Source organism: Pseudomonas sp. MWU12-2345 (assembly GCF_023242385.1).
GTDB classification, from domain to species: Bacteria; Pseudomonadota; Gammaproteobacteria; order Pseudomonadales; family Pseudomonadaceae; genus Aquipseudomonas; species Aquipseudomonas gingeri_D.
Genome location: NZ_JALLJA010000003.1, coordinates 1 through 438086, shown reverse-complemented (window position 1 = coordinate 438086; position 438086 = coordinate 1). Strand labels below are relative to the sequence as shown.

Here is a 438086-nt window from a genome sequence, read left to right as displayed (position 1 = left end):
AAAGGATCGAACCGCTGAAGAGGCGAAAACACACTGCCTTTTCAGCTACTTCCACACTTCGATGAACTGAAGCGATCCGCCTGCCAAAACTCTCAAAACCTTTGTAACTCATTGAATCTCAAAGGCTTTTCCGTTTCGACTGCGCCGGAAGTGGGGCGAATTATAGAGCCGTGGAATTTCCCGTCAACGCTTATTTTCACTTTTCTGTCATAAGGGCCAAAAACGCCGTAAACAATAAGGTCTGCGGCGTTAGTGCTGACGTCTTCGCGGGCAAGCCCTGCTCCTACAGGTTTGCGTCGTATACAAAATTGGGGAACGACAGAGGACTGTAGGAGCAGGGCTTGCCCGAGAAGAGGCCCTTAAGCCTTGCTCCACCTATATGAACACCACAGCCAGCGAGCCAACCCAACAAAGTGAGCAATATATTGCTCAATGATGCGTTGTTCCGCATCATATACACCTGCCTCCCTTATATAGCCCCGGATGACACTCTCCCCATGACCCAGCAGTCCCGCAGCCTGGCCTCGACACTTTTCCCCGTCGGCCTGCTGCTTATCGCAATGGCCTCGATTCAATCCGGTGCCTCCCTGGCCAAAAGCATGTTCCCGATTGTCGGTGCCCAGGGCACCACAACCCTGCGCCTGGTATTTGCCAGCATCATCATGGTATTGGTCCTGCGCCCCTGGCGAGCCAAGTTCACCGCCAAATCCCTGCGCACCGTGATCATCTATGGCATTGCCCTGGGTGGCATGAACTTCCTCTTCTATATGTCCTTGAGAAGCGTGCCCCTGGGCATCGGCGTTGCCCTGGAGTTCACCGGCCCCCTGGCGGTGGCGATCTACGCCTCACGCCGGGCCATCGACTTTCTCTGGATTGCCCTGGCAGTCAGTGGCCTGCTGCTGTTGATCCCCACCGGCGCCGCCAGCGCCAGCCTTGATCTGCTCGGCGTCAGCTATGCACTGGGAGCGGGTGTCTGCTGGGCGCTGTATATCCTCTATGGCCAGAAAGCCGGCCACGACAACGGCGTTCAAACCGCCGCGCTCGGCGTGGTGATTGCCGCCCTGTTCATCGCCCCGATCGGTATCGTCCACGCCGGCGCCGCGCTGCTCACCCCAGCCCTGATCCCGGCGGCCATCGGCGTTGCCATCCTCTCCACCGCCCTGCCCTACAGCCTCGAGATGGTCGCCCTGACGCGCCTGCCCGCGCGCACCTTCGGCACCTTGATGAGCATCGAACCCTCCTTCGGCGCATTGTCCGGGATGCTGTTCCTCCACGAGTACCTGTCCGTTGCCCAGTGGCTCGCCATCGCCTGCATTATCTGCGCCTCCGTCGGCGCTACCCTGACCCTGCGCAAGGAGTCCGCACCGCCCGTCGCGGTCGATTGAAACAGAGTGTGAGCCAGCGCTGGTATTTACCGCTCAAATAGGACATGTTTACGCCTAACTCAATGCCAGCCTTGGATATTTTGGACGGGGGCATCAAGGAAGAATCAGGCGGCACGAAAAAAGCCAAACCGGACGGATTGATCCGGGGGCAGAGATAGGGAAGGTAATGAAACGCTTCTTGATAGTCCTGGCAGTACTTGCCGTCGCTGGCTGCGCTGCGACCTCGAAACCGATGAAATACGGCAAGCGTGGCGTCCATATCAACTGTTCCGGGCTGACATCCTCCTGGGAAAAGTGCTACACCAAAGCCGCCGACTCCTGCAGCGATAGCGGCTATAAAGTGCTGGCCAAATCCGGCGACGCCGTGGAAGACCCGGGTGATTACCCGTTCGGCCTCAACCCCGCCGGCTATACCAGCCGCAGCATGATCATCATCTGCAAAAAGCCCTCCGCGCTGAGCCCTAAACCGCCCCTGCCAGTTGACGATTGATTTCATCATGGCTGGATCGCAACACCTGGCGCTGAATGTCCGGAGTCACCAGCATTCGCGACACCACCAGTGCCCCCACGCACTGGGACAGAATCGACCAGGCCCGGCTTTCGCTGCCCAGTGCTTGTGCCCAGCGCTGCTGTAACCGATAGATCCAGTCTTCGGCCTGCTGGCGCACCGCCAGATCCGCCCTCGCGATTTCCGCCCCCAGCGCGGGCAAGGCACAACCATTCTCCGGCTGCTCGACATGGCTCATGCTCAGGTAGAGCTTCAGGCAACGCTTGAGCTGCGCCTGATCGGGCTCCCCCTCCCCGCCCAGCCGCACCAGGCTCTGGCTCAATTCCCGCTCGACAATTGAACTGAACAATTCGTCCTTGGACGAGAAATGGCCATAGAACGCCCCGCCACTGAGGCCGATGGCTTTCATCAGGCCGTCGACGCCGACGCCCGCAAAACCTTCCCGTTTTGCCGACAGCGCGCTGCTTTCGAGCAACCGCTCACGGGTTTGCTGCTTGTGACTGAGGGAATAACGCATGGTGCCGTTCCTGTTGACCGCCTTGACGATGGGTGAATCGTAGCATAACGTTCGTTTAGTTAACAACCGTTTACTAAAAGAGCGATCCACACATGACTACTGCAACCCAGAACAAGAAAGTCGTATTGGTCGTCGGTGCCGGCGACGCTACGGGCGGTGCCATCGCCAAACGTTTTGCCGCCGAAGGGTTTATCGCCTGCGTCACGCGGCGCAGTGCCGACAAGTTGCAACCCCTGGTAGAGATCATCCAGCAGGCTGGCGGCGAAGCCCATGGGTTTGCCTGCGATGCGCGCAAGGAAGAGGATGTTATCGCCCTGATCGAACAGATCGAGAGCCAGATCGGCCCGATCGAAGCATTCGTCTTTAATATCGGCGCCAATGTGCCCTGCAGCATCCTTGAAGAAACCGCGCGCAAGTACTTCAAGATCTGGGAAATGGCCTGCTTCTCAGGGTTCCTCAATGCCCGTGAAGTCGCCAAGCGCATGGTCACCCGCAAACGCGGCACTATCCTGTTCACTGGTGCCACCGCCGGCCTGCGTGGGGCCGCCGGTTTCGCCGCGTTTGCCGGCGCCAAGCACGGTATCCGGGCCTTGGCCCAGAGCATGGCGCGGGAGTTGGGCCCGCTGAATATTCATGTGGCCCATGTGGTGGTCGACGGAGCCATCGACACCGACTTTATCCGCAGCAACTTCCCGGAAAAGTACGCCCTCAAGGATCAGGACGGCATTCTCGACCCCGCCCATATCGCCGAGAATTATTGGTACCTGCACAGCCAGCCCCGCGATGCCTGGACCTTCGAGCTCGATCTGCGTCCCTGGAATGAACGCTGGTAAGCTCAAGCCCACGACAATAACAACAAGGATGCTTTATCCATGAAAAAAACCGTCGAGTTCTACTTTGACCTGGGTAGCCCGGCCGCCTACCTGGCGTACACCCAGTTGCCCGGACTCTGTGAACAGACCGGCAGCCAGCTGGTTTATCAGCCAATGCTCCTGGGCGGCGTGTTCAAGGCCACGGGTAATGCCTCTCCGGCCGAGATACCGGCCAAGGGGCGCTATATGATCCAGGACCTGGGGCGCTATGCTCGTCGTTACGGCGTCGCCTTCCTCTACAACCCGCACTTTCCGATCAATACCCTGATGCTGATGCGCGCGACCACTGGCGTGCAGCTGCGCGACCCGGAACGTTTTGTCGAGTTCGTCGACACCCTCTATCACGCCCTCTGGGTCGACGGACGCAACATGAACGACCCGACCACCGTCGCCCGGGTGTTGGCTGAAAAGGGTTTCGACCCGCAGCGGGTCCTCGCGCTGACCCAGGACGAAGAGGTCAAGGCCGTCCTCAAGGCCAAGACCGAGCAGGCCCTGCAGCGCGGCGTATTTGGCGCGCCGAGCCTGTTTGTCGGCGATCAGCTGTTCTTCGGCCAGGACCGCCTCGACTTCGTCCGCGAAGCCTTGCTCCAGGACTGAATAACCTAGATCTCGATCACCAACCGACCTTGCGCCGCGCCGCCGGCCAGCAAGGTATAAGCCTCCTCGGCGGTTTGCAGGGTAAACCGCCGGGGATCGAGCAAAGGCTTCAATTGACCGGCCTCGATCAAGCGTGCGGCCTGTGCCAGTATCTGCCCGTGATGCTCGCGCCCGTGGCCGGTGAGCAATGGCAGCAGGGTAAACACCCCGGAGTAAGTGGCCCCGCGAAAGGACAACGGTGCCAGGCTGTGTTGCCCCCAACCAAGGCAGCTCAGGACATGCCCGTGATAGATCCGCGCCGCCTGGAACGACCGGTCCAGGGTTTCGCCGCCCACCGTGTCATAGACAATATCGAAGCCCTCGCCGGCGGTATGCAGCGCGACATATTCCTCCACGCCCTGCTGCCGATAATCGATAAAGGTCGCGCCAAAGTTCTCGATCTGAGCCTGCTGCATGGCCGAACCGGTGGCGAAGACCCTGGCGCCGAACGCCTTGGCAATCTGCACCGCCACATGGCCGACCCCACCCGCTCCGCCATGAATCAACACTGACTGATCGGCGCCTACCCGGGCGCGATCGACCAAGCCCTCCCAGGCGGTAATCAGTACCAATGGCAATGCCGCGGCCTCGCCCATGCTCAGGTTGGCCGGCTTGCGCGCCAACAGTCGAGCATCGACCGCGGCAAACTCGGCCAGCGAACCCTGGGCACCGCCGATCCCGGTGGCCAACCCGTACACCTCATCCCCCACCGCCCAGCCGCTGACACCTTCGCCCAGGGCTTCAACCACCCCGGCCAGGTCCATGCCCAGGATTGCCGGCAACGGTTGACGGGCATGACCGGCCTGGCCGGCGCGGATCTTGGCATCCAGCGGGTTGATGCCGCTGGCCTTGATACGGACCAGCACCTGACCCGCCGCGGGTGCGGGACGGTCGATGGAAACCAGGCGCAACGGCGCATTGGCGGCGTCGACCAGCAGAGCGTTCATTTCAAGGGAGTGGGACATGTCGGCGATCTCGATCAGTGGAAGTGAGAGCGATCATGCGCCCCGTCACTCATGCCGATAAGACGCGTTATTGTTATAGTGATCATGCCCTTTTGGCATGAATGAGGCGTCCCGTGGATAAACTCAATGCAATGGCCATTTTTGTCCGGGTCGTCGAGCGCGGCAGTTTTTCCGCCGTGGCCCGGGAACTGCGGACCAGCCAGCCGACCATCAGCAAAATCCTCAAGGCACTGGAGGTCGAACTGGGCGGCAAGCTGATCGCCCGCAGCACCCGCCAGTTGTCACTGACCGATGAGGGCCAACGCTACTACGCGCAATGCCGGCAGATCCTCGCCGCCGTGGACAATGCCGAACACAGCTTTCAGTCGGGCCGGGAACAGGTCGCCGGCAGCCTGCGCATCGGCTCCTCGGTGAGTTTCGGGCGTTTGCAGATCGCCAGTCGGCTGCCGGACTTCCTCGCACGCTACCCACAACTGGAGATCGACCTGCAACTCAGCGACCAGAACCAGGACCTGGTCGAGGAAGGCCTGGATGTCAGTCTGCGCATCGGCGAACTGGGCGACAGCAACCTGATCGCCCGGCGCATCGGCGATACCCGGCGGATCACCGTCGCCAGCGCCGCGTACCTGGCGCGCCGGGGCGAACCGCAAACCCCGGAACAACTGAGCGAACACAACTGCCTGCAATTCAATCTGCTGAGCAGCCAGAACCTCTGGTACTACGAAAAGGACGGGCAGCGCTACAGCGTGCGCATCAAGGGCAATGCCCAGAGCAACAATTCGGAGGCGATTAGGGAAATGGTCCTGGGCGGGCTCGGCATTGCGCTGTCGCCGGTGTGGCTGTTTGCCGAGGATCTGCAGGCGGGGCGGGTTATGGCGATTCTGCCCGACTATCAGACCCAGTCGCTGCCGATTCATGCGGTGTTTCCGGCCAATCGCCGACAGTCCGCCAGGGTCAAGGCGTTTGTCGACTATATGAGCGAAGCCCTGCTGAGCGATTGAACACAGCGCGATCCATTGCGGGAGCCGGCAAGCCGGCTCCTACAAAACCGTGATCAGATCGCGACGGTACGGGTGTTCAACCACTCCAGTGCCGCGCCATCGAGCAACGGGCTCAAGCGCTCGCGCACTTCGGCGTGATAAGCGTTGAACCAGTCACGCTCTTCCTGCGTCAACAACGACGGTTCCAGGCAACGGGTATCGATCGGGCACAGGGTCAGGGTTTCGAACTTGAGGAATTCGCCGAACTCGCTCTTGCCCGCCTCACGGTTCAGCACCAGGTTTTCGATACGCACACCCCAACGGCCCGGACGGTAGGTCCCAGGCTCGATGGAGGTGATCATCCCCGGCTGCATGGCGGTCTGCGGGGCCGGAACCGCCTGATAGGCGATCACCTGCGGACCTTCGTGCACATTGAGGAAGTAACCGACGCCATGGCCGGTGCCATGCCCGTAATCCACGCTTTCGGCCCAGATCGGCGCCCGGGCGATAGGATCCAGCAGCGGCGAAAGAATGCCACGGGGAAACTGCGCCCGGGACAAGGCAATCACGCCCTTCAGTACCCGGGTGCAATCGCGTTTCTGCTCAGCCGTCGGCGTGCCGACCGGCACCATCCGGGTGATGTCCGTGGTGCCGCCCAGGTATTGACCGCCGGAGTCGATCAGCAGCAGGCCGTCGCCCTCGATCAGCGCATGCTCCGCTTCAGTGGCGTGGTAGTGCGGCATCGCCCCATTGGAATTGAACGCGGCAATGGTATTGAAGCTCAGCGACACATAACCCGGACGCCGCGCCCGGGCTGCGCTCAGGCGTTCATCGATGGTCAGTTCGGTGACACGTTCACGGCCCAGCGCGGTTTCCAGCCAGGCAAAAAATTCGCACAGGGCCGCGCCATCCTGCTCCATGGCCTGACGGATATGCACCGCGTCATCCAGGCTCTTGCGGGACTTGGCCAAGGTCGTCGGGTTGAGCCCCTCGACCAACTTCACATCCTCGGCAAGGTTGTCCAGCAAACCGACCGTCACGCGCGCCGGATCGACCAGCAGGCCCGCTCCCGCCGGAATGCCGGCCAGCGCCGCGCCGATTTCGCTGTAGTCGCGCAAGGTCACGCCATCGGCCTTGAGCACCTGCACCAACTCGGCACTCACCTTGCCCAGGGACACGAACAGCGTGGCCTGCTCCTGGTTCACCAGGGCAAAGGACACGAACACCGGGTTGAAGGACACATCGGCACCGCGCAGGTTGAACAACCAGGCGATATCATCCAGCGTGGCGATGAAATGCCAGTCGGCGCCACGGGTATTCAACTCCCGGCGCAACTGGGCGAGCTTCTCGCCACGGGAAACCGTCGCTTGCGGCGGCAGGTGCGGGTAGATCGGCTGGTCTGGTAGCACCTCGCGGTCTTCCCAGACCTGGTCGAGCAGATCGATGTCGGTGCGCAGCCGCGCGCCACGCGCCTGCAACTTGTCGCCCAGGGTTCGCGCCGAAGCCAAGGCCATGACGGCGCCATCCACCGCAACCACACCACCAGACGGCAACTGTTCGGCCAGCCAGTCCAAGGGACCGGGTTGCCCCGGCAACAATTTCATCAGCTCGATACCGCTACCGGCCAACTCCTTGGTCGCCTGCTCCCAGTACCGGCTGTCAGCCCAGACGCCGGCAAACTCCGGCGTCACGATCAAGGTGCCGACCGAGCCATGGAAACCAGACAGCCACTGCCGGCCCTGCCAATAGGCCGGCAGGTATTCCGACAAGTGCGGATCGGCCGACGGCACCAGCAAGGCCTGCACGCCTTCACGGCGCATCAGTTCGCGGGTGCGTGCCAGACGCTGGGGAACGGTTCCTTGACTCGGGGTCTGCGTGCTCATTGTGTCTCCTGCCAACCACTTGTTATTCAATTATTATCCGACACTCTCAGGGCTGGGCATTCGCCCAGAACGGTGCCGGCGCACTCAAGCTTGCCTTGATCGCCGCAGCGGCGCGGTCGATATCCTGCTCAGAGGTAAAACGTCCCAGGCTCAGGCGAATGGTCCGGCCGGCCAGGCGTGCATCGTGCCCCAGTGCCAGCAGCACATGGGACGGCGCCTGGCTCGCGGAGTTACAGGCCGACGTCGCCGAGTAGGCCAGGACCCGACCCAACGCCGCGCCGTCGAACTCGCCTTCGGCAAAGGTCAGACTCAGGGTATGGGGGATGCGTTCAGTCGGGCTGCCGTTCAGGCGCAGGCCCGGGACATCCGCCAGTTGCTCGAGCAAGCGCTGGCGCAGATGAGCGATGCTGGCGATTTCTTCTTCCAGGTGCTCGGTGGCCAGGGCAAAGGCACTGCCCATGCCGGCGATCTGATGGGTGGCCAGGGTGCCGGAGCGCAGGCCGCCTTCATGGCCGCCACCGTGGATCTGCGCGTGCAGCTTCTGCTGCGCGCGTGGGCCGACATACAAGGCACCGATGCCCTTGGGACCGTAGACCTTGTGGGCGGAAAACGACATCAGGTCCACCGGCAAGGCGGCCAGGTCGATTGCCACCTTGCCCGCGCCCTGGGCCGCGTCCACATGAAACAGCGCGCCCTGTTCACGGACCCGCTGGCCGATGGCCGCGATGTCATTGAGGGTACCCAGCTCATTGTTGACCAGCATCAGCGAGACCAGAAAGGTGTCCTCGCGCAGGACCTCACTGACCATCGCCGCGGTGATCAAGCCTTCGGCATTCGGCACCAGGTAGGTGACGGCGACACCGGCTTCCTGCAGTTGCCGGGCGGGATCGAGCACCGCCTTGTGTTCGATCTGGCTGGTGACCACATGCCCGCCGGTGACACCCCGGGCCTGGGCAACGCCCTTGAGGGCCAGGTTGTTCGATTCGGTGGCCCCGGAGGTCCAGACGATCTGCTCGGGGCTCGCCCCCACCAGGCTCGCCACCTGTTGCCGGGCCTGCTCGACCGTCTGCCGGGCGCGCTGGCCGAAGGCATGGGAGCTGGACGCCGGGTTGCCGAAATTGCCGGAAAAGCCGAGACACTCGACCATCACCCGGATCACCCGCTCATCCACCGGCGTGGTAGCGGCATAGTCGAAATACAGAGGAAGTTCATTCATGGCAAAAAGACTCATAAAGCGTGTCCCGCGGATCGATCTCTTGCTGATCACCCACCCTGGTGGTTGGGCGGACAGCTATACCCGATGGAAAACGATTAAAGAAAGATAACTTTCATTTAAAAGTGCGTAGGAACGCTCCTGAAATCCAGCTTACAGGCCCAAGGAAGGTGTTGCGAGTGTCAATCCTGCTGGAACAAGCGGCCCGCTTCAACGGGGGGGGCACAGGAAACACACAAGGACGAGTCAACGCAGCAGTTGCCGCGCACTCTCATGCAACATCGGATACAACGAAATCACCAACAGCAGCGCCATACCGATATTGAACAGCCGCAGCCAGCGCGGGTCACGCAGCACATTGCGCAACAGGCTGCCACAGGCCGCCCAGAGACTGACGCTGGGCGCGTTGATCAGGGCGAACACCGCCGCGATCACCCATACATTGCTGGAATAGCCCTGCAATGGCGTGTAGGTGCTGATCGCGCCGACCGCCATCACCCAGGCCTTGGGATTGACCCACTGAAATGCCGCTGCGTTCCAGAACCCGAATGGGCGGCCCGCCCCCTGCTCCGACTCGCTGACCGGGCCGGAGCCGGCGATCTTCCAGGCGAGGTACAGCAGATAGGCGCCACCGATATAACGCAATACCGAGTAGAGCACGGGATAAGCCTCGAATACCGCGCCAAGACCAAGACCCACCGCCAGTACCAGGACAAAAAAGCCGCAGGAAATACCCAAGATATGGGGAATGGAACGGTTGAAACCAAAGTTGACGCCGGACGCCAGCAACATCGCGTTGTTAGGGCCGGGGGTTACTGAAGTCACCAGGGCGAAAAGAGCAAAGCCCAGCAGCAGGTCCAGCGAAAGGGTCATAAATAGCGTCCAGCCACAAGCTCAGTCAGGGACTCAGCCTATCCCAGCGACTTGGCGGAACTCACGCACAGTTGGCAAAAACTTGGACCGATACAGTTTTACCTTTCAGCTCTGTGGACTGTGTCTGTTACTGCCGCGATCGGCGCTGATCTCGCCCTGGCCATCAAAACCCTGCACCTTCCGCGGCTGCCCCATCAGTTGCGCCTTCTCCCGCTGGTACTCATCGAAGGACAGCCCGCGACGGTTCAGGGCTTCCAGCGCCAACTCCCGACTCTCTTCAGCGCTATAGGGCCGTAGTTCAGGAGACGAATGACTGGCACAGCCGGCCAGCAACGAAATACCGAGCAACAGCAAGAGCATGGATGAATGTTTCATGGCGCAACTCCCAAGAACCTGGCGTGAGGCAATAGACACAGGCTACCGGGCGCGCCGACAGGGCAAAAATCACCCGTCTCGATAGTCGCTATCGATCGCCTAGGTCGTTCCGGGATCGGGCACCACATATTCCTTAATGAACTATAAATATGGAAATACGTTCGTTTACGGAATATTAAAAAACCCTTACAACGGTTCTCACACCTTATCCACTGTTGCCCGGGCAACTGTTCGCCCACCAACAGTCGATCAACAAAACAGTCCGCCAGCCAGCACCCGGCACCTCGCTTACCCCGCCAGGTGCCTGCAAACAGGGGATCTGGGCGCTTGGTACAGCTCTTGCTGATGCCCTGTCACTGACCCTGCTCGCTGAGCAACTGTTTGAAAAGGAACTGATCATGTCTCGCGCACTGAAAGTCGTTGCCCTGTCCGGCGGTACCTACCGCCCTTCCCGCACCCTGGTGCTGACCCAGGCCATACTGGCCGAACTGACGCAGCAACTGCCCATCGAAAGCCACCTGATCGAGCTGGGCGATATCGCCCGCCCCCTAGGCTCGGCGCTGTCCCGCAGCGAACTGAGCGCCGAGGTTGAAGCCGAACTGCAGGCCATTGAGAACGCCGACCTGCTGATCGTCGCCGCGCCGGTCTATCGCGGTTCCTATCCGGGCCTGCTCAAGCACCTGTTCGACCTGATCGACCTCAACGCCCTGATCGACACCCCGGTGCTGCTGGCCGCCACCGGCGGCAGCGAACGCCATGCCCTGGTCCTCGATCACCAGTTGCGCCCGCTGTTCAGTTTCTTCCAGGCCCTGACCCTGCCCATCGGTGTCTACGCCACCGAGGCCGACTTCGCCAACTACCAGATCACCAGTGAGCCCTTGAGGGCGCGCATCCGCCTGGCTGCCGACCGCGCCACCGCCCTGTTCGGCGTACACGCCAAACCCCTGCTGAAAATCGCCTGAGGCACTGTCATGGATGTTTTCTGGTTTCTCCCGACCCACGGCGATGGCCATTACCTGGGCACCACCCAGGGCGCGCGCCCGGTCACCCTCAACTACCTGAAACAAGTGGCCCAGGCCGCCGACAACCTCGGCTACCACGGCGTGCTGATTCCCACCGGACGTTCCTGCGAGGACTCCTGGGTCATCGCCTCGGCCCTGGTACCGCTGACCGAGCGCCTGCGTTACCTGGTGGCGATCCGTCCCGGGATCATCTCGCCGACGGTTTCGGCGCGCATGGCCGCGACCCTCGACCGCTTGTCCAACGGCCGTTTGCTGATCAACGTGGTGACCGGCGGCGATCCCGACGAGAACCGTGGCGACGGCAGCTTTCTCGACCATGGCGAACGCTACGAAGTGACCGACGAATTCCTCCAGATCTGGCGCCGGGTATTGCAAGGCGAGGCGGTGGACTTCGAAGGCAAGCACCTGCGGGTGCAGAACGCCAAGGCGCTCTACCCGCCGGTACAGAAACCTTATCCGCCGCTGTATTTCGGCGGCTCGTCCGACGCCGCCCACGACCTGGCCGCCGATCAGGTCGATGTCTACCTGACCTGGGGTGAACCGCCGGCCGCCGTGGCGGCGAAGCTGGCCGATGTGCGTGAGCGCGCCGCTCGCAAGGGTCGCACCGTGCGCTTCGGCATTCGCCTGCATGTCATCGTCCGGGAAACTGCGGAAGATGCCTGGAAAGCCGCGGACAAACTGATCGAACATATCAGTGACGAAACCATCGCCGCCGCGCAGAAATCCTTCTCGCGTTTCGACTCCGAAGGCCAGCGGCGTATGGCCGCGTTGCATGACGGACGGCGTGACAACCTGGAGATCGCGCCGAACCTGTGGGCCGGTGTCGGCCTGGTCCGTGGCGGTGCCGGGACGGCCCTGGTCGGCAATCCACAGCAGGTGGCCGAGCGCATCAAGGAATACGCCGACCTGGGGATCGAGAGCTTCATCTTCTCCGGCTACCCGCACCTGGAAGAAGCCTATCGCTTCGCCGAGCTGGTGTTCCCGTTGCTGCCCGAGCCCTACGCCAGCCTGGCCGGACGCGGCATCACCAACCTGACCGGGCCGTTTGGCGAAATGATCGCCAACGATGTGTTGCCAACCCAAGCCACAGGATCCTGAACCGTGACTGCCCAGCCACGCAACGCCCTGTTGACCCCTCTGCAAACCGCCCGGCAACTGGCCGCCGATTTTGCCCTGACCGCCGTCGAGCGCGACGAACGCGGCGGCACGCCAAAAGCCGAACGTGACGCCTTGCGCCACAGCGGCCTGCTGGCCCTGAGCATCCCCACCCAGTACGGCGGCCTCGGCGGCCGTTGGAGCGAGACACTGGACGTGGTCCGCGAATTCGCCAAGGTCGACAGCTCGATTGCCCATGTCTTCGGCTTCCATCACCTGATGCTGGCCACCGTGCGCCTGTTCTCCCGTCCCGAACAATGGCAACCCTGGTTCGAACAGACCGCACGCAAGAACTGGTTCTGGGGCAATGCCCTCAATCCCCTGGACACCCGCACGGTGGTGCGCAACCTCGGCGGCTGGCGCGAATTCTCCGGCAAGAAAAGCTTCTGCTCCGGCGCCAGCGACTCGCAGATGCTGATCGCCTCGGCAGTGGACGAAAGCGCCGGCGGCAAGTTGCTGATCGCCGCCATTCCCAGCGGGCGCAGTGGCATCACCCTGCATGACGACTGGCACAACATGGGCCAGCGCCAGACCGACAGCGGCAGCGCCAGCTTCGAGCGGGTGCGGGTCGAGGAATCCGAACTGCTGCTCGACCCCGGCCCCTTGAGCACACCTTTCGCCTGCCTGCGGCCCCTGATCGCGCAACTGACCCTGACCCATATGTTCCTCGGCATTGCCGAAGGGGCTTTCGAAGAGGCTCGGCAATACACCCTCGAAGAAACCCGGCCCTGGTTCAAATCCACAGCCCGGGATATTCGCCAGGACCCTTACGTGCTCAACCACTACGGCGACTTCTGGGTCGCCCTCGAAGGTGTCCGCCTGCTGGTGGAGCGCGCCGCCGGGTTGCTGGACCAGGCCTGGGCCAAGGGCCAGAACCTCAGCGGCGAGGAGCGCGGCAACCTGGCCATCGCCATCGCCACGGCCAAGGTCGCCGCCAACCGCGAAGGCCTGGCCCTGTGCAGCAAGTTGTTCGAAGTCACCGGTGCCCGCTCGACCCATGCCTCCCTGCGCCTGGACCGCCATTGGCGCAACCTGCGGACCCAGAGCCTGCACGACCCGCTGGACTACAAACTCCAGGAACTCGGCGACTGGGCTTTGAACCAGACGCTGCCGATCCCCACTTTTTATTCCTAGAGAAGCCTATGCAGCTGCTAACGTTACCGCCCTCGCCGGCCCTGGCCACCTCCATCCGCGCCACCGCCCAGGTCTTCGAAGACCCCAAGTCCCAGGCCCTGCTCGCCCACCTGCAACAAGTGGCGCCGAGCGAAGCCAGCGTGCTGATCATCGGTGAAACCGGCACCGGCAAGGAGCTGGTGGCCCGGCATATCCATAACCTCAGCGCCCGGCGTAACCGCCCGTTTGTCGCGGTCAACTGCGGGGCCTTCTCCGAATCCCTGGTGGAAGCCGAGCTGTTCGGCCATGAAAAAGGCGCATTTACCGGCGCCCTCAGCGCCAAGGCCGGCTGGTTCGAAGAGGCCGACGGCGGCACCCTGTTCCTCGACGAGATCGGCGACCTGCCGATGCCGATCCAGGTCAAGCTGCTGCGGGTCCTGCAGGAACGCGAAGTGGTGCGCCTGGGCTCGCGTAAAAGCATCCCGATCAATGTGCGGGTGCTGGCGGCCACCAATGTGCAGCTGGAAAAAGCCATCAACGCCGGGCACTTTCGCGAAGACCTGTATTACCGCCTCAACGTCGTCAGCCTGGAGCTCAGCCCCCTGCGCGAACGCCCCGGCGATATCCTGCCGCTGACCCGGCACTTTATCGAGAGCTACAGCCAGCGCCTGGGTTATGGCGATATCCGCATCAGCCCCGGTGCCGAACAGAAGCTCAGGAGCTACGGCTGGCCGGGCAATATCCGTGAGCTGGAAAACGTCATTCATCACACCTTGCTGATCTGCCATGACGGCGTGATCGAGCGCGACGACCTGCGTCTGTCGAACCTGCGCATCGAGCGCCAGGACGACAGCGGCAGCGCTCTCGATGACTCGGTCGAGGCCTTGCTCAACCGGGCTTTTCAGAAACTCTTCGAGGAGCAGGCCGGCGCGTTGCATGAAAAGGTCGAGGATGCGTTGCTACGCGCCGCCTACCGTTTCAGCCACTACAACCAGGTGCACACCGCCGCCCTGCTGGGCCTGAGCCGCAATGTGACACGCACGCGGCTGATCAAGATCGGCGAGTTGGCGGTGAACAAGCGCCGGGCAGGCGAAAACGTCCAGGGTGACCGGATGTTGCAACTGTCCATCTAGCCCACCAGGGCACACTGCAAGGCGTCGTCCTGGCTGCGCTCGATGCTGCGCAGCACCTGGAACGAATCGAAGCTCACCGCCTTGGCATGGTGGGCGCGGATCAGTGCCCAGAAATCCTCTTCGCCGCTTTCGAAACGGGCAAATGCCGCTTCGCCATCTTCCCTGGAACGCCATTGCAGTGTGTTGAGCACACGCCGACCGTCGTCGCTGGCCTGCACCGTGCCACTGATAAAGCCACCCTCGACCCGGGCCAGTCGCTCGGTCTGCCTGGACAAGGCAGAGACCAGCGCCTCCAGTTGGACAGGCTCGATCTCGAACTGGATCAATTGAGTAAAACTGCGATTTTGTTCTGTCGACGGCATGAAAAGGTTCCCCGTGAAGTCAGACAGGATCTTGTGATCCGAGGCCACGCAGGGTAAAACCTCCAGTTAACTCAAGGTCAAGAGATTTCTCGCCATGGCAACACCAAAACCCCTGCCCACGGACAAGGCCCTGACGGTCGGCCAACTGGCGGCCCGCAGCGGCGTGGCGGTGACCGCCCTGCACTTCTATGAATCCAAAGGCCTGATCCAGAGCTATCGCAATGCCGGTAACCAGCGTCGTTATCCGCGCGAGGTGTTGCGCCGGGTCTCCCTGATCAAGGTCGCCCAGCGCCTGGGCATTCCGTTGGCGGAGATTCACCAGGCCTTGCAGAGCCTGCCCGAAGGCCGCACGCCGACGGCCGAAGACTGGAAGCGCCTGTCGGAAAACTGGAGGAGCAGGCTGGACGAACGCATCGCCCAGTTGACCCGGTTACGGGACAAGCTCAACGGATGTATCGGCTGTGGTTGCCTGTCGATGGAGAACTGCCCGCTGCGCAACTATGGCGATATGTTGGGTGCCCATGGGACAGGCGCGCGGCTGCTGGAGCCGCGGTGAGCCTGTCCATGGTTCAGAACCCCGGGGCGATCTGACCCTTGTAGCGGGTCAGGATAAACTGCCGCACGGCATCGGAATTCAGCGCCTTGGCCAGTTTCTGGATACGCGGGTCATTGATATTGTCCGGCCGCGCCACCAGGAACTCGACATACAGGTCCTTGCCCTTCTCGACGATCAACGCGCTATGGGTGTCGATCCCGGCTTCCAGCGCGTAGTTGGCAAATACGAACGCCAGATCCACCTGGCTCACCGACCGGGCCAGCATCGCCCCTTCCAGTTCGCGGATCTTCAGGTGCTTGGGGTTCTCGACGATATCGTGCTGGGTCGCCAGGGTATTGCTCGGGTCCTTGAGCTTGATCAAACCCGCTTCGTGCAGCAGCACCAAGGCCCGCCCGGTGTTCACCGGATCATTGGGAATCGACACCGAGGCACCGTCCTTCAGCTCGGAAATATGCTTGATCTTGGTCGAGTAAGCCCCGAACGGCTCGATATGCACGCCGACCACCGGCACCAGGTTGGTGTGGCGGGTCTTGTTGTAGTCATCAAGGAACGGCCGATACTGGTAGTAGTTGGCATCCAGGTTCTTCAACGCCAACTGCTGGTTGGGCTGGATAAAGTCATTGAACACCTTGATCTCCAGATCGACGCCTTCCTTGGCCAATTCCGGTTTGACGAACTCGAGGATCTCCGCGTGGGGCACCGGGGTGGCGCCGACAATCAGTTTTTCATTGGCGTGAACCGCCAGGGACATCAGGGCAGCCAGGATGGCCAGGGTCTTTTTCATGCTGTGCTCCAGAGAGGCAAAAGGGGCCGGCGTGTGGCGGACGTTGGGCCAGGGTTGTTCAGGGTTATGGGTAATGAATTCAACGATGGCTGTAGCGGGCCACCAGACGATCACCGGTCATTTGCAGGCCCTGGACCAGGACCAGCAGCAGGATCACGGTGACTACCATCACATCGGTCTGGAAACGCTGGTAGCCGTAGCGGATCGCCAGGTCCCCCAGTCCGCCGCCGCCGATCACTCCGGCCATGGCGGTGTAGTCCACCAGCACGATGGCGGTCACCGTCACCGCCGCCAGCAAACCCGCGCGGGCTTCGGGTAACAGGGTGTGGCGGATCACCTGCCAGGTGCTGGCGCCCATGGCCTGGGTCGCCTCGACCACGCCACGGTCGACTTCGCGCAAGGCGGTTTCCACCAGCCGGGCGAAGAACGGCGTGCAACCCACCACCAGCGGCGGGATGGTCCCCGGCACCCCGAGGGACGTGCCCACCAGCAAGGTGGTCAGGGGAATCAGCACGATCAGCAGGATGATGAACGGCAGCGAACGCAGGATATTCACCAGCACCGACAAGGTGCGGTACACCAGCAGGGTTTCATGCAACTGGCGCTTGCCGGTGAGAAACAGCAGCACCCCCAGGGGCAGGCCCAGCAGTACGGTGAAACCCAGGGCCGCCGCGAGCATGCTCAGGGTGTCGAGGCAGGCCTGGGCGATGTCCGCCCAGTAGATATTTTTCAACCATTCAGCCATGGACTCAGGACCAGTCGTGACGCGGTGGCTTGATGCCGTTGAGCAACCAGTTGCCGACCACGTGGTACTTCCAGCGCACCGGGTCGTGCAGGGTGTGAACCCGGGCATTGCGCCAGTGGCGATCGAAGTTGTGCTTTTTCAAGGTCGAACGGGTGCCGCCCAGTTCGAAGAGCTTGTTGCTGGCCTCGATGGCAATCTCGGTGGTCAGCACCTTGGCCTTGGCCACCGCCAGCGAGGCCCGGGCGACATTGCCTTCATCGGGGGCCGGACGCGCGGCATCCAGGGCCTTGCCGGCTCGTTCGAGCAAGGCTTCGGCGGCTTCGAGGCGGATCTCCAGGCCGCCGATCTGAATGATGGTCAGGGGGTCTTCGCTGGCCTTGTCCACCCCGGAGTCGATCCACGGACGGGCGTATTCGCGTACAAAAGCCACGGTATCGCGTAGAGCCGCGCGGGCAATGCCGGCATCGATGGCGGCGGTGGTCAGTTGGGCGAAAGGCCCGGCCAGGGTCGGGCTTTCGTAGGAGCGATACGTGGGGAACAGGTTGAAGGCCGGCACCTTCAGATCCTCGGCCAGCACCGTGCCGCTGGAAGTGGTGCGCTGGCCGATGCTGTCCCAGTCATCGACGATCACCAGGCCCGGCGTACCGCGCTGAACAAACGCCAGTTGGCCTTTCTGCTCTTCGTCCAGGGCCAGTACCGCCAGCCAGTGGGCGTACAACGAGCCGGTGCAGTAGCCCTTGCGAGCGTTGATCACATGCCCGTCGCCGTGACGACGAATCGTCGCCTGGATGTCCTGGACATTCTTGCCGCCGGTTTCCGACAGGGCATTGGCAAATCGATGGCCCTGCAGGGCCAGGGCGAAGAAATGCGCTTGCTGCTCGGGGGTGCCTTGCAGGCGGATGTCTTCCAGCAGGCAGTAGTGGTTCTGCGGGATCTGCCCCAGGGACGGATCGGCCGCCGAGATGATCGCAATCACTTCGGCCAATACCGCATAGGAAACCTGAGCGCCGCCGAATTCGCGCGGCACGCTGATGCCCCAGAGACCACTGTTGGAATAGCGATCCACCACTTCGGCGGGCACCTGGCGGGTGCGATCACGCTCTGCGTCGTGCTCCAGCAGATAAGCGGCAACGCCGTGGGCAACCGCGAGCGCTTCGGCCTCGTCACGGATCAGGTGGGCATTGGGGGAATGGATCGGGTAAACGGCGGATTCAGGCAAGGACGACATGGAACGCTCTCGGGCGAATAATGTTGCCTGGGTTATTGCAGCTTCTGTGCCTGAATTATTATTTGTTGATTTTCATAGGGTTATGGCGTTTACCCAGCAATAGCGCGGCGCACGCAGAAGAACACAATGCCGCTTCACTGTTGCTGGGTGAACACCTGGACGAGACCTCAGGCCAGCGCTTCCTCCGCCCTTGCGACCTTCTTCGCTTCCAGCTCCCGCACCAGCGGCAACACCCGTTTGCCGAAGTACTCCACCTCTTCCTGGAAGTGCAGGAATCCCGCCAGCACCAGGTCCACGCCCACGGCTTTCAAGGCAACGATCCGTTCGGCGATCTGCTGCGGCGTGCCGATCAGGTTGGTCTTGAAGCCGTCGTTGTATTGCACCAGGTCCTCGAAGCTGGACTTGGCCCAGTTACCTTCGCCTTCCGGCGACGACTTGCCCGCCTGTTTCGCCGCATCGCCAAAGGCGCCGACGGCCTCGGGGTCGGCCTTGTCGATGATTTCCGCCAGCACCGCACGGGCCTCTTCCTCGGTGTCGCGGGCGATGACAAAGGCGTTCACCCCGACTTTTACCGAGTGGCCGTTGGCGGCCGCCTTGGCGCGAATATCATCGACCTGGGCCTTGATCCCTTCGGGCGTGTTGCCGTTGGTGAAATACCAATCCGAGACCCGCGCCGCCATATCCCGCGCCGCCCGGGAACTGCCGCCCTGAAAAATCTCCGGGTGTGGTTGGCTGAGGGGCTTGGGTTTGAGGCTGTAGTCGTTGAAACGGTAGAAATCGCCCTTGAAGGTGAACTGCTCTTCGGTCCAGATGCCTTTCAGCGCACGGATGAACTCTTCGGAGCGGCGATAGCGCTCGTCGTGTTCCAGCCAGTGTTCGCCGATGGCGTGGAACTCACCGCGAAACCAGCCGCTGACGATATTGACGGCGATCCGGCCGCCGGTGAGTTGATCGATGGTCGCCAGCTGCTTGGCCGCCAGCGCCGGCTGCCAGGGGCCGGGCAGGATCGCGGCAATCACCTTCAGCCTGGTGGTCGCGGCCAGCAGGGCATGGCTGAAGGCGACCGACTCATGCTGGTATTCGGCGCCGTAGCCAGCGGTGAAACGGATCTGGGTCAGGCCGTATTCGAACCCGGCCTCTTCCGCCAACTGCGCCAGCTTGCGGTTGTAGTCGATATCCCAACGGGTGCGCTGTTCGATCTTGCTGACCACCAGCCCACCGCTGACATTGGGCACCCAGTAGGCGAATTTTACGGCTTGCTGACTCATGGTATCTGACCTCGGACCGGGGAATGTCAGAGGGTCAGAGCAGCAAGCGTGCCAGTGACCGGGAACCCTCCTGGCAGAAAGAGGCCTCAGTGGAGGAAGTGTTTATGCGGGAGCGACGTTTATGTGGAAGCGGAGCTTGCCCGCGAAGGCGTACTCAAGGCCGCCAAGAGCTTCGCGGGCAAGCTCCTCTCCCACAAAAGCGCGCTACCCACACGGGATCGATACACCCCGGGCGCTGTGGCCTGGCGGACGATTTGTTGAAGCGCTGTGCATCAGGCAACAGTTGTCCCTCACCCGCCCACGGCAACCGCCCGCGCCACCGGGCCTGGCGCTCTCGGCATGGACCCTGCAACCGCTCCTGGCAATCGCATTTTTCTCTGCCTGCCCTCAAGGAGCTGTCCCATGACCGAACACCAGGTGATCAACCCGCTGTCCCTTGGCGTCGACTACGAATCCCTGGCCGAACGCTTTCGGCCGATCTTCGCCCGTATCGCCGCCGGGGCGCTGGAACGGGAGCAATCGAGCAACCTGCCCCACGAGCCGATCCAGTGGCTCAAGCAGGCCGGTTTCGGCGCCGTGCGGGTGCCGCTGGAATATGGCGGTGGCGGTGCTTCCCTGCCCCAGCTGTTCCAATTGCTGATCGAACTGGCCGAAGCCGACTCCAACGTGCCCCAGGCCTTGCGCGGACATTTCGCCTTTGCCGAGGACCGCTTGAATGCCGCGCCCGGGCCGAATCGCGACCTGTGGTTCAAGCGCTTCGTCGACGGCGATATCGTCGGCTGCGCCTGGACCGAAATCGGCAACGTGGTGATTGGCGATGTCGGCACCCAAGTCACCCCGGATGGCGAACACTGGCGCCTCAATGGCGAGAAGTTCTACAGCACCGGGAGCATTTTTGCCGACTGGATCGACGTCTACGCCCGCCGCAGCGACACCGGTGGCAATGTCATCGCCGCCGTGCGCGCACGCCAGCCGGGGGTCGAACACAGCGACGACTGGGATGGTTTCGGCCAGCGCACCACCGGCAGCGGGACCTCGCGTTTTATCGATGCCCCGGTGGAAGCCGGGCATGTAATCGACTTCGCCACCCGCTTCAAATACCAGACCGCGTTCTATCAGTTGGTGTTGCTGGCGACCCTCGCCGGGATCGGCCGGGCGGCGTTGAAGGATGTGGCGCATCAGGTCCGCGAGCGCAAACGAATCTACAGCCACGGCAATGCCCCCCATGTCAGTGGCGACGCCCAGGTGCAGCAGGTGGTGGGCGAAGTCGCCGCCCTGGTGTATGCCGCCGAAGCCAGTGCGGTACGGGCCGCGCATCCGGCGCAACGGGCTTATATTGCCCGGTTCGGTGCTGACACCGAGGCTGAACGGCAAGCCAATGTGGACGCGGAAATCGAGTCCGCCACCGCCCAGGTGGTGGTGTCCGAGTTGATCCAGCGGGCCGCCAGTGAATTGTTCAATGCCCTGGGGGCTTCGGATGTCCGCCAGGGCAAGGCGCTGGACCGACACTGGCGCAATGCGCGGACGGTGTCGTCGCATAATCCGGCGATCTACAAGGCAAGGATTGTCGGGGATTGGCGGATCAACGGGACTGAGCCGCCCTATGATTGGCAGATCGGTAACGGCCCGCAATCAAAGTCATAGTCAACATTTGTGGTGCCTGGTCCACCGCCGCGAAGGCGTCAGAACAAGCACCCCATGGGATAAGGTCGCGGCAACATTCGGTAATGGGTAAGATGACGGCCTTTCGGCGCGGCCCTGCCGCGCCACCTGCCGATAGTAAGCCGACCCCATGCCTTTCGATCTCAGCGTAGACCTGACCACCCTCGCCATTCTCACCGTCGTTGCCTTTATCGCCGGATTCATCGACGCCATCGCCGGCGGCGGCGGGCTGCTCACCACCCCGGCCCTGCTCACCGCGGGGCTACCGCCGCACCTGGTGCTGGGCACCAACAAACTCAGTTCGACCTTCGGCTCCGCCACCGCCGGTTTCACCTTCTATCGGCGCAAGCTGTTTCAGCCGGGGCAATGGAAACTGGCGATTCTCGGCACCTTCGTCGGCGCGCTGATCGGTGCCGTGACCGCGCACTTCATGCCCGCCGAATGGCTGAACAAGATGCTCCCGGTGATCGTCTTCGCCTGCGGCCTGTACCTGTTGTTCGGCGGCACGCCCAAGGCGCCGCTGGACAGCAACGCGCCGATCAAGAAGAAACGGCAATTGCCCCAGGGCCTCGCCCTGGGCTTCTATGACGGCGTAGCCGGTCCCGGCACCGGTGCCTTCTGGACCGTCAGCAGCCTGCTGCTCTACCCCATCGACCTGGTCAAGGCCAGCGGCGTGGCCCGCAGCCTGAACTTCGTCAGCAATGCCGCCGCACTCTCGGTGTTCGTGTTTTCCGGCCAGGTGGACTGGGTGATCGGCCTGTGCATGGGCATATCGGTGATGGTCGGTGCCTTCTTCGGTGCCCGCACCGCCATCAGCGGCGGCGCGAAGTTTATCCGCCCGGTGTTTATCACCGTGGTCCTCGGCCTGACCGTACGCCTGGCCTGGCAACACTGGTTCAGCGTGGCCTGAATCCAGAGAACACCCCATAACCTGTAGGAGCCGGCTTGCTGGCGATAGCGACTTTCCAGGCGACGATGATGTCGGCTATCAGATCCCATCGCCAGCAAGCCGGCTCCTACAAGGACGGTGCATGGCCATGAATTGAGCGGTGTAAGGCTAGACCGGCAGCAATGGTTCCGCATACCCCAGGCGCCTGGCCAGGTACAGGTCGATCAGGTAACGGGCGATTGAACGCGAAGCCGGCAACGGCGGCATATCGTGGATGCTGAACCATTGCGCATCCTCGATCTCATCCGCCTGGGGAACAATCTCGCCACCGGCATACTCGGCGTGAAACCCCAGCATCATCGAGTGCGGGAACGGCCAGCACTGGCTGCCCATGTACTGGATATTCTTCACCTCGACCTGCACTTCCTCGCGCACTTCCCGAATCAGGCATTCCTCCGCCGACTCACCCGGCTCGGCGAAACCGGCCAGGGTGCTGTAGACCCCGGGCACAAAACGCGGCGAACGGGCCAGCAGCACTTCGTCGCCCCGGGTCACCAGCACGATCATGCTCGGCGAAATCCGCGGGTAACTGCGCAAGTCACAGGACTGGCAGAACATCGCCCGCTCCAGAGGCACCTGGGTCATGGCCTGGCCGCAACTGCCGCAGAAGCGGTGCTCGCGGGCCCAGGTAGCGATCTGCGCGGCATAACCGAGCATGCGATAGAGCGTGTGATCGCCCTCGAGCATGAATGTCCGCAGGCCCTGCCAGCGACCGCCCGGTAGTTCGAAGCCGGACTTCAGTTCCAGCAGATAGACCGGCTCGCCGTCCAGATGCCCGATGCCATGCTCGGCCAACAGCGACAGGTCCTGGCGCTTGAGCCACTCACGGGGAAACAGCACCCCATTGTCATCCAGCAGAAAACCGGCGGGGCTATGCACCACGGCCCAGCCGCCGGTCTGCTCGATATCCAGTACTGCGGTTGTCCAGCGTTGAGTCATCGGGAGAGTCCTAGGCGTCAATCAGGGAATTCGGCTTTCTGCTTGCTCATGTGCGCGGCGATGGCGACGCGCAAGTCAGTGGATTGCAACATGGCGGCGTTCCAGGTGGCAACGTATTCCAGACCGTCATCGATCCGATGGTCGCGCATATAGCTGATCATTGCCTTGGTTCCGGTGACGGCAATCGGCGATTTAGCGGCAATTTCCCGGGCAATGCCCAGCACACCGTCGAGCAAGGCCGCCTGATCGGGGTAGACGCGATTGACCAGGCCGATGCGGATCGCTTCGTCGGCACCGAAGTGGCGACCGGTATACGCCAGCTCGCGGAGCATGCCGTCGCCTATGATACGGGGCAAACGTTGCAGAGTACCGACATCGGCGGCCATGCCGATATCCACTTCCTTGATGGAAAACTGCACGTCCTCGGCACAGTAGCGCATGTCACAGGCGGCGATCAGGTCGACGGCACCGCCCAGGCAGTAACCCTGGATCGCCGCCAGGACCGGCTTGCGGCAGTTGTCGACAGCATTGAAGGATGCTTGCAACTCCTGGATCTTGCGCCGCAGCAGGCGGGCGTTGCGGCCGACATCCTTGCCCAGTTCGTTGGCCACCGAGGCCAGCATCATCAGGTCGATCCCGGAGGAGAAGTGTTTGCCGTTGCCGCTGATGACCACCACGCGCACGGCGTCGGTGTCTTCGATCCACTGGAAGATCTCGATGATTTCGCTCCAGAAGGCGGCGTTCATCGAGTTGATCTTTTCCGGGCGATTGATCCGGACATGGGCGATGTTGTCTACCAGTTCGACGTGGAAGGCTTGGTATTCGGACATGACGGGCATCCTTGGCAGGGCGAAAAGAGATTCGTCACTATAGCAAGGGCCCGCGTCGGGCTATAGGAAGCGGATGTGCCAAAAGCCGGACGATGCATTGTCAGTCCAGGGTGAATGGCCGCCTACGGCGGTTCGCGGGCAAGCCCTGCTCCTACAGGTTTTTTGTCATACGCAAAAACCGGAATCGACGCAAACATTGTAGGAGCAGGGCTTGCCCGCGAACCGCCATGGGCGGCCATCCACCGCTGATCTATCGGCTGGCCAGAATAAACCGCTCGATGGCCTGAGCCGCGCCATCCTCGCTGTTGCTGCCGGTCACCACATCCGCCTGACGCTTGACCACCTCCTCCGCCTGCCCCATGGCAATCGCCAACCCCGCCCGGTGGAACATCGCCGGGTCGTTGCCGCCATCGCCGATGGCCGCCGTCTGCTCCAAGGGCACGCCAAGGTATTTGGCCAACGTCAGCAACGCCTCGCCCTTGTTCGCCTGCATCGCGGTGATATCCAGGTAGGAACGCTGCGATCGACTGGCCAGCGCCTGCTCCGCCACCAACGGCTGCAACACCGACTCCAGGTCAATCAGCAATTGTCCGTTGCCACTGGCGCCGACAATCTTGTCGATGCGGTCGAGGTACGCCGTGAAGTCGTCCACCACCGTCGGCGCATAACCCAGTGCATGCTGTTCCCGAGGGACCATGGTGCCGTAGGGGTTACGCAGCAGCCAATGGTTGTCGGCAAACACCCAGACCTCAACCTCCTCATGCCGCGACAACAACTCCAGGGTGGTCACCGCCGCCTCGCGGGGGATGTAATGCGTCACCAGGTAACTGCCGTCGGGGTTGACCAGCGTGCCACCATTGAACGCCGCAGTGGGAATATCCACCCCCAGCGCCTCGATCTGCTCACGCATGGCCCGCGGCGGGCGCCCGGTGGCGAGGCTGAAAAACACCCCCGCCGCGCGCAACGCCTCCACGGCCTCGACCGTGCGCGGACTGAGGCTGTGATCGGGCCCCAACAAGGTGCCGTCCATATCGCTGAGCAGCAAACGGATCGGATACTTCGCCACCGCCTTCATCCGAGGCTGCGCCAGACACGGCCATCACGGGCCAGCAGTTCGTCGGCGGCAGCCGGGCCATTTTCCCCGGCCTTGTAGCCCTGCACCTGATCGTCCTCGCCCCAAGCATCGAGGAACGGCTGCACCGCCCGCCAGCCGTTCTCGATATTGTCGGCGCGCTGGAACAGCGTCTGGTCACCGGTCAGGCAATCGTAGATCAGGGTTTCATAGCCGGTGGACGACTGCATCTCGAAGAAGTCCTTATAGGCAAAACCCAGCTCGACATTGGTCATTTCCAGTGCCGGCCCCGGACGCTTGGCCAGCAGGTCGAACCACATGCCTTCGTTGGGCTGGATCTGGATCTTCAGGTAGGTCGGCTGCAGGCGCTCGACCTCGGTGTCGCGGAACTGCGCATAGGGCGCCGGCTTGAAGCAGATGGCGATTTCCGTGTTGCGTACGTTCATGCGCTTGCCGGTGCGCAGATAGAACGGCACGCCGACCCAGCGCCAGTTGTCGATCATCACCTTGAGCGCGACATAGGTCTCGGTGTTGCTATCGGGCGCCACGTTGCTTTCTTCACGATAACCGGGCACGGCCTTGCCGCCCAGTTCGCCGGCCTGGTACTGGCCGCGCACCGAATTGGCCCGGGCCTCCTCGACCGTCCAGGGACGGATCGCGCCGACCACCTTGGCCTTTTCACCGCGTACCGCATCGGCACCGAACGCCGCCGGTGGCTCCATCGCCACCATCGCCAGCAACTGGAACAGGTGATTGGGCACCATGTCCCGCAGGGCGCCGGTGTGTTCGTAGAAACTGCCACGGGTCTCGACGCCGACGGTCTCGGCGGCAGTGATCTGCACATGGTCGATGTAATGGTTGTTCCAGAACGCTTCGAACAGACCGCTGGAGAAACGGCTGACCAGGATGTTCTGCACGGTTTCCTTGCCCAGGTAATGGTCGATGCGATAGATCTGCTTCTCGCTCATCACCTTGAGCAGGCGGGCGTTCAAGGCCTCGGCGGTGGCCAGGTCGGAACCGAAGGGTTTTTCGATCACCACCCGACGAAACACCCCGTCGCTTTCCTCCAGCAATCCGGCCGCGCCCAGGCGCCGCGCCACTTCGCTGAAGAAACGCGGCGCGGTGGCCAGGTAGAACATCGCATTGCCCGTGCCGCTGGCGATGATTTTCTCGCCCAGGGCGACATAGGTCGCGTCGTCGAGGAAGTCGCCCTGCACGTAACTGATGTGTTTGGCCAGGCGCTTCCAGAGTTCGGCATCCAGCGCGGTCTCCGCGCCTTCCCCGGTCTTGGCCGCGACTTCGGCGCGACTGAAGTCTTCGAGTTTCTTGGCGAAATCGGCATCGCTGATGGCGTTGTGATCGACCCCGACGATATGCAGGTTATCGCCCAGCAGACCATCGCGCGTCAGGTTGTAGAGCGCCGGCATCAACAGGCGCTTGACCAGGTCCCCATGGGCACCGAACAGAAACAGCGTGGTCGGCGGCGCGGGCTCTACCTTGCGCTTGCTACGGGAGGCATTCATTTTTTCGGGGTCTCCACATGGCCGCCGAAACCGAAGCGCATGGCCGACAGCAGTTTGTCACCATAGGTGCTTTGCTGGCGGGAACGGAAGCGGGCAAACAGCGAGTTGGACAGCACCGGGACCGGCACCGCTTGTTCCATGGCCGCCTCGATGGTCCAGCGCCCTTCGCCGCTGTCGGCCACCGCGCCGCTGTAACCGTCGAGTTTCGGGTCACTGGCCAGGGCGTCGGCGGTCAGGTCCAGCAGCCAGGACGAAACCACGCTGCCACGCCGCCAGACTTCGGCGATATCCCCCAGGTTCAGGTCGAAACGCTGGTCCTCGGGCAGGCTCGGCGAGTTCTTGGTCTTGAGGATGTCGAAGCCCTCGGCGAAGGCCTGCATCATGCCGTACTCGATGCCGTTGTGGATCATCTTGACGAAGTGCCCGGAGCCAGGCGGGCCGGCATGGATATAACCGCGTTCGGCGCGGTCGTCGGCGCTGACCCGGTCGCGGGTGCGGGGAATGCTGCCGATCCCCGGTGCCAGGCTGGCGAACAGCGGATCGAGGCGTTCGACCACCTTGGCGTCACCACCGATCATCATGCAGTAACCGCGCTCCAGGCCCCAGACCCCGCCGGAAGTGCCGACGTCGATATAGTCGATGCCCTTTTGCGCCAGCTCCTGGCCGCGACGGATATCGTCCTTGTAGAAAGTATTGCCGCCGTCGATGATCACATCGCCGGCGTCCAGCAGTTTACTCAGCTCGACAATGGTGTCCTCGGTCGGCGCACCGGCCGGCAGCATCACCCAGACCGCGCGCGGCTTATCCAGGCCGGCCACCAGTGCCGACAGGTCGGCGACGCCGCTGGCGCCCTCTTTAGCCAGGGTGCTGACGAAGTCGGTATTGCGGTCATACACCACTGTCTGATGGCCATCAAGCATCAGGCGCCGCGCGATATTGCCGCCCATGCGGCCCAGTCCGATGATTCCCAGTTGCATGCAGGGTACTCCCGATATCGATGAAAAAGCTCTGACACACCTTAGCCCAGCGGCAGGCGGATGTCTGTCTCGATATCGGTCGGGACACTGATTGCAGACGCCAAGCGGCCTGTTTTCAAGCGGCTCTATCCACTTCGCCAGTATTGAAAAACAGCGCCTGGGCCACAGGCTTGTCGAGGATCTGGCCCCGGTGGATATCCAGCGTCAACTGCGCCCGGCCGCCCTGCCCGGCCTCGATCCTCGCCGCCGCCCGGTGCCGGGCCGTGGCCTGGGCCTTGCTGCCCAGGCGCCGTTGCGCAAGGGTCTTGAGATGCGCGCTGACAAACCCGGCATCCGCCGTGGTGGCTGCCGGGTAATGGAAATGCGCGTACCACAGGGGACGGCCATCCTTGTGGCTGACCACATACTCTTGCAGGAAACCGCCCTGTTCCTGCGCCTGTCGCCCGCCGGCGCGGTGAATATCCACCTGGTCCTGCTCTTTCAGATACTGCAGACGCGCCAACCGCGGGGGATTGCGCTTGATCGCGGTGATACGCGCCTGACGCCCTTCGGCGATCAGCCGGGCGGCTTCGTGGCGCAAGCTGTCCTTGAGCGTTCGAGCGGTTTTCATGGGCGCCGATGTCCCGCCGCTCTCAGTGAGGGCCTGTTGGATATCGTCCGCCAAGGCGTTCAGTTTCTGCGCCTTCAGCTCCAGGATACCTTGCAGGTCGCGGGGGTCCTTGGAGGTTCCGGTCAACGCCATCACCTGGCGAATCAAGGCCTCGACACCCTCGCGCTCGACCTGACCCTGGGTCACCAGCCGGGACAGTCCGACCTTGCGCGGGATCGGCGGTGCCGGCTCGGCTTTCACTTCCTCCCAGAAGGTGTCCTGGGCATCCTCCTTGTTCTCCTTGAAGGCCGACACCAGTGCGCCGTTGGGATCGGTGATCTCGACGATCTCATCCTCCTGTTCGGGCGTACGCTCGCGTACCCGGCCGACAAACACTTCACGGTTGCGGGTGCGGATAAACTTCTTGCGCGTGCCGCCAGCCACCGGAGCGGGCCTGGGATCGGGTTCGGCCGGCGCGGTCTCCTCCCATAATTCGAACAGTCTGTTCAGCGCCCCTTCACGCAACTGCGCCAGCAGCCCCGACAGGCGCGTGGCGTATTCGAGCAGGCGCTGTTGCGGCATCAGGCCTTGCAAATAATTCAGCAAGTCGTGGGTCTCATCGTAGCGATTGACGGCCGTCAGCAAGGCATCGATACGGTCCTGGCGCGGATCTTCGGCACTCAGGCGATTGATGGTGTTGGTCACGTACCGGGTTTGCTCGGCGCTGTGCTTGATGGCCGCGAAAATCTGATCGTCCATTTGCAAGGTGATCTGCAAAGGCAGTTCGTCCAGGGTCAAGGCCAGCAGGGTCGGCAGTTGCACCGCCTGCCAGTCCAACGGGGTGAACGGTTGCACCAGCGCCTGCTCCAGTGCGGCGGCTTGCGCCGGCCCCGGTTCGGGAAGCGCCCGCAACTCATCGAGCGCGGCATATTCCCGTGAGTTCCAGAAGATCTGCTTGTCGGTGATCTCGACATTGTTCTTCAGATTGGCGACGACCTGGGCATAACGGGCATCCGAGTCGGCGGCGATCATCTCGTTGATCTCCCGGGCACTCAGGCTGCCTTCGCGGCCCACCGCCAGGGACAGGTTCAACAATGTCCGGCAATTGCGCACGCTGTCGGCCAAGGCGGCCACCAGCGTCGCCGATTTGGGCACCACCTGGCGATTGTCATTGAACGCCTTGATAAGGCGGATCTTTTCTTCGAGGGCCACCTGCAAGCCCTCCAGCTTGCCCAGGTATTCGCGACGTTTGTCACTGCGCTGTCGGTCGCTGAAGTTCTTCGCGGTCTTGCCCTCGCTCATGGTCTCAAGACGCTTGCGCAGTATTTCGGCCTCGTTCAACAGGGTGCCGATGCGCGCCGAAGCCTGGGTCATTTGCTCGTGCAGCGCGCTCGCCCGGTCGCGCAGCTTGCGCTGCAGGCGCGCCTGCACGGTTTCGCGGCCGCTGCCACCGCGCAGGCGCAGACGCAGATCGAAGCGCCAGCGACCTTGCTCATCGCGCTCCAGAAACGGCCCCGGAACGCCCGAAGCATCGACCACACGAGGACCGTCATCACTCCACGCGACCTGATACAGGGCATTCTCGATCAGCGCGTGCCAGCCCGTGTCCCCGGGGCCCCCGAGATGCACCAGTCCCTTGTTAGGACCGCTTGCGGAAACCGAACCAAGGCTATCGAGTCGCGGCGGCGTGTCGAAGACTCTGACACTGAACTTCTCCAGGGCTTTGCGCGAGGCCATCGACAGGGCCTGGCGCGGATTCGACCAGGACAAGTCGAAAGGCAGTGGTGGCGAATCGTCGGAAGTCGGAGGCACTGTGATCCGCTCAAGCAACACCTCCCCCTCGATCGCCAAGGGCTCGCGCTGATCCGCCGACTCCGGGGTGGTAAACGACTCCGGCAACGGCTCGCGCTCATCCGCCGTCACCTCATGCAACAGAACCGCCGCCAGGTTGCTCAGCATATCGGCCCAGCCCTGGGCCCGGGCATCCTCGTCGTCGCCCTGCAACCCCGGCAGGTCCTGGCGAATACCCCGGTAGAGCAGGATCAACCAGCTGGCCTGGGTCAACGGGCCGCTGGCAAACATCAGCATCGAGCTGAACAGTTGCCATCCGCTGTCCTTCAAGCGCGCCCAACGTTTTTCCGCATTCGACCACAACTGCATATCGGCCTGGCGGATCACCGCGTTGATGCAGGCATGAAACAGATGGTGGACATAGTCCTCGGCGACTTCCTCGCCGCCCAGGGTTGCCGGTGCCGCCGGTGCCGGCAACGGCGCGGCTTCATCACCCGGCAGGACCGAGCCGAGATGGGGCTGGCGGAAACCGCCGTTGGCATACACCGCACGTCGATTGGCGGGGAGCCAGGCCAGCACACTGTCCTGCAAGGCTCCCGATTGCCCGACTGCCTCCAGCAGCGCCGGCCGGCTGACATACTCGCCCAGGGGCGGGTCGAACAGCGGACGGTAAAGCAGATGCGGGCCCCGGCGGGTATCCCGGGGCTCGATAAGAAACATGCCCGCAACCTTGTCCGGGCTCGCCCCAGGACTGGCCAGAAAGGCCAGCGGCCGGAGCACGATCGGCAGGCCGTCGACCTGGCGTTCACGGGCGTCGAACGCCAACAGCGCCTTGACCAGCCGATAGCCCATTTCGGTCACCCCCTGTTCGCCACGGAGCTTGAGTTCCAATGCCGCCAAGGGCAGTTGGGCCTGGATCTGGTGGAAAAAGCGTTGCTGGCGGAACACCGCATACCGCGTATCGTCCAACAGCCGCTGCCGCAGGTAGGCCGGGTAGCCGGCACCGATATCCACCTCGGCGATCAGTTCCAGTAGATAGTCGGCCGTCATCCAGTCCGGCAGCGGCACATCAGCGGCGAGCCGGACACGCATCCGCGTCGCGCCGAAACGAAAATCATCGAGGTTTTCCAGCGCCAGTTCGGGCAGCGTCAACTGGACTTCCTCGAACTCACCCAGCACGTCCGGCAACAGCGGCTTGCGCCGGTACTTCTCCAGCGTCAGGAGGATGTCCTGCATGCGGATCTCCGGCATCCGCGGATGCCGCCGCGCCATGGCCGCCCTCAGCGCCTGTCGGCTAAAGCGCGACAGCGAAGCCACCTCGTCGAAAATACTGTGGGACGAAGACTTGCCCAGTGCCGCGACCAAGGTCGATAACAACCCGGCATAACCGCGCCGGTCCGCCTCTGCGGCGTTCAGCAGCCACAGCGGCGCCGCCTCGCGCACCCGCCGTTGCAGAGGGGTGAGCGGCGCAGGTGCGGGCGTAGCAAACCAGTCTCCCGGATCGGTGATGCGCTCGACGCGCGCCGACCAGGACTCGCCCGCTCCCTGCGTAACGCCGCGCGGCAAACGCTCCAGCGCGCGCAACTGGTTTTCCAGCAAGGCCCCGGCCAGGTTGTCGAAGACATTCAGCTGCGAGGGGATCAGGTCGACCTTCCCGGGGTCCGGCACCTGACCACGCAATAGCGTCCAGAGCTCATCGACTGGCTGCAAACGCTTTACGTCATGACCCGGGCGGAGCAGGAAATAGGCAAATTCCGAGGCTGACAGCTGGCGGGCGAAAACCACCGCGACGGGCGTGACGCCAGGCCGTTGCCGCCGGCCCTTGGCATGCAGCAGATAAGCCGCCAGGGCATTCTTGCCCAGCAGGCTGTCACGGATCGACTGGTCTTCGCTGACCAGCGCCTTGGGCAACCTCTGGCTGGCCTGGAGCGCCTGGCTATTGGGCATGCTGCCGGTGCCGTACATCGAAACGAACAGCAGGTTCGAGAGGGCCGCGCAACGGCTGGGAACCTCCGGCGCGTGCCGATCCCAACCAGGCACCCAGGCGTCCGAGCCCGGGACCTTGCCCGCCCAGTCGGGCACCGGTTCATTCCAGAACGCAACAAGCTGTGCCTTGAACACTTCGAGCAAGGCATCGCCCCACTGATTGAGCGCCGCGCCCAACCGTTTCAGGTCCACCGTCGTGACCGCAACCTCGTCCGGCGAGCCGGGTGCCCGGCTCACCAGTATCGAATCGGGAGCGTCATAACGCGGGCTCCAGCCTTCGCTGAAGCGCCGCAACAAGACTTCGGACAAGCCGCTGTATCGATAGCGGGAGGCCGGCTGCCGCTCTCCGAGCCAGAGGGTTTCAGCCTGGATCCGTTGCCCCTGAACCCTGAGGTCAGGAGCCTGTTGGTCCAGCGCCGCCTGCACCAGCGAGTCCACCACCGACGACAGTGTCGGTCGAGCGGCGAAAAGCGTGCGGGCGGTGTTTCGGTAGTGTTGAAGTGAAGTCTCCAGCGAGGTCGGCAGGGAGATCATGAGGCCGCAATCCTTGACATGGGAAAGCGGCCAGCTAACAGGAACCTGTCAGCCCTCGCGCGGTAGCGGGCTATACCGCGTCACGCGGTTCAATCAATCGGGTTCGCGGGCACCGGGAAAAAATACTGTTGCGCCGCCGCCAGGTCGATCCGGCTGCGATAGATCTGCAACGCCACGTTGGCACTGCCACCCTTCCCCGTCTGGATCTTCTTGAAGGCCTTTTCCTGCTCCAGCGACTGGTACTTGCCGCCGAGCTTGCGCTGCTCGAGGGTTTTCAAGTGGGCGGCACCGAAGGCCGAGTCGAGTGCCGACAGGCTCGGGTAATGAAAGTGCGCGTACCACAGCGGCTTGCCGTCCTTGTCGAGCAACGCATACTCCTGCAGGAAATCATTCTTGCCGAGCGGGATCCGCTCGCCTTCCTTGCGGATGCTCACTTCGCCCAGCCCCAACAGGTAGTCGATACGCGGCATTTCCGGTGGGTTGGCCTTGATCGCGAGGATCCGTGCGTACTGCCCGGAAGCCCGCAGTCTCGGTGCCGCGTCACGCAGTTGCTGCGCCACCGCCTGGGCATTCCTGACCCGCTCCGGATTGCGCGGCGGCGTTTGCGCCACGCCGAGGAGCTTGTCGATCTCCGTGGCCTGGTGCTCCATCGCCTCGGCCTGCAAGCGCAGGATGTCCTCCTGCGCCCTGGGCGCATTGGAGCGCACGGCCTGGCGCATGACCCGATCGATCGCCGACGCTTCGTCGTTGAGCAGTTGGCGCGCGTTGGACACCCGTTTTTCCAGTCCGACCTCGGGCCTGATCACCGCCGGCCTGGCCGGTTTGTCCGGAGCGACGACCGCTTCCCAGAGCCCATCGGCGGTATTTTTCCGGTAGGTCTCGATCACCTGCCCATAGACATCGCTGACCTGCACGGTCTCTTCGCCATCCGCCGACGCCGGTGCCTGGACCTCACCGGACAACAGTTGCCGGTGGCGCGTACGGATGACTTTTCTCGTGGTCTTCTTGGCCGATGGGCCAGCAACAGGCATCGGCGGCAGTTCCCAATCATCCTGGCCCAGTAACAGGCGCAGATCTTCCCGGGTCTCCTGCCCAAGTGCCTTCAGTGCCGCGAGCACCTGGTCGAGCTTTTCCGTGGGCAGGCGACGACTGACCAGCGTCGCCAGATAGAACTCGAGCTTTTCCTGTAGATCACCGGATTGCTCGACAACCGACTCCAGCAGCTCGATACGCTCGCCGGTCAACAATTTGACCTCATCAAGGGCATCAAGAGAGGAGTAATAGGACACATACGAGCGATGGATCTGATCCCAGATGTCCTCAAACATTTCCTGCCCGAGATGCTCGGGCGTCAGCTCGCCCAGGGCAAAACGGTTCTTCAACTGCGCAATCTTCCAGGCGCGGACTTCCACCTCGATGGAGCCCCAGCCGACCGTTTTAATCAGCCGCTGATAGTTTTCCCGGCCGTCGCGTATCTGTCTCAGTTGATCGAGCCAGTCCTTCTGCCAAAGGGCCCAGTCGACCGCCTTATCAGTGGCCGTGGCATCACGCTCCCACTCGGCCTGAACCAAAGCCGGTGCCAACTGCTCTGCTTCAGGCAGTTGGGAAGCCCTCGAATAGGGCATACCCAGTCGTTCCAACAACCAGGTTTGCTGGGCATGGAGCAAGGTCTGCAGTCCCATCACCCCGTTGTCCAGCGCATTGATCTGAAAGGGCCGCACGGCCTTGATCAGACGGGTATCGGCCATCAATTTTTTGCTCAGGTCCAGTTGTTGGCGGTAGTTCTGCAGATTTTCCTCCAGCAAGGCAGTCATCTCGCCAAGCAGTGCGGTTCGACGTTCGTAGGTGACCCGCTTGGCCGTCTCGCCCTCGGTCGCCAGCCTCCAGCGCTTGACACTGCTGCTGATCGACGGCTCGCTATCCTTGGTCTGCTGGTTGAGAGCTATCAGTGTCTCGCGCGCCTCGACGAGGTTTTGCCCTCCACCGGCCTGGGCCCGCTTGGGCGGACTGCCACCGCGTAAACGCATATCCAGGCTCCAGCGCCCCTGTTCGTCGCTGCGCACCCAGGGTCCGGCATTGCCGTGCTCGTCGACGACTCTGATGCCCTCTTCGTCGGCCTCCCAGGCCACCTCGTAAAGATCACCCTGGATCAAGGCGCACCATTTGCCCTTGCCGGCATCCTCGATATGGACCAATCCCCGAGCCGGCCCCGAGTCCGCCACACGACCCAGTTCGGCCAAGGCCGATACCGGTTTGTCAAACGCACGCAGACGATAGGCGCGAACCCGCCTCATCAGCGAATCGGGGATTGGCCAGCCCGACATCGACCACGCACTCAATTCGACTCGGGGCAAGTCGGGCGCCCGCGCGATGGTCGGTGCGGGCAACGCTTCCGCGCGCGGCGGCGCAGGCCTGGGCAACGGCGGTGCCTCGGTTTCACCCGGGGCGGAAGCGGCGCGATAGTGCAGCAGCAAGGCCGCGAGATTGAACAACAGGTCCGCCGCCCCCGCCGACTGTTCCGCCCGATTGTCGCTGTCCAGCGCCCGTAGATCGTCATGGCCGATCTTCAGGATCACCAGCCAGCCGAGCACCTCCACCAGACGCCCGACATAAGGCAGCAGGCCGGCAAACGGTAGTTGGGTGATGCCCAGCAACACCCGCCAGGCGCCCTCCTTCCAGTCCGCCCAGCGCTGCTCGGCATTCGATACCGATTGCCGGTCGGCCTGCTCGACCTGGGCCTTGACCATGGCGGCGAAGATCGCCGACAGATAGTCACCTTCGACGATGCCCTCGGCGAGCGTTGCGGGGACGGGCCTGGACGGTGCCGGCGCGAACTCGTCGCCGCCGAGGAATTGCTCGATATGCGCCGCATCGAAACCGCCATGGTCATAACGCTGTCGTGCCGTTTCGCTCATCCAGGTCAAGACGCTGCGCTGCAGATCGCCGGGCTGGCGGATCGCGGCGAGCAACGCCTGGCGGGTTTCGAATTGGCGCAGCGGTTGTTGCAGGAACAACGGGCGGTACAGGATCAACGGGCCGCGGCTCATATCCCGTGGACCGATCAGGAACATCGCCTGCACCTCGTCAGCCTGCCAGTCGTCCCTGGCCTTGAACGCCAGGGGCCGCAGGACGATTTCCACGGTATCGACAAAGCGCCCCGGACCCGCCGGTTGGACCAGCGCCTGCACGTAACGAAAGCCGTCGAGGCTGAAACCCGACGCCCCCTTGATCTTCAACTCCAGGGCCTGGAGCGGCAAACGCACCCGCCACTGCGCAACGAACAATGCCTCGCGCCGCCGGGCCTCGGCGACATCAGTGATCAAATGCTCCTTGAGCAGGTCCGGGTAGGCCTGGCCGATGTCGGCGCGGGTCACCAGGCCGCGCAGGTAATCCGCAGTCATCCACTGCGGGACGGGCTCCGGCAACCCGCGCACCTCGATGCGAATCCGCATACCGGTATGGCGCATGCCCCCCAGGTTGGCCAGCGCCAGTTCCACCAGCGTCATATCGACCGGCACCGTGACCTGTGCCTGTTGCGGGTCAAGGGTCTGGGTAGCGCTATAGTCGAGTTTGTCGATAGTGAGCTTGATTGCATTCGGGTCGATGACACGGGTCCCGGGATAGTCCTGGAGCATCAGCGCCTGCAATCGCCGCGCGGCGAATTCATTGAGGGTGCCAATATCTTCGAGGAAATGCCGGCCTCCAGACTCACACTGCTGACGTGCCAGTTCCCGCAGCAAAGCGCTGTAGCTTGAACGATCGGCAACCGACGCCCCCAGTAGCCAGTCGGGCAGCGATTCGCTGGTCAGCCCCAGGGCCGCCGGGCCGCAGCGCTCCTGCCTGAGCACCTGGAAACGACTGGCATCCTGGGTCCTCGCGGGCACGGCGAACCACTTGCCCGGATCGGTAATATCGTCCACCCAACGCTGAAGATGCGCCCTGGCCTCCCAGTCGCCCGGCGGCGTCGCGCTCAGCGCCTGCAATTGATATTCGAGCAAGCCTTTTGCCAGGCTGTCGCCGATTACTTCGGCCGGTTCATTCCAGCGCCAGACAAGCGACTCCCTTATTTCCAGATTGCGCCCGGCGGTCCGGCTGCCGATCAGCATCGCGACCAGCTCGGCACTGTCCATCTTGCCCTGGCGCAGGCCACCCTCTCCCGGATGGAAATAGAGCGGATAGGGCAATGGCTGTAGATTTTCTTCATAGCGCAGGAAGTCGATCACCGGAAACAGCTCCGGGTAGCGTCGACCCTGGGCATCCACGCTGAAGACCCGGGTCTCGAAGGCGCGAATATCCAGGGTCGGGCTTTCGCCCTGCGCATCGCCAGGCGAGTAACCCATGTAGAACGGCAGGCGACTCAGGTCCGCAAGTCCTGTGCGGCCGGGCGTCTGGCCCGGAACGAGCAAGCGTCCGATCGCCGCCGCCAGCCGCGCCCAACGGCTCGGTCCGTGCCCCTCCGGCGATTGATTCCAACGCTCGATCAGTTGCTGTTTCAGACTCTCCAGCAACCGTGATCGCGCCGCCTGGTCCAGGCGCTTGAGCAGCCCGTCGAGATCGATCGCCAGGGGTTTCTGCGCGGCCGGTGGCTGCTCGCGCCAGAGCAGGTTATGGGTTTCCAGGCGCGGGCTCCTGGAAGCCCCCCAGACCGGAACCCGCAGGGCGAAGCGCTCGACCATGACCTCGCTGAGGCTGTAATAGTTATGCCCTGCCGGGGCACCATCGATACCCTGGGCCAAGACCCAATAGGGCACGGCGAGGCGTACCCGCTCGGCCGACAGTTCGAATTCGCCATAGTGCTCGTCCAACACCGCCTGAACCAGCGGTGTCGCGACCGAGAGCAAACTGGGGCGATCGGCGAAAAGTGCCTTGGCGACCGAAGTCGGATCCATCGGTTGACTGTCCGGAACCGGCGACTGCGTTGACATGGTTGACGTCCTCGTTCGAATGATAGGAACGAGTCGTTACCGGGTGCATCGGTTTGCCGGCCACGACTCCAGGAGGATTCAAACCTCCCGGCAGGCATCGTGTGCGGTAGATGGATAGGCCCTCTCCGGCAGAGGGCCATGGGTGGTGCAACGGGACTAGAGGGACTTGTTCCAGAACAGCATCTGGCCGTGTTCCGGATCGAGCTGCGCCCCACTGAAACCGAATTTCTTGTAGGAGGCCTGGGCCACGCCGTTGCCTTCCAGCACCTCCAGGGTGATCTTGCAGCAGCCGCGCTGACGGGCGATGTCCTCGACCTTCTGCAGCATCTTCTGGCTCAGCCCGAGGCCGCGAAACTTGCTCACCACCGAGACATCATGCACGTTCACCAGGGGCCGGCAGGCAAAGGTGGAAAAGCCTTCGAAGCAGTTCACCAGCCCGGCCGGCTCGCCGCCGACAAAGGCCAGTACGCTGAAGGCGTGGGGCCGCTTGGCCAGTTCGCCGGGCAGCTGTTGCAGCACATCCGGTGCGAGGCTCTGGCCGCCGCCCATCGGGTCTTCGGCATAGTGATTGAGCACCAGTCCAATCGCCTCGGCGTGTACCGGGTTGGTGTAACTCGCTTGCAATACCAGTATGTCTGCAACGTCCATGTCAGTCCTCGGCGAAACCATTAAAGGGAGTTCTTGCGTGTCAGGAGCCCCGATTGTAACCATGCCCGACGCGGGGAAAGGAAGAAAATTCATGCGTCGACCTCTACTGTAGGAGACCAGAACGCCTATCCATTCAAGTCTTGATAAAAATCAACAGCCCCAAGGCCCCATGCGCAGACATTCACCCCATGCGTTCAGACCGTATCGCCTTTTCTGATCGGTGCACCCGAACGTCCCGTCCCGATCCTGGAGGTGTCATCATGGCAACGCCCTTGCAACAGAGCTCATCCCCCGGCACGACCACACCCTCATTGAAACCGGCGACGCTGGCACAATCGGCGCGCCTGTCCCTGAGCCTGTTGATCGCCCTGGTAGTGGGCTCCATCATCGGTAGCGGCGCCTACAGCCTGCCGCAGAACATGGCCGCCGGTGCCGGTGCCGGCGCGATCCTGATCGGCTGGCTGGTCACCGGGATCGGCATGCTGTCCCTGGCCCTGGTCTACCAGATGCTGTCCAACCGCAAGCCGGAACTGGACAACGGCGTCTTCGCCTACGCCAAGGCCCTGGGCGGCGACTTCGTCGGCTTCAACTCGGCCTGGGGCTACTGGATCAGCGCCTGGATCGGCAACGTCGGCTACCTGGTCATCCTGTTCGCCGCCGCCAGCTATTTTTTCCCGGCCTTCGGCGACGGTAACAACAAGGTGGCGATCATTGCCGCCTCGCTGCTGCTCTGGGCGATGCACTTCATGATCCTGCGTGGCATACGCACCGCGGCGCGGGCCAATGCCATCACCACCATCGCCAAGATCGTGCCGATCCTGGTGTTTGTCGGCTGCGCCGCGCTCGCCTTTCATCCCGACACCTTCGTTGCCGGTTTCTGGGGAGCCCCGGCCCTGGGCTCGATTCTCGACCAGGTCAAGAGCACCATGCTCGTCACCGTCTGGGTCTTTATCGGTATCGAAGGCGCCAATGTCTATTCCGCCCGGGCGGCGGAACGGGTCAACGTCGGCCGGGCCACCATCATTGGTTTTGCCATTACCTTGTTGTTGCTGATTTCGGTCTCGCTGCTGTCGCTGGGCATCCTCGGCCAGCCCGAACTGGCGGCCATGAAAAACCCCTCCACCGCCGGTGTGCTGCAAGCCATCGCCGGCCCCTGGGGCGGCATGATGATCAGCCTCGGCTTGATGGTTTCCGTGGGCGGCGCCCTGCTGGCCTGGACCCTGCTCTCGGCCGAGTCGCTGTTCAGCCCGGCCAAGGCCAGTGTGATGCCAAAGGTCCTGTCCAAGGAAAACGGCCAGGGCGTACCGGCCAATGCACTGTGGGTCACCAACGGTTGCATTCAGCTGTTCCTGATCCTCACGTTGTATGCCAATGCCACCTACCTGGCACTGATCTCCCTGGCCACCTCGATGATCCTGCTGCCCTATCTGTTCAGCGGCCTCTATGCGCTCAAGGTCAGCTGGCTGGACCGTGGCCAGGCCGGGCGCGACAGCCTCAGCGGCCGCGACCTGGCGATTTCCCTGGTGGCCAGCGTCTACTGCTTCTGGCTGTTGTACGCGGCCGGTCCCAAGTACCTGCTGCTCAGTGCCCTGCTCTACGCCCCCGGCTCGCTGATCTACCTGCTGACCCCGGGGCGCAAACCGCTCAACGGTTTCGCCAAGGGCCTGCTGGTGCTGATCTGGCTGGCGGCGGCGGTCGCCGCCTGGATGCTCTGGCAGGGTCTGCTGAGCCTCTGACACGCTCGGCCCCGACGTTATGAAAAAGCCCCTTGCCGGTGACCGGCAAGGGGCTTTTCAGTTAACCCCGGGTTCAGTCAGGCCTGACCGTCAGTACACTGCATTCGGGAATCAGCAGGATCCGCTCGGTGGTATCGCCGATCAGCTTGCCCAGGCCCTTGGGCTGGACCGCCCCCATCACCACCACGTCGATCCCATTGGCCTGCACGTAGTCGGCGATCACCCCCACCGGCATGCCCATCAGGAAATGCCGGCGCTCGGCCGGCACGCCATAGTCGTCCGCCAACCGGGTGAACGGCTCCAGCAGCGCGGCACGCAGCTCATCGATCCAGATCACGGTGACACTGGGGTCGGCCATAAGCGCCGGCGACAAGTCGTAGGCATACAACAAGTGCAGTTCGGCGTCACATTGCAGCGCCAGGGCTTCGGCCTCACGGATGATCTTGCGGTTGAACTCGGTGATGCCTTCATCCCCCGTGGAGGTGTCGACAGCCGCCACTACCCGCCGGGGCAATGCCGAGGCGATCTGGTTGACCAGGTGCACCGGCACCGGACTTTCCTGCAACAGCTGCCAATCCAGCGGGGTGGTAAAGACCCGCCTGAGCAGCGGCTCCAGGTAGACATCCTTGATCAGCAGGTCGGGTTTGATCTCGCGGGCGTGAACCAGGATGTCGCGCAAGGGCTGGGTGGTCCACAGCGCTTCGGTGGTCAGTTGCAGGCCACTACCGCGCAAACTTTCGGTCGCCCCCTCCAGCCAGACCCGGTATTTATCCGTGTACGCCGCGCGGGCCTGTTCATCCATGCCCGATTCGATCAGGTGGATGCGCGGCGGTGGCTGGACCAGCGCGGTGATATGCAAGGCCGCGCCGCTGGCCGCCGCCAGCGCGGCGGCACGCTTGGCCGCCGGGGAATGGGGCAGGTGCTGATCGGTGATCAGCAGCAGGCGCTGGTATTGACTCATGACACACCTCCATGGGGCAGGACGTTCGGAGCGCCGGACAGCCGCTCGCTGTTCATCGATTTACTGGGCGAAATCCGGCAGTTCGACAGGCTTGATCACCAGCAGGCTGCAGGGGGGTTGATACAACAGGCTTTCGGTGGTGCTGCCCAACAGCTTGTTGAACGAGCGGTGGGTCACAGTGCCGATGACCAGTACGTCGAAGACGTCCTGGCCGACAAACTCGACGATGGCCTTTCCCGGCGTGCCGACAATGAAATGCCGGTTGTCCTTGTGCAGGGCATGTTTGTCGGCCAGGTGCAGGAATTTGGCCTTGCGCTCGTCATAGCTGGGGCTGACCGAGACCGGTACCTTGCCGATGCCGATATCGGCGAGATACAGGGCCGTCCAGTCATAGACCCCGAGCAGGTGCAGCGGGCACTTGCAGTGCGTGGCGAAACGGGCGGCCTGGTCGATGATCCGGTCGTTGAGTGCCCGCGTCGCGGGGTCATCGCGCAACACATCGACGCAGGCCAGTACCTTGCGCGGTATGGGCAGGCCCTGGGCGGTGACCAGGTGGATCGGCGCCCGGCTGTCGCACAGCAAACGCCAGTCCAGTGGGGTGAAGAAAATCCGCTTGAGGGCCGATTCCTGATGGGCATCCTTGATCAGCAGATCCGGATGCTGCGAACGCACGTAACCGGACAAGGCACTCAGCGACGGCTGGTCCCACTTGACCTCGGTCGCCACCTCGATCCCCTCGCCGCGCATGGCCTCGGCCTCCTGTTCCAACCATTGGCGATAGCGCTGCAGATAGGCCTCGCGAATCTCCGCCTGCCGGTCGGCGTCAAGCAGATCGAGCTGCTGCAACCCATCGAGATAGACGAAGGCCACCAGGGTCAGCGTGGCGTTCATGGCCTTGGCCAGCGCCAGGGCCCGGTCAAAGGCCGGGCTGTGGGTCATTTCGGACGGAGCAACCAGGAGCAAACGTGGACGTGAAGACAAGGGACACCTCCAGGGCACGCCCTGTCGAGCGCACCGGATAGCGGGCGACGACTTCACGAGACAAGGATTGAAGGGGGCCACCCGAAGAGAATCGGTCATCTCCGATTCTGCGGTGCCCGGCCGGCCGGCCCTTGATTTACATCAAGTGCCGATGGCTTGCCCGCGTGTTCGCCAACGATCGCCATCCCCCGGCAAGCCCGGCTTGATCTGTGTCAAACCGCCGCAAGCACATTGTCGCAGCATGCTGTTTCAATCCGATCCTGCTCATGGAGAGTGAAATCATGGCGATGATGAAAGCGGCGGTATTTGTTGAAAAAAACCGGATCGTGCTACAGGACAAGCCGGTCCCGTCCATCGGCCCCCTGGATGCGCTGATCCGTATCACCACTACCACGATCTGCGGCACCGACGTGCATATCCTCAAGGGCGAATACCCGGTGGCGCCGGGGCTGATCATCGGCCATGAACCGGTGGGCATCATCGAGAAGCTCGGCTCGGCGGTCAGTGGCTTCCAAGAAGGCCAGCGGGTCATCGCCGGCGCCATCACCCCCAGCGGTCACAGCTACGCCTGCCTGTGCGGTTGCTCGTCCCAGGACGGCCCGGACACCGCCCACGGATTCAAGGCCACCGGCGGCTGGAAGTTCGGCAACCTGATCGATGGCTGCCAGGCCGAGTACGTGCGGGTCCCCGACGCCATGGCCAACCTCAGCCCGGTGCCGGATGGCCTGAGCGACGAAGAAGTGCTGATGTGTCCGGACATCATGTCCACCGGTTTCAGCGGCGCCGAACGGGCCGGGATCCAGATCGGCGACAGCGTGGTGGTCTTCGCCCTCGGCCCCATCGGCCTGTGCGCCGTGGCCGGGGCCAAGCTCAAGGGCGCGAGCACCATCATCGGCGTCGACTCGATCAAGGCCCGCCAGGACATGGCCCGCCGCCTGGGCGCGACCCATATCGTCGACTTCACCCAGGGCGATCCGGTCGAGCAGATCATGGCCCTGACCCGCGGCCGGGGCGTCGACGCCGCCATCGAGGCCCTGGGCACCCAGACCACGTTCGAATCCGCCCTGCGGGTCCTGCGCCCGGGCGGCTGCCTCTCAAGCCTGGGGGTCTACTCCTCCGACCTGCGGATTCCGCTGGATGCCTTCAATGCCGGGCTGGGGGACAAGCAGATCATCACCACCCTCTGCCCCGGCGGCAAGGAACGCATGCGCCGGCTTATGGACGTGGTGGCCGCCGGCAGCGTCGACCTCAAGCCGCTGGTCACCCACCGCTTCAAACTGGACGATATCGAGGCGGCCTACGAGCTGTTCGCCCACCAGCGCGACGGTGTGATGAAAATCGCGATCACCCCGTGAACAATAGTGCCCGCCGGCCGGATCGCTCCGGTCGGCGGGCACCGGATTGAACGCTCAGATCGAGTCGGTACCGAGGGTCAGCACGGAACAGGGTGGCTGCGACAGCAGCGACTCGGCAAAGCTGCCCAGCCAGGGAAAGGCATCGGCCTGGGAGCGACCGATGACCAGGGTGTCCACTTCGCGTTCGCGCACAAACTCCTCCACCCGCTGGATTGCCTGCCCCAGCAGGAAATGGCGGCGGCGGCCGGGTACCTGATGCGCCCTGGCCAAGTCGTCGAAAGCCTGGCTACGCAATTTCTGCAGGGCCGCCGCGGCATCCGAATCCCACGGGTACTCCTGCATCAGCTCATAACCGGCGAGAATATCGCAGGCATGCAGCAGTTCCAGGTCCGCGTCGCAGATCATCGCCAGTTCGCTGGCCAGGTGAATCACCTGATCGTCGCGAGTCGTCTCGCCGTCGCCGACATTCTCCAGGGCCACCGCCGCGACGAAATTCTTCGGCCGTGGCGGCGCATCGTGCCGGACCAGCATCACCGGCTTGCAGCACTGGCGCACCAGGTGCCAGTCGGTGGGACCGAGCAACGCGCATTTGAGCTGCGACTCGACCTGCAGGTCCTTGACCACCAGGTCGACCTCGATGTCCTTGACGTAGTCGCGAATAGCCGCATGGGGGTGTTGCGACCAGACCACGTCGTAGCTCACCTCCAGGCCCTGGTTGGTGAGGCTGTGGGACAGTTCGGCGAGTTTTTCACGCTTTTTGTCCAGGTAACCTTCCCGGGCCAGGGTGCCGGCGCCGTGATTGAACAGGGTCATCGCCGCGATGGACTCGACAAAGTCGAAGAGCACCAGGTGCACAGCCGCCTTGCTGGCGCGTGCCAGGGTGGCCGCGCGATGCAGGGCGGGGGTCGCCTGGCAGTGGGTATCGGTAATCAGCAGAATACGTTGATAGTCGCTCATGACGGGGGCTCCAAGGAGGAACAATGGACAATCGACCCTTTAGCTTCACCCTGCTTTTAAAACGACCGCTTGATTTATCTCAAACAACCCGCTACACCTGCTAGGATCGTCCGACGGCCCCTGTTTTATCGGTGTTTCTTCCCGAATTGGATGCCCTCTCCCTACTAATGCAGAGGAACTCCCGTGAACAATCAGGAAGCACTCAAACTCAGGCCTTCGGGCCTGAAATCAGCGTGTGCCAATTGCAGCGTGCTGGAACTGTGCCTGCCCCTGGGTTTGAACGATACCGAGGTCAAGCGCCTGGATGACCTGATCGTGCAACGCGTGAAGATCAAGAAAGGCAACACGCTCTACCGCCAGGGCGATCCGCTGCACGCCCTGTACGCGGTACGCCTGGGCTTTTTCAAGACCACCCTGACCTCGGAGGATGGCCGCGAGCAGGTCACCGGCTTTCAAATGACCGGGGAAATGCTCGGCATGGATGCCATCAGCGAAGACCGCCACGCCTGCAATGCCGTGGCCCTGGAGGACAGCGAAGTCTGCCCGATCCATTTCTCGCAGCTGGAACGCTTGTCCCGGGACCTGCCCTCCCTGCAGCACAACCTGAACAAACTGATGAGCCGGGAAATCGTCAGGGACCACAGTTTGCTGCTGATGATGGGCAATATGAACTCGGATGAGCGCCTGGCGGCGTTTTTCCTCAATCTCTCGCAACGCCTGGCCCTGCGCGGCTACTCGCCCTTCACTTTCATCCTCAGAATGCGCCGCGAAGAAATCGGCTCCTACCTGGGCCTGCGCCTGGAAACCATCAGCCGCGGCATCGCCCGGTTGCGGGAATTGAACCTGCTGGAGGTCCACGCACGGGAGGTGAAAATACTTGATGTGGGGGGGCTGAAGGCGCTGATCGCCGGCTGCGGCCACCACGGCAACCCGTTGTAACCAGGCAGTTGTGCCCGTGTTTGACTTGAATCAAGCGCGGGCACCCGCCATGGCGTAGAAACAGAACACCGATACCGGCCCACGACCGTACCTGTTCGAGGAGTTCTGATCATGCCCGACCTCAATAGCCCCATCCTGAACCTGCCCGACTTTTCCTCGGTGACAGGCGAACACTGGATCGAAAGCCTGCAGGACGGTACCCACGTCCTGATCCGGCCCTTGCGTGTCGAGGACCGTGAGCGGGAAAAGGCCTTTATCCAGCGACTGTCCCCGGAATCCCGTCACCAGCGCTTTCTCGGTGAAATCGTCGATCCCAGCCCCGTCCTGATGAACCAGTTGATGAATGTCGACACCCACAACCGCGTCGCCTACGTAGCTCTTGTCCATGACAATGGCCAACTGCGTGAAGTGGGGATCAGCCGCTATGCCGCCTCGGGTGCCGAGAATGAATGCGAGTGCGCCATTACCGTTGCCGACGACTGGCAACATCGCGGCCTGGGCACGGTCCTGATGAAACACCTGATCGAAGCCGCGCGGCGCAATCATTTCACCCGGATGTATTCCATCGACAGCGCCTCCAACGTGCACATGCGCCAACTGGCCGACACCCTGCACTTCAGCCGCGAACGCGACCCCGACGATGCGACCCAGGTCATTCATCGGCTGTCGCTGTAAAGCCTCCCGCTCCACCATGGCGCGGCCCGTTGTTCGCGGCTCGCGCCAGATCCCCCTTCAGACAAGACGTTCCGGGCTCAGGGCCAGCAGGCTGCAAGTGCTGCGATAGAGGATATTTTCCGCCGTGCTGCCGAGGATGCCGTCCAGGCCGTGGGAATGGCGGGTGCCCATCACCATCACATCCACCCCGTTGTGCTCGACGAACTGGCCGAGGGTGTCGATAACCGATCCCGTGAGGAAATGCCGCTGGTTCTTGCCGACCCCGTTGCGCTCCGCCAGGGCCTTGAACCCCTGCTGCTCATCGGCACGGCTGGCCATTTCCAGGCCCTCGGCCATCGGCAAGGTGCCCCAGCCCATCTCGTGGACATAGGAGCGGGACTTGTCATGCACATGCACCAGGCTGAACGTCGCCGCGCATTGCCGGGCAAACGCCTGCCCGGCCTGGACCAGCGTGTCGTTGAAGCACTCCTCGGCCCTTTCCCTCCCCAGATCCACCGCCACCAGAACATGACGCGGCAATGGATGGCTGCAACCCGCCACCAGATGTACCGGGACCGGACAATCACGTAGCAACTGCCAGTCCAGCGGGGTGGCGAACAGTCGTTTGAGCCCCGATTCCAGGTGGACATCCTTGATCAGCAGGTCGATATTCAGATCACGGACGTACTCGATGATCGGTTGCAGCGGATGATGACGCCAGAAAATATTGCAACTCACATCCAGGCCACGGCCCCGCAGGCGATCCGTCTCATGGTGCAGCCAGCGGCGATGCAGGTCCAGGTAGCCCTCGCGGGCCTGGGTCATGGCTTTCTGGTCGAATAGCGTGGCCACATCAAGGGTCGGCACATAATCGAAGGCCAGGATATGCAAGGCGGCCCCCGTGGACAGGGCCAGCTCGGTGGCCCGCTCGAAGGCGGGGCTGCGGTTCATCTCGGCGGGAGCCAGCAAAAGAATACGATGGTAGTCGGACATGGTGCACCTCTGGGGCAACAGGTTCCCGGCCCAGGGTGGCACGACTTGCAGACCACCCGGCAAATCTCGCCTTTATCGGCGGATCGGGACATTGCGCCCATGATGAGGCGCGCCGGCCCTGCCAGCTTGATATACGTCAAGGCCGCCCCAGCGGGGGACCTAACCAAAGGCTCCCTTGGGCTTCAACCGCCTTGATGCATATCAAATGCCCGACGCCCGACAGCCCTCACCCTGAGACAACACTGCGGGATGCACACCATGGAAACCATCACTCACGCAACCAACCTGGCCTCGGCCCTGGGCCTGGGCCTGCTGGTCGGGTTCGAGCGTGAGCGCAAGAAAGGCGAGGGAGCGAACCGCCACTTCGCCGGCCTGCGGACCTTCGCCCTGACCTCCCTGCTCGGTTATGTCGGCCTGCTGCTGGGCGGCCCCATGCTGCTCAGTACCCTGACCGTGGCCCTGGCCATGCTCGCCGGCGTGGCCTACTTCAAGCGGCGCAGCCAGAACCCCGGCATGACCACCGGGGTCGCACTGCTGCTGGTCCTGCTGCTCGGGGCCTTGTGCAACAGCGAGGCGGTACTGGCGGTGGCCCTGGCGGTGATTCTGACCGTGCTGCTGAACTTCCGGCAAAGCCTGCACCGGTTTGCCCTGAACCAGCTGAGCGAAACCGAAGTCAAGGATGGGCTGATCCTGGCCACCGCCGCACTGGTAATCATGCCCCTGGTGCCCGACGCCTTTATCGGTCCCTATCAGGCCATCAACCCCCGCTCGATCTGCCTGCTGACAGTGCTGATCATGGGCGTCAGCGCCCTGGGGCATATCGCCATCCGGGTCCTGGGCGTCCGGAACGGGTTGAGCCTGGCCGGATTCGCCTCCGGTTTCGTCTCGAGTGTCGCAACCATCGCCGCCATGGGCAACCGCGCCCGCCAGCAACCCGGGCTCCTGCCACAGGCCGCCAGTGCCGCGATCCTGTCGAACCTGGCGACGCTGATCCTCCTCGGCCTGGTGCTCGGCGCCATCAGCCCTGCGACCCTGGTCCAGCTCAGCCTGCCGCTCATGCTGGGCAGCGCGGTGGCCGCGTCCTACGCACTGCGGCTGATGAAACGCCCTCCCGCGGACACGAGCCCGCCGATCAATATCGGCCATGCCTTCAACCTCAAATTGACGCTGATGGTGGCCGCCGGCATCTCGAGCCTGTTTCTCGTGACCAGCGCCATGCAGGCCCGATTTGGCCTCTCCGGATTGTTTACCGCGTCGATACTGGGCGGCCTGGCCGATGCCCATGCGACTTCGGCGTCGGTGGCCGCGCTGGTCAAATCCGGCCAACTGTCGGCCGAGAACGCACGCTTGCCGATTCTGGCGATTCTCGCCAGCAATACCCTGTCCAAGTGTGTCATGGCCTGGTCCAGCGGCGGCGGCGCCTTCGCCCGCCGGGTGGTGCCGGCGCTATTACTGATCCTGCTGGCCTTGGCGGCCGGCGCTTTTATTCAGGGCAGGCTGATACCGGGGTGAAGCGCTGCAACTGCATCTCGCGCAAACGACTGAGGGTGCGGCGAAACGGGAATGCCAGGTAGCCTTCGGTGTACAACGCCTCCAACGGCACCTGAGCGGCAATGTACAGCGGCACCTTGCGGTCGTAACACTCGTCCACCAGGGCGATAAAGCGCCGGACGCTATCGTCATGGACCGACAGCTGCGGCAACTCACGGTCACCGGCATCGACGCGGCGCGCCGCGTCTTCGGTGCCGCGGGCGATCCGCCCGGGACGCTGGCGGGCACTGAGGTTGGGCACCTCACTCAAGAAAATCGCCGTGTAACGATCACACAGCGCCATGAAATCCATGGCCGCCAGGGGCTGCTCGCACAGCTCGGCATAGCGGCACCAGAGCACCGTCGGCGAGGCCCGCACCACCGCCAGGGTCCGATAACCCATGGCGACCGGTTCGGCGGACAGCGGCTGCCCGGCAGTCAGCACCTTGAACGCTTCGACCAGCCCCGCCGACTGCCCCTCGGGGTCGACCCAGTAACGCTGCACGCCGGCACCCGGATGCAGGCGGTGGTCCTCGCCGCCGTCGACATCCACCACCTCCATATGCTGCTCGATGGCGGCAATCGCCGGCAGGAAACGCTCGCGATTGAAGCCATCGGCATAGAGCTGTCGCGGTGGCTGGTTGGAGGTGGCAACGATCACCACGCCCTCGTCGAACATCACCTGGAACAGCCGTCCGAGGATGATCGCGTCGCCGATATCGCTGACGAACAGCTCATCGAAGCACAGCACGCGGACCTCCCCGGCCAGCTCACGGGCCAGGGCCCGCAGCGGGTCGGCGATACCGCTGAGCTGGAACGAGCGCTGGTGGACCCAGCCCATGAAGTGATGGAAATGCTGGCGCCGCGACGGCACGCGCAAGGTCTGGTGGAATTGATCCATCAGCCAGGTCTTGCCGCGCCCGACCGGCCCCCAGAGGTAAACGCCCTTGGGCACCAGGCCCTGGTGCAACGCCTCGTGGCAGCGCTGCAAGGCCTGCACCGCCTGCCATTGGGCCTGGTCGTGGAGAAAGCCGCGCTGCTCGACGGCAGCGCGGTAGGCACTCAGGGGAGAATCGGCAGTCATGGCGTCGGGCAGGCTCGCAACCGGGAAGCCGTGCAGTATGCCAGCTTGTCCTAGAGGGAAATATCCAACCGCGCGATCTTGCCCTGCTCATTGAGCCGGAACACGTAGCGCAGCTCCACCGAGCCGCCGGGAAAAGTCCCCGAGACCAACTGCTTGACCAGCACCTTGCCAGTGCGTTGCGCGACGTCGAGGACTTCGACCCGGGGTTGGTATTTACGCGCCGTCTCATCCATCCATTGGGCGATGGCGAGGGTGCCGACGCGATGATGGCCTTCATCGAAGACGTTCGCGTCTTCGGCGAAGAAACTCGCCACCGCCGAACTGTCGCGGGCATTGGCAGCGCTGATATAGGCCTCGATGGCCGGGGCGAGCACCGAAGTTTGAGTGGTCATGCTGTTCACAGCTCCTTGCTGGTAGAAGGTGGAGCCATCCTAGAACAGGGCTCCGTCAGTTCTTGTCAGGAGTAAAGCGTTCGTGTTCGTCCTGGTCGAACAGCTTGCGCCATTGCCTTAGCAGGTCGCTGCGCCGGCCCGGATAACGCTCGCCCTGCTCCCGGGCCGTGGCGATGCGGTCGGTGCGAAAGGTCCGGAAGGCCTGGCGCAACTCACACCAGGCGACCACCACCCGCGCCTCGTTCATAAAGCCCAGGGCCAGGGGCCAGATCAGTCGCTGGCTGGGCACCCTGTTCACATCCGCGTAGTCGATGTGCAACTTGGCCTGGTCACGGATGGCCTGGCGAAACACATTCAACGGCACCGCATTGTCCGGGTAGCCACAGCCCCGCGGCCCCGGCAGCAGGGTCGGATTGCGCAGGGCCTCCTGGGCGGCCGGCGCCAGCACCGCGGCGATCTTGGCCAGGGCATCGGAAGCGGCCTTGCTCAGCACCTCGTCACCCCGTTGATCGACATATTGCAGGCCGAGGACGATGGCCTCGGTTTCATCGGCATTGAGCATCAGCGGTGGCAGGAACAAACCGCTGCGCAGGACGTAGCCGACGCCCGCCTCGCCCTGGATCGGCGCACCGAGGGCGGTGAGTTCGGCAATATCGCGATAGACCGTGCGCTCGGAAATCTCCAGCTCGCAGGCCAGGGCCGCGGCGGTGGCCGGGCGGCTTTTGGCGCGCAATACCTGGAGCAAGGTGAGTAAACGCGAAGTGCGGGACACGGTGGACGACCTCTGGCCGGATCAAGGGCCGCAGCTTAGCAGAGCCCCCTGTCAGAAATTGTCAGTAGCGCAGCGGCCTGGATGAAGTCGGCGCGCTGGCATTGCAGAGCAAGGCCAGATACCCGAATTTTGAAGCGAAAACGGTCTTGCAGCGAACGGGCTTGCCCGTTCACCACAAGACCGCGTTCGCCCCTCAGGTGTTCTTAACCACCGGGCGACCGGGCATCGGGGCCTCAATCTTCAGACGTATCGACTTCACCCAGCCTCACCCGTTTGGCAAACTCGGTCTCGATACCTTGCGCCAGTATCCGCGCCTGACCTCGCCAATCCTCGCGCTCGACCCGTCCCGGAAAGCTGAAGTAATGCTCGATCCAGTGCACCTGCGGCTCCGTCCACTGGGCAATCTGGGAAAACCGGTAAATGCCCAGCTCGTGCAGCACGGCTTCATTTTTATGGCCTACCCCGGAAATCAACTTCAGGTTATCGAGGGGGCCGGTGGGTTGCTCCATGACCAGCGGACGACTGCCCACCCCGGCGGCATCGGTGGCCGCTGCCCGGGTTCCAGGCTGCGAGCCCGTGGTGCTGATGGCGGCATCGGCCGCCAGCATCGAGCGAATCCAGGCGCTGAGCCAGCAACCGACCAGGTAAGCGGCAAACAGCAGCAAGGCCGTTTCCAGCCACAAGCCGGCGCGCCCCGGTAACAACTTGAGCACGGCGACCACCAGACCGATAGCAAAGAGCCATAACGCCCCATGCAACCAACCGGCGACCCAACGGACATGACGTTCGGTCTGAGTGACAATCCAGCCCACCAGCAAACCGAGAATCCCGGCCACCAACATCCAGCCCCAATACTGTTCAAGTAAATAACTCATGATGGTTGCTCCTGGTTATTTAGCGTCAGTCGGGGCGGTCATGGCGTTGTCATCCGTTACCTTTATTTCTATCCGACGATTTTGTGCCTGGCCTTCCGGCGTATCGTTGGACGCCACCGGATCAGCCTCGCCAAATCCCGCAGCCTTCAGATGTTCCCGGGTCACGCCATGTTCGGCCAGATAACTGACCACGGCGTCGGCCCGGCGCTTGGACAGTCCCAGGTTGAAGGCGGCGTTGCCGGTATTGTCGGTGTAGCCATCGACTTCAAACTGCTCGTCGGGACACTGTTTGGCCGTGGCCACCAGTGCATCCAGCGCCGTTTGCGAAGCCGGTGACAAGATGTCCTGGGCGGTGTCGAACAGCACTTTGTATTGATTCAGGGCCGCATCGAACTGTTGCTCGCAGGCCTTGGCATCAATAACGCCGGCCGAACTCGGTGGATTGGCCTGGGACTCATCGACAACAGGCGGCGTCGGTGCCACCGGCGCGGGGGGGACAACTTCGGGAGGAGTGCCGATCTCACTATCGGCCGGTTTCACCGGCTGGTCGGCCAGGGTACCGACAACCTGTCTGACACCATACGTCTGATCCGCCGCGTTGCGGTTTTGTGATGTTGCATTGGGCAGGGTCACGTCACGTCCGGCGACAACAATGGGAGCGCTATCGGTTGCACTCCCCACGCGGGTCTGCAAATCCTGTTCGACTTCAGGCGTTGTTATCCAAAGAGCGGCCAACCACAGCAAAGCGAGTAACGGCAAACCCCACCACCAGTTTTTCGAGCGAGCCATTTGTCTTCTCCTTAACGTAGAAAAACTAACGGACTGCGAAAAATGCTGTAGCAGGTGATATTCAAGTGTAGGTAATAGTGGCGGACCGTCAATATAACGGCAATTTCCAGCCAATGTGTCAAAGTAATGTCCCACTCGACAAGGAAGCCGAAACCCTTATGAACACTCCCGAACTCAGTACCGAACGACTACTGCTACGACCCTTGCAACAGGATGATGCCGCCGCCATCCAGCAACTGTTTCCCCACTGGGAAGTGGTGCGGTTTCTCAACGCCCGGGTGCCCTGGCCTTATCCCGAAGATGGCGCCCTGAGTTATCTGCGCGACGTCGCCCTGCCCGCTGTCGAACGCGGCGTGGAATGGCACTGGTCGATCCGCCTGCGCGCGGCCCCGGAACAGATGATCGGCGCCATCAGCCTGATGGACGAAGCCGACAACAACCGCGGCTTCTGGCTCGCTCCCCAATGGCAGGGCCAGGGCCTGATCGGCGAAGCCAGTACCGCCGTCACCGCGTATTGGTTCGAGACCCTCGGCCGCGAGCGGATGCGCGTGCCCAAGGCCGCCTCCAACCTGGCCTCGCGGCGGGTCTCGGAACGTGAGGGCATGCGCCTGCTGCACAGCGAGGAACGGGATTTCGTCAGCGGGCGTTTGCCCTGTGATATCTGGGAAATCACCCGCGAAGAGTGGCAGCGGTTGCGCTGATCAGTCCTGGATAAAACGCACGCCTGGCTTGGCTCGCTCATCGACCTGCAACTCGAACACATCCGGGCGGGCATAGTGGCCGGTGACGTCAAAATCATAACGGGCGCGGACCAGTTGCTCGGTGTCGATCTGCGCGGTCAGCAGGCCGGCCTCGCCGACCAACGGCCCGGCCAGCACCTCGCCCATGGGCCCGACAATCAGGCTGCCACCGTTGATCAGCGGACGTTCCGCCGGCCAATTGACCACCTCCACGCCCAGTGCCTGCGGCGAGGGCTGGACCTGGCAGGCGCTGATCACAAAGCAGCGGCCTTCACAGGCGATATGGCGCATCGTCACCTGCCACATCTCCCGCTCATCCACCGTCGGCGCACACCAGACCTCAACGCCCTTGGCGTACATGGCGGTGCGCAGCAGCGGCATATAGTTTTCCCAACAGACCGCCGAACCGATCCGCCCGGCCTTGCCTTCCACCACCGGCAACGTCGAACCATCGCCCTTGCCCCAGATCAGCCGCTCGGTACCGGTGGGCATCAGCTTGCGGTGTTTGGCCACCAGCCCGCCCTGGGGTTCGAAGAACAACACCGTGCAATACAAGGTAGAACCCGCGCGCTCGATGACCCCGAGCACCAGGCTCGCCCCGGTGCGAGCGGACAACTGCGCCAGCGCGTCGGTCTCGGCGCCCGGGACATCGATGGCATTGCCGTGATAACGGGCGAAGGCCTCACGGCCCTCGGGCAGCCGGTAACCCAACTGGGTGCCGAAGGTTTCGCCCTTGGGATAGCCACCCAACAGGGCTTCGGGCATCACCACCAGGCAGGCGCCGGACTCGATGATCGCGCGCTCATAGCCGAGGATCTGTTCCAGGGTGTCGCCCTTGCCCCCCGGCAGGGAACCGATTTGTAACGCGGCAACGATGGACTTGGGCATGACGTGAACTCCATGAAAGTGTGCTGCCGATTGTCATGCCGGCCGACATCATGAATAAAGCCACCTTCGGAACTGAATGATATTAACCAAATAAATATCGAACCCGGACGTCTCAACCTGTTCCAGGATCCTCGAAGCACAGTGCGCGCTCTCAAATTGATCTGTTTGCCATCCACTGTTCTCGACAGAGACTGCCGAGGGTTAGAATGGCCGAAACCAGGGAAGAATTCATGAGCGAACCGATCCTTTCAGAAGCCGAGTACGACGCCATCACCGACGCCGCCGCGCATTGGTGCATGCGGCTGCATGAAGAGGATTGCACCAGCGCCGAACGCGAAGCCTTCGCCGCCTGGCTCAAGGCCGACCCGCGGCATGCCGTCGAATACGAGGCCATGCTGGAAATCTGGGACGTGGCCGATCAACTACCGCCGACGGCCGTGCCCCAGGCGTTGGCCCTGATACCGAAGCGCCGTCGCTGGCAAGGCTACGCCATGGCCGCGGCCATCAGCCTGCTGGCCGTGCCCGTCGTCGGCTACCTGGGTTGGAGCCTCGGTTGGATTCCCAATGCCTACCAGAGCTTCGAAACTTCGAACCAGTTGCGCCAGGTCACCCTGGCCGATGGCAGCCAGGTGGAATTGAACCTGGGAACGCAGCTGACCTACAGCAACTACAAGGATCAGCGTCGGGTGACCTTGAAAAAGGGCGAAGCCTATTTCGAGGTGCGCCACGACGCCGAGCACCCCTTCGTGGTGAAGGCCGCCGAGGGTCAGGTACGGGTCACCGGAACCCAGTTCAACGTGTGGATGTATCAGGATCAGGTTCGCGTGACCTTGCTGCAAGGCTCGGTGCTGGTCAGCAGCAATACCACCCACCCTGGTGACGGTTATCGCCTGGACCCGGGCATGCAGGCGCGCTACAAATCCGGCGACCATGAGCCGCAGATCAGCCAGACCTATGCGCAAGACGCCAACCTGGCCTGGCGCGATGGCAAACTGGTCCTCGATAACCTGATGCTGAGCGATGCCCTGCCGTTGATCAACCGCTACCTTGAGCGCCCGGCGCTGCTGGCCGACAAGAACACCGGGACGATTCGCATCGGCGGGATCTACAGCACCGGGGAAGTGCAGCGGTTGCTGACCTCCCTGCCCAAGGTGCTGCCGGTGTACCTGACGCAGAACAAGGAAGGCCAGGCGGTGATCAACGCGATCCCGCAGGATACCCCGAAGGGCTGACGGGATCTTGAAAGCACCGTGAAACCTGTAGGAGCTTGGCTTGCCAGCGAAGCTTTTGCCGCCCTGAAGGACGCCATCGCCGGCAAGCCGGTTCCTACAAGGGACCGCGTTCAGCCTCACCACGAATGTTACTTCTGCGGTTCGCGAATCACCTGCACCTGATACTCGGCATCCGCCTTGATCTGCTGTTCGGTGAACGGCAACACACTCCATTGCTTCTTCGAGAACGCTTCGGTCTGGTCGCGGAAATGCGGCGATGCCGGATCAGTAGACAGCGAAAACGCCAGCAACCCCAGTGCCTGAGGCCCCTTGTCGTCAAAACTCACCACCTGCAGATAGCTGGTGCCTCCGACGACTTCGCGCTTGCCGCCCTCTCCCGGCACACTCTGAATCGCGTTGTACACGCCCAGGGTCGCCGGGCCGCCATGCACCGGCACCGGCTGCCCGCCCCGGCTGACCTGCTGCACATCGCCCCAGTGACGGGCGGCCGTCAGTCCCGCCGCCTTCACCTGTTCCAGCGACGCCAGCATCGCCCCGTGCAGCGCCCTGGCCACCTTGATCTGCTCGAAGGCCAGGCCGCGCGGGGTGTGCTGCGGATCAGCCGGATCAAACCTGACCCGCCAGAAATTCTCGCCTTCGGACAAGTGCGCCATGATGTTCTGGAAATGCACCATGCCCAGCCCGCTTTGCAGGTTCGCATGAGCGTCCCAGTCCTTGAGGCTGGCGCACACCGGCGCCAACGTCGTGGCATCGCTGCCCAGGTCGCCGGCGCAGAAGCGCAGCAGGTCCGGCAGCACCAATCCGGCCAGGTACACCTGATCGTCCATCACCATCGCCTGCAGGTCCGTAACCTTGATCGCCCGGGGCCGGTCCAGCCGCGCCAATCGCTCGAGGGCAAAGCGCGCCCGCAGTCCGAGAGGCTCACCCTCACGGCTGACCAGCGGCGAAAAGCCCGTGAGCGGCGCCCGCGGATTGACCATCCAGGCCGAATCGTTGGAGTTCTGCAGATAGTCGCCGCGTTCCAGTTGCGGCAACTGGTCCGCCGGGAAGATACCCTTCTGCGCGGCATTCGCCGCCACGTTCCAGGCACAGGCGGCGCGCGAGCCGTCGAGCACCACCAGCGGCCCGCTGCCATGGGGATCGCCGCACAAGGCCAGCTTGGCCGCATCCACGTAAGGCACCACCGACAGGTTCAGATACAGCGCCTTCCCCTGGTCATCCACCGCCAGGGTGTTGACCCAGGGAATGCCCTGAATCCGCTGCACCGATGCCTGCAACGCCTGAAGGTTGTCGGCATGGTTCATCGCATACCACTGCTGCAACACCCGGTCGTTGTCCTGGTTGGCATCGCGCAGGCTGAACGCCACGTCACGGTTCCAGTCGAGCTTGCCGGGCCATTGCACCACCGGCCCGAACACCGAGCTGTAGAGCACCCGTTCAACGGTCCTGGTGCTGCCATCGGCCTGCTTGACCTCGACCTTGACCAGGCGCTTGTCGAACGCCGTGGATTGGCCGTCGAGCAGGTAACGGGTCGGATCCTTGGGATCGAGCTGCAACCGATACAAGGTGAAATGCCTGGACGTGTCCACCGTATGGGTCCAGGCCAGGTGCCGGTTGAAACCGATATTGATCATCGGCAGCCCCGGCAAGGCCGCCCCCATCACATCAAGCTGGCCGGGAATGGTCAGGTGCATCTGGTAGAAACGCAGGCCGCCGACCCACGGGAAATGCGGGTTGCCGAGCAACAGGCCACGACCGTTGAACGAACGCTCGCCGCCGACCGCCAGCGCATTGCTGCCGCGGTCCAGGGCGAAACGTTGCAGGCGTTCGGCCGCCAGCTGGAACGACACACTCGACACCTGGGCAGTCTGCCGCGGTGGCGTGGCGGCGGCCAGGGCTTCGGCGAACTGCCCGACACCGCCTTCGACCAGCAGGCGCCGGGTCAGCTTGACCAGATCCTGCGGCGTGATCGGCCGTACCCATTCCCCTCGACATTGCTCCGGCACGCCCCCGGCCCGGCGCTCGCCGAGCTGGCGGTTGTAACCGGCGACATAACCCTCGATCAATTGCGTGACCTGCGGGGTTTGCGCCTGCCAGAAAGCCGCCACCGCCTCGGGCGTATTGAGCCAGTTGAAAAACAGGTCGCTGGTGAGGTTGTCACGCCGTTCGACGGTCATCTGTTCGGGGCCGAAGTAGCGCGAGCGCTGGCCGTTGACCGTGACGATTTCGTTGGCCAGCAGGCACAGATTGTCCTGGGCATAGGCATAGCCGATGCCGTAGCCCAGCCCGCGCTCGTCGCTGGCGCGAATATGCGGCACGCCAAAGGTGGTACGACGGATCTCGGCGTTCAGCTCGCGACTCGCGTCGCCAGCCTCGCGGGCCTGGCCGTGGCTGCCCAGGCCGATCAACAACGTCGCCAGGCACAGCCTGGATAGCGAACGGGTAATAATCACACTGACTCCTGATGGAATATCGAACACCAGGCGACCGCATGCGCAACAGCGAACGGCAACCCGGAAAAGCGGCCACCGAGGGAAATAAACAAGGGACGGCCGATGCCTGCCCATGAAAGACGAGTCTGAATATGAAAATTTAGGGATATACAGGCGTCTGAACATGAAACTTGAGGGATATCCAGGTGCCATCACCTGTCTGCGACTCGATATCGACAAATTTTCGACATTCGAGGCCTCATGATTTATCCGTCTCGCTCGTCCTTATCAAGGAGAGCCGACATCACATTCCTGATCAGGCTCTGAAAAGGAGTTTTTGCATGTACGACCAGCACAGGTCAACGGACGGTAATTCTTTGCAACGCGATCCTTCCTACAGCTCGGGCGCCATGTTGGCCAAACCTGCCGAACGCAGTGGTAATAACCGCATCCGTCAGTTGCTCAAACACTTCGGTTTGCGCACCAGCCTGATCCGACTCAAAGTCATCGACGCCCTGCTGAGCGCCGACGAAGATCAGCGCCGGTTGGGTGTGCGCGGGGTTCACAGTCATTTGCTGGAATTGGGCATTCCCCTGTCCTTTCTCAGCGTGCGCGAGGTGCTCAAGCGCCTGTGCAGCGAGGGCGTCGTGGTGCTCAACGCGGACAAGAGCTACAGCCTGCACCCGGATGCGACCGCGGCCCTGGAGTTACAGGACTCCATGCCGCAGAGCGCGCAGATCGGCGACTGAGTTCAGGGCTTGACCTTGCGCCGCATCACACCGTTGATCACCACCACGAGCACCGCCACGCCAATGGCGATGTACTGGAACAGCTTCTCGCTGATGACCCCGGTGTTTTGCAGATAGGACAGGCCGAACATGATCCCCAGTACCACCAGGGAAATCAGAATCGAGTACTTCAGACGCTGCGATTGAGTCATTACCTATTCCTGAATAGTTAAAACTTGAAACGACAAATGTATCCGACTTGTATCTGAATCCATACCAAAGCCCTACAAAGGCCGATGAATGAAACGACGCAAACGGGGTCCCATAGTATATCCGGGGAAAGGTTTTATCTTCCCGGCTTCACCCATGAGGATTTATCCATGTTTCGTCGAATCACGATGTTGATTCCCCTGTTGATCATCTTGTCCCTGAGCGGTTGCTTCATTTTTCCCCGTGGCGGAGGCTGGCACGATCATGATCACCGTTACTCCGAGGGTGAATACCGTCGCTGATAGGCTCGCCTGACGGCTGAGTGCTTTTCCTTGCCGGCGATAGGCCCTTGGCCTTGCGGCGCCCACACGGACGCCATCGCCGGCAAGCCAGCTCCTACAGGGATCGCGCCAGACCGCCCGTTTCGTTCTGCCTCCTCTTTTTCTCAGCGCCTAAACCCGGTACCCGGTCGGGCACAGATTTCCACCAGCCAATCGACAAACACCCGCACCCGCGCCGACATCTGTCGATGGGGCGGATACATTGCGCTCAGCGGTAATCCGGGGGGTGGATAATCGCCCAGCACTTCGCACAACTGGCCGCTGCGCAGTTGTTCGACCACGTGGTAGTAGGGAATCTGCACCAACCCATAACCCGCTTCACACGCCGCCAGGTAACCGTCGGCACTGCTGACCGAGAGCCGCTTGGGCAGGTCGATCGCCTGCAACTGGCCGCCCTGCTGGAACTCAAGCCCGAAGCGCTTGCCGCTGACACTGGAAAAATACTCGACCATCCGATGCCCCGCCAAGTCCGCCAGTGATGTCGGCAGCCCCATGCGCTCGATATAGGCCGCACTGGCACAGGTCACTTGCTCGACCAGCACCAGCGGCCGGGCCACCAGCGATTCGTCCAGGGCCTCGCCGCCCCGCAGCACACAATCGATACCGTCGCGGATCAGGTCCACGGGCCGGTCATTCAGGCCGATTTCCAGGTCGATCAGCGGATAACGCTCGCTGAACTCGGGCAATACCGGAATCACGATCAAACGCCCGATGCCCGCCGGCATATCGACCCGCAGGGTCCCCCGTGGATTGCGCCGGGCAGAGGAAAACACCGCTTCGGTCTCCTCCAGGTCCGCTAGCAGTTGCACGCAGCGCTGGTAATAGGCCGCGCCGTCGAGGGTGGTGCTGACCTGGCGGGTGGTGCGGTGCAACAGTTGCACTCCCAGGTGCGCTTCCAGTTGCTTGACCAGCACCGTCACCGAGGCCCGGGGTACTTGCAGGCTGTCGGCGGCCTTGGCAAAACCGCCCAGCTCGACGATCCGGGTAAAGACCCGCATGGCATTGAAGCGATCCATCGGCCCTCCATTATTGGGATTTTACGAATAGTGATAGTGCTTTTAGCCGGTTTATCGCACTTTTGTCGAGGTTCACACTGCACGAAATCCCACAGGAGCTCACACCATGCACACCCGTCAACTCGGCAAGAACGGCCCACAGGTCTCCGCCATCGGCCTCGGCTGCATGGGCATGACCGATTTCTACACCACCGGCAGCGACACCCGCGAAGCCACCGCGACCTTGCATCGGGCCCTGGAACTGGGCGTAACCCTGCTCGACACCGCTGATATGTACGGCCCCCACAGCAACGAAGAACTGATCGGCCAGGCCATCGCCGGCAAACGCGACCAGGTGTTCCTGGCCAGCAAGTTCGGCATCCTCCGTGACCCGGCCAGGCCGGCGTACCGTGGGGTCAGCGGGAAACCGGAGTACATCCGCACGGCCATCGACGGCACCCTCAAGCGCCTCGGCGTGGAGACCCTGGACCTGTACTACCAGCACCGTATCGACCCGGAAGTGGCCATTGAGGAAACCGTCGGCGCCATGGCCGAGCTGGTCAAGGCCGGCAAGGTTCGTTACCTGGGTTTGAGCGAGGCCTCGGCCGAAACCCTGGAGCGGGCCCATCGGGTGCATCCGATCAGCGCCTTGCAAAGCGAGTACTCGCTGTGGAGCCGTGATCAGGAAGACAACGGCTGCCTGGCCGCCTGCCAACGCCAGGGAATCGCCTTTGTGCCCTACAGCCCGTTGGGCCGTGGTTTCCTGACCGGCGCCTTGAAGAGCCCGGACGATTTCGCCGCCGATGACTATCGGCGTTTCAGCCCACGCTTCCAGGGCGAGAACTTCGCCCGCAACCTGCGGCTGGTGGAGCAGGTGCAAGGGTTGGCCGCGGAAAAAGGCGTGACGGCCGGGCAACTGGCATTGGCCTGGGTCCTGGCCCAGGGCGACTACCTGATCCCGATTCCCGGGACCAAGCAACGCAAATACCTGGAAGAGAACGTGGCGGCCCTGGAGGTGAAGCTGAGCCCCGCCGAATTGCAGGCCCTGGAGGCGATTTTCCCGGCCGGTGCCACGGCCGGGCTGCGCTATCCGGAAGCGGTGATGCAGGGCCTGAATCGCTAAAGACTCGACTGCCGAACCCTGATCCCAGGCACACAACGGAACCTTGTAGGAGCAGGGGTTGCCCGCGAAGCTTTTGGCGCCCTCAAGGACGCCTTCGCGGGCAAGCCCTGCTCCTACAGGATCGTGCGTGACCGCAGAGGAGTGTCATTCCTCAGAAATCGCGCTTGTAGAAGATATCCAGGGAACTGGCCACGCCGCTCGCCGCCTCCAGGTAAACCTTCTTGCTCAACATATAACGCAAGGCGATGGTATTGGCCGGTTCGAACACCCCCACCCCGTAGCGCAAGCTCAGCTTCTCGGTGATCTTGCCGCTGGCCACCACCGATGTGGTGCTGCCGCTGCCCTGGGTATCTAGGACAAAATCCTCGATGCCCAGGTTCTTCGCCAGGTCGCCGGTCAACCCGGCACTGCCCATCAAACCCAGGCCCAACGCCGCCTGGGCCAGCACATTGCTATCTTCGCCAGTGGTGCTCAACGGTCGTCCCAACACCAGGTAGGACAACGCCTGCTCCTGGCTCATGGCCGGCTCCGAGAAGATCTGCGTGGTCGGTTGCTCGGCGCTGCCGCTCAGGCGAATACCGGCAATCACATCATCGGTCTGGCGAATCGCCTCGATATCCAGGTACGGCTGGTCGATGGGCCCGGCGAACAGCAAGCGCGCCCGGCGAATGGTCAGGCGCTGGCCATAGGCGCTGTAGCGCCCGTCATTCAGGCGCAACTCACCCCGGGTATCGAGGTTGTCACCGATATGCACCTGGCCCTGCAAGTCGGCGGTCAGGCCAAAACCGTTGAAACTGAGCTTGTCCTCCCCCACCAGTACCTCGATATCCATGGACATCGCCAGGGGCGCCTTGCCCTCCTCGGTCTGCTGGCCGACGATCACTGTGTCGTCCGAGACCTTGACCGTCGACGGCGGCAGCTCGCGCACGACGATCGCGCCCTTGGGCACATGCACCTTGCCGGCAATCGCCAGCTTGTCGCCGTGCATCGACACCGTCAGGTCCGGCGCCACCTCCAGGGTCGCATAGGGCTCGACGCTGACCGGCAACTGCGAGCCCTTGATCGCCAATTCCACTTGTAGCGCATCGGTCCAGTCGATATGCCCGGTCAGGCTGCCGTGTCCGGCATCACCGCCGGTCCACGTGCCGTTGAGCTGGACGTTTTCCCCGGCAATCTGCGCCTGCACCCGCAGGTCCTTGACCGTGGTCGGCACTTCCGAGCCGGAGACCTCGCCACCGCTCAAGGTCAGGTTGCCGTTGACCTTGGGCGCCAGCAAGCCGCCGGACAAGCGCCCGCTGCCATCCAGGCGACCGGCCAGGGTCTCGACCTTTCTCACGAAAGGCCGGGCCACGCTGAGGTCGAGGCCGCTGAGGCGGAAATCGCCGGTCAGGGGTTTGTTCTTCGCCAGGGGATTGATCTGCGCCTGGAGCATCAGTTCGCCAAGCTTGCCACCGCGAAAATCCAGGACCGTGTCGACCCGCCGCGGGGTCAGGTTGCTGGTCAGCTTGAGGGTCTCGTAGGGGAAGTCCAGCCATCTGCGTCGTTCGCGAATACGCAGGGTGCCGCCACTGGCATCGATCATGATCTGGCCCTTGGGGCCGCTGGCCGGCAGGTCCACTTGCAGGTCGGCATTCAGCCGGCCCTGCCAGGCGAAGTCGCGGGGCAACCATTGCCCCAGACTTTCCAGGGGGAATTGCTTGAGGTGATAACGCAAGCGCGGTTCGGGCATCAACCGCTGATCCTCGCCGCACAGGCTGGCCTCTCCCGACAGCCAGCAGTGGCTGCCGAAATTCAATCGGCCATCGGCAAGGTATTCGAGTTTGGCCGGGTTCTGCAGTTTCCAGTCCTGGCCGCCGGTCTGTACATCGCCGGAAACCAGGCGCCCGCGCCAGTTGCCTTTGTCGAGTCCGCCGTCCAGGCCCAGGGCCAGTTTCAACAGCGGGCCTTGCAGATCGAGCTGCGCTTGCTGGCGCTTGAGATCGCCCTGCCCGTGCAAGGTCAGGGTACCCAGGGCCGTTTCGCCAGCCTGGATACCTTCGCCCTTGAGATCCAGTTGCCCACGTTGGGTGCCGTCGAGGTTGGCCTCGAGGCTGAGGTTTTGCAGACGGTTATCGGCAAATACCAACTGCTGGCCGTGCAGGCTGACCTTGCCTTGCGGCGCCTTCAGCGTGCCGGCGAGATCGACCCGGCCTTTGACTTGTCCGCGCAACTGCGGCCAGAGCTGGCCCAGGCGCGGCAGGTTGAGGTCGAGCTGCCCGGCCAAGCGTTGTTGCAGGCTGCCGCTGCCCTGGATGCGGTTATCGCCCAGGCGAATATCCAGGGCACCGAGGGTCCATTGTTCGCCTTTACCGCTGGCCTTGGCTTGTAACACTGCCGGTTGCCCACGCAGTTTGCCCTTGAGGTCGATATTCGCCTCCAGGTTCAACTGCTGGTTCTTCAACTCGCCTTTGCTGCGCAGCGGCCCGGCCAGGGTCCCGGGCAACTCCGCCAGCCAGTAAGCCGGATTGAGCGCGCTCAGGTCCAGTGCGGTGTCCCAGGCGATGCCATCGGCGAATTGCAACTTCAGGTAACCGCTGGCCTTGCCCTGCCCCGCCGTCAGTTCGAGCTGCGGCAGGGCGATCTGTTTCAGGTCGCCACTGAACGGCGTCAGCAGCCTGAACTTGCCCGCCGGGCCGTCGAGATCGGCCTGGACGAAACCCAGGTAGTTGCCGTCACGGTAATGCACCTCACCGACCAGGGTCCGCGCCTTGACCGCCGGTTCCTCGATCAACGGGTACAGGCGATGCCAGGGAAAGTCCAGCCAGTCGACCTTGGCGTCGACAGCGAAGCCCTTCTGCCAGTCCAGTTCGGCGCTGAGTTTCAGCCGCTGTTTGGCACCGGCCGTCAGGTCCAGCGCGGCGATCTGCGCGCCCTGCGCATCGACCCGGCCTTGCAGGTTGAGGTCGACGGGACCTTGCTCGGCCGGCAGCACGGCCTTGCCCTGGAGCTGGTAACCGTCTTTCAGGTTACCGCTGCCGGTGAGCTCCAGCTGATTGAGTTGCAGGGTATCCGGCAGTTCGGCGCTGGCCTTGAAGCCATCGGCGGTGATCCGCACCCGGGCCGGCAGGTGCTCGGCCAGGGCCTCCAGTTCGCCCGTCAGTTGGCCCTGCAGATAACCGCTGCTGTTGGCCTTGAGCTTGAGGGTCTTGAGCAGATCGCCCTGCACCTCCAGCGCCAGGGCCCAGGGCTCGCCGCCCGGGGCCGGCAACAGCAGCTTGCCCTCGGCCGCCAGCGGCCAGTCGCCGCTCGGTTGCAGCAGCCCGGAGAGGTCCAGGCTGAGGTCGTCGTGCTGCAGATGCACGGTATCGATCTGCAAACCCCGCGCCGTCCAGTGCGCGGCCAGTTGCAATTCCTTGAGCTGCTCGCTGCCATCGAGCCACAGGCTGCCGATACGCACCTGGCGCAACTCGATCGCCACCGGCAGTTTCAGCGTCGGCAAGCTCAGCGGCCCGCTCTCGGCCGGCGCGCTCGGTTCAAAGCGCAGGTCGACCCGCTCGACTTCCAACTGATCGACACAGAGCACAAAGTGCGTCAGGCACAGCGGCGACCAATTGAAGCGCGGCTGCTGCAATTCAACCCGATTGCCGCCCTGCTGCCAGAGCAGATGATCGGCGCTCCACTGCCCGCCCAGATGACCCTGGAAATTTTCCACGCTCAAGCCCGGCACCTGTGCCAACGCCCAGCGGCTGCCGGCCTGGGTGCCCAGCAGCAGACCCAACGACACCAGCAACAACAGCATCAGCGCGACAAGCGCCAGGCCGAGTATTTTCAAACCACGCTTCACAACTCAGGCCCCATGGAAAAGTGCAAACGGATACCCCCGGGATCGTCCAGCGCATGGGCCAGGTCGAGACGGATCGGCCCCACCGGCGAGATCCAGCGCACGCCGATGCCGACGCCGGTCTTGAGGCTCGGTAACTCCAGGGTATTGAACGAGTTGCCCTGGTCGACGAAGGTCGCGATCCGCCATTTCTCGGCGATGGAATATTGGTACTCAAGGCTGCCGGCGACCATGTAGCGCCCACCGATCCGATCCCCTTCGGAGTTTTCCGGGGACAGGCTCTGGTAGTCGTAGCCGCGCACGCTCTGGTCGCCGCCGGCGAAGAAGCGCAGGGACGGCGGCACGTTCCGGTAGCCATTGGTGGCACTGCCGCCGAACTGGATCCGGCCGAGGAAACGGTGATTATCCCAGACCGTGGTCAGGCCCTTGAGTGTCGCCGTGCCGTACAGCAGGTTATTGTCCGAGGCCAGGCCTTCCTTGGCGACCTTGCTGTCGAACTCCAGGCGATAGCCGTTGTGCGGATCGATGCGGTTGTCGCTGCGCAGATAGGAGTAATTGATGCCGGGCATCAGCAAGGTACTCAGGCCCGAATCGTCGCCGAGGCGATATTCCTCGCGCTGCCACTTGAGCGAGATCACCCGCTGCCAGCCGCTGGGCAGCTTGCTGTGCCATTCCGGGCCGATGGTGAACAGCTTGCTCAGGCTGTCGGTGTTGGCGATTTCCTCGTACTGGTAGCCGGCGGCCCAGCGCAGCTTGTCGGTGAGCGGCGGGTCCAGCGGATGGTCGTACCACAGGCCGATATTCTGCCGGGGCGCGGACACCTCGCTTTCGATGCCATAGCTATCGCCCTGGGCATTGACCCAGTGGCGAGTCCAGTTGGCCTTGACCCGGGGCCCGACGTCGGTCGAATAACCCAGGCCCAAGCCCATGGTGCGCGGCTTGCGGGTATCGAGCTGGACCTCGACCGGAATCACCCGGTCCTTGGCCGCCAGCGGCGCCGCATCCACCCGCACGCCTTCGAAGTAGCCGCTCGATTGCAGGGCCTGGTTGAGCTCGGCGATCAGTTCGGAATCGTAAGGGGTACCGGCCTTGAATGGCACCATGCGGTGCAGCAGGTCCTCGTCGAAGGGCGTGTCGCCGGCGAAATGCACCGGTCCCAGGGAGTAGCGCGGACCGCTGTCATAGATCAGCTCGATATCGGCGATGCCCGCCTTGGGGTCGACGATCAACTTCTGGCTGATAAAGTGGCCGCTGAAAAATCCGTAGCGCGAGGCCCGGTTGAGGATCAGGCGCTTGGTATCCTCGTAGTGCCCATGGTTGAGCACGGCACCAGGCTTGAGGGCATCACTCCTGGGGATCTGGAAAGCCTTGAGGCTGGCGGCCGGGCCTTCGATGCGCACGGTGACATTGCGCAGATGCACCGGTTCGCCGGGATCGATGGTCAGGATCAGCTTGGGGGTCTTGCCGGCTTCGACTTCGGTCTCGATCTGCGGCTGATAATAGCCGAGCGCCTGGGCGGCCTTGCGTGCCTGCTCCTGCGCGCCGCGGCTGAAACGCCGCAGGGCATTTTCACCACGATTGCCGAGACTGCCAATGTAGCCTTCCACATTGGCCTTCAACTCGTCGTTCGCCGGCTTGACCCGTACATCGAGTTCGCTTTGCGCCAGGGCCGCCATGCTGCAACAGAGCAGGAGCAAACCGCTGGTCAATCTTATAGAAAACATCATAGGCGCGGATGCTATCACGGGCTGGGTTAAGGCCGTCATAGAACGCGAAACCGACCGGAAAGTTCGACAGTCAAGCCATTGCTGTTTGTAACATCAGGGGGTTGGCGTGATAAAACACGTGCTCGCGGATCGGTCCCACCGCTACCTCACCGATGTCCTCATAACCCTGGCGCTTGTAGAACTCAACGTAACGCGAGTTACCGGTATCGAGCACCACGCCTTGGGAATGCGGGTCTTCGGCACACCAGTTGTGCACCGCCATCAGCAACTGCTCGCCATAGTGCTGGCCCTGGAACTGCGGGTGGATGCCCAGCAACGGCAGCACGTGCACCGAATTCGACGGCAGGCAGGCGAGCACCGCCTGCTGGTACTCTAGGTAACGGCGGGTACAGCGAAAGCCGGTGCTCAGCACCATGCGCATGCGCCAGACCCAGCTCTCGGTAATGTCCAGTCGACGCTGTGGCGGAGCGATCAGCGCGATGCCGATCAGGCGGTCGTTGACCAATAATCCAATGGCCGGCAGATCCTCGAGAAAGTGTTGCTTGACCCGCTCACGTACCGTGGCCCGGACCCGCTGTTCGTAGCCCGGGCGTTCGGCCTCGAACAGATAGGCGAATGTCGGTTCATGCCGATAGGCCTGGTACAACAGCGAGCGTGCTTCGCGAGAATAACCACCGTCGAGCAAATGGATCTGGGCCGTGATCTCTGGCATTTCCGGCATGGGGGTCAACCTCCCTGGCCGCGGCGCGTTGCCGCAACGATCTGAGAGAACGTTAGCAGTGCATCGACACTCCCGCCACGCTGGCCGTCGCCGGACTTGTCGGCTAGCATCGCTGTTTTGCCAGGATTGCCGCCCATGAAAATCGTCTCGTTCAACATCAACGGCCTGCGCGCCCGGCCCCATCAGTTGGCGGCGCTGATCGAGAAGCACCAGCCGGATGTGATCGGCCTGCAGGAAACCAAGGTCTCCGACGACCAGTTTCCACAGGCTGAAGTCGAAGCCCTGGGTTACCACGTGCATTTCCACGGCCAGAAAGGCCATTACGGCGTGGCGCTGCTGTCGCGCCAGGCACCACTGAGCCTGCACAAGGGGTTCGAGGGGGACGATGAGGAAGCCCAGAAGCGCTTTATCTGGGGCACCTTCGCCGATGAAAACGGCACGCCGGTGACCATCATGAACGGCTATTTCCCCCAGGGCGAAAGCCGCGACCATCCGACCAAGTTTCCGGCCAAGGAACGCTTCTACCAGGACCTGCAGCAGTTGCTGGAAAGCCGGTTCCAGCACGACCAGCCGCTGGTGGTGATGGGCGATATCAATATTTCCCCGGAGGACTGCGATATCGGTATCGGCGCCGACAATGCCAAGCGCTGGCTGAAAACCGGCAAGTGCAGCTTTCTGCCGGAAGAGCGCGAATGGCTGGCACGCCTGAAGAACTGGGGGCTGGTGGACAGCTTCCGGCATCTGCACCCTGAGGTGAATGACCGTTTCAGCTGGTTCGATTACCGCAGCCGTGGCTTTGAAGACGAGCCCAAGCGTGGCCTGCGGATCGATGTGATCATGGCCTCGAATGGCTTGCTGCCACGGGTCAAGGCCGGTGGGGTCGACTATGAATTGCGCGGCATGGAAAAGCCTTCCGACCATGCACCGATCTGGCTGGAGCTGGGCTGATCACGCGCCGTCATTTAACTGAAACCTGAATGACTTATTCTTGCAGCACTCCGGCCCACAAAAGGTGCAGGCCCCATGCTGCGCGCACTCTCACTGTTGATCCTCTGCGGCCTCCCCGCCCTGACCCTGGCGGCCCTGCCCGCGCCGCCCGATGACGGCCCGGCGCTGCGCATCCAGGGGTCCAACACCATCGGTGCCGACCTCGGACCGGCGCTGGTCAAGGGCTGGCTCGAGGAACAGGGCCTGCATGGCGTGCACCTGGCCAACACCGGCAAGGACAACGAGCAGCGCGTGCTCGCCACCACCGAGCAAGGCCGCCGGGTCCGGATCGAAGTCGCCGCCCATGGTTCCAGCACCGGCTTCAGCGCCCTGAAAGCCGGTACCGCCGACCTCGCCGCTTCTTCCCGTCCGATCAAGGACGCCGAACTGGCGGACCTCGCCAGCCTCGGCGATCTGAAAAGCCCCGACGCCGAGCAAGTGATCGCCATCGACGGCGTGGCGATTATCCTTCATCCGCAAAACCCGCTGACCCGACTGAACACCGAAGAACTGGCGAAAATCTTTTCCGGCGAAGTGAAAACCTGGGAAGAACTGGGCGGGATCGGCGGCGCCATTCACCTCTACGCCCGGGATGAAAAGTCCGGGACCTGGGACACCTTCAAGGAACTGGTGCTGGCCCGTCGCGGCAAGTCCCTGGCCGCCGGCGCCCAGCGTTTCGAATCCAGCGAACAGTTATCCGATGCGGTCAGCCAGGATCACCAGGGGATCGGCTTTATCGGCCTGCCCTACGTTCGCCAGGCCAAGGCCGTGGCCATTGTCGACGGTGATTCGCAAGCGATGCTGCCGCTGGCCAGCCTGATCGCCACCGAGGATTATCCGCTGTCCCGACGACTGTTCTTCTACCTGCCGCCCAACCGCCAGAACCCCTGGGCCGCGTCCCTGGTACGTTTCGCGCAAAGCCCGGCGGGCCAGGCGATTGTCGCCGGCAACGGCTTTGTCGCGCAGACGGTGCAGGCCATCCCGGTCACGCCCGGCCCGGCCATGTCGCCGGAATACCAGGCCCTGGCGAAAGAAGCGCAGCGCCTGTCAGTGAATTTTCGTTTCGAGGAAGGTAGCGCCAGCCTGGACAACAAGGCCCGCCAGGATGTGCTGCGGGTCCTGGATTACCTGCATGCCCAGGGCAAGCTGAACAAACAGGTGACCCTGGTGGGTTTTGGCGACGCCAAGAACGACCCGGCCCGCGCCGCCCTGCTATCCAAGCTGCGGGCGATGGCGGTGCGTCGCGAACTGGTGAAAGGCGGCGTGGTGTTTCGCGATATCCAGGGCTTCGGCGCGCAGATGCCGGTGGCGGCCAACACCCTGGATGAAGGCCGCATCAAGAACCGGCGGGTCGAGGTCTGGGTGTATTAAGAGCGCGGCTCTCAGCGCTCCGAACGCATCATCTCACGCGGTACATATTTGCCGATCTCGTACTTGCCGATCGCCGCCCGGTGCACTTCATCCGGGCCGTCGGCCAGGCGCAGGGTGCGTTGCATGGCGTACATGTAGGCCAGCGGGAAATCGTTGGAGACCCCGGCCCCACCGTGGATCTGGATCGCCCGGTCGATCACCTTCAAGGCCACGTTCGGCGCCACCACCTTGATCTGCGCGATCTCGCTTTTCGCCACCTTGTTACCGGCGGTGTCCATCATGAAGGCCGCCTTCAGGGTCAACAGGCGCGCCATGTCGATCTCCATCCGCGAGTCGGCGATCTTGTCGATATTGCCGCCCAGACGAGCCAATGGCCGGCCGAACGCGGTACGGTTGACTGCCCGTTTGCACATCAATTCCAGCGCGCGCTCGGCCATGCCGATGGAACGCATGCAGTGGTGAATCCGGCCCGGGCCAAGGCGGCCCTGGGCGATCTCGAAACCACGGCCCTCACCCAGCAGCACGTTCTCGTAAGGCACCCGCACGTTCTCGAACAGCACTTCGGCGTGACCATGGGGGGCATCGTCGTAACCGAATACCGGCAATGGACGGACGATCTTCACCCCGGGGGTATCCACCGGCACCAGGATCATCGAATGTTGCTGGTGACGCGGTGCGTCCGGATTGCTCAGGCCCATGAACACCAGGATCTTGCAGCGCGGATCACAAGCGCCGGAAGTCCACCACTTCTTGCCGTTGATCACCCACTCGTCACCCTGGCGCTCGGCGCGGGCGGCCATATTGGTAGCATCAGACGAAGCCACATCCGGCTCGGTCATGGCGAAGGCGGAACGGATCTCGCCGCGCAGCAGCGGTTCCAGCCAGCGTTGTTTCTGTTCTTCATTGGCGTAACGCACCAGCACTTCCATATTGCCGGTGTCCGGTGCCGAGCAGTTGAACGGCTCCGGCCCAAGCAAGGAGCGGCCCATGATTTCCGCCAGGGGGGCGTATTCCAGGTTGGTCAGGCCGGCACCCAGTTCGGATTCCGGCAGAAACAGGTTCCACAACCCCTCGGCCTTGGCGCGGGCCTTGAGTTCTTCCATGATCGCGGTGGGCTGCCAGCGATCGCCTTCGGCGACCTGGCGCTCGAACACCGGTTCGGCCGGATACACATAGGTGTCCATGAACGCGGTCACGCGTTCACGCAGTTCCTGAACCTTGGGCGAATAGGCGAAATCCATGGGCAGCTACCTTCTTGAGCAGGTGGTCGGAGTCATGGAATCGATGCTAGATCAGCTACGAAAATTTACCAAAGCTATTCTCGCCGTGTATTAACATTCATCACCGATATATGATCGGCTGATCGAACCCTAACAATAAGAGCGCCGCGAAATGAATCTGAGCAAGGTCGACCTCAATCTTTTCATCGTCTTCGACGCCATCTATACCGAGGCCAACCTGACCCGAGCCGGGCAGATCGTCGGCATCACCCAGCCGGCGGTGTCCAACGCCCTGGCACGCTTGCGTGAAACCTTCAACGACCCGCTGTTCGTGCGTACCGCCCAGGGCATGGTGCCCACGCCGATGGCGCAGAACATCATCGGCCCGGTGCGCAATGCCCTGTCGCTGCTGCGTATCTCGGTGCAGGAAAGCCGGATCTTCAACCCGTTGCAGGCGAACAAGACCTACCGCATCAGCATGACCGACCTCACCGAGGCGGTGATCCTGCCGCCACTGTTCCAGCGCCTGCGCCGCCTGGCGCCGACGGTGGCGATCGAGAGTTTCCTCTCCAAGCGCCGCGAGACCACCAAGGAGCTGGCCGCCGGGCGTATCGACTTCGCCGTCGACGCGCCGCTCAACACCGACCCCCAGGTGCGTCATGTCAAGCTGATGGAAGACCGCTATGTCTGTGCCATGCGCAAGGGCCATGCAATGGCGGGCAAGGACAAGCTGACCCTGGATGACTACATGGGATTCACCCACATCCATATTTCCAGCCGACGCAATGGCCTGGGTTATGTCGACCTGGCCCTGGGCAAGATGGGCATCCAGCGCAAGATCGCCTTGCGTTCGCAGCATTACCTGATGGCCTCACAGGTGTTGCAGCAAACCGATATGGTCATGACCGTGCCGGAACGCTTCGCCCGCCGCCATGACTTGCATTACTTCCCGTTGCCGGTCAATGACGTGCCACCGGTGGAAACCCACCTCTACTGGCACGAAAGCACCGACCAGGACCCGGCCAACCGCTGGATGCGCGAGCAGATGATCGAACTGTGCCAGCAGGTCACGGCCCATGAGAAGAAGCTCGACAAGGCCTGAGCCTGGGGAAAACACTACTCACTTGAATCTGAACGCATACCCCGTGGGAGCGGAGCTTGCCCGCGAAGCTTTTGGCGATCTTGAAGCCCCCTTCGCGGGCAAGCTCCGCTCCCACAAAGGTCATCGCATGCCTCACGCATGCTTGACGTATACGTCAAGCAGCCCTTAGCTTAGCGCCATGACCTTTCTCGAGCGCTTTCATGAGCAGCCAGACCTACAGCATCTCCGACCTCGCCCGCGAGCTCGACATCACCACCCGGGCCATTCGCTTCTATGAAGAGCAAGGCCTGCTCAGTCCTGAGCGAAAGGGCCTGGAACGCATCTACTCGGCCCGGGACAAGGTGACCCTGAAACTGATCCTGCGGGGTAAGCGCATCGGTTTTTCCCTGGCCGAGTGCCGCGAACTGATCGAACTCTACGACCCCACCAGCGGCAACCACAAGCAGCTCAACAGCATGCTGGCGAAGATCACCGAGCGCCGGGCGCAGCTGGAGCAGCAACTGCTGGATATCGAACAGATGCAACTGGAACTCGACACTGCCGAGGAGCGCTGCCATCAGGCGTTGCAGACCCTCGAACAACAGGCCGACCCCATCCTGTAGGAGCAGAGCTTGCTCGCGAAGGGGCTCTTGAGAGCGCTGGAAGCTTCGCGGCCAGACCCTGTTCCTACTCACCAACAAGGTACCCCCCATGTCATTGCCCACCCACGTACGCCTGATCGAAGTCGGCCCCCGCGACGGCCTGCAGAACGAAGCCCAACCCATCAGCGTGGCCGACAAGGTCCGCCTGGTGGACCGTCTCAGCGACGCTGGCCTGGGTTATATAGAAGTCGGCAGCTTCGTCTCGCCCAAATGGGTGCCGCAGATGGCCGGTTCCGCCGAAGTCTTCGCGCAGATCCAGCGCAAGCCCGGGGTCACCTATGGCGCGCTGGCCCCCAACCTGCGCGGTTTCGAAGATGCCGTGGCCGCCGGGGTCAAGGAGGTGGCGGTGTTCGCCGCCGCCTCCGAAGCCTTCTCCCAGCGCAATATCAACTGTTCCATCAGCGAAAGCCTCGAACGTTTCCTACCGATTATGGATGCCGCCCGCCAGCATGGCGTGACGGTGCGCGGCTACGTGTCCTGCGTGCTCGGCTGCCCCTATGAAGGCCCGGTCGCCGCCGAACAGGTCGCCGTCGTGGCCCGCGAGCTGTACGCCATGGGCTGCTACGAAGTGTCCCTGGGCGACACCATCGGCACCGGCACCCCGGGCGCCACCCGGCGGATGTTCGAGGTGGTCTCGGCCAGCGTGCCGCGGGAAAAACTTGCCGGGCATTTCCACGACACCTACGGCCAGGCCATGGCCAATGTCTACGCCAGCCTGCTGGAAGGCATCGCGGTCTTCGACAGCTCCATCGCAGGCCTGGGCGGCTGCCCCTACGCCAAGGGCGCCAGCGGTAACGTCGCCACCGAAGACGTGCTCTATATGCTCAACGGCCTGGGCATCCACACCGGTGTCGACCTCGACCAGTTGCTCCTCGCGGGCCAGGAAATCTGTGCCGTGCTGGGACGTGTTACTGGCTCAAGGGTCGCCAAGGCACGGCAGGCGGTGTGAATGTGTCCGGGTGTTACCGTCTGGAAACACAAACGAGTAACACGGAAACAGATTCACGACATTGCCCTTGGCCGAAGGTTCACGAAAAATATCAAAGCCTTGATTTTAAAGGGTTTTAAAAAGTTGGCACGCCACCTGCTATATCTCTTGCATAACAAGAATAAAAAGCAGCAAACCCATAAAAATAAGACGTACCGACTCTGACATAACAAAAACAACACGGCAGAGACGCAGCTAACAGATTTTTTTGGAGAAGGTGTGCTTTCAGGGAACCCTCGGGTCACCCGCAACCGGACAGAGAACAATAAAACTACCTCAAGGTAGCTCCCGAACTGGTTGGATCACCTGATAAAGCAGATCAGCGCTCAAAAAAATACGTTTGCTCTTTGACCCCGGATGGGGGTCACCTAAACGGCGAGAAAGGGTCACGGTCGACAAAAACAACAACAGACCGCCCCTCAATAATAAGAAAAGAGCATACAACAACACATTCAAGGGGAGCTTCGGCTCCCCTTCGTGTTTCTGCCTTCCTGTCATTCGCTGACAAATCCTCCTTGTACCTATCTATGTACCGCATCCGCCGAATTCATGGAGCGGATACTGAACCTGCCTACGCGGCCATCCGCCTGTGCGATCGCCCCGTATCAATACCCGACTGATGACAGATCCTGAACAGGATGCTTATTTCTTTAATTGGCAGGTATCACCATGTCTCCAAGAACCCCGGTCAAACCCACGTCGTCCGCCATCAAGGTACCTGTGCCCAAGACGCCGGACCTTCCCGAATCCTTGCGCCCATCACTTCCCACGGGGCCACATACCAGCGGCCTGCGCCCACACCACCTGGACAACCCGGCGGTTTCCGGCGGTCAGGCGCCCGCCCTTGGTCGACCGGCAATCAACACGCCAACGGAGCAGAACCTGCAACTGACGGATCTTCCGGATCAGGCCAGGAGCGCCACCTCCCGTTCACTGGAGAGCTACCGGGTCAGCACGAGCCGGGCATTGCCGCCGCCCGACCCGCAGGGCCTGCGGATCATCAAGAACCGTCACTATGTCGATCTCGATAGCGGTGGCACGGTCATGGTCGCGTACGACACGCAACTCGAGACCTACCGGGCAAAACGTTCCAATGAACTGCTGCCGTCCGGCCCCGCGCTTTATCGGATAGGCAACGGCAGCACCTGGGGAACGGAGCCCATGGCGGCCTCCGTCGATCAGGCCACGGCCAGCCCGCCACCGCGCAAACGGCCACGCCTGGTTGACGATCCGGCGACTGGAGAGAGCCGTGCGGCCGACACACCACGGGCGTCCGCTGTCGTCGTGGCCAAATTCAGCTATTCCGGCCAGCCCCCCTACACCCGTCTCGCGGGCCCTGACAGCCAGGGTTACTATCGCCTGAAAAAGTTTGATGCCGATAACACCGAAGACAGCGTGTACGCATTCAGCAAGGACGACGACAACTGGGTGCTGGTTGACCCGCCAGAGGGTCGGATGGACGCAAACGGTCAGTCGCTTGCCGCCGAACGACTGCCCGCCTGGACCGACCACGAGATCTGGGAACACTACGGGCTTCACGGCAACGACATAACGCGCTTCCGCTCCGAGGTCGAAACCTCCGGCAAACAGCCGCAATGGGCCAATGCCAGCCAGGCAGACAAGACCAGGGAGCAATTGATCCGGGCGCTGAAATGGGCCCATCCCGACAAGAGCGCGGAAGAACGCGGGCAGATCCTGCGAGGATACAACCTGCTTCCCAGCATGCTGCCTCGCCTGCAACAGGCACTCCAGGAACACGCCAGAGTCCCTGACTGGGCACAGACGCACAAACTTAAGTCGGCGACCGAAACCGATCCACGGCGCTTTGACTTGCTGGAACAGGAAGTGCTGCCGCACATCCGCAATATCCGCAACTTCGAACCGCACTCGCTCGACCCGGATTTCGACGCCTACTACACCCGGCCATTCCTCGAGGCTTTCCTGCTCAAGATCGGCTACCGGAAAAACATCCATGGCTGCCTGTACCGCACGGATATCCCCGCCATGTTCAGGACGGAAGATCGCACGCCGTTCGAACTGGCCAGGGATGGCTGCATGCTCGCCCGTGAAAACCACCCACCGGGCTCGACCACGAAAAAAGCCCTGAGCGCCACCTTCAGCCTGAGCGACGCGAAAAACTACAGCGTCGGTGGCGGGCCGGGTATCGGCCAACTGCGTTACAACAGGCAAACCAACAAATATCCCGGCAGACGCCCCGAGTCGGAGAGCGGCAGCGACGCCGACAGCGAGGGCAGCGCCGATGAGAGCTCGTCGAATGCCAGCCAGGCCGCTTCGTCGTCAGCCTCGGGCAGCACCCGCCAACCGAGTGAAGCGGCATCGAACGGGTCGGGCTCGGGCGCGCCGATTTCCCTCGACAGCGAACGCGGCTATACCACCTACAGGCACCGGCAGATCACCAGCTTCATCTACATGATCGATACCCGCAACGTCGAGGTCGTGCCGGGGCAGGAAAATCGCTTTTTCAACCGTGATCCGCAGAGAAGCAACTTCTTTCCTTATGACGATATCGAAGGGCATATTTCAGTCTCCGACCGAGGCGTCAGTGCCGAACGGATCTGGCTGGTCAACTCCAGCCTGACCCGTGCCGCCAGTGTCCGCGCAATCCATCAGGCCGCGGGACACACCGCCGCCGACATCGAGAGTGCAACCTGGAGCGGGGTCGACAACAGCGCGGTCTACGATCAGTTGATCGACCAGGTGGCCGAGGCCGGCGGGACTGTGCTGAATTGGCCCGCCGACGGAAAGATCTTTGCCGATGACGTGACCTGGCCAGTCTCAAGCAGCTGATTTCACCGCCTGATCGGGTGAATACCTACCGCAGGCTCAAGCGATACGTCGCATACGCTGCCCATTCGAATCACGAATCGGGCCTCACACCATGACAGCAAACACTTCGGCGGACGTCGGGTCCGCCACTGCCCCCAAACGCCCCCCCATGCTCCGAGGGCATCGGGGGCGCCATTATGATCTGGCCAAGGGCAAGTTCCCCGGATGGCTGGTCCAGGCCGACACCGCGACGCACCTGGCCCTGGGACAACGCGCACTGGCAGCAGACCTGCCGGCGTTGAAAGAAGCACCGGAGATCTTCAGCCAACTGCATCAGAGCTACACCGCCTGCCTGCACTACCAGCGCCAGGTCCAGGCCGTGCTGCGCAACATGAACAGTATTGAAGCTTTCGCCAAACCCTTGCTGGAGCAGGCCTTGAAGAAGGAGTTCGGGCAGGCGCTGGATGCCAAGCGGACCTTCATCTTTCAACCGACCAAGGGTATCCCGGGCGATCTCCGCTCATCCATCTCCACCCTGCTGCACGCCGCGCTGCACAACTACGAAGCCCGGGAAACCGAGGAAGGCAAGCTGGACGCACCCGGCGACGCGGCGGCGATCCACAGCGGTAATCCCATCGATCCGGACGCGCGGCGACTGCCCCTCTCGCCAACCAGGTTCGCCGCCTTGTGCCGCAAGCTGGATCTGGGCCGGCAGTACCAGGAACATCTCCATGAGGTGTTCTTCCCAACCGCCAGGGCTGGGGAAACGGCGCTGGAAGCACAGCACAGTGTTCGTGGCCATTTCACCGTGTATGACGCCTATGCCCTCGAAACCCAGGTGCATATCGCCTTCCTGCGCTCTCATCTGGACGAGGCGGCCTATCGGCTGATGCTGGAGGTGGCCAAGGGCAAGGAAGTGCCGGTACCGGCCGGACACCCACAACGCTGCTTTACCTTGAGCCTGCTGAGAATCCCGCTCAACGGAATTCTGGTCGTACGTACCGCCGACCATGCCCGTAGCTGGGTGGTCTACCTGCCGGACGATCCCTTCCATCCCATCAAGCAGTACCCTTCCCGCACCGCCTTCGAAGACGACCTGCGGGAAAAGCTGCGGACTCTCGATTACCTGAAGTTCTTTGTCCGCTTCATTCCCCAGCGCGAGCGGACAAGGTTTTTCGACAAACTCCAGGAACGCCTCAACCCGAAGCAATGGAACGGCTATTTCTATCAGCCGACACCCGACCCGCGGGCAAAACTCGATGTCGCCGGCGAGGAAATCGGCAGTTATCTGTTTCGTCAGCGCTACCAGCAGAAGGTCGAGAGCTTCTTCGACGACGCCCGGTTTGTCGCGGTGCCCACGGCGCAAAAGGATCGGCAAAGCCTTACGGCGCGCCTGCAGCACTACCTCAATATTGCCCTCAATATCCTCAATGTCGCGGCGTTCATTGTCCCGGGGCTGGGGGAAATCATGCTGGGGGTGGTCGCGGTACAGCTGGGCAACAGTATTTTCCACATGATCGACAGCTTCGCCCTGGGCGAAAAACAGCAAGCCTGGGCCTACCTGACCGGCGTGTTGCAAAACCTCTCATTGATCACTGCGCTGGGAGCCGCTGGAGCCTCCGCGGCGGCCGCCGAAAACGCGGCGATCGCCAGTGCCGGCTTTGTCGATGGACTGCGCCCGGTGACGCTGCCCAACGGCGATATACGCCTGTTCAATCCCGACCTGGCACCGTTCGCCCACAAGCTGGTCCTGCCCCGGACCCTGGAGCCCGATGCCATGGGCCTCTATCACCATCAGGGCCGGACCTACCTGCCGCTCGACGGCAAATACTACGAACTCAAGCCGCAGGCGTCGTCCCGCCGCTATCAAGCCCGGCATCCACGCAAAACCGACGCCTATACCCCGACCTTCCGGCACAACGGCGCCGGTGCCTGGGTCCATGAGTTCGAGCAGCCGCTGGCCTGGAACGACCTGGGCGCGTTCAGACGCCTGGGGCCGGAGGCCGCGGCCCTCGACGAAAGCGCTGCCCGGCGCGTCATGCAGATCAGCGGCATCAACGGCGATGTGCTGCGCAGTGTGCATCTGGATAACCTGCCGCCCCCGGCCTTGCTGCGCGACACCCTGATCCGCTTCAAGCTCGACCGCGACCTCAACGGCCTGATCGCCCGTCTGCAACGCGGCGATGCCCTGGGTTATTCACGGGATGAATTGCACATGACCCTGCAACTGCTGACCAACCGGCCCGTGTGGCCGGCCTCGAAAGTGTTGCGCTTGCTCGATGAGCAAAAGGTCACGCTGACCGAGTACCCGCCCGATGCAGACGCCCGGGTGACGCGCATAGACGCCACCTGGGACAACCTGCATGCCAATGACTTGCTCGAACTTGTGCTCACTCGGCTGGGAGAACCCGAGATCACCAGCCTGCTCGACGAAGAGTTCGGGCAAGGCCCCCTCAGCCTGGCGGCGCGCACCCGCAAACTGCGGCAGATACTGGCCGGGGAGGCACTCAAACGGCGCAATAGCCTGTTCGCCTCCCACTATGAGTTTCGTACCCGCTCGACCCATCCATCCGCCGCGCAGGCGCTGATCCAGCGGGACTTCTCCTCGCTGCCGAGCCTGGTGGTCAGGGAACTGCTCAGCCAGGCCAACAGCGTCGAACTGCAACGGCTCGCCGCCGGATCGGTGCCGCTGCGCCTGGCCGAGGAGGCCCGCTACTACCTGCACAACGTCCGTATCGCCCGGCTCTATGAACAGGCCTGTCTCGACTCGGTCGACCAGGCCGAGGCCTATCGGGTCATCCTGCCCATGCTGGAAAAGCTGCCGGGCTGGTCGAACGCGCTGCGCCTGGAAATCCGCGACGATACATTCAACGGGCCGCTGCTGGACAGCCTCGGCCCCGAGCCGGCCGCCGTGAGCAAGGTCCTGATCAAGCAGGGCAAGCGCTATGCGGCCCGCGACGCCGAAGGTCAAGAGTTGCATGGCCCGGACGACCTGTATGCCGCCGTGCTGCATGCCTTGCCGGACGCCGAGCGGGCCGCCCTCGGCTTGCCCCATGTCGGTCAGGGCGCGCAGCTGCGGCAAATGCTCCTCGAGCTACCGTTACCACCCCGCGAAACACTGCGCGAGAGCCTCGGTCTGCCGCCCATCAAACCGCACCATATCCCGCCGATGCGCCTGGCCGCCGGACAATTGGCCTATCCGATGAGCGGGCGTGGCGCGGGCCGGGCACTGCGCTCATTCGAATTCAACCGCCTTGCCCTGGAGTTGTATCCGACCCTGCGTCTCTCCGAGGTGGAAACCCTGCATGGCTTGCGGGACATGAGTCTGGGCGCGGGGATAGCGCGACTGCGGGCGCTGGAACTCGAATACGCGACCCTGGAAGACCAGCTTGACGCCTGGCTCGGCGAACCCCAGACCTCCGCCGAAGCCAGCGGCAAACAACAGGTCGCCCTGCTGATCAAGCGCTGCTGGCGCCATGAAACAGAGCTGGCCTGCGATGCCGACGAACTGCCCATCGGCGGTCGCCAGCTCAGCCTGGCGGGCTATCCGGTGGACCGCCTGCCGGCGCTGTCGGCAAACTTCAAGCATGTCAGCGAACTGCATCTGCGCGGCCTGGGGCTCAGCGCAACCCCGGAACTGGACAGTTTCCTCGACGTTTTTCCACGCCTGCAACGACTGGACATGAGCCGCAATGCCCTGACGAACCTGCCCACGGCCCTGGGCCGGCTGATGGCGCTCAGGCACCTCGACCTCAAGGCCAACCAGATTGTCCTGACACCGGCCAGCGCGGCTCCCCTGACCCAGCTGATCCGCCTGGAAGTGCTGATCCTGGAAAACAACAGCGCCCTGTCCATGCTGCCCGACCTGAGCCCGCTGACCCGCCTCGCCTACCTGCACCTGCGCAATACCGGGCTGCGCGACTGGCCGCCGGGTTATGCCAATCTCCCGGCCCTGAGACGCCTCGACCTCAGCGACAACCGCATCAGCGCCATTCCCGACGAGGTCTTCGGGACCGACCCGCAACGTCAACGCCTCAACCGGGCGATCAACCTGGAAGGCAACCCGATACCGGTCGCACTGCGCCAACGTGTCGACCGCTACCGACAGGAAACCGATCTCGACCTGGGCCTCGACGTGCTGATCGAAAGCGACGATCAGTCGGAGTGGAGCAGCGATTCGCGCCAGCCATCGCGCGCCAGCTCCCGCCACAGCCGCTGGGGCTCGCCCTCGCCCGTGCCCCGTGACAACACGCACTGGCTCGAGGGCCTGAGCAGGTCGGAACGGGAAACCAGACGCGACCTGTGGCTGCGGCTGGCCAGCGACGATATCGAAGCCTCCGAAGCGTTTTTCAGGGTGCTGGAAGACCTCAAGTATTCCGCCGACTATATCAGCGCCGAACATCGTCCCGAATTGTCCGAGCGTGTCTGGCGCATGGTCAGGGCCGCCACGGAAAATACCGAGCTGCGCGAGCAATTGTTCAGGCGTGCCAATGCGCCGGATCCGGATAGCTGTGAAGACGGGATCAGCGTGGTGTTCAGCGATATGGGCTTCGATGTCCTGCTGTACGAGGCCAGGGCCCTGCCCCTCGAAGCCCGTGAAGCCGAACTGCTGCAACTGGCCCGGGGAAAATCACGTCTGGAGGGGGTGAACCGCCAGGCCAAGGATCTGATCGACACCCGCAAGGCCAGCGGGGTAGATCCCGATGAAGCGGAAATCTACCTGGCCTTTCGCATCGGCCTGGCCGAAAGGCTCGGGTTGCCCTGGCAAGCCCGGAAAATGAATCACGACCGGGTGGCCGGCGTGAGCAGCCAGCAACTCGACGAGGCTTACCAGGCCATCCTGGCCGACGAGCGTCAGCCCGGCGAAACCTCCGGACGCCTGGTCCGCCAGCCGTTCTGGAAGGACTATCTGGAGGAACGCTTTCACGAGGGACCGCTCAAGGCGCCACGGGAGCAGCGCGACAAGCTGATCGGCGCGCTCGACGATTTGTTGAGTGCGCAACGGGAATGGTTCGGCGGCAATCCCCTGGACGAGCAGCAGAACGCCGACCTGGCCGAGACGATAAAACAATCGGCCCAGACACTCGGGTTGACACCCGGCGCAACCTTCGCCAGTGCCATGACCGACAGCACCTATCTGAGACTGTCCGGCGATATCGCCAAAGCCTACAGCGACACTCTGGAGCAGTTGACCGAACAGTTGCTGCGGCAACACGACCTATAGACGCGGGGCTCGAGTGGAGCGGTGCCTGTGTGTGCGGGGCTTGGTCCGGGCGGTGTTCCGACGAAGCTTTTAGCGCTCTCACGGGCCTCTTCGCGAGCAAGCTCTGCTCCCACAAGAGCCAGCTAGCACGAGACGCTGGTCAAAAGGCCATAACCGACTATTTTACAGACGCGGATTATTGATATTAACCAACTGATTTAACTCAACTTTTTCAACTTTTAAGTGCAGGCGTTCGGCATAAGCTGAAAGCCTCATTCACGGAAAAAGTTGATCTTCATGAGTACCGGACAACCCCCACTAGCGGCCGCCGCCAGTCAGGTTCGATCGACCCGAAACCATCGCCTGATCCTCAAGCAGCTGCCGCCCTGGCTGACCCAGGCTTCCCTCGAACGACGCCAGGCATTCGCCACGCGTCTCAGGCAGAGCCAGATATCCAAAGCCGCACTGGCGCGCCATCTACACGGTCTCAAAAGCGCCAAGGACTTTGCCGCGCCGCTGCTCTCCCGGGCCCTGGACGAGCACTATGGCCCGGGCCTGGACATTCACCACGACCAACTCCGGCATGTGCATATCCTCGCCGCCGCCAACCTCGGCGAACCGCGTCGGGAGAACATTGTCGTGCAGAGCCTGCTGCAAGCCGCCCTGCAGAACTTTGAAAGCAGCGAAACCGGCCCTTTCGGTTTCGACCACGGCTCGGCCATCCAGCGTAGAAGTACCGCGGTCCTGAAAAAGCCCATCGCGCCTCCGGACTTCGCCGCCCTCTGCCGTCGGCTCGACCTGGGCGGCCAGTACAAGCGACACATCGAACATTTTCTCCTGCCCACCGAACGCAACCGCCCAAGCCCGCGCTTCAAGAACCTCTTCGAGCAACAGGAGCGCGACGAACTGGCGGTGCAAGCGGAAATCGCCCTGATCAAGGGCCACCTGGATCAGTCGGCCTACCGGATGCTGCAAAGCCTGCTTGATCCGACGCGAACACCCCGTTGGGACAACCGTCCCGTGCACTGCTACTCCCTGACCCTGCTCGACTTTCCGAACGTCGACAGCGGCGCCTGGGGCGCGTTGCTCAAGGGCGTGCTGCTGATCGAGCACGACGCCCTCTCAAGCACCGGCGACCGCCCCTGCGTGGTCTACCTGTCGGGTGATCCGCTCCAGGCCGTCAAGCGCTATCCGTCCTTCAGCGCCTTTCACGATGAACTCAGGGAACGGCTGCGGGATAAAATCTATCAGGCGTTCTTCAAGCGCTATGTTCACCTGCGCACCCAACCGGCACTCTTGCGTGCCCTCGAGGATTGCCTGAGCCCCCTCGACCCCGTCAGCGGGCAGCGCAAGCCGGCCCCGCAAGCCAACCTGCGCCTGGAGAAAGGCTCGCTGGGCGACAATCCTTTCAGCGAGTTCTGCGTTCTGCAAACGGTCAAGAAGCTCGACGACGCCCGGATCAGCGCGGTGCCCACGGACGACGAGGACAAGAAGACCCGCACCGCGCGCCTGCGCTCGTTGCTGAACTGGGGGGTCAATCTGTTGTTCCTGGTGCCCGGGCTCGGCGAGGCGATGCTCGCGGTCGCCGCCGCGCAACTGATCGTGCAGCTCTACAACGGCATCGAGGAATGGAGCCATGAAGAGAAAATGCAGGCGGTGCTCGGCTTTATGGGCGTGCTGCTGAACGTTGAACTGCTGGGATTGGGGGCCGTCATGACCCTGGACTTCGAAGGTTCGACGTTTATCGAAGGGCTCAAGCCGATCAACACCGCCCAAGGCGAACAGGCACTCTGGAAACCCGACCTGACCCCCTATGAACACCGGCTGCCCGACACGCTGGAGCTGCAGCCCGATGGCGCGGGGCTCTATCACCATCAGGACAAGACCTTCCTGGGTCTTGACGGCCGCCATTACCGGATCAAGCCCGGCACAAGCCCCAACCGCTTCCGCCTGCAACACCCGAACAACCCCGACGCCTACGCCCCGCTGATCCATCACAACGGCAAGGGCGCCTGGCGCCATGAATTCGAGCAACCCTTGCAGTGGCGGCAACCGCAGCTGTTTTCCCGACTGGGGCCGGATGCGGCCAGCCTGGACCCGGCGTCGGCGGAAAAAATCATGCAGTTGAGCGGGGTCGACGACGATGCCCTGCGCCTGCTGCACCTGGACCAGGAACCGCCCCCGGCCCTGCTCGAAGACAGCGTGACCCGCTTCAAGCTCGACCGCGACCTCAAGCGCCTGGTGCAACGCCTGCAAAGCGGTGGCGCGGCCAACAGTTCAATCGACGAACTGCACATGGAACTGCAGTTGCTCACCAGCGAACCGGTCTGGCCGCCCTCGAAAGTGTTGCGCTTGCTGGACCGCCACGGCGTGCCGCTGAAGGAATACCCCGCCGGCCAGGCGCAAGCCTTGCAGCGTATCGACCTGCGCTGGCCCGGGCTCGACGCCAACCAACTGCTGCGCAAGGTCCTGGAAAACCTCGACGAGGCCGAGATCCGCAGTTTGCTGGGCGAAGATTTCGGCACCGGTCCCATCAGCCTGGATGCCCGTGCCGTGGCCCTCCGGCGCAAGCTCGCGACCCAGGCCGGCAATCGCCGGGCGGCGCTGTTCGATTCACACTATCGCTATCGCACCCAGAGCAACGACCCCGCCGTTGCGGTGATCCGCAAAGAGTTTCCCAGCCTGTCGACGCCGATCGCGGAGGAGTTGTCCAGAAACGCCAGTCCGGCCGAACAGCGGGTTCTGCTCAACGCCAGGCGTGTGCCGTTGCGCCTGGCCGAAGAGGCCCGCGCTTACAGCCACAAGCTGCGCCTGGCGCGCGCCCGGGAAGGACTGTATCTCGAGGCGACGAGCAACCCCGATACCGACAAGCTGATCCTCAACCAGATCGGCAAGCTGCCGGGCTGGTCGGATCAGGTTCGTCTGGAAGTACGCGAGCCCTACTTCAGCGGGCCCTTGCTCGACAGCCTTGGCGCGGAGCAGGCACCGATTCGCAAGGTACTGGTTAAAAATGGCGACCAGTACGAAGCCCATGACGCCCTGGGCCAGGAACTCCACGGCCCGGACAATCTGTACAGCAGTGTCCTGCACGCCCTGCCCGACACCGAGCGCAAGGCCCTGGGCTTTCCCAGCCCCCATGAGGCCGCCAGCCTGAAGCAGACCGTGCTCGATCAGCCATTGCCGCCGCGCAAGGAGATGGAAAAACTCCTCGGCCTGCCCCCCACCAAACCCAACGAAACGCCGCCGAGGCGCCTGGCCGCCCGCCGGCCCGGCCCGTCTGCCGCCGGGCCCGAGGCGGCAGAAAGAATCGTGGGGGCCCGCTCCCCGGCCTTCACCGAGCTTGCGCAACGTCTTTACCCCACCCATGACTGGCGCAATGTGGAGGCCTTTCTCGACCTGCGCGGCCTGAACGAAGGCGCGGCGGTGCAACGCCTCGAGGCACTGGAAAGCGAATACAACACCTTGTCCACGGAGCTCGAAACCTGGGTCAGTACACCGCCGGATCCCCAGATAGGCGTGACGGTCAGGCACTATATTGCCCGGGCGATCAGGCAATGCTGGCGCCGGGAACCCTTCCTGGGCAGCGCCCCGGAAGGCTATCAGATCAACTTCTCACTTTACGACTCGACAGCCCGGCTGCCGACGCTGTCGGCCAACTTCAGCCATGTCACCGAACTGTTCATGAGCGGGACCCACCCGGACATCACCCGGGGACTGAACCGTTTCCTCGAGGGTTTCCCGCAGTTGAAGCGCCTGTATATCGGCGGTGGCGTCCTGACCGAGATTCCCCCCGCGTTGGGTTCGATGAGCGGACTGGTCCACCTCAACCTGAGCGGCAACCGTATCGTCCTGACCGAGGAAACGGCCAACCTCCTCGAAGGGCTGACCCACCTGAGGGAACTGAACCTTTCCAGCAACCCGACCCTTGGCCGTTCGCCGGATTTCAGCGCGATGCTCGAACTGGAGCGTATCGACCTGCGCAACACCGGGCTCACCCAATGGCCGACCGGCTACCAGGAACTGCCGGCACTGACCCGACTGGACCTGAGCTCGAATCACCTGACCACTATCCCCAGCACCGTCCTGGACACCAGCGAAGAAGGGCAACGCATCGCCAGGGCCATCAACCTCTACCACAACCCCATCGAAAGGGACTTTTTCGATGACGCCGTGGACTACAACACGGAAACCGGGATCGACCTGGGGCTGGATATGCCGGTCGATTCGGATTCGGAAGCCAGCGTGAGCGGCGGCGACTCGCCGGCCCATAGTCCGTATGGCCCGCGAGGACCCGTCTCACGGGATGAGAGTGCCTGGTTGCAAGGGCTCGACAGCCAGGCGCAGGAGGCCTTTCGCGACACCTGGCTGCGCCTGGCCGGCGAGGAACCGGTCGATGAGTCCGAAGCGTTTTTCCGGGTGATCGGCGATCTGCGTGAATCGGCCGACTATGCCGACAGCGCCACTCGTCCCGGACTCATGGACAAGGTCCGGCGCATGGTCAGCGCCGCGGTCGATGACACCGCGCTGCGGGAGAAACTCTTCGCCAAGGCCAACGCACCGCAATCGGACGCCTGTGCCGACGGCATCACCGTGGCCTTCAGCGACATGGGCCTCGACGTGTTGCTGCATGAAGCCTACACCGAACCGGACGCCCGCAAGATCGAGTTGAAACTGCTGCAACTGGCCAAGGGAAAATCGCGCCTGGATCGCGTCAACGCCCAGGCCCGGGACCTGATCGGCAAACGCCAGGCCGAGGGTCGACGTCCCGATGAAGCGGAAGTCTACCTGGCCTTTCGCATCGGCCTGGGGGATCGGCTGGAACTGCCCTGGCAGGCCTCGAAGATGAATTACCACCAGATTTCCGGGGTCACCCCGGCCCAGGTGGATGCCGCTTACCTGGCCATCCTCGAGCAGGAGCAGCAGCCGCTGGATGGGGTCAGGCAGATCCTCGGACAGGAGTTCTGGAAGGAGTACATGGAGATCCAGTATCTGCAGGAGCTCAGCGCGAAAGAGGCGCTGCGCGAGACCAAGAGCGATGCCCTGCTGGACCTGCAATCGGCACAGGAACGCTGGTTCAACAATGGAAACCTGCCCGAGGAAGAAAAGACCCGGCTGCAAGCGGTTATAAAAGCCTCGGCCGGCACCCTGGGCAAGTCCGAGCAGGAAGTATTTGCCCGGCCCATGACCGACGCCGAATACCAGGCCCTCTACGAAACCATCGGGCGTGAACACAGCGACGAGATGGAGCGCCTGACCCTGGAGGCGTTGCGCGAGCACGGGCTGGCGAGCTGAACCCAACGAGGCTGCGGCCCTGAGCCAGGCCGAAACAGGTGGCGAACGGGCTGCTGCGTCGAAAATGTCCGATTGACAGTCAGCCCTATCACCTTTACGTTAACGTAAAGGTGAACAATCACTCACACCCACGCCTTGCTCAACCCATAACAACAGGTGCCCCATGAGCTATCCGACCCTGAACTTCGCCCTCGGTGAAACCCTCGACATGCTTCGCGACCAGGTGCGGACCTTTGTCGCCCGGGAGCTGGCGCCGCGGGCCGCGCAGATCGACGTGGACAACCTGTTCCCCGCCGATATGTGGCGCAAGTTCGGCGACATGGGCCTGCTCGGCATCACTGTTCCGGAAGAGTACGGCGGCGCCGGCCTGGGTTACCTGGCCCATGTGCTGGTAATGGAAGAGGTCAGTCGCGGCTCGGCCTCGGTCGCCCTCTCCTACGGCGCCCACTCCAACCTCTGCGTCAACCAGATCAACCGCAACGGTAATCACGAACAGAAAACCAAATACCTGCCCAAACTGATCAGCGGCGAGCATGTCGGCGCCCTGGCCATGAGCGAACCCAATGCCGGCTCCGACGTGGTCTCGATGAAACTGCGCGCCGACAAACGCGGCGACCGCTACGTGCTCAACGGCAGCAAGACCTGGATCACCAACGGCCCCGACGCCAACACCTACGTGATCTATGCCAAGACCGAGCCGGAAAAGGGCGCCCACGGCATCACCGCGTTTATCGTCGAGCGTGACTGGAAAGGCTTCAGCCGCAGCAACAAGTTCGACAAGCTCGGCATGCGCGGCTCCAACACCTGCGAGCTGTTCTTCGATGACGTCGAAGTACCGGAAGAGAATATCCTCGGCGTGCTCAACGGTGGCGTGAAGGTGCTGATGAGCGGCCTCGACTACGAGCGCGTGGTGCTCTCCGGCGGCCCGACCGGGATCATGCAGGCCTGCATGGACCTGGTGGTGCCCTATATCCACGACCGCAAGCAGTTCGGCCAGAGCATCGGCGAGTTCCAGCTGATCCAGGGCAAGGTCGCCGACATGTACACCCAGCTCAATGCCAGCCGCGCCTACCTGTATGCGGTGGCCCAGGCCTGCGAACGCGGCGAGACCACCCGCAAGGACGCCGCCGGGGTGATCCTCTACAGCGCCGAGCGCGCGACCCAGATGGCCCTCGATGCGATCCAGATCCTCGGCGGCAACGGCTATATCAACGAATTCCCCGCCGGACGCCTGCTGCGCGACGCCAAGCTGTATGAAATCGGCGCCGGCACCAGCGAGATCCGTCGCATGCTGATCGGCCGCGAACTGTTCAACGAAACCCGCTGAGGGGCGCGCACATGGCAATCCTGCACACGCAACTCAATCCGCGTTCGGCCGAGTTCGCCGGCAACCGCGCGGCGATGCTCGAACAGGTCGTCGCCCTGCGCACCCTGCTGGCCCAGGTCCAGCAAGGTGGCGGGCCGAAAGCCCAGGAGCGGCACACCTCGCGGGGCAAACTGCTGCCGCGCGAACGGATCAACCGCCTGCTCGATCCCGGCTCGCCGTTCCTGGAAATCAGCCAACTGGCGGCGTATGAGGTCTACGGCGAAGACGTGCCGGCCGCCGGAGTGATTGCCGGGATCGGCCGCGTCGAAGGCGTCGAATGCATGATCGTGGCCAACGATGCCACGGTCAAAGGCGGCTCCTACTACCCCCTCACGGTGAAAAAACACCTGCGGGCCCAGACCATCGCCCAGCAGAATCGCCTGCCCTGCATCTACCTGGTGGACTCCGGTGGCGCCAATCTGCCGCGCCAGGATGAAGTGTTCCCGGACCGCGAACACTTCGGGCGGATCTTCTTCAACCAGGCCAATATGAGCGCCCAGGGCATCCCGCAGATCGCCGTGGTCATGGGTTCCTGCACCGCCGGCGGGGCCTATGTGCCGGCGATGGCCGACGAAGCGATCATGGTCCGCCAGCAGGCGACCATCTTCCTCGCAGGTCCCCCACTGGTGAAAGCCGCCACCGGTGAAGTGGTCAGCGCCGAGGACCTGGGCGGCGCCGATGTGCACTGCAAGATCTCCGGCGTCGCCGACCATTACGCCGAAAACGATGAACACGCCCTGGCTCTGGCCCGGCGCAGCGTCGCCAACCTCAACTGGCGCAAGCTCGGCGAGTTGCAGCAACGCACGCCGATTGCCCCGCGCTTTGCTGTCGAGGAGCTGTACGGGGTGGTTCCGGCGGATGCCAAGCAACCGTTCGATGTGCGTGAAGTCATCGCCCGGCTGGTGGACGACTCGGTGTTCGATGAATTCAAGGCGCTGTTCGGCACCACCCTGGTCTGTGGTTTTGCCCACCTGCACGGTTACCCCATCGCGATCCTGGCGAACAACGGCATCCTCTTCGCCGAGTCAGCACAGAAAGGCGCGCACTTTATCGAACTGGCCTGCCAGCGTGGCATTCCGCTGCTGTTCCTGCAGAACATCACCGGTTTCATGGTCGGCCAGAAATACGAGGCCGGCGGTATCGCCAAGCATGGCGCCAAGCTGGTCACCGCCGTGGCCTGTGCCAAGGTGCCGAAATTCACCGTGATCATCGGCGGCAGTTTCGGCGCCGGCAACTACGGCATGTGCGGGCGCGCCTATGACCCGCGCTTCCTGTGGATGTGGCCGAACGCGCGGATCGGCGTGATGGGCGCCGAACAGGCTGCCGGGGTACTGGTGCAGGTCAAGCGCGAGCAGCACGAACGCAATGGCGAAAGCTTCTCGGCGCAACAGGAAGCCGAGATCAAGCAGCCGATCCTCGACCAGTACGAACACCAGGGCCACCCGTATTACTCCAGTGCCCGGTTGTGGGACGACGGCGTCATCGACCCGGCCCAGACCCGCGACATTCTTGGCCTGGCGCTCTCGGCCTCCCTCAACGCCGCGATCGAACCGAGCCGCTTCGGCGTGTTCCGGATGTGACCATGAGGCCCTATCGCCGCCCCTCTTTCAGCGGAGCCCGTACCGTGACCGACTTCAACACCCTCGAACTGCAGATCGACCCGCGGGGCTTTGCCACCTTGTGGCTGAGCCGCGAAGAAAAGAACAACGCCTTCAACGCCGAGATGATCCGCGAACTGATCCTCGCCCTGGAGCAGGTCCAGGCCAACGCCGCCCTGCGCTTCCTGGTGCTGCGCGGCCGTGGCCGGCACTTCAGCGCCGGTGCCGACCTGGCCTGGATGCAGCAGTCGGCCCAGCTCGACTACGCCACCAACCTCGACGATGCCCGCGAGCTGGCCGAACTGATGTACAACCTGGCCAAGCTGAAAATCCCCACCCTGGCCGTGGTCCAGGGCGCGGCCTATGGCGGTGCCCTCGGTCTGATCGGTGCCTGTGACATGGCCATCGGCGCCGAGGATGCGCAGTTCTGCCTCTCGGAAGTGCGCATCGGCCTGGCCCCGGCGGTGATCAGTCCTTTCGTGGTCCAGGCCATCGGTGAGCGCGCCGCGCGCCGCTACGCCCTGACCGCCGAACGCTTCAGCGGCCTGCGCGCTCGCGAGCTGGGCCTGTTGTCGGAAACCTGTGCGGCCGGCGAGCTGGATCAACAGGTCACGGCCTGGATCGACAACCTGCTGCTCAACAGCCCGCAAGCCATGCGCGTGAGCAAGGAACTGCTGCGGGAAATCGGCAGCGGCGAACTCAGCCCGGCGCGCCGGCGTTATTGCGAAAACGCCATTGCCCGTATCCGCGTCAGCGCCGAAGGCCAGGAAGGCCTGCGGGCTTTCCTGCAAAAACGCCCGCCGAACTGGCAGGCCGAGTCCACCGCCAAGGAGCCGCGCTGATGAGCACGCCCGTGATCACTTCCATCCTGGTGGCCAATCGCGGCGAAATCGCCTGCCGGGTGATGCGCACCGCCAAGGCCCTGGGCCTGACCACCGTCGCCGTGCACAGCGCCATCGACCGTGATGCCCGGCATAGCCGCGAAGCCGATATCCGCGTCGACCTGGGTGGCAGCAAGGCCGCCGAAAGTTACCTGCAGATCGACAAACTGATCGCCGCCGCCCAGGCCAGCGGCGCCCAGGCGATTCACCCCGGTTACGGTTTTCTCTCGGAAAATGCCGGCTTTGCCCGGGCCATCGAGGCCGCCGGCCTGGTGTTCCTCGGCCCGCCCGCCAGCGCCATCGACGCCATGGGCAGCAAGTCCGCGGCCAAGGCCCTGATGGAAACCGCCGGGGTGCCGCTGGTGCCGGGTTATCACGGCGCGGCGCAGGACCTGGAAACCTTCCGCGCCGCCGCCGAGCGTATCGGTTATCCAGTGCTGCTCAAGGCCACCGCCGGCGGTGGCGGCAAGGGCATGAAGGTGGTCGAGGACATCAGCCAACTGGCCGAAGCCCTGGCCTCGGCCCAGCGTGAAGCGCAGTCGTCTTTCGGCGATTCGCGGATGCTGGTGGAGAAATACCTGCTCAAGCCGCGCCATGTCGAGATCCAGGTGTTCGCCGACCAGCACGGCCACTGCCTGTACCTCAACGAGCGCGACTGCTCGATCCAGCGCCGTCACCAGAAGGTCGTCGAGGAAGCCCCGGCGCCAGGCTTGAGTCCACAACTGCGCCAGGCCATGGGCGAGGCGGCGGTGCGCGCGGCCCAGGCCATCGGTTATGTCGGCGCCGGCACCGTGGAGTTCCTGCTGGATGCCCGTGGCGATTTCTTCTTCATGGAGATGAACACCCGCCTGCAGGTCGAGCACCCGGTCACCGAAGCCATTACCGGCCTCGACCTGGTGGCCTGGCAGATTCGTGTGGCTTGCGGTGAAACGCTGCCGATTACCCAGGAGCAGGTGCCGCTGCATGGCCATGCCATCGAAGTACGCCTGTACGCCGAAGACCCGGGCAATGATTTCCTGCCGGCCACCGGGCGCCTGGAGCTTTATCGCGAGTCGGCGCCAGGGCCGGGACGCCGGGTCGACAGCGGCGTGGCCGAGGGCGACAGCGTCTCGCCGTTCTACGACCCGATGCTGGGCAAGCTGATCGCCTGGGGCGAGACCCGCGAACAGGCGCGTCTGCGCTTGCTGGCGATGCTCGACGAGTTCGTGATCGGCGGGCTGAAAACCAACCTCGGCTTCCTCCGGCGGATCGTTGCCCATCCGGCGTTTGCCGAGGCGGAACTGGATACCGGTTTTATTCCCCGTTACCAGGAAGACCTACTGCCGCCGCCGGGGGCGCGTACCGATGAGTTCTGGCAGGTGGCCGCCCAGGCCTATATCCAGAGCCAGGTTCCCAGCGTACGGGCGGACGACGCGGCCTCGCCCTGGGCTCAAGGCAATGGCTTTCGTAGCGGGCTGCCGACGGAAACCGTGGTACACCTGAGCTGCGATGGCGAGGACCGGGCCGTCAGCCTGACGCCGGGCACTCGGCTTGAGCTGCACGGCGAATACCTGTCGACGGAACAGGCCGGCGTTCGCCGTCGGCATCGGCTGATCAGCGGTGCCGACGGGCTCTATCTGCACTGGCAAGGCGAATGCCACAAGATCTCCCGCTTCGATCCGATTGCCGCCGTCGACAGCGGCCACGGCCATCAGGGCGGCCTGAGCGCGCCGATGAACGGCAGTATCGTGCGGGTGTTGGTGGAAGTCGGGCAAAGCGTCGAGGCCGGGGCCCAGTTGGTGGTGCTGGAGGCGATGAAGATGGAACACAGCATCCGCGCGCCCCAGGCGGGCGTGATCAAGGCGCTGTATTGCCAGGAAGGTGAAATGGTCAGCGAAGGCAGTGCGTTGGTGGAGCTGGAATCCTGACTCTCGACTCGCCACGGACATTGTGGGAGCCGGCTCGCCGGCGATGAGGCCGGCACGTCTTGCATCGATCTTGCGGACGCCTGGGCTTTTGTGGGAGCGGAGCTTGCCCGCGAAGAACGATGACGCGGTATACCTGATACACCGCAGCGCATTCTTCGCGGGCAAGCTCCGCTCCCACAGGTGAACGCGTCACGAACGGAGCCAACCCTCAGAACTTCGCGGTCGCCTGCACCACCACGCCGATCACGCAACAATCCTCGCCAACCGGAATCTTCGGCCAGGTCGGGTTCAGCGGCTTGAGATAGGGTTGCCCACCCTCCTCCATCCACTGGCGGAAAATCGCTTCCTCCCCCTCCCGCAGGCGGGCAACCACCAGGCTGCCGGCCTTGACCTCCCGATCCGGGTCCACCAGCACCATCATGCCCTCGGGCACGCTGGTGCCGGACGGAGCCGTCATCGCATCCCCCACCACCTGCAACCAGAACGCCGCCGGGGCGTAATGATCGGTCACCTCGTAACGCCCGGCGTACTCGCCCTTCGCCGAGTCCTGCAACGTGGCAACCACCTGCCAGTCGCTGACCGGGTAACGAAACGCCGAAGTGATGTCGTAGACCTGCTCGTCCCGCTCCTCGGGGGCCTGGGCCGCCACCGCGCGGTCGCGAACCAGCAGGACCACCTCCAGGTGCCCGAGCCCGAGCGCCTGGAGGACCTTGTTCATCATCACGAGATCAGGCTTACGCCTTTTGTTCAGCCAATGACCGACACCGCCCTGGGTGATGTCCAGGCGTTCGCCAAGTTTTTCCTGCGAAAGACGAAGCTCTTCGAGCTTGGCCTTCACCAACGCTATCCATTTATCCATGGACGGAACAATACGGACAGTACTTCAGCGCTCAATACACAAAATGTATTGTTTGTGACAAGCAACGCAATACCAATAGTACTAATCTTGGAGAGTTGATTTGAACTTCCTCTGAAAGGCAGGCCCCTCATGACTTCCATCACGACAGAAAGCCCTCGAACCGACTCGAAAAGCCCCCTCGCATCCCTCAAGGATCGCGCCGCCGCCCAACGTGCACTCGACTATTATTTGAAACCAGCTGTTTCAACGGCCGCCTGCGCGGCGAACACCAGCGATGACCCCCTCCACCAGAAGCTCTTTGCCGTACGCGACGACCTGGATATCGAGGACGCCATGATCCAGGCCTCGGACCTGCTGCGTTGCGCGGCGGCGGCCGCCTACGAAGCCGCGAACAGCGCGAACCGCGACCTGGGTTGTTCGGTGGTGTACATGATCGACATGGCCAAGGCCCTGGTGGACCGCGTCGTGCAGATACAAACCCGCACGACGTGAGTCCGCCATAGCCAGGGGATAACCGACTTTGGGGAAGGAATGGGAAAATAATATCCGCGAAGAACGGGAAAAGACTTGATCTTCAAATGATAATGATTATTATTACTACAAGCTGATCGCGAGATCGGTCGATAACCCGGAGACCTTAGGTCGGACTCCTGGATTATCTCCTCATCAGGCTAATCACGGTTTTTGACCCGGCTTTTTGCCGGGTCTTTTTTTGCACCCGCTTTATTCGCGGGCTTGGCTTCAGGCTGATGAAGACAGGTGCACTGCCCTCTGGGTGGGCAGTCATGACCTCGCGCCTCGGCTAATACGCCATCGAGGTGTAGAGTAGCCGCCACAAAAAGCCTTTTCAGGTACTCACCCGTGGTTCTATCTCCTCTCAAAATCAGCAGCGACTTCGACAGCGGCAATATCCAGGCACTGGACACCAGCAACCCGCACCACCTGCTCCTGGCCATCGAGCCGGATACCCGCAGCCAGCACTTCCAGTGGTTCCATTTCAAGGTTGAAGGCCTGCGCGTGGGCGAGACCTACACCTTCGAACTGAGCAATGCCAGCCAGTCCTCCTACAACAAGGCCTGGACCGGCTACCGCGCCGTCGCCTCCTATGATCACCAGAACTGGTTCCGCGTCGACACCCGTTTCGACGGCGAAAGCCTGCATATCAGCCTGGTGGCCGAACAGGAGCAGGCCTGGTTCGCCTACTTCGAACCCTACAGCCGCGAACGCCATGACTGGTTGATCGAGCAGGCCCTGACCCACGCCGGCACCGAGTTGCTGGCCGTCGGTAAAAGTGTCGAAGGCCGGGATATCCAGCTGTTGCGCAAGGGCAACGGCGCCGAGGGCCGGCGCAAGGTCTGGATCATCGCCCAGCAGCATCCGGGCGAGCACATGGCCGAATGGTTCATGGAAGGCGTGATCGAGCGCCTGCAACAGGAGGACGATGCCGAGCTGCGCGACCTGCTGACCCGCGCCGACCTTTACCTGGTGCCCAATATGAACCCGGACGGGGCCTTCCACGGGCATCTGCGCACCAACGCCATGGGCCAGGACCTGAACCGTGCCTGGCAGAACGCCAGCCAGGAAATCAGCCCCGAAGTCCTGTTCGTCCAGCAGCAGATGGCCAAGCATGGCGTCGATCTGTTCGTCGATGTCCATGGCGACGAGACCATCCCCTATATCTTCACCGCCGCCTGCGAAGGCAACCCCGGCTACACACCGCGTATCGCCCAGTTGGAAAGCCGCTTTCGCAGTCATCTGAGCGCGCTCACGGCGGATTTCCAGACCACCCACGGCTACACCCGCAGCCTGCCCGGCCAAGCCAATATGACCCTGGCCTGCAACAGCGTCGGCCAGCGCTACGACTGCCTGTCGCTGACCCTGGAAATGCCCTTCAAGGACAACGACGACGCCCCGGACCTGCACGCCGGCTGGTCCGGCCAGCGCTCGAAGCAGTTGGCCAAGGACTTGCTCAGCAGCGTCGCGGATATCGTCGAACACCTGCGCTGAAGCGGCACGGTGGTGCAAGGGCCCGCGCCATTGCACCCCGCGCCGAAGCCCCTCAGCCGGCCGTGCAGGCGGGTGGAGCCTCCACTTGCGCCACCAGCCGGGCAATCAACCAGGACGCCGCCGGACCTGGCGGCGTGTCGGTTCGATAAATCGCATCAAGCCCATAAGGGCCGCCGCGCATATCCGGCAGGTCCAGGCTGACCAGGCGCCCACTGGCCAGGTCCTCGGCCACCATCGGCGCGGGCATGTTGCCCCAGCCGACCCCTTCGCGCAGCAGCATCAACTTCGAGCCCAGGTCCGCCAGGCGCCAGGTGCGGGTGCCGAGCACGCCGAACTCCTGGTTGCGGGTCAGGCTCGAACGGTCCGAGAGCACCAATTGCACATGCTCACGGCCAGCCCCGGGCAGGTTCACACCCTGGGCCAGCGGATGACTGGGCGAGGCCACTGAAATCAGCTGGACGCTGCCCACCCCGACCCGCTCCAGCCCCGCCATGCCGCGACTGAAAAAACCACTGACACCGACACTCGCGCGCCCCTCCAGCACCAGTTGCGCCACCGCCCCCAGGGCCTCCACGTGCAGGTGCAGGAGCACCGTGGGGAATTGCGCGCGAAAGCCCTTGAGCACATCCACCAGGCGCGCCGCCGGCAGCATCACATCGACCACCAGGTGAATTTCGGCTTCCAGCCCCTGCAGCAGCCCCTTGACCTTGGCCCGCAAGCCATCGATGCCACTGTAGATGGTCCGCGCCTCGGTCAGCACCGTACGGCCGGCGTCGGTCAACTGCGGCTTGCGCGTGGTGGTACGATCAAACAACTGCACCCCCAGTTGCAGTTCCAGATTGGCGATGGTGTAGCTGATCACCGAAGTGGCGCGACTGAGCTTGCGCGCGGCCGCGGCAAAACTGCCGGTTTCGACCACGGTCAGCAGCACCCGCAGTTGGTCGAGGGTCGGTGTGCCGGGATTGGGAATCATGGGGTGGGCTCCTGGAGGCGTTCGATATTTTCGAACCTAATCCTCGAAATTATTCGGCTATTGCGTACGTTAGCGCGATGGCAGACTGCACACCACTCCGACGCACCATGGTGGTCGCGTCGCTCTCATAGGTACAAGTCCATGTCCAACACCGCCAATGCCAACTCCGCACTCCACAGTCAATCCGACAGCGCCAGCGCTTCGGCTGCCATCGCCCTCGCCGGACGCGTCCTGCTGGCCGCGATCTTCCTGCTCTCGGGCTTCTCGAAGATCGCCAACCCGGCCGGTATGATCGGCTACATCGAATCGGTGGGCCTGCCCCTGCCACAGCTGGCGCTGATCGCGGCGATCGTCGTCGAAGTCGGCGGCAGCCTGCTGTTGATCCTCGGTTACCGCACCCGCGCGGTCGCCCTGGTCATGGCACTGTTCACCGTGGTCACCGCCCTGGCGTTCCACAATCACCTGGGCGACCAGAACCAGTTCATCCACTTCTTCAAGAACATCGCCATGGCCGGTGGCCTGTTGCAGGTGGTCGCTTTCGGTGGCGGTCGCCTGAGCCTGGATGCCCGTCGCAAAGCCTGACCGGGCGGTTATAAAACCGGTCCTTGGCCTCGCCGCGCCGGACACGATGTGCAAGGATGTTCCCTTGCACAGCGTTGTCTGCCGGCCCGCCAAGGATTTTTCATGACTGCCCTCACCGCCCACGCCCCGGTCAAACCGGGACGCCTGGAACAGATGTCGACCCGTATCGCCTTCTTTATCGCCGGTTTCGGCGTCGCCGCCTGGGCACCGCTGGTGCCTTACGCCAAGGCCCGCGCCGGGCTCGATGAGGGCACCCTGGGGCTGTTGCTGTTGTGCCTCGGGGTCGGCTCGATCATCGCCATGCCAGTGGCCGGTGCCCTGGCCTCACGCTTCGGTTGCCGACGGGTGCTGAGCGTCGGCACTTTGCTGATCTGCCTCGCGCTGCCGCTATTGGCCACGGTCAGTTCGATTCCCTGGCTGGTGGCCAGCCTGTTTCTGTTCGGCGCCGGGCTCGGCGCGGTGGACTCCACCGTCAACCTGCAAGCGGTGATCGTCGAGCGCGCCAGCGGCAAGACCATGATGTCGGGCTTTCACGGGCTGTTCAGCCTCGGCGGGATCTCCGGCGCCGCCGGGGTCAGCACGCTGCTGGGCCTGGGGCTGTCGCCCCTGGGAGCGATTGGCGTGGTGATCGTGTTTCTGCTGGCGGCGCTGTACAAGGCCGCCCCGCACCTGTTGCCCTATGGCAGTGAAAGCTCGGGACCGGCCTTTGCCGTGCCCCATGGCGTGGTGTTGTTTATCGGCCTGCTGTGCTTTGTGGTGTTCCTCGCCGAAGGTGCGATGCTCGACTGGAGCGCGGTGTTTCTCAGCGCCGAGCGCCAGGTCGCGGACGCCTATGCGGGCCTCGGCTACGCGGCCTTTGCCCTGACCATGACGGTCGGACGGCTGACCGGCGATGCCATCGTCCGGCGTCTGGGGGCGAAAAAAGTGATTGTCTTCGGCGGGCTGACCGCCGCGGCCGGCCTGGCCCTGGCCACGCTGGTGCCGGCCTGGGAAGCCGCGTTGATCGGTTATGCGCTGGTGGGCGCCGGGTGCTCGAATATCGTGCCGGTGCTGTACACCGCCGTGGGCAAGCAGAAGGTCATGGCGGAAAACATCGCCGTGCCGGCGATTACCACCCTGGGGTATGCGGGGATTCTGGCCGGACCGGCGGCGATCGGTTTTATCGCCCATGCCAGTTCGTTGAACCTGGCCTTTATGGTGATCGCGATGATGCTGGTGGGAGTGGCGGTCAGCGGGCGAATCCTGCGCACCTGAAATGACACAACCTTCGTAGGAGCCGGCTTGCTGGCGATCCAGGCGACGCGGTATGACAGGACACCGCGTCGATTCCATCGCCAGCAAGCCGGCTCCTACAGGATGGGGTCAGCCATCAGCCGATCAGAACCCAACACTGGCCTGCACAAAGAAGGTCCGTGGCTCACCCACGTAGATCCCCGCATTGTTGTCGCTCGACCGGGTGAAGTACTGCTGGTCGAAGACGTTACGCACCCCCGCCCCCAGTTTCAGGTTCGACAGCTGCGCGCCGAAGTCATAGGCACCGCGCAGATCCCAGGTCATGTAGCCGGGAATATTGCCGTACTGGCCGTCAGCGGTCGGCGTGGTGATGTAGTTGCCGTTGAAGCTGCCGTCGGCGTTGCTCCCGGTCCCCGGCGCGCGCTGGGAAGACCGGGCGAAACCGTCGAGGTTGTAGGTCCAGCGATTGACCGCATAACGCAAACCGACATTCAGCACCTCCCGCGAGTACAGCGGCAGGTCACGGCCCTTGAAGCCCGGGATATCGCCCTGGGAGGTCGCCTTGGTGTAGGTCAGGCCGACATTCGCGGTCAGGCCCTCGAGCGCCGGGTTGAGGTCCGCCAGGTTGTAATGCGCGGAGGTTTCAAGACCCCGGTGAGCGGTGGCGCCCAGGTTGGTCCAGCCCACATCGTTGCTGACGTATTGCAGCTCATCGGAGAAGTCGATGTAGAACAACGTCATCTCTGCGCCCCAGGTGCCGTTGTCATAGCGCGTGCCCAGTTCGTAGGTCTTGGCCTTTTCCGGTTGCAGGCCATTGGCCGTGCTGTTGCCATTGCCACCCTGGGCAATCTGGAAATATTGCAGGCTGCCGAAGGAGGTTTCGTAGTTGGCGAAGACTTTCCAGGCATCGGAGAGGTGGTACATCACGCTCAGGGCCGGCAGCGGCTCGTTGCTGTCGACGCTGCGGAACTTCTCCTGGACCGGCACGTAGTTGGTCCCCGGCACGGCCCGATCATGCCAGTTGCTGCTGATGCGCTCGAAGCGGATACCCGGGGTGATGGTCCATTTACCGATATCGATCTTGTCATCGAGGTAGAAGGCATTGGCCTCGGTGCCGCCGGTGCGGTCCTGGTAGATATGCCCGTCGGAGGTCGGCGTCAGGGTCGGCACGCCGTTGACCAGGGCCACGCGGCTGGTGGCCTCATGCATGCCTTCCTTCAGGTAGCGGTAGCCGACGCTGACTTCCTGGGTGGTCGGGCCCAGGTCGAAGACGTGGGACGCCCGTGGCTCGATGCCAAAGGTGTAGTAGCTGCGCGGGTAGGCGCTGAGGGTCTGGAGGTCGCGGGCGGCGATATTGCTGCCACGGAAACTGTCGGTGTAGTAGGTCAGCACTTCGACCTGGGTCTGGTCATCCACCTGCCGTTTGTACTTGAAGGAGATATCCTTGCGCCGGCCGGTGAAGTTGTCGTAGTTGCGCACCGACTGGTAAGGATTGGCGTCGTACTGCTTCTGGGTCAGGCCGCCGGGCATGTCCGCATTGGCATCGTAGTAATGCAGGTTGAGGGAGAAGTCGTCCTGGTCGGTAGGCGCCCAGTGGGTCTTGAGCAGGACATCGTTGATGTCGTTGCCGTTGTTGCTTTCCCGATAACCCTCGCCCTTCACGCCGGAATACAACAGCGCCGCGCCAAAACCGTTGTCCGCGGTGCCGCCGAGGAACGCCGTGTCGAGGTGCTTGACGCCACCGTAGCGCGAAGTTTCCAGGGTGCTGCCGATCTCGCCGGAAAACTTCTCGGGGATCGCCCGGGTCACGAAGTTGATCACGCCGCCGACGTTCTGCGGTCCATAACGCACGGAACCGGCACCGCGTACCACGTCGATGCTGTCCAGGTTGCCGACCGACACCGGGGCCATCGACAACTGGGGCTGGCCGTACGGGGCGAACGCCGCCGGCACGCCGTCGATCAGCACGGTGGAACGTGGCGACAGACGGGACGTCAGGCCGCGCACGCCGACGTTGAGGGAAATATCGCTACCGCCGGTGCCGTTGTTTTCCTGCACCTGCACGCCGGGCACGGTACGCAGGGCGTCCTTCACGTTCATCGCGCCCTGCTCGACCATCGCCTGGCGACGGATCACGGTCCGCGCCCCCGGATGGTTCTGCACAATCGCCTGGTCGGCGTCGCCGAGCCAGTCACCCACCACCTTGACATCCAGCGGCGCCAGTTCCAGGGCACCGGCGGTGGCCGGCGCGGCGGCACGCAAGGTCACCGAGCCGTCCTTGAGGTCATAGTCCAGGCCGCTGCCGCGCAGCAGCACGTTCAGGGCTTCTTCCGGCGACAGCTTGCCGTCGACCGCCGGGGCAAGCTTGCCGGCCACCAGTTGCGGGCTGAAAAACACTTGCAGGGAGGTTTGCTGTCCCAACTGACTCAGGGCCGACGCCAGGGGCTGGGCCTGGATATGGATGGCCGCGTCCGCCTGAGCCGCCTGGCTCAGGGGGGCAACGGCACTGATCGCCAGGGCCAGGACAAAGACCGGGGAACTGGGCAGTGCGTTGCGGATCGCCTGGTAAAGCGCGTTGGGTGTGTTGTTCACGTCTGACCTTGTCCTGTAGTTCGCCATTGCATGCGACTGTTAATGCAAACCAGTTGCAGTTGGACAAGAAGACGAAGAACTAGAAAAAAACCTGAATCTATTTTGCAATTATTTCCTGGGCACCGTCGGCACGGGTCCTGACGGCCACTGGCAGGATGCTCGGCAAGGCCCTGAGCAGGGCCTCGGTATCGTTGAGCTTGAACACGCAGGTCAAGCGCAGATTGCCCACCGCCGGAGAAGCGACACCCAGGGGCTTGTCCCGGTGACGCGAGACTTCCTGCACCACATCGCTGAGGCGGGCATTGTTGAAGACCAGCTTGCCGCTGCGCCAGGCGGTGAGTTCGTCGGCGTTCACCGCTTCCGCCGCGGCCACCCGGCCCTGCTCATCGACCCGGGTGCCCTGGCCCGCCGTGAGGTTGACGAAATCCCCATCCGCCGCGTCGCGACCCTGGACCTTCACCGTGCCCGCCTCGACCACCACCCGGGTCTGCGCCGGATCGCGGCGCACATCGAAGCGCGTGCCAGTGACCGTGACCTTGCCGACCCCGGCCCGGACCACGAACGGGCGACTGCTGTCATGCTCGACACTGAACATCGCCTCGCCCTGCTCCAACTCGACCTCACGGCGGTCGCGCTGGTAATGCACGCGGACCCGGCTGCGGCTGTTCAGGTCGATAATCGAACCGTCGGGCAAGGCCACGTGTCGACGCTCACCAAGCACGCTGGCAAAGGTCGCGTCATAGGGCGCCGGATGATTCAGGCCGCTGAACAGCCCCAGGGCCAAGGCCACCGCGACCACCCCGGCGGCCACCACATAACGCAGCAGCGGCCGGCGCTTGAGCCGCGCTGGAGGCTCGTCGCAGAGCGCCTGCAAACGCGCCTGGGGCAGCAGGTCGGTGGCGCTCCAGAGTCCCTGGAGCAAGTCGAACTCATCCTGATGCAACGGATGCTCATGGCGCCAGGCGTCGAATTCGGCCTGTTGCCCGGCGCTCAACGGCGCCTCCCGGACCCGCACGAACCAGGTGGCGGCCTCATCGCGAACCGTGGCGCTATCACGATTCTCCATCATGCAAAATCCTTGTAGGAGCGAGCTTGCTCGCGATAAACGTCAACGATAACGCGGAGCCTCTGACTGACCGCAGTGCCCTGGAGATCATCGCGAGCAAGCTCGCTCCTACGGGTAGAAACGCACGGGAGCCTCATTGATCCGCTCCATCCAGGCGCTCGCGCAGATGCCGCAGGGTGCGAATCATATACTTCTCCACCATATTCTTGGACAGCCCGAGGCGCTCGGCGATCTCCGCCTGGGTCAGGCCCTCGATCTTCTGCCAGACAAAGGCCTTGCGACAATTGACGGGCAACTCGCCCAGGGCCCGCTCGATGGAGTCGGCAAGCTGGATGGCGTGCATGAAATGCTCCGGGTCGCCGGTAGGCGGTGCGCTGTGGTCAATCGCTTCCAGCTCCAGGGCCCCACGCCGGTCTTCGCGACGATAGGTATCCACCGCGATATTGCGCGCGGTCTGGTGCAGATAGGCCCGTGGTTGCTCGACGCCGGCGGCCTGGCTTTCCAGTACCCGCACAAAGGTATCGTGGGCCAGGTCCTCGGCTTGCTGACGGTTTCTCAGCCGACGGGTCCAGGTGCCGATCAACTCCTCGTAATGCTCGAAAAAACCGGGTCTGCGGGGTGGAGGGAGATTCATGGCGACAGGCTATGAAGGCGGGACGCAAATAGTAATGCTTCCTATTAATAGCCGCAATTGATTCCGGTGCTCGCCCTTCTCAACGGCTCAGCGCAGTCCGTCAGAGCGCAAAGCTGTCGATAATTGCCTGTTTGACCAGCAGCACGGCGCCATCCGTCTGCGCATGGGTGCGCCAGCCAAGCTCGATGGGATAGTGCGGCAGGTCGATCGGACAGGGGAGCATCTGGATATCGCATAACCCGGCGATCGCCCGGGCGGCATGGGTGGGCAAGGTCGCCACCGCCGACGAGCCCTTCAACAGGAAGGGCAATGCCGCGAAATGCGTGGTGGCGGTGACGACCTTGCGGCTCAGGCCGCGAGCCGCCAGCCCCTCGTCGACGATGCCGATAAAGCCCCCCGAGGAAATCAGGATATGCTCGCGGGCCACATAGTCCTGCAGATCGAGGGCTGTCCTGTCGCCCAGGCTGGCGCGATCCACCAGGCAGGCATAACCGCCCTCCCCGAGCAACTGCCGACCCAGCAGCCGATTGGGGATGCCGCCGGCGGTAATGGTCAGATCGAACTGGCGCTCCATCAGGGCATCGACCGCGATCTGGCTGTGGGTCTGGCGAAAGATCAGCCGCAGGTTTTTCGCCCGTTGCGCCACGGTTTCAATCAGCTGGCGACCGAGGGCGATTTCAAAGTCGTCGGACAGGCCGATGGTCACCGAACGCCCTTCATAACCGGCCAGGGACGGCTGAACCAGGGAAAAACTCTGGCGACATTTGTTCAAGGCGTCGGAGATCACCGGCTTGAGCTGGTTGGCGATCAGGGTCGGCGACAGGCCTCGGCCGGTGCGGACAAAGAGTTGATCGCCGTACATCGCGCGCAGGCGATTCAAGGCGGCGCTGACCGCCGACTGGGTCAGCCCGAGCTGCAACGCCGCGCGACTGGCGCTGCCCTCGTCATGCAGGGCCTCGAAGACCTTGAGCAGGTTGAGATCGGTATTGTTGATATTCATCCGGCTTGTACTGCTTGCAAGTAAGGCAGCCAGATTAATACATCATCCCCAAGGCGTCGCGACCTGCCTCAGCCGCTCAACCCGGGTTGCCGGCCGGCTCAGTCCCCTTCGCCTCTTCCAGCAAGGCCCGGATCACCCTTTCCTGCTCGGCATAAGCGCCTTCGCCAAAATGGCTGTAGCGCACCTGGCCCTTGGCGTCGATCAGATAATGCGCCGGCCAGAACTGATTATCGAAGGCGTGCCAGATCCTGTAGTCGCTGTCGACAGCCACCGGGTAGCCGATGCCGAGCCGCCTGACCTCCCGGCGGACATTGGCCGGGATTTTTTCCTCGGCATATTCAGGGGTGTGCACCCCGATCACCACCAGCCCGTCCCGGGCATACTTTTTCGCCCATTGATTCACATAAGGCATCGTGTGCAGGCAGTTGATGCACTCGTAGGTCCAGAAGTCCACCAGCACCACCTTGCCGCGCAGTGACTCGCGGCTCAGGGGCTCGGAATTGAGCCATTCGACCGCCCCGGCGAGGGAAGGCATCGGGCGTTCGCTGGCGGATTGCGCGCTGACCCTGGCGACGATGTAGTCGGTCACCGCCGAGACCGTTCGCAGAACTCCTTGCTGGATCTGGCCGCCTGCCGGGGAAGTGCTGCTGACCCCCCCGGCCATCAGCACCGCCGCCAATACGGCGGTACCACCCGCCACGCGTCGCCACCCGGCCATCCGTCAATCCTCGACGATCAGCGTGACATCGACATTGCCGCGAATGGCCCGTGAGTACGGGCACGTCTGGTGGGCGCGATCCACCAGGCTTTGTACCTGCTCGCGGGAGAAGCCCGGGATGGCGATACGCAACTCGGCCTCAAGGCCATAGTGGCCGGCGGCGTCCTTGCCCAGGCCGACCTTGCTGGTGACCCGGGTGGTGGCCGGCAAGACCACTTTGTCCTGGGCCGCCGCCAGCTTCATGGCCCCCAGGAAGCAGGCCGAGTGGCCGGCGGCGAACAGTTGCTCGGGATTGGTCCCGGGGCCGCCGGCACCACCCAACTCGCGGGGCGTGGACAACGGCAGATCCAGCGCGCCATCGGTAGAGAGGGCGCGACCTTCACGGCCACCGGTCACGGAAGTCTGGCCGGCATAAAGAACGGTTTCGAGGGACATGCTGTACTCCTGGGGTTTGAGGGAATCGACTGGACGTAGTTGAACGCCAGCCTGTATCGCCTCTGTGTCCCGATTGCCCTCAACGTTAACCCAGTGTTTCCAGGGGCAGCCCAGACACAGTGCGATACAAACCGCCCGAGCATGGGTCGTCGCGCCGGCGGATATTGCCCGGACTCCCCCCACCGCCCCTGGGGTGCACCCAGGTCAGTCCTTTTTGGAATGATCCCTGGACCTTAATTCGTTTGAACCCGCCCCCCACCACCCGCAGAATTCAGCGCAAGTCCAGTCATCCCGATTTTGCGGAGTACCACCCCATGAGCACCGCTGTCTTCGCCCACCCCGACGAGATCCGCGCGCAGTTTTCCCGTGCCATGTCGCAGATGTACAAGACCGAAGTGCCGCTCTACGGCGCGCTGATGGAGTTGGTCGCGCAGGTCAACGAACAGGTGCTGGGCAACAATGCCCAGGTCGCCGAAAGCCTGCGCCAGACCGGCGAGATCCGTCGCCTGGACATGGAACGCCACGGCGCCATTCGCGTCGGCACGGCGGCGGAACTGGCGACCCTGGCCCGACTGTTCGCGGTGATGGGCATGGAACCGGTGGGTTATTACGACCTGACTCCGGCCGGCGTGCCGGTGCATTCGACCGCCTTTCGCGCGGTGCATGAAACGGCCTTGCAGGTCTGCCCGTTCCGCGTCTTCACTTCGCTGCTGCGCCTGGAACTGATCGAGGAAGACGGGCTGCGGGAATTCGCCGAATGGATCCTCAGCCGGCGGAATATCTTCACCCCGCGCACCATCGAACTGATCGAAAAGGCCGAGATGAATGGCGGCCTCGATTCCGCCGATGCCGCCGAGCTCGTCCAGCAGGCACTGGAAACCTTCCGTTGGCACAACAGCGCCACGGTGTCCCTGGACGAGTACAAAAAGCTCAATGCCCAGCATCGGCTGATCGCCGATGTGGTGGCGTTCAGGGGGCCGCATATCAACCACCTGACCCCGCGCACCCTGGACATCGACGCGGTGCAAGCCGCCATGCCGGGCAAGGGCATCACCCCCAAGGCGGTGATCGAAGGCCCGCCCCGCCGTGAGTGCCCGATCCTGTTGCGCCAGACCAGCTTCAAGGCGCTGGAGGAGGCCATCACCTTTATCGGCCAGGACGCCAGCGAAACCGGCAGCCACTCGGCCCGTTTCGGCGAAATCGAACAACGCGGCGCGGCACTGACACCCAAGGGCCGCCTGCTCTACGACCGCTTGCTGAACGCCGCGCGGGAGGAACTCGGTGACTTCCCCAACGAGGCCAATGCCGCGCGTTATGACCAGATCATGGCGAACACCTTCAAGGCCTTCCCCGACAACTACAGCGAGATGCGCAAGCAGGGGTTGGCGTACTTCCGCTACTTCCCCACCGAGAAAGGCATTGCGGCACGTAGCAGCGAATTGCCGCTGCGGGAGCTGGAAGCCTTGATCGAAGCCGGCCAGGTGAGTTTCGAGCCGTTGGTGTATGAGGACTTTTTGCCGGTGAGCGCGGCCGGGATCTTCCAGTCGAACCTGGGGGATGATGCCCAGGCGCATTACACCGGCAGCTCCAACCGCGAGCAGTTCCACCAGGCGCTGGGGCGTGAAACCATTGATGAGTTGCAGCTGTATGCGGCGACGCAACGGCGTTCGTTGTTGGCATGTTCGACCCGGTTGAATATCGCGCCGTTGGTCTGATCCATACGTGTGAACGCTGCATAACCCTGTAGGAGCCAGCTTGCTGGCGATAGCGATTTTCCAGGCACCGGCGATCTCGGCTATCAGATCGCATCGCCAGCAAGCCGGCTCCTACAGGGACCGCGTTCGGGTCGTGGCCCGCTACATCGCCTGCCCGGCCATCAACTCATTCAGCGCCACCACCAACGGCGCCCGCACCGACGCCCGCTGCCAGACAATCCCCAAAGTCCGAAACAGCCTCGGCTCCGGCACTTCCCAACGGCGCACACCCTGCGCCTCGTGATTGGCCTTCGGCCGGTCAGGCACCAATGCCACCCCCAGTCCCTCGGCGACGAACTTGACGATGATATCAATGCCATCCAGCTCGAACTGGGACTTCGGCTTGAGACCATGCCCCTGCAGATAAGCCTCCACCAGCTTGCCGCCGACCACCTTGCGGCTGAAGCGGATAAACGGCTCTTCAACAAGGGTCGCCAGCACATCCTCGACCTGCATCGCCGCCGGGGTAATCAGCACCAGCGGTTCCTCCACCAACGCCACCCACTCGCAGCTCTTGGGCAAGGCGAACAACGGATGCACGATCAACGCCGCATCCAGGTCGCCGCTCACCACCTGCTCCATCAACTCCTGGGAATTACCGGGCTCGATATAGATCTCGATCTCGGGATAACGTCGACGCCATTCATGCAGCGACGGCGGCAGCAGTTGCATCAAGGCATATTGGGTCGCCCCCAGCCGCAGGGGCCCGACCGGCAGCACACCGCTGGAAGCACTGGCCCGCAGGTCGCGGGCTTCGCGGACAATCAGCCGCGCCCGCTCGATAATCCGATGGGCCGCCGCGGTCGGCTTCACGGTATGCCCGCTGCGTCTGAGCAAGGCATTGTCGAGCTGTTTTTCCAGGGCCTTGATCTGCTGGGCCACGGTGGTCGGCGCCAGGTCCAGTTGACGCGCCGCCGCGGCAATGGAACCGCAGTCGATCACCGCCAGGAAAGTTTCGAGAAATAGAGTGTCCATCCACGGATTTTACGTTGTTCAACCCCGTGAACAAGCGCTTTTCAAGGGCCGCGGAAAACCGCAGATTAGGCCTTTGCCCACCCAGGAGCGCGACATGACCTCACAGCCCATTCAACTGGCCGATATCGAACAGGCCGCCCTGCGTATCCAGGGGCACGCCGTGGAAACGCCATTGCTGGAATTCCACAGCCTGAATGAACACTGCCAGGGCCGGGTGCTGGTCAAGCCGGAAGTGCTGCAACGAACCGGCTCGTTCAAGTTCCGTGGTGCCTACAACACCCTGGCCAGCCTCAGTCCCGAAGAACGCGCCCGTGGCGTGCTGGCCTTCTCCTCCGGCAACCATGCCCAGGGCGTGGCTTGCGCGGCCAGGCTGTTGGGCATCCAGGCGACGATCCTGATGCCCAGGGATGCACCCGCCTTGAAGATCCGCCGCACCCGCGAATATGGTGCCCAGGTGGTGCTGTTCGACCGCGAGACCGAAGACCGCGAGGCCATCGCCGCGACACTGACCGCCGAAAGCGGCGCGGTGCTGGTCAAGCCCTACGATGACCCACGGGTCATGGCCGGCCAGGGCACCCTGGGACTGGAGATCGCCCGCCAGGCCCGGGCGCTGGGCCTGCGTCCCGACGTGGCCCTGGTGCCCTGCGGCGGCGGGGGCCTGATTGCCGGGGTCAGCGTGGCCCTGCACAGTCAGTTTCCCGAGGTCGCGGTGTATGCGGTGGAACCGGAGGGTTTCGATGACACCGGGCGCTCCCTGGTCGCGGGCAGCCGGCAAAGTATCCCGCCGGGCGGCCATTCGATCTGCGATGCGATCCTGACCGCGGCACCGGGCGAGTTGACCTTCGAGATCAATCGCCGGCTGCTGCGCGGCGCATTGACGGTCACCGACGCCGAGGTCCGCTTCGCCCTGAGATGGGCGTTCGAGAATCTCAAGCTGGTGGTCGAACCGGGCGGCGTGGTCGGCCTGGCGGCGTTGCTGGCCGGGCGCATCGTGCTGGAAGGTCGCTGCGCGGTGGTGGTGTTGTCAGGGGGCAATGCCGACCCGGCGCTCTTCGCCAATGCATTGCTGACGAACGATTGAACGACGTCGGTGCAGGAGTGACGGCTTCCGCACCTCAGGCCTTCCCTTCCAGCGCCTGCAAGCGCCGATACAAGGTGCGTTCGCTCATCCCCAGGGTTTTCGCCAGTTCGCTGCGCGAGCCATCGAACATCGCCAGGGCGTGGGCCAATTGCTCCAACTCGTTGCGCCCACGCCGTCGCTGGGGTGCCGCCGACGCGGTTTCACGCCTCAGTTCGGCGGGCAGATCGGCCAGCCGGATCACCCCATCGTCGGTAAACAGCCGGGCCCGCTCCAGCACATTGCGCAGTTCGCGGATATTGCCCGGCCAGTCATGCAGCCCCAGGGCCTTCATCGCCGGCGGGTCGATACGCGGCACCGCCGTCGGCGCCAGGCGTTGCAACAGGCTGTCGATCAGCAACGGCAGGTCGTCGCCGCGCTCGCGCAGGGCCGGCAGGCGAATCGGAAAGGCGCTGATGCGGTAGAACAGGTCCTGGCGAAAACTCCCGGCCGCGACCATGTCCTTGAGCGGCTTGTGGGTCGCGCAGACCAGGCGGAAATCCGAGTGCACGGTACGCAGGCTGCCCACCGGGCGAAAGCTGCCGGACTCGATCAGGCGCAGCAACTTGACCTGCATCGCCAACGGCACCTCGCCGATCTCGTCGAGAAACAGCGTGCCGCCATGAGCCGCCTCGGCCAGGCCGATCTTGCGCTGCACGGCGCCGGTGAAGGCGCCCTTTTCGTAACCGAAGAGCTCGCTCTCCAACAGGGTTTCGGTCAGGCCGGTGCAATCGACCACCACCAGCGGCCCGCCGGCCCGTGGACTGCCCTCGTGGAGGGCGCGGGCAAAGAGTTCCTTGCCGGTACCGGACTCGCCTTGCAGCAACACCGGAATCGGCGACGGCGCCGCCCGTTGCAAGGCACTCAAGGCCTCCTTGAACGGTGCCGAGCGACCCACCAGGCCCTGATGCTGCGGCTGGGCCGAGGCCACGGTGACGGTGTTCAAGCGTTCGACATAACCCACCACTTCGCCCTGCGCGTCCAGCAACGGCCGCAGTTCCACGTCGACATGCTCGGGGCCACGGGGCGTGTGGTGAATATGCAGGACCCGCTCGGGCAAGCGGCTTTCATGGGCCTTGCGCATGGGGCAATGCTCGCCGGCCTGGTCGCAGGGCACCGCGAACTGATGGGAGACCCGAAAGCATTTCGCGCCGACATGGGGACGGCCCTCTACCCCGAACTGACGCTGGTAGGCGGTGTTGGCGGCGACGATGTTGTAGTCGGTGTCGAGGACGATGGTCGGCTGGAGGTCGTGTTCCAGATAGGACACCAGGGCCCGCATATCGGCTCGGGCAAGATCGGTGGCAAGGATGGTCATGGCAACTCCCGGGTGGAGGCAGGAGCTTAATCCATGCCAATGCTTTCTGCCATTAGCTGCCATCGACTGCCAGAATGACTGCCAATTTATCTGCCAAATGCTTCTAAATCAGAAAACGTCGGCGAATAGGTTGATATAAATCAGCAAACACAGCAGAAAATAAAAACCCCAGCTTGGCATGCTTATTGAACTCTTTGTCAGACAGGACCGGGACATTGAACACACCGCCTAACCTGTAGGAGCAGGGCTTGTCGGATCGCCGCACCGCCGCGAAGGGGCCCCTGAGAACGCTAAAAGCTTCGCGGGCAAGCCCTGCTCCTACAGGACCGTGTGAACCCCATCCCCGCCGATGACACCAGGAGTACGCAATGACCTTTGGCGACAAGCTAGCCGTAGAAGCCTTTTTCGATCCCGATACCTGGACCATCAGCTACCTGGTGCTGGACACCAGTACCCGCTGCTGCGCACTGATCGACAGCGTGCTCGACTACGACCCCAAGTCCGGGCGCACCCGCACCGCATCAGCCGATCGCCTGGTCGCCAGGATCCACGAACTGGACGCCCGGGTGGAATGGATCCTGGAAACCCACGTCCACGCCGACCACCTCTCGGCGGCGGCCTACCTGAAGGAACAACTCGGCGCCAAGGTCGCCATCGGCAGCCATATCACCGTGGTCCAGCAGGTATTCGGCGAGCTCTTCAATGCCGGCAGCGACTTCCAGCGCGACGGCAGCCAGTTCGATGTGCTGCTGGGGGACAATGCCGAATTCAGCATCGGTACCCTGAAGGCCCGCGCCCTGCACACGCCAGGACATACCCCGGCCTGCATGAGCTACCTGATCGAGTCCGGCGACGAACGGGTCGCCTTTGTCGGCGACACCCTGTTCATGCCCGACTACGGCACCGCCCGCTGCGACTTCCCCGGCGCCGACGCACGCACCCTCTATCGCTCGATCCGCCAACTGCTGGCGCTGCCACCCCAGACCCGGCTGTTCATGTGCCACGACTACCTGCCGGGCGGTCGCGAGCTGCGCTACATGACCACCGTCGCCGAACAGCGCGCGGACAATATCCATATCCATGAGGGCATCGACGAAGACAGTTTCGTCAGCATGCGCGAGGCCCGCGACGCCACCCTCGATATGCCGGTGCTGATGCTGCCGGCGGTGCAGGTCAACATGCGCAGCGGCCACCTGCCCGAGCCGGAAGCCAACGGCGTGCGCTACCTGAAGATCCCGCTCAATGCCCTCTGAACCAGGACCCGACACCATGTCTTCGACTGCCGTTTCCCATCACCAGATCCTGATCGTCGGCGCCGGCGCGGCCGGTATCGCCGTAGCTGCCAGCCTGCTGGCCAGGGCGCCGGACCTGGATATCGCGATCATCGACCCGGCCGACACCCATTATTACCAACCCGGCTGGACCCTGGTCGGCGCCGGGGTGTTTCGTCCCGAGTCGACCGCCCGGCCCATGGCGTCACTGATTCCCCGTGGCGTGCGCTGGATCAAGGCGGCGGTCAGCGCCTTCGGCCCCCACGGCCACGAAGTGGTGCTCACCGACCAGAGCCGGGTCGGCTACGAACAGTTGATCGTCTGCCCCGGCCTGAAACTCGACTGGACGGCCATCGACGGGCTCGAAGAGACTCTCGGGCGCAATGGCGTGACCTCCAACTATCGCTACGACCTCGCGCCCTACACCTGGAAACTGGTGCAGGAGCTCAAGGAGGGCGAGGCCCTGTTCAGCCAGCCACCAATGCCGATCAAATGTGCCGGTGCGCCGCAGAAAGCCCTGTATCTGTCCTGCGATCACTGGCTCGGGAGCGGACGCCAGGAGCGGATCAACGCGCGTTTCTTCAACGCCGGCGCCGTGCTGTTCGGCGTGCCCGACTATGTCCCCGCGCTGATGGAATACATCGACAAGTACGCGATCGACCTGCAATTCGGCCATAGCCTGGTGGCGGTCAACGGCCCGGCGAAACAGGCGACCTTCGCCCGCACCCTGGCCGATGGCACCCGGGAAACCCTGGTCCGCTCGTTCGATATGCTGCATGTGGTGCCGCCGCAGGTGGCCCCGGACTTTATCCGTTCAAGCCCTTTGGCCGACGCGGCCGGCTGGGTCGATGTCGATCCGGCCACCCTGCAACACCGTCAGTTTTCCAATATCCACGGCCTGGGCGACGTGACCAACACCAGCAATGCCAAGACCGCCGCCGCCGCGCGCAAGCAGGCGCCGGTGGTGGCTAACAACGTGCTGGTGGCCCTCGGCCGCCTGCCCCGGCAGGCCAGCTACGACGGTTATGGCTCGTGCCCGCTGACGGTGGAGCGCGGCAAGATCGTTCTCGCCGAATTCACCTACGGCGGCAAGCTGGCGCCGACCTTCGCCCCCTGGTTGCTGGACGGGCGCAAGCCGACGCGGCTGGCCTGGTGGCTGAAGGAGCGGATCCTGCCGCCACTGTACTGGCGCGGCATGCTCAAGGGCCGTGAATGGCTGGCGCGGCCGACATTGACGGCGGCCAAAACCCAACCATGAACGAACATCTTTTTCTGGGGGCGGGACTGGGTACGCTGATCGGCGCGATCCTGGCCCTGACCGGGGCCGGCGGCGGCATTCTCGCGGTACCGCTGCTGGTGTTCGGGCTGGGTTTGTCGATGGTCGAAGCAGCGCCCATCGGCTTGCTCGCGGTGGGTCTGGCGGCGGGTGTCGGGGCCTTGCTCGGCTTGCGCCAGGGGATTGTCCGCTATCGGGCAGCGGCCTATATCGCCGGGGTCGGCGTGCTGCTGACGCCCCTGGGGTTATGGCTGGCCCATCATCTGCCCAACGAGCCGCTGGCCCTGGGGTTTGCCGCGGTGATGGTCTATGCCTGCGGCCGGATCTTCCTCAAGGCCCGCAAGGAATTGCAACACGGCCGTCCGGCGCCGCGACCGGGCTTTCAGCCCTGTGTGCTGAATCCGTTGCAAGGCCGGTTGCGCTGGACCCTGCCCTGCGCCCGCGCGCTGACCGTGACCGGCATGCTCTCGGGATTGTTGTCGGGGCTGCTCGGGGTCGGTGGCGGTTTTGTCATCATCCCGGCGCTGACGCGTTATACCAACCTGGACAGCAAGAGCATCGTTGCCACGTCCCTGGCGGTGATTGCTCTGGTGTCGTTGGGTAGTGTGGTCACGGCCACATTGTCCGGGGCCATGCACTGGTCAGTCGGTGGGCCGTTTGCGGTGGGGGCGGTGGTCGGGTTGGTGCTGGGGCGCCAGGTTGCCGGGCATCTGGCCGGGCCCCGATTGCAGCAACTGTTCGCGCTGGTCGGGGTGATGGCGGCGGTGTTGCTGGCAGTGGGGGCGCTGGGGTTCTCGTTCTAAACCATAGGCTTTTGGCGATCTCAAGGACCTCTTCGCGACTGATCCCCCCTCAAGTCCGACTGCGCAACCACTGCATAAACCCGCGCTTCTCCACCGGTTTGGGCACTTCGCGAGTGAAGTTCTGCACCGCGCTCAAGCGCCGGTCGAGCAGGCTTTTCATGGCCTCGCCGATATCGTGCCGGGCTTCCAGGCACGGCTTGAGGTACTCGTTTTCAATGCGATACAGCACGCAGTCGGTCTTGGCGGTGAAGTCCGCCACCACCGCCATGTCGGCCAGCACCCCGGCCTCGCCGATCACCTCGCCCGGCCCCATGCGCCCGGCCTCCATCGGCACGCCGCCGCGCAACAGCGTCACCGAGACCACACCGGACTCGATGATGAACAAGTGATCGCTGACCTCGCCGCGGGCCATGATCTCGCTGCCGGCACGGAACATCTGCGCCTGCATGTTCTCGCTGAACGTATCCTTCTCCTCCGAACGCAAGGTGGAGAAAATCGAAGAGCTTTCCAACAACCTTCGCGCACGCGATAAATTCACCGGCGCGGCAGTCTCCCCGCTCGACAGCAGGCTCACCCCCGAAGCGCGCAAATGGCGGAACGCCAGGTCGTAGAGCTGATTGCGCACTTCGCGCTTCTCACCCATGGACACCACAAAACCGTTGATTTCGTATTCAGCGCCCTCGGCACTGGAGCTTTTCAGCGTCACGCAAGGCGCCGGGGTCGGCAGCAAGGCGCGGCAGCCGAGCATGGCCCGCTCCAGGGCATCGATCACCACCTGGGGCCGGGAATGCGGGCTGACCTGGACACTGATGGACAGGCCATGCATATCGCTGGGCCGGCTGAAGTTGACGATCTTGGCCTTGGCCGCGAGGGAGTTGGGCACCACCGCCATGCTGCCCTGGGAGGTCTGCAGGCGCGTGGCGCGCCAGTCGATATCGACGACCCGGCCTTCGGTACCGTCGATGGCCACCCAGTCGTCGACCTGATAAGGCTTGGTGGCATTCAGCACGATCCCGGAGAACACATCGCTGAGGGTGCTCTGCAAGGCCAGGCCGACAATGATCGCCAGGGCCCCGGACGTCGCCAGCACGCCCTTGACCGGCAGGTCGAGCACATAGGCCGCCGCCGCGACAATGGCGATCAGGAAGATGATCGCCCCGAGCACATCCTGCACCAGCCGTCCGGCATGCCCGACCCGCTGCATCATCACCGTGCCGAGCAGCACCGTCAGGGTCCGTGCGCCGAACAGCCACCAGCCGATCTGCAAGCCGGTGGCCGCCAGGTGCCGGGGGATGTCATCCGGCCAGGGCGGGGTCTGCAAGGGGTTCATGCCTTCGTTGAACAGCAGCAGGCTGAACAGTGAGAACACCGTCAGGCGCACCGCCAGTTTCCAGGTATCGCTCTTGCTGCCCATCAGGTGCCACAACAGCAGATCGATCACGATCAGCAGAAAAGCGCAGGACAGGGGATGTTCAGACAACAGGTCAAGCATCGAGCCACTCCATGAAAAGAAACCGTCGGCGACGCGAAGATCGCACAGAACGGCTTCATGGAGTTATAGCTTTATATTCGAAGTGGTGGGCGGCCCTCGGGGAAGGAGGACCGCCTGGCGGCGTCAGTCGTGCATCTGCCCGAAGCGCCCGGCCTGGAAGTCGGCAAAGGCCTGGTGGATCTCGGCTTCGCTGTTCATCACGAAGGGGCCGTGGCCGACAATCGGTTCGTCAATCGGCTCGCCGCTGAGCAGCAGCACCACGGTATCGCTGTCGGCGTGCAGCGACACGTCGCGACCGGCCCGCTCGAAGACGACCAACTGCCCCGGTTGCGCCAGTTGCTCGCCATTGACCCGCACACCACCGCGCAGGACCACCAGCACCGTGCTGCGGCCTTCATGCAGGTCCAGCGCCAGGGTTTTCCCGCCGGCCAGACGGATATCCCAGACATCCATCGGTGTGAAGGTCCGCGCCGGCCCCTGCCGGCCGTCGAACTCACCGGCGATCAGGCGCAGGCTGCCGGCCTGGTCCTTGAGGGGAATCCTGGGAATATCGTTGTCGAGAATGCCCTTGTAACCGGCCGGTGCCGACTTGTCCCGGGCCGGCAGGTTGACCCACAACTGGACCATTTCCAGGCGGCCGCCGCGTTTGGCGAAGGCTTCGGAATGGAACTCCTCGTGGATGATCCCCGCGGCGGCGGTCATCCATTGCACGTCGCCCGGGCCGATCACGCCGCCGGCACCGGTGGAATCGCGGTGCTCCACTTCACCGTCATAGACGATGGTCACGGTTTCAAAGCCGCGATGGGGATGCTGGCCGACGCCACGGCGCTGGGTGGTGGGAGTGAAATCAGCAGGTCCAGCGTGGTCCAGCATCAGGAACGGGCTGATGTGCTGGCCCAGGTTGTCATAGGAAAACAGCGTGCGCACCGGAAAGCCATCACCGACCCAATGGCCCCTGGGGCTGGTGTAGAGACCAAGAATCTTTTTCATGGGTACCTCCATCAATATGGGGCACAGCTTAGATTCAACTGATTTTTGGCGCTAGACGGCAAAAATCAGCTTCATCGTTCCACTACTGGAACGACCACCCACAGAGCCCAGGATGCTGGATTAATTTATATTTCAGACATAATATGAGGCAAAATATTACGAACATAATTTTTTATATCAAGAAAGGAGCCGTCCATGCAGACCCCGAACCGCGACGTCACGCTCGCCCAATGGATCGCCGAGGAACAGGCCATGCGCGAGCGCCTGCAAGGCCCCGGCAGCCTGACCCTGGCCGAAGTCAGCCAGCTGACGCCGGCCGAGTTCTTCAACGGCATCGGCAACGGCGAACTGCCCTCGCCGCCGATCGGCAGCTTGCTGGACTTTATCCCCATCGAATGGGCCGAGGGGCACTTCGTGTTCCAGGGCACCCCGGACTCCCGCCATTACAACCCGCTGGGCAGCGTCCATGGCGGCTACGCGGCGACCCTGCTCGACTCGTGCATGGGTTGCGCCATCCACACCCGCCTGCAAAAGGGCCAGGGCTATACCACCCTGGACCTGCGCATCAGCTACGTGCGGGCCTTGACCGACAGCAGCGGGCCGATCCGCGCCGAGGGCAAGATCGTCCACCTCGGCCGCTCCACCGCCCTGGCCGAAGGGCGGATCTATGACGTCGACGGCCGGCTTTATGCCACCGGGTCGACCACCTGCATGATTCTCCAACCGCGCGGCTGAGCAACCGCCACGCCCCTTGCGCCCTACCCAGGAGTTTCGCCATGACCTCCATCGTGATCGCCGGTTACGCCCGTTCCCCCTTTCATTTCGCGAAAAAAGGCGCGCTGATCGATATTCGCCCGGACGACCTCGCCGCCCAGGTGCTGCGCGGCCTGGTGGACAAGCTCAGCCTCGACCCCGCCGAACTCGAGGACCTGGTCATGGGCTGTGCCTACCCGGAAGCCGAGCAAGGCATGAATATCGCCCGTATCGCCAGCTTCCGCGCCGGTTTCCCCGACAGCCTCGGCGGCGCGACGATCAACCGTTTCTGCGGCTCGTCCATGAGTGCCGTGCACTATGCCGCCGGGCAGATCCTGCTGGGGGCCGGCGATGCCTTCCTCTGCGCCGGGGTGGAATCCATGACCCGCGTGCCCATGGGCGGTTTCAATATCTCGCCGAACCCGACGCTGATGCGCGATCACCCCGAGGTGTATATGCCCATGGGCTACACCGCCGAAGAAGTCGCGCGGCGCTACGACATCGGTCGGGCCGAGCAGGAAAGCCTGGCCGTCGAGTCCCACGCCAAGGCCGCCCGGGCTCGCGAACTGGGCCGCCTGGAGGACGAAATCATCGCTATCCAGACCGCGAACGGCTGGGTCAAGGAAGATGGCTGCATTCGTCCCGGCACCAGCCTGGAGGGTTTGGGAGGGTTGAAACCGGCGTTCGACGGTAGCGTCACCGCTGGCACCGCCTCGCCCTTGACCGATGGCAGCGCCGCCGTGCTGGTGTGCAGCGAAACCTTCGCCCGCGAGCGCGGCTTGTCGATCCTGGCGCGGATCAAGGCAGTCGCGGTGGCCGGCTGCGCCCCGGAGATCATGGGCATGGGCCCGGTCCATGCGACCCGCAAGGTGCTGCAACGCGCCGGCTTGCGGATCGGCGATATCGACCTGGTGGAAATCAACGAGGCCTTTGCCAGCCAGTCCCTGGCCTGCCTGCGGGAACTCGACCTGGATCGCGGCGCGATCAACCTCGACGGCGGTGCCCTGGCCATCGGTCATCCCCTGGGAGCCACCGGCGCGCGCATCACCGGCAAAGCCGCCGCCCTGCTGCAACGCACCGGCGGGCGCTACGCCATTGCCACGCAATGCATCGCTGGCGGCCAGGGCATCGCGACGTTGCTTGAGGCCGTCGAGGACTGATCTGGCAGACAAGGGTGCGACCACAACCGAGGGTCGTACCCCTCCGAAGAAGCCGTTACGCGCTCAGGGACTACGGGGCACCTGGGCGCGCGTACGGAAATCACCCGGCTAGAGACCCGTAACATCAACCACTATCACCCTGGCTCCCCGGACAGGACCGCTGTAGTCAGGTGGACGACCGTAGCAGGTGATATAGGCATACTTGCCATCGGATGAAAGGGTCATGGCGAATGGAGCGTCCGGAGCGATGATGACATTGCCAAGGATCGTGCCAGTACTGGTATCAACCGTTTGCAACATACTCCACTGGTCTGTCCCCTCCGTGGTGTAACTCAGATAATAAGCACGATCGCCTTCAGGACTCAGATGGATATACTGCCCCGTGGCAAAGATGGGGCGGATGCTCCCGGTGTTCGTATCCACCACTGACGTCTCCACGATGCGACCCGCAGGGACATAGAGCAATGCGCCATCCGGACTCAACGCGGAGGAATTCGGCGAACCGGGAATATACGGGCTCAACTGGATCACTTTATGGCTTCGTGTATCGATAACGCCGATAACGGCGTCATACGGACTGTAGCTGACCGGGATATAAGCGCGCTGTTTGACGGGGTCAACAGTAAGGGCGTTATCAAGGCTTCCCGATTCAAACTCAATGGTGTCGATTATTCGTTCTTCGTCGGCGTCCAGAACGATGATTTGTGCATTTCCGAGGTGGCTGTTCGGGCAAACGACATAGACCCGTCGGTTGATTGAATCGACCGTGACTCGCCGGGGTGGAACCTCAACGGCGATTTCCTTGACCACCTGGTGATTCACGGGATCAATCACAAAAATCGCAAATTCATTGAGACAAGTGACATAGCAGCGGTTTTTGTCCGCATCAAACGCAACATGGTAGGGGTTCGCCCCTACCGGGATATTGGCAACCACCACCTGTTGCCGGGTATCGATCAGCGATACGCTGTCCAGGCTGAAATTACAGACAAAAGCCCAATCTCCATCTGGACTCAGTGCAATGCCGCGAGGTGAGGCTTTGGCCGGTAACTGGATGACTTCGTACCCCCTATCGATAACCGGCACCTGCGATTCAATTTTTTTAGTCATGGCTACATGACTCCGTGTGACCTTGGGAACAACCCTTTAACTGTAGGTGACGGTTTTCAAGGACCCTTGGCTAAACCTGCCTGAACTGGACAGATGGTTTATCCCGCGGCTCGACCACTGGCCTGACTATCCAGGCATGCGACAGAAGCAGCCCCTCCCTCCTGTGACCCGACACTCCGGCTATTCGTGCGCACGGGTAAAGAGTCCTTTTCCCAACCCCTACTTTTTCTCAAAGATCGGGGTGGGGATACTCCTGCTCATTCCCACTGTCACTTCAGGAGTCCCCCCATGTCTGTTCCCGCCTTCGGCCTTGGTACCTTCCGCCTGCAAGGCCAGGTTGTCATCGACTCGGTCAGCACCGGCCTCGAGCTGGGCTACCGGGTCATCGATACTGCGCAGATCTACGAAAACGAAGCCGAGGTCGGCCAGGCCATTGCCGCCAGCGGCATCCCCCGTGACGAACTGTTCATCACCAGCAAGATCTGGATCGCCAACCTCGGCAAGGACGCCTTGATCCCCAGCCTCAAGGAAAGCCTGCGCAAACTGCAGACCGACTACCTGGACCTGACCCTGATCCACTGGCCATCGCCAGAAGCCCAGGTGCAGGTCGCCGAATTCATGGGCGCGTTGCTGGAGGCCAAGAAACTGGGCCTGACCCGGCAGATCGGGGTGTCCAACTTCACCGTCGAGCTGATGCAGCAGGCGATTGCCGCCGTCGGTGCCGATCAGATCGCCACCAACCAGATCGAACTGCACCCCTACCTGCAGAACCGCAAGGTGGTGGCAGCGGCCCAGGACCAGGGCATCCAGATCACCTCCTACATGACCCTGGCCTACGGGGAAGTGCTGAAGGACCCGGTCATCCGCCAGATCGCCGAGCGGCACCAGGCGACTCCGGCACAGGTGACCCTGGCCTGGGCCATGCAGTTGGGTTATGCGGTGATTCCGTCGTCGACCAAGCGCGAGAACCTGGCGAGCAACCTCAAGGCCCGAGACCTGCGTTTGAATGACGAAGAAATGGCGAAGATCGCCGGCCTCGAACGCGCCCATCGCCTGACCAGCCCGGCGGGTCTGGCGCCGAAGTGGGATTGAGGCCTTCCCCGCTGACTGCGAACACCTCAGATCAACTGGTTGCGCTTGGCAAACTCCGCCAGCGCCACCACCGACTTGAGGTTGAGCTTTTCGATCAGGCGGGTCTTGTAGGTACTGACCGTCTTGTCGCTGAGCAGCATCAGTTCGCTGATGTCCTTGTTCTTCATCCCCCGGGCGAGGTAGCGCAGGATGCTCAGTTCGCGGTTGCTCAGGCTGTCGATCAGCACCGGTTCCGACACGCTGGCGCCCTGGCCTTGAACATGCCCTTCCAGGCGCGGAAAGAAGCTCTTGTTGAGCATCACCGCCTGGATCGCCAGGCGCAGCTCGATCAACTCGGCGGTCTTGGAGATATAACCCATGGCGCCGGCGCGCATGCAGCGCTCGGAGTAGAACTCCGGCGCCTGTTCGGTAAGTACCACCAGCTTGCTCGGCAGGTGCAGGTCGGTGAGTCGCTTGATCGCTTCCAGGCCATCGAGCCGGGGGATATTGAGGTCCATGACAATCAGGTCCGGCGCCAGCTCCCGCGCCAACTGCACCGCATCGACGCCGTTATCGGCCTCGGCGACGACCTTGAACCCCTCCTTTTCCAACAAGACCTTGATGGCCATGCGAATGAACGGGTGATCGTCAACTATCAGGGCTGTGCGCATTACAAATCCTCAAGAAGTACGCCAGCCACTGCTTGAGACGGGAACGTGCTTGCATCGAAAAAAGACAGGGAAATAGCGAAATACAGTATAGGAAAATTCTCAATTCCTGCTGTGGCTGGGCAGTGGGCGTGGGGCCATTCCGGCCTGTGGCTGTCAGGCTCAAGCCGTGATGGCTGAACAAGGTCGGCCACTTTAGCGAGAGGCCTCGGGAGCATCTGTAGGGAAAATCCCAAGATCCCCGTCACTTCCAGGAAGCTTGCACGGATCCGGCAATAGGGGGCACCGACTGGACGGCGCCCGCGAAGGGCAGGTCAGTCGGTGGTACTCGGGCTCCAGAATGCCTGCTGCACCATGCTTGAGGTCGACAGCCGCGCCACCAGCGCATCGAGTTCGTCGCCGTCCACCGAGGTGATTGCCAGGGTCGCCTCGATTTCCACTTCCTCGTCGCCGAAGGGTCGCACCTCGACATCGCTGGCCGGGTAGTTGCTGCGCTCCAGTTCCTTTTCGAGCAACGACAGGACGGTCTTCTGCTGGGCCCGTCGGACAATCAGGTAGAGGAGATAGGTGACCTCCGCCGAGACCACGTCCAGGGGCTGGCGGTTGATGTAGTTGACGATCGGCCGCAGCAAGGTGTTCGCCGCAAGGACGAACAGGGTTCCCAGCAGGGCTTCGAGGATCAGGTCGGCACCGGCGCAGGCGCCGACCGCCGCCGAGGCCCAGAGGGTCGCGGCGGTGTTCAGGCCACGGACATTGCCCTCCTCGCGCATGATCACGCCGGCGCCGAGAAAACCGATGCCGGAGACCACGTAGGCCACCACCCGCACCGCCCCTTCGGAGCCGCCCAGGCGGTTGGCCATATCAACGAAAATCGCCGCCCCCACCGCCACCAGGACGTTGGTGCGCAGGCCGGCGGTGCGCTGGCGGTACTGGCGTTCAAAACCGATCAGGCCGCCAAGGATAAAGGCGGCGCTGAGGCTGACGAAGGTGTCGATCAGGGAATCGAGGTTGATGTTGTTCAGGGCTTGCATGGAAGCTCTCGTGTCTGCACGCGGTGACGCAGACATAGCACATTCACATGAACAGAATGATGGCAGCGCACAGGGCTCAGCTCGCCTCCCACTGACGCAAGCGCACGCGGCAGTGCTTCATGGCATTGACGATGTGTTTTTCCACCAGGCTGCGGGAAATCCCCAGGCGCTCGGCGATCTCCGGGTGGGACAGGCCTTCGATCTTGCGCAGCGTGAAGCTGTCGCGGCACGGCCCGGGCAGCTCCGCCAGGGCCCGTTGCAACATGTCCAGGCGTAGCCCATGGTCCAGGGAGATTTGCGGCGACGGGCTGAAAAACCGCTCGTCGTTGTCGAGCACGTCCAGGGATTCGTTCTGGCGTACGGTATTGCGCCGGTGCTCATCGATCAGCAGATTCATCGCCGTGCGATAGAGGAACGCCCGCGGCTGCCCTATCGGGGTCTCGCTCGAACGCTCGAGCACCCGCAGGTAGGCATCGTGCACAACGTCTTCGGCCGCCTGGCGATTACCCAGCCGGGCATTGAGGAAACACACCAGCTCGCGGTAGTAGCTTTCCAACCTGACTCCTGTCCGCACACCCGGCGGGACTGTCCTTGAGCATGATCGGCAGCGTCCGGCTCGGGACCTCATGACAATGGCTGTTTGAAGCAGGCGTAATTTATAATAATTCTCATATAGATTCCAATCTTCCATTACCCACCCGGCGCAAATACCTCGAAAAGTCCACGGGCCGGACTTAAATTCGCGCGCCGACCTCTCGTCTATCTTGCAGCTCCCGTGTTTGTCGCCCGGCGACAACGAGTGCCGCGGTGCCCCCGTGTGCCCGCCGCGTCGTCACGGACCGACTTTCCATCGGCTGGAACCCTGCATGAACCGTCCCCGACGCACCCGCCGCGCCCTGCTTGTCACGCTTTGCCTGATCCCCGTCGTCGCCCTGGCCGCCTGGCAGATCCTGCCACCGGGACGTGATCGCTTCGCCACCGTCACGGTCACCCGTGGCGATATCGAAAGCAGCGTCACCGCCCTCGGCACCCTGCATCCGCGTCGTTACGTCGACGTCGGGGCCCAGGCCTCCGGACAGATCCACAAGATCCACGTCGAAATCGGCGATCAGGTCAAGGAAGGCCAGTTGCTGGTGGAGATCGACCCGTCGACCCAGCAGGCCAAGCTCGATGCCGGTCGCTATTCGATTGAAAACCTCAAGGCCCAGTTGCAGGAACAACGTGCCCTGCATGACCTGGCACGGCAGAAGTACCAGCGCCAGCAACAGCTCAGCGCCGGCGGGGCCACCCGCAGCGAGGATGTGCAGGCGGCAGAAGCCGAGCTGCGCACCACCCAGGCGCGCATTGACATGTTCCGCGCGCAGATTCTCCAGGCCCAGGCCAGCCTGCGCAGCGACGAGGCGGAGCTGGGTTACACGCGGATCTATGCGCCCATGAGCGGCACCGTGGTCGCCCTCGATGCCCGCGAAGGCCAGACCCTCAACGCCCAGCAACAGACGCCGCTGATCCTGCGCATCGCCCGGTTGTCACCGATGACGGTCTGGGCGGAAGTCTCGGAGGCCGATATCGGCCACGTCAAAGCGGGCATGCACGCCTATTTCACCACCTTGAGTGGCGGCAGCCGACGCTGGACCAGCACAGTCCGACAGATCCTCCCGGTACCGCCCAAGCCCCTCGAAGCCGGCAGCCAGAGCAGCAGCAGTTCCAGCAGCAGTAACAAAAGCGGCAGCTCGCGGGTGGTGCTTTACACCGTACTGCTGGATGTCGACAACGCCGACCAGGCGCTGATGGCGGACATGACCACCCAGGTGTTTTTCGTCGCCGACCAGGCGCAAAACGTCCTCACCGCGCCGATCGCCGCCCTGCAAGGCGACTCGCGGGCGCCGCTGCAGACGGCCCGGGTGGTCAGTAGCAACGGCGAGATCCAGACGCGCCAGGTGCGTACCGGCATGAGTGACCGGCTACGGGTGCAGATCCTCGACGGGCTGGCCGAGGGCGACCATCTGTTGATCGGCCCCGCGACCGGCAGTGGAGGCTGAATGCAAACGCCACTGATCGACCTGCAGGACATCCGCAAGGCCTATGGCGGCGGCGACAGTCCCGAGGTGCAGGTGCTGCGCGGCATCGACCTGAGGATCCATGCCGGCGAGTTCGTCGCCATCGTCGGCGCCTCCGGCTCGGGCAAATCGACCCTGATGAATATCCTCGGCTGCCTCGACCGGCCGACCTCCGGGCGCTACCTGTTCGCCGGTGAAAACGTCGCCGAACTCGACAGCGATGCCCTCGCCTGGCTACGCCGCGAGGCCTTCGGTTTCGTGTTCCAGGGCTACCACCTGATTCCTTCCGGCTCGGCCCGGGAGAACGTCGAGATGCCGGCGATCTATGCTGGCACCCCGGCCGCCGAGCGCCAGGCCCGCGCCGCCGCCCTGCTCGAGCGCCTGGGCCTGGCCAGCCGTGGCGGAAACCGCCCGCACCAGTTGTCCGGCGGCCAGCAACAGCGGGTATCGATTGCCCGGGCCCTGATGAACGGCGGCCATATCATTCTCGCCGACGAACCCACCGGCGCCCTCGACAGCCACAGCGGCGCCGAAGTCATGGCGCTGCTCGACGAACTGGCCAGCCAGGGCCATGTGATCATCCTTATTACCCACGACCGTGAAGTCGCCGCCCGGGCCAAACGGATCATCGAGATCCGCGACGGACTGATCGTCAGCGACAGTACCCGCGACAACCCCGAGCTGCAGCGCGGCAACGACCCCGTCGCCCTGCAGGCGATCGACCTGCGCCAGCGCCTGAGTGACGGCAGCGCCTATCGTGGCGCCTGGAAAAGCGAGCTGGTGGACGCCGTGCAAGCGGCCTGGCGGGTGATGTGGATCAACCGCTTTCGCACCGCCCTGACCCTGCTCGGTATCGTCATCGGCGTCGCCTCGGTGGTGGTGATGCTTGCGGTCGGCGAAGGCAGCAAGCGCCAGGTGATCGCGCAGATGGGCGCGTTCGGCTCGAACATTATCTACCTGAGTGGCGCGCCGGCCGCGCCACGGGCCCCGCTGGGGATCATCAGCCTGGACGACGTGGCGGCGCTGGCGGAACTGCCCCAGGTGAAAATGATCATGCCGGTCAACGGCGCCGACGCCGTGGTGCGCTTCGGCAACCTCGACCACACCGCCTATGTCGGCGGCAATGACACCCAGTTCCCGGCGATCTTCAACTGGCCGGTGGTCGAGGGCAGTTACTTCACCCAGGCCGATGCCGATGCCGGAGCCGCCGTGGCGGTGATCGGCCACAAGGTCCGCGACAAACTGCTCAAGGAGGTGGCCGACCCCATCGGCCAGTACATCCTCATCGAAAACGTGCCGTTCCAGGTGGTCGGCGTGCTCCAGGAAAAAGGCGCCACCTCCGGCGAAACCGACAGCGACGATCGCGTGGCGATCCCCTACTCGGCCGCCAGTGTCCGGCTGTTCGGCACCCACAATCCGGAATACGTGGCCATCGCCACCCGCGACGGACGCAATGTCCGCGACGCCGAGAAGGCCATCGACCAGGTGATGCTGCGCATGCACGACGGCCGCCGGGACTTTCGCCTGACCAACAACGCCGCGATGATCCAGGCCGAGGCCCGCACCCAGAACACCCTGTCGCTGATGCTTGGCTCGATTGCCGCCATCTCCCTGCTGGTGGGGGGCATCGGGGTGATGAACATCATGCTCATGACCGTGCGCGAACGCACCCGGGAAATCGGCATCCGCATGGCCACCGGTGCCCGCCAGCGCGACATCCTGCGCCAGTTTCTCACCGAAGCGGTGATGCTTTCGGTGGTCGGCGGCCTGACCGGCGTGGCCCTCGCCCTGGCGGTCGGTGGCGTCCTGCTGCTGGCCAAGGTCGCCGTGGCGTTTTCCCTGGGCGCCGTGATCGGCGCCTTTGCCTGCGCCCTGGTCACCGGCGTCCTCTTCGGCTTTATGCCGGCCCGCAAAGCTGCCCGGCTCGACCCGGTCACAGCGCTTACCAGTGAATGATCGAACCCATGAAACCGCGTTTTTCCCTGTTGACCATTTGCCTGCTGCTCAATGCCTGCAGCGGGCCCGCACCGCGTCCGGACGACGGCACGCCGTCACCGCCCCATTGGCAGTTCGAAACACGACACAGCGCCCGGCAGACCAGCACCCTCTGGTGGCAACGCTTCGGCAGTCCGGAGCTGGACCGGTTGATCGAGCAGGCCCGCGTCGACAGCCATGACCTCGCCGCCGCCCTCGCCCGGGTGCGCCAGGCCCAGGCCACGGCGGTGATCGCCGGCGCGCCGTTGCTGCCGCAAGTGACCCTGGGCCTGAATGGCAGCCGCAGCCAGTTGCTGAACAACCGGGACAATGCCGACAGTGACAACAGCAGCAAAAGTTATGGCGCCAACCTCAGCGCCAGCTACGAGGTGGACTTCTGGGGGGGTGTCGCCGCTGCCCGCGACAGCGCCGTGCAGAGCCTGCGGGCCAGCGAATATGACCGGGCGACGGTGGAACTGACGCTGCTCGGCGGTGTTGCCGACCAGTATGCCCGCACCCTGTCCGCTCGCGAGCAGGAGGCTATCGCCGGGTTGAACCTGAGCAATGCCCGACGGGTGCTGGAACTGGTCCGGACCCGCTACGACTCGGGCTCGGCCACGGCGCTGGAACTGGCCCAGCAAAAAAGCCTGGTGGCCAGCCAGGAACGACAATTACCGCTGGTGCGCCAGCAGGCCGGGGAGTCGCTGATTACCCTCGCGGCATTGCTGGGCCAGCCGGTCCAGAGCTTGCGGATCGGTACCCAGCCATTCAGCAGCCTGAGCTGGCCGTCGATTGATGCCGGCGTGCCGAGCGAACTGCTGCGCCGACGTCCGGATATTGCCCGGGCCGAAGCACAACTGGCGGCGGCGCAGGCGGATGTCGAGGTGGCGCGAGCGGCCTTGTTGCCGAAGCTGACCCTGGGTGTCGGCCTCGGCTCGGAATCCACCCAGGCCGCCGATGCCTTGCGCACGCCCTTCTACACCCTGAGCGCCGGCCTGCTCGCTCCGGTCTTCAACAACGGCCGCCTGCGGGCCGAACGCGACCGGGCCACGGCGCGCCAGGAGGAGTTGCTGGAAAGCTACCGGGGCGCGATCGTCAACGGTTTCGCCGATGTCGAAAAAGCCCTGAACAGTATCAGCGGCCTTGATCAACAACGACGCTGGCAGGACGAAGAACTGAAGCAGGCGCAACGGGCCTTCGAGATTGCCCAGAGCCGTTATCAGGCCGGGGCAGAGGATTTGCTCACGGTACTGGAAACCCAGCGCACGTTGTATGCGGCCCAGGACCAGAATGTACAGCTGCGCCTGTCGCGGGTGCAGGCCAGTATTGCGTTGTACAAAGCACTTGGTGGCGGCTGGCAGACACAAGAAGGGCGTTCGGCCAAGGAAATTTGAAGCCGAGCGCGTTCCTGTGGCGAGCGAGTATCAGAGCAACCGATCCTTGATCGACAGGTGCCGCGCATACCAAGGCCGCCGCGGTACCCGACGCAACAACCCGGCCAGGTCCTTCTCCGGCGTAAAGGTAATCCGCAAGGCCAGCTTCATGGTCTCCGGGTCCATCTCCACCGTCTTGCCCATGCTCAATCCCGGCGTGGTGCTGCAACCATGGGTGGTCGGCCCGAGCCAGGGATCATCCACTTCCACCCAGCGCCCCGGGGCGAACCAGGGCACGCCATTGACCTCCTGGCGCGTGACCTCCCCCGGATGAAAACGCTCGTGCGCCCGGAACCAATCCTCCAGCCGATCATCGATCCAACCATGGAACATCCAGAACACCGGGTTCACATGGGAGGAAAACGGATCGCCGAGAAAGTCGTTCTGCGACGCATACCAGCGCGGGGCAAAGTCGGTGAACTCCCGCGCCATGGGCACCGGCGCACCATTGGAAGGATCGCGCGCCACCGAGGCCCAGCGCATATGCAACCAGTCATGCAGCCCCAACTCGACCTCCGATCCGAACTGGCCCAGGGTCAAGCGGGACAGATAACGCGGATCGCTGTAGCGCGACTCCCAGGCCTGGAAGTTGCTGTGCCAGGTCTCGGCACTCTTGATATCGCTGACCCACTGGCTGTACTCGTCGTCACCGTCGGCCAGCCAGGTCGGCGGCACGGCGCAGCCATCGTGGTTATCGAAATAACGGGCAAAGCCCTGGCGATCGCGCTCCAGCTCCGGCTGGGGCAGCGGAAAAGCGCGCCATGACGGCAAGGCCTGGAACGAGCGGGCCATGCGCAACATATGCCGGTGCATAAAGAAAAAGTCGATGCCCGAACCGTTGCGATCCTTGCGCTTGCCCCGGGCGTCGCGCTCCTTGTCCCGGGGACCGGGCTGCCAGCCGATCCCGCGCAAGCCATTGCGCTTGTCTTCAGGGAGGCTGTGCCACTTGTCCCGGGAAGCATGCCAGAGCTGGTGGAACAAGCGGTGCTCGGGGGACACCAGCCAGGCCAGCAGGGGCGCGCCCAGGCCGATACGTTCGCGGGCTTCGGGAAACACCTGCTTGACCGCGACAAAGCGGTTGTCCAGTTGCGGCAAGGCCAGCGGCCGGTCCAGGCGCTCGACATGACCGCTCAAGGTGCCACTGCCAGCGTTGCCGAACGTGGCCCAGACTTCATCCAAAACCAGGCTGAATTCATACAGAGGCCTCTCGGCGTCACCCAGGCTCAGGCGCCAGAACAGCCGCGAGCCGTCGCTCTCGGCAAGGTCACCGACCAGCCGCCAGCGGGGTTGACCGTCAGCCCGCAACGCCTGGGCGGTGTCAATGAAACCGCGCAAGCCGCGACCACGCGGGGCGATATCGAGGAACAGTTCCAGGCCTTCGAGGGGCAGGCCATCCAGGCCCGCGTCACGTCCTGTGAAATGCAGGCTCCAGACCCCGCGCAGATTGTTGGCCAGGCGCTGGCCGGCCATGTCGAGCAGATCGACCGTGGCCTCGCCCGGCGTGACGGGCTCCCTGTCCCGGGTCAGTTCGCGGTGCGCGTAATAAGCCGCGGGAACAGCTACGCCCGTGAGCGCCAGGCCCGCCATGAAGCCTCGTCGAGAAATCGTCATCGCCCTACCTGTGTCAGCCCTGAAGCAGGCTTTATCCAAGCTAGAACGTTGCACTGCGTAGGAAATTTAGCCGGGCGCGGCGCCTAAATCAGAACGTACGCCATCCGTTCTTCCCAGATAGCAACATCGGCAAACCACAATGAGATGGCAATGATAAAACCGCGTTCGAAAAAGGCGCTCTACATCGGCCTGCCCCTGGCCCTTGGGCTCTGCGCCGCCGCAGCCTGGCTGACCTGGGACCTGTGGCCCAACCCCGGTTACTCGCTGAAGATCATGAAGCAGGCCGACGAGCTTCAGGACCGGATCATCAGCTTCGACAGCCATATCACCGTGCCCCTGACCTTCGGCACCGAAGGCCGCGAAGCCGACAAGGATGGCAGCGGCCAGTTCGACCTGGCCAAGACCGGCCGCGGACGGCTGTCCGCCGCCGCGCTGACGGTGTTCGGCTGGCCGGAAATCTGGAACGGCCCGAACGCCCCGCACCGCCCTACCGCCGGCTTTGTCGAGGAGGCACGCAAACAGCAGGAGGTGCGCTACCAGATCATCAGCGGCCTGGTCCGTGACTTCCCCAACCGTGTCGGCATCGCCTACAGCCCCGACGATATGCGGCGCCTGCACGGTGAAGGCAAGTTCGCGATCTTCATCAGCATGCTCAACGCCTATCCCCTCGGTCACGACCTCGATCGCCTGGACCTGTGGGCCGCCCGCGGCATGCGCATGTTCGGCTTCAGCTACGTGGGCAACAACGACTGGGCCGACTCTTCGCGCCCGTTGCCGTTCCTCAACGACACCCCGGATGCCCTCGACGGCCTCTCCGAGATCGGCCAGCAGGCCGTGCACCGCCTCAACGACCTGGGGGTGATCATCGATGTCTCGCAGATGTCGACCAAGGCCCTGGAGCAGGTCAGCCAATTGAGCCGCACGCCGATGGTTGCCTCGCACTCGGCACCCCGCGCCCTGGTGGATATCCCGCGCAACCTCAGCGACAAGGAAATGCAGTTGATCAAGAACAGCGGCGGCGTGGTCCAGATCGTCGCGTTCCCGGCCTATCTGCGCCCGCTGAGCCAGCGCACCCAGGACAAGCTCAACACCTTGCGCAAACGTTTCGACCTGCCGCCCCTGCCCAACCTGGCCATGGCCCTGATGCCCGGCGACCCGATCATCACCGTCTGGCCGGAACAACGCTTCGGCCAATACGCCAGCGCCCTCTACGCCATTCTCGACGAGGAACCCAAGGCCGACCTCAAGGACTTCGGCAACGCCATCGACTATGCGGTGAAGAAGATCGGCATTGATCACGTCGGCATCAGTTCCGACTTCAACGACGGCGGCGGCATCGACGGCTTCAAGGATGTCAGCGAGGCACGCAACGTCACCGCCGAACTGCTCGATCGCGGTTACTCCGAAGCCGATATCGCCAAGCTCTGGGGCGGCAACTTCCTGCGGGTCTGGGACCAGGTGCGGAAAGCCGCCCGCCCCGGCACCACGTCACCCACCGCCACGCTCTCGCGCCAGTGAGTTGCCCATGACCGATCGTAGAACCTTTCTCAAGCAGGCCGGCGTACTCGCCGCCGGCCTGCCCCTCGGTGCCAGCCTGAATGCGCTGGCCGCCAGCCCGGTCACAGCCGAGAACCCGGCATTGTCCACGGACAAGTGGGCCGGGTTGCGCCAGTTGTTCGACCAGGACCCCGACTACCTGCACTTCTCCAACTTCCTGGTGACCTCCCACCCTCGCCCCGTGCGCGAGGCCATCGAGCAGCACCGCGCCGCCATCGACCGCAACCCGGGGCTGGCCATGGACTGGGACCTGCAGGAAACCTGGAAACGCGAAGCCCAGGTCCGCCTGTGGGCCGGCCGCTACCTCAAGGCCGAGCCCGGGCAGATCGCCCTGACCGGCAGCACCACCGAGGGCCTGGCGATGATCTACGGCGGCATCCATGTGCGCCCCGACCAGGAAATCCTCACCACCGAACACGAACATTATTCGACCCGCAATCTCTTGCGCCTGCGCAGCGAGCGCGAAGGTACCCGGGTGCGCAAGATCAGCCTGTTCAAGGACCCGGCGCTGGTTTCGGCCGACGAGGTGATCGGCAATATCGACCGCGCGATCAAACCCGAGACCCGGGTGCTCGGCATGACCTGGGTGCAATCGGGCAGCGGGGTGAAACTGCCGATCGGCCAGATCGGCCAGTTGGTCGCCGAACACAATCGCCAGCGCGACGACAAGGACCGGATCCTCTACGTGGTCGACGGCGTGCACGGCTTTGGCGTGGATAACCTCGACTTCCCGGACATGCACTGCGATTTCTTTATCGCCGGCACCCACAAGTGGATGTTCGGCCCGCGCGGCACCGGCATTGTCTGCGCCCGCTCGCAACAGGTCAGGGACGTCAGCCCGCTGCTGCCGACCTTCTCCGAAGACACCAACTTCGCCACCTCCATGAGCCCCGGCGGCTACCACGCCTTCGAGCATCGCTGGGCGCTGGACAAGGCCTTCGAACTGCACCTGCAACTGGGCAAGGCCGAGGTCCAGGCGCGTATCCAGCAGTTGAACAGCCTGATCAAGCAACACCTGCGGGCCGACCCGCGGATCGAACTGGTCACGCCGATAAACCCCGAACTGTCCGCCGGCTTCAGCTTCTTCCGGGTCAAGGGCCAGGACAGCGACAAGGTCGCCGCCTACCTGATGCGCAACAAGGTGGTGGTCGATGCGGTGGATCGCGATGTCGGGCCGCTCGTAAGGACCGCGCCAGGCCTGCTCAACAACGAGGCCGAGATCGACCGTTTCATGGCCCTGCTGGGCAAACAGTTATGACCGCCAGCGCTTTCCGATTTCCATTCCTTGCCTGCGAGAACTTTCATGAAATTCCATCTGCTTGTTTCCCGGTCTCCCGTCGGCCTCTGGCCCGCACTGATCCTAAGCGCCCTGCTCGGCGCCTGGCTGCCGAACGCGGCCCTGGCCGCCACCCCGCCACTGCCGGGCAAGGTGTTCAAGGACTGCAAGGATTGCCCGGAGATGGTCGTGCTGCCCGCCGGCACCTTCACCATGGGCACCCCCGAGGACGAAGTCGGACGTGAAGCTGATGAAGGTCCGATGCACCCGGTAACCTTCAAGAGGGCCTTCGCCGTCAGCCGCTTCCAGGTACTCAGCGGTGAGTGGAAGGCCTACATCCGTGACACCGGCTACAAGATGCCGGACGGCGATACCCGCCCCGGCCGCGAGTGCCTGGCCGGCCAGCCGCGCTACCCCCAGGGCGACCGGCAACCGGCGGTGTGCATGGACGCCCACGAAGCCCAGGCCTATGCCGACTGGCTGTCGAAAAGAACCGGGAAAAAATATCACCTGCTCAGCGAGTCGCAACGCGAATACGCCGTGCGTGGCGGCACCAGTGGCTCGTTCCCCTTCCCGTTCGACAAGGACAAGGGCTACAGCATTGCCGAGCACGCCAACACCTACGGCCCGGCGGACGGTTTCAGCTATACCTCGCCGGGCGGCAGCTTCCCGCCGAACGCCTATGGCGTGTATGACGGCCACGGCAACGTCTACGAGTGGACGGCCGATTGCTACGTCGACAGCTATGTCGGCGCGCCCGCCGACGGCAGCCCGCGCCTGGACAGCAAGGAATGCGAGGACCGCCGGGTGATTCGCGGCAACGACTGGACCGAAGCGCCGGTGTTCTCCCGCTCGGGCAATCGCAATGAACGCAGCGCCATTACCCGTGGCGACTGGCTGGGCTTCCGGGTCGCCCGCGAGCTCTGAGCACCACCTGTAGGAGCCGGCTTGCTGGCGATGCGATCTGACAGTCGACATCACCATCGCCTGGGAAATCGCCATCGCCAGCAAGCCGGCTTCTACAGGGGCCGCAGCGCCCTAAATCCCGGCCCCATCGACTCGTCTACAGAGTTCAAGGCGCCTTCCGGGGCGCCCGCTTCTACAGCCCCTTCACGAGTAGCCCCCATGCCTGCCCCAGCCCCAAGTCTCGCCCGGGAAACCTTCAGGATCCTCAAGCCGTTCTGGCTGCTGGTCGTACTTTCGGCCGTATTGGGGATCGTCAGCGGCCTCAGCGTCACCGGCCTGCTGGCCACCGTCAACAACGCCATGAACGCCGCCGCCGGGCCCGACAGCCACACCGCCCTGCTGTTCGGCGGCCTGTGCCTGCTGACCCTGGCCTGCTCCACCCTGTCCAACCTGCTGACCAACTATGTCGGCCAACAGGTGGTCGCGCGCCTGCGCCGCGAACTGGCCGCCCAGGTATTGGTGGCACCCATCGAGCAACTCGAGCGCTACCGCGCCCACCGGCTGATTCCGGTACTGCTGGGGGACGTCAGCACCCTGAGCACCTTCGCCCTGTCGGTGGCGCCGATGGTGATCGCCTTTACCGTGACCCTGGGCTGCCTGTCCTACCTGGCGATGCTCTCCTGGCAGATCCTGCTGCTGACCGTGGTCACCGTGATCATCGGCTCCGGCGCCCAATGGCTGGCGCACCGCTACGGCATGCGCAGCATCCTCACCGCCCGCGACGGCGAAGACGAATTGCAGAAGCACTACCAGGCGATCTCGGCCGGGGCCAAGGAACTGCGGATCCAGCGCAAGCGCCGCCAGCATATGCACGATGAACAGATCCACGGCACCACCGAGCGGATCTGCCGGGCCAACATCCGCGCGGCGAATATCTTCGTCAGCGCGGAAACCTTCGGCTCGATGCTGTTTTTCGCCGTGATCGGTATCGCCATCACCTTCCAGGCCCTCTGGCCCGGTACTGACCGCACCGTGCTGGGTGGTTTCGTGCTGGTCATGCTGTATATGAAAGGTCCGCTGGAACGCCTGATCAACACCCTGCCGATCATCAGCCGCGCGGAAATCGCCTTGCGCCGCATTGCCGAGCTTTCCTGGCAGTTCTCTTCGCCGGAACCGCACCTGCTGATCCAGGACCGCCAGGCCGCCCCGGCGCCGCTGCAGAGCATCGAACTGCATCAGTTGCGTTATGACTACCCCCAGGTGGAAGGCAGCCAGGCCTTCCACCTGGGGCCGGTGAACCTGACCATCAAACAGGGCGAGATCCTCTTTATCGTCGGCGAGAACGGTTGCGGCAAGACCACCCTGATCAAACTGCTGCTGGGGCTGTACAGCCCGCAACAGGGCGAGGTGCGCCTCAACGGCCAGGCGGTGACCGCCGAGGGCCTGGATGATTACCGGCAGTTGTTCACCACCATCTTTGCCGACTACTACCTGTTCGACGAAGTGCTCCAGGGCGACGACCTGCTACCCCCGGAATCGATCAAGTACCTGGAACGCCTGGACATCGCCCACAAGGTCAGCATCCGCGACGGCCGCTTCACCACCACCGACCTGTCCACCGGCCAGCGCAAGCGCCTGGCGCTGATCAATGCCTGGCTGGACCAGCGTCCGGTGCTGGTGTTCGACGAATGGGCCGCCGACCAGGACCCGGCCTTCCGCCGGGTGTTCTACACCGAACTGCTGCCCGAGCTGCGCCAGCAGGGCAAGACGATCATCGTGATTTCCCACGACGACCGCTACTTCCCGGTGGCCGACCAGTTGGTGCGGATGCAGGCCGGACAGATCAAGGTCGAGCGTCGCGAGGAGCAGCCGGCTTTCGCTGAAAACGCCTTCTCGTAACACCCACACCCCGTGTAGGAGCCAGCTTGCTGGCGATGGCGACCTTGAGAGCGATGTAAGGCTTGAGGGCCAATCGCCAGCAAGCCGGCTACACATAGAGACCGTAGCGCCCTCCCGTCGCCATTTTTTTCACTTTTCTTTTCCGTCTTTGTCGGCCTCGTACGTCTTTATTTCAAATGCAAAAAATTCTCACTCGCTTCTCCAGCAATTTTGACAAGAGCAGACACAATGCCAAAACAACACCGCCTCACACCCTTGAGCAAAGCGTTGCTGGTTCGCCAGCTGTTCTGCTCGCCACCTTCGCTGGCCGTCATGGGGATGGCGCTGGCACTGCCCCTGGCGGCACAGGTCCAGGCCCAGGAGTTCGAATTCAATATCGGCGCCCAACCGTTGGGCAGCGCCCTGCAGGAACTGGGGCGCCAGGGCAATATCCAGATCCTGTACAACCCGGAGCGGGTCCAGGGTCTTCACGGTGCGCCGGTCAAAGGCGTGTTTACGCCCGGCCAGGCCGCCAGTGAGTTGCTGAAGAACACCGGCGTCGACTACAACCTGCAGGGCGACACCCTGACCCTGAGCGATACCGCCGCCAAGGGCTCGGGCCTGACCCTGGCCGCCACCAACATCAGCGGCCAGGCCCTGGGCAGCAACACCGACGGCACCGGCTCCTACACCACCGGCGCGGTGACCATAGGCAAGACCGCCCAGACCCTGCGCGAAACCCCACAGTCGGTCACCGTGGTGACCCGCCAGCAGATGGACGACAAGAACCTCACTTCCCTTGAACAGGTGATGGACCAGGCCACCGGCATTACCTTGCAGAGCCGTAACTTCGGTGACAACCAGTACAACTCTCGGGGTTTTGAGCTGGGGGCCGACGCCTACATGATCGACGGCGTGCCCGGCCTGACCTACAGCCCTACCGGCTGGATCACCCCGGACACCGCGGTGTTTGACCGAGTGGAAATCCTCCGTGGCGCAGCCGGCCTGCTGGTGGGCAACGGCAACCCCGGCGGCGCGGTGAACCTGGTGCGCAAGCGGCCGAGTGCCGACCCGCACTACTCCATCACCACCCGCATCGGCTCCAACGACTTCTATCGCATGGACCTGGACGCCACCGGGCGCCTCAACGACTCGGGCTCGGTACGCGGGCGCATGGTGGTCGCCAACGAGAACCGGCACTACTTTTATGACTCAGCCAGCAGCCGCAAGCCGGTGTTCTATGGCATCGTCGAGGCCGACCTGAACGACGACACCACCCTGTCCGTAGGCCTGCGTAACCAGACCAGCGTGACCAATGGCTACTCGATCTTCGGCTTGCCGCGCTACAGCAATGGCCAGCCACTGGGGATATCCCGCGCTACGTCGCTGTCCCAGAACTGGAACCGTCATGAAAACCAGCAGACCGAAGTCTTCGCCGAGCTGGAACACCGCTTCAACGACGACTGGAAGAGCAAGACCTCGGTTACCCGCAGCCAGGGAGCCTACGATCAACAGGTAGCCCTGCCACGCGGCAGCATCGATCCGGTCACAGGCACAGGATCAAAACTGTATGACGCGCTGTTCCGCCAGGACTCAGTGGTCAGCACGGGGCTGGACAGCAACCTCTCCGGTAACTTCAATGCCTTTGGCCTGGAGCACTCGGTGATGGTGGGGGCCAATTGGTCGGACCAAAAGCTGCGCAGCAAGGAAACCAACATAGACCTGAACACCCCTATCAATGTGTTCGACCCCGACCACAACGCTGTTGCCGAGCCCCTGCGCACCGCCTGGGACAAGATCACCGACGACGATACCCGTCGCTACGGCGTCTACGGCAATACCCGCCTGCATCTGACCGAAGATCTAAGCCTGGTGCTGGGTGGGCGACTATCCTGGTACCAGTACCAGACCAAGAACGCGTATACCGGTAGCAAGCAATCGAACCGCCAGGACCATCAGTTCACACCCTTTGCCGGCCTGATCTACGACTTCAACAATCAGTGGTCGTGGTATGCCAGCTACGCGGATATTTTCCTGCCACAAAGCCAGTATCAAACCTCCAGCGGCAAGCTGCTGGACCCGGCCATCGGTACCAACTACGAAACCGGCATCAAGGGCGAACTGTACGACGGACGCCTGAACGTCTCGGCGGCAGTGTTCTATATCAAGCAGAAAAACGTCGCGACAGTGGATCCGGATGAAAACGCTTTCTGTTCGAATGACCCGAGTGGCTACTGCTACCTCGGCGGTTCAATCCAACGCAGCAAGGGTTACGAACTGGAGGCCAGCGGGGAAGTGCTGCCGGGCTGGCAGGTGGCTGGCGGTTATACCTTCAACGTCACCAATACGAGCACTGGTGGCCCGACCGACTACCAGACGCCCAAGCACATGCTGCGGGCCTCGACCACTTACAACCTGCAAGGCGACTGGAGCCACCTGACCGTGGGCGGCGGGGTCTCGGCACAGAGCGGCTACTCGACGAATGATTTTGGTCCGAACATATCCAACAGCGGACGTGCGGTGTGGGATGCGCTGGCATCGTACAAGATCGACAAGAACTGGAAGGTCGGGCTGGACGTGAAGAACGTCTTCGACAAGGCCTACTACAAGTCCCTGGGTGAGCTACGTCGTGGCAACTACTACGGCGATCCACGCACCTATATGCTGACCGTCCGCGCGGACTTCTGATCCTCGAAGCAACCTGGTGGGTAAACCCACCAGGCGTGCATAAAAAAGCCAAGGGCCCATACCCTTGGCTTTTTTTATGACTGCAGAAATATCTGTCGCCCCCCATCGGGAACACACCATAAACCTGTAGGAGCAGGGCTTGCCCGCGAAGCTCTTTGCGCCCTCAAGGCCCTCTTCGCTGGCAAGCCAGGCTCCTACAGGTAATCGTGTCGATCCAAATGGCGGGCCAGGATCAGCACCGCCACTACAAGGATCGTGGGCTGGCCTTATTCAGCGGCCAGGCACTCCAGCACTGCATTCAACAACGCCGGACTGAGGATGACGCTGTCATGGCTCTCCTCCAGCACCCACGACCCCGCCAGGCCATTGACCGAACATTCGCGCAGCAACCGCGCCTCGGCCTCATGTATCCGCGCGGCACTGCGGCTGCCCGTCGCCCACCAGCAATCGACCTTCACCGCCAGCGGTTTCAGGCTGAAGGCCTCGCTCAACAGCGCATTGGCATGCAACAAACGATACCCGGTCTCGATCTCATCCTGTAGCGCGATATCGCGATGGATCTCGCGCAAGCGCTCGACACTCACTCCACCTACCTCGGCCACTTGTTCGATCACCCGCTCGACCACCGCCTGTTCATCACTCAAACTCACTCGCGCCTGCTCCAGGAAGCCCAGCACCGTCGCTTCATCGAGCCCCGGCGCAAAGGCCAGCAGGCTGCTCAACAACGGACCATACAACCCGGGCTCCTCGACTTGCGCATCAACGTCCGCTCCAGGCTCGGCGGCACGTTCCTCGACACCCCGGGGCATCAACGAATCCACCAGCCCGACAAAACCCACCCGCTCACCCGCCTGCTCAAGACGATGGGCCACCTCGACGGCCAACGCCCCACCCAATGACCAGCCCAGCAGGTTGTAAGGCCCGTGCGGCTGGGTGGAGCGGATCTGCTCCAGGTAGTAGGCCACCATGCCGTCCCAGGACTCATCGAACCAGCCCGGCACCACATAACTCCTGTTCACCAGCCCATAGACCCGGCGCTGATTGCCCAGGGTCCCGGCCAACGGATAGTAGGCGTAGGCCCCACCACCACCGGGCGGCAGGCAGAACAGCGGACTCCGGTCATTGCGGCAGGCGTTCATGGCAATCACCGGCGACTTGACCCGCGCCTCCCCTTCCAGCAGAAAATCCGCCAGCGCCTCCAGGTTCGGCAGCAACAGGAAATCATGCAACTTGATCGTCACATCAAACGCCTCACGCAGGCGTCCGACCAGGGCGATCACCAGCAGCGAGTGACCGCCACGCTCGAAGAAGTTGTCATCCAGCCCGACCCGCTCGACCTCCAGCACCTGCGCCCAGATAGCCGCCAGGCGCTGCTCCAGTTCGGTACGCGGGGCCCGGTAGCCCGGCCCCGAGGCATTCACATCCGGCGCCGGCAACGCCCGGCGATCCAGCTTGCCGTTCGGGCTCAGCGGCATGCCTTCCAGCAGCACCAGATGGGCCGGCACCATATGCTCCGGCAATTGCGCCTTGAGATGGGCCTTGAGCGCATCACGCAACGGGCCTTGCGCCACAGCTCCGGCATCAACCAGATCGCGCTCGACCGGCACCAGGTACGCCACCAACTGCTTGCCCAGCGGCCCGTCGATATCGATGACGTTGGCCTCGCGTACACCCGGATGCTCCTGCAACCGGGCCTCGATCTCACCCAGCTCCACGCGCAAACCGCGAATCTTGATCTGATGATCGAGACGCCCGGCGTACTCGATCACCCCCTCGTCACGATAACGGGCCAGGTCGCCGGTGCGATACAAACGGCCACCGTGCTCATCGAACGGGTCCGGGACAAAGCGCTCGGCGGTCAGCGCCGGACGCCGGTGATAACCACGGGCCAGGCCGACGCCACCGAGGTACAACTCACCGGCGGCACTGAACGCGGCCGGCAACAGGCCGTTGTCCAGCACATGGCCCTTGAGGTTGTCGATCGGTCGGCCAATCGGCACGCTCAGCTTGTCATCCGCCGTGCAGGTCCAGTGGGTCACGTCGATGGCGGCTTCGGTCGGGCCATAGAGGTTGTACAGCGCCGCCTGGGGCAGACGCTTCAGCACCTCCTGGGACAACTCGGCCGGCAGCGCCTCGCCACTGCACACCAGGCGTCGAATGCTGCGGCAGCGCTGCACATCAACCCCGGCCATGAATACCTGCAACATCGACGGCACGAAATGCAGGGTACTGACCTGATAACGCTCGATGCTCTCCATCAGTTGCTGCGGATCGCGATGCTCACCCGGCCTGGCGATGGCCAGGCGGGCGCCGGTCAGCAACGGCCAGAAAAACTCCCAGACCGACACATCGAAGCTGAACGGGGTCTTTTGCAGGACCGTGTCGTGGGCCTTCAGGTCATAGGCCTTCTGCATCCAGGCCAGACGGTTGTGCAGCGCCCGATGACTGTTGCCGGCGCCCTTCGGCCGTCCGGTGGAACCCGAGGTGTAGATCACATAGGCCAGATGGTCCGGCAAGGTCAGGTTGCGCGGATTTTCCTCGTTGGCGGTAAACGACTCGGGAACATCCAGGCACAGGCTGCGCACATGGGCCGGGATCGGCAGGGTCTCAAGCAGATGGCGCTGGGTCAGCAGCAGGTCGATGCCGCTGTCCTCGATCATGTAGGCCAGGCGTTCGCGAGGATATTCAGGGTCCAGGGGCACATAGGCGCCACCGGCCTTGAGGATCGCCAGCAGGCCGATGACCATCTCCAGGCTGCGCTCGGCGGCGATACCCACCAGCACATCCGGTCCAACCCCTTGCTCGCGCAAGCGATGGGCCAGTTGATTGGCCCGGGCATTGAGCTGGCGATAACTCAACAATTGTCCGTCGAACACCAGCGCCGGCGCCTCCGGCGAGCGTTGTACCTGGGCCTCGATCAGGCTGTGCAGGCACCAGGGTCCCGGATAGTCGGCATGGGTCAGGTTCCACTCCAGCAGCGTCTGCCGCGCCTCGGCGCCAGCGAGCATCGGCAGTTCGCCCAGGCATTGCCCGGCCGAATCGGCCAGGGCCAGCAGCAGGTTCTCGAAATGCCCTGCCAACTGCACCACCGCCGCGTCCGAAAGCTGCTGCCGGGCGTAACGGTAGTCCACCGACATGACCTCGCCCACCTCCACCACCAGGGTCAGCGGATAGTGGGTCTGCTCCCGGCTCTGCAAGCCACTGAAGGACAGTCCGTTGTCAGCGCCCTGCTCCAGGACCTGTGAGGTCGGGTAGTTCTCGAACACCAGCAAGGTGTCGAACAGTGCTTCGCCACTCCAGCCGGCCCAGCGTTGAATGTCATAGAGCGGGGTGTGTTCGTGCTCGCGCAAGGCCAGGTTGCGCGCCTGCACTTGCTGCACCCAGTCGCCGACCTGTAGCTCCGGCCTCGGACTGCCCAGCACCGGCAGGGTGTTGATAAACAGGCCCAGTTGTTCCTCGACGCCGGGCAGGTCCGCCGGACGCCCGGACACGGTGGCGCCGAAAGTGACACTGCGCTGGCCGGTGTAGCGTTGCAGCAGCAACAGCCAGGCCGCCTGCACCAGGGTGTTGAGGGTAACCCGCTGCTCGCGGGCGAACTCGCCCAGCTGCAGGGTCCGCGCTGTGTCGAGGGTCTGGCGATATTCGCCATAACCCCGGGCCTCGGCCACACCACCGGCCTTGAACGCCTGCACCAGGCGGGTCGGCTCAACGAAGGCGGCCATCTGCTCGGTCCAGAAACGCTGATCGGCGCCGCTGTCCTGGCGTTGCAGCCACTGGATGTAATCCCGCAGGCGACTGCCGGGCGGCGTCACCACCTGTCCGTTGTAATGCTCCAGCACCTCGCCCAACAGCCGCGCACTGCTCCAGCCGTCCAGCAGGATATGGTGGTTGGTGTAGATCAGGTGGTGACGCTGTTCGGCGGTGTGCAATACCGTCAAGCGCAACAGCGGGTCGCAGGCCAGGTCGAAGCCGCGTTGCAGATCCGCTTCAGCCAGTTCGGCCAACAGCGCTTCAAGGCCGTTGCGGCCCCGCAGATCCTGCTCGACAAACGCCAGGACCTCGGTTTTGCGAATCACCTGCAGCGGCTGTCCGCTGCCTTCGGCAAAGCGCGCCCGCAGCGCCTCGTGACGGTCGATGGCGGCCTGCCAGGCGGCGCGGAAACGCGGCACATCGAGCCCCGTCACATCGACCCGCATCTGGTTCAGATAGTTGCCCGAGGCCGGTGCCGACAGGCTGTGGAACAGCATGCCTTGCTGCATCGGCGACAGCGGGTAGATATCCTCGATATCCCGCGCCGCCACCGACAGGCGATCCAGTTGGGCCTGGTTCAGGCCCGCCAGCGGGAAGTCCGACGGGGTCACGCCGTGGTGCCCGTCGTGGACGCAGTAAGCGATCACCTCGGCCAACGCCAGCTCGTACGCCGCCGCCAGCCCCTCGATGGTTTCGCCGCGATAGACCTCGCCACTGAAACTCCAGTCCAGTTGCAACTGGCCGTCGTAGACCTGGCCATTGAGGCTCAGCCAGTTACCCAGCGGTGCGTCTTCACTCTGGCTCGCACCGCTGTCATCGGCGCTCGGGATCAACAACGCGCTCTCGCCAGGAGCAGCGTCGGTATCGAACTGCCCCAGGTAGTTGAAGGTCACCCGGGCTTCGGGCAACGCCTGCAAGGCCGCGACGGTCTCGGCATCACCGAGATAGCGCAGGATGCCGTAGCCGATGCCCTTGTTCGGCACCGCGCGCAATTGTTCCTTGATGCTGCGGATACTCGCACCCGGCTCGCCCTCGGGCGTGAGCCGGAGCGGAAACAGACTGCTGAACCAACCCACGGTGCGGCTCAGGTCGAGGTCCTCGAACAGGTCCTCGCGGCCATGGCCTTCCAACTGGATCAGCGCCGAGGACTGCCCGCTCCAGGTACACAGCACCTGGGCCAGGGCCGTCAGCAGCAGGTCGTTGACCTGGGTGCGATAGGCCGCCGGGGCCACTTTCAAGAGTTGTTGGGTGAGGTCTTTGCTCAGGCTCGAACGGGCGTAACGGACCTGGCGCCGGGTATTGGCCCCCAGCGGATTATCCCGGGGCAACTCGCCTTCTACATGCCCAAGACTCTGCAACCAGTAGTCGCGTTCGGCCTTGAGCAGCGGCCCATGGGCATAACCTTGCAGGTGTTCGGCCCATGCCTTGAGTGAACTGCTGCGCGGTGCCAGAACCGGCGAGCGGCCCGCCGCCAAAGCGGTGTAAGCCTGTTGCAGGTCTTCAAACAGCACACGCCAGGACACCCCGTCCACCGCCAGGTGGTGAATCACCAGCAGCAAACGCTGTTGCCCTTGCGGCAGGTTGACCAGCAGTGCACGCAGCAACGGCCCCTGTTTCAAATCGAGGCTGCGCTGGGCTTCGTCGGCCAGCTCGGTCAGCCGTGCCGGATCGTCGAGTTCGTGCACCCACAACGGATCAATCGCGGGGCCCGCGCGGAAGCTCGCCTGCCAGACGCCGTCCCTCAGCTCGAAGCTCAGGCGCAGGGCCTCGTGCCGTTCGATAAGCATGTGCAAGGCATTGCGCAGATGCGCCGGGTCCAGGGTTGTCGACGGTTCCAGCATCAGCGCCTGGTTCCAGCGCTGACGCTGGGGGATTTCCAGCTCGAAAAAGCGCGCCTGGATCGGCAACAGCGGCAGGTTGCCCCGCACCGTCTCGACCACCTCGGTCTTCTTCTCGATCAGCCGGGCCACCGTCGCCAGTTGGCCGATGGTCTGCTTCTCGAACAACTGCCGGGGGCTCAACCTGATGCCCTGGCGCTTGGCCCGGGCGATGATCTGCAGACTGAGGATCGAGTCGCCGCCCAGTTCGAAGAAGTTATCGCTGCTGCCGACCCGTTCCAGCTTGAGCACATCAGCCCAGACCGCCGCGAGTTTCTCTTCGATCTCGCCGACCGGCACGGTGTAACGCTTGCCGGCGACGCCCGGTTTCGGCAATGCACGCTTGTCGAGCTTGCCGTTGGCGGTCAGCGGCAGGCGTTCGAGGGCGATGATATGCGCCGGCACCAGATACTCCGGCAGTTCGGCCAGCAAGGATTGGCGCAAGGTCTCGACCGCCAGTTCGGTGCCGGAGACAGGCACACAATAGGCGACCAGTTGCAGGCGCGAGGCATCGCTGTCCAGCGGCAAGGCCAGGACCACTGCTTCACGCACACCGTCCAGGCCTTGCAGCACCTGCGCGACTTCGCCGGGCTCGACCCGGTAGCCACGAATCTTCACCTGGTCGTCGGCCCGACCGAGGTACTCCACCCGGCCGTCAATCATCCGCGCCCGGTCACCGGCACGGTACAGACGTTCGCCGTGCCGGGACTCGGGATCGGGCACAAAACGTTCGGCGGTCATGGCCGCCCGTCCCAGATATCCCTGGGCCAGACCGGCGCCACCGAGGTACAGCTCGCCGGCGACACGTTCCGCCACCGGGTTGAGCCAGGCATCCAGCACCCGCGCCTGGTCGTTGGCCAGGGGCCGACCCACCGGCACCGTGCGGCAACCCGCCAGGCGCTCGCGGACTTCGTGGGTCAGGATGCCCACGGTGGTTTCCGTCGGCCCGTAGTGATTGACGATACGGCACTCCGGCGCCAGGTGCCGGATCTGCTCGATCAGCGCCCAGGGGCTGGCTTCGCCACCGAGGACCAGCAATTGCCGGGGCAGCACGTCCGCCGGCCGCGCGGCCTGCAACAGGCCCTGCAAATGGCTCGGGACGATTTTCAGCACATCAACCTGGTGCTCGGCCATATAGGCCGCGAAGCCGTCGGGATCGAAGGCGTGTTCGGCGGCCATCAGGTGCAGTGGGCGACCGGACGCCAGGGCACCGAACAGCTGGGTATGACCGAGGTCGGCGGCAATGGTCGAGACCAGCGCCATGCTCGCCCCGGGCGCCAGCTCCAGGCGTTGCAACAACGCCTGCACATAGTTCGCCAAAGCCTGATGGCTGATCAGCACACCCTTGGGCTGCCCGGTGGAACCGGAAGTGTAGATGATATAGGCCGGCTGTTCCGGCAGGACCCGGATCGCCAGGGATTCGGCGCTGCAATCGGCCCATTGTCCGGGGTCATGGGCCAGCACCGGGCAAACACCCAGGCCGGCGGACTTGTTATCGCCCGGCGCATGCATCAGCAGCGTGGCGGCACTGTCCTTGAGCAGTTGCTGCAAACGTTCGCTCGGCTGCGCCGTATCCAGGGGCAGGTAGACCGCACCGGTTTTCAGCACGGCGAGCAACCCGATCACCCACTCGAAGGAACGCTCCTGGCACAGGGCGATCACGTCACCGCGACCGATGCCCCGGGCGTGCAGGTAGTGCGCCAGCCGGTTGGAACGCTGCTCCAGTTCATCGTAGTCGATCGACTGAGCGGCAGTGTGCAGTGCCGCCTGACCCTGTCCGATCCGCCGACCCTGTTCCCAGAGGGCGAGGAAATCGGTAAAGGGCCATGGCGCGGCCTGGTGCTCCATGGGCTGGGCAGCGCTAACGGGTTGTTCCAGCAACGGTTGTTCAACGGCGCACACCAATTGCTCCAGTACCTGACGCCAGGACGCCGCCATGCGCTCGATGGTCGCGGCCTCGAACAGGTCCGTGGCATAGGTGAAGCTGGCCTCGACGCCCTGTGGAGTGTCGGTGAAATCCAGGGCCAGGTCGAAACGCGCGTCGACGATATCGATGGCGAAGGCTTCGACGCTCAGGTCCTGGGCCTTGTCTCCAGCGCTGGCAGCAGCCAGCACGTTCTGGTTGATCTTGACCTGGAACAGCGGGTTATGACCGAGGCGGCGCTCCGGGGCCAGGGCTTCCACCAGTTGCTCGAAAGGCAGCTCCTGATGGGACTGGGCGCCGGTCACCACCTGTTTCACCTGTTCCAGCAGTTGCTGGAAGCTGGCGCGTTCGTCCACCTGTACCCGCAGGACCTGGGTGTTGATAAAGAAGCCGATCAGCCCTTCCAGCTCCTCGCGGCTGCGTCCGGCATTCGGCGCGCCGATACGGATATCGGCCTGGCCGCTGTAGCGCGAAAGCACCACGGCCAGCGCCGTCAGGCTGAGCATGAAGAGGGTCTGGCCGTTCTGCCGGGCCAGGTTCTTGAGTTGTGCCGAGAGAGCGGGCGTCAGGTCGCTGTTGACAATGGCACCACGGTAGCTCGGTTGTGCCGGACGCTCGTGGTCCAGTGGCAGCTCCAGCAACGGATGTTCGTCGCCCAGTTGTTCTTTCCAATAAGCCAGTTGGCGCTCGCCCTCGCCAGCTTCGAGCCAGGCCCGTTGCCAGATGGCGAAGTCGGCGTACTGGATCGGCAGCTCCGGCAAGGCCAGACGCGGTCCCTGTAGGAGCTGGCTTGCCGGCGATCGCGATGTTGTATTCACCGCCGTCATCGCCAGCAAGCCGGCTCCTAAAGGGTTAGCGGCGCTTTCGAGTTCGCCGAGGTAGAAACGGATGAACTCACGAACCAACACCTCTCCCGACCAACCGTCGGAGATGATGTGGTGCATGCACAGGGTCAGCACGTGTTCGGCTTCGCCCAGGCGGAACAGCCTGACCCGCAGCAACGGCCCTTCCAGCAAGTCGAACGGCGCGCTCAGTTCGGCGGCGACCAACCCCTTGAGGTGCTCCTCGGCACTGTCGGCGGCAGTCCCCGAGACGTCGACCCGCACCAGGCTCACCACGGACTGCTCAAGAATCTCCTGATGAAACGCGCCCTCATCCGAGACAAAGCGCGTGCGCAGGCTTTCATGCCGCCGCACCAGCCGTTCCAGGGCCCGGCCCAGCGCCGCCTCATCCAGCCCGCCGCTCAAGCGCACCGCCATCGGTACGTTATAGGCGCTGTTACCCGGCTCCAGTTGCCAGAGAATCAGCATCTGCTGCTGGGCATGGGACAGCGGAATGCGCGGGACCTCGTGACGGGTGACGGCGATCGGCAGCAGCCTGAAGCTCTGCCCGGTGGCCTGCATCTTTTCCAGGATCTGGCGACGCTGGTCCAGGGGCAAGCCGACGAAGCGCCGGGCAATCCGTTGTGCCGTGGTGGTATCCATCTCAAGCCTCCGCCATGTCGTTCATCATGCGTTCAATGTCGGACAGCCCGTCATCGGTCAGGGAAAGGCCAGTGCCTTCAAGTGCCTGTGCAAACTCGTTCAATTGAGGTTTCTCGAAAATCATCCGAAGCGGTATGTCGATCCCCAGGCCCGAATGAATCCGGGAGATCACCTGGGCCGCCAGCAACGAGTGCCCGCCCAGTTCGAAGAAGTTGTCATCCAGGCCGACCCGCTCGACCTGCAGCACCTGCGCCCAGATTGCCGCCAGTTGCTGCTCGCGCTCGCTGCGCGGGGCCACGTAGGTTTGCTGCCAGGCGCTCGGGTCCGGCTTGGGCAGGGCCTTGCGGTCCAGCTTGCCGCCGGGGGTCATCGGCAGGGCGTCGAGCACCACCCAGTGCGCCGGGACCATATAGTCCGGCAGGTTGGCCTTGAGATCGTCGCGCAAGGCATCGCGCAAAAGCTGCGGTGTGTCGTGCAAGGCCGGATCGGCAGGCACCAGATAAGCCGCCAACTGCTTGCCGGACGGGCCGTCGATGGCCACCACCAGCGCTTCACGCACCTGTGGATGCTGTTGCAGGCGCGCTTCGATCTCACCCAGCTCGATACGGAAACCACGGATCTTGACCTGATGGTCGAGGCGCCCGGCATATTCGATCAGCCCCGCGTCGCGGTAGCGGGTCAGGTCGCCGGTCCGATACAGCCGACCGCCACCCTGCCCGTCGAACGGATCGGGAATAAAACGCTCGGCCGTCAGCGCCGCACGGCCGTGATAACCCCGGGCCAGCAAGGCGCCGCCGATCAGCAACTCGCCCGTGGCGCCCTGGACCGCCGGGGTGAAATCGCTGTCGAGGATATACATGCGCCGGCCCCCCAGCGGCCGGCCGATCGGCATCGACCATGGTTTGGGCAATTCGCCGCGAACATAAGCGTCACACTCCAGGTAACTGGCGGTGATGGTGGTTTCCGTCGGGCCGTAGGTATTGAGCAGGCGCACATGGCCCAGCCCCGCCTGTTTCCACAGTTCGAGGCCTTCCGGTGGCATGGCCTCGCCGGTGGCACTGACCTGGCGCAGCGGACCGAAATCCCTGGGCGCCCGGCGGCTGAAATCCTGCACCAGCAGGTACCAGTAGGCCGTGCTCAAATCCGCCACGGTGATGCCCGAACGCAGCACTTCGCGGTGGAAGGTGCCGCTGTCCCAGACCTCGTTGCCGCGTACCACCACCGCCGCGCCGTGGCACAGGGCCGGGAACAGTTGTTCGACGAAGCCGTCGAAATTCAGGGTGGAGAACAGCAACACGCGGTCCTCGGGTTGCAGGCGGAAATACTCGATGGCGACGTGGCCATGGGCGCTCAGGGCGGCATGGTCGATGGCCACGCCCTTGGGTTGGCCGGTGGAGCCGGAGGTGTAGATGATGTAGGCCAGGTTGTGCGGCTGCACCTGGCTGGCCGGAGCTTCATCGTCGATCCCCGGCAGCTGGTCTTCGATCTGATCCAGGCACAGCGTGCGTAGCGAAGCCACCACCGGCAACTGCGCCAGCAGATGAGCGTGGCAGAGCAACAGCTCGATGCCGCTGTCCTGCATCATGTAGGCCAGGCGCTCGCGGGGGAACTCCGGATCCAGCGGCACATAGGCGCCGCCGGCCTTGAGGATCGCCAGCAGCCCGACCACCATCTCCAGCCCACGATCCACCGCGATGCCCACCGGCACTTCCGGGCCGATGCCGAGCGCCCGTAGCCTGTGGGCCAGGCGGTTGGCGCGGCGCTCCAGCTCGGCATAGGTCAACTGCGCGTCGCCGAAGATCAGCGCCGTGGCCTCGGGAGTCGCCCGGGCCTGGATGGCGATCCGCTCGTGGACGCAGGGTGCGTCCGGGTAGACGCCGTCGATACGGCTCCAGCGTTGCAGGATGCACTGGCGCTCTTCGTCGCCGAGCAGCGGCAGGTCGGCAATACGCTGTGTCACCCCCTGTTCGACGACAGCCCGCAGCAGATTGCGCCAGTGCCCGGCCATACGCTCGACCGTAGCGGCATCGAACAGCGCGGTGGCGTAGGTCAGGGCGGCCCGCAGGCCTTCTTCACCTTCGAAGGTGTCCAGCGCCAGGTCGAACTGGGCGCTATGGCCGCCGCTGTCCAGTCCTTCGATCTGCAAGCCCGGCACCTGGCGCACCGCGCCCTTGCGTTCGGTCTGGTGGTTGTAGAGCACCTGGAACAACGGGCTGTGGCTGAGGCTGCGCTCGGGTTGCAGGGCCTGCACCAGATGCTCGAACGGCAGGTCCTGGTGTGCCTGGGCACCCAGCGCCGTCTGCTTGACCTGGGCCAGCAACTGGCCAAAGGTGCTGTGCAGCCCGAACTCGGCCTTGAGCACCTGGGTGTTGACGAAGAAGCCGATCAGGCCCTCGGTTTCCGTGCGGGTGCGGTTGGCGATCGGCACGCCGACGCGGATATCGGCCTGCCCCGAGTAGCGATGCAGCAGGGTCTGGAACGAGGCCAGCAGCAGCATGAACAGGGTCACGCCCTGCTCCCGGGCAATCGCCTTGAGCGGCACCAGCAAGGCCGGCTCGAAGGCCACCTCGAGGCGCGCGCCGGCACTGCTCTGCAACGCCGGGCGCGGTCGGTCGGTGGGCAATTCCAGCACGGGTTGCCGGTCGCCCAGTTGGCCGCGCCAGTAGTCCAGTTGCCGGGCTTCCTCGCCCGCCGCCATCCAGTCGCGCTGCCAGTGGGCATAGTCGGCGTACTGGAACGGCAAGTCCTTGAGCGCGGGCGCATGACCCTGGCTGAAGGCGGCATAGTATTCGATCAACTCGTCGACCATGATCGGCATCGACCAGCCATCCGAAACGATATGGTGCAGGGTCACCACCAGCACATGGCGGGTCTGGCCAAGGCTCAACAAGCGAGCCCGCAGCAACGGCCCGTGTTGCAGGTCGAACGGCGCCTCTACCTCCTGCGCCACCCGGGCCTTGATCCAGCGTTCGGGATCTTCGCCCAAACCCGGGTTGAACTCGTCCAGGGCCAGGGCAAAGACCCCGGCCGGTTGCACCCGCTGCACGCCCTGTCCGTCCAGTTGGCCGAAGGTGGTGCGCAGGCTCTCATGACGGTCGATCAAGGCCTCGAAACCGCGGCGCAAGGCTTCGCGATCCAGGGCCCCGTCCAGTTGCAGGGCCGCCGGGATGTGATAAGCGTTGTTGTCCGGCTCCAGTTGCCAGAGCAGCCACTGGCGTTGCTGGGCATAGGACAGGCGCAGCGGCTGGTCACGGTCGACCAGGCTGAAGGCCGGCGCATTCCGGGCCTGATCCGTTTCGGCACTGGCGGCAAAGCCGCCCAGGTCCGCGGTTTCGAACAGGCTGCGCAGGGACAGTTCCAGACCCAGTTCCTGGCGAGCCCGGGCGATCACCTGGGTCGCCAGCAGCGAGTGGCCGCCCAGTTCGAAGAAGTTGTCCCGCAGGCCGACCTGTTCGACCTTCAGCACCTGGGCCCAGATCGCCGCCAGTTGCTCTTCGATTTCCCGCTGCGGAGCGATGTAAGCCTGCTGCAGCACATGGCGGTCCGGCGCGGGCAAGGCCTTGCGGTCGAGCTTGCCGTTGGCGGTCAGCGGCAACGAGTCGAGCAGCACCAGGTGGGTCGGCACCATGTAGTCGGCCAGATGGGCCTTGAGGTCGTCCCGCAGTTCGCCGTGCAGGGCCGTTGTCCGGGATTCATCTTGCAGCACCGCCAGATCGGCGGGGACCAGGTAGGCCACCAGTTGGGTGCCGGTCGCGCCCTCGACTGCCAGCACTGCTGCTTCGGTCACCCGTGCGTGGCTTTGCAGGCGCGCCTCGATTTCTCCCAGCTCGATGCGGAAGCCGCGAATCTTCACCTGCTGGTCGCGCCGGCCGATGTATTCGATCGTGCCGTCGGCGCGCAGGCGCGCCAGGTCGCCGCTGCGGTAGAGGCGTCGGCTGCCCTGGGGATCGAACGGATCGGGGACAAAACGCGTGGCCGTCAGGTCCGGCCGCTTCAGGTAACCCCGTGCCAGCCCGGCACCCGCGATATACAGCTCGCCGACGCAGCCCGCTGGCAACAGGTTCAGCCCATCGTCCAGCAGGTACAGGGACAGGTCGCTGATCGGCTCGCCGATGGGGCTGCCGGCGGCCTGCTCAAGGTCGGCCAGGGACAGCGGCCGGTAGGTCACGTGCACGGTGGTTTCGGTGATGCCGTACATATTGACCAACTGCGGAGCCTGATCGCCGAAGCGCTCGAACCAGGGCCGCAGGCCTTGCACTTCCAGGGCCTCGCCGCCAAACACGACGTAACGCAAGGCCAGCTCGTGCGGTGACTCGACGGCCACCGACAACAGTGACTTGAACGCCGATGGTGTCTGGTTCAGTACCGTCACCCGCTTATCGCAGAGCAGGCGGTGGAAGTCCCGGGGCGAACGGCTGATGTCCTGGGGCACCACCACCAGCTTGCCGCCATGGAGCAAGGCACCGAAGATTTCCCAGACCGAGAAATCGAAGGCGTAGGAGTGAAACAGCGTCCAGATATCGTCGGCGCCGAAACCGAATTCGCCGTCGGTGGCACTGAACAGGCGCAGCACATTGCCATGGGGCAACAGCGCGCCCTTGGGCTTGCCGGTGGAGCCCGAGGTGTAGATGACATAGGCGAGATGATCGGCGCCGGTGACACAGGGCGGATTGTCCCGCGAGCGGTCTTGGGGCAGTTGATCCAGGTCGAGGCACTCGACGTCCGCCGGTACTGGCAGGCGTCCCAGCAGGTGCCCTTGCGCCAGGAGCAGCTTGAGTCCGCTGTCCTCGATCATGTAGCGCAGGCGCTCGTCCGGGTAGCCGGGGTCCAGCGGCACATAGGCGCCACCGGCCTTGAGTACGGCGACAATCGCCACGAGCATCTCCAGCGAGCGCTCGCAGGCGACGCCCACCAGCACATCCGCGCCGACGCCCTGGGCGATCAGACGATGGGCCCACTGGTTGGCCCGGGCGTTGAGTTCGCCATAGGTCAGTTGCTGGTCGGCATAGACCACCGCCACCGCGTCCGGACACCGAGCCGCCTGGGCTTCGATACGTTGTTGCAGGCAACCGTCCACCGGGTATTGCCGGGGTGCCGGGTTGCACTGGGCCAGGACTTGCCGCTGCTCGCTTGGCTCCAGCAGGGCGAGATCGGCGACACGCTGGTGGGGATTGGCGCTGATCGAACGCAGCAGGTTCAGCCAGTGCCGGGCCAAGCGCTCCACGGTGCTCGCCTCGAACAGGTCAGTGGCATACTTGAAGACGGCCTCGATGCCGTGGGGCTGGTCGACGGTATTGAGCACCAGATCGAACTGCGCCGTTTGGCTTTGCCAGTGCAGCGGTTCGATGCGTAATGCCTGGGAGGGCGATGCTGGACTCACCGACGCTATCGCCAGCAAGCCGGCTCCTACAGGAATCGCATCTCCCACGGGGGTTGTGGCGTTCCCGGCTGCACCATATGCGGCTGGACTTGCCACGTCCTGTAGGAGCCGGCTTGCTGGCGATGACGATGTCACATTCAGCGATGCACCGGCAGGATTCACCCGACTGGCCGGAGCCTGCGCCTGGTGATTGAACATCACCTGGAACAACGGGCTGTGGCTCAGACTGCGTCCCGGCTCCAACGCCTCGACCAACTGTTCGAACGGCAGGTCCTGATGAGCCTGGGCCTCTTGCGCCGTCTGCCAGACCTGGCGCAGCAGCTCGACAAAAGTGCCTTGCCCGTCCACCTCGGCCTTGAGCACCTGGGTGTTGACGAAGAAGCCGATCAAGCGCTCGACCTCGGCCCGCTCGCGGTTGGCCACCGGCACGCCGACGCGGATATCGCCCTGCCCGCTGTAGCGATGCAGCAGCGCCTGGAACGACGCCAACAGCAAGGCAAACAGACTGACGCCCTGTTGCCGGGCCAAGGCCTTGAGCCCTTCGCTCAACCCGGGATCGAGCACCAGGGCCTGACTGGCACCGGCAAAGCTGGGGGACAACGGACGCGGATGATCGACCGGCAACTCCAGCACCGGTTGCTCGCCGCCAAGCTTGCCCAGCCAATATTCCAGTTGCCGCTCCCGTTCACCGGCTTCCATCCAGTGCCGCTGCCACAACGCATAGTCGGCGTACTGGATCGGCAGCGCCGGCAACTGCGGCGTACGGCCTTGGCTCAGATCGGCATACAGCGCCAACAGCTCCTCGGTCATCACCTGCAAGGACCAGCCGTCCGAGACGATATGGTGCTGGGTCAGCACCAGCACCTGTTCATCGGCCGCCACCTGCAACAGCGCGGCCCGCAACAGCGGGCCACGGGCCAGGTCGAAAGGCGTCTGGCTCTGTGCCTGGACAAAGGCCTGGACCCGCGCCTCACGCTCCGCCGAAGAGGCCGGTTCGAGGGTGTGCAGATCGAGGCTGAAGCGAGCGACGGGCAACACCACCTGCAGCGGTTGCCCGTCGGTCTGGGTGAAGACCGTGCGCAGGCTTTCGTGCCGCTCCACCAGGGCCTGGAAGCTGCCCTGCAAGGCCTTTACATCGAGCTGGCCGTGCACCCGCAGGGCCGTGGCAATGTTGTAGGCGGAACTCTGCGGCGCCCATTGCCAGAGAAACCACTGGCGCTGTTGGGCGTAGGACAGCAGCAGGGGCTCCTCGGCCGCGCGGCGAAACACCGGCGCGACCTCGAACAGATTGATGCCCTTGTGCTTGAGCAACGCCGCCAAGCCTTTGCGCTGCCTGGACGAGAGTTGCCCCACCGACTCGATTAACCCTTGCACTCGTGCTTCCCCTCAAGAAATCAGTTTTTCCAGATCTTCGAGGGATAGACGTTTGAGGGCCTCCAGGGATTTAGCCAATTCATCCTGAACAGGCGACGATGCACCGCGCAGCGCTTCGATCCGTTCGCAGAACGCCAGCAGGTTGTCGGCCTGGAACAGTTCCTTGAGGGGGATCTTGTCGCCCAGGCGTTCGCCGATCCGGCTGACCACCAGGGTCGCCAGCAACGAATGGCCGCCCAACTGGAAGAAGTTGTCGCCCAGGCCCACCTGCTCGATCCCCAGCACCTCCTGCCAGAGCCCCGCGACCTGGATCTGCAACTCGCTGCGCGGCGCCTCGTAGTGCTGCTGCCGGGGGCCGCTGCCAAGGGCGATCAGGGCCTTGCGGTCGAGCTTGCCATTGGGGGTCAGCGGCAAGGCCTCGACCAGGTGCAACTGGCCGGGCACCATATGCGCCGGCAAGCGCGCGGCCAGGGCGGTCCTGAGACCGGCGATGAACGCCTGGGCATCAACAATCCCCGCTGGCGTCACCACATAGCCCTGCAAGTGCTTGCCCGCCGCATCCTCCTGGGCCAGCACCACCGCCTCACGTACCGACGGCTGCTCCAGCAGACAGGCTTCGACTTCGCTCAACTCGACGCGGAAACCGCGAATCTTCACCTGATGGTCGGCGCGACCGATGTACTCGATCCGCTCGCCCTCGCCCTGGCGCACCAGGTCGCCAGTGCGATACAGGCGCTCGCCGTCAGTGCCGAACGGATTCGGCACATAACGCTCGGCGGTCAGTCCGGGTCGGCCCAGATAGCCCCGGGAAACCCCGGCACCGCCCAGGTACAACTCGGCCGCCACCCCGGCGGGCAACAGCTGCAAGCCGGGATCGAGCAGATAGGCCTGGGTATTCTCCAATGGACGCCCGATATTCGCCGTGCCCTGGACGGTGCGCAGGCTGAAGGTCGAATAGGTGGTGTCTTCCGAAGGACCGTACAGGTCATACACTTGACGCACCCGGGTGCCGGCGTAGAGCGCATCCACCAGTGTCTGCTTCAGTGGCTCGCCAGCCAGGTTGAGGGTGCCGACCGAGGCCGGGATCTGCCCGGCCCGCAACAGCGCGGCGATGGCCGAGGGCACGCTGTTGATCAGCGTGACCCGCTCGCGGGCCGGCAGCTCCGCCAGGGCCAGGGCATTGTCCGCCAGCACCAGGCAACCGCCGCCGGCCAGGGTGACAAAGATCTCCCACACCGACAGGTCGAAGCAGATCGAGGTCGAGGCCAGCACCCCGCGCAGTTGCTCGCGGTCGTAGGCCTGCAGCGACCAGTGGATCAAGGCCGTGAGGTTGTCGTGGGTGATCGCCACGCCCTTGGGCTTGCCGGTGGAACCGGAGGTGTAGATGACATAGGCCAGGTTCTGGCCGCAGGTGTCCACGGGGGGCGCGCTGGCCGGATAGCTCGCCAGCCAGTCGTCGCCCTCCTCTATCAGCAGCACCGGAGCGGGCAGCGTCTCAGGCAGGCGTTCGAGGAGGATTGCCTCACTCAGCAACAGCGCCGCGTGGCTATCGTCGAGCATATGCAACAGCCGCTCGCGCGGGTACTCGGGGTCCAGCGGCACATAGGCACCGCCGGCCTTGAGGATCGCCAGCAAGGCGACGATCAGGTCCGGGGTGCGACGCAGGCACACGCCGACCCGCACCTCGGGGCCGACGCCGCGCTCGCGCAGGAGATGGGCCAGGCGATTGGCGCGCCGGTCCAGGGTCTGGTAGTCCAGTTGCCAGTCGGCGAAGAGGATCGCCGGGGCCTCGGGCTGACCGGCGACCTGATCCGCAAGATGCTCAAGCACATGACCCCGGATCCGCAGATTGAACGCTGCCCCTGTAGGAGCGAGCTTGCTCGCGATGAGCGCAAGGGCACCGTGACTCTCCAGGTACCCCGCGTTATCGTTGACGTCCATCGCGAGCAAGCTCGCTCCTACAGAAGAGCGCCGGCTCCAGTCAAGGGCGACCTGCCGCTCAGCCGGGTCGAGCAACTCCAGCGCACCCAACGGCTGGCGCGCGTCGACCATGAACTGGCTCATCAGGTATTCCAGCTGCCGGCCCAGTCGCGCCACACCCGCAGCGTCGAAACCGGCCCGGTCGTAACTGCAATCCACGATCAGTTCGCACCCGGTCACCGCCACCAGGGTCAGCGGATAATTGGTCTGCTCGGAACGTTCTATAGCCGCGAACTCAGGACCCGCATCCGAAGCCCGGCCCAGCGCTTCGGCCATCGGGTAATTCTCGAACACCAGCAGGCTGTCAAACAACCCGCCCGCGCCTAGACCCGCCCAGCGCTGGATCTCATACAGCGGCGTCTGCTCGTGCTCGCGCAACGCCAGGTTGAGGTCCTGCACCAGTTGCAGCCACTCACCCACCGTCAGTTGCGCGTCAGGGCTCGCCACCACCGGCAGGGTGTTGATAAACAGGCCGATCTGCTGCTCGACCCCGGGCAGGTCAGTCGGACGGCCAGCCACGGTGGCACCGAAGGCCACGCAATCCTGGCCGGTATACCGCTGCAACAGCAGCAGCCAGGCGGCCTGCATCAGGGTGTTGAGGGTGACTTTGCGTTCCCGGGCAAAACGGTTCAATCCGGCAGTCAGCGCCTCGCTGAACACATGCCGATGTTCCCCATACCCCTGCGCCTGTTCATGGCTGCCCAGCGTCCCGACCAGGCGGGTCGGCTCCTGCAGACCGGCCACGGCCGCGCTCCAGAAGTCCTGGCTGGCGCGGGCATCGCGCTGGCCGAGCCACTCGATATAGTCGCGATAACGTCCTGTACCCCGGGCAATGCTCACCCCTGCATAACGTTGCAGCACTTCGCCGAACAGCTGCGAGGTGCTCCAGCCGTCCATCAGGAGATGGTGGCTGGTGTAGATCATCCGGTATTCGATCTCGCCGGTGCGCACCAGCGTCACCCGCAGCAAAGGCCCGCGATGGGGCTCGAAACCGGCGGCGAGGTCGGCTTGCGCCAACTGCTCGAAGGCCGCCTCATGCTCGCCGCGCGTACGCCAGTCGTGAACCTGCATCGGCATCGGCAGCGTGCGCAGGACAATCTGCACCGGCTCCACCAGTTCCTGGGGCCAGACAAATACCGTGCGCAGCATTTCATGGGCCTGCACGGCCTGCTGCCAGGCCTGGCGGAAACGCTCTACATCCAGCTGTCGTACATTCAGTCGCAGCTGGTTGATATAGGCCGCCCCCTCCGGATCATCCAGATGATGGAAGAGGATCCCCTGCTGCATCGGCGACAGCGGATAGAGATCCTCGATCGCCCCCGCCGCCACCGGCAGACGCTGCAGTTGCCCGGCACTGAGAGTCACCAGCGGGAAGTCCGATGGCGTCGCGCCCAGTTGTCCGCCTTGGCAGCAATGTCCGATCAGTTCACTCAGTGCCTGTTCATAGGCGCGGGCCAGGGCTTCGATGGTTTCAGGCCGATACTGCTGGCGACTGAACGCCCAATCCAGTTGCAGCTCGCCGTCGAACACCTGGCCATTGAGGCTCAGGCCGTCGCCCAACGGCGCGTCCTCTGGCTGGTTGCGCCCGGTGGATTCGCCCGTGGGCACGAACAGCGCGCCGTCGGCTTCGGTGAAACTGCCGTCGAACTGGCCCAGGTAGTTGAAGGTCACCCGCGCCTGGGGCAAGGCCGCCAGTTGCCGGGCAAAACCGGCATCGCCCAGGTAACGCAGCACGCCATAACCGATGCCTTTGTTCGGCACCGCCCGCAGTTGTTCCTTGATGCCGCACAGGGAAGCGCCCGGCTCCGCCTGGGGTGTGAGGCGGAGCGGAAACAGACTGCTGAACCAGCCCACGGTGCGGCTCAGGTCGAGGTCGTCGAACAGGTCTTCGCGACCGTGACCTTCGAGCTGGACCAATACCGACGGTTGCCCGCTCCAGTCGCAGAGCACCCGCGCCAGGGCGGTCAGCAGCAGGTCGTTGACCTGGGTGCGATAGGCCGTCGGCGCGACTTTCAACAGTTGCTGGGTCAGCGTCTTGTCCAGGCGTGAGCTGGCATGACCGACCTCGCCGCCAGGCGCCTGCCCGGGAGCCACTTCAAACGGCAATTCCTGGAGGTCGCCCGCCAGGGTCTGCAACCAGTAATCACGCTCGGCCAGCAGACGTTCACTGCGAGCATAACCGTGCAACTGCTCGGCCCAGGTCTGCAGCGAACTGCTGCGCGCGGCCAGCGCCGGTGGCTGCCTGGAGACGCTGGCAATATAAGCCTGCTGCAGGTCTTCCAGCAGGATCCGCCAGGACACGCCGTCCACCGCCAGGTGATGGATCACCAGCAGCAGGCGCTGCTCGCCGGCGGGCAGATTGACCAACACCCCACGCAACAACGGACCGTTTTTCAGGTCCAGGCTGCGCTGGGCCTGATCGGCCAGCTCCGTCAGTTGCGCCGGGTCGGCGAGTTCACGGACCCACAGCAGATCGGTCGTAGCCGCCGACGCATACTGCGCCTGCCATTGACCCTCCTGCTGTTCGAAACTCAGGCGCAGGGCATCGTGTTGCGCCACCAGCGCCGCGAACGCCGCTTGCAGAGGCGCGGCCTCCAGGGTTTCGCGGGGCTTGAGCATCAGCGACTGGTTCCAGTGCTGACGCTGAATAATCTCCATCTCGAAAAAACGTGCCTGGATCGGCAGCAACAACTGCCGACCGCTGGCCTGGGCCATGACATCGCCAGCCGGCTTTTTCTCGATCCGCTTCGCCACCCTCGCCAGCTCGCCGATGGTCTGCTTCTCGAACAACTGCTTGGGACTGAGGCGGATGCCCAGGCGCTTGGCCCGGGCGATGATCTGCAGGCTGAGGATCGAGTCACCGCCCAGTTCGAAGAAGTTGTCGCGGATGCCGACCCGCTCCAGCTTGAGCACATCGGCCCAGACCGCCGCCAGTTGTTCTTCGATCTCGCCGACCGGGGCAACGTAGCCCTGCTGCACGGAACCCGGCTGCGGCAACGCGCGCTTGTCCAGCTTGCCGTTGGCCGTCAGCGGCAATTGCTCCAGCAGCACGATCTGCGCCGGCACCAGATAATCGGCCAGACACGCCTGCAACTGGCGGCGCAGGTCATCGACCGAGCATTGCGCACCGGCTGCCGCGACACAGTAGGCAACCAGTTGCAGGCGCCCGGCGTCCTCATCCACCGGCAATGCCAGGACCGCCGCCTGGGCCACGCCGTCGAGGCCCTGGAGCACCCGCGTGACTTCCGCCGGCTCCACCCGGTAACCGCGAATCTTAACCTGGTCGTCATTGCGCCCGAGGAATTCCAGCAGTCCCTGGCGCGTGCGACGCATGCGGTCGCCGCTGCGATAGACCCGCGCTCCCGGCGCACCGAAAGGATCGGGCAGGAAACGCTCGGCGGTCAGCCCCGGCTGCCCGAGATAACCCAGGGCGACACTGGCGCCACCGATATACAGCTCGCCCGGCACCTGCTCGGCGACGCTATTGAGTACATCGTCCAGCACATAGCCGTGGGCACCCGGCAAGGCGCGGCCCACCGCGACACCACGGGCATGCGGATGCAGCGCCGAGACTTCGTTCGCCAACACCCCGACGGTGGTTTCGCTGGGACCGTAGTGATTGATAAAACGGCAGTCCGGCTTGAGTGCCCGTATCTGCTCGAACAACGCCGGCGAACAGGCTTCGCCACCGACGATCAGCGCATGCCAGGGCAGCACGTCGGCGGGCTCGCTCGCCTGCAACAACGCCGCCAGATGGCCGGGAACGATCTTCAATACGCCGACCTGATGCTCGCGCATGTATTCGGCGAAGCGGTCGGGGTCGAAACCCAGCTCTTCGGGGAGCACATGCAGGACACGCCCGGAACACAGGGCACCGAACAGCATGGTGTGACCGAGGTCGGCGGCGATGGTGGAGACCAGCGCCATGCTCGCCTCGGGCGCCAGGTCCAGACGCTCCAGCAGGCCGCTGACATAACTGGCCAGGGCCCCGTGACTGACCAGCACGCCCTTGGGCAGGCCGGTGGAGCCGGAGGTATGGATCACGTAGGCCGGGGCCTGTTCCGCCAGGTCCAGGTCCGGCGTGGTATCGGCTTGATGACGCCATTGTCCGGGGGCATAAGCCAGGCCGATACAACCGGCAACGGCCAGCGTCGTCACCCGGGGATCGCCTTCGGCGCACAGCAGCAGGCGCGTGCGGGCGCGCTCGAGCATCGGCTGCAAGCGCGCATCCGGGGCCTTGTTGTCCAGCGGCATATACACCGCACCGGCCTTGAGAATCCCCAGGACACAGGTCAGCCAGTCCAGCGAGCGCTCCATCAGCACCGCCACCGGCTCGCCGACGCCGACGCCCTGGTCGCGCAAATGATGGGTAAGGCGATTGGCCGCCTGGTCCAGTTCAAGGAAACCCAGGGTCCGCTCGAGGCAGCGAGCGGCCAGTCCCTGGGGTTGACGTTGCACCTGGGCGTTCCACTGTTGCAGCACCGGAATCGCCGCCATACGGGGTTCCGTCGCCAGGGCCGGTGGGCGGTTTTCCAGGCTCAGCAGCGGCGCGTGCGGGGCGCGCATCACGGCATCGAACAGCCGCAGCAACGAAGCAATGAAACCCTCGATAGTCGAGGGTTGGTAAAGGTCGCTGGCATAGGTCATCTCACCGAGGATCAGATGGCCGGCGTCGGTGATGTCCAGGGCCAGATCGAAGTGGGTGCCGTCCTTGTGCAGCGGGTATTCCTCGACCAGCAGGCCCGGCAGGCTCAGGGTGCGCTGCTTCTGCATGCCGACGTTCTGGTTGAACTTGGCCTGGAACAGCGGGTTGTGGTCCAGGCTGCGTTGCGGTGCCAGGGCATCCACCAGTTGTTCGAACGGCAACTCCTGGTGCGCCTGGGCGCCAAAACTGCTTTCACGAATCCGCGCCAGCAGCTCAAGGAAACTCTCGCGCTCGTCGACTTCGCAACGCAACACCTGGGTGTTGATGAAGAAGCCGATCAGGCCTTCGACCTCGGCCCGACCACGGTTGGCGTTGGGCACGCCGACGCGGATATCCCGTTGTCCGGCGTGCCGCGAAAGGAACCAGGCATAACCGCCGAGCACCAGCATGAACAGGCTCAGGCCCTGGCTGCGGGCAAAGGCCTGGAGCCGTGCCGAACGCTCGACGCCGAAATCGAAACGCAGGGTCTGGCCCCGGAAGCTCTGCACCGGTGGACGCGGGAAGTCGGCAGCCACCTCCAGCAGCGGCTGCTCCTCGCCCAATTGCTGCCGCCAGTAATCCAGCTGCCGCTCGCCCTCGCCCGCTTCCAGCCAGCGGCGTTGCCAGACCGCATAGTCGGCGTACTGCAAGGCCAGCTCCGGCAGCCCGGGCTCGCGGTTCTGGCTGAAGGCCTGATAGCCCTGCACGAACTCCCTGACCATCACATCCATCGACCAGCCGTCGGAGACAATATGGTGCATGCACACCAGCAGCACCCATTGTTCCTCGTCGAGCCGGATCAGGCTGGTTCGCAGCAGCGGACCAGTGAGCAGATCGAAGGGTTGCGCGGTGAGCGCGGCAACCCGCTCGGCCAACTCGGCTTCACGGGCCTCCGTGGCGCAGGTCGTCAGGTCGATACGCTCCAGCGGCAGCGCCTGCTGGTCGAGGATCACCTGGCGCGGTTGCTCGCCGTCGACCTGGAAGCGGGTGCGCAGCACTTCGTGGCGCTGGACCAGATGTTCAAAAGCGCGCTGCATGGCGCTTTCATCCAGTTGACCGCGCAGGCGCAAGGCGGCGGCCATATTGTAGGCGGCACTGTCCGGTTCAAGTTGCCAGAGAAACAGCAGGCGCTGCTGGGCATAGGACAAGGGAATCACCGCCTGCTCATGGCGGCTGACCGGCACCGGCAGCAGGCTGAAATCCTTGCCCTGCTGGCTCAGGCGGGCGAGGAACTGCCGCCGTTGCTCCAGCGGCAGGCCGATAAAACGCTTGGCAAGACTCAATGCGGCCTGGGCACTCATGCTCCCACCTCCTCCAGCGAACTCATGAACTGCTCCATATCACCCCAGTCGCTCTCGCCGACGCCCTTGGCCAGGCTCGCCACTTCAATCGCCAGGTCCCCCAGCAAGGGGGTTTCAAACAGGCAGCGCAACGGCAGGCTGACCGCCAGGCGCGCCTTGATCCGCGCGATCACCTGGGCGGCGAGCAACGAATGCCCGCCCAATTCGAAGAAGTGGTCGTCGAGCCCGACCTGCGGCACCTGCAGGACCTGTTCCCAGATCTCGGCGAGATTGCGTTCGATCTCGCTGTGGGGCGCCCGGTAACGGGCCTGCAACTGGCTCGGATCGGGCAGCGGCAAGGCCTTGCGGTCCAGCTTGCCGCTGGGGGTCAACGGCAGGCGCGGCAACAGCAGCAGGTGGGTCGGCACCATGTAGTCGGGCAACCGGCCTTGCAGCAAGATCTTGACCTGCTGGCGCAGGGTCGCCGCGTCCGCGGCCTGCTCCGCCACCAGATAGCCGACCAGTTGCGTGCCGCCCGTCAGCGGCAGGGCCAGCACGGCGGCTTCGCGCACGCCCGGGCACTGCAACAGACGACCTTCGATTTCCCCCAGTTCGATACGGAAACCGCGAATCTTCACCTGGTGGTCGACCCGACCGACGTACTCCAGGGCACCGTCGGCGCGCAGGCGGGCGCGGTCGCCGCTGCGGTAGAGGCGCTCGCCGGGGTTGAACGGATCGACGATAAAGCGCTGGGCACTGAGGGCCGGTTGCCCCTGATAGCCACGCGCCAGGCCGGGTCCGCCGATATACAACTCGCCGACCGCGCCCTGGGGCAGCAGGTTCAGTTCGTCGTCCAGCACCAGCAGCCGTCGACCGGGCAACCCCTGGCCGATGGGCACGCCGCGCCAGGACACATCTTCAGGCAACAGTGCCGAGCAGTCATGGGTGGTGGAAACCACCGTGGCTTCGGTCGGGCCATAGGTGTTGATCAGCCGTACGTGGCCCAGGCCGGCGAGCGGCCAGAGGCGCAGGCCGTCGACCGCCATGGCCTCGCCGCCGATATGGATCTGCCGCAGAACGCCATAGTGCTGCGGTGGCCGGGCCGCCCAGTCCTGGACCAGCAGGTGCCAGTAGGAGGCCGGCAGGTCCGCCAGGGTGATGCCGTGTTCAAGGATCGCGTCATGCAGGGTCGCACTGTCCCACAGGCGGCCGTCCCGCAGGACCACGCAAGCGCCCAGGCACAGCGGCGGGAAGAACTGCTCGACAAAGCCGTCGAAGCTGCTGGTGGCCATTTGCAGGACCCGGTCGGAATCCACCAGTTGGCTGTATTCGCTGGCCCGGGCGATAAATTCGGCCAGGGCGGCATGACTGATCGCCACGCCTTTCGGCCGGCCGGTGGAGCCCGAGGTGTATATCACATAGGCCAGGGAATCCGGCTCGATGCTTGCCGACAGGTCGTGGTCGGAAAAGGCCGAGTCGTCGAGCTGGTCCAGGCAGAGGATTTCGCCGCCCTGGAAGGTCGGCAGGCTGGCCAGCCAAGGGCTCTGGGTCAGCAACAGTTGCAGGCCGCTGTCCTGCAGGATGTGCTGCAAGCGCTCGGTGAGGGTTTGCGGGTCCAGCGGCACATAGGCGCCACCGGCCTTGAGCACGGCGAGGATGGCCACGGCCATTTCCAGGCTGCGGGACATGGCGAGCCCCACCAGTACGTCGGGGCCGACACCGCGCTCGCGCAACAGATGGGCCAGGCGGTTGGCGCGGCGGTTCAGTTCGGCGTAGCTCAGGCACGGTGCGCAGCTCCCTTGTGGGAACAACACCGGATCGGCGACCGCCCCCCTTTGTGGGAGCCGGCTTGCTGGCGATGAGGCCCTTGAGCCTTGCACCGCCTGTCCGGACGCCATCGCCAGCAAGCCGGCTCCCACAGGTTGAGAGTCGGCCAGAAGTTGTGTGTTGGGTTGGGGTTCGGCGAGGATCAGCGCGGTGGCGTCGGGGGTACGCCGGACCTGGGCTTCGAATAGCTGCGGCAGCAGCATCGGATCAGCGACCGATGCCGGTTTGCCGGTCGAATGGCCCAGCAACTGGATGATTTCCTCGGGCGCCAACATCGGCAACTGCGCCACCGCCTGTTGCGGATCGCGGCACACAGCCGCCAGCAGATTGCGCCAGTGCCCGGCCAGACGGGCAATGGTCTCAGCGTCGAAAATATCAGCGGCATAGGTAAAGGCCGCGAACAGTTGCTCGCCTTCCTCACGGGTCTCCAGCATCAAGTCGCTGGCGGCGGCGTGCTCCCGCGAACTCGCAGCGCCCTCCTCCGCACCCAGGTGCCGCACCTGCAGCCCGCAGGCGAGGGTCTTGCCCTGCACATCGGTAACCAACGGCTGGTGGTTGAACATCACCTGGAACAGCGGGTTGTGGCTCTGGCTACGGGCCGGTTGCAGGGCCTCGATCAAGGCGTCGAACGGCAGTTCCTGATGGGCCTGGGCACCGGCGGCGGCCTCGCGTACGCGCTGCAGCAACTCGGCGAAGGACTGCTGGCCACTGACCTCGCTGCGCAACACCTGGGTATTGACGAAGAAACCGATCAGGCCCTCGGTCTCGCTGCGGGTACGGTTGGCGATCAGGCCACCGACACGGATATCGGTTTGCCCGCTGTAGCGGTATAGCAGGGTCTTGAACGAAGCCAGCAGGACCACGAACAAGGTCACCCCCTGGCGCTGGGCCAGGCTCTTGAGTTGCTGGCGCAGGTCCGCGTCGACCCGTACTTCCAGACGCGCGCCACGGTGACTGGCCTGGGCCGGATAGGCCCGGTCGGTGGGCAAGTCGAGCAGCGGATGCTCTTCGCCCAGGTGCCCGCGCCAATAGGCCAGTTGCCGTTCACGCTCACCGGCTTCGAGCCAGCTGCGCTGCCACAGGGCGTAGTCACGGTAGTGCACGGTCAGGGGCGACAAGCCCGGTGCCTGGCCGGCGACGCAGGCGTCATACAAACGGGTGAACTCATCCACCAGGATATTCATCGACCAGCCGTCGGCGATGATGTGGTGCAGGGTCAGCAACAGCACATGTTCCTGCTCGGCCAGGCGCAGCAGGCGAATGTTCAGCAACGGCCCGCGCTCCAGGTCGAACGACTGCCCCGCCTCCTCGGCCATGGCTTGCCGGGCGCGCTGCACGCGCAGCTCAGGGGCCAGCGCGGACAGGTCGCTGATCGCGATGCGTACCGCGCTCGGCTCGGCCACGCGCTGGAAAGCCCGCTCGCCGTCCTGGCCAAAGGTGGTGCGCAGGCACTCATGGCGCGCCACCAGGGCGCTGAAGGCCTGCTCCAGCGCAGGCAGCTCCAGCACACCATTCAGGCGCACGGCCATCGGCAGGTTGTAGGCCGCGCCGGTGGGGTCGAGCTGCCAGAGAAACCACAGGCGCTGCTGGGCATAGGACAGGCCGTCGCGTTCGGCGACGCCGTTATCGGCAACGATGGGCAGCAACGAAAAATCGACGCCCTCCCGGTCCATCGCGGCGAGGAAGACCTTGCGCTTTTCCTCGGGCAACGCGATAAAACGGCGGGCCAGTTGCTGTGCGTCCCGCGGATTCATTGCGCGTACCCCTCGGCCATCGCCACCACCACCTTGCGCTTGCCGGTAAACGGCGAACGGGCGTGGGCGCTGAGCATGTTGTCGAGCATCAGCACATCGTTTTCCTGCCAGGGAAAACTGATGGTGCAGTCGTCGAGCACGCCACGGACTTCGTCCAGCAGGTCGACCTCGATGGCCGAACCGTCGCCGTAATAGACATTGCGCGGCAGGTCTTCCTCATCCACCGCATCGAGCAGGGTCTCGCGCACTTCCGGCTGCAGGTTCGAGACATGGAACAGATGCGCCTGGTTGAACCAGACCATGTCCTGGGTCACCGGGTGCCGGGCCACCGCCTGGCAGCGCTGGCGGGTGCGCAACTCGCCGTCGTCCTTCCACTCGCATTCGATGGAATGGGCCCGGCAGTAGGCCTCGACCAGCGCCTCGTCCTCGGTGTTGAACACCTGGCTCCACTCCACATCCAGGCCGTTGCCATAGTTGCGCACGTACATCAGGCCCTTGCTGATGAAACGCTCGCGGATCCGCGCCGGGACCCGCCGATAGACTTCACGGCTGTCGCAGATCGGCGTCTCGCCGCCGGTCTGCGCGGCGATCATGCTGTAGAACCAGATCTTCATCGGCCATTCGAGGGTGTAGGCCTGCTCGTTGTGCAGCGGAATGCTCTGGTGCGCCGGGTATTCGGTGGAGGTGTAGACCCCCTTGGTCACGTTGCTGCGCGGCGTCGAGCCGAACTCGTAGTTGAGCAATGGATGACCGAAACCGGCGGCGAACTCGCGGAAGGCCTCGGCACCGCCCACCTCGAAACCGCGCAGCAGAATCCCGCCGGCACGGTACAGGTGCGCGTCGATCAGCGGCTTGCATTCGGCGAACGCCTCGCGCAGGTCGAGACCGGGTTCAGGCGCCTGGATCAGCATGGGCAAGGTGCCCGACCCGGTCAGCAGCGGCCGGATATCCAAACTCAATGCAGTGTTCATGACGACTCTTCTCCCTTGATCTCGGATCGCAAGTGCCGGGCGCGCGAATGCGCCGTGCACTTGGCTGTGCTTCGATTAACGGATGGCCGTACAGGGAAATTAGGCGGACCGGGCAACGTCGCTCGGCGACCAAGGCGGTTTTGACCGCTGAAACATTTACTTTCATTTCCTTATACGTTTTTCCAAGGCTCATCCGTCTTATCCAAATGACACCCTTAGAAATCGAGCCCCCGCTTTCCCATGTCGAAGCCTTCCACCTCGAAGAAATCCCGCTCAAGACTCTGGTTCCTGGTCCATGGCTGGCTGGCGCTGCCCATCTGGTTCTTTGTCCTGATCGTCTGTGTCACCGGCACCCTGGCGGTGATCAGCCAGGAAATCGTCTGGCTGGCCAATCCCGAGATCCGCGCCAGCAAGCCGTTCGACGACGCGCCGCTGCTCAGCTTCGACCAGGTGATCGCCGCCATCGCCAAGAGCGATCCCGAGGTGATCGTCCAGCAGATCATTCGCCCGGACGAAGCGCATTTCGCCTTGCGCGCCGATATCAACTACCCCGACGGCCGTTCGGTGATCGTCTACGTCAATCCCTATACCGGGGTGATCCAGGGCATCAGCCCGCCGTTCGACTTCAAGCAGTTCACCCGCGCCCTGCACGGCTGGTGGCTGGTGCCTTTCGTCAACGGTTACAGCTGGGGCTGGTACCTGGTGTCGCTGCTCGGACTACCGCTGCTGGCGTCGCTGGTCACCGGACTGGTGGTGTACAAGCGTTTCTGGAAGGGCTTCTTCAAGCCGACCTTGCGCTTCAACCACGGCGCGCGGATTTTCTGGGGGGATTTCCACCGGCTGAGCGGCATCTGGTCGATCTGGTTTATCACGGTGATTTCCATCACCGGCACCTGGTTCCTGATCCAGGCGATCCTCGCCGACAACCAGATCAGCTTCGCCAGCCGGCCGATCCCGGCGATCATTTCCCATGACAGCGCACCGCTGATGCCCGACGGCCGGCCGGCGCCGATGCTCGGCGCGGACGAAGCCCTGCGCATCGCCCAGCAACGGGTTCCCGGGCTCGATTCGAGCTTTGTCAGCCTGCCCGGCAACGCCTTCAGCCCCATCGAAGTCGGCGGCCGTAGCGGTTATCCGTTGATGTACCAGACCCTGCAGATCAACCCCTACAGCGGCAAGATCGAACAATCACGCCTGCTCTCGGATCGCAACAACCTGGAGTTCGTCACCGAATCGATGCGGCCCCTGCACACCGGGGATTTCGGCGGCCTGTGGATCAAGCTGATCTGGTTCTTCTTCGGCCTGGTGCTGAGCATGATGGTCTTGAGCGGCCTGCTGATCTGGACCAAGCGCACCGCCCTGGCTACCGCCCAGGCCCTGAAACGCAGTGCCAAGACCGAACGGGCGCCGGCGCCCAAGGTCCGGGCGCGGAATACCGAGACTCCGGAGGTGACCCCGTGAGCAAGGACAGCCCGCTGCCGGCGCCCTCGCCCCTCCGCCGCTTCTGGCACAAGTGGCGCTTCCATCTGAATATCCTGCTGGTGCTGATCCCCCTGGGCTTTATGCCGCGCTACTTTTCCGATGCCGCGCTGTTCCGTGGCGACACCGGCCTGGGCAAGCACCTCAATCAAATCCAGGTCGGCCCCTGGAGCCTGGAAATGGCCGAACTCTGGGACGAAGGACCCCGTCGCGACGGACCCGCCGGTTATCTGAAAAGCTTCAACGCGCGCCTCTGCGACAGCTGCGGCGAGCAGGTCAAGGCCGCCTACCTGCGCGTCGGCAAACCCCGCAGCCTGCGCGCCGCCGGGGTGATCTTCTTCGGCACCGCCTATCGCATGAATGCCGTGGTGCCGATTCCCGACCGGACCCAGGACGATGCCGAACTGTGGATCACCCTCGAGGGCTGGGACGGTTCGGTGTACCAGGCCTCTCTTCCACTGCGCCAGGCCTCCCCGGCCACCCTTGCCTGGCTGGACAAACAAGGAGCGCGAAAATGATCTTCACGCCACCCAAGGCGCTTACCGCCTGTTTCTTGCTGCTGGCGGCCGGTTTCAGTACCAGTGCCCTGGCCCACAATCCGATCTGCGAGTGCAAGCAGATCGATGCCGAACAGATTCAATGCAAGGGCGGTTTCTCCGATGGCAGCGCGGCCACCGGGGTGACCCTGGACGTGATCGGCTATGACGAAAGCATCCTGCTGCCGGGCAAGCTGGGGCAGGACTCGACCCTGACCTTCAAGAAGCCGGCGACCGATTTCTATGTGCTGTTCGACGCCGGTCCCGGGCATATCGTTGAAATCGACCATGGGGATATCGAAGCCCCATGAGCACCTCGACCACCCAGATTGTCCGCCCCGCCGGGGCCGGCCATGAAACCCTCTACGTGCTGCTGTTCTGCCTGATCGTGCTGCTGGTCGCCGGTTCCGTGGTGGCGCTGCATGGCGAGAAGCAGGACGTCAGCACCCTCGAGGCCTATCAGGTGGATGCGCGCCGCGACCTGAGCCCCGGCGAGCAGGGTATCTACGCCGACCTGCGGGTCACCCTCGACGAAATCCACCTGCTGCAACAGGACCAGCAGGCCCTGCCCGCCCCAGAGCAACTCGGCGAAGAAGGCTTTGCCCCCTTTGCCCAGGACGCCAGCTCGGTCAGTCGCGGCGGCCACGCCTGGCGCCTGCTCGACCAGCGCGCCTACTTCGGCCTGAGCCACGCCACGGCCACTGCCGGTTCGTTCCTGATGCGGGTCGGCAACGATGCGAACGCCGCGCCGGACATCTGGCTCAACCGCGGCAACCACCTGGCGGCCCCCGCCGATCTCAGCGACAGCGCCCTGATCGCCGCCGGCTGGCAGCGGGTGGTCGCGCAATTCGATGCCGGCGTAACCCGCCAGCATCGGCACTGAACCTTCCGACTCACCCCAGGGAAGACTGTCTACCCATGTCCATTTCCGCTCTGTTCGGCCGCCGTCGCCTGTTGCTCGCGCTGCTGCTCTCGCCCCTGCTATTGTCCTTCCAGGTCCAGGCCGACCCGGCCAAGCGCCTGCGCATCGGCATCACCCTGCATCCTTATTACAGCTACGTGGCGAATATCGTCGGCGACAAGGCCGAGGTGGTGCCGCTGATCCCGGCCGGCTTCAATCCCCACGCCTACGAGCCTCGGGCCGAGGACATCAAGCGCATCGGCACGCTGGATGTGATCGTGGTCAATGGCGTCGGCCATGACGACTTCGCCGACCGCATGATCGCCGCCAGCGAAAAGCCCGACATCCCGGTGATCGAGGCCAATGAAAACGTGCCGCTGCTGGCCGCCACCGGCACCGCCGCGCGAGGCGCCGGCAAGGTGGTCAACCCGCACACCTTCCTCTCCATCAGCGCCTCCATCGCCCAGGTCAACAATATTGCCCGGGAACTCGGCAAGCTCGACCCGGACAATGCCAAGACCTACACCGCCAACGCCCGGGCCTACGGCAAGCGCCTGCGGCAGATCCGCGCCGACGCCCTGGCCAAGCTGACCCAGGCACCCAATGCCGACCTGCGGGTGGCGACGGTGCATGCGGCCTATGACTACCTGCTGCGGGAGTTCGGCCTGGAAGTCACCGCCGTGGTCGAGCCGGCCCACGGCATCGAACCGAGCCCGAGCCAGTTGAAGAAGACCATCGACCAACTGCGCGAGCTGGATGTGAAGGTGATCTTCTCGGAACTGGACTTCCCGTCCACCTATGTCGAGACCATCCGCCGCGAGTCGGGGGTGCGGATCTATCCGCTGTCGCATATTTCCTATGGCGACTACAGCGCCGACAAGTACGAGAAGGAAATGACCGACAACCTGGACACCGTGGTCCGGGCGATTCAGGAGGCCGGGGTATGACCGCCGCCGAACGGTTGGTCGTCCGGGCCATCGGCCCGACGTTGAAGTTCGACGGCATCGATCTGGTGCTGGGCAACACCACCATTCTCGATCAGGTCAGCTTCCAGGTTCGCCCCGGTCATGTGCACGCCCTGGTCGGGCCCAACGGTGGCGGCAAGAGTTCGCTGATCAAGACCCTGCTCGGGCAGATGCCCCACCAGGGACGCCTGAGCCTGGAATGGCCCGAGGCTCCCGGGATCATCGGCTATGTGCCCCAGGCCCTGGAGTTCGACCGCGGCCTGCCGATGACCGTCGACGATTTCATGGCCGCCATGTGCCAGCGCCGTCCGGCTTTCCTCGGACTGTCCCGGTATTTCGCCGGAGCGATTGGCGAGGCCCTGGAACGGGTCGGCATGCAGGACAAACGCAAGCGCCGCATGGGCGCCTTGTCCGGCGGCGAACGGCAGCGGGTCTTGCTGGCCCAGGGACTGATTCCGGCACCGCAACTGCTGGTGCTCGACGAACCGATGTCAGCCCTGGACGAAGCCGGCATCCGGGTTTTCGAGCGCTTGCTGCTCGACTGGCGCCGCGCTGGCATCACCGTGTTGTGGATCGAACATGACCTGGAAGCGGTCAAGCGCCTGGCCGACCGGGTCACCGGCCTCAATCGCCGGGTGCTGTTCGATGCCTCGCCGGCCGAGGCCCTGACCCCGGACCGCCTGCTGAGCCTGTTCTCCACCCATCCGCGCAGCCTCAACGAGGAGACCCGGCCATGACTTATGAAGCTTTTCGCCTGATGATCCAGGGCTGGGCCTCGTCCGGTTTCCTGCCGGCGGCGCTGGCTTACGGTTTTGTAGTCAACGCCCTGATCGCCGGGCTGTTGATTGGCCCGGTGCTGGGCGGCCTCGGCACCCTGGTGGTGGTCAAGCGCTTCGCGTTCTTTTCCGAAGCCGTGGGCCACGCGGCCCTGACCGGCGTGGCCATCGGCATCCTGCTCGGCGAACCCTACACCGGCCCCTACGGCAGCCTGTTCGGCTACTGCCTGCTGTTCGGCGTGCTGCTCAACTACCTGCGCAACCGTACCGGCCTGGCGCCGGATACCCTGATCGGGGTCTTTCTCTCGGTGTCCCTGGCCCTCGGTGCCAGCCTGCTGCTGGTGCTGGCCGGCAAGATCAACGTGCATATCCTGGAAAACGTGCTGTTCGGTTCGGTGCTGACGGTCAACGGCGACGACCTGCTGGTGCTGCTGATTGTCGGCAGCCTGGTGATGGGCCTGAGCCTGCCGCTGTACAACCGCATCATGCTGGCCAGTTTCAACCCGCAACTGGCGGCGGTGCGCGGTGTCGCGGTGAAAACCCTCGACTACCTGTTCGTGGTGCTGGTGACGCTGATCACCGTGGCGGCGGTAAAAGTCATCGGCGCAATCCTGGTGGGCGCCCTGCTGGTGATTCCGGCCGCCGCCGCGCGTCTGCTCAGCCAGTCGCTCAAGGGGTTCTTCTGGATCTCGGTGGCGATTGCCACCGTCAGCACCCTCTGCGGCATCCTGCTGCCGATCCTGTTCGACCTGCCCGTGCCGTCCGGCGCGGCGATCATCCTGATGGCCGGTATCGCCTTCGCCCTCGCGGCGCTCGCCCGTGGCACCGTGCCCAGCCTCAAAGGGAATATTGGATAAATGCCTGTTTTTCTCCCCCTGGCGCTCGCCCTGACCCTGAGTAGCCTGTACAGCGTAGCGTCGTTCGCCAACCAGGCGCCTCTGCAGATCACCGCCAATCACGGCCTGGGTACCGTAGCGTTGCACGCCAGCAGCACGGCCAAACCGGTGCGCATTCTCGCCAGCCTGCCGATCACCTACGGCCTGGGCGAAATCCTGCTCAAGGACACCGACGTGGAACTGCAACGGGCCGCCGATGCCAACCTGCCGGGCAGTCGCCAGAGCGCCTATTTCAGCGGTCGCGGGGCCCCGGCCCTGCAGAAGCTGGCGAACAATGCCGACGCAGTGATCGGGCTGCGTTCGCTGTGGCCCGAGGATCCGCTCTACCCCATGGCCCGCCGCAGCAATGTGCGAATCGTCGAGGTCGATGCGGCCCATCCGGTGGACGGCGGCCTGGCGGGTATCGCGGTGCAGCCGGGCAACGGCGTGGACGGTCTGAACAGCCAGCCCTGGCTGTCGAGCAACAACCTGGGACGGATGGCCGATGTGATCGCCGCCGACCTGGTGCGCCTGGCCCCCGAGGCCAAGCCGAAGATCGAGAGCAACCTGGCGACCCTCAAGCAGCGCCTGCTCAAGCTCAGCGCCGACAGCGAAGCACGGCTGGCCAAAGCCGACAACCTGAGCGTGTTCAGCCTCTCCGAGCGCTTCAACTACCTGGTAGGCGGACTCAACCTGGAGCTGATCCAGGTCGATGCCCGGGCCGACGAGCAATGGACGCCCGAGGCCCTGGCCAAGCTGAGCGCAACCCTCAAGGACGCCGAGGTGAAACTGGTGCTGGATCACCGTCAGCCTCCGCAGGCCGTGAAGTCGGCGATCAGTCAGGCCGGCAGTACGCTGCTGGTGCTCGAGAACGAGAACGCCGACCCGCTGACCGGGCTTGAAGACTCGATCACGCAAGTCCTGGAGAAACTGGCTCCCTTATAGACAAGCGTTGTCCCGCTGCAGATTCCGCTCATCCCCGACAAGGACAGGCTGAAACCATAAACAGATACCTCAAGCGCAAAAACACCCCTGGAGATACTCCTTCGTGCGGTTCCTCAAAACTCACGATAAAAGGACTTGTCCATGGCCAACACACTCAGCAGGAATGATCGGGTCGCCAGACCCGTCGATGGCATTGTCATCTCGGACCTTGTGGCAAACCCTGCCGTCAAGAAGCCTTCCACCAGCCCCGTTCCCTCACCGGCCAGGGGCCGGGCCGGCCTCGCCGAACTGGACGCGCGCCTGGGACCGGTGACCCTGGACAGCTTTGTCATCAGTCGCGTGGAACTCTACGACATGGGCGCCAGGCTCGGCGGACGCGCCCTCGACAGTGCCGACCCGCAACTCCAGGGCAGCGGCCGGGCCCTGGTGGATGATTTGCAGTTCGATCCGGATGAACTGCAACGGCATCTGGAGACCGGGGACGACAGCCATCAGCGCCCGATCGACGTGCTGTTTGAAATAGGCTCGCAACGCTCCCAGCAGGCCCCGCCCTTGCTCGGGACAGAAAAACCGGCGCTGGCCGCCAACCTGATGAAGCATCTCAATCAGTTGCTGGTGCGCTTGCAGAACCTGCAAATCCTCACGCACAAATATGTCACCTTCAGCCTTCCGAGCTGGATCGATACCGCCAAGAGCCGCAGCATGCTCACGGCGGGATCCGGCATGCAGGCCTACGGGATCTACAGCGGCCTGGTCGGCATCCGTGAAGCGCTGAAAAAGCGCGACGTCACCGAAGCGGCCGTGAACGCCGGCAGCATTGGCGCCGAGCTGACGTCCATATTGGTCGAGCGCGGCTTGAGGAAAACCGGGGAGGCCCTGCTCAGCCAGGGCGGCAGGATTTTCCAGGGCTTTCGCGCCACCTCCGCCGGCCTGCTGGTCAGCCGCAGTGCCGGCCTGCTGGGCAATGTGCTGACCCTGCCGTTCGATATCCACAGTGCCGTGGTGGCGTTCAGCAATGCCGCCAAGGCCAGCGGCAAGGAGGCCATGGACCATTACGTCACCGCCGGGTTCAGCATTGCCAGCGCCACCTTGTCGCTGGCCCTCGGCGCGGCCGCCGCCGCCGGCTTCAGCTCCGCCGGCCCCCTCGGTCTCGTCGCCTGCGCGGTGTTGATCGTCGGTGCGAAGATCTACAGCGCCGTGCGCCAGGTCGACGATATCGACGACTATATCGAGCTGAGCGTCAACGAGCGCTGGCGTTCGGGCTGGTTCGCCTTTACCGGGCAGGCGCTGGACCAGGAGGTCATGGACCGCTACCTGGTCGAGCGCACCCGGGTCGACTATGGCAAGGCCCTGGAAACCCGCGCCAGGGCGCTCCTCGACGTGGAAATGAAGGAAACCCTCGCGGGGGTGGTGAACGGCAACTTCCACGTTGAGCTGGAGCCCGTCAAACACTGGGCAGCGCGCTGGGATGAGGGCGAGGAACAACCCTATACGACCGTCAATACGCCGGTGGTCCGCGAAGGCGACGATGTCATCGATGCCGCAAAGGGCCTGGGGCAAATCCCGGGTCTGGTCAGCGGAACGCCGGGGGAAAAAAAGGGCCTGCTCTGGCAATTGGGCGGCGGCAACGACCGGGTCATCGGCGTGCGCGACAAACCCAACTACTTTGCCTTTTCCACCGGCAAAAAGACCCTGACCGGCGGCGATCGGGATGACGCCTTTCTGTTCCAGACCCAGGCCACCCTGACCTCCCCCAACGTGCCCGCCATCAGTGCGCTACAGGGTGGAGACGGCCAGGATACGCTGTCGCTGCAAGGGCAGGTCCCGTCGCGCAATAACCTCCACTTCGTCGGCCACGAGGTTGACCTGGACAGCGGCACCTTGGGGTTGCGCCGTAACGCCGCGGATCTCAACCCGGTCGCCTATGCCACGCTGGCCGCCATCGAGCATGTCGAGACCCTTGCCGGTGGCAGCAGTCGCGTGACCGGCAACCCGCAGGCCAATCACATCAGCCTGCAGGGTATCGACGACCAGGCGAGCGGCGGCGCCGGCGACGACCACTTCATACTCAAGGGTACCCAGAGCAGGGTCGCTGGAGGAGCCGGCAAGGACCACTACCGGATTACTCCTGCGGGAAGAACCGTGATCCTCGACGAGGACGGCGGTGAACCCAGTACCATCGAACTGGACTGGCCCATGGAGCGTATCCAGAGCTGGCGCATCGTTGACACCGCGCTGGTTGTCACCTCGTTGCGGGACGAAAATGGCGTGCTGCCCAGTCACCAGTTGACCATCCGGGATGTCTACAGGCACGACGGCGGGCGGCAACTGCAAAATGACCTGTTGTTGTTTGTCACCCAGGAAGGCCACACCCTCAAACCCGATCTGCCGGCCACCCTGGAAGGCACCGACGACCAGGATATCCGGGTAACGGTATTGGTCCTCGGGAAACTCCCGCCAGCCCCGCAGCCCGTCAATGGCGGCGAGTACAGGCTTCCCGGAGCCTCGACGAACGGCTACTTCATCGCCAGGCAGACCCTGCACACGACCTTCCAGGTCACACCCGACGACACGCGCCCCTCAACCACGCTGTTCCTCGACTACGACAGCGCTGAGATCGAGCAGGTCAGCACGCGTTACCAGGTGCAATCGAAGAGGATCGGTGCCTTCAACTACCTGAGCTACAGCGAGGCCAGCCTGAGCCTGCGGTTCGACGACCAGACACAACTGACGCTCAAGGACTGGGTGGTCGAAGGCGCGGGCAAAGCGACCGATGTCGGTGCCGCTTTGCATACCACGGGGTTCGACCTGAACCATGGGATTGTCCTGGTGCTGCGCGATGGCAGTTCATACCAGGTCGGCGCGCCAACCGCCAGCTATCTCGACGACAGCCGCAACCCGGGCATCAGGAGCATCGATGGCCGTGCCTCATTACGCAGGCGTACCGGCAACTGCCTGTTCCGTTCGCCGGAAAGCCAGAGCGCCTTGCTGAAGGACCATCCGCAGCGCGTCGACTTCAAAGCCGGCGGCGCCTCGACGATCTACACCCTGGAGGGAATGAGTTCAACCTATGAACTCTATCCCTGCTCCGGCGCGACCATCCGCCTGTCGACGCCGGGAGCCCTGGCGAAAATCACCAATGCGTCGACCTGGTACATCCATACCCAGGCAAGCGCGCAGATCGTAACGCCCGGCGATATCAGGATCGCCCCCCAGCAGCTATGGGTCGGCAATATCCGCTTCCTGCTGCCGACCCACGACGATCCCGCGCAACCGATGGACCTGATCTACATCGTCGTGACATCCGGCGCCCGGTATGAGGTGGACCGGATCTTCGACCAGCTGTTGCTGCAGGAACTGGATGCCCGCGCCCATGCCGATCTGGACGCCATAAAGCGCTGTATCGAACAGCATCAGGCAGACGACCAGCTGGCCAGCAACCGCGTCAGGATCAAAGGACTCAGGGTGATCAGCGACTCGACGTCAAGTACACGCTCCCAGGCGGCCTACGACGCAATCACCTACGACACGCTGACGCAGCAGTGGCGCACCGACAACGACGAAGCCTCCCTTGTCGACCCTGCGGACCTGTTTATCCACACCCCGCGCTAGCCGCGCGGGGCCTCCAACCCTACCCGAGAAACACCGGACCGGGCTTGCCCACGGCACAAGACGCGCCGTTGGCCGGCCCAGTGAGAACACGCTCAACGAAAGGATTCCGTCATGTCCCCCAAAACACCGATTCGCCCCGGCACCTCCGGCACCGGACAACCCGATCTGCCGGCCATCAGACTCCCCGAAATCAGCCCGGCGATACGCAACCGCCTGCCCGCCACCGGCACCCCGGTGCTGCCGAGCGCCCCCGGGGGCACACCGCCCGTCAGGCCGGTAGTGGCTCCCGTCGCACAAATCCCCGGCACGGCCCCCATTGCCATCAGCAGCATCGTCGGTCCCGTTGCCAACAGCCTATCGCCGGGCCGCCCCTTGAGCGCCTACTCAAGGCCCGCGCCCAAAGGCCTGCCGCCCGCCGACAGCGAAGGGTTTCGCGTGGCCCAGCAGCGCAAGTTCGTCAATCTCGAAGATGGCCAGGTGGTCATGGTCCGCTATGACGAAAGCGTCAGGTCCTACTGCGCCCAGGCGCGGGAAGAGTTCCTACCCTCGGGCCCGGCCTTGTACCGGGTCGCGGGCAGCGATATCTGGAAAGAAAACAGTGCTGCAACGGCCTTGCGTCAGTATCAACTGCCTGAGGAACATCGACTGGTTGTCGCCCGGGCGCCAGCCTTGTCGAACACCAGCAGTTCCCTCGTGCAAATCGCCACGAAGAAGAAGCTCGTGGAGCTGCGCGCACGGCTGCTGGCGAATTCCGACACTTTCTTCAGAAACAGCGCACTGCCGCCCGCGCCCACGCGCCCCCAGCCAAGCCGTGGCACCAGCCCTCGCGCAATGATCGAAGCCTTTTATCAAGACGCCGAAGGCTTGGTCCTCGGCGAAGTGCTGACCAGCCCGGGCAGCAAGCTGTTCCTGATCGAGAACATGGCCACCTTGGCTGAAAAAGGCGTGAAAACCCTTTATCTGGAACACCTCAGAACCGATATCGAGCAGATTCACCTGGACCACTTCCACAAAACCGGAATCATGAGCCATCAACTGGATACCCACTTGCGAGTACTGGGCACCGTGTATGGCAGCTCCTCGCCGGGCTTTTACAATTACCATCGCCTGGTCAGCACCGCGCAAGCTCACGGTATTCGGGTTCAGGCGCTCGATTGTGCGGCGAGCTACTCACTCTCGAAAGATGAACGCGCCCTGTTCGACCACGGACGGGTGATGGTCCAGCATGCCAATCAGGTCATCCACGCCGATCGGCTGAATGGCGCCGGGGGTAAATGGATTGCCCTGCTGGAAAACAAACATGCCAATAGCCGTCACTCCAGAATTGCCCCGGGACTGGCCATGGCCCAAGGCGTTATCGGCCTGCAGGTCGAAGATGTGGTGATCGGACCCGCGGCACAAACGCTGCTGCCGATCGCCTCCAGCACCACCCATACCAACTTCATCGGCGCCGACCTGAAACTGTCGGTAAAAGTACCCTGGAATGTCTCGTTTGAAGCTTCGCCCCGCTTCAGGGACTTGCTCAACCCCGAAATCCGCGAAAAAAAGGGTGTCGCGATAATGGACTCCGGCAATGCCACGAATAGCGTCAATCGCAATATCCGCAGCGAATTCTCTCGCCGCAAGGAACTCCTGGAGAAAACCGCCCAGGCCTTCTTTGCCCACACCCAGGTCATCCCTGGCCAACGCCCAGTGCCGCAGTTACCGGCAGAAAGTCCTCCGGCGCGGTTCCTTGAAAAAATCTACGAAAACAGCCAGGGACTGGTGCTGGGCGCTGGCGCCAAGTCAACCATGGCGAGGCAACTGCTGATCGACAACCTGCCGGTTCTCTCGAAGCTGCAGGTGCAAAGGATTTATGTACAGCACCTGATGAAAGACTTCGACCAGCAGCTTCTGGACGACTTTCACACCACGGGTGTGATACCCGACGAACTGAAGAACCTGCTTCGCAATGAGGACAGCAAGGACTCGATTGATCCGAAGGGCAAGTATTCACTGCGGCAATTGCTGGTCGGCGCTCGCCAGCACGGTATCAGGATCCAGGCACTGGACACGGCCATCAGCTATCCCGATGGGAAGCGCGTGCAGAACCGGGACCCGGCATGGAGTCCGAGCATCAGGCGCTTGTCCACCTTCAACTATATTGCCCACAAGCTGATCAGCGCCGACCAACAGCAATACGGTGCGCATCGATGGCTGGCGCTGGTGGAAAGTATCCATGTCAACACGCTCAGGCAAATACCCGGTCTGGCCGAATTACAAGGCGCGGTGGGCCTGCGTACTGTCGCCACGGGGGGGAAGCCGGCGCTACGGATCACGCCTGACAGCGGCGAAGTGGCGCTTTTTTCCAATGGGGTTCATCAGGTCCGCGCGGACCTGAAGCTGGAGATCAGTATTCAGTCCTCCCCCCTGCGCCCCAACCAGCACAACTCCAGGGAGTGTCTGCACAAGCCATCGGACTTCCTGATTGAAACCACCAACGAGGGTTTCCTGCTGGTCCAGAAACCTAAAGACAGGCCCTACACGGAGATCCCATTGATTGCCAGCGAAGGACAGTTCCCTGCCCCGGCCGGATCCGGTATTCCTGACAGCGAAAGATTCAGCAGCATTGGCGATCTGGTATGGCGGCTCAAGAGCATCGGCATGGTGCAGGTGGCCGGGACGCCCGGAGGCCTGCCCGGGACACTCAGGCTCGATACCCATCCTCAACTCCATCGACCTGGCATGTTTCTGTTCGGCCAGGTCGAGAACGGCCCCGTGCTGGTCTATCGCTCAACGGACCGCTCATTGAAGGTCATCCCGATCCTGCAAAAGGCCGGGATGCCCGACCAGCTCTGCCTTAAAGCACCAGCACTGGGCTACGACGGATCGGAAGTCTTTGACGATCTCGATCATTTGAAGCGCGAATTGATCTACGCGAAGAATCTGGACCCTTACATAGCCCATCACGATCTCTGAACAGTCGGCCCCCATCGCGCGCGGGGGCAAGCCTTCAACCCGCGACGGCCTGCGCCTCCATTTTCTGGCGCAGGCTCAGCGGGCGCATATCGGTCCAGACCTCTTCGATATAGTCCAGGCACTCTTTCTTGAAACCGCTTTTACCCACGGCGCGCCAGCCATTGGGGATCGCCTTGTAGTCCGGCCAGATGGAATATTGCTCCTCGTGGTTGACCACTACCTGGAAGAGGATGTCGTCGCGGTCGAATACTGAAGTCATTGCTGTTCTCCGTCGTGTGGGGATGAGGCCGCGCCCGCTGCGCAGCGCTCGTGTAGAAGGAAACGTTGAAGCCCGGCAAAAAATTAGAGGCCGGCCACCGCCGCCGCCAGCGCATCACCGAAAATCCGTGCCACTTCGTCAATCTGAGGCGCGCTTATCACCAGGGGCGGCAAGAACCGCACCACGCCACCGTGACGCCCGCCCAGTTCGAGAATCAGCCCGCGCTTGAGGCATTCGCGTTGAATCAGCGGCGCCAGGCGCGCAAAGGCTGGCGGATGACCCTGGGCATCCGGGGTACCGCTCGGATCGACCAGTTCGACCCCCAGCATCAGGCCGCGCCCACGGATATCGCCCAACTGCGGGAAGTCCCGCTGCAGGATGCGCAGGTGCTCGCTCAAACGCGCGCCCATGGCCGCCGCGTGGGCCGGCAGGTCGTGTTCCTTGAGATAACGCATCACCGCGGAACCGGCGGCCATGGCCATCTGATTGCCACGGAAGGTCCCGGCATGGGCGCCCGGGGCCCAGGTGTCGAGCCAGTCGCGATAGACCATCACTGCCAGGGGCAGGCTGCCGCCAATGGCCTTGGACATCACCACCACGTCCGGAATGATGCCGGCGTGTTCAAAGGCGAACATCTTGCCGGTACGCCCGAAACCGCTCTGGATTTCGTCGACGATCAGCGCCACGCCGGCCTGCTCGGTGATCCGCCGCAGGCCGCGCAGCCAGTCGAGGTCCGCCGGGATCATGCCGCCCTCGCCCTGCACCGCCTCGACAATGATCGCCGCCGGCAACTGCACGCCGCCCTCGGGATCGTTCAGCAGGTTTTCCAGGTAATGCAGATTGACCTTGACCCCCTGCGCGCCACCCAGGCCGAACGGGCAACGGTAGTCGTAGGGATACGGCAGGAACTGCACGCCATTGCCCAACAGTGCACCCAGCGGTTTTTTCGGCCCCAGGCTGCCCATCAGGCTCAAGGCGCCCTGGCTCATGCCGTGGTAGGCGCCCTGGAAGGACAGGATGGTGCTGCGCCCCGTGGCCGTACGCACCAGTTTCAGCGCGGCCTCCACCGCATCGGTGCCGGTGGGGCCGCAGAACTGGATCTTCGCCTCCTTGGCCAGGGCCTCGGGCAACAAGCCGAACAGGTCCTGGACAAACTGGTCCTTGACCGGCGTGGTCAGGTCGAGGGTGTGCAGCGGCAGCTCATCGGCCAGGACCTGCTGGATCGCCTCGATCACCACCGGGTGGTTGTGCCCCAAGGCCAGGGTCCCGGCACCGGCCAGGCAGTCGATGAAACGGCGGCCCTCGACATCCTCGACATACAGGCCCTTGGCGCGCTTGAGCGCCAGGGGGATACGCCGTGGGTAGCTGCGAGCGTTGGATTCCTGGCGACTCTGGCGGGCCAGGATCGGCGACTCGTCGAACTGATAGAGCGTTCCAACCGGCAGCTGACTGGCACCCACCGGTAATTTTTCGATAAGGCTGGTAGCGACTGACATCTCTCGATCCCTCAATACTCTGCTGATAGTGACCAAAACCCTGTGCCCGCGCGCGGGTGCGCGCAGGCTTTGTGTTCTGGAAACGCACCGGCGCCGCCAGGATTTACACCCGGGCGACGCTTTGCATCAGGAGTTTTTCAGGAGAGGGGGTTCAGACCGCCTGCAACGGCATGGTCAGTTCGACCCGCAGCCCGTCGGGACGGCTGTCGAAGTGCAGCACGCAGCCGCAACGCTGGACGATGGCGTTGACAATCGCCAGCCCCAGGCCGCAACCGGTGCTGGTGCTGTTGCGCCAGAAACGTTGGGTCAGGTGTTGCAGATCGTCCGGGGCGATACCCGGGCCGTGGTCGCGGACCTGGAAGCGCACGCGGTTGCCGATGGTTTCCACATTCAATTCCACTGGCGCATCCCCCGGTGTGTGGCGCAGGGCATTGTCCAGCAGGTTGCGCAAGGCGGCGATGGACAGGGTCGAGGGCATTTCCAGCGGCGCCGCGGAGAAGTTTTCCGCGAGGTGCAAGGCAATGCGACCACGATTGCCATTGGCCGAATCCTGGATCGCCAGGCGCGCCACCTGCTCGGCATTGCACTGCACACCATCGTCGAACGACAGGCTGCCTTCGACCCGCGCCAACAGCAGCAATTGCTCGAGGGTCCGGTGCAGGCGGTCGGCGCCGGCCTCGGCGTGGGCCAGGGACTGGTCACGGGCCGCGCCTTCGGTCATGCGCGCCACTTGCAGGTGGGTCTTGATCGCGGTCAGCGGGCTGCGCAGTTCGTGGGCGGCATCGCCGGTCAGGCGGCGCTCGCGCTCGATGGTCTTGCCGATACGCTGGAACAGCTGGTTCTGGGTGTCCAGCAGCGGCTGCAATTCCCGGGGCAGCGGCTGCACCTGCAAGGGTTCGAGGGAGTCGGGGCTACGGCGCATCAAGGCATCGCGCATGCGATTGAGCGGCGCCAGGCCCTGGCCGATCCCCAGCCACAGCAGGCACAGGCAACCCACCAATGCCACACCGACCGGCACCGAGGCCGCCAGCAGCACCGAGAGGTTCAGCGCCTCGCGTTCGACCTGGCGGTCGGCGGTGGTGATATGCACGTCGCCGCGCACCAGGGTGAAGCTGCGCCAGGGCGCGCCGTCGATCATCTGGTCATGGAAACCGGCGGTCTGGTCCTCCAGGGCCTGTTCCGGGTTGTTGTGGCTGCGGGCCAGGATCTCGCCGCGCAGGGAGCTGACCTGGCAGGCCATGCCACCGGGGATATTAAGCTGTTCGGCGCTGAAATGGGTGCCGTCGCCCTTGGTCGAAATCGGCGGCAACTGCTCCAGCAACCCGGCGACCATGCGCGCCGAAGCCACCAGGCGCTGGTCGAGGGAAAACATCATCTGGTGGCGCAGGTCGCTGAGCATCCAGGTCGCGGCCAGGGCCCAGATCAGGATAAACGCCGCGCCGATGGTCAGGCTCAGGCGCAGACGCAGGCTCATCATGACGCGGTGTCCTCGTTACCCGCCGGGCCCAGTCGATAGCCGAGGCCGCGAACGGTTTCGACAATGCCGTTGCCGAGCTTGCGGCGCAGGTGGTGGATATGCACGTTCAAGGCATTGCTTTCCAGCTCGTCGCTGAAACCGTAGACGCTGTCTTTCAGTTGCTCGCTGGAGAGGACCCGGCCGCGGTTGTGCAGCAGCGCCTGCAACAGCGCCTGCTCACGGCGCGACAGGTCCACCGGCTGGCCGCCGAGCAGGGTCACGCGGCTGCTCGGGTCGTAGCTCAGGGCGCCGTGCTCGATCAGGTTGACGCTGCGCCCGGCCACGCGCCGCAACAGGGTTTGCAGGCGGGCGAAGAGTTCGCGCAGGTCGAAGGGCTTGAGCAGGTAATCGTCGGCGCCGGCCTGCAGGCCGTCGACCCGGTCGGTCACCGAGTCGCGGGCGGTGAGGATCAGCACCGGTATCTCCAGGCCCTTCTGGCGCAGTTGTGCCAGCAGCTTCAGGCCGTCTTCGTCGGGCAGGCCGAGGTCAAGTACCATCACGTCGAACTCGGCCGCGCGTAACATGGCCCGCGCCGCCGCGGCGTTGGCGACATGCTCGACGATCATGCCCTGGGCGGTCAGTCCGGCCTTGATGCCGCTGGCGATCAGTTCATCGTCTTCGCAAACCAGTACGTGCATGGGGATACCTGCGCAAATGTGTCGATTGGAACGCAAATGGATTAAGCGGCGATTATGCCGCCAATGCCCGCAGAATAGTTAATCACCCGGTGCCTACAAAGTCCGTGTACAACCCGGATAATATCGGGTTAATGATCGGTTAATCGCCTGCTTGCAGGCTTGCCCCACTCGCCACGGTTCTAAGGCTTTTTTATGCGTTGGTTGTTGACCTTTGTTTTTGTCCTTTTCGCAGGCCTGGCCCAGGCCGGTAACGATCCGTTCGCGGTAAAAAAGCCGGACTTCCTGCCCGTCGGCCAGGCCTTCGCCTTCAGCACCGAGACCCTGGCCTCGGGACAAACCCGGCTGTACTGGCAGATCACCGACGGTTATTACCTCTACCAGAAACGCCTGAAGCTCGACGGCCTCGACCCGGCCCAGCGGCCCGCGCTGCCCGAGGGCGAGCACCATAGCGACGAGTTCTTCGGCGACCAGCAGGTCTATCGCAGCGAACTCGAGCTGCTGATCCCGGCCGGCGCCACGGGCAAGGTCACCGTGGGCTGGCAAGGCTGCGCCGACGCCGGCCTGTGCTACCCGCCACAAAGCCAGGTCGTCGACCTGGGCGGCAAGGCCCCGGTGTCCACGGCGCCAGGCCAGGCTCAGGCGCAGGATCAATCCCTGGCCGCCAACCTGCAGCACAACGCCCTGGGCTGGAGCCTGCTGGCCTTCTTCGGCCTCGGCCTGCTGCTGGCGTTCACCCCGTGCATGCTGCCGATGCTGCCGATCCTCGCCGGCCTGGTAGTGGGCAGTGGCGCCAGTCCAAGGCGCGGCTTTGCCCTGGCCGGCAGCTATGTGATCTGCATGGCGCTGGTGTATGCCGCACTGGGCATGCTCGCGGCCCTGCTCGGCGGCAACTTGCAGGCGCTGCTGCAACAACCCTGGTTGCTGGGCAGTTTCGCCGCATTGTTCGTGGTGCTGGCCCTGCCGATGTTCGGTTTCTTCGAACTGCAATTGCCGGCGGCCCTGCGTGACCGCCTGGAAAACGCCGGCAGTGGCCGTCGCGGCGGCAGCCTGGTGGGGGCCGGGATACTCGGCGCCCTTTCCGGCCTGCTGGTCGGCCCGTGCATGACCGCGCCCCTGGCCGGTGCCCTGCTGTATATCGCCAAGAGCGGCAATATCGTCGAAGGCGGTCTGGTGCTGTTCACCATGGGCATCGGCATGGGCTTGCCGCTGTTGCTGCTGGTGACCGTCGGCAACCGTTTCCTGCCCAAGCCGGGATCCTGGATGGACCGGGTCAAGGCGGTGTTCGGCTTCCTGTTCCTCGGCACCGCCGTGCTGATGATCCGCCCGGTGGTCAGCGAACCCCTGTGGCTCGGCCTGTGGGGCGCGTTGCTGCTGATCATCGCCTGCAGCTGCATCTGGCAACAGACCCGGCAGCCGGGCCCCACCGCCCTGCTGAGCACCTGCGCCGGCGTCCTGCTCGGCCTCTGGGGTTCATTGCTGGTGGTCGGGGCGGCGGGTGGCAGCACCGAGCTGTGGCGACCGTTGCACGTCTATACCGGGGCGGCCGCGGCCAACGGCGCGACAGCGGCCCACGATGCCTTTATCACCCTCAATGACCCGGCTGCCCTGCAGCGCGAACTGGACACGGCCAAGGCCCGGGGCCAATGGGTGCTGGTGGACTACTACGCCGACTGGTGCGTGTCGTGCAAGATCATGGAGAAAACCGTCTTCTCCAACGCCGAGGTCCAGGCGGCCCTGGGCGATGTCCGACTGGTGCGCCTGGATGTGACCAACGACAACCCCGCCAGCCGCGAGCTGCTCGGCCGCTATGAAGTGCCGGGACCACCGACCCTGCTATGGCTCGCACCGGACGGCCAGGAACGCCGGGCCAGCCGGATTACCGGCGAAGTCGATGCCAAGGCTTTTCTCCAGAACTGGAACAGCACACGGGATGCTCGCTGATGCTCACCCTGACCCTCGGTACCTTCGCGTTGTCGATCAACCACCTGCTGTTGTTGCTCGCCCTCGCCCTGGCGACGCTGGTGGGCTGGCGGGTGGCGAAACGCAGCGGTGACAACCCGGAGTCGGTGCTGTTCGGTCTGTTCATGCTGGCCATGCTGGTGGCGCGGATCAGTTTCGTGATCGCCTACTGGAGCTATTTTCGCGAAGATCCGTTGCAGGTGCTGGATATCCGCGACGGTGGTTTCCTCGCCTGGCCGGGGGTGCTGGCGCTGCTGTCGGGCACCGTGCTGTTCTGCTGGCGACGTCCGGCCCTGCGCCGGCCGCTGGGTTTCGGCCTGGGCAGTGGCCTGGCGTTCTGGCTGCTGGCCAGCCTGTCGATGACCCTCTACGAACAAGGCACCCGCCTGCCGGAAATCACCCTGCGCAATGCCCAGGGCCAGGAGGTGCAATTGCGCGACTACCAGGGCGGCCCGCTGGTGATCAACCTCTGGGCCACCTGGTGCCCGCCGTGCCGACGGGAAATGCCGGTGCTGCAAAAAGCCCAGCATGAACGCCAGGACGTGACCTTCCTGTTCGTCAACCAGGCCGAAAGCATGCAGAGCGTCAGCACCTTCCTGATGACCCAGGGCCTGAACCTGGACAACGTGCTGTTCGACGGTACCGGCAAGCTGGCCCAGAGCGTCGGCTCCATGGCCCTGCCCACCACCCTGTTGTACAACGCCGAAGGCCGCCTGCTGGGTACTCACCTGGGCGAATTGTCCCAGGCCAGCCTGGCCCGGGCCCTGGAAAACTTCGGTCCGCCCAAATCCACTTCGGCCACACCGGCCACCGCAAGGAAACCGCTATGCCCTTCAACCGCCACCTGCTGAACCTGAGCCTGAGCACCGCACTGGGCGCGTTGCTGCTGCAAGCGCCCATGGTCCAGGCCGAAGAACTGCCCGCGCCGATCAAGAGCATCGAAGCCAAGGGCGCGAAAATCGTCGGCAGCTTCGACGCACCGGGTGGCCTGCGGGGTTATGCCGCCCAGTTCCAGAATCGGGGCATGGCCCTGTACCTGACCGCCGATGGCAAGAATGTGGTCGCCGGCAACCTGTATGACGCCAACGGCAACGACCTGAGCCAGGCGCCGCTGCACAAGCTGGTGTACGGGCCGATGGCCAAGCAGGTCTGGGGGCAGATGGAGAAGAGCAGCTGGATCGAGGACGGCAAGCCGGATGCACCGCGCACCGTCTATCTGTTCAGTGATCCGAACTGTCCGTACTGCAATATGTTCTGGGAACAGGCACGGCCGTGGGTCGACTCGGGCAAGGTGCAATTGCGCCATATCATGGTCGGGATTATCCGCGAGGACAGCGCGGCCAAGGCGGCCGCGCTGTTTACCGCCAAGGACCCGCAACTGGCCCTGCATGACCATGAGAAGGCCGGCAAGGGCAGCAAGCTCAAGCCGCTGGACACGATCCCGGCACCGATCCAGGCCAAGCTCGATGCCAACATGAAGTTGATGGAAGACCTGGAGTTGTCGGCGACCCCGTCGATTTTCTATCTCGATGAGAATGGTGATCTGCAACAGCAGCAGGGTGCACCGTCACCGGACAAGCTGCTGAAGATTCTCGGGCCGAAGTGATTCGCGGCCAAGCTCCAGACGGCTGGGCCTGACGCTATCTGGCGCCAAAACACGTGACTGTAGGAGCAGGGCTTGCCCGCGAAGCTTTTGGCGTCCTCACGGGCCTCTTCGCGAGCAAGCTCTGCTCCTACAGGTTTTGCAGTGTATTCAGGTTCCCTACTCCGGCACCCTTACAACCCCTCCAGCTCCGCCATCAGGTCGCTCAGGCGATCAACCTTATCCTCGCTGATCCCATTGGCTTCCAGCCCGTCGATATACGCCGCCAACGCCTCCACCGTGCCGCACTCGAACATCGCCCGCAGCGGCACATTGCGCTGCAGGACCTTCTGCACCCGTGAAGCGATCTGCGTGGCCAGCAACGAATGCCCGCCCAGTTCGAAGAAGTTGTCGCGTACACCGACCTGCTCGACCTTCAGCACTTCGGCCCAGACCCCGGCCAGAATCTGCTCCAGTTCATTGCGCGGCGCCAGATAGTCCTGGCTGGCCAACTGGCCGATCTCCAGGACCGGCAAGGCCTTGCGATCAAGCTTGCCATTGGCGTTCAACGGCAGCGCGTCCAGCCATAACCAGTGCAACGGCACCATGTACTCCGGCAACTCGGCCCGCAGGCGCTGGCGAATCCGCTCCAGCCGCTCGTTTACCCCCAGCACCGAATCCGTCGCCACCAGGTAACCTACCAGGTGCTTGCCGTTGCCCCCCTCCTGAACCCCGACCGCCGCCTCGCGGACCTCCGGCTGTTCATGCAGGCGTGCCTCGATTTCCCCCAGTTCGATCCGGTAACCACGGATCTTCACCTGATGGTCGATCCGCCCGACATACTCCAGCACCCCGTCAACACGGCGCCGTGCCAGGTCACCGGTGCGATACAAGCGCTCACCCGGCCCACCGAATGGATGCGGCACAAACACCAGCGCGGTGCGCAACGGATCGCTGACATAACCGCGACCGACCCCGATCCCGGCCACGCACAACTCGCCCACCGCCCCCGGCGGCACCAGTTCATCGGCACCGTCGAGCAGGTACAGACGGTTGTTGTCGGTCGGCAGGCCGATCGGCAGGTAGCTGCCCCGCGTCGAGGCCTCGTCGACCCGGAAAAACGCCACATCATCCGAGCACTCGGCCGGACCATAGGCATTCACCAACCCGACCTGTGGATAGCGTTGCAACCACTGATGGGCCAGCTCGGGCGGCATCGCCTCGCCGGTCGGCAGCAACCAGCGCAGGCCGTCAAGGCTGACCGGGTCGAGGGCGAGCATGCCCTGGATCAGCGACGGCACGCTTTCCAGCACACTGATGCCCTGCTCCCGGACATGCTCCAGCAAAGCTTGCGGATCATGGGCCAGGGCATTCGGCACGATAGCCACCTGAGCGCCGAACAACGGCGCCGCCAGGAACTGCCAGACCGAGATATCGAAGCTTTGCGAGGCCGTCTGGGCAATCACATCCGCCTCGCTCAGTTGCAGGTACGGCACCTTGCTCAACTGGTTGTTGAGCATGCCGCGCTGCTCCACCATCACGCCCTTGGGCAGGCCGGTGGAGCCGGAGGTGTAGATCACGTAGGCCAGATTATCCGGGGCGCTGTGGATACCCGGGTTGGACGACGCATATCCCCCTTCCTGGACGTCTTCCCAGACCAGCAGCTTCGGTCGCAGCGGCTCGGCGAACTCCGCCAGCAAGGCCCGCGCCTGCTCCAGGCAATCCCGGGTGCAGACCAGCAACGGCGTGCGGCTCAATTCGACAATCCGGCTCAGGCGCTGGCCCGGCAAGCCCGGGTCCAGCGGCAGGTAGCCGGCGCCGGCCTTGAAGCTGCCGACGATCATGCCCAGCAGTTCCAGACCCCGTTCGGCCAGCAGCGCCACGGGCTGATCGAGACCGACACCGGCTTGAATCAGCGCATGGCCCAGGCGGTTGGATGCCAGGTTCAGTTGCTCGTAACTTTGCTGTTGATCCCGGCAGCTCGCCACGATCCGTTGCGGATGTTCCTCGACCCGTGCCTCGAACAGCGCCACATAACTCTGCTCCAACGGATAGGCCCGTTCGCTCTGGTTGCAGCCGTGCAACAGAAATTCCCGCTCCTCTTCAGCCAGCAGCGGCAAGTCGGCCATATCGCCGTGCAAACCGTCCATCAAGGCCAGCAACAGGCGCTTGAACTCACCGAGCAGACGCTCGATGCTGGCCTCCTCGAAATAACGCCGGTCGTAGGACAGGTGCAGCCCGAGGTCATCGCCCGGATAACAGACCGCCGTCAGCGGGAAGTTGGTGTGGGTCCGACCCGAATCCGAAGTGGCATTGAAGCTCTGCGCATGGTCGAGTACCGAGACCTGCACCGGGGCGTTCTCGAACACGAACAGGCTGTCGAACAACGGCTGGCCCTTGGGCAGCTCGCTGTGTTCCTGGATATTCACCAACGGCAGGTATTCGTACTCGCGCAGTTCCATATTGTGCGCCAGCAAGCCGCTCAACCAATCACGCACACGGCAGGTCACGCCGTCCCGGGGCAGTTTCACCCGCAGCGCGATGCTGTTGATAAACAGGCCGACGGTGCGTTGCATCTGCGGCATATCCACCGGACGACCGGCCACGGTCACACCGAACAGCACGTCGCGATCACCGCTGAAACGACGCAGGACCAAAGCCCAGGCCGCCTGGGCAAAGGTGTTCACGGTCAGCTGATGCTGCTGGGCCAACTCCCGCAAACGTGCGCCATCGCGGACATCGAGACGGGTATGGCAATCCCCTACCCGCATCCCTCCGGTGGCTCCCGCATGCTCGCGCAGGAACGGCCGGTCACTCGGAATATGGGTGGCCCGCTCGAAACCTTGCAGGTTGTGTTTCCACCACTGCCGGGCCTGCACCAGGTCCTGGCGTTGCAGCCAGCCGATATAGTCGCGGTAGCGCGGCGGCTGCACCAGTTGCGCCTCACGGCCCTCGCCCATGGCCATGTAGATTTCAAAGAAATCGTCCATCAGCAACGAGCGGCACCAGGCATCGATGAGGATATGATGGTTGCTCATCATGAACCAGTAGCGCGCCGCGCCGACCTTGATCAGGCGCAGGTGGAACGGCGCCTCACGGAGCAGATCGAAACCGGCTTCGCGCTCGCTTTCGAGCAAGGCTTGAAGACGCGGCTCATGGCCGGCCTCGGCTTCAAGGCTCCAGTCCAGGTATTCGAAAGGCGTGCTGCCCGGCTTGTGGATAACCTGCAACATGTCCTCGCCGACGTTCCAGCAGAAGGAAGCGCGCAGGGCTTCGTGACGGGCGATCACCTGCCGCCAGGCCTCGGCGAAGCGCTGCGGGTCCAGTTCGCTGTCGATGCGGTAGCGGTCCTGCATGTAATAGAGGCCGGTGCCCGGTTCCAGCAAGGTGTGCAGCAGCAGGCCTTCCTGCATCGGCGTCAGCGGGTAGACGTCCTCGATCCGCGCGGCCGGCACCGGCAGTGCATCGAGCTGCGGCTGGGTCAGGCGCGCCAGGGGGAAGTCCGATGGGGTCAGGCCGCCGTTGCCGTCTTTCAGGCAATGTTCGATCAGGCTGTCCAGTTCGCCCAGGTAGGCCTGGGCCAGCTCGGCGACGGTCTGTGGGGCGAGGCGTTCGCGGCTGAAGGTCCAGCGCAGGACCAGCTCACCGCCATACACCTGGCTGTCGATACTCAACTCGTTGGGCAGCGGTGCCTCAGGCGAATGGGCTTGCCCCACCGATTCGTCCAGCGGCCGGAACAGCGCCTCGTCGCCAAAGCTCTGGTCGAACTGCCCCAGGTAGTTGAAGGTGATCGCCGCCTGCGGCAAGGCCGCCATCGCCGCGCGATGCGCCGGATCGGCCAGATAACGCAGCACGCCATAACCCAGGCCCTTGTGCGGCACGCCGCGCAATTGCTCCTTGATTGCCTTGATCGAGGCGCCCTGCCCGGCGCCCTCTTCGATCAGGCACGGGGTCAGGCGCACCGGGTAGGCACTGGTGAACCAGCCCACGCTGCGGGTCAGGTCGATTTCGTCGAACAGGGTTTCGCGGCCATGGCCTTCGAGCTGGATCAGCGCCGAGTCGCTGCCGGTCCAGCGGCAGATCACCCGCGCCAAGGCGGTCAGCAGCAGGTCGTTGACCTGGGTGCGATAGGCCGCCGGAGCCTGTTGCAACAAGGCCCGGGTGCGCGCCGCCGGCAGGCGCACGCTGAGGGTTTGCCCATGACGGTTCTGCAACCCGCCCCGGCGGTTCGTGCCCGGCAGTTCGCTCCCAGGTCCAGCCAGTTGCGCCTGCCAGAGGGTCATCTCTTCGCGCAGCGATTCACTGCCGGCATAGGCCCGCAAGCGCACCGCCCAGTCGCGCAAGGCACTGGTCTTGGTCGGCAGTTGCAAAGCCTGGCCTTCGATCAATTGGGCATACGCCGTTTGCAGATCGTCCAGCAGGATGCGCCAGGAAACGCCATCCACCACCAGGTGATGAATGGCCAGCAGCAGGCGTTGTTCACCCTGCGGCCCGTCCACCAGCAAGGCCCGCAGCAGCGGTCCCTGTTGCAGGTCGAGGCTGCGCTGGGCTTCGCTGTACAGCTCGGTGCACTGCGCCCAATCCATGACACGGACCTGCTGCAACACACTGACGTCCTTTGGTACCGCGTACTCCGCCAGCCATTGGCCGTGGGGGCGGGTAAAGCTCAAGCGCAACGCGTCATGGTGCTCCAGCAGGATCAGCAGCGCCTGTTCCAGGGCATGGGGTTCGAGGACACGGGTCGGCGCCAGCAAGACCGCCTGGTTCCAGTGCTGGCGTTCGGCAATTTCATTGTCGAAGAACCAGTGCTGGATCGGTGTCAGGCCCGAGGCGCCGCTGAGCAGGCCTTGTTCGGCGACGATCCGCTCGCTGCGGGTGGCCGCCGCCGCCAGGCTTTGCACGGTCTGGTGCTGGAACAGGTCGCGGGGGCTGAAATGAATCCCCTGCGCCCGCGCCCGGCTGACCACCTGGATCGACAGGATCGAGTCGCCGCCCAGTTCGAAGAAGTTATCGTACAGACCCACTGGCGAGAGGTTCAGCACTTCGCTCCAGATAGCCGCCAGGGACTGCTCCAGTTCGTTGCCTGGCGCCACATAGTGCTGGCGGTTGAGCTCCGGGTCCGGTGCCGGCAAGGCGCGGCGATCCAGTTTGCCGTTGCCGGTCAGCGGCATCTGTTCCAGCAGGATCAGGTGCGCGGGGACCATATAGTCCGGCAGTTGGCGCTTGAGATGCAGTTTGAGGGCTTCACGCAAGGCAGCCTGTTCGGTCTCGCCCTGCTCGACCACGTCGCTGGTCAGATACGCCGCCAGTTGCCGGCCGCCCGGCATTTCCAGGGCGAGGACCACCGCCTCGCGAATCGCCGGATGTTCCAGCAGACGGTTTTCGATTTCCCCCAGTTCGATGCGGAAACCGCGAATCTTCACCTGATGGTCGACCCGGCCCAGGTACTCGACCTGGCCGTCGGCCAGCTGCCGGACCCGGTCACCGGTGCGGTACAGGCGTCCGCCATCGGCCGAGAACGGATCGGCGACAAAACGCTCGGAGGTCATGCCGGGACGCGCATGGTAACCCTGGGCCAGGCCCGCGCCGCCGACATACAGCTCACCGGTAGCGCCTTGTGGCAGCAATGCCAGGTCCTCATCGAGGATAAACGCCACACGCGCCCCGACCACGCGGCCAATCGGCACGCTGGCGGCACCCTCCTCCAACTGCTCGGGAGCGAGACTGGCCAGGGGCATGACCACGGTTTCCGTCGGGCCGTAGGCATTGAAGAACAGTTGTGGCTTGAAGGCCGCGCGAATCCGCTGCAGGTGCTCGCCGGTCAGGGCTTCGCCGCCGGTGATGCACAGGCGCACCGGCAAGGTCCGCTCCTGGGTCGCCAGCCATTGGGCCAACTGGCTGCCATAGCTGGGAGTAAAGCCGAGGACATTGACCCGCTGTTCGTCGATCAGTTGGCAGATCTGCTCGGCATCCCATTGTCCCTGGGCCCGCAGTACCACTCGGGCACCGCTGAGCAGCGGCACCAGCAGGCGTTCGGTGGCGGCATCGAAGTTGATCGAATAGAAATGCAGTTCGCAATCGTCGGGACGCATCTCGAAACGCCGGATCACCGCCTGGCAATGCATGGCGATTTCGCCGTGGGATACCACCACGCCCTTGGGTTTGCCGGTGGAGCCGGAGGTGTAGATCAGGTACGCCTGGTGCTGCGGCAGATTGATAAACGGTAGTTCGGTGGCGGGATAGTCGGCCAGGGCCGTAGCATCTTGTTCCAGGCACCAGCTTGCCACACCGATCGGCAGCGGTCCGAGGGCGTCGAGCAACGCGGTGTGGCTCAGCAGCAAACCGACGCTGCTGTCTTCGATCATGTAATGCAGGCGGTCCAGCGGGTATTCCGGGTCCAGCGGCACATAGGCGCCGCCGGCCTTGAGAATCGCCAGCAGGCCGACCACCAGGTCCAGCGAGCGCTCCAGCGCCAGCCCGACCCGCACCTGCGGGCCGACGCCCTGCTCGCGCAGGCGCCAGGCCAGGCGATTGGCGCGGCGGTCGAGTTCGCCGTAGCTCAGGGTCTCGCCGGCAAAGGTCAGCGCCGGAGAGTCCGGACGGGCCAGGACCTGCTGGCCGAACAGGCCCTGGATGCACTGGTCCAGGCGCTGTTCGCCGGCCTCGTTGCCCAGGCTGTCATGCAACGCCTGTTGCTCCTCGGCCTGCAACAGCGGCAGCTCGCAGAGGCGTTGTTGCGGATCCTCCAACAAGGCCCGCAGCAGGTTGCGCCAGTGCCCGGCCATACGGGCAATACGCGGCTCGTCGAACAGATCGGTGCTGTAGGTCAGGCAGCAACCCAGGCGCTGGTCGAGGTCGGTGACTTCCAGGTTGAGGTCGAACTTGGTCGCCCGCGCATCGTTGACCAGGTATTCCACGGCCATCTCGCCCAGGCGCCGGCTTTGCTGGAACTCCCAGCGCTGCACATTGCACATCACCTGGAACAGCGGGTTGTAGGCCGCGCTGCGGGGCGGTTGCAGGGCTTCGACCAACTGGTCGAACGGCAGGTCCTGATGGGACTGGCCTTCGATCACGGTATGCCGGACCTGCTCGAACAGCTCGCCGACGCGCATCTGGCCGTCGAGCTGGCAACGCAGCACCTGGGTATTGAGGAAGGCGCCGATCAGGCCTTCGCTTTCCGGACGGATCCGGTTGGCCACCGGCGCGCCGATGCGCAGGTCGCCCTGGCCGCTGTAGCGATAGAGCAGCACGGCCAGGGCGGCGGTCATGGTCATGAACAGGGTCAGGCCGTGCTCGGCATTGAAGGTACGAACCCGCGCGGCCAGGGCATCGTCGAGGTCGAAGCGGTACAGCTCGCCATGGTGGCTTTGCACCGGCGGCCGCGGACGGTCGCCGGGCAGTTCGAGCAACGGGTGTTCGTTGCCCAGTTGCGCGGTCCAGTAATCCAGCTGGCGCTGGCGCTCGCCGGACTCCAGCCATTCGCGCTGCCAGGCGCTGTAGTCCAGGTATTGCACGGCCAGCGGCGCCAACGGCGATTCGCGGCCTTCGACAAAGGCTTCATAGAGCGCGCTCAGTTCCCGGGCGAAGATATCCATCGCCCAGCCTTCGGTGACGATATGGTGCAGGGTCAGGACGAAGTAATGCTCCTGTTCCCCGGCCTTGACCAGGCAGGCGCGCAGCAAGGGTCCGGTTTCCAGGTCGAATGGCTGGTGCGCCTCGCTGTCCGCCAGTTGCCGCAGACGCTGCTCGCGGGTGACGGGGTCGAAGGCGGAGAAGTCCTTCAGGGCCAGGCTCAGACCGGTCTCGGCCGCGACCCGCTGGCAGGCCACGCCATCCACGCTCGGGAAGGTGGTGCGCAGGGTTTCGTGGCGCAGGATCAACGCCTGCAACGCCGCCTCGAAACAGCCCAGGTCGAACACACCGCTGAAGCGCGCCATGCCGCCGACGTTGTAGGCCGGGCTGTCCGGTTCCATCTGCCAGAGGAACCACATGCGCTGCTGGGAATAGGACAAGGGCACCGGCCGGCTGCGGTCGACCGGCTGGATCGCGGTTTGCAGATTACGCCGACCGGCCCCCTGGATCAGCCGGATCTGTTCGGCAAAGGCCCCCAGTTCGCTGGCTTCGAACAGCACCCGTAGCGGCAGCTCGACATCGCAGGCCTGGCGGGTGCGGGAAATGATCCGGGTGGCCAACAACGAATGGCCGCCCAGGGCAAAGAAGTCGTCCCGCAGGCCGATACGCGGCTGGCCGAGCACTTCGCGCCAGATCGCGGCGATCTGCTGCTCCAGCGCACTTTGCGGCTCCAGATGCTCGCGCACCTGCCATTGCGGTTCCGGCAAGGCCTGGCGATCCAGCTTGCCGCTGGGGCTCAGGGGCATGGCGTCGAGGCGCACCAGTTGCGAGGGCACCATATAGTCCGGCAGCTCGGCGGCCAGTACGCTCTTGAGGCGTTCGCTCTGCTGCGCTTCGGACTCGGCGCTGGCGGGGCTGGTGTAGTAGCCGATCAACTGCGCACCGGCCGCGGTTTCGCGTACCAGTACCACGGCCTGGGCCACCTCTTCTTGGGCCAGCAGCCGCGCTTCGATTTCCTGCGGTTCCAGACGCAAGCCACGCAGCTTGACCTGCTGGTCGAGACGGCCGAGGTATTCCAGCACGCCCTCGGCATTCCAGCGCACCCGGTCGCCGGTACGGTACAGACGCGCGCCCGCCTCTCCCAGTGGATCGGCGACAAAACGCTCGGCCGTCAGCCCCGGCCGTCCCAAGTAACCCCGGGCCAGGCCGATACCGCCAATGCACAGCTCCCCGGGAACACCGGCGGGCAGTGGGTTGAGGTCGGCATCGAGGACCCGGGCAATCACGTTGCCCAGCGGCCGGCCGATGGGCGAACGTTCGCCGTCCGTGACCTGGCAGTGCCAGTGGGTCACATTGATCGCGGTTTCGGTCGGGCCGTAGCGGTTGTGCAAACGCACATTCGGCAAAGCCTCCAGGGTCCGGTCGCGCAGCTCGGCGGGCAAGGCTTCGCCACCGGAAAACAGCCGCCGCAAACTGCCGCAAGCGGGCACCTGCGGCTCATGAACGAAGAGTTGCAGCAGCGCCGGGACGAAATGCAGCGTGGTCACGCCGTAGGTCTGCACCAATTGCGCGATACGCTGGGGATCACGGTGTTCGCCGGGGCCGGCGAGCACCAGGCGGCAGCCGCTGATCAGCGGCCAGAAGCATTCCCAGACCGACACGTCGAAGCTGATCGGGGCCTTCTGCATCAGCACATCGCTGTCATCCAGCGCGTAGGTCGCCTGCATCCATTGCAGGCGCTCGGCCAGGGCCGCGTGGGTGTTGCCGACCCCCTTGGGCTGGCCGGTGGAGCCGGAGGTGTAGATCACATAGGCGAGGTGCTCGCCTTCCAGGTGCAGGCCCGGTGCCTGGCTCGGCCAGGTGTCGAGCTTGAGCAGGTCGAGGGCGATGGCACTGACCCCGGGGGCCACCGGCAAGCTGTCGAGCAGATGACTCTGGGTCAGCAGCAGTTCGACGCCGCTGTCGGCGAGCATATAGGCCAGGCGCTCGGCCGGGTAGTCCGGGTCCAGCGGCACATAGGCGCCGCCGGCCTTGATGATGGCGAGCAGGCCGATCAGCAGTTGCGGCGAGCGCTCGACGGCGATGGCCACCCGCACGTCCGGGCCGACGCCCTTGTCCCGCAGGTAGTGGGCCAGGCGATTGGCCTGGGTGTGCAGGCTGGCGAAGTCGAGACTGCCGCCCTCCCATTGCAGGGCAATGCGTTCCGGGGTCAGTCGGGCCTGTTGCTCCAGCAGTTCCGGCAACCATTGCCGGGCCGGGGCACAGGCCGCCGCGCCCCATTCGATCTGCCGTGCCTGTTCGGTGTTATCCAGCAGTTGCACATCAGCAATAGCCCGTTGCGGTTGGGCGCAGACTTCACGCAGCAGGCTGACGAAATGTCCGGCCAGGCGCTCGATGGTCGGCGCGTCGAACAACTCGTCGGCGTAGTCGAAGGACAGGCTCAGGCGCCCGCTGCGGTCTTCCTCACTGTGTAATTGCAGGTCGAACTTGGCCTCGCGGCTGTGCCAGGGCAGCTCGTCGGCCAGCAGGCCGGGCAAGCGGCGCAAGGCCCCGAGGTCGCGTTGCTGGTGGTTGAACAGGACCTGGAACAGACCCTGTTCGCGGGCCTGCGGGAAGGCTTCGAGCAGTTGCTCGAACGGCAGGTCCTGATTCGCCTGGGCTTCGAGGGTGGCCTGGCGGGTGCGGGCCAACAGTTCGCTGAACGGCAGGCGCGCGTCCAGCTCGACCCGCAGCACCAGGGTGTTGATAAAGAAGCCGATCAGCCCCTGGGTTTCCAGGCGCGGACGGTTGGCGCCGGGCACGCCGATGCGAATGTCCTGCTGGCCGCTGTAGCGGTGCAGCAGGCCCTGGAACACCGACAACAACAGCATGAACGGCGTCGACTCGAAGGCCTGGGCGGTCTGGCGCACGGCCTCGCCCAGCGTCTTGTCCAGGCGCAGGGTCAAGCGTTCGGCGCTATGGCGCTTTTGCGCCGAGCGCGGGTGATCGGTGGCCAGGCTCAGGGTCGGCAGTTCGTCGCCGCCCAGGCGGGCTTTCCAGTAATCCAGCTGCCGCTGGCCTTCGCCCTGGGCCAGCCATTGGCGCTGCCAGCCGGCGTAGTCGGCGTACTGCAGGGACAGTGGCGCCAGCTCCGCGACCTGGCCTTGGGTCGCCGCGGCGTAAAGCCTGGCGAACTCGTCCATCAGGATATTCAGCGACCAGCCGTCGGCGATGATGTGGTGCATCGTCACCAGCAACTGATGTTCCTGGTCGTCCAGGCGCACCAATGTCACCCACAGCAACGGGCCGTTTTCCAGATCGAATCGAGTGCGCGCTTCGTCCTCGCGGATTTGCCGGGCGCGGGCTTCACGGGCGTCGGCGGGCAAGTCGCCGAGGTCGATGCATTGCAATTCGAAGGTGACCTTGGCCTCGATCCGTTGCAGGGCCTGACCGTCGCGTTCGAGGAACCGCGTGCGCAGGGATTCGTGACGGTCGATCAATTGCTGGAAGCTGCTGCGCAGCGCTGCTTCATCCAGCTCACCGCGCAGGCGCAGGGCACCGGGAATCGTATAGGCGCTGCTCTGCGGGTCCAGTTGCCAGAGGAACCACAAGCGGTTCTGGGCCAGGGATTGCGGCAGGTCCTGGTTTCGCGACAGCACGGCAATCGCGCCCTGGGCCAGGCCGCCGTCCTGCTGCAAGCGCGCCACTTGTGCGCTGAAGTCGCCGAGGGTCGGCGCTTCGAACAACAGGCGCAGGTTCAGTTCGATACCCAACGCCTCGCGCAGGCGGGCCACCACCTGGGTCGCCAGGATCGAGTTGCCGCCCAACAGGAAGAAATGGTCGTCGCTGGCGACTTGCGTCACCTGCAACAGCTCGGACCAGATTCGACCGATCAGGGCTTGCAGTTCATCGCCGGCGTTATCTGCCGCCAGGGCGACGTCCGGCTCCACGCCTGTCGTGCGATCCGGGAAGACGGCATAGGCGTCGAGGCTGCCATCGGCCAGACGGCTGCGGCAGGCCGAACGTTGCAACTTGCCGCTGGAAGTTTTCGGCAAAGCCCCGGGATTGAGCAGCACCACCACGCTCGGCGCTTGTTGATAGGCCTCGGCCACGGCCTGGCGGATCGCCTTGATCAGGGCTTCTGGCGGCAGGGTCTTGCGCACGCTGCGGCTGATCTCGGCGGCGATGCCGATGCCCTCCTCGCCCCGTTCGGTGACCGCAAACGCCGCGACCCGGCCTTTGCGCACCACCTCCACTTCCCGCTCGATGGTCTTTTCGATGTCCTGGGGATACAGGTTGTGACCACGCACGATCAGCATGTCCTTCAGGCGCCCGGTGATGTAAAGCTCACCGTCGCGCAGGAAACCCAGGTCGCCGGTGCGTAGCCAGGTCGCCCCGGCGTGCTCGACAAAGGTCTTGGCCGAGGCTTCGGAATTGCGCCAGTAACCCCGGGCAATACTCGGCCCGGTGGCCCAGACCTCACCGACCTGATTGTCGGCCAACACGTGCAGAGTGTTCGGTTCGACCACCTGCACGGCATGCCCGGGCTGGCCGGTGCCGCAACTCATCACCGCGTTGCCGTCGCCCGGTTGCGCGCGATTCTGCGCCAGGGCCGCATCGTCCAGGCGCAGGGCGGGAATCCCCCGGCCACGCTGGCCACCGGCAACGAACAAAGTGGCTTCCGCCAGGCCATAGGAGGCGAACCAGGCATCGGCGCTGAAACCGCAAGGCTCGAATTGCTCGGCGAAACGCTCCAGGGTGTCGAGGCGAATCGGCTCGGAACCGGAATAGGCCACCCGCCAGCTTCTCAGGTCCAGGCGCGCCAGCGCGCTGTCGCTGACCCGCTCGCTGCACAGCCGATAGGCGAAGTCCGGGCCGCCGCTGATGGTGCCGCCGTATTCGCTGATCGCTTCCAGCCAGCGCAATGGGCGAGCGAGGAAATAGGCCGGGGACATCAGCACACAGGGCACGCCGCTGAAAATCGGTTGCAGCAGCCCGCCGATCAGGCCCATGTCGTGGTAAAGCGGCAGCCAGCTGACGATCACGTCATCAGGATTGAGATCGATACCGAAACCGCGACGGATCAGTAGTTCGTTGGCCATCAGATTGCCGTGGCTGACCTGCACGCCCTTGGGAAACGCGGTGGAACCCGAGGTGTATTGCAGGAAGGCGATGCCGTCGGCATGCAGTTCGGGCGGGATCCAGTCAGCCGCCAGCGCGCTGTCCAACTGATCGACACAGAGCAGGCGCGGGGCGTCGCCGGCGGACAGTTCATCCATCTGCAACAACGGTTCGCGCAAGGCTTCCTGGGTCAGGACCAGGCGTGGCTCGGCATCGGCAATAATCGACAGCAGGCGTTCCTGATGATGACGACGGGCGGATTCCGGCGGATAGGCCGGCACCGCGATCACCCCGGCGTAGAGGCAACCGAAGAACGCCGCGACGTAATCCGGGCCGCTGGGAAACAGCAGGACCGCGCGGTCCCCAACCTCGGCCTGGGTCTGCAACGCTGCCGCAATGGTCCGCGCCCGCAGGTCCAGGTCGCGGTAACTGAGCACGGCGCCCTGCTCCTGGTTCTCGGCGAGAAAGCGCAAGGCCAGCCGCTCCGGCGTCTGCGCCGCGCGACGTTGAAGGGCCTGGGCCAGGGTACTGGGGAGGTCGAACGCATCCATCATGGTATTCCTGCCTGAAGTCGGCCGGCCCGGAGTCTTGAAGACGGGCAGGCCGATTGAATATGAGACGTGAAAAATAAAGGTGAGGCGCAAAGCCCCGGGTCAGCCCGTCGCCCAGGCCAACTGACGCCGCGTGCCATTACGCCAGCGGGCCAGATGCTCGTCGGCATAACGCCGCAGGCAACGCAGCAGCGCGGCTTCCTGATCGATCAGGTAGAAGTGATGACCGTCGAACATATCCAGGGAGAAACCGGTGCCGGTTTCTTCCTGCCAGTCGAGCAGCTCATCGGCGCGGATACTGTCCTGCTTGCCGCCGAACACATGGATCGGCAGCGGCAGCGGCGCGCGCTGGCCGTAGCTGAAACTGCCGCAGAGCAGGAAGTCGGCGCGCAGGATTGGCAGCATCAACTGCATCAGGTCGCGGTTGGCCAGGGTTTCCTCGGCCGTGCCCTTGAGTTCGCGCAGCCGCTCGAGCAGTTGTTCATCGGTTTTCGCCACGGCGTACTGGCTGACATCGCGCCGCACCGGCCCGGCGGTCGCCGAAACGAACAGCGCCAACGGCAGCGGCAAGCCACGCTCGTGCAGGACGTGCAGCAACTCGAACGCCAGCAGGCCGCCAAGGCTGTGGCCGAACACGGCATAGGGCTGGTCGAGATCAACGGCGATCTCCTCGGCCAACTGCCCGGCCAGGGTCCTGATATCGCTTTGCAGCGGCTGGTTCATGCGCATGCCGCGCCCCGGCAACTCCAGCGGCGAGACCTGCAGCCACTGCGGCAGCTTGCGCCGCCAGCGGTGGTAGAACGTGGCGCTGGCACCGGAGTAAGGAAGGCAGAACAGTCGCAGTCCGGGGGAGGTGTTCATGCCCAGCCACCCTTGATGAAAACCATGTCGCCCTCCTCGAAGATACCGATCCTGGACCGTGCGGGTGCCCGGCCTGTTCTCCATGAGAACGGATGGCCCGAGGGAATAATTAGTCCCGGTCGCCCTCTGCAAGGCCGGTGGCAGAGCACAATGAACAGGCAGGTATCAAGCGGCACACAATATGATTAGTTATTTTTCTCATTTGACAATCATTATCATTCATCCTACTTTTATGTCCGCCACGCCGGGCACCTCTCACGGCACTGCCCCGCTACCTACTCGCTACAAGGTGATTTCCATGATGGAACATGTACCCACAAGCAAGTGCGACTCACCGCTACTGCAGGCCTTTGTCGACAACCGTCTGATCCTGGTCAAGATTGCCGCGCGCATCACCGGCTGCCGCTCTCGCGCCGAGGACGTGGTGCAGGACGCGTTTTTCCGCCTGCAGTCGGCGCCGCAGATCACCTCCTCGTTCAAGGCCCAGTTGAGCTACCTGTTCCAGATCGTGCGCAACCTGGCCATCGACCACTACCGCAAGCAGGCGCTGGAGTTGAGGTATTCGGGGCCGGAAGAGGAAGGCTTGAATGTGGTGGTCCAGGGTGCGTCGCCGGAAAACTCGCACATCAATTTCCGCACACTGGAAAATATCGCCGATGCCCTCGGCGAGTTGCCGCAGCGCACCCGCTATGCGTTCGAGATGTACCGGCTGCACGGCGTGCCGCAGAAGGACATCGCCAAGGAGTTGGGGGTTTCACCGACCCTGGTGAACTTTATGATTCGCGATGCGCTGGTGCATTGCCGCAAGGTCTCGGGAACCCGCGGCAACAGCCTGGCAGGACGTTAAGCAGGGACTACTGGCCCGCCACCGCAGCAGCGGCCGGCATCACCGTGATGCGATAAGGCTGGAAGATTTTCAGCAACTCGCCGCTGTCATGCAGGCGCTGCAACAGCTTGCCGAACGCCTCGCCACTGATGGGCGCTTGCGGACGCAGGATCGCGTAGTGATGGTAGACCTGGTCGATCCGCTCGGAGATCAGCAACTCCTTGGCCACATCCGGGTTGCGGATCAGGTAGTCGGACAGGTAGGAGCGGGTCACCAAGGCGATATCGGCCCGCCCGCGCAGCACCATCAGCAGATTGGCGTCATGGGAGTACGTCAGGGTGGCGTTGTAGGTGTCGGCGAGGAACTTGGGGTCGGCGTTGAAGCTGGCAAACTCGTAGTGGTAACCGCTGAACAGGGCCAGGCGCTTGCCCTTGAGGTCGGCAAAGTAGCTTTCGTTGCGATCCGGCTCACGCTGGGCGACAAACACTTCGGCGTCCTCCAGCCCCATGTCGACCGCTGTATGCGGAATATCCTTCCAGCCCCAGGCCGGATTCTCGAAGATCGCCATATCGGTCCGGCCCTGCTGCAGATCACCGAAACGACGCGGAATCGAGGTCGGCACCAGGGTGAACTGGTAATCGCTCTGCAACTTGTTCAAGGCCTCGGCCAGCTGCGGCAACAAGCCGGTATCGGCGCCCTGCTCGGGTCGGATGGTGTAGGGCGGGAAATGCGCGGCGCCGATACGAACCAGTTGGGCCGCCGAAACCGGCAAGACCACCAACACCGAGAGCGCCAACAACAGGATCCGGGAAACCGTGCGCACAGGCAGGACGTTCAAAGGCACACACCTCAGGAAAAAAATCGTGGCATCAAACTAGGCGGTTTTCCCAACTTAGACAACTTTCCGCCCGCTAATTAATGACTTGCGCAGCAACATCACGAGTCTTTGAGAATCAACATCAAAGCCTCTTCGGCCAGTTGGTCCAGCGTCAGGCTGCCCTGGGGTCGAAACCAGGTGGTGGTCCAGGACAAGGCGCCGGTCAGGAAGCGCCGGGTGATGAACACGTCGCCCTTGATATAGCCGGCATCGCGGGCTTCGCCCAGCACCTGGAGCCAGATCTGCTCGTAGAGATCGCGCAAGGCCAGGACCTTGGCCTGCCCCTGCTCGGACAACGAGCGCCATTCATAGACCAGCACCGCCATGGCTTCACCGGTGCCGCCCATGATCGACTGCAGTTCACAACGGATCAACGCCAGCACCCGTTCACGCAGGCTGCCGGCTTCGGCCAGCGACGCACGCATCAGGGCCGTGTTGTAGACGATAGTCTCCTCCATCACCGCGCGCAGGATTTCGTCCTTGCTTTTGAAGTGATGGAACAGGCTGCCGGACTGGATGCCGATGGCACTGGCCAGGTCGCGCACCGTGGTGCGGTCGAAGCCCTGGCTGCGAAACAGGTGGGCCGCGGTCTGCAGCAATTTGCCGCGGGCGCTGTCCGGGTCGGTCAGTTGTCCGGCGCTGACCAGTTCGCGCATGACACGCTGGGCTTGTTGCTCGTTCACGGCATTTTCCTCATGACTCTACGGCGTCCCACCCTCGGCCCACCGCAGGAGGGAGGTTGCGCGCAATTTAAGCCTACAAGGACAGCCAAGCAAGCGCTTGGGGTGAACGGACCGGTGGGATTTACAAACCAAGCGCTTGCTTGGTAGTCTCGTCCAGGGATTTTCGGAGGCGGCTCTGATGAAGGCAAGGGTTCGTGTCGGTTGCGCCAGTGCGTTCTGGGGCGATACCAGCAGCGCGGCGGCGCAGTTGGTCGAAGGCGGGCGCCTGGACTACCTGGTGTTCGACTATCTGGCGGAAGTGACGATGTCGATCATGGCCGGGGCGCGGATGAAAGACCCCGGCGCCGGTTATGCGACGGACTTCGTCGAGGTCCTGCGGCCCTTGCTCGGCGAGATCGCCCGCCAGGAAATCCGTGTGATCAGCAATGCCGGCGGGGTCAATCCACAGGCTTGCGCCGCAGCCCTGCAAGCGGCCTGCAACGCCGCCGGAGTGCCGCTGAAGATCGCCGTGCTGCTGGGCGACGACCTGCAACCACAACTTCGGCAACTGGCCGCGAGCGACACTCACGAAATGTTCAACGGCACCGCGCTGCCCGCGCACTGTGTGTCGACCAACGCCTACCTCGGCGCGCCGGGCATCGCCCATGCACTAAGCCTGGGCGCGGATGTGGTGATCACCGGGCGGGTGGTCGACAGCGCGCTGGTCAGTGCCGCCCTGGTGCATGAATTCGGCTGGTCCTGGCAGGACTACGACAAGCTGGCCCAGGCCGCCCTCGCCGGGCATATCATCGAGTGCGGCGCGCAGTGCACCGGCGGCAACTTCACCGATTGGCGCGAGGTGCCGGACTACGAGCACATCGGTTTTCCCATTGTCGAGGTCAGCGCCGACAGCCACTTCGTTGTCAGCAAGCCTGAAGGTTCCGGCGGTCTGGTGACGCCGCTGACCGTGGGCGAGCAACTGCTCTACGAAATCGGCGATCCCAGGGCCTATCTGCTGCCGGATGTCATTTGCGATTTCACCCGGGTCCGGCTTGTGCAGCAGGCCGCCAATCGCGTCAGCGTCAGCGGCGCCAGGGGCTTGCCACCGACCGCGCAATACAAGGTCTGCGCCACCTATCCTGATGGATTCCGCTGTACCGCCAGCTGCCTGATGGCCGGGATTGACGCCGTGGCCAAGGCCCGCCGGGTCAGCCAGGCGATCCTCGACAAGACCAGTGAAATGCTCGGCGCCCGCGGCTGGCCGCCCTACAGCGAAGTCAGCAGCGAACTGCTCGGCAGCGAAGCCACCTACGGGCCCCATGGCCGCCGCCAGGACAGCCGCGAGGTGGTGATCAAGCTGGCGGTGCGTCATCCCGAGCGCCAGGCCCTGCTGCTGTTTTCCCGGGAGATCGCCCAGGCCGCCACCGGCATGGCCCCGGGGCTGAGCGGGATCCTCGGCGGACGCCCCACGGTATCCCCGCTGATCCGCCTGTTTTCCTTCCTGATCGATAAAGAGGCCTGCACATTGAGCGTGCATCTCGACGGCCAGGCGCATGCCGTCGCCCTGCCCGCCTCGAGCGCCATGCAAACCATTGCCGAAGACCTGCAACCGCCCAGGCCACAGGGCCGTGCCGAAGCCAATGTGCCCCTGGTGAAACTGGCGGTGGCGCGCTCTGGCGACAAGGGCAATCACAGCAATATCGGGGTCATGGCGCGGCACCCCGACTATCTGCCGTGGATCGCCGAGGCCTTGACCCCGGCGGTGGTGGTGGACTGGATGGGCCATGTCCTCGACCCCACCCATGGCCGTGTCGAACGCTGGTACCTGCCCGGCAGCCACAGCCTGAATTTTCTGCTGGAAAACGCCCTGGGCGGCGGCGGTATCGCCAGCTTGCGCATCGATCCCCAGGGCAAGGCCTTCGCCCAGCAACTGTTGGAAATCCAGATTCCCGTGCCACGACAGATTGCCGATCAACTGGCTTGAGGACTGTCACCGTGACCTGTGCATCCCTGTTCGATCAAGCACCCAGGAGAATCCCATGCCCGTGATCGAATCCCGGCTCGATGACCATGGCGAGGATTTCGCCCGTCATCGCCAGGCCATGCTCGCCGGCCTCGGGCAGATCCGCCAACTGGAACAGAACCTGCTGGACAAGGCCGAAAGCGCGCGGGAGAAATTCACCGGCCGGGGTCAGTTGCTGCCCCGGGAACGCCTGAACCTGCTGCTCGACCCCGGCGCGCCGTTTCTCGAACTGGCCAGCCTCGCCGGCTACAAGTTGCACGACGACAAGGATGGCAGCCTCGCCGGTGGCGGCCTGATTGCCGGTATCGGCCATGTCTGCGGCGTGCGCGTGCTGGTGGTAGTCAACAACAGCGCGATCAAGGGCGGGACCATTTCCCCCAGCGGCCTGAAAAAGACCCTGCGCCTGCAACAGATTGCCCTGGAAAACAAACTGCCGGTGATCACCCTGGCCGAAAGCGGCGGGGCCAACCTCAACTACGCGGCGGAGATTTTCGTCGAAGGCGCGCGCAGTTTCGCCAATCAAGCGCGGATGTCGGCAATGGGCCTGCCACAGATCACCGTGGTCCACGGCTCGGCGACGGCGGGCGGCGCCTATCAACCGGGGCTCTCGGATTATGTGGTGGTGGTCCGTGGCAAGGCCCGCTTGTTTCTCGCAGGTCCCCCATTGCTCAAGGCGGCCACCGGTGAAGTGGCGACCGACGAGGAACTCGGCGGCGCGCAGATGCATGCCCAGGTGGCCGGCACCGCCGAATACCTGGCGCAAAACGATGCCGACGGCGTGCGTATCGCCCGGGAAATCATCGCCCAACTGCCCTGGAACGACCGACTGCCGATCACAGCCGCCAGGACCTGGACCGAACCGCTCTACCCCATCGACGAGCTGCTCGGACTGATCCCCGACGACCCGAAAAAACCCTATGACGTGCGCGAGATCGTCGCCCGCCTGGCCGACGGCTCGAACTTCCTCGAATTCAAGGCCGAGTTCGACACCCAGACAATCTGCGGCCATCTGCAGATCCAGGGCCGGCCCTGCGGCCTGATCGGCAATAACGGCCCGATCACGCCCAAGGGCGCGAGCAAGGCGGCGCAGTTTATCCAGCTCTGCGACCAGAGCCGCACGCCCTTGGTGTTCCTGCATAACACCACCGGCTTCATGGTCGGCACCGAGGCCGAGCAACAGGGGGTGATCAAGCACGGGGCGAAGATGATCCAGGCGGTGGCCAACGCCCGGGTGCCGAAATTGACCCTGGTGGTCGGCGGTTCCTATGGCGCCGGCAACTACGCCATGTGCGGCCGCGGCCTGGACCCGCGTTTTATCTTCGCCTGGCCCGGCAGCCGTACGGCGGTGATGGGCGGCGCCCAGGCCGGCAAGGTGCTGCGCATCGTCACCGAGGCGCGGCAGCTCAAGGACGGCCTGGAGCCCGACACCAAGATGCTCGACGGGCTGGAACAGATGACCGCGCAGAAGCTCGACAGCCAGTCCACCGCGCTCTATGGCACGGCCAACCTGTGGGACGACGGCCTGATAGACCCTCGGGACAGTCGCACGCTGCTGGGTTATTTGCTGGATATCTGCCACGAAGCCGAGGTTCGTCAGCTACAACCCAATAGCTTTGGCGTGGCGCGGTTCTGATCAACGATCACGGAGAACAAGGAAATGATCTTCACCCAGGAACATGAAGCCCTGCGGCGCACCGTGCGCCAGTTCGTCGAACGCGATATCAACCCCCATGTCGACGAGTGGGAGAAAGCCGGACGCTTTCCCATTCATGAGATTTTCCGCAAGGCCGGCGAGCTGGGCCTGCTCGGTATCTCCAAGCCGCAAGCCTTCGGCGGCCTGGGCCTGGACTACAGCTATTCCATCGTCGCCGCCGAGGAGTTCGGCACCATTCATTGCGGCGGGATTCCCATGTCCATCGGCGTGCAGACCGATATGTGCACCCCGGCCCTGGCGCGCTTCGGTTCCGATGAACTGCGCGAGCAGTTCCTTATTCCGGCGATCCGTGGCGAACAGGTGGGTTGCATCGGCGTGTCCGAGGTCGGTGCCGGCTCCGATGTCGCCGGGCTCAAGACCCGCGCGCGCAAGGACGGCGACGACTATGTGATCGACGGCAGCAAGATGTGGATCACCAATTCGCCCTGCGCCGACTTCATGTGCCTGCTGGCCAATACCTCGGACGACAAGCCGCATCTGAACAAGTCGTTGATCATGGTGCCGATGGACAGTCCCGGGATCAGCCTTAGCCCGCACCTGGACAAGCTCGGCATGCGCAGTTCGGAAACCGCCCAGGTGTTTTTCGACAATGTGCGGGTGCCCCAGCGCAACCGCATCGGCCAGGAAGGCGCGGGTTTCATGATGCAGATGTTGCAGTTCCAGGAGGAACGGCTGTTCGGCGCGGCCAATATGATCAAGGGACTGGAGTATTGCGTCGACAGCACCCTGGCCTACTGCAAGGAGCGCCAGACCTTCGGCGCACCGCTGATCGACAACCAGGTCATTCACTTCCGCCTGGCGGAGCTGTCGACCGAGATTGAAGCGCTGCGGGCGCTGGTCTACCAGGCCACCGAGCAGTACATCAACGGGCAGGATGTGACCCGGTTGGCCTCCATGGCCAAGCTCAAGGCCGGGCGCCTGGGTCGCGAGGTCAGCGACAGTTGCCTGCAATATTGGGGCGGCATGGGCTTTATGTGGGACAACCCGGTGGCCCGGGCCTATCGCGATATGCGCCTGGTGTCGATTGGCGGCGGTGCCGACGAGATCATGCTGGGGATCATCTGCAAGTTGATGGGCAGCTTGCCGGGGAAAAAGCGGTGATTGCCCTGCCGGTGTGCCGGACCTTGCGCCTGGCTTTGGAAGGCGGCGTGCTGCGGATCACCCTTGCTCGTCCGGACAGCCGTAACGCGATGAACCGGCAGATGGTCGACGAGCTGCGCGCGACCCTCGCCGCCGTGCGCCTTGATCACAGCGTTCGCGTGCTGGTGTTGCGGGGCGCCGGCGGGCATTTCTGTGCCGGTGGCGATCTTCAGGATATGGCCCGGGCGCGGGACGCGGGTGTGGAGGCCTGCCGTGAGTTGAACCGGGCATTCGGTGCCTTGCTGGAGGAAACCCAGAGCGCCCCGCAGGTGGTGATCGCCGTGCTGCAAGGGGCGGTGCTGGGTGGCGGTTTGGGATTGGCTTGTGTCAGCGATATCGCCATCGCCCAGAGCAGCGCCGGCTTGGGCTTGCCGGAAACCAGCCTGGGGGTATTACCGGCGCAGATTGCGCCGTTCGTGGTAAGGCGGATCGGTTTGACCCAGGCACGGCGATTGGCACTGACTGCGGCACGGCTCGATGGGAATGAGGCCGGACGTTTGGGGCTGGTGCATTTTGTCGAGGCGGACGAGCAGGCCCTGGACACACGCCTGGAGACAGTGATCGTCCAGGTGCTGCGCTGCGCGCCGGGGGCGAATGCGCTGACCAAGGCGTTGTTGCTCGATGAGCAGCCGTTGGGGCCTTTGCTGGATCGGGCGGCCGAGTGGTTTGCACAGGCGGTGACCGGAGAGGAAGGGGCCGAGGGGACATTGGCCTTTGTGCAGAAACGGGCACCGCGTTGGCAGCCCTGAAAAGCTTCGCGGGCAAGCCCTGCTCCTACAGATCCGAGTCGAACACAAAACGAGAGTACGACACAAATTTGTAGGAGCAGGGCTTGCCAGCGAAGACGGCATCACTGGCAACACACAACCAAAGGATCTCCCCATGCCCGCCTTCCATAAAATCCTGATCGCCAACCGCGGTGAAATCGCCTGCCGGATCATCCTCGGCGCCCAGGCCCTGGGCTATCGCACCGTCGCCGTGTTCAGCGAAGCCGACACCCAGGCCCGTCATGTGCAACTGGCCGACGAAGCAGTCTGCATCGGCCCGCCCCCGGTCACCCAGTCCTACCTGAACAGCGCCGCCCTGCTCGACGCCGCCCGCAAGACCGGTGCCGATGCGCTCCACCCCGGCTACGGCCTGCTTTCGGAAAACGCCGCCTTCGCCCAGGCCTGCCTGGACGCCGGCCTGACTTTTATCGGCCCCAGCCCCACCGCCATCGCCCTGATGGGCAGCAAGCGCCTGTCGAAAATCGCCATGCTCGCCGCCGGCGTGCCGTGCATCGCCGGCTACCAGGGTGCGGAACAGGATGACGCGACCCTCGCCCGCGAAGCCGAACGCCTCGGTTATCCGTTGATGATCAAGGCCAGCGCCGGCGGCGGCGGACGCGGCATGCGCCTGGTGCAACGGACCGAGGAGTTGGCGCAACAGCTCCACTCCGCCCGCTCGGAAGCCCTGAACGCCTTCGGCAGCGACGAACTGATCCTGGAACAGGCGCTGGTCGAACCGCGCCATGTGGAAATCCAGCTGTTCGGCGACCAGCATGGCCAGCTGATCCATCTCGGCGAACGGGACTGCTCGATCCAGCGCCGTCACCAGAAGGTCATCGAGGAGGCGCCCTGCCCGGTGATGACCGCCGAACTGCGCCAGGCCATGGGCGAGGCGGCGCTGAAGGCCGGCCGCGCGGTGAACTATGTCGGTGCCGGCACCGTGGAATTCCTGCTGGATGCCAGCGGCCGGTTCTATTTCCTGGAAATGAACACCCGCTTGCAGGTCGAACACCCGGTCAGCGAAATGATCACCGGCCTGGACCTTGTGGCCTGGCAGATCAATGTCGCCGCCGGCCTGCCGCTGCCGCTGCGCCAGGAACAGGTCGAGTTCAAGGGCCATGCCATTGAAGTGCGCCTGTATGCGGAGGATCCGACCCGGGACTTCCTCCCGCAAACCGGACGGATCCTCGGCTGGGAACCGGCACCGATGGCGGGCGTACGGATCGATCACGGCCTGGTCGAGGGCGACGCCATCAGCCCGTTCTATGATCCACTGCTGGGCAAGCTGATCGCCCACGGCGCAACCCGCGAAGAAGCCCGGCGCAAATTGTTGCGGACGGTCGAGGATTGCGTGCTGCTGGGGATTGCCAGCAATCAGCGTCTGCTGGTGCGGTTGCTGAAACATCCGCGCTTTGTCGAAGGCCGATTCAGTACCGCCTTTATCGACGAACATTTCAGTGAACACCCAAGTTATGTCCCCTCGACGGTGGAGCTGGCCCTGGCCGCCGCGCTGTTCTATCGGCAGGCGGCTGACCGACATGCGCCCGGGCTGTCGGGCTGGAGCAACACCGCCAGCGTCCCGCGCCCCTGTCGACTGGCGCTGGAAGACAGCCACTTCGATCTGTTGCTCACCGATCGTCCCGGCGCGGCACTGCGGGTTCAACGAGCCGATGAGCGCGTCGAACTACGGATACTGGAGCGCGATGCACGCTGGGTACGGGTGCAGATCGACGGTGTGCTCCGGCGCTACGCCTACCGCCTTGACGGCGACCAGCTCTGGCTTTGCACCGGCCCCGGCAGCCTGCACCTGCGCGATCGTACCCACGCCCCCGTGCAAGCACCGGGCGCTATCGGCTCGGGCATACTGCAAGCACCGATGGACGGCGCCATCGTCCAGGTACTGGTCAGCGAAGGCAGCCCGGTCAGCAAAGGCCAGCTGCTGCTGGTGCTGGAGGCCATGAAAATGGAGCATCCGCTCAAGTCAGGAGTGGAGGGTGTGGTGCGGCGAGTACGGGTTATCCAGGGCGATCAGGTAAAAAACCGCCAGATCCTGCTGGAAGTCGAATAAGCCGCTAGGCGGATCAAGCGCCTTTGGCTACGCTTGAGTCCGACTAGGATGCTGTATTCGGAGCTTGAGATGCCCCACTGGCTGGTGATTGATCTGGAAGCCACGACGGATGATGGGGGCTGGCCGCTGGCCGAGATGGAAATCATCGAAATCGGCGCCACCCTGGTCAACCGTGAAGGCCGCGAGCTGGACCACTTCCAGCGTTTTGTCAGGCCCCTGCGCCGTCCCCTGCTGACCCTCTTCTGCCGCGAGCTGACCCATATCAGCCAGGCGCAGATCGACGGTGCGGCGCCACTGGGCGAGGTCTGGCCGCTGTTCGAGCGCTGGCTGGGCCAGCACCAGACGCGCTTGGAAGGCTGGGCCAGCTGGGGCGACTACGACCGTCGGCAGCTGGAACAGGACTGGCGACAGCTCGGGCTGTCGAGTGCCCTGGGCCAGGTGCCGCATATCAACCTCAAGCAGCGCTTCGCCAAGGCAAGGCGCCTGGAGCGGCCGCTGGGCCTGAACGGCGCCTTGCAACTGGCCGGACTGCAATTCAATGGCCAGCAGCACCGGGCACTGGAGGATGCACGCAATACCGCGCGCCTGCTGCCGTTGAGCCTGCCGAACTGAATACCCCTCTTCAACGCGTGACGAGGCAAAACGCCTTGGGCATACTGATCGGCCCAATTTTTCAGCTCATTTCGAGGAATCGCCCATGTTTAAAGTCAACGAGTACTTCGACGGCACCGTCAAGTCGATTGCCTTCGCACAAGCCGAAGGCGCCGCCACCATCGGCGTGATGGCCGCGGGCGAATACGAATTCGGCACCGCCCAGCGCGAGATCATGCACGTGATCTCCGGTTCCCTGACCGTCAAGCTGCCCGACAGCAGCACCTGGGAAACCTTCGAAACCGGCAGCCAGTTCAACGTACCGGCCAACAGCAAGTTCCAGCTGAAAGTCGCCGTGGACACCGCTTATCTGTGCGAATACCGCTGAGTCAGCAACGCTGACTGTCCCCAGCCCTTGAGAACATCCCGTCTGGCATTGTCCCGATGCCAGGTGGTCAAGGGCGAACCCTGGCCCGCCCCTTCTCGGTCAACCGATACTTCTGCGCAGGACTGCGCGGTGAGTCCGGGTCCGTCATCTCCACACACCCGGACACCAGCGCCGGTCCCAGATAAGTGCTGCGAAAGCTCGCGCGATGGTTCAGCTCAAGACGCGACATCTCGACTCTCGGGTCGCCAATCCGGCATCGCCTCATAGGCCGCAAAGGCGTTGCGCACTTCCTGGATTTCCCGCGGCAACCCCAGGACCTTCTTGCCATCGAGTACCGCCGTGACCTGCTCCAGGCTCAAGGTGTTGTTCTCGATGGCCAACGACGCCTGGATCGTCCGAATGCGATTGCCGCGACGCAGTTGTGGCGTGAGCTGTTCGTTGCGCACCGCCGACAACTGCCCCAGTTGCTCACTGATACCGACTACCAGCGAAAACATGCGGGGCGTCAAGGTCAAAGGCGGCTGATAGCAGGACATATCCTCATCCGGGATGGCTGGCGAAGGCCCGTCATAATGCCCGAACCCGGAAGTTCAAGCACATCACTCTTGCCCCACTGGCTCCCGCGCATTGAACTGCAACGCCGCCAGCCGCGCGTACAACGGGTTGCTCGCGATCAACTGGGAGTGGGTGCCGATCGCCACCAGCTTGCCCTGGTCCATCACCGCGATCCGGTCGGCGTTCTGTACCGTGGCCAGGCGGTGGGCGATCACCAGGGTGGTGCGGCCGTGCATCAGGCTTGGCAGCGCTTCCTGAATCAAGTGTTCGCTCTGGGCATCGAGGGCACTGGTGGCTTCGTCCAGCAACAGGATCGGCGCATCCACCAGCAATGCCCTGGCAATCGCCAGGCGTTGCCGTTGGCCGCCGGACAGCCCCAACCCACCATCCCCCAGGTGCGTGCGATAGCCCTCGGGCATTTGCTCGATAAATTCGTGGGCATGGGCGATACGTGCCGCCTCGCGGACCTGGGCGTCGCTGGCCGCCGGGTTGCCGTAGCGGATATTTTCCTCGACGCTGCCAAAGAACAGCGCCGGGCTTTGCGAAACCAGCGCAAAACAACGACGCAAGTCCTGCGGGTCCAGCTCGGTCAAGGGCTGACCGTCGAGCAGCAGGCGCCCCTGTTGTGGATCGTAGAAACGCAACAACAGGTCGAACACCGTGGATTTACCCGCCCCCGACGGCCCGACCAGGGCCAGGGTCTCTCCAGCCCTGACTGTCAGGTTCAGGCCATCGATGGCATGGCTATCCGGACGCGAGGGGTAGCTGAAGCGCAGATTCTCCAGCACCAGGTTGCCGCTGACCCGTTCGGCCAGCTTCACACCACCGCCGACCGGCGCGGTGATTTCATTGCTCGACTGCAACAGTTCGCCGATCCGCTCCCCGGCCCCGGCCGCCCGTTGCAACTCACCAATCACCTCGCTGAGGGTGCCGAAGGCGCTGCCGACGATCAGGCTGTAGAAGACAAAGGCCGCCAGTTCGCCGCCGGAAATTTTCCCGGCCATCACGTCCATGCCGCCGACCCAGAGCATCACCGCCACCGCGCCCAGCACCAGCACGATCACCAGGGTAATCAGCCAGGCCCGTTGCACGATGCGCTTGCGCGCCGTCTCGAAGGCCTGCTCGACGGTCACGGCAAAGCGCTGCTCGTCCTGCACCTGGTGGTTGTAGGCCTGCACGGTCTTGATCTGGCCGAGGGTTTCGCTGACATAGCTGCCGACATCGGCAATCCGATCCTGGCTCAGCCGCGACAGGCCACGCACCCGGCGACCAAAGATCAGGATCGGCACCAGCACCAGCGGCAAGGCGACCACCACTATGCTGGTCAGCTTGGGGTTGGTGATAAACAGCAACACCACCCCGCCAATCACCATCAGCGCATTGCGCAGGAACAGCGAGAGCGACGAGCCGATCACCGACTGCAACAGCGTGGTGTCGGCGGTCAGGCGTGACTGGATTTCCGAACTGCGGTTGTTCTCGTAGAACCCAGGGTGCAGGTAGATCAGGTGGTTGAACACCTGCCGACGAATATCCGCCACCACCCGCTCGCCAATCCAGGACACCAGGTAGAACCGCGCGAAAGTGCCCACCGCCAGGCCCAGGACCAGCAACATGAACAAGCCGATGGACTGGTTGAGCAACTGCGGTGACTGGGTCATGAACCCCTTGTCCACCAGCAGGCGAATACCCTGGCCCATGGACAGGGTGATGGCGGCGGTGACGATCAGCGCCACCAGGGCGCCGGCCGCCTGCCAGCGATAAGGGGCGACAAAACGACTGGCCAGGCGAATGGCGCGGCGATGGCGTGCAGAGAGCATGGGCAAGGAATCCGTTGGGCGACGAAGACAGAGCCTACACCGAACAGGGAAGGAACTTATGCAAAACGCAATCAATCGGATTAATTATGACCGTGCATGCTAATCCCTAGAAAGTATTGGTCTAAAGCCTCTCTGGCGGTGACGGGCGGTTTCTGCTGCACTGGTGCCGTGGCCCTGCTTGTAGCCTGTTGTCACAGGCTGGTCATGCGACGCTTATAATCTCTAGTTGAACCTGATGACGAAACCTGAGCGAGGAGACAGGCCATGGATTTGCAAAACAGCAGCAACAACCAGATTCCGGTGATTCGTCCCTGCCCGCAGAAATTGGGCTGCGCGATTATCGACGCACAGGGCCGTGAAGTGCCGATCACCGAAGAAATGATCCAGGACGCCTGCCGCGAACTGGAACAGCGCTTGGTCAAGCCTGCTGAGCAAGACTGACAGCCCTAACTCCCCCTTGACCCGGCCTCGCTGCCGGGTTTTTTATGCCTGCGTCTACAACAGGACAGCCCCCAGGGCCAACACCAGCTTGCGCAGCACTTCGTCGTCGCCGTTGATCTTCACCGGCAAGCCTTCGATTTCCCGGCGCTCGGGATAGTGTTTGCGCAGCAGGTCGAACGCGACCTTCTGCTCGGCCACGTTGCCGGTCAGGCTGCGGCGGAAATCCGCATCGTCACGTCGTGGGTCATAGACCCCGCGACAGATCATCGCCATGGCCCAGGCCGGGTCGCTACCGGCATTGAGGGTGACCTGCGCCAGCCAGGGCTTGGGCAACAGTTCATCGAGACCGACCGTGGGAGCCTGGTCGAGAAAGGCGCAGAACGCCTGGTAGATCTGCGCGGTACCGCGTTGCTTGCCGTCGAGGCTATACCCGGCGATATGCGGCGAGCCCAGTACGCACAAGTCGGCCAGGGCGACATCCACTTGCGGCTCGGCCTCCCAGACGTCCAGCACCGCCTGCAGGTCGTCGCGGGCCAGCAACACTTCGCGCAGCGCGGCGTTATCCACCACCGGACCGCGCGCGGCGTTGATCAGCCAGGTACCGGGCTTGAGCTGCTCCAGGCGCCGGCGATCGAGCAGATGCCAGGTGGGTTGCTCGCCCGTGCGGGTCAAGGGCGTGTGCAGGCTGATTACATCGCACTGCTCGATGATCTGCTCCAGGCTGACATAATCGCCGCCTCCAGCCGCCTGCCGCGGCGGGTCGCAGACCAGGACGTTCCAGCCCAGCCCGCGCAGGACCTTGATCAGCCGCCCGCCGACTTCACCCGCGCCGACCACCCCATAGGTGCGCGCGGTAAGGTCCGCGCCCTCGATTTCCGCCAGGGTCAGCAGGCTGCCCAGCACATAGTCGACCACTCCACGAGCATTGCAGCCGGGAGCGCTGGACCAGTGAATGCCGGCCTGTTCGAAGTAGTCGAGGTCCAGGTGATCGGTGCCGATGGTGCAGGTGCCGACGAAGCGCACCGGGCTGCCTTCAAGCAACTCGCGGCTGACCGGGGTCACCGAACGCACCAGCAACACATCCGCCTCGGCCACCGCCGCCCGGTCGATGCTGCGGCCCGGCAAGCGACGGATCTCGCCAAAACCGGCAAAGAAGGCATCGATCAGGGGAATATTTTCGTCGGCAACAATCAGCATGGCAGGCTCCTTGGGCAAGGGCGCAGTGTAGGCGCAGTCAGCGTCCGAGGGCCAGCCAAGCGTCAAGCCTCCTGTCCCTGGCGGAACTTCGACCTTACAAATGAGCTACAACCGGCGATTACCTGACTCCTGCGTCAACAGGTAGAATCGGCGGCTTTTCGCGTCATGCCTGGATACATCATCGGTGAACAGCCTCACTGCAACATCTGACACCCCGCCTCTGAGTCGCCCGGCCCGGGTCCGCCTGGAACTGCGTAACCTGCTGGGCCTGGCCCTGCCGATCATCATTGCCCAACTGGCGCATACCGCCATGGGCTTCGTCGACGCGGTGATGGCCGGCCGGGTCAGCCCACGCGACCTGGCAGCGGTGGCGCTGGGTAACTCGATCTGGGTGCCGGTGTTCCTGCTGATGACCGGCATCCTGCTGGCGACCACCCCCAAGGTCGCCCAGCGCCATGGCGCCGGAACCCCGGCCGAGATCGGCCCGCTGGTGCGCCAGGCCCTGTGGCTGGCGCTGGTGGTAGGCCTGGCGGCGGGCGTGATCCTCTACAACGCCGAGCCGGTCCTGCATTTGATGAAGGTCGACCCGGAACTGATCGGCCCGTGCATGGACTACCTGCGCGGCATCGGTACCGGCCTGCCGACGGTGGCGCTCTATCACGTGCTGCGCTGCTGCAGCGACGGCATGGGCCGCACCCGGCCGAGCATGGTCCTGGGCCTCTGCGGGCTGGCGCTGAATATTCCGCTGAACTACGTGTTCATCTATGGGCACTTCGGCGTGCCGGCCATGGGCGGACCGGGCTGCGGCTGGGCCACGGCCATCGTGATGTGGTGCATGCTGTTCGGCATGGCCGGCTGGGTGCGCTGGGCCAAGGTCTATCGGCCGAGCCAGGTGTTCAGCCATTTCGAGTGGCCGCAGTGGGCGGTGATCAAGCGTTTGCTGAATATCGGCCTGCCCATCGGCATCGCGGTATTCGCCGAGGCCAGCATCTTCTCGGTGATCGCCCTGTTGATCGGCAGCCTCGGCGCCACGGTGGTGGCCGGGCATCAGATTGCCCTGAACATCAGCTCGCTGGTATTTATGGTCCCCTACTCCCTGAGCATGGCCATCACCGTACGGGTCGGCCAGGCCCTGGGCCGCGAACAGCCCCGTGAAGCGCGCTTTACCGCTGGGGTTGGAGTGGCCACGGCGCTGGCTTATGGCTGTTTGTCGGCGAGCCTGATGCTGCTGTTTCGCGAACACCTGGCGACCCTCTACACCAACGATCCGCGGGTGATCCAGGTGGCAACCATGCTGATCGTGTATTCGGCGCTGTTCCAGATCTCGGATGTGATCCAGGTCACGGCGGCCGGGGCCTTGCGCGGTTACCAGGACACCCGGGTGACCATGATCCTGACGTTGTTCGCCTATTGGGGCATCGGTTTGCCGGTGGGCTACGCCCTCGGCTTGACCGACTGGCTGGGTGCGCCGAGTGGCCCGAGCGGGCTGTGGCAGGGTTTGATCGTGGGATTGTCGTGCGCGGCGGTGATGCTCTCGATCCGCCTGGTACGCAGCGCGCGCAGGCGGATCCGGATGAGCCGCTCGACTGCCTAGTCGAGCTTCTTGCGAATCCAGTACAGGTAGGTACCGGCCTCTTCGCGCTGCTCCACCAGTTCATGGTCGAGAAACACGCAGAACTTGGGGATATCGCGACGGGTCGACGGATCGGTGGCGATCACCTTGAGCAGCCCCCCCGGCGCCAGGTCGCGGATATGCTGGTGCAACATCATCACCGGCTCCGGGCAATTGAGCCCGGTGGCGTCGAGGGTGCCGTCAACGGCGGGGTCGTGGGGTTGGGTCATGCTTCACTCCTGAAACCAGGCCGGCATTATCTAGCTTTTTTCACATCCAGTCGACGCAAGTGGCAGGTCACTTCCTCACGGTCGTGGTACAGCTGCTTGCAGCCGATCTCCACCCGGATGCCACGGGCCTTGAAGCCCTCTTCGATACGCTCCAGCAAACGCCGGACTTCGGCATAACGCTGCTTCATCGGCAACTTGAGGTTGACCACCGCCTCGCGGCAATGCCCCTCGCCGATCCAGGTCTCGAGCAAGGCGGCATTGCGCGCCGGTTTCTCGACGATATCGCAGACCATCCAGTCCACCGGCTGTTTCGGCTTGAAGGTGAAGCCGTCGGCCATCAGATGCTGGACCAGGCCGGTGTCCATCAGGCTTTCGGCCATCGGGCCGTTGTCGATGGCGGTCACCAGCATGCCCCGGTTGACCAGTTGCCAGGTCCAGCCGCCGGGCGCGGCGCCGAGGTCGACGCCGGTCATGTCGCTGTGCAGGCGCTCGTCCCACTGGTCGCGGGGGATAAAGTGGTGCCAGGCCTCTTCCAGCTTGAGGGTCGAGCGGCTCGGGGCGCTCCTGGGGAACTTGAGCCGGGGAATGCCCATCGGCCACATCGCCGAATTGTCCGCGTCGGCCAGGCCGAGGAAGACTTCCCGACCGCTCTTGAAAGTCAGCAACAGGCGCGGCTTGTGCGCGTCCTCCACCAGCTTGCCGGCCTGGACCAGGGCCTTGCGCAGCGGGCCTTCGAATTTCTTGCAGAAGTTCGAGAGTTCCTTGCCATCGTTGGTATCGACCACTTCCAGCCAGAGGCTGCCGAACGTCGGCCACGCCGCCAATTCAGCGAGGATCACGCTGATACGGTCGGTTTCCGGGAGGTCGATAAACCGCCCGCGCGCCCACTGCCGGGGGAAGATCAACTCGGCGAAACGCAAGCCGTTCATCAGACGACGGGCGCCGTCGTCGTCGCTGCAGACGAACTCGGCGCAGGCGCTGTTGATCTTGGCCTTGGCGTAGCCCGGGACGTCCAGGCGCGCGGCGTGCTCGGAAATCTCCGAGCAGACTTCGCCTTCGAAGCCCGGACGGCAATGCATAAAAAGGGTGTTCATTGAACTCAGCCTGTCACTAAAACCGGCGCATCATAGCCGAGTTCGGAACCTTGGACCTGCCCATAGAGTCCAGTAACTAGCCAGTTTTCCCGATCGGAGCTAGCGTTAAGGCTCTGTTCGTTCCACCCGGCCCGTGCCGTGCGGGCCTCAAGGAGTCATTTCATGTCCTCCCTCGATAGCCTGAAAACCCTTAAAACCCTGGAGGTAGGCGCCAAGACCTACCACTATTTCAGCCTCCCGGATGCCGCCAAGTCCCTCGGCAACCTGGACAAGCTGCCGATGTCGCTCAAGGTCCTGCTGGAAAACCTGCTGCGTTGGGAAGACGACAAGACCGTCACCGGCGCCGACCTCAAGGCCATCGCCGCCTGGCTCAAGACCCGCGGCTCCGACCGGGAAATCCAGTACCGCCCGGCCCGGGTGCTGATGCAGGACTTCACCGGGGTGCCGGCGGTGGTCGACCTGGCCGCCATGCGCGCCGCCGTGGCCAAGGCCGGCGGCGATCCGCAGCGGATCAACCCGCTCTCCCCCGTCGACCTGGTGATCGACCACTCGGTGATGGTCGACAAATTCGCCACGCCGCAGGCCTTCGGCGAGAACGTCGATATCGAAATGGAGCGCAACGGCGAACGCTACGCCTTCCTGCGCTGGGGCCAGAACGCCTTCGACAATTTCAGCGTAGTGCCGCCGGGCACCGGGATCTGCCATCAGGTCAACCTCGAGTACCTCGGCCGAACCGTCTGGACCAAGGATGAGGACGGCCGCACCTATGCCTTCCCCGATACCCTGGTCGGCACCGACTCCCACACCACCATGATCAACGGTCTCGGCGTGCTCGGCTGGGGCGTCGGCGGCATCGAGGCGGAAGCGGCGATGCTCGGCCAGCCGGTGTCGATGCTGATTCCCGAAGTGATAGGTTTCAAGCTCACCGGCAAGCTCAAGGAAGGTATCACCGCCACCGACCTGGTGCTGACAGTGACCCAGATGCTGCGCAGGAAAGGCGTGGTCGGCAAGTTTGTCGAGTTCTACGGCGATGGTCTCGCCGAACTGCCCCTCGCGGACCGCGCGACCATCGCCAACATGGCCCCGGAATACGGCGCCACCTGCGGTTTCTTCCCGGTGGACGAGGTGACGCTGGATTACCTGCGCCTGTCCGGCCGGCCGAGTGAAACCGTCAAGCTGGTGGAGGCCTACAGCAAGGCCCAGGGCCTGTGGCGGCTGCCGGGCCATGAGCCGGCCTTCAGCGACAGCCTGGCCCTCGACATGGCCAGTGTCGAAGCCAGCCTGGCCGGGCCAAAACGTCCGCAGGACCGGGTGTCGCTGCCGGATGTCGCGCAAGCCTTCAACGACTTCATGGCGCTGCAATTCAAACCCGTGCACAAGGACGAAGGCCGCCTGGAAAGCGAAGGCGGCGGCGGTGTCGCGGTGGGCAATGCGGATATGGTCGGTGAAGCCGACTACAGCTATGAAGGCCAAACCTACCGGTTGAAAAATGGCGCGGTGGTCATTGCCGCCATTACCTCCTGCACCAACACTTCCAACCCCAGCGTGATGATGGCCGCCGGACTGGTGGCCAAGAAGGCCGTGGAAAAAGGCCTGAAACGCAAACCCTGGGTCAAGAGTTCCCTGGCCCCCGGCTCCAAGGTGGTAACCGACTACTACAAGGCCGCCGGCCTGACCCGCTACCTCGACGAACTGGGCTTCGCCCTGGTGGGTTATGGCTGCACCACCTGCATCGGCAACTCCGGGCCGTTGCCCGAGCCGATTGAAAAAGCCATTACCCAGTCCGACCTCACCGTCGCCTCGGTGTTGTCCGGCAACCGTAACTTCGAGGGCCGGGTGCATCCGTTGGTGAAGACCAACTGGCTGGCCTCGCCGCCACTGGTAGTGGCCTACGCCCTGGCCGGCAGCGTGCGCATCGATATCAGCCACGAACCGCTCGGCGAAGACCAGGACGGCAAGCCGGTGTACCTGCGGGATATCTGGCCGAGCCAGAAGGAAATCGCTGACGCGGTGGCCCAGGTCGATACCGCCATGTTCCACAAGGAGTACGCCGAAGTCTTCGCCGGCGACGCCCAGTGGCAGGCGATTGAAGTCCCCCAGGCCGCCACCTATGTCTGGCAGAAGGACTCGACCTATATCCAGCACCCGCCGTTCTTCGACAATATCGCCGGGCCCCTGCCGGTGATCGAAGATATCGAAGGCGCACGGGTACTGGCCCTGCTCGGCGACTCGGTGACCACCGACCACATCTCCCCCGCCGGCAATATCAAGGCCGACAGTCCCGCCGGACGTTATCTGCGCGAACTGGGCGTGGAACCCCGGGACTTCAACTCCTACGGTTCACGCCGTGGCAACCATGAAGTGATGATGCGCGGCACCTTTGCCAATATCCGCATCCGCAACGAAATGCTCGGCGGCGAGGAAGGTGGCAATACCTTCCATGTACCGTCCGGCGAAAAACTGCCGATCTATGACGCGGCCATGCGTTATCAGGCCGAAGGCACGCCACTGGTGGTGATTGCCGGCCAGGAATACGGCACCGGCTCGAGCCGAGACTGGGCCGCCAAGGGCACCAACCTGCTGGGAGTCAAGGCGGTGATCGCCGAGAGTTTCGAGCGTATCCACCGTTCCAACCTGGTGGGCATGGGTGTGCTGCCCTTGCAGTTCAAGCTCGACCAGAACCGCAAGAGCCTGCAACTGACCGGCAGGGAAACCCTGAGTATCGGCGGACTGAGCGGCACCGAACTGCAACCGCGAATGAACCTGCCACTGACCCTGACCCGTGAAGATGGCAGCCAGGAGAAAATCGACGTGTTGTGTCGGATCGACACGCTTAATGAAGTGGAATACTTCAAGGCCGGGGGAATCCTGCATTACGTATTACGGCAACTCATTGCTTCTTGATGGCTCCATGAAATAGCGCGAAGGCGCACCGGCGTTGGTCGGTGCGCCTTTCAAGCCAGATCGGCCAGCCCCCGGTTATTCATCCCCAAACACTATCTTACAAACGACGAAACAGTTTCTTCCCTTCACGAATATCGCCTCTCACACGCACAAATAACACAGCGCAACCTCCGCGCACTACTTATGCGTTCAGTCTCGCAGAGTCATGCTACGTCCCTGACAACCGCCGTTGAGAGTGTGCCTCATCGCCCGGGCTGGAGGAGCCCAGCCTTGAAAACACGCCGGTACGGCCGCTGTTTTTCATTGGCCAGCGGCTCTGGCCCGTACGTTATGATAGTTGGCCCTCAACACCGGGATTTACTTGTTCAACGAATAGAGGACCCTGCATGTCTGTTTTGCCCTGGGCTTATCTGGCCCTGCTTTCCCTGGGTTATGCCCTGGCCTTGAGCGTGGGCCATCTGGGGCTGCCCAGCCTGATCGCCTTCGCCCTGCTGCTGGCCACCGGTGCCGCGGCATTCCAGCAGCGCAATCGCCCGGTTCGTTACCTGGGTCACGGCCTGTTCCTGCTGCTCGCCATCGGCCTGGCCCTGCACTGGCTGCCGGGCTTCGAGAATGGCCGGATGATCAGCGCGGTGCGTTTCACCCCGGACGCCGTGCCTTTCACCATGTACCTCAATCTCGATAAACCGCTGGTCGGCTTCTGGCTGCTGCTGGTCTGCCCGTGGGTGGTCAATCGCCGCTCCGCGCGACGGGTGCTGGGCACTACGGCGCTTGCCGGGGCCGTGACCTCGCTGCTGGCCCTGGGCGGCGCCATCAGCCTGGGCATCGTCGACTGGGCGCCGAAGTGGCCAGAACAGGGTTGGCTCTGGCTGCTGAACAACCTGCTGCTGGTGAGCCTGGTCGAGGAAGTGCTGTTTCGCGGCTATATCCAGGGCGGCCTGAGTCGCTGCTTCAGATCCTTGCCACGGGGAGAAAGCCTGGCGCTGTTCGGCGCCGCGCTGGTCTTCGGGCTGACGCACCTGGGGGCAGGCTGGCAATGGGCATTACTGGCGACACTGGCCGGTGTCGGCTATGGTCTGGCCTACCGTTTTGGCGGTTTGGCCGCAGCCATCGCCACCCATGTCGCACTTAATACAGTGCACTTCGTTTTCTTTACTTATCCAATGTTGCAACCGTGATAAACCGAACGACAGTACCTATTGGCTACTGTCGTTCGGTTAACCCCCAGGGGAAACTGAACACATTAACTTCACGCGTGTTCGACTCGTATTCAAGGACGGGTACGAGTACGCAAAGGCCAGAATATGAACCGGCGCTGAAAGTTGAAAAATATATTCAATATTTCCCCTGCCCTGCCGACAACCCGTCAAAGCCTTGCGGATAGAGAAACCATGCGTAATAACCAACCCATTACCCAACGCGAACGCACCTTCCCCGCTCAGCAACGGTTGATTTCCACTACCGACGCCAAAGGCGTGATCACCTACTGCAACGACGCTTTTGTCGAGATCAGTGGATTTTCCCGTGAAGAACTGATCCGCGCGCCCCACAACCTGGTGCGCCACCCGGACGTTCCGGAGGCGGTGTTTGCCCATATGTGGAACACTCTGAAACAAGGCCTGCCATGGATGGGCATTGTCAAGAACCGCTGCAAGAGTGGTGACCATTACTGGGTCAACGCCTATGTGACGCCCGTTTTCGAAGGCAGCCAGGTGATCGGCTACGAATCGGTGCGGATCAAACCCACCGCCGAGCAGATCCGCCGTGCCGAGGCGCTGTACCAGCGCATCAACCAGGGCAAGTCGGCCGTGCCGCGGCGCGACAAGTGGCTGCCGGTACTGCAGGACTGGCTGCCGTTTATCCTGGTCAGCCAGGTCAGCTTCCTGATCAGCATCTGGCTCAACTCCTACTGGGGCTTCGCCCTGGCCGCGGCGGTCTCGGTACCGCTCGGGCTGATGGGCCTGAGCTGGCAGCAGCGCGGCCTCAAGCGCCTGTTGCAGTTGGCCGAACAGACCACCTCCGACCCACTGATCGCGCAGATGTACACCGACAGTCGTGGTGCCCAGGCCCGTCTGGAAATGTCCATCCTCAGCCAGGAAGCCCGTCTGAAAACCTGCCTGACCCGCTTGCAGGACACCGCCGAGCACCTGACCAGCCAGGCGAAGAAGTCCGACGAACTGGCGCAGAAAAGCTCCACCGGCCTGGATCGCCAGCGCCAGGAAACCGAGCAGGTGGCCACCGCCGTCAACCAGATGGCCGCCACCACCCAGGAAGTCGCCAGTCATGTCCAGCGCACGGCCGATGCGACCCAGGAAGCCAATCGCCTGACCAGTCGCGGTCGCGATATCGCCGGCGAGACCCGCGAGGCCATCGAGCGCCTGTCGGTGGTGGTCGGCGAGACCGGGAGCACGGTTACGCAGTTGGCCAAGGACAGTGACGAGATCGGCGGCGTGGTCGATGTGATCAAGGGCATTGCCGACCAGACCAACCTGCTGGCCTTGAACGCGGCGATTGAAGCGGCCCGCGCCGGGGAAATGGGTCGTGGTTTTGCGGTGGTTGCCGATGAAGTGCGTCAACTGGCGCAACGTACCAGCGAATCCACCGGCCAGATCCACGCCCTGATCGCCAAGCTGCAACAGACCGCCGGCAACGCCGTGCAAACCATGGACGCCGGCCACCGCCAGGCCCAGGAAGGCGTGGCGCGAGTCATGGAAGCCGATGCGGCGCTGGTGGGGATCAGCGAAGCAGTGGCCAATATCACCGACATGACCACCCAGATCGCCGCCGCCACCGAAGAGCAAAGCTCGGTGGCCGAAGAGATCAGCCGCAATATCAGCACCATTGCGCAACTGGCCGACCAGACCTCGGAGCAGGCGCACGACTCGGCGCACTTGAGCGAAGAGTTGACCCGCACCGCCAACACGCAGTATTCGTTGGTGGAGCGTTTTAACCGGTAATCGTTAAAGCGCCCGGAAAACCCGATGATTAATAGTCATCGGGTTTTTTATTGCCTGAAGAAAGTCAATCAACTCTACTTTTAGAGTAAGAAACTTCCTAAAACATACAAACCTTTAACCGACACAACTTGCCTCATCAAAACCATCCCTGCAAAACCCTTGACAATGCTCAACCGTTACTATTCGTTAAAGAGCAGGCATGACATCCCATAGATAGTTACTACCCACTTGAGACGTTCATGCCTTATTTGCCAGATCAGCACGTGCCGACATAAAACACTCACAATAATCGGTAACGCGTCTGACCGTGAAACGACCTGACAACACTCAATTAGATAGCAGGACTATCCTTATGATGGATCTAGTAAACACCCTACAGTCTCGCTTCACGAAAGAGGACCTTATCGCCCCCCGTGTCGAGCAAGCGGCCCCGGAGGATGGGCTGCTGCCAGTCGGCGAGCTTGACAGTCCTCTCTCGGTTTCCCTGCCACTGTGGCCGAATGCACGGCCCGATGACCGTTATCAACTCACCTGGAACAATGTATTGATTGGCGACCCCATTCCACTGACGCCGCCTCTGCAATCGGGTGATATCTTGTATGCGCATCTCCCGGTCAGCACACTCGCCGTCGAAGGGACTTATCAACTTGGTTACCGAATCAGCACGGGGCCGGGCGCAATCGCCTATCAGTCGCAAACCACGCCCCTGGTTATTGATCGCAGCCCACCCGGCGGCACTCTTCTCGCCGCCCTTATCCTTCCGCCGGTCGCCCTCGACGGCCTGAGCAACCATGAACTCGTCGCCCTGGACAACCAACTCACCGTCACGGTTCCCGGTTACTTCGACATGCAGTGGGGCGATGTGATTCAAAGTTACTGGGGCGAGCAGGCCGGGCCCAGCCATACCGTGCAAGCCGATCAACTCGGCAGCGATAAAATCCGGCTCAGTGTCGACCGAAGTTTCCTCGAACACCTGGGCAACGGCGAATTCGCCCTGAGTTACAGCGTCCGCGATCGCGCCGGCAATACCTCCGTGCGCTCGCAAGCGGTCATGCTCAAGTTGCAGTTACAGCAGGCACCGGCCAACCTGCAAGCCCCCCTGGCCCTGCAACTGGAAAATGGCCAGGTCCATGATGCCCAGGCCCGCATCGGCGTGAAGATCGCGGTGCCCACCTACCAGCATGTCGCCATCGGCGACGAAATCTGCGTGCTGTGGAACGGCGAACGGGCCGCCGCCAGGCGGATCATCACCGCCCACGAACTGGACAAGCCTTTGCTGCTGAACGTCATGGCGCGTTATCTGGTGATTTCCCGCCACGGCGACGGCCCGGCCCGGCTGAACTACCAGGTTCGCCGCAATGGCGAGGTGTTCACCTCACCGACACTGGAACTCGAGGTTTTTTTGCAGCTGCCCGGCCCGCAGGACCCGACCCCGCAGACGATGGTCAACGAGGCCCTGGCCGCGCCGTTGATCAAGGGCAAGAATCCGAATGGCCGGCGGCTGGACAACTACCTGGATGAGGACAATGCACAACTCTCGGCCGACGCGGTCATCGCCTGGCGCAAGGCGTTCCAGGCCGGCGACCGGATCAACCTGTTCTGGGGCCAGTCCAGCCAACCGCTGGTACACCTGATTACCCCTCGTGATGTCGAGGCCGCCTGCTATCTGGTGATCAACGTACCGAACAGCCTGATTGCCGAACAAGGCTGCGGCGTCGATATCAGTGTGCAGTACACCGTGACCCGGGAAGGCAATCCGAACACCTCCTACTCGCCCAAGCAATCGGTCGCGGTGATCTTCCAGATGCAGTTGCCGGGTGGCTCGGCGGGCCTGATGGAGCCGGTGTTCGCCGCGGCCAACGTGCTGAATGTAGTGGACCCGCGCCAGGACCCGGAGGGCACGGTGGTGCTGATCAGCCCCTACCGCAACATGAAAGTCGGCGACCGCATCGTCCTGCGCTTTTGCGGCTTCGACGCCCTCACTGGCGGCAACGAGATCGAGGCCGCGGCCTTCAGCAGCGAACGCCTGGTCAGCGAGCACGAACTGCGCAACGGCTGCCGGCTGCGGGTGCCGCTGGCGCGCCTGATGGCTATCGAGCATGGTCGTGGCCGGGCCCGCTATGAGGTGATCAGCGAGCTGGGGCGGGTCACCTCATTGCCCGCCGATGTCTACATCTCGTCACGCGCGACCGTCATGGCGCGTTGAGCGTCAGACACGAAAAAAGCCCTCGGCGATCCTTCGTCGAGGGCTTCGGATCAAAGCGGTCGTCAATGACCGCGCCGATCAGAACGCGTAGCGCAGGCCGAGATTGACACCCCAGGGCTGCTCGATGTGCTCGCCCTTCATGTAATCGAAATCGGCATGCAGTTGCAGGTCCGTCGACAGCGCGGCGGAAACCCCCACGCCCAATTCGCCACGGGTGCCGAACAGGCTGTTGTCGAAGGCCGTGTCATTGACCTTCACCGTATTGTCGTTGCGGGAAAACTCATGGGCCATGGCCACCCGCAGATACGGCTGCAACAGACCGCCGTCGCGCAGTTCAAGGTTACGCCCCAGGGTCGCGCCGGCCTTGCCAAGCACGGAGACGGTACGGTCGTTCTCCGCTCGCAGCCCATTGTCCAATTGGTAGCTGCCGCCCTTGACCAGGACCGAGGACAACTGGGCGTAAGGCTCGACAAAGACATCGTCACGCAGCTTGATGTGTTTGCCTAACTCCAGCGAAGCGCCATAGGCGAAGTTGTCGTAGTCACCCTTGGCCTTGGTGCCGTTGGTCATCCTGACATCGGCCTGGTTATCGAAACGGTTCAGCTTGAGCACGCCGTCGAGGTAGTAGCCGTCGTCCCGCAGCCAGGTGCCGTAGGCACCGAGGGAGTAGCTGTCGACCGTGGCGGAGGTGCCACGATTGAGGCTCAGGTCGGAACGACTGTGGCCGGCCATGACCCCGACCAGCAACTGCCCGTCCCTGACCGGCACGGGCAGATCGGCGCCGAATGACAAGCCTTTCTGGCGTTGCTTGTAGCCGAGCCCCGCCTCAGCGGTGATGTTGTGCTGGCTGCCGTAACTACGAATCCAGCCACCGCCCTCGCCACTGGTGCGAATTTCCCCCATGCGGCTGCGCAAAGTCGGCAGCTCGCCATACCAGATGGTCGGCCCGACGTTGAACAGCGCCAGCGAGGCCTCGGTCGAGGGGCTGATGGTCTTGCCGGAGCCGACGATAAACCAGTCATCGCCCTGCTTCTCCAACTGATAGGAGTAGACACCCAGGTCAATGCTGCCGCCGACCGCTTCGAACAGCGCATCGCCGCCTTCGGTGTGCACCACGTGCAAGGGCGTGATCTCCGGGGAGTTGGGTTCGAGCCCGGTGTTCTGGACATTCAGCAGGAAGTTGCCGTGGGCCTCGCCGTTGATATCCAGTTTGTCGCCGGTGTTGTCCATCAGGTTGACGTGCATATTGAACATGCCGGTACCGGACAGCTCCCCCAGCGACAGGGTGTAGAACTGCTCGGCCGAGCCCAGGGTCACGTTGCCGCCGTCCATGGACAGCGACTTGACCTCGGCGTCGCCGGTCAGCGTCCAGTTCGCTCGACTGTTGATCGCCACGCTGTTGGTGTTGATCAGGTTACCGAACAGTTGCGCGCCGTTTTGCAGGGTGACATCCAGGGTGCTGCTGTCGTCGGCCACCAGGTCGCCGCGCAGCAGGCTGCTGTCGGCGGTGAAACCGACGTTACTGGCGCCCGCGACGTCCAGCAAGATGCCGTTGCCGGACAGCAGGTGCGCGTCGTTCTGCACGGTGATTTTCGCAATTGTGCCTTCCACCGCCGAGATAGCCGGGCCAGAAAGACCTTCGATGATCGAGTTATCGACCACGATGTCGGCTTCCCGGGGAATGATCGGCCCGCCCGGCGCGGCGGTCCGGCCATCGAGCTGCAAGCCGATCGAATCGCCTTGCACATGACTGTTGTTGGTCATGGTCAGCGTTGCGCCGAGCAATTTTATCCCGACGCCCCCCACCCCGCCGAAGTCGCCGCCGAACACCCGGGTATTGTCGAGGCTCAGTTGTCCCAGCGCCGCCACCGCAATTCCGATTCCAGCTCCGGACAACGTACTGTCCTGGATAGTCGCCCTGGAGGCGGTTGTCGTACCCGCCGACGTCAGGGTACTCAGTTCGAGTGCCGTGCCGGTATCGTTGCGCACCTGCGCCTCATTGAGGGTAGCCCTGGCGCCCCCCAAGTGGATACCTCCGGTGACCGTACCGCCATTGACCCTCACCTGGGAGGTCGATCCGTCAGCCCTGACGCTGGTCGCGGCACCGCCGTCGACAATATCCAATATGCCGCCATTGATCACTTGCCATGACGTGGCCTCGCTCCCGGCCGTGACCGTCTCCCGGCGATTGTCCACTATCCCCTGGGGCTCATTGTCCGGAGCGTCTTGCGCCAGACTCACCGGGGAACCCAATACGGCCCCCATGAGGCAGGCGATTTTCCCGAGGCCTTTATACGGGGCCAATCGATAAGTCGTGCGTAACATTACTTCTTCTCCACCAAACAGAAGTAATAGTTTGATAAGGCTCGACCCCGATTTAATATTAAAAAAGGCCGTCAAAAAAGTAGGACACCTCCTAAATAACACAAGATACATTCCTACAAGAAAATCATGCTTTCGAGCATCTCAACATCTAAAAAGCGCTTGACACTCTTTTCACATATCTATTACGTGAGCCCCAGATAGGAAAACACCTATCGATAAAACCTGAAGTAACGCATTCCTGACTTATCAATATCTGACACCGTCAGTCGCCTTATCTTCATCCATTTCCAATCAGGAACAGAAATATGTGCACAAACAAGAAGCGCCTTATTCTTACTCAAAACAGTTACACCCGAGCCAACCACAAAGAGCTGGATAAACCCGATGTAGCAAGTGCCTTTCCAGACGGCTTATTGCCCTTGAGTGCACTTAACGCACCACTTCCCGTCACCTTCAGATTATGGGACGACGCCACGACCGACCAGACCTATCAATTGTTCTGGGAGGGCGATGCCATTGGTACCCGCACCGATGTCCTCGATGAAGACCTGGCAAACCCGGAGGAATACCTGAGCCTGGATATTCCCGTGGAACTGCTGGTTGAGAAGAATGACCCGGTCAATCCAACCGATAAGAAATATAAGCTCAAATATCAGGTCTACGACAAAATCAGCAAAGAGGAAACCGACTCGTTCGAGACCCTGATCGAGGTCGACACCACCCGTCCCGGCCTGCCGAGCCATGGCCCGATGGCCTTCCCCCGGGAGGTCGATGATGGCCTGACTTCGGCGGAGTTGACCGCACTGGGCAATAGCCTCGATGTCATGGTGACCAGCTACAGCACCATGGCCGAGGGTGACTTCATCGAGACGTTCTGGGGCAACATCCCAGGCCCCACGGCCACGGTGCAGATGAACGATGTCGAGCTGGAGGAAGTCCCCCTGTCCTTCACCCGCGCCTTCCTTGAAGACGTCGAGTCCCAGGTCGGCAACGTCCTGTCGGATGTCACCTATATCGTCACCGACCGTGCCGGCAACGTCTCGCCGCGCTCCCTGGCGCGGCAGATCCGCCTGCTGCTGGCCGAGATCCCGGACGATCTGCCACGGCCGATCGTCGAACAGGCCAGCCCCGCACAAGGCGGGCTGATCGACTACAACGATGCGATCACCGGTGTCACCGTCGATATTCCACATTACCTGGGTGCCCAGGCCGAGGACCTGGTGACGCTCTACTGGGGCGACAACAACCCGTTGCCGGCCATTCCGGTCCAGGACGGCGAGGAAGACAACGATCCGGTTCTTTCGCCGGTCCTGCAATTCGACATTATCAATCGCTTCCCCGAGGCGACGGTCAATGTCCACTATGAAGTACGCCGCAACGGCCAACTGGTCGGGTCCTCGCTGGTGCAGCCCGTGGCGGTCTACCTGACCCTGCCCGTTCCGGAGGAACGCCTGCAGCCACTGACGATCCAGGGCACCAGCGGCAATCCCAACCGCGAAGACAACTTCATCGACCCGGACGACTATGAGCTGGATGGGCGGGCCATCTTCCGTTGGGTCAACGGCCTGCGCGTCGACGACTACGTCAACTTGCACTGGGGCCAGCAGGTGGTGGATCAGTGGTATCGGATCACCCAGGCGGACTTCAATGCCGGTGTCGATATCGACATTCCGGTGAGCAACCAGGTCATCAAAACCGAGGGGACCGGTGCCGCCATCCCGGTGACCTACACCATCACCCGCGACACCAACCCCAACCCGGCACTGGCGCCGAGCCAACCGGTGGTGGTGCGTTCGAAAATGGAACAACCCGGTGGCGAGCTCGGATTACTGGAGCCGGTGTTCACCCGGCTGTCCGACGCCGGCCATGTCATTCCGAGCCTGAGTCCGGACGGCACGCCGGTACTGGTCAGGCCTTAAGACAATATCCGCCTCTACCACGACATTGCCCTGACGTTCAAAGGGTTTGAACTGGACGGAACGCCTATCCCGGACGCGCTCTATGAAAAGACCGATACGATCAACCCGACCAATATCGGCACGGGCCTGACTTTTCTGATCCCGCTCCCCAAGTTGATCAGCATTTGCAAAGGTTATGCGGAGGTTACTTATCGGGTTGAACCGCGCCCTGAACATAATCAGGAACCGGCCAACTCGTTGATGGGCTCGGCCCCGGTCAGCATGAACAAACCCGGTGTCGGTTGCAGTTAACGCGCCAACTTAATATTCCCTGAAAACCTAAAAGCCCTTTATAAGCCAAGACTTATCAAGTGCCTCAGTGTGTCTGCGGCCTTCTCTTGAAGGCCGTATTCAAACAAGGAAATCAATATGACACTTAAAGCACCTGTTTTCGACCAGCCCCATGTTCCCGATGCCTTCGAAGATGGTTTGCTGCCCATCAGCGCACTGAATGCCCCGGTCCTGGTGACATTCAAAGTCTGGGACAATCCCTCGACCAGCGAAACTTACCAGTTGCTCTGGAACGAAGTGCCTATCGGCAATAGCGAGTTCATCAAGCCCGAAGACCAGCCCGGCGACACCCTGGAACTTTATGTTCCCCTCGACCAGCTGATCGAGGGCAAGTATCAACTGGCCTATCGTGTCACCGATACTTTCAGCGAAGAATTCACCGACTCCTTCGCCTTCCCCGTCGAAATCGACACCACCGCCCCCGGCTATCCCACCACCCTCGCGCCCCTCGACTTCCCCCCGGCTGTCAGCGACGGCCTCACCTCGGAAGAACTGACGCAACTGGGCGATGTGCTGCCAGGCACCGTCCACGGCTACAGCGGCTTCGCCATCGGCGACCGGATCAGAACCTTCTGGGGAGCCACCGAAGGTCCTGGCGGCAAGGTCGAGGAAGATGACATGGAGGAACCGCGAAAAGTCATCATCGAGTACCCCCGCGCCTTTCTCGAGTCCCTGGACGACTTCAACGGCCCGGTGCTCTATACGGTCACGGACCGCGCCGGAAATAGCTCCCAGGACTCGACCGCCATCGATGTGTTGCTGTTGCTCAACGGGCTTCCGCTGCCAGGCGACCTGCAACGCCCCACCATTCGCGGCGCCTCGCCCGAAGCTGTGGATAACCTGATCGACGAAAATGATTTTGAGCGGGATGCGCGTGCCGTCATTACCTGGAATCCCGGTTTGCGCGAAGGGCAGGACATCCAGTTGCTCTGGGCCGGACAACCGATGTTCGACCCGCCCTATGCCATCACCGAGGGCGATGTCGCCGCCGCCCGCGACCTGCACCTGCCGGTCCTCAACAGCCGCTTCAGGCCGCTGGGCACCGGCAGCGATATCCGCGTGTGGTACAGCGTGACCCAGGCCGGCAATCCGAACGCTTCAAGATCGCCGGAGCAAAGCATCATCGTCCGCTCCCGCGATGAACTGCCCGGCGGACCCGAGGGGCCCGACGCCCCGCTATTCACCGAGCTGAACGAAAACGGCGCGATCAACACGGCCAACGGCCAGGACGGCGCACCGGTGCATATCGTCCCCTACTTCAATATCAAGGCAGGCGATGTCATCCACTTCCTTTACGAAGGTTTCGACCAGCTGATTGGCGGTAATCCAACAAACCAGTGGCCGCACACCTCCGCGCCATTGACCGAGGAACAGGTCCGCGACGGCTATGACCTGCGCGTCCCAAGATCGGTGCTGGATGCCACTTGCTACGGTCATGCCGAGGCCTCGTTCCACGTCGACAGCGTCACCGGAACCGGCCGCTCGAAACGCCGGAGCGCCTATCTGGACATGCGCGTGGCTGGTCGATGCCCGTCCGCCTTCAGCCAGTGACCTGATCTCTTTTGCCCATGGAGCCTTTATCATGTCCAAGCACATCCATCAGCGAAACCTGGATAAACCGCTGATCCTCAGCGCCAATCCCGCCGGGGTCGGTGCCATCGATGTCGAAAACCCGGAGAAACCCTTGAACGTGCTGGTCGGGCCGTTGAACCTCAAGCCCCTGGATCATATCGATCTGTACTGGGCGGAGGCCGCGGAACCGGCCGCCACTTACGATCATCCCCTCGACGCGCCACCCACCAACGGCTTCGTGACCCTGTCCGTCGACAGCCGCAGCCTGGCGTCCGCCCCGGACCCGGTGCCGGTCAGCTATCGCTTCAGCCCATTTCCCGGTGGCACATCGGAGGACTCCGACGCCAGCCACATCCGGGTAAAGCTGGAAGCCCCCGGCGGCATCGACACCGACCCGGCGACGCCCTATGAAAACGAAGCCCTGCGTCCACCCCAGGTGCAACCGTCGGGGGTGATCGTCGATCCGCAAGGCGTGCGGGTGATCATCGCGCCTTACCCGCACATGAGCGAAGGCGACCGGATCAGCGTGAGCTGGGCCGACCAGACGCTCCAACACCCGGCCTTGGGCGCGGCGGAACTGGAGCGAGAGGTGGTCGTCCCGATCCCCGCGCAAATCGTCGAAAGCGTCGGCAACTCCAGTAGCCTGCCGGTGCGCTACGAGATCCATGATGTGGTCGGCAACTGGTCGAAACGCTCACCCGCCACCGAGGTTGTGGTCAGTCTCGGGGGCTGACCACTCCCGCGTCGGTTGCCACCGGCCAGGCAACCGGCGCTTTACAGCGCCTGACTCAGGATAAAGTCGTGGATGTGCCGCGCCGCCGTGTCCAGATGCTGCCCATGGGTGAAACCGCTGGCCTTCAGCGGCTTGAGATCGTGATCGGCCGCTGCCAGCCAGCTCAGCTCGATTTGCGCCGACAGTTCATAACCCGACACGGTTTGCCGATTGCCCAGGGCATCGCGTTCGCCCTGCACGATCAGAGTCGGCGTGACGAGATCCGCCAGATGCGCCACCCGTGGTTTCTCCGGCTTGCCCGCCGCATAGAACGGATAGCCCAGGCATACCAGTCCTGACGCACCAAGGTCGTCGGCCAGCAGGCTGGCCATGCGTCCGCCCATGGACTTGCCGCCAATGAACAGCGGCCCCTGGACCTGACGCCGCACGCCCTCGTACACCTCGCGCCAACACTCCAGCAAGCGCGCCTGTGGGTTCGGTGGACGCTTGCCGCCATCCAGGCGCCGTTGCGCCATATAGGGAAACTCGAAACGCACCACGGCAATGCCCTGTGTCGCCAGGCGATCGGCCATGGCGGCCATGAAGTCACTGTCCATCGGCGCGCCGGCACCGTGGGCGAGGATCAGCGTGGCGAGCGGGCCAGCCTCCCCGGCGGCGTTGTACAGATAGCCCGAGTCCACGACCCATGTGGCCTGGGAATGGGTTGTTTGCAGGGTCGACATGTCGCCTCTCATCTCACTGTCCGCACCGATCACGGCCCCCAAATGGGCCCGCGCCGGAAACCTAGATATGTAACGCATCGCTGCGCCGCTTTTCCTGAAAATGAAAACACCTTATCTGCCAGCCCAGACACTGCAAGGCCGGCGGCGCCGACACGGGACGCTCCCCGGTCCATTTCCAGACGAGTATTGCCATGCCTCAAGACGCCCTCACCCACGCCGAACAACCCGGCGCCAGTCGCCTTCCAACGGATCTTGCAGTCGCGCCGATGCGTCAGAAGACGACGATGCCGCTGCTCAGCCGCACCTTCGCCAGCCTCGACGAAGCCGTCCAGTATGCCCACGGCCAGGCCGCTTTCAAAGGTTTGAAGCGCCCCTCGTCGTTTATCCTCAAGCAGGCACAGAAGGCGGAATTCACCGTTGCGCAAGCGCTGGACGGCGCCCCGATGCCCTTCGACCCGGACGCGCTCTTCGGTCGGGACGCCCAGGGCCGGCTGCGGTTGCCCGAAGGCTTTATCCTCGCCGGCCTCTACTGCCAGGCCGAGACCGCCCATGAACAACTGCCGCCCCGGGAAAGCTGGCTGTACGAAAACTTTTTCAGTCCCTACGACCTGTTCGCCGGGCTCCACCACGCACGCCGTTCCCGTGCCCCCGCGCCTGGCGCTCACCCGCCGCCGTTGTTTTTCGGCACCCCCGACGGGGCGCTGCTGGCCTACCACCCAGGGGACAGCGAACTGGAGCAGGCACTGCTGCCCGAAGGCGCGGACTGGCAGGCACGGGCCCGGCACGCTCGCGAGCAACTGTTGAGCGGCGCACTGCCGCCCCACCAATTCGTCCGCACGATCGCCGCCGCCGGCTCCTTGCAGGTGTTGCACGGCAGCTACCTGTGGAACCGACAGGGGCGGGTCGACCCGATCCATTGGGCCCCCTTCACCGACGCCGTCCTGCCTGAACTGGGCCCGGCCTTCCTCTCGGCGGACGACGCCGCCCGCCATGCCCAACAGCTGATCCAGGGCGGCAGCGACAAGGAGTTCGGCGGGCTGATCTTCCAACGCCAGGACGCGACCTTTGTCGCCACGCTGCCGACCACCGGTAACGACCGCCGCTTCAACCGCAATACCCTGTATCCGATCACCGAAACCGGTATCGCCAGCTTCCCCCCCGGCCACCGGCTCTATGCCGTCTACCGTTCCAACATAAGCCTGTCGGCCCTCAAGGAGCAAAACGACGGGCCCCTCGACAGGCCCTCGATACTCTCCGAACAGGAAACCCGCCTGCGCCTGAAAAGCATCACCCCGGATGAGGTCCTGACCACCCTTCTCGCCCGGCCACAGGGGGTCAGGGCGTTTTATGCGCTGATGACCGACTCCACCATCATCAAATACATGCCCAGCGGCTCCGCTGAAGAGGACGCGTTGATCCCGCGCCTGCTGCCGGGTAATGATCTCAGCGACCTCAATCGGTTGCTGCCCAGCGAGTTCATCAAATCCCTGGCCAAAACCGGCGCGCTCTACGTGGTCCGTGGCGATACCTACTGGGGCCCGCCCGGCCAGGTGCCCCGCGATTGGGCACCCTATCCAGCGCAGAAAGCCTCGACTCCGGCCTTGCCGGCCTTCGGGCCACTGTTCGACAGCGCGGATGCCGCGGCCCTGTACGCCAACGAACGCATCAATGGTCATTACCGCGACCGGCGGATCGGCGTGATTATCAGCGACAGCCACCAGCGCTACGCCGCCAGTGAACCGCTGAGCGCCCGGGAACCGCTGTTTGCCGCGGACCCACGCTTGCCCACCGGCGCCGACGGTTCTCCGGCATTGCCGCCCGGCTGTCGCCTGGCCGGCTTCTACTACAGCGCCGCGCTGTATCCGCGACGCCTGCCGTGCAAGGACGTCTGGATATACCGCAACTTCTTTCTGCCCGCTGAGCTGCTGGCGGCGCTCAAACAGATCAAAGCCTATCGTCCGGAGCCGAACTCGCCGACCCTGCCCCTGTACCTGAGCACCCGCGATGGTGCGCAGTTGAAATACCGTTCGCTGGATATCCACGCCGACCAAGCGCTGCTCGCCGGCAGCGAAAACCTGCTGAGCTACGGCGAACGCCTGGTCAAGGGCATCCTCGACCCGCTGAATTTCATTCACGCGCTGGCCGACAGCGGTGAACTGAGCGTGCTTCAGCCCAGTGAACTGTGGGGACCGGCCGGTCGGGTCAGCAGTGAATGGCACGCTTATCATCAGTTGCAACGGCGCGTCCTCGGCCCGCTCTTCGCCAGCGCCGACGACGCGGCACGTCACGCCCACGGGCAGATTCCCCGCCGTTACGACAAGGTCTATGGCGGGGTGATCCTGAAACGCGCGGACGGCCTGTTTGTCGCCAGCGCGCCGCTGGTTTCAGCCACCGAGATCTTCGACCACACGCTGGTATTCCCCCACCGAAATGGCTTTCCCCTGGAAGATCACACGATTGTCGGGACCTACAGCTCACGCCTGGGCAACCTGGATTTCCTGCTGGCGGCGACGGAAGCCCAGCTGTACCTGAACCTGTTTCCGACCTGGGACATCTATCGGGCCATCAAGGATCGCGCGATTCCATTGCGCTATTTCTCCGGCCAGGACGGCTCGTTGATCCGCTACACCAGCCAGCACTCCCCGAGCGAAATCGACCTGTTCAAGACGCTGTCGCCCTCGCCGACAGACCCGCTGAACCTGATGGAAAATCCCACGGAACAACGTTTCAAGAGCGGCCTGGAGACCGACAAGGGCGCCGTGCTGACATTCGCTCGTGATCTGGTCAAGGCCGGCGAGCTGCGGGTGCTGGTCCCTGGTCGCGATATCTGGACCAGCCCCGGGAAAGTGCTGTCGATTCGCGACAGCGCCGCCGGGGTGCTGGTCGAGACGGACCAGGCAGCGATTGCCAACTATTCCCCTGTGTTCAGCCCGGTATTCATGAGCGCCGCGGATGCCGTGCGGCATGCCCTTGCGCAAACCAATCCGAGAACCCAGCGCAGCTTCGGCTTTATTTTCAAGAAAACCGAGAAGGAATACGTCTCTACCGCCCCCGCCCTCGACATCAGCAGTGACTTCGATCGCACGCTTATACTCCCGCCGGATATCGCCGTTCTCAGCCTGATCCCCGGTTATCGCCTCGATGGCCTCTATGTGTCGGAACCCCGGCGGGAGGCGCCGCCCAGCGACAGGGTCTACCAACACTTTATCTCAGTGCGCGATTTCGCCCACGCCATCAAGACCGCTCGCGAAACGGCAATAGTGCCGGGCCACCAGAGCACCACCCGGCTGTATCTGGCGAGCGCCGACGGGGCCTTGTTCAGCTACCAGGTGCCGTTGGTGCCCGATGCCGACGAAGTGCTGCGGGGCAGTCTCTTTCACAACGACGGTATCGATACCCAGGGCCAGTTGGAGAACGGCTCGCTGTCCGGTCGTGACTATGTTCGTCGTGTGGCCGCCAGCGGCAAATTGAGTGTCTTGCGGCCCGGTACGCTGTGGCGCCAGACAGGCCCGGTCAGCGCCTCCTGGGACCCGTCCGACGGCGCATCGGGCGCAATCGAACGTTATGCCCTCAGCCCGCTTTTCGCTCACCCGGACGATGCCGCGCGTTATACCCATGGCAAGATCGGCCAGGGTCGAAGCGCACTGCTGGCGGATGCGATCTATCGCACCTCCGCCCCTGACGGTTATGTCACCCTCGAACCTTTCGTCGATGGCCAGGCGATCAAGATCACCCGCACCCTGGCCGACCGGAAGACACAGGCACTGGAGCAACAGCGTCTTGAATTGACCCTGGGGAAAACCCCGCTCGACAGTATTCACTATGCCAAACCCCTCGACCCTGCCCGCTATCAGACCGGCGACACACCCTGCGCCGACTTTTTCTGCGTCGAGGATATCTGCTTCGTCACCAAGACCCTGCTGGCGGAAAATCTCTTCCTCAACGGTATCTACTACTCCAGCCAGGACGGCGCCTTGCTCAAGTACGAGCCGAGGGATTCCAGCGCACAACGGGATTTGTGCATACCGGTCGAACCGGTCAGCGGCAACAGCATCACCCTGCCTCATGTTCGCTTGATCAACGCCGTCGCCAGCGCGGGCAAATTGAGTGTGCTGGAGACCAGTCCGCTCTGGGAGAAGGCAGGCCCGATCTCCCCCACCTGGAACCCGCCGCCGGCCAGCGCCGATCGACGCCCGCGCGCCACGCGGGAGCTGGTCCCGCCGCTGATCAACAGTTTTAATCTCGGCGGCATCGGCGCCACCGATGTGATCGACCCGCAACGGCCATTGCCCGTAGTGATCGCCCCGCTGGAGCTGAAACCCAGGGATCGGATCGACCTGTATTGGGGCAGCCATCCCGATCCGGTCGCCAGCCATACCCAGGACAGCACACCCGGCGCCAGCCACCTGACCCTGCGGGTCGAGACCCGCTGGATCATGTCGGCGGAAGCCGTGACGGTGCGCTACGTCCTCACCCCCTTTCCCGGCGGCGCGCCGGAAACCGCCGAAACCCAGGTACGGATCAAGCTGGACGTACCCGGCGACCCCGACACCCAATCCGCGACGCCCACCGTCAACGACAAGCTCGAACTGCCGGTGATCCTGCCGCCCGGGGTGATCGAAGACCCGGAGGGGGTCAGCGTGATGATCAAGCGTTATGCGAACATGGCCGCCGGCGATGCGATCGTGGTGTCCTGGCATGGCCGCCTGGTGCAGCACCCACCCTTGCTGGCCCCGAGCGACGAAGTGGTGGTGCCGATCGATCCGCAGATTATCCGCGAGGCCGGCAACTCCGACGCGATCATCGTGCGTTACGAGATACGCGATGGGGTCAACAACTGGTCGCGCTGGTCACGCCCGGCCCTGGTCGAAGTCGGCATCGGCGATCCGGACCTGCGCCCGCCGGTGGTCCCCCGGGCCCAGGGCATGCAACTGAACCTGGACACCCTCAATGGCGCCGACGTGCAGACCCTGGTGCTGCGGTATGAAGGCATGAGCAACGCCCAGACCCTGCGCCTGCTGGTCGAACGGGAAACCGCCCTCGGCGCGACGCTGCCCGCGTACAGCGCGATGCTGCCCGGCAGCGACAGCGATGCCTTCGTCTCCTTCGAAGTGCCGAACGAGCAGTTTCTCCTGATCATCCGGGGCCAGGCGCGGTTCTACTACTACGTCGAGACGCCCAACCAGCCCGCGCGCCGCTCCCGGAGCCTGCCGCTGCAAATCACCGGCCGCGCCCTGACCCTCAAGCCACCCCGGGTGCCTGTCGCCGAAGCCAACGGCAACGTGCTCGACCCAATGCAAACCGGCGTGATTGCCCGGGTCGAGCCCTATTCGTTTATCGCCCCGGGCCAGAGCGTGACCCTGATCTGGCTCGGCACCACCGCCACCGGCATGGAAACCCGGCACCAGGAGGCCAAGGTGGTAATAGGGACCGACCAGGACATCGACTTCAGCATTCCAGACGACCAGGTCAGCGTGCTGGCCGGGGGCTCCGTGGTGGTGCGCTATGAAGTCCAGACCGTCGCCCCGGAGCCCGTCGTGTCCCAGGCCCTGCTGTTGCCGGTCAGTGCCAGCCCGCTGGATCTGCCGGTGCCCAAGGTGCTGGAGGCCCACGACACGCTGCTGTTCCCGCTGCAGGCGCTGATGGGCGCGACGATCCGGGTCGGCTATGTCATGGAGACCCGCGACAGTATCCAGGCCTACTGGCGCGGCACGCCCGGTGCCGGCACCCCTCTTATCGATGCCAAGCCCGGCAGTGCCGGCGGCAGTGTCGACTTCGCCGTGCCCGTCACGGCGGTCAGCGCCAATATCGGCAAACGCGTGGAGGTCGGCTATACCGTCACCCGCGACGGCATCCCCGCCCCATCGGAGAAACTGCTGCTGGACGTCCTGCCCATCGCCCAGGATGACCTGCCCACGCCCTTCGTTCATCAGGCACCGGACAATCAGGTCCTCGACCTCAACACCTTCAGCGGCGATGCCCGCATCGAGATCCTGAAATGGCCGCATATCCAGCTCGGGCAACGGGTCTGGTTGCGTGGCGAAGGTACCCGGTCCGACGGCCGGCCTTACTCCTTCGCGATTTGGGAGGCCCGGGAAATCCCCTCGATCGCCGACGCCTTCGACGACCCCGTGCCACGGGGGGAGCTTGATCAATTGAAAGACCTCAGCGGCCTGACCTTCACCTTCAAGGTGACCTTCGACGGCAGCCCCGACGAATCCACCGCCCTGACCTTCCCCCGGCTACGCCTGGTGGTGCGGACCAGACAGCGGGTGCCGGAACTGCTCTTCGACACCCACCCCGTCAGCTTGCCCGGCAAGATCTACCTGATTCCCTGCCACCCACAGGTGCTGCCGGCCTTCGGCCCGGGCACGACGAGCCAGCGCACGGCCAGCGGCGGCGTGCCCGGCTATCACTACAGCAGCGACAACCCGCGGATCGCCGTGGTCGACGGCAACGGCAAGGTCAGCGTGCGTGGCAATGGCCAGACCCGGATCCGGGTCAGCGACAGCGCCGGGCAGCGCAAAAGCTACGAAGTCAGCGTCAGCGGCGTGGTCCAGTGCTACAACCTGGGCGAGGGCAGCAAAGACGAGACCCTGCACAAGGCCCGGCAAAAAGGCCTGAGCATTCCGTCGCTGGACGAACTGATCAGCATCCGCACGGCCTACGGCAACCGCTGGCCGTTGCAGTCGCCGCTCAAACCGAAAACCTGGTCATCGACCAGCAAAAGCCCGTTGGGACTGGTGCACGCGGTACTCGACATGACCTTGGACGTGGTCGAGCCGGAGCACCCCTATATCAAGGTCACCCCCGGCCTGAGCCTGCTCTATGAAGCCAGCGGCCTGGGTATCGGGTCCGCGCTGCTCCTCGACTGCAAAAAAGCCCGGGGCCTGCCCGAGAATGCCCGGGAGCTGGAGCGACCCAGGGTCGAGGCGGCCCTGGATGACGGCCAGGGACTGCTGCCGATCAGCGCCCTCGACGCCCCCGTCCGGGTGACCTTCCCGGTCTGGAGCAACCCTTCCACCGACGAGACCTATCAGCTGCTGTGGGGCACGGAATTGCTGGGCAGCCCGGTGTTCATCGGTCCGGGCGATAATCCCGGGGACACCCTGAACCTGGACATTCCCGTCGAGGCGTTGACCCACGGTAACCACGAACTCAGATACCGGGCATACGACACCATCAGCCAGCAATGGACGGACTCGTTCCCGACCCTGATCGAGGTCGACCGTGAAAAACCCGGCCAGCCGTTGCTCGCGGCCATGGCTTTTCCACCCCAGGTCCACGACGGCCTGACCTCGGCGCAGCTGAGCCAACTGGGTAATGTGCTGCCGGGGACCATCGCCAGCTACAACGGTTTCGCGGTCGGCGACCAGGTGAGCACCTTCTGGGGCAATATCGAGGGGCCGGGGATGCGGGTCATGGAACTCAAGACCATCGTCATCGAGTTTCCCCGCGCCTTTCTCCTCTCACTGGGGGCCGATGCCGATTGGCCGGTGTCCTACCGGATCCAGGACCGCGCGGGCAACCTGTCGGAACGCTCGGAAGCGGTCACCGTCAAGTTACGACTGTCGGGCAGTGGGCGTCCCGATCTGGTGTTCGACCAGCGTCCGGTGACGCTCAGCGGCAAGATCTACCTGATCCCCAGCCATCCGACGGTGTTGCCCGCCTTCGGCCCGAGCACTTCGGTCCGACGCCAGGCCAGTGGCGGTACGCCCGGTTATACCTACAGCTCGGGCAATCCGGCGATTGCCGTGGTCGACGCGTCCGGCCTGGTCACGGTGCGCGGCAACGGCAGCACGACCATCACCGTGCGCGATCAGGGTGGACAGATGAAAAGCTACAACCTGACGGTCAGCGGCGTTATCCACTGCCATGGGCTGGGACTGGGCACCTTTGCCAATATGCAGGCGAAGGCCAACGCCGGGCATCGGCGCCTGCCGGCACGCGCCGAGTTGAAGGAAATCCATCGCCTCTACGGCAACCGCTGGCCCCTGGGCGCCCAGCGCGAATGGCTTGAGGAGAACCTGCGGGAAACGGAGTCGACCACTTCGCGGGATTTCGGCCTGACCTGGTCCACCGACCGGGCGACCGTGGTACCGCCGATCAAGTACTACGTGCTGCACCTGCCCAGCGGCAAGGAGTCGATCCTGTTCGACCTGAGCAATGCCTATGGCCTGGGCCTGAGCTGAACCGAAACCTGCGCCGGCCTTGAGGCTTGAGCGCATACCCTGTGGGAGCGGTGCTGTCGGATTGCCGCAGCGCCGCGAGGCTTTTGGCGGTCTCGCGGGCCTCTTCGCGGGCAAGCTCCGCTCCCACACAAGCTCCGCGTGCCCACAGGCCCGCGCCTGCTCAACCCACCCCATTGACCCTCGTCAATACCACCCGCTGGCTATTTGCCCATGCTTGGCTGGCTTTTAGTCTGCCTATAACTCCAGATCCCGCGAATGCAACAGCGCCGGCCGGGTCTGAACCGTGGATGGGGAACCATGAACACTTCAATCAGTACCGCCTACAACTACAAGGTGGTCCGCCAATTCGCCATTATGACGGTGGTGTGGGGCATCGTCGGCATGGGGCTCGGGGTTTTCCTCGCGGCCCAATTGGTCTGGCCCGAACTCAACTTCAACCTGCCCTGGACGAGCTTTGGACGCCTGCGCCCGCTGCACACCAATGCGGTGATCTTCGCCTTCGGTGGCTGCGCGCTGTTCGCCAGTTCCTACTACTCGGTGCAACGCACCTGCCAGACCCAGCTGTTTGCGCCGAAGATCGCGGCGTTCACCTTCTGGGGCTGGCAACTGGTGATCCTCCTGGCGGCCATCAGCCTGCCGCTGGGCTACACCAGCTCCAAGGAATACGCCGAACTGGAATGGCCGATCGATATCCTGATCACCATTGTCTGGGTCGCCTACGCCATCGTGTTCTTCGGCACGCTGGTAAAGCGCACCACCAAGCACATCTATGTCGGTAACTGGTTCTTCGGTGCCTTCATCATCACCGTGGCGATCCTGCATATTGTCAACAACCTGGAACTGCCGGTCAGCCTGACCAAGTCCTACTCGATCTACTCCGGCGCTACCGATGCCATGGTCCAGTGGTGGTACGGGCACAACGCAGTGGGCTTCTTCCTGACCGCCGGCTTCCTCGGGATGATGTACTACTTCGTGCCGAAACAGGCCGAGCGCCCGGTGTATTCCTATCGCCTGTCCATCGTCCACTTCTGGGCGCTGATCACCCTGTATATCTGGGCCGGTCCCCACCACCTGCACTACACCGCCCTGCCGGACTGGGCCCAGTCCCTGGGCATGGTGATGTCGCTGATCCTCCTGGCCCCGAGCTGGGGCGGCATGATCAACGGCATGATGACCCTCTCCGGGGCCTGGCATAAGTTGCGCAGCGACCCGATCCTGCGCTTCCTCGTGGTGTCGCTGGCGTTCTACGGCATGTCGACCTTCGAAGGGCCGATGATGGCGATCAAGACCGTCAACGCCCTCTCCCACTACACCGACTGGACCATCGGCCACGTGCACGCCGGTGCCCTCGGTTGGGTGGCGATGATCTCCATCGGCGCGCTGTACCACATGATCCCGAAAATCTTCGGCCGCCCGCAGATGCACAGCATCGGCCTGATCAACGCGCACTTCTGGCTCGCTACCATCGGCACCGTGCTCTACATCGCCTCGATGTGGGTCAACGGCATCGCCCAGGGCCTGATGTGGCGCGCGGTCAACGATGACGGCACCCTGACCTACTCCTTCGTCGAAACCCTGGTGGCCAGCCACCCCGGCTACGTCGTCCGGCTGATCGGCGGGGCAATCTTCTTCAGCGGCATGTTGCTGATGGCCTACAACACCTGGCGCACCGTGCGCGGCGCGCAACCCGCCGCCGTGATCGCCGCCGCGCAGATGGCCTGAGGAGTTCGTCATGAAACACGAAGTGATTGAAAAGAACGTCGGCCTGCTGATGCTGCTGATGGTACTGGCCGTGAGCATCGGCGGCCTGACCCAGATCGTTCCGCTGTTTTTCCAGGATGTCACCAACAAGCCGGTGGAAGGCATGAAGCCCTACACCGCACTGCAACTGGAAGGCCGCGATATCTACATCCGCGAAGGCTGCGTCGGCTGTCACTCGCAGATGATCCGCCCATTCCGTGCCGAGACCGAACGCTACGGGCACTACTCGGTGGCCGGTGAAAGCGTCTGGGACCACCCGTTCCTCTGGGGTTCCAAGCGCACCGGACCGGACCTGGCCCGGGTCGGCGGGCGCTACTCGGAAGACTGGCACCGCGCGCACCTGTACAACCCGCGCAACGTGGTCCCGGAATCGAAAATGCCGGGCTACCCCTGGTTGGTGGCCAACCCGCTGGACAACAGCCTGACCGAAACCAAGCTGCGGGCGATGCGCACCCTGGGCGTGCCCTACACCGACGACGATATCGCCGGGGCCAGGGAGTCCGTGAAGGGCAAGACCGAAATGGACGCCCTGGTCGCCTACCTGCAAGTGCTCGGCACTTCGATCAAGAGCAAGAGGTGAGTCATGGACATGAGTAGCGGAATGATCCGCGGCCTCGGCACCCTGGTGGTGTTCATCGCCTTTATCGGCCTGGCCCTCTGGGTGTTCAACGCCAAGCGTACTTCCGAGTTCGCCGAAGCCTGCATGCTGCCCTTCGCCGATGACGAGCCGCTTCCCGCCCCCCCTGAAGATCCCACTGCAACAAGGAGCACCCGGCCATGACCACCTTCTGGAGTGCGTATATCTGCGTACTGACCATCGGCAGCCTGATCGGCCTGACCTGGTTGCTGATCGGCACACGCAAGGGTGAAACCAAGGGCAGCGTCGACCAGACCATGGGCCACAGCTTCGACGGCATCGAGGAGTACGACAACCCGTTGCCGCAGTGGTGGTTCATGCTGTTCGCCGGGACCCTGGTGTTTGCCGTCGGCTACCTGATCCTCTACCCCGGCCTGGGCAACTGGAAAGGTATCCTGCCCGGCTACGAGAACGGCTGGACCGGCGTCCACGAATGGGAAAAGGAAATGGACAAGGCCGATGCCAAGTTCGGACCGATCTTCGCCAAATTCGCGGCCATGCCCGTGGAACAAGTAGCCAAGGACCCGCAAGCGCTGAAAATGGGCGGACGCCTGTTCGCCTCCAACTGCGCGGTGTGCCATGGCTCGGACGCCAAGGGCGCCTACGGTTTCCCCAACCTCGCCGACGAGATCTGGCGCTGGGGCGGCAGTGCCGACACGATCAAGACCACCATCATGGGCGGACGCATCGCGGCCATGCCGGCCTGGGGCGAAATCCTCGGTGAGGACGGGGTGAAGAACGTCGCGGCCTATGTCCGTCACGACCTGGCCAAGCTACCGCTGGCGCAGGATTCCACGGCGGACCTGGCGGCGGGCCGGCAAACCTTCAGCACCACCTGCATCGCCTGCCACGGTGCCACCGGCCAGGGCAGCCAGATCATGGGCGCCCCCGACCTGACCCAGCCTTCCGGCTTTATCTACGGTAGCAGCCTGGTGCAATTGCAGCAGACCATCCGCCACGGCCGCCAGGGCCAGATGCCGGCCCAGAGCGAACTGCTCGGCAACGATAAGGTGCAGTTGCTGGCCGCTTACGTGTTCAGCCTCTCCCATGGCGGTCAAGGAGAAAACAAAGCCCAATAACCACCGGATATTTCCTGTCGCATCGATCAGGATGCGACAGTTCCCCGCCTGTACGCGACCCAATGTCGCACCTCTCTTTTAGTCCGCCTACCCACTCCCGGGAATCGGTACTAAGCTTTGCTCACTTCGATCAAACCGCATCCCCTCGCCTGCCGGACGATTCCGGCCTTTTCGAGGGCGCGTTTTGACCTTACACCGAGCATGGAAAGGCCGCAGAATCAGCGTCGCACGGTATTGACCCAGGTCATGCCGCGTTGCAATGACCCTGGGCTTTATCCATACTTGCGGGCGATTTTCACCCCTAATAAATATACCTAAACCGTGGAACCTTAGAATGAGCACAGCAATCAGTCCGACTGCTTATAACTATAAGGTAGTCCGCCAGTTCGCCATCATGACGGTGGTCTGGGGGATCCTTGGCATGGGGCTCGGTGTCTTCATCGCCTCGCAACTGGTCTGGCCGGAGTTGAATTTCGGCCTGCCCTGGACGAGTTTTGGACGCCTGCGCCCGCTGCACACCAACCTGGTGATCTTCGCCTTCGGTGGTTGTGCGTTGTTTGCCACCTCTTACTATGTCGTGCAGCGAACCTGCCAGGTACGACTGATCTCCGACGGCCTCGCGGCCTTCCACTTCTGGGGTTGGCAGGCGGTGATCGTCGGTGCCGGGATCACCCTGCCCCTGGGTTACACCACCACCAAGGAATACGCCGAACTGGAATGGCCGCTGGCAATCCTCCTGGCGATTGTCTGGGTGGTCTACGCCCTGGTGTTCTTCGGCACCATCGTCAAGCGCAAGACCAAGCACATCTATGTCGGCAACTGGTTCTACGGGGCCTTCATCCTCGTCACCGCGATGCTGCACATCGTTAACCACATCTCGCTGCCGGTGAGTTTCTTCAAGTCCTACTCGGCCTACGCCGGGGCAACCGACGCGATGATCCAGTGGTGGTACGGCCACAACGCCGTGGGCTTCTTCCTGACCACCGGCTTCCTGGGGATGATGTACTACTTCGTGCCGAAACAGGCCGAGCGGCCGATCTACTCCTATCGCCTGTCCATCGTGCACTTCTGGGCGCTGATCACCCTGTACATCTGGGCCGGTCCCCACCACCTGCACTACACCGCCCTGCCGGACTGGGCCCAGTCCCTGGGCATGGCGATGTCGATCATCCTCCTGGCACCGAGCTGGGGCGGCATGATCAACGGCATGATGACCCTCTCGGGCGCCTGGCATAAGCTGCGCACCGACCCGATCCTGCGCTTTTTGGTGGTGTCCCTGGCGTTCTACGGCATGTCGACCTTCGAAGGGCCGATGATGGCGATCAAGACCGTCAACTCGCTGTCCCACTACACCGACTGGACCATCGGTCACGTGCACGCAGGGGCCCTGGGTTGGGTGGCGATGATCTCCATCGGCTCGCTGTACCACATGATCCCGAAAATCTTCGGGCGTCCGCAGATGCACAGCGTCGGCCTGATCAACGCACACTTCTGGCTCGCCACCATCGGCACCGTGCTTTATATCGCCTCGATGTGGGTCAACGGCATCACCCAGGGCCTGATGTGGCGCGCGATCAACGACGACGGCACCCTGACCTACTCGTTCGTCGAAGCCCTGCAGGCCAGCCACCCCGGCTATATCGTACGCGCCATCGGCGGTGCGTTCTTCGCCAGCGGCATGCTGCTCATGGCCTACAACGTGTTCCGTACCGTTCGCGCCTCGGACCCGGCTGAAGCTGAAGCCGCCGCTCAGATCGCTGTCGTTGGAGCTCACTGATGAAGCACGAAGTAGTCGAGAAGAATATCGGCCTGCTGGCCTTCTTGATGGTCATCGCCGTGAGCATCGGCGGCCTGACCCAGATCGTCCCGTTGTTCTTCCAGGACGTCACCAACAAGCCGGTCGAAGGCATGAAGCCACGCCCGGCACTGGAACTGGAAGGCCGTGACATCTTTATCGCCAACGGTTGTGTCGGCTGCCACTCGCAGATGATCCGCCCGTTCCGCGCCGAGACCGAACGCTACGGGCACTATTCTGTAGCCGGTGAAAGCGTCTGGGACCACCCGTTCCTCTGGGGTTCCAAGCGCACCGGGCCGGACCTGGCCCGGGTCGGCGGGCGTTACTCCGATGACTGGCACCGCGCGCACCTGTACAACCCGCGCAACGTGGTGCCCGAATCGAAAATGCCGGCTTATCCGTTCCTGGTGGAAAACAGGCTCGACGGCAAGGACACGGCGAAGAAAATGGAAGTCCTGCGCACCCTCGGCGTGCCTTACACCGACGAAGACATCGCCGGGGCCAAGGATGCCGTGAAGGGCAAGACCGAAATGGACGCGCTGGTGGCCTACTTGCAGGGCCTGGGCACCATCATCAAAAGCAAACGGTGATCTGGATGGATATCGGGATGATTCGTGGCCTGGGCACCCTGGTGGTGATGGTGGCCTTTATCGGCCTGGCGCTGTGGGTGTTCAGCCCACGGCGCAAATCGGAATTCGAGGATGCAACCCTGTTGCCTTTCGCGGATGACCCCGAAGCCATCAAGCAGGTCGAAAAAGCGTCTAGGAGTAATAAAGAATGACTATGTTCTGGAGTCTGTACGTCACAGTCCTCACTCTGGGTACCATCTTCGCCCTGACCTGGCTGCTGCTATCCACCCGCAAGGGACAGCGCGCCGATCAGACCGAGGAGACGGTTGGCCACTCCTTCGACGGTATCGAGGAATACGACAACCCGCTGCCCAAATGGTGGTTCATGCTGTTCGTCGGCACCATCATCTTCGCCCTCGGTTACCTGGTCCTGTACCCGGGCCTGGGCAACTGGAAAGGCCTGCTGCCCGGCTACGCCTACCTCGACAACGATAAGCAGACCGCCTTCGCCAACGGCCAGACCGGCTGGACCGGCGTGCACGAGTGGGAAAAGGAAATGGCCCGCTCGGATGCCAAGTTCGGGCCGATCTTCGCCAAGTACGCGGCCATGCCCATCGAGGACGTGGCCAAGGACCCGTTGGCGCTGAAGATGGGCGCACGGCTGTTCGCCTCCAACTGCTCGGTGTGTCACGGTTCCGACGCCAAGGGCGCCTACGGCTTCCCCAACCTGACCGACGAAGACTGGCGCTGGGGCGGTGAACCGGAAACCATCAAGACCACCATCATGGGCGGTCGCCACGCGGTGATGCCGGCCTGGGCCGAAGTCATCGGTGAGCAGGGCGTGGCCGATGTCGCCTCGTTCGTGCTGACCAATCTGGATGGGCGCAAGCTGCCGGAAGGCGCCAAGGCCGATCCGGTGGCGGGGCAGAAACTCTTCGCCACCAACTGCGTGGCCTGCCACGGTCCTGAAGGTAAAGGCACCCCGGCCATGGGCGCGCCGAACCTGACGCACCCGGCGGCGTTCATCTACGGTTCAAGCTTCGCGCAGTTGCAACAGACCATCCGTTATGGTCGCCAAGGGCAGATGCCGGCCCAGGCGCAGTTGCAGGGCAACGACAAGGTTCACTTGCTCGCCGCCTATGTCTACAGCCTGTCCCACGGTGATAACAAACCTGCTGAATAAGCCAGTTTGAGCAACCCCCGACGGCCCCACCAGCATAACTGGCGGGGCCGTTTTCATTACGCGCGGCCGCTTTCCACACGCAGGAAACACCCCACGGGTCGGCGGATCAGAGATCGCCATAGCCGGCGCCAATCCGCCCCCACTCACGATCAATCATCTATAGTCAATTGACTTGGATCATGCTTTGTTACATCTGCTACACCATACTGAGCGCAGACCCAACGCGACCAAAGGTCGCACCCTTGGAGCGCAGGGACGGGCGTATCATTGCGCCATTGCACTACTCTTTCCGATCGCGGTCGGCACGTACTGACCGAGGCATTTCCCCCAGCCGTGGGACGCAATAATGAGCAAGCAGATTCCGGTACACGACGTCACGCCACCTGCCAAACCCGCCAATGCAACTGTCGACCTCTACGCTTCGCGAGAGAAAATCTACACCCGTGCCTTCACCGGCCTGTTCCGCAACCTGCGGATGGTGGGGGGGGCCGGCCTGTTCCTGCTGTACTTCGGTACCGTGTGGCTGAGCTGGGGCGGTCACCAGGCCGTGTGGTGGAACCTGCCCGAACGCAAGTTCTTCATCTTCGGCGCGACCTTCTGGCCCCAGGACTTCATCCTGCTCTCGGGTCTGCTGATCATCGCCGCCTTCGGCCTGTTCTTCATTACCGTCTATGCCGGACGGGTCTGGTGCGGCTATACCTGTCCGCAAAGCGTCTGGACCTGGATCTTCATGTGGTGTGAAAAGGTCACCGAAGGCGACCGCAACCAGCGCATCAAGCTGGACAAGGCGCCCATGGGCGCCAACAAATTCCTGCGCAAATTCGCCAAGCACAGCCTGTGGCTGCTGATCGGTTTTGTCACCGGCATGACCTTTGTCGGCTACTTCTCGCCGATTCGCGAACTGGTCATCAGCTTCTTCACCGGCGAGGCCGATGGCTGGTCGTACTTCTGGGTCGGCTTCTTCACCCTCGCCACCTACGGCAACGCCGGCTGGCTGCGCGAACAGGTGTGCATCTACATGTGCCCCTATGCGCGCTTCCAGAGCGTGATGTTCGACAAGGACACGCTGATCGTCTCCTACGACCCGCGCCGGGGCGAAGAGCGGGGTCCGCGCAAGAAAGGCGTCGACTACAAGGCCCAGGGCCTGGGCGACTGCATCGACTGCACGATGTGCGTGCAGGTCTGCCCCACCGGTATCGACATTCGCGACGGCTTGCAGATCGAGTGCATCGGCTGCGCCGCCTGCATCGACGCCTGCGACAGCATCATGGACAAGATGCAGTACCCCCGCGGGCTGATCAGCTACACCACCGAACACAACCTTTCCGGGCAGAAAACCCATAAGCTGCGGCCACGCCTGATCGGTTATGCACTGGTGCTGCTGACCATGATCGGCCTGCTGGTGACGGCGTTCTTCATGCGTCCGCTGGTGGGTTTCGACGTCAGCAAGGACCGCGTGCTGTACCGCGAGAACGCCGAAGGGCGGATCGAAAACGTCTACAGCCTGAAGATCATGAACAAGGATCAGCGCGACCATACCTATGTCCTGGACGCCAGCGGACTGCCCGACCTGAAACTCCAGGGCAAGCGCGAAATCCACGTGGCCGCCGGCGAGATATTCAGCATGCCGATGGAACTGTCCAGCGCCCCCGAGCAACTGCCGTCGAGTACCAACGAGGTGAAATTCACCTTGCGCGATGCCGATGACGACAGCGTTCATATTGAAGCCAAGAGCCGATTCATCGGCCCGCAAATCCGTTAAGGAACGACACGATGCCCGCAGCAACCGCCGCAAGCCCCTGGTACAAGCACCTCTGGCCCTGGATCCTGATCGGGATCATGGCCTGTTCGGTGACCCTGACCCTGTCGATGGTGACCATTGCGGTGAAGAACCCGGACAACCTGGTCAACGACAACTACTACGAGGCCGGCAAGGGCATCAACCGCTCCCTGGACCGCGAACTGCTCGCCCAGAGCCTGAAGCTGCATGCCAGCGTGCATCTGGACGAAGTCACCGGTGAGGTCGACCTGCGCCTGCTGGGCAACAGCCAGCCGGCCAGTGTCGAGCTGAACCTGATCTCGCCGACCCAGCCGGAGAAGGACCGCAAGGTCATCCTGAACCGCAGCGCCAGCGAACCGGGGCGTTATATCGGGCAACTGGCCGACAAGATCGAAGGCCGGCGCTTTGTCGAGTTGCTGGGGGTCGAAGGCGACAAGACCTGGCGCATGTTCGAAGAGGAGCAGATCAGCCAGGACAAGGACCTGAAGCTGGGCGATGAGCCGCTGCAAGGCGCTGAAGAACAGAGCAAATAAATACGATCCCGCTTCTGTGGGAGCTGGCTTGCCGACGTTGGCGTCCGAACAGGCAATGCCAGGTTCAAGGGCCCATCGCCGGCAAGCCGGCTCCTACAGTGACCGATGGCGCCTATGACAACCCCGACACCCTGTTACCACTGCGCCCTGCCCGTCCCCTCCGGCAGTCGCTTCACCGCTGTCGTCCTGGGCGAGCCCCGCGAGTTCTGCTGTCCGGGTTGCCAGGCGGTGGCGCAGGCGATTGTTGCCGGTGGCCTGGAACACTATTACAGCCATCGCAGCGAAACTTCGGCCAACCCCGAAAGCCTGCCGGTGCAACTGGTGGACGAACTGGCGCTGTACGACCGCAGCGACGTGCAAAAACCCTTTGTCCGCCATGACGGCGAACTCGCCGAAGCGACCCTGCTGATGGAGGGCATCAGTTGCGCCGCCTGCGGCTGGCTGATCGAGAAACACCTGCTTGGCCTGCCCGCCGTGGCCGAGGCGCGGCTGAACCTGTCCAATCACCGCCTGCAGGTGCGTTGGGCCGACAGCCAGCTGCCGCTGAGCCAGATCCTCGGCGAACTGCGCCATATCGGCTACGCCGCGCACCCCTATCAGGCCGACCAGGCCAGCGAACAGCTCGCCAGCGAAAACCGCAAATCCCTGCGCCAACTGGGCCTGGCCGGCCTGCTGTGGTTCCAGGCGATGATGGCGACCATGGCCACCTGGCCGGAATTCAATATCGACCTCAGTCCGGAACTGCACACCATCCTGCGCTGGGTCGCATTGTTCCTGACCACACCCATCGTCTTCTACAGCTGTGCGCCGTTCTTTCGCGGTGCGTTTCGCGACCTGCGCACCCGCCATCTGACCATGGATGTCTCGGTCTCGCTGGCCATTGGCAGCGCCTACTTCGCCGGGATCTGGACCGCGATTACCGGGGTCGGCGAACTCTATTTCGACGCCGTGGGCATGTTCGCCCTGTTCCTGCTGGCCGGCCGCTACCTGGAACGCCGCGCCCGCGAACGCACCGCCGCCGCCACCGCGCAACTGGTCAACCTGCTACCCGCGTCCTGCCTGCGCCTGGGAGCCGACGGCCAGAGCGAACGCATCCTGCTCAGTGAACTGCGCCTGGGGGAGCGGGTGTTGGTGCATCCCGGTGCCGTGCTGCCGGCTGACGGGCGGATTATCGACGGCCAGTCGAGCATCGACGAATCCCTGCTGACCGGCGAGTACCTGCCACAACCGCGCACCGTGGGGGATGCGGTCACCGCCGGCACCCTGAACGTCGAAAGCGCGTTGACCGTCGAGGTCATGGCCCTCGGCCAGGACACCCGCCTGTCCGCCATCGTCCGCCTGCTTGACCGTGCCCAGAGCGAAAAGCCGCGCCTGGCGCAGCTCGCCGACCGCGCCGCGCAGTGGTTCCTGCTGTTCTCGCTGATCGCCGCAGCGGTCATCGGCCTGATCTGGTGGCAACTGGACCCGACCCGGGCGTTCTGGATCGTGCTGGCGATGCTGGTCGCCACCTGTCCGTGCGCCTTGTCACTGGCCACCCCCACCGCCCTGACCGCCGCCACCGGCACCCTGCACAAGCTCGGCCTGCTGTTGACCCGCGGCCACGTGCTCGAGGGCCTGAACCAGATCGACACGGTGATTTTCGACAAGACCGGCACCCTCACCGAAGGCCGCCTGACCCTGCGTTCCATCCGCCCGTTGCGCGAGCTGGACAGCGAACGCTGCCTGAGCCTCGCCGCCGCCCTGGAAAACCGTTCCGAGCACCCGATTGCCCGCGCCTTCGGCCGAGCCCCGCAAGCCGCCGAAGAGGTCCACGGCACCCCCGGCCTGGGCCTTGAGGGCCGGGTCGGCGAGCAGTTGCTGCGGATCGGCCAGGCGGCGTTTGTCTGCGAACTCGGCGCCAGCCCGCTGCCGCCGACGCCGGACGAAGCCGGACAATGGCTGCTGCTGGGCGACACCCAAGGGCCACTGGCCTGGTTTGTCCTCGACGACCGCCTGCGGGACGACGCCCCCGCATTGTTGGCAGCCTGCCGGGTCCGGGGCTGGCGCACGCTGCTGCTGTCCGGCGACAGCTCGCCGATGGTCGCCAGCGTCGCCGCCGAACTGGGCATCGATGAAGCCCGGGGCGGCCTGCGCCCGGACGACAAGTTGCAAGTGCTGCGCGACCTGCATAGCCAGGGCCACAAGGTGCTGATGCTCGGTGACGGCGTGAATGACGTGCCGGTCCTGGCCGCCGCCGATATCAGCGTGGCCATGGGCACGGCCACCGACCTGGCCAAGACCAGCGCCGACGCGGTGCTGCTGTCCAATCGCCTGGGCGCCCTGGTACAAGCCATCGGCCTGGCCCGGCGGACCCGGCGGATCATCATCGAGAACCTGATCTGGGCCAGCCTGTACAATGGCCTGATGTTGCCGTTCGCCGCCCTCGGCTGGGTCACCCCGGTGTGGGCCGCGATCGGCATGTCCATCAGCTCGCTGACCGTGGTGCTCAATGCCTTGCGCCTGACCCGCCAGATCACGTGAAAACTACTGCGCTCGGAAATGCTGCGTTAAAAACAGGCTCGGAATGCTCATTTACAGTCAGTAAACTCCGCTTCCTCGCCTGTTTTTGCCTTGCCTTTCCTTCGCTCGCTACGTTTTCACGGGATCTGGAAGTGAGAAATTATGAAAAAGCAAAGCCCGTTGCCGGCCTGAGCCGCGCGGGCATGGAGTTCCCATGCCAGCTCTCTACATCATGATCCCCGCCGCGCTGCTGATCGTGGCCATCGCCGTCTACATCTTCTTCTGGGCAGTGGACAGCGGCCAGTACGACGACCTCGAAGGTCCGGCCCACAGCATCCTGTTCGACGACCAGGACCCGAACCACACCGCCGCCGTCGAAGAAAGCAAAGCCACCCCGGACAAGCACGACAAGGCCCCACCCCATGCTTGAACTCGCGCCCCTGCTGGTCTCGGCGCTGATTCTCGGCCTGCTCGGCGGCGGTCATTGCCTGGGCATGTGCGGCGGCCTGATGGGCGCCCTGACCCTGGCGATTCCCCCGGAGCAACGCAGCCGGCGCTTTCGCCTGCTGCTGGCCTACAACCTCGGGCGAATTCTCAGCTATGCCAGCGCCGGCCTGCTGATCGGCCTCGCCGGCTGGGCCGTGGCCAGCAGCCCGGCGGCGCTGTTTCTGCGGGTGATCGCCGGCTTGCTGTTGATCAGCATGGGCCTGTACCTGGCCGGCTGGTGGAGCGGCCTGACCCGTATCGAAAGCCTGGGACGCGGCCTGTGGCGGCATATCCAGCCGCTGGCCAACCGCCTGCTGCCGGTGTCGAGCCTGCCCCGCGCCTTGCTGCTGGGCGCGCTCTGGGGCTGGCTGCCGTGCGGGCTGGTCTACAGCACCCTGCTCTGGGCAGCGAGCCAGGGCAATGCCGTCGACAGTGCGCTGCTGATGCTCGCCTTCGGCCTGGGCACCTGGCCGGTGCTGCTGGCCACCGGGCTGGCGGCGGAGCGGGTCACCGCCGTGCTGCGCAAACGCAGCGTGCGCATGAGCGGCGGCCTGCTGGTGATCCTGTTCGGCCTGTGGACCTTGCCGGGGCCGCACCAGCACTGGTTGATGGGGCACTAACGGCCGTTGATTCAGGTCAAGATGGCCCAGTGGCGCAGCCCCTAGACTTCGGATATTGCAGCCAATCCGGGGGAACGCCCGCATGCTCGACGCCATTCGTTGGGACTCAGACCTGATCCACCGCTACGACATCGCGGGACCGCGCTACACCTCCTATCCCACGGCCGTACAGTTCAACAGCCAGGTCGGCACTTTCGACCTGCTCCACGCCCTGCGTGACAGCCGCAAGGCCCTGCGGCCATTGTCGCTGTACGTACACGTGCCGTTCTGCGCGAACATCTGCTACTACTGCGCCTGCAACAAGGTCATCACCAAGGACCGCGGCCGCGCCCTGCCCTACCTGCAACGCCTGGAGCAGGAAATCCAGCTGGTCGCCTGCCACCTCAACCCGGCGCAGAAAGTCGAGCAACTGCACCTGGGCGGCGGCACCCCGACCTTTCTCAATCACGACGAACTGCGACAACTGATGAGCTGCCTGCGCCAGCACTTCAACCTGCTGGACGACGATTCCGGCGACTACGGCATCGAGATCGACCCACGGGAAGCCGACTGGTCGACCATGGGCCTGCTCCGTGAATTGGGCTTCAACCGGGTCAGCATCGGCCTGCAGGACCTCGACCCGAACGTGCAACGGGCGGTCAATCGCCTGCAGAGCCTGGAAGAAACCCGGGCGATCATCGAGGCGGCGCGGACCCTGCAATTCCGTTCGATCAATATCGACCTGATCTACGGCCTGCCCAAGCAGACCCCGGACAACTTCGCCCGTACCGTCGACGAAGTGATCAACCTGCAACCCGATCGCCTGTCGGTGTTCAACTACGCCCACCTGCCCGAGCGCTTCATGCCGCAACGCCGGATCAACAGCGATGACCTGCCGGCGCCGGCCGACAAGCTGGAAATGCTCCACCGCACCATCGAGCAACTCACCGCCGCCGGTTACCGCTATATCGGCATGGACCACTTCGCCCTGCCCGACGACGAGCTGGCGATTGCCCAGGAAGAATCGACCCTGCAGCGCAATTTCCAGGGCTACACCACCCACGGCCATTGCGACCTGATCGGCCTCGGAGTCTCGGCCATCAGCCAGATCGGCGACCTCTACTGCCAGAACAGCAGTGACCTGAACCAGTACCAGAACACCCTCGCCAGTGCGCAACTGGCCACCAGCCGGGGCCTGTTGTGCAACGCCGACGACCGCCTGCGCCGGGCCGTGATCCAGCAGATCATCTGCAACTTCAGCCTGGAGTTCGCCGATATCGAGCGCCAGTTCAATATCGACTTCGGCGGTTATTTCGCCGCGCTCTGGCCACGCCTGACGGAGATGGCCGCGGACGGCCTGATCGAACTCGACAGCCAGCGCCTCACGGTCCTGCCGGCCGGGCGCCTGCTGGTGCGTTCGGTCTGCATGGTCTTCGATGCCTATCTGGAACAGCAGAACCGCCAGCGTTTCTCGCGGGTGATCTGAAGGATCGATCGGTTTGCCACGGCCGGGCCCCGGACCTGCGCGGTGCCACTCACGCCAACCCAGGATCCGAGTTTGGGGGGTCACCCACGGCAGGGGTGCGCCATTTCGGCGCAGGCTGGCCTGAGCGACCCTAGCTGGGTTACCCTTACGTCTTATGTGTGTTCTCCCACAAGGATTTAAGAAATGTCCGACCCAGTGAAATTGCGCACCCACAGTCAGGCCCATTGCAAGGATTGCAGCCTGGCCCCTCTCTGCCTGCCCCTTTCGCTGAATCTGGAGGACATGGATGCGCTGGACGAAATCGTCAAGCGTGGCCGACCACTGAAGAAAGGCGAGTTCCTGTTTCGCCAGGGCGACACGTTCGGCTCGGTCTATGCCGTGCGCTCCGGGGCGCTGAAGACCTTCAGCCTGAGTGACGGCGGCGAAGAACAGATCACCGGTTTTCATTTGCCGAGCGAACTGGTCGGCCTGTCGGGCATGGATACCGAGACCTATCCGGTGTCGGCCCAGGCGCTGGAAACCACTTCGGTCTGTGAGATTCCCTTCGAGCGCCTGGACGAACTGGCCCTGCAACTGCCGCAATTGCGCCGACAGTTGATGCGGGTGATGAGCCGGGAGATTCGTGACGACCAGCAAATGATGTTGCTGCTGTCGAAAAAGACCGCCGACGAGCGCATCGCGACTTTCCTGGTCAACCTTTCGGCGCGCTTCCGTGCCCGGGGTTTCTCGGCCAACCAGTTCCGCCTGAGCATGTCGCGCAACGAGATCGGCAATTACCTGGGGCTGGCGGTGGAGACCGTCTCGCGGGTTTTTACCCGTTTTCAGAGCAATGAACTGATCGCCGCCGAAGGCAAGGAAGTGCATATCCTCGACCCGATCCAGCTCTGTGCGCTGGCGGGGGGGTCGTTGGAGGGCTGATGCGATTGTGGCGTTCTGGAGGACGCCAAGAGCTTCGCGGGCAAGCCCTGCTCCTACAGGTTTGTGCGTGCTTCAGACTTGTGTCCGACACCGCACTGTAGGAGCAGGGCTTGCCCGCGAAGAGGCCCTCAAGACCACCATATGAACCTGCCGGACTAACCCAGCACTTCGCTCAACGGAATAAAGTTGACCCAGTCACCTTCCACCAGGGTGCTCTCCTCCAACACCTCGACCAAACCCTCTGCCCACGCCGCACTACGCAGCACGCCGGAGCTCTGGTTGCGGTAGATGATCGCCCGGCCGTTTTCCAGGCGCCCGCGCAGGTATTCACGACGATTGCCCGGCTTGGGCCAGACAAACCCGGCCGGCACCTTGAACTGCAAGGGCCGGACTTCCTGTACGCCCTGGCGACGTAACAGATAAGGCCGGGCCAACAACGCAAAGGTGACCAGGGTCGAAGCCGGATTGCCCGGCAGGCCGATCACCGGCACCCCGCGAAAATGCCCGAAGGTCAGCGGTTTGCCCGGCTTGATCGCCAGCTTCCACAGCTCCAGCTCACCGGCCTCGCGCAAGGCGATGCCAAGGAAATCGGCCTCGCCCACCGACACCCCGCCCGTGGACAGGATCAGGTCGACATCGCCCAACTGCGTCAGGCGCTGGCGGGTTGCCTCCAGGTCATCCGGCAAAATCCCGGCATCCAGCACTTCGCAACCCTGGCGCGTCAACCAGCTGCACAGCAACACGCGGTTGCTGTTGTAGATCTGCCCCGGCCCCAGCGGCTGGCCCGGCTCGATCAACTCGTCGCCGGTGGACAGCACGGCCACCCGCACCCGCCGCACCACGTTCAGCTCGGCACAGCCCAGGGACGCCGCCAAGCCCTGCTCGATCGGCCCCAATCGGGTCCCGGCGGTGAGTACCACTTCGCCCACCGTGGTTTCCTGGCCCTGGGGCCGGATATTCTGCTCAGCCACCAGCGCTTCGATAAAGCGCACCCGCCCATCGGCGAGTACCTCGACGTTTTCCTGCATTTCCACGCAATCGGCCCCCGCCGGCACCGGGGCACCGGTAAAGATCCGCGCGCAAGTGCCCGGCTGCAAAGGCTCGGGGGCCTGCCCGGCAAAAATCCGCTGGCTGACTGGCAGCGGCTCGCCCTGCCAATCGGCCAGGCACAGGGCGTACCCGTCCATGGCGCTGTTGGGCCAGGGCGGCAGGTCGAGACCGGAAATCAGGTCCTCGGCCAACACCCGCCCATCGGCCTGGGCCAACGGTACACGCTGCGCCTCACGGATCGGCGCCGCCTCGGCCAGTTCAAGCAGACGGGCCAGGGCGACTTCCACCGGCATCAAGGCACCGAGCTTGCCCGGCTTACCCGCGGGATTCACAAGGCGCCGCCTGTTTCAGATGGGGGACGAAGTTGCACGGGCGATGGCGCGAGTCCAGCTGCTCGGCGAGGATCCCGTCCCAGCCGGTGCGCACCGCGTTGGTCGAACCCGGCAGGCAGCAGACCAAGGTGCCGTTGGCCAGGCCGGCCAGGGCCCGGGATTGCACGGTGGAGGTGCCGATATCCGCCACGGAGATCTGCCGGAACAGTTCGCCAAAGCCGTCGACTTGTTTATCCAGCAAGCAGGCCACGGCTTCCGGGGTGCTGTCGCGCCCGGTAAAACCGGTGCCGCCGGTGATCAGCACGACCTGGACCACGTCTTCGGCGATCCAGGTAGCGACCTGCGCGCGAATCCGATAGAGGTCGTCCTTGAGCAACACCCGCTCGGCCAGGCGGTGCCCGGCGGCGGTCAGGCGGTCGACGAAGACCTGCCCCGAGGTGTCGGTTTCAAAGGTACGGGTGTCACTGACGGTCAAGACCGCGATGTTCAGCGGTACGAAAGGTGTATCAGCCTTGGCTTTCATAGGCTCGGTCCAGTTGTAGGGAGGAACAGCCCGGTGTTATATCACAGCCTCCCTTTTGATCACTGCTGTCGAGACCACTGCCCATGTCCGTAAACGACTTTTCCATTCTGCTCCTGGCCGGCGGTCGCGGCCAACGCATGGGCGGCCAGGACAAAGGCCTGCTGGAGTGGCGCGGGCAACCGTTGATCGCCCATCTGCATGCCGTGGCGCGGCCGTTCACCGATGACCTGATCATCTCCTGCAACCGCAACCCGGAGCGCTATGCGGCCTATGCCGACCGGCTGGTGAGCGACGACAGCGACGATTTTCCCGGCCCTCTGGCCGGCATTCGCGCGGGCCTCGCGGCGGCACGCCATGGGCATTTGCTGGTACTGCCCTGCGATGTGCCGCAAATCGACGCCGCCTTGCTCACGGCCATGCTCGAGGCCGTTCGCCGCGATCCGAGCCGGCCGCTGATGCTGCGCCAGGGCGAACACTGGGAACCGCTGTTATGTGTGATCCCCACTGCCCACGCCGGAGTCTTCGACAGCGCCTGGGCCCTGGGCGAGCGCAGTCCGCGCAAGGTCATGTTGCAACTGCGGGCCCAGGCCCTGCAGTGCCCGCCGGATGATCCCCGATTGGCCAATCTGAATACCCCGGAACTGCTGCAATCGCCGGATCACTCGCCTGATGCACCCTCATAAGGAACTTGCTGAGCCTATATCCGTCAGAAACTTCAATCAGTGTTGTAATCCATCGGCCCTGACATCCATTAACGCTATTCTCAAAAAACACCCTTTCCGGAGAAGTACCATGACGCAACGGACTCTTGCCGCACTCCTGCTGACAACCGCCCTGGCCGGCCTCGCCGGCTGCTCGTCGCCGACGGTGATCACCTTGAATGACGGACGTGAAATCCAGGCGGTGGACACCCCGAAATACGACGAAGACTCGGGGTTCTACGAATTCAAGCAACTGGACGGTAAAAAGACCCGCATCAACAAGGACCAGGTGCGGACCGTCAAAGAGCTGTAAGGCCTCTACGCTTTCAATACGGAGCCCGCCTTGCGCGGGCTCCGTCGTTTTTGCCCGACGGCGGCGACGTACAGGCACAACCCGCGGGTACGGCCTATTCTATGGGAATCCCTCACTCGAGCCCATTTCTCTTCCGGTAGCTGAATCATGAAAGTCCTGATGCTGCACGGCCTCAACCACCATCTGTTCGGCAAGTGCGAGCCGATCCGCCATGCGGGCATCACCCTGGAACAGATCGACGAGCGCCTGCGCACGCTGGCCCGGGAACTGGACGTGGATGTCACCAGTTTCCAGACCAACAGCGAGGGGGCGATGTGCATCCGCATTCGCCAAGGCGCCCGCGAGCAGGTCGACGCGGTGCTGATCAATGCCGGTGCCTGGGCCCACAGCAGCTACGATATTCGCGACGCCCTGGCGCACTTGTCGGTGCCGGTGATCGAGTTGCACATGGCCAATATCAATCGCAACGAACCCTTGCACCAGCCTTCGGTGCTGGCCGAAGTGGCCCGGGGCCAGATCTGCGGTTTCGGCGTCGACAGCTACCTGCTGGGCCTGCGGGCCGCGGTGAGCGCGGCTCAGGCCCAAGCCCAGGCCTGCTACTGACGGCCGTCGGTGTCACCAGTGCAGAACGATCTCGCTCTCGAAGCGACGCTCCCGGTCGCTGATCGGATCAATGAAACGCAAGCCCTGGGCCAACAGCTTGAGAGGGTTGGCGTAGTCATCCACGGCATCCTTGAGCACCTGTGGATAAAACGGGTCGTTGCAGATGCCCGCGCCGAGGGCCGCCATGTGCACCCGCAACTGATGCTTCTTGCCCGTCACCGGATACAGCCCGTAGCGCCACAGCTCGCCATTTTTTTCAGCGACCTCGACAGCGGTTTCGGTATTGCTGGTACCGTCCCCTTCGCGCATGCGGAAAAACGGCTCGCCTTCCACCAGGCGGCTTTTGTGCACCAGCGGGAACGACAGGCTCGGCAAGGCACGGGCAATCGCCTCGTAGCGCTTTTCAATCTGCCGGGTCGGAAACAGCGCCTGATAGGCCGAACGGCTCGCGGGATTGGCCGAGAACAGCACCAGGCCGGCGGTGTGCCGGTCGATCCGATGCAACGGCACCAGGTGCGGATTGTCCAGACGGTGGATCAAGCGTCGCAACAAGGTCTGCTCGACATACTCGCCGGCCGGCGTGACCGGCAGGAAATGCGGTTTGTCCGCCACCACCAGGTGTTCATCGGCGTAGAGAATCGTCTCCCTCACCGGAATCGGCGTCTCGTTCGGCACTTCGCGAAAGTAGTGGATGCGCAGGCCTTCGCGGTAAGGCAACTGCGCGCTGATGGCCACTCCCTCGGCGTCCAGCACCCGGCCGCGGGCAATGCGATCGAGCCATTGCTCGCGGCTGATCGCCTTGAAATGTTCGCACAGGCAGTCCAGCACCGTGGCCCACGAACCGGGTGGCAGGTACAAGGTGCTGGCCTGGTGCTCGGCGGCATTGAAGGGCAAGGCGGACATGACAGGACTCGAACGGCTGGGCAAGCCGGCATTATCCCGCAAGACCCCGGCAGAACCTAGGCTCGCGGTAACGCAATCGCGATGCCCGTCGCCCTGCCCGTGCCTCAGCCCGAAGCGATCTTGCTACCCAGCAGCTTTGCACCGGCCGCCTCGGTGTAGTCCTTCAGCCAGCGCAACACATCCACCGCCTCCCAGCGCCCCGGATCGTAGAGGGCGTACAACAAGCCCTGGTAACCCACCACATCCAGTTGCCGGTGATAACCCGCGCGCTGGAACAGGGCTTCGATTTCCGCGAAACAGGTGTTGAAATGCAACTTGTTGAACGGTGTCTTGCCTTCCGTTACCAGCCCGTCCAGGCGCAACTCGAGTACAGCCTCGCGCACCACATCAGCGGACATGCGGTTCACGCTGGATTTCAATTGTTCGACATTGAGCATGCTTTAACCCTCTTAATCTCTCTGGATTCCGTTCCCGGGTGCGCACGTCAGGGTGGGCATCCTGTCCCAACACCGGAACGAAAACTGTATAAACATACAGTAACTGATTTTTTGATGACCCGCCAACCGATTGCCGCCTGCCGGCAGCCCTCATGATTCCCTGGGATGGACTTTTCCATAGACGTTGCCGCCGATGAACGAGCCCACCGTGCCGAGGATCACCATGGCGTAGGTCCCACCATCGATCTTTCCATACCAGGTCAACGCCGCGGTGCTTACGCCAACCACCACGGTGGCCAGGAACTTGCGACCGCCCAGTTGGTTGACCAGCAGAATGGACCTCCCTTTCATTTCATTTCCTCCCTTGCACCACTGGAACGTGCTGCCTCAAACGTCATGCAGCGACGTAAGCACAGTCGTTTTTCCAGCGCAACCGCAGGTAATTTGATGAAACAGAAGCGCCACCACCACCCGACAAGGGTGCAGCAGGCATATGACAGGAGCGAGATAGATCGCTTCAGCGTAGAAAAGCCACGACCTGCTCGACATCAAAGGGCCAGTCCAACTCGGCCCTGGTGTCCGCCCGGCGTAGCACCGGAATCCGCAAGCCATAGGCATCGAACAAGGCCTCATCGGCGGCGATATCCACCAGTTCCACCATCAGGCCGTGATCGACCAGCGGCATCAGCAGGGCTTCGGCGACTTCACAGAGATGGCAACCCAGGGTGCCGAACAGCTGGCATTCAGGAAGCATGGCAAGGGGTCCGGGAAAGGATGAAGACTTATTCTAGGTCCGTCATCCGGGCCAGTCGAGCGACGACACGGCCCTCAGAGCAGGAAGCGCACACGCCGGCTGACGAGGATCAGCAATGGTGCCGCGACTAAAGCCAGGAGCAGCACTACCGCGGTCAGGGTATTGCCGTACGCCAGTCCCGCCGACAACGCCCCGTAGAGGAACAACGGATGCACATAGTAGAGCGCGGAGGACAACTTGGCGTTGAGGTTGCTGCTGGAAGCGCGGAAAAACACGAACGGCAACAGGAACAACGCCGACGTGACCAGCGGCAACGATGCCAGGAAATCGAAGTTCTGCCGGGCATCGGCCTGATGCGAGTAATTCAGCCAGGCTTCGCCCAACAGCAGGGCCAGGCCGAGCGCCAACGCCAGGCAGACCTTTCCCCGGGTAGCCCGTTCCGGCACGCCGTGACGGGCCAGGAGAAACCCCAGCGCCATGAACGGAAAGCCCATGAACAGGAAATTCCGCGCGGTGTAGTCGTTCTGGTTGAAATGCTGGAGAAAGGCGTTGGGCAGCTCGAAATAGACCCGGGCATATTGCAGCACCAGGCCGACCACAAAGGCACTCGACGCCAGCGCCAGCAGCAGGCCCGTGGGTCGATTGCGCAACAGGTAGAGGATCAGGCCGCCACCGAGCATGCCCACCAGGTACCAGAGGTGGAAGTAACCGATCACGAACTGCTTCAGTATTCCCAGCACGCCGCCGACACTGCCCAGGTCGGCGAAGCTCGCATAGATCGGGCTGTAGACCAGCATCCAGAGCAGATACAACTGCAGGCCACGCTTGAACCAGAGCGCAAACGAGTGCCCGGAGGCGAGGGTCTGCCACAGGTAGTAACCGTTGATGACAAAGAAGGTCGGCACCGCCACGCGGAACAAGCCATTGCACAGCAAGTAACCCACCGCGGTGTAGTTGCCGCCCATGAAATGGCAATGCAACACCACGACAAATATCGCCAGCAGGACTTTCAAGGCATCCAGATTGCCGTTGAGGACTTTAGCCATCCTCATTTGCCGTCCGGCAACGGATCGGACGCTTTGTGGGAGGAGACGGTCCGAAACCGTCGCTTGCAGTAGCTTGTCGCCCGATCGAGCACCGGTTTTTCAAAAAACGAGTAGCCGACCCAGCCGTAACCCCAGACCGCGAGCATCATCAGGACCAGGAACACCAGATTGTCCTCGATATGGGTCGGCCAGTTGCCGATGATCTGCCAGGCCCGGCCCACGACGCCGAGCACCAGCAAGTGCGAGAGATAGATGGTGTAGGACATATCACCGGTGAAGACCAGAAAGCGTGGGCAACGGATCAACTGGCGCCGCTCCAGCAAGGCCAGCGACAGTGTCAGGGCGCCGAATACCAGCCCCACCCACAGCATCCTCGGCAAGCCCTCGGTAGAGAACAGTTCATAGTGCCCGATCAAGGCAAAACCCGGCACCAGCGCCGTCGCCAGGACCAGCCAGAGCACGGCGTTCGGTACTTTTGCACTGTGCCGACCATAGAAGAACAGCGCCGCCGCGCTGCCGATAATGAATTCCAGTGCATAGGGGTGCAGGATAATCTTCAGGGCCGAGGAATAGTCGCGCCAGGAGTCCAACAGGTTGAACGCCACCAGCGCCACCGCCCAGGCCAGCAGCAACAGCGGCAAGCCACGCTCGCGAAACCCCAGCAGCAGGCTGAACACCAGGTAGAACCACAACTCGAACACCAGCGACCAGGCCACCATCACCAGCAATACCCGATCATTGGGCAGCAGCAGGAACGACAGCCACAGGTTGGAACCACCGTGGGAGCTGTTGACCAGCATCGGCTGGACCAGATAGACCGCCAGGGTGATAAAGAAGTAGAGCCAGTAGTTGGGGTAGATCCGCGAGACCCGGTTGAACAGAAAACGCTGGGCCTGGACCCGATCCTGGAAGCGGCCGCGGGTGACGATCACCATGACGAAGCCGCTGATGACAAAGAACAGGTCAACGCCCAGCTGGAAAAAATCCACCCACGCCGGCAGCAAGGTATCGCCGCCGGAGTACTTGTGCTCGACCGCCGCCATGTGGAACAAGACCACGCCCAGCACTGCCGCGCCCCTCAAGCCTTGCAGTGAATACAGACGCTCCATAGACCTCTCCGCTCGACGGGAACCTGGCCACACGCCCCCCCTGATCTGGGGTTGATCATAGCGAACCGAGTCGGATTAGTCCTGACTCACCGCACCGATCTTGTGGATCGACAGATCGGCCCCGTAGTACTCCTCTTCCTGGCTCAAGCGTAGGCCATGCACGGCCTTGATCGCGCCGTACACGGCAAAGCCACCGATCAGGGCCACCACCACCCCCAAGCCGGTGCCGATCAACTGGCTGACCAGGCTGACGCCACCCAGGCCGCCCAACGCCTGCTGGCCGAAGATCCCACAGGCAATCCCGCCCCAGACCCCACACAGGCCATGCAACGGCCAGACGCCAAGCACATCGTCGATCTTCCACTGGCTCTGGGCCGCGATAAAACACCAGACGAACAAGCCGCCCGCCACCACGCCGGTCACCAGCGCGCCCACCGGGTGCATCAGGTCGGAACCGGCACAGATCGCCACCAGCCCGGCCAGGGGGCCGTTGTGCAGGAAGCCCGGATCGTTGCGGCCGATGATCAGCGCCGCCACCGTGCCGCCGACCATCGCCATCAACGAATTGACCGCCACCAGCCCACTCACCCCTTGCAGGGTCTGCGTGCTCATGACGTTGAAGCCGAACCAGCCGACGATCAGGATCCACGACCCCAGGGCCAGGAACGGAATGCTCGACGGTGCGAACGCCACCAACCGCCCCTCGCGGTAGCGACCCTGACGCGGCCCCAGCAAGAGCACCGCCGCCAGCGCCAGCCAGCCACCCATGGCGTGCACCACCACGGAGCCGGCGAAGTCATGGAAGCTGGCGCCAAAGCGCGCCAGCAGCCAGGCTTGCAGGCCGAAGTTACCGTTCCAGACCAGGCCTTCGAAAAACGGGTAGACAAAGGCTACGATCAGGGCGGTGGCGCACAACTGCGGGGCAAACCGCGCACGCTCGGCAATCCCGCCGGAAATGATCGCCGGAATCGCCGCCGCGAAGGTCAGCAGGAAAAAGAACTTCACCAGGCCATAGCCGTGGTCGCCGCTGATTTGCGCCGCCGGCTGTAAAAAGCTCACACCGTAGGAAATCCAGTAACCTATAAAGAAATAGGCCAGGGTCGAAATCGCGAAGTCGCTGAGGATTTTCGACAAGGCATTGACCTGGTTCTTTTGCCGAACGGTGCCGACCTCGAGAAAGGCGAAACCGGCGTGCATGGCCAGGACCATGACCGCCCCGAGCAGAATGAACAGGGTGTTGGAACCGTGGACCAGAGTGTCCACAGCGCTTTGCAAATTTTCCATGGAGACGGCAGACCTGAAGTCAGGGAAAAGCACCAAAGCAGTTCAATTACTACGCATTTCGCACCAGATTGGCGCCACACCGAGCCGAGAGCGAACCGCTTTGGCGCAGGACGAAACACGCAGCGCGAGGAACCCTCGGGTTTTTTCCGCGTTTTTTGATTATTTGAGGTATGGTTTTCGCAGGCCAGGGCCCTGGCGCGCCCAAATACAGCGCACATGCCCGGCACAACGCACCAGCACAAAGCAAAAGCTGTACCAGCCGATCGCAGTGAACCTTCAGCCCGGGTCCACACTCGAAACCTGCACAGACTTTTCACGGACGCTTTTTCATAGATAGCTTTTCACGGAGAACATCATGGCTCGCAAAACGGCACAGACGGCTCAAGAAATACTGATGGCGGATTTCCAGACCCTGGTCAGCGACACCGAGCGCCTGCTCGAGCACACCGCCAGTCTTGCTGGCGACCAGGCCGATGAGCTGCGCACACAGATTCACGAAAGCCTGCTCAAGGCCCGCGAAACCCTGCAACTGACCGAAGCCTCCCTGCGCGATCGCGGCCAGGCGGCGGTCGACGCGACCGAAGCCTACGTCCAGGCCAAACCCTGGCAGTCCATCGGGATTGCCGCCGGTATCGGCTTTATCGTCGGCCTGCTGGCGACGCGGCGCTGATATGGCCGGGGATGAATCGAGCGGCAGCGGTGCCTCGAGTCGCCGCCTGGGTGCGGCGTTCCTCGGCCTGTTGCACAGCCATGTTGAATTGTTCGGCATCGAGCTCCAGGAGCAGAAGGCCCGGACCGTCAGCCTGTTGCTGTTCGCCGGGCTGACCCTGGTGTTCGGCCTGTTGCTGCTGGTGGGGCTGTCGGCGCTGGTACTGATCCTGCTCTGGGACACCGCGCGCCTGGCCGGGATCATCGGCCTTTGCGTGTTTTACTGCATGGCCGCGCTGTTCTGCGCCCTGCGCCTGAAAGCGGCGATCTTCGATGAGTCGTCGCCCTTCCATGCCACCCTTGAAGAGTTGGCCAACGACCGCGAGCGACTGCTGCCATGAGCCTGCCCGACCTGACGCACCTCCATACCCGGCGTGATATGCGCAAGGCGCTGATCCGCCTGCGCATGGAAATGCATCGCCAGGAAATCCGCCATGAGTCCCGGGAACTGCTGCAACCCTTGCAGCGCATGCGCGGCCTGGGTCGGAACTGGCAGGCCAACCTGGGCCTCAAGCACGCGCCTCTGTGGGGAATCGGCATCGTCACGCTGCTGGGCTTCATGAGCGGCAGGGGCGCCAAGGGCGGCGGCGTCGACAGCCTGTCGCGCTGGGCGCGCCTGGGGGCCAGCCTGTTGCCGCTGATTCGGCTGGCGCTGCGGGGCACCGCGTCCAAACCCTGACGCCAGAAAAGCTGGCTGCATTCTTGCAGTAGCCATCGGGTTGAGCACGAACCTTCGGGCTCGCGCTCAATCTGCCTTGCCCGCCGCAGCCAGACTTATAAGACCCAGCCCAAGGAGGCACCGTGATCGACGGGCAACCGCTCGCCTGCTTTCAGCCGTTCATCGATACCGCCACCGGCCGTATCGCCGGTGTCGAGGCCCTTGGCCGACTGCGCCAGGACAATGGACAACTGACCTCCGTGGGCCCCCTGTTCGCCGATCCGCGAACCCCCTCCGCCGCACTGCGACGCCTGGACCGGCAGATCCGCGACAACGCCCTCAGCCGGCTGCATGAAGCGCCCCCGGACTGGTTCCTGAGCCTGAACATGTCGCCGCGCTGGATCAGCCGCCTGAGCAATGGCCAGGCCCTGCCGAGCCTCAAGCAACTGGCGCAGTACGCTGTCGACCCACGGCGCATCGTCTTCGAAATCACCGAACTGGGGGGCGACAGCCTGCGCCTGGCGGAAGTGGTCAAGCGCTATCGAGAGGCCGGCGCACGGATCGCCATCGACGATTTCGGCGCCGGGTATTCCCAACTCGATCGCGTGCTGGCCTTGCAGCCGGACATTCTCAAGCTCGATATGCGCCTGTTCCAGGCCGCGGCGCGCGGCGGTCCCAGCAGCGAAGTGGTCAAGGCCCTGGCGCAAATGGCGGAAAAGACCGGCTGCTGGATCATCGCCGAAGGCGTGGAAACCGAGGCCGAGCTGAATTTCGCCCTGGAATGCGGCTCGCGTTACGTCCAGGGTTATCTGTTCGCCAAGGCCGAACTGGACTTCTTTGCCACCGATGCCTTTGTCGCCCGCTTCGCCGAACTGCGCGAGCGTTATGTGCAGCAGAAGCTGGCCGAGCGCGCGCGCCTGATGAACCTGCGCCAGCAACTGGGCGGGCTCATGGCCACACTGCAGAGCTGGGCCCAGGGCCAGGCACCGCTCAGCCAGTTGCCACGGCCCGACGGTTACCCCTGGCTGCTGCGTTTCTACCAGTGCGATCGCCACGGCACCCAGCTCACGCCCAATCTGGAATGGCGCCACAATGCCTGGCAGGCCGACAGCAGCTACCTGGGCCACAACTGGTCCTGGCGGCCCTACTTCTATCACCTGCTGGCCGAAGGCTGGGACGAGCGCCGTCTGATCCTTTCCAGCACCTATCGCGACGCCACCAGCAACCAGTATTGCCTGACCGCCGGGCAATTCTTCGGCAACGGCCAGCGGCTGCTGCTGATCGACATCGACGCCGCCGGCCTATAAGGTTTGCCTGCACAGGTTTACTTGCACAGTTTTGCTTGCAGGCCGGCACACTAAACGGGAAGCTGGGGCATCAGTCACCGACGGAGAGCCCCGCCTTGGATTGGCACACCCTGCTTACCCGCGAACGTCTCGGGAAATCGCTGCACAGCCCTGAAGAACTGGGCCGCAGCCCCTTCCACAAAGACCACGACCGCATCATCTTCTCCGGAGCCTTCCGGCGCCTGGGGCGCAAGACCCAGGTCCACCCGGTGACCAGCAACGACCATATCCACACCCGCCTGACCCACTCGCTGGAAGTCAGTTGTGTCGGTCGCTCCCTGGGTATGCGCGTCGGTGAAACCCTGCGCGATGCCCTGCCCGACTGGTGCGAACCGAGCGACCTGGGCATGGTCGTGCAATCGGCCTGCCTGGCCCATGACATCGGCAACCCGCCGTTCGGCCACTCCGGCGAGGACGCCATTCGCCACTGGTTCCAGCAGGCGGCCGGGCGCGGCTGGCTGGACGGCATGAGCGTGGCCGAAGGCAATGACTTCCTCAATTTCGAAGGCAACGCCCAGGGCTTCCGGGTCCTGACCCAGCTGGAATATCACCAGTTCGAAGGCGGTACCCGCCTGACCTACGCCACCCTCGGCACCTACCTCAAGTACCCGTGGACGGCGCGCCACGCCGATTCCCTGGGCTACAAGAAACACAAGTTCGGCTGCTACCAGAGCGAACTGCCGATTCTCGAGCAGATCGCCCACAAGCTCGGCCTGCCACAGTTGGAGGAACAACGCTGGGCGCGCCACCCGCTGGTCTACCTGATGGAGGCCGCCGACGATATCTGCTATGCCCTGATCGACCTGGAAGACGGCCTGGAAATGGACCTGCTCGAGTATGCCGAGGTCGAGTCCCTGCTGCTCGGCCTGGTGGGCGACGACCTGCCGGAAACCTATCGGCAACTCGGGCCGCAGGACTCCCGTCGACGCAAGCTGGCGATCCTGCGCGGCAAGGCCATCGAACACTTGACCAACGCCGCGGCCAGGGCCTTCGTCGAGCAACAGGACGCGCTGCTGGCCGGGACCCTGCCAGGGGATCTGGTCGAGCATATGCATGGCCCGGCCAAACGCTGCGTGCTCAACGCCAAGGACATCGCCCGCAAGAAAATCTTCCAGGACAAGCGCAAGACCCTCCACGAGATCGGCGCCTACACCACCCTGGAAATCCTCTTGAACGCCTTCTGTGGCGCGGCCCTGGAACAACACGGCGGACGTACGCCGTCGTTCAAGCATCGGCGTATCCTCGACCTGCTCGGCAACAGCGCCCCCCGGCCCGAGTGGCCGCTGCACAGCTCGTTCCTGCGGGTGATCGACTTCATCGCCGGCATGACCGACAGCTACGCCAGTGAAATGGCCCGGGAAATGACCGGTCGCTCCAGCCCGGTATAAACCCCAGCCGCCCGCCCCTGATCAGGGCGGGCTGTCTAGCGGGATAAAACCTACATCGGCGAGAGAATGAACTGATTGATCATGGCTTCGGCCCACTGAAATAATTGCTTTCCTCTTATGTCTGCCGCCCACACTCAAGCTGACCTGCCATTCAACAAGCGCCCGATTCCAGGCATATTTTCCTACACAGCGCCTATCTATGTAGCCTTGTCCCGAGCCGACAGGTCGCCCGGAAAACACCATGCCCAAACACAACTTACGCGTGTTGCTGGTAGAGGATCACCCCTTTCAACTGGCCGCCACCCAGAGCCTGCTCAACAGCTATGGCTTCCACGCCCTGACGCCAACGCTCAACGCCCGGGAAGCCATGAGTGCACTGAATTCGGCGCACACCCCGTTCGACCTGATGTTGTGCGACCAGTGCCTGCCGGACGTCCTCGGGCTGGACCTGATCGAAACCGCCTGCCGCAGCGGCATGATCAAACAGGCGATCCTGCTCAGCAGCCTCAGCAGCGAAGAACTCGCGGCCCTCAGCGCCCTCGCGCTGGAGCGACGGCTGCCCTTGCTCGGCTGCCTGAGCAAACCGCTGAACGGCCCGGACCTGCAGAGCGCCCTGGGCCTGGATCGCTACCCGCATGAGGCACGCGGCCCTGCCGAGCCCTAGCCATCGCCGAGCCTCATCCCGGCGCGCCGACGTGACCTGCCCCCCCCTGCCCCGACTCCGCCCGGGGGCGGCAATGGCAAAAACATGCCTACCAGCAAGTAGGACATTTCCCAAAACATTATAAGAATTTATAAAGCATCAACCATTCCGTATAACCACCCCATTCAATACTGAACGGCTCTTCCCTTTCAAACTTGCGTCATGCGTAAGTCGAAACCCTATTTAAAGTAGGAATATTCCTATACTACCTCTGTAGGGCCTTCCCTTCATGCGCCCGCTTGTCCAACTGAGCTAAGGTTCGCGCTTTCCAAACAGCTCGTATGGGACTTTATTATGAACTCGGTTTTTATCGTCGACGACCACCCCGTTGTCCGCCTGGCCATCAGGATATTGTTGGAACAAGAAGATTGTTATGAAATAGTCGGGGAAACCGATAACGGTGTCGACGCGATGCAAATGGTCCGCGAATGCATGCCGGACCTGGTGATCCTCGATATCAGTATCCCCAAACTCGACGGCCTGGAGGTGCTGGCCCGCTTCAATGCAATGAATTCGCCGCTCAAGACCCTGGTGCTGACGGCGCAGACGCCCAACCTGTTCGCCATGCGCTGCATGCAGTCCGGCGCCTCGGGCTATGTCTGCAAGGCCGAAGACTTGAGCGAGTTGCTGAGTGCGATCAAGGCGGTACTGTCCGGCTACAATTACTTCCCAAGCCAGGCGTTGATCGGTGCTCGAAAAGAGGGGCCGGAAAATCCGGAGATCGAACTCTTCAAACTCGTCAATGATCGGGAACTGATGGTCCTGCAATTGTTTGCCCAGGGCCGGACCAACAAGGAAATCGCCAAGGGTATGTTTCTCAGCAACAAGACCGTCAGTACCTACAAGAAAAGACTTATGCAAAAACTCAAGGCCAAATCCCTGGTAGAGCTTATCGAGATGGCCAAACGCAACGCGGTAGTGTGAGAAAACCAATGCCCATGCGCATAAAGGACTATCTGATGGTGATCACAGGCTTGTGCCTGTGCCTGTCAGCGCTTGCAGAGACCCCGGGTATCACCCACTTCTCATTACTCAGCCGTTCAAGCGCCAGCCACATGGAGGTCGTGCTGGACAAGGAGCAACGGCGCTGGGTCGAGGACAAGCGCGAGCTGGTGCTCGGCACCTCCGCCCCGGATTACCCGCCTTTCGACATGACCGTCAGCGGCCATGACTATGAAGGCATCACCGCCGACTACGCCGGTATCCTGGCCAAGGCCCTGGGCCTGCCGATCAAGGTGCAGAGCTTTGCCACCCGCGAAGCCGCCATCAGTGCCCTCGAACAAGGCCGAATCGACCTGCTCGGCAGCGCCAACGGCTTCGAGGCGGTGAACAAGAACATTGCGCTGTCGACCCCCTACGCCATCGACCAGCCGGTGCTGGTCACCCGTGAAAACGAAACCCGCGCCCTGAGCGATGGCCTGGCGGGCATGCGCCTGAGCATGGTCTACCACTACCTGCCACTGGACGAGATCAAGAGCCTTTATCCCAATGCCACGCTGCAGTTCTACCCGTCCTACCTGAACGCGCTCAACGCCGTGGCGTTCGACCAGGCCGACGTGTTTCTCGGCGACACCATCTCGACCCACTACCTGATCAACAAGGGCTATTTGCGCAATGTGAAAATGGCCAACTTCGGCAAGCACGAGGCCTACGGCTTCAGCTTTGCCGTGCGCGGTGACAACGCCGCCCTGCTGGGCGCCGTCAACGCCACCCTGAAGGCGATCCCCACCAGCGAGCGCGAGAGTATCGCCCACCGCTGGAGCGCCGGCAGCGACATCCTGCTGACCGACCACAAGCTGCAACTGACCGCGCGCGAAGAACGCTGGATCAAGGAGCACCCGGTGGTCCGCGTGGTGGTCAACGAAGCCCTGGCGCCGATCACCTTCTTCGACGCCGACAACAGTTTCCGTGGCGTCACCGCCGACCTGCTGGAACTGATCCGCCTGCGCACCGGCCTGCGTTTCGACGTGCAGCGCTCGCGCAGCCTGGACGACATGATCAACCGGATCAAAAACGACCAGGCCGACATTATCGCCGCCGTCAGCCCGACCAATGAACGCGAGAACATCCTGCATTTCAGCCGGCCGTACATGGAGAACTCGTTCGTGCTGCTGACGGCCAAGGGCCGCGACAACGTCAACAACCTCGACCAGATGCAGGGCCGGCGCCTGGCGGTGATCCGCGGCAACCCGCTGATCGACTACCTGCGCAGCGATTTCCCGCAGATCAAGCTGATTGAAACCGACGACAGCCTCAAGGCGGTCGAACTGCTCGCCCAGGGCCAGGCGGAAGGCGCGGTGAGTTCGCTGGTGATCGCCAACTACCTGATCGCCTCGCAAACCTTCGACGACAAGCTGCAGATCAGCGCGACCATCGGCACCCAGCAGGCGATCTTCGCCCTGGCCACTGCCCGTGGGGCCACGGAGCTGGGCTCGATTCTCGACAAGGCGCTGCTGAGCATCGCCCCGGACGAACTGGGCATCATCAACAGTCGCTGGCGCGGCTACACACCATCGTCCGAGAGCTACTGGCGCAACTACCATCGGCTGATCCTGCAGATCGTCATGGGGGCCGGCGCGCTGCTGCTGCTCTCGCTGGGCTGGAACGCCTACATGCGCCGGCAGATCCGACAACGGCAACTGGCCGAGCGGGCCCTGAGCGACCAGTTCGAATTCATGCGCGCGCTGGTCAACGGCACCCCGCACCCGATCTATGTGCGTGATCGCGAAGGCTTGTTGCAGACCTGCAACGACAGCTACCTGCAAGCCTTCTCGACCAAGCTCGAGGATGTGATCGGCAAGCGGGTCATGGACGCCTACCAGGGCAACGCCTTCGAGGCCCGGGAATACCAGGCCGACTACCAGCGGGTGATGGACGAAGGCACGGCGCAGATCTGCGACCGCACCCTGCATATCGGCGACCGCCGGATGACCATCTATCACTGGATCCTGCCCTACCGTAACTCCCTGGGCGAGGTGCAGGGCATCATCGGCGGCTGGATCGACATCAGCGAACGCCGCGAACTGTTCGAAGAACTGCGCGCGGCCAAGGACCAGGCCGACAGCGCCAACCGGGCCAAGAGCACCTTCCTGGCAACCATGAGCCACGAAATCCGCACACCGATGAACGCGGTGATCGGCATGCTAGAACTGACCCTCAAGCGCGCGGACCAGGGCCACCTCGATCGCCCCGCCATCGAAGTCGCCTACAACTCGGCCAAGGACCTGCTGGAACTGATCGGCGATATCCTCGATATAGTTCGTTTTGCTTTTTACCTACCTCATCACAACCCCTACAGCTCAGGGATTTAGAGGGCTTTGCTGACATGATGACTTTGACGATCATCAATACCCGTAAGGCTTTCCGTCTTATTAAAGCGGCACCACATTTTTTGTATTACCTCTAATTTTTGCAACACCATATAGTCCCCACCCAATGGGCACGCGCCCACGAGTCTTCAAATATATTAAAAGAATAAACAGCAACAAAAAACAACTATACAAAACCAAGCAATAATATCAAAATAATTAATAACCCATGCAAATCACGAACCAACTTCCACATGAAATAAAACTGTTGACTTAGTATCCGATAGACATTTGAATTCAACGATTCCGCTGTCGGATTCAGGTCATGCTCGCCACCTACCATATCAACGAATTCCCACTCCTGGCCATTGAGCCAGGCATGCAGGAAAAGCTCTTTCGCATCGCCAAGAACGAAAAAAATTCTTTGAGCGCGATAAAATATCTAAATGCATACTTGCATGTCACAAACTTTAGATTAGATGCGATCAGCACCTTAGAAGACATCGACACCGTACTTTATGGTTTTGAAGGCTTCCTTATAAAAGAGACTGAACCCTTAACAATTTTCGTCACAAAGCTCTATAACAAAGTCCGAAAAATACTTGCAGAATTTGCCGGCTTAAAAATAAAAGCCTCAAATAACCACAAACAACAAAAGTTAGAGAATCGTCACAACACAAGTTTGAAATTTTGGGAATTCATTACCAAATCCTCAAGCACATTGAAATACTACGAGGGATGGTATTCCGCTGCTAGGAATGGAAAAAAACAATTTATCAATCTGATCCCATTTTATTTGAGCTACGGGGAAAAGCTCACCGATTACTTGTTAACACTGGTGGACGATGTCTGCATTCGTTATTCACATAATTCGTGCAGGCAGCGTGCCAACCACTTAAAGAGAATAGTAGCGCTACTTTGCAAGCTATATCCAACGAGGGAAAATCTACTCCTTTTGCAATCTGGTAGAAACGTAAATGAATTCGTAGAGATTCTTTTCGCGCAATGGAAGTCCGAGGTGATCATCAAGGAACTTAGCCTTGAGGGATTTTACAAAGAATGGCCTCAGGCTCTCATGACGATAAAGGACATACTTCTAGGCACTGCAATAATGGGCGAGCCACATTACCCTTTATTTAGCCCAACATATAAGTCGTCGTCACAAAAAGATAAAACAAAGACGCTATACGACAAAGCGCTCATGGATATTCCGCTGACAATATCGGATGATGATGCGCTCAGGGTATTCTCGTCCGGAATTGACGAAGACGTAAACTATGTCCAAGACTGCTGCAATGAGGCTCGCTTACAAGCGGTGCGAGATCACGAGGAGACAATAGACAAGGCAAAAAACGGCATCGTTATAAATAACTTTGAAAACCTCAAAACTGGGCGAGACTTTACCCCAGCAGATGTATGCCGCACCTGGGTAGAGTACGGTTACAATATCGCAGACACTGGAATATTTGAGGCCATAAACGCTGGAGCGGTAAAAAGGATTATCAAACCCCTTGGGGCATTTACTTTGATTCCTTTCATGATGCTTCTCGTCCGGCATCATCCTTTCATTACCCCATCTTGGCTTCTCGGATTCGAGCTTTTCGACAAGACTGGGAGGCAGGTAAATTATATCCAAGCCGGCCTTGACTGGATTGCGATTGGATACAAGCCTCGCGCTACGGGCCACGAAGAGCAATCAGTAACTCTAACAGACACTACTAAAGCTATATTTGACGAAATCATCGAAATTACTAAACCAGCGCGAGATTTCTTAAAGTCAGTTGGCAACGACAGCTATAGGATGCTATTTCTCAGCGGGGGGAGAAACTTCGGCACCCCAATAGCAATTCAGACCCTCTCCTCGATTTCGAATCCTAAACATAAAATCCCGCTCGCATCTACGATTCTAAAAAGGGCGAGATCTGACCTGGACAAAGCGCGAGCCAAACGGATACTTGAGGCTTTATCATTACGAAGCCTCAGAGCAACAGTCGCAATCCAAACCTACGTTAAGACATTGAGCAGAATAGCTGTCACGATGCTGTTGCGGCATGCCGAGGACAGCAAGCATCTTGTAGATGAATATGTGCCCTCCGCCCTCATTCAGTTCATGATGGAACGGTGGATTCGATTATTTCAGAACGCAATCATATACGAAGCCATGAAGGATAGTCCTTATTTGTTGGCCTCCTTGGATTTCAACACCCAGGAAGAACTTGATGACTTCCTTAAGATCCACAAAGATAACTATGTGATTGTTGGCAAGCCCCTACCGAAAGACAATCATACCAGCCACGACTATAACAGCGACACTGCTGACCGACTGTATATAGAACTAAACCTCGAAAAGATAGAAGTACTTCTGTGCATCTACGAGATTGCGAACTCTGCTCTCCAAGCTGGGGCGCCAATTACAGCTGTGGCTGAAAAATGGTTCGCCATTGCGGCTTTAATTTATCAAGCGGTGCATTTGCACCGCGAGGGAGTACTACAAGCCTATTGCTCTCGGAGCGTACTCACATTGTTTTCCAAAGCAAATCCGAGCCCATACTTGCAGGAAAAACTAAAAGAAGTTATTTATGCCTGAAGCCACTAAGCAACTACACGTGATCGAACACAAAAAGCTGACCGGATATGAGCTAACCGGTAATAGTCCGCTACAAGAGGCCCGCGAGTTAAGAGACTACATATTCTCAACGATGTCAGCGGGAAGCCCCATCACCAAGCCTTACTGGTTCACGCCCGACACTGAGTTCAATAAACCTCAATGGAATTTGTTGATCCCTCTGAAATCCGGCCTCTCCCTGACAAGAAAAATCGACTTTAACGTAGATCTCTACGACGGTTCAAATTTGCTCGATCCAAAAAACGAGAATTTGCTTGAGGCATTTCGATATCTGATCGCCTATCGCATCCATCATAGATATACAGGTGGTCAAGTATACGCCCCAGAATATGCATATCAGCTTATCACTCGAACTCTGCAAATTGCAGATTGGATACTGCTCAACGGCGAACGATTTGAAATTTGCAAACAAGGGCTCGCCCAACTTAATGCAAACAGCATCAACCACCTACTAAACGAAATCACTATCCTCCCAACAAGCGAAGCAATATACAACTACTCCACAAGATTAACAGAATGGATCAAGGACCATCTTTATTTGGTATCTGACCATGACATAAAAGAGGCAACTGCACAGAACGAGTTAATTCTCGACATTGAAAACATTGATCGAGAACTCGACTTGAGTGACGATGAACTCATCAAGGCACGAGTGCTCTTTTTAAAAATTGGTTATTATGAAAAAGTAAACGGCACTCTTCTTTTAAGAGCTAAGCCAATACTGAATAAAATCTATTCAGGCACATTCAATGGACGTTCAATCAGACCGCTCCACTTTAGCGAGCTAAATATCGGCGAGCCATCGTATGTCGCGGAGTTTCCGCCGGTAGAAGTAAGGAGAAATGAAAAGGAGGGCGCATCTCACAGGACAATCAACAGCTACATTCAAACATTCAAAATGCTTTCTGTCATTGAGGAATGCGAGACAGGAGTAGATGCTGCCATGCTCCAGGGTCTGACATTAGACCGTGTGATTGCGGGCAAAGAGTTCATTCAATCCATGCGCTACAGGACTGTCCCCATTGAGATTACACTACAAGCTATCAGGTGCAGCATTGAGTTTCTGTTTGAAAATGCTGGCTGGATACTTGATGCTGTTCACTGCGTCATTGAGGCGAAGGCTGTTCAAAAGACAGAAGCCAGCTCTTTCCAAGAGTTCGCAATAAGCGTATTACCTGAGCACATTCTTGCACGAGGGATTCGTTATTGGTCTGTGCAAAGGTCGAACCCCGGATTCTACAAGATGCTGCGAGCGAATTCCACATTAGCTGAGCTTTATCAAGTGCTGGTTGGATCAATTCAGATTGTCACCGGGGCAGTTATGGCTAGGCGCCGGGACGAACTAAGCTACTTAGATAGTGATAACTGTTTGGAGCCGAGTACAGACCCCTCCCTACCCGAGAATGCTAATACTCATTATTACTTGGTCTTCGACGGAGCTAAGCTCGGCGCAGCAGGTCAGCGCGAAGAACTGAAGCGACCTTTGCCAAGAGTAGCAGCATTATTTATTTGGAAGTTGAAAGAATTTAATCGCCGCATAGACTCAATTACCCCCGATAAAGCAAGCTCGCTTTTTAGAGGCATAAGCAGAATAAACGCAGCTGTTACTCAAGGCAGCCGATTCACTCATTATAACACTGTAAACATTACTTGCGATTACTTCCAACTTCCTACAATAGTGAAAGAAGGGGTGGAAAAGCGGTACTACATCCGACAGCATCAGCTCCGTCGCTTTTTTGCCATTGCCTTTTTTTGGGGAACCGATAATCCTGACTTCGAAACACTGAGTTACATGCTTGGACACACGGACGCTAAGCTTTTTTACCATTACGTCACCGAACACGTAACAGGACGCATCTTACGCGAAGCTAAGGCTAATCGGATCCAGGCTAGCCTGAAGGCTGGCCGACAAGATATTAAAGGCATTGACGAGCTGGTCGCAAAGCTTCGCAAGCAGTTTAATGCCAAGCAGGTTCATATCAAGACTTACAACGAGGTGTTCAACAGCCTAACACCCATGCACAAAAACAACCTTATTGAAACCCAGCCAGATTTCGACAAATACCTCGCGTCCCATGCATGCGAAGGTCATGTACTCGATTACCTCACAGAAGGAAAAGTCACACTAGAGCCAGACTTCTTTGAGGTAGTAAACGCTAATGGACAAGTCGTATCCAAGTTTAACCTTGTGTTAAAAGTTAAGGACATTGAATGAACATTTCAATGGTGAGCGTCGAAATAGTCATTCGAAAAATGGAGTTCCTGAAGGAACTCCATAAAGTTGATATGCCTGATGCAATAGAACCGGTCATTCTTGAAGGAATTAAGTCTCAAGCGTCATTTGCTGCTTTCAAACACCCTAAGCTCTTACTCCACCCGATTTCCATAAATCACCTAAAAACCACGGCCGACATCGTGCTAGATGGGGGTTTTATCGGGTTGGATAGCTTGCGCAAGGAGGTTTACCGCCAATTGACGGCCACTAAAGAAAAAGAGTCTTTGCCCAGAAGTGACTCAAAGGGCGAGCTATTGAAAACTACCGCACAATTAAAAAGGCAGATTAGCATTCTCCGAGAAAACAACATGAATTTAACTTACGTGATCCGTGAAATTTTAGATCGCTATAAAAGTGTTGCGGTAGCCCCTCCCGCATCTATCAGAGCCCGCTACGCTACGGATGCGAGCGAAATTCACTCAATGTTAGCTGGGCTTGGCATGATCGCCTTGGTGCAATAATGGCTAGGCATTCACCAGGTATAGTCCGGCCTCTGGGTTCTGGATTTAAGCTCCCAGATACCGTCGATCCGAAGGGTCGGCTGACTCTGCGTAATGCCCCGAGCATCCCTTTCATCAGCTACCCAGATGGCACGCCATGTTTATTTGGCAATTTATTTATGCTTCATCTCTATGACCAAAACTATTCTATTACCGACGATGGAGGCTCACTCGAAGAGTATGCTAACCAGATCTCTCTTATCATTCGTTACACTTATGATAATAGAATCAGCTTGCTTAATATGACGGAGTCACGGATCAAAAATTTCCGCAATTGGATGAGAGGAAGAAAATTCAAAGGGAAGTCGCCAGGGACTCATAGGGTAAATACGGTGCTATCGACCACCCTTGACTTCCTCTATCATGCTGGGGTGCAAACTGGCTATCCAGAGTACATATCTCCGACAGGTGCTGTTAAAGCCGAAAGAATTGTTAAGTCTTCCATTCGACGAGCATCAGGCACGCTTGTTCAGATATTTGGATGGAAACACAGTTGCTTCTTGGTAGACGATGGTTTGGCCCGCACAGGCCAGCCAATCGGCGCAGACACACTTGAGGAGCTTTGGCTCCAAGTAGATCAGATTCCTTCTGACTTCATCCGTAGACGCACGGAAGTGTTAATTGGTCTGCTTGAGCATATCGGCGGCCGAAGAGCTGAAATTGGAAACGTACTTGTCTCTAGTATCATCGCCGCTTTGAGAACTGAGGATTTGGAGCCGTACATTACGATCCAATCTAGGAAAGGACAGCGAAATGCGACACGCGAAGTACCAGTACCACGGTATGTTCTTGAGGACGCCCTAGAGTTTATAAATACTGAACGCCGAACACTTCTACACCAAAGGGGCATTAAGCCAAGAACTGAAGACATGCTCTTCATTAGCGCTAGGACTGGACGGCCCATCGCCGTTAAACACATTACCTATACTTTCCACCAGCTTAAAAAAGCGGCCGGAATCAATGGAAAGGCTCATCCACACCAAATGAGACACTTGTACATCTCCAAGCGGTTTGAAGAAAGAGTCATGTCCGCGATTAGTGCCAGCTCCAGCCCATTGCTCTCGTTAGACTCCATCATACAAAAAACAGTTGCAGAAATTAAACAGTTTAGCGGCCATACATCCGACTCAGGCTTGAACACTTATGTGAAAAGCGTGAAAGAAAAAGTGCTCAACAAAATTCTAAAAATGGCTGAACTGCCTCATCATACTAACTCTAAGACTACTAATGCTGTCGACGCTCTTATAGAAGAGCTTTCTCAGGTTCAGCCCAATGATCTCGAAAAGTTTATCAAAAATAAGCTGAAGGAAATGCAAGAAAATAACGATTAATGAAAACTTGGCTGGATTTTGAAGGTTTTTCCTACACCCCGGCGCTTACCTCATGCAAGAAAGCGACGCTGCGCCCGGTTAATCATGCCTTGTAGAGGCTAACCTAGCCACGCCTAGTAACATAAGACCATCAGAACAACCAGCTGGTTGAGGTTAGTACCGATTGATCGCGCACTTAGCTACGAGCAATCACTTCACACTACTAGGCACTCCACCTGGATTGGCCGAGCACCGCGTGGCGGCGCTCCGACCAACCTGAACCGAAGATGCCACCCACGAAGCCGCACTAGTGTCGAGCGATCACGAAATCGATCAATGCCCCCTCCTCCCTATGCCTTAAGAAAGCATGCTTAGCGCTCCTAGAGAGCAGCTGGCGCTCGCCATCCAAGCTGAAGAGGTCTGGATTCGCTCACTAGAGATCGAGAACCAATCGAGACGTTTTGGAACGCGAGCAGCAAGGAATGAATACCTTTCCAGACTTTTTCTCGCTCTCACTCAAAACTGAATCACGGTGCTCAGGCGCCCCCTCCAGCACATTGGTGATACAAGAGCCGCAGATACCCTGCTGGCACGATGCGAGTACTTCAACGGCGGCTTCTTCAAGCACATCGGTAATCGATCAGTGGGAATGAAGAAGACCTGGCCTGTGCTGGCCACCTCAACCTCAAAACCAGCATCGGTTGGTGCTCGTCGGGGCACCGGGGAGCGGGAATCTCTACCTAGCGTCGCAAGGCAGCAATAGGTTGTGCCTCCGCAGCCAAGCATACGCCATACTGGTTTATCGTTTCCCAACACGGACACCCCCATGAACGATATTCAGCTACTGGTCCAGCTGATTGCACGGTTGGATACAAACCAGATGGCACTGCAAGCGGCGCTGGAAGAAGTGGCGCTGTGGATTCGCCAGCAGGGATCAAAAGACGTAGCAGCCAATGTAACCAGCTCGCTCCTGACGTTGACGCAGAATGCAGATTTTATTGCCCAGGGGATCGCAGAGCTTACTGTTTCTGCACAGGTACGTGGGTGGTCCCAGGAATAAGAATGGCTGGGCCATGGATCAATATCAATAGACGACCAAGGCATGTGTTAATTCATTGGGCCTCTGATCGCTCAGAACCGCCCATATCTACCTTTTGGCCATCAGACGACTTCTAAAGCGCGGTTTGGGGTAAGAGCTTCGCAACCAATGGGGTGGACGCCCCCGCCCACCATCGTATCGCCGTGTCGTTTTAGGCAGCGTGATGGATGATTCGATCTTCTCGACAAGCATCGCACCAAAATCCAGACCCGATTTAACCCGTTGGCACGCCCCAAATCATCGGTAGGCAGGTAAAAAGGTAATTCCCCCATTTTTAATACTCGCCAGAAATAGAGGTCAGGCCACCAGGGGCCAACTGCTGTTTTGGGGTGATGCCTCCGAGGGCCATGTTCGGGCGCTCGTGATTGTACGTCCATATCCAGTTCGTACCGTAGTCCTGAACCTCAGCTATCGACTCAAACAGGTAATGTCCCAGCCAGCCATAACGTACCGTGCTGTTGTAGCGCTCGACGTAGGCATTCTGCTGCGGATTGCCCGGCTGAATATATTCCAATCGGATGCCCCGTTTCTCGGCCCATCCAGCGAGCTTGGCGCTGATGAATTCTGGACCGTTATCGCCTGCGGCTTTCCACGCCATTCAATGACCTGATCCAATGCACGCACCACACGTTCAGCCGGTAGCGACAAATCAATTTCCATACTCAGGGCTTCACGGTTGAAATCGTCAATCAGATTGAAAACTCGAAAGCTGCGCCCATCCGCTAATTAATCGTGCATGAAGTCCATCGACCAACACTGGTTGGTGACCTCAGGAACGGCCAGCGGTTCGGGCTTCTCGCGCACGATGCGCTTACTCGGCTTGATCCGCAGGTCCAGTTCCAGTTCGCGATACATCCGGTACACCCACTTGTGATTCCAGCAATAGCCCTTCACGTTACGCAGGTACAGAAAGCACAAGCCAAACCCCCAGTTACGCTGGTTATGCGTGAGTCGGATCAGGTGATCGGCGATCTCGGCGTTTTCAGGCGACAACCGCGGCTGATAGCGATAGCACGTGATGCTGACGCCGAAGGCCAGGCACGCCAGCTTGATGCTGAACCGACCTGAGCGAACCGCTTCCTGCACCATCTCTCGTCGCCGCGATGGCTTCACCACTATTTGCCATGGCTTCCTGGATGATTTCGGCTTTGAGACGCTCTTCGGCGTACATTTTTTTGAGGCGACGGTTCTCTTCCTCCAGTTCGCGCAGCCGAGCCATCAGCGATTCGCCCATGCCGCCGAACTTGGTGCGCCACTTGTAGAAGGTGGCCGAGCTGATGCCGTGCTCGCGGCACAGCTCTGGCACAGGGCTTCCAGCCTCGGCTTGCTTGAGGACGGCCATGATTTGACTGTCTGAAAAACGCGATGTCTTCACGCAAAATTTCCTTGATCCGATTAGGAGAAAATTCTACTTCCGACGAGTACTTTTTTCAGGGGGTATTACCAAGATGCGAACGGATCTTGCCATCTCGAACCACCAGAGGCTATTTTGATTACCGTCCATTATACCGAGATGAGCATATGTCAGCATTTAAACCTCTTCTTAATCAAGGTTTTCCACTTCCAATAAACCATCTTTCACCGGATGCATTTGAGGACTTCGTATATCAAGCCTTGTCAGTCCTTGGTATGAAGAAGGGGTTTGAGATGCAGTCTGGACGTCAACCCTCGGGAGACCAAGGATTTGACTGCACTGCCAAGACAACAAACAACAATAGTTTGATTTGCATCCAGTGCAAGAGATACAATTCGGCACTCAATATAAAAACAGTTGCTGAGGAGATCATCAAGGTTTCGTTAGAAAGTGCGCTCAACACCTCGGTAGTCAAACAACACTACATAATAACTTCCGGCACTGTAGCCACCGTACTGCGTAAAGCTCTTAGGCAGCCCGATCACCTTGATTTAAAAAACGAATGCACCAGGATAATCAATGGTAAAAAATTTCATTTGGCTCTGATAAAAAATGCAGAGGACAAAAAACTTTCTCCGGCAGATGTCGCAGCAAAATATATTGATGACCTAGAAAAGCTGATTATCTGGTCATCAACTGACTTCAACAATGAACTTCTTGTTATTTGGAGCGCGCTTGATGACATTTTGGAGAGGCACTTTACAGTTGAAAAAATCCTGAAAGACAAGCCGACCCCAGACTTCAATATAGAAACCCATTTCAATAAAATATTTTCAAAAAACAAAAAATCAGCCCCCTTAAACTATACAACTACCTCCCTCCCCTCAAACCTACAGAGTGAAAAAGAACACGACACGTATAAAACGAATGTTTTATCCGAAAGCCACATAATGGAACTCTTAAAATCGAATAAAAAAATAGTCTTATCATCCCCAGGTGGAAGCGGAAAATCCACTACCCTTTCAGCGATCGAACAAGCACTACTCACCAAGAATGATGTAGAGCATCTCCCAATAAAGTTGAAACTTAGAAGTTACTCTCGCAACACCCTAGGTGAAATGATTAACCGTGAGCTAGGCATCAGCTACGGATCTTGGAAGAGCCTGCCATTTAAGTTCATCTTCCTACTTGATGGGTTAGATGAGATGCTTCATTGCGACACGCAGGCCTTCTGTGATGATCTTTTTCGTACCATCGATAGTTTCAGCTATATAATCACGCTGAGACACACCGGATTAAGTGTCAATACAATTATACGATCGATTGACACCTGCCTCACGATACAACCACTGTCGTATAGAAGCGCATTTTTCATAGCTTCAGAGACATTTCAAGAAGAAGACCTGAGAAATTTTTATAAAGAATACAGAAGCAAACTCAGCTCTGTCGGTTTCAATTTTTTTGCCTCACCGTTTGTGTTGTCACGCTCAATTGATTACTACAGCACACATAAAACACTGCCCGCAAGCACCGAAGAAATTTTGGAGGATTGGATATCTAGTAAATTAACGCAAGATCTGTCACGAGTAACTGATAGCGATTTAAAGCTTAACAAATTACATCCGTCCCAGGTCACAGAAGCCTTTTCCATTGTCTTATACAAGGCCAGTTACGACCTAGGGTTGGCATATATATCTGAGCAAAGTTTTGCCGAATTGATGATGGTGTGTTACGACGAACTGTCTGACTCCAAAAGCTATTTAACCAGAGTGGTTAACTTTTATGAGTTCACGACCCTAATTAAAAATTATGAAATACTGTATAAAGACGACGACGGTTTCTATATAACTCCGCACCAGATAATTTCTGATTATCTATCCTCTAAAACGCTTGCAAAAAATTGGCGCAATCACAGGAACTCGTCATTTAACACCGCGCACTATGACATTTGGTTATATTGCAGTAATTCTATACCCGAAGAGGATAGGCAAGAGTTTCTTGAAACGGCTTTCAAATTTGACCTATCATTAGGTACAAAAATCGCCCGAAAATTTCAAGGCAAATTTGTAACCGATATCCAAGATAAACTCTTAAACCTTGAACAAGATGAGAAGGTGCTGACTAGGAGCAACGCCATTTATGCACTAGGGTTGTTAGGCACTGTGCCCTGCTTGCACAGGCTAAAATCAAATCAAGGGTGTAGAGATTATCATCAGCTCGCGCAGAGACGTAGATCTCTCGCCCTTAACGGGAACAGAGAGACCCTTTTTCAAATCCTGGTCGACAATGAACCCCTCGCGCAAGGTCCTGCACAAGTTTCAGGTGGCGATTACGCTCTATGGTTTCGGTCTCCTCCAACAGTAATCACCGAAATTGCTAGAGAACGTGTCACTAAGTGGCTGACCGACAGACGGCCTTTGCTACGCATGAGCTTACGAACCCTTGCACGTTTTGGGGACAGTACCGACATCGAGAATGTAACTGCCGTTCTAGACAATACCGATGATGTGGGAGAATTTTTTGATGCAGCAAAGGCATTGCTGGAAATAGATAGAGAACACGCAATCGAGGCAATACTCAAGATCAGTACCAACGATAACATCAAATCATATTGGGCAAAAAAAGTGATCATTCCTCTAGGAATCGAGTGCGATACCGATCGAGAGTTTGATTACTTTATATCACTGAGTATAATTCCAGAAAATGAGGTTGCTGATCAGATACATCAAACGATTGACATTCATAGCCTCCTGAGCAAAACGAATCTCGATGAAGACAAAATTCGGACATTGATATCCACCTACAACAACTTAAAGTTCTCACAAGATTTTTATTATCGCGGACTTTTATGGAGCCTGGGACAAAGCGGGAGTCCGGGCTGTTTATTGCCACTAGTAGAACTCGCATACTCCCGAAATCGTCCAGATGAAATCCATTACGCGATAGGGTATCTAGCCAACTCACCCGAACTAGATATTGAAGAGAGTCTTGCGCAAAAAATTGACGCATACTTTGACTCGCTTAACGGAAAGCACGAAGGCACATTTCGTCATTATGTTACCTACTACTACAAGCATCAAACAAAATCAAAGGACTTTTGCTTTGCGCTTATGCGACAAACAACAAGTGAGAAATTCTCGATGCTGTCACCCGAAAGCATCTCTTTGAATAATTATCTTTATACTCTATGGGAGTACGATATAGTATTTGAATTCCTAGAGCAGAGTACCGACGACGAAAGCTGGATATCTGAGGAAGACGCCCTAAAATTGTTATTAATCAATACTGAAAATACTGGCATCGAGAAGAAAGCCGTAAAATTTAACACATTAAAAAACCTAGATAGAGCCAAACTTAATTCTTACGTTACTACAGTTGAAGATGCTGCTACAAAAGCATACATTTCTAGTTATATGCTTTTTAATGATTTATCTAGCAACCCATACGCGTTAATCGAAGAATATTTACCAGCGCTTCTATCGAACCATCTATCCCATTTAACTCTCGTCCATTCGTGCGTTCGGCACTGGGATGATAAACTAGCTCGATTATTTTTAACACATTTTTGCTATTTGAGCTGGGACATTGTTAGCGCTCAATTATTTGAACAACATATAGATATATTTTTGTCATTACTCACCAAGAAGCAGACGGAGGAGTTTGAGCGGAATCGAGAAGCTCCTGTCAATGCTAACATCGAGCGAATGTACAGAATATTTTTAGAGAGTAAAGGACTGGAAATCAAACCAATGGAAAATTGATACTAATAGATCGCGCTATTGTGCAGATGGAATTTCTAGCTACTGCGCGCCAAGAGAATTGGCGCGCATTATTCGTTAAAGCCGAGTTTATTGGTGATCAATCTTCTTAACTTACGAAACCGTCTAGGGAGAGAAACTCGTAAATCTTGACTGTGTTCGGAGCCTTTATCTTTAATATCTCGATCGGCTTTTTTAAACACAGAAGCTAGTTGTCGAAATCGTTGAGGCCATTCGCCCCAGACTATCAAGCCTCAGTTAACGTCTATGCTATATATCAGAAACCTATAAGGGGCAGCAGCTGGATCAAATATTTTCACACTGATGCTCATGCTTCGTAAGTAAATAAGCGGGGACCGTACCGACGACCTCAACTGCGACCTTAGAGTCTTCTTGTGAAAGTGTCGGCGTTCATGGACCGTCGTGCGGCTTAGTGTTAGGGGCAGACAGGCTAGCGCACTGGAAGCTTTCTGCGCCCGGCATAATTGAAAACCAACGCCAGAGGCTGCTATCGTGCAGACGCGACTGCCCACCGTCGACTACATTAGTAGAGCCCCCTTCGAATTAACAAATCAGTATCAACGGACACTGGTTGGGATAGATTTACTCAAGGGACGAAAAGGTGAGTCTGCGCAATATGTTTCCGAGTAAGTTGGAGAGATTAACGATGTGCATTAACGAAATTGAAAAGCAAGACGTGGAAACCTCTGCGCAGCCGGTGGCGACCATGATCGACGACATAAATGCGAAATGTGTAGATGCAGAATTAATCCACTTTTCTGATGGATGCGCGGTATACCTTGATCCAGAAGCCATGGCAACTGCTTTGAGCGTGGATCGACCGAGCGTGGTCTTTCGTAATCTGGAGACATTTGACCTTGACGTCCTGGTCCGCTCAGAGATCCTTTCGGCCGGAGGGCGAGCCTCGTCGCTTAACCGACGGAACATGGTTACTCCAACGGTAGCCGAGTGTTTGGAGGTCATCCCACCGGCTGATCAGATACGAGCTGGTCAGCCATATCGGATGATTTACGCATATGCCAAGGAAGGACTCACGCGTGTTTGCGTTGTGTATGCCGAGTGGCATTTAGATCTGGTGACCTTGATCGAAGACTTTATCGAAGGGCATGAGGAACGATTTGAAACGAGTACAGCCAGCGAAGCTGCCCAGCTTGCCGCTTTTTTCGAGCAATTGGCGGAAGAAATTGCCAACGATGAACGTTTCGTCCGGGCTCGTGGCCTTAGGAAAAAGGGCCTATTGGTTAAGGCTGTCTGGGGCGAAAGAATCCCACCTGACCCACAGATGCGGCTAACGCGCCTCGCGCAGGGAGAGGAGGTACAAGACTGGAACTTCGTGCACCTTGTTCGGCAGGCCAATGATATTGTCGATCAGAGACAGATGACGCAATGAGCAGGAAAGCTACCATGAGAATGGGGAAAATCTCCGCGCATCTTTCGAGGAGATTGGTAAAAATGCGGGCATATTAAGAAAGGATTGGCTCACTTGAAGGGATAGGGCACCGAGTAACAGATTGAGCACCAAAGCCCAGCCAGCAGCCAAAACACAATCCGAAAGCTACCGAAACGACGTTCTATAACTTAGGAGTATCATATGACTTTCGATCAAAATGGTTTTACTGGACCCAGCGGCGTATCTATAAGAATAAAACAACTCCAAGACTATGAGGAACTCTTCAATTTTGCGAAGGAATGCTCTCAACTAGCTGTTGAGATGACTCAGCTTCCATCTGACTCAACGCACAAAATCAAACTCATCGCCAGCCTATTTTTTGCACGCAGCACATCACACTTCCAAGCAGCAATATGCTTAGCAGAGGGCGGAATGACAATTGAAGCATTGGTGCTTTGCCGAAGTTTGCTGGAAACATTTTTTGTCCTCAACGCGCTTGCGGATGGCGTTGTGACACCAGAAGAACTGGTAAGTCATGATGGAGCCTCAAGAAAATCGCACGCTAACGCTCTTTTGAACAAGATAAACACTTACGAAAATGTCGCACCTTTTGTGGAAACACTAAGGGAATTTGTTACTGAAAAAGCTGGGGCAGTCGAAATAAAACTTTACGAGTTTGCCAGAAAAAGTAACGCATTAGCCGTCTATGATGGGTTATATAGGCACCTATCACACAATGCTGCGCACCCCTCGCTGTCTGCTGTAGACCCCTACCTAATGGATATGCCTAATGGCCTATTTCATGCTCAATTTCGGCCAATATTTGACTACACGCCGAGAGCGGTTCTTAGCGCCTGCACAGGGATTCTACTAAGTTGCTTCGCTTGCGATAAGATAGGCATAAGTACCCCTCTAACCAATGCGGAGATCACGAAACTACAGCGGAAATTTGAGGTTTTATATTCAGCTTATGACCCTTGGAATTGAGAAATAGCAAACAGTCTACTTTCAGCCAAAAGAGACACTCGCCAGCAAAACTTTAAACACACAAGAGCGTTCATCCGACCAAATAATTGTCATGGGGGAGGATGGAAGTCATGGCCTCTGAGCCAGGCTTCTATGTTCTCATCCTTCTCGTGGCGCTCGGTCCGTACGCTTATCCGAAGTACATTATTCTTTTATTCGGATAAAGACCCGCCTCGACCAAAATATATTGTTCGTGCGCCTCATACTCAGGTGTTTCGACTGTTTCGAAAATAGAAAACTGGTTATCTTGGAAACGATGGTATAGCTCTGGCCCCCATTGAGATACCTGCAAAACATGAATAGCAGCCATTGCCATAATCAACGAGCCAAGAGCTGCCCGATGAAATTCCTTTTCTCTGTCGTGCTTGACTGCGTTGTAGGAGCGATACCAAGGCAAGCTTTGTGTGGTCATCCCTTCCGCGTCACTCCACCCATCGAATGGCTTTAGTGGAGGGTAGTCAGGATGATTTTTTAGACGTACAGCCCACTTATCAAGCCGTAAAAGCGGTTTCAGCTTGACATAATCCCTTGTTCCATCCGGCTTTTTCGAGCTTGACTTGTTCGCCTCATAGACGCCTCGCCAGTTGGCCTCCACCTCTGTGCAAGCCAAAATCAGCAGCTCACGTACCTTGTGCCCGAAAGCTGCATCGTTCAACGGGCTAGGTTCGACACTTCTGAATAAGTTGTTCATTTCCTCGAATAAACTGGCTGCGGATAGCGAGTTCTGCGTTTTAGTTTTTAGCTCGGCATCACTGAGTGTTAGCCCGTTGTAACCACTATCCAAGATGTGTTTAGGGGGGATTCCTCGCCATACTCGGGGATAGTAGCTTCCTCGTGGAATGGCTAGCGGTTTCACTGTGTCCTTTCGCATATAGCAGTTTACATTGGCAGTGACTAGGGCTGCTGCATTGATCTCTGCGGAGTACTTAAACTTGTCTCCTGGCATGCCCTCATATTCGCCATGACGCTTCCAAATAGCTATCGAACCTTCCATGATTGGTGAGATTTGGTGTGGTAAAAAAACAGTAATTTTCTCCTCCGTGTCATACCAAAATGCTCCAAATCTTCCTTCATGATCCAAAAATCCGAAATCTGGCATCGCTACTTTCCTTTGCTGAAAACCTGAGGATGCCATAAATGATCGCTTTACCGAACCTTTCAGCGGCTCTCTTAACGTTTCTAAGTAGGCTAGCTAATTGGTTCTGAAAGGACTCGTCGTACCACTGTAGAAGAAACCTACAAGCCTGGCTCAGCAGGGCTAAATCTGCACGCCTGAAGATGCATGAAAAGACGGTGCCCGACGCCCAGTGTGTTGTCGTAGACACCCCACCACTGGCCACTTTCCAGGCTAAGCCTGGCTACCCGCTTCCACACCGACGCGCATCTGAAGTCAGCCCAGATCATCTCCATTGCAGACCGCAACGTGATGGGCGATGACGCGTGAATATCTCTTCACTCGTCATCGCCCTGACTGCTTATAGTTGGAAGGCCGCTACGCGGAAGCATCCCAGGGGGTGGGCTGCGGCTTTTCAACACGTTCTAGAAGCGCAACCCGACGATCTCATTGTTCTCATCGGTCGCTGGTAGATCATACGTGTCGATCAGCTCACCTTTGTCGAAGACAAGCCTCGGCATCCAGAACGAATGCTTCGCAACCAGAGGTAACAGTCGATCCAGGGACAATGCTTCTGTAGGCCTTCTCAACCTGAAAAAATACATGCCTCCCCAGTCGTCCTCAAAGTACTCCTTGAGGTCATCGCTATCCAGGGTCTGAGAAATAGGCCGCCCATCTGGGTCTTCTTCATCAGGCTGAGCACAGTAGTTCTCAAACAACTCCTTGCGCAGCAGCTCGAACGCGTACTCCTCCCATTTGATTGGGGATTCGTCGTTCTCTATGTCAGGGACTTCTGAGGCGTCGAAAGCCATTAGGAAGCCCTTGCGGTATGCATCCTCAATCGGCCTGCATTGCTCAGCAGCTTCGGCGACTTGATGCCAGCTGTCGAACCCAGCCGCCTTGGCAGTGATTTCCAGGGCTTCATGGTGAGGGACCTCGCCCTCTCTCTTGAGATTGCGAGCACGCTGCTTAAGGCGGGAGACGGACTTTTGAGATATCAGGAAAATGCGTTTCAAGGGGTAACTCCTCTGATCGCGGAGATTCGGTGCCCGCTGCCGAGATCCGCACAGGGAATCCCAAACGCTATAAATCGAGGAGAGATCGTCCCATTCGGGTTTGCCTAAGGCGGGCAGCAGGCTTCGATCAAGCCCGGCTGCATCATAGGCAGACTCGCCCAGGCATTCAAGCCCACTACGCTCCACTTGAATTGAGAACGGCGCCAAAACAGCTGTGAGCCGGGTGGCACGAAAGGCATCCCCATTAGATGGACCATCAATAACTTGACGGTCCCTACTCAATCTAGGAGTGCCCCTCTCGCGTCTAAGTAATTATTTGATCATAGCCTTGTAGTGCTCCGAATAACCACACTCTTCAAAAACCAGCCTAAGGCCCTCTTTGAAAACACTATAATCAAATTCCTTTATATCAAAAATATTTTGACCCAAAGAGTGCGACTCTCGGTTCATATACCTGTAGAACGTAGTAAATTTATCAGTCGAAAGGACTGGCTTCTGAAAAACATTATTGAAATCCTTCTTTTGCACAAAGTTGAAAAAATACTCGATTATATTGCGCATGCAGTTAGCAATCAGCGCCGGTGGCGAGGCCTGATCTTTGATTATCGACCAGTACGATTGGTAGTCATTTTGAATCTCTTCATACCTCATTGGTATTACAGAACTACCATTTGAATTCTTAACAACCCTAAACATCTGCTGTGCCTCATCGCGCTTTTCCTTGCTTGTGTAAGTCAGCTCATAAAAGAAATACAGACTATGAGTTAGCACAAAGACCTGCGCGTACAGCTTATCATTAATGAAGTATTTTTTAATCAACTGCCCAATATTGAAAACGTAAAGATGGGAAAGGCTGGATATCGGATCATCAATCACAACAACCTTCGCTTGAGGCACAGCAGTGGCCGTTTTCTGGCCTTTACAGAGTTCAATGAAGTAAAGAAAACTGATCACGGTTTTCTCACCCTCACTCAGTGAGTGAAAGGCATTGGCTTGATCAGCGGCCCTGGACACCCGGTAAAAATTTTCACCATAGGGCACCACCGAGAAACCATCGATGCCAATTTCTACCAGCCCAGCATTAATATTCTCAATTGACTCTTCGATGTTGACTGTTTGCTTTCTGAGAGTAGCAAGCCTGCCGTTAGATGCCGCGACATCGGTGCTAATCTTCGCGGCTTCTTGGCTTATTTTAGCGGCCTCGTTTTTAAGGTCTGAAGCTGACTGCAAATAGGCAGAAATCGTCTGATCATAGTCCCATCGCATCAGCGCCCAGAAACGAGATTTTATATCTTCCTTAGTCTGTTTCTTATTCACCACCTTGACATTATGTGCCTCGATCAACTTATTCAGGCCACTGATCAAATCGTTGATCGTGTCAACGGCTGACTGGGTATCGGTCAGGATAACCGGCGTGCTTGGGCTTTTGATTTTGTTGCCAATGTGCAGAGTATTTTCGCGTATTGACGCTTTCAAAGCCTCACAGGCGATACTCCATGCCTCCACAAGCTCTTTACTGGCGAGTGGGGAGTTCGAAATATCTTGGAGGTTCAGGCTGGAGGTCAGTGTCTCATAGCTGGTTTTGATTGACTCTAGCAGCTCAACATCTTGTTCGTAGGCCTCGTCGAACACTTGGCGTATAGAATCGATGATGTTTTGGGTGACTGTTTCTTGCTGGCAAAAAGGACAGGTTTGAGGATCTTTATCATCTGAAATGTACTGGAGCCCTTGCTTCACCCAGTCGGAGTTGCCAGCTTTAGTGATGAACTCCGCAACTGAACCTTCCTGACTGCCGACGATGACCTTCGACCAGAGTGGATCCGCTTCAATGCTCAGCCAGCCAGCGGATAGGGTTGAGATTTTGGCGAACGGAGCCGCACCCTCGCCTTCAATTGACGAGGCCTCTGCCTTCAAACCATCAGTCGTGTAGCCAGGTGCAGTTTCCGGCAGAGGTAACCCAATAATATGCTGAAAAAGGAGTTCTGTTCGTTTGAGGTTTTCCAAGCAAAACTCTAGAACGCGATCACCACCCGAGAAATTCGTCTTGATCTCCCAGACCTTCCCGCTTGCCTTTGTCTTTTCTTGGTCTAGCTTGGTGGAGTTTTCTGTGGCAAGACTAGAGTTCTGTTGCTGGGCGGCCAGATGCTTTTCCAGCTCCTTCGTTTCAGCCTCGATTTGCTGGAGTGCGACCTTGTTCTCTTTCGAGAGAGTAAAAATGCCTTTTAAATTATCTTCTTCGTAGAAGTAGTCATTAAGGAAGCTTTGGTTGTACACCAAAATTTCACACGGCTGACTGGTTTTCAGACTGCATTTAGCAAATTGGGGCGCGCTCTGGTTGTATAAAAATTCGGAGATGGTGCTCTTCCCTGCACCGTTGAGCCCGTAGATGAGCGACGTTTTGTTGGTCGGCGATAGAGTAGATTTGGATTTGTAACTGGTGACGCCATCTATGTTCAATTCCGTGATCACGAGCTGACTCCTGAATGTTGGGTGGCTTTGGGCCACCTCTGTTGGCGAGGAGCAGCATAGGTGAGCCAGGCGCTGCGTGCCACGATGATGGACACGCTAAAGACGTCACCCTTGACCTAAAGCACGGTAAACGGTCGCTTTGTGTACCCCGAAGATTTTTGAAATTTCCGAGACCGGACGCCCTCCTTCGAGCAATTCACGAGCGCGCGCAACCTGGGAGGGGCTTAGTGAAAGTTTTGGGCCAAATTTGACGCCCCTGGATTTGGCAGCGTCCCTACCGACACTGGTGCGCTCTGCAATCAATGACCGCTCGAAATCTGCAATTCCTGCGAAGACGGTCAAGATCATCCGGCCTGCCGGGGTCGTCGTATCAGCCCACGGCTCAGCAAGCGAGAGTAACCCTGCCCCACTGGCCCGGAGCAACTCAGCGATGGCCAGCAAATCGGAGGTCGACCGCGCGCGACGGTCTAGGCGAGTTACGATTACTACATCCCCGTGCCTGAGATGATCGAGCATGCGGGTCAGCTCAGGCCGATCTCTTTTGGCACCACTAACCTCCTCTTCAAAAATTCTGGCGCACCCTTGTTCAACTAACTGAGAGTGCTGATGTTCAAGACTCTGGCCTCGCGTTGAAACGCGGGCATAACCAATCAGGTGACTCATTATTATTCCGTCGTAAGTTATATTCCAAGCTTAACACAAATTGCGACAAACTAACGCAACACTCCAAGCACTGCCATTAGGAAATATAATTTTTGTCGCACAACTTTGAAATCATGCGACAACGACCGAGCGCAGATCAAACGCGGATACCAATATAAACAAGTGGAATCAAAAACATTCACACAAGCGACACACGCGGCATGGCGACCTTCATTTTTTAAAAGGCCACCATAACAAGGGAATCCTTTCAGTCACGCGAAAAAAGATCGTCGATTGGATCAATCGCCCTAAGCGATAGCTCGGACCAGTTCGTCCGTTGATCCCTATAGGACTCATAATCTTGCTCACGCTCTGCCTCATAAAAGTACTTATCATAAAACCTATCCACATCCACATAACCTGCAACACTATCAGCCACACTGGATGAGTCATTAGCCCCCAGCTCAAAAGCTTTTTCATCCATCAACTCAATAAACTTTCTGCGTGCTGCTGATTGCGAACTACAATCAGAAAAAACCTCAGATTCTGGAAACTCATCCTCAACCGATGCAATTAGATGCTCTTTGACAACTTCGTCATATGCATCATAAAGCGACTGATGCCCTACTACATCAAAGCTTTTGACTATTTTACTTATAACCAGTAACTCATCATGGCCTGGATCATTTGCAAAAGCTCCTAACAAGAACATCTCCACGGCGGTTTTACTAACACCGCCATTGCGCAGCCCCCACAACAGCACACGTGCCGATCCCAAAAAGAGTCCACCACATTTCTCACCAGCGATGAAATCAATCGCTTTTGACAGATTCTGATCTGAGGAGCTGAATTTTATCCCAAGCTCGGATCTTAAAATGCATAGCTGTGCAACGAACTCGGCATCAAACCCAAGAAAATTTATATCAGTGACAGATAGAAAGACATGACCTACCACGTCAGCAGCCACGCCACCAGTGATTATCTGGTTATCCACCATATCCTTCAGCGTCTTCAAAGAAGACTGTGTCTTAAGGCTACCAAAGCACTGCCGCAGAGCAGGAGTGTTATTGGCATATCTATTGAATACGAAGTCACCTAAAGACGGGTTAAATAGCCGAACAAAGGGCTGACTATCGCCTACTACAAATCTTGTGAGCATCGAACCAGATAGATGACGGAGATTTAATAGGAAATCCTTTTTCCCAGTAAGGCTGGCAGCTCCTGGGCTAGCCAAATATCGTGCGAACGCCTCTGAAAGCTCAGATTCAGTAATCAGGCGTCCGCTCATAGCAACCAATAAAACCAGCGCACGACCGCAGTCGTCCAATTGCGATTGAAATGGATGATCCCAGATCTGAGAGGGATCATCTAACAAACCTGTTGCATGAGACCAGTATGACTCTGGCGGGACATTTTCCAACCGCTGGGCATCGGTAATAAATCGGATAAGCCGAGGATTGAAATTTTTATGATCAATAATGGTTCGATAGCGTCTCTGCGAATATAGCTGCTCTACGTATTCGCCATCCAATTCAGAATGCCAAATATGATTATAAAGGATTCGAGCCTTATCAATTTTCTCCAAAGACTCAAGCGTTATCTCAAACTCATTTCGACTCATGTTAGAGTTATGGAAAACATCATTCAAAATCTTTCCCTGATTCAAGATAGTGGTTCGAGAGGTCAATACAAAGCGCTTTTTAGGGTTTTTGGCTATACGCTTAATAAAACTTACAATCTTCGCCCCCTCATGCCCAGAAAGCGCTTCCAAATAGTTGCGACCCAAAAAATCATCAAAATAGAATATTTGCTTTGAGTCTTGGTCGTAAACTCCTTCTGCTTCTTTAATATCATCAGAAATCACCGAAAGCGCAAAACCTTCTGCGGCATATTGTAGAATCAGCTGACCTGCCAGCGTCGTCTTACCGATCCCTGCCGGACCTGTGATAATGACGACATTCATGGACTCCAGCTTCTCAATGGCCTCATCATGATTGACGGTCGGCACATACAGCCGAGACGCCTCCATAATTTCGTCAAGCTCAAACTGGCTTCTATCATATATAGGCTTATTGAAGATATAACTCAGGACATTTGAGCTAGCAATCCAGAGCTTATAATGTCGCTTTTCGACATCAGGGTGGCTTGCCAATATATCATTTAAATCCTCTCGACCTAATATATCATCTGGTGAGCACACAAAAGGCGAAAGCTTCTCCATTAAAATGCTTTTATCCTTGCGTGAAAGCGGGTGTGATACTGCCAAAATATATCGACTTGGCGATAGCTTCTGAACTTTCAGCCTTTCAGAGTCCTCAATAGATTTAACGAGCTTTTCTAACGGGGTCGAAACCCAATGCTTACACTGTAGGATCCACTCATCACCCTCGGACTTAAAATAACGACCATCCACCCCTCCATCACGTCCAGGCTTGAACCGCTCAAACCGAACGCCTTCCCTTGCGCTCAGCAGGTCAGTGCAGAAGACTTCAAATTCCTTGTCGTTTAGCCGCGAAAAATCGTACTCGTTCACAGAAGCCTCGCTTGGTATTGAGCCACATGCCACTCACCAGCCCCAATACGTGATTGTAGTTTTTGATGGTTTTCTATGACTCATTGCTGGGAGAGCTGCGTACAGATGGCTACCAGGCGCTCCACTATATTTACGTATAGAAACCGGGCGGATAGAGCACCCGCCCGGACTGAGCCAGGGGTGGTTAGCTGGGGGTCACTGGCCGACCGATTCCCTCTCCAATTTTGTCGAAGTAGTAAGTCACTCGTTCACGTAGCGCTTTTGCAAATGGCGCCGTGTCAGCATCGGCCATTGCCAGCAAATGATCCTTCAAATTATCGATCCACTCGTACTCATCCCTCAGGGATTGACCAGTTTGAAGATTATGCTCGTATCGCTTTGCGAGCGAAGCGAAAAGCTGGTCATTTGAGCGAGAGTCGACAATCAGAAGGTCTGCCAAATCTCCCATATTTGTATGGTGCAAAAATGGTGCGCCGCCATAGTTTTCGTCATCAATGCCGTATTCATACAGTGATGGATAGCTGTCAGGCCCAGTCGCCAGGCGCGCAACATAGCTCTGCGCTTTTACCTTCAACTGCCTACGTAGCGCCTCCGCACTGGCGTCCTTCACCATCGTGTAGATTGGGCTGAATTCTGGGTTCGTGTAAGACGAATATCCGAGCCCAGCAGCACTCATGCTGTCGAACCCATAAACGCCCTTGTTTGGTGTCAACGTACCGGCATCTACCAACCTTGACATATATTCAGTGAAGTACTTCAGTAGCTCCCCTTCGCCCTCAATCAGCTGGTCACCATATCCACGGAGGGTAATGGCGATTCCTGCCACATGCAGAATCACACCTGGATGAATGAGCTTAGCTCCAGCCAGTTCAGCCAAAAGCTTCGTCCTGGCCTTTTCGTACTCCGATTTATTCAAGTGGGACCAATCCCAGAGCAGCCTCCAGGCCGGGATTTGAGCGTGCCCGACTACGTCCGGGTGGCGTGCTAACCCCTCATTGATTGCATCCACAGCGATTTTTCCGCTGAAGAACAGGTCGGCCAGGTGATTTGGGCTGACGATGGGATCCGTCCAGCGGACCTCAGGGTAGCGGTTGTTGAGCATCTCAAAGGCTTGCTCAGTTGGAGTCTTTTCTGATTTCGAAAACAGCCGCCCCATTGAGAAAGCAGTAGTCGGAAGCCGCCGGAGCATATCCTCGTTCAATTCTGCACTGCGCGCCTCACACCCCGTCGCGATCATGTAGAACAGCAGCTGCTTCAGGGCATCTGGTACATCGCTCAGCCGCTTGTCCACCACACCCACCAAGCGCTCGAAATCTGCGAGCACGGCGCGCAGATTTCGATAATTTGGCTTCTTCGAGGCGTTGAAAGTGGCCAGCAACGCAGCCTTCTCAGCAGAGATGATGTCCTTGGCTATACCTGGCTTGAGGTCGTCCGTTAGCTTGTCCAAAACTTCAGCAGGATCAGCCTTGACCTCAATGGTCTTGCCTACAAGCTTCTCTTTCTGCCTGTCGTAGTCATCACGCTGGGCTTTCGGAATCTCGCTCTCGTTGGCCAAGATGATCACCTTGAGCTTCTCATGCTCGACGAGCGTATTGATGAAGCCCATGACATCCGAGATCTTCATCGAGCAACGTTCCAAGTCGTCGATGACCAAGATCTTGCCATCAAGGTTCAGGAACAGGTCCTTCACCATGCCAGTGCTGCCCTTCGCCCCGGAAACCTTTTCCACGAACCCGGAAGCGATATTCCCGAAAAGCTGAAAACCTTTTGAAGTGAGCTGGGGATGGATCTGTGCGAAGAATTGATCCTTGATCGCCGAGATGGCCGTGACGCCAAAAAGGCTCGCGTACAGGTAGTAGGGCCCTTTGTCCTCGGCCACACGGGGCGAACGGTCGTTCAGATACTTCTTGATGAAATGGGTCTTACCAGCTCCCCACGGCGCGGAAAGCATAACCGCGTATTCAGTGTCGACAGAATCATCAAGGTAGTAGTCCAGCAGTTTTGTCGCTTCATTGGATTGGCTGCTCGCCATGGCTAAAACTCCGGCATGCTGTGTAGCGGATCGGGATCCTCTCCACGCTGGAGCGGATTGGACTTCAAGTCACATTGGCGAAGCGTATCGACGATGACGTGGGCGTCGTCCAGGCCTGCAACCAAGCGCTCTAGCTCGTCCATCGACATCTCGGTCACAAGCTCAACTTCGACGTCAGGGAACATCTGGTCTGGGAGTATCGTGAGGCGCTGCACCGCTTTCATGCCAGGTGTCAGCATCAGTTCGAACACGTGATGAATCGTGTCCGCTCGAAAAGAAAACGTGGTCATTAATTGATCGAGGCCTAAGGGTCGGAATGGATTCAGATGGGGGCGCAGTGCCATCAAATTCAATACCCGGACTCTACCAAATGCTCCCTCCAGAGGGGCTTCGACCTTTTGATATCACGCCATTCTGGTTAGCGGCGCAGCTGGCAAGACCACACTGAAGCTGGCAGGCTTCAGTGCCTGCGCGGCTGTAACAACAATGCTGGCCGAAAGCCAAGCAGGAAGCCTGGCGAATTATCGAAGCTGTAAATCAATGCCTATAGGGTTGGGCTGTTATTAAGCGAAGGCCCGCCTAACGCCTTTACTCGTAGTTTTTTAGGGTCAAAGGCCATTTTTTTCATAAGATCAAAATCAACCGCCATGCTCCTACCATCTTGATGGACCACAGCGAGATAGCAATTTATTTTGAACCTCTTCGCAAGCTTATCGACTTCCTGCCGATACTCCTCGGTTTCAAAAGGCTCCTCTGATGTACGTTTCACCACTACGAAAAAATGCTCAAAATTACCGTTGTAAAACCTTTCGACGTGAAGATCAACTACAACATCTTCAACAGGAGCCAACATGCGGTAGTCATAATTTTTTCTAGTCAAAGGAAGCGCGACGCTTAGCCTGCAAAATTTATCTAAATGCTCACTCATAAAATATACCCAACCAAACTAAACGAACTGCGAAGAAAAGCTACTCAACTCGCTAGCAAAATAATCATTCACTTCATTATACAGCATTAATAAAGTCTCATCACACCCAAAATTATGAAGCCTTGGCACCGCCCAAATCCCACCCTCATGAGAATGCTCAATGGCTAGAAAATAAGCATCTTCCACTGTTTTTTTGCTAACATCGATAGCAACTATATAAGTAGGAACCTTTGACTTCCGGGACTTATCTACATGCCCTTCATTGAAGCCGACATTAAATGACTTCGATGGATTCGAAACCATTGTTGCCTTGACTTGCAATAAAAAAAATGGGCCTAAGTCACGATCCTTCTCCCCAAGTAAGCTAACGCTAAAATCAAAGGTTTCGTTCTTTGCGCCAAGATACTTCGCATCAAATATAACCTTCCCGTCGACCGGCCTCCCCAAAATTGTGGAGATGGCAGCTTCGCCCCTACGCCCTATCGGATCTGACACTGTAACCTCTCAACGAAATTATAAAAGCCACACTTTCCTACATATATCAGCGTTCTACGTATCACTAGGGACTGGCTTCGATCAGACCCAGCGCTTTGACCTCACACACCACCTAACCCCCGCTGGCCACTTCCGCGCAGCGGGCTATCAAACCTGGTTGAAAATCTAAGCACCAAGCTCGCCTGCGGCCATTGCCTGTCCATTTTCTTGGAACGGAACGGCCTCTACTGACGCCACGATTTTCTGGGATACTGAGCCTCCAGGCAACACCGAAAGGCTCTAGCATGGGCTCTTTCGCTTACTGATGAGCAATACGTACGGATGCAGACATGGAAAGGATCAATCTCGCTGTCCCATTCTCAGAGAAAGATGAGGCGAAATCACTCGGTGCCAGATGGGACCCTTCCCTGAAGAACTGGTACATCCCTGTGGGGGTAGAGATCGGCCCACTGCTCCGATGGCTGCCGGTGACACAGCAAGCCGACCTGGAGCACGGACCAGAGTTTTGCGTCAGAGCGCCCTACTACTACGTCATGGAGTCCATTTCTCACTGCTGGGGCTGTTCCAATCTGACCCGCGTGTTTTCGTTCAAGCTGCCCGAGCAACACGAAGAATTCGATTACTACGAAAATGAGGACGAAGATTTCACGCTCACAAGCAACCTCGGCGAATGGAAGTGCCATGGATATCGCGGGACGGTCTCCAACATCGACAGCCTCTCCCCCCTGGTCACGAAGCAAATCCATCGCTTCACCACCAAATTCAAGCTGGCCTACAGCAAAACCGCTGGCAGCCGTTACCTGATGAACCACTGCGAGCACTGCGGTGCAAAGCTCGGCGATTTCTTCATGCACAGCGAACCTGGTGGAGCTTTCTTTCCGACATCGCCAGACGAAGCTCAGCGCATGACTCTCATCAAAATCAACGAGCGGTTCGATGCCAACTGTAGCGTCGGCTTCGCCACCGAAGACTTCTTCGGCTGGATGCAGATTCGCGAGCAACCTTAATTACCACGGTTGAGCACCGCGCTGCCCGGAGGCTTCACGCGTTCGAGGTGCACCAGCGGTATTGAGTTAAATCAGTAGACCGACGAACAGAATAAGGTCGTAACCGGGGGTGATGAAAAAACAGACTTCCCTCGTTACCGGCTGGCCAGGAACCGGCAAAACACTAATCGTAATCGAAACCGCTCGGAGGCTAGCTGCACAGGGAAAGAAGGTGCTTGTAGTCTCGTTCAACAACAAGCTCACCGAGTATGTTCGCACCCAGCTTGCTGACTCGAAAGACTGAGACGTGATGACCTGGCACGGCCTATGTGGACAGGCATTTAATGTCCTGAACTGCCCAAACGCTGATTTATTAGCACGAGACGAAAAAGGTGGGATTAATTGATATGGGCTGACCAGAGCGCTTTGGGCTCTTAGCGCGAGCTGACAAGTGAATAAATTGTAGTGGTCTAACGGTGTTTTTCAAGGTGATCGTCGCGTCACCACCTAATTACGTACTCTTTTCTCGACCTGTTGCTCCCGATCTGGGTTCAACAGCACCGTGCCTAGCCCAGCGTGTCCTTGGTCTGCTTACAGGTTCCCAACCGACCACGGACCTGACCAGTCAGCATACGTGTCTGCATCGACTGATAGGCTTTGGTCGAACCGTACTGCTGCTTCACAGCATCGAGCTTGTTCTTCGCCTCAGTCATCTGTGTCACGCAATCATTAATGTCTTTCTTCGACAAGGTTCGCGTGCCCGCCTGATTAGGTGTGCCTTCAGGGTGATTCTCGTACATCTTCTGGACCTCAGTGAGGCTTGCCAGTGCAGCGGCTTCATCCTCATTGCTTGCTGCCCATACCGAGCCACACATCACTACTGCAACCATTCCTGCTACACACTGCTTGATCAATGGAAACTTCCTTTGTCATTGATGGGGTTTTCTATCCTACCGGCAGCCGTTAGCTACGGGCTACCTGAAAAGCCCACCTTACGTAATGCAAGCCATAGGCTATCATCAAGGAATGCTGCGCCTGAAAGCACTCAACGCAACCCCGTATAGCTTGAAAACAAGGAATGTGTAATGAGCAAGGTTTACCCCATTGAAGATGCTGTTCCGCTGCCACCTGATGAAGACGAAAAAAAACCGGAGAAGAAGATTTTAACCAAGGACGAAAAAATTGAGAAGGAGAAAAAAGAGCTTCTATCTTCGGTAGCTGCCGCTGACTTTTCTTCCTTGAAGCCTAGAGTTGCATACGTATTAAACCTTTATCCTCACACTCGAAATAGCGACATTTCGCTTTCATTGAAATACTGGGAAATATTCCAACCAGACCTTTACAAAGAAAGCGGGATTCAACCGAAAGACCTATTCAAGCTGGAAAGGCTTCATTACATAGTCCGTGCCCGCGCTAAAATACAAAACGAGTACGAGCTATTTTTAGCGGATACTGAAATCAAAAAAAGCCGCAGAAGAAATGAAGAGAAAATGGAAGGTGCAGTCATTGATGACTCCCCACCCGTCAAGAAGGTGCATATATTTTCAGATGAAACAGGGAAAACGCACAAATTCGTAATGGTCGCATCTGTGTGGGTTCTCAATGGCAGAGCAGTATTCGCCGCCAGCAAAGCCATAAGCGAATGGAAAGCGAAATCTGTCTGGAAAAACAGAGAAGTTCATTTTACAAAATTTGGTAAAAGCGATTACGAAACCCTGAAATCATACCTTGGAGTGATTTTAGAAAATCGTGAGTATCTAGGATTTAAATACATAGCAGTCGAGCGGGCGAAAACCAATCGTCCGATTGAAGAAACAATTCTCAAGCTGCATGAGCTGATGCTTGCGCGTGGTGCTGCTCATGAGCTGGAAAGCGGAAGGATAGATCTACCGAGAGAGATGGAGGTAACTGTGGATGAAGAGCAATCGTTGGACTCCTTTGTTATTTCTGACCTAAGAGACCGTGTAGGGGAAACCTTCAAAAAAGGGTATGAGGATAAGCTGCAACTGACCTCATTGCAGACCGCCTCATCAAAAAACAGTGCTCTGATCCAATTGTCAGATGTGATCGCTGGAGCGATAGGTCGAATTCTTAACCATGACGGGGAACGTAATTTTAAAGACGACATGGCTGACCTCGTTATCCAGATGCTAGATCTAAAAATTGAAGAAGGCGACATTGACGGACTCGATTCAGCGGCACGGTTCAACGTCTAAGGTTGAAGGGCAAGGCATGCTCAGGATATGCCCGTCACCGCTGGCGGCCGGGCTAACCCGTCTGATCGACCGACAATACGCGTATGCAACTCGGGGTGCATTTCGTAAATCCAGGCACGCAAGAATCCCGCGCGGGGTAGCCCAACGCCTTGATGGTAGCGGCGATGTTGCGACCGTATTCGAGATAGTGCCCGACAGCCTTTTGCCTTTGGGCCAGTGAGTACTTCGACTTCGAGTTCTCGTAGCCACGCGGCAGGTCGAGGCATCGCTCATACTCTGCGTGCCAGCTCTTCAAAGAGTTCTTCGTCGGGTAGCCCAACTGACGAATAGTTGCCCCGGTTCGCTTGCCCAGTTTGATGTAGAGCTTGACCGCTCGGATACGGTCTTCGTATGAATACATGAACTACCTCCAGGTAGTCCAAGATTTCCGCCGCATCCCCCCCAGCCTTTACTGGGTCAGTTTTCGGTCAGCGGCAACAGCAGGGGTTTACATTTCGACGAGATATCGGACGAGCGGTCGAAAAAACTTGTACAAAATCGGTTTCCAAACTATCCGAACTTTTCCGACTTGAAGCGTTGGTTTACATTTTTTTGCAAGTCACGCCGTCATGACGCCAAAAAACCTATAGAGCAAGCCCCTACAAGCCCGAGTTTACGGGCTGGTCACCCGGCCATGGCGATCTGGTCGTTTTTTGGGCTAAGTTTACGCTCATAGGCAAGCAAATTTAACGCCTGCGACTTCACTCCGCCCCCAACGTAGCTGCCGACACATTTTGATGGGCCTCACATCGAGAGCGCTGTCATCCATCAGCGACAACCAAACGGCCCGCGCCTTCACAAACTTCGCAGGTGCGCATCGAGTGGTTCAGAGCAAAAACCATCCAGGCTTTTATCTCCGAGGATGATCCTATCTAGCCTGCGGCTCCGCTTCAAAGTTATAAATATCCAGCAGATCATTCAGAGCACCTACAACCCTCTCCTCCCCCAATCAGTTCAACGTCGGTGTATGACACAGCAACCGCGATCTTCAGCGCATCGAAGCTCAGTGACATCGGGTCGAATGACCAGACTTGGATTCGCGCAACTGATGCGTCCCGGAAGCCAAAACCGGTTACCACTTCTAGGTCAGTATGTATCCGCTTCCAAGTGCTCAGCTCGACGCCATACGTTTTCTGAGTCCAGTCCGCCAACATCGTGTGCTCATCGAGGAAGCTATCCCCAACATGTACAAAGCCATTGGAGTTGAAACCACGAACAGTGTAATCAGCGAGCCTTGGCGACGAGACCAGCGACCGAAGCACCCTCATTGGAGTGCGCCCATCACTCAGCACACTCTCGTCACGAAAGTGCTTCTGAACGCGCTCAAGCAAATCCGGCTCATCTGCCATCACTAATTTTGTAAAATCCGACACAACAGCCTACCTACCAAGATCACTACTTTGTGTTCAAAACAGCCGATCATGTTGATCAGCATCGCGGACGGGCTTCAACACAATAGATCCATCGATCAGCTCGATACTTAGCCGATCACCAATGGCAACATTCATGGCCGCTAAAACCTCATGGGGGAGATCGATTATGACGTCCCCGCTGCCATCTCCTGGGTCTTGGCATTTGACAGTGAAGCTTTCTGACTGACTCATGTAGGTTCGCCCTCTTGGTCCCCATGGGCAGCTTTCGACCAGTAGAACAATCCCGGCGATTTACGCCGGGGATCCGTCACCAGAAGCTTGCGGCCGGGTCTGAGAGGTGACTCCTTTTGCGACCATGGCAATGCATTTTTTCTTCCGTCGTTCGCCTATAATTAAGGCCACTCCTAAAGGAACCAGCACAAGCCCTATCACTACCACAATAGCAGGGATTCCGGACAGCATAATGAAATATCCAAGAGTCTCCAGCCCCCAAATACAATTATTGTGTTCTGCCTGGGTATTAAAATTCTTCAGTGCATAACAAACAAGGTGCCCCTTCTTCACCGTTCCTGCAACGCGTACTGTGTCCCCGTCAGCCAAACTGACCGCATCACTTGTAAGAAACTCCACCGGTCGACCGTTCACTCGAAACGCATAAACGTTCCCAGAACTCATTGAACCGCTAGTTTTACCGGTGATAGCCGACGTTTGGATACTCCCATGAACCTTTGTACCGCGACTTACATGCGATACAACACCCTCAAGCATCTCAATTTTCGAAGCCATGGAAGCATCTCCGTAATAATTCAAATCATCACAAATGACTGGACAGCCACATAAAGCTAACTCGAACTCTATTTCGTAACTACACCATTTATGATTTTGCAGAACTCTCCCTGCGCGCCGCTATCGGGAGCGTAAATCCCTACTGCGGCCACGAAAACCAATGTCACCCTTGTACCTGATGGTAATGCCTCGACAATGGCATTCAACGGTGCCCTTTTGTTGCTGTAGTTGACGTCCTGGTACGCTGATATAAGCCCTCTTCGCGAGTCTGAAGATTCAACGTGAAATCCTTCTTCCAACATAATGGCCGACAGCCGCTTGAATGCTAGATCAGGAGTAACACCAGGCAGCATCGAAGATGTCGTAAGTTTTTTACCAGTAACGATGCTACCTTCCGTGTTGAAATTAGCTTCGCACTCACTTGATGAATGCAAAGCCGCGCATCCACTAAGTAGCGCGACGCTCGCTATCAGCGCAAACTGATGAATCATGATATCTTCCTGTTACTCAGACTTGACGCAAGGACGCGCCGCAACGGTCGGAGTTAATTCACAATGCCTTGGATAGCAGAACCGAACCGCTCGCAGTGTCAACCACGTCTACTCGTTGCGGAGCGACTAGCACATAGCGCTTGGGGCCGAAATGGTCAGTAATGGTTTCACGCTCGATACTTTTTACGTAACCGTAAACCACAATATTTGACGTAGGGCGAGCAGCCTCAATTTTACGGGCCTGAGCTTCGTCAGGTACATCAAAAAAAACTTTTGAACCACCAGTGAGACCTATCTTGTAGTCTGTCGGACCTGGATTATAGTAACAGCGGGTTGGGCTGGCACGCTTGAAGCTAGCCTCATTTCGCATTTCTTCTTTACTATATTCAAGCTTATCGGAGAACATACAGCTAGACACTTTGAACCCTTTGGATGCAAAGTCATATGCAGCTAGATGATCCGGAATGACAGCTTTAACTAATCTATTCGCTCCAGACTTTCCGGCCTCATTTTTTACAATGGCAAAAATCTTATCGCTTAAATCTTTTTTCCGGAATGCATCTTGGGCCGTTAGAATCTCGTACCCGTATTTGTAGAGATCCGGATTTTCTGTACGTACCTGAATCGCATTTTTTACAGAATCAACGACATCATCCTGCGTTTCGTCCCACGTATGCTGTGTAGTATAAATCCGCAAGGCCGTCATAGGATTCAGCATGTCTTGGTATTTTGAAACATCCGTCAATTCAAGAGCTGGCAGTTCGATGCTCCTCGGCTGATTGAGTACTGCGAACTTTTTCTCCGCTTCACTCTGTTTCGGAGGCTGGATCTCAGCTTTTTTCTCTACTTTTTTTGCATCGGCATCACTATCTGAGCATGCAACAAGAAATGTACTGCATAGCCCAACGATCATCCCTACCGCAAAGTACTTCGGCGAAATGCTTTTTTTAGCATTCATACCACAATCCTTTTTATCCAATAATAACTTCACAAGCAGTCGTTACGTCAGCGACACATACAGCATTCGCGAAACCTTATTAATATCCGACAAACCAGCAGATACTAAAAATTTATCTGCGGCAGACAAATTCAAACCCTTCACGAGGTCAAACCGCTATTCTTCCTCATATAAAAGTCGCTCTTCGTCATGACCTTCTACCGTCGGGTGCGAATATTCCAGGGTGTGGTTGTGCATTTCGTACCGGTGATGAGTATCTCCACCAACAACAAAACTCCACACGCGCCGGATAGGAAGCAACCGGTAAATGTACGGAATATTTTTGCTACCTTGCATTCGCTGAACACTAACAATCGGCCTACGACTACTCGGCTTTTCAGCGAGGAATGCATCGAAATCAGAATGGTCTGTGAAGAAGACCCACTTCATTCGAAACCCATCTATCGAAGGGATTCCGTAGCAGACATGGAGCCAGGGAAAAGCCTCGTCATGGCCAACGATCTCATGCCTGGTTACCTCCGAATCTGATGCAAAAACATCGGTTGAGTCCACTGACCCGCTTGTTGCAAACATCCGTCCCCCTTCCCTACGCCAATAAGCCCACCCCCCAAATCAGGGCACCGTTTCGGCACAACACCAGGCTGACTACCGAAAATAAATCTCAAGAACCGGAAGTATGCTTCCTGTTTGGAAGATTCTGCAAGCGTTCCAATGCCCGTTTTGGGCAGAAAAATGGAACTCAACCAGGCATTCGGTCGCGTTTTCGCACGTCTACGCACGCGGAACGGCTTGACTCAAGAAGATTTCCATCCGGCAGCTACGGACAGATATGTGCGAATGCTCGAAAAAGGTAAGGCATCACCGACGATTTCGATGTTTTGTGAGCTATCAAGCGTGTTGGATGTAAGCCCGGCAGTGCTGCTGGCCCTCACAACAGCAGAAGCTGCGGGACTCACTGAAGAAGATGGCCTCCAAGCGCTCCAAGCAGCGCTAGATGACACCAAGCGCGTTGCGTAGCGGCCCACCTGAATGCTCCTCGTACCGCTGCCTCACAGCACTGCCTCTCGTTGTTCTCCCCTCACCATCACGCTTCATAGCTCCGCTCAAGGCTCGTGCCGGGATTGAGCGCTATTGCGGGCGTCTGGCCGTTACTTGAGTGCCACTTCTGAGCGCGATTTTGGCTAGAATCGATCAGGGTAAGCAGAGGGCCAAGGCTATGACTGACAGTATGGATAACGGCGTAACCGAGGGATCTGGGCTAAAGCCGAGCTTCGAGGAGTTGGTCCAGTTGAAGGCTCAGAAACACGCTGAGGCTAGCGAGAGCAGAAGCGCATGGATGGCTCGCTGGCGAGCAGCATCTCTGGATGAGAGAAATGTGGCTGAAGAGCGGTTTCAGCAGGCTTTTAGCAAAATCGCATCTCAGTTTGGCCGTAGCCGACGCCTCGTTCTTTCCGATGCCCAGGCCTCAGATGACTAAACGTGCAAGCTCCGTTCAGCTCATCGGTGGCTTATCAATCAGTGTCGTACGGCCAACACCTATCAGCGAGATTTGGTGGGTTTCCAACTGCGGTGCTTGGTAAATAATGGCGCGAACAAAAAGCTCAAGAGCAGCTCTGCTGTAACTCCTGGAGTTAGCCAGCCATATTCTTTGACTGTCGGATTTGACAGCAATTCAATGTCACCACCTCGCAACGTAATTGCAGCTGCTATGAGAATTGGTGCCAAAAAGACCGTAGCTTTCAATGAGGCTTGCGCCCCTACCGCTATGCATTTAAGAAGAAATAGCTTCGGGACCCAATACTTCTGAGAGCGTGACAATGGCAGGTGTGGCTCAAGCACTCGCGATCCGATTAACGCGAGCAATACGAGCCAGAGAAAGTAGATTGAGATCATTGTGCGTACCCAGAGGAGGCTCGGGTTGAAGTGTACAATACTGCGATACTTCCTGGGGTCTGTACGAGAACAAATGTCGCAAGCACCTCATAGCGCAGGCGAGTGGTGGAGCGTTCTTTCCGACCTCACCAGACGAAGCTCAGCGCATGACTCTCATCAAAATCAACGAGCGGTTCGATGCCAACTGTAGCGTCGGCTTCGCCTCCGAAGACTTCTTCGACTGGATGCGAATTCGCAAGCAACCCTAATCACAGCGTTTGAGTACCGCACAGCACGGAGGCTTCACGCGTCCGAGGTGCACCAGCGGTATTGAGTTAAATCAACAGAAGGCACTGCATCGATGGCAAGGATGATTCCTGACCACAGTCCTTGCGACACCGACAGCAAGGGCGAACGAGATCTTTACACCGTCTTCAAGGCGGAGCTACCGGACGACTATGTCGTCATCCATAGTCTTCCATGGCTCTGCTCCGCCGTTCGCAAGGTTGACCCGAAAGCCAAGCTAACCGGAGAGATCGATTTTCTAATCATCCATCCGGAAAAAGGGCTGCTGTACTTGGGCAGTGGCTTGGGCCTGACCGTCGTCAGGTTTATCCGAGACCGTAGCTGAGCCTATCAAGCGTCAACCAAAGCTGCGGGGCGGGTCAGAGACCTTAAGGGACTCCGCAATCACATGGGCATCTGTGATTAGAGAAGCAATGCGCCGGAGAGTAGCGAGAGGTAGACCACGTCAAGCTTTGCGTCTACGTCCGGCCAGACGGGATCTCGCTTGAATGTGCAGGAGGATATAATGGAAATCTTGCCCACTTCACTTAAAAATCTCAGGACGTCTTGTAGGCACTCACCTCTAAAAATGAACATATCTGTACCATTTACTTTATTATTATTTGGTAATGATAACAAAAAAATTGCCAAAACACTTTGAAATTATTGAGAAAGAAAAGCAGTTTTCTTGTATATTCTTTCTGTTAGAAGTGAAAAGCCACCTTATATCCTCAAAAAAACACAATATTTATTGGTATTGATTGGCATCAAGCCTACAACCAACTCCACTCCCCATCGTGAATTTTCTCACTTAGACAATAAAAATTCCCGCAAAAACCCTGGAAAATTACGAAAGATATTGGATTTTTCGTTGTAGAAGGATAGGTTAAGCATTAATAAAGATAGTATTAAGTTTCCATTGACGATATTGGGTGTTATTTGGGGTAAAAACCAAAACGCCCGCATCGAGTCCGGTCGCCTGAGCCTGTCCCCCGAGCGGGTAAACCTCGGCGAACTGGTGGAATCGGTGGTCCGGGTCTTCGATGGCCTGGCACGGCAGAAACAGCTGGACCTGGTGGTGCAGCTGCCTGAACGCCAGGACATCGGCGACATCCTGATCGATCCCCTGCGCTTCAAGCAGATCCTGTCCAACCTGATCAGCAATGCCATCAAGTTCACCGAACAGGGCCAGGTCACCATCTCGTTGCAGATGCAGCCCACCGCGGTGGCGCAACGGACGAACATGACCCTGACCGTCCAGGACAGCGGCATCGGCATCAGCGCCGCCGATCAGGCCCGGCTGTTCGAGCCCTTTGTACAGGCCGACAACTCCGGCCACCTGGCCCGTAGCGGCGCCGGCCTGGGCCTGGTGATCTGCCGCAGCCTGTGCGAAATGATGGGTGGCACCCTGAGCCTGTCCAGCGTGCCGGGCGAAGGCACCCGAGTGGTGGTGGCCCTGGAACTGGACTGCCTCGAAGCCACTCAAGGCACCGCCCGGCGCGATCCGGAACTGACCCCGGCGCTGCAGGCGCTGAATGTCCTGGTAGTGGACGACCACCCGGCCAACCGCCTGTTGATGTGTCAGCAACTGGGCTTTCTCGGCCACTCGTTCAGCACCGCACAGAATGGTGCAACCGGTTTGCAGGCCTGGAAAGACGGGCATTTCGACCTGGTGATCGTCGACTGCAACATGCCCGTCCTGAACGGCTACGAGATGACCCGCCGCCTGCGCGAACATGAAGCCCGCCATGACCTCCCGGCCTGCACGGTGTTCGGTTTCACCGCCAACGCCCAGCCCGAGGAACGCACCCGCTGCAAGGAAGCCGGCATGAACGACTGCCTGTTCAAGCCCATCAGCCTGACCACCCTCAACCAGAAACTCGCCGACGTCACGCCGCGCCCGCGTCCGAGCCAGGCCGCCTTCAGCCTCGACGGCCTGCACGCCCTGACCGGGGGCGAGCCGCTGCTGATGCGTCGCTTGATCGACGAGCTGCTGAGCAGTTGCCAGGCGGACCGCGAGGAACTGCTCGGACTGCCCATCAGCGGTGACCTGGTCCCCCTCATCGACATGGCCCACAAGATCAAGGGCGCGGCGCGGATCGCCCAGGCCAACGCGTTGGTGGAACACTGCGAAATCCTGGAAAAACAATGCCAGGAGGACGCTCCGAGGCCGCAGATCGAAAGCGCCCGGCAGGCGCTTGTGCAGGCCTTGCTCGAACTCGAAACGGCCTTGCGCGAGCACACCGGCACGCCGCCTGAAAAAATGCCCGGCCAGGAGCACACCTGACAGCGGACATTGGCTATCCTTGGGCGCTGAGCACGGCCCCATCACCCAGGGAGATCAGCGATGCCCCGTCCCATGCAACGCGAAAGACGCCGGCTGGCGCTGCACGTGCACATCAGTATCCTGTTCACCTGCCTGCTGCTGCTGACCGGCACCCTGCTGGGGCTGTTCAACTACCGGCAAACCACGCAGATCATTCTCGCCAGCAGCGAAAAAATCTTCGGCAGGGTCCGCGACGATGTACAGTTGGATCTGCTGCACACCTACCAGCCGATTCGTCATCTGCTGAGCCTGCTGGCCATCGACGATCGCACCCAGGCCCTTACGCTTGGGCAACGGCTGGCACTGCTCAAGCCCTTCACCCAGGCCCTGAACGACAACCCGAACCTGGCATCGCTGTACCTCGGTTACGCCGATGGCGACTTCTTCATGGTCCGGCCGCTGCGCGACAGCGCCCTGCGCGCCTATTTCAAGGCACCGGAGAACGCCGCCTTCCAGGTCTGGAGTATCGAGCGCGACCCCGGCGTCGCGGGGGTCAAGTCCGAATCATTGTTCTACGACGCGGCCCTGCAACTGATCAGCCGCCAGGACAATCACCGCGAAGCCTACGATCCCCGCGTACGCTCCTGGTTCAACAGCGCCCTGAAGGACAGCGACCAGATCACCACCGCGCCCTACCTGTTTTTCTCCACCCACAATGTCGGCACCACCCTCGCCCGGCGCGGCAGCGCCAACGTGGTGATCGCCGCCGACCTGACCCTGGCGGATCTTTCCGCGACCCTGGACAAACACAAGGTCACGCCTTCGACCGAAATCGTCCTGTTCGATGAACACGACAATGCCGTGGCCTATCCCGACTACGCCCGGCTGATCGGCCACAGCAGCGACGCACGGTTGCCCCGGGTCCAGGACCTGAGCCCGATCCTGCAACGCTTCATGGAACCGGGCAGCAGCACCGAGCACCACCTGGACAGCGCGCAACGGCAATGGATAGTCGCCCGTACGCAACTCGCCGAAGGCGGGCCCAAGGGCCTGCAACTGGCCCTGCTGGTTCCGGAAGACGAACTCTTGGCGGACGCCTACCGGATCCGCTGGCAAGGCGCGCTGATCACCCTGGCCACCCTGCTGCTGTGCCTGCCCCTGGGCTGGCTGACGTCCAGGCTGCTGGTCAAGCCGCTGCACGCCCTGGTACAGGAGGCCGATGCGATTCGCAGCTTCAACTTCAACCACCCGGCGACACCGCGCTCGCCGGTGCTGGAAGTCGACCGGCTGGCGACCTCGATGATCCGAATGAAGCAGACCCTGGCGAGCTTCTTCGAAATCGCCTCCAGCCTCTCGGCGCAAACCCGCTTCGATCCCCTGCTGCAACGGGTGCTCGAGGAAACGCTGAAAATCGCCCAGGCCCGCGCCGGGCTGATCTACCTGCTGGACAGCGACAGCCGCCAGCTGGAAGCCCATGCCCTGATCATCGATGGTGTCCAGCAGGATCCCCGGCACTTCGATATCCGCGGTGCAGCCGAGGCTGACGAACAGCGCCCGGACTGGCTCAAGGCACTGGACCGGCAGGACAACGTGGTCGCCACCCTCGGCTTCGAGCAGGCGGCCGACTTGCAAAAGGTCATGCTCGCCCTGGAGAGCCCGCGGATTCACCTGATCGGCATCCGCTTGCACAACCGCCATGGCGAAACCGTCGGCGTCCTCGCCCTGCTGCTGCCCGACAGCGGCACCGAAACCGATATGGAGAACCTGCAGCCGGACCGCATCGCCTTTATCAGCGCCATTTCCGGCACCGCGGCCGCCTGCATCGAAAGCCAGCGCCTGCAAGCCCGGCAGAAACAACTGCTGGACGCGTTCATCCAGTTATTGGCCGGCGCCATCGATGCCAAGAGTCCTTACACCGGCGGCCACTGCCAACGGGTGCCGGTGCTGACGCTGATGATCGCCGAGGCCGCCGCAGCCAGCCAGACACCGGCGTTCAAAGGCTACCAACCCAGCGAAGACGAATGGGAGGCGCTGCATGTCGCTGCCTGGCTGCATGACTGCGGCAAGGTCACCACTCCCGAATACGTGGTCGACAAGGCCACCAAGCTGGAAACCCTGTACGACCGCATTCACGAAATACGCACCCGCTTCGAAGTGCTCAAGCGCGATGCCTGGGTCGACTATTGGCAAGGCCGGGCGCTGGGTGGCGACGAAGCCGACTTGGGCCGGGCGCGCGACGCCAGCCTGACGGCCCTGGACGAGGACTTCGCCTTTGTCGCCCACTGCAACCTGGGCGGCGAGGCCATGGCCGAAGCCGACCTGGAACACCTGCAGCGGATTGCCCAACGCACCTGGACCCGCACGCTGGACGATCGTCTCGGGGTGTCCTGGGAAGAAAAGCTCCGCCAGGAACGCAGCCCCGCCGCGCCCCTGCCGGCCACCGAAGCGCTGCTGGCGGACAAGCCCGAGCATCTGTTCGAACGCAACGAGGCCGAACTGATCCCCGCCGACAATCGCTGGGGCTTTCAGCTCGACGTGCCGCCCTACAAGTTCAATCGGGGGGAGTTGTACAACCTGAGCATTACCCGCGGCACGCTGACCCGCGAAGAGCGCTACATCATCAACCATCACATGGTGCAGACCATCCTGATGCTCGATCAACTGCCGTTTCCCGGGCACCTGACCGCCGTGCCGGAGATAGCCGGCGGCCACCACGAGAAAATGGACGGCACCGGTTACCCCAAGCGCCTGAAGCGCGAACAGATGAGCCTGCCGGCGCGGATGATGGCGATTGCCGATATCTTCGAGGCGCTGACCGCCGCCGATCGCCCGTACAAAAAGGGCAAGACCCTGAGCGAAGCGCTGGGCATCATGGCCGGCATGTGCCGCGACGCCCATATCGACCCGCAATTGTTCGAGCTGTTTATCCGTGAGGAAATCTACCTGGCGTACGCCCGGCAACACGTCCTGCCCCAGCAGATCGACACGGTGGATGCCGAGTCGCTGCTGGAAAAGGCCGGTCTGGGCACCTGAGTCGCCTCAGCAGTCGGTCAGGCGCAGGAAGATCGCTGCCAGGTGTTCGATCCCGGCCTGGTCTTCGAGGGTGAAGCGGGCCAGGCTCGGGCTGTCCAGGTCGAGCACGCCGATCAGGCGGCCGTCCTTGACCAGTGGCACCACCAGCTCGCTGTTCGAGGCGCTGTCGCAGGCGATATGCCCGGCAAACGCATGCACGTCTTCGACCCGCTGGGTTTCCCGGGTGGCCGCGGCGGTGCCGCAGACGCCCCGGCCGAAGGGGATGCGCACGCAGGCGATCTGCCCCTGGAACGGCCCAAGGACCAGTTCCTCATGGCGATTGAGGTAGAAACCGGCCCAATTCAGGTCATCCAGCTGATTGAACAGGAAGGCCGAGAACTGCGCGGCATTGGCGATGAAATCCCGCTCGTCCGCCAGCAACGATTCCAGCTGTGCGTGCAACAGACCATAGCCCTCGAGGCCGGCCCCGGTGTTCTGCAAATCGATCATGGTGCCTGCTCCAACAACTTCAAACCCACCCAATAACGCGCAAACTGATAGGCGCAGCGACCGTTGCGATTGCCGCGTCCGGTGGCCCAGCGCACCGCCTGGATATCCAGCGCCTCGTCGCGCTGCCAGGCCAGGCCGGCCTTGAGCGCCAACTCGCCGATCCAGTGTTCGACAACGCTGAGGAAGTGCTCCTGGGTAAAGGGATAGAACGACAGCCACAGGCCGAAACGATCGGACAGGGCAATCTTGTCCTCCACCGCTTCGCTGGGGTGCAGCTCGCCGTCGACGCGCTTCCAGTTTTCGTTGTCGCTCTCTTTCTCGGGCACCAGGTGCCGGCGGTTCGAGGTGGCGTAGAGCAGGACATTGTCCGGGGCCTGTTCAAGGGAACCGTCGAGCACACTCTTGAGCACCCGGTAATCGCCTTCACCGGCCTCGAAGGACAGGTCATCGCAGAACAGCACGAAACGCTGGGGCAGCTTTTGCAACTGCTCCACCACCCGCGGCAGATCGGCCAGGTGATCGCGCTCGATCTCGATCAGGCGCAAACCGGCCTTGGCATGTTCGGCGAGCAAGGCGCGCACCAACGAGGACTTGCCGGTGCCGCGCGAACCCCAGAGCAAGGCATGGTTGGCGGGCAGGCCGTCGATGAACTGGCGGGTGTTGCGCGCCAGTTGCTCGCGCTGCTTGTCGACACCGATCAGGTCGGACAAGCGCATGTCCAGGCTGACCTCCAGCGGCAACAGATAACCGCTGCGCCCTTCGCGCTGCCAGCGGGCCGCCAGGCAGCCGTTCCAGTCGATGGCCTGGCGCGGTGCCGGCAACAACGGTTCGAGACGGGCGAGCACCGCATCGGCACGCTCAAGAAAGGCATTCAATCGAGAATCCACGACGTTTCCTCAGGCAAGTTCATACGATGATGTCGCGTTGGCGCCGCCGGGCGCCGGCAAGCTCTGGCAGACTGCACACCGCGCGTATCGAATCCCCCACTGCCGGTGCACGCATCGAATCAGCTATGCTTGCCGGGCTAAGGGAAAGGAAAGTGGTACACCACCCCATGGATATAAAGTTCACCCACCGCTTGTCCTACAAACAAGCCCGGTTGACGGTGCTGGTCGGCTTCATTCTGGGAACACTGCTCAGTCTGCTGCAAATCGGCATCGATTATGCCAGCGAAAGCGCCTCGATCAACCGTGAAATCCTTTCCCTGCTGGAAATCAGCCACAACCCGGCATCGAGGATCGCCTACAACATCGACGCCGAACTGGCGCAGGAACTGGCCCTTGGCCTGCTGCACTCGCCGGCGGTGCTGCGCGCGCAGTTGATCGACAACAACAATATGGTCCTGGCCAGCGTCGAGCGACCGCGCCAGGAAGGCAGCTATCGGATGATCAGCGATTGGCTGTTCGGCTCTGATCGCACCTTCGAAGACCGGCTTTATCTCAGCCATCTGCCAGACGAATCCCTGGGCACCCTGCACCTTGATATCGACACCTACACCTTCGGTATCCGCTTCCTGCATCGGGCCGAGATCACCCTGCTCAACGGTTTTGTCCGCAGCCTGATCCTCACCATCATCCTTCTCGTGCTGTTCTATACGATGCTGACCAAACCCCTGGTGCGGGTGATCGAGGCGCTCAGCAGCAGCACCCCGGGCCAGTCGAAACAGGCGCGCCTGGCCTTTCCCCCCGGCCATGAACACGATGAAATCGGCGTACTGGTCAAGGTCGCCAACCAGCAATTCGAAAACATGGGCACCGAGATCCAGCAGCGGCGCAGCGCCGAAAACCGCCTGACCGACTACCTCGGCCAGTTGGAGAATATCGTCTCGGCGCGCACCACCGAACTCAAGGCCAGCAACGCGCGCCTGAGCCAATCCAACGAGGAACTGGAAGTGGCGCGCCGCACGGCCCTGGACATGGCCCAGGCCCGTTCGGCATTCCTGGCCAACATGAGCCATGAAATCCGCACACCCCTGAACGGCCTGCTGGGCATGATCGCGCTGTCCCTGGACAGCCAACTGAACGCCGAGCAACGCCAGCAATTGTCGATTGCCCACGACTCCGGCAAGGTCCTGGTGGAGTTGCTCAACGATATCCTCGACCTGTCGAAATTCGACGCCGGCCAGTTGGAGCTGGAACGCATCCCCTTCGACCTCGGCGCCCTGGTCGAGGACACCGCCAACCTGCTCTCGCAAAACGCCGCCCCCAGCGTCGAACTGGCCTGCCTGATCGACCCGCAATTCCCGGCCCTGGTGCTGGGCGACCCGACGCGGGTGCGGCAGATCGTCAGCAACCTGTTGTCCAACGCGTTGAAGTTCACCCGCTTCGGCCGCGTCGATGTGCGCCTGAGTGCTCGCGACAACGGCGTGCGCATCGAAGTCTGCGACACCGGCATCGGCATCGCCCAGGAGGCCCAGGCCAAGATCTTCCAGCCCTTCACCCAGGCCGGCGCCGGCATTACCCGCCAGTACGGCGGCACCGGCCTGGGGCTGACCCTGACCTACAACCTGTGCGAGGCCATGAAAGGCAGCCTGACGATCAATTCCGAAGTCGGTTTCGGCAGCCAGTTCTGTGCCGAACTGCCCTTGCCCGGGCACACGCCGGCCGCGACACCGCGACGCCTCACCGGTAAGGTCATCGCCGTGACGTCGAGCACCAGCGGCCTGAGCGAATTGCTCAGCCACCAATTGCCGGTCTGGGGCCTGGACTACCAGCGCTACGGGCTGGACGACAGCCTGGCGGGGGTCAGCCCCGACCTGTTGATCACCGACTGCCCGGAATGCCTGTTCGGCCTGCGGCCGGCGATCAGCGCGCCGATCCTGCTGGTCACCGCCTATGGCAACTTCATGCCCACCGAACAGGCCAACGCCCTCACCCCGCTGCAGCAACAGGCCCGGCCGCTGGCGCGCAACGCGCTGTACCAGACACTGGCGCGCATCCTGCTGCCCGATGACCCGGCCGAGCTGAACGTGCAGCCGCGGGACAACCAGCCGCTACGCCGGGCCCGGATCCTGTTGGTGGAGGACAATCCGGTCAATCAGCTGGTGGCCAAGGGCATGCTCGGCAAGCTCGGCTGCGAAGTAACGGTGGCCGCCCATGGCGGCGAGGCGCTGAGCCAACTGGAGCAGCAGGTGTTCGACCTGGTGCTGATGGATTGCAATATGCCCGTCATGGACGGCTACGAAGCCAGTCGGCAGATTCGCCGCAGCGGGCGCTGGCCGAACCTGCCGATCGTGGCGCTGACGGCCAACGCCATGCCCGAGGAACGTGAACGCTGCCGGGCCGCGGGCATGAGCGACTACCTGGCCAAGCCCTTCCGCCGAGAAGAGCTGATCGCCCTGCTCGAACAGTGGGTACCGGCTACAGCGGCATGAGTTGGGTCAGTAACTGGTCGAGACCGTCGCGCAGTTCATCCAGCCGGGTCAGATCGAGACCACTGTCGCAAAGCAGACGTGCCTTGATCGGCAGCACCTGCGCGCGTAGAGCCACTCCGGCGGGACTCAGGCTCAGGTGCACTTCACGCTCGTCGAGGGCTGAACGCCGGCGCTGCACCAAGGCCATCTGCTCAAGGCGCTTGAGCAGTGGCGTCAGCGTCCCCGAGTCCAGCAGCAGGCGCTCACCGAGGGCCTTGACCGTCGGTTGCGCCGGTGCGCCGTCATGCCACTCCCACAGCACCAGCATCGCCAGGTACTGCGGATAGGTCAGGCCCAACTGTTCCAGCATCGGCTTGTAGCCTCGAATCACTGCCCGTGAAGCGGCGTAGAGCTTGAAGCAGAGCTGGGAGTCAAGGCTCAGCGAATCGCTGGACAGGTCGTTCATTTAAGCAGGGCTTCGATCTCGCGGGTAAGGTTCTCGGGCTTGGTGGTGGGCGCGAAACGCTTCACCAGACGGCCGTCCTTGCCGATCAGGAACTTGGTGAAGTTCCACTTGATGCCCTGGGACCAGAGCAACCCCGGCGCGCGTTTCTTCAACTGGACGAACAGCGGGTGGGCGCCGTCGCCGTTGACGTCGATCTTCTTGAACAGCGGGAAACTGACGCCGTAGTTCAGCTCGCAGAACTCGGAAATCGCCCCTTCGTTACCCGGCTCCTGCTTGCCGAACTGGTTGCAGGGGAAACCGAGGACGACCAGCCCCTGGTCCTTGTAGGACTGCCAGAGTTGCTCAAGCCCTTTGTACTGAGGGGTAAAACCGCATTTGCTGGCGGTGTTGACCACCAGGATCGCCTTGCCGGCGAAGTCGCCCAGGGTCTTTTGCTCACCCTTGATGGTGGTGCAAGGGATGTTCAGCAGGTTATCGCTCATGACAGTTCCTCCAATGAATGCCGAACAAGATAGCGAGCAATTGAATTGCACACAATTTAATAACCGGGGTGGATGGAGCTTTATAAGCCACGACCACACAGACTCCCTCGCCGGGCTTGGCGCGGGCCCTGAATTCCGGGACACCGCGCAAGAACCGGACTCAGCCCCGCGGCACCAGATCCAGGCACACGGAGTTGATGCAGTAGCGCAAACCGGTCGGCGGCGGGCCGTCGGGAAACACATGGCCCAGGTGTGCGTCGCATTTGGCGCAGACCACTTCGGTGCGGATCATGCCGTGGCTGATATCGCGGATCTCGACCATCGCGCTGTCGCCGATGGGCTGGTAGAAGCTCGGCCAGCCGCAGCCGGAGTCGAACTTGGCGCGGGAATCGAACAGCGGCTCATTGCAGCAGATGCAGTGATAGACCCCATCGGTCCTGGTGCCGTTGTATTTGCCGGAAAACGGCCGCTCCGTGCCTTTGAGCCGGCACACGTTGTACTGCTCCGGGTCGAGCATGGCGCGCCATTCGTCCAGGGTTTTTTCCAACTTTTCCATCGTCACACCTCGGCGGCTGAAAAACCCCGATCTGTATCTTTTCCACGGATCGGGTGGCACGTATGATTGCGCCTCGTCAAACGCCAGTCTGGCACCCGCGTCCGACGCATTCAAACGGATTTTCCAAGCCGGCGGCCGGGGACCATGGGACGAGATGAAAACGCAGTATTGCCATAGCGGCCTCGACGAGACCGCCTGGATCGTCCATTTTCAGGATTACATCGCCATGCAGGTCAGCAAATCGAACAAGCTCGCCAACGTCTGCTACGACATTCGCGGCCCAGTGCTCAAGCACGCCAAACGCCTGGAAGAGGAAGGCCATCGCATCCTCAAGCTGAACATCGGCAACCCGGCGCCCTTCGGTTTCGAAGCCCCGGACGAAATCCTCCTGGACGTGATCCGCAACCTGCCGACCGCACAGGGCTACAGTGACTCCAAGGGGTTGTACAGCGCCCGCAAGGCGGTCATGCAGTACTACCAGCAGAAGCAGGTCGAAGGTGTCGGCATCGAAGACATCTACCTGGGCAATGGCGTGTCCGAACTGATCGTGATGTCCATGCAGGCCCTGCTCAACAATGGCGACGAAGTACTGATCCCGGCACCGGACTACCCGCTGTGGACCGCCGCCGTGAGCCTGGCCGGCGGCAACCCGGTGCACTACATGTGCGACGAACAGGCCAACTGGTGGCCGGACCTGGCCGATATCAAGGCCAAGATCACCCCCAATACCAAGGCCCTGGTGATCATCAACCCGAACAATCCGACGGGCGCGGTGTATTCCAAGGAGGTGCTGCTGGGCATGCTCGAACTGGCCCGCCAGCACAACCTCGTGGTTTTTTCCGACGAGATCTACGACAAGATCCTCTACGACGATGCCGTACACGTCTGCACCGCATCCCTGGCGCCGGACCTGCTGTGCCTGACCTTCAACGGCCTGTCCAAGTCCTACCGGGTCGCGGGTTTCCGCTCCGGCTGGGTGGCGATCTCCGGTCCCAAGCACAATGCCCAGAGCTATATCGAAGGCATCGACATCCTGGCCAACATGCGCCTGTGCGCCAACGTGCCGAGCCAGCACGCGATCCAGACCGCCCTCGGCGGCTACCAGAGCATCAACGACCTGGTGCTGCCGGCCGGTCGCCTGCTGGAACAACGCAACCGCACCTGGGAACTGCTCAACGACATTCCCGGCGTCAGCTGCGTGAAACCCATGGGCGCGCTCTACGCCTTCCCGCGGATCGACCCGAAAGTCTGCCCGATTCTCAACGACGAGAAGTTCGTCCTCGACCTGCTGATCTCGGAAAAGCTGCTGGTGGTCCAGGGCACCGCGTTCAACTGGCCATGGCCCGATCACTTCCGCGTGGTCACCCTGCCACGGGTGGATGACCTGGAACAGGCCATCGGGCGCATCGGTTCGTTCCTGAAAACCTACCGCCAGTAATTTCCTACACCTTCCTGCGACTCATCCGAGAGTCGCAGGAAAGCGCTTTGCCCCCATTTCTTTTTGTATGTCTTTGCGTCAGCATGCCGCCGGCCAGGGAACCTCTCTCATTGCCAGCACATCCCCCGGTTTCAACGGGGCGTGCGGCGTTGCAACGCCTCGAAAACCCAAGCCCTCCATTAGGAAATGACTGGCAAGCGGCTAGAATCAAGCTGTAGGACACAGTTTGAAATAGTCACCCGGTTGAATAGGTCGCAGCTGCACCTTATATACCCCGCATGACGCTACATCTTTAGCTGAGGAGAAACTTTCAACCATGATGCGCATCCTGCTGTTCTTGGCCACTAACCTGGCGGTCGTGCTGATTGCCAGCATCACCCTGAGCCTTTTCGGCTTCAACGGGTTCATGGCGGCCAACGGGGTTGATCTCAACCTCAATCAGCTGCTGGTCTTCTGTGCGGTCTTTGGTTTCGCCGGTTCGCTGTTCTCGTTGTTCATCTCCAAGTGGATGGCGAAGATGAGCACCGGCACCCAGCTCATCACCCAGCCTCGTACCCGCCATGAGCAGTGGCTGCTGCAAACCGTCGAGCAACTGTCCCGCGACGCCGGGATCAAGATGCCCGAGGTGGGTATCTTCCCGGCCTACGAGGCAAACGCCTTCGCCACCGGCTGGAACAAGAACGACGCGCTGGTCGCGGTCAGCCAGGGCCTGCTGGAACGCTTCTCGCCCGATGAAGTGAAGGCCGTGCTGGCCCACGAGATCGGCCACGTGGCCAATGGCGACATGGTCACCCTGGCGCTGATACAGGGCGTGGTGAACACCTTCGTGATGTTCTTTGCGCGGATCATCGGCAACTTCGTCGACAAGGTCATCTTCAAGAACGAAGAGGGCCAGGGTATCGCCTACTATGTGGCGACCATCTTCGCCGAACTGGTCCTGGGTTTCCTGGCCAGCGCCATCGTCATGTGGTTCTCGCGCAAGCGTGAATTCCGCGCCGACGAAGCCGGTGCCAGCCTGGCCGGTACCGCCGCGATGATCGGCGCCCTGCAACGCCTGCGCTCCGAACAGGGCCTGCCGGTGCACATGCCGGATACCCTGAACGCCTTCGGTATCAACGGCGGCCTGAAACAGGGCTTGGCGAAGATGTTCATGAGCCACCCGCCGCTGGAAGAGCGTATCGAAGCCCTGCGTCGTCGCGGCTGATCAGACCTCACAGGCACAACGCAAAGGGCGACGAAAGTCGCCCTTTTGCATTTCCCGCCCCTGATTACAAAACCTTCTCCAGCCGGTAAACCCGCTCATCAAGCCGGGTCACACCAGCTTGGAGAAACTTCCAGCTCTCGCCAAGCACATCCTGTTCATCCTCCACCTGAAGCTGCCACTGCGGCTCCAGCAAGCGCCGGACCTCGCCATCGAGCAAGGCGAACGGCGGCCCGTCGAGCTGGGTCTGATCGTAGTCGAGGGTGATCAACAAGCCCTGGGTGCCCGCCGCCAGTATCCCGCTCAAATGCGCCGCATAACGCTCGCGCATTGGCGGTGGCAAGGCGATCAGCGCCGCCCGGTCATACAGCCCCACACAGTCGGCCACGTCGGCGGCCGTCAAGGCGAAGAAGTCTCCACACCAGAGTTCCAGCGGACCCGCCTCATAGACCATGAACTCACCCTGCCGGCGTATCAGCGGCTTGAGCTGCTGCTCGGCAAAAAAAGCCTCCACGGCCTTCTCCGACAACTCCACCCCCAAGACGCGCAGGCCCTGGGCCGCCAACCAGGCCAGATCGAGGCTCTTGCCACACAAGGGCACCAGCACCCGCGCCTCTATCGGCAGCGCCAGGTCGGGCCAGAAGCGCTGTAGATGGAGGTTGACCTGCTCCAGGTGAAAGCCGATCTGATTGTGTTCCCAACGCTTGTGCCAAAATTCCGGTTGCATAGGCTCACCCTGAAAATTCGATCAAAAAGCACTAAAACTTATATTAGATTTAGATCAATGATCTGATTGAAGATGGCGTCATCTTAAACTTGACGCTCAGGACTTTCATTATGCTCCCCAGCCTGTTCATCTCCCACGGTTCACCCATGCTGGCCCTGGACCCCGGCGCCAGCGGCCCGGCCCTGGCCCGCCTGGCGGCCGAGCTGCCGCGACCGAAGGCCATCGTCATCGTCTCGGCCCACTGGGAAAGCCAGGACCTGCGGGTCAGCAGCAATCCGCAGCCGGAAACCTGGCACGACTTCGGTGGTTTTCCACGGGAACTGTTCGCCGTGCAGTACCCGGCACCCGGCGAACCGCAGTTGGCCGCCGAGATTGTCGCCCTGCTCAACGCCGATGGCCTGGCCGCCCGCCTCGATGACCAGCGCCCATTCGACCATGGGGTCTGGGTGCCCCTGTCGCTGATGTACCCGCAAGCCGATATCCCGGTGGTCCAGGTGTCCTTGCCAAGCCGCATGGGCCCTGCCTTGCAAACCCGTATCGGGCATGCCCTCAGCGGCCTGCGGGCCCAGGGCATCCTGCTGATCGGCTCCGGCAGCATTACCCATAACCTCGGAGAACTGGACTGGCATGCCGGCCCCGACAGCATCGAGCCGTGGGCCAAGGCCTTCCGCGACTGGATGGTCGACAAACTCGCTGCCGATGACGAAGCCGCCCTGCACGACTACCGCAAACAGGCGCCCTACGCCGTGCGCAGCCACCCCAGTGACGAGCACCTGCTGCCGTTGTATTTCGCCCGTGGCGCCGGTGGCCAGATGAGCATCGCCCACAAGGGGTTCACCATGGGCGCGCTGGGCATGGACATCTATCGCTTCGCCTGACCCCCACCAATCCCCTGTAGGAGCGAGCTTGCTCGCGATAATGGCTCAGGCACCGCGGGGTATCAGATGCCCCGCGTTATCGTTGACGCCCATCGCGAGCAAGCTCGCTCCTACAGCAGGCAAAAAAAATCCCCGAACCAGTCGGGGATTTTTTTATCGATCAATCAACCCGGGGGTTGATCAATCTTCGCGGTAGCGACGCAGCTTGAGCTGCTTGCCAGCCACACGGGTGTCCTTCAGCTTGGTCAGCAGACGCTCCAGACCATCTTCCGGCAGTTCCACCAGGCTGAAGCTGTCACGCACCTGGATGCGACCGATCGCTTCACGGGCCAGGCCACCTTCGTTGAGGATGGCACCCAGCAGGTTCTTGGCGGCGATACCGTCACGCGCACCCAGCGCGGTACGGCAGCGGGCACGGCCTTCGGCCAATGGCACCGGGGCACGACGCTCACGATCGCTACGCTCGGGACGGTCACCGGAACGCTCCGGACGATCGCCACGTGGCGCGTTGTTCGGCACCAGCGGACGCTCTTTCTCGATCGCCGCCAGGGTCAGCGCCTGGCCATTGGTGGCCTTGCGCAGCAGGGCCGCGGCCAGGGCACGCGGGCTGCAACCGATATCGGCGGTCAGGCGATCCAGCAGTTCGCCGTGGGTCGATTCAGCATCGGCTACCAGTGGCGACAGGCTGTTGGTCAGTTTCTTGATGCGCGCATCGAGAACGGCCTGGGCATCCGGCAGGCGGACTTCGGCAACTTTCTGACCGGTTACACGCTCGATCACTTGCAGCATGCGGCGCTCACGTGGAGTCACCAGCAACAGCGCACGACCTTCGCGACCGGCACGGCCGGTACGGCCGATACGGTGAACGTAGGACTCAGGATCGTACGGCATGTCGACGTTGAATACGTGAGTGATACGCGGAACGTCCAGGCCACGAGCAGCAACGTCGGTCGCCACAACGATGTCCAGACGGCCATCCTTGAGGGAGTCGATCACGCGCTCACGCTGGTTCTGGGCGATGTCACCGTTCAGCGCAGCGGCTTTGTAGCCTTTGGCTTCCAGGGCACTGGCCAGGTCCAGGGTCGCTTGCTTGGTGCGCACGAACATGATCAGGGCGTCGAAATCCTCGACTTCCAGCAGGCTCAGCACAGCCGAGGTCTTCTGGTCGGCGTGAACCAACAGGTGAGCCTGTTCGATCGCGGTCACGGTCTGGGTCTTGGTCTGGATCTTGACGTGTTGCGGATCGCGCAGGTGGCGTTCGGCAATGGCGCGGATCGACTGCGGCAGGGTCGCCGAGAACAAAACGGTCTGGCGGGTTGCCGGCAAGGCCTTGAAGATGACTTCCAGGTCGTCCATGAAGCCGAGCTTGAGCATTTCGTCCGCTTCATCGAGAACCAGGTGGTTCACGGTGGCCAGGACTTTTTCGTCACGACGCAGGTGGTCGCACAGACGGCCCGGAGTGGCGACAACAATCTGTGCGCCATTACGGATTGCTTTCAGTTGTGGGCCCATGGGCGCGCCGCCGTAAACGGCCACAACGGTAACGCCCGGCATTTGCTTGGCGTAGGTTTCGAAAGCGGTTGCTACTTGCAACGCCAACTCACGGGTTGGCGCCAGGATCAGGGCTTGCGGTTCGCGCTTAGCAGGATCGATGCGATGCAGGATCGGCAGGGCGAACGCAGCGGTTTTACCCGTACCGGTTTGCGCCTGGCCAATCATGTCGTGGCCGGCCATGATGATCGGGATCGATTGCTGCTGGATAGCCGAAGGCTCTTCGTAGCCAGTCGCGGTGACGGCTGCAAGAATATTCGGATTAAGATTAAAAGCGGCGAAGCCGCCGATTTCCTGGGTCATGGGTCTGCCTCTAAGTGCATCCGCAAAGACCCATGCTCCAAAGCTGCGCATGCCTTGTAAGACTCTGAGAGTCACCCTGGCAGCTTTGTCGGCGGGGATTTGCGAAAACGATTGAATGAAAGAATCGTCAAGGATAGTCCGCATGGCGGACAGCAGCCGAAGCTGACTTCGGGGAATTGCATTACCTAAACGCGGCCCGGTTAAAGGCCGGCGCGCACTATACCGGAATTGGCGAAAAAAGGGAGATTTATTTATCTCGAAATATCGCTGTACGCCTCTCTATGGCGGGCTTTGCGGATAATCGAGGGAAGGTTTGCCTCTGGCTCACCTTGCCGGGCGGGCCTGGCGACTTAAACGGTTCACTCGTCGGGAATATGTCCGCCAGGATTGCTCAAGCGTTCGGCGATCTCCAGAACACGGCAAAACCTGTAGGAGCCGGGCTTGCCCGCGAAGGCGTCCTTGAGGGCGCCAAAAGCTTCGCGGGCAAGCCCGGCTCCTACAGGTCGGTGTCGTTCTTCAGATTTTCGCGGCAAACAGCGCCTGATGCGCACGACACTGCTCGGCGGTCAGCATGAACACGCCATGCCCGCCCCGCTCGAAGTCCAGCCAGGCAAAATCCACCTCGGGGTACAACGCCTCGACATGCACCTGGCTGTTGCCGACCTCGACAATCAGCAGGCCCTTCTCGGTCAGATGATCCGCCGCCTCGGCCAGCATCCGTCGCACCAGGTTCAGGCCGTCTTCGCCGCAGGCCAGGCCCAACTCGGGCTCGTGCTGGTATTCCTCCGGCATGTCGGCAAAGTCCTCGGCATCCACATAAGGAGGATTGGAGACGATCAGGTCGAAACGCTGACCGGGCAGACCATCGAAGCCATCGCCCTGGACCGTGAACACCCGCTCATCGACACCATGGCGCTCGATATTCTGGTTGGCCACTTCCAGCGCTTCGAAAGACAGGTCGGCCAACACCACTTCCGCCTGCTGGAACTCATAGGCACAGGCGATGCCGATGCAGCCGGAGCCGGTGCACAGGTCGAGAATCCGCGCCGGCTCATTCGCCAGCCAGGGAGCGAAGTGACCTTCGATCAACTCGCCGATCGGCGAACGCGGAATCAGCACCCGCTCATCGACGATAAACGACATGCCGCAGAACCACGCCTCACCCAACAGGTAAGCAGTGGGCACACGGTCTTCGATGCGGCGCTTGAGCAAGTGCTGCAAACGGCTCAGTTCGTCGTCTTCCAGGCGGCAGTCGAGATAGCTGTCGGCAATTTCCCAAGGCAGGTGCAAGGCCCCCAGCACCAATTGACGCGCCTCGTCCCAGGCATTGTCGGTGCCATGGCCGAAAAACAGATCCGCGCCATGAAAGCGGCTGACAGCCCAACGAATATGGTCGCGCAGCGTGCGCAGGCGGGAATTGATCACGGGGAGGCTCCTGAAAAAAACGACGGGGGATTCTAACAGTCAAACCAGCACCGGGTGAAAATAAGGCAAAAAGACATCATCGAGCGCGGTTTCACACGCCGGCAAACAACCCTTGACACGGCTACAGCCCAATAACCACGCCGCCTGCACGGGTTGCGATTCACATACGCGCTCAGCCGGAGGACAATGCGGTAAAAGCCCCACTCAAAGGAGCCCCGAATGTCCGTTCCAAAGACGATGTTTCAACTCAGCGGTCGTGGTTATGCAGCCGCCAATCTGAGCCATGCCAGCCTGTTGATCATCGACGCCCAGAAAGAATATCTCAGTGGCCCGCTGGCCTTGTCCGGCATGGACGCTGCCGTCGACAATATCAAGCAACTGGTTGCCGCAGCCCGCCAGGCCGGACGGCCTATCGTGCATATCCGTCACCTGGGCACCGTGGGCGGTCTGTTCGATCCCCAGGGCGAGCGCGGTGAGTTCATTCCGGGGCTGGAACCCCAGGGCGACGAAACCCTGATCGGCAAGCTGCTGCCCAGCGCCTTTCACGGCACGGGCCTGGAGAAGCACCTGCAGGAACTCGGCTCCCTGGACCTGATCGTCTGCGGCTTCATGAGCCACTCCAGCGTCAGCACCACGGTGCGCGCGGCCAAGAACCTGGGCTTCCGCTGCACCCTGGTGGAAGATGCCTGCGCGACCCGCGACCTGCCCTACAAGGATGAAATCATCAGCGCCGCCCAGGTCCAGCGCACCGAGATGGCGATCATGGCGGACAATTTCGCCACCCTGGCGCAGACCAAAGACCTGATCGGCTAGCGGCGGCGATGGGTTGTCCTGGCGACCGCCCATCCATTAGTCCTGTCAATTGCGTCTCATTTTCCGATTTCCCGGACACATCAGGAACAAGCCGACCATCTCCCGGTCGAAGGGCCGATACTCATAGAGGAAATCGGAATGAAGATATCCGATGGTTTTGACGCTCGCCGCCTGCGTCCCCGGGGCCAGAGCACCTGGGGCTCGCGTTTGAGCGCTGCCATTGCGGCGCTGTTGGCCACCTTCGGGGTGTTGCTGGTGATGGCCGGGGCGGCCAGCCTGCTCGGCCATGCGCCGGCACTCGGGGATTTGAATGCCACGCCGACCGGTTCGGCGGTGGCCTTGGGCGTGGGCGTGCTGACGCTCTGGTTCGGGGTCTGGCTGTGGCGCCGCAGCCGTCGTCGGATGCGCAGCCGCCATGGACTGAACATCGCCCCCCACCTGATGAAAAAGCACGACTGATCAAGCACCTGCGCGCAATCGACTGTGACGACACCCGGGGGACTTGGGTAAACTGCCAGGCCCTGCGGAGGCTGACATGCAAGACGACGACTTTTCCCTGTTCAAAAGCGAGATCCGTGGCGTCAAGCCGATCAAGCATGACCGTGCCGACACCGGCAAGCCCAAGTCCGACCGTGCGCAACTGGCCAAGCTGCGCCAGGCGGCCACGGTGCGGGTGCAGGACACCGCGGTGGACGGGCTGTCCGACCAGTTCGTCATCGACGTCGGTCCCGAAGACGACCTGCACTGGGCCCGTGACGGGGTCCAGGAAAGCCAGATGCGCAAGCTCAAGATCGGCCAGATCCCCTTCGAAGGCAGTCTCGACCTGCACGGCATGAGTGTGGAAAAAGCCCGGGAAACCCTCTGGGCGTTTCTTGCCGAGGCGACCAAATTCGAAATCCGCTGCGTGCGCGTCACCCACGGCAAGGCCGTACGCCTGGACGGCAAGCGCCCGATGATCAAGAGCCACGTCAACACCTGGCTCCGTCAGCACGCCCAGGTCCTGGGGTTCACCTCCTGCCAGCCCAAGCATGGCGGCGCGGGCGCGGTGTATGTGATGCTGAAACGAACCATGATGGAAGGTCGCGACGAGTAACCGAACCGTCATCGAATTTGCAGGCGGCTGCCAGCCGCCGTATCCTTGCTCTTTGCGTAAACTCCCACAGGTAGCTTCATGTCCCTGGAACAGAATTACACCGCGATCCTCGGCCAACTCGGCGAGGACGTCTCCCGCGAAGGTCTGCTCGACACGCCCAAGCGCGCCGCCAAAGCCATGCAGTACCTTTGCCGCGGTTACGAACAGACCCTGGAAGAAGTCACCAACGGTGCCTTGTTCAGCTCCGACAACAGCGAAATGGTGCTGGTCAAGGACATCGAGCTCTACTCGTTGTGCGAACACCACCTGCTGCCCTTTATCGGCAAGGCCCACGTGGCCTACATCCCGAGCGGCAAGGTGCTGGGCCTGTCCAAGGTCGCGCGTATCGTCGACATGTACGCCCGGCGCCTGCAGATCCAGGAAAACCTCAGCCGCCAGATCGCCGACGCGGTCCAGCAGGTGACCGGGGCCCTGGGTGTCGCGGTGGTGATCGAAGCCAAGCACATGTGCATGATGATGCGCGGTGTGGAGAAACAGAATTCGTCGATGATCACCTCGGTGATGCTCGGCGAGTTCCGCGAAAACGCCGCGACCCGCAGCGAGTTCCTGGCGCTGATCAAGTAAGATCGGGCGACATGAAAAAACCGGCACTCATCGCCGGTTTTTTTTTCGCCTGGAGAAAATCAGGTAAGCTGCGCCCCTTCTCCACCGCCCGCGAGGCTATCCCGTGTTCGTCAAAGCACTTCGAGTCGGCCTGGGCCAACTCATCATCTTCATCGATTTCCTCACCCGCCCCAGCAAGCAAAAGCGCTCCGCGCCAGACCAGGCCAAGGTCGATGCCGCGGCCAGGGACCTGACCCTGTATCAGTTCCACGCCTGCCCGTTCTGCGTGAAGACCCGTCGTACCCTGCGCCGCCTCAACGTGCCGGTGGCGCTGCGTGATGCGAAGAACAACGAACAGGATCGCCAGACCCTGCTCGAGCAAGGCGGCAAGATCAAGGTGCCGTGCCTGCGTATCGAAGAAAACGGCCAGACCACCTGGATGTACGAGTCCAAGGTGATCATCGATTACCTGGACAAGCGTTTTGCCGCGGCCTGAGTTCAGTCGCCGTCAGTTGCGGCAGCCGTTGGTTTCATCACGACACTCGGTATAAGCCTTCAATTGCGCCGCCCGCTGCCTGGTCAACTCGGTCTTGCACTGCAGATCCAGCAGCGGCCAGATCGAACCACCGTCCGCCGGTTTGCCATTCTGATACAGGCAATCGGCGTCGCGGAAAGCCAGCCACTTGCGCTGGGCATCCTGGAGCGCGGCCTTGTTGGCCGGGTTCTTCAGGTAATCCATCTGGGTCTTGTAGTAGGTGTTCAGGTCATTGTCGGCCTGCTTGAACGCCTTGCCCGCACATTCATTCATCGACGCCTGGTTGGCATCGCAGTTGTCGGCTGCCTGTGCACCCATGGCCAGGCCCAGCAGGCTGGCAGTCAAAAACCCTACGCGTGGATATTTCATGGACGGCACCCCGTTTAGTAGGTAATAAACACAGTTCTCGATAGGACCTCGCCGGCGACAAAAGTGCTTGCGCGGGCAAAAATAAACCGGCCCTGGGGCCGGTTTAAGTGTTTCCGGATTTGCCGATCAATCCAGCATGCCGACATGCTTCGGATGGCTGGCCACCCGCAGCAACCAGGCCTGGATACCCGGGTATTCGCTCAGGTCGAAGCCGCCCTGATGGGCCACATGGGTATAGGCATACAGCGCGATATCAGCAATCGAATAGTGCTCGCCCACCAGGTACGGGGTTTGCTGAAGCTGCTTTTCCATCACTTTCAACGCCTTGTGCCCGCGCTTCTGCAGCTTGAGGTATTCCTCGCGACGCTCTTCCGGCAAGCCCAGGTAGAACTCGATAAACCGCGCTACCGCGATATAGGGTTCGTGGCTGTACTGCTCGAAGAACTGCCATTGCAGCACCTGGGTACGCAGACGCGGCTCGGTGGGCAGGAATTCGCTGCCATCGGCCAGGAAGTTGAGAATCGCATTGGACTCCCACAGGCAGGTGCCGTCTTCCAGCTCCAGCACCGGCACCTTGCCGTTGGGGTTCTTCGCCAGGAATTCCGGGGTCTCGGTGTCACCCTTGAGGATGTCCACCGGGTGCCAGCGATATTCCTGCCCCAGCAGGTGCAGCATCAGCTTGATCTTGTAGCAATTGCCCGACTGGTAATCGCCATAAACCTTGTACATGGCCCTCCCCTTAAGCCGCTTGTGCAGCCTGTGCGTGACGGATGACAGCAGCCAGGCGCTTGAGACCTTCGTCCAGACGCTCCGGTGCGATGTGACTGAAATTGAGACGAAGATTACCCGGATTACGCTCCGGTTCGGCAAAAAAAGGTTCGCCGGGCATGAATGCGACATCCCGACTCAACGCGTCGGCGAGCAAGGTGCGGGTATCCAGCGGCTGTTTGAGGGTCAGCCAGAAGAACAAACCGCCCTGCGGCACCTGCCAATCGGCCAGGTCAGCGAAGTGGCGCTCCAATGCCTGTTGAAAGGCATCCCGTCGGACCCGGTAAAAGTCCCGGAGTTGCACCAGGTGCTGGCGATATTTTTCCGTACCGATCCACTGCAACGCCTGCCACTGGCCGACGCGGTTGGTGTGCAGGTCCGCCGACTGCTTGAGCTTGAGCAGATGGGGGAACAGGTCCGGGCTGGCAATCAGGTAACCGACCCGCAACCCGGGGGCCAGGGTCTTGGACACCGTGCCGGTATAGATCCAGCTGCTGCGCTTCAAACGGCTGACAATCGGCCGGGCGCTGCCGCCGTCATAGGTCAGCTCGCGATAGGGTTCGTCTTCGATCAGGGTTACGCCGAATTCGTCGAGCAAGGCGGCGACGGCCTCGCGCTTGGCTTCGCTGTAGCGCACGGCGGACGGGTTCTGGAACGTCGGAATCAAATAGACGAAGGCCGGCTGGTGGTTTTCCAGGCGCGCACGCAGTTGGAGCAGGTCGGGGCCGTCCTGTTCCTGGGGGATCGTCAGGCAATCGGCGCCGAACAGCTGGAAGATCTGCAAGGCGGCGAGGTAGGTCGGCCCTTCGAGGAGGATCTCGGTGCCCTTGTCGATATGCAGCTTGGCCACCAGGTCCAGGGTCTGCTGGGAACCGCTGAGCACCAGCACCTGGCTGGCCTGGCAGTCGATCCCCAGCGCCCGCGCCTCGGCGGCCAGCACCTCGCGCAGCGCCGGTTCGCCCTCACTCATGCCGTATTGGCCGAAGGCGACCGGCAGGCCCTCCCAGTCCAGCGTCGGCAACATGGCTTCGGATGGCAGTCCGCCGGCAAAGGACATCACTTCCGGGCGTTGAGCGGCGGCGAGGATTTCGCGAATCAGAGAGCTTTTCAGACGGGTCACGCGTTCGGAGAAGGCCATGGCAGGTCACCGGTAGCTAAGTAAGCGGAAAGTACGTCAAACTGCTTGACCGAAATTACGCCGCCACGAGCCGATACGTCAATATGCTTGACCTTAAAAATTCAAACGCGCAGCAAGACGCCATGCAGGCCTTCTTTTTCGGCTACCAGGCGTTCACCGCCAAGGCCGACGAAATGCTCGAGCGTCGTGGCTTGAGCCGGGTGCACCAGCGCATTGTGTTTTTTATCGCCCGTTATCCGGACGTGAGCGTCAAGGAGTTGCTGACCTTGCTCGGCGTCAGCAAGCAGGCGCTGAACATGCCGTTGCGCCAGTTGACCGAGATGGACCTGGTGCGCAGCGTTGCGTCCGAGGCCGACAAGCGCAAGCGCCTGCTGCGCCTGACGGCGGACGGGGCGAGCCTGGAAGAGTCGTTGCGCCGTGAGCAGGTCAAGTTGTTGCAGAAGGCTTTCGCCCAGGCTGGTGAGGCCGCGGTGGAGGGCTGGCTGGCGGTGAACCTCGCGCTGGGAGAAAACCGCCCTTCCTGATACGCCCCCTTGTAGGCGCCGGCTTGCTGGCGATAGCGGTTTAACAGGCGATACAGATGTCGACTGCCAGATTGCAATCGCCAGCAAGCCGGCCCCTACAGGTTTCGCGACTACTCCCGCCAACAAGATCCTACCTTCCGACGTATCGCACACAAATCCAAAAACATTATTTGCTTTATTTGTATACAAAAGCATAATTCGCTTCGTGCGAGTTCCTGACTTTACAGTCAACAAACCCGTGCTGCCTCAAAGAGCCGTTGCCCGCCCCTGCGCCCGGCTCTGGAAATAACAATAAAACTCTTGAGGAGTACTCGCTGTGGAAAGCCGCAAATCCGAAGCCCCCCTGCTGGACCTGTCGCCACCGTCAAGTTCCGGCCTGCTGGAACGCCTGTTCAAGCTCAGGTTGCATGGCACCACGGTGAAAACCGAACTGATCGCCGGGGTGACCACCTTCATCACCATGGCCTACATCATCTTCGTCAACCCGAACATCATGGCCGACGCCGGCATCGACCATGGCGCCGCCTTTGTCGCCACCTGCATCGCCGCCGCCCTCGGCTGCCTGCTGATGGGCCTCTACGCCAACTGGCCGGTGGGCCTCGCACCGGGCATGGGCCTGAACGCGTTCTTCACCTACACCGTGGTCGGCACCATGGGCTACCACTGGGAAACCGCCCTCGGTGCGGTCTTCATCTCCGGCGTGCTGTTCATGGCCCTGACCCTGTCGAGGATCCGCGAATGGCTGCTCAACAGCATTCCCGTCAGCCTGCGCCATGCGATGGGTGCCGGCGTCGGGCTGTTTCTCGGGGTGATCGGCCTGAAAACCGCCGGGATCATCGTTGCCAGCCCCGCCACCCTGATCAGGCTCGGCGCCCTGCATGAACCCGGCCCATTGCTGGCCGCCATCTGTTTCCTGATGATCGCAATCCTCAGCTACCACCGGGTCTTCGGCGCCATCCTCATCAGCATCATCACCGTGACCCTGGCCGGCTGGGGCCTGGGCCTGGTGGAATACCACGGCATCTTCTCCACCCCACCGAGCCTGGCCCCGACCTGGATGGCCATGGACCTGAAGGGCGTATTCAACGTCAGCATGATCAGCGTGGTCCTGGCCTTTCTCTTCGTGCACATGTTCGACACCGCCGGCACCCTGATGGGCGTCGCCCAGCGCGCCGGCCTGGTCAACCCCGACGGCCGTATCGAGAACCTGTCCCGGGCAATGAAAGCCGACAGCGTCTCCAGCGTATTCGGTGCCGTGGTCGGTGTGCCACCCGTTACCAGCTACGTGGAAAGTGCCGCGGGTGTTGCCGCTGGTGGTCGGACTGGTCTGACCGCTGTTACTGTAGGTATCCTGTTTGTGGCGGCCATGTTCTTTGCCCCGCTGGCTGGCATGATCCCTGCGTACGCGACCGCCGGCGCGCTGATTTATGTAGCGATGCTGATGATGAGCGGCATGGCGCATATCGAGTGGGACGACGCGACGGACAGTATTCCGGCGATTGTGACCGCGATCATGATGCCGCTGACTTTTTCGGTCGCCGATGGCATTGCCCTGGGTTTTATCACCTATGTGGCACTGAAGGCCGGGACCGGCAAGTTCAAGGATATTTCCGTCAGCCTGTGGGTGCTGTGCGCCATTTTTATCGCCAAGTTCATCTTCCTGTAAGAGAGCCCATGCGGTAGTAACCAGCCTCACTTCGGTGGGGCTTTTGTACGAAGGGAGAAACCTGATGAGTCTGGAAACCTGGTTGTTGTTCAGCAGCGCCGCCCTGGTGGTGATCCTGATCCCCGGGCCGCTGTCGCTGCTGATGATCAGCAACAGCCTGAATTATGGATTGCGTCGTTCATACCCGGCCTTTCTCGGCGGGGTCAGTGCCTCGATCTGCCTGTTGAGCGCTTCGGCCCTGGGCCTGGGTGCGTTGCTGCTGGCTTCGGAACAGGTGTTCAGCGCCCTGAAGATTGTCGGCGCGCTGTACCTGTTCTATCTCGCCTGGCAGAGCTGGCAGCAATCGCGACAGCCGGCACGGGCGGCGAATGTGCCCGAAACCGCGCCGGCCCCACGCTTTCGTGCCCTGTTTGGGCGCGCCTTTGTGCTCGGTGCCAGCAACCCGAAGGACATCCTGTTCTTCGCGGCCTTCCTGCCGCAGTTTCTCAAGGCCGACCAAGCGTTTCTCGGCCAGTTGCTGGTGATGATCGCTACTTGGACCGTGTTGGATCTGCTGTGCAAGCTGGCTTATGGCCTCGGCGCCCATGGCGCGGCGAGTTATCTGCGAAGCGGTAAAGGGCAGAGCTGGTTCAACCGGATCAGCGCCGGGTTGTTCGGTGGGGCGGGGGCGATATCTTTGTTGAGCCGTTAGATATGCAGTGCCAGTACTGGCCTCTTCGCGGGCAAGCTCCGCTCCCACAATGTCCGAGTCAACCTCGGTATTGTGTACAGACACAAAACTGTGGGAGCGGAGCTTGCCCGCGAAGAGGCCCTCACATTCACCATCACAACCTCTGCCAACCCAATCGCCAGACATAAAAAAGCCCGCAGTGAACGCGGGCAAATAACCAAGGAAGCTTTGGCGCAGATGCTTGGGGAATCTAGCTGCCTCGGTAGGTCGAATAGCTGTAGGGCGAAATCAGCAACGGCACGTGGTAGTGCTCCTGCTCGGCACTGATCCCGAAACGCAGCACCACCACGTCGAGGAACGCCGGTTCCGGCAGCGCCACGCCACGAGCCCGATAGTAGTCACCGGCATGGAACTGCAACTGATAGACCCCGGAGCGGTAGTCGGCCCCTTGCAGCAACGGTGCATCGCAGCGCCCGTCGCTGTTGGTCAGGGCGCTGGCGACCAGCTCCAACTGTGCGCCTTCGACCCGATACAGCTCGACCTTGATCGAACTGCCGGGGCAGCCATGCGCGGCATCCAAAACATGCGTAGTCAAACGTCCCATTGCTTCTGCGGGCCGCCCTGCCCTTCAGGCAGATCAGGCCTCGCGCCTCCCGGAGTCAGTGGATAAAGGAGAGGCCATGCCCCAGAGGGGCGGCCCGGAAATAATTAAGACACTTTTACAAAAAATTGTACACAATAAATTCAAGCTTTTTTCTAACACCCCCGGCTCGGCCCAGCCAGCCACGAATAGAGCGCAATCACTTGCCCGCAGAAGACCTCAGAACCACTAGCTGACCGATCAGGCAGGTTTCTTGCAGTGTTCCCCGAGGTGAAACCTGCGGTCATCAAACGGAAAGAAATGCAAAAATACGGGCTTACAAAATGATTATAAAGTTGTATACAATCACTTCATCGCCGTGACGCCACCCGGTTTTGACGGGGCACCACGCAACCGTCACCACGAACAAGAAGGAAGACTGCAGTGAGCGCCGACTACCCACGCGACCTGATCGGTTACGGCAGCAACCCGCCTCACCCCCACTGGCCGGGCAATGCCCGCATCGCCTTGTCCTTCGTGCTCAACTACGAAGAAGGCGGCGAACGCAACATCCTCCATGGCGACCCGGAATCCGAGTCCTTCCTCTCGGAGATGGTCGCGGCGCAGCCTCTGCAGGGCGCGCGCAACATGAGCATGGAGTCGCTCTACGAGTATGGCAGCCGTGCAGGCGTGTGGCGGATTCTCAAGCTGTTCAAGCGTTTCGATATTCCCCTGACCGTGTTCGCCGTGGCCATGGCCGCCCAGCGCCACCCGGACGTGATCCGCGCCATGGTCGCGGCCGGCCACGAGATCTGCAGCCACGGCTACCGCTGGATCGACTACCAGTACATGGACGAAGCCCAGGAGCGCGAGCACCTGCTCGAAGCCATCCGCATCCTCACCGAAATCAGCGGCGAACGCCCATTGGGCTGGTACACCGGACGCACCGGGCCGAACACCCGCAAGCTGGTGATGGAGGAAGGCGGCTTCCTCTACGACTCGGACACCTACGACGACGACCTGCCCTACTGGGAACCCGACAGCCCCACCGGTAAGCCGCACCTGGTAATTCCCTACACCCTCGATACCAACGACATGCGCTTCACCCAGGTGCAAGGCTTCAACAAGGGCGACGATTTCTACCAGTACCTCAAGGACGCCTTCGACGTGCTCTACGCTGAAGGCGACGAAGCGCCGAAGATGCTCTCCATCGGTTTGCACTGTCGCCTGATCGGCCGCCCGGCACGCCTGGCCGCCCTCCAGCGCTTCATCGAATATGTCAAAGGCCATGACCGGGTCTGGTTCAGTCGCCGGGTCGATATCGCTCGCCACTGGCACGCCACCCACCCTTTCCAGGGAGTCGCGAAATGACGGCCTTCAAGACCCTCAAGCCCTCGACCTTGAGCCGCGAAGCCTTTATCCAGGCCTTCGCCGATATCTACGAACATTCGCCCTGGGTCGCCGAAAAGGCTTTCGACCTGGGCCAGGACGCCGACCTCGACGAGGTCGAGACCCTGCACCAGCGCATGAGCGACATCCTCTTGAGCGCCGATCACGCCAGCCAGTTGGCCCTGATCAACGCCCACCCGGACCTGGCCGGCAAAGCCGCCGTGCAGGGCCAACTCACCGAAGCCAGCACCAACGAACAGGCCGGCGCCGGCATTCACCAATGCTCGAACGAAGAGTTCCAACGCTTCACCGAGCTGAACGACGCCTATAAAGCCAAGTTCAAGTTCCCCTTCATCATGGCGGTAAAAGGCAGCAACCGGCATCAGATCCTCGCCGCGTTCGAAGTGCGCATCCATAACCCGGTGGACACCGAGTTCCAGTGCGCGCTGGCCGAGATCAACAAGATCGCCCTGTTCCGCCTACTGACCCTTTAGCGAGCCGTACCTGAACCCGGCAAGCCTCCCCAGCCACTTATTAAAAGGCAGACAAAAAGCATGAAAGCCTACGCCGTACCTTTCGAGAAGTTCGTCAACCTGGCCGACGCCCGCCTGGGCACCAGGATCCTCTCGGTCACCGACGACTGGTTCGCCGACGCCAACCGCCTGTTCCAGCCGACCCCGGCCGTCTGGAAAGAAGGCGTGTTCGATGACAACGGCAAGTGGATGGACGGCTGGGAGTCGCGCCGCAAGCGTTTCGAAGGCTACGACAGCGCGGTGATCCGCCTCGGCGTCGCCGGCTTGATCAAGGGCGTGGACATCGATACCTCGTTCTTCACTGGCAACTATCCGCCGTCGGCCTCCCTGGAAGCCTGCTTCCTGAGCAGCGGCGAGCCGGACGAAAACACCCAGTGGGTCGAAGTGCTGTCCGCCGTCGAGCTGCAAGGCAACAGCCACCACTACCACGAGATCAGCAACGACCAGGCCTTCAGCCACCTGCGTTTCAACATCTATCCGGACGGCGGCGTGGCACGCCTGCGGGTCTACGGTATTCCATTCCGTGACTGGTCGGCGGTGGGCGACAACGAACAGGTCGACCTGGCTTCCGCCCTCAACGGCGGCCGCGCCCTGGCCTGCTCCGACGAGCATTTCGGCCGCATGAGCAACATCCTCAACCCGGGCCGTGGCGTCAACATGGGCGACGGCTGGGAAACCGCGCGCCGGCGTACCCCGGGCAATGACTGGGTGATCGTGGCTTTGGGTCATCCGGGCGAGATCGAACAGATCATCGTCGACACCCTGCACTTCAAGGGCAACTACCCGGACAGCTGCTCGATCCAGGGCGCCTTCGTCAAGGGCGGCACCGACAGCCAGATCGAGACCCAGAGCCTGTTCTGGCGTGAACTGCTGCCGAGCCAGAAGCTGGAAATGCACCAGGAACACAGCTTCGCCGAACAGATCAAGGCGCTGGGACCTATCACCCATATCCGCCTGAACGTGTTCCCGGACGGTGGCGTAAGTCGCCTGCGGGTGCTGGGCAAAGTCGCGAAGTAACCCCATGGGTGGTTCTCGCGCCTCGCGCGGGAACCACCGATACACAGAATTCGAGAACAGAAGAACCGCATGCGCACACTGACGATTGAACCGCTGAGCAAAGAAGCCTTCGCCCCCTTCGGTGACGTGATCGAAACCGACGGCAGCGACCACTTCATGATCAACAACGGTTCGACCCAGCGCTTCCATCGCCTGGCGACGGTGCAAACCGCCAAGCCGGACGACCAGGCGATCATCAGCATCTTCCGCGCCGACGCGCTGGACATGCCCTTGACCGTGCGCATGCTCGAGCGCCATCCGCTGGGCAGCCAGGCTTTTATCCCGCTGCTCGGCAACCCCTTTCTGATCGTGGTCGCGCCCCTTGGCGATGCACCGGTATCAGGCTTGGTCCGCGCCTTTGTCAGCAATGGCAGGCAGGGCATCAATTACCATCGCGGCGTCTGGCACCACCCGGTGCTGACGATCGAAAAGCGGGATGACTTCCTGGTGGTTGATCGCAGTGGCTCCGGCAACAACTGCGATGAGCATTTCTTCAAAGAGGATGAGTACCTGATCCTCGCCCCCCACCAATAAGAGAAGGTCTGATCACTCCCGAAAAAGAGTGACAGGCGAGAGGTAAAGACTGTGCAAGCACATCTGATGGAATGGCTGAACCTGAGCGTGCGCTGGATTCACATGATCACGGGCGTGGCCTGGATCGGTGCATCGTTCTACTTCGTCTGGCTGGAGAACAACCTCAACCGGGTCAACCCCAGGGACGGCCTGGCGGGCGATCTGTGGGCGATCCACGGCGGCGGTATCTACCACCTGGAAAAATACAAGCTGGCCCCGCCGACCATGCCGGACAACCTGCACTGGTTCAAATGGGAAGCCTATTTCACCTGGATGTCGGGGATCGCGCTGCTCTGCGTGGTGTTCTACTCCAACCCGGTGCTCTACCTCGTGGCCCCCGGCAGCGGCCTGAGCGGCCCCGAGGGAGTGGCCATCGGTATCGGCGCACTGATCGCCGGCTGGTTCGTCTACGACTTTCTCTGTGACTCGGCCCTGGGCAAGCGCCCGGCCCTGCTCGGCTTTATCCTGTTCGTGCTGCTGATTGCCGCCGCCTACGGGTTCAGCAAGGTATTCAGCGGTCGCGGCGCCTACCTGCATGTCGGCGCGATCATCGGCACCATCATGGTCGGCAACGTGTTCCGCATCATCATGCCGGCCCAGCGCGCGCTGGTGGCGGCCATCGCCGAGAACCGCACGCCGGACCCGAGCCTGCCGGCCAAGGGCCTGCTGCGTTCGCGGCACAACAACTACTTCACCCTGCCGGTGCTGTTCATCATGATCAGCAACCACTTCCCGAGCACCTATGGCAGCCCGTACAACTGGCTGATCCTGGCCGGGATCGCGGTGCTGGCGGTGATGGTGCGGCACTATTTCAACACTCGGCACAACAGTCACAAGTTTGCCTGGACCTTGCCGGTCGCGGCCCTTGGGATGATCTGCCTGGCCTATGTCACCGGCCCGTCGCCGGTCCCGAGCGCACCGCAAGTGGCCAAGGTCCCGGCGAAGATCGAATACCAGCCGTTGCCGGAAACCGCGTTGGGCGGCAAGCCGGCCCAAGCCACGCCAGCGGTACCAGAGACGCCAGCCGTTACCGCCGCACCAGCCGCCGCCGCAGCTCCGGATTCGGTTCCTGCGCCAACGACCACAGCGAGTGCCGCCGACGTCAGCTTCGACAAGGTTCACCGTGTGATCCAGGAACGCTGCGCGGTGTGCCATTCGGCCCAACCCACCAGCCCGCTGTTCAGTTCGGCGCCGGCGGGGGTGATCTTCGATACCGCGCAACAGATCCAGCAATTGGCTCCACGTATCCAGGCCCAGGCCATTACCACCCAGATCATGCCGTTGGGCAACATCACCCAAATGACCCAGCAGGAACGTGACCTGATCGCGGCCTGGATCAACCAGGGGGCACGCACCAACTGAATGTCGCTGTTAGCCAGCTGATTTGGAGACACCGCGTTACCTGTAGGAGCGTGGCTTGCCCGCGAAGCTTTTAGCGATCTTGAAAGCCTCTTCGCGGGCAAGCCCTGCTCCTACAGGTTCGAGATCAACCGTGAAGCGGTTGCGTTACCCCGGCTACAAAAAACGCTGTCCGCAACCACACAGCGCTAAAACCACAAGAATAAAAAAATCCGAGGTGTTGCATGTCCGAGTTATCCGAACCGCGCATCCCCGCCGCACCCGCTATCCAGCGCCTGCCTCTGTTGCAGCTGATCCTGGTGGGCCTGCAACACGTTCTGCTGATGTATGGCGGCGCCGTCGCCGTACCGCTGATCATCGGACAGGCCGCCGGCCTGGGTCGTGAGGAAATCGCTTTTCTGATCAACGCCGACCTGCTGGTGGCCGGTATCGCCACCGTGGTGCAATCCCTCGGCATCGGCCCCATGGGCATCCGCATGCCGGTGATGATGGGTGCCAGTTTCGCCGCCGTCGGCAGCATGGTGGCCATGGCCGGCATGCCCGGTATCGGCATGACCGGGATCTTCGGCGCCACCATCGCCGCCGGTTTTTTCGGCCTGCTGATCGCCCCGTTCATGTCCAAGGTCGTGCGTTTCTTCCCGCCCCTGGTCACCGGCACCGTGATCACCGCCATCGGCCTCTCGCTGTTTCCGGTGGCGGTCAACTGGGCTGGCGGCGGCAGTGCCGCGACACAATTCGGCTCGCCGATCTACCTCACGGTGGCCGCGCTGGTGCTGGCCACCATCCTGCTGATCAACCGCTTCATGCGCGGCTTCTGGGTGAATATCTCGGTGCTGATCGGCATGCTCCTGGGCTATGTGCTGTCCGGCGTCATCGGCATGGTCGACCTCAGCGGCCTGGCCCAGGCGCCCTGGCTGAAAGTGGTCACCCCGCTGCATTTCGGCCTGCCGCAGTTTCACCTGGCACCGATCCTGTCCATGTGCCTGGTGGTGGTGATCATCTTCGTCGAGTCCACCGGGATGTTCCTCGCCCTGGGCAAGATCACCGGCCAGGACGTCACCCCACGCATGCTCCGGCGCGGCTTGCTGTGCGACGCCGGCGCCTCGTTCCTCGCCGGTTTCTTCAACACCTTCACCCACTCCTCCTTCGCCCAGAACATCGGCCTGGTGCAGATGACCGGTGTGCGCTGCCGTTCGGTGACCATCGTCGCCGGGCTCTTCCTGATCGTCCTCAGCCTGCTGCCCAAGGCCGCGTTCCTGGTCGCCTCGATTCCACCGGCGGTACTGGGCGGCGCGGCCATCGCCATGTTCGGCATGGTCGCGGCCACCGGGATCAAGATCCTCCAGGAAGCGGACATCTCCGATCGGCGCAACCAGTTGCTGGTGGCGGTAAGCATCGGCATGGGCCTGATCCCCGTGGTGCGACCGGAGTTCTTCGCCCACCTGCCGCTGTGGATGGGTCCGATCACCCACAGTGGTATCGCCATGGCGACCTTGAGCGCCGTGTCCCTGAACCTGCTGTTCAACGTGCTGGGGGGCGCCGAACGGGCGGCACTCAGCGGGCATGTTCACCCCCACTGATACCTTTGCCGGCGGACGCGAGCGCTCTGGCACGGGCGCTTGAGCCCTCGGGCGCGAATCAGTATGCTGCGCGCCCGCTGGAATCCGCTCGAACAAGCCATCGCCACCGACACCTGACCCAAGCGCCTCTCTATCCCGGCGCGGGACAACCCCAAGGCCTATAGAAGCCCGCACCACTCGACTGTCCCACGGACAGCCGAACGCAGGGTCTTTGACTGTTTTTTTGCCTTGAACCGGCCCTTGCCAGAAGCAGGCAGGCCGCTGAACCGGCGATGGCCGACAGAAAAAAAGCGCCGAACCCAGAGCGCTGAACGACGGAAGCCTTGAACCACTGACCTTAGGGAGCAACCCAATGAAGCGCACCTCTACGAGCCTGATATTGTCCGCCACCTTGCTGAGCGCAGGATCCGCCTGCGCGGGCGACCTGCTGCAATGGCAGAACAACAGCCTGACCTACCTGTACGGCAAGAATTTCACCGTCAATCCGCAGATCCAGCAGACCGTCACCTTCGAACACGCCGACGCCTGGAAGTACGGCGACAACTTCTTCTTCCTCGACCGGATCTTCTATAACGGCAAGGCCGATACCCGCCTCGGCCCGAACACCTACTACGGCGAGTTCACCCCGCGCCTGTCCATGGGCAAGATCTTCGACCGTTCGTTCGCCTTCGGCCCGGTCAAGGATGTGCTGCTGGCCATGACCTACGAGTTCGGCGAAGGCGACACCAACGCCTACCTGTTCGGCCCCGGCTTCGACCTGGACGTACCCGGCTTCGACTACTTCCAGTTGAACTTCTACCAGCGCCATACCGACAGCAACCGTCCGGGCAGCAATATCTGGCAGATCACCCCGGTCTGGTCCTACACCATCCCAGTGGGCCATTCCAACGTGCTGATCGACGGCTATATGGACTGGGTGGTGGACAACGACCGCAATGCCCAAGGGACCTACCACGCCAACCTGCACTTCAACCCGCAGATCAAGTACGACCTGGGCAAGGCCCTGCATTGGGGCGAAAAGCAGTTGTACGTGGGGTTTGAGTACGACTACTGGAAGAACAAGTACGGCCTCCAGAGCAACAGCGACTTCAGGACCAACCAGGACACCGCGAGCCTGTTGATCAAGTATCATTTCTGATGCTGTCGTGGGTTCTGCGGCGCCTGGTCGACCGCCATCGCCGGCAAGCCGGCTCCTACAATTGTGCGTATCGCCACAGACTCTCGGCGTGCGCCCCCCCTGTAGGAGCCGGCTTGCCGGCGATGGCGGCCGAGAGGACAGCGCAGGGCTCAAGGGCCTGACCGACTTTGCTCATTCAGACGTGTGGGAGGGGCATTCTTGAGCCTTGCGCAAACCCGGTGCTACCATGCCCAACCGCCCGGGCCGGCAAGGAAAAACCTGGTTTATGAGCACCATCCGCGAACGCAACCGTGAACTGATCCTGCGCGCCGCCAGCGAAGAGTTCGCCGACAAGGGCTTCGCCGCCACCAAGACCAGCGATATCGCGGCCAAGGCCGGCCTACCCAAGCCCAACGTCTACTACTACTTCAAATCCAAGGACAACCTCTACCGCGAGGTGCTGGAAAGCATCATCGAGCCGATCCTCCAGGCCTCGACCCCCTTCAACCCCGCGGGCGTGCCCGCCGAGGTACTGGCCGGTTATATCCGTTCGAAGATCCGTATCTCCCGCGACCTGCCGTTCGCCTCCAAGGTCTTCGCCAGCGAAATCATGCACGGCGCGCCGCACCTGAGCCCCGAGCAGGTGGAGCAGCTCAATGCCCAGGCCCGACACAATATCGCCTGCATCCAGACCTGGATCGACCGCGGCCTGATCGCCCCGCTCGATCCCCATCACCTGATGTTCAGCATCTGGGCCGCGACCCAGACCTATGCCGATTTCGACTGGCAGATCTCCTCGATCACCGGCAAGGCCAAGCTGGAAGACGTCGACTATGAAGCGGCGGCGCAGACCATCGTGCGGTTGGTGCTCAAGGGCTGCGAGCCGGATCGATAGTCAGACAGACACCCCGGCATCCGCCACCAGCCCCAACGCCTCGATTGCACTGATCGCACACTGCTCATCGATATCCGAAGTATCCCCGCTAATCCCGATGGCCCCGATCACCTTCCCCTCCTGATCGCGAATCAACACCCCGCCCGGCGCCGGCACCACGCTGCCCTGCCCCAGGCTGTTCAATACCGCCACAAACGCCGGTCGCTGCTGCGCATCCAGCGCCAGCAAGCGTGAGCCCTTGCCCAGGGCGATCGCGCCCCAGGCCTTGCCGATGGCGATCTGCGGACGCAACAGGCTCGCCCCATCCTCGCGTTGCAGTGTCACCAGGTGACCACCGCCATCCAGCACCGCAATGGTCAGCGGTGCTGCCGAAATGACCCGGCCGGCGGCAATCGCCTCGCTGGCCAGGCTGACTGCGACGTTCAAGGTTAAAGCGCTCATGGTGCCGTCCTTATCGAGTGAGGAGAGAGCCGTCGCTGCTCCTTTTCAGAAGCCGTTCGGCCAAACAAATAGAACACAATGTTAAATATTTTTGTATACAAAAATATAGAAACACTCATCAAACCCTCGAAAAACGGCCCCAGAACGAATCCACCAATCATTTCAGAAAAGGCATTGACCAGCGCCGCCTTGCGTGAATACACTCGCCACACAGCAACTTGTATACAATTACAAAACGCAAGAGGCACAAAACAATGAGCAAAATGAGAGCAATCGAAGCCGCCGTCCTGGTGATGCGTCGCGAAGGCGTGGACACTGCCTTCGGCATTCCCGGTGCCGCGATCAACCCGCTGTACAGCGCGTTGCAAAAGCTCGGCGGTATCGATCACGTCCTTGCTCGCCACGTCGAAGGCGCCTCGCACATGGCCGAGGGTTACACCCGCACCAAGGCCGGCAATATCGGCGTGTGCATCGGCACCTCGGGCCCGGCCGGCACCGATATGGTCACCGGCCTGTACAGCGCCAGCGCCGACTCGATCCCGATCCTCTGCATCACCGGCCAGGCACCGCGGGCACGCTTGCACAAGGAAGACTTCCAGGCCGTGGACATCACCAGCATCGTCAAGCCGGTGACCAAGTGGGCGACCACCGTGCTCGAACCCGGCCAGGTGCCCTACGCCTTCCAGAAAGCCTTTTATGAAATGCGCTCCGGCCGCCCCGGCCCGGTGCTGATCGACCTGCCGTTCGATGTGCAGATGGCGCAAATCGAATTTGATATCGACGCCTACCAACCACTGCCCCTGGCCAAGCCAGGCGCCACACGGATTCAGGTCGAGAAGGCCCTGGCCCTGCTCGACCAGGCCGAACGCCCGCTGCTGGTGGCCGGTGGCGGCATCATCAATGCCGATGCCAGCGAACTGCTGGTGGAGTTCGCCGAACTGACCGGCATTCCGGTGATCCCGACCCTGATGGGCTGGGGCACGATTCCCGACGATCACCCGCTGATGGTCGGCATGGTCGGGCTGCAAACCTCCCACCGCTACGGCAACGCCACGCTGCTCAAGTCCGATGTGGTGCTGGGTATCGGCAACCGCTGGGCCAACCGTCACACCGGTTCCGTGGAGGTCTACACCGAAGGACGCACCTTCATTCACGTGGACATCGAGCCGACCCAGATCGGCCGCGTATTCACCCCGGACCTGGGCATCGTGTCCGACGCTGCCGCGGCCCTGACGGTATTCATCGAAGTGGCCCGTGAATGGCAGGCCGCCGGCAAGCTGAAGGACCGCAGTGCCTGGCTTGCCGATTGCCAGCAGCGCAAGGCCAGCCTGCAGCGCAAGACCCACTTCGACAACGTGCCGGTCAAACCCCAGCGCGTCTATGAAGAGATGAACCAGGTGTTCGGCAAGGACACCTGCTACGTCAGCACCATCGGTCTGTCGCAGATTGCCGGCGCGCAGTTCCTCCATGTCTACAAACCACGGCACTGGATCAACTGCGGCCAGGCCGGGCCCCTGGGCTGGACCATTCCGGCCGCGCTGGGGGTGGTCAAGGCCGACCCATCGCGCAAGGTCGTGGCACTGTCCGGCGACTATGACTTCCAGTTCATGATCGAGGAACTGGCGGTGGGCGCGCAGTTCAAGCTGCCGTATATCCACGTGGTGGTGAACAACTCCTACCTGGGACTGATTCGCCAGGCCCAGCGCGGCTTCGACATGGACTACTGCGTGCAATTGTCTTTCGACAACCTCAACGCACCGGAGCTCAACGGTTATGGCGTGGACCACGTCGCCGTCGCCGAGGGCCTCGGTTGCAAGGCCCTGCGGGTATTCGAGCCGGACCGGATCCAGGGCGCCCTGCGCCAGGCCCAGGCGATGATCGAGGAGTTCAGGGTGCCGGTGATTGTCGAGATCATCCTGGAGCGGGTGACCAATATTTCCATGGGCACCGAGATCAACGCCATCAACGAGTTCGAAGACCTGGCGCTGGTCGGCAACGATGCGCCGACGGCGATTGCCTTGCTCGACTGATCCCACACCCGCGTTTGGACGGGCTTGCCAGCGCAGTCGATATCACCTTCACTGCCGCTATCGCTGCGCCCGCAGCCCGTCCAAACGCTTTGTATCGATTCGCCAGGAGATTCCCATGCCACGCTTTGCCGCCAACCTGTCCATGCTGTTCACCGAAGAGGATTTCCTGGCCCGTTTCAAGGCCGCCGCCGAGGCTGGTTTCAGCGGTGTGGAATACCTGTTCCCCTACGACTTCAGCTCCGCCGAGATCAAGGCGCAACTGGATGCCCACGGCCTGACCCAGGTGCTGTTCAACCTGCCGGCCGGCGACTGGACCAAGGGCGAACGCGGGATTGCCTGCCACCCGGACCGGGTCGAGGAGTTCCGTGCCGGGGTCGATCTGGCCATCGCCTATGCGCAAGTGCTGGGCAATACCCAGATCAACTGCCTGGCCGGCATCCGCCCCCAGGGTGTCGACGACGCCGTGCTGGAAAAGACCTTCGTCGACAACCTCAAGTACGCCGCCGGCAAGCTTGAAGCCGTCGGCATCCGCCTGGTGATGGAAGCCATCAACACCCGCGATATCCCCGGTTTCTACCTGAACACCACGGCCCAGGCCCTGTCGATCCGCCATCAGGTGGGCAGCGCCAACCTGTTCCTGCAATACGACATCTACCACATGCAGATCATGGAAGGTGACCTGGCGCGGACCCTGTCCGACCACCTGGCCGAGATCAACCATGTGCAGCTGGCCGACAACCCCGGGCGGCATGAGCCGGGGACCGGAGAGATCAACTATCGATTCCTGTTCGAGCACCTGGACCGCATCGGTTATCAGGGCTGGGTCGGTTGCGAATACAAACCGCTGACCAGCACCGAAGCAGGGCTGGGCTGGTTGAAAACCCATAACGCGACATAAGAAAAAGAGGACGTTGTCATGGCTAAAATCGGTTTTATCGGCACCGGCATCATGGGGCATCCCATGGCCGCCAATCTGCAAAAGGCAGGTCACAGCCTGTTCCTGTCCAACCACCACGACGCCGCGCCGGTCGACCTGATCAGCGCCGGCGCGGTGGCCCTGGCCAGCCCGAAGGAAGTCGCCCAGGAAGCCGAGTTCATCATTGTCATGGTGCCGGATACCCCGCAGGTCGAGGACGTGCTGTTCCGTGCCGACGGGATCGCCGCCGGCGTCGGTCCGGGCAAGATCGTCATCGACATGAGCTCGATCTCGCCCACCGCGACCAAGGCGTTCGCGGCCAGGATCAACGAGAAAGGCGCGCAGTACCTCGACGCCCCGGTGTCCGGCGGTGAAGTCGGCGCCAAGGCCGCGACCCTGAGCATCATGGTCGGCGGCGACGCCCAGGCCTTCGCTCGCGCCCTGCCGCTGTTCCAGAACATCGGCAAGAACATCACCCTGGTGGGCGGCAACGGCGACGGTCAGACCGCCAAGGTGGCGAACCAGATCATTGTCGCCCTGAATATCCAGGCGGTGGCCGAGGCACTGTTGTTCGCCGCGAAAAACGGCGCCGACCCGGCCAAGGTACGTGAAGCGCTGATGGGCGGCTTTGCCTCGTCGAAAATCCTCGAAGTGCATGGCGAACGCATGATCAAGGGCACCTTCGACCCGGGCTTCCGCATCAGCCTGCACCAGAAGGACCTGAACCTGGCGCTGGCCGGTGCCCGCGAGCTGAATATCAACCTGCCCAATACCGCCAATGCCCAGCAGGTATTCAACACTTGCGCGGCGATCGGTGGCAGCCAGTGGGACCATTCGGCACTGATCAAGGGCCTGGAGCATATGGCGAATTTCTCGATTCGCGAGCGCTAGGCCCCTCCCGGCTCAACGCGGTCAACTGTAGGAGCCGGCTTGCCGGCGATGAGGCCCATGAGCCTTGCATCGCCTGATCAGCCGCCATCGCCAGCAAGCTGGCTCCCACAATGTAGCGTCGAGCACAGATCCTGTAGGAGCAGAGCTTGCTCGCGAAAGCGGTCTTGCGCCCCCAAAGAATCCCCCTGACACCCCACCATGCCGAAGATCCCCAGCACACCCCACTGCCCCGACTGGGCAACCGCCCTGCTCAACGGCTTCAGCCAGATCTTCCTCCAGCGCCATCCGCTCTGCGGCCTGTGCTGCCTGCTGGCAATACTTCTGGCGGCACCGAGCCTGGTTGGCGGCGCGTTACTCGGCGGCCTTGCCGGCCTGCTCACCGCCCAGCGTCGCAGCTACCCCAAGGCCGAGCGCCAGGCCGGTCTCTACAGCTATAACGGCGTACTGCTGGGCCTACTGATCAGCCTGCAGTTTCCCCGGTCGATACTGATCCCGCCACTGATCATCGCCGCCTCCGGCCTGAGTGCAATCCTGGTCCGGCAATGGCTCAAACACACCGGCGACGTTCAAAGCCTGCCCGCCTACACCGCGCCCTTTGTCGGCCTGAGCTGGTTGCTGCTGGCGTTCACAACCCATGACCCGACAAGCAGCTCGCCACTCCCCCTCGCAGACACCTTCGCCTACGCCAACGCCGCCTTCATGGGCCTGGGCCAGGTCATGTTCCTCGACCAGCCCCTGGCGGCCTTGTCGATCTTCATTGGACTGCTGATCGCCAATCGCCGCGCAGCCGTCTGGGCGGTCCTCGGCAGCACCGTCGGGCTGGCCTTCGCCCTACTGCATGATCCTGCATCACCCACTCAGCTCGGCCTCGCCGGCTACAACCCGGCGCTGGTCGCACTCGCCCTGAGCCAGCAACAGCGCACACCCTGGCCCGCACTGATCGGCATGCTCCTGGCGAGCGTACTGACACCCGGCTTTGCCGCCCTCGGCCTGGCCCCGCTGACCGCCCCCTTTATCCTCGCCTGCTGGCTGATCCGGGCCGGAGCCCGCGTGCTACGCCAGGCCAGCGACGACAACGGCCAAGACCGCCGGCTTGCGCATTGATCGGCAATCCCCCACGCTTCCCACATCCATAAGCTTGGGCAACACCTCATGAATAGCAACAACGACTGGCGCCAGCGGCTCTACGTCATGGTTTTCCAATCCGACACCGTCGCCGGCAGGCGCTTCGACAAAACCCTGCTGCTGATTATCCTCGCCAGCCTGGTGATCGTGATCCTCGACAGTATCGAGAGCTTTCACCAGACCTTCGCCACCCCCCTGGCCTATATCGAATGGGGCTTCACCTTCATCTTCGCGGTCGAGTACCTGCTGCGCCTGTACTGCTCGCCACGGCCGCTGCGCTACGCCTTCAGCTTCTACGGGCTGGTGGACCTGCTGGCCATCGTGCCGGGGATCCTCGCCCTCTACTACAGCGACGCCCAGTACCTGCTGATCATCCGTATCATCCGCATGCTGCGGATCTTCCGGGTCCTCAAGCTCGGCCCGTACCTGAAACAGGCGCACTACCTGCTCGACGCCCTGCGCGGCAGCAAGCAGAAGATCCTGGTGTTCCTGCTCAGCGTCTGCACCCTGGTGATCGTGTTCGGCACCCTGATGTACGTGGTCGAAGGCCCGGAGCATGGCTTTACCAGCATTCCCAAGGGCATCTACTGGGCTATCGTTACCCTCACCACCGTGGGTTATGGCGATATCGTGCCCAAGACCGTGCTGGGCCAGGTGATTTCCTCCCTGGTGATGATCACCGGTTACTCGATCATCGCCGTGCCCACCGGGATCTTCACCGCCGAACTGGCCAGCGCCATGCGCGGCGACTCCCACAAGCACGACTGCCCGGTTTGCGGGAAAAACAGCCACGAGCCGGAAGCCTCTTTCTGCTCTCGCTGTGGGAATCCTCTATACAAGAAAATAGAATAAGCAAAGCATTTTTTAATCTTTAAGTGACTATGTCAGCGCCGTTATAGTTGCTGGCAAATTGCCCCTCTCTCAGCTGAAACAAGGACTGCGCAGTGAAAAAACTCTTTGGCGCTTCACTTCTGGCCGCTGGCCTGGCCTTTGGCAGCCTGGCCCAGGCCGCACCGACCTTGCTGAACGTTTCCTACGACGTGATGCGTGACTTCTACAAGGACTACAACGCGGCGTTCCAGAAACACTGGCAGGCCGAGCACAATGAAAACATCACCTTGCAGATGTCCTTCGGCGGCTCCAGCAAACAGGCGCGTTCGGTTATCGACGGCCTGCCAGCGGACGTGATCACCATGAACATGGCCACCGACATCAATGCCCTGGTGGACAACGGCAAGCTGGTGCCGGACAACTGGGTCACCCGCCTGCCGAACAACAGTGCGCCGTTCACCTCCGCCACCGTGTTTATCGTGCGCAAGGGCAACCCCAAGGCCCTGAAAGACTGGCCGGACCTGCTCAAGGACGGTGTCCAGGTGATCGTCCCGAACCCCAAGACCTCGGGTAACGGCCGCTACACCTACCTGTCGGCCTGGGGTTATGTGCTGAAGAATGGCGGTGACGAGAACAAAGCCAAGGAGTTTGTCGGCAAGCTGTTCAAGCAGGCTCCGGTGCTCGATACCGGCGGCCGCGCAGCGACCACCACCTTTATGACCAACCAGATCGGCGATGTGCTGGTGACCTTCGAGAACGAAGCGGAAATGATTGCCCGCGAGTTCGGTCGCGATCAGTTCGAAGTGGTCTACCCAAGCGTGTCCGCCGAGGCCGAGCCGCCGGTAAGCGTGGTGGACAAGGTGGTCGACAAGAAGGGCAGCCGCGCGGCAGCCGAAGAATACCTGAAGTACCTGTGGTCGCCAGAAGGCCAGGAAATCGCCGCCAACAACTACCTGCGCCCGCGTGATCCGCAGGTGCTGGCCAAGTTCACCGACCGCTTCCCGAAAGTCGACTTCCTCTCGGTGGAGAAGACCTTCGGCGACTGGCGCACGGTGCAGAAGACCCACTTCAATGATGGTGGTGTGTTCGATCAGATCTATAACGGCAAGTAACTGATACCACCCGGCACTGAAAACACCACGAAAACTGTAGGAGCTGGCTCCTACAGATCGAGGGTGTTTTCAAGATAACGCCTTCCTTACATCGGCGGTTTGACCCCATCCTTACCCGCTGAAATCCCCGCCGCCGTCAGCTTGCCATCCGCCCCCTGCTGGGCAAACAGCACCACCTTCACCCCCGGCTTGAGCAGACTGCGATCGCCTGGCACCAGGTTGACCACAGGCACGCCCTCCGGCACCACGATCTTCTTCTCGCCGCCTTTGTAGCTCAGGGTCAGGGTCCGCCCATTGGCGACCTTCAGCTCACCCACCCGGCCATTGGTCATGGTGCTGCCCTGGGCCAGATCGAAAGGACGGTGACCATCCCCGGTACCGGCCATCTCCGGTGGGAATACATGAACTTCCATCGCCGTCAGCGTGCCATCCGGGCCAGGCATCGCCGCCGTGCCGATGTAGCTGCCGGGCTTGATATCCGAGAGAGTCGCGAGGGTCACACCGCGAACCTGGGTGTCCTTGGTCAGGCCGACCGTGACATCCTCATTAGCGATGGTATGCACCTTGAGCACATCGCCGTCGAGCGCCGTGATTTCACCGCGCACCGCCACCCGCTGGGCCGGGGCATCAGCGGCCTGGGCAAGACCAACAGACATCAATACCGCCAGACTCATCGCCGAGGCCAACGCACTGCGGCGTGCCAATTTGCCGAAAATCGAATTCATGGGACGTCAGGTTCCTTGGGTGGGGAGATAAACAGTTCTCAATTCAACAGGACTGTTATAGCGCTGATAACGGGATTCGGGGGATGAAAATATCGCCTTTGCGGTTTGAGCCTTCTAACGAAGGGTAAGTTTTCAGGCATTGCATTACAGATGAATTTCGTTTATTGCGTTTTTCGTTTATTTCGAATAAATTTCCATCATTGATTCTACGCACTCGGAGCCAGCCATGACTCAATCTGCCCTCACCATCAACTTGCCCCTCGAACGCGAAGTCCAGCTCGCCATCGAAGGTCAACGCGCCCTGGCGGCCTTTCTGGCCACAAGGTTCGACACGCAGCACATCCAGATTTTCGACGAACGCAACGAGGCCCATAGCGTTGAACTACCCACCACCGCACTGAGGCTGTTGGTGGAGATTCTGGCCGAGCTTGCCGCCGGTAACGCCGTCCAGGTGGTCCCCGTCCACGCCGAGCTGACCACACAAGAAGCTGCCGACATGCTCAATGTCTCTCGTCCACACCTGATCAAGCTTCTGGAGTCAGGTGAATTGCCGTTTCACAAAACCGGCAAGCACCGCCGCGTACGGTTTGCCGATCTGATGGCCTATAAAACCCAACGCTCACTGGATAGCGAACAGGCCATGGCCGAACTCGCCGAGCAGGCACAGCAACAGAGGATGGGCTACGAGTGAGATATTCGCCCTTTACTGCTGTATACGACGCCTGTGTGCTGTATCCCGCACCTCTTCGTGACTTTTTGATGTGGTTGGCATTGTCTGGTCGATTTCGTGCGAGGTGGACTGCTGATATCCACAAGGAGTGGAAAAGAAACCTGCTGAAAAATCGCCCGGACCTTACGCTTGAACAACTGGACCGCACCTCCATGCTGATGGATCGTGCAATCCCCGATGGTGAAGTCACGGGGTACGAGGCTTTGATCCAAGGGCTCTCGTTACCTGACGCCGATGACCGCCATGTCTTGGCTGCCGCGATTCGTTGCAACGCGAGTGTGATCGTGACCTTCAACCAGAAAGACTTCCCCGCCAGCACCTTGGCCCCATACGGTGTCGAGGCACAACATCCCGACGAATTTATCGATGATCTCTTCGACCTGGATCCGGCTGCCGTGATTTGCGCCGCCCAGCGTCAACGCCATCAGCTCAAGACGCCGCCCCTTTGTGTTGACGACTATCTCGATATTCTTTTCCGACAAGGCCTGGTTCAAACGGTAAAGGCACTGCTGGCCTACCGTCCCATGCTTTGATCACAGCACTTCAGGCATCGGCTGATCGATACGCCAATTGACGAAATCTGAAATAACCTCAAAAAAAACGGCGATCTCTAAAGATCGCCGTTCTCACTCACTGACCGAACTGCTTGCCCAGCCCCGGCGGCACGCCATGGATATCGGTGTCTTCCCATGGCCCGTTGGGGCTGATGGAGCGGCTCCAGCCATTGTTCCAACGGTAGTAGGTGCGCTGGCGATAGAAGGTGTTGGTCTGGTTGTCGAGGACATAGACGCCCATCTGCCCATCCCAATGGCTGTTACCGCCCGGTGGCGGAGCAAACGTCGGCGAGAAGCTCGGACGTGGTTTGCCCGGTGAGATAGGTTTACTCGGCGTACCCGATGGATAAGGTTGGGTCGTCGGACCGGAAGGCGGGATTGTCGGCCCCTCCGGCGGCGGGCGATGGACCGCACAAGCGCTCAACCCCAGGACCAGCGTTAACAGGGTGAGGCGAGCGATGGCGGTCATGGCGAATTCTCTATTTATCCGGGCTGTCGATGGTCAGGTTCTGTTGCGCGGCGGTGCTGCTGGCCAACGGCTGGCTGCGCCCGATCCACTCGCCCGCCGTCGGTTGGCCGGCGCGGGATACCCGTGCAACCAGTTGGACTTCAGGAAAGTTCGACAGTTTCAATTGCGGCATCATCGCGTCCGCATCACCCAACTCGACGGTGGCCGGCAGGTCGGCGACCGTCAGGCGCTTGGCCGCCAGCGGCGCAGGCGGGCCCTGGGTGGCACGAGCGAAGATAAAGACGCTGTCGCCCGGCCGGACCTTGGCTTTCAACTCCGCCGCCAGATCGACCCGCACTTTCAACAGCGCGCCCTTGACCACAGGCCGCTCGACGACCGCGACCTTGCCACCGCTCGCCACCAACTTCTCACTGGCACGGTCGATACCGCCCTGCAACGCGGCACGGGAATTGTCGTCCGGCGGCAATTGCGCCAGCAGGCGTTTCCAATAGTCGATGGCCTCCTGGTAACGCTGCCCTTCAAACGCCGCGATCCCCAGCAGACCCAGGCTGGTAACTTCCTTCGGATCGATCTTGAGGGCTTCGTCGGTCAGCGCCTGGACCTGCGGCGACCACTGCTTGCCATCGGCGAAGTATTGCGCCTGGGCCCACTGCCCGAGCAACTCCGGCTGGCGCCCAGCCACCTTGACCGTACGTTCGAAGACCTTCGCCGCATCGGCCGCACGGTCCTGGGCCATATAGGCACGCCCGAGGAAATACAGGCCCTCGGCCGAATCCGGCTGGGCCGCCACCGCCCGTTCCAGACGCCGGGTCATCTCTTCCACGGACTGCGGTGCCTGGGCGAATTCGCGGGTCAGTTCGACCTTGTCGCTGGCGCCGAAATGCAGGTACAGCGCCAACCCCAGCACCGGTACCAGCAGCGCCGCCAGCAACGGCAATGGCTTGCCCAGTCGCGAGACACGGGCCGGTGCCACACCTTCGGTATCGGCCAGCAACTCACGCGCGGCTTCCGCCCGACCGCTGTCCATCTGTTCGGCGCTGAGCACGCCTTCAACCTGCTGCGCCTGCAACTCGGCGACACGCTCCTGGTAGAGGGCGACGTTCAACGCGGTGCGGTCTTCCTCGCGCTGCACGCGGCGTTCACGCAAAATCGGAATCAACAGAAAACTCAGGGCAATCAGTAACAACAGACCTGTAGCGAGCCAGAAATCAATCATTCGGTTTTCTTATCCAGCAGGTGGTCGAGGCGCTGGCGCTCCTCGGCGGAAAGCGCGTCCGGGGCGGCAGCGCCCTCGGCACGACGACGGCGGACGATCACCGCGATCACGACAAAGCCCCCCAGCAGCAGGCCGGCCGGGCCGAACCAGAGCAAGGCGGTCTTGCCGCTCAGGGCCGGCTTATAGCGCACAAAGTCGCCATAACGGTCGACCATGAAGTCGATGATCTGCTGATTGTCCTTGCCCTCGCCGAGCATGCGGAAAATCTCCCGGCGCAGGTCGGCGGCAATCGGCGCGTTGGAATCGGCGATGTCCTGGTTCTGGCACTTGGGGCAGCGCAGTTCCTTGGTCAGGTCGCGAAAACGTTCACGCTCGGCGTCGTTGGCAAACTCATAGGTGTCGATGGCGGCATGGGCCACGCCAACCAGACTCAGGCCCAGGAGGACCGCGGCTAACCAGCGCTTCATGGCCGGCCCTCGTCCACCAGCGACTGATACACCGTCGCCAGTTGTTCACGCCAGACCGTCTCGTCGATCACCCCGACGTGCTTGTAGCGAATCACGCCCTTGCCGTCGATAAAGAAGGTCTCCGGCGCGCCGTACACCCCCAGGTCCAGGCCCAGGGTGCCCTGCTCGTCGCGGATATTCAGCTGGTAGGGGTTATGGAATTCCTTCAGCCACTTCAGCGCCTCGGCATTGTCATCCTTGTAGTTGATGCCGTAGATCAGCACGCCCTGCTGGGCCAGTTTGTTCAGCACCGGATGCTCGACCCGGCAGGAAATGCACCAGGTCCCCCAGACATTCACCAGCGCCGGCTTGCCTTGCAGGTCGGCCACGGTCAGCTTCTTGTCACCCTGCACGTCGGGCAACGCGAACGCTGGGAACGGCTTGCCGATCATCGCCGACGGCAGCTCGGACGGATCGAGGTACAAGCCGCGATAGAGGAACACCGCCATCACCAGGAACGCCGCCAGCGGCAATACCATCAACCAACGCTTCATGCAGTCGCTCCACTCATGCCCAGCGCTTCACGCACGCGGCTTTTCACCTTGACCCGATAACGCCGGTCCAGGGCCGCCAGTGCACCGCCCAAACCGGTCAGCAGGCCGCCGAACCAGATCCAGCGCACGAACGGCTTGACGTGTACCCGTACCGCCCAGGCGCCGTTTTCCAGTGGTTCGCCGAGGGCGACATAGAGGTCACGGGTGAAACCGGCGTCGATCCCGGCTTCGGTCATCATCGATTGCTGCACGGTGTACAGGCGTTTCTCCGGGTGCAGCAGCGCCACTTCCTTGCCGTTTTCAATCACCCGGATCGTGCCTCTGTCCGAGGTGAAGTTCGGCCCTTCGACATGCTTGGCGCCTTCGAAGATGAAGTGATAGCCGCCCAGTTCCATGGACTCGCCCGGCGCCATGCGCAGGTCACGCTCGGCGCTTTCCTGGCTCGACAGCACCACACCCAGGGCGCAGACCGCGATGCCCAGGTGCGCCAACTGCATGCCCCAATAGCTGCGGGTCAGGCTCGGCAAGCCCTTGATCAGGCCTTTGTTGCGTGTCTTGTCGAGGATGTCGCGTACCCCGGCCAGCAGCACCCAGGCCGCCAGCAGGAAGGTCGCCAGCACCGCCCAGTTGAAATCGCCGTAGACCAGCCCGGCCACCACCGCCAGGGCAACGCTGCCCAACAGCACCGGGGTCAGCATGCCCACCAGCCATTTCACCGGGGTGTCTTTCCAGCGCACCAGCACGCCGATCGCCATCACCACCATCAGCAAGGCCATCAACGGAATGAACAAGGCATTGAAGTACGGCGGGCCGACCGACAGCTTGGCGCCACTGAGGGCATCGAGCACCAACGGATACAAGGTGCCCAGCAGGATCATCGAGGCCGCCACCACCAGCACCAGGTTGTTGCCCAGCAGCAGGGTTTCCCGCGACCACAGGTTGAAGCCCACATGGCTTTTCACCACCGGCGCGCGCAGGGCGAACAGGGTCAGCGAACCGCCGACCACGAACAGCAGGAAGATCAGGATAAACACACCTCGTGCCGGGTCGGAGGCGAAGGCGTGTACCGAAGTCAGCACGCCGGAACGCACCAGGAAGGTCCCCAGCAAGCTCAGGGAAAACGCCGCAATCGCCAGGAGCACGGTCCAGCTCTTGAACACCCCGCGCTTTTCCGTGACCGCCAGGGAGTGGATCAGCGCCGTGCCCACCAACCAGGGCATGAACGAAGCGTTTTCCACCGGATCCCAGAACCACCAGCCACCCCAGCCGAGTTCATAGTAAGCCCACCAGGAACCGAGGGTGATACCCACCCCCAGGAACGCCCAGGCGACGATGGTCCAAGGCCGCGACCAGCGCGCCCAGGCCGCGTCGAGACGCCCGCCAAGCAAGGCGGCGATGGCAAAGGCGAAGGCCACCGAGAAACCGACATACCCCATATAGAGCATCGGTGGATGGACGATCAGGCCGACGTCCTGCAACAACGGGTTGAGGTCGCGACCGTCCGCCGGAATCTGCGGCAGGATCCGTGAGAACGGGTTGGACGTCAGGATCAGGAACAGCAGGAAGCCGGTGCTGATCATGCCCATCACCGCCAATACCCGGGCCAGCATCACCTGGGGTAACTGCCGGGAGAAGACCGACACGGCAAAGGTCCAGCCACCGAGGATCAGGGCCCAGAGCAGCAGTGAACCTTCATGGGCGCCCCATACCGCGCTGAACTTGAAGTACCAGGGCAAGGCGCTGTTGGAGTTGTTGGCGACATAACTGACGGAGAAGTCGTCGGTCATGAAGGCGTAGGTCAGTACCCCGAAGGCGAACACCAGGAAGGAGAACTGCCCCCAGGCCGCCGGCCGCGCCAGGCTCATCCACAGGCGATCACCGCGCCAGGCGCCGAACAGCGGGACGGTGGCCTGCACCAGGGCGAAGCACAGCGCGAGGATCATGGCCAGATGGCCCAACTCAGGAATCATCGATCAACCCTCCTTGGCTTGTGTCGGGGCGGATTGACCGCTGTCTTTCAACGCCTTGGTGACTTCCGGAGGCATGTATTTCTCATCGTGCTTGGCCAGCACTTCATCGGCCACCACCACGCCATCGGCGTTCAGCTTGCCGAGGGCAACAATGCCCTGCCCTTCGCGGAACAGGTCCGGAAGGATGCCGCGATAGGTAATGGTGACGGACTTGTTGAAATCGGTGACCACGAACTTCACGTCCAGCGAATCGCCGGAACGTTGCAGCGAGCCCTTCTCCACCATGCCGCCGGCGCGAATCCGCGTGCCATGGGGGGCGTCGCCATTGGCGATCTGGGTCGGAGTGTAGAACAGGTTGATATTTTCCTGCAGTGCACTCAAGGCCAGGCCCACGGCGGCGCCGACGCCGACCAGGATGGCGAGGATAATGATCAGGCGCTTTTTGCGCAGCGGGTTCACTTGGCATTCTCCCGGCGCAGACGACGCGCCTCTTGTTGCAGGTAACGCCGCCGAGCCAGGATCGGCGCCGCGACGTTCAAGGCCAGTACAGCCAGGCAGATACCGTAGGCCGACCAGACATACAGGCCGTGATGGCCCATGGCGAGAAAATCGCCGAAGGTGGCAAAACTCATCGAGCCACCCCCAGCTCGTTCAGGACTTCAGCCTTGACCCAACTGGCCCGGGCCTCGCGCTTGAGTACTTCAAGGCGCATGCGCAGCAGCACCACGGCGCCGAAGAAACAGTAGAACCCCAGCACCGTCAGCAACAGCGGCAGCCACATTTCAGCGGGCATGGCGGGTTTTTCGGTCAGGCTGAAGGTCGAGCCCTGGTGCAGGGTGCTCCACCACTCCACCGAGTATTTGATGATCGGGATATTGATCACCCCGACAATCGCCAGCACCGCGCAGGCCTTGGCGGCGCTGTCGCGATTGGTGATGGCGTTGCCCAGGGCGATCAGGCCGAAATAGAGGAACAACAGAATCAGCATCGACGTCAGCCGCGCATCCCAGACCCACCACGCGCCCCAGGTCGGCTTGCCCCAGATGGCCCCGGTAATCAGGGCCACGGCGGTCATCCAGGCACCGATAGGCGCGGCGCATTGCAACGCGACGTCGGCCAGCTTCATCTTCCACACTAGCCCCACCACACCGCAGACCGCCAGCATCACATAGCAGGACTGGGCCAGCATGGCTGCCGGCACGTGGATGTAGATGATGCGAAAGCTGTTGCCCTGCTGGTAGTCCGGCGGCGCGAAGGCCAGGCCCCAGACCACGCCGGTGCCGATCAGCAGCACGGCGGCCACGCTCAGCCAGGGCAGCAGGCGCCCACTGATGCCATAGAACCATTTGGGCGAGCCCAGCTTATGAAACCAAGTCCAGTTCATCACGGTACATCCAGGGTCTTCGCTGGTCATCAACGGACCAGACCTCATTATTCGCCGACGCTGATCTTCAGGCCAGCCGCTATTGCAAAAGGTGTCAGGGTCACCGCCAGGGCAGCCAGGCTGCCCAGCCAGAGCAGGTAACCGGTGGCCGGCATGCCCTGCAACGCAGCCTGCAAGGCCCCGCTGCCAAGAATCAGGACCGGGATATACAGCGGCAGGATCAGCAGGGCCAACAATAGACCACCGCGCTTCAATCCCACCGTCAGGGCCGCCCCCACCGCACCGAGCAGACTCAGTACCGGCGTACCCAAGAGTAGCGATAACAGCAGCACCGGCAAGCAAGCCGTTGGTAATCCGAGCATCAGCGCCAGCAAAGGCGCGAGCAGGACCAGGGCCAGGCCGGAAAAAACCCAGTGTGCCAGTACCTTGGCCAAAACCAGAAGGGCCAGGGGGTGCGACGAAAGGACCCACTGTTCCAGGGATCCGTCCTCGAAATCACTGCGAAACAGCCCGTCCAGCGAGAGCAGGACCGACAACAGGGCCGCCACCCAGACCAGTCCCGGAGACAAGGTTTGCAACATATTTGTCTCGGGACCGACCGCCAACGGGAACAGCGCAATCACAATGGCGAAGAACACCAGGGGATTGGCCAGTTCCGCCGGACGGCGAAACAGCAGCCGCGCTTCACGGGCGAACAACAGACCGAAGACACTCATGCGGCCCACCGTCCCAGGTCAAGATCACGGTAACCGGCCGGCACCCGGGTCAGCGTGTGATGGGTGGTCAGCACGACCATGCCACCGCGTTCGCAATGGCCGGCCAGGTGTTCTTCGAGTTGGGCGACCCCCTGCTTGTCCAGGGCGGTGAAGGGTTCATCGAGAATCCACAGCGGCGGGCTGTCCAGGTACAACCGGGCCAGGGCCACACGGCGCTGCTGGCCGGCGGACAGGGTATGGCAGGAGACGTCCTCGAAACCCCGCAGCCCGACCGCCGCCAGGGCCTGCCAGATCGCGTCGCGCCCGGCCGGCTGATGCAGGGCACAGAGCCAACTGAGGTTCTCTTCGGCGGTCAGCAGGTCCTTGATACCGGCGGCGTGACCGATCCACAACAAGGTGCGGGCCAGCTCGCTGCGCCGGGCACTCAGCGGCTGCCCGTCAAGCTGTACTACCCCGGCGGTCGGCTGCATCAGACCGGCCAGCAGGCGCAACAGGCTGGTCTTGCCACTGCCGTTGGGGCCGCTGATCTGCAAGAGGTCGCCGGGGCGCAGCTGCAACTCGAGGTGCTCGAAGAGCATCCGCCCGTCCCGTTCACAGGCGAGCGCCAAGGCTTCTAGAAGAGGGCTGGTCAAATAATCGAGGCCTTTTTACAGTTCAAGTCGGCACGGGCGCAGCCGTTAAAGTGAAGCAGAATAAATGCTTTTGCAGCTCGACCTACAGAGCTGTGTCAATTTTTGCGCTATTTTGGACACACTTTCGGAGATGGGCGGCATTATACATGCGATGCCCTACTCCAAAGAGGGCTATTTCGACAGGCTGCGACCCGATGACAGGCGAAATCAACATCCTCCCCCTGCCCCAGTTGATCCCGGCCAACAGCCGTCCGATGCAACTGGCCAGCGAACTGCTGCAGCTGACGCCGCCGCTGGAAGGCCTGATCGCCCCCGGGCAGAGTGCCGAGGCCGAAGTCCTCTCGCTCAAGCAAACCGACCAGACCTTCCAGATGCTGCTCAAGGTCACCACCGACAGCGGTCGCCAGACCACCGTGCAGGTCAACAGCAACCTGCCGCTGCCACAAGGCACCAGTGTCGCCGTGACCCAACCGACGCCCGGCAACCTGGCGATCACCGTGCAACAGGCCCTGAGTGCCAGCATCGCCGCCCTGACCCGTCTGGATACCACGCAACTGCCGGTCGGCACCTTGCTGCAAGGCAAGGTCATGACCGCCCAGCTACTGCCACAGACACCCGGACAACCGGCGGTCTATCGCTCGCTGGTGACCCTGCTCAACACGGTCCTGAGCGGCACCACCCTGACCCTCGACAGCCCGCAGCCGCTGCGTATCGGCAGCCTGCTGAGCGCCCTGGTGCAGGACGCGCAAAGCCTGAGCCTGGTGCCATTGGCCGCCCGTCAGGACCAATTGGCGGTGGCCCGGCAGTTGGTCACCCAGCAAGGTCGGCAAGGTTCACTCGACAGCCTGGTCAGTACGCTGCAGAACCTGTCCCAAAACGCCGACCTGCCCGAAGACCTGCGCGCGGCCATCAACACCCTGCTGGCGGACCTGCCTGACGTCAATCAGTTGAGCAACCCCAAAGGGCTCGCCCAGGCCCTGCAAAATAGCGGGCTGTTTCTCGAAGCCAATCTGTTGCAAGGGCAGAATCCGGCGCTGACCCCCGACCTCAAGAGCAACCTGCTGCGCCTGATCGCCCAGATCATGCCGCAGTTGCCCGGCAGCCCGAACTTCGACCCCGGAGCCGCCGCTGCGCTGCTCGCCCGCACACTGCCGGGCTTTGTCCGCAGCGCCCTGGGTACCCTCGGCCAGGTCGGCGAGCCGACCCAGCCGATCAGCTTTCCGCTGCCCTCGCGCCTGCTGCAAAGCCTCACCGACGATGGCGACCTGGAAGGCCTCCTGCGCCTGGCCGCGGCCGCCGTTTCGCGCCTGCAAAGCCATCAGCTTTCCAGCCTGGAGCAGACCGGGCGCACCCCCGAGGGCAATCTGCAGACCACCTGGCAGCTGGAAATCCCCATGCGCAACCTGCAGGACATCGTGCCTTTGCAGATCAAGATCCAGCATGAGGAAAAGGAGCCGCCACCCGAGCAGGAAAAACGCGAAAAGCGCGAGCAGAAGGAACAACTGTGGCGAGTGGAGCTGGCCTTTGACCTGGAACCGCTGGGGCCGCTGCAAGTCCAGGCACAGTTGGTGCGGGGCAGCCTGTCCAGCCAGTTATGGGCCGAACGTCCCTACACCGCCAGCCTGATCGCCAGCCAGTTGGGCGAGTTGCGTGAACGCCTGCGGGTCTCGGGCCTGAATGTCAGCGACCTCGATTGCCATCAGGGCACGCCCCCCCAGGGCAAGCAAACCCGACTGGACCAACGCTGGGTTGACGAAACCGCATGAAGAATCCCAACACCCCACGCCAGGCCATTGCCCTCAAGTACGACGGCCAACAAGCCCCGACCCTCACCGCCAAGGGCGACGAGGAGCTGGCCGAAGCCATCCTGAAGCTGGCCCGCGACTATGAAGTACCGATCTACGAGAATGCCGAGCTGGTGAAACTGCTGGCCCGGATGGAGTTGGGCGACAGTATTCCGGAGGAGTTGTACCGGACCATCGCCGAGATCATCGCCTTTGCCTGGAACCTCAAGGGAAAATTTCCGGTCGGCCAGGATCCCAATGCGCCGCCGGTAGAGAAGGATATTACCGAGCGCGGGGAGGATTACTGATCCGGCGTCCTGCAAGACCGATTCTATTCCCCCTACGTCGCCCTACAGCTCTCAAACATAGGGCGCTGTAGCCCGATTCTGATTTTGTTTTCCTGCGTTCAACACCACCACCGACGGGTCCACACTTCGTGCATTCCCCTTGCAGGAGGCACAACGGATGTTCACCTCGGCACCTCGCTTTACCTTCACTCTTCCGGACTTCGAACAGGGATTGGAAGTCCTGGCGTTCAAGGGTACGGAAGCTATCAGCCAACCCTACCGCTTCGAACTGGAGTTGGTCAGCCGGCAGCCGGACCTCAACCTCGACGAGCTGCTGCATCGGCAGGGTTTTCTCGCCTTCAACAACGACGGCGCGGGCATTCACGGCCAGATCCACGGCATCGGCCAGGGCGATAGCGGCCAGCGCTGGACGCACTATCAGCTCACGCTGGTGCCGCAACTGGCCTATCTGGCCCATCGCTTCAACCAGCGAATTTTCCAGAACCGGAGCGTGCCGCAGATCATCGCCCAAGTGCTCAAGGACCATGGCATCCTCAGCAATGCCTTCAGCTTCAATCTCGCCAATCCCTTCCCCGCTCGCGAATACTGCGTGCAATACAACGAGTCCGACCTGGACTTCATCCAGCGGCTGTGTGAAGAGGACGGCCTGCACTATCACTTCCAGCACAGTGCGCAGGGCCATCACCTGGCCTTTGGCGACGACCAGACCTATTTCCGTCAACTGCCCGACAGCGTGCCATACCGACCGGACAGCAGGATGGTCGCGCAACGGCCCTGCATCCAGTCCTTCGACCTGCACCTGGAAACCCGCAGCACCCGGGCAACCTTGCGCGACTACAATTTCAAACAACCCGGTGCCCGGCTGGAAAACAGCGCCTGCGTGCTCCACTCCCTGCCGCAGCCGGACCTTGAAGATTACCGTTATCCCGGTCGCTACCACCGCGACGAACACGGCCGGCAGCTCAATCGTCGCCAGTTGGAAAGCCATCGAAGCGACAGCCGACGGGCGTCGGGCAAGAGCAATGAACCCCAACTGGCCAGTGGGCACTTCCTGCTCCTGGCCGAACATCCACAGCCAGACTGGAACACCCTCTGGCTACTGACCCAACTGACCCACGAAGGCAAGCAGCCGCAGGTGCTGGAGGAGTTGGCAGCGAACCAAAGCCGTACCGACAGTGATTTCCGCCAGGGCTACCGTAATACCTTTCTCGCCACCCCCTGGGAGGTGTTCTTCCGTCCACCGCTGCAAGCGCGCAAATCCCGTCGGCTCAATACCCAGAGCGCCATCGTCACCGGCCCGCCCGGCGAAGAAATCCACTGCGACGAATATGGCCGGGTGAAGGTGAAGTTCCACTGGGACCGCTCGGACGAAACCGATGCCCAAAGCAGTTGCTGGCTACGGGTAGCCTCCAGCTGGGCCGGGCCCGGTCATGGCGCCGTGACCTTGCCCCGCGTCGGCATGGAAGTGCTGGTGACCTTTCTCGAAGGTGACCCCGACCAACCGCTGATCACCGGCTGCCTGCCCAATCAGCGCCATCCGCCGACCTACCCGTTGCCGGCGCACAAGACCCGCAGCGTGTTCAAGAGCCGCAGCAGTCCTGGCGGTGGTGGCAGTAATGAGCTGCGTATCGAAGACCGCAAGGGCGAAGAGCAGATCTACCTGCATGCCCAGCGCGATTGGCAACAACACATCGAGCGCAATCTCTCGGTCACGGTCGGCCATGAACGGCATGAGTGCGTGGAAGCCAACAGCTACTGCGAGCTCAAGGCCGAGGAACACCACACCGTTCACCTGGACCGCCGCGTCGAGGTAAAAGGCGATGACAGCCTGCTGGTCGCTGGTAGCCAACAGGTAAAGGCCGGGCTGGGTTACTTCATCGAGGCCGGGCAGGAGATCCACCTGCGGGCCGGGGACAAGGTGGTGATCGACGCGGGAGAGCAACTCACCCTCAAGGTCGGCGCGCACTTCATCAAGCTCGACGCCAACGGCATCACCTTGAACGGACCCGAGGCGAACGAGGACGCGGGTATAGGCTCGGGGCCGCGGATCAAGGGGCCATTGCTGCCGGGAGCGGTGGAACAGGCGCCGCCGTTGCGCCTTGAAACAGCCGTCGTCGACGGAGTGCCGGAACAACGCCAGAAAGAACTGGCGCTCGATACAGGTTTCTCCGACTGAGCCCCCCCCTTAACCCGGACAGGAGTTCGCCGACGAGTGTGCCGCGATGACAGAGATATTCAGGACTGAAAACTGGTCATTTCCCTTAAAGGACGGAAATCAGGCCCCTTATGATCCTCACCGTGACGTCAAGGCCTTGGCAAAGGCCGAAGGCGGTTACTACCCATTGGGACGGCGAGGGCTTTGGCACGGAGGCATTCATTTCGATGAAGCCACGGGCCTGATCTCGGATAAGCGCGAGATCTCTTGTTTAGCCGATGGCGAGGTGATCGCCTATCGCATTGATGAACGCTATCCGGCTTCGAGTTTCGAGGGGCGCTCGGCGGTGTTTTCCAGCGGTTTTGTGCTGGTCAGACATCGGTTGCAGCCACCACCGTTGACAGGAATCTCCTATGCACCTCCTGCGCCCACATTGACTGTTTACAGCCTGTACATGCACCTGCTGGATTGGGCGGGCTACCTGACCAGCTCGGGGTTGCGCCGTCCCACTTTCTGGGGCGGAGGCGTTTATCGGGTCAAGGACAGTGCGCAGGACAAGACACTCGGGTTGAGAATCCGGGCCGCCCCGAAAGATCATCCAGACCATGGAGTAATCCTCGCTGTCCTACCGCGGGGCACAACCGTCATGACCAAGGCTGCGTCTGCGGCGGATAAATGGCTGGAGGTTGTCAGCGTCAGCCCTGAAATCGAGGGGTTGGCGCCGTCCACTGGCTGGGTGTTCAAGCCAGAAATGACCGCATTGGGAACGGATCGGTACCTGATCGGTAATGCTGCCAAGGATGCGCCTGTCGAGCAAATGACCGGTGTGAACGTTCGAGCAACGGCCAATGCCAACGCCAACCCCCTGGGGCTACTGCCGATTGGCACCTCACTCAAGATCAGCAACGTGGGTGCAGTGGGCAAATTCCGCAAGCTGCTGAAGATCGTCAGCGGCAAGTGTGTACCACCTCTGGCGATCGATGAGAACGGACATCTACCGGGTTTTGTCTGGCTGGATGCACTGGAGGCCAACCGCGAACCCGAGGCGAAAGATCGCGTTGTCGTGCTGGATGAACCGATCAGGATCAAGGCGGGAGATCTGATCGGCCATGTCGGCAAATATCAGGAGCTCAGCGAGGACATCGCCAGAAACCTGCTGCACCTGGAAGTTTTCAGCTGCGAGGACGTGCCCGACTTTATCGCTCGAAGTCGTGAGTACGCCGCCTGTCTTCCCGCCGACCAGCGCACCTTGTTGAAACTCTACAAAGGCAGCAGCCGGGTGGTCCCCCACCGTGAAGACATCAATACCGATAACCCGCCGAGCATCAATGAGCCCGGAGCGGTGATCGGTGCGCCGGTGATTCTGCCGGTCGGGCTGCTGGAGTCGTTGCCGCCCGAATCGAAATTGAGCATTACCGAAACAGTTCCCGGAACCACCATCAGCTACACCCGTCGCTGGTGGCGCCTGGACGATCATTTGCCGAACGAGTCCGGCGAGACAGTCAGCGGCTGGGTGCTGGAGCAAGACCTGCTGACGACTCGTCATAGTCCGTGGGAATGGGAGGGTTATGAATGCATCACCGAGACCAGTCGAAATGCCGACAACCTTGCTCATCACCTTTCATCGCTGGCAGATCTGCCCCTAGAGCAACGTCGTCATTACCAGGCGTTGGCGAGCAGCGCAGGCAAAGGGCCAATCAGGTCACGGCTGCACACACTCCTGAATATCGGCGAAAACGAGCACTTGGGACACGAAGAGATCCGTGCCGCACGGGACAAACCTTGGCACGCGCAGGCGATAGGCAGGCTGATTACCCACTATGAAAGCGAGTGGTTCTGGAACCCGCAAAAGTGGGATGAACTGGACGCGCTCTGGGACCACACGGGACGCGTGAGGCCAGAACAATGGCAGATTTCAAAAGCACGGATAAAGAAACTGTCATGGTGGGCGGAATTGGCAGGGCTGCACGGGATCAGTTTGGAGGGCAAGGCGTGGCACTTTCATATAATCACGATCATGATGAACTTCCATAACTACAAGATCATCACCCATCAAAAACCAGGACAAATCACATTCAACGCCGAAGGCAATGATATTCCGGGCTCTCCTTATTACAGCCGCCATATCCATTGGCCCGGAAATGACCTATCGGGAGTAACGATAGGCCGCGGTTACGATATGGGAACAAGAAGCCAGTCTGAAATTCATAATCATATGCTTGCGGCAGGCATCCCCCATGTCCAGGCATCCAGACTCGCCGAGGCGGCTGGCCTAAAGGGCAGCCAGGCAGCTCAATTCGTCAATAATTACCGAACATCGATAGGAGATATCACACATCAACAAGAGCAGGCCCTCTTTGACTTGATTTACCCGTTTTACATCGATAGAGCGATAGCCAACTACAATAAATGGACAGAGAACCTGGCCGGACGGCAGCCGTGGGAATCGCTTCACCCCATCATCAGGGATATTCTTGTCGACTTCGTTTACCAAGGTTTTACCGCTGGTCCCAACCCGATGAAAGCCGGGATGAAAAACAACTTTTCCGAACTGATAAGTTATATAGAAAACACACCCGCAATCAGCCAATACGAGCCGGGCCGGCAGCGAGCGAACTATTTGAGAAAGTACCAGCAATGAACATTACTAAAAAAGCCCTGATTTTTTTACTCCCTGCTACTTTGTGGTCGATCGCAGGTGGCGCCTACGCACTTGATTGCGAAAACATCATCACCAGCGCACAGATTGACACTTGTGCAAAATCAAAAAAAGAAAGCACGGACAAAACACTTAACGAAATCTATAAAAAACTGATCATTCGAATCAAAGAGCAATACGCCCCTGATCCCGAAATGGGAGAGCGTTACCTTTCAAAACTCAGAAACTCCCAGCGCGCCTGGATAACGTTACGTGATGCGAACTGTGAGCTTGAATCCTTTTTAGCAGACCCGTCCTCTCCTGCCCATGAAACGCTCACCAACAACTGCATCACAAAAATGAGTCGGGAGCGATCAGCCTACCTGGACCAAACACAACCCTGACCCTGGCGGAAGCTGGCAAGAAGAAGCTTCCGCCATCGCCGATGGTGGCAATGCGCGGCCAACGCAAGCTTGCTCGCGATCCGCACACCCGCCCTTCACCTAGGTCGCCGGCCGAATCTCACCGATTAAGGTCTGCAACGAATACCCCAGGCGCGGCGCCAGCTCATCGGCCCGGCTCTGCAACCCACGCTGATCCAGTTCCTGGTCCAGGTCCGCCGGCACGATCAGGATGACATTGCCCTCCTTCACCGGCAGCTCCCAGTAGTGTCGGTGATAAAGCCCACGCAACAACGCCGCGCCCAAGGGTTTGCCGTCATCGGTGGCCCATTGGTTGATCACCAGCCAGCCGCCAGGATTGAGTTTCTTCTGGCAGTTTTCCAGAAAGCTCCAGGCCAGATGGCCGACACCGGGACCGACATCGGTATACAGGTCGACAAAAATCAGGTCCGCCGACTCCGCGCTCTCCAGCAGTTCCAGCGCATCACCGACGCGGATATACAGGCGCGGATCGTCGTCCAGCCCCAGGTACTCGATGGCCAGGCGCGGCACGTCCGGGCGCAACTCGATGGCCTCGACATCCTCCAGCGGCAGGAACCGCAGGCACGCCTGGGTCAAGGTCCCGGCCCCAAGCCCCAGGAACAGCGCGCTTTCCGGCTCTTCGTGGCACAAGGCACCGATCAGCATGGCCCGGGTGTAGTCGTATTCCAGCCAACTGGGATCGGCGGTGAACACGCAGCTCTGCTCAATGGCATCGCCAAATTCGAGAAAGCGGTAATCGTCCACTTCAAGGACTCGAATCATGCCGAAGGCATCGTGCACTTCGGCGAGCAGACGCTCCACGCGCTCCTCAGCCATTTCATATCCTTGCAAGCGGGAAAAGCGCAATTGTCAGCCAAGCCGACAGAGCAGGTCACGCACTAATTACTGCTAACATGGGCCTCCCACCGTCAAACCTCGAGTTCATGATGAGCCAACCCTGGAGCCCCGACAGCTGGCGCGCCCTGCCGATCCAGCAACAACCCCAGTACCCGGACGCCGCGCACCTGCTGCGAGTCGAGCAAAGCCTGGCCAGTTATCCGCCACTTGTGTTCGCCGGGGAAGCCCGTGAACTGCGCCGTCAGTTCGCCGAAGTCACCCAGGGCCGCGCCTTCCTGCTCCAGGGCGGCGATTGCGCCGAGAGCTTCGCCGAGTTCTCGGCGGCGAAGATTCGCGATACCTTCAAGGTGCTGCTGCAAATGGCCATTGTCATGACCTTTGCCGCCGGCTGCCCGGTGGTCAAGGTCGGGCGCATGGCCGGCCAGTTCGCCAAACCCCGTTCGGCCAACGACGAAACCATCAACGGCGTGACCCTGCCGGCCTACCGTGGCGATATCGTCAATGGCATCGGCTTCGATGAAAAAAGCCGCGTGCCGGACCCGGACCGCCTGTTGCAGTCCTACCATCAGGCCACGGCGACCCTGAACCTGCTGCGGGCCTTCGCCCAGGGCGGCTTTGCCGACCTGCACCAGGTGCACAAGTGGAACCTGGACTTCATCGCCAACTCGGCCCTGGCCGAGAAGTACAGCCAATTGGCCGACCGTATCGATGAAACCCTGGCGTTCATGCGTGCCTGCGGCATGGACAGCTCGCCGCAATTGCGCGAAACCAGCTTTTTCACCGCCCACGAGGCACTGCTGCTGAATTACGAAGAAGCCTTCGTGCGCCGCGACAGCCTGACCAACGATTATTACGATTGCTCGGCCCATATGCTCTGGATCGGCGACCGCACCCGCCAGCTCGATGGTGCCCACGTCGAGTTCCTGCGCGGGGTGAACAACCCGATCGGGGTCAAGGTCGGCCCGAGCATGAACACCGACGACCTGATCCGCCTGATCGATATCCTCAACCCGGACAATGATCCCGGTCGCCTGAACCTGATCGTGCGCATGGGGGCGAACAAGGTCGGCGATCACTTGCCGCAACTGATCCGCGCCGTGGAAAGCGAAGGCAAGAAGGTGCTGTGGAGCTCCGACCCGATGCACGGCAACACCATCAAGGCCAGCAGCGGCTACAAGACCCGGGATTTCGCGCAGATCCTCAGCGAGGTGAAGCAGTTCTTCCAGGTGCACCAGGCCGAAGGCAGCTACGCGGGCGGGATTCATATCGAGATGACCGGGCAGAACGTCACCGAGTGCATCGGTGGCGCGCGCCCTATTACCGAGGATGGGTTGTCGGATCGTTATCACACCCATTGCGATCCGCGGATGAACGCCGATCAGTCGCTGGAACTGGCGTTTTTGATTGCCGAGACGTTGAAGCAGGTGCGGCGTTGAGTCAGTAGGTTTTTTGTTGTCTGGAAGGGCCTCTTCGCGGCGGTGCGGCGATCCGACAAGCCCAGCTCCTACAGTCCATTTTGCGTACGACACCGGACTGTAGGAGCTGGGCTTGCCCGCGAAGAGGCCCTCACAGGCACCACCATATCCAGCGCTTACAGCAACCCACGCAACCGCTGCGCACTGACCCGCTGGCAATTGAGCTGAATATCCGCCAACCCTAGCCAATCGGCCAACCGCCGCAAATTGACGGCCAGCGCCGCCATCCCCGCCTCATCCAGCCCCTGCTCTTCCTCATGCACCGCATGCACGGCCAACCGCCCGAGCGCCCGTTCCGCACGCAGGTCGACCCGCGCGGCAATCCGTTCGTTGTGCAAAAACGGCAACACGTAATAGCCATACACCCGCTTGTGCTGCGGCGTATAGATCTCCAATCGATAACGGAAATCAAACAACCGCTCGGTGCGGCTGCGCTCCCAGATCAGCGAATCGAATGGCGACAACAACGCACTGGCCTCGACCCGGCGCGGCACCTTGATGTCCGGCAGGCAGTACACCGGCTGGCGCCAGCCCTGCACCTCGCCCACCTGCAACTCACCCGCCTCGACCAGTTCCGCCAGGCGTGCACGGCTATCGCCCGGGTCCAGGCGAAAGTAGTCACGCAGGTCCTTTTCCGTCGCCACCCCAAGGGCCGCCGCGGCCTGGCGTAACAAGCCGCGCTGGGCCTCGGCCTCGTCAATCAGCAGCTGTCCAAGTACCGCCGACGGAATCACCCGCTCCGGCAGATCATAGAGCCGTTCAAAGCCCCGGCGCCCGGCCACCGTCACTTCACCGGCGGCGAACAACCATTCCAACGCATGCTTCTCGGCACTCCAATCCCACCAGGGTCCGGCTTTTTCCTCACGACTCGACAGGCTGCCCGCGCCCAACGCGCCGCGCTCCTCGACCAAAGCCAGTACCCGGCGAATGGTCGCCTGCTCATCGCGACCGAAACGCGCCATCTGCTGGTAGATCCCTTCGCCACGGGACGCTCGCTGCATGCGCCAGCGCATCAGCGGATACAGCGACATCGGCAGCAACGACGCTTCGTGCCCCCAGTATTCGAACAAGGTGCGCCGTCGCCCCTGGCTCCAGGCGGCCTGGTCGAGCAAGTCGGAGGAGTAGTTGCCCAATCGCGAGAACAACGGCAGATAGTGCGAACGCACCAAGGCGTTGACCGAATCGATCTGCACCACACCCAGGCGCTCGATCAGCCGATTGACCTGCATCGGCTTGATCGATGTCGAGGCTCTACGCCCCTGGAAACCCTGGGCCGCGAGCGCCAGGCGGCGGGCTTGTTTCAATGAAAACGACAGGTCTGCGGGCATGCACGCCTCCTTGTGAACCCGCAAACTACCGCAGTCGCCCCCTGCTTGTGTAGCGCTATCAACGGCCCTTGCCCAGCGGATCATTCCAGAAATGCCGATGGGTTTCCTGCTCGACATCGGCGCGACTGAGGCCCATGTCCTTGAGCGCGTCGTCATTCAATGCCGCCAGTACCTGACGCTCGCGCGACACCTCATGCCAACGGACAACCCGCCGCCACAAGGCCCGCAGCGACAGCACCGAATGCGCGCCACCATCGATCAACAGATAACCTTTTTGACCTTTCATCATCCTACCCTCCAGTTGGGGATGACTAAAGTCTGTACCTGGCGCTAAGATCAATCCAACGAATGTTTCTTATGCAATACATCTCGGAGATTGATGAATTGTCCAGCTACCCGAGCATCGACACCGACGTTCTGCGCACCTTTGTCGCGATTGCCGATCAAGGCGGCTTTACCAAGGCCGGCGAGTTGGTCAACCGCACGCAATCAGCCGTCAGCATGCAGATGAAACGCCTGGAAGAGGATGTGCTCAAGCGCCAGTTGTTCGAGCGCGACGGACGCCAGGTGAGACTGACCGCCGAAGGCCAGGTGCTGCTCGGGTATGCCCGGCGCATCCTGAAACTGCACAGCGAAGTGTTCAACACCCTGCGCGAGCCGCATATGGTCGGCATGGTGCGGATCGGCGTACCGGATGACTACGTGATGCGTTTCCTGCCGGGCATCCTCTCGCACTTCGCGCAGTTCTATCCGCTGGTCAAGATCGAAGTGAACTGCGAATCCTCCACGCAGTTGCTGCAACGCCACGACCTGGACCTGACCATCGTCACCCGCAAACCGGGCAATGAACTCGGCCAGTTGCTGCGCCAGGAACGACTGGTCTGGGCCGAAGCCCAATGTTCCGCCAATCACGAACAAACGCCCTTGCCACTGGCCATGGACGGTATCGATTGCTTCTGCACCCAATGGGCCTGCAATGCACTGGACGCCCGTGGCCGCGACTATCGCCTGGCCTACAACTGCCCGAGCCTGTCGACGATCATGGCGGTGGTCAACGCCGGCCTGGCCATGACCGCCCAGTTGGAAAGCCTGATTCCCCAGGACTGGCGGATTCTGGGCGAAGCCGAAGACTTGCCCCAGTTGCCCCTGCTCAACATCATGCTGGTGCGCAACCTGAACAAGCCGTCGCCGATCACCGAATGCCTCGCCGAGCACATCGTCGAAGGTTTCAAACTTTGAAGCTGAGCAGCAGCGCGCCGAGCACCAGGTAAGCGCAAAACAGGCCGCGTAAGACTTTCTCGGGCAAGGCGTAGGCCACTTTCACGCCCCAACTGATGCTCATCAGGCCGCCGATGGCCATGGGGATGCCCATGCGCCAGTCCACCTCGTTATGCACCGCGTAAGTCACCAGGGTGACGCTGGTGCTCGGCAATGCCAAGGCCAACGACAGGCCCTGGGCCACCACCTGCGAAGTACCAAAGACGCTGGTCAGAACCGGCGTCGCCACCACCGCCCCGCCGACCCCGAACAACCCGCCCATGGTGCCGGATGCCGCGCCCAAGACACCGAGCCAGGGCCAAGGGTGACGCATCTGCGCCGACACCGGGGACTGCGCCATGAACAGGCGCACCAGGTAGAACAGCGCCAGTGCCAGCAGAAAGCCGACAAAACCCAGGCGCATACTGCGCGGATCCAGGCCCACCGCCCACAGGGCGCCGAACCAGGCAAAACAGAAACTCATCAGTACCAGCGGCAGCGCGTGGCGCAGTTGGATGCGATTGCGCTGGTTATAACGATGCAAGGCCAGCACCACGTTGGGTACCACCATCACCAGTGCCGTGCCCTGGGCCAACTGCTGGTCGAGGCCGAACAGGATACCCAGCACTGGAATCGCGATCATCCCGCCGCCAATGCCGAACACCCCACCCACTCCGCCCATCACGACGCCCAGCAGCAAGTACTCAATCAATTCGATCACAGCCGTCTCCCCACTCAATGGCCTTCATGCTACGCAGTCCGCTCTAGCGCGGAAACGCACAGCAACGCACAATGGCTATGCCAACTTCGCACAAGCAACCATTTATGAATCCCACGGCACTGACCGATCAGCTCGGCCTGTTTCTTGATGTCCTGGAAACCGGCAGTTTTTCCGCCGCCTCCCGCCTCCATCCGCTGACCCCATCCGCCGTGGCGCGACGGATCGACAGCCTGGAAAACTCGGTCGGCAGCCGCCTGTTTATCCGCAGCACCCATGCGGTCCGGGCCACGCCCGCCGGCCTGGCGTTCGCCGAACGGGCCCGGCGGATCGTTGCCGAACTGCGCCTGGCCCGGGCCGAGGCCGTGTCCCTGAGCAACGCCCCCGAGGGGCTGATCCGGGTCGATGCGCCCGCGGCTTTCGGTCGCCGCCACCTGGCACCGGCGATTGCCGACTTCCTTACCGGTTACCCGGGCCTGGATGTGCAGTTGCACCTGATCGACAGTTTCGTCGACATGCAGGGCTCCAACCTGGGCAAGGTCGACCTGGTGCTGCGCGCCGGGCAAATGGCCGATACCCGGCTGGTGGCGACGCCCTTGGCGAGCATCGTGCGGATCGCCTGTGCCAGCCCCGCCTACCTGAAAAATCGCGGCACGCCGACTCATCCGGGCGCGTTGAGCGAACATGACGGCCTGGACTGGGATGCCCTGGCCCCGTTCATGGCCTGGCGCTTTGTGCAGGACGGACAGATGCAACTGCACCGCCCGGCGCGTGTGCGCATGACCTCGAACAACGCCGAGGCGCTGCTGTCCGGAGCCCTGGCCGGCCTGGGCATCGCCCATTTGCCGACCTGGCTGGTCAGCGAATACCTGCTGCGCGGCGAACTGCTGCCGCTGTTCTGCGAAAACGGCCTGCCGGCGCCAGAGAGCTCCGGGGTCTATGCCCTGCGCCTGGAACAACCGGCCAACTCCCGCAGCCGCTTGCTGCTGGAGTTCCTCAAGGGCCGCTTCAGCCCCGTACCGCCTTGGGACCTGGCCCTGCAAAGCGGCCTGGGACGACACTAGGCTGGGAAAATTCTCTGGCGCATTAAAGATTCGACCGCTAGATTCATCGAACGTAACGCACAAGGCTTTAGTGATGACCAGCAACCGCGACAACTGTGACGACCTGCTCCTCGACAACCAGGTGTGCTTTGCCCTGCACTCCACCTCGTTGTTGATGACCAAGGTCTACAAACCCCTGCTCCAGGCCCTCAACCTGACCTACCCGCAATACCTGGCAATGATGGTGCTCTGGGAAAAGGACGGCCTGACCGTGGGCGAGATAAGCACGCGCCTGCTGACCGATCCGGGCTCCCTGACCCCCCTGCTCAAGCGCCTCGAAAGCGAGGGGCTGTTGAGCCGGACCCGGAGCAAGGAGGACGAGCGCGTGGTGATCGTCGAGTTGACCGAACAGGGCCGGGCCTTGCGCGAGCAGGCCCGGGGTATCCCGCAGTGCATTCTCGCCGCCAGCGGCGATTCCCTGGAACGCCTGCGCGCCCTTCAGGCCGAGTTGGTGGCCTTGCGCGGGCACCTGCAAGACAGCCTCTGACCCCGCCCCTTTTCAGCGCTTCGCGCTGATCGCCGGCAAGCCGGCTCCTACAAAAAAGCCGGATCGCTCCTAGCCACAGGAGCGATCCGGCTCGCCGAAACCCCTCGCGGTTACCGTTAGTCTCCCTCCCTGATCCAGCCCCAAAAAATCGAACCCTGTCTTTTTTGAAAATTTATCTTGCGCGCAAGATATTTGCGATATACATTTACCTCGCACTTAATTAACGCGCAAACAATTAGCGCACAACACACAACCCTGAAACGACGAGGCTCATCATGCAAACGCTCTATACCGCAATCGCAACCTCCACCGGTGGCCGTGACGGCCGTGCTGTTTCCAGCGACCAGATCCTCGACGTCAAGCTCGCCACCCCGAAAGAACTCGGCGGTGCCGGCGGCGCGGCGACCAACCCGGAACAACTGTTCGCCGCCGGTTACTCGGCCTGCTTCATCGGCGCCCTGAAATTCGTCGCCAGCCAGAGCAAGCGCCAGATCCCGGCCGATGCCGCGATCACCGCCCATGTCGGCATCGGCCAGATCCCCGGTGGTTTCGGCCTGGACATCGACCTGCACATCAGTCTGCCCGGCCTGGAACAAGCCGAAGCCCAGAGCCTGGTCGATGCCGCCCACCAGGTCTGCCCGTACTCCAACGCCACCCGTGGCAACGTCGACGTCCGCCTGCACGTCACCGTCTAACCACTTCGCCACTCAAGGATCCGAACATGAACACTTTCAGCAAAGTCCTGACCGGTACCCTGCTCGCGCTGTCCGTCCAGGGCGCCTTCGCCGGTGATGTCGAGCACAACACCCAGGCGTTTCTCAATGCCTTGAACAGCGGCGGCGGCAAGCCGATGGAACAGATGACGCCGACGGAAGCACGCGCCGTGCTGTCCGGGGCACAGTCGGGGGTCAAGCTGAACCTGCCCCGCGCCGATGTCAGCCAGAAGACCATCCAGGTCGACGGCAAGCCGCTGGAGCTGACCATCGTCCGCCCGGCCGGGGTCAAGGGCACGCTGCCGGTGTTCATGTTCTTCCACGGTGGCGGCTGGGTCCTGGGGGATTTCCCGACCCACGAGCGGCTGGTCCGTGACCTGGTGGTCGGCTCGGGTGCGGCGGCGGTGTTCGTCAACTACACGCCGTCCCCGGAAGCCCACTACCCGGTGGCGATCAACCAGGCCTACGCCGCGACGAAATGGGTGGCGGAACACGGCAAGGAGATCAATGTCGACGGCAAGCGCCTGGCCGTGGCCGGCAACAGCGTCGGCGGCAATATGGCGGCGGTGGTCAGCCTGATGGCCAAGGACAAGGGCACCCCGGCGATCAAGTTCCAGCTGCTGCTGTGGCCGGTGACCGATGCCAATTTCGAGACCGCGTCCTACAACCAGTACGCCGAGGGGCACTTCCTCAGCAAGAACATGATGAAATGGTTCTGGGACAACTACACCACCGATGCCAAGCAACGCGGCGAGATCTATGCCTCACCGCTGCGCGCGACCACGGACCAGCTCAAGGGCCTGCCGCCCGCGCTGATCCAGACCGCCGGCGCCGATGTGCTGCGTGACGAAGGCGAGGCCTACGGACGCAAGCTGGATGAGGCCGGCGTGCCAGTGACCAGCGTGCGTTACAACGGCATGATCCACGACTTCGGCTTGCTCAATGTGGTCAGCCAGGTGCCGGAAGTACGTTCGGCCATACTGCAGGCTTCGCAGGAACTGAAGGAACACCTGAAATAAGCCCCACCCTAGAAACAAGTAGACACAAAAAAGCCCGGCGCATGTCCGGGCTTTTTTGTTCGTGCGGCGAAAAGCAGTGCTTATTTAGCACGGCCTTTGTAGGAACCGCCTTCACGGGTATCGATCTCGATCATGTCGCCGATTTCGATGAAGTCAGCTACCGACAGTTCGGTACCGTTCTTCAGTTTGGCAGGCTTCATCACCTTGCCGGAAGTGTCACCGCGAGCCGAACCTTCGGTGTAGTCGACCTGGCGCACGATGGTGGTCGGCAGTTCTACGGAAACCAGGCGGTCTTCGAAGAACACGGCTTCGCAGACGTCGGTCATGCCTTCTTCCACGAATGGCAGAACAGCCTCGATGTCTTCGGCGTTCAGCTCGTACATGGTGTAGTCGGAGGTGTCCATGAACGTGTAGGAGTCGCCGCTGATGAAGGACAGGGTCGCTTCTTTGCGGTCGAGGATCACGTCGTCCAGTTTGTCATCGGCGCTGTAGACGATCTCGGTCTTGTAACCGGTCAGCAGGTTCTTCAGCTTGGTCTTCATGATTGCGCTGTTACGACCGGATTTGGTGAATTCAGCTTTCTGAACCAGCCAAGGATCGTTTTCGAGACGGATCACGGTCCCGGGTTTCAGTTCTTTACCAGTTTTCATTGCGAATATCCGAATTTGGATGGGATGTACATAAATCTAGGCCGCGTATCATATCCAATTTAGGTAAAGCTTCACCAGCGCCGTGGCAAGATCGGGCCGCGAAGCCTGTTCCAGACACCAGCGCTCGGCGTGTTCGGCCAACTCCCGCTCGTGTTCCAGCAGCGTTTTCCAGGCCGATGCCATGTCGCCCGGTGTATTCCAGGCCCGCCACCAGCCCTCGAACGCCGCTTTGGCCGGTGCTGACAAGCCCTGGGTGTACAACCCGAGAAAGGCCTCCAGCTTGTCCAGGTGAACGTCATCCTCCTGGCGATAGATGTGCCAGAGCAACGGCCTGCCCGCCCATTGCGCCCGCACGAACGAGTCTTCGCCGCGCACCGCGTTGAAATCGCAACTCCACAGCAGGCGGTCGTAATCCTCCTGGGGGACGAACGGCAACACCTGCACCGTCAGTTGGCCACGGACTTCCCGGGCCCCCACCGCCAGGCCCTCGGTCCCCAGCCAACGCTGGACATCGGCCAGGATACGTCCCACCGGCACCAGCAACTGCGTCGGCCGGGTATCCGCCGCCAGGGCATCGAGCCAACTGGCCAGGCTCGCGTTTTCATAGGCGAACAGCGAGATAAGCCGTGCACCGTCTGTCGGTTCAACGCCGAGTCCATGGAGGAAATCGCCACGCGCCCGCGGATCCTGGACAAAAGCCCGACGCTGCTCCAGCAAACCGGCTTCCCGCAGCAGGCCACCCGTTCCGGCCTGGAAGCCCGGGAAGAAGAAGAATTTCTGCACCTGCTTGAACTTGACCGACGGCAGTCCGTGGCAGCCGACGATCCAGTCCTCGGCGCTCAGGTAGTCGAGATTGAGCCATAACGGCACCTTGTCCCGGGCCGCCATGGCTTCCATGTACTCATGGGGCAATCCACAGGCAAAGGCGCCGATCACCACATCGGCCGCCGGCACGGGCAACCAGGGCGCCGACCAACGGCAGACCTCGACCCCACGCTGCGACTGCCGCTCGAGCCCGACATCAATCGCCGGGCACAGATGCTCGAAGGCTCGCAGATCATCGACCCACAGCCGCACGGCACAGTCGTGTTCGGCAGCCAGCTGCCGGGCCAGGCGCCAGGTCACCCCGATATCGCCGAAGTTATCCACAACCGTGCAGAAAATATCCCAGGTGGCCTTCATTCCGGGCTCCGTTTGGCAAAAGTACCGATTGTCCGCATAAATCCGTGCGCGCAGAAGAGCCGATGTCGATTAATCTTCATATGCGACAATGATCCTTTGCTCCGAATCGCCCTGCCAGGAGGTCACCATGCCTTACCGCCGACAAGCGCGCCGCCCCCTTTATGTCACCCTCAACCCACTGCAATTGACCGCCAGTATCGCCCTGGGCATCTGGCTGGGCGTCATGGCCCTGGCCCTGACGGCCTGGGTGGTGGCACGGATCTTTGTCCCGCAGCCCCTGGCACCGCTGGCCGAGGCCGCCCGCCAACTGAGCAACCCGGCTCCCGCTGTCAGCAGCACCCCGGCGCCACAAAGCGGCGGCGATTCGACGCAGATGTTCGAGCAGTACAAGCAGAACCTCTCCAAGAATGAAGAACAGCAGCGCCTGGAACAGGCCCGCAGCAGCTACCGCAACCTGTCCAACCCCAAGTGCCAGTTCTGGCTGCAACAGGACCAGACCGCGCCCACTGACAAGAGCCGCGCCAACGTGCTGCAGTTCTGCAATTGAGCGACATCACCGTGATGGACAAGCACGCCGTGCATCAACGGCTCCTGGATCTGCTGGACATCGACCTCGACGTCTTGCAGCGCGCGGCACAAACCGCCTACGAAACCGCGACCCACGAAGAAAACGTCGCCGAGAACAAGTACGACACCCTGGGCCTGGAAGCCTCATACCTGGCCACCGGACAAGCCCGGCGCATGGAGGAAATCCGCCAGGCCCTCAAGCGCTGCCGGGAATTGATCCCGCGCCCGTATGACCCGCAAACCGGTATCCAGCTCGGCACCCTGCTGGCACTCGAGGCCGAGAACGGCAGCGAACAATGGCTGTTCCTGGCACCCGATGCCGCCGGTCTCAAGGTCGAGGAAGCCGGCCAGTTGATCACCGTGATCAGCCCGCGCTCGCCCTTGGGCGGCGCTCTGCTGGGCAAGCAGGACGGCGACGAGGTGACGATCAAGGTCGGCGGTGTGACCCAGCGCTACAGCATCATCCGAGTGGAGTGAGGCCTGCGTTTACTTGGCCGCCGCCATCAGGCGATTGACCTCACTGCGGACCATGCTGGTGTATTCCGGCGGCGACAGGGTGTCGAGTTCCGAACGCACCCACTCCGCCCACTTGCCCTTGCGCTTGGCGCGCTCGCCGAACAGGCGCGCGGCCTCGCCCTTGGCCTTGCCCAGGTTGCTCTGCCAGAGATCGAACAGCCGGGACTTTTCGTCCTCGAGGGCGGCACGCTCAGCCAGGGACTTGTTAGCCAGATTGAAGCTCATTGGAAAATCCTGCGGTGTAAATAGAGGCATATCTTACACCGTCGATGGAAATATCCTGCCGTGGATTTTGTTTCGCCCCAGGGCCACGGTTGAAAAATTTGCAACTTTCACCGGCACAATCGACTCACAGGGTGAGTCCCATCATTCTCTTGAAAGGAAGATCATCATGGCCCGCAAATCCACCGTACAAGCCGCCGAAGACCAGATCAAGGACCAGGCCTTCAGCGAGCTGCAAGCGCTGATCCAGGACTCGGAAAAACTGCTGAAGGAAAGCGCCTCGCTGGTGGGCGAGGAAGGCGAGAACCTGCGTACCCAGATCAGCCACAAGCTCAAGCAGGCGCTGGACTCCGTGAGCCATGTGCGTGACAGCACCAAGCCGGTGGTCGAGGCGACCGAAACCTACATCGGCGGGCACCCATGGCAGACCGTGGCGATTTCCGCCGGCTTCGGCCTGGTGGTCGGCCTGCTGCTGGGCCGTCGTCACTGATCGGTCGCTGTTTGAACGCGCCCTTGCCGCCCGGCAAGGGACGCGGCCCCCGAAGCACTATCTACCACCCCATCTGCCCGCCACCCGATAGCGTTTTTGCCATTCTCCGCGAAGCCTGGCCTGCCAGCGCCCCGCGATTCGTCAGTACGTACGAAGGCAAACGCCATGACCCTCGATTCATATCCCTACGAGTTCTCCGAAGCCCTGGAAGCACGCGACGCACCCAATGAGCGGGAAAGCGCGCGCAACATCACCCAGGCAGACCGACTCTGGTTGAAGAACATCCTGCTTCCCAACCAGGACGCCCGCCAGGCGCTCGAAGATCCAATGACTGTCGAAAAAATCCTGCTCAGCGCCTACGGTGTGACACTGGTGGAGCTGGTGGGGGCCTTCCTGATGAGGCCCGGCACCCGGGACTGCGCGTATCTGTATACGCCGGGATTCGGCCTGGAGCATTTCGACACACAAGCCGCCGCCCTTGAAAGCGTGCTCGAGCGCCTGAGCGACAAGACCCGGCGCGACGAACTGCTGCGCTTCGTGTTCCTCGATATCAAGAGCCGAATCCAGTTCGGCGCTGATCTGCAAGTCAAGACAGAACCCATCGAAGGCGCGGTGTTCCTCGACCGGCGTCGCTCAATCGATCTCCATGAGAGGCTCAACCTGGAGGCCTTGGGCGAGGAATTGCTCAAGCTGCCCAGCCTCGCCGCGCTGCTCGACAAAATGCTCGGCGATGAACTGGATCGACGCTTTGCCAACGTCAACCTGACGACCGTCAGGATGATCAGCTATGTGAGCGATGGCCGAAACGACAACGATGACGACAGCAAACCGAAACACCCGCCCGCCGCGACTCACTCGCTGAGCGATGCGCTGCTGGCGCACTATCGCGCCGGGGCCTGGCCCGCCGACCAGCGCCGCGCCTTCGTCGCCCCCGGCTACAACGCGGTGCCGGCGGATGTCGAGGCCTGGGAAGGGGCACTCGCGAAAATCTCCGGCAGCCTGAGGATCCGCTTGCAAAACGAGCTGGAAAGCTACTGGAACGAGAAGATGGACAACGGCTACTCACGCCGATCTTTTTTTGCCGAGGTCATGGGCACCTGCTGGCGAACCGAACTGATCAAACAGTTGCAATGGGACAGCATCGGTTCCCGAACGCAGTACTGGCTGGCCGGGCTCTATCCCCACAGGCCGGCCCGATTGCCACGGACCCAGATCAAGAGCCTCGGCTACAGAACCACCAAGCCTTCCCAGGCCGCACTCGCCAATGCGTTCCTGGTCAGCGACGGGTCCGTCAGCCCAGGCTCGCTGTTTGTCTATGCCTTCGGCCGGCTTGTCGAACTCAACGGCCAGAATGCCCTGGACAACTGGCTCCTGCATGAGCTGCGCGGCAGCCAACGCAGTGGCGAACTCTTGGAAACCCTTTCGCTGACGGAGTTCACCGATCTACAGCAATACCCCACGTTGACCACGGAACTGGACCCCCTCGCGCAGCCGCTCTTCGAAAACGGGTTGGAATCGATCATCGCCAAACAACGGGAGAACATCGAATACGTCCTGGCTCGCTACAACAGGAGCAACGGGCAACTGAATCTCCCCGCGGCCTTCGAGGCAGCCCTGGACATACGCGCGATGATCAACAGCAAACTGTTGTCGATCAATACCCGTGAGCGCTGGAGCATCCGCCTCGATCTGTCAGCGGACGCCCATGCCCAGCCGTCGACCCAGCCCCCGATCACGACGCCGGCCAGCGCCAGTGAACAGTGGCACACGCTCAACACCTTGAAATTCCGTCTCGCCAACGAACTGGCCAAACGTCCGGATCTCCTGACTTTTGCGCAAAGCTCGCTGCACGATGAGTTGCTCAACGCAAAGCGGACAGACCTGGACGCGACGAACATTTACCTCAACCAGTACGAGAGCGCCTCCGACCAGCAGCAGGCACTCCAGCCGAGCACCTCGATCAGCCTGGCCAAACATCTGCTGGAGCGCTCGGTCGGCCTGGTCCTGCCACTGACAGAGCGTATCGACAGCGGCCTGTTCAGTCGCGGCGAGGACGGTTATTGGTCAAGGATTGCCAACCTGGACATGGCCACCGCCAACGAGTTCGTCGACGCCGCGCTGGTGGATTTCCTGCCACGTTTCCTGCACCAGCATCGAGCGATCTATTCACAACTCAGCCCCCTGATCGGCAAGGCCCTGGAGCAGGGGCTGCGCCACGAAGCACGGCAACGGGTGCTGACTGGAACACTGGATGACAGCGCCCGGGAACTGCTTGAAACGGTCCTCGACAGCCCGGACAGCGCACGGCGCAAAGGCTTGCGGGGGTTTATCCCGGATGCTTTCGGTCTCACGCTGAAAACCACCGGGCAGTCGCTGCAGCCCCACACGCTGTTCAACTGTTTCCTGATCACCGAGCGTGGCGGGCTGGATCCGCTCAATTCCGGAAGAGCACTGTTCTGGACGCCGGCCGGTGGACTCGAAGCATTCGACTCATTGCACAGGGCCGAAGCCGAGCTCAACCGACGCTTGCACGCCCCGGAGCAACGTCTGTCCCTGTTGGAAAACCTGATAGCCGCCCCGCCCCCCGCGCCGCTCTCGGCGGATCATCAGCTCAATGGCATCAGCATCGGCTTCGAACGTACCCGCAACAACTTCCTGAACGACCGAATCCACTCCCTGGTCGAGAAGGCTCTGGGAGACATCGCCGTGGCGGCCTCAGCGCAACTGCCGGCCGCCGGACTGCAAGGCCACGTGCAATCCTGCCTGCTACGACACGCCTTGCTGGCGCCCCTGGAAAAAGCCCTCGCAGCGACACGGCACGCCCGCTTCCATAGCGCGCTGCCCGCCTGGCTGGCGAGTGCCCGAGCCGACGAGCAACTGACCCTGGCCGAATTATTGGACCAGCACCGACAACACATCGATGCCCCTCTCGATTACCATCACGACATCCCCGACATCCGGCACTTCGCCCGGACAAAGATCGGCAGCCTGCTGATTCGCGACTTTCCGACATCAGGCTTGAGTCCGGATGACGTGCACCTCTCGGTACGCAGCAGCACGCAGCCCCTGACGGACTACGCCCTGCGCCATTTCGACGAAATCGACGGGGCTTCGGCGACACTGATAGACGCCCACAAACTTCCGGATGATTTGACGGTTGCGCGCCTCAATGCCCTGATCAAGGAAGCGCAGATCGGCACGCATTACGCGGCACTGCTGGAGTCCCATCTGTCCCACGGCGAGAACCGGGTGCCCGAGCGCCGAGCCCTGTTCACCCCGCACCTGATCTGGCAAAGCCTCGAACATGCCCTGCGCCAGTACCTGCAACGATCGATTTGCGCCCAGGCCCACGGCTTTATCACGCATCTGCTGGGCATGCCCGACGGCGTGGCCCGACTCCCCCTCGCCGGCAGCGACATCGTCGCACGCCCACTGGAACTGCTGCGCCAGGCCCGGGCGAGCGCGGACCGGGCCCTGGGCCTGTATCTGATCGGACGCTCCGATACCCAGGGGCCCCTGCTGCTCTTCAGCCCGTATGGCGAACAACCGGTCTTTCGCGAGTACGGCAACGAATCGCTGCTCATAAGCGAACTGGGTCGTCCCGGCCCCTTGCGACAACTCGTGCTCGGCAGGCTTTCCAGTACCGTGCGCCCGCTCTACAGCGAACAGGTTTTCAGTACCCAGACCGTCAGCGCTACCTGGAACATCATCAAGGGTCATTTCCTCAACCAGTTATACAACGACATGACCGCCCTGTTGAAAGAGCAATTGGGACTACAAGGTACCCAGGGGCAGCAGTCGGCCTGGAGCACGGTGGTTCACCTGCTCGGGAATCAGTTGCACCAGGACACCCGCCTCATGCTCGGCCGCTTGCGCATGCCCTGGGTGATCTGGCAAACCCTGCCGCGCTTCAAGGACGCCATGGACAATGCCTGGCAAGGTCGCTGGGCATTGGCGATGGAAGAATTCACTGGCGCCCTGGCGCAACTGGCATTGGCCCGTAAAGCCCCGACTGCCAGCGCTCTCGTCGAATGGCCGAAACCCGCGCAGACACCCGCCCCGCCAGAAACCCCGGTCGAGTCAGCGTTTCCACGCTGGCCTGCCTGGGGAGACATGCACCTGACCCGGGAACAGCAAAACCGCCTGCTCGGCTACGAAGCCCGGGATATTGCCTTGAGCGATCTGGAGCATGACGCCGCCCTGGGCATCTATACCGACCCAAGCACAAATCGCCGTTACGCAGCCGTACGCGGACGGGTGTTCCAGGTGCGGTCCGAGGACCGGCGCTGGCGGATCGTGACCGACCAGGAACCCGGACCGTGGCTGCGAAAAGACACCCAAGGCCAGTGGGAGATGGACCTCAAGGGGCGCTTGCTGGGAGGCGGGGATGGTAATCGCCTGCTGGACCGTATCACCACCCGGCAGACCGTGAACCGTGAAGTCAAGGTACTGGCGGCGGGCATGAAATCGATCAAACACCTTTATCCGGACAAGGCCCGACAAATCAAACAGGCCCATGCATTGGCCGTCACCTACCTGAGTAACGCCAGGCAACGCTTGAAATCGCTGGCATCCGGCACTCGACTCGACAGCCAGCGACAGCTTTACCTCCAGGAACTCTTCGGCCTCAAGAGCATCAGCCGGGGCCTGAACAACAGAATCATCAGAATGCTCGACAAGCTGCTTCTGGAGCTGCTGTCCCCGGAACGCTCCCCCGATCTCTCGGACCTCTATGTAATCGGTGCCGCCCGGATACCTGAGCGCAGGTGCCCGGCCTTCGTGGTGACCTGCGACCGCACCCGTAAAATCTATTTGAATGAGCTGTTCTTCGAGCCCGAATTGAAGGTCTATGAGCCCATCCGACCCAGGACCTTCAACAGCGTGTTGCACAACATGGCGACCATCTTCCTTCATGAGTTCAGCCATATCGTCCTCAATACCGTGGACATCGCCTACCTGGATTCCTTCCGCCCCTTCCACGACCTGCTCGACAACAGCACAAGCGAGGCGCGTGAACGACTCCAGGAATTGAAGGAGTTGCAGGAAAAGGCACTCTCCGCACGCACACCCAGCGAGCACTTGTTCAGGGTTGAAGACCGGGTCACCGGCACATGGCACGATATCGAAGATGACCCGTACAAGCGGGTTCTGGAACTGACCCGCAGCCGCCATCTGCAAGACGCCCGGCGAAAATTCCAGGACGACGAAGCCCGGAGAATCGATGTCATCCTGGCCAACGCGGACTCCCTGGCGCTGCTTATCAGCTACCTGGGGCGCCCCACGGAGTTCTATCCGATTTTCACAGGGGCACCCCAGCCTGGGCAAGCGCCCACCCCCACCAGCACTATCTAATGCAGCCTGTCGGGCCGCCCCCTGTAGCGTTGATGTCCTTCAAGCGCGATGCCCCGCCCCGGCGGGCCTCGCCCCTCGTCAACACGAACGAAGGCACAGCCTATGTCCGACCATCCCCCTGTCTATTATTTGTCCCAGGCCATGGAACTGCGTGATACCCCCAGCGCGCTGGAAATATCCTTGCGGATCGGAACCACTGAGCGCAACTGGTTGCGCAACCTGTTCCTGGCCAGCCAGGATGCCCGCCAGGCACTCGATACCCCGATGTCCGTCGATAAACTCTTCATCGTCGCCCAAGGCTCTCCGGCGACCGAGCTGGCCGGAGCCTTTCTGGTCAGCGGCCCTCGGGGGCAGCGGGTGTTCCTCTGTACCCCGGGGTTCGGCCTGGAGCCCTTCGATCATCGCGAGCTGGCGCTGAAAAAACTGCTCGAACGCCTGGGCCTGCCCCCGCAGCGCGACGAACTGCTACGCTTCGTCGCACTCAGGATCAAGGCGGCCATTCGCTTCGAGCCGCCGCCCATCCTGGTCTCGGAACCGATCCGGGGTGTCGTACTGGTCGATCGACGCCAGTCCATCGAAACCTGCCTCGACTACAGCCTGAAGAATCTGCATGACGAATTGCTCAGGTTGCCGACACTCAAGTCCCTGCTCAACCGACTGTTCGAGAACCATCTGGGCCGGCACTTCCCCCACGTCAACCTGACGGCCCTGAGGGTGATCAGCTACGCCACCCCCCTCTCCGGCGACGGCACGGCGACGCTCCCCCTCCAACAGCTCTCCACACGACAGCTCAGCGAAACCTTGCTGGAACACTACAACCGGGGTGTCTGGCCCGAAGGGCAAAGCCGCGAATTCGTCGCCCCCGGCTACTCCTCCTCGGCGACGGATACCGTCGTTTGGGAAGCAGCACTGGCGAGTCTCTCCGGCCAGTTGTACAGCCATCTGGAAAGCACACTGCGAGACTTCTGGAAAGAGCCCCTCGACAACGGGCAACCACGCCAGGAACTGTTTATCGATGCCATGGGTACGCGCTTTCGGGCCGAGCTGCTCCAGCAGGAACAGGACTGGAATACCCTCAGTCCCGAGGACTACTACCCGCTGTGCGGGTTCTACCCCCTGGAGGCTTCAAGACTGCACGAACTGACGCCCTACACCCTGAGCGTGAAAACCAGCCGGCTCACCGGCGCATTGGCCAATGCCTTTGTCGTACGCAGCGACCGCCAGCAACACCCGGCTTTTTTCTGTTATGCCGCCGGTCGACTGTTGGCCTTCGAAAGCGAGAGTTCACTGCTGGCCTCGGTCAAGCCCCTGCTTCAAGACCCGGACCACGGCAATGACCTGCGTCATGGCCTGTCACTGCGCGAACGCGCCGACCTGAAAGATTCGCAGCCCCTCGATATCGCACTGACAGTGGGCAACCCGGAGGTCTTCGAGGCGCTGTTCAATAGCGTCGTCGCCAAACAACTGGATAACGTGGCGTATGTGCTCGCACGCTATCGCAGCAGCAACGGCGCGCTGGCCCTCGCCGCGGCGTTCGAACGGGCACTGGATGTCCGCGCCTTGATCGACCCGCGATTGGTTGCGCTCGCCCCCCTGGGTCGATGGAGCCATCGCCTGGATCTCTCTCCCAGCGAGAGGTTCGTCACACCGGGCTCGCGACGGGTATTGACGCCCGTGCTGGACACCGTCAGATACCAGCTGAAAACCCTGAGCGAACTCAAGGAGAGTATCGCCGAAGTCCTGAAAAAGCGTCCGTCCCTCAAGGACTTCATCCAAAGCGAGCTGTCCAGGGAACTGAACCTCGTCCATCGAGGTAACCTGTCACCCGGCAATCTCTACATCAATCAGTATACGTCCGCCCTTCCGACCCTCGGCGATACGACGCTGCTGCCGAGTAGCTCACAAAGCCTGGTGGAACACTTTCTCGAACGTCTGACCCAGCACTCCGGCGCGCTGGTAAAGACCGCCCACAGCGGACTGTTCAGCAAGGATAGCGAGGGTCACTGGGCACGGGTTTCCGACCTGGACATCACGCGGCTCAACACGATCGTCGAGAAGGTCCTGCCGGATTTTCTCGGGCACTATCTGCGCCAGCAGCGCTCGGTGTACAGCGAGCTGTCCGAACGCTTGAGCGAGGCCGTCACCAGTGGGTTGCGCCGCGAAGCGCAGTTCAAGGCGCTGCAGAATACCTTGAGAGAAACCGACCTGGAGGTGCTCGACAACCTGCTCGACAGCCATCGACGGGACCAGCGTCCGGGCTTGCGCGGCTTCATTCCGGATGCCTTCGAGCTGACGCTCAAGACTGACGGGGCGGCCGCGCCGATCAAACTGCGCAACTGCTACCTGCTGACCGAACGCGGCGGCCTGGACAACGAGCATTCCGGGGCGGTGCAGCTATGGACCCCGGTTCAGGGGGCAGAAACCTTTCACTCCTTTCACGCCGCCGAAGTCGAACTGCAACGGCGCCTGCATGACCCCGTGGAACGTCTGTCCCTGCTGGAGAATATCGCCCGCAGCGAACAACCGGCCCATTTGCCCCTGCCCCAGAACCACCACACCAATCACCGGGCTTATCCGGCCCTGGGCTTTGAACTCATTCACAACGGTTTCCGCGGCAATCGACAAAACTCGCTGGTGGACAAGGTGATGGGCGATCTCGCGCATGCCGTGGCATCCCCTTACTCGGGCGAGCACTTTCACCAGCACCTGCAGTCCTGCCTTGATGCCCACTCGACGGTTCCGACTCTTGAGAAGGCCATCCAGGCCGCGCAGAACGCCACCCTGCACCTGGCGCTGCCAACCTGGTTGGCGGACGCCAGCGACAGCCGGCAGTTCGCCCTGGCGAGCCTGCTCGACCGCTATCGCCAGGATGCCGCGACGACGGGGGACTACCACCAGGACATTCCCGATATCCGCGACAATGCCAGGACCAAGGTCATGAGCCTGCTGTCCCGGGACTTTCCGGCGGCCCGCCTCGACCCCGACAAGATCAACGTCTCGCTGACGCTACGCAATGCGACCGAGATCATCCGTGAATCGCTGACCGACTTCGCCCTGCGGCACTTCGACCACATCGACCAAAGCTCGATCGTCGCCAGCACTCCGACGGGCTGGCTGCCCGAGGGCCTGACCGGCGACCGCCTCAAGAGCCTGGTGAAAGAGGCCGCCGTGGGCAGCCACTATGCAAACCTGCTCGACTCCTATCTGTCGGCCAGCGAAAGTGGCAGCGCACAACGCCAGCGCGCTTTTCAAAAACACTTTTTCTGGCAAAGCCTGCTGCACGCCTTCACCCAGGTCATCGGCAACAGCCTGTCCGCCACCGCCCACGGCTACATCAAGCACCTGCTGGCGATGCCGGACGGTCTTGCCAGGAAACCCCTGAACGGACAGAGCATCGACGTTCGCCCGCTGGAATTGATCAGCGGCGCCCAGGCGAAAGCCGACCCCGTGCCCGGTTTCTATCTGATCGGTCCCAAATCCGCCGAACGCGGCCCGCGAATTCTGCTCAGCCCACAGGGGCCGCTGCCGATTTTCCAGGAATACACCGATGAAGCCGCCTTGCTGACCGACCTCAAGGACTCGGACAGCCTGCAACAGCGAGTCCTTGAAAGACTGGCCCATGAGCGGCGCGCCCATTACGCACAACAGGTGTTCGGCGCACAGCTTAGGCCCCTGGGGATCAGCGACAATCCGCTGCGCGGCAATTTCTTCCAGCGGCTCTATCAGGACACCACCGCGCTACTCAAGAACATGCTCGGCAGGCAGAACGTACAAGACCAGCACTCGGCCTGGAGCAATGTCCTGTCCTGGCTCAAGGCGGGGCTTTACCAGGGCGCGATGTTCATGCTCGGGCGGTTGCGCTTGCCACTGCTTATCTGGCAAACCCTCCCGCAGCTCAAGGATGCGACGCAAAAGGCCTGGCAGGGCCGCTGGGGCGAGGCGATCGAGGAGTTCGTCATCGGCCTGGCGCAACTGGCAGTGGCACGCCGCGGCTGGAGCCGATCGAGCCTGACCGGCCCCATGCCAACAGAAACCGAAGCGCTCATCGAATCGCCCTTTGCCGACCCGGCCTGGGGCGACGCCCGCCTGACGCCCGGACAAAAGGCCGCGATCCTCGGCCATGAAGCCCATGAGGTTGCCTTGGCGGACATGACCCCGGATCTGGCCACCGGCCTGTATCGGGATACCGCGACCGGCAAGACCTTCGCGGCGGTCGGCGGAAAAGTCTTTCAGGTCCAGGAAGACAATCGGCGCTGGCGCATCGTCAAGGAACAGGCTCGGGGCCCCTGGTTGCAACAGAACCCGTACAAACAGTGGTCATTCAACCTGCAAGAACACTGTCTGGAAGGGCTGTCGCAATGAAACTATTCGACTCTTGCCTGAACCGAAGAGCGATCCGCGAGGAAATGCGCGTGCAGGCGATCGGGATTGACAGCATTCGCCGGCTCTATCCCAACCGGGCACGTATGATCCGCCATGCCCATGAACAAGCAGTGGCCTATCTGGCAGATACCCAAAAAAACATGGACAGGCTTTTTTCCGAGGCGCCCCTGGATCGGAAACGCCGTCAGTTCGTGGAAAAATTCTTCGATATCGCTTCAGTGAGTGAAAGCACGATCCAGAAAATCAAATTCCGCGCGGACATGCTGCTCGGGGAACTGCTCAAGCCATCGCTCAACCCCGAGACCTCGTCACGCTATATCGTGGGCTCGGCCCTGCACCCGGAGCACGGTATCCAGGCATTCACCTTGCCCAAGGACGCGACCAGGAGAATCTATTTCACCGAGCGTTTCTTCGATCCCGGCTTCGAACCCTACCTGCCCCTGCGCTCCAGGGCCTTCGACATGCTGGGTCACAACATGGCCACGGTCCTGTTGCATGAAACCAGCCATCTGGTGCTCGACACGATCGACCTCGCCTATCTGGAGTCGAGCCGGCCCTTCGTCGATCTGCTGGATACCCGATCGCTGCTGGGAAGGCTTCGTCATGACGACCTGGAACACATCCAGCAGCATGCGTTCTCCAACCGCACTCCCTCCAACGAATTATTCAGGGAGCGCGACGATTACGACCTGCACTGGTACGACGTGGTGGGCAAACCTTTCCAGCGGGTGTTGCAACTCACCGGGACGCAAAACCTGGATGAGGCCCGCAGAGTGTTCTTCTCGGACGAGAACAAAAGAATGGATGTCATGCTGAACAACGCCGACTCACTGGCATTGTTGCTCGCTCACCTGGGCAGACCGCCCGAGTACCATCCTCAGTACTAGACGGGGGTCCACCCCGCACCTGGAATGTTCCCATCCCAGGCGCAACGCTTACTGCTCGGCCAGTGCACGCAACTGTTGCAGATCGTGCTCGGCCAGGACGATCCCGTCGCGTAGCGACTCGGCCCGCTGCTGGTGACGCCGATCTCCCGGCAACCGCTGCTGGCCGACCCCCTGCATCTGGCTGACCAGCGTCCGGGCGCGCTCGGCGAAGTCCTGCCCCGCCGATTTGGCCGGGTCGATGACAATGATCAACTGCCCGGTCCAGGGAGTCTTGGCGCCGGGATGTTTCGACCAGTCGAACTCGAAGGAAAAATTGCCGCCGGTCAGGGCCGCCGCCAGCAGCTCGACCATCATCGACAACGCCGAACCCTTGTGGCCGCCGAACGGCAGCAGCGCGCCGCCGTCGAGGATCGCCTTGGGGTCGCAGGTCGGCTGACCGTCGCGGTCCACGCCCATGCCGGGCGGCAGGCTGCGGCCCTCGCGGGCGGCAATCTGCACATCGCCATGGGCCATGGCGCTGGTGGCGAGGTCAAAGACGATCGGATCGCCACCGGCCCGCGGCGCGGCGAAGGCGATCGGGTTGGTCCCGAACAGCGGGCGCTCGGCGCCATGGGGCACCACGCAGGTCATGCTGTTGACCACGCTCAGGGCCACCAGCCCCTCGTAGGCAAAGGGCTCGACATCCGGCCAGAGCGCGGCGAAGTGATGGGAATTGCGGATCGCCAGCACAGCGATCCCGGCACTGCGGGCCTTCTCCAGCAACAACCCGCGGGCGGCGGCCAGGGCTGGCTGGGCGAAACCATTGGCGGCATCGACCCGGACAAAGCCGGAGGCGACATCTTCAACCCGGGGAATGGCTTTGCCATCCACCCAGCCGCTGGCGAGGGTGGAGACATACCCGGGAATCCGGAAGATACCGTGACTGTGGGCGCCATCGCGCTCGGCGCTGGCGCAGTTCTCGGCCAGGACCCGGGCGACTTCCGCCGAGGTGCCATGGCGCTGAAAGACCTGGGCGAGCAATGCCACCAGATCGCTGTAGGAAATCGTTTGAGTAGCCGTCTCGCTGGGTACAGACATCCGAAGCTCCGATTCCGATTTATTTATTATTGGATCGATGAGAGAAAAGCAGTGCTTGGGCAGGCGTCCAGACTATCCGGCGACAGGGGACTCCTTGTCAAACAGGGCATCGAAGCGGCTGGCCAACTGCTGCTCGGCGAACTGCTCGCGGATGAAGTCGACAAAGGCCCGGGTCTTGCCCGGAAGCAATTTGTGTTCGGCGTAGTAGATCGAGATATGGCCGTCGTCGACGTACCAGTCGGGCAGCACCCGCTGCAAGGTCCCGGCCTGCAACCAGGGCACCGCGAACGGCATGCTCACCAGCGCCACGCCCAGGCCCTGGGCCGCCACGGCACAGGCGGCTTCCGAATCGCTCATGGTCATGCGCGGGCTCAGGTTCAGCGGTTGATGCTCGCCGTTGCGCGCGGTCAATTGCCAGGAACGCACCCGCCCGGTCTGCGGCGAACGGATCAGGATGCCGTCGCAGCCGCGCAGATCCTCGGGGGTGCTGACCCCAGGCTGGCGTGCCAGGTAATCCGCCGACGCCACCAGCACCCGATGGGCCACCGTCAGCTTTCGCGCCACCACCCCCTGGGGCAGTTCGAAACCGCCACCGATGGCCGCGTCGAAACCCTGGCCGATCAGATCCACCTGGCGGTTATCAAAATGCCAGTCCGGGCGGATATCCGGAAAACGCCGCAGGAACTCGCCGAGCAGCGGCACCACATAAAGACGCCCGAACACCGTGCCGACGCTGACCTTGAGGGTACCGGCCGGACGGCCTTCGGCACTGGCCAGATTGGCGACGGCATTCTGGATCGTCTGCAGGCTGGCACTGACCTCACCGAGGAACACTTGGCCGGCTTCGGTCAGGCTCAGGCTGCGGGTGCTGCGCTGGAACAGCCGTACCCCCAGCCGCGCCTCCAGCTTGGCGACACTTTTACCAACCGCCGCCGGAGTCAGGCTCAGGCGCCGCGCCGCCTCGGCAAAGCTGCCGACTTCGGCGCTGCGGACAAAACATTCGAGGCTGCTGAAGGTTTCCATGCTCACCACTATAAACTTTTAGTTTACACAGACTGTAGCAATTACCGTCTACACAGTCAGCAATCCGAGGTCGATACTCGGCTCCAACAACAAGGCCACCTCCCCACCCTTCCACGGCCTTGAACTTTGGAGAACGACATGACCGAACACAATCTGACTGGCAAAGTAGCTTTGATCCAAGGTGGCTCGCGCGGCATCGGTGCCGCCATCGTCAAGCGCCTGGCGGCCCAGGGCGCAACAGTAGCCTTCACCTACGTCAGTTCCGACGCCAAGGCCAGGGAATTGCAGGACAGCGTGATCGCCGACGGCGGCAAGGCCCTGGCGATCAAGGCCGACAGTGCCGATGCCGTCGCCATTCGCCATGCGGTCAGCAGCACCGTCGAAGCCTTTGGCCGAATCGACATCCTGGTCAACAATGCCGGCGTGCTGGCCATGGGACCACTTGACGAGTTCAAGCTGGAAGATTTCGACCGGACCCTGGCAGTCAACGTGCGCAGTGTCTTTATTGCCACCCAGGAAGCCGCCCGGCATATGGGCGAAGGCGGTCGGGTGATCAATATCGGCAGCACCAACGCCGAACGCATGCCGTTCGCCGGCGGCGCCGCGTACGCCATGAGCAAGTCCGCGCTGGTGGGCCTGACCAAGGGCCTGGCACGGGATCTCGGGCCACGGGGCATCACCGTCAACAATGTGCAGCCCGGCCCGGTGGACACCGATATGAACCCGGCCGACAGTGATTTCGCCGGCAGCCTGATCAGCCTCATGGCCGGTGGCCGTTATGGCCGGGTCGAGGAGATCGCCAGCTTCGTCGCCTATCTGGCAGGGCCGGAAGCCGGCTATATCACCGGGGCCAGCCTGACCATCGATGGCGGGTTCAGCGCGTAACACGCGGTTGCAGTGCCAACGCCTGCTCCAGCAACAGCAGAAATGCTGCGGCCGCAGGCGTCGGCGTATGCGACCACACCGCGTACAGGTACCGCGACGGCGCGTCGGACACCGGCAGCGTCACCACCCCTTCGAAGCCCTCGGCGATTTTCTTCGGCACCAGGCCCAACGCCAACCCCCGGCGTACGAACTCCCCCACCAGCATCACATTGCCCGCCTCGAACTGCACCCGATGGCGCAAGCCCGCCGCGGCAAAGGCCTCATCGGTCTGCCGGCGCCCCGCCGTGCCGGCCTGGAAATCCACCAGCGGCTGGTTCTCCAACTCCGCCAGCGGCAGACGCTCGAAGCGGGTCAGCGGATGCCCCAGCGGCAGCACCGCCACCAACTCCTCCTCCGCCAGCAGCCGCTGCGCCAGGCCCTCGATCTTTTCCCCCGGCCATAAACCGACAAACGCCAGGTCCAGCCGCCGTTCGCGCACATCGAGCATCAGCGACTCGCTCTTGCTCATATTCAGGTGGATATCCACCTGTGGATAAAGTCCGTGGAAACGCGCGAGCAAGCCCACCAGGTCGACTTCGGTCAGGGACGAAATCTTTCCGATGGACAGGCTGCCGCGCACTTCCCCTGAAGCCGCCGCCACTTCGGCGACAATCCGCCGGGTCGCCTCCAGCGCCGGTCGGGCGCTGCGGACAAAGGCCTCGCCGGCCGCGGTCAGGCGCACCTTGCGCGAACTGCGCTCGAACAGCGCCGCGCCCAGATCCTCTTCCAGACGGGCGATCTGATGACTGAGGGCCGACTGCACCACATGGCAGCGCTCGGCCGCACGGGTGAAGCTGCCCTCATCCGCCACCGCCAGGGCGTACTCGATCTGCTTGAGGTTCATCGGCTGTATCTCGTTTCAAGATGGATAGAATGAAAACAATGCATTGGTGTCATGCTAGGACATTCCAGATAATTCGTGCATCGAATTCCCATAACGAGACAGCCAATGTCCGACACCAACGCTGTACACAAACCTTTGAGTTCTGCCCTGATCCTGCTGATGTCGATTGCCACCGGCCTCGCGGTTGCCAGTAACTACTACGCCCAGCCGCTGCTGCACACCATCGCCCAGCACCTGGGCCTGAGCACCGGTACCGCCGGCACCATCGTCATCACCGCCCAACTGAGTTACGGCGCCGGGCTGTTGCTGCTGGTGCCGCTGGGGGACCTGTTCGAACAACGCCGGCTGATTTTCATCATGACCCTGCTCAGTGCCCTCGGCCTGTTGATCAGCGCGTTCTCGCCAAGCCTGCCCTGGCTGCTGTTCGGCACCGCGCTGGCCGGCCTGTTCTCGGTGGTGGCCCAGGTGCTGGTGCCGATGGCCGCCAGCCTGACCGCGCCGGAACAGCGCGGGCGGGTGGTCGGCACGCTGATGAGCGGCTTGTTGCTGGGCATTCTCCTGGCGCGCACGGCGGCGGGCCTGCTGTCCGACATTGGCGACTGGCGCAGCATCTACCTGCTGGCGGCCGGCCTGATGTTTATCTGTGCCTTCGCCCTGCTGCGTGCCCTGCCGGAAAACCACCAGCATGCGGGACTGAGTTACCCGGCCTTGCTCGGCTCTGTGTTTCGCCTGTTCGTCGAGGAGCCGGTGCTGCGGCTGCGCGCCGTCATGGGCCTGCTGACCTTCTGCCTGTTCGCGTTGTTCTGGACGCCCCTGGCCTTCCTGCTGGCGAGCCCGCCCTATGGCTATTCGGATGGGGTGATCGGCCTGTTCGGCCTGGCCGGTGCCGTCGGTGCCATGGCGGCGAACCTCGGCGGGCGCATGGCCGATCGGGGCAAGGGCGAGTTCGCCACCACCCTGGGCCTGCTGGCGTTGCTGTTGTCATGGCTGCCGCTGGGCTTTGCCGGACATTCACTGGCGGCGCTGCTGATCGGCGTGCTGGTGCTGGACTTTGCCGTGCAGCTGATTCACGTCAGCAACCAGAACGCCGTGTTCAAGATCCGCCCCCAAGCGCGCAACCGTCTGAATGCCGGTTATATCACCTGCTATTTCATCGGCGGCGCGCTGGGCTCGCTGCTCGGGGCGCAGTTGTACGGACCCTATGGCTGGAACGGCATCGTCACCGCCGGCGGCTTGATTTCCGCCCTGGCGCTGGGCATCTGGGTGGTGATGCAGCGCCGCAGCGGACTGTCGGTGTCCGCTGCCTGAAAGACCACGCCGTCAGACAAGGTCCCAGTCAATCGTCGGTAGCCCGACCGGCGCCAGCGGGAAATGCTTGAGCGACTGCACGATCCGATCCGCATGGTGGTATTTCTCCGCCGCCATCGCCGGATCGGGCACCGCCACCGCATACATGCCCGCCGCCTTGGCCGCCGTCACGCCAAACGGCGAGTCCTCGAACACCAGGCAGTCCTCGGCCGCCACTCCCAGGCGCTTGGCCGCCAGCAGGAAAATATCCGGCGCCGGCTTGGCTTCGCCGACTTCGGGGTCGTCGGCGGTGACAATGGTATCGAACAGCGCAAACCATTCCCGGTGCAGGGTGGTCTTCAACTCGAACGAGCCCCGCGAAGAACTGGTGCCCACCGCAATCGGAATCCCGTGGGCCGACAGATGCCGCACCAGCGCCTCGGCGCCGGACATGGAACCGGCCTTGGGGAAACGCTCGCGCATCAGCGGCTCGCGCACCTCCAGGAACTCCTGGGGGCTGATCGGCAACTCCATCGCCTCGACCACGTAACGGGCCAGGTCGCCGGCACCACGACCGATGATGTGCTGTTTGTGATCCCAGCCGAAGGTCCGGCCGTAGCGACCGACGATAAGCTGCGTCACTTCGGAATAGATGCCCTCGGTGTCGAGCAGCAAACCGTCCATATCGAAAATCACGGCCTTTACCGGGCCCGGGGTAGAGAGTGCTGCGGTCATCGCATCCGCCGTATACAGGGTTGAAAGCCTGCTAGCGTCGCAGAGCCGGGCGATTCTTTCCATCCGAGAGTGAAGCCGCTAGCATGGCCGCAGTATTTTCCAGGCCCACGGGCCCGCCGACGGCTTGCCGCCCGGCCATCCGACAGAGACGCCAGCATGATTGCCAAAGAATCCAGAACCGAGGTCGCCCTTGCCAGGTTCCTCGACGCCCACCCGCACCTGCGCGAAGAAACCCGCGACCTGAGCCCGAAGGAACAGCAGCAACAGTTCCAGTGGGCCTTCGAGGACGAAGCCGAAAACCAGGGGCTCGAACCCTGGGAACTGACCTTGCAACTGGTGGCTGAAACCCCTGAGGAGCTCAAGGCCATGCGCCTGGAAGTCCACCGCGAAGTGGCCGAGGCCCTGGGCATGGATTGGGACGAGTATTGCTCGTTCAACGAGATCAGCGAAGACTGAGTGGTTGCAAACGGGGACCGTTCGTCGCAGCAACGGCACTTGAGCCCATGGCTGGGGACCAATATCAGGTAAGGACTCTTTATCGACAAGGAAACTCGCCATGAATCCGTCCCCCCTTGCCAAGCTGGCCTTGGCCGCACTGCTGTCCTCCCTTTCCATGACCAGCTTCGCGGCCCAGCCCGGCACCGGCCCGACCGATCCGCTCGAGAGCCCGCAGCCGCCCCTGGCACCGGGCGGCATCAACCCTGGCAACAATCCGGTGATCAACAACGGTGCCACACCACCTGGTACCGAAAGCGGTATCGACCCTCGAACCCAGGGTAATGATCCCGGGCGTCAAGGCGGCATGAACACCGACGGCAACGGCCCCGTGGGTGATGAAGCCCGCAGCAACCCCGGTGGCTCCCGCAGTTCCGGCGGCACCGAAAACAAGCTTCCAGGTCTCGGCAGCGGTTCCCCACAGAAATGACCTGAAGTGAGAAGGGCCGGTTCAAGTCCTTGAGCCGGCCCTTCTGACAGGCGCCTAGAGCTTGGCGGGTATTTGCCTCGCCAGTTGTCCCCCTCCAATGAAGAACGCCTGTTGATTGGCCACCAGTTCGGAACGCAATTCGCCCACGAGGTTGGAAATGGCCCTGGCACTGGTCAAGCGGACCGTGGAAATCCCCGTCACCAGCAAATCCACCCTACCCGAATCCGGGTCGAAGACCTTCACCGTCAGCGAGCTGTCATGGCTCACCGTGCATTGGCAACGAAGGGGTAAAAAGCCGAGTTCAATGATGTTGCGCAGTTCAAGAATGGAAATCACATCAATACGTCCCTATAGAGTGATGGAAAAGCAACCGCGCAAGGCAATCCGTGGGTTCTTGTCGGCACCAGGAGCCTCGCGCTTCTGGCGCCGGCCTTCGATAGAGGCCCTGGCAGACATCGTAGCTATTTGACGCCACTTAGTCGTCAGCACCGATCACTTTTCCTTACGTACGCCATCTCTTACACCGACTCCATCATTCCGACAGCGCCCAGGGCACTCGCTCAATTGCCCTTGTGATGGCTCATTTCCAACTTCCTCGCCATGTCCAGATGCATCTGCAACTTGGGCAGGGTCTGTATGGCGAAGGCCTTCAACTCCGGGGACGCGGAATGTTCAGCTTCATCCTTGAACAGCTGGATCGCGTCCTCATGGGCCTTGATCTGGTTGGCCACATAGGCGATATCGAAGGATTCACCTTCCTGCACCTGCAACATCAGCTTGCGCGCCCGGTCGAGGATTTCCGCCTCCGGAGCCATGGGCAGGTCGTGATGGGCGGCGATGGCCTTCAGGTCGCGGTTGGCGTCGGTGTGGTCCTTGATCATTTCCACGGCAAAGCTGTTGATGTCCGTGGACGTGGTTTTCTGGATCGCCAGGCGGCTGGTCTCGATCTCGGCGATCCCGGACGCCGAGGCCGTATCGATGAACTGCGCGGGGGTACCGGCATTGACCGGCCCGGCGAGGCTCGCGCCCAGCAGCAGGACAAGAGAGGTGAGACGTAACAGGGGGGGCTTCCGGCTCATGGGCGTTCTCCAGCACTTTAAAAAAACAGGTGGGCTGAAGGATTGGAAATAATCGGGCGGGCAAGGTTTAGAAAAAAACCGCGGGACTGACGAACGGTGATCGGCACAGCAGGTATCCTGCAGGCTTGCGCCCCCATGACCCGCTCAATTCCCAGGCAAAAAAAAGCCCGCGGGAGGGCGGGCAAGGGAAGCTTTTGAACGAGCGCGATTACTATAGACGCTGCTTGGCAAGCGAATTATGAAACATTTTTCATCTGCGCTCGGCGGCTGACAGAAAGGAACAGGCATGCTTTGGGTGGTCATGCTCGGCGGAAAACATCCCCGGGCGAAAATAGAAGTGCACGATGTGGCCTTTGTACTGGCCGACAACCTGGAGGCCACCTATCCGCAACTGCGCCAGGAGTGGTTCGGCAGCCCCGCCGGCCTGCATATCGATGCCTGGATGCAGGTCGACGGCGTCGACGGTTGGAAGGTCGAACTGAGCAACCTGGCGCCCGCCCCCGACTCACCGCGCCTGTACTTTATCAACCTGGGCGGCTACGAAGCCCGGGCCTTTGGCGAAGCGCATCATTACCTGCTGGTGGTGGCCCGCGACAAGGCCGAGGCCAAGCGCCTGGGCATGCGGCAGATGCTGGCAGGCTGGGAGCAGGCGCACACCGATGCCCTGCTGGATATCGACGACTGCCTGCCCATCGACCTGGTCGGCGGGCGTTATATCGAGCTGGTGCAGGCGCCGAATCGCGGCATTGTGCAGGGTAATGACTATATCGTCCTGCCCTGAGCATCACCTGGTCCCGATCAACGAAACTCGATGCCCGGCAGATCCATTTCGGGCACGTCGCCCAACAGGAAATCGCGAAAGGCCAGAATGCGTTCCTTGCGCAGGCTGCTTTTCAGCCAGACCAGGTAGTAAGCCTCGCCCGAGCCGACGGCAGTCCTGAACGGCAGCCCGAGCAAACCGCCACGGACATCTTCGAGGATCAGGTACAGGTCACCGATCGAAACGCCGTGCCCGCGCATGGCGGCCGAGATCCCCTGGTCCAGGGTACTGAACAGCTTGCCACGCTCCACCCTCGCCCGCCCTTCCCATCCCATACCCGCCAACCAGCGCCGCCAGTCGCGCCGGTCCGTGGACGAGTGAATCAGTTCGTGCTGCTCCAGGGTGTCGAGACTCCAGGGTCCGGCCCCCAGAAGCTGGCTCGAACAGATCGGAATCAGCCACTCATCGAAGAGCTTGCAGCACTCGACCTGGGCACCAAAACGCCCGTCACCGAGCAGAATTGCACAGTCATAGGGTTCGGTGTGGAGGTCGACGGTGTCGATATCCATCCACACGCTGGACAGTTGCACCGGCAAGTCAGGGTTCACCTGCTTGAGGTTTTCCAGCGACTGCAACAGCCAGCGCATGGTCAGGCTCGACGGCGCCTTCAGCCGTAGCTGCTCGGCATTGGCGCGAAAAGGCAGGCAGGCCTCCTCGATCACCTTGAACCCGGTTTTCAAGCCATGGGCCAGGCGTTGCCCGGCTTCGGTCAATTGCAGCTTCGGGCCATTGCGCTCGAACAGATGACAGCCGAACAGCGCCTCCAGATTGCGAATATGTCGACTGATGGCGCTCTGGGTCAGCGACAGTTCCTCGGCGGCGCGGGTAAACGAAGAGGACCGGGCCGCCACCTCGAAAGCACGCAGGGCATAGAGCGGTGGGATACGTTCGGCCATGGGCTCGCCTCACTATGATTAATAATCATAGTGAGGCACAGATTTATCCATTTTTCAAACCCGCGGCACTCCCTCAGGCTTGCCGGACTCGATTCTCCCGCGCAGGCGCTCCTCTATGAACCTCTCGTTGCTACTGCTTTACCTGCTGAGCATTTCCCTGCTGATCGTGACACCCGGCCCGGTGGTCGCGCTGCTGGTCAACACCAGCCTGGGGGCCGGCAGTGGCCGGGCGCTGCTGACGATGCTCGGCACCAATGGGGCGTCGCTGGTACTGGCGCTGCTGGCGGCGCTGATTTTAAGCGGCGGCCTTTCGCTCAACCTGCAATTGATCAATGTCGTCAGCCTGAGCGGCTGTCTGTTTATCGGTTACCTGGGAGTAAAGAGCCTTCAGGAAGCCCTCTCGACAGCTGTCGACGACGGTGTGCAAGCCAACAGGAGCGAGCGGCGCACCGGTTTCGTCAATGGCTTCCTGGTGGGTATTTCCAATCCCAAGGAGATCATCTTTTTCGTCTCCTTCTTCCCCCAATTCATCCAGGTCACGCCGTCCTTCGGCCATAGCGTGGCGTTGCTCGCGGTGCTCTGGGCGGTGATCGACCTGGCGGCCATGACCTTCTATATCCTGCTCGCCCGCCAGGCCTTTGCGGTCCGGCACAAGGCCAAGATCACCTTCGCTTCCGGCATCCTGCTGCTGATGATGGCGATATTCGGAGTGCTGTACGCCGCCCGCGCGCTGCTCTCAAGCCTGAATTGAATGGCGTGTTTTAGTCATGATTCGGTCAATGAATGATGATTAGCAGCGCGCCGCCGTTCTGCTAGGGTCTTTTACCTGGGTCAGGGAGTGCGGCGGATGAGCGAATTCGAACAACAGATCTTGTCGGTCAATGGGATCGAACTGAGCGTGCATGTGGCGGGGCCGCTTGACGGCCGGCCGGTGTGGCTTCTCCACGGCTTCCCGGAATGCTGGCATTCCTGGCGTAACCAGGTGCCGGCGCTGGTGCAGGCGGGTTATCGGGTGTTTGTCCCGGAGATGCGCGGCTACGGGCGCAGCAGTGCCCCCGCCGATGTGAACGCGTACGACCTGCTGACACTCTGCGCCGATATCCAGGCCGCCATGGATGCCTTCGGGCACACGCAAGCCTGCATCGTCGGCCACGACTGGGGCGCGCCGGTGGCCTGGCACCTGGCGTTACTGGAGCCGCAGCGGGTCAAGGCGCTGGTCACCTTGTCGGTGCCTTTTGGCGGACGCCCCAAGCGCCCGGCGACCGAACTGATGCGCGAGCACTATGCCGATCGCTTCAACTACATCCTCTATTTCCAGGAACCCGGGGTCGCCGAACAAGAACTCGATGTGGATATCGACCGGAGCTTGCGGGCGTTTATGGGCGACACCGAGGTCTTCCTGCAAACCAAGGCCGTCGATGCACGTTTGTTTGACGACGTGGCAGTGGCCACGGAGTTACCCGATTGGTGCGCGCCCGCGGATTACGAAATCTACCGGCAGACCTTTGCCGGCCAGGGCTTTCGTGGCGCGCTTAACTGGTATCGCAACTTCGAACGCAACTGGCAGCGCACGGAGTTTCTGGCAGGTTTGCAGGTCCGGCAGCCGACATTGTTCCTGATCGGCGATCGCGACCCGGTGGGTGCGCTGGAAGCCCACACCATCAAACGCATGCCGGGGCTGGTGCCGCAACTCGAACAGCAACTGATCGAGGATTGCGGGCACTGGATACAGAGTGAGAAAGCCGAGGCCGTGAATGCGGCAATGCTCGGGTTTCTTGGGCGGGTTTATGCCGAAGGGGCCGGAACAGCGAGCTGAGACAACGGGCGACTGGCAATCAGGATAAATAGCACCGACAGCAGCGCACAAAGCGCTCCCAGCAGAATCGAAGCCACGTAGCTCTGATAAAGGTCAAACAGCAGCCCCGCGACACTCCCGCCGATCAGGGCAGCGACCCCGACGGACATGTACAGGGCACCCAGAATGGCGCCCAGGTTCGCCGTGCCGAACCAGTTGGCCGCCACCGCCGGGTAGAGGGAAATGCAGCCCCCATTGGCCACGCCGAAACACGCGGCGAACAGCGCCAGCGTGGTGAAGGAATGGGCACCGAGCCACAGCAGATTGAGCAGCACCAGCGCGAAGGTCAGCAGCATCAGCAAACGCCGTGCGCCCATCCGGTCACCGAGGCTGCCCAGGAACAAGCGGCCGGCGACGTTGCCGACGCCGATAAGGCCGATCAGCAAATTGGCTTGGGTAGCGGAAATACCAAACTGGCGCGCGTAGGGATTGATGTGTACCAGCGCGAGAAACAGACCGACCGAGCCAAAGAAAATCGCCCCGAAATACCACCAGAATCGCGCCGTTCTCGCGGCTTCGGCCAAGCCCATGCCGTTGGCGGCCACATGATGCTGGGGGCTCGAGGAAGAAGGCACGAGACCATCCGGAAAAAGTCCCAGCTCCTGTGGATGACTCCTGACCAGCGAAGCCACCGGCAGACCGACCACCAGAATGGCCGCGGCAAAGATCTGCAGGGTCGACTCCCAGGAGAAATACTGCATCAGCAATCCGGCGACCGAGGGGCCGACAAAGGTCCCGACCCCGGTGCCCGCCAGCGCAATACCCGAAGCCTGGCTGCGGTTCTTCACGAACCAGCGCTGCACCGCCGTCACCGTCGGCACATACACCAGACCGACACCCAATCCGACCAGCACACAGAAGCACACCAGGAACCACTGCAAAGAGTCAGAGGCCAGGCTGCTGAGGAAAAAACCCAGCGCCAGCAGGATGATGCCAAGGCCGATCACGACCCGGGCCGAGATGCGATCGGCCAGAGAACCGGAGAAGACCCCGACCGAGTAATAGATCAGGGCCGTCAGCGAAAACACCGAGGCCACGGAAAAACGTCCCACCTCGAAGTTGGACTGGATCTGTGAGAGGAACGCCCCGAAGGAGTAGGCACCGCCAAAGATAAGGGCCAGCAACACATGCGCCGCGAACACGACGTACCATCCCGGGAATACCTTGGTTTTCATCACAGTCCGCTCTCGGATCCTGCTTATGGTTAAGCGCAACATCCATTTCAGATCCGATCATGGCTGCCGCACGCTCTTGTATATACATGAACATGCAACTTTACAGCCAACCTGTATCCGCGCGTATCAAAAACCCATAAAAAACGTAATACATTGAATTTTATATAAAAAATATAAAACCACAGACCCGGTCGGCTTTTTTCGGCCGTCGCGTTCGGAATTCTTTTGCCGCACGACGATACATTCAGTAACAGCATGTCTAGGCTTGGGACAAGGTCGCTCGGATGGGCATCATTTCTTCCCAAGGACAAGTTGCCGCACCATCAGGTTTAATCCAGACTGCCGTATCAATAGTTGTTCCACTACTTCTCGGGAAGGCAAACGTGGCATACCGGTTTTCGCTCACATCCCGAATGACGCTGCTCATTGTCATCATGTGCACAGTGCTCGTTGGCTCCGATATCTGGCGCAGTTTTACCGCTCGCTCGGTGCAACTGGGCGAAGTGACAACCGCCACCGCGAACCTTTCCCGCGCGATGGCTCAACATGCCGACGACACGTTCAAGGAAGCCGACCTGGTACTGAGCGGAGTTGTCGAGCGTGTCCAACGCGACGGCACCACCGCACCAGCACTGGAGCGCTTGCACCAGCTCTTTGTCTCGCGGCTCAGCGAACTCTCGCAACTCGATGGCCTCTATCTGTTCGACCGCAATGGCGAGTTGCTGGTCAGTTCGTTACCCGGGCCTTTGCGCAGCTACAACAACTCTGATCGTGAGTATTTCATCTTTCATCAAAATCACCCTGATCGAGGCGTACGGATATGGCCTCCGCTGCGCAGCCGCTCTACGGGAAAGTGGACGATTCCGGTGTCGCGACGCATTGACGATCCAGACGGCAGCTTTGCCGGTATCGCCGCCGCCACGATCGATATTGATTTTTTCTCGCAGTTTTATAATCGCCTCGAGATCGGGCAGGAAGGGGCCGTTGCCCTGGAATTTGACTCAGGCGTCATGGCCGTCCGGCGTCCATTCGAAGAACGCCTGATCGGCGCAGACGTGACCACTACCCGGCTTTTCCAGGAGCACAAGCTACAACCGCAAGGCGGTACCTTTTCCATTGCCTCGGCTCAGGACGGCGTGGTCCGCCTGAATAGCTATCGCAGCCTGAATGACTATCCGCTGTTCGTCGCCGCGGCCCTCTCGAAGGATGAAAACCTCGCCTCCTGGTGGTCGGATACGCTGTGGCATGCCGCGGGAGTGGGGTTGCTGGTCTGCGTGCTGATCATTTTCGGCCTGCGCCTGATTCGCCAGGTGAACCTGCAAAGCAAAACCGAAAAAGAGCTGGCCGCGAGCCTGGAAACCACCCGGGCGATCCTGGAGACAGCCGCCAACCCGATTATCACGGTCGATGGCGCGGGCAAGGTACGATCACTCAACCCAGCCGGCCAACGGGCGTTCGGCTACGACACAGAGGAAATACTCGGGCGCAATATCAGGACGCTTGTCCCGGAATCTCACCTCGCGGCGTACAACGCTTATACCGCAGAATTCTCACAGCAGAGCTTCACTGAAACCGGTAGCAGCGTGGAATTGTCCGGCTTGCGCAAGGACGGGTCGACCTTTCCACTCTACGCCTCCACCAGTGCAATGAAAGGTACCGACGAACGCTGCTTCGTCTGTGTCATGACCGATATCACCGAACAGAAGAAACACCGCAGCGATCTTGCCGCCACCCGTGACCACCTCCTGTTGGCCGCCGATATCGCCGAGCTCGGCATTTGGTCATGGAACCTGTGCGACGGTACGCTGCATTGGAATGATCGTATGTTCGAGATCTATGGCTACTCACAGGCGCTGGTCGAGAATGGCCTGAACTTCGAACATTGGCGCTCGCGTTTTCACCCGGATGACCTGGAGATCGTTATCGCCGCACTCAACGCGGTGATCGATGATCGCGAACAGCGCCTGCCATCGTTCCGGATCGTCCTGCCCGACGGGCGAGTGCGCTACCTGGAAACCCGCGTCCGGGTCGAACGTGATGCCAGCGGTACACCGACCCTCATGACCGGGATCAATCATGACGTGACGGCCCAACATGAAATGGAAGTGAGCCTGCGCCATGCCAAGGAGCAGGCCGATGCGGCGAGCGCAGCCAAATCATCCTTCCTGGCGAACATGAGCCATGAAATCCGCACGCCCATGAACGCCGTATTGGGGATGTTGCATCTGGTGCAGTTCACGCCGCTGAACCTGCGTCAGCGCGACTATGTGAGCAAGGCCCAGACAGCCGCCCAGTCGCTGCTTGGGCTGCTCAATGACATTCTCGATTATTCGAAGATCGAGGCGGGCAAGCTCCAGCTGGATCCGCATCCATTCGACTTCGAACCCTTGATGCAGGACCTGGGTGTCGTATTGGCCGGCAACCAGGGCCAGAAGGATATCGAAGTGTTGTTCGATATCGATCCGGCCCTCCCCAGTGGCCTGATCGGCGACAGCCTGCGCTTGCAGCAGGTCTTGATCAATCTCGCCGGCAACGCCCTCAAATTCACCTTGAAAGGACAGGTCATCGTCAGCCTTGAGCTCCTGGAGCGCACGGCCTCCAAGGTCCAGGTCCGAATTGCCGTAACGGACAGCGGCATCGGCATGAGCCCCGAACAGATAGAACATATCTTTGAAGGTTTCAATCAGGCCGAAGCCTCGACCTCACGCCGCTTCGGCGGCTCGGGTCTCGGCCTGGTCATCTGCAAGCGCCTGGTCAAACTGATGGGGGGCGATCTGCTGGTGGAAAGCCGCCCTGATGTGGGCAGCCGGTTCTGGTTCGATGTCTGGCTGAAGGTGGACGCAGGCGCAACGACAAGGACCCTCCCCGCCAACCATTCAATGCGGGTGCTGGTGGTCGACGACAACCCGATTGCCGCCGAGTTGCTGATGCGCACGGTGGCCGCCCTGGAATGGCAGGCCGACCTCGTCTCCTCGGGTGTCGAGGCCGTGAACAAGATAAGCAAGGCCCTCCATGAGGGAGAGCGTTATGACGTGGTCCTGATGGATTGGCGGATGCCGGATCTGAATGGCATGAGCGCGGCCAAGTTGATTCGCGAACTGAAAGGACGGCTACCGCCGCCCGTGGTCGTCATGATCACCGCCTATGGGCGCGAAGTCCTCGCCGAGAGCCATGATCGCGGCGATGCCCCTTTTGCCGGGTTCATTACCAAGCCCGTGACGCCCCGACAGCTGACCGAGGTCATTTTGCGGGCGTTGCAAGGCATCGACACACCGACTGAGACTCCAGCGCTTGAGCACAAACCTTCAAGGCGTCTTGCGGGTCTCAACTTCCTGGTGGTGGAAGACAACGCCTTGAACCGTCAGGTCATCGAGGAGCTGCTGAAATCGGAGGGCGCCTCCGTGCAATTGGCCGAAGGCGGTTTTGAGGGGGTCAACTGCGTGATAACGGGGAACACGTCCTTCGATGCCGTGCTGATGGATGTGCAGATGCCTGACATCGATGGCTACGAAGCGACCCGGAGAATTCGCGCCAACCCCCGCTTTACCACGCTGCCCATCATTGCGATTACCGCCAATGCGTCCTCTTCCGATCGGCAGGCCTGTTTGCAGGCGGGGATGAACGGGCATGTCGGCAAACCGATCGATATCGAGCATCTGGTTTCGGTGCTGCGGGCACAACTGGATGGAAAAGAGCCCCCGGCGCCAGTCGCGCGCCCTGTCGCAAATGATCCGGTCATGGAACAAGACGAACTTATTGAAGACCCTGCTTCGATCGTCAAGCGGCTGGATGGAAACCTGAACCTGATACGCAGTGTCCTGAAGATCTTTGGTGCCGAGACGGAAAAGCAACTCCAGAACCTGGACGAGCAGATAGCGCAAAAAAACCGGGTGGGCGCCGCCAGTGTATTGCATGCCATCAAGGGCAGCGCCGGCACCATGGGTGCCCTCGCGCTTTCAAGAAGAGCCGGCCAGCTTGAGCAGGCGCTGAACGCTGGCGCGGCATCGGCAGCCGACGATCCTCTGGTCAATGGCTGCAGTGCTGAACTGCGGCAATTGATGCAGGCCAGCCTTGAGCAATTGACCGTAGCGTTCGCCGAGCCCGCGGGTCCGGTTGAGCCGGCTGGAGAGGCGTTGCCTTTGACTGAATGGCGGCTGCATTTAAACGAAATACTCACGCTGCTGAATGCTTCGAACCTGCAAGCCATTGCGGCGGCGGAAGCACTTCTTGCCCAAACGCCGGCGGAACGACTGGCCCGATTCAATCCGTTTATCAAACAGGTCAGGGCATTGGACTTTACGGCCGCAGCACTGAGTGCCTATGAAATGCTGGAGCAAGCCTGACCATGGAGCAAACTCTCGAAGATTGGCTACTTCACACAAACCGACGTCCCAAGATTCTGATTGCGGACGATCAGCCCAGCAATATCCGGGTGCTGTACGAGCTGTTTTCCGCACAGTGCGACATCTTCATGGCGGCCAACGGCGAGCAGGCGCTGAAAATATGCCAGGCCGAGTTGCCGGACCTGATTCTGCTCGACGTGGTGATGGAGGATATCGATGGCCACGAGGTGTGCCGCCGACTCAAGGCCGATCCGCTGACGAGCACGATACCGATCATCTTCATAACCGCGCAGAACCAGGCCGCGGATGAAGTCATTGCACTGGGGCTCGGGGCGGTCGACTTTATTGTAAAACCCATCAACTCGGTGATCGTCCGCGCCCGGGTCCAAACTCACCTGACCTTGAAATTGCAGGGTGACTTGTTGCGTGCGCACGCCTTTCTGGATGGCTTGACCGGTGTGGGCAATCGACGCAAGTTCGACGACGACTTGCTCACCAACTGGCGCCAGTGCTTGCGCGACAAGGTGCCCATCTCCCTTATCTTGCTGGATATCGACTACTTCAAGCGTTACAACGACCGCTATGGCCATCAGAGTGGGGACAGCTGCCTGAAGTTGGTCGCCAAGACGCTTTGCGAGTCGCTCCGGCGTCCCCATGACAAGGTGGCGAGGTATGGCGGCGAGGAGTTCGCCTGCATTCTGCCAAAAACGAAACGTGAAGACGCGGTCAGGATCGCCGAGAGCATGCTGGGGCGTATTCGGGCGCTGAATACCGAGCATCTCGACTCGGAGGTTGCTCGCGTGATCACGGCTTCCTCGGGGGTGGCGACGCTGCTGCCCTGCCTCGGCGGCGGTCCGGAGGCGCTGTTGGCGGCGGCGGATGTGCAGCTTTATGAGGCGAAGCGTGGCGGCCGGGCACGGGTTTGTGCGGCTGGAGATGAGTGACGGGCGGCCTTTCGGTCACCCGCGCCACCTTGCTCCGTCAGACCTTGAAATGGCTGACCATCATCTGCAACTGATTGCCCAAGCGTGCCAGCTCGACGCTGGAGGCGGCGGTTTCGTCGCTGGCGGCGGCGGTCTGCTCGGAAATGTCGCGTACGTTGATGATGCTGCGACTGATCTCGTCGGCCACGGTGCTTTGTTGCTCGGCGGAGGCGGCGATCTGCTGGTTCATCGACTGGATGTCAGACACTGTGCGGGTGATATTTCCCAGTGAGACACCGGCCTTGCGCGTCAGCGCAACGCTGTTATCGGTCAGGCTACGGCTGTTGCTCATGACGTTGGCCACCTGCTGGGTACCGCTCTGCAAGCCGGCGACCAGGCCTTCGATTTCCTCGGTAGACTTCTGGGTGCGCTGGGCCAGGCTGCGAACTTCGTCGGCGACCACGGCAAAACCACGACCGGCCTCACCGGCACGGGCGGCTTCGATGGCGGCATTGAGCGCCAACAGGTTGGTCTGCTCGGCCACGGCCTTGATCACATCCATGACGCTACCGATCTTGTTGCTTTCCTGCTGCAGGAGGGTCATGGCCTCGGTGGAGCGCAGCACTTCCGCCGCCAGGCGCTCGATCTGCGCGATGGCCTCGGCAACCACCTTGTCACCTTCACGGGCCTGGCCGTCGGCATCCGCGGCGGCTTGCGAGGCTTGTTCGGCGTTGCGCGCGACAGCCTGCACGGTGGTGCTCATTTCGTGCATGGCGGTGGCGACCTGATCGGTCTCGACCTTCTGACTGTTAACCCCGACGCTGGTCTGTTCGGTCACGGCCGACAGTTCCTCGGCGGCACTGGCGATCTGCGTGACACCATCGCGAATACCGCTGATCAGGTTGCGCAGGGTCTCGCCCATGAGCTGGATGCCTTGTTGCAGCGTGCCCAGTTCATCACGGCGAGTGACCACCTGGTTGTGAGTGAGGTCGCCACCGGCAATGCGCTCGACGACGCCGAGGGTTTCGCGGATCGGTCGGGTAATCTGGCGGGTGATGATGACCGCGGCCAGGATGCCGAACAGCAAGCTCAACAGGGTGCTGCCCAATTGCATCATGCGCGTCTGGCTGACCTCGCTATCGCGGCTGTCCACCTGCCCCTGGTAAAGGGCCTCGCTGCGAGCCGATATCTCCACCACTTGGTCGGCCAGTTCCTTGCCCGTCTGGGTAACGACATCATTGGCCGTTTTGTAGCCCAGAAAGGCGGTTCGGTAATTGCCCAGGGCGGTTTCCAGCTGGCGCAATGCATCCGGCAGGGGCGAGCCGAAATGTTCGCCAAGCTGTTTCAGGCTGCCAATGGCTCCATTTAATTGGTTGATGGCCTTCTGCTCGGTATCCGCGTTAGCCCCGGCAATGTAACCGCGTACTTCGAAACGGCTGAGCAGGAACTGCTCCCTGGTCTGGGCGACGGCCTGGAAGCGTTCGATACGCTCTGCGTCGCCTGGAGGCATTTGCAGCACGCCACTACTGACCGCATCGATCAGTTTCAAGGCCGCCGCGCCGTTATCACTGAAGGTTTGTCGGGCACTGTTGCGGGCGCGATAGGCGTCATGCATTTTATTCAGGGACTGCTGGAATTTGCCGATAATGACTGCCTGTTCTCCAAGCAGTTTCACAAAATCCGGGTTCTTGAACGTCTGGGTCAGTTTTTGATCCTGGGCACTGAATGCGTCCAGGGCGGACTGCACGTTCTGTGCCGCTGCTTCATCGCCATTGCTCAGCATGTACTGCAGGCGAGCCACGCGCACCTTGTTCAGCAAGGTATTTAACAAGGTGATATCGCCCATCCGATCACTGCGCCAGATCAACTTGTCCAGGCTGGTCCAGCTGGTCAGGGCAAGGACAGTGGTCAGTGCCAGTACCAGGCCGAAGCCCAGGGCCAGCTTGAGGTTGACGCTGATATTGCCGAACCATTTGTTCATTCAATCCTCCACAATGCATGCGGTTTTTGGTTTTCGGGGCAACAGAGAGCTGTCCCCGGGGACCACCGGTGATCTTTCCATGGCAGGTACAGGCGCGATATGGCTTCGAAGGAACGTTTTTATTGGTTTTTTCTCGATGTTATCCACAGCTGTTTGATGGCAATAAGAACAGCCGTTACTTTCCTCGACATATCCATACGGATGGAATGGCTGAGGCGAGTTATTCGGGGTTCTCGGAAACCGCTCTTGGATAGATCGAGAGCAAGGCAAGCCCCGCTGGGATAGGGGCTTTTGCTCAGGATACTCAGAACCGGAGCCGGATGATAGCGCTAGGCCACTATCACCAAAAAGGTTTCACGCGAATCAGGGATCCCGGAGTCAGTCAGCGAGTCCGCCGGTTGGCTACAGGCCATTGCGCTCCTGCAACTCCCCCTCGTCCAGCATATGGCACAGCACACCCTGGCATCGCTGCTGACCAGCGGAGAGTGCGTGGTGAGAGCTTTAAAGGCTCGTCCATGACTGGACCTGAACCTGTTGATCTGTCCCCCAATCAAAACAACGCCTTTTCTTACAGAATCCAGCTCCATTTCCCCTCTTGCCCAGTTATGCATCAGGCGTTAAGGTTCATTCATCGCTGCACATTCAGCGATACAGGATTGGCGTCCTGTGAATACGAGGCGGCCCTAGATAACCGCTTACAGCGGTTTTTTTGTGTCCGCAGCATAGCTCCCCCGTTATGGGTGGAGCTGTGCGTGGGCATCTTCGGATGCACCGGTTCTCGTATCCGGCACGCCAACCCGCACGGCTCCGCCCACCCGAATTGGCGTTCGGGTGGCGGTATCAACACCGCTTATACGAGAGTTACATCATGACCGAGCACTTCGAACCCACTCGTTTCACCCGCCATAACCGTTTTATCCATGCACTGATACTGGAATCACAAGCCTGGTTCAGCCTGACCGACCTTGGTCGCCTGATGGGCCGCCCACTGGACGAGCGCCTGGCTCGCAAGCTCGACAGCGATCAGCGCCGCGTGCTCTGGCTGAACTACCACGGAAAAATCCAGGAAACCCTGATGGTCAGTGAGTCGGGCGTCTACGCCTTGATGGTTCACCATCACATCCCGGAAAACCAGAGTCTGCGGCAATGGCTGACGCATGAAGTCATTCCTGCATTGAGAAATATCCAGACAAGCATCCCCGATCAAGGTCCTAGCCTTAGTTCGCTACACTGGGCAGGTCATGCGGTCAGTCTGCTGCATTGGCAGAACGAGGCGTGGGTCAGGTGGCGAGATATGCCAGGGCTAATACAGCCGACGGAAAAAATGCCGGTCTAACCGACCCGGAAACTAAGCCGCATCACCACAGAAAAATGATGGTGCGGCTCACTCAAAAAAGCAGCCTTTTGAGATAGCGCACTAGCATGGGGTGCTAGGGGTCGAGTTGTCCCTTGATGACCCGCGTCGGGGTGACGGGTTTAGCTAGCGAGAGGGATGGGTGACGGTGCAACAGGATTGGATCAGAGATCCCAGGGCCGCCTCGCACCTGAATACCGTTCAGACCTTAATTCAACAGTCAGTTGACATCATCATTACGATGCCAAAAGATGACAAAGCAGCGATGACTGCTGCAAGGAAATGCCAATGGCAATCAAAAGTGACACCTTCAGCCGCGTTGAGCTGAGTGATAACGACGCTGTGCGTTTTGTTCAACACATGCGTGAAGACAAGCCCAACGCACAAGCCAAAGCCTCGTATGCACGCGGCCGTACTCTCCTGAACCAGGTTTTCAGTAGCCAAGCTGCACGCGCTCGCTGACCTGAGTAAACGCCGATGCAGCCAGGTCTTGATTACTTCATAGAAAAGCTTGATCCGCTTCACCAACCGAACAAATTCTCTATAGGCCCAGACGAAGATCTGCGCCCCCTGAAGTCGTTCATCCAAGGTAACGCCATGGAATATCAGGCGGCGAACGTAGCCGTCACCTATGTGGCGGCGCTACCTCCTGCCGATCCTAAAGCGCGGCCCCGGGTGATTGGATATGTAACTCTGACCTGCAGCGAAATTGAGCTGCATGACACCTATGCCCTGGATGACTGCGAGCACGCCAATCGCTATTCGTCCATGCCAGCACTGAAGATCGCTCGGCTTGCAAGCCATGCTGAATATGCGGGTAAAAAAATAGGCACGGTACTGATGGAGTTTGCCATTGCCATGGCGGCAGACTTCGTCGCCCAGCATGTCGGGTGCAGGTTCCTGGTCACTGACTCCAAGGCAAAATCAGTCTCGTTCTACGAAAAGGTGGGCCTAACGCTTCTGGACACCGAGGAAAATCGAGCTCGCAAAGAGCCGGTTATGTTCCTGGACCTGAATAAGCTTGTACTGGATCAAGGTCCTGGGCCAGATGAGCCCCTGTCAGCAAAAAAACAAACAGAAGCCGTCCAGCGCAAGGCCATCGTATAACGCCGTTGCCTATCCATCGTAAAACAGGTGGGTTGCGAGAGGTACAGCAGACATGCACGATGCTATCGCGCAGTACGTTGAGCACGAGGAAAACGTGAAGCGTTCCGACAGGACACGCTGAAGGCATGGGCAGTGTTTCAAGCCAACGACCTGCACACGACGACTGGTGAAGTCGAGAAGTGGCTTTCAAGTTGGGGCACTGAAAATGAATTGCCTGCGCCTGTATGCCACAAGTGATATTCGCTGCTGCCCTTGGTTGCTGGAGTTCTTGCGTCCGTAGAACACCGACGCCACCAGTCGGGCAAGTGCCACAATCAGCTAGCAGCTACAAACCCGAGTCTTATGTTCATATTTCCAGCCTCGGCACGCCAGCCCCAAATGCTTGGGAATCAGCGCGGAACCCTGTGATGGTCTGGAGTGTAAACCCCAGCGCCACCGCCGCCGCAGATAGCGAAGGTTGTTGTTGACGAGCCAACGCTTGAAATCCTTCGCTAACGTTACTCACCCGCTTGTTCAAGCGCCAGTCGATGCAAGGTCATAGCTGGCAGTTCAAGATCGTCCCCCCAGTTCACATCAAAGCCCCATTTTCCCACCTCGGCTTTTTCAAACAACGCAAGATCTTCCAGAGGTTTGAGTACAGGGAATGCACGAATATGCGCCACCAAGTCAATGGTATGGCGCTTGCCGTTGCTCCAGTCGACAGCCAAAGCCAGTTTGCCAGCGACAGGATGCACAGCTGTGATACGAAACTTGCTGATCATTTTTAAGTCCTCCGGTTCTGCTCGCTCCACGCACGCTATAGCTCAGCGGTGTTAGCTCTTGCCCACAACAGGGCAGCTGAAAAACCCAGTGAATACGGAGCTTTCAGCGATCCCCTCACCCACAAAGTACTAAATTATCTCTTTCCGGTGGCGTTCCTGAAAATTGGAACGCACGTGATCAAGCGAGGGGATACCACTCCAGCCACACCACCACCTTTGCGTTTTACTGACCTTTGCAGGGACTACACCAGCATTTGCGACCAATGCGGCAAGTGGCGCGCCCAGGGCAATCATCTGAAATGCAGCCGGCGGCGCCAGTTGCATAACGCCCATCTGCGCAACCACGAGCCTAAGCGGTAAGCCGCGTCCACCAGAAGATGCGCTTCCAGATACTTGGCCCGGAAACGGGCCTTTTTGTTTCCGATCGTCAGACTGTCGATACACGAGCACAGTGTTAGGGGTTTATATGAGTGGGGTCGAAGCTCGCGGGAATTCCGTGAGAATCTATTTTCAACACAACGGGGAAAAGTGCCGGGAATCAATCCCGGGGGGGCAACACACCGGCCATCGTGGCCCAGGCAAGGCGCCTGGTCGACATCATCGAATACGAGATCCAGACCGGCACGTTTGATTACGCGCGGCACTTCCCCAACTCGGCCAAGCTGGTCGAAAGCACCTTCGGCCACTACCTGGACCTGTGGTTAAAAATCAAGGCCAACAGCGTGGCGGCGTCGAGCTATCGAGGCTACGTAAACAAAGCAGAGGTCCATGTGCGGCCGCGCTGGGGGAAGGTACAGATCAATAAGATCGATCACCTGGACCTGCAAGAATGGATTCAGGGCACCCTGTCTAAAACGCTCAAAAACAAGACCATCCGCGACATCATCAGCAACGTGCGGCAAGTGTTCCGGCTGTATCGCACCAGGATGAAAGTCGCGCACGACCCAACCGAGGGTTTGATGGTGCGTCTGCCAGATCCCGAGGCGCCGGACCCGTTCACTAGGGCGGAAATCAAACAGATCCTCGAAACACCGACCAGCCGTACGCAAGAGCTGTTGATGGTTCAGTTCATGATTTGGGCCGGCCCCCGGGTATCCGAGACCATCGCCCTGGCCTGGGAGGATGTAGACCTGGAGCAAGGCACAGTGACCTTTCGCAGGTCCAAGGTGCGCGGGGCGTACAGGGTGACGAAAACCCGGCGATCGACGCGCAGGGTCCGACTACTCGCACCCGCCTGGGACGCACTGCAGAAGATCGATGCGTTGAATCGGAAAAGGAAAGCGGAAACCGTTGATATCGTCGAGCGGGACAACAAGACGGTGCGCCAACACAAACTGCACTTTGTCTTCCTGAACACCAAAAGCGGTCTGCCACACGTCAACGACTTCGTGGTACGGGACAGGTTCTTCAAGGCTCACTTGCTCGCGGCCGGGGTTCGTTACCGTGGGCCTGGCCAGTGCCGACATACGTACGCCAGTCAATTGCTCACCACCGGTGTGGCGTCGATCGACTGGATAGCCGAGCAGATGGGGCATACCAACGGGAACATGATCCGCCAGCATTACGGGACGTGGATCAATGAGGATGGGCCAGATGTAGTGGGGATGCTGCAGTTAGCGTTAAAGCTATAGCAAACCAACCTGCGGAGGGTCGGTATACCAGTCCATGGAGTGCTGGTCTCCGTGGATCAATGAAAAGGCCCCCAAGCTTAGACAAAGCGTGAGGGCCTTTTCACATATAAGGCGTTATGCGCAGCCAGCTACGTGAACGATATCGCATCACGGCTTTACCGATTTGACCAGGAGCTCGTAGTCTTTATAAATTCTGTTCAAGTGTGTTCTGACGTTTTGCGCTAAAACTTCAAAGCATCTTGTATGTTGCTCTCGATACATTTTCCGCTCAGCTGGTTCGATTGCTTCCAGCGTCTTGGCAAGTTCCGGGTGCTGGGTTGGGCCCGAGAGAATAGCTTCGACCGCTGTACCAAGAAACACCATCTGATCGGTCAGGCTAAGCATGGCGAGGACCCCATTTGTTGAGCCAAGTTCATGCATAGGAACCCCTTGAAGGGCCTTTACTATGCCATCGATTATGACCTTGTGATAAACATCATATATACGAGGATCAACATGTCCTTCACTAAAATCCGTCTCAGCGATAACTTTACGTATATTGCACGCATGCGCATAGGCGGCTTCAGCAACAGCCAAAATCGCCTTGCGCTTTTCTGATAGAGCTTTCTTGACCTGAAAGCGTGGCACTAAGATAGCAACCACTAAGGCAAATAGCGCGCCAATAGCCTGAACCCATGCGGGTGCTTCGGCTTTGGATAGGTACCCGCCGAACCGATCAAAAAGTACGTACATAAGTAATACCAAGACCATACTTCCGCCAATAAAACGTATAGCCCTTAACCCTTTTTTCATAACTTCACTCCTGAATGGCTATTAAATTTTAAAATTAGCGGTACATCTCGCGGCGGTTGCCAAGCTGTAGAACCAGGATTCGCAGTGCCCTGCCCTGAATGTCGCAGATCAAGCGAAAATCCCCGACGCGATAACACCACAGACCGCCGAGTGGGCCTGTGAGTGCTTTTCCGGTACTACGAGGATCACCTCTGCCCTCAATCCGCTCATCCATGAAATCAAGGATGCGCTGGGCCCGGCCAGTTTAGCTGCCGGATGGGGACTCCTTTCCGTGATTCATTCTCCGCAGCGGTATACCGTTCCAATGGCTGAAGTCCAAGGCACCTGGCGGCACCTCCTGCACATCGGCCAGCTCGTAAGTGCCATCGGGCCGAGGCACCCACACCCGCTTACTGCCAGGTGAAGCGGACGAGGTGTCATTGAGCAATTTCGGCTTCGAATCGTTGAGGTTTGGTAATGCCATATCAAGGCCCTCCAAGGACTGCATCTGAATGAGCAACCAGACTAACTCAGCTTTTTCAGGCCATTTGACAGGGGTTTGCTAGGCCCTCGGTAGCCAGCTGGAAGGCCAAAACGGGTTTCCCTTTCCAGGCGAGAAAACCACCCTCCAGTCCCATATCTGTCCCATATCGCCCTTTTTCAGACACCAAAAACCACAAACCCCCGACTTTCTCTAGGAAAATCAGGGGTTTGTGTTTGCAGAATGTGGCGGTGAAGGAGAGATTCGAACTCTCGATACAGTTTCCTGTATACACACTTTCCAGGCGTGCTCCTTAAGCCACTCGGACACTTCACCGTATCTCGTCAAACCTATTCAGTCTGTCGAGGCGCGCTAATGTAGTCGAAAGCTTTTCCGATGGCAAAGGTTTTTTTCAGAATTTTCATGCGGTTAAGTCGATCAGTCGCACTCCCCCAGCCCCTCGGCCCGCGGAGCAGGGCAAAACCGCCAATCTCCGGCCCGGCGCGCAGCGTTCTATCCTCTCCCCGGCAGGCCCGCCGTAGCCCTCAGCCCGGCCCTTGGGTGGAAAAGGCTGACTCACCAGTCAGTCACGGCGCTTTACCTGACCCCAGCGGCTGGGTAACGTCTGCCCCACTTCTATATAAGGAATTGCGTCATGAGTGAATTGATCTCTTACCACCTCGACGACGGTATCGCGACCCTGACCTTGAGCAATGGCAAGGTCAATGCCATTTCCCCGGACGTGATTGCCGCATTCAACGCCGCCCTGGACCAGGCCACCGCCGACCGCGCCATCGTGATCATCACCGGCCAGCCCGGTATCCTGTCCGGCGGCTACGACCTGAAAGTGATGACCGCCGGTCCCAGGGAAGCCGTGAGCCTGGTGACCGCCGGTTCCACCCTCGCCCGTCGCCTGCTGTCCCACCCTTTCCCGGTGATCGTCGCCTGCCCGGGGCACGCGGTGGCCAAGGGGGCTTTCCTGCTGCTCTCGGCCGATTACCGGATCGGCGTCGAGGGGCCGTTCAGCATCGGCCTGAATGAAGTGCAGATCGGCATGACCATGCACCACGCCGGGATCGAACTGGCCCGCGATCGCCTGCGTCGTTCGGCGTTCCATCGCTCGGTGATCAATGGCGAGATGTTCAACCCGCAGGATGCCGTGGATGCCGGCTTCCTCGACAAGGTGGTAGCCGCCGATGCGCTGAAGGACACCGCACTCGCCGCCGCCCAGGCGCTGAAGAAGATCAATATGACCGCCCACAAGAACACCAAGCTGAAAGTGCGCAAAGCGCTGCTGGAAACCCTGGATAACGCGATCATTCTCGATCAGGAACATATGGGCTAAGCCTCGGGTGTAGGCCTTCAGCGCACAGGCACGCTCAAGGCCGCCAAAAGCTTCGCGAGCAAGCTCTGCTCCTACAGATTTTTGGTGTATGCAGAGTTTGTGTATGACGACCAACTGTAGGAGCCTGGCTTGCCAGCGAAGAGGCCTTCAAGGCCGCCAAAAGCTTCGCGGGCAAGCCCTGCTCCTACAGGATTGTGGTTGTATCCAGCATGTGTGTTCGGGCGAGGTATCTCTGGAGCGACTCCCCGTTTTGCAAGGCACAACCTCGCAACCGCTCTAGCCCGCACCTGTCGCCAGCAAGCGGAAACATGCGCTAAAACATCGCCATCTCCCGGCTACAGACGGCAATTGCCGAAAACAGTGCACATCCGTACACTGCGCCACCTTTTGTCCGGGCGGGACCTGTAGATGTTGTTTTTGCTGCGTATGTTGTTGATGGGACTGCATTTTGTGCTGGCCGGGGTGCTCGGTGTATTGCTCGGGCTGTGTCGCCCCTTCAATCCGGACAACAGCCGGCTGTGTGCCCGCCTCTATGCCTTGCCTGCGATGTGCATCCTGCGCCTGCGGGTCAAGGCCGAGGTCAGCGCCTTGACGGACAACCCCCACAACTGTGTGATCGTCGCCAATCATCAATCCAACTATGACCTGTTCGTCTTCGGCAATGTGGTCCCCCGCCGCACCGTGTGCATCGGCAAGAAAAGCCTGAAGTGGGTCCCCCTGTTCGGCCAGCTGTTCTGGCTGGCCGGCAATGTGCTGATAGACCGCGGCAACGCCCACAAAGCCCGGCGTTCCATGCTGACCACCACCGAAACCTTGCAGCACAAGGACACCTCGATCTGGGTCTTCCCGGAAGGCACGCGCAACCTGGGCGAAGAACTGCTGCCGTTCAAGAAAGGCGCGTTCCAGATGGCCATTGCCGCCGGCGTGCCGATCGTGCCGGTGTGTGTCAGCAGCTATATCAAGCACATGCGCCTGAACCGCTGGCGCAGCGGCAAGATCCTGATCCGCTCGCTGCCGGCGATTCCCACCGCCGGGCTGACGCTGGACGATATGCCCATGCTGATCGCCGAATGCCGGGAACAGATGCGCGCCTGCATCGAAGCCATGGATCGACAACTTTTCCCCGAACTCCCACGCGTTTGCTGACTCTGATCAGGCACGGCGGGATAAGCTGCACCCCGCCCCTCCCTCAAAAAAGAAGAAGTGATCAGCACTATGGGTAGAGTCGTTGCCTCGGCGGTTTACAGTGCCGGCAGGAAAGTCCGGGATATCACACTCGATGAAGGCAGTGCCTGGGCGGCCAAGCCCGACCACTTTGTCTGGATCGGCCTCGAAGAGCCCAACGCCCAGGAACTGGCCAACCTGCAAAAGCAGTTCAATCTCCACGAACTGGCCATTGAAGACGCCCTGGAAAAACACAGCCGACCCAAGCTTGAAAGCTTCGGCGATGCACTGTTTATCGTCACCTATTCGCCGGTGCGCCATGAAGGCAAGCTGGAGTTCATCGAAACCCACATCTTTGCCGGCAACGGCTACATCATCACTTGCCGCAACGGCCACTCCAAATCCTACGCCCACGTCCGGCAACGCTGCGAAGCACGGCCGCTGCTGCTGGAGCACGGCGAGGACTTTGTGCTGTATGCCCTGCTCGACTTCGTCACCGAGAGCTATCAGCCCGTCAGCGAAGCCATCCACGCCGAGATCGACGAGCTGGAAAAGAATGTGCTCGGCAGCGCCCTGAACGAAGGCGATATCCAGCGCATCCATCATCTGCGCCGGGACGTGCTGCGCCTGCGCCGCTACGTCGCGCCGATGGTGGAGATCAGCGAGGAGGTGTCGCGCCTGGACTTCCCGTTCATCGACAAGAACATGCGCCCGTATTTCCGCGACGTGCAGATCCATGTCACCCGCCAGATGGAAGACCTGGCGACGCTGCGCGATATCGCCAGCCAGACCATCGAGATCGGCGTGCTGCTGGAGGCGGCGCGCCAGAGCGTGGTGCAGCGCAAGTTCGCCGCCTGGGCGGCGATCCTGGCGTTTCCGACGGCAGTGGCCGGGATCTACGGGATGAACTTCCAGAATATGCCGGAATTGAGCTGGCACTACGGCTACTTTGCCGTTCTGGGGTTTATCTCGGTAGGCTGCGTGACGTTATGGGCCAGCTTCAAGAGATCCGGCTGGCTATAACTCAACGCCGCTGATGGCGCCGCCCAGGCCCCTGAAGGCACCCGTCGACGCCCTCACCGATTCAGGCCGATGCCGCCTCTGGCTTATGCGCCACAAAACGCATCATCCATTCTGCAACAGTGGTGCCGTGGTGCTCGTGCACCAGGCTCGCCACGCCGTTGGAGTAGATCTGCTCGCCAAGAAACTCCTGGCGGATCTCCAGCAGCGCCCGGGAGTAGTCGTGGATAAATTCCGGATGCCCCTGGAAGCACAGCACCTGGTCGTTGATGTGGTACGCGGCAAACGGGCAGAAATCGCTGGAGGCAATCACCGTGGCATTTTCCGGCAGTGCGGTGACCTGGTCCTGGTGGCTGATCAACAAGGTCAGTTCTTCGCGCACCGGGCTCATCCACGGCGCCTTGGCGGCCATCTTGTATTGATGGATGCCCACGCCCCAGCCCTGGGTCGCCCGCTCGGTCTTGCCGCCCAGCAGCAGCGCCAGCAATTGATGACCGAAGCAGATGCCCAGCAGCTTGTCACCACGCTCGTAGCGGTTGAGCAGGTAAACCTTGAGGGTCTGGATCCACGGATCGCTGCCGAAGGAGTCGGCCTTGCTGCCGGTCACCAGGTACGCGTCGAAACTCAGCTCGTCACTCGGGTAGTTGCCCTGCATCACATTGTAAATACTGAACTCGGCCGCGATCGGTTGCCGGGAGAACAGGCGCTCGAACATCTGCCCGTAGCCCTGATATTGATCGACCAGTTCCGGGCGCAGGACATCGGTTTCCAGAATGCAGATGCGTAACGACATAAAAATACCTGACACAAAAAGATAAAGAATGAAACCCGAGCCTGCCTTGAAACCTGCTTTCAAGGCAAGCACAGAACGCGCGCTCGCAAGCTCCGGTTCAGCTTGCCGGCAAACCGACGAAAGGGAGGCCGAACGGCCGTGCCCCTCACACTCGGACGAACGGTAGTCTGCTAAGGGACAGTCGCTTTTCACCCTTGCACGTGTCTAGCAAAAGGCCCGCTAGCCGGCTGGCGATATGCCTCATGCCTTTTTAAAAAGACTTCCTGATCTAATGATACGAAATGGTTCTAAGCCAAGTGTGACGCGGGCTCTAAGGTTAAGCCTGTAGCGATGGCCGTCGGGTTTTGCCGGGGCATCGCCTACGTCACCTTTAACATTGTTGTCAGTAGTCGTCGTCAGGAATAACAACAAAAGGCAGTCCGCCATGTTCAAACATTCGAAAATCCGTCAAGCCGGTCTCATCGTCATCGCCACCACATTACTATTGATCCTGCCGAACCTCACCAAAGTGATCGGCTAGACGCTCTGTGGCGTGTTTCCCGGCAACCCCGCACCGACCTTACGGGTTCACTACCGAAGTGCGGTTTTGTGTGCCAATCTTGAGCCATGACTCGATGGAGGGTGACTCATGCGCTACTGGATCATCATTACCGCGCTGCTCATCAGCTTTTCCGCCCAGGCCGGCATCATCGATGTGAATCGCGCGGTGGACGAAATCCGCGACGGTGCGCTGATTCTCGATCTGCGTAATAACGCCGATTTCGCCGCCGGCAATGTGCACAACTCGCTGCAAGTCGACCTGGCCCTGGAGGACGGCACCGGCAACAACGCCGAGGGCCTGGCCTACCAATTGCGCCAGGTGGTGTTCGATCCCAGCGCCACGGTGGTCATCTATAGCGACACCAACCAGCACGCCCTCGATGCCGAAGACACGCTGATCAAGCATGGCTACCTCGGCATCGTCAACGGCGGTAATTACGAAGAATTGCGCGACGCGATCTTCGACCATGTCGAAGACACCCCGAGCTGGGTCTTCGAAAACGACGACAACACGGCCGACGAGGCCGCACCATCAGGTCCTCCTGCCGAATGAAACCGCTGATACTGCTCACCTCCCTGCTGTTCTGCCCTGCCCTTTACGCCGCGCAACTGGAACTGCCCCAAGGCACCGGCAGCCGGACCTGGCAAACCGAGGAACTGCTGGGCCAGGCCCAGACCATCACCGTCAAGGATGATGTCTCCTACAAGCGCGATATGACCTATCGCGCCGTGCCGATGGCAACATTGCTGCAAGGCATCAAGGCCGACGATCATCTACAGGCGGTGGCGCTGGATGGTTTTGCCGCCGAGATGGGCGCCGCCCCACTGTTGAACCGCCAAGGCGCCCAAGCCTGGCTGGCGGTGGAGGATCCGGCTCAGCCATGGCCGCCACTGGCTGACGGCAAACCGAGTGCCGGGCCGTTTTACCTGGTCTGGACAGACCCGCAGGCCGGCCATATCAGTCCCGAGCAATGGCCCTACCAGATGGCCAGTATCCAACGCCTGGCCCCGGTGGCCGAACGTTTCCCGGCCCTGCGTCCGGACCCGAAGCTGGCGGCCAATGATCCGGTGAACAAGGGCTTTGCCCTGTTCCAGAAAAACTGCATGGCCTGCCATCGACTCAACGGCGCCGGAGACGCACAAGTCGGACCGGACCTGAACGTGCCCTACAACCCCACCGAATATTTCGCCGCGGGCTACCTCAAACGCTATATCCGCGACCCGCAGAGCCTGCGGCACTGGCCACAGGCGAAAATGCCCGCGTTCGCCCCGGCGGTGCTGCCGGACGGCGAACTGGATCAGTTGGTGGCGTACTTGAAACATATGGCCAAGCGCAAACAGCCGCTCTAAGACGTTATTGCTGCTGCACCGACAGGACCGGCAACACCGGCGTCGGTGACACCAGCACCTTGGCGTGCATCTGCTCACAGCCGCCGCCCCGGCGCATGCCACGGACCGGACAGGCATCAAGGTAGTCCAGGCCCACCGCCAGTTTCAGATGGCGCTCGGGCCGGGACAACTGATTGGTCACATCGAAGCTGTACCAGGCGTCGTCCAGCCAGGCTTCGGCCCAGGCGTGACTGGCCAGGTGCTCGCTGTTCTCGCTGTACAGATACCCCGACACATACCGCGCCGGAATCCCCAGGCTGCGTGCGCACGCCAGGAACGCGTGGGTATGGTCCTGGCACACCCCGGCGCGCCGGGCAAAGGCCTGGGCGGCGCTGGTGTCGACTTCGGTGGCACCCGGCGTGTAGGTCATGTGCTGGTTCAGCGCCTGCATCAGGTCGATCAGCGCGCTGCGATCACGCCGCTTGCGGCATTGCTTGTCGGCGAAGCCGCGCAGGGCATCGTCCGGCTCCGTCAAACGGGTCATGCGCAAGAACGGCAAGGCCGACTGGCTCTCGTGTTCGGCCTCGCGCTGCTCGTCGATATCCACCTGGCCCCGGGCGCCGATGATAATGGCTTCATGGGGCTCGTCGAGGGTCAGCACGTGGAGGATATTGCCGAACGGATCGAGCTGCGCCCGCACCGGACGCGGCAAGGTCAGTTGCCAGCTGAGCACGTGCTGGCGCTCGCTGTCGTGGGGGGTCAGACGCAAATACTGGATGCTCGCCCGAACCTGATCCTCGTAGTGATAGGTGGTCTCGTGGCTAATGGAAAGTCTCATGCAGCCTCCAGGTAGGAACTGTGGATGGCGTTGCCCAGTTCGGCAACCAGGGGAATGAACTCGATCAGCCAGGTGTGCAGGCCTTCATCGAGGATTTCATCGATACCGGTGTAGCGCAGTCGCGCGTCCATCTCGGCGGCCAGGCGCTGGGCCGGCCGGCCGTTGATGCCCGGCAGGCTGGCGAGGATCTGGTCGATTTCTTCGGTGCAGGCGCGCAATGAGCGCGGCACATCGGCACGCAACAACAGCAGTTCGGCGACCTGCCGCGCGCCCGGGGCGTCACGGTAGATCTCAGTGTAGGCCTCGAACGACGACAAGGCCCGCAGCAACGCACTCCACTGGTAATAGGCGTGGGCCGTGCCGTCGCTGACCGCGTCAGCCTGGTCGCCGGCCATGTCATAGCGGGCATCCAGCAGGCGCAGGGTGTTGTCGGCCCGTTCGATAAAGGTACCCAGGCGAATGAAACGGAAGGCATCGTTACGCATGATGGTGCCGTAGGACGCCCCACGGAACAGGTGGGAACGCTCCTTGATCCACTCGCAGAAACGACTCATGCCATAACGCCCCAGGCCCTGGTCGGCAATGCCGCGAATCTCCAGCCAGGTGGCGTTGATGTTTTCCCACATGTCCGCGGTAATCCGCCCACGTACCGCATGGGCACTGGCCCGTGCCGCCCGCAGGCAGCTGAAGATGCTCGCCGGGTTGGCCGCGTCCAGGGCGAAGAAGTGCAGCAGCCGGTCGGCATGCAGCTCGCCATGGCGCTCCAGGTAATCGTCCAGGGTACCGGTGATCAACAACGGCATGGCCATTTCATGCAGGCCGTCACCCCGACCGTCCTGCGGCATCAGCGACAACGAATAACTCACGTCGAGCATCCGCGCGAGGTTTTCCACGCGCTCCAGATAACGCGACATCCAATACAAATCCGAGGCAGTTCTACTTAGCATGTCAGGCTTCCTTAATCCTCGACCACCCAAGTGTCCTTGGTGCCGCCGCCCTGGGACGAGTTCACCACCAGGGAGCCTTCGCGCAGTGCGACGCGGGTCAGCCCGCCCGGCACCACGCGGGTCTCGCGACCGGAGAGGACAAATGGACGCAGATCGATATGGCGCGGGGCAATGCCGCTCTCGACAAAGGTCGGGCAGGTCGACAAGGACAACGTCGGCTGGGCGATATAGGCATGGGGCTTGGCCTTGAGCCGGGCACGGAAATTCTCGATTTCCGCGGCGCTCGCCGCCGGCCCCACCAGCATGCCGTAGCCGCCCGAGCCCTGGGTTTCCTTGACCACCAATTCAGGTAGATGCGCCAGCACGTGGGAGAGTTCCTCGGGCTTGCGACATTGCCAGGTCGGCACGTTCTTCAGAATCGGCTCTTCGTCCAGGTAGAAACGGATCATATCGGTAACGAATGGGTACACCGACTTGTCGTCCGCCACCCCGGTGCCGATGGCATTGGCCAGCACCACATTGCCGGACCGGTAGGACGACAGCAGGCCCGGCACACCGAGCATCGAATCGGGGTTGAAGGCCAACGGATCGAGGAAAGCGTCGTCGAGGCGGCGATAGATCACATCCACCTGTTTCGGGCCGTCGGTGGTGCGCATGAAGACCTTGTCGTCACGCACGAACAGGTCGGCCCCTTCCACCAGTTCCACGCCCATTTCCCGGGCCAGGAACGCGTGCTCGAAGAACGCACTGTTGAAGCGCCCGGGCGTCAGTACCACCACGCTCGGGTTGTCCAGGGGACTGGAGCTTTTCAGTGTGTCGAGCAACAGGTTGGGGTAATGGTCGATGGGCGCGATGCGTTGGGCGGCGAACAGCTCGGGGAACAGGCGCATCATCATCTTGCGGTCTTCGAGCATGTAGCTCACGCCGCTGGGAGTGCGCAGGTTGTCTTCGAGAACGTAGTAGCTGCCGTCGCCATCACGAACCAGGTCGACCCCGGAAATATGCGAGTAGATATCGCGGTGTAGGTTCAGGCCCTGCATGGCCAGTTGGTACTGCTCGTTGGCCAGCACCTGTTCGGCGGGGATGATCCCGGCCTTGATGATTCGTTGTTCGTGGTAGAGGTCGGCGAGAAACATGTTCAGCGCCTTGACCCGCTGGATGCAGCCGCGTTCCACGACACGCCATTCACTGGCGGGAATGCTGCGGGGAATGGTGTCGAACGGAATCAGCCGTTCAGTGCCTTGCTCGTCTCCATAGAGGGTGAAAGTAATCCCGGCGCGATGAAACAGCAGATCGGCCTCACGTCGCCGTTGTGCCAACAACTCCTCGGGAGTGTCGGCCAGCCAACGAGCAAATTCCCGGTAATGCGGGCGGACCTGTCCGCCGGCATCGTACATCTCGTCAAAATAGGTGCGGATCATGCCGTGCTCCTTGTCACCCGGTCACAAGAGCCTTCGCAAGGCCCGTGCCATCGGCATAAACGCTTTAATATCAACAGGTTGGATAATCATCCAACTTGCGCCGCACCATCACTGTGCAGTAAACGCCCCAATGTAATCAGCAGCGCCTCATTGCGAAGCAGGCTTTGCCTATCCACCAGCATAGTCAGAGTTTGTCCGCCTGCGCGGGCGGTCCTTTTTTGTGCGTGATAAACAAAAACGGCCAACCCTTGGGTCAGCCGTTGCTGGTTGAAAGAAGAAGTGCACTCAATTGAGTGCCCGCACCGGGTGCTTGACGCCCCACCCTTCGATCGTACCGCCCAGGGGCTCGACCACCGCCCCGAAGTTCTGCTCGAAGTCACCGATACCGCCATAGGTGGCGTACATCACCTTGCTCAGTTCCAGGTACCAGGCGCCGTCGTCGCGGACACTGACCTGGGCATTCAAGGATTCACCGCGAAACTTGCCTGCCGCCCTGCGCGCCCGCTCCTCGTCCGGGAAAACGGCATAGAACTCGATGGGATGGATGCGTGCGAAATCAAAACCGCCTTCTTTCATGCGGCGCAGCACGTTGCTGCTGATGTCTTCTTGATAGGCTGTGCTCATGAAACGTCCTCCTCAGCAAGCGTTGGATAGACTTTCCGTACTCCCGAACCAGGCACCGAACGGCGCTGGCGATACGACAAACGGGAAACAAGCATGTAGCTGACAAGACCAGACCTATAGCGAATCATTCGCTGATCTCCCTTGCAGAGTAGCGCGATGACATCGCCTCTGCCAGAGGGAATGCAGAGGAAAAAACGCGGTCAGGGTAAAGGCGTGATACTGAGGATCTCGATGCTGTTCTGATCCTTCAGGCTTTTGACTGTCGGGTCCGGGGCACGGCCTTCCAGGTCATTGAGGTCCAGTGTGGCAGGAACCGGCAACAGCTTGGCGCGAATCAATCGCGCGGCCTGTTCCAGGTCCGGTTGGCTGGCGCATTCGAACTGTTCGGTGTCCTGCACGCCATGATCGTCGACGAAGGTAACTGCCCACTTGCTCATCGGTGCCTCCTCGGTAAAGCCCATGGATGGGCTTATAACATCTGGACTGTGGGGCACAGGAGATCGTTCAACCTGCTTTGAGCCGCACAAGCCCTGGAAAACACTGCATAACCTTGTAGGAGCAGGGCTTGCCCGCGAAGAGGCCCTCAAGACCACTAAAAACTTCGCCGACAAGCCAGGTTCACAAGGTCCGTGAATATTCCGACAAGGTTTCAGCCCCTCACTTCTCCGCGCGTTCCTTCAGGGCCTTGAGGGTATTGAACGGCGCATCGACCACAAACTTGTTGGCCAGCCACGATGGCACGCTGCCGCCCGGCTCGGTATGCACCTGGTAGGTCACTTCGGTCATGCCGCCGTCCTTGGGCACCAGCTTCCAGAAGCCTTCGACCTGGGCGACACGGACATAACCTTTCTCTTCCGGCAGGTAGGTCGGCACTTCCTTGAGCGTGCGGGTCAGGCTGCCGTCAGCGCCCTTGGTGGTGGTGATCTGCAAGATCGAGTCACGATCGGTGACCGGGAACGGTGCCTTGAACTGGGTGTAGGTCCAGCTCAGGTCACCGTCCTTCTTCAGCAGCTTCTGCGACTTGCACTCGTGAATCCAGGCACAGGCGCCGACCACGTCTTCCTGCAGCGCCTGGATCTTCGCCACGGGCGCCTTGATCAGGGTCACGCCACGGTAGGCCTTGTACTGGGAGTTGGCCACTTCACTCAGGGAAACCTTGATGCCGTCCTGATCCTTGGCCGTTTCCCAGTTTTCCGCGTAGGCAGTACCGCTCAACAAGACAGTCAAACCACAAACCACAGCCATTCGATGCAGCGAACTCATTGTTTTATTCCTTATTGTTGAAGTTCCGGTCATTGAACACACCTTAAGCCGCTGTCATTTGCTCCCACCAGCCGATCAAGCGGATAGCCTCTTCACTGCTGCTACCGCACACCTCGGGATCGGCCTGGAAAGCCCCGCACACAGAGGGCCGTTCAGGCTTGCCAAACAGGCCGCACAGACCTTCGACCGAGAGTTGCACGCAACGTTCTCCCGCCGGCTTGCCGTTGGGCATACCCGGAATCGGTGTACTGATGGAAGGGGCGATGCAACAAGCGCCACAGCCCTCACGGCACTTCATGACGACAAGCTCCTGACAAGGGAAACGGTGTGTGGAAGACAGAGTAACCGCTAAAACGGCTGTTTAAAATTGATCGCATAATTGTTTTTCACCGATAAGCCCCATGACCGGGCAGTCACCGACGAAACGTTGTGCAGGGAGAGGCCGTTTTACTGTTTGAATTCAAAATCCAGGGCCGCACCGTCGACTTCCTTGCGGTTTTCGTTACGCAGCTGCAGGTCCATCTCATTCTTGAGCAAGCGCCCGTTGAGCTGGAAAGGTGTCTGTTCAGGCGTTTTTTCGAATAGCTGCGGTAACAACGGCCGACTTTTCGACAACGGCACTGCGCCCACCGGTTCAAGACGCTTGACCATCTCCTGGGGCAGACTCAGATCCAGCTGGGCCGGTGGCAGCTTGGTGTTCAGCGCGTCACTGGCCGGCACGGCCTTGGCGGCAATCGGTGCACGTCGCTTGGCCTTGCCCGGCTGAGCCTTCCGGGTTGTTGCCCGTTTACTCGGCAGCGGCTTTTTCTTCACCAGCTTGACGCTGCTGGCCGGGGTCCCGAGCGGCTTCTCCGTCGTCGCGGGCACGCTGCTGGCCTGGGCCTGCGCCGTCACAGCCCCCCCGGCGCCCATGCCTGTCAGCAGGATCATCAACAGCAAACGAATGGAAAAAGTCGCTTTCATAGGCTCTACGACGTGGACGACAGAGGGCGCATATGCTCGCCTGTTGAACGCCTCCTGACAAGCAGGCGATCATCCAGGGCCGTCCATTCCTGTAGCCATCCCGTTACAAAAGCCCCGCCGCGGTCTCCTGGCACAGCTGGCTGGCCAGCATGCCGAGGGTCATCAATGCCCGTTCGGCCTCGCGGTTCCAGGGGATCCCGCAGTTGAGCCGGATACAGTGGTTGAATTGCTCGGTGTTACTGAAGATCAACCCCGGGGCGATACTGATGCCCTGCTGCAGCGCCCGCACATGCAACTCCTGGGTGTTGACCCGTCCGGGCAGGCTGACCCACAGAATGAAGCCGCCGGTGGGCCGGGTCATCTGCGTCCCTTCCGGGAAGAACTGCTGCACCGCCAATTGGAAGGCACTCAGGTTCTTCCGGTACTCCTGGCGGATATAACGCAGGTGTCGGTCATAGCCGCCGTTCTCCAGGTAGGCCGCCACCGCCATCTGCGTCACGCTGCACGCCGAGTGGGTACTGAAGGTCTGCAAGCGCTGGATTTCCTGCTGGAACTTGCCGGCGATCATCCAGCCGATGCGCACGCCAGGGGACAGGGTCTTGGAAAAGCTCGAACAGTAGATCACCCGGTCCAGTCGGTCATAGGCCTTGAGGGCCTTGGTCCGGCCGACTTCGAACATCAGTTCGCCATAGATATCGTCTTCGACGATCTGGATATCGAAGTCCGAGGCCAGGCGCAGCAACTGTTTCTGCCGCTCTTCCGGCATGGTCCCACCCAATGGATTGCTCAGGCGGGTAGTCAGGACCAGGGCCTTGATCGACCATTGGTTGGCCGCCAGTTGCAGGGCCTCCAGGCTCATGCCGGTGGACGGGTCGCTGGGAATCTCGATGACTTTCAGGCCCAGCAGATCGGCCAGCTGCAGCAGGCCGTAATAGGTCGGCGATTCGGCGGCGATCAGGTCGCCCGGCCGGGTCAGCACCCGCAACGACATTTGCAGGGCGTCCACACAACCGTGGGTGATCACCACTTCCGAAGGGTCGATCACCACCCCGGCATCGCGCATGCGAATCGCCACCTGGCGGCGCAAGGGTTCGAAACCGGGACTGAACATATAGCTGAAGGCCCGCGGGCTGTGGAAGCGCGTGACCTTGGCCAATTGCTGGTGCAGGGCGCGCACCGGCAGGTAATCCACCGACGGCACCGCCGCACCGAAGGGAAACACCCCTTCACGACGGGACTCGACCAGCACCTGCTGGATGATGCTGCTGCGGGTGACCAGCCCTGGTCGCTCGACCCGGGCGATGTCCGGCGTAGGCGCGGTCAGGGCCGGGGTCTGGTGGACGTAGTAGCCCGATTGCGGACGCGCGCGGATCAGCCCCTGGTCTTCCAGGTTGGCATAGGCCTGCAGCACCGTGGCGTGGCTGACATTGAGCTGCGAGCTCATCTTGCGCACCGACGGCACCCGCTCACCCGGCTGATAGACGCCCCGCCGGATATCCTCGGCGAGCTGCTGCGCAATACGTTGGTAGAGCAATAGGTTGGTCATGAAGCGGCACTCGGTTTCAACGGCATTTTTATTCTTGGAAGCAACGATACCGGAACAGTTCAAAAGTGTACTGGCACAGTTTCTACAATAGTCGACAATACAGTGACAAGAGAAGTAAAACTGTACGGGCATCTGCATTGCGGTCTGCAAGCCATTGAACGTGTTCTGCCAACGCGGGTGCTCGTCCTGGTAAATCTGATTACCGCTTACGATTGCGGCGTACTGCCCCGGGTACGCCGCGCGAACTGCTGACCCCTGCTCTGCACCTGAAATGCCAGCCCCTGTGCTAGCGTGATGAAGCGCGACGCTAGCGTCCGGGCCGCATGCGTTAGCTGCCTAAGCGCAACCCACCATCACAAGTGATGATGTCCCCGCTGATGAAACTATTGGAGATGAGGAAAGCGATGGCCTGCCCAACGTCTTGCGGTTGCCCCACGCGCCCGACGGGCGTCTTGGCGGCATAGTCGGCAAAAACGGGAGCTTTCTGCTCGTCCGTCAGGAAATCCCACCAGGGCGTGTCGATCACACCAGGAGAAACTCCATTGACCCGCAGAGGACGCAACTCCGCGGCGAGGATAGGGACCAGTGCGGCAACCGCTGCGTTAGCTGCGCCGATCCCGGCTGTCCCAGGCATGGCGGACTGAGCGGTCACCGCCGAGATGAAGGTGATACTGCCGTCCTTGCGCAACGAGGGGAGCGCAGCCTGTGCCGTGGCAAAGTGAGGGAAAACCTTTTCCTCGAAACCTTGCCGCACTTCGTCGAGGCTGACAGATGCGAATGGTCCGGCCCCTTTGCCGCTACCAAGCGACAGTACGAGGTGATCGAATGCGCCGATGCCCGCGAAGGCATCGGCTAGGCTGCCCGTGTCAGCGGCATCAAGAACGAGGACGGTAAGATCACCGCCCAATTCAGTCTTCGCCACTTGCAATCGCTGTTCGGTACGGCCTGTGATCGTGACTTTGTGGCCCAGGGCAAGAAGCTGGCGAGCGGTCGCAAAACCAATACCGGTCGATCCTCCGATGATGACTGTGTGTTGTTGAATTGACATGATTTTTCCTTTTCTAATGGTTGAGAGATGAAATGCGTGACGACGGTGGGTCAGACCGGTTGCCTGACTGAAGTCGTTATGCGCCGCTTGATGTGCCGGGATGGGCTTTCGGCAAGCCGACAAGTTCGAGACTGATCGACCGCAGGCGCTCACGCGCGGCAGCGTCATAGGCTTGTGGGTTGGCCCGTCGTGGCTGAAGTCCAGCGAAATACAGACCGCTCACTCCTTCCGTCTCGCCGGCAACAGCAAGATGGAGGATTGCATTGGCCCCTTCGTCAACGGTGCTGATCGGTGCGATACCGTCTTTGCGCACCATGGCGGTATCCATGTAGGTCGCCGGATGCAGGCTGTTTGCCGCGACCCCAGATCCGTCCAGTTCACGGGCAAGATCGAAGGTGAACATGATCTGCGCGAGCTTGCTCTGGCAGTAGGCTCGCGCACCGCTGTAGCCATTCGTCAGCATGATGTCGGCGAAATCGATGGACTGCTGGCCCACCGATGCAACATTGACGATTCTGGCGGGTTGGCTCTTTTGCAAAAGCGGCAGTAGAAGGCGCGTTAGCAAGAAGCCGGAAAGATAGTTCACGGCAAAACGCAACTCGTAGCCATCCCGACTTACCTCCCGCGACGAACCGGGACCGCCAACGCCGATTCCAGCATTGTTGATAAGTACGTCAAGACGGCCATGGTCACGTTGAATGGCTTCTGCCAGTGCACGCACCTGTGATCGCGAAGAAAAATCGGCCGGATAGAAAGTTCCGCTGCCGCCTAAATTGCGGATCTCTGTCAGCAGACCCTCGGCCCGCAATCGGTCGCGGCCATGGATCAATACGGTCGCACCTGACTTTGCGAGCCGTTGGGCAACCCGACGCCCGACGCCATCCGTAGATCCTGTAATCAATATCGTCTTTTCTTTTAGCTCCATGCTGCCAACCTCTATTGAACTTAATAGCGTTGCTGGCATTGTTCCCCGATCCCGATACCACAAACAGTTCCCGACCTATCATGGTATCGATACTGCTATGCTGAGGAGATGAGCGATCTTCCGACCACCTCTGAAATTCGTCGCCGCGAGTTCGGAGCCTTCCTGCGTTCCCGCCGCGAAAAGCTGACGCCTGCCAACGTCGGGCTGGCTGAAGGATTCCGCCGGCGAACACCAGGGCTGCGGCGCGAAGAGGTTGCATTGCTCGCGGGCGTAGGAACCACTTGGTATACGTGGCTCGAACAGGGACGTGATGTGCATCCCTCGGTTGAAGTGCTATCGGCACTTGCCGACGCGCTCAAGCTCGATCCCGCCGAACGGAGGCATCTTTTCGTCCTGAACAACCGGCCGCCGCCGGAGGCCGCCTTGACAGGTCCCGAACGGGTCGAGGAGCCGTTGCGACGGATGCTCGATAGCCTGACGGGGCAACCTGCCTATGTATTGGGCCGTCGCTGGGACGTGCTCGCCTGGAACCGTGCGGCCGAGGTACTGTTTGGCGACTATGGCAAGCTTCAAGGCGACGAGCGCAACATCATGCATCTCGTCTTTGCCAACGGGGCGCACCGTCGTTTGCTGGTCGATTGGGACAAACTCGCACCGGCGGCGCTGGCCATGTTCCGTGCCGACAGTGCCCGTTATGCCGGCGATCCCGAGTTCGAGCGGTTGATTGCCACGCTGATGAAAGCCAGCCGCGAGTTCCGAGACTGGTGGCCCAGGCACGACGTGCAGCGGCCCTTTACCGGACACAAGCGCATCAAGCACCCGGTGGGCGGTCGCATGACGTTTGAATACACCAGCCTGGTCGTTTCCGATCAGCCAGACATGAAACTCATCGTGTACACGCCACTCGACGAGGCGAAGACGGCCGTGAAACTGGCTGACTTGCTTCAGACGCCATCTCGGAGCAATAGGAATGCAAGGGTTGAGTAGCCAATGCCCCTTGCCTCTGGCTAACACTTCCCCTTGCCGGGCGTGTAGAGGACGTTCGCCTCCAAGCCACCAGCGAGGCCACCACAGCCAAGCGGGTTGCGCTTGCGCGCAACGCGCCATGCCTGGCGCACAATAAAAAACCCGGCGTTTTTGTGGACGCCGGGTTTTCGGGGGAAGCGTCCCGCCGTCAGCGCGCCGCGCCCAGCTGGCCTTTCTCATCGGAAAAGACAATCTCGACCCGACGATTCTGCGCCCGTCCACGCTCGGTGGCGTTCACATCCACCGGGTACTGGTCGCCATAACCTTCAACCTGGATGCGCTTCTCGTCGATCCCCAGGTCCACCAGCATATCGGCCACCGACTGCGCGCGCTCGCGGGACAGTTTCAGGTTGCCGTCGGCATCGCCGGTGCTGTCGGTATAACCCTCGATACGCACAACGCGCCGTGGGTTGAGCTGGAGAAACTGCACCAACTTGAGCACCGTGCGGTTGGCCGAATTCTTCAACTCCGCCTCACCGGTGTCGAACAGCACATCGCCGAGGGTCATCACCAGGCCGCGATCCTTCTGGTTACTGGTCAGGCTGGCGATCTGCTCTTCGACCCACTTGCCCTGCTGCTGCACGCTGAGCAATTTGCTTTCGCGCAACGCCAGTTGCAGGCGCTGACGCTCCAGTTCCAGCTTGGCCGCCCGCTCCTGGTTCAACGCGGTTTCGGTGTGTTCACGGGCAATGTCGGCGTAGCGCTCACTCAGGTAGGCGTAGTGCTCGACGTCACCGGCGCTGCCCAGATAGCCGGACAGGCGCTCGGCCCGGGACAGGGATTCACCGGCACGGATCACGTCCTTGGGCGCGTAACGCAGCACATTGGCATCTTCCTTGACCTTCTGGAAGCTCGCCGACGCCGCCTGCAAGGCCGCCTCGCTGTCGTTCTGGCCGGCGCAACCGTACAAGCCGACACAGGCCAGCAACAACAGGCCGCCCACCCTTGCGCTCGAATAGATCATTGAGCCGCCTCCAGCTGCTTGTTCAGGCGCGTGATGCGGGTGTTGAGCAGCGTGACCTGCTCCTGGCTCTTCTCGGTCAGGACCTTGGCTTCGGCCAGGCGTGCATCCAGCTCGGCCTGTTCAGACTTGCGCCGGGCACCACGGAAAGCATCCTCGAGCATATTGGCCTTGGCCCGGCGGAACTTGTCCTCGGCCATTTTCAGCTCAGGGACATCGTTGGCGTTGGCCCCGACGGCATGGGCCTGCGCGATGGCGCGCTCGGTCAGGCGCATCTGCTCGTTCGGCGCCGGGTCGGTGGCACAACCCGCCAGCGCCAGCACGGCCAGGGCCGCAAATAGAGGTCGAATACTCACAAAAAAATCCCTACGGTTTTGGGGCGCTGACCGGTTGCAACTGCGCCTTCCAACGCTCCAGATTGCGCTGCAGCGCGGCTTCGGTCAGGCCGGAGGCGGGCAATTCTGTCATCTTTTTCGCCAACTGTCCGCGCAACCAGGGATCATTGCAGGCCGAGTTGTGGGAAACGGCGAGAAACAGACCGGGCTGGTCGACCGGTTGCGGATAGGCCTTGAGGTCGTTGGCCATGCCCAGGGCCTGGGTCGTGACCATGCCGGCATAACGCCCGGCCAGCACGTAGTCGACCTCGCCCAGCAGCAGCTTATGGAAAGCCGGGGTCAAGGCCGGCGTACGTTGGAGGGTCAGGCGCTCCTTGCTGAAAGTGCTGAACGGCTGGGTCAGCCGGGCCTTTTCCGAGATCGCCCCGGTGTGCCCGCGCAAGTCCTCGGCGCTGCTGTAGAGCAGCGGCGAATCCTTGCGGGTCCAGACCAGGAAGTCGTTGCGCACCAGCGCCGGGTGGACGTAGTCCAGCGAATCCAGCTCATCGAGGGCGATGGGCGCATCCACCAGCAGATCCATACGCCCACTGCGCACCTCTTCCTGGGCCTGGGCACGTTTGCCGCCGTAAAGCACCTCGACCTTGAGTCCCAACTCCCCCGCCACCTGGCGCAGCAGATCGGCACTGGCGCCGATCAGGTGCACCGGGTCCTGCGGATCGCGCCACAGGTACGGCGGCGAATCCGGGCTGCCGGTGACGATCAGGCGCTCGCATTTGCCCAGTGCCTGGGCCTGCGGGGCCAATACGGGCAAGCCCAGCAGCAGTGACAGCGCAACGGCGCGAAGCCTGTCCATGAAGTGAATCTCCCTTGCAAAAAAAACCCGGCCAAAAGGCCGGGTTCTTTTATAAGCCAAGCCGCTGGATCAGACCAGCTTCTCGAACTCGGGTACGGCTTCGAACAGGTCCGCCACCAGGCCGTAATCGGCGACCTGGAAGATCGGTGCGTCTTCGTCCTTGTTGATCGCGACGATCACCTTGGAGTCCTTCATACCGGCCAAATGCTGGATCGCGCCGGAGATACCGACGGCGATGTACAGCTGCGGCGCGACGATCTTGCCGGTCTGGCCGACCTGCATGTCGTTCGGCACGAAACCGGCGTCGACGGCGGCGCGGGAAGCCCCCACCGCAGCACCGAGCTTGTCGGCCAGGGCGTACAGGTGCTTGAAGTTGTCACCGTTCTGCATGCCACGACCGCCGGAAACGACGATCTTGGCAGCGGTCAGTTCAGGACGATCGGACTTGGCCAGCTCTTCGCCGACGAACGACGATTTGCCTGCATCATGAGCCGCGGCGACGGCTTCAACCGCGGCCGAACCGCCTTCAGCGGCAACCGGGTCGAAACCGGTAGCACGCACGGTGATGACCTTGACGGCGGCGTTCGATTGCACGGTGGCAATGGCGTTACCGGCATAGATCGGACGCTTGAAGGTGTCAGCGCTTTCCACCGAGATGATCTCGGAGATCTGGTCGACGTCCAGCTGCGCGGCAACCCGTGGCAGGATGTTTTTGCCGTTGGAAGTGGCAGCAGCCAGGATGTGGCTGTAGCCCTTGCCCAACTCGACAACCAGCGGAGCGACGTTTTCCGGCAGTTGATGGGCGTAGGCGGCGTTGTCGGCCACCAGCACTTTCGACACGCCAGCGATTTTCGCGGCAGCTTCAGCCACGGCACCCACGCCCTGGCCTGCAACCAGCAGGTGAATATCGCCACCGATTTTCGCGGCAGCCGCCACGGTGTTCAGGGTGGCCGGAGCCACGACCTTGTTGTCGTGTTCGGCGATTACCAAGATAGTCATGATCAGATTACCTTCGCTTCGTTTTTCAGTTTCTCGACCAGTTCTGCAACCGACTTGACCTTGATACCCGCGC

General features: G+C 61.6%; 342 protein-coding genes, 1 tRNA gene and 6 pseudogenes. 190 read left to right on the top strand and 159 right to left on the bottom strand.

What is annotated here, in order from left to right:
* The first annotated feature begins 497 nt into the window (after positions 1–497).
* Positions 498–1385 carry a threonine/homoserine exporter RhtA gene (gene rhtA / locus M5C71_RS10155; protein WP_103494776.1) on the top strand — a complete coding sequence of 296 codons (888 nt, stop codon included), beginning with the start codon at positions 498–500 and terminating at the stop codon, positions 1383–1385.
* 166 nt (positions 1386–1551) lie between these two features.
* Entirely contained in the window at positions 1552–1875 is a 324-nt protein-coding gene (locus M5C71_RS10150) for a hypothetical protein (protein ID WP_103494777.1), read from the top strand.
* On the opposite strand, the gene M5C71_RS10145 is transcribed toward M5C71_RS10150, so the two are convergent.
* Complete coding sequence (locus tag M5C71_RS10145) at positions 1847–2410, bottom strand: TetR/AcrR family transcriptional regulator (RefSeq protein WP_103494778.1); 564 nt, start codon at positions 2408–2410, stop codon at positions 1847–1849. The genes M5C71_RS10150 and M5C71_RS10145 overlap by 29 nt on opposite strands.
* Positions 2411–2502: 92 nt before the next feature.
* Here M5C71_RS10145 and M5C71_RS10140 point away from each other — a divergent pair, with 92 nt between their 5' ends.
* A complete protein-coding gene (locus M5C71_RS10140; RefSeq protein ID WP_103494779.1) occupies positions 2503–3243 on the top strand; it encodes an SDR family oxidoreductase in 741 nt (246 codons plus the stop codon).
* A gap of 39 nt (positions 3244–3282) precedes the next feature.
* The gene (locus M5C71_RS10135) at positions 3283–3879 is read left to right on the top strand and encodes a 2-hydroxychromene-2-carboxylate isomerase (protein WP_248767751.1); all 597 of its coding nucleotides are present in this window, start codon (positions 3283–3285) and stop codon (positions 3877–3879) included.
* Positions 3880–3884: 5 nt separating this feature from the next.
* Here the strand turns inward: M5C71_RS10135 and M5C71_RS10130 are convergent, their stop codons facing one another.
* Positions 3885–4883: a zinc-dependent alcohol dehydrogenase family protein gene (locus tag M5C71_RS10130; RefSeq protein WP_248767750.1), complete on the bottom strand. Its 999-nt coding sequence runs from the start codon at positions 4881–4883 to the stop codon at positions 3885–3887.
* Between the two features lie 101 nt (positions 4884–4984).
* Between M5C71_RS10130 and M5C71_RS10125 the strand changes: the two genes are divergently transcribed.
* Positions 4985–5884 carry a LysR family transcriptional regulator gene (locus M5C71_RS10125; RefSeq protein ID WP_152736902.1) on the top strand — a complete coding sequence of 300 codons (900 nt, stop codon included), beginning with the start codon at positions 4985–4987 and terminating at the stop codon, positions 5882–5884.
* A gap of 53 nt (positions 5885–5937) precedes the next feature.
* Here the strand turns inward: M5C71_RS10125 and M5C71_RS10120 are convergent, their stop codons facing one another.
* The 4 genes from M5C71_RS10120 to M5C71_RS10105 form a co-directional block, all read right to left on the bottom strand.
* Positions 5938–7746, bottom strand: coding sequence for an aminopeptidase P family protein (locus tag M5C71_RS10120; protein WP_152736903.1), 1809 nt, complete (start codon positions 7744–7746; stop codon positions 5938–5940).
* Between the two features lie 46 nt (positions 7747–7792).
* Positions 7793–8962 (bottom strand): aminotransferase class V-fold PLP-dependent enzyme, encoded by a 1170-nt coding sequence (locus M5C71_RS10115; protein WP_248767749.1) that lies wholly within the window; start codon positions 8960–8962, stop codon positions 7793–7795.
* A 243-nt stretch (positions 8963–9205) separates the two neighbouring features.
* Positions 9206–9832, bottom strand: coding sequence for a LysE family translocator (locus tag M5C71_RS10110; protein WP_103494785.1), 627 nt, complete (start codon positions 9830–9832; stop codon positions 9206–9208).
* A gap of 105 nt (positions 9833–9937) precedes the next feature.
* Complete coding sequence (locus M5C71_RS10105; protein ID WP_248767748.1) at positions 9938–10207, bottom strand: hypothetical protein; 270 nt, start codon at positions 10205–10207, stop codon at positions 9938–9940.
* A gap of 398 nt (positions 10208–10605) precedes the next feature.
* On the opposite strand from M5C71_RS10105, the gene msuE reads away from it, so the two are divergent.
* The 4 genes from msuE to M5C71_RS10085 are packed head-to-tail and all read left to right on the top strand — an operon-like array spanning position 10606 to position 14630.
* A complete protein-coding gene (gene msuE / locus M5C71_RS10100) occupies positions 10606–11169 on the top strand; it encodes an FMN reductase (RefSeq protein WP_103494787.1) in 564 nt (187 codons plus the stop codon).
* Between the two features lie 9 nt (positions 11170–11178).
* Positions 11179–12327, top strand: a complete 1149-nt coding sequence (ssuD, locus tag M5C71_RS10095) for an FMNH2-dependent alkanesulfonate monooxygenase (RefSeq protein WP_152736906.1) — start codon at positions 11179–11181, stop codon at positions 12325–12327.
* A gap of 3 nt (positions 12328–12330) precedes the next feature.
* The gene (locus M5C71_RS10090; RefSeq protein ID WP_103494789.1) at positions 12331–13518 is read left to right on the top strand and encodes an acyl-CoA dehydrogenase family protein; all 1188 of its coding nucleotides are present in this window, start codon (positions 12331–12333) and stop codon (positions 13516–13518) included.
* A gap of 8 nt (positions 13519–13526) precedes the next feature.
* Positions 13527–14630, top strand: a complete 1104-nt coding sequence (locus tag M5C71_RS10085) for a sigma-54 dependent transcriptional regulator (RefSeq protein ID WP_248745528.1) — start codon at positions 13527–13529, stop codon at positions 14628–14630.
* Here the strand turns inward: M5C71_RS10085 and M5C71_RS10080 are convergent.
* Positions 14627–14992, bottom strand: coding sequence for an antibiotic biosynthesis monooxygenase (locus M5C71_RS10080; RefSeq protein ID WP_103494824.1), 366 nt, complete (start codon positions 14990–14992; stop codon positions 14627–14629). The two genes, M5C71_RS10085 and M5C71_RS10080, sit on opposite strands and share 4 nt — an antisense overlap.
* Before the next feature lie 94 nt (positions 14993–15086).
* Between M5C71_RS10080 and soxR the strand changes: the two genes are divergently transcribed.
* Complete coding sequence (gene soxR / locus M5C71_RS10075; protein WP_248767747.1) at positions 15087–15548, top strand: redox-sensitive transcriptional activator SoxR; 462 nt, start codon at positions 15087–15089, stop codon at positions 15546–15548.
* Positions 15549–15561: 13 nt separating this feature from the next.
* Here the strand turns inward: soxR and M5C71_RS10070 are convergent, their stop codons facing one another.
* The 4 genes from M5C71_RS10070 to sfnG form a co-directional block, all read right to left on the bottom strand.
* Positions 15562–16332, bottom strand: coding sequence for a MetQ/NlpA family ABC transporter substrate-binding protein (locus tag M5C71_RS10070; protein ID WP_152736907.1), 771 nt, complete (start codon positions 16330–16332; stop codon positions 15562–15564).
* A gap of 79 nt (positions 16333–16411) precedes the next feature.
* The gene (locus M5C71_RS10065) at positions 16412–17077 is read right to left on the bottom strand and encodes a methionine ABC transporter permease (protein WP_248745529.1); all 666 of its coding nucleotides are present in this window, start codon (positions 17075–17077) and stop codon (positions 16412–16414) included.
* A gap of 4 nt (positions 17078–17081) precedes the next feature.
* Entirely contained in the window at positions 17082–18305 is a 1224-nt protein-coding gene (locus M5C71_RS10060) for an SfnB family sulfur acquisition oxidoreductase (RefSeq protein WP_248745530.1), read from the bottom strand.
* Between the two features lie 167 nt (positions 18306–18472).
* Entirely contained in the window at positions 18473–19573 is a 1101-nt protein-coding gene (gene sfnG / locus M5C71_RS10055) for a dimethylsulfone monooxygenase SfnG (protein ID WP_103494795.1), read from the bottom strand.
* A 402-nt stretch (positions 19574–19975) separates the two neighbouring features.
* Between sfnG and M5C71_RS10050 the strand changes: the two genes are divergently transcribed.
* Together M5C71_RS10050 and M5C71_RS10045 are read left to right on the top strand one after the other, a co-directional pair.
* Positions 19976–21217 carry an acyl-CoA dehydrogenase family protein gene (locus tag M5C71_RS10050; protein ID WP_248767746.1) on the top strand — a complete coding sequence of 414 codons (1242 nt, stop codon included), beginning with the start codon at positions 19976–19978 and terminating at the stop codon, positions 21215–21217.
* Positions 21218–21365: 148 nt separating this feature from the next.
* Positions 21366–22145, top strand: coding sequence for a TSUP family transporter (locus tag M5C71_RS10045; RefSeq protein ID WP_103494797.1), 780 nt, complete (start codon positions 21366–21368; stop codon positions 22143–22145).
* 147 nt (positions 22146–22292) lie between these two features.
* Here the strand turns inward: M5C71_RS10045 and nudC are convergent, their stop codons facing one another.
* The 8 genes from nudC to M5C71_RS10005 all read right to left on the bottom strand — a co-directional run bounded on the left by nudC (position 22293) and on the right by M5C71_RS10005 (position 37998).
* On the bottom strand, positions 22293–23123 hold the full coding sequence (nudC, locus tag M5C71_RS10040; RefSeq protein ID WP_103494798.1) for an NAD(+) diphosphatase: 831 nt from the start codon (positions 23121–23123) through the stop codon (positions 22293–22295).
* Positions 23124–23140: 17 nt separating this feature from the next.
* On the bottom strand, positions 23141–23953 hold the full coding sequence (locus M5C71_RS10035; RefSeq protein ID WP_103494799.1) for a crotonase/enoyl-CoA hydratase family protein: 813 nt from the start codon (positions 23951–23953) through the stop codon (positions 23141–23143).
* A gap of 250 nt (positions 23954–24203) precedes the next feature.
* On the bottom strand, positions 24204–25028 hold the full coding sequence (locus tag M5C71_RS10030) for an HAD family hydrolase (protein ID WP_248767745.1): 825 nt from the start codon (positions 25026–25028) through the stop codon (positions 24204–24206).
* Positions 25025–26548 (bottom strand): glucose-6-phosphate dehydrogenase, encoded by a 1524-nt coding sequence (gene zwf, locus M5C71_RS10025; RefSeq protein ID WP_248767744.1) that lies wholly within the window; start codon positions 26546–26548, stop codon positions 25025–25027. The genes M5C71_RS10030 and zwf overlap by 4 nt, the downstream gene beginning before the upstream one ends.
* Positions 26545–27525, bottom strand: coding sequence for a phosphogluconate dehydrogenase (NAD(+)-dependent, decarboxylating) (gene gnd / locus M5C71_RS10020; RefSeq protein WP_248767743.1), 981 nt, complete (start codon positions 27523–27525; stop codon positions 26545–26547). The genes zwf and gnd overlap by 4 nt, the downstream gene beginning before the upstream one ends.
* A 115-nt stretch (positions 27526–27640) precedes the next feature.
* Entirely contained in the window at positions 27641–32425 is a 4785-nt protein-coding gene (locus tag M5C71_RS10015) for a hypothetical protein (protein WP_248767742.1), read from the bottom strand.
* Positions 32426–32514: 89 nt separating this feature from the next.
* Entirely contained in the window at positions 32515–37350 is a 4836-nt protein-coding gene (locus tag M5C71_RS10010; protein ID WP_248767741.1) for a DUF6543 domain-containing protein, read from the bottom strand.
* 156 nt (positions 37351–37506) lie between these two features.
* Complete coding sequence (locus tag M5C71_RS10005) at positions 37507–37998, bottom strand: GNAT family N-acetyltransferase (protein WP_103494805.1); 492 nt, start codon at positions 37996–37998, stop codon at positions 37507–37509.
* 326 nt (positions 37999–38324) lie between these two features.
* Here M5C71_RS10005 and M5C71_RS10000 point away from each other — a divergent pair, with 326 nt between their 5' ends.
* Positions 38325–39734 carry a basic amino acid/polyamine antiporter gene (locus M5C71_RS10000; protein WP_247263298.1) on the top strand — a complete coding sequence of 470 codons (1410 nt, stop codon included), beginning with the start codon at positions 38325–38327 and terminating at the stop codon, positions 39732–39734.
* A gap of 73 nt (positions 39735–39807) precedes the next feature.
* Here the strand turns inward: M5C71_RS10000 and M5C71_RS09995 are convergent, their stop codons facing one another.
* Both M5C71_RS09995 and M5C71_RS09990 read right to left on the bottom strand, forming a co-directional pair.
* Positions 39808–40695 carry a universal stress protein gene (locus M5C71_RS09995; protein ID WP_152736917.1) on the bottom strand — a complete coding sequence of 296 codons (888 nt, stop codon included), beginning with the start codon at positions 40693–40695 and terminating at the stop codon, positions 39808–39810.
* Between the two features lie 60 nt (positions 40696–40755).
* Positions 40756–41676, bottom strand: a complete 921-nt coding sequence (locus tag M5C71_RS09990; RefSeq protein WP_248767740.1) for a universal stress protein — start codon at positions 41674–41676, stop codon at positions 40756–40758.
* Positions 41677–41957: 281 nt separating this feature from the next.
* Between M5C71_RS09990 and M5C71_RS09985 the strand changes: the two genes are divergently transcribed.
* Positions 41958–43031, top strand: coding sequence for an NAD(P)-dependent alcohol dehydrogenase (locus tag M5C71_RS09985; RefSeq protein WP_248767739.1), 1074 nt, complete (start codon positions 41958–41960; stop codon positions 43029–43031).
* Between the two features lie 54 nt (positions 43032–43085).
* Here M5C71_RS09985 and M5C71_RS09980 read toward each other — a convergent pair whose 3' ends face one another.
* Positions 43086–43988, bottom strand: a complete 903-nt coding sequence (locus tag M5C71_RS09980; protein ID WP_248767738.1) for a universal stress protein — start codon at positions 43986–43988, stop codon at positions 43086–43088.
* A 183-nt stretch (positions 43989–44171) separates the two neighbouring features.
* Between M5C71_RS09980 and fnr (M5C71_RS09975) the strand changes: the two genes are divergently transcribed.
* Both fnr (M5C71_RS09975) and M5C71_RS09970 read left to right on the top strand, forming a co-directional pair.
* Positions 44172–44927, top strand: a complete 756-nt coding sequence (fnr, locus tag M5C71_RS09975) for a fumarate/nitrate reduction transcriptional regulator Fnr (RefSeq protein WP_103494811.1) — start codon at positions 44172–44174, stop codon at positions 44925–44927.
* Positions 44928–45038: 111 nt separating this feature from the next.
* Complete coding sequence (locus M5C71_RS09970; RefSeq protein ID WP_103494812.1) at positions 45039–45602, top strand: GNAT family N-acetyltransferase; 564 nt, start codon at positions 45039–45041, stop codon at positions 45600–45602.
* 57 nt (positions 45603–45659) lie between these two features.
* On the opposite strand, the gene M5C71_RS09965 is transcribed toward M5C71_RS09970, so the two are convergent.
* The gene (locus M5C71_RS09965; RefSeq protein ID WP_248745543.1) at positions 45660–46574 is read right to left on the bottom strand and encodes a universal stress protein; all 915 of its coding nucleotides are present in this window, start codon (positions 46572–46574) and stop codon (positions 45660–45662) included.
* A gap of 258 nt (positions 46575–46832) precedes the next feature.
* Between M5C71_RS09965 and M5C71_RS09960 the strand changes: the two genes are divergently transcribed.
* Positions 46833–48086, top strand: coding sequence for a DUF4010 domain-containing protein (locus tag M5C71_RS09960; RefSeq protein WP_103494825.1), 1254 nt, complete (start codon positions 46833–46835; stop codon positions 48084–48086).
* Here the strand turns inward: M5C71_RS09960 and zapE are convergent.
* The 5 genes from zapE to M5C71_RS09935 form a co-directional block, all read right to left on the bottom strand.
* The gene (gene zapE / locus M5C71_RS09955) at positions 48058–49188 is read right to left on the bottom strand and encodes a cell division protein ZapE (protein ID WP_103494814.1); all 1131 of its coding nucleotides are present in this window, start codon (positions 49186–49188) and stop codon (positions 48058–48060) included. The two genes, M5C71_RS09960 and zapE, sit on opposite strands and share 29 nt — an antisense overlap.
* A 50-nt stretch (positions 49189–49238) precedes the next feature.
* Positions 49239–49580 carry a nuclear transport factor 2 family protein gene (locus M5C71_RS09950; RefSeq protein ID WP_040069438.1) on the bottom strand — a complete coding sequence of 114 codons (342 nt, stop codon included), beginning with the start codon at positions 49578–49580 and terminating at the stop codon, positions 49239–49241.
* 55 nt (positions 49581–49635) lie between these two features.
* Entirely contained in the window at positions 49636–50352 is a 717-nt protein-coding gene (locus M5C71_RS09945; protein ID WP_248745545.1) for a YafY family protein, read from the bottom strand.
* A gap of 233 nt (positions 50353–50585) precedes the next feature.
* Positions 50586–51227: a hypothetical protein gene (locus M5C71_RS09940; RefSeq protein WP_103494816.1), complete on the bottom strand. Its 642-nt coding sequence runs from the start codon at positions 51225–51227 to the stop codon at positions 50586–50588.
* A gap of 15 nt (positions 51228–51242) precedes the next feature.
* Positions 51243–52016, bottom strand: a complete 774-nt coding sequence (locus M5C71_RS09935; protein WP_103494817.1) for an OmpA family protein — start codon at positions 52014–52016, stop codon at positions 51243–51245.
* A gap of 158 nt (positions 52017–52174) precedes the next feature.
* Here M5C71_RS09935 and M5C71_RS09930 point away from each other — a divergent pair, with 158 nt between their 5' ends.
* Positions 52175–52717 carry a GNAT family N-acetyltransferase gene (locus M5C71_RS09930; RefSeq protein ID WP_177102900.1) on the top strand — a complete coding sequence of 181 codons (543 nt, stop codon included), beginning with the start codon at positions 52175–52177 and terminating at the stop codon, positions 52715–52717.
* Here M5C71_RS09930 and M5C71_RS09925 read toward each other — a convergent pair whose 3' ends face one another.
* Complete coding sequence (locus tag M5C71_RS09925) at positions 52718–53644, bottom strand: carbon-nitrogen hydrolase family protein (RefSeq protein WP_248767737.1); 927 nt, start codon at positions 53642–53644, stop codon at positions 52718–52720. It abuts the gene before it with no gap.
* Between the two features lie 230 nt (positions 53645–53874).
* On the opposite strand from M5C71_RS09925, the gene M5C71_RS09920 reads away from it, so the two are divergent.
* A complete protein-coding gene (locus M5C71_RS09920; RefSeq protein WP_248767736.1) occupies positions 53875–54876 on the top strand; it encodes a FecR family protein in 1002 nt (333 codons plus the stop codon).
* Between the two features lie 128 nt (positions 54877–55004).
* Here the strand turns inward: M5C71_RS09920 and M5C71_RS09915 are convergent, their stop codons facing one another.
* Positions 55005–57329: an acylase gene (locus M5C71_RS09915; protein WP_248767735.1), complete on the bottom strand. Its 2325-nt coding sequence runs from the start codon at positions 57327–57329 to the stop codon at positions 55005–55007.
* A gap of 320 nt (positions 57330–57649) precedes the next feature.
* On the opposite strand from M5C71_RS09915, the gene M5C71_RS09910 reads away from it, so the two are divergent.
* Positions 57650–58057, top strand: a complete 408-nt coding sequence (locus M5C71_RS09910) for a fe2+ zn2+ uptake regulation protein (protein ID WP_103494821.1) — start codon at positions 57650–57652, stop codon at positions 58055–58057.
* A gap of 2 nt (positions 58058–58059) precedes the next feature.
* Here M5C71_RS09910 and M5C71_RS09905 read toward each other — a convergent pair whose 3' ends face one another.
* Positions 58060–58248: a hypothetical protein gene (locus M5C71_RS09905; protein ID WP_100943910.1), complete on the bottom strand. Its 189-nt coding sequence runs from the start codon at positions 58246–58248 to the stop codon at positions 58060–58062.
* A 168-nt stretch (positions 58249–58416) separates the two neighbouring features.
* Between M5C71_RS09905 and M5C71_RS33645 the strand changes: the two genes are divergently transcribed.
* Positions 58417–58548 (top strand): hypothetical protein, encoded by a 132-nt coding sequence (locus tag M5C71_RS33645; protein WP_281438857.1) that lies wholly within the window; start codon positions 58417–58419, stop codon positions 58546–58548.
* 143 nt (positions 58549–58691) lie between these two features.
* On the opposite strand, the gene M5C71_RS09900 is transcribed toward M5C71_RS33645, so the two are convergent.
* On the bottom strand, positions 58692–59603 hold the full coding sequence (locus tag M5C71_RS09900) for a LysR family transcriptional regulator (protein ID WP_103494822.1): 912 nt from the start codon (positions 59601–59603) through the stop codon (positions 58692–58694).
* Between the two features lie 106 nt (positions 59604–59709).
* On the opposite strand from M5C71_RS09900, the gene M5C71_RS09895 reads away from it, so the two are divergent.
* Positions 59710–60705, top strand: a complete 996-nt coding sequence (locus M5C71_RS09895) for an aldo/keto reductase (RefSeq protein ID WP_248767734.1) — start codon at positions 59710–59712, stop codon at positions 60703–60705.
* Positions 60706–60856: 151 nt separating this feature from the next.
* Here M5C71_RS09895 and M5C71_RS09890 read toward each other — a convergent pair whose 3' ends face one another.
* From M5C71_RS09890 to M5C71_RS09880, 3 genes are all read right to left on the bottom strand, one after another.
* A complete protein-coding gene (locus M5C71_RS09890) occupies positions 60857–64528 on the bottom strand; it encodes a translocation/assembly module TamB domain-containing protein (RefSeq protein WP_248767733.1) in 3672 nt (1223 codons plus the stop codon).
* The gene (locus M5C71_RS09885; RefSeq protein ID WP_248767732.1) at positions 64525–66252 is read right to left on the bottom strand and encodes an autotransporter assembly complex family protein; all 1728 of its coding nucleotides are present in this window, start codon (positions 66250–66252) and stop codon (positions 64525–64527) included. Before M5C71_RS09885 ends, M5C71_RS09890 begins: the two co-directional genes overlap by 4 nt.
* Before the next feature lie 70 nt (positions 66253–66322).
* Positions 66323–66973, bottom strand: coding sequence for a GNAT family N-acetyltransferase (locus tag M5C71_RS09880; protein WP_103497092.1), 651 nt, complete (start codon positions 66971–66973; stop codon positions 66323–66325).
* A gap of 135 nt (positions 66974–67108) precedes the next feature.
* Between M5C71_RS09880 and xthA the strand changes: the two genes are divergently transcribed.
* Together xthA and M5C71_RS09870 are read left to right on the top strand one after the other, a co-directional pair.
* The gene (gene xthA, locus M5C71_RS09875) at positions 67109–67921 is read left to right on the top strand and encodes an exodeoxyribonuclease III (protein WP_103497093.1); all 813 of its coding nucleotides are present in this window, start codon (positions 67109–67111) and stop codon (positions 67919–67921) included.
* Between the two features lie 75 nt (positions 67922–67996).
* Positions 67997–69331, top strand: a complete 1335-nt coding sequence (locus M5C71_RS09870) for a phosphate ABC transporter substrate-binding/OmpA family protein (RefSeq protein WP_152736928.1) — start codon at positions 67997–67999, stop codon at positions 69329–69331.
* An 11-nt stretch (positions 69332–69342) separates the two neighbouring features.
* Here the strand turns inward: M5C71_RS09870 and M5C71_RS09865 are convergent, their stop codons facing one another.
* The gene (locus M5C71_RS09865) at positions 69343–70572 is read right to left on the bottom strand and encodes an acyl-CoA dehydrogenase (RefSeq protein ID WP_103497095.1); all 1230 of its coding nucleotides are present in this window, start codon (positions 70570–70572) and stop codon (positions 69343–69345) included.
* 151 nt (positions 70573–70723) lie between these two features.
* On the opposite strand from M5C71_RS09865, the gene M5C71_RS09860 reads away from it, so the two are divergent.
* From M5C71_RS09860 to M5C71_RS09815, 10 genes are all read left to right on the top strand, one after another.
* The gene (locus tag M5C71_RS09860) at positions 70724–71653 is read left to right on the top strand and encodes a LysR family transcriptional regulator (protein WP_100943899.1); all 930 of its coding nucleotides are present in this window, start codon (positions 70724–70726) and stop codon (positions 71651–71653) included.
* A gap of 200 nt (positions 71654–71853) precedes the next feature.
* A complete protein-coding gene (locus tag M5C71_RS09855; RefSeq protein ID WP_103497096.1) occupies positions 71854–72255 on the top strand; it encodes a MerR family DNA-binding transcriptional regulator in 402 nt (133 codons plus the stop codon).
* 88 nt (positions 72256–72343) lie between these two features.
* Positions 72344–73243, top strand: a complete 900-nt coding sequence (locus M5C71_RS09850; RefSeq protein ID WP_248767731.1) for a hydroxymethylglutaryl-CoA lyase — start codon at positions 72344–72346, stop codon at positions 73241–73243.
* A 708-nt stretch (positions 73244–73951) separates the two neighbouring features.
* Positions 73952–76090 (top strand): hypothetical protein, encoded by a 2139-nt coding sequence (locus tag M5C71_RS09845; protein WP_248767730.1) that lies wholly within the window; start codon positions 73952–73954, stop codon positions 76088–76090.
* Positions 76091–76238: 148 nt separating this feature from the next.
* The gene (locus M5C71_RS09840; RefSeq protein WP_248767729.1) at positions 76239–81293 is read left to right on the top strand and encodes a DUF6543 domain-containing protein; all 5055 of its coding nucleotides are present in this window, start codon (positions 76239–76241) and stop codon (positions 81291–81293) included.
* A 276-nt stretch (positions 81294–81569) separates the two neighbouring features.
* Complete coding sequence (locus M5C71_RS09835) at positions 81570–86564, top strand: DUF6543 domain-containing protein (RefSeq protein WP_248767728.1); 4995 nt, start codon at positions 81570–81572, stop codon at positions 86562–86564.
* 163 nt (positions 86565–86727) lie between these two features.
* The gene (locus M5C71_RS09830) at positions 86728–87891 is read left to right on the top strand and encodes an isovaleryl-CoA dehydrogenase (protein WP_103497102.1); all 1164 of its coding nucleotides are present in this window, start codon (positions 86728–86730) and stop codon (positions 87889–87891) included.
* 11 nt (positions 87892–87902) lie between these two features.
* A complete protein-coding gene (locus tag M5C71_RS09825) occupies positions 87903–89510 on the top strand; it encodes a carboxyl transferase domain-containing protein (RefSeq protein ID WP_248767727.1) in 1608 nt (535 codons plus the stop codon).
* Positions 89511–89554: 44 nt separating this feature from the next.
* On the top strand, positions 89555–90370 hold the full coding sequence (locus tag M5C71_RS09820; protein WP_218224897.1) for a gamma-carboxygeranoyl-CoA hydratase: 816 nt from the start codon (positions 89555–89557) through the stop codon (positions 90368–90370).
* Entirely contained in the window at positions 90370–92316 is a 1947-nt protein-coding gene (locus M5C71_RS09815; RefSeq protein ID WP_248767726.1) for an acetyl/propionyl/methylcrotonyl-CoA carboxylase subunit alpha, read from the top strand. The genes M5C71_RS09820 and M5C71_RS09815 overlap by 1 nt, the downstream gene beginning before the upstream one ends.
* A 208-nt stretch (positions 92317–92524) precedes the next feature.
* On the opposite strand, the gene M5C71_RS09810 is transcribed toward M5C71_RS09815, so the two are convergent.
* The gene (locus M5C71_RS09810) at positions 92525–93175 is read right to left on the bottom strand and encodes a LexA family transcriptional regulator (RefSeq protein WP_103499590.1); all 651 of its coding nucleotides are present in this window, start codon (positions 93173–93175) and stop codon (positions 92525–92527) included.
* Positions 93176–93304: 129 nt separating this feature from the next.
* Here M5C71_RS09810 and M5C71_RS09805 point away from each other — a divergent pair, with 129 nt between their 5' ends.
* Both M5C71_RS09805 and M5C71_RS09800 read left to right on the top strand, forming a co-directional pair.
* Complete coding sequence (locus M5C71_RS09805; RefSeq protein WP_103499591.1) at positions 93305–93667, top strand: DUF3077 domain-containing protein; 363 nt, start codon at positions 93305–93307, stop codon at positions 93665–93667.
* Between the two features lie 369 nt (positions 93668–94036).
* Positions 94037–95182: a M14-type cytosolic carboxypeptidase gene (locus tag M5C71_RS09800; protein WP_248767725.1), complete on the top strand. Its 1146-nt coding sequence runs from the start codon at positions 94037–94039 to the stop codon at positions 95180–95182.
* Positions 95183–95234: 52 nt separating this feature from the next.
* Here the strand turns inward: M5C71_RS09800 and M5C71_RS09795 are convergent, their stop codons facing one another.
* Positions 95235–96155: a LysR family transcriptional regulator gene (locus M5C71_RS09795; RefSeq protein ID WP_152736937.1), complete on the bottom strand. Its 921-nt coding sequence runs from the start codon at positions 96153–96155 to the stop codon at positions 95235–95237.
* 141 nt (positions 96156–96296) lie between these two features.
* Between M5C71_RS09795 and M5C71_RS09790 the strand changes: the two genes are divergently transcribed.
* A complete protein-coding gene (locus M5C71_RS09790) occupies positions 96297–96737 on the top strand; it encodes a DoxX family protein (RefSeq protein ID WP_103499594.1) in 441 nt (146 codons plus the stop codon).
* A 102-nt stretch (positions 96738–96839) separates the two neighbouring features.
* Positions 96840–97991 carry an MFS transporter gene (locus tag M5C71_RS09785; protein ID WP_248767724.1) on the top strand — a complete coding sequence of 384 codons (1152 nt, stop codon included), beginning with the start codon at positions 96840–96842 and terminating at the stop codon, positions 97989–97991.
* A 123-nt stretch (positions 97992–98114) separates the two neighbouring features.
* Here M5C71_RS09785 and M5C71_RS09780 read toward each other — a convergent pair whose 3' ends face one another.
* The 6 genes and pseudogenes from M5C71_RS09780 to M5C71_RS09755 all read right to left on the bottom strand — a co-directional run bounded on the left by M5C71_RS09780 (position 98115) and on the right by M5C71_RS09755 (position 104415).
* Positions 98115–100562, bottom strand: a complete 2448-nt coding sequence (locus M5C71_RS09780) for a TonB-dependent receptor (protein ID WP_248767723.1) — start codon at positions 100560–100562, stop codon at positions 98115–98117.
* 97 nt (positions 100563–100659) lie between these two features.
* Entirely contained in the window at positions 100660–101631 is a 972-nt protein-coding gene (locus tag M5C71_RS09775; protein ID WP_248767722.1) for a FecR family protein, read from the bottom strand.
* A gap of 130 nt (positions 101632–101761) precedes the next feature.
* The gene (locus tag M5C71_RS09770) at positions 101762–102262 is read right to left on the bottom strand and encodes a sigma-70 family RNA polymerase sigma factor (RefSeq protein ID WP_152736941.1); all 501 of its coding nucleotides are present in this window, start codon (positions 102260–102262) and stop codon (positions 101762–101764) included.
* Between the two features lie 100 nt (positions 102263–102362).
* Complete coding sequence (locus tag M5C71_RS09765) at positions 102363–103262, bottom strand: LysR family transcriptional regulator (protein ID WP_103499599.1); 900 nt, start codon at positions 103260–103262, stop codon at positions 102363–102365.
* Between the two features lie 76 nt (positions 103263–103338).
* Positions 103339–103980: pseudogene (locus M5C71_RS09760) on the bottom strand (thioredoxin family protein); the annotation flags it as partial.
* Between the two features lie 3 nt (positions 103981–103983).
* Positions 103984–104415, bottom strand: coding sequence for an organic hydroperoxide resistance protein (locus M5C71_RS09755; protein WP_103499601.1), 432 nt, complete (start codon positions 104413–104415; stop codon positions 103984–103986).
* 314 nt (positions 104416–104729) lie between these two features.
* Between M5C71_RS09755 and M5C71_RS09750 the strand changes: the two genes are divergently transcribed.
* Entirely contained in the window at positions 104730–106130 is a 1401-nt protein-coding gene (locus M5C71_RS09750) for a VOC family protein (RefSeq protein ID WP_248767721.1), read from the top strand.
* A 141-nt stretch (positions 106131–106271) separates the two neighbouring features.
* Here M5C71_RS09750 and M5C71_RS09745 read toward each other — a convergent pair whose 3' ends face one another.
* Positions 106272–107144, bottom strand: a complete 873-nt coding sequence (locus M5C71_RS09745; protein ID WP_248767720.1) for a LysR family transcriptional regulator — start codon at positions 107142–107144, stop codon at positions 106272–106274.
* A 94-nt stretch (positions 107145–107238) separates the two neighbouring features.
* Between M5C71_RS09745 and M5C71_RS09740 the strand changes: the two genes are divergently transcribed.
* Positions 107239–108225: a threonine/serine dehydratase gene (locus tag M5C71_RS09740; RefSeq protein ID WP_103499604.1), complete on the top strand. Its 987-nt coding sequence runs from the start codon at positions 107239–107241 to the stop codon at positions 108223–108225.
* Positions 108226–108259: 34 nt separating this feature from the next.
* On the opposite strand, the gene M5C71_RS09735 is transcribed toward M5C71_RS09740, so the two are convergent.
* A complete protein-coding gene (locus M5C71_RS09735; protein ID WP_103499605.1) occupies positions 108260–109579 on the bottom strand; it encodes a sigma 54-interacting transcriptional regulator in 1320 nt (439 codons plus the stop codon).
* A 368-nt stretch (positions 109580–109947) separates the two neighbouring features.
* Between M5C71_RS09735 and M5C71_RS09730 the strand changes: the two genes are divergently transcribed.
* Genes M5C71_RS09730 through M5C71_RS09720 form a run of 3 tightly spaced genes read left to right on the top strand, consistent with a single transcriptional unit; the run spans position 109948 to position 112929 of the window.
* A complete protein-coding gene (locus M5C71_RS09730) occupies positions 109948–110832 on the top strand; it encodes an MBL fold metallo-hydrolase (protein WP_103498099.1) in 885 nt (294 codons plus the stop codon).
* A gap of 16 nt (positions 110833–110848) precedes the next feature.
* The gene (locus M5C71_RS09725; RefSeq protein WP_248767719.1) at positions 110849–112108 is read left to right on the top strand and encodes an FAD/NAD(P)-binding oxidoreductase; all 1260 of its coding nucleotides are present in this window, start codon (positions 110849–110851) and stop codon (positions 112106–112108) included.
* On the top strand, positions 112105–112929 hold the full coding sequence (locus tag M5C71_RS09720; RefSeq protein WP_103498100.1) for a sulfite exporter TauE/SafE family protein: 825 nt from the start codon (positions 112105–112107) through the stop codon (positions 112927–112929). The genes M5C71_RS09725 and M5C71_RS09720 overlap by 4 nt, the downstream gene beginning before the upstream one ends.
* A 49-nt stretch (positions 112930–112978) precedes the next feature.
* Here the strand turns inward: M5C71_RS09720 and M5C71_RS09715 are convergent, their stop codons facing one another.
* Both M5C71_RS09715 and M5C71_RS09710 read right to left on the bottom strand, forming a co-directional pair.
* On the bottom strand, positions 112979–114421 hold the full coding sequence (locus tag M5C71_RS09715; RefSeq protein WP_103498097.1) for a mechanosensitive ion channel domain-containing protein: 1443 nt from the start codon (positions 114419–114421) through the stop codon (positions 112979–112981).
* A 123-nt stretch (positions 114422–114544) separates the two neighbouring features.
* Positions 114545–115411 carry a pirin family protein gene (locus M5C71_RS09710; RefSeq protein WP_248767718.1) on the bottom strand — a complete coding sequence of 289 codons (867 nt, stop codon included), beginning with the start codon at positions 115409–115411 and terminating at the stop codon, positions 114545–114547.
* Positions 115412–115606: 195 nt separating this feature from the next.
* Here M5C71_RS09710 and M5C71_RS09705 point away from each other — a divergent pair, with 195 nt between their 5' ends.
* Together M5C71_RS09705 and M5C71_RS09700 are read left to right on the top strand one after the other, a co-directional pair.
* Positions 115607–116146 (top strand): PaaI family thioesterase, encoded by a 540-nt coding sequence (locus tag M5C71_RS09705; RefSeq protein WP_103498096.1) that lies wholly within the window; start codon positions 115607–115609, stop codon positions 116144–116146.
* Between the two features lie 41 nt (positions 116147–116187).
* Positions 116188–117324, top strand: a complete 1137-nt coding sequence (locus M5C71_RS09700; RefSeq protein WP_248767717.1) for a thiolase family protein — start codon at positions 116188–116190, stop codon at positions 117322–117324.
* 108 nt (positions 117325–117432) lie between these two features.
* Here M5C71_RS09700 and M5C71_RS09695 read toward each other — a convergent pair whose 3' ends face one another.
* A complete protein-coding gene (locus M5C71_RS09695; RefSeq protein WP_177102850.1) occupies positions 117433–118434 on the bottom strand; it encodes a YncE family protein in 1002 nt (333 codons plus the stop codon).
* A gap of 288 nt (positions 118435–118722) precedes the next feature.
* Here M5C71_RS09695 and dkgB point away from each other — a divergent pair, with 288 nt between their 5' ends.
* Positions 118723–119526 carry a 2,5-didehydrogluconate reductase DkgB gene (gene dkgB / locus M5C71_RS09690; protein ID WP_248745569.1) on the top strand — a complete coding sequence of 268 codons (804 nt, stop codon included), beginning with the start codon at positions 118723–118725 and terminating at the stop codon, positions 119524–119526.
* 26 nt (positions 119527–119552) lie between these two features.
* Here the strand turns inward: dkgB and M5C71_RS09685 are convergent, their stop codons facing one another.
* The 3 genes from M5C71_RS09685 to M5C71_RS09675 all read right to left on the bottom strand — a co-directional run bounded on the left by M5C71_RS09685 (position 119553) and on the right by M5C71_RS09675 (position 121760).
* Positions 119553–120176, bottom strand: a complete 624-nt coding sequence (locus M5C71_RS09685) for a response regulator transcription factor (protein ID WP_103498093.1) — start codon at positions 120174–120176, stop codon at positions 119553–119555.
* A gap of 311 nt (positions 120177–120487) precedes the next feature.
* Complete coding sequence (locus M5C71_RS09680; RefSeq protein ID WP_103498092.1) at positions 120488–121204, bottom strand: MgtC/SapB family protein; 717 nt, start codon at positions 121202–121204, stop codon at positions 120488–120490.
* A 76-nt stretch (positions 121205–121280) separates the two neighbouring features.
* Positions 121281–121760: a sigma-70 family RNA polymerase sigma factor gene (locus tag M5C71_RS09675; RefSeq protein WP_218171371.1), complete on the bottom strand. Its 480-nt coding sequence runs from the start codon at positions 121758–121760 to the stop codon at positions 121281–121283.
* 310 nt (positions 121761–122070) lie between these two features.
* Here M5C71_RS09675 and M5C71_RS09670 point away from each other — a divergent pair, with 310 nt between their 5' ends.
* From M5C71_RS09670 to M5C71_RS09660, 3 genes are read left to right on the top strand one after another with little or no spacing between them, the layout of a single operon-like run.
* Positions 122071–123243 (top strand): efflux RND transporter periplasmic adaptor subunit, encoded by a 1173-nt coding sequence (locus M5C71_RS09670; protein WP_248767716.1) that lies wholly within the window; start codon positions 122071–122073, stop codon positions 123241–123243.
* Positions 123244–125217 carry a MacB family efflux pump subunit gene (locus M5C71_RS09665; RefSeq protein ID WP_248767715.1) on the top strand — a complete coding sequence of 658 codons (1974 nt, stop codon included), beginning with the start codon at positions 123244–123246 and terminating at the stop codon, positions 125215–125217.
* An 8-nt stretch (positions 125218–125225) separates the two neighbouring features.
* Complete coding sequence (locus M5C71_RS09660) at positions 125226–126629, top strand: efflux transporter outer membrane subunit (protein ID WP_248767714.1); 1404 nt, start codon at positions 125226–125228, stop codon at positions 126627–126629.
* 30 nt (positions 126630–126659) lie between these two features.
* Here the strand turns inward: M5C71_RS09660 and M5C71_RS09655 are convergent, their stop codons facing one another.
* Positions 126660–128279 carry a PvdJ/PvdD/PvdP-like protein gene (locus M5C71_RS09655; RefSeq protein ID WP_248767713.1) on the bottom strand — a complete coding sequence of 540 codons (1620 nt, stop codon included), beginning with the start codon at positions 128277–128279 and terminating at the stop codon, positions 126660–126662.
* 150 nt (positions 128280–128429) lie between these two features.
* On the opposite strand from M5C71_RS09655, the gene pvdM reads away from it, so the two are divergent.
* From pvdM to M5C71_RS09630, 5 genes are all read left to right on the top strand, one after another.
* Positions 128430–129797, top strand: coding sequence for a pyoverdine-tailoring dipeptidase-like protein PvdM (gene pvdM / locus M5C71_RS09650; RefSeq protein ID WP_248767712.1), 1368 nt, complete (start codon positions 128430–128432; stop codon positions 129795–129797).
* Between the two features lie 7 nt (positions 129798–129804).
* Positions 129805–131094, top strand: a complete 1290-nt coding sequence (locus M5C71_RS09645) for an aminotransferase class V-fold PLP-dependent enzyme (protein WP_248767711.1) — start codon at positions 129805–129807, stop codon at positions 131092–131094.
* Between the two features lie 45 nt (positions 131095–131139).
* The gene (locus M5C71_RS09640; protein WP_248767710.1) at positions 131140–132039 is read left to right on the top strand and encodes a formylglycine-generating enzyme family protein; all 900 of its coding nucleotides are present in this window, start codon (positions 131140–131142) and stop codon (positions 132037–132039) included.
* Between the two features lie 198 nt (positions 132040–132237).
* Positions 132238–133917, top strand: coding sequence for a cyclic peptide export ABC transporter (locus M5C71_RS09635; protein WP_103498083.1), 1680 nt, complete (start codon positions 132238–132240; stop codon positions 133915–133917).
* 228 nt (positions 133918–134145) lie between these two features.
* A complete protein-coding gene (locus tag M5C71_RS09630) occupies positions 134146–136584 on the top strand; it encodes a TonB-dependent receptor (RefSeq protein ID WP_248745577.1) in 2439 nt (812 codons plus the stop codon).
* A gap of 266 nt (positions 136585–136850) precedes the next feature.
* Here M5C71_RS09630 and M5C71_RS09625 read toward each other — a convergent pair whose 3' ends face one another.
* Genes M5C71_RS09625 through M5C71_RS09605 form a run of 5 tightly spaced genes read right to left on the bottom strand, consistent with a single transcriptional unit; the run spans position 136851 to position 164869 of the window.
* Positions 136851–145619 (bottom strand): non-ribosomal peptide synthetase, encoded by an 8769-nt coding sequence (locus M5C71_RS09625; protein ID WP_248767709.1) that lies wholly within the window; start codon positions 145617–145619, stop codon positions 136851–136853.
* Position 145620: 1 nt separating this feature from the next.
* The gene (locus M5C71_RS09620; RefSeq protein ID WP_248767708.1) at positions 145621–152373 is read right to left on the bottom strand and encodes a non-ribosomal peptide synthetase; all 6753 of its coding nucleotides are present in this window, start codon (positions 152371–152373) and stop codon (positions 145621–145623) included.
* Positions 152374–152385: 12 nt separating this feature from the next.
* Complete coding sequence (locus tag M5C71_RS09615; protein ID WP_248767707.1) at positions 152386–160338, bottom strand: non-ribosomal peptide synthetase; 7953 nt, start codon at positions 160336–160338, stop codon at positions 152386–152388.
* Positions 160335–163898 carry an amino acid adenylation domain-containing protein gene (locus M5C71_RS09610; RefSeq protein ID WP_248767706.1) on the bottom strand — a complete coding sequence of 1188 codons (3564 nt, stop codon included), beginning with the start codon at positions 163896–163898 and terminating at the stop codon, positions 160335–160337. Before M5C71_RS09610 ends, M5C71_RS09615 begins: the two co-directional genes overlap by 4 nt.
* Positions 163895–164869 (bottom strand): TauD/TfdA family dioxygenase, encoded by a 975-nt coding sequence (locus M5C71_RS09605; RefSeq protein WP_152736970.1) that lies wholly within the window; start codon positions 164867–164869, stop codon positions 163895–163897. The genes M5C71_RS09610 and M5C71_RS09605 overlap by 4 nt, the downstream gene beginning before the upstream one ends.
* Positions 164870–165109: 240 nt before the next feature.
* Between M5C71_RS09605 and M5C71_RS09600 the strand changes: the two genes are divergently transcribed.
* The 10 genes from M5C71_RS09600 to M5C71_RS09555 all read left to right on the top strand — a co-directional run bounded on the left by M5C71_RS09600 (position 165110) and on the right by M5C71_RS09555 (position 177916).
* Positions 165110–166330: a PepSY domain-containing protein gene (locus M5C71_RS09600; protein ID WP_248767705.1), complete on the top strand. Its 1221-nt coding sequence runs from the start codon at positions 165110–165112 to the stop codon at positions 166328–166330.
* Positions 166327–166866, top strand: a complete 540-nt coding sequence (locus M5C71_RS09595) for a thiamine pyrophosphate-binding protein (RefSeq protein WP_248767704.1) — start codon at positions 166327–166329, stop codon at positions 166864–166866. The genes M5C71_RS09600 and M5C71_RS09595 overlap by 4 nt, the downstream gene beginning before the upstream one ends.
* A complete protein-coding gene (locus M5C71_RS09590; RefSeq protein ID WP_248767703.1) occupies positions 166863–167195 on the top strand; it encodes a hypothetical protein in 333 nt (110 codons plus the stop codon). The genes M5C71_RS09595 and M5C71_RS09590 overlap by 4 nt, the downstream gene beginning before the upstream one ends.
* A complete protein-coding gene (locus tag M5C71_RS09585; protein WP_248767702.1) occupies positions 167192–167767 on the top strand; it encodes a DUF6162 family protein in 576 nt (191 codons plus the stop codon). The genes M5C71_RS09590 and M5C71_RS09585 overlap by 4 nt, the downstream gene beginning before the upstream one ends.
* 35 nt (positions 167768–167802) lie before the next feature.
* Positions 167803–168732 (top strand): metal ABC transporter substrate-binding protein, encoded by a 930-nt coding sequence (locus M5C71_RS09580; protein WP_248767701.1) that lies wholly within the window; start codon positions 167803–167805, stop codon positions 168730–168732.
* The gene (locus M5C71_RS09575) at positions 168729–169487 is read left to right on the top strand and encodes a metal ABC transporter ATP-binding protein (protein ID WP_248767700.1); all 759 of its coding nucleotides are present in this window, start codon (positions 168729–168731) and stop codon (positions 169485–169487) included. Before M5C71_RS09580 ends, M5C71_RS09575 begins: the two co-directional genes overlap by 4 nt.
* Positions 169484–170383: a metal ABC transporter permease gene (locus tag M5C71_RS09570; RefSeq protein WP_103496889.1), complete on the top strand. Its 900-nt coding sequence runs from the start codon at positions 169484–169486 to the stop codon at positions 170381–170383. The genes M5C71_RS09575 and M5C71_RS09570 overlap by 4 nt, the downstream gene beginning before the upstream one ends.
* Entirely contained in the window at positions 170384–171346 is a 963-nt protein-coding gene (locus tag M5C71_RS09565; RefSeq protein ID WP_248767699.1) for a zinc ABC transporter substrate-binding protein, read from the top strand.
* A gap of 141 nt (positions 171347–171487) precedes the next feature.
* Positions 171488–174958, top strand: a complete 3471-nt coding sequence (locus M5C71_RS09560; protein ID WP_248767698.1) for a calcium-binding protein — start codon at positions 171488–171490, stop codon at positions 174956–174958.
* A 558-nt stretch (positions 174959–175516) separates the two neighbouring features.
* A complete protein-coding gene (locus M5C71_RS09555) occupies positions 175517–177916 on the top strand; it encodes a membrane-targeted effector domain-containing toxin (protein WP_248767697.1) in 2400 nt (799 codons plus the stop codon).
* Positions 177917–177950: 34 nt separating this feature from the next.
* Here M5C71_RS09555 and M5C71_RS09550 read toward each other — a convergent pair whose 3' ends face one another.
* The 4 genes from M5C71_RS09550 to M5C71_RS09535 all read right to left on the bottom strand — a co-directional run bounded on the left by M5C71_RS09550 (position 177951) and on the right by M5C71_RS09535 (position 181825).
* The gene (locus M5C71_RS09550; RefSeq protein ID WP_103496885.1) at positions 177951–178175 is read right to left on the bottom strand and encodes an MbtH family protein; all 225 of its coding nucleotides are present in this window, start codon (positions 178173–178175) and stop codon (positions 177951–177953) included.
* 83 nt (positions 178176–178258) lie between these two features.
* Positions 178259–179671, bottom strand: a complete 1413-nt coding sequence (locus tag M5C71_RS09545) for an aspartate aminotransferase family protein (RefSeq protein WP_177103070.1) — start codon at positions 179669–179671, stop codon at positions 178259–178261.
* A gap of 151 nt (positions 179672–179822) precedes the next feature.
* Entirely contained in the window at positions 179823–181148 is a 1326-nt protein-coding gene (locus M5C71_RS09540; protein ID WP_178129724.1) for an ATP-binding protein, read from the bottom strand.
* A complete protein-coding gene (locus M5C71_RS09535; RefSeq protein WP_103496883.1) occupies positions 181145–181825 on the bottom strand; it encodes a response regulator in 681 nt (226 codons plus the stop codon). Before M5C71_RS09535 ends, M5C71_RS09540 begins: the two co-directional genes overlap by 4 nt.
* A 192-nt stretch (positions 181826–182017) precedes the next feature.
* Between M5C71_RS09535 and dsbD the strand changes: the two genes are divergently transcribed.
* Genes dsbD through dsbG form a run of 3 tightly spaced genes read left to right on the top strand, consistent with a single transcriptional unit; the run spans position 182018 to position 185390 of the window.
* Positions 182018–183766 (top strand): protein-disulfide reductase DsbD, encoded by a 1749-nt coding sequence (dsbD, locus tag M5C71_RS09530; protein ID WP_103496882.1) that lies wholly within the window; start codon positions 182018–182020, stop codon positions 183764–183766.
* Positions 183766–184635 carry a TlpA disulfide reductase family protein gene (locus M5C71_RS09525; protein WP_103496881.1) on the top strand — a complete coding sequence of 290 codons (870 nt, stop codon included), beginning with the start codon at positions 183766–183768 and terminating at the stop codon, positions 184633–184635. The genes dsbD and M5C71_RS09525 overlap by 1 nt, the downstream gene beginning before the upstream one ends.
* A complete protein-coding gene (gene dsbG, locus M5C71_RS09520; protein WP_248767696.1) occupies positions 184611–185390 on the top strand; it encodes a thiol:disulfide interchange protein DsbG in 780 nt (259 codons plus the stop codon). Before M5C71_RS09525 ends, dsbG begins: the two co-directional genes overlap by 25 nt.
* A gap of 170 nt (positions 185391–185560) precedes the next feature.
* Here dsbG and M5C71_RS09515 read toward each other — a convergent pair whose 3' ends face one another.
* Together M5C71_RS09515 and M5C71_RS09510 are read right to left on the bottom strand one after the other, a co-directional pair.
* Positions 185561–198592 (bottom strand): non-ribosomal peptide synthetase, encoded by a 13032-nt coding sequence (locus tag M5C71_RS09515; protein WP_248767695.1) that lies wholly within the window; start codon positions 198590–198592, stop codon positions 185561–185563.
* Positions 198593–198691: 99 nt separating this feature from the next.
* Complete coding sequence (locus tag M5C71_RS09510) at positions 198692–199450, bottom strand: alpha/beta fold hydrolase (RefSeq protein WP_103499701.1); 759 nt, start codon at positions 199448–199450, stop codon at positions 198692–198694.
* A 298-nt stretch (positions 199451–199748) separates the two neighbouring features.
* Here M5C71_RS09510 and M5C71_RS09505 point away from each other — a divergent pair, with 298 nt between their 5' ends.
* Positions 199749–200297 carry an RNA polymerase factor sigma-70 gene (locus tag M5C71_RS09505; protein WP_103499700.1) on the top strand — a complete coding sequence of 183 codons (549 nt, stop codon included), beginning with the start codon at positions 199749–199751 and terminating at the stop codon, positions 200295–200297.
* Positions 200298–200304: 7 nt separating this feature from the next.
* Here M5C71_RS09505 and M5C71_RS09500 read toward each other — a convergent pair whose 3' ends face one another.
* Positions 200305–201114, bottom strand: a complete 810-nt coding sequence (locus M5C71_RS09500; protein ID WP_248767694.1) for a transporter substrate-binding domain-containing protein — start codon at positions 201112–201114, stop codon at positions 200305–200307.
* A 98-nt stretch (positions 201115–201212) separates the two neighbouring features.
* Complete coding sequence (locus tag M5C71_RS09495; RefSeq protein WP_103499698.1) at positions 201213–201836, bottom strand: TetR/AcrR family transcriptional regulator; 624 nt, start codon at positions 201834–201836, stop codon at positions 201213–201215.
* A gap of 178 nt (positions 201837–202014) precedes the next feature.
* Here M5C71_RS09495 and M5C71_RS09490 point away from each other — a divergent pair, with 178 nt between their 5' ends.
* The 7 genes from M5C71_RS09490 to M5C71_RS09460 all read left to right on the top strand — a co-directional run bounded on the left by M5C71_RS09490 (position 202015) and on the right by M5C71_RS09460 (position 210506).
* Positions 202015–203799, top strand: a complete 1785-nt coding sequence (locus M5C71_RS09490) for an acyclic terpene utilization AtuA family protein (protein ID WP_248767693.1) — start codon at positions 202015–202017, stop codon at positions 203797–203799.
* Positions 203800–203854: 55 nt separating this feature from the next.
* The gene (gene atuC, locus M5C71_RS09485) at positions 203855–205471 is read left to right on the top strand and encodes a geranyl-CoA carboxylase subunit beta (RefSeq protein ID WP_103499696.1); all 1617 of its coding nucleotides are present in this window, start codon (positions 203855–203857) and stop codon (positions 205469–205471) included.
* Between the two features lie 24 nt (positions 205472–205495).
* Positions 205496–206653 (top strand): citronellyl-CoA dehydrogenase, encoded by a 1158-nt coding sequence (gene atuD, locus M5C71_RS09480; RefSeq protein ID WP_103499695.1) that lies wholly within the window; start codon positions 205496–205498, stop codon positions 206651–206653.
* A complete protein-coding gene (locus M5C71_RS09475) occupies positions 206650–207441 on the top strand; it encodes an enoyl-CoA hydratase-related protein (protein WP_103499694.1) in 792 nt (263 codons plus the stop codon). Before atuD ends, M5C71_RS09475 begins: the two co-directional genes overlap by 4 nt.
* Before the next feature lie 133 nt (positions 207442–207574).
* Positions 207575–209527: an acetyl/propionyl/methylcrotonyl-CoA carboxylase subunit alpha gene (locus M5C71_RS09470; protein ID WP_248767692.1), complete on the top strand. Its 1953-nt coding sequence runs from the start codon at positions 207575–207577 to the stop codon at positions 209525–209527.
* A 69-nt stretch (positions 209528–209596) separates the two neighbouring features.
* On the top strand, positions 209597–210139 hold the full coding sequence (locus M5C71_RS09465; protein WP_103499702.1) for an exonuclease domain-containing protein: 543 nt from the start codon (positions 209597–209599) through the stop codon (positions 210137–210139).
* An 85-nt stretch (positions 210140–210224) separates the two neighbouring features.
* Positions 210225–210506 (top strand): pyrimidine/purine nucleoside phosphorylase, encoded by a 282-nt coding sequence (locus M5C71_RS09460; protein WP_100940553.1) that lies wholly within the window; start codon positions 210225–210227, stop codon positions 210504–210506.
* Positions 210507–210736: 230 nt separating this feature from the next.
* Here the strand turns inward: M5C71_RS09460 and M5C71_RS09455 are convergent.
* Positions 210737–211042, bottom strand: a pseudogene (locus M5C71_RS09455) (Fic family protein); the annotation flags it as partial.
* Positions 211043–211105: 63 nt separating this feature from the next.
* Positions 211106–212884: an ABC transporter transmembrane domain-containing protein gene (locus M5C71_RS09450; RefSeq protein ID WP_248767691.1), complete on the bottom strand. Its 1779-nt coding sequence runs from the start codon at positions 212882–212884 to the stop codon at positions 211106–211108.
* A gap of 258 nt (positions 212885–213142) precedes the next feature.
* On the opposite strand from M5C71_RS09450, the gene M5C71_RS09445 reads away from it, so the two are divergent.
* Complete coding sequence (locus tag M5C71_RS09445; RefSeq protein ID WP_177103040.1) at positions 213143–213319, top strand: PA1571 family protein; 177 nt, start codon at positions 213143–213145, stop codon at positions 213317–213319.
* A 54-nt stretch (positions 213320–213373) separates the two neighbouring features.
* Here the strand turns inward: M5C71_RS09445 and pdxB are convergent, their stop codons facing one another.
* Positions 213374–214516, bottom strand: a complete 1143-nt coding sequence (pdxB, locus tag M5C71_RS09440) for a 4-phosphoerythronate dehydrogenase PdxB (RefSeq protein WP_103499691.1) — start codon at positions 214514–214516, stop codon at positions 213374–213376.
* Between the two features lie 184 nt (positions 214517–214700).
* Here pdxB and M5C71_RS09435 point away from each other — a divergent pair, with 184 nt between their 5' ends.
* Positions 214701–216110, top strand: a complete 1410-nt coding sequence (locus M5C71_RS09435) for an MATE family efflux transporter (protein WP_103499690.1) — start codon at positions 214701–214703, stop codon at positions 216108–216110.
* Here the strand turns inward: M5C71_RS09435 and tusA are convergent.
* Both tusA and rlmM read right to left on the bottom strand, forming a co-directional pair.
* On the bottom strand, positions 216107–216358 hold the full coding sequence (gene tusA, locus M5C71_RS09430; protein ID WP_103499689.1) for a sulfurtransferase TusA: 252 nt from the start codon (positions 216356–216358) through the stop codon (positions 216107–216109). The two genes, M5C71_RS09435 and tusA, sit on opposite strands and share 4 nt — an antisense overlap.
* A gap of 26 nt (positions 216359–216384) precedes the next feature.
* Positions 216385–217452, bottom strand: a complete 1068-nt coding sequence (gene rlmM, locus M5C71_RS09425; protein WP_248767690.1) for a 23S rRNA (cytidine(2498)-2'-O)-methyltransferase RlmM — start codon at positions 217450–217452, stop codon at positions 216385–216387.
* A 162-nt stretch (positions 217453–217614) separates the two neighbouring features.
* Between rlmM and acnA the strand changes: the two genes are divergently transcribed.
* The 4 genes from acnA (at position 217615) to M5C71_RS09405 (ending at position 225519) form a co-directional block, all read left to right on the top strand.
* Positions 217615–220356 carry an aconitate hydratase AcnA gene (gene acnA / locus M5C71_RS09420; protein WP_247263289.1) on the top strand — a complete coding sequence of 914 codons (2742 nt, stop codon included), beginning with the start codon at positions 217615–217617 and terminating at the stop codon, positions 220354–220356.
* A gap of 386 nt (positions 220357–220742) precedes the next feature.
* Positions 220743–221534, top strand: a complete 792-nt coding sequence (locus M5C71_RS09415) for a CPBP family intramembrane glutamic endopeptidase (RefSeq protein ID WP_103499755.1) — start codon at positions 220743–220745, stop codon at positions 221532–221534.
* 213 nt (positions 221535–221747) lie between these two features.
* Positions 221748–223313, top strand: coding sequence for a PAS domain-containing methyl-accepting chemotaxis protein (locus M5C71_RS09410; RefSeq protein WP_177103028.1), 1566 nt, complete (start codon positions 221748–221750; stop codon positions 223311–223313).
* Between the two features lie 352 nt (positions 223314–223665).
* A complete protein-coding gene (locus tag M5C71_RS09405) occupies positions 223666–225519 on the top strand; it encodes a hypothetical protein (protein ID WP_248767689.1) in 1854 nt (617 codons plus the stop codon).
* Between the two features lie 78 nt (positions 225520–225597).
* Here M5C71_RS09405 and M5C71_RS09400 read toward each other — a convergent pair whose 3' ends face one another.
* On the bottom strand, positions 225598–227844 hold the full coding sequence (locus M5C71_RS09400) for an autotransporter outer membrane beta-barrel domain-containing protein (protein WP_248767688.1): 2247 nt from the start codon (positions 227842–227844) through the stop codon (positions 225598–225600).
* Between the two features lie 419 nt (positions 227845–228263).
* Here M5C71_RS09400 and M5C71_RS09395 point away from each other — a divergent pair, with 419 nt between their 5' ends.
* From M5C71_RS09395 to M5C71_RS09385, 3 genes are all read left to right on the top strand, one after another.
* Positions 228264–229763: a hypothetical protein gene (locus M5C71_RS09395; protein WP_248767687.1), complete on the top strand. Its 1500-nt coding sequence runs from the start codon at positions 228264–228266 to the stop codon at positions 229761–229763.
* Between the two features lie 408 nt (positions 229764–230171).
* A complete protein-coding gene (locus M5C71_RS09390; protein ID WP_248767686.1) occupies positions 230172–231644 on the top strand; it encodes an addiction module component in 1473 nt (490 codons plus the stop codon).
* 31 nt (positions 231645–231675) lie between these two features.
* The gene (locus tag M5C71_RS09385) at positions 231676–232398 is read left to right on the top strand and encodes a hypothetical protein (RefSeq protein ID WP_152736999.1); all 723 of its coding nucleotides are present in this window, start codon (positions 231676–231678) and stop codon (positions 232396–232398) included.
* A 41-nt stretch (positions 232399–232439) separates the two neighbouring features.
* Here the strand turns inward: M5C71_RS09385 and M5C71_RS09380 are convergent, their stop codons facing one another.
* Entirely contained in the window at positions 232440–233120 is a 681-nt protein-coding gene (locus tag M5C71_RS09380) for an alpha/beta family hydrolase (RefSeq protein ID WP_247263293.1), read from the bottom strand.
* 191 nt (positions 233121–233311) lie between these two features.
* Here M5C71_RS09380 and M5C71_RS09375 point away from each other — a divergent pair, with 191 nt between their 5' ends.
* The 16 genes from M5C71_RS09375 (at position 233312) to fnr (M5C71_RS09300) (ending at position 256637) form a co-directional block, all read left to right on the top strand.
* Positions 233312–241312, top strand: a complete 8001-nt coding sequence (locus M5C71_RS09375; RefSeq protein ID WP_248767685.1) for an Ig-like domain-containing protein — start codon at positions 233312–233314, stop codon at positions 241310–241312.
* Between the two features lie 297 nt (positions 241313–241609).
* Positions 241610–243034: a cytochrome-c oxidase, cbb3-type subunit I gene (gene ccoN, locus M5C71_RS09370; RefSeq protein ID WP_152737001.1), complete on the top strand. Its 1425-nt coding sequence runs from the start codon at positions 241610–241612 to the stop codon at positions 243032–243034.
* A gap of 10 nt (positions 243035–243044) precedes the next feature.
* Positions 243045–243653 (top strand): cytochrome-c oxidase, cbb3-type subunit II, encoded by a 609-nt coding sequence (gene ccoO, locus M5C71_RS09365; protein WP_103499661.1) that lies wholly within the window; start codon positions 243045–243047, stop codon positions 243651–243653.
* A gap of 3 nt (positions 243654–243656) precedes the next feature.
* Complete coding sequence (locus M5C71_RS09360; protein ID WP_103499660.1) at positions 243657–243854, top strand: CcoQ/FixQ family Cbb3-type cytochrome c oxidase assembly chaperone; 198 nt, start codon at positions 243657–243659, stop codon at positions 243852–243854.
* Complete coding sequence (ccoP, locus tag M5C71_RS09355) at positions 243851–244789, top strand: cytochrome-c oxidase, cbb3-type subunit III (RefSeq protein WP_152737002.1); 939 nt, start codon at positions 243851–243853, stop codon at positions 244787–244789. Before M5C71_RS09360 ends, ccoP (M5C71_RS09355) begins: the two co-directional genes overlap by 4 nt.
* Before the next feature lie 334 nt (positions 244790–245123).
* The gene (ccoN, locus tag M5C71_RS09350; protein ID WP_247263295.1) at positions 245124–246566 is read left to right on the top strand and encodes a cytochrome-c oxidase, cbb3-type subunit I; all 1443 of its coding nucleotides are present in this window, start codon (positions 245124–245126) and stop codon (positions 246564–246566) included.
* Positions 246566–247174, top strand: a complete 609-nt coding sequence (ccoO, locus tag M5C71_RS09345) for a cytochrome-c oxidase, cbb3-type subunit II (RefSeq protein ID WP_103499335.1) — start codon at positions 246566–246568, stop codon at positions 247172–247174. Before ccoN (M5C71_RS09350) ends, ccoO (M5C71_RS09345) begins: the two co-directional genes overlap by 1 nt.
* A gap of 5 nt (positions 247175–247179) precedes the next feature.
* Positions 247180–247365, top strand: a complete 186-nt coding sequence (locus M5C71_RS09340; protein ID WP_100940961.1) for a cbb3-type cytochrome c oxidase subunit 3 — start codon at positions 247180–247182, stop codon at positions 247363–247365.
* Complete coding sequence (ccoP, locus tag M5C71_RS09335; protein WP_103499334.1) at positions 247362–248336, top strand: cytochrome-c oxidase, cbb3-type subunit III; 975 nt, start codon at positions 247362–247364, stop codon at positions 248334–248336. The genes M5C71_RS09340 and ccoP (M5C71_RS09335) overlap by 4 nt, the downstream gene beginning before the upstream one ends.
* Before the next feature lie 346 nt (positions 248337–248682).
* Positions 248683–250098: a cytochrome c oxidase accessory protein CcoG gene (ccoG, locus tag M5C71_RS09330; RefSeq protein WP_103499333.1), complete on the top strand. Its 1416-nt coding sequence runs from the start codon at positions 248683–248685 to the stop codon at positions 250096–250098.
* Positions 250099–250109: 11 nt separating this feature from the next.
* Positions 250110–250649, top strand: a complete 540-nt coding sequence (locus M5C71_RS09325; RefSeq protein WP_103499332.1) for a FixH family protein — start codon at positions 250110–250112, stop codon at positions 250647–250649.
* 114 nt (positions 250650–250763) lie between these two features.
* On the top strand, positions 250764–253169 hold the full coding sequence (locus tag M5C71_RS09320; RefSeq protein WP_248767684.1) for a heavy metal translocating P-type ATPase: 2406 nt from the start codon (positions 250764–250766) through the stop codon (positions 253167–253169).
* 193 nt (positions 253170–253362) lie between these two features.
* Positions 253363–253578 carry a cbb3-type cytochrome oxidase assembly protein CcoS gene (gene ccoS, locus M5C71_RS09315; protein WP_103499330.1) on the top strand — a complete coding sequence of 72 codons (216 nt, stop codon included), beginning with the start codon at positions 253363–253365 and terminating at the stop codon, positions 253576–253578.
* Complete coding sequence (locus tag M5C71_RS09310) at positions 253571–254254, top strand: sulfite exporter TauE/SafE family protein (protein WP_100940583.1); 684 nt, start codon at positions 253571–253573, stop codon at positions 254252–254254. Before ccoS ends, M5C71_RS09310 begins: the two co-directional genes overlap by 8 nt.
* Positions 254255–254336: 82 nt before the next feature.
* Positions 254337–255719 (top strand): oxygen-independent coproporphyrinogen III oxidase, encoded by a 1383-nt coding sequence (gene hemN / locus M5C71_RS09305; RefSeq protein ID WP_103499329.1) that lies wholly within the window; start codon positions 254337–254339, stop codon positions 255717–255719.
* Positions 255720–255902: 183 nt separating this feature from the next.
* On the top strand, positions 255903–256637 hold the full coding sequence (fnr, locus tag M5C71_RS09300; protein ID WP_103499328.1) for a fumarate/nitrate reduction transcriptional regulator Fnr: 735 nt from the start codon (positions 255903–255905) through the stop codon (positions 256635–256637).
* A gap of 155 nt (positions 256638–256792) precedes the next feature.
* Here fnr (M5C71_RS09300) and glp read toward each other — a convergent pair whose 3' ends face one another.
* Both glp and moaB read right to left on the bottom strand, forming a co-directional pair.
* Positions 256793–257980, bottom strand: coding sequence for a gephyrin-like molybdotransferase Glp (gene glp, locus M5C71_RS09295; protein WP_248767755.1), 1188 nt, complete (start codon positions 257978–257980; stop codon positions 256793–256795).
* Between the two features lie 22 nt (positions 257981–258002).
* A complete protein-coding gene (gene moaB / locus M5C71_RS09290; protein WP_017125903.1) occupies positions 258003–258542 on the bottom strand; it encodes a molybdenum cofactor biosynthesis protein B in 540 nt (179 codons plus the stop codon).
* A gap of 83 nt (positions 258543–258625) precedes the next feature.
* Between moaB and mobA the strand changes: the two genes are divergently transcribed.
* The 3 genes from mobA (at position 258626) to M5C71_RS09275 (ending at position 260159) form a co-directional block, all read left to right on the top strand.
* Complete coding sequence (gene mobA, locus M5C71_RS09285; RefSeq protein ID WP_248767683.1) at positions 258626–259225, top strand: molybdenum cofactor guanylyltransferase MobA; 600 nt, start codon at positions 258626–258628, stop codon at positions 259223–259225.
* Between the two features lie 109 nt (positions 259226–259334).
* Positions 259335–259556, top strand: a complete 222-nt coding sequence (locus M5C71_RS09280) for a YgdI/YgdR family lipoprotein (RefSeq protein WP_103499324.1) — start codon at positions 259335–259337, stop codon at positions 259554–259556.
* Positions 259557–259703: 147 nt separating this feature from the next.
* Positions 259704–260159, top strand: coding sequence for a type II 3-dehydroquinate dehydratase (locus tag M5C71_RS09275; RefSeq protein ID WP_177103006.1), 456 nt, complete (start codon positions 259704–259706; stop codon positions 260157–260159).
* Between the two features lie 12 nt (positions 260160–260171).
* Here M5C71_RS09275 and M5C71_RS09270 read toward each other — a convergent pair whose 3' ends face one another.
* The 7 genes from M5C71_RS09270 to M5C71_RS09240 form a co-directional block, all read right to left on the bottom strand.
* Positions 260172–261062, bottom strand: a complete 891-nt coding sequence (locus M5C71_RS09270) for a pseudouridine synthase (RefSeq protein ID WP_103499322.1) — start codon at positions 261060–261062, stop codon at positions 260172–260174.
* A gap of 104 nt (positions 261063–261166) precedes the next feature.
* Entirely contained in the window at positions 261167–261499 is a 333-nt protein-coding gene (locus M5C71_RS09265) for a transcriptional regulator (protein WP_100940592.1), read from the bottom strand.
* A gap of 150 nt (positions 261500–261649) precedes the next feature.
* Complete coding sequence (locus tag M5C71_RS09260; protein ID WP_100940593.1) at positions 261650–261850, bottom strand: hypothetical protein; 201 nt, start codon at positions 261848–261850, stop codon at positions 261650–261652.
* A 166-nt stretch (positions 261851–262016) separates the two neighbouring features.
* Complete coding sequence (locus tag M5C71_RS09255) at positions 262017–262253, bottom strand: glutaredoxin family protein (protein WP_103499321.1); 237 nt, start codon at positions 262251–262253, stop codon at positions 262017–262019.
* Between the two features lie 74 nt (positions 262254–262327).
* Positions 262328–263299 (bottom strand): acyltransferase family protein, encoded by a 972-nt coding sequence (locus M5C71_RS09250; protein ID WP_248745621.1) that lies wholly within the window; start codon positions 263297–263299, stop codon positions 262328–262330.
* 2 nt (positions 263300–263301) lie between these two features.
* The gene (locus M5C71_RS09245) at positions 263302–264408 is read right to left on the bottom strand and encodes an acyltransferase (protein WP_103499319.1); all 1107 of its coding nucleotides are present in this window, start codon (positions 264406–264408) and stop codon (positions 263302–263304) included.
* Between the two features lie 75 nt (positions 264409–264483).
* Positions 264484–265692, bottom strand: a complete 1209-nt coding sequence (locus tag M5C71_RS09240) for an ammonium transporter (protein WP_248767682.1) — start codon at positions 265690–265692, stop codon at positions 264484–264486.
* A gap of 355 nt (positions 265693–266047) precedes the next feature.
* On the opposite strand from M5C71_RS09240, the gene M5C71_RS09235 reads away from it, so the two are divergent.
* From M5C71_RS09235 to M5C71_RS09175, 13 genes and pseudogenes are all read left to right on the top strand, one after another.
* Complete coding sequence (locus M5C71_RS09235) at positions 266048–266362, top strand: DUF883 family protein (protein ID WP_103499317.1); 315 nt, start codon at positions 266048–266050, stop codon at positions 266360–266362.
* A 1-nt stretch (position 266363) separates the two neighbouring features.
* Positions 266364–266741, top strand: a complete 378-nt coding sequence (locus M5C71_RS09230; RefSeq protein WP_103499316.1) for a phage holin family protein — start codon at positions 266364–266366, stop codon at positions 266739–266741.
* The gene (locus tag M5C71_RS09225; protein WP_103499315.1) at positions 266738–267079 is read left to right on the top strand and encodes a hypothetical protein; all 342 of its coding nucleotides are present in this window, start codon (positions 266738–266740) and stop codon (positions 267077–267079) included. The genes M5C71_RS09230 and M5C71_RS09225 overlap by 4 nt, the downstream gene beginning before the upstream one ends.
* 122 nt (positions 267080–267201) lie before the next feature.
* Positions 267202–268365 (top strand): EAL domain-containing protein, encoded by a 1164-nt coding sequence (locus M5C71_RS09220; RefSeq protein ID WP_103499314.1) that lies wholly within the window; start codon positions 267202–267204, stop codon positions 268363–268365.
* Positions 268366–268460: 95 nt separating this feature from the next.
* A complete protein-coding gene (locus M5C71_RS09215) occupies positions 268461–269792 on the top strand; it encodes a deoxyguanosinetriphosphate triphosphohydrolase (protein WP_103499313.1) in 1332 nt (443 codons plus the stop codon).
* A gap of 241 nt (positions 269793–270033) precedes the next feature.
* On the top strand, positions 270034–270456 hold the full coding sequence (locus M5C71_RS09210; protein ID WP_248767681.1) for a response regulator: 423 nt from the start codon (positions 270034–270036) through the stop codon (positions 270454–270456).
* Between the two features lie 333 nt (positions 270457–270789).
* Complete coding sequence (locus tag M5C71_RS09205; RefSeq protein WP_040064687.1) at positions 270790–271419, top strand: response regulator transcription factor; 630 nt, start codon at positions 270790–270792, stop codon at positions 271417–271419.
* Between the two features lie 8 nt (positions 271420–271427).
* Positions 271428–273752 (top strand): annotated as a pseudogene (locus tag M5C71_RS09200) (transporter substrate-binding domain-containing protein); the annotation flags it as partial.
* A gap of 376 nt (positions 273753–274128) precedes the next feature.
* Positions 274129–276390, top strand: a complete 2262-nt coding sequence (locus M5C71_RS09195; RefSeq protein WP_248767680.1) for a hypothetical protein — start codon at positions 274129–274131, stop codon at positions 276388–276390.
* Positions 276383–278644: a hypothetical protein gene (locus tag M5C71_RS09190; RefSeq protein WP_248767679.1), complete on the top strand. Its 2262-nt coding sequence runs from the start codon at positions 276383–276385 to the stop codon at positions 278642–278644. Before M5C71_RS09195 ends, M5C71_RS09190 begins: the two co-directional genes overlap by 8 nt.
* A complete protein-coding gene (locus M5C71_RS09185) occupies positions 278641–279165 on the top strand; it encodes a hypothetical protein (RefSeq protein WP_248767678.1) in 525 nt (174 codons plus the stop codon). The genes M5C71_RS09190 and M5C71_RS09185 overlap by 4 nt, the downstream gene beginning before the upstream one ends.
* Positions 279165–280535: a tyrosine-type recombinase/integrase gene (locus M5C71_RS09180; RefSeq protein ID WP_248767677.1), complete on the top strand. Its 1371-nt coding sequence runs from the start codon at positions 279165–279167 to the stop codon at positions 280533–280535. The genes M5C71_RS09185 and M5C71_RS09180 overlap by 1 nt, the downstream gene beginning before the upstream one ends.
* A gap of 805 nt (positions 280536–281340) precedes the next feature.
* Complete coding sequence (locus M5C71_RS09175; RefSeq protein WP_248767676.1) at positions 281341–281574, top strand: hypothetical protein; 234 nt, start codon at positions 281341–281343, stop codon at positions 281572–281574.
* A 313-nt stretch (positions 281575–281887) separates the two neighbouring features.
* Here M5C71_RS09175 and M5C71_RS09170 read toward each other — a convergent pair.
* A pseudogene (locus M5C71_RS09170) lies at positions 281888–282988 on the bottom strand (IS3 family transposase).
* 146 nt (positions 282989–283134) lie between these two features.
* On the opposite strand from M5C71_RS09170, the gene M5C71_RS09165 reads away from it, so the two are divergent.
* The 3 genes from M5C71_RS09165 to M5C71_RS09155 all read left to right on the top strand — a co-directional run bounded on the left by M5C71_RS09165 (position 283135) and on the right by M5C71_RS09155 (position 289123).
* Entirely contained in the window at positions 283135–286728 is a 3594-nt protein-coding gene (locus tag M5C71_RS09165; protein ID WP_248767675.1) for a restriction endonuclease, read from the top strand.
* Positions 286729–287347: 619 nt separating this feature from the next.
* The gene (locus M5C71_RS09160; protein WP_248767674.1) at positions 287348–288136 is read left to right on the top strand and encodes a hypothetical protein; all 789 of its coding nucleotides are present in this window, start codon (positions 287348–287350) and stop codon (positions 288134–288136) included.
* A 201-nt stretch (positions 288137–288337) separates the two neighbouring features.
* The gene (locus tag M5C71_RS09155) at positions 288338–289123 is read left to right on the top strand and encodes a DUF5677 domain-containing protein (RefSeq protein WP_248767673.1); all 786 of its coding nucleotides are present in this window, start codon (positions 288338–288340) and stop codon (positions 289121–289123) included.
* Positions 289124–289292: 169 nt separating this feature from the next.
* On the opposite strand, the gene M5C71_RS09150 is transcribed toward M5C71_RS09155, so the two are convergent.
* From M5C71_RS09150 to M5C71_RS09110, 9 genes are all read right to left on the bottom strand, one after another.
* A complete protein-coding gene (locus M5C71_RS09150) occupies positions 289293–290261 on the bottom strand; it encodes a hypothetical protein (protein ID WP_248767672.1) in 969 nt (322 codons plus the stop codon).
* A 440-nt stretch (positions 290262–290701) separates the two neighbouring features.
* Positions 290702–291292 (bottom strand): hypothetical protein, encoded by a 591-nt coding sequence (locus M5C71_RS09145; RefSeq protein WP_248767671.1) that lies wholly within the window; start codon positions 291290–291292, stop codon positions 290702–290704.
* A 312-nt stretch (positions 291293–291604) separates the two neighbouring features.
* A complete protein-coding gene (locus tag M5C71_RS09140; RefSeq protein ID WP_248767670.1) occupies positions 291605–293761 on the bottom strand; it encodes an AAA family ATPase in 2157 nt (718 codons plus the stop codon).
* Positions 293762–293866: 105 nt separating this feature from the next.
* The gene (locus M5C71_RS09135) at positions 293867–294424 is read right to left on the bottom strand and encodes a recombinase family protein (protein ID WP_248767669.1); all 558 of its coding nucleotides are present in this window, start codon (positions 294422–294424) and stop codon (positions 293867–293869) included.
* 247 nt (positions 294425–294671) lie between these two features.
* A complete protein-coding gene (locus M5C71_RS09130; protein ID WP_248767668.1) occupies positions 294672–296936 on the bottom strand; it encodes a restriction endonuclease in 2265 nt (754 codons plus the stop codon).
* A gap of 184 nt (positions 296937–297120) precedes the next feature.
* Positions 297121–298968, bottom strand: coding sequence for a P-loop NTPase fold protein (locus M5C71_RS09125; protein ID WP_248767667.1), 1848 nt, complete (start codon positions 298966–298968; stop codon positions 297121–297123).
* 2 nt (positions 298969–298970) lie between these two features.
* Entirely contained in the window at positions 298971–299258 is a 288-nt protein-coding gene (locus M5C71_RS09120) for a hypothetical protein (protein WP_248767666.1), read from the bottom strand.
* 254 nt (positions 299259–299512) lie between these two features.
* The gene (locus M5C71_RS09115; protein ID WP_248767665.1) at positions 299513–299896 is read right to left on the bottom strand and encodes a hypothetical protein; all 384 of its coding nucleotides are present in this window, start codon (positions 299894–299896) and stop codon (positions 299513–299515) included.
* An 18-nt stretch (positions 299897–299914) separates the two neighbouring features.
* On the bottom strand, positions 299915–300391 hold the full coding sequence (locus tag M5C71_RS09110; protein WP_248767664.1) for a hypothetical protein: 477 nt from the start codon (positions 300389–300391) through the stop codon (positions 299915–299917).
* A 329-nt stretch (positions 300392–300720) separates the two neighbouring features.
* Between M5C71_RS09110 and M5C71_RS09105 the strand changes: the two genes are divergently transcribed.
* Positions 300721–301398, top strand: a complete 678-nt coding sequence (locus M5C71_RS09105; protein WP_248767663.1) for a DUF5710 domain-containing protein — start codon at positions 300721–300723, stop codon at positions 301396–301398.
* A 112-nt stretch (positions 301399–301510) separates the two neighbouring features.
* Positions 301511–301681, top strand: coding sequence for a DNA/RNA helicase domain-containing protein (locus M5C71_RS09100; protein ID WP_248767662.1), 171 nt, complete (start codon positions 301511–301513; stop codon positions 301679–301681).
* A 262-nt stretch (positions 301682–301943) separates the two neighbouring features.
* Here the strand turns inward: M5C71_RS09100 and M5C71_RS09095 are convergent, their stop codons facing one another.
* Positions 301944–302291, bottom strand: a complete 348-nt coding sequence (locus M5C71_RS09095) for a hypothetical protein (protein WP_248767661.1) — start codon at positions 302289–302291, stop codon at positions 301944–301946.
* Positions 302292–302462: 171 nt separating this feature from the next.
* On the opposite strand from M5C71_RS09095, the gene M5C71_RS09090 reads away from it, so the two are divergent.
* Positions 302463–303593, top strand: coding sequence for a DUF3800 domain-containing protein (locus M5C71_RS09090; RefSeq protein ID WP_248767660.1), 1131 nt, complete (start codon positions 302463–302465; stop codon positions 303591–303593).
* A gap of 35 nt (positions 303594–303628) precedes the next feature.
* On the opposite strand, the pseudogene M5C71_RS09085 reads toward M5C71_RS09090, so the two are convergent.
* The 6 genes and pseudogenes from M5C71_RS09085 to M5C71_RS09060 form a co-directional block, all read right to left on the bottom strand.
* A pseudogene (locus M5C71_RS09085) lies at positions 303629–303993 on the bottom strand (IS3 family transposase); the annotation flags it as partial.
* 553 nt (positions 303994–304546) lie between these two features.
* Entirely contained in the window at positions 304547–305005 is a 459-nt protein-coding gene (locus tag M5C71_RS09080; protein WP_248767659.1) for a hypothetical protein, read from the bottom strand.
* Positions 305006–305038: 33 nt separating this feature from the next.
* Positions 305039–305236, bottom strand: coding sequence for an AbrB/MazE/SpoVT family DNA-binding domain-containing protein (locus M5C71_RS09075; protein ID WP_191487073.1), 198 nt, complete (start codon positions 305234–305236; stop codon positions 305039–305041).
* A gap of 60 nt (positions 305237–305296) precedes the next feature.
* Positions 305297–305791: a hypothetical protein gene (locus M5C71_RS09070; protein WP_248767658.1), complete on the bottom strand. Its 495-nt coding sequence runs from the start codon at positions 305789–305791 to the stop codon at positions 305297–305299.
* 68 nt (positions 305792–305859) lie between these two features.
* On the bottom strand, positions 305860–306282 hold the full coding sequence (locus tag M5C71_RS09065) for a hypothetical protein (RefSeq protein WP_248767657.1): 423 nt from the start codon (positions 306280–306282) through the stop codon (positions 305860–305862).
* A 58-nt stretch (positions 306283–306340) separates the two neighbouring features.
* The gene (locus M5C71_RS09060) at positions 306341–307240 is read right to left on the bottom strand and encodes a hypothetical protein (protein WP_248767656.1); all 900 of its coding nucleotides are present in this window, start codon (positions 307238–307240) and stop codon (positions 306341–306343) included.
* Between the two features lie 732 nt (positions 307241–307972).
* Here M5C71_RS09060 and M5C71_RS09055 point away from each other — a divergent pair.
* The 4 genes from M5C71_RS09055 to M5C71_RS09040 all read left to right on the top strand — a co-directional run bounded on the left by M5C71_RS09055 (position 307973) and on the right by M5C71_RS09040 (position 314696).
* A complete protein-coding gene (locus M5C71_RS09055) occupies positions 307973–308257 on the top strand; it encodes a helix-turn-helix transcriptional regulator (protein ID WP_248767655.1) in 285 nt (94 codons plus the stop codon).
* A gap of 1216 nt (positions 308258–309473) precedes the next feature.
* Positions 309474–309743: a nuclease-related domain-containing protein gene (locus M5C71_RS09050; RefSeq protein ID WP_248767654.1), complete on the top strand. Its 270-nt coding sequence runs from the start codon at positions 309474–309476 to the stop codon at positions 309741–309743.
* 582 nt (positions 309744–310325) lie between these two features.
* A complete protein-coding gene (locus tag M5C71_RS09045) occupies positions 310326–311684 on the top strand; it encodes an ATP-binding protein (RefSeq protein ID WP_349294011.1) in 1359 nt (452 codons plus the stop codon).
* 60 nt (positions 311685–311744) lie between these two features.
* Positions 311745–314696: an HD domain-containing phosphohydrolase gene (locus M5C71_RS09040; RefSeq protein ID WP_248767653.1), complete on the top strand. Its 2952-nt coding sequence runs from the start codon at positions 311745–311747 to the stop codon at positions 314694–314696.
* Positions 314697–314702: 6 nt separating this feature from the next.
* Here the strand turns inward: M5C71_RS09040 and M5C71_RS09035 are convergent, their stop codons facing one another.
* Together M5C71_RS09035 and M5C71_RS09030 are read right to left on the bottom strand one after the other, a co-directional pair.
* On the bottom strand, positions 314703–315185 hold the full coding sequence (locus M5C71_RS09035; protein ID WP_152737012.1) for a GAF domain-containing protein: 483 nt from the start codon (positions 315183–315185) through the stop codon (positions 314703–314705).
* A complete protein-coding gene (locus tag M5C71_RS09030; RefSeq protein WP_248745626.1) occupies positions 315182–316072 on the bottom strand; it encodes an ATP-binding protein in 891 nt (296 codons plus the stop codon). Before M5C71_RS09030 ends, M5C71_RS09035 begins: the two co-directional genes overlap by 4 nt.
* A gap of 167 nt (positions 316073–316239) precedes the next feature.
* On the opposite strand from M5C71_RS09030, the gene M5C71_RS09025 reads away from it, so the two are divergent.
* Positions 316240–318558, top strand: a complete 2319-nt coding sequence (locus tag M5C71_RS09025) for a response regulator (protein ID WP_103499307.1) — start codon at positions 316240–316242, stop codon at positions 318556–318558.
* Here the strand turns inward: M5C71_RS09025 and M5C71_RS09020 are convergent.
* The 3 genes from M5C71_RS09020 to msrB all read right to left on the bottom strand — a co-directional run bounded on the left by M5C71_RS09020 (position 318545) and on the right by msrB (position 320041).
* The gene (locus tag M5C71_RS09020; RefSeq protein ID WP_152737014.1) at positions 318545–319003 is read right to left on the bottom strand and encodes a MarR family transcriptional regulator; all 459 of its coding nucleotides are present in this window, start codon (positions 319001–319003) and stop codon (positions 318545–318547) included. The genes M5C71_RS09025 and M5C71_RS09020 overlap by 14 nt on opposite strands.
* A complete protein-coding gene (locus M5C71_RS09015; protein ID WP_100940610.1) occupies positions 319000–319485 on the bottom strand; it encodes a glutathione peroxidase in 486 nt (161 codons plus the stop codon). The genes M5C71_RS09020 and M5C71_RS09015 overlap by 4 nt, the downstream gene beginning before the upstream one ends.
* A 160-nt stretch (positions 319486–319645) precedes the next feature.
* Positions 319646–320041, bottom strand: coding sequence for a peptide-methionine (R)-S-oxide reductase MsrB (gene msrB / locus M5C71_RS09010; protein WP_103499305.1), 396 nt, complete (start codon positions 320039–320041; stop codon positions 319646–319648).
* A gap of 226 nt (positions 320042–320267) precedes the next feature.
* Here msrB and M5C71_RS09005 point away from each other — a divergent pair, with 226 nt between their 5' ends.
* The gene (locus tag M5C71_RS09005) at positions 320268–321479 is read left to right on the top strand and encodes a pyridoxal phosphate-dependent aminotransferase (protein WP_248767754.1); all 1212 of its coding nucleotides are present in this window, start codon (positions 320268–320270) and stop codon (positions 321477–321479) included.
* Between the two features lie 316 nt (positions 321480–321795).
* Entirely contained in the window at positions 321796–322683 is an 888-nt protein-coding gene (gene htpX, locus M5C71_RS09000) for a protease HtpX (protein WP_103499304.1), read from the top strand.
* 64 nt (positions 322684–322747) lie between these two features.
* Here htpX and M5C71_RS08995 read toward each other — a convergent pair whose 3' ends face one another.
* Complete coding sequence (locus M5C71_RS08995) at positions 322748–323407, bottom strand: thiopurine S-methyltransferase (protein WP_248767652.1); 660 nt, start codon at positions 323405–323407, stop codon at positions 322748–322750.
* Between the two features lie 110 nt (positions 323408–323517).
* Here M5C71_RS08995 and M5C71_RS08990 point away from each other — a divergent pair, with 110 nt between their 5' ends.
* Positions 323518–324285, top strand: a complete 768-nt coding sequence (locus M5C71_RS08990) for a class III extradiol ring-cleavage dioxygenase (protein WP_103499845.1) — start codon at positions 323518–323520, stop codon at positions 324283–324285.
* 180 nt (positions 324286–324465) lie between these two features.
* On the opposite strand, the gene M5C71_RS08985 is transcribed toward M5C71_RS08990, so the two are convergent.
* Entirely contained in the window at positions 324466–326139 is a 1674-nt protein-coding gene (locus M5C71_RS08985) for a DEAD/DEAH box helicase (protein WP_103499836.1), read from the bottom strand.
* A 516-nt stretch (positions 326140–326655) separates the two neighbouring features.
* Positions 326656–327564 carry a 50S ribosomal protein L3 N(5)-glutamine methyltransferase gene (prmB, locus tag M5C71_RS08980; RefSeq protein WP_103498207.1) on the bottom strand — a complete coding sequence of 303 codons (909 nt, stop codon included), beginning with the start codon at positions 327562–327564 and terminating at the stop codon, positions 326656–326658.
* A gap of 219 nt (positions 327565–327783) precedes the next feature.
* On the opposite strand from prmB, the gene M5C71_RS08975 reads away from it, so the two are divergent.
* The 5 genes from M5C71_RS08975 (at position 327784) to M5C71_RS08955 (ending at position 330569) form a co-directional block, all read left to right on the top strand.
* Positions 327784–328377 (top strand): cysteine hydrolase family protein, encoded by a 594-nt coding sequence (locus M5C71_RS08975; protein WP_103498208.1) that lies wholly within the window; start codon positions 327784–327786, stop codon positions 328375–328377.
* 138 nt (positions 328378–328515) lie between these two features.
* Complete coding sequence (locus M5C71_RS08970) at positions 328516–328836, top strand: hypothetical protein (RefSeq protein ID WP_103498209.1); 321 nt, start codon at positions 328516–328518, stop codon at positions 328834–328836.
* Between the two features lie 76 nt (positions 328837–328912).
* Positions 328913–329470 (top strand): Smr/MutS family protein, encoded by a 558-nt coding sequence (locus M5C71_RS08965; protein WP_103498210.1) that lies wholly within the window; start codon positions 328913–328915, stop codon positions 329468–329470.
* Positions 329471–329548: 78 nt separating this feature from the next.
* Positions 329549–330094 (top strand): GTP cyclohydrolase I FolE, encoded by a 546-nt coding sequence (gene folE, locus M5C71_RS08960; RefSeq protein ID WP_017129709.1) that lies wholly within the window; start codon positions 329549–329551, stop codon positions 330092–330094.
* A gap of 103 nt (positions 330095–330197) precedes the next feature.
* Positions 330198–330569, top strand: coding sequence for a glutathione S-transferase N-terminal domain-containing protein (locus M5C71_RS08955; protein WP_100940622.1), 372 nt, complete (start codon positions 330198–330200; stop codon positions 330567–330569).
* A 12-nt stretch (positions 330570–330581) separates the two neighbouring features.
* Here the strand turns inward: M5C71_RS08955 and M5C71_RS08950 are convergent, their stop codons facing one another.
* The 3 genes from M5C71_RS08950 to M5C71_RS08940 form a co-directional block, all read right to left on the bottom strand.
* Positions 330582–330977 carry a lysozyme inhibitor LprI family protein gene (locus tag M5C71_RS08950; RefSeq protein ID WP_248767651.1) on the bottom strand — a complete coding sequence of 132 codons (396 nt, stop codon included), beginning with the start codon at positions 330975–330977 and terminating at the stop codon, positions 330582–330584.
* 126 nt (positions 330978–331103) lie between these two features.
* A complete protein-coding gene (locus M5C71_RS08945; protein WP_103498212.1) occupies positions 331104–331706 on the bottom strand; it encodes a glutathione S-transferase family protein in 603 nt (200 codons plus the stop codon).
* Positions 331707–331716: 10 nt separating this feature from the next.
* The gene (locus tag M5C71_RS08940; RefSeq protein ID WP_248767650.1) at positions 331717–332883 is read right to left on the bottom strand and encodes a PLP-dependent aminotransferase family protein; all 1167 of its coding nucleotides are present in this window, start codon (positions 332881–332883) and stop codon (positions 331717–331719) included.
* Between the two features lie 83 nt (positions 332884–332966).
* Between M5C71_RS08940 and M5C71_RS08935 the strand changes: the two genes are divergently transcribed.
* The 3 genes from M5C71_RS08935 to M5C71_RS08925 all read left to right on the top strand — a co-directional run bounded on the left by M5C71_RS08935 (position 332967) and on the right by M5C71_RS08925 (position 335764).
* Positions 332967–333407, top strand: a complete 441-nt coding sequence (locus M5C71_RS08935; protein ID WP_177101518.1) for a MarR family transcriptional regulator — start codon at positions 332967–332969, stop codon at positions 333405–333407.
* Between the two features lie 316 nt (positions 333408–333723).
* On the top strand, positions 333724–335073 hold the full coding sequence (locus M5C71_RS08930) for an NCS2 family permease (RefSeq protein ID WP_248767649.1): 1350 nt from the start codon (positions 333724–333726) through the stop codon (positions 335071–335073).
* Between the two features lie 64 nt (positions 335074–335137).
* Complete coding sequence (locus M5C71_RS08925) at positions 335138–335764, top strand: LysE family translocator (RefSeq protein ID WP_248767648.1); 627 nt, start codon at positions 335138–335140, stop codon at positions 335762–335764.
* Between the two features lie 229 nt (positions 335765–335993).
* Here M5C71_RS08925 and uraH read toward each other — a convergent pair whose 3' ends face one another.
* Complete coding sequence (gene uraH / locus M5C71_RS08920) at positions 335994–336347, bottom strand: hydroxyisourate hydrolase (protein ID WP_177094930.1); 354 nt, start codon at positions 336345–336347, stop codon at positions 335994–335996.
* Between the two features lie 420 nt (positions 336348–336767).
* Between uraH and puuE the strand changes: the two genes are divergently transcribed.
* From puuE to M5C71_RS08880, 8 genes are all read left to right on the top strand, one after another.
* Positions 336768–337694 (top strand): allantoinase PuuE, encoded by a 927-nt coding sequence (gene puuE / locus M5C71_RS08915; protein WP_178129730.1) that lies wholly within the window; start codon positions 336768–336770, stop codon positions 337692–337694.
* On the top strand, positions 337691–338206 hold the full coding sequence (gene uraD / locus M5C71_RS08910) for a 2-oxo-4-hydroxy-4-carboxy-5-ureidoimidazoline decarboxylase (RefSeq protein ID WP_248767647.1): 516 nt from the start codon (positions 337691–337693) through the stop codon (positions 338204–338206). The genes puuE and uraD overlap by 4 nt, the downstream gene beginning before the upstream one ends.
* A gap of 60 nt (positions 338207–338266) precedes the next feature.
* The gene (alc, locus tag M5C71_RS08905; RefSeq protein WP_248745637.1) at positions 338267–339262 is read left to right on the top strand and encodes an allantoicase; all 996 of its coding nucleotides are present in this window, start codon (positions 338267–338269) and stop codon (positions 339260–339262) included.
* 69 nt (positions 339263–339331) lie between these two features.
* Positions 339332–339835 (top strand): ureidoglycolate lyase, encoded by a 504-nt coding sequence (locus M5C71_RS08900; RefSeq protein WP_103496217.1) that lies wholly within the window; start codon positions 339332–339334, stop codon positions 339833–339835.
* Between the two features lie 51 nt (positions 339836–339886).
* Positions 339887–341236, top strand: coding sequence for a urate hydroxylase PuuD (locus M5C71_RS08895; RefSeq protein WP_178129731.1), 1350 nt, complete (start codon positions 339887–339889; stop codon positions 341234–341236).
* A 221-nt stretch (positions 341237–341457) separates the two neighbouring features.
* Positions 341458–342813 carry a nucleobase:cation symporter-2 family protein gene (locus M5C71_RS08890; RefSeq protein WP_177101530.1) on the top strand — a complete coding sequence of 452 codons (1356 nt, stop codon included), beginning with the start codon at positions 341458–341460 and terminating at the stop codon, positions 342811–342813.
* A 352-nt stretch (positions 342814–343165) separates the two neighbouring features.
* Positions 343166–343951 (top strand): outer membrane protein OmpK, encoded by a 786-nt coding sequence (locus M5C71_RS08885; RefSeq protein ID WP_177101531.1) that lies wholly within the window; start codon positions 343166–343168, stop codon positions 343949–343951.
* 265 nt (positions 343952–344216) lie between these two features.
* Entirely contained in the window at positions 344217–344825 is a 609-nt protein-coding gene (locus M5C71_RS08880) for a TetR/AcrR family transcriptional regulator (RefSeq protein ID WP_100940637.1), read from the top strand.
* On the opposite strand, the gene M5C71_RS08875 is transcribed toward M5C71_RS08880, so the two are convergent.
* A complete protein-coding gene (locus M5C71_RS08875) occupies positions 344826–345266 on the bottom strand; it encodes a heme-binding protein (protein ID WP_248767646.1) in 441 nt (146 codons plus the stop codon). It lies immediately after the preceding gene.
* A gap of 254 nt (positions 345267–345520) precedes the next feature.
* Between M5C71_RS08875 and gcl the strand changes: the two genes are divergently transcribed.
* The 6 genes from gcl to M5C71_RS08845 all read left to right on the top strand — a co-directional run bounded on the left by gcl (position 345521) and on the right by M5C71_RS08845 (position 352171).
* The gene (gene gcl / locus M5C71_RS08870) at positions 345521–347296 is read left to right on the top strand and encodes a glyoxylate carboligase (RefSeq protein WP_152737029.1); all 1776 of its coding nucleotides are present in this window, start codon (positions 345521–345523) and stop codon (positions 347294–347296) included.
* Positions 347297–347411: 115 nt separating this feature from the next.
* The gene (gene hyi, locus M5C71_RS08865) at positions 347412–348194 is read left to right on the top strand and encodes a hydroxypyruvate isomerase (protein WP_103496223.1); all 783 of its coding nucleotides are present in this window, start codon (positions 347412–347414) and stop codon (positions 348192–348194) included.
* A gap of 18 nt (positions 348195–348212) precedes the next feature.
* Positions 348213–349103, top strand: coding sequence for a 2-hydroxy-3-oxopropionate reductase (locus M5C71_RS08860; RefSeq protein WP_103496224.1), 891 nt, complete (start codon positions 348213–348215; stop codon positions 349101–349103).
* Between the two features lie 198 nt (positions 349104–349301).
* Positions 349302–350207, top strand: a complete 906-nt coding sequence (locus M5C71_RS08855; protein ID WP_248767645.1) for an urea transporter — start codon at positions 349302–349304, stop codon at positions 350205–350207.
* Positions 350208–350255: 48 nt separating this feature from the next.
* A complete protein-coding gene (locus M5C71_RS08850; protein ID WP_103496225.1) occupies positions 350256–351080 on the top strand; it encodes an ion transporter in 825 nt (274 codons plus the stop codon).
* Between the two features lie 92 nt (positions 351081–351172).
* Positions 351173–352171 (top strand): sulfate ABC transporter substrate-binding protein, encoded by a 999-nt coding sequence (locus M5C71_RS08845; protein WP_103496226.1) that lies wholly within the window; start codon positions 351173–351175, stop codon positions 352169–352171.
* An 86-nt stretch (positions 352172–352257) separates the two neighbouring features.
* Here the strand turns inward: M5C71_RS08845 and M5C71_RS08840 are convergent, their stop codons facing one another.
* Positions 352258–352896: a DUF5666 domain-containing protein gene (locus tag M5C71_RS08840; RefSeq protein ID WP_248767644.1), complete on the bottom strand. Its 639-nt coding sequence runs from the start codon at positions 352894–352896 to the stop codon at positions 352258–352260.
* 226 nt (positions 352897–353122) lie between these two features.
* Here M5C71_RS08840 and M5C71_RS08835 point away from each other — a divergent pair, with 226 nt between their 5' ends.
* On the top strand, positions 353123–353587 hold the full coding sequence (locus M5C71_RS08835) for a helix-turn-helix domain-containing protein (protein WP_103499460.1): 465 nt from the start codon (positions 353123–353125) through the stop codon (positions 353585–353587).
* Positions 353584–354159, top strand: a complete 576-nt coding sequence (locus M5C71_RS08830) for a PIN domain-containing protein (protein ID WP_248767643.1) — start codon at positions 353584–353586, stop codon at positions 354157–354159. The genes M5C71_RS08835 and M5C71_RS08830 overlap by 4 nt, the downstream gene beginning before the upstream one ends.
* Positions 354160–354256: 97 nt before the next feature.
* Here M5C71_RS08830 and M5C71_RS08825 read toward each other — a convergent pair whose 3' ends face one another.
* Genes M5C71_RS08825 through ccmA form a run of 10 tightly spaced genes read right to left on the bottom strand, consistent with a single transcriptional unit; the run spans position 354257 to position 361513 of the window.
* Positions 354257–354649, bottom strand: a complete 393-nt coding sequence (locus tag M5C71_RS08825) for a hypothetical protein (protein WP_177101546.1) — start codon at positions 354647–354649, stop codon at positions 354257–354259.
* A gap of 10 nt (positions 354650–354659) precedes the next feature.
* Positions 354660–355865, bottom strand: coding sequence for a c-type cytochrome biogenesis protein CcmI (gene ccmI, locus M5C71_RS08820; RefSeq protein WP_177101548.1), 1206 nt, complete (start codon positions 355863–355865; stop codon positions 354660–354662).
* Complete coding sequence (locus tag M5C71_RS08815; RefSeq protein ID WP_177101550.1) at positions 355862–356332, bottom strand: cytochrome c-type biogenesis protein; 471 nt, start codon at positions 356330–356332, stop codon at positions 355862–355864. Before M5C71_RS08815 ends, ccmI begins: the two co-directional genes overlap by 4 nt.
* The gene (locus tag M5C71_RS08810) at positions 356329–356865 is read right to left on the bottom strand and encodes a DsbE family thiol:disulfide interchange protein (protein ID WP_177101552.1); all 537 of its coding nucleotides are present in this window, start codon (positions 356863–356865) and stop codon (positions 356329–356331) included. Before M5C71_RS08810 ends, M5C71_RS08815 begins: the two co-directional genes overlap by 4 nt.
* Positions 356862–358835, bottom strand: coding sequence for a heme lyase CcmF/NrfE family subunit (locus tag M5C71_RS08805; protein ID WP_103499455.1), 1974 nt, complete (start codon positions 358833–358835; stop codon positions 356862–356864). Before M5C71_RS08805 ends, M5C71_RS08810 begins: the two co-directional genes overlap by 4 nt.
* 3 nt (positions 358836–358838) lie before the next feature.
* Positions 358839–359294, bottom strand: coding sequence for a cytochrome c maturation protein CcmE (gene ccmE, locus M5C71_RS08800; protein WP_100940651.1), 456 nt, complete (start codon positions 359292–359294; stop codon positions 358839–358841).
* Positions 359291–359467, bottom strand: a complete 177-nt coding sequence (gene ccmD / locus M5C71_RS08795; RefSeq protein ID WP_103499454.1) for a heme exporter protein CcmD — start codon at positions 359465–359467, stop codon at positions 359291–359293. Before ccmD ends, ccmE begins: the two co-directional genes overlap by 4 nt.
* Positions 359464–360222, bottom strand: a complete 759-nt coding sequence (locus tag M5C71_RS08790; RefSeq protein ID WP_177101554.1) for a heme ABC transporter permease — start codon at positions 360220–360222, stop codon at positions 359464–359466. The genes ccmD and M5C71_RS08790 overlap by 4 nt, the downstream gene beginning before the upstream one ends.
* A gap of 44 nt (positions 360223–360266) precedes the next feature.
* The gene (gene ccmB / locus M5C71_RS08785) at positions 360267–360935 is read right to left on the bottom strand and encodes a heme exporter protein CcmB (protein WP_100940965.1); all 669 of its coding nucleotides are present in this window, start codon (positions 360933–360935) and stop codon (positions 360267–360269) included.
* On the bottom strand, positions 360932–361513 hold the full coding sequence (gene ccmA / locus M5C71_RS08780; RefSeq protein WP_248767642.1) for a cytochrome c biogenesis heme-transporting ATPase CcmA: 582 nt from the start codon (positions 361511–361513) through the stop codon (positions 360932–360934). The genes ccmB and ccmA overlap by 4 nt, the downstream gene beginning before the upstream one ends.
* Before the next feature lie 248 nt (positions 361514–361761).
* Between ccmA and M5C71_RS08775 the strand changes: the two genes are divergently transcribed.
* The 5 genes from M5C71_RS08775 to M5C71_RS08755 all read left to right on the top strand — a co-directional run bounded on the left by M5C71_RS08775 (position 361762) and on the right by M5C71_RS08755 (position 368856).
* Entirely contained in the window at positions 361762–363333 is a 1572-nt protein-coding gene (locus M5C71_RS08775) for a flagellar hook-length control protein FliK (RefSeq protein ID WP_248767641.1), read from the top strand.
* A complete protein-coding gene (locus tag M5C71_RS08770) occupies positions 363330–363659 on the top strand; it encodes an EscU/YscU/HrcU family type III secretion system export apparatus switch protein (protein ID WP_103499449.1) in 330 nt (109 codons plus the stop codon). Before M5C71_RS08775 ends, M5C71_RS08770 begins: the two co-directional genes overlap by 4 nt.
* 157 nt (positions 363660–363816) lie before the next feature.
* Positions 363817–365835 carry a type VI secretion system tip protein VgrG gene (locus M5C71_RS08765; protein WP_177101567.1) on the top strand — a complete coding sequence of 673 codons (2019 nt, stop codon included), beginning with the start codon at positions 363817–363819 and terminating at the stop codon, positions 365833–365835.
* Positions 365836–365881: 46 nt separating this feature from the next.
* A complete protein-coding gene (locus M5C71_RS08760; RefSeq protein WP_248767640.1) occupies positions 365882–368455 on the top strand; it encodes a pesticin C-terminus-like muramidase in 2574 nt (857 codons plus the stop codon).
* The gene (locus tag M5C71_RS08755) at positions 368452–368856 is read left to right on the top strand and encodes a lysozyme inhibitor LprI family protein (protein WP_248767639.1); all 405 of its coding nucleotides are present in this window, start codon (positions 368452–368454) and stop codon (positions 368854–368856) included. Before M5C71_RS08760 ends, M5C71_RS08755 begins: the two co-directional genes overlap by 4 nt.
* Before the next feature lie 99 nt (positions 368857–368955).
* Here the strand turns inward: M5C71_RS08755 and M5C71_RS08750 are convergent, their stop codons facing one another.
* Complete coding sequence (locus M5C71_RS08750) at positions 368956–369711, bottom strand: spermidine synthase (protein WP_248745648.1); 756 nt, start codon at positions 369709–369711, stop codon at positions 368956–368958.
* Positions 369712–369821: 110 nt separating this feature from the next.
* Between M5C71_RS08750 and M5C71_RS08745 the strand changes: the two genes are divergently transcribed.
* Positions 369822–371168, top strand: a complete 1347-nt coding sequence (locus M5C71_RS08745; RefSeq protein WP_100940659.1) for a class II 3-deoxy-7-phosphoheptulonate synthase — start codon at positions 369822–369824, stop codon at positions 371166–371168.
* Between the two features lie 155 nt (positions 371169–371323).
* Here the strand turns inward: M5C71_RS08745 and M5C71_RS08740 are convergent, their stop codons facing one another.
* Entirely contained in the window at positions 371324–372535 is a 1212-nt protein-coding gene (locus tag M5C71_RS08740; protein ID WP_248767638.1) for a winged helix-turn-helix domain-containing protein, read from the bottom strand.
* A 58-nt stretch (positions 372536–372593) separates the two neighbouring features.
* Complete coding sequence (locus tag M5C71_RS08735) at positions 372594–372821, bottom strand: DUF1127 domain-containing protein (RefSeq protein WP_152737045.1); 228 nt, start codon at positions 372819–372821, stop codon at positions 372594–372596.
* A 98-nt stretch (positions 372822–372919) separates the two neighbouring features.
* Here M5C71_RS08735 and M5C71_RS08730 point away from each other — a divergent pair, with 98 nt between their 5' ends.
* On the top strand, positions 372920–373774 hold the full coding sequence (locus M5C71_RS08730; protein WP_177101648.1) for a LysR family transcriptional regulator: 855 nt from the start codon (positions 372920–372922) through the stop codon (positions 373772–373774).
* On the opposite strand, the gene M5C71_RS08725 is transcribed toward M5C71_RS08730, so the two are convergent.
* Positions 373764–374513: a sulfite exporter TauE/SafE family protein gene (locus M5C71_RS08725; protein ID WP_177101577.1), complete on the bottom strand. Its 750-nt coding sequence runs from the start codon at positions 374511–374513 to the stop codon at positions 373764–373766. The genes M5C71_RS08730 and M5C71_RS08725 overlap by 11 nt on opposite strands.
* 104 nt (positions 374514–374617) lie before the next feature.
* Between M5C71_RS08725 and M5C71_RS08720 the strand changes: the two genes are divergently transcribed.
* The 4 genes from M5C71_RS08720 to M5C71_RS08705 all read left to right on the top strand — a co-directional run bounded on the left by M5C71_RS08720 (position 374618) and on the right by M5C71_RS08705 (position 377832).
* Positions 374618–375574 carry a LysR family transcriptional regulator gene (locus M5C71_RS08720; RefSeq protein ID WP_248745651.1) on the top strand — a complete coding sequence of 319 codons (957 nt, stop codon included), beginning with the start codon at positions 374618–374620 and terminating at the stop codon, positions 375572–375574.
* A gap of 73 nt (positions 375575–375647) precedes the next feature.
* Positions 375648–376100, top strand: a complete 453-nt coding sequence (locus tag M5C71_RS08715; RefSeq protein WP_103499664.1) for a MarR family transcriptional regulator — start codon at positions 375648–375650, stop codon at positions 376098–376100.
* Between the two features lie 275 nt (positions 376101–376375).
* On the top strand, positions 376376–376795 hold the full coding sequence (locus M5C71_RS08710; RefSeq protein WP_103499663.1) for an organic hydroperoxide resistance protein: 420 nt from the start codon (positions 376376–376378) through the stop codon (positions 376793–376795).
* A gap of 26 nt (positions 376796–376821) precedes the next feature.
* Positions 376822–377832: an alpha/beta hydrolase gene (locus M5C71_RS08705; RefSeq protein ID WP_248767637.1), complete on the top strand. Its 1011-nt coding sequence runs from the start codon at positions 376822–376824 to the stop codon at positions 377830–377832.
* Between the two features lie 80 nt (positions 377833–377912).
* On the opposite strand, the gene M5C71_RS08700 is transcribed toward M5C71_RS08705, so the two are convergent.
* Positions 377913–378482, bottom strand: coding sequence for an elongation factor P (locus M5C71_RS08700; RefSeq protein ID WP_100940667.1), 570 nt, complete (start codon positions 378480–378482; stop codon positions 377913–377915).
* 48 nt (positions 378483–378530) lie between these two features.
* On the bottom strand, positions 378531–379664 hold the full coding sequence (gene earP, locus M5C71_RS08695) for an elongation factor P maturation arginine rhamnosyltransferase EarP (RefSeq protein ID WP_152737048.1): 1134 nt from the start codon (positions 379662–379664) through the stop codon (positions 378531–378533).
* A gap of 127 nt (positions 379665–379791) precedes the next feature.
* Between earP and M5C71_RS08690 the strand changes: the two genes are divergently transcribed.
* The gene (locus M5C71_RS08690) at positions 379792–380211 is read left to right on the top strand and encodes a hypothetical protein (RefSeq protein WP_103497314.1); all 420 of its coding nucleotides are present in this window, start codon (positions 379792–379794) and stop codon (positions 380209–380211) included.
* A gap of 14 nt (positions 380212–380225) precedes the next feature.
* Complete coding sequence (locus M5C71_RS08685) at positions 380226–380708, top strand: GreA/GreB family elongation factor (protein ID WP_248767753.1); 483 nt, start codon at positions 380226–380228, stop codon at positions 380706–380708.
* Between the two features lie 9 nt (positions 380709–380717).
* On the opposite strand, the gene M5C71_RS08680 is transcribed toward M5C71_RS08685, so the two are convergent.
* On the bottom strand, positions 380718–380972 hold the full coding sequence (locus M5C71_RS08680; RefSeq protein ID WP_100940670.1) for a hypothetical protein: 255 nt from the start codon (positions 380970–380972) through the stop codon (positions 380718–380720).
* 166 nt (positions 380973–381138) lie between these two features.
* On the opposite strand from M5C71_RS08680, the gene M5C71_RS08675 reads away from it, so the two are divergent.
* The 4 genes from M5C71_RS08675 (at position 381139) to M5C71_RS08660 (ending at position 392081) form a co-directional block, all read left to right on the top strand.
* Complete coding sequence (locus M5C71_RS08675) at positions 381139–381459, top strand: DUF883 family protein (protein WP_177101587.1); 321 nt, start codon at positions 381139–381141, stop codon at positions 381457–381459.
* A gap of 165 nt (positions 381460–381624) precedes the next feature.
* Positions 381625–386811 carry a hypothetical protein gene (locus tag M5C71_RS08670; protein ID WP_248767636.1) on the top strand — a complete coding sequence of 1729 codons (5187 nt, stop codon included), beginning with the start codon at positions 381625–381627 and terminating at the stop codon, positions 386809–386811.
* A gap of 102 nt (positions 386812–386913) precedes the next feature.
* Positions 386914–391173, top strand: a complete 4260-nt coding sequence (locus tag M5C71_RS08665) for a DUF6543 domain-containing protein (RefSeq protein ID WP_248767635.1) — start codon at positions 386914–386916, stop codon at positions 391171–391173.
* A 44-nt stretch (positions 391174–391217) separates the two neighbouring features.
* On the top strand, positions 391218–392081 hold the full coding sequence (locus M5C71_RS08660) for a hypothetical protein (RefSeq protein ID WP_218171321.1): 864 nt from the start codon (positions 391218–391220) through the stop codon (positions 392079–392081).
* A gap of 48 nt (positions 392082–392129) precedes the next feature.
* Here the strand turns inward: M5C71_RS08660 and M5C71_RS08655 are convergent, their stop codons facing one another.
* Both M5C71_RS08655 and M5C71_RS08650 read right to left on the bottom strand, forming a co-directional pair.
* Positions 392130–393158, bottom strand: coding sequence for an Ldh family oxidoreductase (locus M5C71_RS08655; protein WP_248767634.1), 1029 nt, complete (start codon positions 393156–393158; stop codon positions 392130–392132).
* A gap of 72 nt (positions 393159–393230) precedes the next feature.
* A complete protein-coding gene (locus M5C71_RS08650; RefSeq protein WP_103497320.1) occupies positions 393231–394181 on the bottom strand; it encodes a LysR family transcriptional regulator in 951 nt (316 codons plus the stop codon).
* A 138-nt stretch (positions 394182–394319) separates the two neighbouring features.
* Between M5C71_RS08650 and M5C71_RS08645 the strand changes: the two genes are divergently transcribed.
* Entirely contained in the window at positions 394320–395066 is a 747-nt protein-coding gene (locus M5C71_RS08645) for a 3-oxoacyl-ACP reductase family protein (protein WP_103497321.1), read from the top strand.
* On the opposite strand, the gene M5C71_RS08640 is transcribed toward M5C71_RS08645, so the two are convergent.
* Positions 395056–395949 carry a LysR family transcriptional regulator gene (locus tag M5C71_RS08640; RefSeq protein ID WP_152737054.1) on the bottom strand — a complete coding sequence of 298 codons (894 nt, stop codon included), beginning with the start codon at positions 395947–395949 and terminating at the stop codon, positions 395056–395058. The genes M5C71_RS08645 and M5C71_RS08640 overlap by 11 nt on opposite strands.
* A 105-nt stretch (positions 395950–396054) precedes the next feature.
* On the opposite strand from M5C71_RS08640, the gene M5C71_RS08635 reads away from it, so the two are divergent.
* Entirely contained in the window at positions 396055–397257 is a 1203-nt protein-coding gene (locus tag M5C71_RS08635) for an MFS transporter (protein ID WP_248767633.1), read from the top strand.
* A gap of 12 nt (positions 397258–397269) precedes the next feature.
* On the opposite strand, the gene M5C71_RS08630 is transcribed toward M5C71_RS08635, so the two are convergent.
* Positions 397270–397971, bottom strand: coding sequence for an HAD-IA family hydrolase (locus tag M5C71_RS08630; protein ID WP_103497324.1), 702 nt, complete (start codon positions 397969–397971; stop codon positions 397270–397272).
* Between the two features lie 156 nt (positions 397972–398127).
* Here M5C71_RS08630 and M5C71_RS08625 point away from each other — a divergent pair, with 156 nt between their 5' ends.
* Together M5C71_RS08625 and M5C71_RS08620 are read left to right on the top strand one after the other, a co-directional pair.
* Positions 398128–398427, top strand: a complete 300-nt coding sequence (locus tag M5C71_RS08625) for a DUF6388 family protein (RefSeq protein WP_103497325.1) — start codon at positions 398128–398130, stop codon at positions 398425–398427.
* A gap of 100 nt (positions 398428–398527) precedes the next feature.
* Complete coding sequence (locus M5C71_RS08620) at positions 398528–398896, top strand: hypothetical protein (protein ID WP_248745661.1); 369 nt, start codon at positions 398528–398530, stop codon at positions 398894–398896.
* A 54-nt stretch (positions 398897–398950) separates the two neighbouring features.
* On the opposite strand, the gene M5C71_RS08615 is transcribed toward M5C71_RS08620, so the two are convergent.
* On the bottom strand, positions 398951–399232 hold the full coding sequence (locus tag M5C71_RS08615; protein WP_177101601.1) for a DUF1652 domain-containing protein: 282 nt from the start codon (positions 399230–399232) through the stop codon (positions 398951–398953).
* Positions 399233–399456: 224 nt separating this feature from the next.
* Positions 399457–399975, bottom strand: coding sequence for a DUF4142 domain-containing protein (locus M5C71_RS08610; RefSeq protein ID WP_248767632.1), 519 nt, complete (start codon positions 399973–399975; stop codon positions 399457–399459).
* Positions 399976–400261: 286 nt separating this feature from the next.
* On the opposite strand from M5C71_RS08610, the gene M5C71_RS08605 reads away from it, so the two are divergent.
* Positions 400262–400756, top strand: coding sequence for a DUF1543 domain-containing protein (locus M5C71_RS08605; RefSeq protein ID WP_248767631.1), 495 nt, complete (start codon positions 400262–400264; stop codon positions 400754–400756).
* Between the two features lie 17 nt (positions 400757–400773).
* Here the strand turns inward: M5C71_RS08605 and M5C71_RS08600 are convergent, their stop codons facing one another.
* Positions 400774–401691, bottom strand: coding sequence for a LysR substrate-binding domain-containing protein (locus M5C71_RS08600; RefSeq protein WP_248767630.1), 918 nt, complete (start codon positions 401689–401691; stop codon positions 400774–400776).
* A gap of 115 nt (positions 401692–401806) precedes the next feature.
* Here M5C71_RS08600 and M5C71_RS08595 point away from each other — a divergent pair, with 115 nt between their 5' ends.
* Entirely contained in the window at positions 401807–402442 is a 636-nt protein-coding gene (locus tag M5C71_RS08595) for a LysE family translocator (RefSeq protein ID WP_152737059.1), read from the top strand.
* Between the two features lie 96 nt (positions 402443–402538).
* Positions 402539–403507: an alpha/beta hydrolase gene (locus M5C71_RS08590; RefSeq protein WP_248767629.1), complete on the top strand. Its 969-nt coding sequence runs from the start codon at positions 402539–402541 to the stop codon at positions 403505–403507.
* Here the strand turns inward: M5C71_RS08590 and M5C71_RS08585 are convergent.
* Positions 403477–404721, bottom strand: a complete 1245-nt coding sequence (locus tag M5C71_RS08585) for an MFS transporter (protein WP_248767628.1) — start codon at positions 404719–404721, stop codon at positions 403477–403479. The genes M5C71_RS08590 and M5C71_RS08585 overlap by 31 nt on opposite strands.
* Before the next feature lie 284 nt (positions 404722–405005).
* On the opposite strand from M5C71_RS08585, the gene M5C71_RS08580 reads away from it, so the two are divergent.
* The gene (locus tag M5C71_RS08580; protein ID WP_248767627.1) at positions 405006–409064 is read left to right on the top strand and encodes a response regulator; all 4059 of its coding nucleotides are present in this window, start codon (positions 405006–405008) and stop codon (positions 409062–409064) included.
* Between the two features lie 2 nt (positions 409065–409066).
* The gene (locus M5C71_RS08575; RefSeq protein ID WP_248767626.1) at positions 409067–410008 is read left to right on the top strand and encodes a diguanylate cyclase; all 942 of its coding nucleotides are present in this window, start codon (positions 409067–409069) and stop codon (positions 410006–410008) included.
* Positions 410009–410045: 37 nt separating this feature from the next.
* On the opposite strand, the gene M5C71_RS08570 is transcribed toward M5C71_RS08575, so the two are convergent.
* Positions 410046–411968: a methyl-accepting chemotaxis protein gene (locus tag M5C71_RS08570; RefSeq protein ID WP_248767625.1), complete on the bottom strand. Its 1923-nt coding sequence runs from the start codon at positions 411966–411968 to the stop codon at positions 410046–410048.
* An 868-nt stretch (positions 411969–412836) separates the two neighbouring features.
* On the opposite strand from M5C71_RS08570, the gene M5C71_RS08565 reads away from it, so the two are divergent.
* The 3 genes from M5C71_RS08565 (at position 412837) to M5C71_RS08555 (ending at position 414429) form a co-directional block, all read left to right on the top strand.
* Entirely contained in the window at positions 412837–413304 is a 468-nt protein-coding gene (locus tag M5C71_RS08565) for a Bro-N domain-containing protein (RefSeq protein WP_248767624.1), read from the top strand.
* 306 nt (positions 413305–413610) lie between these two features.
* Entirely contained in the window at positions 413611–413784 is a 174-nt protein-coding gene (locus M5C71_RS08560) for a hypothetical protein (protein ID WP_248745672.1), read from the top strand.
* A 15-nt stretch (positions 413785–413799) separates the two neighbouring features.
* A complete protein-coding gene (locus M5C71_RS08555; RefSeq protein WP_248767623.1) occupies positions 413800–414429 on the top strand; it encodes a GNAT family N-acetyltransferase in 630 nt (209 codons plus the stop codon).
* 497 nt (positions 414430–414926) lie between these two features.
* Here M5C71_RS08555 and M5C71_RS08550 read toward each other — a convergent pair whose 3' ends face one another.
* The gene (locus tag M5C71_RS08550) at positions 414927–415190 is read right to left on the bottom strand and encodes a DUF2442 domain-containing protein (RefSeq protein ID WP_248767622.1); all 264 of its coding nucleotides are present in this window, start codon (positions 415188–415190) and stop codon (positions 414927–414929) included.
* Between the two features lie 466 nt (positions 415191–415656).
* Between M5C71_RS08550 and M5C71_RS08545 the strand changes: the two are divergent.
* Positions 415657–416821: pseudogene (locus M5C71_RS08545) on the top strand (DUF3596 domain-containing protein).
* Between the two features lie 147 nt (positions 416822–416968).
* Here the strand turns inward: M5C71_RS08545 and M5C71_RS08540 are convergent.
* The 3 genes from M5C71_RS08540 to M5C71_RS08530 form a co-directional block, all read right to left on the bottom strand.
* Complete coding sequence (locus M5C71_RS08540) at positions 416969–417613, bottom strand: hypothetical protein (RefSeq protein WP_248767621.1); 645 nt, start codon at positions 417611–417613, stop codon at positions 416969–416971.
* Between the two features lie 34 nt (positions 417614–417647).
* The gene (locus tag M5C71_RS08535; RefSeq protein WP_349294012.1) at positions 417648–417839 is read right to left on the bottom strand and encodes a type II toxin-antitoxin system mRNA interferase toxin, RelE/StbE family; all 192 of its coding nucleotides are present in this window, start codon (positions 417837–417839) and stop codon (positions 417648–417650) included.
* 480 nt (positions 417840–418319) lie between these two features.
* Positions 418320–418409 (bottom strand) — tRNA-Ser (locus M5C71_RS08530).
* Between the two features lie 319 nt (positions 418410–418728).
* On the opposite strand from M5C71_RS08530, the gene M5C71_RS08525 reads away from it, so the two are divergent.
* From M5C71_RS08525 to M5C71_RS08515, 3 genes are all read left to right on the top strand, one after another.
* On the top strand, positions 418729–419418 hold the full coding sequence (locus tag M5C71_RS08525) for a crotonase/enoyl-CoA hydratase family protein (protein WP_248745679.1): 690 nt from the start codon (positions 418729–418731) through the stop codon (positions 419416–419418).
* A 408-nt stretch (positions 419419–419826) separates the two neighbouring features.
* Complete coding sequence (locus M5C71_RS08520) at positions 419827–420564, top strand: 1-acylglycerol-3-phosphate O-acyltransferase (protein ID WP_248767619.1); 738 nt, start codon at positions 419827–419829, stop codon at positions 420562–420564.
* A gap of 69 nt (positions 420565–420633) precedes the next feature.
* Positions 420634–421605, top strand: coding sequence for a magnesium and cobalt transport protein CorA (locus M5C71_RS08515; protein ID WP_103499483.1), 972 nt, complete (start codon positions 420634–420636; stop codon positions 421603–421605).
* A gap of 61 nt (positions 421606–421666) precedes the next feature.
* Here M5C71_RS08515 and M5C71_RS08510 read toward each other — a convergent pair whose 3' ends face one another.
* Positions 421667–422395 (bottom strand): amidotransferase, encoded by a 729-nt coding sequence (locus tag M5C71_RS08510; protein ID WP_103499484.1) that lies wholly within the window; start codon positions 422393–422395, stop codon positions 421667–421669.
* A gap of 628 nt (positions 422396–423023) precedes the next feature.
* On the opposite strand from M5C71_RS08510, the gene M5C71_RS08505 reads away from it, so the two are divergent.
* Both M5C71_RS08505 and M5C71_RS08500 read left to right on the top strand, forming a co-directional pair.
* A complete protein-coding gene (locus M5C71_RS08505) occupies positions 423024–423488 on the top strand; it encodes a rhodanese-like domain-containing protein (RefSeq protein ID WP_103499485.1) in 465 nt (154 codons plus the stop codon).
* The gene (locus M5C71_RS08500) at positions 423485–424285 is read left to right on the top strand and encodes a cytochrome c (protein ID WP_177101633.1); all 801 of its coding nucleotides are present in this window, start codon (positions 423485–423487) and stop codon (positions 424283–424285) included. The genes M5C71_RS08505 and M5C71_RS08500 overlap by 4 nt, the downstream gene beginning before the upstream one ends.
* Before the next feature lie 4 nt (positions 424286–424289).
* Here M5C71_RS08500 and M5C71_RS08495 read toward each other — a convergent pair whose 3' ends face one another.
* The 11 genes from M5C71_RS08495 to M5C71_RS08445 all read right to left on the bottom strand — a co-directional run bounded on the left by M5C71_RS08495 (position 424290) and on the right by M5C71_RS08445 (position 433839).
* Complete coding sequence (locus M5C71_RS08495; protein ID WP_103499487.1) at positions 424290–425102, bottom strand: transglutaminase family protein; 813 nt, start codon at positions 425100–425102, stop codon at positions 424290–424292.
* Positions 425099–426049, bottom strand: a complete 951-nt coding sequence (locus tag M5C71_RS08490) for an alpha-E domain-containing protein (protein WP_100940699.1) — start codon at positions 426047–426049, stop codon at positions 425099–425101. The genes M5C71_RS08495 and M5C71_RS08490 overlap by 4 nt, the downstream gene beginning before the upstream one ends.
* An 11-nt stretch (positions 426050–426060) precedes the next feature.
* Entirely contained in the window at positions 426061–427470 is a 1410-nt protein-coding gene (locus M5C71_RS08485; protein ID WP_103499488.1) for a circularly permuted type 2 ATP-grasp protein, read from the bottom strand.
* 285 nt (positions 427471–427755) lie between these two features.
* Complete coding sequence (locus tag M5C71_RS08480; RefSeq protein WP_100940701.1) at positions 427756–428094, bottom strand: ribonuclease E inhibitor RraB; 339 nt, start codon at positions 428092–428094, stop codon at positions 427756–427758.
* A gap of 200 nt (positions 428095–428294) precedes the next feature.
* Positions 428295–428531, bottom strand: coding sequence for a hypothetical protein (locus M5C71_RS08475; protein WP_247263424.1), 237 nt, complete (start codon positions 428529–428531; stop codon positions 428295–428297).
* Positions 428532–428751: 220 nt separating this feature from the next.
* The gene (locus tag M5C71_RS08470) at positions 428752–429357 is read right to left on the bottom strand and encodes an START domain-containing protein (RefSeq protein ID WP_103499490.1); all 606 of its coding nucleotides are present in this window, start codon (positions 429355–429357) and stop codon (positions 428752–428754) included.
* A 43-nt stretch (positions 429358–429400) separates the two neighbouring features.
* A complete protein-coding gene (locus tag M5C71_RS08465; protein ID WP_103499491.1) occupies positions 429401–429655 on the bottom strand; it encodes a YkgJ family cysteine cluster protein in 255 nt (84 codons plus the stop codon).
* Between the two features lie 149 nt (positions 429656–429804).
* The gene (locus M5C71_RS08460) at positions 429805–430320 is read right to left on the bottom strand and encodes a hypothetical protein (protein ID WP_103499492.1); all 516 of its coding nucleotides are present in this window, start codon (positions 430318–430320) and stop codon (positions 429805–429807) included.
* Positions 430321–430423: 103 nt separating this feature from the next.
* Positions 430424–431866, bottom strand: a complete 1443-nt coding sequence (locus M5C71_RS08455; protein WP_100940706.1) for a PLP-dependent aminotransferase family protein — start codon at positions 431864–431866, stop codon at positions 430424–430426.
* A 328-nt stretch (positions 431867–432194) separates the two neighbouring features.
* The gene (locus M5C71_RS08450) at positions 432195–432914 is read right to left on the bottom strand and encodes an SDR family oxidoreductase (protein ID WP_103499493.1); all 720 of its coding nucleotides are present in this window, start codon (positions 432912–432914) and stop codon (positions 432195–432197) included.
* Positions 432915–432990: 76 nt separating this feature from the next.
* Positions 432991–433839, bottom strand: coding sequence for an SDR family NAD(P)-dependent oxidoreductase (locus M5C71_RS08445; protein WP_177101636.1), 849 nt, complete (start codon positions 433837–433839; stop codon positions 432991–432993).
* Between the two features lie 108 nt (positions 433840–433947).
* Here M5C71_RS08445 and M5C71_RS08440 point away from each other — a divergent pair, with 108 nt between their 5' ends.
* Positions 433948–434826, top strand: a complete 879-nt coding sequence (locus M5C71_RS08440) for a helix-turn-helix transcriptional regulator (protein WP_103499495.1) — start codon at positions 433948–433950, stop codon at positions 434824–434826.
* Positions 434827–435013: 187 nt separating this feature from the next.
* Here M5C71_RS08440 and M5C71_RS08435 read toward each other — a convergent pair whose 3' ends face one another.
* The 4 genes from M5C71_RS08435 to M5C71_RS08420 form a co-directional block, all read right to left on the bottom strand.
* Positions 435014–435829: an OmpA family protein gene (locus tag M5C71_RS08435; protein WP_103499496.1), complete on the bottom strand. Its 816-nt coding sequence runs from the start codon at positions 435827–435829 to the stop codon at positions 435014–435016.
* Positions 435826–436182 (bottom strand): DUF4398 domain-containing protein, encoded by a 357-nt coding sequence (locus tag M5C71_RS08430; protein WP_248767618.1) that lies wholly within the window; start codon positions 436180–436182, stop codon positions 435826–435828. The genes M5C71_RS08435 and M5C71_RS08430 overlap by 4 nt, the downstream gene beginning before the upstream one ends.
* Before the next feature lie 10 nt (positions 436183–436192).
* Positions 436193–437014 (bottom strand): transporter substrate-binding domain-containing protein, encoded by an 822-nt coding sequence (locus M5C71_RS08425; RefSeq protein WP_103499498.1) that lies wholly within the window; start codon positions 437012–437014, stop codon positions 436193–436195.
* Positions 437015–437083: 69 nt separating this feature from the next.
* Entirely contained in the window at positions 437084–438013 is a 930-nt protein-coding gene (locus M5C71_RS08420; protein WP_248767617.1) for an FAD-binding protein, read from the bottom strand.
* Between the last annotated feature and the right edge of the window lie 73 nt (positions 438014–438086).

Coding starts and splice junctions, on each gene's coding strand:
- rhtA (WP_103494776.1), top strand. CDS start 498: ATGACCCAGCAGTCCCGCAGCCTGGCCTCGACACTTTTCCCCGTCGGC.
- M5C71_RS10150 (WP_103494777.1), top strand. CDS start 1,552: ATGAAACGCTTCTTGATAGTCCTGGCAGTACTTGCCGTCGCTGGCTGC.
- M5C71_RS10145 (WP_103494778.1), bottom strand. CDS start 2,410: ATGCGTTATTCCCTCAGTCACAAGCAGCAAACCCGTGAGCGGTTGCTC.
- M5C71_RS10140 (WP_103494779.1), top strand. CDS start 2,503: ATGACTACTGCAACCCAGAACAAGAAAGTCGTATTGGTCGTCGGTGCC.
- M5C71_RS10135 (WP_248767751.1), top strand. CDS start 3,283: ATGAAAAAAACCGTCGAGTTCTACTTTGACCTGGGTAGCCCGGCCGCC.
- M5C71_RS10130 (WP_248767750.1), bottom strand. CDS start 4,883: ATGTCCCACTCCCTTGAAATGAACGCTCTGCTGGTCGACGCCGCCAAT.
- M5C71_RS10125 (WP_152736902.1), top strand. CDS start 4,985: ATGAGGCGTCCCGTGGATAAACTCAATGCAATGGCCATTTTTGTCCGG.
- M5C71_RS10120 (WP_152736903.1), bottom strand. CDS start 7,746: ATGAGCACGCAGACCCCGAGTCAAGGAACCGTTCCCCAGCGTCTGGCA.
- M5C71_RS10115 (WP_248767749.1), bottom strand. CDS start 8,962: ATGAATGAACTTCCTCTGTATTTCGACTATGCCGCTACCACGCCGGTG.
- M5C71_RS10110 (WP_103494785.1), bottom strand. CDS start 9,832: ATGACCCTTTCGCTGGACCTGCTGCTGGGCTTTGCTCTTTTCGCCCTG.
- M5C71_RS10105 (WP_248767748.1), bottom strand. CDS start 10,207: ATGAAACATTCATCCATGCTCTTGCTGTTGCTCGGTATTTCGTTGCTG.
- msuE (WP_103494787.1), top strand. CDS start 10,606: ATGTCTCGCGCACTGAAAGTCGTTGCCCTGTCCGGCGGTACCTACCGC.
- ssuD (WP_152736906.1), top strand. CDS start 11,179: ATGGATGTTTTCTGGTTTCTCCCGACCCACGGCGATGGCCATTACCTG.
- M5C71_RS10085 (WP_248745528.1), top strand. CDS start 13,527: ATGCAGCTGCTAACGTTACCGCCCTCGCCGGCCCTGGCCACCTCCATC.
- M5C71_RS10080 (WP_103494824.1), bottom strand. CDS start 14,992: ATGCCGTCGACAGAACAAAATCGCAGTTTTACTCAATTGATCCAGTTC.
- soxR (WP_248767747.1), top strand. CDS start 15,087: ATGGCAACACCAAAACCCCTGCCCACGGACAAGGCCCTGACGGTCGGC.
- M5C71_RS10070 (WP_152736907.1), bottom strand. CDS start 16,332: ATGAAAAAGACCCTGGCCATCCTGGCTGCCCTGATGTCCCTGGCGGTT.
- M5C71_RS10065 (WP_248745529.1), bottom strand. CDS start 17,077: ATGGCTGAATGGTTGAAAAATATCTACTGGGCGGACATCGCCCAGGCC.
- M5C71_RS10060 (WP_248745530.1), bottom strand. CDS start 18,305: ATGTCGTCCTTGCCTGAATCCGCCGTTTACCCGATCCATTCCCCCAAT.
- sfnG (WP_103494795.1), bottom strand. CDS start 19,573: ATGAGTCAGCAAGCCGTAAAATTCGCCTACTGGGTGCCCAATGTCAGC.
- M5C71_RS10050 (WP_248767746.1), top strand. CDS start 19,976: ATGACCGAACACCAGGTGATCAACCCGCTGTCCCTTGGCGTCGACTAC.
- M5C71_RS10045 (WP_103494797.1), top strand. CDS start 21,366: ATGCCTTTCGATCTCAGCGTAGACCTGACCACCCTCGCCATTCTCACC.
- nudC (WP_103494798.1), bottom strand. CDS start 23,123: ATGACTCAACGCTGGACAACCGCAGTACTGGATATCGAGCAGACCGGC.
- M5C71_RS10035 (WP_103494799.1), bottom strand. CDS start 23,953: ATGTCCGAATACCAAGCCTTCCACGTCGAACTGGTAGACAACATCGCC.
- M5C71_RS10030 (WP_248767745.1), bottom strand. CDS start 25,028: ATGAAGGCGGTGGCGAAGTATCCGATCCGTTTGCTGCTCAGCGATATG.
- zwf (WP_248767744.1), bottom strand. CDS start 26,548: ATGAATGCCTCCCGTAGCAAGCGCAAGGTAGAGCCCGCGCCGCCGACC.
- gnd (WP_248767743.1), bottom strand. CDS start 27,525: ATGCAACTGGGAATCATCGGACTGGGCCGCATGGGCGGCAATATCGCG.
- M5C71_RS10015 (WP_248767742.1), bottom strand. CDS start 32,425: ATGATCTCCCTGCCGACCTCGCTGGAGACTTCACTTCAACACTACCGA.
- M5C71_RS10010 (WP_248767741.1), bottom strand. CDS start 37,350: ATGTCAACGCAGTCGCCGGTTCCGGACAGTCAACCGATGGATCCGACT.
- M5C71_RS10005 (WP_103494805.1), bottom strand. CDS start 37,998: ATGGACGTTGCAGACATACTGGTATTGCAAGCGAGTTACACCAACCCG.
- M5C71_RS09995 (WP_152736917.1), bottom strand. CDS start 40,695: ATGAGTCAATACCAGCGCCTGCTGCTGATCACCGATCAGCACCTGCCC.
- M5C71_RS09985 (WP_248767739.1), top strand. CDS start 41,958: ATGGCGATGATGAAAGCGGCGGTATTTGTTGAAAAAAACCGGATCGTG.
- M5C71_RS09980 (WP_248767738.1), bottom strand. CDS start 43,988: ATGAGCGACTATCAACGTATTCTGCTGATTACCGATACCCACTGCCAG.
- M5C71_RS09970 (WP_103494812.1), top strand. CDS start 45,039: ATGCCCGACCTCAATAGCCCCATCCTGAACCTGCCCGACTTTTCCTCG.
- M5C71_RS09965 (WP_248745543.1), bottom strand. CDS start 46,574: ATGTCCGACTACCATCGTATTCTTTTGCTGGCTCCCGCCGAGATGAAC.
- M5C71_RS09960 (WP_103494825.1), top strand. CDS start 46,833: ATGGAAACCATCACTCACGCAACCAACCTGGCCTCGGCCCTGGGCCTG.
- zapE (WP_103494814.1), bottom strand. CDS start 49,188: ATGACTGCCGATTCTCCCCTGAGTGCCTACCGCGCTGCCGTCGAGCAG.
- M5C71_RS09950 (WP_040069438.1), bottom strand. CDS start 49,580: ATGACCACTCAAACTTCGGTGCTCGCCCCGGCCATCGAGGCCTATATC.
- M5C71_RS09940 (WP_103494816.1), bottom strand. CDS start 51,227: ATGAGTTATTTACTTGAACAGTATTGGGGCTGGATGTTGGTGGCCGGG.
- M5C71_RS09935 (WP_103494817.1), bottom strand. CDS start 52,016: ATGGCTCGCTCGAAAAACTGGTGGTGGGGTTTGCCGTTACTCGCTTTG.
- M5C71_RS09930 (WP_177102900.1), top strand. CDS start 52,175: ATGAACACTCCCGAACTCAGTACCGAACGACTACTGCTACGACCCTTG.
- M5C71_RS09925 (WP_248767737.1), bottom strand. CDS start 53,644: ATGCCCAAGTCCATCGTTGCCGCGTTACAAATCGGTTCCCTGCCGGGG.
- M5C71_RS09920 (WP_248767736.1), top strand. CDS start 53,875: ATGAGCGAACCGATCCTTTCAGAAGCCGAGTACGACGCCATCACCGAC.
- M5C71_RS09910 (WP_103494821.1), top strand. CDS start 57,650: ATGTACGACCAGCACAGGTCAACGGACGGTAATTCTTTGCAACGCGAT.
- M5C71_RS09905 (WP_100943910.1), bottom strand. CDS start 58,248: ATGACTCAATCGCAGCGTCTGAAGTACTCGATTCTGATTTCCCTGGTG.
- M5C71_RS33645 (WP_281438857.1), top strand. CDS start 58,417: ATGTTTCGTCGAATCACGATGTTGATTCCCCTGTTGATCATCTTGTCC.
- M5C71_RS09900 (WP_103494822.1), bottom strand. CDS start 59,603: ATGGATCGCTTCAATGCCATGCGGGTCTTTACCCGGATCGTCGAGCTG.
- M5C71_RS09895 (WP_248767734.1), top strand. CDS start 59,710: ATGCACACCCGTCAACTCGGCAAGAACGGCCCACAGGTCTCCGCCATC.
- M5C71_RS09885 (WP_248767732.1), bottom strand. CDS start 66,252: ATGATGTTTTCTATAAGATTGACCAGCGGTTTGCTCCTGCTCTGTTGC.
- M5C71_RS09880 (WP_103497092.1), bottom strand. CDS start 66,973: ATGCCGGAAATGCCAGAGATCACGGCCCAGATCCATTTGCTCGACGGT.
- xthA (WP_103497093.1), top strand. CDS start 67,109: ATGAAAATCGTCTCGTTCAACATCAACGGCCTGCGCGCCCGGCCCCAT.
- M5C71_RS09870 (WP_152736928.1), top strand. CDS start 67,997: ATGCTGCGCGCACTCTCACTGTTGATCCTCTGCGGCCTCCCCGCCCTG.
- M5C71_RS09865 (WP_103497095.1), bottom strand. CDS start 70,572: ATGGATTTCGCCTATTCGCCCAAGGTTCAGGAACTGCGTGAACGCGTG.
- M5C71_RS09860 (WP_100943899.1), top strand. CDS start 70,724: ATGAATCTGAGCAAGGTCGACCTCAATCTTTTCATCGTCTTCGACGCC.
- M5C71_RS09855 (WP_103497096.1), top strand. CDS start 71,854: ATGAGCAGCCAGACCTACAGCATCTCCGACCTCGCCCGCGAGCTCGAC.
- M5C71_RS09850 (WP_248767731.1), top strand. CDS start 72,344: ATGTCATTGCCCACCCACGTACGCCTGATCGAAGTCGGCCCCCGCGAC.
- M5C71_RS09845 (WP_248767730.1), top strand. CDS start 73,952: ATGTCTCCAAGAACCCCGGTCAAACCCACGTCGTCCGCCATCAAGGTA.
- M5C71_RS09840 (WP_248767729.1), top strand. CDS start 76,239: ATGCTCCGAGGGCATCGGGGGCGCCATTATGATCTGGCCAAGGGCAAG.
- M5C71_RS09835 (WP_248767728.1), top strand. CDS start 81,570: ATGAGTACCGGACAACCCCCACTAGCGGCCGCCGCCAGTCAGGTTCGA.
- M5C71_RS09830 (WP_103497102.1), top strand. CDS start 86,728: ATGAGCTATCCGACCCTGAACTTCGCCCTCGGTGAAACCCTCGACATG.
- M5C71_RS09825 (WP_248767727.1), top strand. CDS start 87,903: ATGGCAATCCTGCACACGCAACTCAATCCGCGTTCGGCCGAGTTCGCC.
- M5C71_RS09815 (WP_248767726.1), top strand. CDS start 90,370: ATGAGCACGCCCGTGATCACTTCCATCCTGGTGGCCAATCGCGGCGAA.
- M5C71_RS09810 (WP_103499590.1), bottom strand. CDS start 93,175: ATGGATAAATGGATAGCGTTGGTGAAGGCCAAGCTCGAAGAGCTTCGT.
- M5C71_RS09805 (WP_103499591.1), top strand. CDS start 93,305: ATGACTTCCATCACGACAGAAAGCCCTCGAACCGACTCGAAAAGCCCC.
- M5C71_RS09795 (WP_152736937.1), bottom strand. CDS start 96,155: ATGATTCCCAATCCCGGCACACCGACCCTCGACCAACTGCGGGTGCTG.
- M5C71_RS09790 (WP_103499594.1), top strand. CDS start 96,297: ATGTCCAACACCGCCAATGCCAACTCCGCACTCCACAGTCAATCCGAC.
- M5C71_RS09785 (WP_248767724.1), top strand. CDS start 96,840: ATGACTGCCCTCACCGCCCACGCCCCGGTCAAACCGGGACGCCTGGAA.
- M5C71_RS09775 (WP_248767722.1), bottom strand. CDS start 101,631: ATGATGGAGAATCGTGATAGCGCCACGGTTCGCGATGAGGCCGCCACC.
- M5C71_RS09770 (WP_152736941.1), bottom strand. CDS start 102,262: ATGAATCTCCCTCCACCCCGCAGACCCGGTTTTTTCGAGCATTACGAG.
- M5C71_RS09765 (WP_103499599.1), bottom strand. CDS start 103,262: ATGAATATCAACAATACCGATCTCAACCTGCTCAAGGTCTTCGAGGCC.
- M5C71_RS09755 (WP_103499601.1), bottom strand. CDS start 104,415: ATGTCCCTCGAAACCGTTCTTTATGCCGGCCAGACTTCCGTGACCGGT.
- M5C71_RS09750 (WP_248767721.1), top strand. CDS start 104,730: ATGAGCACCGCTGTCTTCGCCCACCCCGACGAGATCCGCGCGCAGTTT.
- M5C71_RS09745 (WP_248767720.1), bottom strand. CDS start 107,144: ATGGACACTCTATTTCTCGAAACTTTCCTGGCGGTGATCGACTGCGGT.
- M5C71_RS09740 (WP_103499604.1), top strand. CDS start 107,239: ATGACCTCACAGCCCATTCAACTGGCCGATATCGAACAGGCCGCCCTG.
- M5C71_RS09735 (WP_103499605.1), bottom strand. CDS start 109,579: ATGACCATCCTTGCCACCGATCTTGCCCGAGCCGATATGCGGGCCCTG.
- M5C71_RS09730 (WP_103498099.1), top strand. CDS start 109,948: ATGACCTTTGGCGACAAGCTAGCCGTAGAAGCCTTTTTCGATCCCGAT.
- M5C71_RS09725 (WP_248767719.1), top strand. CDS start 110,849: ATGTCTTCGACTGCCGTTTCCCATCACCAGATCCTGATCGTCGGCGCC.
- M5C71_RS09720 (WP_103498100.1), top strand. CDS start 112,105: ATGAACGAACATCTTTTTCTGGGGGCGGGACTGGGTACGCTGATCGGC.
- M5C71_RS09715 (WP_103498097.1), bottom strand. CDS start 114,421: ATGCTTGACCTGTTGTCTGAACATCCCCTGTCCTGCGCTTTTCTGCTG.
- M5C71_RS09710 (WP_248767718.1), bottom strand. CDS start 115,411: ATGAAAAAGATTCTTGGTCTCTACACCAGCCCCAGGGGCCATTGGGTC.
- M5C71_RS09705 (WP_103498096.1), top strand. CDS start 115,607: ATGCAGACCCCGAACCGCGACGTCACGCTCGCCCAATGGATCGCCGAG.
- M5C71_RS09700 (WP_248767717.1), top strand. CDS start 116,188: ATGACCTCCATCGTGATCGCCGGTTACGCCCGTTCCCCCTTTCATTTC.
- M5C71_RS09695 (WP_177102850.1), bottom strand. CDS start 118,434: ATGACTAAAAAAATTGAATCGCAGGTGCCGGTTATCGATAGGGGGTAC.
- dkgB (WP_248745569.1), top strand. CDS start 118,723: ATGTCTGTTCCCGCCTTCGGCCTTGGTACCTTCCGCCTGCAAGGCCAG.
- M5C71_RS09685 (WP_103498093.1), bottom strand. CDS start 120,176: ATGCGCACAGCCCTGATAGTTGACGATCACCCGTTCATTCGCATGGCC.
- M5C71_RS09680 (WP_103498092.1), bottom strand. CDS start 121,204: ATGCAAGCCCTGAACAACATCAACCTCGATTCCCTGATCGACACCTTC.
- M5C71_RS09670 (WP_248767716.1), top strand. CDS start 122,071: ATGAACCGTCCCCGACGCACCCGCCGCGCCCTGCTTGTCACGCTTTGC.
- M5C71_RS09665 (WP_248767715.1), top strand. CDS start 123,244: ATGCAAACGCCACTGATCGACCTGCAGGACATCCGCAAGGCCTATGGC.
- M5C71_RS09660 (WP_248767714.1), top strand. CDS start 125,226: ATGAAACCGCGTTTTTCCCTGTTGACCATTTGCCTGCTGCTCAATGCC.
- M5C71_RS09655 (WP_248767713.1), bottom strand. CDS start 128,279: ATGACGATTTCTCGACGAGGCTTCATGGCGGGCCTGGCGCTCACGGGC.
- pvdM (WP_248767712.1), top strand. CDS start 128,430: ATGATAAAACCGCGTTCGAAAAAGGCGCTCTACATCGGCCTGCCCCTG.
- M5C71_RS09645 (WP_248767711.1), top strand. CDS start 129,805: ATGACCGATCGTAGAACCTTTCTCAAGCAGGCCGGCGTACTCGCCGCC.
- M5C71_RS09640 (WP_248767710.1), top strand. CDS start 131,140: ATGAAATTCCATCTGCTTGTTTCCCGGTCTCCCGTCGGCCTCTGGCCC.
- M5C71_RS09635 (WP_103498083.1), top strand. CDS start 132,238: ATGCCTGCCCCAGCCCCAAGTCTCGCCCGGGAAACCTTCAGGATCCTC.
- M5C71_RS09630 (WP_248745577.1), top strand. CDS start 134,146: ATGCCAAAACAACACCGCCTCACACCCTTGAGCAAAGCGTTGCTGGTT.
- M5C71_RS09625 (WP_248767709.1), bottom strand. CDS start 145,619: ATGGATACCACCACGGCACAACGGATTGCCCGGCGCTTCGTCGGCTTG.
- M5C71_RS09615 (WP_248767707.1), bottom strand. CDS start 160,338: ATGAGTGCCCAGGCCGCATTGAGTCTTGCCAAGCGTTTTATCGGCCTG.
- M5C71_RS09610 (WP_248767706.1), bottom strand. CDS start 163,898: ATGAATCCGCGGGACGCACAGCAACTGGCCCGCCGTTTTATCGCGTTG.
- M5C71_RS09605 (WP_152736970.1), bottom strand. CDS start 164,869: ATGAACACTGCATTGAGTTTGGATATCCGGCCGCTGCTGACCGGGTCG.
- M5C71_RS09600 (WP_248767705.1), top strand. CDS start 165,110: ATGTCGAAGCCTTCCACCTCGAAGAAATCCCGCTCAAGACTCTGGTTC.
- M5C71_RS09590 (WP_248767703.1), top strand. CDS start 166,863: ATGATCTTCACGCCACCCAAGGCGCTTACCGCCTGTTTCTTGCTGCTG.
- M5C71_RS09585 (WP_248767702.1), top strand. CDS start 167,192: ATGAGCACCTCGACCACCCAGATTGTCCGCCCCGCCGGGGCCGGCCAT.
- M5C71_RS09580 (WP_248767701.1), top strand. CDS start 167,803: ATGTCCATTTCCGCTCTGTTCGGCCGCCGTCGCCTGTTGCTCGCGCTG.
- M5C71_RS09575 (WP_248767700.1), top strand. CDS start 168,729: ATGACCGCCGCCGAACGGTTGGTCGTCCGGGCCATCGGCCCGACGTTG.
- M5C71_RS09570 (WP_103496889.1), top strand. CDS start 169,484: ATGACTTATGAAGCTTTTCGCCTGATGATCCAGGGCTGGGCCTCGTCC.
- M5C71_RS09565 (WP_248767699.1), top strand. CDS start 170,384: ATGCCTGTTTTTCTCCCCCTGGCGCTCGCCCTGACCCTGAGTAGCCTG.
- M5C71_RS09560 (WP_248767698.1), top strand. CDS start 171,488: ATGGCCAACACACTCAGCAGGAATGATCGGGTCGCCAGACCCGTCGAT.
- M5C71_RS09550 (WP_103496885.1), bottom strand. CDS start 178,175: ATGACTTCAGTATTCGACCGCGACGACATCCTCTTCCAGGTAGTGGTC.
- M5C71_RS09545 (WP_177103070.1), bottom strand. CDS start 179,671: ATGTCAGTCGCTACCAGCCTTATCGAAAAATTACCGGTGGGTGCCAGT.
- M5C71_RS09540 (WP_178129724.1), bottom strand. CDS start 181,148: ATGATGAGCCTGCGTCTGCGCCTGAGCCTGACCATCGGCGCGGCGTTT.
- M5C71_RS09535 (WP_103496883.1), bottom strand. CDS start 181,825: ATGCACGTACTGGTTTGCGAAGACGATGAACTGATCGCCAGCGGCATC.
- dsbD (WP_103496882.1), top strand. CDS start 182,018: ATGCGTTGGTTGTTGACCTTTGTTTTTGTCCTTTTCGCAGGCCTGGCC.
- M5C71_RS09525 (WP_103496881.1), top strand. CDS start 183,766: ATGCTCACCCTGACCCTCGGTACCTTCGCGTTGTCGATCAACCACCTG.
- dsbG (WP_248767696.1), top strand. CDS start 184,611: ATGCCCTTCAACCGCCACCTGCTGAACCTGAGCCTGAGCACCGCACTG.
- M5C71_RS09515 (WP_248767695.1), bottom strand. CDS start 198,592: ATGATGGATGCGTTCGACCTCCCCAGTACCCTGGCCCAGGCCCTTCAA.
- M5C71_RS09510 (WP_103499701.1), bottom strand. CDS start 199,450: ATGAACACCTCCCCCGGACTGCGACTGTTCTGCCTTCCTTACTCCGGT.
- M5C71_RS09505 (WP_103499700.1), top strand. CDS start 199,749: ATGATGGAACATGTACCCACAAGCAAGTGCGACTCACCGCTACTGCAG.
- M5C71_RS09490 (WP_248767693.1), top strand. CDS start 202,015: ATGAAGGCAAGGGTTCGTGTCGGTTGCGCCAGTGCGTTCTGGGGCGAT.
- atuC (WP_103499696.1), top strand. CDS start 203,855: ATGCCCGTGATCGAATCCCGGCTCGATGACCATGGCGAGGATTTCGCC.
- atuD (WP_103499695.1), top strand. CDS start 205,496: ATGATCTTCACCCAGGAACATGAAGCCCTGCGGCGCACCGTGCGCCAG.
- M5C71_RS09470 (WP_248767692.1), top strand. CDS start 207,575: ATGCCCGCCTTCCATAAAATCCTGATCGCCAACCGCGGTGAAATCGCC.
- M5C71_RS09465 (WP_103499702.1), top strand. CDS start 209,597: ATGCCCCACTGGCTGGTGATTGATCTGGAAGCCACGACGGATGATGGG.
- M5C71_RS09460 (WP_100940553.1), top strand. CDS start 210,225: ATGTTTAAAGTCAACGAGTACTTCGACGGCACCGTCAAGTCGATTGCC.
- M5C71_RS09445 (WP_177103040.1), top strand. CDS start 213,143: ATGGATTTGCAAAACAGCAGCAACAACCAGATTCCGGTGATTCGTCCC.
- pdxB (WP_103499691.1), bottom strand. CDS start 214,516: ATGCTGATTGTTGCCGACGAAAATATTCCCCTGATCGATGCCTTCTTT.
- tusA (WP_103499689.1), bottom strand. CDS start 216,358: ATGACCCAACCCCACGACCCCGCCGTTGACGGCACCCTCGACGCCACC.
- rlmM (WP_248767690.1), bottom strand. CDS start 217,452: ATGAACACCCTTTTTATGCATTGCCGTCCGGGCTTCGAAGGCGAAGTC.
- acnA (WP_247263289.1), top strand. CDS start 217,615: ATGTCCTCCCTCGATAGCCTGAAAACCCTTAAAACCCTGGAGGTAGGC.
- M5C71_RS09415 (WP_103499755.1), top strand. CDS start 220,743: ATGTCTGTTTTGCCCTGGGCTTATCTGGCCCTGCTTTCCCTGGGTTAT.
- M5C71_RS09410 (WP_177103028.1), top strand. CDS start 221,748: ATGCGTAATAACCAACCCATTACCCAACGCGAACGCACCTTCCCCGCT.
- M5C71_RS09405 (WP_248767689.1), top strand. CDS start 223,666: ATGATGGATCTAGTAAACACCCTACAGTCTCGCTTCACGAAAGAGGAC.
- M5C71_RS09400 (WP_248767688.1), bottom strand. CDS start 227,844: ATGTTACGCACGACTTATCGATTGGCCCCGTATAAAGGCCTCGGGAAA.
- M5C71_RS09390 (WP_248767686.1), top strand. CDS start 230,172: ATGACACTTAAAGCACCTGTTTTCGACCAGCCCCATGTTCCCGATGCC.
- M5C71_RS09385 (WP_152736999.1), top strand. CDS start 231,676: ATGTCCAAGCACATCCATCAGCGAAACCTGGATAAACCGCTGATCCTC.
- M5C71_RS09380 (WP_247263293.1), bottom strand. CDS start 233,120: ATGTCGACCCTGCAAACAACCCATTCCCAGGCCACATGGGTCGTGGAC.
- M5C71_RS09375 (WP_248767685.1), top strand. CDS start 233,312: ATGCCTCAAGACGCCCTCACCCACGCCGAACAACCCGGCGCCAGTCGC.
- ccoN (WP_152737001.1), top strand. CDS start 241,610: ATGAACACTTCAATCAGTACCGCCTACAACTACAAGGTGGTCCGCCAA.
- ccoO (WP_103499661.1), top strand. CDS start 243,045: ATGAAACACGAAGTGATTGAAAAGAACGTCGGCCTGCTGATGCTGCTG.
- M5C71_RS09360 (WP_103499660.1), top strand. CDS start 243,657: ATGGACATGAGTAGCGGAATGATCCGCGGCCTCGGCACCCTGGTGGTG.
- ccoP (WP_152737002.1), top strand. CDS start 243,851: ATGACCACCTTCTGGAGTGCGTATATCTGCGTACTGACCATCGGCAGC.
- ccoN (WP_247263295.1), top strand. CDS start 245,124: ATGAGCACAGCAATCAGTCCGACTGCTTATAACTATAAGGTAGTCCGC.
- ccoO (WP_103499335.1), top strand. CDS start 246,566: ATGAAGCACGAAGTAGTCGAGAAGAATATCGGCCTGCTGGCCTTCTTG.
- M5C71_RS09340 (WP_100940961.1), top strand. CDS start 247,180: ATGGATATCGGGATGATTCGTGGCCTGGGCACCCTGGTGGTGATGGTG.
- ccoP (WP_103499334.1), top strand. CDS start 247,362: ATGACTATGTTCTGGAGTCTGTACGTCACAGTCCTCACTCTGGGTACC.
- ccoG (WP_103499333.1), top strand. CDS start 248,683: ATGAGCAAGCAGATTCCGGTACACGACGTCACGCCACCTGCCAAACCC.
- M5C71_RS09325 (WP_103499332.1), top strand. CDS start 250,110: ATGCCCGCAGCAACCGCCGCAAGCCCCTGGTACAAGCACCTCTGGCCC.
- M5C71_RS09320 (WP_248767684.1), top strand. CDS start 250,764: ATGACAACCCCGACACCCTGTTACCACTGCGCCCTGCCCGTCCCCTCC.
- ccoS (WP_103499330.1), top strand. CDS start 253,363: ATGCCAGCTCTCTACATCATGATCCCCGCCGCGCTGCTGATCGTGGCC.
- M5C71_RS09310 (WP_100940583.1), top strand. CDS start 253,571: ATGCTTGAACTCGCGCCCCTGCTGGTCTCGGCGCTGATTCTCGGCCTG.
- hemN (WP_103499329.1), top strand. CDS start 254,337: ATGCTCGACGCCATTCGTTGGGACTCAGACCTGATCCACCGCTACGAC.
- fnr (WP_103499328.1), top strand. CDS start 255,903: ATGTCCGACCCAGTGAAATTGCGCACCCACAGTCAGGCCCATTGCAAG.
- glp (WP_248767755.1), bottom strand. CDS start 257,980: ATGCCGGTGGAAGTCGCCCTGGCCCGTCTGCTTGAACTGGCCGAGGCG.
- moaB (WP_017125903.1), bottom strand. CDS start 258,542: ATGAAAGCCAAGGCTGATACACCTTTCGTACCGCTGAACATCGCGGTC.
- mobA (WP_248767683.1), top strand. CDS start 258,626: ATGTCCGTAAACGACTTTTCCATTCTGCTCCTGGCCGGCGGTCGCGGC.
- M5C71_RS09280 (WP_103499324.1), top strand. CDS start 259,335: ATGACGCAACGGACTCTTGCCGCACTCCTGCTGACAACCGCCCTGGCC.
- M5C71_RS09275 (WP_177103006.1), top strand. CDS start 259,704: ATGAAAGTCCTGATGCTGCACGGCCTCAACCACCATCTGTTCGGCAAG.
- M5C71_RS09270 (WP_103499322.1), bottom strand. CDS start 261,062: ATGTCCGCCTTGCCCTTCAATGCCGCCGAGCACCAGGCCAGCACCTTG.
- M5C71_RS09265 (WP_100940592.1), bottom strand. CDS start 261,499: ATGCTCAATGTCGAACAATTGAAATCCAGCGTGAACCGCATGTCCGCT.
- M5C71_RS09260 (WP_100940593.1), bottom strand. CDS start 261,850: ATGAAAGGGAGGTCCATTCTGCTGGTCAACCAACTGGGCGGTCGCAAG.
- M5C71_RS09255 (WP_103499321.1), bottom strand. CDS start 262,253: ATGCTTCCTGAATGCCAGCTGTTCGGCACCCTGGGTTGCCATCTCTGT.
- M5C71_RS09250 (WP_248745621.1), bottom strand. CDS start 263,299: ATGGCTAAAGTCCTCAACGGCAATCTGGATGCCTTGAAAGTCCTGCTG.
- M5C71_RS09245 (WP_103499319.1), bottom strand. CDS start 264,408: ATGGAGCGTCTGTATTCACTGCAAGGCTTGAGGGGCGCGGCAGTGCTG.
- M5C71_RS09240 (WP_248767682.1), bottom strand. CDS start 265,692: ATGGAAAATTTGCAAAGCGCTGTGGACACTCTGGTCCACGGTTCCAAC.
- M5C71_RS09235 (WP_103499317.1), top strand. CDS start 266,048: ATGGCTCGCAAAACGGCACAGACGGCTCAAGAAATACTGATGGCGGAT.
- M5C71_RS09230 (WP_103499316.1), top strand. CDS start 266,364: ATGGCCGGGGATGAATCGAGCGGCAGCGGTGCCTCGAGTCGCCGCCTG.
- M5C71_RS09225 (WP_103499315.1), top strand. CDS start 266,738: ATGAGCCTGCCCGACCTGACGCACCTCCATACCCGGCGTGATATGCGC.
- M5C71_RS09210 (WP_248767681.1), top strand. CDS start 270,034: ATGCCCAAACACAACTTACGCGTGTTGCTGGTAGAGGATCACCCCTTT.
- M5C71_RS09205 (WP_040064687.1), top strand. CDS start 270,790: ATGAACTCGGTTTTTATCGTCGACGACCACCCCGTTGTCCGCCTGGCC.
- M5C71_RS09195 (WP_248767680.1), top strand. CDS start 274,129: ATGCTCGCCACCTACCATATCAACGAATTCCCACTCCTGGCCATTGAG.
- M5C71_RS09190 (WP_248767679.1), top strand. CDS start 276,383: ATGCCTGAAGCCACTAAGCAACTACACGTGATCGAACACAAAAAGCTG.
- M5C71_RS09185 (WP_248767678.1), top strand. CDS start 278,641: ATGAACATTTCAATGGTGAGCGTCGAAATAGTCATTCGAAAAATGGAG.
- M5C71_RS09180 (WP_248767677.1), top strand. CDS start 279,165: ATGGCTAGGCATTCACCAGGTATAGTCCGGCCTCTGGGTTCTGGATTT.
- M5C71_RS09175 (WP_248767676.1), top strand. CDS start 281,341: ATGAACGATATTCAGCTACTGGTCCAGCTGATTGCACGGTTGGATACA.
- M5C71_RS09165 (WP_248767675.1), top strand. CDS start 283,135: ATGTCAGCATTTAAACCTCTTCTTAATCAAGGTTTTCCACTTCCAATA.
- M5C71_RS09155 (WP_248767673.1), top strand. CDS start 288,338: ATGACTTTCGATCAAAATGGTTTTACTGGACCCAGCGGCGTATCTATA.
- M5C71_RS09150 (WP_248767672.1), bottom strand. CDS start 290,261: ATGCCAGATTTCGGATTTTTGGATCATGAAGGAAGATTTGGAGCATTT.
- M5C71_RS09135 (WP_248767669.1), bottom strand. CDS start 294,424: ATGAGTCACCTGATTGGTTATGCCCGCGTTTCAACGCGAGGCCAGAGT.
- M5C71_RS09125 (WP_248767667.1), bottom strand. CDS start 298,968: ATGGCGAGCAGCCAATCCAATGAAGCGACAAAACTGCTGGACTACTAC.
- M5C71_RS09120 (WP_248767666.1), bottom strand. CDS start 299,258: ATGACCACGTTTTCTTTTCGAGCGGACACGATTCATCACGTGTTCGAA.
- M5C71_RS09115 (WP_248767665.1), bottom strand. CDS start 299,896: ATGAGTGAGCATTTAGATAAATTTTGCAGGCTAAGCGTCGCGCTTCCT.
- M5C71_RS09105 (WP_248767663.1), top strand. CDS start 300,721: ATGGAAAGGATCAATCTCGCTGTCCCATTCTCAGAGAAAGATGAGGCG.
- M5C71_RS09100 (WP_248767662.1), top strand. CDS start 301,511: ATGAAAAAACAGACTTCCCTCGTTACCGGCTGGCCAGGAACCGGCAAA.
- M5C71_RS09090 (WP_248767660.1), top strand. CDS start 302,463: ATGAGCAAGGTTTACCCCATTGAAGATGCTGTTCCGCTGCCACCTGAT.
- M5C71_RS09075 (WP_191487073.1), bottom strand. CDS start 305,236: ATGAGTCAGTCAGAAAGCTTCACTGTCAAATGCCAAGACCCAGGAGAT.
- M5C71_RS09070 (WP_248767658.1), bottom strand. CDS start 305,791: ATGGCTTCGAAAATTGAGATGCTTGAGGGTGTTGTATCGCATGTAAGT.
- M5C71_RS09065 (WP_248767657.1), bottom strand. CDS start 306,282: ATGATTCATCAGTTTGCGCTGATAGCGAGCGTCGCGCTACTTAGTGGA.
- M5C71_RS09060 (WP_248767656.1), bottom strand. CDS start 307,240: ATGAATGCTAAAAAAAGCATTTCGCCGAAGTACTTTGCGGTAGGGATG.
- M5C71_RS09055 (WP_248767655.1), top strand. CDS start 307,973: ATGGAACTCAACCAGGCATTCGGTCGCGTTTTCGCACGTCTACGCACG.
- M5C71_RS09050 (WP_248767654.1), top strand. CDS start 309,474: ATGGCAAGGATGATTCCTGACCACAGTCCTTGCGACACCGACAGCAAG.
- M5C71_RS09040 (WP_248767653.1), top strand. CDS start 311,745: ATGCCCCGTCCCATGCAACGCGAAAGACGCCGGCTGGCGCTGCACGTG.
- M5C71_RS09035 (WP_152737012.1), bottom strand. CDS start 315,185: ATGATCGATTTGCAGAACACCGGGGCCGGCCTCGAGGGCTATGGTCTG.
- M5C71_RS09025 (WP_103499307.1), top strand. CDS start 316,240: ATGGATATAAAGTTCACCCACCGCTTGTCCTACAAACAAGCCCGGTTG.
- M5C71_RS09020 (WP_152737014.1), bottom strand. CDS start 319,003: ATGAACGACCTGTCCAGCGATTCGCTGAGCCTTGACTCCCAGCTCTGC.
- M5C71_RS09015 (WP_100940610.1), bottom strand. CDS start 319,485: ATGAGCGATAACCTGCTGAACATCCCTTGCACCACCATCAAGGGTGAG.
- msrB (WP_103499305.1), bottom strand. CDS start 320,041: ATGGAAAAGTTGGAAAAAACCCTGGACGAATGGCGCGCCATGCTCGAC.
- M5C71_RS09005 (WP_248767754.1), top strand. CDS start 320,268: ATGCAGGTCAGCAAATCGAACAAGCTCGCCAACGTCTGCTACGACATT.
- htpX (WP_103499304.1), top strand. CDS start 321,796: ATGATGCGCATCCTGCTGTTCTTGGCCACTAACCTGGCGGTCGTGCTG.
- M5C71_RS08995 (WP_248767652.1), bottom strand. CDS start 323,407: ATGCAACCGGAATTTTGGCACAAGCGTTGGGAACACAATCAGATCGGC.
- M5C71_RS08990 (WP_103499845.1), top strand. CDS start 323,518: ATGCTCCCCAGCCTGTTCATCTCCCACGGTTCACCCATGCTGGCCCTG.
- M5C71_RS08985 (WP_103499836.1), bottom strand. CDS start 326,139: ATGACCCAGGAAATCGGCGGCTTCGCCGCTTTTAATCTTAATCCGAAT.
- M5C71_RS08975 (WP_103498208.1), top strand. CDS start 327,784: ATGTCCGTTCCAAAGACGATGTTTCAACTCAGCGGTCGTGGTTATGCA.
- M5C71_RS08970 (WP_103498209.1), top strand. CDS start 328,516: ATGAAGATATCCGATGGTTTTGACGCTCGCCGCCTGCGTCCCCGGGGC.
- M5C71_RS08965 (WP_103498210.1), top strand. CDS start 328,913: ATGCAAGACGACGACTTTTCCCTGTTCAAAAGCGAGATCCGTGGCGTC.
- folE (WP_017129709.1), top strand. CDS start 329,549: ATGTCCCTGGAACAGAATTACACCGCGATCCTCGGCCAACTCGGCGAG.
- M5C71_RS08950 (WP_248767651.1), bottom strand. CDS start 330,977: ATGAAATATCCACGCGTAGGGTTTTTGACTGCCAGCCTGCTGGGCCTG.
- M5C71_RS08945 (WP_103498212.1), bottom strand. CDS start 331,706: ATGTACAAGGTTTATGGCGATTACCAGTCGGGCAATTGCTACAAGATC.
- M5C71_RS08940 (WP_248767650.1), bottom strand. CDS start 332,883: ATGGCCTTCTCCGAACGCGTGACCCGTCTGAAAAGCTCTCTGATTCGC.
- M5C71_RS08935 (WP_177101518.1), top strand. CDS start 332,967: ATGCTTGACCTTAAAAATTCAAACGCGCAGCAAGACGCCATGCAGGCC.
- M5C71_RS08925 (WP_248767648.1), top strand. CDS start 335,138: ATGAGTCTGGAAACCTGGTTGTTGTTCAGCAGCGCCGCCCTGGTGGTG.
- uraH (WP_177094930.1), bottom strand. CDS start 336,347: ATGGGACGTTTGACTACGCATGTTTTGGATGCCGCGCATGGCTGCCCC.
- uraD (WP_248767647.1), top strand. CDS start 337,691: ATGACGGCCTTCAAGACCCTCAAGCCCTCGACCTTGAGCCGCGAAGCC.
- alc (WP_248745637.1), top strand. CDS start 338,267: ATGAAAGCCTACGCCGTACCTTTCGAGAAGTTCGTCAACCTGGCCGAC.
- M5C71_RS08900 (WP_103496217.1), top strand. CDS start 339,332: ATGCGCACACTGACGATTGAACCGCTGAGCAAAGAAGCCTTCGCCCCC.
- M5C71_RS08890 (WP_177101530.1), top strand. CDS start 341,458: ATGTCCGAGTTATCCGAACCGCGCATCCCCGCCGCACCCGCTATCCAG.
- M5C71_RS08885 (WP_177101531.1), top strand. CDS start 343,166: ATGAAGCGCACCTCTACGAGCCTGATATTGTCCGCCACCTTGCTGAGC.
- M5C71_RS08880 (WP_100940637.1), top strand. CDS start 344,217: ATGAGCACCATCCGCGAACGCAACCGTGAACTGATCCTGCGCGCCGCC.
- M5C71_RS08875 (WP_248767646.1), bottom strand. CDS start 345,266: ATGAGCGCTTTAACCTTGAACGTCGCAGTCAGCCTGGCCAGCGAGGCG.
- gcl (WP_152737029.1), top strand. CDS start 345,521: ATGAGCAAAATGAGAGCAATCGAAGCCGCCGTCCTGGTGATGCGTCGC.
- hyi (WP_103496223.1), top strand. CDS start 347,412: ATGCCACGCTTTGCCGCCAACCTGTCCATGCTGTTCACCGAAGAGGAT.
- M5C71_RS08860 (WP_103496224.1), top strand. CDS start 348,213: ATGGCTAAAATCGGTTTTATCGGCACCGGCATCATGGGGCATCCCATG.
- M5C71_RS08855 (WP_248767645.1), top strand. CDS start 349,302: ATGCCGAAGATCCCCAGCACACCCCACTGCCCCGACTGGGCAACCGCC.
- M5C71_RS08850 (WP_103496225.1), top strand. CDS start 350,256: ATGAATAGCAACAACGACTGGCGCCAGCGGCTCTACGTCATGGTTTTC.
- M5C71_RS08840 (WP_248767644.1), bottom strand. CDS start 352,896: ATGAATTCGATTTTCGGCAAATTGGCACGCCGCAGTGCGTTGGCCTCG.
- M5C71_RS08835 (WP_103499460.1), top strand. CDS start 353,123: ATGACTCAATCTGCCCTCACCATCAACTTGCCCCTCGAACGCGAAGTC.
- M5C71_RS08825 (WP_177101546.1), bottom strand. CDS start 354,649: ATGACCGCCATCGCTCGCCTCACCCTGTTAACGCTGGTCCTGGGGTTG.
- ccmI (WP_177101548.1), bottom strand. CDS start 355,865: ATGATTGATTTCTGGCTCGCTACAGGTCTGTTGTTACTGATTGCCCTG.
- M5C71_RS08815 (WP_177101550.1), bottom strand. CDS start 356,332: ATGAAGCGCTGGTTAGCCGCGGTCCTCCTGGGCCTGAGTCTGGTTGGC.
- M5C71_RS08810 (WP_177101552.1), bottom strand. CDS start 356,865: ATGAAGCGTTGGTTGATGGTATTGCCGCTGGCGGCGTTCCTGGTGATG.
- M5C71_RS08805 (WP_103499455.1), bottom strand. CDS start 358,835: ATGATTCCTGAGTTGGGCCATCTGGCCATGATCCTCGCGCTGTGCTTC.
- ccmD (WP_103499454.1), bottom strand. CDS start 359,467: ATGAGTTTTGCCACCTTCGGCGATTTTCTCGCCATGGGCCATCACGGC.
- ccmB (WP_100940965.1), bottom strand. CDS start 360,935: ATGAGTGTCTTCGGTCTGTTGTTCGCCCGTGAAGCGCGGCTGCTGTTT.
- ccmA (WP_248767642.1), bottom strand. CDS start 361,513: ATGCTCTTCGAGCACCTCGAGTTGCAGCTGCGCCCCGGCGACCTCTTG.
- M5C71_RS08775 (WP_248767641.1), top strand. CDS start 361,762: ATGACAGGCGAAATCAACATCCTCCCCCTGCCCCAGTTGATCCCGGCC.
- M5C71_RS08770 (WP_103499449.1), top strand. CDS start 363,330: ATGAAGAATCCCAACACCCCACGCCAGGCCATTGCCCTCAAGTACGAC.
- M5C71_RS08765 (WP_177101567.1), top strand. CDS start 363,817: ATGTTCACCTCGGCACCTCGCTTTACCTTCACTCTTCCGGACTTCGAA.
- M5C71_RS08760 (WP_248767640.1), top strand. CDS start 365,882: ATGACAGAGATATTCAGGACTGAAAACTGGTCATTTCCCTTAAAGGAC.
- M5C71_RS08755 (WP_248767639.1), top strand. CDS start 368,452: ATGAACATTACTAAAAAAGCCCTGATTTTTTTACTCCCTGCTACTTTG.
- M5C71_RS08750 (WP_248745648.1), bottom strand. CDS start 369,711: ATGGCTGAGGAGCGCGTGGAGCGTCTGCTCGCCGAAGTGCACGATGCC.
- M5C71_RS08745 (WP_100940659.1), top strand. CDS start 369,822: ATGAGCCAACCCTGGAGCCCCGACAGCTGGCGCGCCCTGCCGATCCAG.
- M5C71_RS08740 (WP_248767638.1), bottom strand. CDS start 372,535: ATGCCCGCAGACCTGTCGTTTTCATTGAAACAAGCCCGCCGCCTGGCG.
- M5C71_RS08735 (WP_152737045.1), bottom strand. CDS start 372,821: ATGAAAGGTCAAAAAGGTTATCTGTTGATCGATGGTGGCGCGCATTCG.
- M5C71_RS08720 (WP_248745651.1), top strand. CDS start 374,618: ATGAATCCCACGGCACTGACCGATCAGCTCGGCCTGTTTCTTGATGTC.
- M5C71_RS08715 (WP_103499664.1), top strand. CDS start 375,648: ATGACCAGCAACCGCGACAACTGTGACGACCTGCTCCTCGACAACCAG.
- M5C71_RS08710 (WP_103499663.1), top strand. CDS start 376,376: ATGCAAACGCTCTATACCGCAATCGCAACCTCCACCGGTGGCCGTGAC.
- M5C71_RS08705 (WP_248767637.1), top strand. CDS start 376,822: ATGAACACTTTCAGCAAAGTCCTGACCGGTACCCTGCTCGCGCTGTCC.
- M5C71_RS08700 (WP_100940667.1), bottom strand. CDS start 378,482: ATGAAAACTGGTAAAGAACTGAAACCCGGGACCGTGATCCGTCTCGAA.
- earP (WP_152737048.1), bottom strand. CDS start 379,664: ATGAAGGCCACCTGGGATATTTTCTGCACGGTTGTGGATAACTTCGGC.
- M5C71_RS08690 (WP_103497314.1), top strand. CDS start 379,792: ATGCCTTACCGCCGACAAGCGCGCCGCCCCCTTTATGTCACCCTCAAC.
- M5C71_RS08685 (WP_248767753.1), top strand. CDS start 380,226: ATGGACAAGCACGCCGTGCATCAACGGCTCCTGGATCTGCTGGACATC.
- M5C71_RS08680 (WP_100940670.1), bottom strand. CDS start 380,972: ATGAGCTTCAATCTGGCTAACAAGTCCCTGGCTGAGCGTGCCGCCCTC.
- M5C71_RS08675 (WP_177101587.1), top strand. CDS start 381,139: ATGGCCCGCAAATCCACCGTACAAGCCGCCGAAGACCAGATCAAGGAC.
- M5C71_RS08670 (WP_248767636.1), top strand. CDS start 381,625: ATGACCCTCGATTCATATCCCTACGAGTTCTCCGAAGCCCTGGAAGCA.
- M5C71_RS08665 (WP_248767635.1), top strand. CDS start 386,914: ATGTCCGACCATCCCCCTGTCTATTATTTGTCCCAGGCCATGGAACTG.
- M5C71_RS08660 (WP_218171321.1), top strand. CDS start 391,218: ATGCGCGTGCAGGCGATCGGGATTGACAGCATTCGCCGGCTCTATCCC.
- M5C71_RS08655 (WP_248767634.1), bottom strand. CDS start 393,158: ATGTCTGTACCCAGCGAGACGGCTACTCAAACGATTTCCTACAGCGAT.
- M5C71_RS08650 (WP_103497320.1), bottom strand. CDS start 394,181: ATGGAAACCTTCAGCAGCCTCGAATGTTTTGTCCGCAGCGCCGAAGTC.
- M5C71_RS08645 (WP_103497321.1), top strand. CDS start 394,320: ATGACCGAACACAATCTGACTGGCAAAGTAGCTTTGATCCAAGGTGGC.
- M5C71_RS08640 (WP_152737054.1), bottom strand. CDS start 395,949: ATGAACCTCAAGCAGATCGAGTACGCCCTGGCGGTGGCGGATGAGGGC.
- M5C71_RS08635 (WP_248767633.1), top strand. CDS start 396,055: ATGTCCGACACCAACGCTGTACACAAACCTTTGAGTTCTGCCCTGATC.
- M5C71_RS08630 (WP_103497324.1), bottom strand. CDS start 397,971: ATGACCGCAGCACTCTCTACCCCGGGCCCGGTAAAGGCCGTGATTTTC.
- M5C71_RS08625 (WP_103497325.1), top strand. CDS start 398,128: ATGATTGCCAAAGAATCCAGAACCGAGGTCGCCCTTGCCAGGTTCCTC.
- M5C71_RS08620 (WP_248745661.1), top strand. CDS start 398,528: ATGAATCCGTCCCCCCTTGCCAAGCTGGCCTTGGCCGCACTGCTGTCC.
- M5C71_RS08610 (WP_248767632.1), bottom strand. CDS start 399,975: ATGAGCCGGAAGCCCCCCCTGTTACGTCTCACCTCTCTTGTCCTGCTG.
- M5C71_RS08605 (WP_248767631.1), top strand. CDS start 400,262: ATGCTTTGGGTGGTCATGCTCGGCGGAAAACATCCCCGGGCGAAAATA.
- M5C71_RS08600 (WP_248767630.1), bottom strand. CDS start 401,691: ATGGCCGAACGTATCCCACCGCTCTATGCCCTGCGTGCTTTCGAGGTG.
- M5C71_RS08595 (WP_152737059.1), top strand. CDS start 401,807: ATGAACCTCTCGTTGCTACTGCTTTACCTGCTGAGCATTTCCCTGCTG.
- M5C71_RS08590 (WP_248767629.1), top strand. CDS start 402,539: ATGAGCGAATTCGAACAACAGATCTTGTCGGTCAATGGGATCGAACTG.
- M5C71_RS08585 (WP_248767628.1), bottom strand. CDS start 404,721: ATGAAAACCAAGGTATTCCCGGGATGGTACGTCGTGTTCGCGGCGCAT.
- M5C71_RS08580 (WP_248767627.1), top strand. CDS start 405,006: ATGGGCATCATTTCTTCCCAAGGACAAGTTGCCGCACCATCAGGTTTA.
- M5C71_RS08575 (WP_248767626.1), top strand. CDS start 409,067: ATGGAGCAAACTCTCGAAGATTGGCTACTTCACACAAACCGACGTCCC.
- M5C71_RS08570 (WP_248767625.1), bottom strand. CDS start 411,968: ATGAACAAATGGTTCGGCAATATCAGCGTCAACCTCAAGCTGGCCCTG.
- M5C71_RS08565 (WP_248767624.1), top strand. CDS start 412,837: ATGACCGAGCACTTCGAACCCACTCGTTTCACCCGCCATAACCGTTTT.
- M5C71_RS08560 (WP_248745672.1), top strand. CDS start 413,611: ATGGCAATCAAAAGTGACACCTTCAGCCGCGTTGAGCTGAGTGATAAC.
- M5C71_RS08555 (WP_248767623.1), top strand. CDS start 413,800: ATGCAGCCAGGTCTTGATTACTTCATAGAAAAGCTTGATCCGCTTCAC.
- M5C71_RS08550 (WP_248767622.1), bottom strand. CDS start 415,190: ATGATCAGCAAGTTTCGTATCACAGCTGTGCATCCTGTCGCTGGCAAA.
- M5C71_RS08540 (WP_248767621.1), bottom strand. CDS start 417,613: ATGAAAAAAGGGTTAAGGGCTATACGTTTTATTGGCGGAAGTATGGTC.
- M5C71_RS08525 (WP_248745679.1), top strand. CDS start 418,729: ATGAGTGAATTGATCTCTTACCACCTCGACGACGGTATCGCGACCCTG.
- M5C71_RS08520 (WP_248767619.1), top strand. CDS start 419,827: ATGTTGTTTTTGCTGCGTATGTTGTTGATGGGACTGCATTTTGTGCTG.
- M5C71_RS08515 (WP_103499483.1), top strand. CDS start 420,634: ATGGGTAGAGTCGTTGCCTCGGCGGTTTACAGTGCCGGCAGGAAAGTC.
- M5C71_RS08510 (WP_103499484.1), bottom strand. CDS start 422,395: ATGTCGTTACGCATCTGCATTCTGGAAACCGATGTCCTGCGCCCGGAA.
- M5C71_RS08505 (WP_103499485.1), top strand. CDS start 423,024: ATGCGCTACTGGATCATCATTACCGCGCTGCTCATCAGCTTTTCCGCC.
- M5C71_RS08500 (WP_177101633.1), top strand. CDS start 423,485: ATGAAACCGCTGATACTGCTCACCTCCCTGCTGTTCTGCCCTGCCCTT.
- M5C71_RS08495 (WP_103499487.1), bottom strand. CDS start 425,102: ATGAGACTTTCCATTAGCCACGAGACCACCTATCACTACGAGGATCAG.
- M5C71_RS08490 (WP_100940699.1), bottom strand. CDS start 426,049: ATGCTAAGTAGAACTGCCTCGGATTTGTATTGGATGTCGCGTTATCTG.
- M5C71_RS08485 (WP_103499488.1), bottom strand. CDS start 427,470: ATGATCCGCACCTATTTTGACGAGATGTACGATGCCGGCGGACAGGTC.
- M5C71_RS08480 (WP_100940701.1), bottom strand. CDS start 428,094: ATGAGCACAGCCTATCAAGAAGACATCAGCAGCAACGTGCTGCGCCGC.
- M5C71_RS08475 (WP_247263424.1), bottom strand. CDS start 428,531: ATGAGCAAGTGGGCAGTTACCTTCGTCGACGATCATGGCGTGCAGGAC.
- M5C71_RS08470 (WP_103499490.1), bottom strand. CDS start 429,357: ATGAGTTCGCTGCATCGAATGGCTGTGGTTTGTGGTTTGACTGTCTTG.
- M5C71_RS08465 (WP_103499491.1), bottom strand. CDS start 429,655: ATGAAGTGCCGTGAGGGCTGTGGCGCTTGTTGCATCGCCCCTTCCATC.
- M5C71_RS08460 (WP_103499492.1), bottom strand. CDS start 430,320: ATGAAAGCGACTTTTTCCATTCGTTTGCTGTTGATGATCCTGCTGACA.
- M5C71_RS08455 (WP_100940706.1), bottom strand. CDS start 431,866: ATGACCAACCTATTGCTCTACCAACGTATTGCGCAGCAGCTCGCCGAG.
- M5C71_RS08450 (WP_103499493.1), bottom strand. CDS start 432,914: ATGTCAATTCAACAACACACAGTCATCATCGGAGGATCGACCGGTATT.
- M5C71_RS08445 (WP_177101636.1), bottom strand. CDS start 433,839: ATGGAGCTAAAAGAAAAGACGATATTGATTACAGGATCTACGGATGGC.
- M5C71_RS08440 (WP_103499495.1), top strand. CDS start 433,948: ATGAGCGATCTTCCGACCACCTCTGAAATTCGTCGCCGCGAGTTCGGA.
- M5C71_RS08435 (WP_103499496.1), bottom strand. CDS start 435,829: ATGATCTATTCGAGCGCAAGGGTGGGCGGCCTGTTGTTGCTGGCCTGT.
- M5C71_RS08425 (WP_103499498.1), bottom strand. CDS start 437,014: ATGGACAGGCTTCGCGCCGTTGCGCTGTCACTGCTGCTGGGCTTGCCC.
- M5C71_RS08420 (WP_248767617.1), bottom strand. CDS start 438,013: ATGACTATCTTGGTAATCGCCGAACACGACAACAAGGTCGTGGCTCCG.